Below are 461373 nucleotides of genomic sequence, written 5' to 3' on the forward strand. Positions count from 1 at the left end.
CGCCCGGCTTATGCCGGCCAACGCTGCGCCAGCGCCTGCGCCAACTGCGCAGGGTCGCCGGTCAGGATGCCTTGCCGCGCCAGACGCGCGGCGGCGGCGGGGTCGTAACAGCCGTCGGTGGATTGCCCGGCCAACCAGCCGCCTTGCTCGGCTAATGCCAGCGATGCCTCCACCAGCGCCTCGTTGGCACCGCTGAGCATCAGCACCGCACTGTCGGCCGGCGGCAGCGCGGCGATCAGCCCGGCCGGATCGGCCGGTGCCACGAACGCCAGCGCGCCGGCATGCTGGTGCACGCCGACCTCGTCGGAGAGCACATACACCTTGCCCGGTGCGACCACCTGCCCCGCTTCGCCCAATTCGACCGGCAACGCAGACACGCGTCCCATCTGCCGCACCAGGTTGCCGTACTGGCCGCCATCCAGGGTCATGCGCACCAGCACCGCGCGCGGGAATTCCGGCGGCAATGCGGCCAGCAAGCGGCGGATCGCATCCGGCCCACCAATGCCAGCGACGACCAGCACAGCGCCGGTGACGCTGCCGCTGTGCTCCAGATCCACCAGCGACAAGCCGCCGGTGGACAGGGCCGCCACATCGGGTTCGGCGCGCGGGCGCACCACCACGGCCACCTCGTCCACCAGGCCCCAGGTGCTGGAATCGCCCAGCGTCAGGCCCGGTTTTTCCGCAGCGACCGGTGCCGCCTCCTGCACGGAGGCATGCGCGAACAAGGCATCGCCAGGCACGCTGTCGAACGCATGCGCGGCCGCTTCCAGGTGTTGATCCAGTTGCAGGTCAGAATGCTGCTGCGGTGCCAGCGTCAGGCCGGGCTCGGGCTGCAGCGAGGGCTCGCTTTCGGTGCCCGGCGGCAGCACATCGGCATGGCCATGCAGTTTGGCGGCCAGATGACGCACCCAACGCTGCGCTTCCCAGCCCTCGCGACGCACCGTCAGTTCGGCCTCGTCGAAGATCACGGTGACGCCCGGCATGTTGAAGGCCGGCTCCAGCGCTTCGAGCGCGTCTTCGATCGACGGTTCCAGTGCGACCAGCACTGCCACCGGCTCGGCGTCGCGCAGCATCTGCACGTCGACCGCCGCTGGCTCGTCTTCCAGCACCACCTGCGCGCCGGCCAGGCCGAGCGCTTCGCGCAGGCGCTCGCGCGCCTGGCCGGGACGACCCAGCAAAGCAACCGGAGTTCCCATTGCGCCATTAGTCTCGGACACGGGCGATCCCCAGCAGGTCATACACGTTTCGCATCAGATCCAACTCTTGGTAAGGCTTGCCCAGGTAACGCTGCACGCCGATCTCGAAGGCACGCTGGCGATGCTTCTCGCCACTGCGCGAGGTGATCATCACGATCGGCACCGCCTTGAAGCGCGGGTCGGCCCGCATCGCGGTCGCCAGCTCGTAACCGTCCATGCGCGGCATTTCGATATCCAGCAGCATCAGGTCGGGCACGCGCTCTTCGAGCAGCTCCAGCGCCTCGACACCGTCGCGTGCGGTCGTGACGTCCAGGTTGTGGCGTTCCAGCACGCGGCTGGTGACCTTGCGCATGGTCAGCGAATCGTCGACCACCATCACCAACGGCACCTGGCGCTGCGCTTCGGCCTGTGTTTCCAGCGACGGACGCGCCGGCTGGGCCAGGAAACGACGGACCAGCGGGGCGACGTCCAGGATCACCACCACGCGGCCATCGCCGGTGATGGTGGCGCCGTAGATGCCCGGCACCGAGGCGATCTGCAGGCCCACCGGCTTGACCACGACTTCGCGGTTGCCCAGCACCTGATCGATGGCCACCGCCGCGCGCAGGTCGCCCGCACGCACCAACAGCAACGGCACCTGCGCCTGGCCATCGGCACGCGCGGCGGCCTGGCCGACCAACGAGCCGAGGTCGTGCAACACGTACTCTTCGCCGGCGTAGTGATATCCGCCCTCGCCCGACTCGTAACGGGTGCGCGAAATGCGGCCGATACCGCTGACCGAACCCACCGGCACCGCGAACGTCGTTTCGCCGATGCGGACAAACACCGCCTGGGTGACCGCAAGCGTTTGCGGCAGACGCAAGGTGAAAGTGGCGCCCTGCCCGCGTACCGAGTGGATATCCACCGAGCCGCCGAGCTGACGCACTTCGTTGCGCACCACGTCCATGCCTACGCCGCGGCCGGCCAACTGGCTGACCTGCTCGGAGGTACTGAAACCGGAGGCGAAAATCAGGTTGTCGAGTTCGGCCTCGCTCAGCTCCTGGCCCGGTTCGATCAGGCCGCGCTCCTCGCCGCGGCGACGGATCGCCTCGCGGTCAAGCCCGGCACCGTCGTCGGCCACTTCCAGCACGATTTCCGAGCCTTCGCGGCGCAGACGGATCGCAATGCTGCCTTCTTCCGGCTTGCCGGCGTCGCGGCGTTGCTCGGGCGTTTCCAGCCCGTGCGCCACCGAGTTGCGCAGCATGTGTTCCAGCGGCGCGACCATGCGATCGAGCACGTTGCGATCCAGTTCGCCCTGGGTGCCTTCCAGCACCAGGTGCACCTGCTTGCCGGTGTCGCTGGCCGCCTGACGCACCACACGACGCAAACGCGGCACCAGGCCATCGAACGGCACCATGCGCGCACGCATCAGGCCGTCCTGCAGCTCGGAGCTGACGCGCGACTGCTGTTGCAGCAGGCCGTCGTATTGGCGCGAGAGGTCTTCCAGCACGCCCTGCAAGCCGCCCAAGTCGGCCGCCGATTCGTTCAGGGCGCGGCTGAGCTGCTGCAGGGTGGAGAAGCGGTCCAGTTCCAGCGGATCGAAGGTGCGATCGCCCTGGTCCTGTTCGCGCTGATAACGCGCCACGATCTGCGCTTCGGTTTCCAGATCCAGACGTCGCAACTGATCGCGCAGACGGGCGTTGGTGCGATCCAGTTCGCCCATGGCGCCACGGAACGCGCCCAGCTGCTGCTCCAGGCGCGAGCGGTAGATCGCCACTTCGCCGGCGTGGTTGACCAGACGGTCGAGCAGGTCCGCACGCACGCGCACCTGTTCCTGCTGCACGCGCGGCAGGAAGTCTTCTTCGGCCTGGCCGTCCACCGGAACCGGGGCGGACAGCGGCGCCGGTTCCACCGACGCCTTGGCGATCGCGCGGACATCGGCGTCGCTGGGCGGTGCGGCATTGCGGCCACGGGTACGGGTTTCGAAGGCTTCCACCAGATCGGTCGGCATCGTCACCGCACGGTGCATGCCGGTGCGGGTCAGCAACTGATGCAGGCGGTCGAAGCCACGCTCGAACAGACGCACGTCGTCGCGATCGATGTCGGTGCGGTTGGCCGCCACGGCTTCGAGCAGCGATTCGATCGCGTGACCGAGATCGCCGATGGCGTTGATGCCGGCCATGCGCGCACCGCCCTTGAGCGTGTGCAGATCGCGCTGCAGTCCGTTGAGGACATCGCGGTCTCCCGGCACTTCGCGCATGCGCGCGATCAGGCCATCGCAATGGTCCAGCAGGTCGCGACCTTCTTCGACGAAGATGTCGACCAGCTCGCCGTCGAGTTGATCGAAGTTCAGCGGGCCGGCATCGAATGCCGCGCCGATATCGTTGCTGGACGCAGCGGCACGCGCCGCATCTTCGACCGGGGCGCTGAACGCAGCGGTGGTGGTGTCTTCCGGCTCGTCGGCGCTGCGGTCGGTTGCGTGCTGATCTGCGGAGTCGGCGGCATGCTGCTGATCGGCACCGGCGTGGTCGCTGGCTTCCGTTGGTTCGGCGTGCGCTGCGTGTCCTGCGCCGTCGAACTGCTCTTCGCGCTCGGCGTGATCGCCCACGGCAGAAACATCGACCGCGGCCTGCGCATCGGCCTGCGCCGCGTCGTCGGCGGTGACAGCCTGCGTGTCGTATAGCGCCGGCGCAGTGTCCGATTGCCGATCGCCGGCCTCTTCCACCTGATCGGCCGCATGCGCCATTTCGAATGCCTGCACCGATTCGACAGTGTGATCGGGCAGCACATCCGCATCGGTCTGCGCGGCGTCAACATGGTCGGCGCCTGCGTACTCTGCATCGGAATGCGCGGCTTCGGTCTGCTCGGCTGCCAGGTGCTCGGCTTCGGAATGCGCGGCTTCGGCGTCCTGGTGGTCCGTCGCGTGCTCGACGACGCCCGCGCGTTCGTCGGAATGCGCATGCGTTTGCAGCTGCTCCCCGGCCTCGACGTCCTGATCAGACGGCACCTGCTCATGGACGTGCTGCTGCGCATCGGCGGACGCATCATCGCCCGAATCCATCTGCTGATTCGAAGATGCGTGCGCTTCCACCTCTGCGTGCTCGCCCAGCTGCGCGGCTTCTTCCAGCGCTTGCTGCTCGCCCGCATACGGCTCGCCTGCATGCGGCAATGCTGCATCGCTGTGCTGCGCCGCCTGGTCTGCCGGCTGCTCGCCTGCCTGTTCCTGCGTGTCGGCGTGGTCGTGGCCAGACTGATCGGACGCCACGCTGTCCAGCGCTGCGGTTTCCGGGGTCCAGTCTTCCGCGGTCGTTGCATCGGCGTCATCAGCCAACGCAGCGTCGGCGTGCACGGCCTCCAGCGCTTCGATGCTCTCGACCGCCTCGTCAGCGTCTGCTGCAACCTGATCGTCGTGCGCGGGCACCTGCTGTGCGTGCGCGTCCACTGCCTGCTCGGCATCGGCTGCAGCCAGCGTCTGCGCATCGCCCAAGACAGCTTCTGCATCGGCCAGCTCGTCTACCGCAATTTTGTCGGCGTGCGTGCTGGTCGCATCGGCGTCGTGCTCGCCCGACACAACCTCAGCAGATGCCTCACTCGGCACCTCTGCCGCGTGCTCGCCCGGTACGTGATCGTGCGGTGCGGTCTGCGCATGCTGCAGTTCGGTGGCATCCCAGGCCTCGGCTTCGACCAGCGGCTCGTCGGCCGGCAGGTCGTGTGCGTCGATGTCCTGCGATGCGGCCCGGTCTGCCGCGTCGTCTGGCGCAGCATCGCCGTGCAGCGCATCGGCAAGCTGCTCGGATTCGGCAACCGGTACCAGTGCGTCGTCGCTCGATGCAGGCACAGACTCGGCAGCGGCGTGGGCATCTTCGTGCATGGCGGCATGGCCGGCATCGTCGAGCGCATGCGGTGCAGGCGCGTCCAGTGCGAGTGCCGAATCATGCTCGGCTTCGGCCTCGGCCAACTCGTCCACGGCAATCGGCGCATCGTCCGGCTGCGGCTGCGCGTCTTCGGCACCTTGCGCCAATACAAGGGCGTCGGACGGTAGTGCGCCGGCATCCAGGTACTGCGACAGATCCTGCGCACCGGTCAGTTCGACCGAGGCAGCGCTGCCGCCTACCGTGGCGCTCGGAGCGTCGACATCGTCCAACTCGTCCAGGAACACCTGCGGAGGCCACTGCGCTTCCGGCAAGCTGTCCACCAGCGCGCGCAAGCGCTCGGTCAACGGTGCGAACGACGGAATCAACGGCGCATCGGCACGCAGCGCGGTCACCGTGGTGGCAATCGCAGCAGCGGTGGCGGTGAGTGCTTCGAGCCCCTCCGCCGACGGCGTGACCGAGGCGGCCAGCAAGCGCTTGACGTAGCTTTCGGCCGGCGTCGTCACCAAGGTGATTTCCGGCACGTCGGTCATCGCGAACGCGCCACTCATCGTGTGCACGGCGCGCAGTACTTCTTCGGTCGCCAACTGCGGCTCGGCCTGGCTGGCCTGCAGCCACCCGTTCACCGTGTCCAGATGCGTGGCGACCTCGGCTTCCAGGATCTCGCGCAGCACGCTGTCCACCGAAGCCGGGGTTCCGCCGCTGGCGGCGAACACGCCTGCGGCTGCCGCCGGAATCGCCGCGGCCTCGGCCACCGGTGCCACGGCTGCGGGCACGTAGTAGACCTCTTCGCCGGCAGCAACGCGCTCGGCAATGCCCTGGATTTCAGGCAGATCGGCGCTGATGCGGCCCTGGTCGCGCAGCGCGGCGTTGAATTGCGGCAACACCTCGTAGGCCAGTTCGACCATTGACACGACCGCCGGGCTGGCCGGCCGCGAATTATCGAGCACGCGGTTGAGCATGCTCTCGATCTTCCAGCTGAACTCGCCGAGCACGCTGGCGCCGACCAGACGCCCACTGCCCTTCAAGGTGTGGAAGACGCGGCGGATCGGGCGCAGGGTTTCCGGGTTGGTGGGCGCGGCGCGCCACACCGGCAACAGCTGCCCCAGGTTGACCAGCTCTTCGTCGAATTCTTCCAGGAACACGTCGCGGATATCGTCGTCGATATCGCTGTCGCCGAAGCCGCCGAAAATGCCGGCGTCGGCAGCCTCCTGCGCAGGTTCGCTGGACACCGGTTCAGAGCCTGCCTGCGCGATCTGCGCATCGGCTGCCACTGTCGGTGCCTGCGGACGCTCCACGTCGAACTGCGCGGCCGCTGCATCGAGCTGGGCCAGGAACGCAGCCGAGGCGTCGTCCAGCTCGAACTCGCTGACCACCGCCTGTTGCACGCGCGGGGCGACCGGCTCGGATGCTGCTTCGGACGGAGTGTCCTGCGGCTCCTGTGCCGGCTCGACGAACGGGTCATCCAATTCCTGCGGCGGGCTCGGCGGCGGCGAGAAGGCATCTTCGATGCTGGTCTGCGCGCGGCGCGTTGCGTTCTCGGCGATGAAATCCAACGGTGCGTCGGTCTGATCGGCGTCGCCCGGCAGGTCGATCTGCTCGATCTGCAGCGGCGCGTCCTCGGCAACCTGCGGCTCGGCGGCGTGTGCCTGCTCCAGCGCGCTCAGATCCACCGTGTAGCTGACCTGCGTGGCCTCGTTGCCATCCTGCTCGGCCGACACCGGGTCGAACGCAGAGGTGGCGATCGGCGCGGCCTGCTCCGTGGTTTCCAGATGCCAGTCGCCGGGCGCCTGCGCGCCGTCGCCCGAAAGATCCAGCGGCGCCACGGTGAACGGCACGTGCGACTGGCCGGAGACGGTTTCTTCGGCGGCGACCGGGTCGAACGAGAACACCGTATCGGTCGCGGCAGCGCCGGTGTCGTGCACCACGCTGGCAGCGAACGGCGTCTCGACGACGGTTTCGTTCGCCCATTCCAGCGACGGCAAGGCCGCCGCATCGTTGGCGGCCTGCGGCGTATCGGCGTGTTGCAACGGCGGGGCGGCCACCGGCTGCGGCTCGGCCGCGCTGCCGGGCTGGTCCGCGCCGACCGGCAAATCGGACGGCTGGCCCGACGGCAGCGGCCAGTAACGCAGCGTTTCCAGGCTGTTGCGGGTGATATCCAGAATCTCTTCGCGGCCGGGACGGCGCTCGCGCAGGGCTTCCAGGTAGTACTCCAGGCTGGCCATCGCATCGGCCAGGGTATCCAGCTGGCGTCCGCTGGGCACGCGCTGCTTGCCGATCAATTCCAGATCGACGTAGCGACGCACGCCTTCCAGATAATCGGCAGCCTGCGGCAGCTCGAGAATGCGCAACGCACCGCCGACTTCGCCGAGCAGGTGCGGCACCTCGGCAAGACGCGCGTGGTCCCAGTTGGTTTCGATGAAGGCGACGAAATGTTCGCGCGCCGCACCGAAGTTGGCGATCGCCTCTTGCGCCAGCACATCGACCGTGCGGCGGACTTCCGAGGAGTTGGCACTGTTGCTGACTTCGGTGCCGTCGCCCGGGTCGGCGCCGAGGCTGGCGACCTGATCGTCCAGCGACGCATCCACGTACAGCAGCGCGCCGGCAATATCCAGCAGCACGCTTTCGTCCATCTGGGTCTGGCCATCGACCACGCGTGCCAACGCATCGCGCTGCTGCACGACGACGCTGCGCGCAACGCCCAAGCCCATCATGCCGAGGGTGTCGGCAACGCTGCCCAGATCGTTGACCTGGGTCTGCAGCTCGCCGATCTCCCCGCCGGTGCGCAAATGCAGGTCCAGCGCGTCTTTGACGCGCAGCAGTTCTTCCTTGACCGCGTTGCCGACGGTGTCGAGCAACTCGCGATTGCGCCCGCTCAGACTGCCGCGCGCATGATCCAGCTCGGCCTCGGTGGCAACACCGGCCTGCGGGTCGAACGCGAACAGCACGCTTTCGCTCAGACCCGGCTGGCCACGGGTGGCACGGATTTCATTGAGCAGCGGCAACAGCACGATCGGAATGTCGCGGTGACCGTTCTGCAAGCGCTCCAGGTAATCGGGCAGCAGCACGGTGCCGCGCATCAGCATCGCGCAGGCTTCGTCGCGGTCGGCGACCTCGCCCGCCTGCACGGCCTGGGCCAGCAGCTCGAGCTCTTCGGCCACCATCGCCGGCGCATACAACTCGACCATGCGCAGCGTGCCCTGCACCTGGTGCAGGTAGCCGGCGCAGAACCGCATCCGACTGGTGTCGGAGGGTTCTTCGGCAAAGTATTCGATCTCGTTGCGCGCCTGGCGCAACGTCTCGTCCAGCTCTGGCTTGACCCAGCCCAGTGCGGCGTGACTCATCGCATCGCGAAGCGCGCTCATTGCAGCCCCCTGACTACGACCGACTCGCCGCCAGCGCGGCAACCGGTCACTTCCTGCATCGACGTAACGCTACTACGCGCCATCTGCTGATCCTTTCCCGTTCCGCGTCGTGGTCACGCCGGCAGCTTGAAGTCGGCGACCGAACGGCGCAGATCGGCAGCGAGCTGAGCCAGGTTGCCGATCGATTCGGCCGTCTGCTCCGCACCCTGCGATGTCTGGCTGGTGATCTGACGGATCACGCCCATGGTCTGTGTGATATCCGTCGCTGCGGCCGACTGCTGGTGCGCAGCGATGGAGATGTTCTTAATCAGGTTGTTCAAGGCGTTGGACACGCGCTCGATTTCGGTCAGCGCGGTGCCGGCGTCTTCGGCCAGGCGCGCACCGGACACCACTTCAGATGTGGTCTGTTCCATCGAACTGACCGCTTCGTTGGTATCGGCCTGAATGGTCTGCACCAGACCTTCGATGCGTCGGGTCGCACTGGAGGTGCGTTCTGCCAGGCGCTGCACTTCGTCGGCCACCACAGCGAAACCGCGACCGGCTTCGCCGGCCGACGCTGCCTGCACCGCGGCGTTGAGCGCCAGGATGTTGGTCTGCTCGGAAATGTCGTTGATCAGTTCCACGATCGAGCCGATCTCCTGCGAGGATTCGCCCAGCCGCTTGATGCGCTTGGAGGTTTCCTGGATCTGGTCGCGGATCTGGTCCATGCCCTGAATCGTCTCGCGCACCACGCCGGCACCCTCGGCGGCGATGACCACCGAGCGCTGCGCCACTTCGGCCGACTCGGTGGAGTTGCGCGACACCTGTTCGATGCTGGCGGCGATTTCGCTGATGCGCTCGGAGGCGGTGGTGATCTGGTTGGCCTGCTGGCCGGCCGCTTCGGCCAGCTGCATGGCCGTGGCCTGGGTTTCCTGGGTCGACACGGCCACCTTCGCGGAGGTGTCGTTGATGGTGGTCACCAGGTGGCGCAGTTCGTCCACGGCGTAGTTGATCGCGTCCGCGATCGCGCCGGTCATGTCCTCGGTCACCGAGGCTTTCACGGTCAGGTCGCCCTCACCGAGCGAGCTGATTTCGTCCAGCAACCGCATGATCGCCTGCTGGTTGCGGCTGTTGAATTCCACCTGCGACTGGTAGCGCACGTCCTGCTCGCGGGTGCGCACGCGCACCGAGCTCCACACGAAGCCGATGATCGCCAGCAGCGCGACCAGGCCGGACACCACGCCCAGCCAGAAGTTCGGGAACAGGCGCGTGTCGCGCACCGAACCGAACGCCGAGAAGGCATCGAACAGCTTCTTGCTGTCGTCGAGCATCTTGCCCGAGCCAGCCGTCAGTGCGGCGGCCGAGGACTGTGCGGCGAACAGGTTGCGCGAGCTGGCGAGGATGGCGTCGACGTCTTTCTTCATCGTCGTCCACTGCGCCTGCGACTGCTCCAGCGCCGACAACGCGGCCGGGTTGCGCACCGCGGCGATGCCGAGTTCTTCGTTGCCCGTGCGCAGGCCTTCGAGCATCTGCGTAAACACCACCGAGTCACGTGCCAGCGCGTCGCCCGAGGCGGCCGCATTGGCACCACCGGCGCGCATTTCAGTGACCCGGCGTGCCATGGTGCCGGCGACCACCACCTGCTGCAGCGTGTTGTAGATCTGCGAGGCGGGCGCGCCGCTGACCGTCATCGCGCGCACCACTTCGTTCAACTGCGCCTGCAGCTGCGGCACGCTGCCGGAGAAGCGTTCGGCGTTGCCGGCCAAACCCAGCACCGCCGGCTCGCTGGCGATGACCTGATCGGCGTTCTTGCTCAGCGGCACCCAGGTCGCCTTGAGCTGCGCCATCGAGCTGGCGATCGAGCTTTCCTGGCCGTAACGGCCATCCAGTTCGCTGACCGTGCTGTCGATGCGGCCCTTGGTTTCCTTGAAGGCGGCAAAGGCCTTGGCGTCGCCGGACACCGCTTCGCGGCCCTGGTTGGCCAGCTGCTGCGAGAGCACCTGCAAGTCGGCCGCGCCGGTGCCAGCACCGGCAAGACGACTGCCCTGCCAGGTCGCGACGCCGGTGTTGGCGCCAAACACGATCATCGACAACACCAGCAAGCCAAGCCAGAAGCTGGTGCTGACGCTGCCGAGCTTGTTGGTCTTGCGGGCGTCCGGGGCGGTACTCATGGTTCGACCTCGATCTGTATGACGTGGCGGGGTCGCGGCTTAGGCCGCGGCCTGCCGGAATTCAGGAGTGCGCGACAGCAACGCCAGGGAAAACACACCCCAGTCCTGCGTCTCGTTGCGGAAGGCACGGTCGATGAAATGGGCGTAGCGGCCTTGCGCCAACTCGCCGGGTTCCACCGCCTGGACCTGCTCGAAGCTGCGTTGGCCGTACAGCTCATCGATGGTCAGCGCGACGTCGCCGCCGGCCTGACGCATGATCAGCACGCGCTGGCCTTCCTGCAGCACCGTGCGACGGCCCTCCAGGAACTGCTTCAGGTCGATCACCGGGAACAGATTGCCGCGCAAGTTGCCCACGCCCAGCAGCCAGGGCTGTGCGCCCGGCACCGGAGTGACCGGCGGCATCGGCACGATTTCCGCCACTTCGCGGAAGTCCGAGACCAGTCGCCGGGTCCCGACGCGATACCCCACGCCGCGCCAGATATCGGCCGAGAACTGGCGTTCCGGCAGTGGCGTGGCGTGCGCAAGACTACGGCGCTCGTAGTCTTCGAGAATGTCGAATGGAGAGCGCATCAACGCACCAATTGTCTGATGCGCGCGATCAGATCGTCTTCGCGCGGCGGCTTGACGATGTAGTCGCTAGCACCTTGTCGCAGACCCCAGGCCCTGTCGGTTTCCATGCCCTTGGTGCTGACCAGCAGCACGGGAATGTCCTTGGTTGCCTGGTCGCGTGCGAGAGCACGGGTTGCCTGGAAGCCGCTCATGCCGGGCAACACCACATCCATCAGCACAATATCGGGCGCCTGGCTGCGAACCAGCTCAAGCCCCTCTTCTGCATTATCGGTGGCGACGACCGTATGGCCTGCTTTTTCCAGCCATTGACTGAAGACTGCCCTGTCGGTGGGCGAGTCCTCGATCAATATAATTCGAGCCATGTTGCCTTTCCCCCTGGTCAGGCGTGGACGTACGTGCGGATCGCGCTCAGTAGTTCTTCATGGGTGAACGGCTTGGTCAGATATTGCTCGGAACCGACGATGCGGCCGCGTGCCTTGTCGAACAGGCCGTCCTTGGACGACAACATGATCACCGGCGTCGATTTGAAGAGCTGGTTGCCCTTGATCAACGCGCACGTCTGGTACCCATCCAGGCGCGGCATCATGATGTCGACGAAAATGATCTGAGGTTGCTGGTCCGCAATTTTGGCCAGTGCCTCGAAACCATCCGTTGCTGTCACTACTTCACAACCTTCCCGCTTCAGCAGCGTTTCGGCGGTGCGGCGAATGGTTTTCGAATCATCGATCACCATCACCTTCAGTCCTGCGAGTTCCCCACCCGCAGCAATGTTTTCACTCATGCAAATATCCCCGGGCGCGCGACGCTTCATCCCTTCCGACGTCGCTACGAAACTGCATGTATATCCCAAGACCCGCATCGACTGTCAAGGGCGCATTGCCGGGGCCCCGCCAGGCGGACGTTCCGACCACGTCTGGGTGCGTCCCGGCCGGCAAGTCGCGCACTACGACCCACCGGGCGCGCCATCGCCCATCGCTTGAAGTTACCATCGGCAGCTTGTTCGAAAGGTTTAGCCCCATGTCGCTCGACGTCGTTGTGGTGATGGATCCCATCGCCTCCATCAAGATCGCCAAAGACACTACGTTTGCCATGTTGCTGGAAGCCCAGCACCGTGGTCACCGCCTGCACTACGTGCGCCCCGGCGGGCTCAGCCTGCGCGAAGGGCGCGCGGTGGCGCAGGTGGCGCCGCTGAGCGTGCGAGAGGACAAGACCGGCTGGTTCACGCTGGGCGAGTTCGCCGAACTGGCGTTCGGGCCCGGCCAGGTGGTGCTGATGCGCAAGGACCCGCCGGTGGATGCGGAGTTCGTCTACGACACCCAGGTGCTGAGCGTGGCGCAACGCACCGGCGCGCAGATCGTCAACGACCCGCAGGGCCTGCGCGACTACAACGAGAAGCTGGCCGCACTGCTGTTTCCGCAATGCTGCCCGCCGACCCTGGTCAGCCGCGATGCGGCCGCGCTCAAGGCTTTCGTGCTGGAACATGGCCAGGCGGTGCTCAAGCCGCTGGACGGCATGGGCGGACGCTCGATCTTCCGCAGCGGCAGCGGCGACCCCAACCTCAACGTGATCCTGGAAACGCTGACCGACGGCAACCGCAAGCTGACCCTGGCGCAGCGCTTCATCCCCGACATCACTGCCGGCGACAAGCGCATCCTGTTGGTGGACGGCGAGCCGGTCGATTACTGCCTGGCGCGGATTCCGCAGGGCGACGAATTCCGCGGCAACCTGGCCGCCGGCGGGCGTGGCGAAGGCCGGCCATTGTCCGAACGCGACCGCTGGATCGCCGCGCAGGTGGGCCCGGAAATGCGCCGCCGCGGCATGCGCTTCGTCGGCCTGGACGTGATCGGCGATTACCTGACCGAGGTCAACGTCACCAGCCCCACCTGCGTGCGCGAGCTGGATGCGCAGTTCGGCCTGAACATCGCCGGGCTGCTGTTCGACGCAATCGAGGCCGGCGCCGCGCAATGAGCACGGCCGCGGCCCTGCCGGCACCGATGGACGACGGTCGCCGGCTGATGATGACGCTGGTGATCTCGCTGCTGCTGCATGGCGTGCTGATCCTGGGGGTGGGCTTTGCGGTCAGCGAGGACGCGCCACTGGTGCCGACGCTGGATGTGATCTTCAGCCAGACCAGCGCGCCGTTGACGCCCAAGCAGGCCGACTTCCTGGCCCAGGCGAACCAGCAGGGCGGCGGCGATCACGACACCGCACAGCGCCCCCGGGACAACCAGCCAGGCGTGGTGCCGCAGGACCGCACCGGGCTGGCGCCACAGGCGCAACGCGCCACCAGCGTAAACGCGCCCGAGCCCACCCAAACCCGCGTGGTGACCAGCCGGCGTGGCGAACAGGCCGTGCCGACGCCGCAGCCGAATCCGCAGACCGATCCGCTCACCCCGGCCGAGGCGCAGCGCATCCAGCGCGATGCCGAAATGGCCCGGCTCGCTGCCGAGGTGCATCTGCGCTCGGAACAATACGCCAAGCGCCCGAACCGCAAGTTCGTCTCGGCCAGTACCCGCGAATATGCATACGCGAACTACCTGCGTGCCTGGGTGGACCGCGCCGAGCGCGTCGGCAACCTGAACTACCCGGACGATGCCCGCCGCCGCCGGCTGGGCGGCAAGGTGGTCATCAGCGTAGGCGTGCGCCGCGACGGCAGCGTGGAAAGCAGCCGCGTGCTGGTTTCCAGCGGGGTTCCGTTGCTGGACGATGCCGCGTTGCGCGTGGTGCAACTGGCGCAGCCGTTTCCGCCCCTGCCCAAGACCAAGGACGATGTGGACATCCTGCAGGTCACGCGCACCTGGCTGTTCCTGCCCGGTGGCGAGCTGCACGACGACCGCTGACACCCGCGGGCGTTCACCGCCCGATGCAAGGCACCACAGCCGAGCGGCACCGGGCTGACAGAACATATAAGCGCAGGATCAGCGCCGCTGCGGCGCACCCTCCTCGTGCCGTGATGCCCCTGGACCGAGCGTGGACGCCAGGCCAGCGGCCCTGCGCGGCCTGGTCACCGCCTTGTACGCCTGCACAGCGCCAAGGTGCCATAGCGGCGCGCACGTGCAGCAGCAGGCTGGCAACGACGACCCGCGATTAGCTTGCACATCCACCTAGACCGCGCAACGGCATGGCCGATTGCGTCATTTGCCGCATGCAGCAGATGGCGTGGCAGCTCCGCGGTGACCGGTGTCTCAGGCCACCTGCGCCGCGGCGTGCAACCGGTCGGCCAAGGCCATGATTTCGTCTGCGTCCTGCACGCGTTCGCGCCAGGCGGCGGGAATGCCCTCGACACCGTAGAACGCGCCGGCGAGCTGGCCGCAGATCGCCGCGGTGGTGTCGGCATCGTCGCCCAGGTTGGCCGCGCGCAGCACTGCATCGGCGAATGTGTCGGTGGTGGCGAAGCACCACAGTGCGGCCGACAGCGCGTCGACCACGTAGCCGGTGCCGCGAATCTGCGCTGCCGGCACCGCGGCGTGGTCGCGCGCGGCCAAGGCATGCACCGCCGGGGAGACCATTCCTTCGCACGACGTGCGCAGCACCTGCTCGCGCGTTGCGCCGAGCAAGGCGGCCCGCACCTGGGCAGCGAACAACCGGCAGGCGTCCAGTGCTTCGGCGGCGGCATGGGTGGTGCGCGAGCTGTCGGCGGCACGCTCGCCCAGCTTGTCGGGGCGATGCGCGTAGTACATCGCCACCGGCGCCAACCGCATCAGGGATCCATTGCCGGCCGCGCGCGGATCGGCGCTGCCGCTGAAGGCGGGGCCGCCATCGAGATAGCGCTCCAGCGCCTGGCGCACGGTGTTGCCGATATCGAAACAGCGGCCGGTGCTGCTGAGGTAGCCGTGCTGATACCAGTTGCAATAGCGATTCATCTGGTCGGCGGGATCGAAGCCTTGCCGGTGCAGCAGGCTGTGCGCCAGGCACAGCGCCATCGAGGTGTCGTCGGTCCACTGCCCTGCACGCAGGGCGAACGGACCACCGCCGTGCATGTCGTCGATCGGCGTGAAGCTGCCGGGCGCTTGGAATTCCAGCGTGGTGCCCAGCGCATCGCCGACCGCCAGGCCGAGCAGGCAGCCGCGAAACCGCGCGCGTTCGAGATCGCCGTGTGTCATGGCGCGGCGGCGGCGGCCTTCGCTGCGCGTGCGGCCTGTTGCTCGGCCAGTGTCAGTGCAACGTTGTCGCGCAGGTACGCTGGCTCCACACGCTCCGGCGCCAGCCCTTCGCCCCGCTGCAGCGCGGGCACCGCCAGCGTGAGCAGATCGGCGGCATGCGGCAAGGCGCTGGCATCGACGCTGCTCAGTTGCGCGGCAAGACGCTGCTGCAGCAGTCCGTCGGCGGCCGCAAATCCGGTTCCCACCCCGGCCACGCGCTGCGCCGTCTCGGGCATGAGCACCGCGTCGGGCGTGCACACGCGCTCCGGGACAAGTTCCAGCAGCCCTTCCTCGTTGCGCGCGAATACCCCGGCATAGACTTCGCCCATGCGCGCATCGATGCAGGCCAGCACCAGGCTCGCTTCGGCCGGCGCGCGCAAGGCCAGCACCTGCAGCGTGGACACCGCCAGCACCGGCAGATCCAGCGCCAGCGCGATGCCTTGCGCAATGCCGATCGCCAGCCGCACGCCGGTGAAGGCGCCAGGCCCGCGGCCGACCGCGATCGCATCGAGCTGACGCCGGGTGATGCCGGCGTCGGCCAGCAGCGCGTCGGCCCACGGCAAGGCCAGTTCGGCGTGGCGACGCGGTGCCAGCTCGAAGCGCTCGATCACGCGTCCATCCACGTGCAGCGCAACGGAGCAGGCTTCGGTGGAGGTTTCGAAGGCGAGGATGTTCATGGAAGAAAGCCGGGACCAGGACCCGGAACTGGCCGGGAAGGTGCAAAGTTTAACTGATCGATTCGAGCCGCCGAGGCGGCATCCGGGATGTGCCACCCGGTGTACGCGGGCACCTGTGTGCAGGCGCTGGTGCGGGCCGAAGGGCAGTGCGACCGGCAACGTTGCCATTGCATGCGAGCGCGACACACGACCACCCTGAGCACTCAGCCCCGCCGTTACCCGGGTCTCTGGTCCATGCCACCCAGTCCCGGCTCCTCAAAAAACGCCTGCACGTCGGCGAGCTCCCGCGTGCGCGCGAACGGCGGCAGCGACGTCATGAAGGTGCGCCCGTAGCTCTTGTTCACCAGCCGCGGGTCGCACAACACCAGCACGCCACGGTCGGTTTCGCTGCGAATCAACCGACCCACCCCCTGCTTGAGCGCGATCACCGCCTGCGGCAGTTGTTCGTCGCGGAACGGGTTGCCACCGTCGCGGCGGATCGCATCCAGGCGCGCTTCGAACACCGGGTCGTCGGGCGCGGCGAAGGGCAGCTTGTCGATCACGACCACGCTCAAGGCGTCGCCCACCACGTCCACGCCCTCGCGGAAACTGGCCGAGCCCAGCAGCACGCCATTGCCGGAATCGCGGAACCGCTGCAGCAAGGTCGCGCGCGGCGCCTCGCCCTGCACGAACAACGGCCACGGCGCGCCGCGCAAGGCTTCGGCCGCTTCGCGCAGCGCGCGGTGCGAGGCGAACAGCAAGAACGCACGACCGTTGGAGGCTTCCAGCACCGGCGTCAGCGCGCCGATCAAGGCAGTGCCGAAGCCGCGTGCGGCCGGATCGGGCAGGTTCGGCGGCAGGTAGCACAAGGCCTGGCGCGCCCAATCGAAGGGGCTGGGTTGCAGCAAGGTCACCGGATCGCTCAGGCCCAGCCGCTGCGCGATGTGGTCGAACTCGCCCCCCACCGCCAGCGTGGCCGAGGTGAATACCCAGGCCGCGTGCGATTTTTCGCGGTGTTCGCGTAGCGGGCCGGAGACATCCAGCGGCGTGCGCTGGCAACGGAAGCCGCGCGGGCTGAGTTCGTACCAGAGCACATCGTTGTCGACCACCGGTTCCGGCGGATCCAGCGCGAAATCGGCCACCGGCAGGTCTTCGCCCAGCCAGCGCGACAGGCGGTTCAATGCTTCCTGCGCACGTGCCGTGCAGCCGTCGAAACCCGGTGAGGCCTCACGCAACGGCAGCAGGGATTCGCCCAACCGTGCCAGCGACGACAGCACGGCGTCGAACCCTTCGCGCACCTGCGGCTTGGCCAGCGCACGCCATTGCGTACCGCGCGGCGGCAGCCCTTCCATGCCGGCACGCAGGCTGCGCAAGGCCTCATCCAGCGCCAGGATCGGTGCCTGCAAAGTTGCCTGCGCGCCGGCAACCAGGCGCGCTTCGACCATGCAATCGCGTGCCAGCTCCTGCCACGGCCGCATGCCGAAACTTTCGCCGAAGAAATTGGCCGCCAGTTCCGGCAATTGATGCGCCTCATCGATGACGAAGGCCTGCGCACCGGGCAGGATTTCGCCGAAACCTTCCTGCTTGAGCGCCAGGTCGGCCAGCAGCAGGTGATGGTTGACCACCACCAGATCGGCCGCCTGCGCGCGCTGGCGCGCCTGCACCACGAAGCATTCGCCGTAGAACGGGCAGTCGGTGCCCAGACAGTTGTCGACGGTGGAGGTCACCATCGGCAGCAGCGGCGAGTCGTCCGGCAAGGCGTCCAGCTCGGCCATGTCGCCGAACTGGGTACGCCCGCTCCAGGCCACGATGCGCTGGAACTGCGAGACCTGTTCGGGCGAGGCAAAGCGCGGTTCGCCACGCGCCTGCTGGGTGCGGTACTTGCACAGGTAGTTGGCGCGCCCCTTCAGCAACGCACTGCGCAGCCCCACGCCCAGCGCTGCGCGCACGCGTGGCAGGTCGCGATGGAACAGCTGATCCTGCAGCGCGCGCGTGCCGGTGGAGACGATGGTCTTGAGCCCGGACAGCAACGCCGGCACCAGGTAGGCGTAGGTCTTGCCGGTGCCGGTGCCTGCCTCTGCCAGCAGCACATCGCGCTGCTCGAACGCTTCGGCGATGGCTTCAGTCAGCCGCAATTGCGCAGCGCGTGGCGCGAACGCGTCGAGCTGGCGCGCAAGCGCCCCGCCCTCGCTGAGCGCTTGGATGCTGGCAGTGGCAAGTTGGGACATGGGACCGAACGAAAAGCGGGCAGGAAGCAGAACAGCCTATCGCGTGCGCGATGACGCTGCCTGGGTTGGGCTTGATGGATCGGGCGTATCCCCGCTGCTGCGCCGGCAACCATCGGGTGCACTGCCCCTGCTTGCTGAAGCCGCACTGCACATCTGGGCGCACCTCGCCAGCTTGGCCGCGACGTGCTCAGGCATCCTAAAGCGCGCAACGGACGCGGCCACACCAGGCATCGAGCGCGCCTGCCTTGCGGTGTGCGCAGTCGCTCCGATCGCCGGCCTCAGTACCGCTTCACGCCCGGCACGGTGCAACCGGCAATCTGCGCCTTGGCAGAGGCGGCGTTTTCCTTTTCGCCACGCGCCAGGCGCGACTGCTCGATGGTCGCCCAATGCCGACGGCACAACGGCCCGGTCTTGGACCCCAGGTCGATCGCCTGCTTGGCGAAGCGTTCGGCCGCCGGCCAGTCGGCCTGCAGCACCGACACTTCGGCGCGTTCCTGCAGGATCGCCGGATCGCCCGACACCAGGCCCAGCGCCTGATCCAGGGCGGCAGCGGCGCCAGCCAGATCGCCGGCCTGGCGTTTGCTCTTGGCGGTGTCGCGCAAATCATCCACCTGCGGGTCGCGCAGCGGCTGCACCGACAGTTCGGTGTCGTCCGCGCCGGCTTCGCGTTCGATCAGCAACAACCGCTGGGTCGGCGTGGTCGGGTCCACCGGGGTCGGCGGCGGCGCGGGCGGTGCGCTGATGCAGGCGGTGAGTGCGGCCAGGACGCCGATCAGGGCGAGCAAACGGTGCATTCGGTTCATGGGGTCATTCCAATCAACGCGTGGGTGGAGCCGCGGCAGGAGCGGCGGCAGGTTCTTCGGACTTCTTTTCCAGACCGAAGAAGCGGCGCCAGCCACCGCCGCTGGATTGTTCGGCAGGTGCGGCCGCCTCGCCGGGCGCAGCTTCGATCGACGGTGCATTGCCCGCGCACGGTGCGTAGGCCGGCGTGAAGCCGACCACGAATGGGAACTGGCGCGCGCCCGGACAGCCCGGGTCGGTCACGCCGGTGCCGCTGGCGTCCACCCACTGCCAATCCAGGCCCTTGCCGCTGACCTTCAATGGCGCACTCGGCAGGCGGGCGAAGATGCTCGACCACACCCGCATCGCACCGGTGGCGCCATACAGGCCGGTTTCCGCGTTCTGGTCGTTGCCCATCCAGATCACCGCCAGATGGTCGCCGGTGTAGCCGGCATACCAGCTGTCGCGGCCGTCGTTGGAGGTACCGGTCTTGCCGGCCGACGACAGGCGCCCCAGGCCATCGCCCAGCAACTGGCGCGCGGTGCCACCGCTGACCACCTGCTGCAGGCCGATGCTGATGAGGTTGGCGGCCACCGAATCGCCTTCCTGCGCCGGCGCCGGGGTCTTGTCGTAGCGCTTGAGCAGCTTGCCCTGCGGGTCGAGCACGCCGCGCACCGCGTGCAGTGGCTGGATCTCGCCGCCGGCTGCCAGGAATTGATACAGCTGCGCCATGCCATACGGGCTCTGGTCGGCGGTGCCCAGGATCAGCGCCGGATTGGGCTCGGCCTTGATACCGGCCAACACCTGGATCAGCTGGGCGATGCGGTCGGCGCCGACCTGCATGCCCACCCGCACCGTGGCCTGGTTGTAAGAATGCGCCAGCGCATCGACCAGGCGCACCGTGCCGTGGCTGCGGTTGTCCGAATTGCCCGGCGACCAGGTCTTGCCGCGGCTGAGCTGCACGGTCACCGGCGAGTCGTCGACCCAGCTGGACAGCGCCCAGCGGTCCGGCGAGGCCAAGGCCAGCATGTAGACGAACGGCTTGAGCAACGAGCCCACCTGGCGCTGCGCTTCCACCGCACGATTGAAGCCCGGCTTGGCGACATCGCGGCTGCCGACCACGGCCAGCACATCGCCGTTATGCACATCGGTGAGCACCAATCCTGCCTGCAACGGCGGGCGCTTCTTGTTGTCCAGCCGCTTGATGGTGCCGGTCACTGCGCCTTCGGCATACGCCTGCGCCGACGGCGACATGCCGGTGAGCACGCTCATGCCGGCGCCCTGCAGCACGCCTTCCGGATAGTCGTGCGCCAGCTGGCGCCGCACCAGGTCCACATAGGCCGGGAAGCGGTTGGCGGCGACCAGGCCGGGCTCGGTCGGCACGCCCAACAGCGCAGCCAGCGCGCGCTTGTATTCGGCGTCGTTGATCAGATTGTTTTCGTGCAACTTGCCGAGCACGAAATTGCGCCGGTCCAGCGCGCGTTCCGGGTTGCGCCGCGGGTCGTAGTACGACGGCCCCTTGACCAGCCCGATCAACAATGCGATCTGCTCGGTGGTCATCGAATTGAGGTCGCGGCCGAACCACAGCTCTGCGCCCGAGGACACGCCGTGGATCGCCTGGCCGCCGCGCTGGCCCAGATACACCTGGTTGAGATAGGCCTCCAGGATGGTGCGCTTGTCGTAGCGCGCCTCCATGATCACCGCGTACAGAATCTCGTTGAACTTGCGCGTGAGCGTCTGTTCCTTGCCGATGCCGAGCAGGCCGCTGCGGGCCAACTGCTGGGTCAGGGTACTGGCGCCCTGGCGGACCTGGCCGCCGGAGCGCGCCATGATCCAGGCCGCACGCACCATGCCGCTGAGATCGATGCCGTGGTGGCTATTGAAGTCGCGGTCTTCCACCGCCTGCAGGCCGGTGACCAGCAGTTCGGGCACTTCTTCCATGCGCACCAGGCGGCGCTCTTCCTGCTTCTGGCCGTACAGGGTGGCGATGCGCGCCGGGTCCAGGCGTGCGCTTTTGAGCGCCTTGCGGTCGCCGGCGTCGCGCAGGCTGGCCACACGCCCACCGGCCAGGCTGACTTCGATACGGCGCGCCGGCACGCGTCCATCCACATCGATGTAGCCGCGGCTGGCGATGGTGAAGCGGCTACCGTCCTGCTGGTAGGTGCCGGCCAGCGTCGCCTGACCGTCGTCGCGGTACGACGCCGCGTCCAGTTCGGTCTTCAGGGTGGCCGCATCCAGTGCGTTGCCCGGCACGAGCACGAGCGGCCGGCCGTACACGCGGGTCGGGATCTGCCAACGCAGTTCGCCGAAGCGCTGGGTGACCTGCTTGTTCAGATACATCGTGTAGGGAATCAGGAAACCGAGCGCCAGCGCGAATGCGGCAAATCCCCAGACGATGAGTCTGCGTTGCCAGCGGGAGCCTTGCGCGTTGGTGTCGTCCTCGAAATCGTCGGGAGCGTCGTTGTCGTGGCGTCGGGGCACAGGAATGCGAGAATGTAGAGTCCGGCGAGTCTAGCAGCGCGGTCATGGCTGTGACCTGCCGAGCCCGTCGGCCGTTAAGAGCGGCTAACAAAACGACCGATGCTGCTTCGCTGGGCGCGACGTGTCCTCGGCGGCAGCAGGCATGGTTCGTACACTGCGCTGGCAGATGCAACGATTGCCTCGACCCGCGCGCTGCTCGCACCGTTCACTGCCATACCACGCTGGAGTTCCAACGCAATGTCGATGTCTTTGGCCGATGCGCGCTATCTGTTCAATCGCGTCCTCGGCCTGATCCACCGCAGCGTGGCCAGCATGCGCACGCGCGGCTGGCGCGCGACCTGGCAACGCATTCGCGTGCACACGCAGGCGCCTCCAGTCGCCCTGGGCACGCCGCTGTGGCTGCCGCAGGCCGCCCCGTTTGCGGCGTTCGCGCTGCCGCACAGCGCCACCCCGCGGGTGACGGTGGTGATCCCGGTCTACAACCACATCGCGCACACCTTGGTCTGCCTGCGCGCACTGGCGGCGCATCCGCCGCTGCTGAGCGCGGAAATCATCGTCATGGACGACGGCAGCAGCGACGCCACCGCTGAACAGCTGCCGCAGATCGCCGGTCTGCATTACCACGTGCGTGCGAGCAACGGCGATTTCATCGCGGCCTGCAACGACGGCATCGCGCTGGCGCGCGGCGAGTTCGTGGTGCTGCTCAACAACGACACCATTCCGCAGCCCGGCTGGCTGGACCGGCTGATCGACACCTTTGCCCGGTATCCGGCCGCCGGCCTGGTCGGCGCGCAACTGGTGTACCCGGACGGGCGCCTGCAGGAATCCGGCGGCGTGGTGTTCGCCGATGGCAGCGCCTGGAGCTACGGCCGCTTTGAATCGTCCGAGGACCCGCGCTATGCGTATGTCCGCGCAATGGACTACTGCTCGGGCGCGGCCATCGCGCTGCCGCGTGCGCTGTTGCAGACACTGGGCGGGCTGGACCGGCGCTACATGCCGGCGTATTACGAAGACACCGATCTGGCGTTTGCAGTCCGCGCGGCCGGCTATCAGGTGCTGGTGCAGCCGGCCAGCGTAGTGGTGCATGACGAGGGCACCAGCAACGGCACCGATACGCGCACCGGGGTGAAGGCCTACCAGGTGCGCAATCAGGGCGTCTTCGCCGAAAAATGGCAGCAGCCGCTGAAAACGCAGTTGCCGGTCGGCACCGTACCCGGGCCTGCACTGCTGCACCGCCACCAGCGACAGGTGTTGATCCTGGACGAGTGCGTGCCGCAGCCGGACCGCGACTCAGGCTCGCTGCGGCAGTTCAACCTGATCCGCCTGCTGCGCGAGGAAGGCGCGCATGTCGTCTTCGTGCCGACACGCCGCGAACACGCCGGGCGCCACACCCAGGCATTGCAGCAGCTCGGTGTCGAAGTCTGGTACGCGCCGTTTCTCGAAGGCATCGGCAGCTGGCTGCGCAGCCATGGCGCGCGATTTGCAGTGGTGCTGCTGGTACGCCACCACGTGGCGCATGCCTGCCTGCCGTTGCTCAGGCAATACGCGCCTCAGGCGCGCAGCTTGTTCGACACCGTCGACCTGCATTACCTGCGCGAACGCCGCGGTGCCGAGCTGGCCGGCGATGCCAACCTGCTGCGCAGCGCGGAACGCACCCGCCTGCGCGAGCTGGAGATCATGGCGGCCACCGATGTCACCGTGCTGGTGTCTGCCGCAGAACAGGCGCAACTGCGCGCCGATGCGCCACACATCCGCACCGCCCTGCTGTCCAACCTGCATGAAGTCGCCGGCAGCGGGCATCGCTTCGCGCAACGCCGCGACCTGGTCTTTGTCGGCGGCTTTCGTCATCCGCCGAATGTGGATGCGGTGCAGTGGTTCATCAGCGCCATCTTTCCGCAGGTCCGTGCGCAGCTGCCCGACGTGGTCTTCCACTGCATCGGTGCCGACCTGCCTGACGCCCTGGCATTGTTGGCTGACGAATGCCCCGGCGTGCAGCTGCATGGCCATGTTCCGGACCTGGTGCCGTTCATGGACAGTGCGCGTATCGCGGTGGCACCGCTGCGTTTTGGCGCTGGCGTGAAAGGCAAGATCAATCTGAGCATGGCGCACGGCCAGCCGGTGGTCGGCACCACCTGCGCGGTGGAAGGCATGCACCTGCGCGACGGCGAGGATGGCTGCGTCGCCGACGATGCGGACGCCTTCGCCGCGGCGATCGTGCGGCTGTATCAGGATGCGGCACTGTGGCAACGTCTGGCCGACAACGGCTTGCGCAACGTGGCCGAACATTTTTCGCTGGAGGCGGCGCGTGACACGGTGCGCGCGTTGTTTATTGCCGAGTGAGCAGATGGTTGGGAACGACTGCTCGGATCGTTGCACCGCCAAACGCCGCAGTCCGCGGCTTGATGGGCGATTGATCCGCCTGCGCCGCACCGGGAGGCTTCGCATTTAGCCTCATCCGCCCCTTCGGGACATTTTCTCCTGGTGGGAGAAGGGAGTGTGCGTGGCAACGCGCATGGCGTGTTTGTTGCGGGGGCTGCACCGCATGGTTCACATGCGTCTGCAGCACGCGTTGCATCTGATGCAACCACGGGGGCTTGGAGCGTGAGACGGTGTCTGCATTTGATGCAACACAGGCCCTAGACCGTGGGACTGCGCACGCCCGGCTGGCTCAGAAGTTGCCCGTATCGCCGGCAACCGCTCACCGCTGCTCGGCCACCGCCTTGACCCGCCGCGTGAATTCGGCCAGTTCCGGCAAGCCCGGATCCAGCTGATGTGCCTCGTCCTGTGCACGGCGGGCGAAGGCTGCGTCTTCCTGGCCCAGCCGCTCGCTCCCGACCGCCACCCAGCGTTGTGCAAGGCGGCGGCGCGCACCGGCCAAGGCATCGGCATTGGGTGTCAGCGCCTGCCAGGCATCCAGGCACCCGCGCGCGGCACGCAGGCGGTTGTTGCGCAGTTCGTCCTCGAAACACCGCTGGCTGGCTGGCACCACGCGCGCCGCTGCCTGCAGCACGCGCGGATCGCGCGGCGCCAGCGCCTGCGCGGCACGCACGGCGTCGTAGGCGCTGGCGCCGGGCGGCGTCATCCAGTGTTGCTGCGCTTCGGCATCGGCAACGCGCTGCAGCAATGCCCGCAGACGGCGCTCGCGCGTGCCCCGCGACAGGCTCGCGTCCGGGCCGCGCTGGGCGTCGCGCGCGCGCGCAATCGCTTGCTCGGCCTGCACGGTCGATGCGGCGCCGGGCACCAGAAGCTGCGCCTGACGCAAGGATTGCAACGCATCGTCGAAGCGGAAATCCGCCGCCTGCCGGCCGGCCTGTGCGGCGTACTCGTCCGCCACCTGGTCGCGGCCCCGCTGGGCACTTGCATCGCCAGGTTCGGCAGCCAGCACCGCGTTGAAATCGCGCGCAGCCGGAGCCAGGCGACCGCGGCGCAGCAAGGCCTGCGCCCGCTGGCGCCGCTGTTCCAGCACGCGGTGGTACTGGCCTTCGGTCAGCGGCATGTCGACATGCCCGGCGTCGTACCGCTTGGCCGCGGCCAGCAACGCCGACGCCTCGCCGAGCGCATCGCGCGCCAGTGCGTGGCGTGCCTGCGCCAACAGGTCGGTCAAGGCGTCTTCGCGGCCTTCCAGTGCGTCGGTGCGGTCGGGCGCCAGGGTCAGGATGCGTTGATAGAGCGGCAACGCACTCTCCGGCGTGCCGTCTAGGCGGCCCTGCTGCTGGGCAAGCGCGGCCTGCGCCAGCAAGGCATCCAACCCGACCCGACGCGCCTGCAGCGCGCGCAGCCGCGCCGCGACCGGGGCGATCTGCGCCTGCGGCACCTCCAGGGCGCCTGCCAGCGCCAGCGCACGCTGCGCTGCCTCGGCATCGCCTGCTGCAACCGCTGCCCGTGCCTGCGCTACCGCAGCAGCGCCGGTGCGCGCCAGCCCGGTCCGGGCTTCGCCACGGTCGCTGTCCAGTGCAAGTGCGGCGGCGAACAGTTCCCGCGCACCGCTGCCGTTGGCGGCGCTGAGCTGACCGCGCGCCAGGGCCGCATCGCCCCGCTGCAACAATTGCTGGATGCGCGTGTCCGGCCACAGCCAATCGGCCAGCGGCTTGCGCAGCACGACCACAGTGAGCAGCAGGCAGGCGCACAGCGCCAACACCATGCGCCAAAGCGCACGGCTGCGCAGTGGCGCCCAGAGGCGGGGCGATCTGGCCCAGCGCGGGAGCGGAGACATACGGTGGCGTCCATCCTTGGCGCGACCTGACGGGGACGCGTTCACCGCCTTATGGTAGCGGTGGAGGTTGCGAAGGCGGTGTGGGCTCTTCGGGAATCGGGAATCGGGAATCGGGAATCGGGAATCGTCAGGCAAGCACGGCGCCCTCACCCTTATGTGCTGTGTTCGGATCGGTAGGCGCTGGCAAGATCTTCAGCACTCAGCCCAGCCGCCGCACCTCGCTCACCCCGGGCAACGCATCCAGCTTGCCGAGCAGACTGGACAGCTGGTCATAGTCGCTGACCTTCAAGCGCAGCCGCAGTTGCGCCCTGCCGGTATCGCGCACGTTGTCGCTGTTGATTTCCAGCACGTGCGCGTCTTCCTGGGCGATCAGGTTGGTGATGTCCTTGAGCAGCCAGCGGCGGTCCACCGCCCGCACCTGCACATCCACTTCGTAGCCGCTGCCGGCCTTGCCCCACTCCACTGGCAACACCCGCTGCGGGTGGGCGGCGGCCAGGCGCGCCAGTGCCGCGCAGTCGGTGCGGTGCACGGTGATGCCGCGACCACGGGTGAGATAGCCGGCAATCGGTTCGCCGGCCACCGGCTGGCAGCAACGCGCCAGCTGCACCAGCAAATTGCCCACCCCCTCGACGGTGAATTTGGATTTCCCCAATCCATCGCGCCGCGCGGTCGGCCGCGGGGGCGCCGGTACTGCCGGCTGGGACGCGGCACGCTCGGCTTCCAGCAACGCACGGCTGACCTGGTTCGGGCCGGTATCGCCCAGGGCGACCTGGATATACAGCTCATCAATATTTTCGGCGTGGAACTTGCGCGCGGCCACGCTCAGATCGGCATGCTGCAGGCCCAGGCGCTTGAGCTCGCGATCGAGCAAGTCCTTGCCCGCCTGCACGTTGCGTGCGCGGTCCAGCTTGTGGAACCAGGCGCGCACCTTGTCGCGCGAGCGCCCGCTAGCCAGAAAGCCGTTGGAGGCCAGCAGCCAATCGCGGCGCGGATCGGCTTCCTTGGCGGTCATGATCTCCACCCGGTCGCCGCTGCGCAGCCGATAGGTGAGCGGCACGATGCGGTCGTTGACGCGCGCGCCACGGCAGCGATGCCCGACCATGGTGTGCACGTGATACGCAAAATCCAGCGGCGTGGCACCTTGCGGCAGATCGATCACCTCGCCCTTGGGAGTGAGCGCATACACGCGGTCTTCGATCAACTCAGCATCCAGCGCGCCGGCCAGTTCGCCATGCTCGCCCTCCTGCACCTGCTCCAGCAGTTGGCGCATCCACAAAATCTTGCGGTCGAATGCCTTTTCGCCGCCCTTGCCGCCTTCCTTGTATTTCCAGTGCGCGGCCACGCCGAGTTCGGCCTGGGCGTGCATTTCGAAGGTACGGATCTGGATTTCGATCGTGCGCCCTTCCGGGCCCACCACTGCGGTATGCAACGAGCGGTAGTCGTTGGCCTTGGGCCGGGCGATGTAATCGTCGAACTCGCTCGGCACCGGCGCCCACAGCGAATGCACCGCGCCCAACGCGGCATAGCACGCCGCCACGTCCTCGACCATGACCCGCACCGCGCGGATGTCGTACAACTGGTCGAACGACAGCCGCTTCTTCTGCATCTTTCGCCAGATGCTGTAGATGTGTTTCGGCCGCCCGCTCACCTCTGCGCGCAGGCCCTGCTGGGCAAGCGCTGCCGACAAGGTGCGCTTGACCGCTTCCAGGTAGCGCTCGCGCGCCACGCGGGTTTCGTCCACTTCGCGGGCGATGCGGCGATAGGTCTCCGGCTCCAGATGCCGGAACGCCAGGTCTTCCAACTCCCACTTCACCTGCCAGATGCCCAGCCGGTTCGCCAGCGGCGCGTGGATGTCGCGCGTGAGCTGGGCCAGCGCGCGGCGCTCATCTTCGCTCAGGCGGTCGGCAACGCGCATGCGTGCCAGCTGACGTGCCAGCAGGATCGGCACCACGCGCAGGTCGTGGATGATGGAAAGCAGCAACCGCCGCAATCCTTCGCTGTTGCGCCCGGCCTCGCGTCCGGCGTGCAGCGCCCAGACCTGATCGGCCGCATCCAGGCCATCCAGCAGGCCTTCCACCGCCACCCGCCGCTCCGCCGGCTGCCACGGCAGGCTCGCGATCGCGCCACGCAAGGCAGGCAAATCGAACAGCAGCGCTGAAATCAGGGTGGCTTCGTCGGCGGCCAGCAGCGCCAAGGCATCCAGGGTGTCGCCGAGCAATGCCCACGGCACGCTATCGGTCTGTGCGGGCGGCAGGTCCTGCCAGGCCCGCGCCAGCGCGTCGCGTACTGCCGGTGCGATCGAGGCCACGGCCGCACGCTGCAGCAACGCCTGCAGGCGATCAAATGAGGAACTGGTCACAGCGGTGGGCACGGCGGCGGGCAACAACGGGGAGCTGATGACTACGGTAACGTGCGCGTCACCTTCTCCACAACGCGTTTTACCAGGCCCCCCACTGCGCAGGACGACGCGCGTGCTTATGCCAGGTTCACCCCGCAACGTCTTGATTCGTCAACGGCCGCAGCGAAAAGCGGCACGGCGCGGCAAACGGAAATCGGAACCTCTGCGCCTTTTTACGTGCCCTTTACAACTACGCTAGACCGCCTGCCTATGCTCGGGGCACGTCGTGCGTTGCATCCAGCAGCCAGCGACGTTTTTCCCAACTGCGAGGTAGCCGTATGAAGACCTGGAAGAAGCCTGTCGTTCGTGAAGTCAATTGTGGCGCCGAAATCAACTGCTACGTGTCCGGCGAGTTTTGATCCTGCACGTTTCACGCTTAACTTGCCGCCCTTCCTTTTGATGCATGACCGGCAATTGCCGGCAGATTAGGTCCCGTTCTCCATGCGCATCATTGTTTTGGGATCGGCGGCCGGCGGTGGGCACCCGCAGTGGAATTGCCATACCCCCGCAAGCCTGCGGGCATGGCAGCAGACAGACGGTGCCCAGCGTCGTACCCAGGCCAGTGTCGCGGTCAGCGCCGACGGCGAGCGCTGGGTGCTGATCAACGCCTCTCCCGATTTCCGCCAACAAATTCTTGCAACGCCGGCGTTGTGGCCGCAGCAAGGGCTGCGGCATTCGCCGGTTGAGGCGGTGCTGCTGACCAGCGGCGAGATCGACCACATCGCCGGGCTGCTCTCGATGCGCGAAAGCCAGCGGTTTTCGTTGCATGCCAGCCGCCGCGTGCTGGATTTGCTCGCGCAGAATCCGATTTTCGACGCCGTCAATCCGCACTACGTAAGCCGACAACCGTTCGCGCTGGACACACCGTTGGCGCTGTGCGGATTAGCGCTCACGCCGTTTTCGGTGCCCGGCAAGGTGCCCTTGTTCATGGAATCGCGCAGCGGCGGCGACCTGGCTGGGTCCGATGAAGAAACCCTCGGACTCACCATCGACGATGGCCGCCACCGCATGCATTACATTCCCGGCTGCGCTGCGATGACCGACGCCTTGCGTGCGCGCCTGCAGGGGGCCGAACTGGTGTTCTTCGACGGCACGTTGTGGCGCGATGACGAGATGGTGCAGCTGGGCATCAGCCAGAAGACCGGCCAACGCATGGGCCATATGAGCATCGATGGCCCCGACGGCACCATCGCCGCATTCGCACCGTTGAACGTGGCGCGCAAGATCTTCATCCATCTCAACACCACCAATCCCGTGCTCAACAGCCTCTCGCCGGAGTTCGCCAGCGCGCGCGCCAGTGGTTGGGAGGTTGCACATGACGGCCTGGAGATCGACCTGTGACCGCCCTGCTCAGCCCCGACCAACTGGAAGCGGACCTGCGTGCCATCGGCGCGCGCCTGTATCACGACCAGCATCCATTCCATGCGCTGTTGCACCACGGCAAGCTCGACCGAGGCCAGGTGCAGGCCTGGGCGTTGAATCGCTTCGAATACCAGCGCTGCATTCCGCTGAAGGACGCGGCGATTCTGGCGCGCATGGAAGATCCGGCGCTGCGGCGGATCTGGCGGCAACGCATCCTCGACCACGACGGCAGTAGCGCAAGCGACGGCGGCATCGCGCGCTGGCTGCACCTGACCGACGCGCTGGGCCTGGAGCGCACGCTGGTGGAGTCCGGGCGCGCGCTGCTGCCCGGCACGCGCTTTGCGGTGCAGGCGTACCTGCAGTTCGTGCGCGAAAAGAGCCTGCTCGAAGCAATCGCCTCGTCGCTGACCGAATTGTTCGCGCCCAACATCATCGGCCAGCGCGTGGCCGGCATGCTCAAGCATTACGACTTCGTCTCGTCCGAAGCGCTGGCCTATTTCGAGCATCGCCTGACCGAGGCGCCCCGCGATTCGGATTTCGCGCTGGACTACGTCAGGCAGCATGCCGATACGGTCGAAAAGCAGGCGCTGGTCAAGGCCGCGCTGCATTTCAAGTGCTCGGTGCTGTGGGCACAACTGGATGCACTGCACGTGGCCTACGTAGCGCCGGGCATCGTCTGGCCGGATGCCTTCGTGCCGGACCGCGACGCCGGCCGGGTCGCGGCATGAGCGGCATTACCCGCGACAGCCAGCCAGCCTTGCGTGCAGGCGTGCGCCTGCAACACGACCGCGCGCGCGATCAATGGGTGCTGCTGGCACCCGAACGCGTGGTCGAGCTGGACGACATTGCCTTGGTGATCGCGCAACGTTATGACGGCACGCGTTCGCTGGCGCAGATCGCGCAGGAGCTCGCTGCACAATTCGATGCGGACGCGGCGCAAATCGAAGCGGACGTGATCGAACTCACCGATACCCTGCATCAGAAGCGTTTGCTGCGGCTATGAGCACCGCGCCGCCACCGCTGTCGGTGTTATTGGAATTGACCCACCGCTGCCCGTTGGCGTGCCCGTATTGCTCCAACCCGATCGCGCTGGCGGCGCTGCGCGAAGAGATGGACACCGCAGGCTGGCGCTCACTGTTGCAGCAGGCCGCCGACATGGGCGTGCTGCAGGCGCATTTTTCCGGCGGCGAACCGATGCTGCGCAAAGACCTGCCCGACCTGGTCGCCCATGCGCGCGCGCTCGGGCTGTACAGCAACCTGATCACCTCCGGCGTCGCTGGCGGCGAGCCGATGCTGGACCAACTCCAGGCGGCCGGGCTGGAACATGTGCAGTTGAGCGTGCAGGACGTCGATGCGGCCGGTGCCGACCGCATCGCCGGCTATCGCAATAGTTTGTCCAAGAAGCGCGAATTCGCCGCCGCGGTCCGCGCCCGCGGCCTGCCGCTGACGATCAACGCGGTACTACACCGCCATAACGCCGAACGCGTGCCCGGCATGATCGCGCTGGCGCTGGAATGGCAGGCCGAGCGCATCGAAGTGGCGCACACCCAGTACTACGGCTGGGGCCTGCGCAACCGCGCTGCGTTGATGCCCAGCCGCGCGCAACTGCTGGCCACCATCGACGCGGTGGAAACCGCGCGTCGCCAGCTCGGCGACCGCCTGGCGATCGATTTCGTCACGCCCGATTACTACGCGCGCCAGCCCAAACCCTGCATGGGCGGCTGGGGCCAGCGCTTCGTCAATATTTCCCCGCGCGGCGACGTGCTGCCCTGCCATGCCGCCGAAACCATCGAGGGCATGCGCTTCGACAATCTGCGCGAGCGCTCGCTGGCCGATATCTGGAACAACGGCGAGGCATTCGTGCGCTTTCGCGGCACCTCATGGATGCCGGAGGTGTGCCAGGGCTGCCCCAAGCGCGAGATCGACTGGGGTGGCTGCCGCTGCCAGGCGCTGGCGCTCAGCGGCGATGCCGCCGAGCTGGAGTCGGCATCGCCGGCGCCGGCCTTCGTCTACCGCCGCCCAGAACGCCCGGCACCATCCACCGCCGACACGCTGGAGTAAGCCGCGTCGGCCGGCGCCAACAGCGTCTACACTAGGCCCCTCTTCTTCTTTGGATGGCTTCCATGTCGCTTGCGCGCCGCATTCCCTTGCTGGTTTGCCTGACCGTGGCGCTGCATGCCGCCCCCGCCCTGGCGCAACGCGCGGTGCAAGGCGACCTGCAGTCGCAGATGAGTGCCGAACAGTTCAAGGCCGCCGGCCTGGACAAACTCGATGCCAGTGAATTGGCCGCGCTCAACGATTGGCTGCAGGGTAAGGTCGCCAAGGAGGCTGCCGTGGTGGTCGAACAGGCCAAAGAAGCCGGCCGCCAGGAAGTGATCGTCAAGAACCGCGGCTTCTTCGACTTCGGCAGCAAGGAGCCGATCGAGAGCACGATGGTGGGCGACTTCAAGGGCTTTGCAAAGGGCCGCGTCTACACGCTGGCCAATGGTCAGGAGTGGGAACAGACCGATGCCGCCAGCCTGTCCGGCGTGCGCAAGGACGCACCCAAGGTCAAGATCAAGCCGGGTCTGGTTGGCGTGTGGTATCTGCAGATCGAGGGTTACAACACCCCGGCTAAGGTGCGGCGGATCAAGTAAAGGCACCGGCCAAGCTTGCGCGGCTGCCGAAGACGTCGCCGCGCCTGGCATCGGCACGCGCGGCGCGACTCCCGCCGCTGGGCGTTGCGCGTGCGAGATCGCAATCCCAGCCGCTTCAGGTCGCTCGCTGCAGAACAGCGCATGCGCAAAGCGGCGTGGGTGACGACAGACGCAGCGCAAGCGTCGGTGCACACCCGCAACGCCCAGGCGCAGCCAACGCGGCGCGCCGAATCATCGCAACTCGGCATCGCGCAGATGCAGCCCATTGCCGGTCGCGACAGGTGCCGTGGTCCTTACCGTCAGGGACCACGCGTACACTCGTGCACACACTGCGCCCCCCGCCGCTGATGCGACCGCTGACTGCGTTTTTCCCACGCGATTGGTCGCAGCAATCGCTGGCCACACGCACGGTCTCTGGAGAACATGCATGCGCTCGATGACCTATTGCAGCCTCGCCCTGTTATCGTCCCTGACACTCTTTGCAGGCGTCGCGCCCGCTACCCCCACCGCATCTGCTGCGTCGCCGGCGGAGCGCTGCGCCAATGCGCCGGAGGTTGGCTTCGGGCAAGCCCTGGTGTGTTACCACGATGCCATCGAACAACAACCGCTGACCTATACGCGCGTTGGCACCAGCAGCGTTGCCGGTGTCGAGCGGCGCGACTACCTGCTGACCTCACAGGACTGGTCGCCCGAGGGACTGGTCACGCCGGCGCGCTGGCAGCATGACGTGGCGATCTACGTGCCGAAAGCGGCCTTGCCCACGCGCGCAGTGTTGATCTCAACCAACGGCACGCGCCATCCAGTGGATGGCGGTACGGCGCAGCCGGCCAGCGAGTTGGCGCCCGAGGCGCTGGCGGCGTTGGCGCAACGCACCCGCACGGTGGTGATCGCGCTCAGCGACATTCCCAACCAGGCGCTGACCTACCAGGGCGATGCCAGCCCACGCCGCGAAGACGACAGCGTGGCCTATAGCTGGTCGCTGTTCCTCAAGGCACCGCAGCAGCGCAAGACAGTGCCGCTGCACGTGCCGATGGCGGCCGCGATTGCGCGCACCATGAGCCTGGCCGAGCGTGAACTGGCCCCGCTGCGCATCCATCGCTTCGTCCTTGCCGGCGCCTCCAAACGCGGATGGGCCAGCTGGCACGCAACCATCGCAGACCGGCGCGTGGAGGCGGTGGCGCCATTGGTGATCGACATCCTCAACATGCCGGCAGTGCTGGAGCATATGTTCCGCACCTATGGCGGCAACTGGCCGATCGCTTTCAACGCCTATGCAAAGCAGGGCATCACCTCACAGCTGCAGACCCCGGCCTTCGCGCAGTTGGTGCAACTGCAAGATCCGCTGAGTTATTTGCATACGCCGTACCGCACGCGGCTGGCGGTGCCCAAGTACATCGTCAATGCCAGCGGCGACGACTTCTTCCTGCCGGACAACACCCAGTTCTTCTACAACGCGCTGCCCGGCGCAAAGGCGCTACGCGTCCTGCCTAATAGTGCGCACAACATCCGCGCCTCCGTCGTCGATACCTTGGTGCCGTTTATCACGCGCCTGCAGCAGCAGCGCCCGTTACCGCAGGTAAGCGATGTGTTGCGCACGGGCGAAGCGCCGCAGATTCGCTTCCGCTCCTCCGAGCAGCCAACGCAGCTGCAGCTATGGAGTGCACATAATCCACAGGCGCGCGATTTCCGCTACGCCTGCGGCATACGCTACAGCGCCACGCCGATTGCGCTTGCTGGCGGCGGCACGGTCACGGTACCGGTGCAGATTCCGGAGAACGGCTGGAGCGCGTATTTCATCGAAGCCACTTACGCAGACGGGTTCGTTGCCACCAGCCAGACCTATGTGCTCGGCAAGCAGCGCTACCCCACCCAGGCACCGCCCACCGATCATGCGGCCTGCAGCACGTTGCCTGGCGTGATTGCCGGTGCTGCGGTGCGCTGACGCAGGCCTTGAAACAGGGTGGGCGGGCAATAGACGACGGAAGCACCTGATAGGCAGCTAAAGGCCATGCGCCGGCTTGCCGAGCCCGCTTTCCAGCATGCACCGCGCCCCGTTGGACGCATTTGTCCACTTTGCGCAACGAAGTCCGCATAGACAACGCCGAACGGCGCATTTTTGCACTTGAGCACGCCACCAAGATCGATCCAACCCGACTGATCCATTGACATCGTTGTCACCAACTCCTACACAGGCCCCTACTCGCTGACGGCATCTGCCGCTCAGACGGACCAAAGGACTGAATGTGGCTGCGATTTCGCGTTCCGCTTACGCCTCTGCCTCGCCCGATGTCCCCGTTGCCACCAGCTTCGTCGCTGCCGATGTCGGTGGCACGCATGTGCGTGTCGGGCACATGCTGCAGGCGCGCGATGCAGCCATCGAGCTGTCGCATTACCGCACCTATCGCTGCGCCGAATACGCCAGTCTCCAGGCCATCCTCGAGGATTTCCTGCAACAACGGCGCGGCGTCGATGCGGTGGTTATCGCCAGTGCGGGCGTGGCGCTGGACGATGGCAGCTTCATCAGCAACAACCTGCCCTGGACGATCTCGCCCAGCCGCATCGGTGCCGCACTGGCAGTGCGCAACGTGCACTTGGTCAACGATTTCGAGGCGGTGGCCTACGCAGCGCCGCAGATGGAACAACGCGCCGTGCTGCAACTGAGCGGGCCGACGCCGCGCCATGCGCGTGCCAACGGGCCGATTCTGGTAGTGGGCCCCGGCACCGGCCTGGGTGCAGCACTGTGGATCGATGCCAAGCCACGCGCGATCGTGCTGGCCACCGAAGCCGGCCAGGTCGCGCTGGCCAGCACCCACCCGCACGAATATGCCTTGCTGCAACGCCTGTTGCGTGACCGGCACTATCTGCCACTGGAGCACGTGCTCTCCGGCCCGGGATTACTGCATCTCTACGCTGCGGTGTGCGAGCTGCATGACGCAACGCCGCGTCATCGCCTGCCCGCTGCGGTGACGCACGCAGCGCTGCACGAAGACGATGCGCTTGCGCGCGAGTGCCTGCAGATGTTTTGCGGCCTGCTGGGGAGCGCGGTCGGCGACATGGCGCTGGCCTACGGCGCTGCCGGCGGCATCTATCTGGCCGGGGGCTTCCTGCCGACGATCGGTCAGTTCCTGGCTGGCAGCACCTTTGCCGAGCGCTTCCTGGACAAGGGAAACATGCGCGCGGTGCTCGAACGCATCCCGGTCAAATTGGTCGAGCACGGGCAATTGGGCGTGCTCGGCGCAGCCAACTGGTATCTGCAGCACCACACCGACCTGTCGTAAGCGATCTACCACGCGCTCTACCCCGAGCGCGCGTCTGCAAGACCCCGCATCCGGCGAGCAGCAGCCCGCCGTCCATCCCTGTGCGTGATGAGGAGAGACATCATGAAATACAGCACCACCCTGCTGTCCAGCGCCATCGCAATGTCGCTGGCATTCGCTGCGCAAGCCCAGGACAGCGTCAGCACGCAAGCCACCGACCTGGATGCCGTCCAGGTGGTCGGCATCCGCGCCAGCCTGGAAAAATCGCTCGACACCAAACGCAACAACACCGGCATCTCCGAGGCGATCACTGCCGAAGACATCGGCAAATTCCCAAGCACCAATGTGGCCGAAGCGCTTTCGCAGATCCCTGGCGTGACGTTGGACAGACGCTTCGGGCAAGGCGAGCGCGTGAGTATCGACGGCACCGACCCCAGCCTCAATCTGTCGTTCCTGGACGGGCATCCGGTCGCGCAGGTGATCTGGCTCTACGGCGAACAGCCCAGCCGCGGGTTCGATTACACCCTGCTGGCCCCGCAGATCCTGGGCCGTGCGGAAATCCTCAAATCCTCCGAAGCGCGGCTGACCGAAGGCAGCCTGGGCGGCACGGTGCTGATGCACACGCGGCAGCCGCTGGACCTGAAGGTTAACGAAGTGGCTGCATCCATCGGCTACAGCTACAGCGACCAGGCCAGCCAGGGCAAACCCAACGCGGCACTGCTCTACAGCTGGAAGAACGCAGCGCAGACTTTCGGCATTGCGGTGTCGGCGCAGCATTACGAAGAGCGCGTGGACCGCCGCGGCATGGAAGTGTTCGGCTACGTACCGGCCAGCACCTTCGCCAATGCCGCAGGGGACGTGCCTGCCGATGCGGATGTGCCCAACTCGATCAACGCTGCCTGGTTCCAGCAGGATCGCGAACGCGACAGCGCGGTGGTCAACATGCAACTCAAGCCCAGCGAGGCGCTGGAGTTCAATCTGAGCGGCCTGTACATCAACGAGAACTTCGACAACTACAACCAGTCGGTGTACAGCTTCTTGACCTGGAATGCCGGCACGGTGGCGGCGGTGGACCAACTTGGCGACGTCCGTAACGGCGTGGTCAACAGTGGCCACTCCAGCACCAATGCCATCCCGCTCGGCGGCACGGTGATCTACGACAACAACGTGCGCGAATCGGAGGTGACGACCAAAGGACTGGACCTGCGCGGCGCCTTCCGCGGCGAGGGTTGGGGCGTGAACGGACAGGTGGGCCAGAGCAAGTCCGAGAACACCGACCTGTCGCAATACTTCATCGAGCCGTTCTACAACGGCGGCTTCAGCTGGGACACCCGCCGCGGCATCCGCTTCGACGATTCGGCAGCGGCACGTAACCCGGCCAACTGGGGCTCGGCCGGCGGCTGGTTCGGCAACAACGGCATCTTCTCCACCGAAAGCAAGGACACGTACGGCCAGCTGGATCTCAACCTGCAATTCGACAGCGTGTTCAATCAATTGCTGCTGGGCGTGCGCCACGGCAAGCATGACGAACGCTTCGAGCTCAATGTCTATGGCGGTGTCACGCCGGGCACCCTGGCCGACGTAGGCACGATCGGACTCACCGATCTGCAGGGGTTCTATCCCGATCACGGCCAACATCTACAGGCAGGTCGCAACAACGTGCTGAAATGGATCCGCAACAGCCCGGTCGATTACAGCGCGCCGGATCCGGCCAGCTACCTCAATAACAGCTGGGCGCTCGAGCAGACCAACAATGCGGCCTATGCGCAGCTGAATTTTTCCAGCGCAGGTCTGCGCGGCAATCTTGGCGTGCGCTACGTGGATTCCAAGACAGAAGGCAGCGGCTTCGTCTACAGCGGCACGCCCTCCCTTGCCGATGCCGGCAGCCTGTGGCAGACCCGCACCCGCAAGGAAGACTTTCTGCTGCCTTCGTTGACGCTGTCGTATGACACCAGCGACGACTGGGTGTTCCGCTTCGCCGCGGCCCAGGTCATCGCCTGGGCACCGTACAACCAGATGGTCAACAACACCTTCCTCAACGACACCACGTTGACCGGCAGCGGCGGCAATGCTGAGCTTTCGCCGTACGAATCCTGGAACTTCAATCTCTCTGCCGAATATTATTTCGCGCAGCAAGCGGTGGTGGCGTGGTCGGTGTTCTACAAGAAGATCGACAACTACATCGACACCAGCGCCGGCATCGAGCGCCAGTACAACGCACTGCGCGATACCGCACCGCAAAGTTGGGCGCAGCTGGTGGGCAGCAACGGCTGTACCGCCGATGGCTATTGCGACTACAGCATTCAGCGGCCGCGCAATGCCGGCGATGGCAAGGTCAAGGGCTTCAACATCTCCTTCCAGCAACCGTTCGGCGACAGCGGCTTCGGCCTGACCGCCAACTACACCTATGCCGCTGGCGAAAACAACACTGGCGATGCACTGCCCTACCAGTCGCGCAACAGCCTTGCCTTCAGCCCTTACTACGAAAAAGGCCCGCTCAATGCGCGGCTGACCTACAACTGGCGCGACAGCTACCTGGCCGGCGGTTATGTGGCAGGTGCGGCACCGGCCAGCGTGGACGATTACGCCGAGTTCGGCGCCAGCATCGGCTATGCGTTCAGCCCGAACTGGTCGCTGCAGGTCGATGCGCAGAACCTGCTGGACGAGGACTACCTGCAGTATCTGGGCGACAAGGACCATCTGGCCGGCCGCTACAAGAGCGGACGCCGCTACATGGCCAGCCTGCACGTGAAGTTCTAGCGCAGCCAGCACCGACTGCGCTCACCGCCAGGCGGGCGCAGTCGGTGCTCATAGCAGGGCATACCCTGTGTACGTCCGGCGATGAGTGCGCCGTCCGCCGACCTGACCACTGCTCGCTACGGTTTGCTGGCCGCTCTCAGTCTCGAAGACAGCCGCCGCATGCGTTGTAGAAGCGCACGCGGCCTTGTTCGGCTGCATGCCCTACACGAAGGCTCAACTGCGCAATGCAGCCACCCGTTGCGACAGTTTCTTCGCCGAAACGCCGGATTTGGCACCCAGCTCCTGCGCAAACACCGACACGCGCAGTTCTTCCAGATCCCAGCGCAGCGCCTGCCACTCTTGGCGGTTTTGCAAACCGCGCGCGGCGGCCTCTGCCACTGCATCCACGAAGGGTTTGAGCTCGAGCATGCGCGCCTGGTCGCGCGCAGGATCGCGCTTTGCGCGCTCGGTGCGCAGGATCATCGCCCTGAGGTAGCGCGGATAATTGGCCAATGCGTCGGCCGGCGTGTCGCGCAGGAAGCCCGCATGCACCAACGCGCGCAGTTGCTGCTCCATGTCATCCAGATTGCCGCGTGCCCAGCCCATCAACGGTGCTTCCAGCAGTGGCTTGAGTGCGGCCACCGCGCCCAGGATGCTTTCGGCCAACTTCAAGCGCTCCATCGCTTCGCCGAACAGCCGCTTGCTCGCATCGTCGCGGCGCTGCGCAAATGCGCCAGGGTCGCGAATGGCGCCCAGGCCATCGGCCAGCACGGCATTGAGCGCCGCATCGACCAGATCGCCACGCAAGCGTTCCTGCGATTCGATCGCCGCATACAGCAGCCCGGTCTTGGGCGACACCGGCAATTGCTTGCGTGCCTGCTTGATCTTGTCGGCCAATGCGATTTCCAGCAGCCGACGCACGCCGCACGGATGCGCCCGCATCGCTTCGTTGCGGTCGGCAAAGATACGCAGCGCAGCAGTTTCGCCCTGATCCACCAGCGCCGGATACGCCGGCACGCCGGCCTCGCCGGCCACCTGCTCGGGAATCGGCGCGCTGGGAAAATCGCGCAATCCTTCGGCGGCCAGCGCGCGCCCGGCCCGTGCGGCAAACGCCTGCCCGGCACGTTCTCCGTAGCGCGCGCGCAGCCCGTCCAGATCGCGCGACTCGGCCAGCACCTTGCCCTCGTCATCGCGCAGGCGCAGGTTCATCAGCAGGTGCGTGTCCAGCGCCTGCTCATCGAAATCCAGCGCCGTCACCTGCGTCCCGGTAGCCTTGGCCAGAAAGCGCGCCAGTTCGCCGCGGATATCGTCGGCCGAGGCAACGCTGTAAGCCTCGTAGAACGCGCGCCCGAAATCCGGTGCCGGCACGTAGTTGCGGCGCTGCGCCTTGGGCAGGCTACGAATCAACGCAGACGCCTTGTCGGCGACGAAGCCCGGGGCCAGCCACGATAGCCGCGCTGGATCCAGCGCATTGAGCAGGTGCAGCGGCACCTCCAGCGTCACGCCGTCGTCGACGGCACCCGGCTCGAAACGGTAATGCAACGGCAGGCGCGCATCGCCGAGCGGGAAATACTTCGGAAAGCGATCGGCTTCGCTGCCTTCGCCCGGCAGCAGGTCGTTCAACGACCAATGCAGGCTGCGGCGCTTGTCCGGCGGCAAGGTCTTCCACCACGCATCCAGACCGCTGGCCGAATGCAACTCGGCCGGAATGCGATCCAGATACCAGCGCGCCTGCCAGCCTTCGTCGGCGACGATACCGGCGCGACGCAACTTGGCCTCTTCCTCGCGCGCCTGTTCGAGCACCTTGAGATTGTCGGCCACGAAGGCGGCCCGCGTATTGATTTCGCCCGTCACCAGGCCCTGGCACACGAACAGGTCATGCGCTGCGGCCGGGTCGATCTTGCCGAAATGCACGGGCTTTTTCGGCGCCAGCACCAGTCCGAACAGGCTGATCTGTTCCGAAGCGACCACCTGCCCCTGCGCACGCGACCAATGCGCATCGAAATGCTTGCGCGCCAGCAGATGCGGCAGCTCGGCGATGGGCCAGTCCGGCTCGATCGCGGCATTGGTCATGCCCCAGACTTTCTGCGTGTCCAGCAACGTGGCCGCCAAAATCCACGGCGGCGGTTTGCGCGCCAGCGCCGAACCCGGGAACGGCACGAAGCGGCGTTGCCGCGCGGCCAGATAGTCGCCCTTTTCCGTGCGATGGCCGATCTGCGTCGGCAGCCCCGCCAACAGTGCGCGATGCAGCGCCTGATACGCCGCCGCACGTTCGCGCTCGCTGCTGCGCGCCGGCGCTTCGCCGGGCTCGGCCTGCTTGTTCGCCGCCGCCGGCGCGGGTGTTGCAGGCGCTGCGTTGGGATCGGGCTTGCCTTCGCGCGCCAGTCGCGCAGCACGGTGAAGCTGGCCACGCGTGGGCCGGTTGGCGTTATGGCCGTCCTCGCGGACCGGCGCGCCGGCACCGGCCAGCAGCGGCGCCAGCATCACATTGGCCGGCTCTTCGCTCCAACCTAGTTCTTCGCACAGCAAGCGCAGTTGTCGATGCAGCTCGCGCCACTCGCGCATGCGCAAGAAACCGAGGAAATGCCGGCTGCACCAGTCGCGCAGCTTGGACTGGGTCAGATCTTCATGCACCTGCCGGTACGCATCCCACAAGCGCAGGATGCCAACGAATTCAGAGCGCGCATCGGCAAACAACGCGTGTGCGTTATCGGCGGCCTCGCGCGCTTCCGGCGGGCGCTCGCGCGGATCCTGGATGCCCAGGAATGCGGCGATGATGATCATCTCGCGCAAGCACCCATGTTGCTGCGCGGCCACCAGCATGCGCGCCAGCTTGACGTCCACCGGCAGGCGCGCCATCTGTCGCCCAGTGGCGGTTAGACGCCGCTGCGCGTCGATAGCGCCCAGCTCCAGCAGCTGTTGCCAGCCATCGGCCACCGCACGTTCGTCGGGGGCCTCCAGGAACGGGAAATCTTCGATCCTGCCCAGCCCCAACTGCAGCATGCGCAAGATCACCCCGGACAACGAGGAGCGTCGGATTTCCGGATCGGTGAACGCCGGACGCGCGGCAAAGTCCGCTTCGGCATACAGCCGGTAGCAGATGCCCTCGGCAATGCGCCCGCAACGGCCCATGCGCTGGTTGGCGCTGGCCTGCGAGATCGGCTCGATATGCAGACGGTCCAGCTTCTGGCGCGGGCTGTAGCGCTTGACACGGGCAAGCCCCGGGTCCACCACATACCGGATGCGCGGCACCGTCAGCGAGGTTTCGGCCACGTTGGTGGCCAGTACCAGGCGCCGCCGCGGACCCGGATTGAATACGCGGTCCTGATCGGCTGCCGACAGCCGCGCGTACAGCGGCACCACTTCGGTTTCGCGGTATTTGCGCCGTTCCAGCGACTGGTGCGCATCGCGAATCTCGCGCTCGCCCGGCAGGAACATCAACACGTCACCGCGCGGGTCGATGCGGGTGATTTCGTCGATGGCCGCCACGATCGCATCGTTGACACTGCGCTCACCGTCGCGGCCGCTGCCGTGTTCGCCGTCTTCGCTTTCGCCCGCATCGCCTTCGAGCGGGCGATAACGCACCTCGACCGGGAAGGTGCGGCCTTCCACGCTGATCACCGGCGCATTGTCGAAGTGCTGTGCAAAGCGCTCGGTATCGATGGTGGCCGAGGTGACGATCAACTTCAGATCGGAGCGCTTGTGCAGCAACTGCTTGAGATAGCCGAGCAGGAAATCGATGTTGAGGCTGCGCTCGTGCGCCTCGTCCACGATGATGGTGTCGTAGGACGACAGCCAACGGTCGCTGGCGATTTCTGCCAGCAGTATGCCGTCGGTCATGAACTTGATGCGTGACTGATCGCTGACGCGATCGGTGAAGCGCACCTGGAAGCCCACCGTCGTGCCCAATGGCGTCTTCAGTTCCTCGGCCACGCGCGCGGCCACTGCACGCGCGGCGATCCGGCGTGGTTGGGTGCAACCGATCATCCCGGCGGCTCCGCGCCCGGCTGCCAGGCACAGCTTGGGCAGCTGGGTGGTCTTGCCCGAACCGGTTTCGCCGGCGATGACCACCACCTGATGGTCGCGGATCAGCGCGATGATGCGCTCGGCCTCGCGCGCGATGGGCAACTGGTGGTCCAGCGTGATCGCCGGCTGCTGCTCGGCCCGCGCCTGGCGTTGTGCCTGCGATGCCGCCAGCGCCTGCTGAACGCCTCGCGCACCTGCGGGTTGCCCGGCTTGCCCTGCCAGCGTGACCATAGGCCCAGCAGGCGGCCACGGTCGCGGCTCATCGCGCCATCCACGGCACGGCGGCGCTCACGCAAGGTCTCGGCAAGGGTGGAGTCGATAGCGCTCATTGATCGAAAAATGTGAAAAATTGAATGACGTTTGATCCTTTAGCCTGTCTATTGTGACGCCATAACTGTTCTGTCAGACATCAACCCTCAGAAGGACCCTTCCATGTCCAAGAAAAAGAACGCCAACAAGCCCGTCATCGTCAACGATGCCCTGCCGGTTGCAGCCGCCTCGGCGCCGCATATCGATATCGGGATCAAGGACGCCGATCGCAAGCAGATCTCCGACGGTCTGGCCCGCTACATGGCTGACGCCTTCACCCTGTATCTGAAGACCCACAACTTCCACTGGAATGTCACCGGGTCGATGTTCAACTCGCTGCACACCATGTTCGAAACCCAGTACACCGAACAATGGGCGGCGCTGGACGAAGTGGCCGAGCGCATCCGTGCTCTGGGCTACAACGCGCCGGGCTCGTATCGCGAATTCGTCGCGCTGACCTCGATCCCGGAAGAGCCGGGCCTGAGCGACAGCGCCGACTGGCGCGAAATGGTGCGCCAGCTGGTCAGCGGCAATGAAGCGGTCTGCCGCACCGCCCGCAAGGTGCTGGGCACCGCCGACGATGCCGGCGACGATCCGACCGTGGACCTGCTGACCCAGCGTCTGCAGACCCACGAAAAGTACGCCTGGATGCTGCGCTCGCTGCTGCAGTAAACCCTCTGGGCTTCGCCCCCTGCGGGTTTGCCCAAGGTTTTGCAGTTGCGAAACCTTGGGCCCCAGCTCAATTGCCTGCCACACCCCGCGCCTTCGGCGCGCCCTCTGACTCAGGGGGCGCAGCCATCTCCGCTTCGCGGACATGTCCCCCAACATTCGCAGTGCAAACGTTGGGCCCCGCTACGCATCTCCACACCCCGCGCCTTCGGCGCGCCCCCTGACTCAGGGGGCGCAGCCATCTCCGCTTCGCGGACATGTCCCCCAACATTCGCGGTGCAAACGTTGGGCCCCGCTACGCATCTCCTTACCCCGCGCCTTCGGCGCGCCCCCTGGCTCAGGGGGCGCAGTCATCTCCGCTTCGCGGACATGTCCCCCAACATTCGCGGTGCAAACGTTGGGCCCCGCTACGCATCTCCACACCCCGCGCCTTCGGCGCGCCCCCTGACTCAGGGGGCTATGGGTGGTTAGGTTCACGACGATGGCGCATGATGTACAGGTTCTGCAGGACGCCACAGTCTTTTGCCACACCCTCTGCATCAATTGCCGGGAATTAAGCCCCTATCCCATCGGGAAAGCGTTGGGGTGAGGGGACGGGGCGAAGCCTCATGGCGCTGACTGCGCACAAGACTTCACACACTGCCGGCCATCCGCCAGCCGCATCACGGCAATCCCTGATGCCTCTTCGCGTCGTCCCACCCAGCATCTGCCCGGCCAGGGCTTGACCCGCACGGTATCCTAGGCGGATGTCTTCCCCCGCCCACGAACTGCTCAGCCGCGTCTTCGGCTACAACGACTTCCGCGGCCCGCAGCAGGCCATCGTCGAACACGTCGCTGCCGGCAACGATGCCCTGGTCCTCATGCCCACCGGTGGCGGCAAGTCGCTGTGCTACCAGGTGCCGGCGCTGCTACGCGACGGCATCGGCATCGTGGTCTCGCCGCTGATCGCGCTCATGCAGGACCAGGTCGAGGCCCTGCGCCAGCTAGGCGTGCGCGCCGAATTCCTCAATTCCACCCTGGATGCAGAAAACGCCCAGCGCGTGGAACGCGCCCTGCTGTCCGGCGACCTGGACCTGCTCTATGTTGCGCCCGAGCGCTTGCTGACCCAGCGCTTCCTTTCGTTGCTGGAACGCAGCCGCATTGCGCTGTTCGCCATCGACGAAGCCCACTGCGTCTCGCAATGGGGCCACGATTTCCGTCCGGAATACCGCCAGCTCACCGTACTGCACGAGCGCTGGCCGCACATTCCGCGCATGGCGCTGACGGCCACCGCCGACCCGCCGACCCAGCGCGAAATCGCAGAGCGCCTGGATCTGGTGGACGCGCGCCACTTCGTCAGTTCCTTCGACCGCCCCAACATTCGCTACACGGTGGTGCAGAAGGACAACGCGCGCAAGCAGCTGCAGGAATTCCTGGGCCGTCATCGTGGCGCGGCCGGCATCGTGTATGCGATGTCGCGGCGCAAGGTGGAAGAAACCGCACAGCAGCTGTGCGCGCAAGGCTTCAATGCACTGCCCTATCACGCCGGCCTGCCGGCAGAGGTGCGTGCAAAAAACCAGCGCCGCTTCCTGCGCGAGGACGGCATCATCATGGCCGCCACGATCGCTTTCGGCATGGGCATCGACAAGCCGGACGTGCGCTTTGTGGCGCACGTGGATCTGCCCAAATCGCTGGAGGGCTACTACCAGGAAACCGGCCGCGCCGGCCGCGACGGCGACCCGGCCGAGGCCTGGCTGTGCTACGGCCTGGGCGATGTGGTGCTGCTCAAGCAGATGATCGAACAAGGCGAAGCGGCCGAAGAGCGCAAGCGCCTGGAGCGCGCCAAGCTCGACCACCTGCTTGGCTATTGCGAATCCATGCAATGCCGCCGCCAGGTGCTGCTGGCAGGCTTTGGCGAGACCTATCCCAAACCCTGCGGCAACTGCGACAACTGCCTGACCCCGGCCGCCGCGTGGGACGCCACGGTGGCCTCGCAGAAAGCGCTCAGTTGCGTCTACCGCAGCGGGCAGCGTTTCGGCGTGGGCCATTTGATCGACATCCTGCGCGGCAGCGAAAACGAACGCATCAAACAGCTGGGCCACGACCAGTTGAGCACCTACGGCATCGGCCGCGATCTGGACGAACGCACCTGGCGCGGCGTGTTTCGCCAGCTGGTGGCCGCCAGCCTGCTGGAAGTCGATAGCGAAGGTCACGGCGGCCTGCGCCTCACCGATGCCAGCCGTCAGGTACTCAAGGGTGAGCGCCAGGTCATGATGCGCCGCGAAAATCCGGCTGCCGGGCGCGAGCGTAGCGCGCAGCGCACCGGCCTGCCGGTGCAGCCGCAGGATCTGGCGCTGTTCAACGCCTTGCGTGGCTTGCGCGCGGATCTGGCCAAGGAACAGAACGTGCCGGCCTTCGTGATCTTCCACGACAGCACCTTGCGCAACATCGCCGAGCAACGGCCAACCAGCATCGATGCGCTGTCGCGGGTGGGCGGCATCGGCGGCGGCAAGCTGGCGCGCTACGGCGCGCAATTGATCGAGATCGTGCGCGACCAGGGCTGATGCAGCAGCGTGTGTCAACACAACACCGCGCACGCCACAAAAATCCGCAAGATCGACAGCGCGCATTCAATCAGCCGTTGCTAGTTTCACAGGGCGAGCTGGCACGCGCTGCCAGCCCCTCTTCGTAGAGTCCAACCGATGAAACGCAGCCTGCTTGTCCTGGTCACTCTGTTTGCCGCCGGCAGCGTCGCCGCTGGAAGTGCGTTGGCCCAAGCCAGCGACGGCAGCCCCGAAACGGCGACCGCACGTTCGCTGGACCTGAGCATTCCGCAAGCCCCGGTGCAGCTCCGCTCCGACCCGGAATACAGCAACGACCCGCCGGGCACCTTCTACGGCGACAAGAGCGGCCCCAAGCCGGCGCTGGCCCGGCCAAGTGCCGCTTCCATCGCTGCCGAACGCGCCGAGCAATGCCAGGGCAAGCTGCATGGTGCTGTCGAGACAGGCCTGGGCTATTCCAGCCGCGGCGGCAACAGCAACTGGCAGGCGGTGAATTTGAATTCCTGCAAGACCTATTACGACGACGACGGGAAGGCGCACCAGATTGGCGTCAGCATCAGTGTCGGACGTGGTGAGGGCTCCATTTTTGGCCCGCGCTATGCACCTGGTGGCTATGGTCCGGGCCCGTTCGGCTGGTAACCATACGGCAAGGTGTGCGTTGACAGAGGGTTCACTGCCGCATCGCTGAGAATGTGGCCTGCCTTACGAGACCAGCTCATGCCACAGAACAAGGAACGGCCGGTTGTCTTCGTTGTCGAAGACGGCGACGGAACCCGACAGCTCAGCTGCCTTGTGCTGGAGAGCTATGGTTTCACTTGCCGCAGCGCCGGCTCGGTCGAAGAAGCCTTGGCCCTGATCGAAAGCGACCCGCGCGTGGACGTGCTGTTTTCCGATATCCATTTCCCGGGCGGCTTGACCGGTGTGGACTTGGCGCTCAAGACCGCGCATGCGCCGTACAACCTGCCGGTGCTGCTGACTTCCGGCCTGGCGGTCGAATATGTGGAAGAGATCCTGCCCGACGGCGTGGCCTTCCTAGAAAAGCCCTATACCCCTGAGCAACTGCTGAGTGCGATCCGCAGCGTGATGGCCAAGCACCGCGTGCTGGCCACGCCAGTCGCGTAACACGAGCGGCCGCGACTGGACGGTTGCCCACAATCCCGGTATTAAATGCCGGCCCTCGCGCGATGCGGCGGCAACGGGGATTGACCACGACACGGTAGTACCACAGACGCGGCGCATCGCCCGGCTGGCAGTACCGTGTCTTAACACCAGGGGAAAACATGAGACATCTAGTGACCGCAGCCATTGCCATGGCTGCGCTAAGCGGTTGCGCCACGGTCATGGACGACGCGACCCAGCCAATTCGCATCGACACCAAGACCGCCGACGGGCAGCTGGTTTCCGGCGCCGACTGCGCCATCAGCAACGACAAGAGCCGGGTCACGGTGAAGTCCGGCCAGACCGCACAAGTGCGTCGTTCCGCGCGCGATCTGGAGGTGACCTGCGTGCTGCCCGGCCAAAGTGATGCCGCGGGCCGTTCCATCTCGCGCGCCAACATGGGCATTTGGGGCAACATTCTGATCGGCGGGGCGATCGGCGCCATCGTCGATCACAGCAAGGGCACCGGTTATACCTACCCGAGCTGGATCCAGTTGGTGTTCGGGCAGACGCTGAGCTTCGACCGCCATCGTGAGCACCGGGGCCAGCCGCTGCAGGGTGAGAACGCGCACGGTGTGGTGGCGACACGCAATTCCAGTTCCGGCAGCCCCACGCACGCGTCGGCGGTCACCCTGCCATTGCCGAGCGAACCGGCAGCCTCCGAGCAGGCAGTCGTTACGGCAGTGCCTGCGGCAGCCGCAGGCAACGCTGGGCCTGCAGGCCCAGCGATGTCGACCGACTCGGCGGCCAGCCGCGCCCAGGGCATCAGCAATGGCCTGCAATGCGGCACCGTGCAGGCCACCAGCGCCACGCGCTTCAGCGCGGTCTGCAGCAGCGGCACCACGGTGCAGATCGATTGTTCCGGTTTCCGCTGCACTTCCACGTTTCAGTGATGCGGTGAGCGGTGAGCGGTGGGCACAGGCCCACGGTCATGCACAAGTCGTCGCGACGGCTGTCGGAAACGTCCCGACAGCTTGTCGGCTCTCGCCCGATTTACGTGACCGATGCCGCATTTAAACTGCAGCTACCGGACGCGAGGCCTGTTGGGCCGCTCAACTCGCGGGGCGCAGAGCACGCCCCTGCCGGAACACGGAGGAGCGAAGGCGCGAAGGCGCGAAGGCGCGACAGAATGGTCGCGCTTTCCCCCCACGATCTGCGCGTGCGTTCGTCCGTGCAGTCGTTTAGCAGGAAACGATTGCCGCCCGGCTCCATGCATGGAAGGCCAGTCGCGTCCTGCAATTGACCGCAGTGCAATTGTCATTGCAATCGCCCATCGGCTCCCCGGCACTCACTCCACGCAGCATGCCGATGTGCGCGTATCACTGTGCAAGCGCCTGCTTGGCCACCCCCTGATGCACGGGGCGATGCTTCCCGAATCACGCTGCAGAGGCACACTCCGACTCGTGCAAGGTGACTATTGCTGCATCGATCGATGCAAGGCAACGTCCGCCTCCGCGTCGCGCACGTAGATGCCCTGGGTCATCGAAGCGGCGGAAACATCCGCCTGCTTCTGCAGCACACCATGCATTTCACGCGATCAAGCAGGCTGCTCGCTAGGCTAACGTCATCGCAGCGCTGTGCTGCGCAAGACTGTCAGGAGTTCCGCATGGGCGACAATTCGTTTTTATCTCCGGCCTTCATCATCCTGGTCATTGGTGTGATTGCCGTGGTGCTGTTTCTGGTCACGCGTGCCAAGAAAAAGCGCAACAAGAAATAATCGCTGCATGCGCTGCTGGCCGTGACTGAGCACACGCGCACCCAGCGCTACGTGTTGACAGCGGCTGCAGCCGCTCACTCCGTGCTGCAGTCAGAACCGCTCGCCTGCCGGCAGGTAGCGCCATTCGCCGATCGCCAGCTTGCCCAGCGGCACCCGGCCCACGCGCAAGCGGCGAATGCTCACGACCTCCAGGCCCACTTGGCCGCACATGTCGCGCAGTTGGCCGGGCTGCACGTGCTTGATTGCAAACCGCAAGCGGTCTTCGCTTTGCCAGCTCACCTTGCAAGGCGGGAGACTGCGCTGTTGGTAGACCAAGCCATGCGCCAGCCGCGCCATTCCGTAAGGGCGCAACTCACCCCGCACTTCCACCAGGAATTCCTGCTCGATCGTGCCAGCGTCAGCGCTCAGCCGGCGCAGCACGCGGCCATCCTGGCTCAGGATCAACAGGCCGCTGGCCACCTCTTCCAGCGGCAGCGGTGCATGTAAGCGTAGGAAGTGCCGCTTCAGCACACGTACGTCGGACTGATCCAGCGCGCTGCGCGTTGCCGGCGTGGCAAGCGCCAGCGCGGCATCGACGCAGACGCCTGCCGGCTTGTGCAGCAACAAGGTGGCGGGCTCGGCAGGCACCGGCACCGCATTTTCGGCCAGGGTGACCTGCGCCGCGGTCGCTAGCGCCTGCGGTTCTTCGACCACCACGCCGTCCACGCTGACCCACCCGCCCTCGATGTAGTGCTGGGCCTCGCCACGCGAGCAGCCGAACGCGGCAGCCACACATTTATCGAGACGGATCGGATCGGACATCGGGCGAGCTCAGCATCAGGGGACGGCAGTGTACGTGCTGGCTGTTTGCCCGCGTGAGTCGCGGCCCAACGCATCGGACGGTGCGCCTGCGCAGGCCGGCACTGCCTGCTATCGACGCAATGGCAAACTCCGTGTGCACCCAGACACCGGCAAACGCTTCTGCACCGCACGACAACGTGGGAAACTCGAAGCTCACACAGGAGATCGCAGATGTTTATCCAGTTCGGCACCGCCCGGGTCCGCCTCAACCATATCTCTGTCATCAGCGACCCCTTCAACGCTGGCGAAAGCTTCGGGTCGTACTGCCACTCGGTTCGGGTCGGGCTGATCTCCGGCGAAGAAGTCTTTGCGCGCTTCAACAGCGAGAATGGCGCCAAGCAACTGCACGCAGACGTGCTCGCTGCGCTGGAAGCCTGAGCAAAGAGTGATCGCCATCGCGGCGCGCTGCGTGCGCACCCGATGGCCCCAACTGCAGCACATGATGTTCCTGCCATGCATGCTGCGGTGCGGGAATACGCGCGACGCCGCGTGCGGCCCCTTCCACTGAAGTACCTCGCACAGCCTATGCGCTATCGGGCTCGCGTCTGTCTTGTCAGGCGCCCGATGCAGAACTGGCCTGCATGCATCCAATAGCCAGTCATACGCGTCTGTCGGCCACGCGCCAATGTCGGCAAAACGTCGGAAAATCGCTGCATCACCAGCACACTTCGATCCGGCCAAATGCATCTGAATCTGCGCGCTGGGGCACCTATGTCAGGACAGCGGAAGCGAGTGTCAGGAAACTTCCGATCTGTAATGAATCAGCGGTAAGTATTTTCGATCGACGGTCTTTAGCTCCCTGAAATTCTGCCGCTAGCTGGGCAAGGCGCTTGAGTCGATGCACCCCGCATCCGCCGAGCTGCTCAGCTGTACTACCTGGAAGCGGTCATGAATGACTATCTGCAACGCCTCAATGTCGGCCGTCGCCTCGGAATGGCGTTCGGTATTCTGATTCTACTGTCGGGCCTGCTGGTGGCGACCGGCCTGATCACCATGGCCAATGCGCGTTACGAGCTGGACACCATCGTCAACAACAACATGGAAAGGATCCGGCTATCCTCCGAAATGCTCGACGCCAACACCAATGTGGCGATCGGCTTGCGCGACGTGGTGATGGTGTCAGGCGATGCGGCCAACCGGCGCGCACTGGACATCATCGAAAGGAGTCGCGCGCGCTACAAGCAAGCCCACGATGCCCTGGCTGCGATGCCAAGCAGCGAGCTCGAAAAAAAGGCGCTCGCACTGGTGCAGGAAAAGCGCGACATCTCGGTCAAGTTCAACAACCAGATTCTCGACTACGGCATGCGCGACCAGAATCAGCAGGCACAGGCCTTGCTGCAAGGCGCTGCCGCTGCGGCGATGGACCAGCAACAAGCCGCAATTGCTGCAAATGCCGCCTTGGAGCGCCGCCTCAGCAAAGATGCGTACGCCGCAGCGGTTGCATCGATGCATAACGGCAAGATCATCCTGGCCAGCGGCGGCATCGCTGCGCTGGTGATCAGCGCGCTGCTCGCATGGTTGATTACGCGCAGCCTGACCAGGCCGTTGAGCCAGGCCACGCGCACTGCCGAAGCCATTGCCGCAGGCAATCTGCGCAACGATGTGCACACCACCGCAACGGATGAAACCGGCCGCCTGTTGCAGGCCATGGACAAGATGCAACTGCAGCTGCGCAACCTCATCGCGGCGCAGACCGACATGGCCAAGCATCACGATAACGGCCAGATCAGCTTCCGCATCGACGCAACCGTTTTTCCGGGCGACTACGGCCGCATGGCCAACGACACCAACGCATTGGTGGCCTCGCACGTGGCCGTGCAAAACGATCTGGCGCGCATCATGGGGCGTTATGCCATCGGCGAACTCTCCGAAGACATGCAGCCCCTGCCGGGCGAAAAAGCTGCCTTCAGCAACACCATGTCGCAGGTCAAGCTCAACCTGTCTGCGATGAATCACCAAATCAAGCACCTTGCGCAGGCCGCCGCCAATGGCGACTTCAGCGCCCGTGGTGATGTCGAACGCTTCCAGTTCGACTTCCGCATCATGGTGGAGAGCCTGAACCAGTTGATGTCCACCGCGGACGGCAATCTGCAATCGCTATCGGCACTGCTGCAGTCGATCGCAGCGGGCGACCTCACCGCACGCATGAGCGGCGACTTCCGCGGCGTATTCGCACAGATGCGCGATGACGCCAATGCAACAGCAAGCCAGCTGGCGCAGATCGTCGGCAACATCCAGCAGTCGGCCGTGTCGATCAACGCGGCTGCCAGCGAGATCGCCGCGGGCAACCAGGATCTGTCGCAGCGGACCGAGCAGCAGGCAGCCAACCTGGAAGAGACCGCCGCCTCGATGGAAGAGCTAACCTCCACCGTCAAGCAGAATGCCGAGAGTGCGCGCCAGGCCAATCAATTGGCGATCGGTGCCGCACGCGTGGCCTCGGAAGGGGGCACTGTGGTCGGCAAGGTCGTGGACACCATGAGTGGTATCGAAGCCTCGTCCAAGAAGATCGCCGACATCATCTCCGTCATCGACGGCATTGCCTTCCAGACCAACATCCTGGCGCTGAACGCCGCGGTGGAAGCTGCCCGGGCAGGCGAACAGGGTCGTGGCTTTGCGGTTGTTGCCTCGGAAGTGCGCACGCTGGCGCAACGCTCCTCCGGCGCAGCGAACGAGATCAAGGACCTGATCGACGATTCCGTCCAACGCGTGGCCGAAGGCTCGGCACTGGTGCACAGCGCCGGCAAGACCATGGGCGAGGTCGTGGCCAGCGTCCAGCGCGTCACCGACATCATGGGCGAAATTTCGGCGGCCTCGCAGGAGCAATCTGCCGGCATCGAACAGGTCAATCAAACCATCACGCACATGGATGAAACCACGCAACAGAATGCGGCGCTGGTGGAAGAAGCCACTGCCGCCGCCCGCTCCATGGAAGAACAAGCCGTGCAACTCACCGACGCGGTCGCCATCTTCAAGATCGATGCACGGCAGGCACGCCGCGCAGACGCGCGCGCTACCGCACCGGTCGCGCATCTGTTGGACAAGGTACGCCACGCCTGAGCAGTGGCGTGGCCGCCGGCTGACTTTCAAAGGGGCAGCTGGCGTGAGCGCACCGCAGCGCTTGCCGGCGGCGATCGCAACAAGCCACTCACGTCCTCCCAAGCGCGCCCTGAGCGCGCGCTTGGCTGTTGCAACGGCGCAGCTACCTTTGCAGGGACACCATCTGCGCCAACGCCGCCTGTTCGCTGTCAAATAAACTGCCGAACATATCGAATTGTCGAGCAATCCCTGCACCGGCGGCGATCCGACGGCCCGGCCTGGCGGGTGGACTGCAATAGATCACCATGGACCAGCAGAATTTCCGGCTCCCACACCTGCGCAATGACTGCATAACGCTGCAGACAGAGCGATTAGCGCAGCGCCACGTGCTCGGGTAGCAGCAACAGCACACACAGCAGCAGCATGAAGACCGCGATCAGTCCATCCAGTATCTGCCACGCACGCGGATGCCGGAACACCGGCTGCAACAAGCGGGCGCCATAGCCCAGGCCAGAGAACCAACTGACGCTGGCGATACACGCACCGAGCGCAAATGCCCAGCGCAACGCACCGGGATAATGCGTGGCCAGGCTGCCGAGCAAGAGCATCGTATCGAGATAGACGTGCGGATTGAGGAAGGTAAACGCCAGGCAGGTGAGCACTGCGCGTTGCCAGTGTTCTTCGCCCTGTTGCGCCGGGGTCATTGTGCCTTCGCCGCGCCAGGCACGGCGCGCGGCCATCCAGCCATAGACTGCAAGAAATGCGGCACCTGCGTAACGCAGCAGCTGCAGCAGGCCCGACCATTGCTGCGCCAATACGCCGATTCCGGCGACACCGAGCAATATCAGCGCGATATCCCCTAGTACGCAGATCGTCACCACTAGCCCCACGTGCTGGCGCTTGAGTCCTTGCCGCAGCACGAACGCATTCTGCGCGCCAATCGCAACGATGAGGCCGACACCGGCGAGAAAGCCGGCGATTATTGCTTGAGCGATCACAGTGTTGTCTCCGGGTAAGGAGTGCATCGTCTGCCATTGCAGATCATTAGAAAAACTAAATAATCTGTATGCTGCTTAGATCTTCTAATGCGCTCAAACTATGGATCTCCTACATCCTCAACTGGCCGCATTCGCAGCCGTATTGGACGAAGGCAGCTTCGACGCTGCTGCACAGCGGCTGGCGGTAACGCCCTCGGCAATCTCGCAACGCATCAAGGCGCTCGAAGATCGACTGGGGCAGGTACTGGTCATGCGTAAGGCGCCTTGCCGGCCAACACCGGCAGGCGAACGGCTGTTGCGCCGACTTAAGCCCATGCAGGTACTCGAAGCCGAAGCGATTGCCGACTTCCTGCCTGGCGATGGCGTCGCCGGCCATCTGCGCACACTCGCCATCGCGGTCAATGACGACTCGCTACAAACCTGGTTCCTGCAGGCGTTGTCGTCGCTGCACCAGACGCACAACTTCCTGTTCGATGTGCAGGTGGACGACCAGGATCACACCCTGGAATTGTTGCGCACTGGCAGCGTACTGGGCGCGGTCACCTCCGAGCGCGCGCCACTGCAGGGCTGCAATGTCCACGCATTGGGCGTGATGCGGTACCACGCAGTCGCATCGGCAGCGTTCGTCGCTGCGCACTTCAAGGGTGGCTTTACGGCCAGCGCGCTGGACCAGGCGCCGATGATGGTATTCAATCGCAAGGACACGTTGCAGGCGCGCTTCGTCAGGCGCATCACGCGCACCCGGTTGGCCCCGCCCACGCATTACCTGCCCACCTCCACCGGTTTCGTCGAAGCCGCTGCACGCGGACTCGGCTGGTGCCTGGCACCCGAAGCGATGGTGCTGCCTGCGGTGCGCAACCAGCAGGTCGTCATCATCGACCCCACCCGCTGGCTCGATGTCCCGCTGTACTGGCAATACGCCGCTGTGCGCTCGAGCGCCTTGCAGCAACTCAGCCAGGCACTGCGCGAGGCCGCTGCCACCAGCTTGCGTGGCAGCAGATAGACACCACAGCCACCGTTCTCACTGCCTGCCCATCGCCGGGCTGCCATGCATCGGCTTGCGGGGCATGCGCGCCAGCGCACTGTGGCAGACAGGGCTATCGCACTTCTCGCCGGCTACCCGTGTCGTTCAACTTCGGCAACACACGCGCTCGATCACTCGGCGCTGCGCTGCTGCAACAGCGAGAGCGCATGTTTTAGATCGCGAAAATGGAAAGGCTTCTGCAGACCGTGCCGGTGCCGGTACTTCTCGGGAATCCCGCCCTGCGCATAGCCGGTCACGAAGATATACGGAACACCGCGCGCGTCCAGTTCTTCTGCAATTGGAAACGACAAGGTGCCGCCAAGATTGATGTCCAGCAGTGCCAGGTCGAGGTTGCCTTCCTGCACCGCTTGCAGCGCTGCGTCCACGTCGGCCACGGTTGCCGCCACCTCGTAGCCCAGTTCCGCCAGGCAATCCTCCAGGAGCATCGCCACCAACGACTCGTCTTCGACCAGGAGCACGCGCATGGTCATGGCCGTGCCTCGGCATGCTCGGGCGGCAACGGGATGGAAACGCGGAAACACACGCCAGCCGGGTCGAACGACAGCTCAACCTCGCCCTTGAGGTCGTGCTTCAAGCCACGCTCCAAAAGACGCGTGCCGAATCCTTTGTGCGTGGGTGGTTGCACGGGCGGCCCCCCGCTTTCGCGCCAGATCAATTCGAGGCGCTCCTGCTCGCCGCGTGTGCTGCGCTCCCACGAAACCATGACATTCCCAGCTGGCAAGGATAATGCGCCGTGCTTGAGCGCGTTCGTGCACAGCTCATGCAGCGCCATCGACAGCGCCAATGCCCGCCGCGGATCCAGCCGACAAGAATCGCCCTGCAGCGTGAAGCGCTGGCTGTCGTGCGACTCATACAGCGCGGCAGCGTCGCGGGTCAGTTCCAGGACGTCGGCACTGACCCAGTTTTCGCGCGTCAGCGTGTCGTGTGCCCGCGACAGCGCCAGCAAGCGCGCGTCGAGCTTTTCCTGAGCGTCGGCCAAGCCGCCGGCGTTGGTGAACGACTGCCGCGCCAACGATTGCACCATTACCAACGAATTCTTGACCCGGTGGTTGAGCTCGTTGATCAACAGTTGCAGGTGCTGCTCATGCTGCTTGTGCTCGGTGATGTCGCGCGTGGCGCCAGCGATCGCCTCGACCCTGCCATCGGGTCCGAATACCGGAGTAAAAATGTAGTCGTAGATGCGCAGGCCCTTGGTGGTATGCGGGAATGGCACCTCGCCGCGCACCGGCTGGCCTGTTGCGATCACCTGTTCGATCTCTTCATCGTGCATGGCCGCATGCCAGGGCTCGTAGCCCAGTTCCAGGCAGGTCTTGCCGCAGGCGTCTTCCCAGCGCATGCCCCACATCGTCAACAACGCCTGATTGGCGTAGACGAAGCGATGCTGGATATCGAACACATACAAAAGATCCGGTGTTGCCTGTAGCAGGGCCTCGTAAATGCGCGATTTCGCTGCGTCTTCCTGATGCTCGGCCATTGCGTCATGCTTCCAAAATTGATGCGAACGATAAATGCACTTACGTGAACGCCTGATCATGCGTATTTGACGTCGAATCCAGCGCAGAAAACGCCCGCCGTCACCGAAGAGACCGGTTGCAATCGATCGATAACGCAACTGCACTCCACTCTTTCCTCTTGCGCGGCCAATCCCGCACCAACCAAAGCCGTAGTGATGACCGGTTCCTGGTCGCCCTGCACCACCGTCCCTGATAGCCTTCGGGGTTATTCCGCAGTGATTGCCGATTCGTCATGAAAAAAGCCGTTGTTCTGTTGTCCGGTGGCATGGATTCCGCCGCCGTTATCGCACTCGCGCAGGAGCAGGGCTTTGCCGTCTACGCGCTAAGCGTGCGCTATGGCCAACGCCACACGTCGGAACTGGACGCCGCAGCGCGCGTTGCTGCCGCGCAGGGCGTCATTGCGCATAAGGTGGTCGACGTGGACCTGCGCAGCATCGGCGGCTCGGCGTTGACCGACGACATCGACGTCCCCGACGCTGGCGGCGAAGGCATCCCGGTCACGTACGTCCCTGCGCGCAACACCATCATGCTGTCGCTGGCGCTCGGCTGGGCCGAGGTCATCGGCGCCAACGACTTGTTTTGTGGCGTCAATGCGGTGGACTACTCTGGCTACCCCGATTGCCGTCCCGAGTTCGTGCGCGCTTTCGAGGTGCTGGCCAACCTGGCCACCAAGGCAGGCGTGGAAGGTGCAGGGCTACGCGTGCACGCACCGCTGCAGTTCCTCAGCAAGGCCGACATCGTCCGTGAAGGCGTGCGCCTGGGTGTGGACTTCGGCCTCACGGTCTCCTGCTACCGCGCCGATGCGGATGGGCGCGCCTGCGGCCACTGCGACGCCTGCCGCCTGCGCGCAGCCGGCTTCGCCGATGCCGGCGTTCCCGACCCCACGCACTACGCCATTTTGTCTTGACGCCCGCGTAGGGTAGAATGCGCACCCCGACGCAATGTCGGGGTCAGTGGGCCGTTAGCTCAGTCGGTAGAGCAGAAGACTTTTAATCTTTTGGTCGATGGTTCGAATCCATCACGGCCCACCATCTCCAGCAAGGCTTTCAGCGAACTTCATCGCTGCGCAAGAAGGCACCCACTCCGCCATTCCGCAATCTTCGGTCGCCCTGCAAGCCTGCAGGTACCGATGCACCGCGACGTCATCGCCGTGCGCCTAAGGTCTTTGCCACCTTGTGGGATCGCCCGCTGCCAGATCAGACCGACTTACCGCCCAGATCTTTTTGCCAGCGTAAGGCGGGTTCCTGAGGCGCCGCGTTACCTGCCTGATCCTCAGCGCCCAGCCTCGTCGTTCCACAGCAGCTTATGCAGCTGCATCTGGAAGCGCACCGGCAAGCGATCTGCCACGATCCAGTCGGCCAGCTGGCGCGCGCTTACCTCGCTTTTGCTCGGCGAAAACCACACCGTGCAGCGGCGATCCAGGCCATGCGCGGCGACGACCTCGCGCGACCATTCGTAGTCGGCGCGGCTGCAAATCACCAACTTGATCTGGTCGCGTGCGGTCAGCAGCGGCAGGTTTTCCCAGCGATTGCGCGCCTGCTCGCCGGATGCGGGCGTCTTGATGTCGACCACGCGCGAAACGCGCGGATCCACGGCAGACACGTCCAGCGCACCGGAAGTTTCCAGCGAAACGTCGTAACCGGCGTCGCAAAGCTTCTCCAGCAATAACAGACAACGCTTCTGTGCCAACGGCTCGCCACCGGTCACGCAGACATGGCGCACGCCATGACTGGCGACCTCGGCAACGATGGCGTCGATGTCATGCCACTGCCCGCCATGGAACGCGTAGGCAGTGTCGCAATACAGGCAGCGCAACGGGCAGCCGGTCAGGCGCACGAACACCGTCGGCCAGCCGGCGGCATCGGCCTCGCCTTGCAGGGACAAAAAGATTTCGGTGATCTTCAATCGCGGCAATGGCGACTGGACGATCTCGCTGGGGACGGCGGCGTTCATGGGCGAAGTATGCGCCGTGCCGACCGGCACAGACGCGCAGGCTCAGCGCAGTTGCTGGCCGAGACGGATGGACTGCAGGCGCTCCTGCGCAACGCGTGCCGCGTCGGAGCCAGGGTACTGCGTAGCGACCTGCTGCAAGGTCTGCTGGGCCTCGTTGTTCTTGCCTTCGCCGTACTGCGACAGGCCAAGCTTCAACAAGCCGCCGGCGGCCTTGTCATGGGTGGGATAACGGCTGACGAGATCGCGGAACTGCGTCTCGGCAAGCTGGAAATTGCGGGTGGCGTAATAGCTTTCGCCCAGCCAATACAAGGCATTGGGGGTATAGACGCCGTTGGGATAGAGCTCCAGAAAGCTCAGGAACAGCTGCGATGCATCGTCGTACTTGCCGTTCTTCAACGCATCGAAGGCCACGTTGTAGGCAGTACGTTCGTCGTTGCTGACGGCCAGGGTGCCCGGGTCGCCATGGACGGTGGGCGGCTTCTCGGAAGTTGCCGCCACTGCGGGCCGCGCGGCAGGTGCCGGGGCCGGGGTCACGCTGCCGGTCGCTGGGGGCAATGGCGGTGTTGCGCCACCTGCGCCTTCCAACCGGTTCAAGCGTCCATCCAGGTCCAGGTATTGGTCCTTGGACTGCTGCTTGAGTTGCTCATTGTCGTGCTGCAGCTGTTCGACGGTCGACCGCAACGCCTGCAGGTCCGAACGCGCCTGCTGCAGCTGATTGAGGAGATCGTTGTTGGCCTGGCTATTGGCCTGCTGCTGCTCGAGCACGGCCACACGATCAGCGAGACTGGCTCGCTGGGCGTATGCCGGCGCGGCGACCACAAGGGCCGCCGCGACGAACAGGGATGTCATTCGAAAGCGCATCGCTTCTTACTGAGCCGTGTACACGATTTCGACGCGGCGGTTCTGCGACCAGCAGGACTCGTTCGACTCGGTGCAGACCGGACGCTCTTCGCCGTAGCTGACGACGGTCAGCTGGCTGGCCGAACCGCCGGCAGCCTGCAGCGAGGACGACACGGCATTGCCGCGACGCTCGCCCAGACCCATGTTGTACTCACGCGAACCGCGCTCGTCCGCATTGCCCTGCAGGGTGATGCGCGAGGAAGGGCGGTCACGCAGGTACTTGGCGTGGCAAGCCATGATGGCCTGGAATTCCGGCTTCAGGGAGTCCTGATCCAGATCGAAGTAAACAACGCGCTGACGCAGGCAGGCATCGGTATCCAGGTCGCCCGGGCCGTACAGGCCAGAGGTGGACGGGCCGGTGGGAACCGAGGAACCAGCGGTGGTATCGGTCGCAGGAGGCGGAGTTTCCTTCACCTTCTTCGAGCAACCAGCCAGCACAGCAACGGACAGCAGGGAGACAAGCAAGACGCGGGTGGACTTGTTCATGGGGTACCTATGGAGGCTCTGGGCCAATGAGTGGTTTAACGCAGCGAAATATTAACATTAATGCGCGGTTCGGTAAGGCCCCCATGCGGGTTCTCTCACATCGCCGTCGGCCAGCACCAGGCGCTGGCGGACCCGAGCGTCGGAAGAGACCGCGTACAGCACGCCACGGCCGCCTTCGCGTGCGGCGTACAACACCATGCTGGCGTTAGGCGCAAAGCTCGGCGATTCGTCCAGCGAACCCGGCGACAGCGTGCTCCAGCTGGGCGAACCCAGGCTGCGGTCCATCATCGCGATGCGGTAGGTGTTGCCGCTGCCCTGTGCCACGGCAATCTTCTTGCCGTCGAACGACACGCTGGCGGTGGCGTTGTAGTTGCCTTGGAAGGTCACGCGGTTGGCGCTGCCGCCGCTGGCTGCCACCTGGTAGATCTGCGGACGACCGCCACGATCAGAGGTGAAGTAGATGCTGCCGCCATCCGGCGCCCAGGTCGGCTCGGTGTCGATGCCGAAGTGGTTGGTGAGCTGGGTCAGCTGCTTGCTTCCCAGGTCCATTACGTAGATTTCCGGGTTACCGCTGCGCGACAGCGCCAGCGCCAGGCGACGCCCGTCCGGCGAGAACGACGGTGCGCCGTTGATGCCGCGGAAGCTGGAGACCAGCTCGCGTGCGCCGGTGGCGATGTCCTGCAGGTAGATCGACGAGTTGCCGCGCTCGAAGCTCACATACGCCAACTTCTTGCCGTCCGGGCTCCAGTTCGGCGACAGCAGCGGCTCGGCCGAACGCACGATGGTTTGCGGGTTGTAGCCATCCGAGTCAGCCACCATCAGCGCATAACGCATGGCGCCGCCCTTGCCGCTGGCGGTCACGTAGGCAATGCGGGTCCAGAATGCACCGCGCACGCCAGTGATTTTTTCGTAGATGGCATCGGCCATCTGGTGCGAAACATCGCGCATTGCGTTGGCACGCGCGGTCATCGCCAGGCCCAGCATGCGCTCGCCCTTGGCCACGTCGAACAACTCGTATTCGACCCGGTATGCGCCTTCGCCGGCGTCCATGACGCGGCCGACCACGATGTAGTTCTGCTTGAGGGTGCGCCAGGTCTGGAACTGCACCTCGGTGCCACGGGTCGGCTTTTCGACGATCTGCGCAGCCGGCAACGTGCGGAACTGGCCGGAACGATCCAGGTCGGCGCCGACCACGGCGGATACGTCGGTCTGCGGCGCGGTGCCCGAGCCCTGATAGGGCATCGGAATGACGGCGATCGGCGTGGCAGACGCGCTACCGCCGACGATATCGATGGTGAGGCCTTGCTGCTGCGCGAGTGCGCTCAGCGGCAACAACAGGGCGGTCAAGGCGGCTAGCCAACGCAGCGGTTTTTTCATGGACGGCTCGGATCGGGCAGGAAAAGTGTGCAAGGGATAGCAATCAACGAGTGAACATACTCGCAATCGTGAATGAGGTGACGTGAAAACGGAGCGAGCGATGGTGTAGCGACATGGACAGCCCCATGGACGATAACGCGGGGTGGCATCAGGCTGCGGCGACAGTGGTCGCCGCAGCCAGACCAGGGTCACTGATCCTGCGCCGTGAACACAAAGGTCAGGTTGCGCTGGAACACCGATTCGAAACCGCGGTAGGGCAACGGCTGGGCGCTCAACACGGCGGCTTCGATCGAACGCTGGCCAGCCTCGTCGTAGGGGCAGCCGGGTGCTACCTTGGCCTCCATCACGCTGCCGCCCGGCAACTGGCGGATGTTGATGGTGCATTTTTGGCCTGGCGGCACCGACGGCGGACGCACCCATTGCGCCAGCACTTTCTGCTGGATCGCGGCAGCGTACTTGGCCGACAGGTCGGTACTGGTACCGCCCTGCCCTGCGGTCGGCTGCGCGCTGGTCGCCGCGGCCGCGGAGGCCTGTTGCGCACGCGCGGCCGCGACCTGGCGCAACTTCTGCTCGGCCAGCGCCATTTCCTTATCGGCTTGCGCGCGCTGACGACGGATCTCGGCGATCTTCTTCTGGCGTTCGGCTTCTTCCGCCGCCTGCTGTGCGGCCGCCTGTTTCTTCTTGGCGTCGGCTTCTTCCTGCTGCTTGGCCAGGCGCAATTTCTGCTCGGCCTCTTCCTGGCGTTTGCGCTCGGTCAGGTCGATCTGCTCCTGGCGACGCTTGGCTTCCTGTTCCTGCTTGGCCTTTTCGGCGGAAATGGCCAATGCATCCACGCGCTCCTGGTCGACCTTGTCGGGCTGGGCGACGCGCTCCTGTGCCTGCGCCTGCTGCGGCGTGGGTGCATCCTGCGGGCGCGGCTCGGGGATCGGCTGCGGCGGTGGCACGCTGTCTTCCGGCGCGGGTTCGGGCAACGGCGCAGGCGGGGGCGGCGTTTCGACCGGCGTGGCCTTCAATGCCTGGCGCGCAACCCGCGCCTCGGCAGCCGACACGTCCAGCGAGGCCTCCATGCTGGGGTCGCCGGCTGCCGGTTCCACCGAGCGTTCCGGCGACCACAGCCAGCCGGCGATGAACACCAGCGCGACCAGGACGTGCACGACCAATGCCAGGACGACCGGTCGAAACCAGCCGTCGTCGCGCGCCGTCTGCGTGGGGAGCGCGTCAGCGTGCATCGCTGCCTGCGCTGCCGCCGGAGTCGGAAATCAGGCCCACCTTCTCGACCTTGGCCTGCTTGAGCACGTCGATGGCGTCCATGATCTTCTGGTACGGCGCGGCGCGATCGCCGGCCACCACCACACGTGCGTCCTTGTCCTGCGCCACGATGGCAGCCAACTGTGCCTGCAGCGCGGCCACGTCCATCGCCTGCGGCTTGCCCTTGGGCAGTTGCAGCGCCAATTTGCCATCGGCAGCGACCACCACCACCACCGGGTCCTGCTTGCTCTCCAGCGCCTTGGCGCGCGAGCTGGGCAGACTGACGTCGGTGCTCAGGGTCAGCAGCGGTGCGGTGACCATGAAGATGATCAGCAGCACCAGCATCACGTCGATATACGGCACGACGTTGATGTCGGATTTGAGCTTGCGCTTCTTACGACGGGAAATACCGGAGATCATCGCGAAACGTTCCTAATTAATCCTCGGCGCCGGGCGGCAGTGGAGTCGCGCGGCGCCCGGGTGAGGGACAGCCGCGCATCACGCTGTGCATCGACGCGACTGGCTCGCCCGGCCACGTCCCGCATCAAACCGTGCGGATGCATGCCGGGAGCGCGCATCACTCGTCCGCGCCAGCCTGGCGCTGCAGGATGGAGCTGAACTCGTCGGCGAAGGTCTCGTAGCGCACCGACAGCCGTTCCACGCGGGTGGTGAAGCGGTTGTAGGCCCACACCGCCGGAATCGCCACGAACAGGCCGATGGCGGTGGCGAACAGCGCTTCGGAGATACCCGGCGCCACGGCCGCGATGCCGGCCTGCTCGCCGCTGCTGACCATGTCGTGCATGGTCACCATGATGCCGAACACGGTACCGACCAGGCCGACGTACGGCGCGGTGGAGCCGATGTTGGCCAGCAATTCGAGATTGCGCTCGAGCTGGTCGACCTCACGGGTAAAGGCAGTGCGCATGGCGCGCTGCGCGCCTTCCAGTTGCACGCGCGCGTCCAGACGGCGGCGATCGCGCAGGCGCGAGAACTCGCGGAAGCCGCTTTCGAACATCGACTCCAGACCGCCAACGGTCCGGTTGCGGTCGGTTGCCGAGGCATACAGCTTGGCCAGGTCCGCACCGGACCAGAAGCGGTTCTCGAACTCGTCGGCCTCGCGATTGGCCAGCTTGAACGCACGCGCCTTGCGGAAAATGATCACCCAGCTGATGAACGAGCCGATCAGCAGCAGCAGCACGATGATCTTGACCGGGATACTGGCGCGCAGGATCAGGTCCACATAGTTGATGCTGCTGTTGTGCGCCACGCTGGCGGTCTGCGCCGCGGCAGCGGCGACGTCCTGCGGTAGTGCTTCCACTACCGTGTCCTGCAGGGCCAGGAGCAATGCAATCGACATCCGTTCGTTCCTCAGTAATCGGATTCTGGGGTTTCTAGAGCTTTCAACACGTCATACAGCGCATCGTCCATGCCACGCGGACGGAAGTCGCTGGCACCGAGCGCGGCAATGCGCACCTCGGCGGTCAGCAGCACTTCGCCTTCGCGACGGACCGATTGCGCGAACAGCAGGCTGGCCCGTCTGCATCGCAGCAACACCGCCGACACTGACAGCGCGTCGTCGAGCCGGGCCGGCTTGAGGAAATCCAGTTGCATCGAGCGAACCGCAAACACCAGGTCGTGCTCCTGGCGCATACGCTCCTGCCCGTAACCGAGCGCGCGCATCCACTCCGTGCGCGCACGTTCCATGAAGGCAACGTAGCGCGCGTGGTAGACCACCCCGCCGGCGTCGGTATCTTCCCAGTAGACGCGTGTCGGCCAACTGAATACCGGCGGGGATTGGGGATTCGGGAATCGGGATTCGATGGTCATGGGCACGGAGCTTCGTTCGGGACGGCCCAGGTTGGCGACCAACAGAGCGTTCTCAAAACAGGTCTCCCGGTTCGCCGATGCCCGGGGCGCGGTCGCGCGGCGGTTTCAGGCCCAGATGCAGATAGGCCTTGGGCGTGACCATGCGGCCGCGCGCGGTGCGGACCAGAAAGCCCTGCTGGATCAGGTACGGCTCGATGACATCTTCCAGCGTGCCGCGCTCTTCCGACAGCGAGGCGGCCAACGATTCCACGCCGACCGGGCCGCCGTCGAAGTGCTCGACGATGGTGCGCAACATGCGGCGGTCGAGCTCGTCAAAGCCTTCCGGGTCGACCTTGAGCATCTGCATGGCCGCCTGCGCCACCGGCAGATCGATATGCCCGGCCGCCTTGACCTGTGCGTAGTCGCGTACGCGACGCAGCAAGCGATTGGCGATACGCGGGGTACCGCGCGCGCGGCGTGCGATTTCCGCCGCGCCTTCGGGCGTGCAGTCGATGCCGAGGATCGCCGCCGAGCGGATCACGATGCGGGTCAGTTCCTGCGGGGAATAGAACTCCAGCCGTTGCACGATGCCGAAGCGGTCGCGCAGCGGTGCGGTCAGCAACCCGGCACGCGTGGTGGCGCCGATCAGGGTGAACGGCGGCAGATCGATCTTGATCGAACGCGCAGCCGGGCCGTCGCCGATCATGATGTCGATCTGGAAATCTTCCATCGCCGGATACAGCACTTCTTCCACCACCGGCGAGAGGCGATGGATTTCGTCGATGAACAACACATCGTGTGGCTGCAGGTTGGTCAGCAGCGCGGCCAGATCGCCGGCCTTTTCGATCACCGGGCCGGAGGTCACGCGCAGGCTCACGCCCAGCTCGTTGGCGATGACGTGACTCAGCGTGGTCTTGCCGAGCCCGGGCGGGCCGAAGATCAGCACATGATCCATCGCCTCGCCACGCGCCTTGGCCGCCTGGATGTAGATCTCCATCTGCTCGCGCACCGGCTGCTGGCCGAGATAATCGGCAAGGCGCTTGGGACGAATGCTCGCATCGGCGGCGTCGTCTTCGCGGGTGGAGCTGCTGGCGATGATGCGCTGCTCGGTCATCCGACCATCTTCTCATGCCGCGCGCGGATGGCCCAACCTCTAGAGCTCAAGCTCGGCTTGCCGTAGTACGCCGAAGAACGCATCGAAGCTCGCGGCGCGCCAGGTCGGCACCAGACCATCCCAGGTCTCGAAATAGACAACCTCCGGCTCGTGCTGCGGCCCGCGCGCACGATAGTCCAGGCACAGCAGGCTATCGACGTTGTGGCAGGCCAGCACCAGCACCCGATCCAGGCCGGCGTGCAGGCAGGCTGCGGCACTGAAGTCAGTCCGGTCTTCGAAGGCATCGGCAAAATCCAACACGCTGCGGATGTGCGCCAGCGGCGGCAGATCGCGATCCACCAGCACGCATTCCCAATCCACATAGCGATCGGACGGAAAGCGGGTTCGCGGCACCCAGCACCAGCCGGTGTCGCCGCCGTCCTGCACGGCGTACAGCCGCTTGAGCAGCGCCGGCAGTCGCACGCCCAGCCGTGCCTCGGCCGCGGCGAAGGCCTCGTCGTCCGCAGCGGCCGCCTGTGCGTTCCAGTGGCCGGGGCCGCTCCAGAACGTGGTCACTGCCGGTGGCTGCGGCTGCCAGTGCACAGCGTCCCCATCGTGCCTGGCCTGCAAAGCGGGGGACCAGTACACGACATCGACCAGTTGCGCCAGCAGATCGTCCACATTGGCGAACACGGCCAGACGGCGCTTGTTGCCCGCATCGACATAGACCAGGGCGGGCTCGGCATCCGATGCGGAGTAATCCAGGCACAGCGCGCGGCTGGGCGAACGATCATCGGCTGCGATGGCGATCAGGCGGCGGTCGTCGCCACATTCCGCCAAACCGTCATAGGCATCGTCACGATAGTCCTGGCCGGCGCGCACCTCGGCAAAGGAGAACAGGTCTGCACAGCCGAGCAGGCGCGCACGCGGGATCAGCCACTCGGCCTTGAGCCAGTTGTCCGGCTCTTCAAGGGACTGGCCGCGTGCCATCTGCACCGCGCCACCGTCATAGCGCGCGTACAACTCCAGCAGCCAGCCCGGCAGGCGAACGCCGAGCCGCGCCTGGGCCGCTGCGATCGCAGCCTCGGTCGCCGGCATGCGCCCGAGGTTGAGTGGTTCGTCCCAGAAGGTGTCCAGGCTGGGGGAGCGCCCGTAGACCATCCACTTGAGCGCTGCCATGCCTAGATCTCGACTTGTGCGCCCAGCTCCACCAGGCGGTTGCCGGGGATGCGGAAGAATCCGGTGGCCGGGGCGGCATTGCGATGCATCAGCGCGAACAGCTTGTCGCGCCAGATCGGCATGCCGCGGTTGGCGCTGGCCACGATGGTCTCGCGGCTGGCGAAATAGGTGGTGTCCATCGGGTCGAAATAGATCCCGCCCTGGTCGCAGGAGCGCATCAGCGCCAGCGGCACGTCTGGGGTCTCCATGAAACCGAAGCGCACATGCACACGGTAGAACTCGTCGCCGATCGCGTCGATCTTCAGCCGTTTCCCGGCGGCTGCGTACGGCACCTGCAGGGTCTCCACGGTCAGGAATACATTGCGCTCGTGCAGCACCTTGTTGTGCTTGAGGTTATGCATCAGCGCGTGCGGCACCACCATCGGGTCGGCGGTCAGGAACACGGCCGTGCCGGGCACGCGCACCGGCGGCGCCAGCATCAACCCGGGCAGGAAGGTGTCCAGCTTGATGCCGTCCTTGCGGATCTCGTCGTGCAGCAACTTGCGGCCGCGGCGCCAGGTGCGCATCAGGGTGAACAGGATCAGGCCCAGCAACAACGGGAACCAGGCGCCGTCCAGGAACTTGATGATGTTGGCGTAGAAGAACGCGCAGTCCACCGCCAGGAACACCAGCGCGAACAACCACAGCAGCGGCGCCGGCACGCGCGGGTTGGCGCGCGCGTAGATGATCATCAACACGGTGGTGATCAGCATGGTGCCGGTCACCGAGACGCCGTAGGCGGTGGCCAGCGAGGCCGAGTCGCCGAAACCGATCACTGCCACCGCCACCAGCGCCAGCAGGCACCAATTCACCGCCGGCACATAGATTTGTCCGATGGTGGAGTGCGAGGTATGGCGAATGTGCATGCGCGGGATGTAGCCGAGCTGCATGGCCTGGCTGGCCACCGAATAGGCGCCGGTGATCAGTGCCTGGGAGGCGATCACCGTGGCGGCGGTGGCCAGCACGATCATCGGGTACAGCGCCCACTCCGGCACCGCCTCGTAGAACGGGTTGCTGACCGCGGCCGGATTGCGCAGCACCAGCGCGCCCTGCCCCAGGTAGGTCAAGGTCAGCATCGGCAACACCACGAACTGCCACGAGCGACGGATCGCCTTGGCGCCGAAATGGCCCATGTCCGCATACAGCGCTTCGCCGCCGGTCACCGCCAGCACCACCGCGCCCAGCACGAACACCGCATGCCAGTTGTGTTGCGCGAAGAAGCGCACGCCCCACCACGGATTCAGTGCATGCAGCACTTCCGGTGCGCGGGCCATGTTGTAGACGCCGATCGCGCCCAACGCGAAGAACCAGAGCAGGGTGATCGGCCCGAATGCCTTGCCGACACGTTCGGTCCCGAAGCGCTGCGCCAGGAACAGCATGCCCAGCACCACCAGGGTAATCGGCACCACGAACGGCTCCAGCTTGGGCGCGGCCACCTCCAGGCCTTCCACTGCCGACAGCACCGAAATCGCCGGGGTGATGACGCCGTCGCCAAAGAACAGCGAGGCACCGAAGATGCCGAGGATGCCGACCACATACATCGAGCGCGAACCGCCAGGCAGCGTGCGTTGCGCCAGCGCGGTCAGCGCCATGATGCCGCCCTCGCCGTCGTTGTCGGCACGCATGATCACGGTGACGTATTTGAGCGTGACCACCAGCATCAGCGCCCAGAACACCAGCGACAGGATGCCCAGCACGGTGTCGTGGTCCGGGGTCAGTCCGTAGTGCGGCGAAAACGCTTCCTTGAGCGTATACAGCGGGCTGGTACCGATATCGCCGAAGACGACGCCGATCGCGCCGATGACCAGGGCGGTCTGGCTATTGGCGGGCGCGTGGCTGGAGCCTGCTGATTTGGGGGTGTGGGACATGAGGTGGGCAGTTTTCGCCAGACAGCGTGAAGATGATGAGGGAGACAGCACCTGTCGCAGGTGCCTGCACCGAGGTCACAGGCACCCAAGGTACGGGCTGGCCGCGGGCAAGGATGCGCAGTGTACGGGCCGCCCCTGTCGATGCCGAGTGCCGGCCGCGCCCGCTTTGCGGCCTGGCAATGGATCGCGCCCGCGCCTAGCGCAGCGCGGCTTGCAGCGCCTTGCGAATGACCGTCGCGACCTCGTCGCCTTCTGCACCGGCGTCGCGCGCCATGCGGGCGGCCTCGGCCGGCTTGTAGCCCAGCTGTTGCAAGGCCACGGTGGCCTCGGAAACGGCGTTGGGCCCCAGCTGGCCGGTGATCGGTGCGCCGCTGCTGAAATCGGCCGCACGGTCGCGCAGTTCCACCACCATGCGCTCGGCAGTCTTCTTGCCGATGCCGGGAATGCGCGTGAGCGCGGTGATGTCACCACTGGTGATCAGGCGGGCGAACTCGTCGACACTGACCCCGGACAACACCGCCAGCGCGATCTTGGCGCCGATGCCGGTGACCTTCTGCACATCGCGGAACAGCCGCCGCTCGCCTTCGCGCAGGAAACCGTACAGCGACACGCTGTCTTCCTTCTGCGCGTAATGGGTAAACAGGATCACGTCGCGACCGACATCGGGCAGGTCGTAGAAGGTGCTCATCGGCGCCTCCAGCTCATAGCCGACCCCACCGACATCGATCACCAGCCACGGCGGCTGCTTGTAGGCCAGGATCCCGCGCAGACGGCCGATCATTGGGCACCGCCTTGGCAGTGCCGGGAATGGGGAATCGGGAATGGGGAATCGAAACAGCGTGCGCTGCTCTGGACCCTGCTCTTGCGATTCCCGATTCCCGATTCCCGATTCCCGATTCTCATCTTTTGCGGCTCCAGGCCTGTTGGGTATTGACGCCCAGGCGTTGCGCGGTGGCGCGGACGTGGGCGTGAGTGATGGCGACCGCCAGTGCGTCGGCGGCGTCGGGCTGCAGCTTGCCTTTCAGGTTGAGCATGATGCCGACCATGTGCTGCACCTGCACCTTGTCCGCGCCGCCCTTGCCGACCAGCGCCAGCTTGACTTCGGTGGCGGCGTACTCGTGCACCGGCAGGTCGCGCATGACCACCGCGCAGATTGCCGCGCCGCGCGCGTGGCCGAGCTTGAGCGCAGAAGCGGCGCTCTTGCCCATGAACACCTTTTCGATCGCCACCTCATCCGGCCGGTAGGTCTCGATCAGCTCGCCCAGCCCCTGCAGCAGCCGCTTGAGCCGCTGGGAGAAGTCGCCCTCGCCCAGCAGCATCAACGGCGCGTGGTGCACATGCCGGCTGCGACCGCCCTCGTCGATATCGATGATGCCGATGCCGGTGCGCTGCGAACCGGGATCGATGCCCAGGATGCGGGTCATCTAGAAGCCGGGAATTGGGAGTCGGGAATCGGGAATGGGTAAAGCGGCCGACTGGCGTGCTCGACATTGCCGAGCGATGCAGGATGCTGCCGTTTCGATTCCCGATTCTCCATTCCCGATTCCCGGCGCCTTAGGCGCCAAGCGCCGCTTGATCGACGTTCGAATACACGTCCTGCACGTCGTCCAGGTCTTCGAGCATGTCCAGTAGCTTGCGGACCTGCACGGCGGTATCGCCGTCCACGGCGATGTCGTTGTCGGCGCGGAAGGTGATTTCGGCGTGTGCCGGTTCCAGCCCGGCGGCGACCAGGGCGTCCCTGACCTGGGCGAAGGCGTCCGGGGCGGTCAGCACGTCGATGGCGCCGTCTTCCGGGTACACCACCACATCGTCGGCGCCGGCTTCGATGGCGGCATCGGTGAGGGTGTCTTCATCGATGCCGGCAGCGAAGCTCAGCACGCCCAGGCGCTTGAACATGAAGGCCACCGAGCCCTCGGTGCCCATGTTGCCGCCGCATTTGCTGAAGGCATGGCGCACATCGGCCACGGTGCGCACGCGGTTGTCGGTCAGGCAGTCCACGATCACCGCCACGCCGCCGGGCGCGTAGCCCTCGTAGCGCACTTCTTCGTATTCCACCCCTTCCAGCTCGCCGGTGGACTTCTTGATGGCGCGCTCCATCACGTCCTTGGACATGTTCGACGACAGGCCCTTGTCCATGGCGGTGCGCAGACGCGGATTGTTGGACGGGTCGCCGCCACCGGCGCGGGCGGCCACGCTGATCTCGCGGATGATCTTGGTAAACATCTTGCCGCGTTTGGCGTCGGAGGCGTTCTTGCGGCCTTCGATCGAGGGACCTCTACCCATGGGTGGTTCCAGACTGGCTTCAATGACAGGGCGCGGATTTTACCTGATTGCCTGCCTTCACCGGGGCAGCGCCATCCGCCGGCGCATGTTCACGGCTGGAAGCGGCCGGTGCGCAGAAAGGCCAGCGCCTGTGCGGCGGCTTCGGGCGAGCGCAACAGGCCGCTGTGGCTTGCCCGCACCACGCAATGGTCGCGCAGCCCGGGCAGGCGGGTTTCGGCCAGCGCCACGGTGCCGTCCGAGTCACCCTCAAGCGGGGCGAGCCAGCGGCCGATCCCGCGCGCCACGTTGCCGGCCACCTGGCCGATCTCGGCCTGGCCGTCCCAGCGCACAAAGCCCTGTTGCAAGATCGCGGCGCTGCGGCCCATCGCCCACAGCCCGCCACGTTGCGCCAGCCCGCGCGCAGCGGCACTGCCGCACAACGGCGAGCCCAGGCAGACCACGCGACGCACCGCCAGGTCGGGGGCATCCTGCAGTGCCTGCAGGGTCATCAGCCCTCCCAGGCTGTGACAGACCACCAGCTGCGCGCGGCTGGCGCGCAGGCGTTCGATCAGACGCGGCACCGCATGCGCGGGACCGCCGAGCACGCTGGCGTACCCGAACAGCGCAGGCGCCAGCCCGTTGGCACGCATCCGCCGCGCCAAGGGCAGCAGCCAGTGCGCGGTGTTCCAGATGCCGTGCACCAGCAGCACGTCGGCAGTCGCGGCACGTGCTCCCTCGCGCTGACTGCGCCGCGGCGCGGCCGGGCTGGTGGGTGATGCGCTGGACACTGAGATGGTTACCGGCAGAGGGCGTCAGAGGCGTGTGCGTTGCGCGCTGGACGCCAGAGCGAATGCGCAAGGGCAACGGACGGCAGCACTGGTGCGACTAGTCCGCTGCCAGCACCGGGCTGCGCCGCAGGATGTATTCGCGGTCGACGATCTTGCCCACCGGAAAGTCGTATTCGCCCACCTTTTCGAAACCGTAGCGGGCGTAGAAGCGTTGTGCGCCGAAATTTTCCGACCACACGCCAATCCACAAGGTGCGTGGGCCTTCGCGCTCCAACCATTGCAGCGCAGTTTCGAACAATCGGCTGCCCCAGCCGCTGTTCTGATAGTCCTTCAGCAGGTACAACCGCTTCAGCTCTCCGTCGCCGGGACGCACCTGATCATGCGGCAACCCGCACGGGCCGGCGGCTGCGTGGCCGACCAGCAGGTTATCCATCTCCAGCAGCCAGATCGCGTAATCCGGGTGCGCCAGCACGGTGCGCGCGCGCTCCACGGCATAGGTCTCTTCCAGAAAACCGCGCAAGTCCTCTTCCGGATACAGATGCCCGAAGGTTTCGGTAAAGGTCTGCGCGGCCAGAAGCGACAGCGCTTCGGCATCGTCCGGCGTGGCGCGGCGAATGCGGGTCATGCGGGCCCCTCTGGCAAGTCGACGCGGCAGCTTCTCGCATGCTGCGGCGTTGCTGCAAGTGGGGAATGGGGAATGGGGAATGGGGAATGGGGAATGGGGAATGGGGAATGGGGAATGGGGAATGGGGAATGGGGAATCGGGAATCGGGAGAGGGGAATAGGGAATCGTTCGAGCGCCCCTGCGGGTCGGGCATCAGATGCGTCTGCCCGGCTGGTGGTCTTACCAACCCAGAGGCCTGGTTGCCGCGTCCGTTGGATTGCCGCGCGTGTCGGAGCGGCACGCAAAAAAAAAGCGCTGCGTCACCTGCTAGAGCTTGGGCGCAGTTGCTGGGCAAGCACTCAGGATTTCGGAAAGTCGCGGTGCGCGATTGCCTGGCAGTTACTTGCGCACGCCACCCTGCGCGTGCAGCTGTTCGATACGCGCCTTGAGTGCAGCGCGGATCGGTCAACAACGCCTTGCGCGCAAGCTGCGCGCTGCGCATGGACACACGGCCGCGCCATGGCGTGGCCGTGTGTCCATGCAGGGTCGGTCAGACCTGCTTCGGGCGCACCTGTACGTGCACTTCGGCGAGCTGGTCGGCAGCGATCGGCGACGGGGCGTCGGTCATCAGATCCTGCGCACCGGTGGTCTTGGGGAACGGGATGACGTCGCGAATCGACTCTGTACCGGCCATCAGCGCGGCGATGCGGTCGATACCGAAGGCGATGCCGCCGTGCGGCGGTGCGCCGTAGTTCAAGGCATCCAGCAGGAAGCCGAACTTGGCGCGCGCTTCTTCGGCGCCGATGCCCAGCAGTTCGAACACTGCGCTCTGCATGTCCGGGCGATGGATACGGATCGAGCCGCCGCCGATTTCGTTGCCGTTGAGCACCATGTCGTAGCCGCGCGAGACCGCGGTGCGGGCGTTGGCGCGCAGGTCGGCAATATCGTCCACCGCCGGTGCGGTGAAGGGGTGATGCAATGCGACGTAACGCTGCGCCTCATCGTCCCATTCGAACATCGGAAAGTCGGTGACCCACAGCGGCGCCCAGCCGTCGGCAATCAGGTTGAAGTCCTTGCCGGCCTTCAGGCGCAGCGCGCCCATGAAGTCGGACACCTTGGTGTAGCCGCCGGCACCGAAGAACACGATGTCGCCATTGCCGGCGCCCACGTGCTTGAGCAGCGCGGCGAAGGATTCCTCACCGAAGAACTTGGCGATCGGCGAGCTGACCTCGCCGGTCTCCGACAGCTTGATGTAGGCCAGGCCCTTGGCGCCGTACTTGGCGGCGTGCGCCGCGTATTCGTCGATCTGCTTGCGCGACAGCGTGGCACCGCCGGGGATGCGCAGCGCGGCGACGCGGCCGTCGGCATTGTTGGCGGCGGCGGTGAACACCGGGAATTCGCTGGCCTTGACCAGCTCGGCCACGTCGACCAGTTCCAGCGCGATACGCAGGTCCGGCTTGTCCGACCCAAAGCGGCGCATCGCCTCGGCCCAGGTCATGCGCGGGAACTGCGCAGCCAGCTCCACATCCACCACTTCCTTGAAGATGGCGCGGATCATGTCTTCGACGAAATCCTGCACGTCGCGCTCGCGCACGAAGGCGAATTCCATGTCGAGCTGGGTGAATTCCAGCTGGCGGTCGGCGCGCAGCGCTTCGTCGCGGAAGCAGCGCGCGATCTGGTAGTAGCGGTCGAAGCCGGCCACCATCAGGATCTGCTTGAACAGCTGCGGGCTCTGCGGCAACGCGTAGAACTCGCCCGGATGCATGCGCGCCGGCACCAGGAAGTCGCGCGCGCCTTCCGGGGTGGCCTTGGTCAAAATCGGGGTTTCGATGTCCTGGAAGTCGCGCGCATCCAGATGCCGGCGCAGCGCCTGCACCAGCTTGATGCGGGTGCGCTGCATGCGCTGCATTTCCGGGCGACGCAGGTCGAGGTAGCGGTACTTCAGGCGGGTTTCTTCGCCCGGATTCTCATGCGCGTGGAACGGCAGCGGCGCGGCCTTGTTGAGGATGCTGATGCGCGTGGCGATCACTTCCACCTTGCCGCTGCGCAGCTTGTCGTTGACCGCATGACGCGCGCGCACCACACCTTCCACCTGCAACACGTCCTCGTAGCCCAGGCTGGCGGCCACCTTGAACAGCTCTGCGCTGGCGTCGTCGCCGGCCACCGGTTCCACCGTCACCTGCACGATGCCTTCGTGGTCGCGCAGGTCGATGAAGCACACCCCGCCCAGGTTGCGGGCCACGTCGGTCCAGCCGGCGAGAGTGACGGTTTGGCCGATCAAGGTCTCGTCGACCAGGCCGCAGAAGTGGGTACGCATCGAAAGCTCCGCTGAAAAACCGACGCAGGACAGCGCCGGAAAGCCGGATATTCTGGGGCCGCCGGGCGACAGGAGCAAATGCGCGGGCGCTCATGGGCGCTTAAGTCAGTGCCCGGCTGAATAGGCGCCACGACCCTCCTGCACCAAGGACGACACGATGCTGCGCACTGCCCTGCTGCCCTGCTGCTCTCCGGCTTCGGCCTGATCACCCTGACCGGCGCATTTGCCAGCGTCACCGCCAGCGCCCAGGAGCGTGGCTGGAATGGCCCCAGCATCACCTGCTCCAGCAACGACAACCGCCGCCGCGACTGCGATACGCCATTCCGCGGCCGCGCGGTGCTGGTGGAAAATATCTCTGGCACGCGCTGCATCGAAGGCCGCAATTGGGGCAGCGAGCGCGGCCGGATCTGGGTGGACAACGGCTGTCGCGGCCGTTTCGTCGAAGCCCGCAACGGCGGCGGCTGGGGCGGCGGCAATGGCCCCGGCGGCGTTGGCGGGGTCGCTGGAACGGTGCGCTGCGAGAGCAACGACCAGCGCCAGAAAATCTGCGATACCGGCTGGCGTCGCGCCATGTTGGTGCGCCAACTCTCCAATACGCCTTGCGTGGAAGGCCGCAACTGGCGCCAGGAAGGCGGCCGGATCTGGGTGGACGACGGCTGCCGGGGCGAATTCGCGCAGGCCCGCGGTGGCGGTGGCTGGGACGGCGGCTATGGCGGCCGCGACGACCGCCCCGGCAACGGCTACGCCATCACCTGCGCCAGCGACGACCGGCGCCTGCGCACCTGCGCCTGGGATGGCCGCTATGGCCGCCCGGTGCTGACCCGCCAGTTATCGGACACGCGCTGTGCGGAAGGCCGCACCTGGGGCTACGACGATCGTCGCGCCACGGTGTGGGTCAACGATGGCTGCCGGGCGCGTTTCGAGGCGCGTTGATGCACCGGCCGCGCAGGCTGGCTGCGTAGGACTGGCCTGCGCGCCTCGGCGAGACGCCGGCGCCAGCGCTCTAGATGACTGCACGCTTGCAGGCGGACGCGGCTGTCGGATGCAGTCATGGCGATCCCCGGAAGTGCGGCCAACGGCACGCGCGACGCGTGTCGGAGCCTTGCGGCAACGCGCCAAGCATCACCACAGGTTTTGCCGGGACTGCGCCGGGCCCGGTTCACGCGGGCGTATCGACACCGGCCCGGCCAGCGAGATCGTCCACCGCGCCCGCTCAGCGCGCTTGGCACGCGCTACCGGAGAACGTCGTCCTGACCGCGGCGAACGCTGATTGCATGGCGCGGCCGTCTGGCTGGCGGCAGGCACCCACGCGATTCGCCCTGACACAGCCGGCAGCGCAGTGCTCGACGTGGAGTCGTTGCGGCGCGCAACGCCGCGCGGAGCGGCGCAACCTGCGCGCCGCGGCAACTCATGCCGGATCGGACGCGGGCTTGGCGGCCAGCTTGCTCTCCGCGGTTGCCGCTGGTTTGGCATCGCCACCGGCGCTGCTGCTTTCGGTGAGGTTCTTCTTTTTCTCGCCGGCCGATTTGAAGTCGGTCTCGTACCAGCCGCTGCCGGACAGGCGGAACGACGGCGCGGTGACCTGGCGCTTGATCGTGGCCGCGGCGCAGGCCGGGCAGGTTTGTGGATCGGGGTCGGCCATTTTCTGCAGACGGTCGAATGCGTGGCCGCAGGTAGTGCACTGAAAACCGTAGATGGGCATGGCAGGGATCAGCTGAAGACGTTGCAAGGGGCGCAAATTCTAGACGCATGCGGGCTGGCAAGTGCAACGCATCGCTCGCGACGGGCAGCAGGTGCCGGTGATGCGTCCGCATGGCCGGTGCCGGGCGAGAGCGGCAATGCGCGATGGCTGCTTCGACAGCCGCCCATGCCGATGGGCTGCGCGTGTGGACGCAATGCCGCACTCCCTGCGCAGGTGTGGCTGGCGGCAGCGTGGGGGCGAGCGCAGCGCATGACGCCCTGCGTGCGCCGTACGAGCCACGCATGCAGGGTTGCGTACCCGAGCAATGCGACGCGCAGGCAACCACAAAAATCCGCGGGCTGCGGCAATCACATCCTTACGCGCGATCGCTAAAAACGCGCATGCGCCAACGGGGCCGATCGAGCCGCATCGACCAGGCTGTTACACTCGCGCAGGTGATCGACGCGCCTTTCCCCCCCACGAGGGCCGCATCCGTGTTGCGGTTGACTGCCTTACTGCTTGGCGTTGCCCTGCTACTGACCGGTAGCGGGTTGCTCGGCACGCTGCTCGCCGTGCGTGGCGATCAGGCCGGCTTCGATGCGCGGGCGTTGGGGTTGATCATGTCCGGCTACTTCGCCGGATTCTTTCTGGGCACCTTCTTCGCACCGCCGCTGATTCGGCGCATCGGGCATATCCGCGCGTTTGCCTTTTATGCGGCGCTGGCAGCCATTGCGGTGTTGCTGCATCCGATCTGGTTGAACGCCTGGGGCTGGGGCGTGCTGCGCCTGGTGACCGGCGCGGCGCTGGTCGGCCTGTATACGGTGATCGAAAGTTGGCTCAACGCCGAGCCCGACGCGCGCCGGCGCAGCCGGGTGTTTTCGGTCTACATGGCGATCAATCTATCGGCGCTGGCACTGGGCCAGGTTTTGCTCACCATTGGCGATGCGGGCGCACCGGCGATGTTTACGCTGACGGCGATCCTGTTCTGTGCGGCGGTGATGCCGGTAATGACCACGCGGCTGATCCCGCCCGAGGTGCCGCATGTATCGCGACTGCGGTTGGTCACGCTGTATGCCCTGGCGCCGGTGGCCACGATTGGCGCCGGCCTTTCCGGCCTGGCGATGGGTGCGTTCTGGGGCTTGCTGCCGGTGTATGCCAACCGGATCGGGCTGGATTCCGACGGCGTGGCGATGTTCATGCTCACCGCCATCGTGGGCGGTGCGGTGCTGCAGTGGCCGATCGGGCGTATCAGCGACGGGCATGACCGCCGCATCGGCCTAGTGACCGTGAGCGTGCTGGCCGCCGGCATCGCGATCGCTGCCGCATTGCCGATGGTGCAGACGCAGACAACCATGCTGTTCGTGCTGTTCTTCGTCTATGGCGGGTTGGCGTTTTCGCTGTACCCGTTCGCGGTGGCGCACATGCTCGATTACCTGCCGCGCGAAGACCTGCTTTCCGGCAGCAGCAGCTTGTTGCTGCTACATGGCGTGGGTGCAGCGGTCGGCCCTGCACTGGCCGGCGGCGCAATGCAGAAGTTCGGCCCGGCCGCGTTGCCGGTGTACTTCGCGGTGATGTTGTTGGCCCTGGCGGGCTTCACGTTGTCGCGGCTGCTGCGCTTCAGCCGCCGCCGCACCCATCCGATTGCCTTCCGTCCGATGCTGCGTACCACGCCCTCGGCGCTGGAGTTGATGCCGGAAACACAGCAGGCCGAAGCACCGCCGCACGCCAAGGGCGGCTGATGCAGCTATGTGGCTGTCGTCAGTCGCTGCGCTGCTGTACATGTGATCTGCGGCGCTGCTGCAGGACCCCCTTGCCCGCCCGCCGTCGCGGAGGCGCCGCAAGTGCGTCCTTGTAGGCCCTTACGCGGCATCCATGCCGCGCAAGGACCCGCGCCAGGGGTGAACAAGAACCAGTCCAGATGATCGGTGTGCGTGGTGCAAAGCAGTGCATGATGCGCGCTGCTCGATACTGGTATGGCGCTCGCACCCGACACACGTGCGACAAGCGGCTTTTCATGCGGCCACCGACCCACTGCCCGGTGCGGTGTGCTTACCGGTTGCGGAACCGCTGGCGGCATGGATGCCGCCAAGGAGTCCCCATGGACGGATGCACGGCGTGTCCGCAAGTGGTGAGGGCACCGCGCACTCGACTCACCAGGCTTTCAAGCGCATCGGAGCGGAGCTGCGACGCGACGTCATGGCTCCCTCATGCCTTGACGTCATCGGTCCGCGTGGACATCCGTCCATAACGACTCGCGATATCCAAACAGCGGTAAATCGCAATCGTCGTGGCGCCAGGAACCTGTGGATACATCCGGTGATCCCGGCCACACCTGTCGCGCGGTCATGAGCACGCAACGCAAGCGCGGCAGTCTTCCCGGACCCCCTTCCCCGCTGTGGATTTCAATGGATTCGATGTCCTCCTTGCGCGTGCGCCATCCTGCCACGCTCGCGCTACTGCTGGTTCCGCTCTCCCTGCCGGCTTACGCACAGCAGGTTCCCGACGGTGCAACCCCCGACCCGGCCGCAACCGTAGCGGCCAGCACTGACGAGCAGGTATCGACGCTGGATCAGGTGCAGGTGGTCGGCCAGGCAACGACCTATTCCAAGACCACCGTCAGCAAGGAGATGCTGGACCGCCAGTTCGTGCTGGGCAGCGTCAACGATGCGCTCAACGAACTGCCCGGCGTGGTGGTGACCGAAGCCGATGCCTTCGGCTCGTCGGATTGGGGAACGCAGATCAGCATGCGCGGCTTCGTCAGCAATCGCGATACCCAGCAGATCGGCACCACCATCGACGGCGTGCCCAATGGTGGCTCGGCATATGGCGGTGGCTCCAAGGCCAACCGCTTTATCGACATGCCGGATCTGGAAACCGTGGAAGTGAGCCAGGGCACCGCCGACATCGCCTCGCGCTCCAACGAGGCCCTGGGCGGTACATTGAATTACCTCACCAGCGACCCGCTGGAAACGCAACGTGTCCGCGTGATCGGCGGCATTGGCGACAACCAGGCGCGCAAGTACTACGCGCGCTACGACACCGGCCTGATCGGCGACAGTACGCGTGCCTGGGTCAGTGGTTCGTCGGCACGCAACGACGACTGGATCGACGGCAGTGGCCACACCAGCCGCGATCACCTGGCCGGCAAGTTCGTCAGCGTATTGAATCAGTGGACGCTCAGCGGCTACGCCTCCTACGACGATGCCGACGAATCCGAATACACCAGCGTGACCCCGGAGCAATTCGCGCGCGACCCCGAGCACGACCTGTTGACCGGCACCCTCACCGGCATTCCGTATCTGGACCAGAATTACCGCTCCGGCTCGCGTGCCTTGCGCAAGAATACGTTTGGCTATTTGCGTGGTGCATTCGATGGCGGCAACGGCGTCAAGACCACGCTGACTGGCTATGCGCACCGCATGCAGGGGCGCGGCGACTGGATTCCCCCGTATCTGGTGGACGTCACAAATGACGGCGCCGGCGCACCCGAATCCGAAGCGCGTGGCGGCAACACCGTGTACGGCGGCAGCGATCTGGGCAAGCTGTATTACCTCACCCCCGGCGGCGCAGCGGCCAGCATGCTGGCCGGTTGCGTCGGCAGCGACGCAGTGCCGGCCGAATCCAATCCGGCCTGCTATCCGGCCGGTTCGGTGCCGGTGCAATCGTATCGACATAGCCACTACGACAATCATCGTGCCGGCGCGATGGCCGATGTGGAATGGCGTACCGATCTGGGCGCCATCGACAACACCGTGCGCGCCGGTGCCTGGCTGGAGCGCGTTGAGCGCAGCGTCACCCGCGATTGGCACCGCCTGCTCAACGTCGGCACCAACATCAGTTTCGATCATCAGCCCTACTGGGTGCAGTTCAAGGATAACTATCAGACCGACGAGCAGATGTATTACCTCGAAGACGTGATGCGCTATGGCGCCTTCGCCTGGCGCGTGGGCGTCAAGCAATTCTTCGTCGACCAGACCCGCGACCGCCGTATTGGCCAGGCGCAGCACGTGGAATCGGATTCGCATTCCGATCCGCTGCTGTCGGCCGGCCTGACATGGACCACACCGGTGCAGGGCCTGGAAGCCTTTGCCGGTTACTCGCAGAACTTCGCCGCGATTCCTTCCGGCGTGTTGGGCGAAACCGACCCGGTGGCGCTGAGCCGGGTGAAACCGGAAACCGCCGACAACATCGAACTCGGCCTGCGTGTCAGCCGCTGGCCGTTGACCGGCAGCGTCACGCTCTACGACATTCGCTTCGACAACCGCATCGTGTATGTGCCGGCCAACTTCGTCACCGGTATCGACTACCTGGGCGAGACCGATGGCGTGTACGAAAACTTCGGCGGTGTGCATGCGCGCGGCGTGGAAGCAGCGCTGGGCTACGGCTGGGACAACGGCTGGCGCATCAATGGTGCCTACACCTACAACAAGGCAGATTATCTCGGCAGCGGCGATGCCGCGCGCGATACCGCTTTGGAGATCACGCCCGGTGCGCAGGTGATCGGCCAACCGCGCAATACGCTGGTGGTGTCGGCCGATTGGCGCGGCCAGGCATGGCGCTTCGGTGTTTCCGGACGCTACCTGGGCAAGCGCTACCTGGACGCATCCAACCGCGCCGCACTCGATGGCGTGACTACCTTCGATGCCAATCTGGGTGTGGAACTTTCGCAACTGACCTCGCAGCTCGACGGCCTGCAGCTGGCGCTCAACGTCAGCAACCTCACCGACAAGCGCTATCTGGAAGGTGTGGACGGCAGCGACAGTGCCTTTATTGCCGCACCGCGCACCGTGGGCCTGACCCTGACGCTGGACCTGTAACGGCGAGCTGCCATGCTATGGGATGCCCGCACCAGGCACCGGTGCGGGCAGTCCTTCCGATGCGATGAGCCCACATGATCGATCTGCCCCGACGTCGCCTGCTGCAAGCCGGCCTCACCAGCGGCACGGCCGCGTTGCTGCCCAGCATCGCGCGTGCGGCAGCCATCGCGCCGGACCGCCGCAACGGCACGCTGGAGGACCTGCAGCATGTGGTGATCCTGATGCAGGAAAACCGCGCGTTCGATCATTACTTCGGCGCGCTGCCTGGGGTGCGCGGGTTCGGCGACCGCTTCCCGATCCCTGCGCCGCCCTTGCCGGGCGCGCCAGCGCGCACGGTGTGGCTGCAACCCAGCGAGGACGGCCGCCAATGGCTGACGCCATTCGCGCTGGACACCGCCGCGCAGTTCGGCTTCATGCGCGTCAAGGGCACCCCGCATAGCTGGCCGGATGCACAACAGGCCTGGGACCATGGCCGGCTCGGGCACTGGGCAGCTGCCAAGCACAATCATGCACTGGGCTATTACGCGCGCGCGGACATTCCGTTTCAGTACGCGCTGGCCGATGCCTTCACCATCTGCGATGCGTACCACGCCGCGATCCAGACCGGCACCAATTCCAACCGCGTGTTCCTGTGGACCGGCGGCAACGATCCGCAGGCGCGCGCAGGCGGCCCGGTCATCGGCAATTCGCACGACAACTTTGCGGAACTGGGCGGCTTTGCCGAGCCGTATCGTTGGGGCACCTACGTCCAAGCGCTGCAGGACGCCGGTGTGTCCTGGCAGATCTATCAGGACATGGCAGACAACTTCACCGACAACCCGCTGGCCGGCTTTGCGGCATTTCGACAGGCGTACAGCGCCGCGCCCGGACATGATCCGCAACTGCGCGCGCGTGGCGTGAGCACGCGCGGCCTGGCGCAGTTGCGCGAGGACGTACTGGGCGGGCGCCTGCCTGCGGTGAGCTACATCATTGCCGATGCGGCCGGCAGCGAGCATCCCGATCCGTCCAGCCCCGCCCAGGGCGCGGCCTACACCGCACGCGTGCTGGATGCACTCACTGCCGATCCGGCGGTGTGGAGTCGCACCGCCTTGCTGGTGATGTTCGACGAGAACGATGGCTTCTTCGACCATATGCCGCCGCCGGCACCACCGTCGCCGGATGCACGCGCAACTGGCGGGTTTGCCGGCGCATCGACGATAGCCACCGACGACGACTATCACCGCCACCCGGCGCCGGGCGAACAGAAAGTGGATCTTCCCGAGCTCCGCGGGCGGCCCTATGGGCTTGGCCCGCGCGTGCCGATGTATGTGGTCTCGCCATGGAGCCGTGGCGGCTGGGTGGATTCGCAGGTATACGACCACACCTCGGTGCTGCGTCTGCTCGAACGCCGCTTCGGCGTGCCCGCGCCGGAGATCACGCCCTGGCGGCGTGCAGTGTGCGGCGACTTGACCAACGCCTTCGATTTCGGCGCTGCCGATACGCGCCCCTTCGCCACGGCGCTGCCGGATGTCAGCGCAACCGCTGCGCGCGCGGCCGCCTTGCGCGAGCACGCACTGCCGCCGTTGCCGGCCGCGTTGCAGCCGCCCGAACAAGCGTTCGGCGTGCGCCGCTCGCGGGCGCTTCCGTATCGTCCCAGCGTGGAGCTGGCCTACCTGCCCGAGCGCGGCAAAGTGAAACTGCACATGGCTAATGCGGGCGCGGCGGCGGTGCTGCATGTCTACGACCGCTTCGATCTGGCTGCGATTCCACGCCGCTACACAGTGGGAAAGGGCGCGGCCGTGGACGGCACGTGGACCACCTACGACGGGCGCTACGATCTGTGGCTGCTCGGCCCCAACGGCTTCCATCGCCATTACCGCGGCGATCTCGATACCGCGCCGCTGTTGGCCGAAATCGCCCAGGACGCGGACGATGCGAAGGCGCTGTGCCTGACGTTGCGCAATCCCGGCAACCGCCCACTGCAAGTCGCGCTGGAACCCGGCGCCTACCCGCAAGCGCAACCGCGCAAGCGCATCACCGTCGCGGCCGGCGGCGAGCACCGTGAGCGCTGGAGCGCGACGCCGACCGGCGGCTGGTACGACCTGTGGCTAATCCACGACGGGGCGCGCCAACGCCTGGCCGGACGCGTGGAAACCGGCAAGCCCGGGATCAGCGACCCGGCACTCGGCGGACCGGCACGGCTGTATCAGGACGATCCGCCACATATCGACGGCCCAGGACCTGGGTGATATGCGCGGAATTGGGCAGTGGCGATTTGGCAATGAGCTGACCGGCATGCGCCGTCATCAGCCCACTACATTGGCACCATGCCGTGCGGATCGGCGGCGACAGCGGCCTTGTTCAGAGCGGGCAGCAACACCGTCTGCGGCCTCGCTCGCGCACCATGCCTAGCAGCAGCGGCCGCCTGGCGAGAACGGCCATCGATGCGCCTACTCCAACGGTCACTAGCCGACGCGCACCCCGCGTCGCCGGCCGGCTTGCACTACCGATGCAGCCAGTACCGGCAGTCGCCGATCGCCTGCGGCTGCGCGCCGGCGGAATAACGCTGCACGATCTCGGCATGCCACTGCGCCCGTTGCGGCGTGCTGCCCACCTTGTTGGGGCAATCGACCATCGCTGCCAGCGGTAGACCACCCAGCGCAGTGTCGGTGTTGGCCAGCGACTGCAACGCCTGGTCGGACGCCCAGTCGGCAATCATCACCGCGCGGCGGCCGGACCGATAGGGCATTTCGGAAGACCAGTCATCGCCGAAGGCCACCACCACGCCCTGCTCGGGGGTCGCGGCACGGATCTGTTCGGCGATCTGCGAGATCGGCGTCGGCTCGCGCGCTTCCTTCATGTTCTTCAGCGAACTCACCAGGCCAGAGCCCAGTGACAACAGGCACAGGAACACGGCCAATGCCACGCCGCGGCCGGGTTTACCGACCGCCTGGCCACGCTGCACCACCCACCACAGCACCAGGCCGACGATCGACGTGGCGAACACCACCTGCGCGAACTGGTAGTAGGGATGCACCACCTGCAGATTGGTGAAGGCCAGCATCGGCGCCAGGTAGGCGAGCAACAGCAAGACCACCGCCGCACGGATCTGGCGGATCGACAAACCGGCGATGAGGATGATCAGGAACACCCAGTTCGAACCGACCGGTCCGGCGAAGCGCTTCTTGAAGATGGTCCCCCACCAGATGGCCGGATCCAGGCGCTGCTGCAGGGTGCCGTAATTGAAGCCCGACAGGCTGGCGGATGTGACCTGCTGGCCCAGGAGCGACTGTGCCTTCAGGGCATCGGCATGTTGCAGCCAGAGCAGCAGCGCCACCAGCGCCGACCCGGCCGCCACCGCGCCCCAGCCCAGCAGCTTCCAGTGACCGACCAGCCACCGTGGACGCCAGCCATGCTCATGCAGCGCCACCCAGGCCAGGGCCAGGACGGTGAAGACCGCAAAACCGAAAAAGGTGGTGATCTTGATCAGGGCTGCCAGTACCGCGGAGACAACGGCGAGACCGCCGTGCCAGGCCCGCGGCTGCACGTACAGCCGTGCCATCGCCCAGACAAACACCAGGCCGAAGAACACCGCGGTGGATTCCATCATCACCGAGCGCCCCCACAATTGGGCCAGCGGCGACACCGCGAACGCACCGGCAATGCACAGCGCCAGCACGCGGTCCGGGCGCAGCACCAGGGTGATGCGATAGCTCATCCAGATGCAGCCCACGTGGAACAGGGTGGACAGCACACGGCCGCTATTGTCGGCACTCATGCCGGTGACCTTGGACAACGACGCAGCCAGCCACTGGAACAGCGGCAGCTCGAACGGGATCGACCACGGCGCGCCGAGCACCGGCGTGAGATAGGACAGGAAAGGCCCGCCGCGCAACATCCAGTCGATCGAGAGGGCGGTCTGCGTCTGCCGGAAGCCGGACGCATCGATGGGCGGCATCGACCAGCTGAAGACCAGCATGATCAGCAGCGCGATGGCCGAATAGCACAGCAGGATCCGGGCCGGTAACAGGCCACGGTCGGGGGTCGGTTGCTGGGTCACGCGTCGCGCTCCTGTGGGCGCCGGCCATCAGGCGCAAGGCGGCCGGGCGCGCAGTGTCGGTTCTGCGGGCAGCGAGTGCAAGCCGTCGGGGCACTGGCAGCCGCCAGGAACTCGCCGCATAGGCCGATCCAGCATCACCCGCAAGGATCGACCTGTCATCGCTTCAGCAGCGCTGGCGCACTCGCCGCTTACGCGCAGCGCGCGTCCACGCCAGCGGGATGTCGCCCCTCACTGCAGCACGCCGATCGTGTGCAACCAGGTTTCCACCAACTGTGGCCATTGGGCGATCGGCAGCCCCTTGGCGCGCAGGCCGAAGGCATGGCCACCCTGGGCGTACACATGCATTTCCACCGGCACGTCGGCATGGTTGAGCGCGACGTAGTACGCCAGCACCTGCGAAACGCCGTCCACGTGATCGTCCTGCGCCTGCAACAGGAAGGTCGGCGGGGTATCGGCGGCGACGCGAATGTCCGGACGCAGGTTCAGATGGGTGGGATCGCGGGTGGCGTCATCCTCGTCCTCGTGCGCCCACAAGTGGCCTGGATACACGGCGATGGCGAAATCCGGGCGACAGCTCACGCGATCGGCGGCATCCACCGGCAGATACGTGCGCGTTGCAAAATGCGTACTGATCGCGGCCACCAGGTGGCCACCAGGTGGCCACCGGCAGAAAAGCCGAGCACACCGATCTTGTGCGGGTCCACGGCCAACCGGTCCGCCTGCGCGCGCACCATCCCCAACGCACGTTGGGCATCCTGCAGGGCTGTTTGCACCTTCGGATAATAGCGGCGGTCGTTGACCCAGGTCGGCCCCGAATTCGGTACGCGGTATTTCAACAGCACGCAGGTGATACCGCGTGCGGTCAGCCAATCGCAGATTTCGGTCCCTTCCAGATCCATCGCCAGGACTTGATAGCCACCGCCGGGGAACACCAGCACGGCCGCACCGGTGTTGTGACCTTTGGGGGGATAGACTGTCATCGTCGGGCGGCTGACATCGCTGACCTTGGTCCATGGGTAGCGCCCCTCACCGGTGCCCACCGATTCGGGCTTCGGGTGACGCACCGCATCAGGCACCGCGCGCAGCCAAAGCGGCATTTCCACCTGACCAGGGGCGGGTTGCCACGCACGCGCCAGTGCGAGCCCATGCACAAGCAGCAGCGCAACTGCCATCCACCAATGACGCAGCCTGATCTGCACTATCGGACCTCGAAGGGGTGAGCGAAACAGAAAGCGAGTCGTGAACTCATGCGCGGATGAAACGCGTACGACACCTTGCACTCAACCCGCACTGCTCTCGCGCACCGCAACCGCCACCGCTTTCAACGCCGCATCGCGTGCAGCGTCGTCGACCTTGGCGCCATTCAAGTACGTGGTCAGCAACAGGGGCGCCCTTCCCTTCGGTGGCCAGAGGATGGCGATGTCGTTGCGCGTGTCGGTGCCGTTGCTGCCGGTCTTGTCGCCGATCTTCCAGTCGGCCGCGAGCCCCGCACGCAGGCAATCGTCGCCGGTGCGGTTGTCGATCATCCACGCGGTCAGCTGCTTGCGCGAGGCTGGCTGCAGCGCGCCGCCAAGCAGCAGCGTGCGCAGCGTGACGGCCATTGCCGCAGGCGTGGTGGTGTCGCGCGGGTCGCCGTCGGCAAACCGGTTCATCTGCGGCTCGTAGCGGTCGGTGCGGGTCTGGGCATCGCCGATGCCGCGCAGGAACGCAGTCACCCCGGCCGGTTCGCCGACCAGCGGGAACAGCAGATTGGCGGCCGGGTTGTCGCTATAAATCATCGTGGCCCGACACAGTTCGCCAACACTCAGCGAACCGCCGACATGGCGTTCGGTCACCGGGGCATGCTCAAGCATGTCGGAGGCGCGGATCCTGACCTGCTGCGCCAGCGTCAGCTTGCCCTGATCCACCCGCTGCAGCACTGCGGCAGCCAATACAAATTTGAAGGTGCTGCACATCGGAAAGCGCTCGTCCTCGCGCTGCCCGAGGCGCTTGCCGGTGGCGCTGTCGAGCAGGCAGATGCCCAGTCGGCCACCGGTGCCACGTTCGATCTGCGCCCACTGCGCCCGCAGCATGTCGTCCACGTTCACCGCAGGGGTGAGCGCCCATGCGGGTCTGGACGCTGCAAGCAGCACGCCCGCGCCGGTTGCGTGCAGGAACTGTCGCCGATTCAACATGCGGTTGCCTCCTTGAGAGAGCCCGCAGTATCGATGCGCACGACGCAGCCGACCATCGCGATGTTTCGATCTCAGGCATGAATTGAACTAATCTCTGCCCATGCCCCGCCCCCGCCTGCCGCTCAATGCCCTGCGCGCGTTCGAAGCCGCCGCGCGCCATCAGAATCTGACCCGTGCGGCCAACGAGCTGTGCGTCAGCCAGGCCGCGCTGAGCCACCAGATCAAGGCGCTGGAGCAGCAACTGGGCACCAGCCTGTTCCACCGCTTGCCGCGCGGGGTGGCACTGACAGACGAAGGCGCCGCGCTGGCACCGGTGCTCGGCGAGGCCTTCGACCGCATCGCCGCCACCTTGGAACGCTTTGCCGATGGCCGTTATCGCGAAGTGCTCAGCGTGGGCGCGGTCGGCACCTTCGCCACTGGCTGGCTGTTGCCACGACTGGCAGCGTTCCATGCGGCGCATGCGGATATCGAGCTGCGCCTGTCCACCCACAACAATCGCGTCGATCTGGCCGGAGAAGGCCTGGATCTGGCCATCCGCTTCGGCGATGGCTATTGGCAGGGCCAGGTTGCCGAAGCCGTGATGGAAGCGCCCTTCGCGCCGGTGTGCGCGCCGGCAATGGCGCGCGGCTTGCGCGTGCCGGAAGATCTGGCGCGCGTGCCGTTATTGCGTTCGTATCGTCTGGATGAGTGGCCGCAGTGGTTTCGCGCGGCGCGTGTGACCGAGGTGCCTGCACGCGGCACCATGTTCGATTCGTCGCTCACCCTGGCCAGCGCAGCGGCAGCCGGCGCAGGGGTGGCATTGTTGCCGTTGCCGATGTTTCGCCAGGACCTGGATGCCGGGCGCCTGGCCTGCCCGTTCCCGATCGCCATCGATGCCGGGCGCTACTGGCTGACCCGGCTACGGTCGCGGCCGCAAAGCGATGCCGGGCGCCGGCTGCGCGATTGGCTACTGGCACAACAGCACATCGGCAGCTGAGCAGCGCTGCCGCGCCTAGAGCGCCTTGGACGTCTTTCCCACCCGCAAGGCCAACTGGCGAAATGCCTCGAACTGCGCCCTGTCGGCGAACCAGTGCGGGCAGAACAGCTCGAACAGCCGGTCGTTGTGGTACAGCAACAGCACCCGGTCGTTTTCGCGGATGCGCATGTAATCGGACCAGGGGCGACGCAGATGGCCGTCCGCCCAGGTGATTTCCAGTCCGTTCTCGTCCCATGCATAGGTGTAGGTGTGCCGCAGCGAGGCCTGCTGCGCGTGCAGGCGTTTGATCCGCCGTGGCAGGCCCCACACGTGCAATAGCGCCAGGCCGATCAACCCGCCGCCACCGCCGCCGATCAGCACCGGGCCGATGATCGCGCGCGCGCCGCTCAGATGCAGCAGCCCCGCTCCGATCAACAGCAGCACTGCCAGAAACACGAGCAGGCGTTTCGCATCGTGACGCGCATGCAAGCGCTGGGCGGCCAGATGGTCTTCCAGACTGATGGTGACGCTGATCATGCGGGCGACATCCGTGTGTGGTTCAACGCGCAGCGTAACCCACGCGCTTTCATCGTGGGCAACACTCCGCAGTGCGAAAGCAGCAGCTAAGTGTAGACAAGGCGCATGAACCGCAATGTGCGCCTTCTACATCCCGCAACGACCATCCGACCCGCCATCCGACGGTTGCGCAGGCGCTTTTGTCAGTCGCCCTTACGCACCGTCGATCAACTCCATCCACGCCGTCTCAGCTTCGGCCAGCTGCTGCGCGGTTGCTTCGCGGTCGCGTCCGAGCACGGCCATCTTTTCGCTGTCGGCGTAGTTGCCGGGATTGGCCAGCTCGCGATCCAGCGCAGCAAGCGCCGCTTCCAGCTCGCCGACGCGCTTTTCGGCGCTGGCCAGCTTGTGCGGGTTGACGGCTTTTTTCGGCGGCAGCGGTTTGGTCGGCGGCGGCGGGGTCGGCGCCACTTCGGCCATCTTCTGCTTGGTGCCCTGCGCCGCTGGGCGGCTCCGCAACCAGGCGGCATATTCGTCCAGGTCGCCGGCGAACGGCTCGACCACGCCATCGGCCACGCGCCAGAAACTGTCGCAGACCAGGCCGATCAGATGGCGATCGTGCGAGACCATCACGATGGCACCCTCGAAATCGCTCAGCGCCTCGGCCAGCGCCTCGCGCATTTCCAGGTCCAAGTGGTTGGTCGGTTCGTCCAGCAGCAACACGTTCGGCTGCTGCCAGGCGATCAGCGCCAGTGCCAGGCGCGCGCGCTCGCCGCCGGAGAAGCCGTCCACCACTTCAAAGGCGCGGTCGCCGGCGAAATTCCATTTGCCCAGAAAGTCGCGGAACGCCTGGTTGGACCCGTCCGGCGACAACTCGCGGAAGTGGTCCATCGGCGATTGGCCTTCGTGCAGCGATTCCACCGTGTGCTGGGCGAAGTAACCGATGCGCAAATCCGGATGCGCGCTGCGCTCGCCAGATAGTGGCGCCAGCTCGCCCACCAGCGTTTTGACCAGCGTCGACTTACCCGCGCCATTGGGCCCAAGCAAACCAATCCGGTCACCCGCCTCTAGCCCGAATCCAACATCATGCAGCACGGTAATGGCATCGCTGGAACCACGCTTTTGCGATTCCCCATTCCCGATTCCCGAATCCCGCGGCGCAGCGGCATAGCCGCAAGCCGCATGATTCAACCGAATCAACGAAAACGGCAGACGATTGGGCTGCGCGAACTGGATGCGGAATTCGCGCTCGGCGCGCACCGCCTCGGTGCCGGCCATCTTGGCCAGCCGCTTCATGCGGCTCTGCGCCTGCGTCGCCTTGCTGGCCTGCGCCTTGAAACGGTCGATGAAGCTCTGCAGATGCGCGCGCTCGGCCTGTTCCTTGTCGTGCGCGATCTGTTGTTGACGCAAATGCTCGATACGCTGGCGCTCGAAATCGGTGTAGCCACCGACATACAGCTTGGCGGTGCCGCCATGCAGGTGCAGGGTGTGGGTGGCCACGTTGTCGAGAAATTCGCGGTCGTGCGAAATCAGCAGCAAGGTACCCGGGTACTTGAGCAACCACTGCTCCAGCCACAGCACCGCGTCCATGTCCAGGTGGTTGGTCGGTTCGTCGAGCAGCAGCAGGTCGCTGGGCATCATCAGCGCGCGCGCCAGGTTCAGCCGCACCCGCCAGCCGCCGGAGAACGACGACACCGCGCGATGGTGCGTGTCGGCCGGGAAGCCCAGGCCGTGCAGCAACTTGCCGGCGCGTGCTTCGGCGTCGTAGGCGCCGATCTCGGCCATTTTCTGGTGTGCATTGGCGACCGCCTCCCAGTCTTCGCGGGCAGTGGCATCGGCCTCTTCCTGCAGCACCGCGGAGACTTCGATGTCCCCGCCGAGCACGAACGACAGTGCCGGGTCCGGCAGCGAGGGAGTTTCCTGCGAAACGCTGGCAGTGCGCACCTTGCAGGGCAGATCGACATCGCCCTTGTCGGCCTCCAGCTCGCCCTTCACCGCAGCGAACAGGCTCGACTTGCCGGTGCCGTTACGGCCCACCACACCGACGCGGTAGCCGGCGTGCATGGTCAGGTCGACGTTGGAGAGCAGCAGACGCTCGCCGCGTCGCATGGAGAAGTTACGCAGGGAAATCATTGATGGACAGTCCGATAGAACGAAAAGGAATGAGCAGATGAGCAGCATTCCTGCGACGCCATTCTAGCGTTAACGAATAATTAGCGCCTTCAGCGTGGCCGCCGTCTTCTTCGCCCTCCCGCGACCGCCGCCTGCCTAGCCTTGCCTGGTCCTGCCTGGACCCACGTTTTCGGAGTTGTCATGAACGCCCCCGTTTCCGCGCTTGCGACCGCCGTGGTCGCTGCACTGCTTGCCTCCCCCGCCCTGGCCCAGACCGCCGCCGCGCCGGCGACCGCCCCGGCCAACACCCTGGATACGGTGATCGTCACCGGTACTCGCGTCTCCGACCGCACCGTGGCCGAATCGCAGTCGCCGATCGACATCATCAGCGCCGAATCGCTGCAGGCCACCGGCACCCCGGAACTGGCCACCGCGCTGGCGCGCGCCCTGCCCTCGCTGAACTTCCCGCGCCCGGCGCTGAGCGACGGCACCAGCGCGATCCGCCCCGCACAGCTGCGCGGCCTCTCGCCCGACCAGGTGCTGGTGCTGGTCAACGGCAAGCGCCGCCACACCTCCTCGCTGCTCAACCTCAACGGCACCATCGGTCGCGGTGCGGCGGCGGTGGATCTGAACACCATCCCGGTCGCGGCCATCGCACGGGTGGAAGTGCTGCGCGACGGCGCCTCGGCGCAGTACGGCTCCGATGCCATTGCCGGTGTGGTCAACATCGTGCTCAAGGGCGCGGAAAAGGGCGGCAGCCTGCAAGCCGGCTTCGGCCAGTATTCGGCTGGCGACGGCAACAACTACGAGCTCTCCGGCGACACCGGCGTGGCCTACGGCGGCGATCGCGGCTGGCTGCACGTGGCCGCCCAGCTCAACCAGCAGGATCCCACCGACCGCGCACGCGGCTATGCCGGCGCGCCCAGCGTCTCGCAGCCGGCCGTGGGCCAGAAGGCGTTCAAGATCGGCGACCCGGACGTCAATGCCCAAGCGGTCTCGGCCAACACCGAATTTGCCTTCAGCGACAGCATCACCGGCTATGCGTTTGCCACCGCCAGCAACCGCGACATCACCTCGTTCGCGTTTTTCCGCGCGCCGGGCAGCAGCCAGAACATCCTGTCGGTGTATCCGCAGGGCTTCCTGCCGGAAATCCAGACCTACGCCAAGGACCGCTCGCTGGTGGCCGGCGTGCGCGGCTCCACTGGCAGCGGTTGGGACTGGGACGCCAGCTACAACTACGGCTACAACCGCATCGATTTCCACACCCGCAATACGCTCAACGTCAGCCTGGGCCCGACCTCGCCCACCTCGTTCTACGACGGCGCGCTGGAGACCACGCAGAACATCGTCAACCTGGACGTCAAGCGCGGTTTCGATTGGGGCCTGGCCTATCCGGTGACGGTGGCCTTCGGCGCCGAATACCGCAACGAAAAGTGGAACCAGTCGCCGGGCGAAGTGGGCTCGTATTTCCAGGCCGGCACGCTGGCCGGTGGCGCGCAGGGATTTGGCGGCTTCGCTCCGAGCGTGTCGGGCCAGTACTCGCGCGATAGTTATGCGCTGTATGCGGATCTGGAAGCGGACTTCACCGACAAGTTCTCTGCCGGCCTGGCCGGGCGCTACGAGGACTACAGCGATTTCGGCAGCCAGGCCTCGGGCAAGGTATCGGCGCGCTATGCGTTCACCGACAAGATCGCGTTGCGCGGCACGGTGGCCTCGGGCTTCCGCGCGCCATCGCTGGCGCAGCAGTATTTCCAGTCCACCAGCACCACCTTCCTGGCCGGCAACCCGAACCCGTTCGAGATCCGCACCTTCCCCGCCGACAGCACCGTGGCGCGCGCACTCGGCGCCGAACCGCTGGATGCGGAAACCTCGCTGTCCTACAGCCTGGGCCTGGTGCTGCAGCCCACCGATGCGCTCTACCTCACCGTGGATGCGTACCAGATCGATGTGGACGACCGTATCGTGCTGTCGTCCAACCTGACCGGCGCGGGCGTGCGCAGCCTGTTGGAGTCGCAGGGCATCTTCGGCATCAACGGCGGGCGTTACTTCACCAATGCGGTGGATACGCGCACGCGCGGCGTGGACGTAGTGGGCAGCTACCGCTGGCAGCTCGCCGCCAGCAGCGTGGACCTGACCGCCGGCTACAACTATTCGGAAACCGAAGTGCGCAGCGTGGCCGCCAACCCGGCCGCGTTGTCGGCCAACGGGCTGAGCCTGGAACGCATCGACCGCACCGAGCGTGGCCGCATCGAAGAAGGCTTCCCGCGCGACAAGTTCCTGATCAACGGCAGCTGGAACTCCGAGCACTGGACGCTGGCCCTGGGGGCCACGCGTTACGGCAAGTACAGCACCCGCCCGGCGGACGCGAGCAACGACCAGACCTTCGGCGCCAAGTGGGTGGTGGATGCATCGGCCAGCTACAAGGTCGATCGCTGGACGCTGACGCTAGGCGCAGACAATGTGCTGGACGAATATCCGGACGAAAACAACTTCGCCAATTCCACCAGCGGGCAATTCCCGTATAGCAACCTGTCGCCGTTCGGCTTCAATGGTGCGTACGTGTATGGGCGCATCAACTACCGCTGGTAAGCACCGCGCTTGAGCAGCCAAGGTGGTCTTGGTGATCGTGAGGTGGGCGCTGCGATCTGCCATCTCGCGATCAACACGAGGCATCCGCCGCATTTGCCGTGATCGGCTCATGCGAAGTCATTGCCCAGGCATGGCATGCCGCCATTGCAATTCGACACCAAGAGTCGACCACGCTCCCCGGCCAGCCCGGGGCGTGTGCGTTTCGGCCAGGCGTTGCCTGCGGTCTTTTGTGGAACGGCAAACAACGCGCTGCCGGCACCAGGCGGACGCGGGCTCGACCATGCGTGCACCGCGGTAGGTGTGCGCCGCCTGCGCGCGCCTGACGACTGCACGCTACGCATTGGTCGCCTCGTTGCGCACCGCATCGCTGCGAGGTGAAGAACTGCCGGCAGCTGCGGTGGTATCAACTGTGCTCCCGTCATTGCCGGAGCACGCTCCATGGAAACATCGCAGCTGTCACGCGGACGCTTGATCGACCATCTGCACCTGGTGGTGCAGGACCTGCCGGCAAGCCGGCGCTTCTACCAGTCTGTGCTGGACGTCCTGGGCATTCCGGTCGGCGGCGAAGGCGATGGCTTTTTCTGGGCCGACGAACTGTTCGTCTCCGACCGCAACACGGTGGCACAAGGTGTGCTGACCGGCCGCCATCACCTGGCATTCCAGGCACGCGATGTGGCAATGGTGCATGCCTTCCATCAGGCCGCGCTCGCCCATGGTGGTCGCGACAATGGTATGCCCGGCCTACGCCCCTATCACCCGCATTACTACGCCGCGTTTGTGCTCGATCCGGACGGCAACAACATCGAAGCCGTCTTCCATGGTGTTGCGCAGCGCAGTGCGGATGCGGTGCAGATCACATTCTGATGCACAAGTTTCATAACTGGTATTGCCGTCCACTATGGTGCAAGCGAGCGCCTGCCCCAGCAGCTGTGGTGCAAGCGCCGCATCACTTTGGTGCACGATGACAACGTTGCCAGTAGCACATCACAGATGACAGTTGCTTGCGCAACGTAACCAAAATTTGACATGTGGTTACACGTGGTTAATGGTTGAGAACGCACCGCAGCTGCCGCGATGGACGCGGCCCGGGAGGGGGCCCCCTGCGATGCATCCGTTCCCCACTCGGAGTTGTCACCGCATGAATTGCAAGACCAGTCCACTCGCAGTCGCCGTTGTTCTTGCACTGTCGTTTTCCGCTTCAACCGCATCTGCACAGTCGCAGGCGCCGACCCAGAAAACACTGGACACCCTGATCGTGACCGGCACGCGCGTGGCCGATCGCACGGTCGCCGAATCGGCATCGCCGATCGACATCATCTCGCCGCAGGCACTGGAATCGACCGGCACCACCGAATTGGCGACCGCGCTCTCACGCGCGATTCCCTCGCTCAATTTTCCGCGCCCGGCCATCTCCGACGGCTCCGACGCGGTGCGCCCGGCACAGCTGCGCGGCCTGTCGCCCGATCAGGTGCTGGTGCTGGTCAACGGCAAGCGCTATCACAGCACGGCGTTGATCAATCTCAACGATACGCAGGGGCGTGGTTCTTCGCCGGCAGACCTCAACACCATTCCGATCGCCGCGGTGGAGCGCATCGAAGTGCTGCGCGATGGCGCGTCTGCGCAATACGGCTCGGACGCCATCGCCGGCGTGATCAATGTCGTGCTCAAGGGCAGCGGCGAAGGCGGCAGCATCAATGGCCGCTATGGCAAGTACAGTGCTGGCGACGGCGAGCAGTATCAGTTGTCCGGCGATGCCGGTTTCAGCTTCGCTGGCACGGGCAAGGTGCACCTGGCCGCACAGGCCGGGCACTCGGATCAGACCAACCGCGCGTTGCCGTTCGGCGGCCGTGTGGAGCAACGTTACGGCGACCCCGACATCGACCAGGGCGCGCTCTCGTTCAATGGCGAATACAGCCCCACCGATTACCTCACCTTCTATTCGTTCGGCATGGTCAGCCGGCGCGAAGTGCTGTCCAACGGCTATTTCCGCTTTGCCGGCGATAATCGCAATCGCCCGGAAATCTATCCGGACGGCTTCCTGCCGCAGATCTACAACGTCAGCAAGGACGTGTCGTGGGTGGGCGGCTTGAAGACCTCCACCGAAGGCGGCTTGAACATCGACCTGAGCTACAACTACGGCCAGAACAATCTCACCTTCGATGTGCGCAACAGCTTGAACAACAGCCTGGGGCTGGCCAGCCCGACCGACTTCCACGCCGGTACGCTGGAAGTGACGCAGAACGTGCTCAATGCCGATTTCACCAAGACGCTGGATTGGGGCCTGGCCTACCCGGTGACGCTGGCCTTCGGTGCCGAATGGCGCGGCGAGAAATTCAACGAATCGCCTGGCGATGCGGCCTCCTCTGCCAACGGCGGTATTCCCTCGGCCAACGGATCGTTGATTCCCGGCGCGCAGGTGTTTCCGGGCTTCAAGCCCTCCGATGCCGGTTACTACAACCGCAACAGTCATTCGTTCTACGCCGATCTGGAAACCGATCTGACCGAGAAGTTCTCGGCCGGGCTGGCCGGGCGCTACGAGAAATACAGCGACTTCGGCGACACCGCCACCGGCAAGCTGTCGCTGCGCTATGCCTTTACCGACAAGGTGGCGGTGCGTGCGACGGCATCCACCGGCTTCCGCGCGCCGTCGCTGCAGCAGCAGAACTTCCAGTCGATCGCCACCCAGTTCCTCAACGTGGCGCAACCCGACGGCTCGGTGACCGCGATCCCGTTCGAGATCGGCACCTTCCGTACCGATAACCCTGCCGCGATCGCGCTCGGTGCCGAACCGCTCAAGGCCGAAGAGTCGAAGAATTACGGCCTGGGCGTGGTGTTGCAGCCGGTGGAGAATCTGTACATCACGGTGGATGCGTATCGCATCGATATCGACGACCGCATCGTGCTGTCTGAAAACCTCACGTCCAATGCGGTCCGCAACTACCTGCAGGCCAACGGCTTCCCGGGCATCGGTGGCGGGCGCTACTTCACCAATGCGGTCGATACCAAGACGCAAGGCGTCGATGCGGTCGGCACCTATCGCTGGAACCTGGATGGCGGCAGCGTAGAGCTGACCTCCGGCTACAACTACAACAAGACCGAAATCAAACGCATCGCCGACAACCCGGCAGCGCTGATGGCGATCGACCCGAGTGCGGTGCGCATCGGGCGCGCCGAAATCGGCCGTATCACCGAAGGTACGCCGCGCGACAAGTTCTTCCTTGGCGGTACCTGGTCGCCCGGCAATTGGTCGTTCACCGGCACCGCCACGCGCTGGGGTGAGTTCAGCACGTTCGGCACCAACGCCGGCAGCGACCAGACCTACGCGGCCAAGTGGACGCTGGATCTGGCCGCGTCCTACAAGTTGGGTGCCTGGAACTTCACCGTTGGTGGCGACAACGTGCTCAACGAATATCCGGACCGCCAGCAAGCCGGCTTGGGCACGCGCACCTACCTGCCCTACAGCAGCGCCTCGCCGTTCGGTTTCAACGGCGCGCTGGTCTATGCGAACGTGAACTACAAGTGGTAACCCCCAAATGCCGGTCGGTCACGACCGGCATTTGAGTCGCGCGGCACTGCACGTTCGACGTGTCGCCGACGTCACCGTCCCTGGCCGCCCTCGCACGCGTGAGGTGGCCAGGTTAGACGCTCTCCGCTGCACGCTGCACCGCTTCAGCAAGGATGCACGCAGCAAGCGCGCAAGGCGCCACACCGCGCGTTGCCGGTTGCTGCCATCTCGCGCGCACTGCTCCGCACTGCGGACGCATGCAGCGCGCAGGCATGGCCGATTACCCGTACGCAGCTGCATTCCCCCGGTATTACCACGCTTCGTCGCTACGTCCATCACCCCTCTTGAGCCTTGACGCCCATGCATAACTCCAACGCACTTTCGCTGGCGATTTCAGTCGCACTCACCGTCTGTTCCTTCGCTGCCAGTGCGCAGTCGCAATCGACCCAGCCGCAGAAAACCCTCGACACCCTGATCGTCACCGGTACGCGCGTCAGCGACAGGACCGTGGCCGAATCCGAATCGCCGATCGACATCATCTCCGAGGAGTCGCTGCAGGCCACCGGCGCCACCGACGTCGCCACCGCGCTCGGCAAGCTGTTGCCGTCGCTGAACTTCCCGCGCCCGGCCATCGCCGACGGCAACGACGCCGCGCGTCCGGCCACGTTGCGCGGGCTGTCACCGGACAACGTGCTGGTGCTGGTCGACGGCAAGCGCTATCACACCTCCTCGCTGGTGAACTACAACCCCTATGTCGGTCGTGGTTCGGCGCCGGCCGATCTCAACTCGCTACCGATGTCGGCGATCGCCCGCATCGAGGTGCTGCGCGATGGCGCATCGGCGCAATACGGCTCCGATGCGATCGCAGGCGTGGTCAACATCGTGCTCAAGCACGGCGCCGCGGCCGGCAGCAACAGCATTTCGGTCAATGGCGGCATCATGGACAAGGGTGACGGCGCACAGAACGGCGTCGACGGCTCGGTCGGCCTGCCGTTCGGCGCCACCAGCGGCGATACCGCGCCTGGCTGGGTGCGGCTGTCGTGGAATTACCAGAATTCGATGGACACCAACCGCAGCGAAAACACCAATCGCGCCACCACGCTTGCCGGCGCCGCCAATCCCAGCGGCGTGCCCTACCAGCGTCATGGCGATCCGGATGCAAGGTTCTACCAGGGCTTGGTCGCGTTCGGCTATGACTTCACGCCCAACGTCGAGCTGTATGGCCATCTGAGCGTGAGCCGCCGCGAAGTGACGTCCAACGGCTACTACCGCGCCTACGACAACAGCGACCGCAATGTGCAGGCGGTGTATCCCAACGGCTTCCTGCCGCAGATCTACAACCCGATCAACGACCGCTCGGCGGTGCTGGGCGTCAAGGGCACCACGGCCAGCGACTGGCATTGGGACGTGTCGGCCACCTACGGCAAGAACGACATGACCTTCAACATCCTCAACAGCATCAACACCAATCTGTACTGGAGCACGGGCAGCTCGCCGACGGACTTCAATTCCGGCGGTTTCGAAACCGAACAAGGCACGCTCAACGCCGACTTCAACAAGTCCTTCGATTGGGGCCTGGCCTATCCGGTCAATCTGGCCTTCGGCCTGGAACACCGCCAGGACCGCTACGAGATCGTCGCCGGCTCGCCGGCGTCGTATTTCTTCGACCCCGACACCATCAACCCGGAGACCGGGGCCCCGTACCCTGGCGGTGCGCAGGTGTTCTCCGGCCTGGAGCCCTCGGTGGCCGGCAAGTTCGGGCGCCATAGCAACGCGGCCTACGCAGCGCTGGAAGCGGACCTGACCGACAAGCTGTCCGGCGGTATCGCCGGGCGTTACGAGAACTACAGCGATGCCGGTTCCACCCGCTCGGGCAAGCTGTCGGCGCGCTATGCGTTCACCGATATGTTCTCCATGCGCGCAACGGTCTCCAACGGTTTTCGTGCGCCCTCGCTGGCGCAGCAAAACTACGCCTCGGTGGTGACCTTGCCGCAGGACGGGCAGCTGATCCAGGTCGGCACCTATCGCACTTCCGATCCGATCGCCGTGCAGCTGGGCGCGCGTCCGCTGAGTCCGGAAAAGTCCACCAACTACGGGATCGGCAGCGTCTGGCAGCCGACCGCCAACTTCACCTCGACGCTGGACGTGTACCAGATCCGCATCTGGGACCAGATCCTGTATTCGGACCAGATCCAGCTCGCCCAGCCGATCGGCCAGGTGGGTGCGGTGCAATTCTTCGTCAATGGCGCTACCAGCCGCACGCGCGGCGTGGACTGGGTCAACAGCTACAGGGCCGAGCTCGGTGCCGGCGGCAGCCTCAACCTGAGCGCCAGCGCCAACTACAACAAGACCAAGATCCTGGAGCTGTCCAATCCGAACTTCGGACGCGCCAGCCAGGGCTTGTTGACCGAATCCACGCCACGCACCAAGTACATGCTGGCAGCGGACTGGACCTTGGGCGGCTTCTCGCTCAACGGCAATGCCACCCGCTATGGCGCGATCAAGCGCATCGGCGATCCGGCCGACGGCAGCCAGGACCAGACCTACGCGGCGCGCTGGATCCTCAATCTGGCGGCCAACTACACCTGGCAGGCGCTGACCTTCACCGTAGGCGCGGACAATGTCACCAACCAGTATCCGGCCAAGGCACAGCTGACCACCGGCTACGATGATCGCGCCAGCGGCCTGCAGTACTCCTCGTTGTCGCCGTTCGGCTTCAACGGCCGCTACTGGTACGGCCGGGTGACCTACCGCTTCTGATCGGCCGGCTCGAGCAAACCTGCCGATCCACGCACGCGCACACGCAAACACCGCCGAGTGATCGGCGGTGTTTGTCGTTGTGGACCTCTCGATGCGTGTGCCGCGGCAGTGCATCTGCCGTGGCGCTTGCCAGCGCCGTGATTGCCGCTGCGATGCCGTCCCGGCACATCACTTCACCGCCTGGCCGCTGCTCACCAGGAGGCGAGCAGCGCGTCGACACCGCGCAGGTTGACGCGATCGTTCCAACTCAGCGTGTCCAGCTGCTCCAGCCGAAGCGTCGGCAGACGCGCCAGCAGGCAGGCCAGCGCGGCTTCCATTTCGATCAGTGCCAGCCGGTTACCCAGGTAGTGGTGGATGCCGCCACCGAACGACAGCGCGCGGCCCTGCTGGCGGCGGATATCCAGCACCTGCGGGTCGGTGAACTGCAGGGTGTCGTGATTGGCCGCGCCCAGCATCAGATACAGCAGGGCGCCCTGGGGAACCGCAACGCCCTCGATCTGGAACTCCTGCAAGGCAGTGCGCGTGGCCATCTGCACCGAGCTGTCGTAGCGCATGCATTCAAGCACTGCATTGGGCAGCAGGCCCGGGGTTTCCTGCAGCAGGCGCAATTGCTGCGGATGCCGATGCAGCGCGACCAGCGCATTGCAGATCATGTTGGAGGTGGTTTCGTTGCCGGCAAAGAACAGCAGGATCACGTTGGACACGATCTCCTCCTCGCTCAAGCGGCGGCCGTTGTCCTGGGCCTGGATGAAGCGCGCAATCAGATCGTCGCCGCCATCGCTGCGGCGTTGCGCGATCACGCCGTGGAAATACCGTGCCAGCTGGTCGTACGCAACGTTGGTGGCCTGCAGTTCTTCCGTCGTCATCATCGGATCGAAGACCTCTGCCAGCGCTGGTCGCGTGACTCGGCGCGCTGACATCGGCTCATCGATATCCAGCATCCGGCAGATGATGGCAATCGGCAGCGGGAACGCGAACTCGGTCAGCAGATCGCAGTGGCCGTTGGCCTGGAAAGCGTCGATCAAGCCGGCGGCGGTATCGCGGGCAACCTCACGCATGGACTCCATCTGCCGCGCACCGAAGGCCTGGGTCATCAGTGCGCGCAACTGCGTGTGCAGCGGCGGATTGAGCAGCAGGAACATGCGGCTCATGCCCTGAAACAGCGGCATGTGCACCGCCGCCTCGCCGTAGCGCAGACGAATGCTTTGCAGATAGTCGCGACCGACCGTCGGTCGCCTAGCAAGCGATCGACCACGGCGTAGCGGCCCGACATCAGCCGCCCGTCTGCCACCTGCACCAATGGGCCTTCCTCGCGCAGGCGTGCGTCGGTCGGATAGGGATCGTGGCGGAACTTGGGTGTTGCAAAATCGCGGAGATGCATGGTCTGGCTCGTTTGGCATCACCACCGAAACAGGGGCGATGCATGCGTGCGCCTGCCAAAGAACGCAGGTGCTTTACTGGAAGCCCGAATTATCGGCACGCGCCATGCGCCGGCCTTGCGCAAGCGCGAAGCGGTATCGTCAATGTTGGGTCGGCGTGCCGGACTTGCGCCGTGCGTCTCAGCTCGCTGACGTAGGCACAGGCCACAGCGGTTTACGCGCGGCACCTGACGCATGTCTCCGTCTGCACGCATGCGCCGCATGTCGCATCGCGTTAATCATGCGCTGTGTACTATGGGCGTCCGGCCAACCGGACCTGTCTTGTGGTCCAGTTCCCCCTGCCGGACTCCAGCCATGACCACGCAATGCCCGCAGGCGACGCCCGGCGCAGTGCCGTTGGCTGGTCGACCTCGACGATCTCCCGGACACTCTCACAACGGATTGGAATGCATCACGACACCAGCCTCATCGACATCATCGCCGTCGGCCTCGCGGTCGCCTTCATCCTTGGCACGCTCGCACAGAAGGTGAAGCTCTCGCCGCTGGTCGGCTACCTGCTGGCCGGCGTGTGCGTGGGGCCGTTTACGCCGGGATTCGTGGCCGACCAGACCATCGCCAATCAGCTGTCCGAGCTCGGTGTGATGTTGCTGATGTTCGGCGTGGGCCTGCATTTTTCGCTCGACGATTTGATGGAAGTGAAGTGGATCGCGGTGCCTGGCGCGTTGGCGCAGATCGTGGTGGCCACCCTGCTCGGCTGGGCGCTGGCGTGGAGCATGGGCTGGTCGCTGATTCACGGCCTGGTGTTCGGCCTGGCGCTGTCGGTGGCCAGTACGGTGGTGCTGTTGCGCGCCTTGGAAGAACGCCGTTTGCTGGACACCCAGCGCGGCCGCATCGCGGTGGGCTGGCTGATTGTCGAAGACCTGGTGATGGTGCTGGCATTGGTGTTGCTCCCGGCACTGGCGGATGTGCTCGGTACCGGAACGCAAGCTGCAGCGCACGATGCGCAATCGCCCTCGCTGCTGGCCGCGCTTGGCGTGACCTTGCTCAAGATGGTGGCGTTCGTCGCGGCGATGTTGGTCATCGGCCGGCGCGTGATTCCCTGGTCGTTGGAAAAAGTGGCGGCCACCGGATCGCGCGAATTGTTCACCCTGGCCGTGCTCGGCATCGCGCTGGGCGTGGCATTCGTGTCGGCCACATTGTTCGGTGTGTCCTTCGCGCTCGGCGCGTTCTTCGCCGGCATGCTGCTCAAGGAATCGGAACTCAGCCATAAGGCCGCCAACGATTCGCTGCCGCTGCGCGACGCGTTTGCGGTGTTGTTCTTCGTCTCGGTGGGCATGTTGTTCGACCCGATGATCCTGATCGCGCACCCGTGGCAGGTACTGGCGACCTTCCTGACCATTACCGTGGGCAAGTCGCTGGCGGCATTTTTGATCGTGCGCGCGTTCGGCCACCCCACCGGCACGGCGCTCACCATTTCCACCAGCCTGGCGCAGATTGGCGAATTCTCCTTCATCCTCGCCGGCCTGGGCGTGCAACTGGCGATCCTGCCGGAAACCGGGCGCGACCTGATCCTGGCCGGTGCGCTGCTGTCGATCGTGGCCAACCCGTTCCTGTTCTCGTGGCTGGACCGCTGGCAGGCCAAGCAGGCGCAGGACGCGCCCGCCGCCGTGGAACCGGAACTACCACCCGGCCCGCCGCTGCCGGCCGATGGGCATGCCATCGTGATCGGCTACGGCCGCGTGGGCAGTTCGCTGGCGCAATTGCTGCGCAGCCGCGGCGTGCCGGTGCTGGTGATCGACGACAACGGCGACCACGTCGCCAAGGCGCATGCCGCTGGTATTCCCGGCATCCGGGGCAGCGCAGCGGCCGACCGCGTGCTGGCCGAAGCGCGTCCGGAGCACGCCAAGATCGCCATCCTGGCCATTCCGCAGCCGCTGGAAGCCGGCGAGGCGCTGGCCAAGCTGCGCGTCATCAATCCCTCGCTGACACTGCTGGCGCGCGCCCACAGCGACGCGGAGGTCAAGCACCTGCTCGAACATGGCGCCGACGGCGCGGTTCTGGCCGAGCGCGAACTGGCCTATTCGCTGGCCGAAATGGTGATGTCCACTCCGCCGTACCGCGCGTTGAACGTGCCGGCGTCGTGATGCCGGTGACCGTCCACGACCCCACCACCCGGTGGCAAGACGCATACGCATGCCGCTCTACGCATTTCAGGGGGATTTTCCCCGGGTCGTAGCCGCATCGTGGTTGTCACGGGCGATGCATACTGAGTTGCCGCCGACCTCAGCGTGGCTTGACGAGCCGATACTGGCGACGGTCGCCATAGGCCGCGCCCTTGGTGTCCACATTGGCGCATAACTGCCCGCCACACAACGTCACGTCCGCGGCGTTGTAGGCGCGCAGCAACTCAGCACGCAACTGAGTGTCGCGGATCTGCTGGCGGTACTGGCCCAACAACCATCCACCACCGCCCAGTAACAGCAGCAAGCTTCCCAGGACAACCGCAGCGCCTTTCCATAGCAGCAGGCGCTGCCCACGTTCGATACGCTTGAGTTGATCAGCCAGCGACTGCGCGCCCTCGCCGATCAAACCGCCGGCTTGCTGTAGCCGCTTCTCGAAGCCGGCGACGGGTTGGTCCATTCCCTGCTGGATGCTTCGAATCAAGGTGTCGGGCACGCGCTGCAGCGTCTGCTCGGCCGAACGGGTGACCACGGTTGGCAGCGACTGGGCCACGTGCTCCAACTGCTGCGCAAGCCGGCGTTGCAGTTGTTCCAATTCGGCGCAGCGACGCTCGAACTGTTCCATCAAGGCAGCGGTCTTGCTGACCAGTTCCATCGGGTCTTGTGTGTTCATCGTGCGTCCTGCCTTCCTTGTGATAACACTACAGACTGCGCGCACCGACGCGCATGGTTTCTTGCTGTTGCAGCTCGGCCTGTTGCCGCTGCGCTTGGATCGCCTGCTGAGCCACCTGTTGTTCCTGATGATTTACCGCCTCGACAGCCTCGGCGCGCAAGGCGCGGCCAGGCGGCTCGTTGGCCAAGGCCTGTGTCATCTGACGGAACTGATCACGATTGCCGCTCTGCGCGGCGGCCAACATGCGGTCCAGAAATGCGCCGGGGTCCTCTTGAAGTGAGGACGGCTTGCCGCCGTGTGTCGGCGACGCCGCACGCACTTCCTGCGCATCCTGCTTGAGCGGCACCTGCCAGGTCTGTGGCGCATGGCTGCGCTCGCGGTCCTGCTGAAGTTGCTGCATCTGCTGCTGCCAGCTGGGCGCATCCATTTCCCGACGCCCGGTCCCCGGCTCCACCGGACCACGCAGCTGATCGATCCCATCACGGGCCAGCCCGGGAATTCCGCGCGAATACAGCGTCACGCCCGCTCGCAGCGTTTCCACGTCATCGCGATACTTCCCGATCATCGGCGCGTAATGCCTAGCGAGCTGCTGCGTTGAAGGATCCTCCAAGACGGAGGTATCCAGTTTGCCGGCTCCATCGACTGGCAAGAAGTTATGCATGCGATGCGACTCACCCAGCCTGACAGCCGCAGACACCGGATCACGCGCATCCAAGGCATCGGGGTCGTTGGCATAATCAGCGGCCTTTAAGACAGCAATCTCGTGCGGTGTGGCATAGACCTTGGCTTGGCCGTAATGCCGGCTCGCGGCACTGACTGCATCGCCCGCCATGACGTGATTGATTACGTCGCCTCCGCCCTCAGGGATCCGCCGATCCAGACTGACCGCGCCGTAGGCGTCGAAGGTCTGTCCCTTGAGCTTGAAGTGATGTGCAGTAACTTGCGCCAAATTACCACCAAGCGAGTGGCCTGCAACCGTCACATCGGGTATTTCCAACCCGGTAGCGAGATGCTTCTGCTCTGCATATTTCAAGGCACCCTGCGTAAACGCGATGGCGTCCGCTACCTGTGCGTTGTGGCGGGTTGCAACCATTCCACCGTCGGCCAGTGCGCCGTCCAGGATGGGCTGACGATCGAACTCGCTTCCTCGGTGGACAACCACTATTTCCCTGGTATCAACCCTCTCGTATATCACGCCTTGGTAGCCTGACGGCCTGTCCACATATTGCAAACGTCGGACAGGCAAACCGCCAATGTCTACAATGGCGCTTCGCTCTCCAGTATCTTCGGGTCTGTCGTAGCCATCGCGAGTCAGCGCGGCATACTGCTGGCTGGTGAGACTCATGGGGCAACCCTCTCCGCACTGAGAGTTATACGAAATAAGTTACTGCGGTTCGGCTCTGCGTATTTCTCAGCAAGTTCCTCACCGAAGTCGACGTACCCCTCAAGCTTACTTTTTGGATACCCCCCCAACCAAAAAAAAGTTGTTTTTTGACTGAGCTCATCAAAATACTTCCTTTCTAGACTAGGCGCAAAAGCTGTTTCCCCGCTACTACCTGTCGCCTTTAGGGAAACGCCAATACCTCCAAATTCCCAGTGGCAGATCCCCTTGCCATAGTAGTCAGCATCGATCATGCCATCCGTATAAACCATCGCCATGTAAGCTGTATCGTCGACCCTATGAAAAGCAACAGGTATTGCGTCTTCCTTCGGCTTTGTGGACATCCCCAACGCAGGGTCGAAAGGCGCACATTCATCGCGATTTTTCATGTCATAAAACGCCGTACCTGACACAACCCCAAACGGCCCTGGCGCATCCTCGATGGTCATGGTGACGCGATAAGCCTGCTTGGGATGCGGGTTCTTCTGATAGATCGGATCGCCATCGGCGTCGCGGGCCTGCACGTCCTTGGATTGCATGGTGGTCTCCTTTGCTCCGCAAGCGCACAGCAAGGTCGCCAGGGAGATGCATAGCAATGTGGCTGAAGTGCGATACATGGTTAAGTTGGCCGATAACGCCTTGTTTCCGCGAGGCTAAGTCCTTTCCGGGGCAACGACAACATTGCCCTTGCGCGCGGCCGGTGCTGCTGATCGAACCGAGTACGGGCTGCAGGACACCGACCGTACCGGAATGAGTCTCTCCACATCCTGGTCGAAACGAACAGGGCCAAGTTCCCTGGTTACCCAAAAAGACCAGAAAACACACTTGATAATCATTCCCATCAAGTGCAGGATGAGCGCCCGTTTCTTCGGCGGCCTCTTCCATGGCGGTTGCAGTCGGCATCCTCAATGCATTGCCAAGCGTGCAGCTCTGCGAGTTGCTGGGCCGCATCGGCTATGGCTTTGTGGTACTCGATCTGGAGCATGTGTTGCGTGGGCCGGACGCGCTGGAACATGCCATCCGCGCCTGCGAGTTATCCGGCTGCGAGGCCTGGGTGCGCGTGCCGGAAATAGACGAAAAGCTGATCGGCCGGGTGCTGGATGCCGGTGCGCGCGGGGTCGTGATTCCGCGTACCGAGTCTGCCACGCAGATCGGCGATGCCATCGCCGCAGCGCGCTTCCCGCCGCTGGGCCGGCGGGGTCTCACCGGCGGCCGTGTGACCGGCTTCGGCAATGTCGATCTGCCCACCTACATCGCGCAGGCCAATGCGAACATCCGTATCGTGCCGATGATCGAAAGCGCCGCCGGCGTGGCTGCCCTGCCGGAGATTCTTGCCATCCCCGGCGTGGCCCTGGTGATGGAAGGCGCGCTGGATCTTGCGCTGGATCTGGGCCTGGGTCCGCAGCCCACCCATCCGCAGGTGTGGGAATTGCTGCTGCAATTGCATGCGCAGTGCCTTGCTGCAAACGTCCCGTTCTGCCCCAACCCGCGCACTGACGCGCAACGTGCGTACTGGCTGCAGCAGCCGGAGCTGCGCTGGCTGCTGGCCGGCGAAGACCGCGCGCTGATCCAACGCGCCTTGCGCGGCCATTTGGCCGGCCTTGCCGTTCCCCAATCACTTCCCGCCTGCAGGAGCACGCCGTAGATGTCGACGTTCCGTTTCCACGCCTTGGCCATAGCGATCGCGGCGAGCACGCTGACGCTGCCGCAACTGGCGCGCGCAAGCGATACGCCAGCGGCCGAGGCGCCTGACGCCACCGTGGGCGGTACGCCGATTCGTGCGCTGGACGCGATCCAGGTGCAAGGCAGCCTGCTCGGGCGCTCCAAGCCCGACGATGTGCAGCGCTACGCCGGCAGCCGCCAGGTCATCGACCGTGAGCAGTTGCGCAATGGCGGCAATCGTTCGTTGGACGATGCATTGCAGCGCGTGCCCGGTATCAAGATCTTCGATGAAACCGGCACCGGCGCGCTGCCACAGCTGATGCTGCGTGGCCTGTACGAAAGCCGCAGCGGCCGCGTACAGGTACTCGAAGACGGCATTCCATTGGCATTGGCGCCATATGGGCAGACCAGCCTGTCACTGTTCCCGGTGGGGTTGAACCAGATCGACCGCATCGACATCGTGCGCGGCGGCGCGGCGGTGCAGTACGGGCCGAACAACGTGGGCGGGGTGATCAACCTGGTCAGCAAGGAGATCCCGAGCGCATGGAGCACGACGCTGGCGCACAAAATCACCGCTGGCGGCCAGGGCCAGTTCCTGCAGGACAGTGCGCTCAGCAGCGGTGGGTACCTCACCGATCATTTCGGCATGCAGGTGGATGCCAATCGCACCTATGGCGAGTACTGGCGCGCACATAGCGACACCGACATCAGCAATCTGCGCGTACGTGCCGAATGGTGGCTGGACGACACCAAGCTGCTCAAGGCCAGCGTGCAGCGTTATCTGGTCGACATGGATCTGGCCGGCGCCCTCAGTCCGGACGATTACCGGCGCGACCCGCGACAGTCCACCCGCCCGCTGGACAGCTTCAACGGCCGCACCACACGTGCGTCGCTGAGCTACGAACAGCTGCTGGGTGATTGGGGCCCGATGCAGGACGTCCGCCTGGACTGGAGCAACTTCAGTGCACGCAGCAGTCGCAATTTCATTGTCGGCATGCGCCAGGCTTCCACCGAAACCTGGCGCTCGGACTTGCCGCCGCAGCTGCGTCAGACCGCGCCGCGCGACTTCCGCATCTTCGGCAGCGAGCCGCGTTTGCGCTGGAGCATGGGCGATAGCGGTGGCGTGCGTCAGCAGTGGACTGCCGGGGTACGTGCAGTGCACGAGGACATCGATTTTCTGGTGGGCAACCTGCGCCTGAGCGATGGGCTGTTCACCACCGTGCGCGACTGGCAGTTCGAAGACCGCGCGTTGGCCGCGTACATCAGCAACGCCATCACGCTGCCGGACGAGCGCGTGACGATTACGCCGGGACTGCGCTACGAGCGCCTGGATTCGCGCTATTTCAATCGCGCCACTGGCGTCAGCACGCTCAACCAGACCCGCGATGTCCTGCCCGGGCTGACATTGGGCTTCCAGGCAAATGCGCAGTGGTTCTTCTATGCAGACGGGCAGCGCTCGATGCGTGCGCCGCAGGTCACCCAGATCATCTTCGGCAACAACCTGGATGCCGAGCTGGCATGGAATTACGAGGCGGGTGCGCGCTATCAGCCCAACGAGCGGACCCGCATCCAGCTGGGAGGCTACCTCATCGATTTCGATCAACAGATTCAACTCGACAACACCACGCGCGTGTTCCGCAACCTGGGCAAGACCCGCCATCAAGGTGGCGAGCTGGAACTGCAGTGGAGCCCTGCGCAACTGCGTGCGCTCACCCTCAACGCCAGTTATGCCTATCTGGATGCCAGCCAGGAATCGGGCGCATTCCGCGGCTTGCGCGTACCTTACACCTCGCGCAACCAGATCACGCTGGGCGGAACTTACGCGCTCGGTCACACCACTGTCGCGCTTTCGGGCTATTACTTCAGCAAGGCCTTCAGCGACGCCGCCAACACTGTGCAGGAAAATGCCATCGCTTCGGTGGGCCAATTGCCGGCCTACATGGTGTGGAACACGCAGGTCAGCTATACCTTGTTCGAACGCGATGGACAGAAGTTCAGCGCATCGTTGGCGATCAACAACCTGTTCGACCGGCAATACTGGTTCCGTGGCGTGGACACCAGCCCCTGGGGGCGCCAGGCCGCGCCTGCGCGCACCGTCACTGCCGGACTGGAGTACACGTTTTAAACCTGCATCACCTGGCAAGCGCTGCACACGACCGACGCACACGGCGTAGGTTGCGCGTGAAGCAACGGCGGTCGTACTGACCGCCGCCAAGACAACGGCGTGCATGAGGCACGCATCATTGCCGCAGCACGCGGCATGCGATCGACGTATCGCAGGCCACCCAACGCCGCCATGGCGCTAGGCAGCCCCGTTTCAGTACCGGTTTTCCCCACCGTCCTGTCGAACGAGAGCTGCCATGACTGCGACATCCGCTGCACCGTTGGTGATCCTCACCCATGTCTGCCATCCGGCCATCACCGAAGGATTCCTGCCCGCCGCGCACGCGCTGGGCCTGCCGGTGTGGTTGCTGACCGACCACCGGCTCGATCACCTGGCCTATTTCCGCGAGCACCCCACACATGCACCGCAGCGGGTGATCGAATGCGATGTGTTCAATCCGCTCGGCGTCCTCGATGTATTGCACGATGCAGACATCGCCCCACGCGCGGTGTTCAGCAATAGCGACCACCTGCAGACCAGCACCGCGCTGGTCGCCGCAGCGCTCGGCCTGCCGGGCAAGGACTGGCAGGTGTGCTACGCCGCCAAGAACAAGGCGGCGATGCGCCAACGCTTGCGTGCGCAGGGGCTACCCTGCCCGTGGTTTTGCACGCTGAGCCCGGGCGCCGGGTTGCCTGCACAGATTCCATGGCCGGTGGTGGCCAAGCCTCGCGAGGGCGTGGCCAGCCTGGATGTACGCTGCTGCGCCGATGCAGCGCAATTGCAGGCCTACCTGGACGATGGATGGGAGCGCCATCCGCAGCGTACCGTGCTGTTGGAAGGCATGCTGGAAGGTGCGCTGTTTACGCTGGAAACGCTGGGCGATGGCAAGCACCTGCAAGCCCTCGGCGGCTTCAAGGTGCGTTTGTCGCCGCCGCCGCATTTCGTCGAATGCGAAGCGCAATGGGATGCCGACGTGGACACGCCGGTGATCGCGCAGGCGCTGCATCAGCTGCGCGCGTTCGGTGTCGGCTTCGGGCTGTGCCATAGCGAATTCATCCTCACCGCCGATGGCCCGGTGCTGGTGGAGATCAATTACCGCAGCATCGGCGATCGGCGCGAATTCCTGCTCGACGAGATGTTTGGCAAGCAATGGTTCAACGCGGCGCTGGCACCGCATCTGGGCCTGCCGTTGCCACCGCTCCGCGGTGCCCATGCACATGCCTTGCTGCGCTACTACGTGGCCGAACACGACGGCGAATTGGTCGCCGCCAGCGAAGACCGCCGCCAGCGCGATGCGCACAGCGACGTGCAGTACCGGCGGATGCGCGCACCCGGCGAGCGCATCCGCCTGAGCCATTCCAACAAGGATTACCTGGGCGTGCTGAGCGCATTGGCACGCGATGCGCAGACACTGCAACAGGCAGTGGTGCAGGCCGAAGCGGGCCTGCAGTGGCGCATCGATGGCACGGAACTGCGCGCATGAGCAGCACGGCCGACCAACGCTACATCGCCACCCGCATCATCGATGCCTGCCTTCGCGAAGACGTGCGCGGGATTGCGACCCGCGGCAGTGCGGCGGTACCGGATGCGCAGGTGCTGGCGCAGTGGACCGACCCCAGCCCGGTGCATGGCTGGTGGTGCATCGCCCACCTGCCCGGCGGCACGCTGTGGCTGCCGATCCATCGTCAAGGCGTGCTGCAGGACATCGGTGCCTGCGGCGACAGCTGGATTGTGCGCAGCGACGACGGCGTGCATGTCGAACGTGGCGCACACGCCTGGCTGCACCGCATCAGCGCAGAACTCGATAGCCAAACGCAACAGCTGCATCGCGCCTACGCCGACGAAGCCGACTGCGCCGCCGCGCACCGCGGGCTGGCGCGGCAGGCCTACCACGCGCAGGCGCCGGCGTTGCGCACTGCGCTGCATCACCCCAATGCCGCCGAGCGTGCCTACCGCTGCGATCAGCTGGCCAGCTACCGCGACCATCCGTTCTATCCCACCGCGCGTGCCAAGGCCGGGCTGGACGCGGCCGAGCTGCGCCACTACGCACCGGAATTCGCGCCGACCTTTGCGCTGCACTGGCTGGCGATTCCGCAGGCGCTGGCGCAATGCACCAGCGCCGCGCCGGCCGAGCTATGGCCGGATTTCGCCAGCCTGGGACTGCCACCCGAGTTGGCCGCCACGCATCTGCCCTGGCCGGTACATCCGCTGGTGTGGGAGCGCTTGGAGCAGGAGGGCTTCGCGCTGCCCGAAGACGTGCTGCGAGCACCGAACGCCTGGCTGGACGTGCGTCCGTCGCTGTCGGTGCGCACGCTGGTGCCGCCGCAGCACCCACAGCTGCATCTCAAACTGCCCATTCCGATGCGCACCCTGGGCGCCCTCAACCTGCGGTTGATCAAACCCTCCACGCTGTACGACGGGCACTGGATGGAGCGCGCGTTGCGGCACATCGATGCGCTGGATCCTGCACTGCAAGGCCGCTGCGTGTTCGTCGACGAGTCGCACGGCGGGCATGTCGGCCAGACGCGGCATCTGGCCTATCTGGTGCGGCGTTACCCAGCGCTGGACGATGCCACGCTGGTCCCGGTCGCTGCGCTGTGCGCGCCCATGCCCGATGGCCGCCCGATGGCGATCCATCTTGCCGAGCGTTTTGCGCATGGCGATGTGCTGCGCTGGTGGCGCGACTACACCGAACTGCTGCTTGCCGTGCATCTGCGCCTGTGGCTTGGTTACGGCATCGCGCTGGAAGCCAATCAGCAGAACAGCGTGCTGGTGTATTCCGATGGCCAAGCCACGCGCCTGTTGATGAAGGACAACGACGCTGCGCGGATTGCGCTGCCGCAATTGCGCGCGGCGCTGCCGGAGCTGGATGCATTGGGCCCGCTGCAGGATGCGCGGATTGCGGTAGACCACCCGCAGGCGTTGGCGCAGATGTTCTGCACGATCGTGCTGCAGCTGGATCTGCAGGCGGTGCTGGAAGGCTTGGCCGAATGGCAACCCGCACTCCGCGCGCCGCTGTATGCGCAACTGCAGGCCCAGCTCGCTGCAACGCTGGCGCAACTGGAGGGCGATGGCATCGATATCGGCCCCGCACGCCGCCTGTTGGCCGCGCCACGGCTGCCGGTGAAATACCTGCTTAGCGCTGGCAGCCTGCTCAGCAAGCACCTCACCGGCGCCAGCGACATCAACAAGTTCTACGGCGACAGCGCGCCCAATCCATTCGGCGACGCGTTCGCCGATGCGCACCAACCGCCGCGCAGGCAAGCGGGCGTGCCACGATGAGGCGCATCCTGGGTCCGGTGCTGGCTGCGCATTATCTGGCGGCATTCACGGCGTTGGGCATGCCACTGTTTCTGCCGCAGGTCTTGGCCGAACTTGCGCCGGCGGCCGCCGTGGGCTGGAGCGGCGTGCTGTATGTGTTGCCCACGCTCTGCACCGCACTGACGGCAAGCAGCTGGGGGCGCTGGGCAGACCGCCATGGACGCAAGCGTTCGCTGCTGCGCGCACAACTGGGCCTGGCGCTGGGCTTTGCGATTGCCGGCTTCGCGCCGTCGCTGAGCTGGCTGGTGATCGGCCTGGTCGTCCAAGGCACCTGTGGCGGTTCGCTGGCAGCGGCAAATGCGTATCTGGCCAGCCAGCCGCAGGCCGGCCCGTTGGCGCGTGCGCTGGACTGGACACAGTATTCGGCCCGCCTTGCCATGGTGAGTGCACCGGCACTGCTGGGGCTGGCACTGGCGCTGGGTCCTGCGCAATCGCTGTATCGCGCACTGGCGTTGCTGCCATTGATTGCCTTTGCGTTGACGTGGCGACTGCCGGCCGACCAGCCGGCTGCGCGAGACCACCCTACCGGCAAAGCGGTCACGTCTTCCAGGCACGCTGCTTCATCTGCCGCATCGCCGCGCACCACTGCCGCGCCGTCGTGGCCGGCCCTGCTGCTCGCACAGTTCTTGTTCTGCTTCGCGATGGTGGTGACGTTTCCGTATTTCATTCCGTATGCGCTCGCGCGCGGTGCCGGCCACGATGCGCTCGCCGGCCTGCTCTACAGCCTGCCGCACCTGGTGTATCTGGTGGTGCTGCCGTGGTGGCGACGCGGCGATGGCCAGGCATGGCTGCTACCTGGCCTGGCGTTGTTCGCGGTGGCCTGCGTGTGGCAGGCGCTATTGCACGATGCCCTCGCACTGGCGGTGGCGCGGCTGTTGTTCGGCCTGGGCATGTTGTTCGCGCTGCGTGGGCTCAACCGCAGCCTGGCGCACATTGCCAGCGGGCATGGCGCCGGGCGCCTGTTCGGCCGCTTCGATGCCTGCGGCAAATGGGCCGGCGTGTTCGCCGGTGCCGCTGCCGGCGCGTTGGCACAGGCGTCCGGCCCCGCCACCCCTTTCCTGGCTGCCGCGCTGGCCGCGGCCGCTGCTGCGCTCACCGTTGTGGTGCGCTTTCCTTCGAGGAGAACTGCCGATGTCGCCGCACACGATGCATGACCCCTGGTACGACAGCATGGCCGACGCGCAGGCCTGCAGCTGCTGGTTGAACTGCTATCTGCGCGAATTCGCAATTCCGCAGCGTGCAGTGCAGTTCGACTATCGCGGGCTGGATCGCCCCGGCCCGCGCGTGGCCGAACACCGCTGGCTGCGCATCGATCTAGGCCAGAGCGGTGCACTGTGCGTGCGCATTGCCTATGCCGACCGCTTGGGCCGCTGCCGTTTCGCCTCCGCGCCGTTTCTCAAGAGCGCCGGCAAACCGTGGCATAGCCTGGATGCACAAGCGCTGGCACGCTGCCTGCTACAAGCCTTGGCCAGCACGCAGGCCATCAACCCGGAGCTGTTGGCGCAAAGCGCCAATAGCGTGGCCGTCACCGCTGCGTTTTTGCGCCAGGCGCAGCTCACCGCTGCCACCGGCGAGGCAATGATCGACGCCGAACAATCGATGCTGTGGGGGCATGCACTGCACCCGACGCCCAAGAGCCGCGAAGGTGTGGATCTGGATCAGGTGCTGGCCTGCGCACCGGAGGCGCGCGCGTCGTTCCAGCTGTTCTGGCTCCGCATCGACCCGCGCCTGCTGCGCATCCAGGGACGCGACGTGCGCGCGACATTACGGCAGCTCAGCGGCAGCGACGATCTCTATCCCTGCCACCCCTGGGAAGCGCAGCGGCTGCTCGATGCCCCGTTGCTGCGCACCATGCAGGCACGCGGCCTGATCACGCCGATCGGCCCGTTAGGCGATGCACTGCGGCCGACCTCGTCGGTCCGCACGCTGTATCACCCTGAGCTGGCATATTTCCTCAAGTGTTCGGTGCATGTGCGGCTCACCAACTGTGTGCGCAAGAACGCATGGTACGAACTGGAGAGTGCGGTTGCGCTCAGCGAGCTGCTGGCGCCGAGCTGGCGTGCCCTGGCCATGCAGGTACCGGGTTTCGATGTGATGCTGGAGCCGGCCGCGACTTCGCTGGACGTGGCCTTGGTCGATCCCGCCTTGCATGCCGCCGATCCGCTGGCGGCGCGCACCTTGTCGGAGAGCTTCGGCATCCTGTACCGGCAAGGCATTCCCGCTGCGCAACGTGCACGCTGGCAACCGCAGGTGGCTGCGGCGTTGTTCACCTGCGATGCGCAGGGCAATAGCGTGTGCGCCGCGCGCCTGCGGGCGCTCGGCAGCGCACAGATGAACCGTCGCACCGCAACGCTGCTGTGGTTTGGCGCCTATGCCGGGCTGCTGCTGGATGGAGTGTGGAGCGCGCTGTTCCAGCACGGCATCGCGCTGGAGCCGCACCTGCAAAACACCGTGATCGGTTTTGCCGACGGCTGGCCGACGCGGGTATGGATCCGCGATTTGGAAGGCACCAAGCTGCTCGCCCACCACTGGCCGGAAACACGCCTGCGCGGCGTCGGCGAACGCGCACGCCAATCGCTGTACTACACGCCAGAGCAGGGCTGGAACCGGGTGGCGTATTGCGCGCTGGTCAACAACCTGGCCGAGGCGATCTTTCATCTCAGCCAAGGCGATGCCGCACTCGAAACGCAGCTTTGGCAATGCGTGGGCGAGATCGCGCTGCGCTGGCAACAACGCCATGGCGCGCAAGCGGCGTTGCAGGGTCTGGTCGACGGCGCAGCACTGCCGGGCAAGAACAATCTGGGGACCCGTCTCTGGCAGCGTGCCGACCGCCAGTCCGACTACACCGCACTGCCGAATCCCATCCCCCGCATCACGGCGCAGCGGCAGGTGGCGGCGTGAGTCTGCAGATCGATACCGCCGCAATGCTTGCCGCCTTGCCGCAGCTGCGCGAACGCTGCGAGGGCCCGGTCTGTGCGTATGTCTACGATCTGGCGGCACTGCACACGCATGCGGCCTGGATGCGTGCGCAGTTGCCGGCGCAGTGCGAACTGTTCTACGCGGCCAAGGCCAATGCAGAGCCACCGGTCCTGCGCACGCTGGCAACCCATGTAGACGGCTTCGAGGCCGCCTCCGGTGGCGAGCTGGCCTGGCTGCATGCGCAGCAACCACAGGCACCGTTGCTGTTTGGCGGCCCGGGAAAACTCGACACCGAGCTCGCCCAGGCAGCCGCCCTGCCCGACTGCACCGTGCATGTGGAAAGCCTGCGCGAACTCGAACGGCTGGCGGCGATCGCGACGCACGGCGGCCGCTGCGTGCCGGTGTTCCTGCGCATGAATATCGCCGTGCCCGGCGCGCAAAGCACGCGCTTGATGATGGGCGGGCAACCCTCGCCGTTCGGTCTGGATCCGTGCGATCTGGATGCAGCAATGCAGCGGCTGCAGGCAAGCCCGTCGCTGCGCCTGGAAGGCTTCCATTTCCATCTGATGTCGCATCAACGCAACGCCACCGCGCAGTTGCATCTGGTGGCCGCCTACCTGCGCACCGTGCAGCAATGGCGGCAAACCTATGCGCTTGGGCCACTGCGGGTCAACGCCGGTGGTGGCTTCGGTGTGGACTACCTGGCACCGGAAGCGTCGTTCGACTGGGCCGGCTTCTGTGCCGGGCTGCCTGCCCTGCTGCGGGAACACGGGACAGACCTGCGCCTGCGCCTGGAGCCGGGCCGTTACGTCAGCGCCAGCTGCGGTTGGTACCTGATGGAGGTGCTCGATCTCAAACGCAGTCACGGCGCCTGGTTTGCGATCGCCCGCGGTGGCACGCATCACTTTCGTACCCCGGCCGCGCAAGGCCACGATCATCCGTTCCGTGTGGTGCGCGGTGAGCGCGCGCCCGTGTTGCGCGATACCCGGGTGACCCTGGTCGGCCAGTTGTGCACGCCCAAGGATGTGCTGGCACGCGATCAGCAGGTCGCCGCGCTGGCGCCCGGCGATTGCCTGGCCTTTCCGCTGGCGGGCGCGTATGCGTGGAATATTTCGCACCAGCACTTTCTGATGCATCCGGCACCGCAGATGGTGTTTTTGCCGGCAACACATCACCCGAGTGATGTGGCCCCGTCCGACCGCTGCACGGGCAGCCGGATGTCAGCACGCAACTCGGCTTCGGCGACGCTTTCCGGATCGTCGAGATAGAGGTAATGCAGCGGTGCCTCGCGCAGGGCATAACCGCTGTCCGGCAGCCAGCATGCGAGGATGTGGTCGAGTGCGTCTTCCAGTTCCGCGTAATTTCCCACATGACGCACGAGCGCGTGCAGGCCACCGCCGAGTTGGCGCAGGTGCAGGGGCGCTGCCGGCGCCACGGCGGTGTTGAATGCCATCGAGCAGTCGAACACGTGCTGCTGCGGCGGTATATCGCGGTGGTCGCTCAGAGGCAGCCCGATCAGCGCCTGCAAGTGGTCGATCACTGCGCTGCGCTCGGCCTACGCGGCGATGCGGCCGAAGCCACGGTCCAGGTCATCGAACGCGCCACGCTTGCGCAGCACCACCAATTCCAGGGGGTCGAGCACCTGCACCACCACCTGCAATGGCGCGTTGTGCGCCTGCGCCGGCAGCGACGGGCCGGCCAGTTGCTGCAACTTCTGCGCGCGCAGCTGCGGTGCATTGCGCAGGCTGGACGGGCTGGCCTGCAGCACCGTCCGAAACGCGCGCGCCAGCGCCTGCGGGTTGTGATAGCCGACCGCCAATGCCACCTCGGTGACCGAGCGGCCCTGCTCGCCCAGCAGACGCAGCGCATGACTCAGGCGCAACCGCGCGGTGGTCGTCCCCAATGTCTCGCCTGCCAAGGCCCGGTACACGCGATGAAAATGTGGCGGCGATTGATGCGCCAGCGCAGCCAGCGTGGCCAGGTCCGGCAGCGGTTCGCCAGCTCGGATGCTGGCCTGCACATGGGCCACGACGCGCTCGACCGTACGCTGCCGATGGAAGACGACCGAGGTTGCTGCTGGCATGGGCGACTCCTCTGGAAGGCGCTGAGCATCGCGCATACTGGCATTCGGCCCGGTCCCGATCTTGCGCATTTGCGGGACCTGGCCAGGTTGTTCGGGTGTCGCGACCTACAGTGGCCTGCGTCCGTTCGCCAGTCGTCGAGCCACTGTTGACCACGCCCTGGCCTCCAGGCAAAGCAGCGATCCATACCACTCCACGCAGCAGGCGTGCTTGCCCAACTCCCTCGCCATTCGGTTGCACGCAGCCTTCAGCTCGCTTGCAGCGCCAATGCCACCAGCACTGCTGTTTCGCTGACCTCCACCAATGCACCGCAGGTATCGCCGGTCATGCCGCCCAGGCGCTGCAGGCAGGCGCGACGCCACACCACGAACACCACGCCCGCCACCGCACAGGCAAGCAAGCCGCGCAGGAGTCCGGCGGCGAAGGCGCAGGCCAGCCCGAGCAGCAACGACCACTTCAAGACAGCTCGCGCGCTGCCAACCAGGCCACTGCCGAGCCCGCCGGCACGCACGTACGGCGTCGTCAAAAACGCGGCCAACAGCGACGTGCGCGCCAACAGCGGAGCAAGCCACACCATACCCGGCGCCGCGGGCAACAGGGCGGCCAGCGCCGCGCATTTGAGCAGCAAGATCAGCACGACCGCAGTCACCGCCATCGGGCCGCTGGTGGGATCTTTCATGATCGCCAACGTGCGCGCGCGATCGCCCATGCCGCCGACCCAGGCATCGGCCATGTCTGCCAGGCCGTCGATGTGCAAGGCGCCGGTAATCCAGACCCAACTGCTCAGCATCATCGCAGCCGCGAGCAGCGGCGCCGCGTCCCGCAGGCACCACGCCAACGCGCTCACCACTGCGCCGACCAGCAGCCCGACGGCCGGATACCACGGCAGCGAACGCGCATGTGCGCCGGGCCGGGCGAACACCCAGCCGGGCACCGGCAGGCGGGTCAGGAACCCGACCGCGGCAAGCAAGCCGTCGATCATCCGGACCTGGACGCCATGGACACGGCAGTCGGCGTCGCGGCGGCTGGTGGCCAGGCCAGCGGATGCAGCGAGGCGTGCGGCACGGCGATATCGGTCATGCTGCCGAAGGCGCGGGCTTCGACGATGCAGCGCAGCGCGCGAATGGCGCCGCCGTGGGTAACTACCAGCACGCGTTGCGCCGGGTGGCCTGCCACGATGTCGTCCAGTGCCGCAGACAAGCGCATGCAGAAATCGGCAAACGGCTCGGCCTGCGGTGGCGGGTGGCGCAGCGGGTCGGCCCAGAAGCGGCCCAGCGCTTGTCCTTCGTCGCGGTCGATATCGGCCACCGGCACGCCCTGCCAGCGGCCGAAGTGATATTCGCGCAGGCGCGGCTCCAGCTGCAGCGGAATGGCACGCGCTTGGGCCAGTTCGGTAGCGAACAACGCGCAACGTTGTAGCGTGGAGGCGACGACTGCATCCCACACGCCATCGGCCGTGGCCGCACGCAATTGCTGCCAGCCCAGTTCGGTGAGCGGGTCGTCGAGCTGGCCGCGATAGCTGCGTTGCCCCGTGTCGCCATGCCGCAGCAAGGTGATCTGCGCACTCATGCGTCCGACACCCCGGCTTCGGCGAAGGTCGCCATGCCGTTGTGCAGGGCGCAGGCGCTGCGCAGCAGCGGAATCGCCACCGCCGCGCCGCTGGCTTCGCCCAGACGCAGGTCCAGTTGCAGCAGGGGCTCGGCATCCATTGCGCGCAACAGCGCTGCATGTCCACGCTCCTGCGAGCGATGCCCGAACAACAACCACTCGCGCACGCCGGGATTCAGGCGAGTGGCCACCAGTGCCGCCGCCGTGGTGATGAAGCCATCCACCAGCACCGGGATGCCGGCCTGCGCGGCGGCGATATAGGCGCCGACCAGCGCAGCGATTTCGAATCCGCCCAGCCGGCGCAGACGCTCCAGCGGGCTCGATGCATCGGCATGCAGGGCCAGCGCACGCGTGATCACAGTGGCCTTGTGCGCGATGCCTTCGGCATCCAGGCCGGTGCCTGCGCCGGCCATCGCCTGCGGGAACTGCGACAGCAAGGCACAGCCCAGCGCCGCGGCGGCGGTGGTGTTGCCGATGCCCATCTCGCCGCCGACAAACAGCTGGGTATCGCAACTCTTGGCCTGCGCGATGCTGTCGGCACCGGCGGTGAGCGCATCGCGCAGCTGGGTGGCCGTCATCGCCGGCTGCTCGCAGATATTGGCGCTGCTAGGTGCAATCCAGGCACGCCGCACCCGCGGCAGGTCGCCGGGGTCGTTGACCACGCCCAGATTCACCACTTCCAGCCGCGCGCCCAGCTCGCGCGCCAGTACCGCAATGGCGGCGCCACCGCGCGCGAAATTGCGCACCATCTCGCCGGTGACCGCCTGCGGAAACGCCGACACCCCTTCGGCCGCGACGCCATGGTCGGCGGCATACACCGCGATCCAGACCCGCTGCGCTCCGGGCCGTTCGGTGCGTTGCCAGGCCGCCAGCTGCACTGCCAGGTGTTCCAGCCGGCCCAATGCGCCAGGCGGCTTGGTCAGCTGTTCCTGCCGGGCGAGCGCGGCGGAGCGCATGCGCGCATCCGGCACTGCACAGGCACCAAAGATCCAATCGCTACTCACACGCGCTCTCCTTCAACACCATCGGCAACCCTGCCACCACCCACACCACACGCTCGCACTGTAGCGCCAATGCCTGATGCAGCCAGCCAGCCTCGTCCACAAACCGACGCGTGAGTTCGCCCATCGGCACGATGCCCTGCCCCACTTCGTTGCTGACCAGCAGGATCTGCCCCGGCAACTGCGGCAGCGTTGCCAGTAGCGCGTCGCGCTCACGCGCGAACACGTCCGTCTCCGGGTGACCCAGCAGGTTGCTCAGCCACAGGGTCAGGCAATCCACCAGCACGCAGCGATCCGGCGCGGCATGCGCCTGCAGGCTTGCCGCCAGCGCGATGGGCTCTTCCACGCACTGCCAATGCGCTGGGCGTTGGCTGCGGTGATGGGCAATGCGCCGATGCATTTCGTCATCGAAGGCTTGCGCTGTGGCCAGGTAGGTCACTGCGCGCCCGGACGCTGCCGCGATGCGCTCGGCCAACGCGCTCTTGCCCGAACGGGCGCCACCAAGAATCAGTTGCCGCATGCCGGTTCCCTGCTGATGAGGCGTGTCAGTGCCACGGTATCCAGATGCGTGTGCACCGCATCGGCCAGACGCTCCAGGCTGGCTTCGCGCAGCGCGGCAAGATCCAGTGGCGCAGCCTGCGCCAGACCGGCCCATTCCAGCAATGCAGCCAGCGCCTGCGGGTGGTCGAACACGCCATGCACATAGGTACCCAGCACCTGGCCATCGTCGGAGATGGCGCCATCGGTACGCCCATCGTCCAGCTGCAGCAATGGCCGAGCCAGCGCAGCGCCGCTGCTGATGCCGCAGTGGATTTCGTAGCCGCTGACACTGGCATCGCCCAGCAGCAGGCGCCCATGCACGCGATGCAGTTGCTTGTGCGGCTGCAACGTGGTTTGCAGCGACAGCCATCCAAGACCTGGGCTGCTGCCCGCTGCGCCCTCGATGCCATCCGGGTCGTGGAGATGGGTGCCCAGCATCTGCAGTCCACCGCAGATACCAAGCAGTTTTCCGCCGTAGCGCAGGTGACGGGCAATGGCGGTGTCCCACCCGTGCGTGCGCAGCCACTGCAGATCGTGCCGGGTGGACTTGCTGCCCGGCAGCAGGATCAGATCGCACGGCGGCGGCATCTGCGCAGGACCGATCAAGCGCACATCCACCTGCGGATGCGCCAGCAAGGCGTCGACGTCGGTGTGATTGCTGATGCGCGGCAGCACCGGCACCACCACGCGCAATTGCGACTGTGGTTTCTGCGGCGCGTTGCGTGGCACCGCATCTTCGGCATCCAGCTGCAGGCCGTGCAGATACGGAAGGACGCCGAATACCGGCTTGCCCGTTTCGCGCTCCAGCCACGCCAGGCCGGGCTGCAGCAGCGCCAGATCGCCGCGAAACCGGTTGATCACAAAGCCGGCAACGCGTGCGCGCTCGCTGGCCGAGAGCAACGCCAACGTGCCGACCAGATGGGCGAACACGCCGCCGCGGTCGATGTCGGCCACCAGAATGACGGCGCAGTCCACCGCTTCGGCGTAGCCCATGTTGGCGATGTCGTTGGCGCGCAGATTGATCTCGGCCGGGCTGCCGGCACCTTCCACCAGCACCACATCGAAGCGCTCGACCAGGCGCGCGTGCGAGGCCAGCACCGCGTTGAATGCAGTCGCCTTGTAGGCGTGATACCCCACCGCATCCAGCGTGGCGACCGGATGCCCATGCACGATCACCTGCGCACCGGTATCGCTGTTGGGCTTGAGCAACACCGGGTTGAAATCGGTCTGCGGCTCCAGCCCGCATGCCTGTGCCTGCAATGCCTGCGCGCGGCCGATTTCGCCACCGTCCACCGTCACCGCCGAATTCAACGCCATGTTCTGCGGCTTGAATGGCGCCACCGCAATGCCCTGGCGATGCAGCCACCGGCACAGCGCGGCCACCAGCGTGCTCTTGCCTGCATCGGAGGTGCAGCCCTGCACCATCAGCACGCGCGCGCTCATGCCAGCACCTGGCGCAGCGCCACATCCAGGCGCGCTTCGCCCGCGGCATCGGGTGGAAGGCCGAAGCGCAGACTGGACGGTGTGTCGAATAGCCGGGTCAAGATGCCGCGTTGCGCCAGCGCGACGTGCAGTGCAGCTGCGTCGTCGCGCCGGCACCACTGAAAGAACGCCGTGCCCGCGGTAGGTACGATCGAATGCGCATGCAACAGCTGCGCAAGCCGCTGCGATGCCGCGTGCAGGCGCGCCCGTGCCTGCACCTGCCATGGCGTATCGGCCAATGCCTGCTGCACGGCCCACCGCGCCGGGCCGCTGAGCGTCCATGGCCCCAGGCGTTCGCGCAGGGCATCCAGCAGTGCGCGATCTGCACAGACAAAGCCCGCACGTGCGCCTGCCATGCCGAAGAACTTGCCCACCGAGCGCAACACCACCAGACCGGGCCGCTGGGTGAAGGCGCAGACGCTGTGTTGCGGGGTCGCGTCCATGAAGGCCTCGTCGATCACCAGCCACCCGCCGCGTGCTGCAAGCCGCGCATGCAGCTGCAGCAGCGTGTCGGGATCGAAGCGGTCGGCGCATGGATTATTGGGATGAATCAGCACGGCGACATCCAGCGTCTCACCTGCGTGCAGCAATTGCGCGGCGCTCATCGGCACGACCTGATGTCCGGCACGCTGCCATGCCTGCGCATGCTCGGCGTAGCCAGGTGTGAGCACGCCGACGCGGCCGGGCGCACGCAGCAGCGGCAAGACCTGAATCGCCGCCTGCGAACCGGCCACCGGCAGTGCCTGCGGCGCGCGGTAATAGGCAGCCGCGCACGCTGCCAGGCCATCGTCGTCTTCCGGCAAGCGCTGCCACACGTGCTCCGGAATGGCGGGCACCGGCCATGCGAACGGGCTCACGCCGGTGGACAGGTCCAGCCAGTGCGCGAGCGGAATGTCGTAAGCCTGCGCAGCGCGGCGCAGGCGCCCGCCATGTTCAAGCATGACGCGCCCCCGGTGATGGATTGGCGCGATCTGCGCCGGCGTAGACGGCGCGCCGGTGCGTGTTGGTCAAGCGCCGGACCATCCGCATGCCGATCATCGCATCGCCAGCGCGGTGGCCAGCACGCCCAGCAGCAGCCAGAACGCGACACCGGCACGCACCAGCCGCAATGCGCGTTGCACGCTGTTTGCGCTTGCTGCCGTGCCCTCGCCCAGTACGGGGCGGGCCTGCCACTGGCCGTGGTACGGCGCAGGCCCGCCCAATTGGACATGCAGCGCGCCTGCGCCCGCCGCCATCACGGGGCCGGCATTGGGGCTCTTCCAGCCGCGTCCCTGCCGCCACGCGCAGCGCATGCCCGCGCGGGTGCGACCCAGCACCGCGTAGGTCGCTGCGGTCAGCCGCGCTGGCAGCCAGTTCAATGCATCGTCGATGCGCGCCGCAGCCCAGCCGAAGTTGACGTAGCGCGGCGTGCGATAGCCCCACATGGCATCCAGCGTATTGGACAGCCGGTACAACACCGCTCCCGGTGCGCCCAGCGCGACGCCCCAGAACAGCGCGGCGAACACGGCATCGCTGCCGTTTTCCAAGACCGACTCGGTCGCTGCGGCGGCGACCTGGGTCGCGTCCAGTGCGGCCGTCTCGCGGCTGACGATACGGCCCACTGCAGCGCGGGCGGCAGGCAGATCAGTCGCTCGCAGCGCATCGATCACCGCTTGCGCGTGTTCGCCCAGGCTACGCAGGCCCAGCGCCAGATACAGCATGATCGCGGCAAACCCTGCAGCCGCCCAGGGCGACACGCACCACAGCCCCAATTGCACCACTGCAGCGACGCAGGTCAACGGCAACACGCTCACGCACCACGCCAGGACGCCGGCGCTGCGACGGTCGCGGTGCAAGCGCGCTTCGACACGTTGCGCCCAGGTGCCAAACAGCACCAGCGGATGGCCGCGCCGCGCCTCGCCAAGCAGCAAATCCAGGAGCACCGCAGCGGTGGCCGTCACCAGCAGCATGGCGTGCAGTCCCGGCGCATGCCAGCACACATGCCGAGCCAAACAGGGCATTGCACACATTCGCTCACGGCTACAGCTCGATGCCGAGTTGCGCCTTGATGCCGGCATTGAAGGCGTGCTTGACCAGGCGCATCTCGGTCACGGTGTCGGCGACCTCGATCAACCCGGCCGGCGCACCGCGCCCGGTGATCACCACATGCTGGCCGGGCGGCCGCGCGGCCACTGCGGCGAGCACATCATCCAGCGCGATGTAGCCCTTCACCAGGGCGATGTTGAGTTCGTCCAACAGCACGAAGTCGTAGCGCGCATCGGCCAGCATGCCGCGCGCGAGCTGCCAGGCCGCCTGCGCGGCGGCGATGTCGCGTGCGCGGTCCTGGGTTTCCCAGGTGAAGCCTTCGCCCATGACGTGGTAATCGAGCAGATCCGGAAAGCGACGGAAAAACGCTTCTTCGCCGGTCGAAAACGTGCCCTTGATGAATTGCACCACGCCGCAATACAGGCCATGCCCAAGCGAGCGCGCCAGCATGCCGAAGCCGGACGAGCTCTTGCCCTTGCCATTGCCGGTATTGACCAGCAGCACACCGCGGTCGATCACCGCACGTGCGATGCGCCGGTCGACCAGTTCCTTCTTGCGCTGCGCACGTTCGCGGTAATGCGCTTCATCATGCTCGGGGGTGGTCATGCGCGTGCTCCCATGGGTGGACGTGCACCAGCGGCGCGGTGTGCAGCCAACAGGGCGAAGGCCAGGCCGACATAGCCGGCCAGTGTTGCGAGGGCGTGTGGATAGTCCGCCGGCATGTGCGCAATGAACCCGCTCAGCGTGGCATGCGGGTAGCGACCAGACAGGAAATAAAAACCGGCCTTGGACAGCACATAGGCGGTGCTGCCGCTGATCAGCAACGCCAACAGCGGCCGGGTGACACGACGCCAGGCCTGGCGCTGCAGTTGCGATGCAAACAGCAGCCCGCCCCACCACAACACGGCGTACGCCAACGCCAAAGCCCAGTACGCCGGCGACAGGCACCAGTCGCTGCTGCTGCCCGAGGCCAGGCCGATCAGATCCAGCAGCGATACGATCCCGAACAGCAGCGGCAACATCCACAGCGGGCGGAGCAATGCACCGGCCAGAAAAAATACCGCCCATGAGGCCGTGGGCAACGCACCCGCATGCGCAAAATGCTCGCCGCGCGCACAGACCATCAAGCCGGCAAGTGCGATGCCGCATGCTCTGGCCGCACTGCCGTGCAACGGCAACGGTGTCGCTGCAGCGCGCCGCGCCATCATCACGACACTTCCGATGGCGTGGAGAACGGCGTTGCGGCGCGCAGATGACGCCAGCGCAGCACGCACCATGCAGCTGCCAGCACCACCGCCAGATACAGCGCTGTCGTGCGCACGAACAGCGGCCCCCACTGCCAGGCGCGCTGCAGATACTGCGCCCAGTGCGGGTCGGTGTAGCGTCCGCCCCACCAGTAGAACGCGCCATTGGAGATCAAGAACGACAGCACGGCGGCCAAGGTACCCAGACCCCAGGCGATGCTCAGCGACGCGGCACTTGCGCGCACACGTGCGTGATACGCGCGCCCGGCGTACCACAGCACGCCATAGGCCACCGGCAAGGCCGCGTAGGCCGCGGTGATGCAGAAGTCGCTGACGCCGGCCAGGCGCACCGCAGCCCAATCGATCGCCACCGACAACCCCAGCAAGGCAACGAAGTAGCCGTGCCGCCGCAATGCCAGGCCGCCGAGAAAGAAGACGGCCATGGATGCATCCGGCAGGTGCAGCCAGTCACTGACATGATGGAAGCGGGTCGCCGTCATCAGCAGCATTAAAGCGATGAACACCAGGCGTTCGGAAGAGCGGGACAACGGCGGCATCGATGGTCTCCTTCAGATTTTCGATCGCCACACGGATGGCGCAACAGACATCTGGCAAATGATCGCCCCTGCAAACCGTAGCGATCCTCGCATTCAGCGGCAAGCGCCGACTGCCCGGCCCAAGCTGCGCGTCGCCGGGGTCGGCGGCGCGCTTGGACCGGCTAACAACATGGTGCGTGCAATCGTCAGCTAAATGCGGACAGCGGGAGCAAATGCGGGATCCGCCTGGCCCATGCAGATCCAGGGCACCGCCCGCGACCAACCGGGGGCTGCGCGGCCGTATTGTCGGCTGCTCTCAGTGCGCCGGCTGGTAGCGGAAGGTCAGCAGATAATTGCGGCCTGGCTGGGCATACCAGCGTGCGGTTTCGTATTGGCGGTCGAACACATTGTTGGCGGCAAATTGCACCTTCCAGTCCGCGTTCACTGCATAACTCACGCGCAGATCCAGCAAGCCGTAGCCGGCCAGGCGATCGGTATTGGCCAGATCGTCGTAGCGCGCACCCGATCCGAACAGGCTTGCGCCAATGCCGAATGCACCGATGCTGCGGTCGGCATCGATCCGCCCGCTCTGGCGCGCACGCCGCGGCAGCCAGTTGCCATGATTGATCTCGCCATCGGCCTGCGGGGCAAGCCAGGTCAACGCGCTGCGCACGGTCCAGCCGGCCAGTTCAGTGTCGTAGCCCGCTTCCACGCCGCGGATGCGCGCCCGATCGATATTGTTCGGCTGCCCGAACGGATGCGTTGCATCCACCAACGAGGCGTCGTAGGCGATGAGGTCGTCGATACGGGTCTGGAACGCGCTGAGCGTCCAGGTGCCCCAGTCGTAGCGACCGCGCAGACCGAGCTCGGCACTCTTGGAGGTTTCCGGCCCGAGCAGCGGGTTTCCGTAATCGGGGTAATACAACTCGTTGAAGGTGGGTGCCTTGAACGCGGTGCCGTAGCTGGCCGTCAGGCGCAGATGCTCGGCAACATCCCACCCCCACAGCAGGCTGCCAGTGGTCTTGCCGCCGAACTGGCTGTTGTCGTTGCGGCGCAGGCTGGCTTGCAGCGATTGGCGGCCAAACGTCTGCTGCCATTGCGCAAATGCGGCGCGGTCGATGCGGCTGTCGGCATAGTAATTGTCGCTGCTGGCGATGGCGTCGCGCTGCCAATCGAAGCCGACCGTGAGCAGACCGGCGCCGGTATCGAGATCGGCCTGCAACGCACCCTGCTTGCGGCGGGTATCGTAGGTCGACAGGTAGGCGCCTTGGTAATACGCATCGCTCAGATCGGCGCTGCTGCCCACGCTGGCAGTGAGCTTGAGCGCCTCGCTCGGCGCGTAACGCACGCGGCCGCCGATGGCCTGCTGCACGCCCTTGCTCAGATTGCCGCCGAAGGCCGAGCCGTCGTATGCGTTGCGGCTCTGCGCGCGCACTGCATGCACATCGGCATCCCACTGGCGATTGAATCGCCAGCCGCCCTGCGCGCTCAACGAATCGTTGCGATAGCCGTCGCGGTCAGGGTCATAGGCGCTGGAGCTGGTATCCAGATACGCGTTGATCCCGTCGGTTTCGTCGTGCACGGCGTTCACCGAATACCAACCACCGGCATCGCTCAGATCGCCCGGGCTGCGCCCGGCAATGCCCGCCCCATAGCGGCGCGCGTTGTCGCTGCCAGCCGCCACGCTCAAGCTCGGCACGAAACTGCCTTGCGGGCGTCGGGTGAAGATCTGGATCACACCGCCTAGCGCTTCGGAACCATACAGGCTGGAAAACGGGCCACGCACGATTTCGATGCGTTCGATCTGCTCGATCGGCACATCCTGCAGCGCCGCACCGCCAGCGGTGGCCGAGCCGATGCGCACGCCATCGATCAGCACCACCACCTGGTCGGCCTCGGTACCGCGCAGGAACAGCGAGGTCGCCTTGCCGGGTCCGCCGTTGTTGGCCAGCGACACGCCCGCTTCGCCGCGCAACAGGTCCTGCAGGGAATTGACCTGACGACGCTCGATCTGCGCACGGTCGATCACCGTGACCGGTGCCAGGGTCTGGTCCTGGGTCTGGGCGGTCCGCGAGGCGGTAACCACGACTTGGTCCAGATCGATGGCGGCCTCGGCCTGGGCCGCACTGGCAACGCACAACGACAGCCCCACGGCGAGCACTGCACGACGCGGCGAAACGGAAGAAAGGGACATCAACTGCTGCTCCTGGAACCGCGCCAACCCGCGCGTGGGCAATCGGGCGGCAAGCAGCAACGGGCCAGGCGTCCGGCGCGCAGCGTCAGACGAGCAAGGCCACGCCCACCGCGTGCCGGGTCAATCCCTCAGGCCGGTCTCCGGGCTCGCGAGTGGAAGCTGGCGCTTCCGATGCCGCGCCTTCCCATGCGACTGCACAGTGGCGTATTGCGGCATCTGGACCTCGCCCACCGTTGCGGGGGCAGCTCCGGAATTGCGCCTGGCCCAAGGCGACGCGCGCACCGGATTCCCGTTTAAACCACCGGCCAACCGGCAGTCACCTCAGGGGCGCGCATGGTAGCAGGCGCCTCCCAGGTCTGCGACTACCGGCCAAGCCCGGCGCGTCGCCACGCGCCCTCAGCGGCGACGCATCGTCTACTGGCTTTCTCCTACCGGGACATTGCCCCTCCTTCATGGAGAGAAGCTGGCGCGCAGCGGCGGATGCGTGTAAGGGCGTAGCAAATGCGCGCTGCCTGCTCCGGTAGCGCAAGGGACGGGCAGCAACGGGCACGGCGACCGTCATCGCACTTATGCCGGAAGCGCGACTGCGTAAACCGCTTCGTCCGGCAGCAACGCGCTTGCTGCGGAAAGATCGTCGGCACACACAAGCGCGTGAATACGATGCGCCAGCGACGTCACGTCGGTGATCCGCCAAATCCACTCGCTCACATACAACTGGACGGCCTCCTGGCCGAGTCCGATCTGGATGGCGCGATGCGGCAGCGGCCGCTGCGACAGATCGCGCTCAGGATCCCACTGAATCCGCACCGGGGAACGGCTCTTGCGTTGCTCCCATTCTTCATGACGCATGCCGGGGTCGGGATGGCTTGGGCAGCTGTGCGCCAACGCCCACTCAAAGCCTTCGCGCGTCATGTCGATGGCGAGAATGCGCCTCTGGCCTTCGTCCTTATAGCCCCAGCCGGCGCGGTACATCATCCAAAGGAACGACGGCTTGACCCACGTCATCCGCTCCATCTTGAATGGCGGACTTACGAACCTTTGATGCTTCAGCGCGCTATCGGCAATGACGTCCGAATACGCCTGGTAGACCCGGATCGTCTTGTCGTCGTAGACCGCACGAATTTGTCGCGTTGGAACAGATGTCGTCATGACCTCGCTCGTGGTGTCACCCGCAATGCATGACATCTCGCAGATCGCCCCACATGCCGCGGAACGATCTGCACTCATGCGTACTCAGTCCTTGGTAAACACCAGCCGCCCGCCGTCTGCGCGCACGCGCACGCTATCGCCGCTGAGATACTGGCCGGACAGGATCTGCTGCGCCAGCGGGTTCTCCACCTGCGACTGGATCGCACGCTTGAGTGGGCGCGCGCCGTACACCGGGTCGAAGCCGACACTGCCCAGCACCTCCAGCGCGGTATCGTCCAGGTCCAGCTTGAGGCCGCGCTCGGCCAGGCGTTTTTCCAGGCCTTGCAACTGGATGCGCGCAATCGACTTGATCTGCGCCTTGTCCAGCGGATGGAACACCACGATGTCGTCCAGCCGGTTGATGAACTCCGGGCGGAAGTGCGCCTGCACGACGCCCATCACCGCGGCCTTCATTTGCGTATAGGCCTCGGCACTATCGTCGCCGGACAGCTCCTGGATCTGGTGCGAGCCCAGGTTGGAGGTCATCACGATGACGGTGTTGCGGAAGTCCACGGTGCGGCCCTGGCCATCGGTCAGGCGGCCATCGTCGAGCACCTGCAGCAGGATGTTGAACACATCCGGATGCGCCTTTTCCACTTCGTCCAGCAGGATCAGCGAATACGGACGACGACGCACGGCCTCGGTGAGATAACCGCCCTCTTCATAGCCCACATAGCCCGGAGGCGCACCGATCAGGCGCGCAACCGAGTGCTTCTCCATGAACTCGCTCATGTCGATGCGAATCATCGCCTCGGTGCTGTCGAAAAGGAAATCGGCCAGCGCCTTGCACAGCTCGGTCTTGCCCACGCCGGTGGGACCCAAGAACAGGAACGAGCCGCTGGGGCGATTGGGATCGGACAGCCCGGCGCGCGAACGCCGCACCGCGTCGGAGACGACCTTGATCGCCTCGTTCTGACCGACCACGCGATGATGCAGCTCCTCTTCCATGCGCAACAACTTGTCGCGCTCGCCTTCGAGCATCTTGTTGACCGGAATGCCGGTCCAGCGCGACACCACTTCGGCGATCTCCTCGGCGGTCACGCGGTCCTGCACCAGCTTGAAGTCGTGGTGCTCCACTTCGTTGGCCAGCAGCATCTGCTTTTCCAGCTGCGGCAGCACGCCGTACTGGATCTCGCTCATCTTGGCGTAGTCCTGGCGGCGCTGTGCGGCCTCCAGTTCCAGCTTGGCGTGCTCGATCTGCTCCTTGATCTTGGTGGTGCCCTGCAGCGCCGCTTTTTCCGACTTCCACACTTCATTGAGGTCGGAGAACTCGCGTTCGAGCTTGTCGATATCGCTTTCCAGATCGGCCAGGCGCTGCCGCGAGGCCTCGTCCTTTTCCTTCTTGAGCATCTCGCGCTGGATCTTGAGCTGGGTCAGTCGGCGCTCCAGGCGGTCGAGTTCCTCCGGCTTGGAGTCGATCTCCATGCGGATGCGCGAGGCGGCTTCGTCCATCAGGTCGATGGCCTTGTCCGGCAGCTGGCGGTCGGTGATGTAGCGGTTGGACAGCGTGGCGGCAGCCACGATCGCCGGGTCGGTGATCTCCACGCCGTGATGCACCGCATAGCGCTCCTTCAAACCGCGCAGGATCGCGATGGTGTCTTCCACCGTCGGCTCGCCCACGAACACCTTCTGGAAACGGCGTTCCAATGCCGCGTCTTTTTCGATGTACTTGCGGTATTCGTCCAGCGTGGTGGCGCCGATGCAATGCAGCTCGCCGCGCGCCAGCGCCGGCTTGAGCATGTTGCCGGCATCCATCGCGCCGTCGGCCTTGCCCGCGCCGACCATGGTGTGCAGCTCATCGATGAACAGGATGATCTGGCCTTCGTTTTTCGACAGGTCGCTGAGCACCGCCTTCAGGCGCTCTTCGAACTCGCCGCGGAACTTGGCGCCGGCGATCAGCGCGCCCATGTCCAGCGACAGCACGCGCTTGCCGCGCAGGCCTTCGGGCACTTCGCCGTTGATGATGCGCTGGGCCAGGCCTTCGACAATGGCGGTCTTGCCCACGCCGGGTTCACCGATCAGCACCGGGTTGTTCTTGGTGCGCCGCTGCAGCACCTGGATGGTGCGGCGGATTTCTTCGTCGCGGCCGATCACCGGATCGAGCCTGCCGCTCTCGGCGCGCGCGGTCAGGTCGATGGTGTATTTCTCCAGCGCCTGGCGCTGTTCCTCGGCGTTTTCAGACTGCACGGTTTCGCCGCCACGCAGCTTGTCGATGGCCGCCTCGATCTTCTTCTTGTCGCCACCGGCCGCGCGCAACGCCACGCCCAGCGGGCTGGCATCGTCGGCAGCGGCCAGCACGAACCATTCGCTGGCGATGAACGCGTCGCCATGTTGCTGGGCGAGCTTGTCGGTCTGGTTGAGCAGGCGATTGAGGTCGTTGCCGATCGACAGGTTGCCTTCCTGCCCGGACACCTTGGGCAGCGTGTCCAGCGCCTCGCCCAGGCGCTCGCGCAGCAGCGGCACGTTGACGCCGGCCTGCGACAGCAGCGGACGCGTACTGCCGCCGCTCTGGTCGAGCAGAGCGGCCAGCACGTGCACCGGCTCGATGATGTTGTGGTCGCGGCCCACGGCCAGCGACTGCGCGTCGGCCAGCGCCTGCTGGAACCGCGAGGTGAGCTTGTCCATCCGCATGGGTGATCCTCTGAACAGGTGGCCGGCAGCGCCGGCGATACCGTGCAGATGCGGTTGGCGAGCGAGGTTTCAAGGTTTGCCGGTGCTGGAGATGGACACTGGCAGACCGCTGCCGCCCCAGGCGGGCTGGGCGAAGGCTTCTGGGCAGGCGGACTTGCGTTGCAACTGCGTAGCGTGCAGCAGCGTCGCAGCGAGTGGCAGCCGCTCCGGGCATGGCCCAGCTACGTTTGGCGATGCATGGCCCGCGACTGACGCATGGACGGTCGCCCAACAGGCCGGGATCCACGCGCACCGGCCTGCAAGCACCCCCAGGCTCCGGCACTTGCGCCGCCATTAGCCGACCCCGCAGCGCCCGCACCTGGAACGCGCTGCGCAACCGCGCATGAGTGGCGATAATGCGCCGATGGACGCTCCCAAGCCCTGGCACCTCTACCTACTGCTCTGTCGCAACGGCAGCTATTACGCCGGCATTACCAACGATCTGGAGCGGCGCTTCCAGGCCCATCTGCGTGGCACCGGTGCGCGTTACACGCGCGCCAACCCGCCCGTGCAGCTGCTCGCCAGCCACCGTTATCCGGACCGCGCCAGCGCTTCGCGCGCCGAATGCGCGCTCAAGCGCCAGCCACGTGCGCGCAAGCTCGCCTGGCTGCAGGCGCAACCGAACGATGCGGAGTCACGACCTGCTGACGCATCGATCACGCCCATCTAGCCATCGTTTTCCTACGCTGCAGCGCCCTACAGGCGAAGCCGACCATGCATTATCAGCTCTACTACTGGACCGGCCTGCAAGGCCGCGGCGAGTTCGTGCGACTGGCACTGGAAGACGCTGGCGCGGCGTATACCGATGTCGCCCGCATCCAGGGCGACGAGGCCATGACGGCGTTTTTGCAAGGCGAGCAGGTCGGCGCGCAGCCGTTCGCACCACCCTTTCTCAAAGCCGGCGACGTCGTGGTGGCGCAGGTCGCGGCGATCCTGCACTTCATCGGGCCACAGCTGCAATTGGTGCCCGATTCGGAACCACAGCGCCTGCAGGCGCTGCAATTGCAGCTGACCATCGCCGATCTGGTGGCCGAGGTACACGACACGCACCACCCGATCGCAACCGGACTGTATTACGAAGACCAGCAAGCCGAAGCGGCCAAGCGTGCGCAGGACTTGCGTGAAAACCGCCTGCCCAAGTTCCTGGGCTATTTCGAACACGTGCTGCAACAGGCTGGCGGCACGCATGTGCTCGGCACGCATTCGTATGTGGACCTGTCGTTGTTCCAGCTGGTTAGCGGCCTGGAGTACATGTTCCCCAGGCGCATGGCGACGCTGGCAAACAACTTGCGCGGGCTGAAGGCGCTGCAGCAGCACGTGGCCCGGCGGCCGCGTGTCGCGAGCTATCTGGCGTCCGAACGACGGGTGGCCTTCAACACTAATGGCATCTTCCGCCATTACCCGGAGCTGGACGCGGCATAGGCAGCGGCGACGGGTCGGTGCGGCCGGTCGCAATAGGCTGGCCCGCATGCGGGCGCGCCGCAGGCCGTTGATTGCTGCTCTCGATCACCCAGCCAAGCCACCTGATCCTAACGAGGTGTGCAGCGTTACGTCATGTACATCCGCACTCACCCGGGTGCGAACGCCGCACGGTCCCCCGACATGCGGCCTTCACCCCGGGGGTGGGAAACCAAGGGCCTCAGCGCCCCGGCAGCAGGGCCGCGCGAATCCGCTGCAGTTGCGCTTTGACTGCAGCCGCTTGCGTCGGCCCCAGCCGCAGCAGCGCCTTCTGCCCCACCGACAGCGATTCCAGCGATGGCTCGACGAAGCGGTAGCGGCCACGCTCGTCGCGTTGCACGCCGATCGGCTGTTTCGGCTCGGGCGTACGCAGCAAGTGGTCGATCACATCGATGACGCGGTCATTGAAGTAACGATCCGGCGCGCCCAGGTCCGCATACGCCTGCTGAAACAGTGGATAGAAGCGCACATAGCTGCGCGCCATGGCCTGCGCATCCACACGGGTGAATGCGGCCACGTACGGTGCATAACGCGCCGCATTGGCCTCATCGAGGACCTGATGATCGCCTGCCCCGGCCACCTGCAATTCTCCAGGCACTGGCTGCAGCACCAAGGCGCGGCGGCTGATGCTGGGTTGGGTGAGGTTGTCGATCATGACCACCACGCGTTCGATCAGGTGCTTGCGCAACACGATCGACAATGCGTCGTCGTCCTGCACCAACGCCCGCAGCGATTGCCACGCGGCATCGTCGCTTTGCGCCAACGCAGGAATCGCCGCATCGGCAGCGTCGGCCGACGCCGCCGGCACCGGATGACGTGGTTCGCTACTGGCCGGTGTCGGCTGTGGGCTGACCGCGGCGGCCACAGCACTGGCGGTGCGGCTGATGGGTGCAGGCAAGGTGCCCTGCGGGTCGGGCGGGCCGCTGAACAGCCACCACGCGGCGCCAGCGATCAAAGGGACCGCCAACAACCACGGCCAGCGCGAGGATTTGCTTTGCATCGTGGAACTCCTGACATCGACAACATCCAGTGTGTGACCGTGGGATGCTTCGGTGGTTCCATCGATTGACGGTGTCGCGCGTTTAGCCGCTTGAAGTGAGGCGTAGCGCGATAGCTCGCGGCTTCCGGAAAACGCTAGCGGCCGGCTTGCCGGCTGTGTGTGGGACGTCCTACCGATCGAGCAGTTCAACTCGTCCTTGCCCATCCGCTATCGCGGCGACGCATGCCGCATGGATGCCGCCAAGGAGCTACAGGGACGTACGCAGCTGGTCCTGCAATGGTCGGCAGGCAAGGACCCTGCGCGAACCGGCAGAACCTTCGCTGCGCGATCCGCGTCACTTAGCCGGCGAAATCCAATCGCGCATTCACCCAGGCCGCGACAATGGCAGCGGCAACCTGTTCGGCCTGCCTGGCCGGCATGCGTTTTTCGCTCACCAGCCAGGCGGCCGTCTCTGCGCGCACTTTTGGCAACAGCGCGCGCACGGCGTTGCGCTCGGCTGCCGGCCAGTCGCTGTCGTCGCCGGACCACGCAGCAATCGCCTGATCCGGATCGTTGCCGTAGCGCTTGCGCAACTCCGGTTGCAGATACAGTGCCGGCGACACGGCAGCGCATAGCGCGATGATTTGCCACTCGGCGTAGCTGGCATAGCGGATGGTGCCCGCGTCCTTGCTCAAGGCCTCGATCAGCCCGGCGAACCCGGCATCCAGCTGTTTCCAGCTCGGCCGCGCGAACAGCCCACCGGGCGGCTCGCAGATCGGCGCGAAACTGTCGCGTGTCGAGCCATAGAGCGGACCGAACGCCTCATACGCCGGCTCGCCCACTGCAGCGAAGATGAAGCAATGCACATACGGCCGCTCCGCACGATCTTCGCGCTCGATCCACATGCGCAACAGGGTCAGCACACGCTGCTGCTGTTGCATGGCAGGCGCGCCTTCCACATCGTCGAGCAAGGACGCTGCGAAATCGTCGCTCTTGCGTAGCGCATTGCGTGCGCTTTCAAAACGCGCGCGCGCCAAGGCGGCATCCACGCCTGCAGCAGGCACGAAGTCATGCAGATACGCCAGCCACGCCGAGGCCAGCGGCGCGTCGTAGCCCTGCAACTGGCGTGCAGCGTCCGCTGGCGTTTTGGGGATGCTGGCGATGATGCGGTCCAGCGTTTGCTGCTGGGCGTCGCGCGTCTTGCCCAGCGCATCGACCCTGGCCTTCAAACTGCGTTGCAGGCAGTCATCCATCTTGGCGTCCTGCGCGCAGGCGTTGCGCTGGCGCAACCAGGCGCGTTGCTGATCGCGTACCGCGGTGAGCGAGGTACGCGGCGCGGTGCCCAGCACGCCGCGGTACGCCTCATCCAGTTGATCGTCCAGTTGACCGAGCGTCGGTACCGCGCATAGCCGCTTTTCCACCGGCGTGCCCGCCTGCTTGCAGTCGAACGACGCCGTCCATGCGGCGCCGGCGCTCAGCATTAGCACACCAGCCACGATGCCCTGCACGACCCGCATCCGATACATCACTGCAACGCCTGCTTGCGCGCCGGCAGCAGCGACAGCAACAGCAGCGTCGCCGCTAGCGCCACATAGGCACCGACGAACTGCCAGCTGATCAGCCGCGCCAGGCCTTGCAGCGACCACGGCAGATAGATGCCGCCGCGCGGGTCCACCGAGTGGATCAGGCCGAACAGGGTCAGACCGGCAGCCACGAGCAGGAACACCGCGCCGCGTCGCAAGCGGCCGTCGATCATCGCCGCCACCGTGGCGATCCACAGCATCGCGGTGATGATGAAGCCATTGCCCAAGGCGAAGATCACTGCCAGCTCAGGCAACCCGTGGCCATCGACCTTGGTGGTCAGCGCGACCAGCTGCTCCGGTGCAATCCAGCCCGGCGCCTTGATGGTCAGCAGGTACGCAACCGACGGCAGAAAGCCCAGCACCATCGCACCGGCGTGCTGCTTGGGCGTGGCCTGGAATGCCTGCGTGGTGATGTCGATGGAGACATACACGATGATCGGGGCCAGCACGGCCAGCGGCAACCACTGCACCAGGCCGCTGATCACGCCAAGCATGCCGCCGATCCCGATGAACACACCGGTCAGCAGCGTGTAGCCGCAGCGCGCGCCCATGTGCTTGTACGCGGGCTGGCCGATGTAGGGCGTGGTCTGCGCGACGCCGCCGCAGACGCCGGCCACCAGCGTGGCCAAGGCTTCCACCAGCAGGATGTCGCGGGTGCGGTAATCGTCGCCGGCTGCGCGTGCGCTCTCGCTGACGTTGATGCCGCCCACCACCATCAACAAGCCGAACGGCAACAGCAACGGCAGGTACGCCACCGTGGCCGGCAGGCCGTCGATAAAGCCCAGCGTCGGCAGCGGCAGCACGATCTGCGGCGGATTCCACGCCGGCAAGGCGAAGCCGGGGGCACCCAATCCCGACAGGCCAAGCCCGTAATACAACGCGGTGCCGATCACGAACGCCACCAGCACGCCGGGCAATTTGGTCGGCAGGCGGCCCTTGGCGAGCAGCACATACAGCAGCAGGCCCAAGGTGACGAAGCCGGCCACTGGCGAACGTAGCGTTTCCAGCAATGGCAACAAGCCCATCAGCACCAGCGCGATCCCGGCGATGGACCCGAGCAAGGCCGCCCGCGGCAGCGCGCGCGTCACCGCTTCGCCTGCGAACGACAGCACCAGCTTGAGCAGCCCCATCACCACCAACGCGGCCATGCCCAGTTTCCAGGTGGCGATCGCGGCGGCCTGCGGGTCCAGCCCCTGCGCCTTGAAACCGGCAAACGCCGGGCCGAGCACCAACAGCGCCATGCCGATGCTGGTGGGCGCGTCCAGGCCCAGCGGCATGGCGGTGACGTCGTCGCGCCCGGTGCGTGCGGCCAGCCGCCGCGCCATCAAGGTGTACAGCAGGTTGCCCACCAGCACGCCGAATGCGGTGCCGGGGAACATGCGCTGGAACACGACGTCGGCCGGGAACTGGAAAATACCGACCAAGGCCATCGCAATGAAGCCAAGGATGGACAGGTTGTCGACCACCAGGCCGAAGAAGCCATTGAGATCGCCAGCGACGAACCAGCGCGGCGCAGCCGCAGGACGCGAAGAGGGAGCCGACATGAGAACCAAACAAGCGTGGGGGTCGGCCGATGGTAGCCGCTGCATTGCAAGGGCGACAGCGGCGCGGTGGATCAGAGCGTGTCGCGGCCATGGGGCCATCGGGCTGTCCGTGAGCAGGCAGCCCGGCGCCATCGCCCGCTACTGCATCGCTGCATCCACATCGATCCAGCCCACGCTGTCGCTGCGGCCGGCACTGCGATAACGCACCTGCAGCCGCCTACCATCGGCGCTGACGTCCAGCGCATCGGCCTGATCGCCGCGCACCAGATAGCGCTTGGTGGCGGTGGCCGTCGGCGTGGCGTACAGCGGCAAACGCGCCACCTGTACATGCAGTTGCACCGGCATGGGTTCTTCGAGCGTGGTGCCGATTTCGCTTGCCACCTTGGTGCCGCGCGGGTCGTACATCGGCCACACCGATAAAGGCATGCCATCCTCGCTTCCCGAATCCAGCAAGGTCTGGATCTGCGGCGACTCGATCCGCTGCTGCGTCCGCCAGACGTACAACCGCCCGCCAGCGTCGTAGCGGTAGACATCCGCGTACCACATCGGCCCACTGCGGCAGGAACTGGTCAGGCTGCGTTGCTGTTGATCCGCAACCAGATTGAAGAATCCTTCGCACTGCACCGTCGGCCGCGTCGGTGCAGCGAGCGCATGAAAGCGGCGCTTTGCAGGATCGAACACAAAGACCCACACCGCCTCGTTGACCTGACCCAGCATTGCCGACACCGCAAGATCCGGGCGCCCGTCGAAGTTGTAGTCGTCGCTGCGCAGCTGCGCGCCGCCCTCGCCATCGTCCACATTCGCGTCGAACCACTGTTCGGTATCGCCGGGAGACAGCACCACATGCAGGCGCTGGCCGACCAAGGTGGCGGTCGCATGGGTGTGCGCATCTAGCGTTAAACGAAGACTTGTGTCGTCTGCCGCAGCGCCGAACGCCAGCCCGCCTGCCATCGCAACCAACAGTGCGCGCGCGGTGCGCATGGGCGGCAACTGCAACGCGCCAAGGCGCATGCGCAGCTGGCCGGAACCGGTGCGCAAATACGCGCTCCCCGACGACGCATGCGATACCCGCCCGCGCCGGAGGACGCGCGGCATACGACCACCAACGCCGGCGAGCGTGGTGGCCGGCACCTGTACGGACCTGTCAGTGCGCAAGCCAGGCCGCCGACTCAGAACGAGACCTCGACCGGCTGCCGCGACCACAGCACCGACTGGTGTCCGGTGGCCTGCTTCCAGGCCAGCCGGATCGCCTCGATGTCGCTGCGCCGTTGCGGGGTGTCTTCGTGCAGGATCACCAGCACCTTGGTCCCCAGCCGGTTCGGCTCCTTGGCGCCGCGGAACAACCATTGGCCGTAGGCGTCGAACACGGTCAGACCATCGGGGAAGCGCGGAGTCACTTCCTTGTCCAGAAACGCGCGCCATTGGGTTTCGTCGATGGTGCGGGTCTGCGGGCGGTCGGCCGGGCCGGATTCCTCGCCGACGCCGAAATACAGCTCGCTGCGCACCCAACCCCGTGCCGCCGCCGGCCGCGCTGCATCGCCCTGCAGGCTGGCAGTGGTCGCGGTCGGCGCGGTGCCGGGCGTGGTGGCGCATGCGGTCAGCGCCAACATGGCGGCAAGCAGGCAAGACGGCAGCAACTTCATCGACTTCTCCACAACAGATCGGGGGACAGGATTTGGGGCAGGCTCATGCAAGGCTGATATCAGCTCATGCCGGCGCGCACGGACTGTGCCATCTCGCGCCGGCCTGAACAACGCGATAATATCTTTCCATCCGGATGAATGTGGACAATCCGCCCTCTTTGCGCCCAGCCCGGCCGGATGCCGACCGCGCGGCGCGTTGCAGTTGCAGGAGAGAGAACAGCATGACCCGCCCCACCCTTTCGGTGATTGGCCTGGCCATCGCCGCCGTGCTCAGCGCCAACGCGCAAGCCCAGCAGGCCGATGCCGGCGCCACCACCCTGGACACCGTGATCGTCACCGGCACCCGTGCCAGCGACCGCACCGTACTGGAATCGACCGTGCCGGTGGACGTGCTCACCGCCGAAGACATCCGCAAGGCCGGCGTGGTCAACGGCGAGCTGGGCAGCGCACTGCAGGCGCTGCTGCCCTCGTTCAACTTCCCGCGTCAGTCCAACTCCGGCGGCGCCGACCATATCCGCGCCGCGCAGCTGCGCGGGCTCTCACCCGACCAGGTGCTGGTGCTGGTCAACGGCAAACGCCGCCACACCTCTGCGCTGGTCAACACCGACAGCAAGATCGGCAAGGGCACCACGCCGGTGGATTTCAATTCGATCCCGATCAACGCGATCAAGCGCATCGAAGTGCTGCGCGACGGGGCCGGGGCGCAATACGGCTCGGATGCGATCGCCGGGGTCATCAACGTGATCCTGGACGACAACCCCGAACGCGGCGAACTGGAAGCCAGCTTCGGCGCCTACAACACCGATGTGAAGCCGATCGACCGTCGTGTCACCGACGGCCAGACCAGCTACGCCAGCGCCAAGGTCGGCTCGCTGCTGGGCGACGACGGCGGCTTCTTCAAGGTCGGCCTGGAACTGAAGAACCGCGAGGCAACCAACCGCGCCGGCTTCGATCAGATTCCCTCGTTCGAAGAACAGACCCCGGCCAATCTGGCGCTGCGGGGCCAGCGCAATTACGTGCTCGGCGACGGCGCCACCAAGGGCCTCAATGCCTGGCTCAACACCAAGGTTCCGTTCAGCGCCAGCGGCGAGTTTTACGCCTTCGGCACCTACAACCAGCGCGATACCGAAGGCGCCAATTACTTCCGTTACCCGGACAGCAGCGCCAACTGGCGCGAGATCTACCCCAACGGCTACCGCCCGATTTCCGAAGGCGAGAATCGCGACCTGCAACTCGTGGCCGGTGCGCGCGGGCAATGGGGCAACTGGGATTACGACGCCAGCGTCAACTACGGCCGCAACGACTTCACCTACCGGCTACGCAACTCGCTCAATGCATCGCTGGGGCCCAGCAGCCCCACACGCTTCAAGACCGGCGATTTCGCCTTCGCGCAGACCGTGGGCAACCTCGACCTGACCCGCGTGTTCGACGCCGCCGGCGCCACCCATACCTTCGGCACCGGCGCCGAGTTCCGCCGCGAGCAATACCGCACCCACGCCGGCGACCCCGCCAGCTACGCGGCCGGCCCGTTCACCGATCGTCCCACCGGTTCGCAGGCCGGCGGCGGGCTCACCCCGCAGGACGAAGCCGACCTGTCGCGCAACGTTGCCAGCGCCTACGCCAACGTCTCCAGCCAGTTCGGCGACAAGTTCTCCACCGACCTGGCCGGCCGCTACGAGCATTACCAGGATTTCGGCAGCCAATGGACCGGCAAGTTGGCCGCACGCTACGCGTTCGCACCGGCCTTTGCGCTGCGTGGTGCCATCTCCAACAACGTGCGCGCGCCTTCGCTCAGCCAGATCGGGTATGAAGCCACCTCCACCGGTTACGACGCCGCCGGCCGCCTGACCCAGGGGCGCCTGCTGTCGGTCAACAACCCCATCGCGCGCGGACTGGGCGCCACCGATCTGAAGCCGGAAAAGTCGGTCAACTACAGCCTGGGCTTCACCAGCAAGCTGGGCGATCACTTCGACGTGTCGCTGGACTTTTTCCAGATCGATATCGACGACCGCATTGCGCTGTCCGAAGACATTACCGGCGATGCGCTGACCAGCTTCGTGCAGCAGAACTACGGCGTCACCGGCGTGCAGAGCGCCAGCTATTTCCTCAATGCCGCCGACACCCGCACCCGCGGCGCCGAGCTGGTTGCCAACTGGCGTCAGTACGCCTTTGGCGGCGACCTGCTGCTGACCGGCACCTACAGCTACGCCAAGACCGAGTTGGAAAACATCATCGCCACCCCGGCCCAGCTGCTCGCACTGAACCCGGAGTACGTGCTGTTCGGCGTGGAAGAAAGCAATACGCTTACCGACGCCGCACCGCGCACCCGCGCCTCGCTTGCCGCGAACTGGAGCAACGAGCGCTGGAACCTGCAGACGCGCGTCAACCGCTACGGCAGCGCCACCCGCGTGTTCGATTTCGGCGGCGGCTTCGTACCGCGCCAGACTTACGGCGCCGAGTGGCAACTGGACCTGGAAGCCGAATACCACCTGGGCACGCAATGGACGCTGGCCATCGGCGGGCAGAACATCCTGGACAACTACTCGGACCGGTCCATCGACGACATCGCTTACTTCGGCAACCTGCCTTACGACGTGCTCTCGCCGATCGGCAGCAACGGCGCGTACTGGTATGGACGGGTGCGGTACAGCTTCTGATGCGGGATCGGGATTCGGGATTGGCAAGAGCAGCATTGCTGCGAATCCCTAATCCCTAATCCAGATTGGCCTTGCCTCCACTACGACACCGTCCAGGCAATCGGCAATCGTTGGCATTGGAGACTCGAGATTGGCAGGCGTGGCCCTGCCATGCATATCCGGTGCCCAAGACGGTAGCGGAACTGACTGGCAGGGCCATGGCGCACGCCATCAAAGGCGGTTCGGGATCGGGATTGGCGCGCCCTGCTTTGCACGAATCCCCAATCCCGACTCCCCAATCCCCCCGTTCCATAACCTGAATCTCACACCGCTTTGCGCACACTGCCCGGATGGCAGACGCGCATCCCCCCCTACCGTCGCCGCCATTGCTGGACGATGCCTGTGCATTGTTCCTGGACGTGGACGGCACCCTCATCGACTTTGCCGACCGCCCCGAGGCGGTGCAGCTATTGCCCGAAGTGCGCGAGGCCATCGGCCTGCTGAGCAAGCGCCTCAAGGGCGCCGTTGCGCTGGTCAGCGGTCGGCCACTTGCCCAGCTGGATGCCCTGTTCGCTCCCTTGCTGCTGCCGGCCGCCGGTCTGCACGGGCATGAACTGCGCAGCGATCTGGCGGCACGCGCGGCAATGCCGCAAGACACCTCCGAGTGGCTGCACGGCCTGCATCAACGCGCCGCGGCGCTGACCCACCAACACCCAGGCGTGCTGGTCGAAGACAAGGGCGCCAGCGTGGCGCTGCATTGGCGCGCCCGGCTGCAGGCCGGCCCCGAGGTGCTCGCCTTCGCGCAGCAGGAAATCGCCCAGCTTTCCGGCTATCGCCTGCAGCCCGGCGACCACGTGGTGGAATTCGTTCCCGAGGGCAGCAACAAGGGCCTGGCGGTCGAACAGCTGATGCAGCACGGCACCTTCGCCGGCCGCACGCCGGTGTTCGTCGGCGACGACCTCACCGACGAATTCGGCTTCGATGCCGCCAACCGGCTCGGCGGCTGGAGCGTGCTGGTGGGCGATCGCGCGCAGACCAGCGCGCGCTTCCGCGTCGATGGCACCGCCGACGTCCACGCGTGGCTACAGCGCAATGCACGCAATCGCTGAGCACAGCGCACCTTCTCTCTTTCACTTCAACAGGATCGTTTGCACTCCATGACCGAGCCAAACCTGGATCTGGGCGTCATCGGCAACTGCAGTTTCGGTGCACTGGTCGATCGGCAGGCACGTGTGGTGTGGAGCTGCCTGCCGGCATTCGACGGCGACCCGGCCTTTTGCACGCTGCTCTCGCCCAAGACCGAAGGCGGCGACTTCGCCGTGGAACTGGAAGATTTCGCCAGCAGCGAGCAGCACTACCTGCCCAATACCGCTGTGCTGCGCACGGTGTTGCGCGACAGCAAGGGCGGCGAGGTGGAAGTCATTGATTTTGCGCCGCGCTGGCGCAACAACGGGCGCTTCTATCGGCCTGTCAGCATCATCCGCCAGATCCGGCCACTGAGCGGCAACCCCCGCATCATCGTGCGCGCCCGCCCGTTGGCCGACTGGGGCGGCCGCACGCCGGACACCACCTGGGGCAGCAATCACATCCGTTGGGTGTTGCCGGAATTCACCCTGCGCCTGACCACCGATGTGCCGGTACGCTTCGTACGCGACGGCTTGCCGTTCGTGCTCAGCCATCCGGTGAGCCTGGTGCTGGGCGTGGACGAATCGCTGACCCGCTCGCTCAACGGTTACGTGCAGGAAGCGCAGGAACGCACCGAAGAATACTGGCGCGAATGGGTGCGTTACCTGTCCATTCCGCTGGACTGGCAGGAAGCGGTGATTCGCAGCGCGATCACGCTCAAGTTGTGCCAGTACGAAGACAGCGGCGCGATCATCGCGGCAATGACCACTTCGATCCCGGAAGCGCCCAATACGCCGCGCAACTGGGATTACCGCTATTGCTGGCTACGCGATGCCGCCTTCGTGGTGCGTGCGCTCAACCGGCTTGGCGCAACCCGCACGATGGAGCAGTTCATCGGCTACATCTTCAATATCGCCACCACTGACGGCACCATGCAGCCGCTGTACGGCATCGGCTTCGAATCGCAGCTGGAAGAACACGAAGTGGACACCATGGCCGGTTACCGCGGCATGGGCCCGGTGCGGCGCGGCAACCTGGCATGGATCCAGCAGCAGCACGATGTCTATGGCAGCGTGGTGCTGGCGTCCACCCAGCTGTTCTTCGACCTGCGCCTGAAGGATCAAGGCGATGCCGACACCTTCCGCCGGCTTGAACCGCTGGGCGAGCGCGCCTATGCATTGCACAACGTGCCCGACGCCGGCCTGTGGGAATTTCGCGGCCGCGCCGAAGTGCATACCTACACCGCCGCGATGTGCTGGGCGGCATGCGATCGCCTGTCCAAGATTGCCGACCGGCTGGCGCTGCCCGAGCGCAGCACCTACTGGCGCGAACGTGCCGACAGCATCCGCGAGCGCGTATTGACCGAGGCATGGAGCGACGAACACGGCCATTTCACCGATACCCTCGGCGGCCATCGGCTCGATGCATCGCTGCTGTTGCTGGCCGATATCGGGATCGTGGCCAACGACGACACCCGCTTCGTGCGCACGGTCGAAGCCGTTGGCCGCGTGCTCAAGCACGGCGATGCGCTATACCGCTACATCGCACCGGATGACTTCGGTGAGCCGGAAACCAGCTTCACCATCTGCACCTTCTGGTACATCGACGCACTGGCCGCGATCGGGCGCAAGGACGAGGCACGTGAATTGTTCGAACGCATCCTTTCGCGCCGCAATCACCTTGGCTTGCTGTCGGAAGATCTATCGTTCGAGGACGGCGAAGCCTGGGGCAACTTCCCCCAGACCTATTCGCATGTTGGCTTGATCATCGCAGCGATGCGCTTGTCGCGGAGCTGGCAGGAGGCGTCATGAGTCGTTTGGTGGTGGTATCCAACCGTGTTGCAGTGCCTGGCGAAAACCGCGCCGGCGGCCTGGCGGTTGGCTTGTTGGCAGCGCTCAAGGAGCGCGGCGGCATGTGGTTTGGCTGGAGCGGCAAGACCGTGCGCGGCGACAGCGGTGGCATGCACGAGCAGACCGAAGGCGACATCACCTTCGTCACCATGGACCTCAACAAGCGCGACATCGATTCGTACTACAACGGCTTCGCCAATCGCACGCTGTGGCCCTTGCTGCACTTCCGCCTGGACCTGGTCGATTATGATCGCGCCACCCGCGAAGGCTATATGCGCGTCAATCGGCTATTTGCCGAAAAACTCGCGCCGCTGCTGAAAGACAGCGACACGCTGTGGATCCACGATTACCACATGATTCCGCTCGGCGCGATGCTGCGCGAGCTGGGCGTGGGCTGCAAGATGGGCTTCTTCCTGCACGTACCGATGCCGTCGGCCGATCTGGTGCAGGCCATGCCCGATCACGCGCGCCTGTTCAGTACCTTCTACGCATACGACCTGGTCGGATTCCAGACCCAGCGCGATGCCGAACGTTTCAAAGCCTATGTACGCCTGTTTGGCGGTGGCCGCATTCTGGAAGGCGATCTGGTGGAAGGCCCGGGTGGGCGCCGCTTTAACGCTTCTTCGTTCCCGATCGGGATCGACACCGACCTGATTGCCCACCAGGCCAAGGCGTCTGCCGGCAAGCAGGCGGTACGTGATCTGCGCGAAAGCCTGCGTGGCCGTCAGTTGGCCATCGGTGTAGACCGCCTGGATTATTCCAAGGGCTTACCGGAGCGCTTTCAGGGTTTCGAGCGCTACCTGGAGCGGTATCCGGATCAATCCGGCAGCCTGACCTATCTGCAGATCGCGCCGGTCTCGCGCGGCGATGTCACCGAATACCGCCAATTGCGCAGCCAGCTCGAACAGATCGCCGGCCACATCAATGGCGGACATGCGGAGCCGGACTGGACGCCGCTGCGCTACGTCAATCAGAACTTCAGCCATGCCACGCTGACGGGCTTCTATCGCGCGGCCTCGGTGTGTCTGGTCACGCCATTGCGCGATGGCATGAACCTGGTTGCCAAGGAATTCGTGGCCGCGCAGGATCCGGCAGATCCGGGTGTGCTGGTGTTGTCGCTGTTTGCAGGTGCAGCCGATGAAATGAAGGAAGCACTGCTGGTCAACCCACACGATCTGGATGGCGTGGCCGACGCGATCGCCACAGCGGCAAGCATGCCGCTGGCAAGCCGCATCGAACGCTGGCACGCAATGATGGACCACCTGCGCAAGAACAATATCAACCACTGGCGCCAGCGCTATCTGCAAGCGCTGTCTGAGGTGTAAGGCAAACCTTTTCCCACCAGGGCATTGTTCTCCTCAATGAAGGAGACGGTGCCCGAAATGCGGACGTGGGTGCGGCCGCAATCAGAGTGAAGTCCGGAGCTCCTAGAGATGCGCTGCGTGGCGCAGCTATATTGAGCGGCTGCTGCGTTTGGCCAATGCATGACGCAGCCATATTGAGCAGCTGCGGCGTTTGGCCAAGCTGCCCCGACTCGCAATGGGATGATTAGCTCGCACGTCGACAGTCTGCAGCTGCGATCGACACGGCAGTCACACGCAACGCCACGTGCGCGGCTGCACCCTGCTCTTCGATCGTGGTCGCGCTTAGCAGCAGCGCATGTCGCCGATGGCTGTGCAAGTACCGCATGCACTTCGCAAGGCGTTCAAAATCCGCATGTTTCCGGTGTGCCAAACGTGCAGGTTGGAACGCTGGTTCCTATTCCGTCACGGACAAAGGGCGTTCGGGGGTCTAAAATATTTGCATGATTAGCGCTGAGGACCCTGGGAGGGGCTGCGCGTTCATAGCGTTCGACGTTCGTATCTAGATCCGGGGCCGCGTGTTGGCGCCTGCGATCGCTCTCCCTCCACGACTCGCCACCGCTCGCTGGTGCCTGAGTCCTTCCTGACATCTCAAAATGACTGATCAATCCTCAAAACGTGGGCTAGGCACCTGGTTGCTGGTGGCCTATGCCGTGGTGATCGCCGTGCTCGGCGCGGTGCTCGCCTATCAAGGCGGCCGCCTGGTGGCCGTGGGCGGCTCCTGGTATTACCTGATCGCGGGCATTGCCCTGTTCCTGGCGGGCGTCCTGCTCGCGCTGGGCAAGCGCGCCGGGCTGTGGCTGTTTGGCGCCACGCTGGCCGGCACCATCGCCTGGGCGCTGTGGGAAGTGGGCCTGGATGGCTGGGGCTTGGTACCGCGCCTGGCCATGATGTCGGTGCTCGGCCTGGTGCTGCTGCCGTTCTGGGGTGTGGCGCGTCGTCGCATGCAGCCGCTATCCGGGCTGGGCTATGCGCTGGTGACCGGCGTGCTGCCGATCCTGGGGGCGGCGCTGATCCTGTGGCCGCTGCTGATGCCGCGCAATGTCGAGCTGGCCGATGCCTCCAAGCTGCCGGCCGACAACGCAACGGCCTTCAGCCGCGGCACCGTGCCCAGCCCCGACGGCAACGTCGCGGCCAACCACGACGCCAGCAACTGGACCTCCTATGCCGGCTCCAACCTGTCCAACCACTACACCCCCGGCGCGCAGATCACCCCGGACAACGTGAAGAATCTCAAGGTGGCCTGGGAATTCCACACCGGCGATCTCAAGCCCAAGGATTCCAAGCTGGGCTACGCCTTCCAGAACACCCCGCTCAAGGTCGGCGACCTGCTCTACATCTGCACCCCCACCCAGAAGGTGATCGCGGTGGAAGCAGCCAACGGCAAGGAGCGCTGGCGCTTCGATCCGCAGACCAATCCCAAGGCGATGGCGGGTGTGGCTGCCACCACCTGCCGTGGCGTGTCGTATTACCAGGCACCCGAAGGCACCGCCGAGTGCCCGACCCGGATCTTCTGGCCGATGGTCGATGGCCGCCTGGGCGCGCTGGACGCGCAGACCGGCAAGCTGTGCACCAGCTTCGGTAACAACGGCTATGTCGATCTGAATGCGGGCACCGGCAACACCAAGCCGGGCTTCGTCGGCCCGACCTCGCCGCCGGTGGTGATGCGCGGTGTGGTGATCCAGCCGACCGGCCAGGTCCGCGACGGTCAGGAAGGCGATGCGCCGTCCGGCGTGGTGCGTGGCTTCGATGCGCTGACCGGCCAGCTGCGCTGGGCCTGGGACCTGGGCAACCCGGCGATCACCGCCGAGCCGCCGGCCGGCCAGACCTACACCCGCTCCACCCCGAACGTGTGGTCGCTGATGGCCGCCGACGACGAGCTGGGTCTGGTCTATCTGCCCACCGGCAATGCGTCCGGAGACTTCTTCGGCAAGGGCCGCACCCCGCAGGACGAGGAATACACCGCCTCGCTGGTTGCGGTGGATGCCGCCACCGGCAAGGAGCGCTGGCATTTCCGTACCGTCAATCACGACTTGTGGGATTACGACATCGGCCCGCAGCCGAACCTGGTCGATTGGCCGGTCGCCGGCGGCGGCACGCGTGCTGCGGTGATCCAGGCGACCAAGTCCGGCCAGGTGTTCGTGCTGGACCGCGCCACCGGCGAGCCGATCATGCCGGTCAAGCAGATCCCGGTACCGCAGGGAACCGACCACGGTGACTGGACCGCTGCCACGCAGCCGATCTCGCCGGGCATGCCCAACACCGTGGGCGCGCCGAGCCGCGAGTTCGAAAAAATCATCGAATCCGATGCCTGGGGCATGACCCCGTTCGACCAGTTGGTGTGCCGTATCCAGTTCAAGCAGCTGCGCTACGAAGGCATGTTCACCCCACCCACCCTGCAGGGGTCGCTGGCATTCACCGGCAACCACGGCGGCATCAACTGGGGCGGCGTTTCGGTGGACCTGCAGCGCGGCATCATGGTGATGAACAGCAATCGCCTGCCCTACACCCTGCAGGTGTATACCCGCCAGAAGATGGACGAGCTGGGCGTGGTCTCGGTGTTCGACGGCAAGAGCAAGACGCCCGGCTACATGGCGCAGAAGGGCCTGGCCTACGGCGCACGCAAGGAGCCGTGGATGTCGCCGCTCAACACCCCCTGCGTGGCACCGCCGTGGGGCTACATTGCCGGTGTCGACTTGCGCACGCAGCAGGTGATTTGGCGCCGTCCGTTGGGTACCGGTTATGACCAGGGCCCGATGGGTATCCCGTCCAAGACCAAGTTCGAAATCGGCACGCCCAACAACAGCGGCTCGCTGGCCACCGCTGGCGGAGTGACCTTCATCGGCGCGAGCCTGGACGACTTCATGCGCGGCTTCGACACCCGCACCGGCAAGCAGGTCTGGGAGACCCGCGTGCCCGCCGGCCCGCAGGCAGCGCCGATGAGCTACACCATCAACGGCAAGCAGTACATCGTGGCTGCCGTCGGTGGACACGACCGCATGGAAACCAAGTCGGGCGACAGCGTCATTGCCTGGGCCCTGCCGGACGATGCGCAGGCCGCGCCTGCCAAGTGACGGCCGCGCTCCACGCACCACGCGGCCAGGCAGTGCGCTGATGCGCATCAGCGCATGCAGTCTGCACTGCATCGGCCGCTGCGCCTCACCCGCCTGGCTGCGTGCTGGCGCATAGGCAACCTGCCGTCGGCCCGGGGCCGACGGACGCATCAATCAAACCGGTCGTCGCGAGGCGGCCGGTTTTTTTGTGCGCGCGCATCCAGGTGCGGCCAAGGCTCGTGGGTCCAATCCGAGGATGTCGGCCCAGCGCAAGACGCGCGACCGACGTGGGTTGGCTGTCAAACCTGCGTCGTGGACGTCCGGATCCACGCCAACCTCCGAGGCCGGCGCCCCCATGCAGCAGCCAAAGGCCTGTGTGGGTGCCAATCCAGAGCCCGCGCAGGTCGACAAGCCAACCAGCACCATTCCCAGGAGGGGTTTGTCCACCCCAAATCGCAGCTCGCCGACATTGCCGGGCATTCGGCACGCACAGGGATTTTTCACGCGGAATTTACAATCAAATTGACGCGTGGGCGCATTTGATCGCACCCGACGCACATACCCTGGCGAACTGAAATCGCTTCCATATCAATGACATCCTGCCATTTCGGGACCTGGTTGCCACATTCCGACGAACGGCGCCTTCACATCATCATGATTCGGACTCAGCCGCCGATACCCCCATTGCGGGCCATGGACTGCCGATGCCGCTCCCCCTTCTCAGATCATCCAGCTGGACTCAGCCTATGTCGCTTGCACACGATGCCGCCCCCGTTGCCCAACCGCCTGCCGGTCGGCACGTTGCGCGCGCTACCTGGACCGCATGGCTGCCCGCCGCTGCACATATCGCGCTGCTGGCGTTGCTGGCCTGCTATGCCGCCACGCTGGTGCCCGGCGGCTTCCTGAGCGGGCTCGGACGCGTGCTGCCCGCCCTGCTGGTGTTGGGCGCGACAAGCGCCGGGCTCTGGTGGTGGTCGCGCCGGCGTCACGACGGCCAGTTGCAGCAGGCAATGCGTGCGGCGGTGGCGATCGGCGAAGGACGCATCCAGCGTCTGGACCTGCGCAACGCCTCCGGCGACCTCGCGCCGTTGCTGCATGCGTTGCAGGATGCCCAGGACAAGCTCGCCATCCGCATCGACGTGATGGAGCAAGGCCTGCGCCATGGCCAATTCGTGATCAAGGCGCTGGACGATCTGGACACCATGATCCGCATCGCCGACGACGATGGCCAGGTGCTGTTTGCCAACCGCAAACTGCTCGCCATGCTCAAGCTGATCGAGCCGGATGTACAGAGCTTCCGTCCCAGCTTCCATGCCGAAGGCTTCGTCGGCGGCAGCATCGGCGACATCTATCCCGACAGCCAGGCCGCGATCGACCGCATGCGCGCGTTGAATGCCTCCAAGGCCGTGCGTGCGCCGTTCTTCGGCCGCCAGATCGACTTCGTCTACAGCCCGATCATCGGCGCCGACGGCACCAAGCTCGGCACCATCGCGCAGTGGATGGACGTCACCGCGCAGGTCAACGCCGAGCAGGCACTGATCCAGATCATCGACGCCGCCTCCGCTGGCGATTTCAGCCGTCGCATGCAGGTCGACGGCATGGACGGTGTGCTGCTGAGCCTGGCGCAAGGCATCAACCGCATCTACGACTCGGTGGAAACCCATCTGGCCGCACTGGCGCGCGTGATCGGTGCGCTGGCCGAAGGCGACCTCACCCAGCGTGTGGACGGCGATGCGCACGGTATCTTCGCGCGCCTGCGCGACGACACCAACCAGACCGTCACCCGCCTCACCGAAATCATCGGCGGCATCCAGACCGCATCGGACACCATCCGCCAGGCCGCGGTGGAAATCGCCGCCGGCAACATGGATCTTTCCGAACGCACCGAGCAACAGGCGGCCAATCTGGAAGAAACCGCAAGCTCGATGGAAGAACTCACCTCCACCGTGAAGCAGAACGCCGAGAGCGCGCTGCAGGCCAATCGCCTGGTCGTCGGCACCGGCGACGTGGCGCAGAGCGGCGGCCAGGTGATGGACGAGGTGGTCGCCACCATGGGCCAGATCAGCACCGCCTCGCGCAAGATCGGCGAGATCATCGGTGTGATCGACGGCATTGCGTTCCAGACCAACATCCTGGCGCTCAACGCTGCGGTGGAAGCCGCGCGTGCCGGCGAACAGGGCCGCGGCTTTGCTGTGGTGGCCTCGGAAGTGCGCGCACTGGCGCGGCGCTCGGCCGATGCGGCCAAAGAGATCAAGACGCTCATCGCCGACTCTACCGACAAGGTGGAACTGGGTTCGGGCCTGGTGCACCGCGCAGGCGCGACCATGCGCGAGATCGTCGGCTCGGTCAAACACGTCACCGACATCATGAGCGAGATCACCTCAGCCAGCGCCGAGCAGTCCAGCGGGATCGAGCAGGTCAACCGCACGGTCGCGCAGTTGGATGAAGTGACCCAACGCAACGCCGCGCTGGTGGAAGAAGCCACCGCCGCCGCGCGCAGCTTGGAAGAACAGGCGGTGGAACTGGCCGATGCGGTCTCCATCTTCCGCCTGCAGTCCGACACCCGCCCCGGCGCCTCCAACATCGCGCGCGCCAGCCTCCACAACGCGGCATAAGCCCGGCATGCGTAGCCATTCGTAGGAGCGCACCCGGGCGCGACCGGGCTTTCCCGGGAATGCTCCTCGCGCTCAGGCGCGCTCGTACGCGCCGTTGGTCGGGATCGCCGGGTGCGCCAGCCAATTGCCGCGCACGACGTACGTGCAGTGCCTCAGTCCAGAAACCGCGCGTGCTGCTCGGGCGTGGGCAGCAGGCAGTGATCGCGGCGGCCGAACCAGCGGTAACGATTGCGTGCGATCAGCCGGTAGCCGAGATCGCGCACGCGCCGCGGGACCAGGCGCAGCACTCCACTCAACCGCCAGAGCCCGCCCAATCCCGCAAGCACGCGCACGATCGCGTCGCTATCGGTCCAGGCACCGGTGGCGTCCACCAGGAGAAACGACAACGGGTCGTCCGGGTCCAGGCCGTGCTGCTGCAACAGTGCGCGCCCGGCGTGCCCCTGCATGGCGGCAAAGCGATAGCGCCCACGCCGATCGTGGCGCAGCAGGAATTTGACCCAGCCATTGCAGAGCAGGCACACGCCATCAAAGACGATGGTGGCCTGCGCCGCAGGCGGCGCGACAGGCGATTGATCAGCGCGGTTCAAGCCAGCCCTCATATCGAATGAACGGCCCTACCAGCGGCAACTGCACGTCCACCAGAAACCCGTAACGGCCGCCGTCGGCATGCTCGCGGCAGCGCACCTGCCGGAACCAGCGGACAGGCAACCGAATCATCCCGAATGCCCACACGCCGGTTGCCTGCCAATACAACGATTGCGCATCGGCCTGCAGCGAAAATTCAAAGCGCACCGCGCCCAGGTGTTCGCGCAAGCGGTCGCCATTGCGCCATAGCCGCGAATGCATCAGCATGCCGTCAAAACGCCGATGCCAGCGCTCGCCGTGCGCGTCGGTCAGAAAATCCACTTCCACCGCCACCTCGCCACTGCGCGGCAAACGGCCAGCAGCGCCAGTAGCGGGACCAGCGCATGCGCGCCGCGTTGAATCCTTGCCCGGCCGGCGAAGGTTTGCCGCTGCTGCACCGAATGCAGCGCGCGCACCGGCGCAGGCAGTTGCGCGAACGCGTCCTGCCCCAGCACCTGTGCGAACAACGGCACGCTCAGGGCGCGATCCAGGCCAACGTGGCCATGCGTCCGCTGCGGCGATCGCGGCGATGCGAGAAGAACCGCTGCGGATCGGAAATGGTGCACAACCCGCCGCCATGGACCGCATCGGCCGGCACACCGGCTCGCTGCAGCCGCTGACGTGCCAACGCATACAGATCCACCCGCCAGTGCCCCGGGCGCGTGGCGACAAACGCGTGTTGCGCCTGTGCATCGTGCGCAACGAAGGCGCCGAACACGTCCTCGCCGATTTCATACACCTGGGGCCCCGCGGCTGGACCCAGCCAGGCCACCAGTCGTTGCGGTGGCGTCCGCATCGCGGCCACGCTGCGCTCCAGCACACCGTCGGCCAGCCCACGCCAACCGGCATGCGCAGCAGCGACCTCGCTGCCATCGACGGCAGCGAACACGACCGGCAGGCAATCGGCCGTGAGGATTGCCAGTACCACGCCAGGCGCCGAGGTCACAGCAGCATCGGCAACCGGTTCGTGCGCCCCTGGCCGCAGATCCGCCGCGCGGTCGGTGGAATCGGGTGCCGTGGGCGGTGCATCCAGCCGTACCACGTCCACGCCGTGCACCTGCCGCAACCACTGCGGCGAGCTCGGCAGCTGCAGTGCCGCGGCCAGCAGTGCCCGGTTGCGCTCCACCTGCTCGGGCACATCGCCCTCGGCGCTGTTGCGGTTACCGAGGTTGAGCGTGTCGAACGGCGGCAGCGAGCCGCCCAGGCCGTGACGCAGCGTGGTCAGCGCACGGATGCGCGGCGGCGCCGGCCAGTCGGCTGGCAGGATGAAGGCCGCAGCCATGGACATCTCAGCGGCGTGCCAGCTCGGCGGCGCGTGCGCTGTCTTCGCGCAGCACGGTCATCAGGCGCTGCAGATCGGCCGGCACCGGCGCGCTGGCCCGGACCGGCTCGCCGCTGACCGGATGCAGGAATTCCAGGGTTTCAGCGTGCAGCGCCTGGCGCTTGAAGGTGCGCAGTTCATGCACCAGCTCATCGGTGGCCCCCTTGGGCAGCTTGAGCGCGCCGCCGTACAGCGGGTCTCCGACGATCGGCGATTTCAGGTGCGCCATGTGCACGCGGATCTGGTGGGTACGCCCGGTTTCGAGCCGGCATTCCAGCGCGGTGTGCGCACGGAAGCGCTCGCGCAGGCGGTAATGGGTGACCGCATCGCGGCCGTCGTCGAGCACCGCCATCTTCAGGCGGTCGCGCGGGTGGCGGTCGATCGGGGCATTGGCGGTGCCGCCGGAGACCAGCGCGCCCACCACCACGGCCAGATACTGGCGATGCACCTCGCGCGCGGACAGCTGCTCCACCAGCGCGGTCTGCGCCTGCACGGTGCGCGCCACCACCATGACGCCGCTGGTGTCCTTGTCCAGGCGATGCACCACCCCGGCGCGCGGCACCGAGGCCAGCGCCGGGTCGCGGAACAGCAGCGCATTGACCAGGGTGCCGTCCGGGTTGCCGGCGCCCGGATGCACCACCAGGCCGGCCGGCTTGTCGATCACCAGTACCTGCTCGTCTTCGTACAGCACACTCAGCGGGATGTCCTGCGGCGCGGCGTGGGTCTGGGTTTCCAGCACCACCTGCAGCTGCACGCTCTCGCCGCCGCGCAAGGTATCGCGCGGGCGCGCCATTTCGCCGTCCAGCAGCGCGTCGCCGGACTTGATCCACTCCGACAACCGCGAGCGCGAGAATTCGGGGAACAGTTCGGCCAGCACCGCGTCGAAACGCCGTCCTGCGGCGCTGTCGGGCACGACGGCCTGACGAATGGACGGGTCGGTGGGGTCGGCAGAAGGGTCGGACATGGACACGGTTACTCGGGCAAAAACGGGAATTTGAGGGTCCGGGCAGCAGGAGTCAGTCGCCGGACAGGCCACTAGGCTATCATCGCCCTTTCGTTTTCCTGATGCGTCCTGCCCAGACCCATGATCCGACGGTCCACGTTTTCCGCGCCTGCGCGCCTGATTGCCCTCATGCTGGTCATGGCGTTCGTCGTCACCGGCTGCCACCGCGGCGCCAAGGACAAGAATCCCGACGAGGGCATGCCGGTCGAGCAGCTCTACGGCAAGGGTCATAACCTGATGGAGAAAGGCAACTGGGCCGGCGCCGAAGCCAGCTACAAGCGCCTGATCGCCCAGTACCCGTATGGCCCGTACACCGAGCAGGCGATGATCGAAACCGCCTACGCCCAGTACAAGGCCGGCAAGCACGACGACGCCGTCTCCAGCGTCGACCGCTTCATCCGTACCTACCCGACCCACCGCAACATCTCGTATCTGTACTACCTGCGCGGGCTGGCCAACAGCAACCGCGACACGGTGTTCCTGCGCCGCGTGTGGTCGCTGGACCCGAGCCGCCGCGACCTGTCTTCGCCGCAGCAGGCCTACAACGATTTCAATACCGTCACCGATCGCTACCCCAACAGCCGTTACGCCGCCGACGCACGCAAGCGCATGATCGAGTTGCGCGACATCTTCGCCCAGCATGAATTGGACAACGCGCTGTACTACCTGCGCCGCGATGCCTGGGTGTCGGCCGCCGGTCGTGCCAACTACCTGCTCGAAACCTATCCGCAGAGCGCCTTCCAGTACGACGCGGTCGCAGTGCTGGCCGAGGCCTACACGCACCTGGGCAACAAGACCTTGGCAGCCGACGCACGCCGCGTGCTGGAGCTCAACGACCCGCAGCACCCGTGGCTGACCGGCAACTGGCCGAAATACCCGTGGGCCATCCGCAAGCTCAACCCGTTTGCCGGCGAAAAATCCGCCGCGACCGGGCAAAGCAATTCGCAGATGAATCGCGACTGAGACATCAGGCGCAGCGCATGACCAAAGAGAGGCCGAAAGGCCTCTTTTTTGTTGTGGCGACGATGACGGCAGCACGGCAAGTGCAGTACCGACGACAACACGGCGGCGATTGCCGACGCCGACGCACCTACAGCCTTCAGTCGCTTCCCCCGCGCACGATGCATTGCCGGAGTCGCGCGTGCATCCTGGAACCGGCCCCAGGTCACCAAATGCCCCCGGGCCCCCTGTCTATACTCATCCCCAACCAGCTCCGACTCCCTGCGAGCGCCAGCCAAGGAAGCCGCATGTCTCGTGCCATCATCGCTTTGCTGCTCATGCTCTCGCTGGCTGCCGTGACCGTCAGCGCCACCGCAGCCCCCATCGTCTACGGCGTCAACGCGCACGACAGCCGTCCCGGCTATGCCATGACCCAGGCCGAGGCACGCTTCAAACTGCTGGCAGCGCGCAACCTGCGCAGCTACCGGTTCGATGTCGACCCGCGCGACTACGCAACGCTGGATGCGCTAGTTCCCTTGGCGCGCAAGTACGGCATCACCCTGCGCCCGATGGTCTACCCGATGTCGCGCGAGATCGGTTACCAGCTGGCACGCCGCTATGCGGCAGACATCAAGGTCTGGGAAATCGGCAACGAACAGGATCTGGTGCGCGCCGAAGCCGATACCCGCATCGCCGCAATGACCACGATGTATCTGGGCATGCGCCAGGCTTCCGACGAACTGGGCGCAGGCCTGCGCTTCACCATCAACATCACCGCCTGCAATAGCGACGATCGCAGCGCCAACGCGCGCTGCCCGGGCGATCGCAACGGCTCGCTGTGGTTTCTGGCAAAAGCCAAGGCGGCCGGCTTCGACTTCGACCACATCAGCTTCCACTACTACGCGTTCTACCAGGATGCCGGCTACTGGACGGACTTGTATCTGGGCCAGCTGCGCACTGCCGCACGCACCTACAACACCTCGATATTCTTCAACGAGCTGAACTGTGCGGAGATTTATACAGGCAGCACCACTGGGGGCACCGCAGGTGATCGGGGCTGTTACGACAGCCTGGCGCAGCTGTTGCGCAACGTGCGTGACAACTACGCCGACGTGGTGGCCGAGGTGAACGTCTATGAGTTAGTGGACCAGGCCACCATCCAGGGGCCCGAAGGCCATTTTGGCCTGATGTACGACCTGGCCCGACCAAAGCCGCCCCTGGATCTGCTCACGCGGTTCGCCCAGCCGCCGGCCACCGCAGCGGCAGCCACTGCGTCAGCCGAGTGACCGGATTAGCCGTTCGGACTACTGCCCGCGATACCCGTTGGTGATCGGATAGCGCCGTTCGCGACCGAATGCACGCCGCGACACCTTGGGCCCGGGCGCGGACTGATGGCGCTTCCACTCGTTGAGCCGTACCAGGCGCAGCACATGCTCGACGGTATCGGCCGCATAGCCTGCCGCAACGATGTCGTCGCGCGACTGCTCCTGATCGACGTAGCGATACAGGATGCCGTCGAGCACATCGTACGGCGGCAGCGAATCCTGGTCAGTCTGGTTGTCGCGCAACTCCGCCGACGGCGGGCGCGAAATCACCGCCGGCGGAATCACCGGCGCGCCGCCGACGGTGTTGCGCCATTTCGCCAGGCCGAACACCTCCGTCTTGTACAGGTCCTTGAGCGGCGCATAGCCACCGCACATGTCGCCATAGATGGTGGCGTAACCCACTGCGTATTCGCTCTTGTTACCGGTGGTCAGCACCAGCCCGCCGAACTTGTTCGACAGCGCCATCAGGATCACGCCACGGCTGCGCGACTGCAGGTTTTCTTCGGTGATGTCCGGCTGTGTGCCTTCGAACATCGGCCCCAGCGAGCCGAGCAGGCCTTCGAAAGCCGGCTCGATCGCGATGGTCTCCAGCTTCACGCCCAGCGCGAGACATTGCTCGTCGGCCAGGTCGTTGGACAGGTTCGCGGTGTAGCGCGACGGCAGGCGCACGGCGGTCACGTTGTCGCCGCCCAGCGCATCCACCGCCATCGCCAACACCAGTGCCGAGTCGATGCCGCCGGACAAGCCCAGCCAGACCTTGCTGAAGCCGTTCTTGCGGCAATAGTCCTGCAGCCCGCGCACCACCGCGCGCCAGGCCAGCGCGTCCATGCTCTCGTCGCCGTCGTCCACCCACACCACCGGAGTGAAGCTGCGCTCGCCGGCCGCGTAGTCCACCACCAGCCACTGGTCCACAAAGGCTGCAGCGGCGGGATGCACGGTGCCGTCGCCATCGGCCACCACCGAGGCGCCATCGAACACCAGTGCATCCTGCCCGCCCACGACGTTGAGATAGGCAATCGCCGCCCCGCTCTCGCGGGTGCGTTCGGCCAGCAATGCATCGCGTTGCGCATGCTTGCCGCGCTCGTAGGGCGAGGCGTTGGGCACCAGCACCAATTCCGCGCCCGCCCGTACCGTGTTGGCCAACGGCTCGGCGAACCAGAGGTCTTCGCAGATCACCACGCCCACCCGCACGCCCTTGACCGTGACCACGCAGTTCTCGCCATCCGGGTCCACGTCGAAATACCGACGCTCGTCGAACACCGCATAGTTGGGCAGTTCGCGCTTGCGGTAGGTGGCTTCGATTCGCCCGTCGCGCAACACGCTGGCGGCGTTGTAGACCACGCTGCCGGCGCTTTGCGGCCAGCCGACCACCGCCACGATGCCGCGCGTGGCCGCCGCAATCCGTGCCAGCGCCTGTTCGCAATGAGCGAGGAATCCCGGCCGTAACAGCAAGTCTTCCGGCGGATACCCGCTGATCGCCAATTCGGGAAACAGCACGATGTCGGCCTCGAACTCGTCGCGCGCCGCTGCGATGTATTCGATGATGCGATCGGTATTCTGCGTCACGCCGCCGACCGGGAAGTCGAACTGGGCCATGGCGATGCGGAGGGTCTGGGACATATCGGCAGCCTTTTGCAGATTCCTACCGAACGCCGGAAGGAGGAAGAGAGAAGCGGGCAACGCATAGCCGCTGCGCAATCGCGTCGCAGACAGCGTCGGTGCGCACCAGCACTTCATTATTCCAGAAGCGCAGCAGCTGGAAGCCTTTTCGGTGCAGGAAGGTCTCGCGCGCGGCATCGGAGGACGCATCCAGGTGTTGGCTGCCGTCAAGTTCGACGATCAGCGCCCGTTCCAGGCAGGCGAAATCGGCGACATACGGGCCGACCGGACACTGCCTGCGGAACTTGAATCCCAACAGCCGCCGATCGCGCAGGCGGTACCAAAGCAAACGCTCGGCAGCGGTCATCTCGCGCCGCAAGGTTTTTGCAAAGCGGATCTTCTCACCGGTGCGCATCGGAAGCACCCAGGTCTGGGGAGCTCACAGCTTGGTGTGGAGCGCCACGGATCGCTATCGGCTGCGGCCGTCGGGGAGTGTGGGGAAAGCCGCCCTCACCCCTGCCCCTCTCCCGCAAGCGGGAGAGGGGAAATCCAAGACGAAAGGCAGGCGGTGGATCGGTCTGCTTCTGCGTCTGCTGCTTCTGCGTCTGCTGCTTCTGCGTCTGCTGCTTCTGCTGCTGCTTCTGCTGCTTCTGCTGCTGGTGCTGGTGCTGGTGGTGCTAGTGCTGGTGGCGCTGCTGGTGGCGCTGGTGCTGGTGCTGGTGCTGGTGCTGTTGGTGTTGGTGTTTGTGGTGTTTGTGCTGTTGGTGTTTGTGCTGTTGGTGTTTGTGCCGGTGCCGGTGCCGGTGCCGGTGCCGGTGCCGGTGCCGCAAAGTTGCAGCTCTTATCGCCCCGACACTCACACCTGCGCTCGTCACTCCCTTCTCCCGCGTGCGGGAGAAGGTGCCCGAAGGGCGGATGAGGGCAAGCTCCCGCGCACCAACAACAAAAAAGGCCGCCCGAAGGCGGCCTCTCTGACGCTCACACGCTTGCGCGCGGGGCGTGCTTACTTCACCAGCGCTGCGATCGCCGCACCCAGATCGCCCGGCGAACGGACGGTCTTGACGCCAGCGGCTTCCATCGCCGCGAACTTGCCTTCGGCCGTGCCCTTGCCACCGGACGCGATCGCACCAGCGTGGCCCATGCGCTTGCCGGCTGGCGCGGAGGCACCGGCGATGAAGCCGACGACCGGCTTCTTGACGTGGTTCTTGATGTACTCGGCACCGGCTTCCTCGGCGTCGCCGCCGATCTCGCCGACCATGATGATGCCTTCGGTCTGCGGGTCTTCGTTGAACAGCTTGAGGCAGTCGACGAAGTTCAGTCCGTTGATCGGGTCGCCGCCGATGCCGATGCAAGTGGACTGGCCCAGGCCGACTTCGGTGGTCTGCTTGACCGCTTCGTAGGTCAGCGTGCCCGAACGCGACACGATGCCGATCTTGCCCGGCTTGTGGATGTGGCCCGGCATGATGCCGATCTTGCATTCGCCCGGGGTGATCACGCCGGGGCAGTTCGGCCCGATCAGCACGGTGTCCGGATGCGAGCGGGTCAGCACGTTCTTGACGCGCAGCATGTCCAGCACCGGGATGCCTTCGGTGATGCAGACGATGACCTTGATGCCGGCCGCAGCCGCTTCCAGGATCGCGTCGGCCGCATACGGCGGCGGCACGTAGATCACCGAGGCGTCGGCGCCGGTGGCCTCGACCGCGTCGGCGACGGTGTTGAACACCGGCAGGTTGATATGGGTGGTGCCGCCCTTGCCGGGCGTCACGCCGCCGACGACCTGGGTGCCGTACTCGACCATCTGAGTGGCGTGGAAGGTGCCCTGCTGGCCGGTAAAGCCCTGCACGATCACCTTGGTGTTCTTGTTAATCAAAACGGACATGGATAATTCCTTCGGTGTCGTGGATCAGGCGGCGTTCTTGACAGCTTCAACGACTTTCTTGGCACCGTCGTTGATGTTGTCGGCCGGGATGATGGCCATGCCGCTGTCGCGCAGCAGCTGCTTGCCTTCTTCCACGTTGGTGCCTTCCAGGCGCACCACGACCGGAACCTTGACGCCCACTTCCTTGACCGCGGCGATGATGCCTTCGGCGATCATGTCGCAGCGGACGATGCCGCCGAAGATGTTGACGAAGATGCCTTCGACCTTGTCCGAGGACAGGATCAGCTTGAACGCCTCGATGACGCGCTGCTTGTTCGCACCGCCGCCCACGTCCAGGAAGTTCGCCGGCTCGCCGCCATTGAGCTTGATCACGTCCATGGTGGCCATGGCCAGGCCTGCACCATTGACCATGCAGCCGATGTTGCCGTCCATGGTGACGTAGTTGATGTCCAGCTCAGACGCGGTCACTTCGGTCTCGTCTTCCTGCGTCTTGTCGCGCATGGCGACCAGCTGCTTCTGACGGAACGCGGCGTTGTCGTCGCTGTCGAACTTGCCGTCCAGCGCGTACAGGTTGCCGTCGTCCAGGATCGCCAGCGGGTTGATTTCAACCAGCGCCAGGTCCTTTTCGTTGAACAGGCGATACAGGTTCACCATGATGCTGGCGAACTGGCCGGCCTGCTTGGCGTTCAGGCCGAGCTTGAAGCCGAAATCGCGGCCGTGGTAGCCCTGCACGCCTTCGACGAAATCCACATTGAGCGCGTGGATCAGCTCAGGGGTTTCGGCCGCCACCTGCTCGATCTCCACGCCGCCCTCGCTGGAGGCGATGTAGGTGATGGTCTTGGTCCCGCGGTCGACCAGGATCGACAAGTACAGCTCCTTGACGATCTCACCGGCCGTGGTGACCAGCACCAGGTTGATCGGCAGCTCGACGCCGGCGGTCTGGTAGGTGGACATCTTGGTGCCGAGCATCTTGGCTGCTGCGGCCTTCACATCGTCGATGGTCTTGCAGAACTTGACGCCGCCAGCCTTACCGCGGCCGCCCGCGTGGATCTGCGCCTTCACCATCCAGGGGCCATTGCCCAGGGAATTGGCGACTTCAACCGCTTCGTCCGGGGTCGCCGCGACCTTGCCGGCCGGAACGGGGATGCCGTACTCGGCAAGCAGCTGTTTTGACTGGTATTCGTGGAAATTCATGCGTCACCGTGGGAAAAGGAAACGACCGCTGCGTGCAACGCAGACCGCCGGGGCGGCACGTCATGGGACGCGAACGGGCCGCCTATTGTGGCCGACCACGCCGTGCGGCGCAAAATTCGACGGGATTGGCCGCCCGATCGCAGCGCTTGCGCGCCGGCCGACTCTGTGCGCAAGCGCTGCGCAGACCGCGCACCTGCCTATACTCGCGGCTCGCTCCAGCGGGGAATCGGCTTGGCATCCATCGCATCGCTCATCGCCCGGATCCAGTCCGCGCCGCAGCGCGAGCTGTACTTTTTCTCGCTGTACCGGGTGCTGGTGGCCGGCCTGATCGCCGCACTGGTGTTCAGCCCCTTGTCCGACGCCATCCCCGAGCCGCGCTACCCGCGCCTGGCCGCCGGCGTGGCGATCGGCTACCTGTGCATGGCGATCCCGCTGCTGTTCTGGGGCCGCGGCGAACGCCGCCTCACCCCGACCGTGCTGTGCGCGGTAATGGCCGACATCCTTGCCGCCACCCTGGCCACGCACGCGCTGCCCGGTGCCAGCGCCGGGATTGCGATGATGCTGCTGTTCAACGTGGCGGCCGCCTCCATCCTGCTGCGGCTGCGCTACGGCATGAGCATCGCGGTACTCGCCAGCGCCGCCATCCTGCTGGAATACCTGTGGACCCTGCTCGAAGGCGGCGGCGCCACCCGGCCGGTGGCGGAGCTGGCAATGTTTGCCACCAGCTACGTCGCGGTGGCCTTCATCTGCGAACAAATCGCCGCGCGCGCCCGTCGCAACCAGATGCTGGCCGAAGAACGCGGCGCCCAGGTCGCCAATCTGTACGAGATCAACGAGCTGATCATCCGGCGCATGCGCACCGGCGTGCTGGTGGTGGATACCCACAACCATATCTCGTTGGCCAACGAAGCGGCGCTGAGCTTGCTGGGCGATGGCGACCAGCGCACCCCGTCCACCGACCTGTCGCTGGTGGCGCTCACCCCGGAACTGGCGCGCCGGCTGCAGCGCTGGCGCAGCGGCTGGCGCGAGGAAGAAGCGCCGCTGCAACTCGGCGCCGACCGCCCGGAAGTGCAGCCGCGCTTCGTGCGCCTGCTTGCCGACAGCGACCTGGCGCTGGTGTTTCTCGACGACGCCACGGTGGTGTCGCGCCGTGCCGAGTCGCTGACCCTGTCGGCCATGGGGCGCTTTTCGGCCAGCCTGGCGCACGAGATCCGCAACCCGCTAGCCGCCATCAGCTACGCCTCGCAGTTGCTGGAGGAATCGCCGGACATCGGCGATGCCGACCGCCGCCTGCTGCAGATCATCCACCAGCAATGCCAGCGCACCAACGGCATCGTCGAAAGCGTCCTCGCGCTGGCGCGCCGGGAACGCGCCACCCCGGACAATCTGGACCTGGCCGCATTCGTGCGCCGCTTCGTGGTCGAATACCGCCAGACCTTGTCGATGGAAACCGACATCCTGGAGGCCGGCATCCAGGGGAGCTCCGTGCATGCCTTGGTCGACCCCAAGCACCTGCATCAGATCCTCACCGCGCTGGTGCACAACGCACTCAAGTACGGCCGGGTGATGGACGAACCGGCACGGGTCAAGCTGCACGTCGAACGCCTCGAGCGCAAGGCAGTGATCGATGTGATCGACCGCGGCCCAGGCATTCCGGAAGCGGTGGCGGCACAACTGTTCCGCCCGTTCTACACCACCTCCGAACACGGCACCGGCCTGGGCCTGTACATCGCCCAGGAACTCTGCCGCGCCAACCAGGCGCAACTGGACTACGTCGCGGTCCCCGGCGGCGGCGCGTGCTTCCGGATCTCGTTGCAAGGCCCCAACGGATTGCTCGGCAAGTGAGTGCTCGGCTGTCGGCTGAGCGGGATGCCTGATGTGGCGATATCTAGCAGAGCGTTACTTGTTCGATAGAACGCGTTGCAATTGGCGAAGACGCAAACGCCACGCGGCACCTGGTTCGCAGGCCTTACCGGCTTGCGCCCCCCCGCTAACCAGACGCGTTTGGCAACACAGCACATCGACAGCTGCGAATCGCCGACTGGCATCGGCGCCTTGCAAACGCGCTGAAAGCCGCAACGATGCGCCCGCGCAGCAGGTGAATGGTTGGGCGGCGACCCGCTCGACAATTGTCGACCGTCATCACGCTGGGCTATCGTGCGTCCCATGAACGAACCCAAAAGCGCCCTGGTTGTCGATGACGAGCGTGATATCCGCGAGTTGCTTGTTCTCACCCTGGGCCGCATGGGCCTGCGCATCAGCACCGCTGCCAACCTGGCCGAGGCGCGCGAGTTGCTGGCCAACAATCCCTACGATTTGTGCCTGACCGACATGCGGTTGCCAGACGGCAACGGCATCGAACTGGTCACCGAAATCGCAAAACACTATCCGCAGACGCCGGTGGCGATGATCACCGCCTTCGGCAGCATGGACCTGGCCGTGGAAGCGCTGAAAGCCGGCGCCTTCGATTTCGTCAGCAAGCCGGTCGACATCGGCGTGCTGCGCGGCCTGGTCAAGCACGCGCTGGAATTGAACAACCGCGACCGCCCCGCTCCGCCACCGCCACCACCGGAACAGGCCAGCCGCCTGCTTGGCGACTCCAGCGCCATGGAAAGCCTGCGCGCCACCATCGGCAAGGTGGCGCGCAGCCAGGCGCCGGTCTACATCGTCGGCGAATCGGGCGTGGGCAAGGAGCTGGTCGCACGTACCATCCACGAACAAGGCGCACGCGCCGCCGGCCCGTTCGTGCCGGTCAACTGCGGCGCCATTCCCGCCGAGCTGATGGAAAGCGAATTCTTCGGCCACAAGAAAGGCAGCTTCACCGGCGCGCATGCCGACAAGCCCGGGCTGTTCCAGGCCGCGCACGGCGGCACCTTGTTCCTGGACGAAGTGGCCGAATTGCCGTTGCAAATGCAGGTCAAGCTGCTGCGCGCCATCCAGGAAAAGTCGGTGCGACCGGTCGGCGCATCCAGCGAATCGCTGGTGGATGTGCGCATCCTCTCGGCCACCCACAAGGATCTGGGCGACCTGGTCTCCGACGGCCGCTTTCGGCATGACCTGTACTACCGCATCAACGTGATCGAGTTGCGTGTGCCGCCGCTGCGCGAACGCGGTGGCGACCTGCCGCAGCTGGCCGCGGCCATCATCGCGCGGCTGGCACACAGCCACGGCCGCCCCATTCCGCTGCTGACCCAATCTGCGCTCGACGCATTGAATCACTACGGCTTCCCCGGAAACGTGCGCGAACTGGAAAACATCCTCGAACGCGCCCTGGCCCTGGCCGAAGACGACCAGATCAGCGCCACCGACCTGCGCCTGCCCGCCCACGGCGGCCACCGTCTGGCCGCCCCCTCAGGAGGTGCCGCGGCCGAACCGCGCGAAGCCGTCGTCGACATCGACCCCGCCTCAGCCGCGCTGCCGTCCTACATCGAACAACTGGAACGCGCCGCGATCCAGAAGGCGCTGGAAGAAAACCGCTGGAACAAGACCAAGACTGCCGCGCAGCTGGGCATTACGTTTCGGGCGCTGCGCTACAAATTGAAGAAGCTGGGGATGGAGTAGAAGAGCCGGGAATCGAGATTGGGGAATCGGGAATCGTAAAAGCGCAGTCGCCGGCCTCGATGGCCTGTGTGGGAGACACTGCGATGGACTGGCTCATGCGTCAGCTCCCGATCGTCGGCTGCAACGCTCGACGCTGTTGTCCACACAAAACAGCCTGGAACGTACGGGTCCGCAAGCTGTTCCAATTCCCTAATCCCTAATCCCTAATCCCGATTCCCGATTCCCAGCCCTTCGTCCTTGGTTACTCGATTGATTTCCGCCAGGCCGGTCACCCAATGCGCAGCCCCCATCAACGCCGACTGGCGCAAATCGCCGATACCTATCTTCTGGGCTGCATCGGCGATCCGCATCGCAGTGCAGCCCTCTTCGCCCGCTTGCGGGAGAAGGTGCCCGGAGGGCGGATGAGGGCGCTTAGTCCTTCGTCACACGATTGATCTCGGCAAGGCTGGTGACCCAATGCGCAGCCCCCATCAACGCCGACTGGCGCAAATCGCCGATACCGACCTCCTGCGCCGCATCAGCGATCTGCATCGCAGTGCAGCCCTCTTCTCCCGCTTGCGGAAGAAGGTGCCCGAAGGGCGGATGAGGGCCTTTAGTCCTTGGTGACCCGGTTGATCTCTGCCAGGCTGGTCACCCCATTCGCAGCCTTCATCAGCGCCGACTGACGCAAATCGCGGATACCGATCGCCTGCGCGGCTTCGGCGATCTGCATTGCATTGCCGCCTTCCAGCACGATCGCACCGATCTCGTCGGTCATCGGCATCACCTGGTAGATACCGGTACGCCCCTTGTAGCCTTCGGTGCACTCATCGCAGCCAACCGCCTCATACAGCTCTATCCCTGCGGCAAGCTGGGCAGGCGTGAATCCTTCGGCCAGCAATGCGTTATCAGGCAGGGTCGACTTGCGCTTGCAGTTGTTGCACAACCGCCGCGCCAGCCGCTGCGCGATGACCAGGGTCACCGACGAGGTGATGTTGTACGGCGCGATGCCCATGTTCATCAAACGCGCAATGGTCTGTGGCGCATCGTTGGTGTGCAACGTCGACAGCACCATGTGACCGGTCTGCGCCGCCTTGATCGCGATTTCGGCGGTCTCCAGGTCGCGGATTTCGCCGACCATGATGATGTCCGGATCCTGTCGCAGGAACGAGCGCAAGGCTGCGGCGAAGGTCATGCCACGCTTGTTGTTCTGCTGCACCTGGTTGACACCAGGCAAGCGGATTTCGACCGGGTCCTCCGCAGTGGAGATATTGCGCGTCTCGTCATTGAGGATACCCAGCGCCGTGTACAGCGACACGGTCTTGCCCGAGCCAGTCGGCCCGGTCACCAGTACCATCCCGTACGGCTTGTGGATCGCTTCCAGGAACAACTTCTGCTGGTCCGCCTCATAGCCCAGCTTGTCGATACCCAGCTTGGCCGCGCTGCCGTCCAGGATACGCAGCACCACCTTCTCACCGAACAGGGTCGGCAAGGTACTGACACGGAAGTCGATCTGCTTGGTCTTGGACAGGTTGAGCTTGATGCGCCCGTCCTGCGGCACCCGCTTCTCGGCGATATCCAGCTGCGACATCACCTTCAAGCGTGCTGCGATGCGCTGATTCAGCTTCACCGGCGCCTTGGCCACATTCTTCAGCAGGCCATCGATGCGCAAGCGCACCCGGTAGTCGTCTTCATACGGCTCGAAATGGATGTCCGAGGCTCCCCGCCTAATCGCATCCACCAGCACCTTGTTGACGAACTTCACCACCGGCGTGTCGTCGCCCTTGGCATCGACCCCGGAATCCCCGCCGGCGCCCATGTCCTCGTCGCCAGCCGAAACGTCCAGATCCCCCATCTCCTCGTCGTCGTTGCCAAGCGACGAACCCAACGACGCGTTGCTGGCCTGCCACTGTTCGAGCGTCCGGCGGATCTGATCCTCGTCGACAAGAATGGCTTCGACCACCAGGTTCGTATGGAACTTGATGTCGTCCAGCGCCCGGGTCTGGGTCGGGTTGCTCACCCCCACGAACAACCGGTTGCCGCGCTTGAACAGCGGCAGCACTTGATGCTTCTGGAGCAATTCCTCGCTGACCAGCTTCACCGCGTTTTGGTTGGCGTCGAATGCCGACACGTCCAGTAGTGGCATGCCGAACTCGACTGCATTGGCAGCGGCCAATTGAGACGCTGAAACCAGCTTTTTCTCGGAGAACCATTGGGGAAGCGGAATCTTCGCCGCCGCGGCTTGGTCCATTGCGGTACGGGCACTTGCCTCATCCAGTGCTCCATCCTGCACCAAACGGCGTGCAATGCCTGTAATTCCCACTAAGTTCGCCGCGACTGCACTCATCACAATCTTCCCAATTTAGAGTAACAGTACTTTACTACTTCCTATCTTTTCGCCAACAGAAAGACAAAAAACCAAGCCCGCATCTGCGGGCTTGGCAAATAGCTTAGCTGTAGCTGCGATACAAATCAGCAGATTAGGTGCGGCATTCAGCCGGACGATACTTGGCAACCAAGGTGCCACCCTTGCAATCCCACGAAATGCGATCGGTAGGAACGGTGCCGGAAGTCAGCGCAGCGCCGTTAGCGGTGGGAGCAAAAATGATCGTGCCGCCGCCGGCCTTATCGGTAGTGGTCACAGTAATATTGCCCGTAGCGGCAGCAACGGCTACGCTGGCAACATTATTGGTCGCCGTAGGAGGGGTCCACCCGCTATTCAGGGCAGAGCCGTTGGCGGCATTTTCGGCCACCACCGTCTTGGCGGCAGACGCGGCAACCATCGCTTCAGAGACGCGGCCGCGAACGGTGTAGTCCTGGTAGGCCGGCAACGCGATGGCAGCAAGGATTGCGATGATCGCGACAACGATCATCAGTTCGATAAGGGTAAAGCCGTTTTGCTTCTTCATAGATGCATCCCCAAGAGGTTGTGGTAATCGAGGCGGACTAGGTGTGTTGGAACCGGTCCGCGGTGGTCGTGCAAGTGGGATCAAGCAGGTTACGTGCCAACTTCGCACCAACCCCAGATGTATCCCTGAGAGCAATGATTGCAGACGTTCTGGGGATTGGAAGCGTGAATTTCCATAATTGCGACCCCCCATGCAAAGTGACGCTCCCTGTCACTTTCAGCCCCATTTGATGCACATCCTGAGGCCCACACTTCTCCTTCATGACCAAATGCCCGGCCTGCTCAAACGCGCTATCATGCTGCTAGCTCCGGCCTGGGGATGGCCGATGGGGGAATTCGAAATGTCTGTCGCACGCAACGCCATCAAGAAGCAAACTGCGGATCGTAGCACCGTTCAACAGCTACAGCTGTTCCTTTGGGAAGGAACTGACAAACGCGGGATCAAGATGAAAGGCGAACAGACTGCTCGCAACATGAACATGTTGCGGGCGGAGCTTCGCCGCCAGGGTATCAATCCATCGATAGTCAAGCTTAAGCCTAAGCCGTTGTTCGGTGCTGCAGGCAAGAAAATCACGCCAAAAGACATCGCTTTTTTCAGCCGCCAGATGGCGACCATGATGAAATCGGGGGTGCCGATTGTAGGCTCGCTCGAGATCATCGGTGAGGGTCACAAAAACCCGCGGATGAAAAAGATGGTGGGTCAAGTGAGAACGGATATTGAGGGAGGCTCCTCCCTTTACGAATCAATCAGCAGACATCCGGTTCAGTTTGACGAGCTCTACCGAAACCTTGTAAGAGCAGGTGAGGGTGCAGGCGTCCTGGAGACAGTGCTAGATACGGTTGCCACTTACAAAGAAAATATAGAAGCACTAAAGGGCAAGATCAAAAAGGCCCTATTTTATCCAGCCATGGTTATTGCAGTCGCCCTGATTGTCAGCGCCATCCTCCTCATCTTTGTCGTCCCTCAATTTGAGGAGGTTTTTAAAGGTTTTGGTGCCGAGCTACCTGCTTTTACTCAAATGATTGTGGGAGCCTCACGCTTCATGGTGAGCTATTGGTGGATTATGTTCTTCGTCATAGCAGGCGCCATCGTCGGATTTGTCTTTGCTTATAAGCGTTCGCCAAGCATGCAGCACACTATGGACAGGCTGATATTGAGAGTACCTGTCATAGGTCAAATCATGCATAACAGTTCGATTGCGCGTTTCGCGCGCACCACCGCTGTTACCTTCAAAGCCGGCGTCCCACTGGTAGAGGCATTAGGCATTGTTGCGGGCGCCACTGGGAACCGCGTTTACGAAGATGCTGTACTCCGCATGCGTGACGACGTATCCGTGGGATACCCTGTCAACATGGCGATGAAACAGGTAAACCTTTTTCCACACATGGTCATTCAAATGACCGCGATTGGCGAAGAAGCGGGCGCGCTAGACTCGATGCTTTTCAAGGTAGCGGAATACTTCGAGCAGGAGGTTAATAATGCCGTGGATGCACTCAGCAGCCTGCTCGAACCAATGATTATGGTCTTCATTGGCGTTGTCGTGGGCGGCATGGTCATCGGCATGTATCTTCCGATCTTCAAACTCGGCGCAGTGGTTGGATAAGACGTAATGGCATTTCTCGACCAGCATCCCGGCCTCGGCTTTCCTGCCGCGGCCGGACTGGGACTGCTGATCGGCAGCTTCCTGAACGTGGTGATCCTGCGCTTGCCCAAGCGTATGGAGTGGCAGTGGCGACGGGATGCGCGCGAGATTTTGGAGCTGCCGGACATTTACGAGCCGCCACCGCCGGGGATCGTGGTGGAGCCCTCGCACGACCCGGTGACGGGCGACAAGCTCAAGTGGTGGGAGAACATTCCGGTCCTGAGCTGGGCGATGCTGCGCGGCAAGTCGCGCTACAGCGGCAAGCCAATCTCGATTCAGTATCCGTTGGTCGAGTTGCTCACCTCCATCCTGTGCGTCGCCAGCGTGTGGCGCTTCGGCTTCGGCTGGCAGGGCTTCGGCGCGATCGTGTTGAGCTGCTTCCTGGTGGCGATGTCGGGCATCGACCTGCGTCACAAGCTGCTGCCGGACCAGTTGACTCTGCCGCTGATGTGGTTGGGTCTGGTCGGCTCGATGGACAACCTGTACATGCCGGCCAAGCCCGCGCTGCTGGGCGCGGCAGTTGGCTATGTATCGCTATGGACGGTGTGGTGGCTGTTCAAGCAGCTCACCGGCAAGGAAGGCATGGGCCATGGCGACTTCAAGCTGCTGGCCGCGCTAGGTGCGTGGTGCGGGCTGAAAGGCATCCTGCCGATCATCCTGATCTCTTCGCTGGTCGGCGCCATCCTCGGCTCGATCTGGCTGGTCGCCAAGGGCCGCGACCGCGCCACCCCCATCCCGTTCGGCCCCTACCTGGCCATTGCCGGCTGGGTGGTGTTCTTCTGGGGCAACGACCTGGTGGACGGCTACCTGCACTTCGCAGGCCTGCGTTGACCCTGGCGCGACGATGAGTGATTTCATCGTCGGCCTTACGGGCGGCATCGCGTCCGGCAAGAGCGCGCTAGCCGCGGAGTTCGAGAAACTGGGTGTACCGGTGATCGATGCGGATGTGGTTGCGCGGCAGGTTGTGGCACCGGGGCCGATCCTCGACGCCATTGCTGCGCACTTCGGGGATAGCGTTTTGCTCCCCGACGGAACCTTGAACCGACAAGCGCTACGCTACCGCGTCTTTGCAGACACCGCGCAACGGCAAGCGCTCGAAGCCATCACCCACCCGGCCATCCGCAGAGAACTGCAGCGCGCAGCGCTGGCTGCACAGGGCCCCTATGCAATTGTCGCAATCCCCCTGCTCGCCGAAGCCGGTGGGCGCGCCACCTATCCCTGGCTAGATCGCATCCTCGTCGTCGACGTACCAGTCGCCTTGCAACACGAACGCCTGATGCAACGCGACGGAGCGACGGCCGAACTCGCCGATCGCATGATTGCTGCGCAGGCAACGCGGGAGCAGCGGCTGGCCATCGCCGATGATGTCGCCTGCAATCACGGCGTTTTAGAGCAGTTGTCGCAGGTGGCACGCGGATTGGACGTGGACTATCGTGCACGCGCCAACCCTTAGGCCTTTGTGCATCGGCACTTGCTTATGCGCTATGCGTAATATATCGATCGCCCAACTGATCAGACATGGTTGTAGCGATCGCTGCAGAGCGCCGAGAGTGCACTGATGCGATCACAGAAAGCACTGCAATGCTCTCCATTAGCAGCCATGCTTTACGATAAGCTCCCGCCTGTGCAGGCGCGACTAAGATGACCTGCAGACATTCTCCAAGGAGTTGGACGCGATGCAGGACGTGCAGAGGCGAGCCCCGGGATACGGGAGCAAGTGGTTCGGGATGTTGTTGGCCATTGTGGTGACGTGTGTTTCTCTCATTCCTACGATACAGATCGCCCACGCCTATGACTCGGGCGTCTGCAATGCAGGGACGCGCTTGTGCGATCAAGGCCAGGCTTATCTCAATGCCATCAAGGAAGGAAACGAAGCAATCTGCATTGGCGGCGGGATAAATACACACGCCAGCTTGGTACTCGACCTAGCCTATGATCAGCGCTACCAAGCGGTAGTTCAGTGCTACAGAGCGTTTGATAACTTTACCAGCGAATCTGGTTTAGGCGAAAGCTTTTATCCCCTAAAGTGCAGCGCCAGACCGACATTCACCCCTGCTGCCGACAGTAATGGCAACCTATGCCAGGAAGGCTGCGAATATACGGTCAGCAACAACGGCGGCCAGCCGGTCGCCACGCCAAACGGGGCGGTCTGCTCGCCACCGCCACCGCTCGATCCCGGCAAGAACAATGGCTGTTGCGAAGGGAGCACTGGTCCGACCACCGCCGGCAATCCGGCCAATGTGTTCACCGGAACCAAGCTCGAAACGGCGGCCGACTACCGTGCGCCAACAGGGCATCTGGAATTCGTCCGGTATTACAGCAGTGCCGTCGGCCTGCAGCCCACCAGCGCGCTCGGCAACACCTGGCGCCATAGCTACGTCCGGACCATCACCGTCACCGATGCATCGACGCTGATCCTGACGCGCCCCAACGGTAACTTCTACACGTTCAAGAAGTCCGCCAATGGCACATGGACACCGGACTGGGATGTGCGCGAAACGCTTTCCGAAGTGCAAGACAACGGGACACTGACTGGATGGCAGGTGACTGCCACCGACGACAGCAAAGAGCAGTTCGATCTGGACGGCAAGCTGACCGGCATCAGCTACACCGATGGCGAGCAACTCACCCTGACTTACGCCGGCCGCCAGTTGCAATCGGTGACGGATACGCGTGGCCGTCGCCTGCTATTTGCCTACCAAGCAGACAGGATCACACAAGTCGGACTCCCCGATGGAATGGTGCTGGCCTACGGCTACGACTCCCAGGCGCGGTTGAGGTCGGTGACCTTGCAGACAGCTGCCGGAGCGGTGGCGTCGGCTATCGCCGGGTATGACTATGGCAATGCGCGCTTTCCGGATGCACTGACCATCCACCGCGATGAGCAGGACCAGGTGTATGCCTCGTGGACCTACGATGCGCAGCAACGCGTCGTACGCAGCGTGCATGGCGATCCGACCGGCAAGATCGACGAGGCCACTATTGCCTACTCGGGGAACACTTCCACAGTCTCCAATGCGCTCGGCAATGCAGTAACGCGCACTGGCATCTCCAAGCTTGGCCAGGCCAAGGTCACCGCCGTCCAGGGCTTGTGCCCCGAATGCACGGTTGGGGCGTTCAAATCGCGCAGCTACGACGGCAACGGCTACCCCGACCAGGAAGTCGATTTTGCAGGCGTCACCACCGATTGGAGGTACAACAACCGTGGCTTGTTGGCCAGCAAGATCGAAGCGGACAACAGCAGTGGCGGCCAGAAGCGCACGCTGCAGACGGACTGGCATCCCAGCTTCCGTGTTCCCACCGACCGGCGCACCTATGATGCCAATGATGTCCTGGTCGCAAGGACGAGCTGGACCTACAACACCAGGGGTCAAGCACTGACCGTATCGCGGACGGATCCAAGCGGAGGTCCTACCCGCGTCACCACCCAGCGCTACTGCGAAGACAGCGATATTGCTGCCGGCAATTGTTCCTTGCCCGGCTTGCTGTTGGCCAGCGATGGCGCACGCACGGATATCACGGATAGCACCAGCTACACCTACTACCTTGCCAACGACGCCAGTTGCACGGCATCGGCGAGTACGTGCCCGCACCGCAAAGGCGACCGATGGAAAATCACCAACGCCATCGGACAGATCACCGAATATCTCGCCTACGACGGCGCTGGCCGCCCGCTGTCCATCAAGGACGCCAACGGCATCGTCACCGACTACACCTATCACCCGCGCGGTTGGCTGACGGCCACCAAGGTGCGCGGCGCCGATGCCTCCAGCGAGGCCGATGACCGCATTACCCGCATCGACTACTGGCCCACCGGCCTGGTCAAGCAGGTCACCCAGCCCGATGGCGCGTTCACTGCCTTCACCTACGATGCGGCGCATCGGCTGACCGACATTACCGACAACGCGGGCAATACCGTCCACTACACGCTCGACAACGCCGGCAATCGCATCAAGGAAGACACCAGCGATGCGTCGGGCACGTTGAAGCGCACGCTCTCGCGCGTCTATAACCAGCTCGGCCAGCTCAAGACGCAGGCCACTGCCGCCAGCGACCCGACCGACTTCGCGTACGACGCCAACGGCAATGCCACCACCGTGACCGATGCGCTGGCAACCGCGACGCAGAACGAGTACGACCCGCTCAATCGCCTGTCGCGCACGCTGCGGGATGTCGCCGGCATCAAGGCCGACACGAAGTTCGAATACGACGCACTCGACAACCTGACCAAGGTCACCGACCCCAAGGGCTTGAACACCACCTACGACTACAACGGGTTTGGCGATCTGGTGAAACTCACCAGCCCGGACACCGGCGTCACCAGCTACACCTACGACAGCGCCGGCAACCGCGCCACCCAGACCGACGCGCGCGGCAACACCACCGCCTACAGCTACGACGCGCTCAATCGCCCGACCAAGGTCACCTACCCCACCACCAGCCTCAACGTCACCTACACCTACGACGCGACGCAGACGGCCTGCGCCAGCGGGGAGACGTTTTCGATCGGCCGCCTGACCAAGATGCAGGACGGCGGCGCCATCACCCAGTACTGCTACAACCGCTTCGGCGACTTGGTGCGCAAGGTGCAGACCAGCAACGGCACCGCGTTGGTGCTGCGTTACGACTACACCATTGGCGGCCAGTTGCGGCGGATGACCTATCCCGACGGGGCGGTGGTCGATTACGTGCGCAATGCACAAGGCCAGACCACACAAATTGGCGTCACGCCTGCTGGTGGTAGCCGTCAGCTACTGCTGGGCAATGCCAGCTACTACCCGTTTGGCCCGGCTGCCGGCTGGACCTACGGCAACGGCCGCACCCTCACCCGCCAGTACGATCTGGACTACCGCCCGCAGGCGATCCAGGACACCCGCCCGGGCGGTCTTGACGTAGGCTTCGGCTTCGACCCGGTTGGCAACCTCACCGCGCTGACGCCCGCAGGCAACACCACACCGGAAATCAGCCTGGGCTACGACGCGCTGGGCCGCCTGACCGGCCTAAAGGACGGCCGCACCGGCACACTGATCGACGGCTACAGCATTGATGCCACCGGCAACCGCCTCAGCGCCAAGGTCGGCACGGCCACGCAGATCTATAGCTATCCCACCGACAGCCACCGCCTCAGCGCCGTGGCCGGCGTCGCACGTACATACGATGCCACCGGCAACACCACCGCCATCGGCGGCACCGCACGCCAATACACCTACGACACCACCGGCCGCATGACCCAGGCCCGCCGCGCTGGCGCGGTGACCATGAACTACCGCTACAACGGTAAAGGCGAGCAGATACGCCGCTTCCTCGGCACCACCAACACCTACACGCTCTTTGATGAAGCCGGCCACTGGCTGGGCGATTACGACAGCAACGGCGTGCCCAAGCAGCAAGCGATCTGGCTGGATGACCTACCGGTCGGCCTGCTCGCCAACGCCAACAAACTGCACTACATCGAACCGGACCACTTGGGCAGCCCGCGCGTGGTGATCGACCCCACCCGCGATGTGGCGGTGTGGACATGGAGCTTGAAGGGCGAAGCTTTCGGCAACACCGCGCCGAATCAAGATCCTGATGGGAATGGTGCGGCGCTGGTCTTGGATATGCGGTTCCCGGGGCAAAAATATGACGCTGCAAGCGGGGTCTTTTACAATTATCAGCGTTATCTCGATTCCGGGGTGGGGCGATACGTACAGTCCGACCTCATTGGACTTCGGGGCGGCGTGAGCACTTATGGCTATGCGCTTCAATCCCCATTGATGAATTCTGACCCTTATGGCTTAGCGACTTGGAAAGGATCAACGTATAGCGTAGGGGCCGGTGCTGCATATTATGGGGGGAATATCGATTTTTACCAGGTTACTTCGCCGTGCCCCGGCGGCGGATTCGCGTCTGCATATGTAATGGCATTAGCTGCGGCGGGTGGGGTCGGCTCGCAGGGGTCCATGACGGGCTCACAAGTTGAGCTTAACGATTCGAACGGCGTGCCTGATCCTGAAATTTTTCGCGGTGCTTATTCGAAAGTAGGCTTCGGATCAATAGCATTTGGACTGGGTCATCAGGTATATCAAAAAATTTCAATTGGGGGCGCAACTTCAACTTGGTTTAATTTTGGCAATGGTGCTGACTCAAGTGGGTGGAATCAATCTCAAGGTGGATTCGATGCAACGTTGTATGGTGTTGCGGCGGGCTTTACTGTGCTTCTAGAGCAAAAAAATGTGAGTGCACCCAATGATGCCTTGGATTCAGATGGTTTTAGGGTTGATTGCAGTATGCCTGTTGGCTGTCGGGGGGCTGATTAGATCGGTATCATTTATGATCGCGCCAGAGAAAAAGCCCTTCAGATCCGTGTGGGATAAGAGGGGTTTTTACATTGCGATATCGGGAGCAACCTTGATGCTTGTGACGGTTTTAGCCTCAGATCTTTTTATTCACAAGAAGGTTTAGAGGTAGCGATTTATCACACTGCAACCTTATCTCGCCTACCCTGGAAACATGCCGCAATGCGTTACCAGCCGCATAGGCGTGGCAGAACAAGCAGTTTTCGCTACGCTACGACAGGCTTTGACAATTTGCTTCGATGCGTACACGCCGTTACGAGTAGACCTACTCTGGCATCAGATCAGCTCTTATGCTCCTAAACCAAGCAGTTGACATTCCAAACAACCAGTAGCGACCTCTACCTCAAGGAGCGTAGAAATTCCTCTAGTGGCGGTACCCACCTCCGTCAAACCGGTGGGTTTTTTGTGCCTGTTCGCAGGTGCAAGCCGACGCGATGCCTGCGTCGGGAGGGCGGCTAATACAACACTCCTTCGGGAGGAATACGCCCGCCGACTATGCACGGTTTCTAACCTCCCGACATCCCGTCGCCGGCCGGCGACGGTGCCTGTTCTTCGAAGGAGGCGTTGTTATGGCAGATGTATCGATAATGGAGATTGGTGTACTTCGTCGCTCCGTGGTGCTGGTGGAGGTGAGGCTATGAGCCGGGCGCCGTCTCCAACCGCCAAGCGGCCCAAATCGAACGCCAAGCGCGCAGCTGCCGCAAAGCAGACAGCCTTGCAGGTGAAAGACGCGCAGCCCATGCGGCTGGTGCCCTCGCCCACGTTCGATGTGGACAACCTCGACTTCGACCGGCGCCATAACAGACCTCGCGCGGACAATCTACCGCCGCGCCCACCGCGCAAGGCGCGCACGCCCACGCGCTGCACCGTGGGCTATGCGTTCTACGATGCAGAACCCGGCCGGCCACACAGCCAGCGCATCCCGAGCGTGCGCTTGCGCGGGCTGTGGCTGGAGCAATTGGGATTTGCGATTGGCTGCAAGCTGCAGATCACTACGCGCGAGGGCGAGTTGGTGGTGACGGTGGTGGAGCGCTGAGCTGGGTTTTGGGTGTGGTTGTTGTCTGGAGGCGCTGCCCTGGGGGCGCAATGGGTAAGGCCGTCGCGCCCGGGTGCGCTCCTACGGGAGTGCGTGTGGTGGTCAGCGATGGAAGGCCAATGTTGCGATGACGCCGCGCTGCTGGCCTGGGCGCACGCTGACCCGCCAGCCGTACAGATCGCAAAGACGGCTGACGATCGACAAGCCGATGCCGCCGCCTTGCGAGTGGCCGGCGTGGGTCCCGCGGTAACCGCGCTGGAACAGCTTGGCGGCGTCTTCTTCGCTCAGGCCGGGGCCCGAATCGATCACTTCCACTGCATCGCTCAGCACGCGTACGCGCACCTGACCGTCCTGGGTGTATTTGACGGCGTTGCCGATCAAGTTGCCCAGCGCCACCGACAAGGCGGATTCGGGCGCGTCGATGACCAGATCGCGTACGCCCTCCAGTAGCAATTCCAGTGGTTTTCCGCCGAGCTGCGCGCGGTGCGAATCGATCAGTTGCTCGGCCACCTTGGCGACATTGCTGCTGCCCTGCCCGCGCTCGTTACGCGAGAGCAGCAGCAACGAGCCGATCAGATCGCTGCATTGCTGCTCGGCGCGCTGGATGCGTTGCAGCCGCTGCAACACCTTTTCGTCCAGGTTGGGCTTGGTGAGCAGCAACTCGGTGGCGCCGCGGATCACCGCCAGCGGCGTGCGCAGTTCGTGGCTGACGTCGGCGTTGAATTCGCGGTCGCGCTGCACCACTTCGGTGAGCCGCGCCGAGTAGTCGTCGAGCGCTTCGGCGAGCTGGCCGACCTCGTCGTCCGGGAAGTGCGCAGCCAGTGGCTTGGGTTGGCTGGTGCCGCCGCGATAGGCACGCAGGCGTGCGGCCAGATCGGAGACCGGGCGCATCACCTTGGACGCGGACCACCAGCCGATCAGCAGCGAAAACCCGCTGAATACCAACACCGACAAGATTAGAGTGCGCTTGAGCTGGATCTCGCCCTTCAGCGCCTGGGTCATGTCATAAGCGAGGAAGAACCATTCGCTCGGTGTCTTGCGCACCGCAAGCTTGTACGAATAGGTATTGCCGCTTTCGTCCACGCCGGTGATGGTGTGGATGCCGTCGGGCAGCTGATACCACTCCGGTTGTTCGCGGCGTAGCGCTTCGAACTTGTCGCTTTTGACCACGCGCCCGCGCATCTGCTGCAACGGCAGATCGGGGTTGCGCATCGGATCGGAATAGAAGCGTTGCGCGAAGGCGTCGATGTTGCGATTCATCACGTCCTCCACCAACTGGTTTTCCACGCGCGAGCGCGCCCAATTGGTGGCGAAGGCGAACAGCGTTGTCAGGCAGAAGCCCAGCAACACGAACGACAAGATGATGCGGCTGCGCAGGCGCCGCCGATAGCGGCCGCGCCGGCGCGCCGGCCGCGTCTCGCTCGTACTTTCAGGCATCGGGCGAGGCGATGCGGTAGCCGATGCCGTGACGGGTCTGGATCATCGGCACATCGAACGGCTTGTCGACCACCGCGCGCAGGCCGTGGATATGCACGCGCAACGAATCGGAGTCGGGCAGCTCTTCGCCCCACACGCGGGTTTCCAGCTCCTGGCGCGTGACCACCGCCGGCGAGGCTTCCATCAGCGCCTGCAGGATCTTCAGCGCAGTCGGGTTGAGCTGCAGCAGCTTGCCGCGGCGACGCACTTCCAGCGTATCCAGGTTGTATTCCAGATCGCCGGTTTCCAGCACGCGGGTATGCACGCCCTTGCCGCGACGCGATAGCGCGTTGAGGCGCACTTCCACTTCCTGCAGCGCGAACGGCTTGATCAGATAGTCGTCGGCACCGGAGTCGAAGCCGGCCAGCTTGTTGTCAAGCGAGTCACGCGCGGTCAGCATCAACACCGGGGTCTGCTTGCGCGCCTCGTTGCGCAGCTTGCGGCAGACCTCGATGCCATCCATGCCAGGCAAGTTGAGGTCGAGCACGATGGCGTCGAACTCGTGCACCACGGCAAGGTGGAGGCCAGTCACCCCGTCGGCGGCGAAGTCCACCGTGTGACCACGGTCTTCGAGGTAATCGCCAAGGTTTGCGGCAATGTCGCTGTTGTCTTCAATTACTAGAATTCGCACTGGAACCTCGTTCGTTAAGCTGTTTTTAGCGCTGGCGCCGAGAAATTTCGTCTTGACTCACCGTGGTCTGACGGCGCCGCTGGGCAGCCGTCATGCACTGTTTCGTACTCATCTGCGACCCAGTCGCGCGCTCGCGCCGACAAATCAGCCGGCTATCTTCACGTGCCCTGGTCAAAATTCGGGTGACGAACTCCTGATCGCTGCGAACCGCTGCCAATTGCTCTGGCTGCAGCGCCTGGATATCCGGCTGCGTCTGGAATGCTGCTTCGATCCGATCAAGCGCAGCGCCCACCTTAGCGCGCTCATCCTGACTGATCTCGGAGTACTTCTCGCCATCGGCAAGATCGGTACGGACCTGCTCTGCCTGCGGCTTGAACGGCTTGTCCAGATCGAGCACGACCGCCAAGGCATGACCACTCATCAGGCCCGCGGCGAACAGCAGTCCCGCAACACTCCACCGTTTTGCCATGCGACGCCTCCTTGTGCCCGACCGATTTAACATTTTTAACATTGGCGAATGTAGATGCGAACCCCAACAGCGGCAAGCCGTCCATAAAAAGGCCCAAGTGCGACAGCGCACTTGGGCCAAAAGTTCATCCCGATCACCGTCACTGCCGAGAGCGGAGCTACGGTCGGAAGAGGCTAGCGAGGCGACAATTAGATTTTCGTTAATTTTTCGGTAAAACCGTTAGCCGGGTGACCGGCGGACCGACTGCTCCAGGTGCAGGACAATCGCCGCGGCCACATCTACCCCGCACACGCCTTCCACCCCTTCCAGGCCTGGGGTCGAGTTGACCTCCAGCACCAGCGGGCCGCGTTTTGACCGGATCAGGTCTACCCCTGCCACCGCCAGGCCCAAGGCGCGTGCCGAGCGCACCGCAACCTCCTGCTCCTGCTCGGTTGCCTCGGCCACGGCAGCAGTGCCACCCAGGTGCAGATTGGACCGGAAATCGCCTTCGGCCGCCTGGCGGCGCATCGCCGCGACGACCTTGTCGCCGACCACGAAGCAGCGCAGATCGGCGCCTTCTGCCTCACCGATGAACTCCTGCACGATGAAGTTGGCGTATAGCCCGCGCAGCGCTTCGACCACGCCGCGCGAAGCGCTGGCCTTTTCGGTCAGGATCACCCCAGCGCCTTGCGCACCCTCGTTCAACTTCACCACATGCGGCGGCGGGCCGAGCATGGAGAGCAGGTCCTGGGTGTCGTCGGGGTTGTCGCCGAACACGGTGACCGGCATGTCGATGCCCTGCGCGGCCAACAACTGGTGCGCGCGCAGTTTGTCGCGCGAGCGCAGGATGGCGTCCGACGGATTGGGCGTGTAGGTGCCCATGAACTCGAGCTGGCGCAGCACTGCCGTGGCATAGCGGGTGATCGAGGCGCCGATGCGCGGGATCACCGCATCGAAGCCGGTGATCGGCTTGCCCTTGTAGTGCAGGCTGAAGCCGTCGGCGGCGATGCGCATGTAGCAACGCAGCGGGTCGAGGATGCGCACGGTGTGACCACGCTTGCGTCCGGCTTCGATCAGCCGCCGGGTCGAATAGAGCTTGCTGTTGCGGGAAAGGATGGCGATTTTCATCGCGGCAGGCACACGGCGCGGCTTGGACATGGGCAGAGTCTGATGACGAAGTGACCCAAGTCCGTACAGCGCAGGCCGATTGCGCGTTCGCGGCAGCCCGCGATGTACGCTGCGATCAGGCCGACTGCGACGGTCCCGAGAATGGAAGAGCGACGGTACCGCGACAAGTCCGAACAACGCTGTGCTGCACGGCCTCAACCGGGCCGATGCTAGCAGGGCGCTGGCGCGTCGCTCAAGCAACGCATGCGCGTAGTGGCGCAAAGGGCTCGCTCATCCCCTCGTCCCGATCACAACCAAGAGGTGGCCTTGCCCGATGATTCGCGCAGAGCCGCAATCTGGCTCGCCGGCACGTCGTTGCAGCGGCGCGCTGCGTGAGCGATCGCCACGGCCGCCCTCACGCCGCACCCCTGTTGCCGTAACGCGTTTTGCACAGCGGTAGACGCAATGCTTGAGGCCCCTCAATGCCGGCGTGCCGGCACCTCCGAGACTCTCCATGCGACGTCCAGCAAGCGCGGCCTATGCCAACCCCTCCCGCATCCGTCAGGGGCGCCCGTTTCCACGCGGCGCCGTCTTCGACGGCAAGGGCACCAATTTCGCGCTGTTTTCCGCGCATGCCACGCGGGTCGAGCTATGCCTGTTCGACGAACAGGGCAACGAAACCCGCGTCGACCTGCCGGAGTACACTAACGAAGTCTGGCACGGGTATCTTCCCGATGCCAAGCCGGGCCAGCGCTATGGCTACCGCGTGCACGGTCCCTACGCGCCGACCGAAGGTCATCGCTTCAACCACAACAAGTTGCTGCTGGACCCGTATGCGCGCGAGCTGGAAGGCGACCTGATCTGGTCCGACGAGCTCTACGGCTACACCGTGGGCCACCCCGATGGCGACCTGAGCTTCGACGAGCGCGACAGCGCGCCATTCATGCCCAAGTGCGTGGTCGTCGAAGACACCTACGATTGGGGAGACGACACACGCCTGCTCAAGCCGTGGAACGAAACGGTTATCTACGAAACCCATGTACGCGGCTACACGATGCGCAATCCACAAGTGCCCGAGGCGGTGCGTGGCACCTTCGCCGGCCTGGCCCAGCCGCAGGTCCTCCAATACATCAAGGACTTGGGCATCACCGCGGTGGAGTTGTTGCCGGTACATGCGTATCTGGACGATCAGCATCTGCTCGACAAGGGGCTGCGCAATTACTGGGGCTACAACACCATCGGCTTTTTTGCGCTGAAGTCGCGCTACCTCGCCAGCGGTCATCGCGATGAGTTCCGCGACATGGTCAAGGCCATGCACAAGCAGGGCCTGGAAGTGATTCTGGACGTAGTCTACAACCACACCGCCGAAGGCAGCGAGCTGGGGCCGACCCTGTCGTTCAAGGGCATCGACAATGCCAGCTATTACCGCTTGGCCGACGACAAGCGCTACTACATCAACGATACCGGCACCGGAAATACGCTGAATCTGAGCAATTCGCGGGTGATCCAGTTCGTCAACGACTCGCTGCGCTACTGGGCAGGCGAAATGCATGTGGATGGCTTCCGTTTCGATCTGGCCACCATTCTTGGCCGCGAGCCGAGCGGCTTCGATCAACGTGGCGGCTTCCTGGATGCCTGCAACCAGGACCCGCTGCTGTCGGAGGTCAAGCTGATCGCCGAGCCGTGGGACTGCGGCCCGGGTGGTTATCAGGTGGGTCACTTCCCGCCGGGTTGGTCGGAGTGGAACGACAAGTTCCGCGACAATGCGCGCGAATTCTGGAAAGGCGAAGACGGCAAGCTGGCGGAGTTCGCGACCCGCTTCACCGGTTCGGCCGATCTATTCGATCGTCGCGGCCGGCGCCCGTGGGCGTCGGTGAACTTCATCACCGCGCACGATGGCTTCACCTTGCGCGATCTGGTCAGCTACAACGAAAAGCACAACATCGATAACGGCGAAGACAACCGCGACGGTTCGTCGAACGATGGCTCCTGCAACTACGGCGAAGAAGGCGACACCGAGAACGCCGAGGTGTTGCAGATTCGCGAGCGCCAGATGAAGAACCTGCTGGCCACGCTGCTGCTATCGCAAGGCACGCCGATGATGCTCAGCGGCGACGAGCGCGCGCAGACCCAGGGGGGCAACAACAATACCTATTGCCAGGACAACGAAATCACCTGGCTGGATTGGGAAAACGATCCCACCGACGGCCGCCTGACCGAATTCGTGAAGGCACTGACCCGTCTGCGCAAGCGCTACCCGATCCTGTCGCGGGGCCGCTTTCTCAACGGCCAGTACAACGAAGAAGCCGGGCTGCGCGATCTAACCTGGCTCAATCCGGGCGGCATCGAAATGGACGATGCGCACTGGACCGATCCGGCCGCGCGCTCGGTGGGCCTGCTGCTGGAAGGCAAGGCGCAGACATCCGGGGTCAAGGAACTGGCCAACGACGACACCTTGCTCATCGTCATCAACGCCTATCACGAGGGCGTGACCTTTACCCTGCCCTCCTCCGATGAGCCGGTGCACTGGAAGCTGGTGCTCTCCACCGACGAAGCGCTGGAAGTGGACATGATGCCGGCCGGTGCCAGCGAATTCCTGGCCCCGCCGCGTAGCGTGTCGGTCTTCGAGTGCAAGAGCGACCAGTAAGGCTGTCCCAGCAACGCGCATCAGAAGCGACGCTTGCTGCCTACCGGTATCGGATAGGCAGCAAGCGTTTTCGTTTCCGTCGTCGGAATGACGGATTGGTCCTGCGTGCGCTACCCGGCTTACGCATGGCCAGGGTGATGGTGCCGATGGCAACACCCAAGCGAATCTGCGCGCACCCTCACGTTGGACCACGTCATCATCGCTTACTCCCTGGATCGGGAATTAGCAGGCGTAAACATTCATCGCGGGATTTGCGCGAAAAAACGGCAAATACTTTTTCGCAATTATTGAGCTCGTGGGCTTTGCTTGAAGATCCGGCACCGACTGCGTTGTTTTAAGGCACGCGGCTTACGACACTCAACAGCAGGGCACTGGTGCGCCAAACGTTCACTAAAACATCGAAGGCCAAAAGCAATGCCTCACCCATTGCGGGCCTTCGACATCACATGCCGGGCGACTCAACCCGGATACAGCGGGAAGCGCTTGTCCGGATGATTGGCTTTCCACTCTTTATAAGAGCTGGTGCCTTCCCAGGCCTTGAACGCCTTCGGTGTACGACCACGGCCGGACCAGGTTTCGCCGGAATGCGGAATCCAGTACTTGGCGACCACTTCGCCGGTGGAAGACAGCGGCCCCTTGGTCTTGCCGGTCATCGCCAGCGAGGCGATCTGGGATTTTTGCTTGGCGTTGAAACGGTTGCCGAACTGGGTAAGCACCTCGATCACCTGGTCGAAGGCTTCCAGCGTCTGGGCGTATTTCAGCTGCGCTTCTTCCTGCTCAAGCTTGCGCAGCTCTTCCAGTAGTTGTGCCCGGGCGGCGGCGGTGGGTGAAGCGGGCGAATCCTGGCGCATTGGCAAAACATAAGGTATGGGCGGGTCAACGAGTATTGCCGCTGGGCCGCCCAGCGTAAAGCGCCTGGGCCCGCGCGGGTCTGCCGGCGCTCAGCGATGGCGCAGCAGTGCGTGCTCGCGGGCCATGGTCAGGACCGGGCCGATCCGCCCGGCGCGGATCAGTTCGCTGCAGTGCTTGCCGACAAATTCCACCCGTGGCGTGCGAAACCACTGCACCACCCGATCCAGTTCGCCGGCATTGATCGACCAGGCGTGGTAGACCGCCTCGCCCAGCTCCTCCACCCCGATCAGCCCGAGTTCGCGGATCTGCTCGGGATCGAGCGCGAACATGTCCAAGACCTTGCCCGCATTGTCCGGCGTGACATGGCCGGTGCGCACCTGCCTTGCCAGCCCGGCGCCATAGGCGATCGACGCCACCCACGCAGACTCGGCACGACGCATCCCCTTGATCAGCGCGCCGACGAGTTGGGAATGGGTGGCCATGGCTGCACTATGCGGCGGCGATAGCGCCGGCTCAATCGGGATCTCCCTGACTCTAGGCAAGAAAATTCAGAAGCCCGGATGCCGGGGCCTCGGGACACCACGGCACCATCACCGCTGCGCCGGTCTCCACCCGGCAGCAGCCGCTTCATTCGCCGAACAGAAGAAACGCTCGCCCTTCCCTGGCGAGATGCGCGTCTTTGCATAATCGCGCTGGCCCGGCATGTGAAAGATCTTCTTGCCGTCACTGGAGATATTGCCCTTGATCGCGCAATTGCCTGGCGCCGACGTTGCAACCTGGCGTGTGGTTGCTGTCCGCGCCTTCTTGTCGCGGCGGTAGTCTGCCGGCATCTGAAACGCGCCTTGCCAGAGATTGCGCCGCTGCTGCTGCGCGATGCGCTCGTCTGCCTCGAACGCGGTGGCATATTGACGATAGGCAACCGCCCAGCCAGAGCGCACCATCCAGGCATTGACGGACTGCCCCTGCACGAAGCATTCGGCCACTGTGCGGCCATAGCGATCGGTATCTTTCGGCTGGCAATGCACGGTCTTGTCCAGCAGATAGCCATCCAATGCCGCTGCAGCACGGCGGCCGCACGGCCAGGCGCTGCCATCGTGTGCGCCGCACTGCTGCGCGCTCTCCGGCGCATCGATTCCCCATAGGCGGATGCGCTGATGGGCAACGGTGATGGTGTCGCCATCGGTCACCGTCGCACGACCGACCCGCTCCGCAGCACTGACAGGTAAAGCAAAAAATACCAGCACCGACAAAACCCAACGTTTCAACAACTTCAACGGCCACTTCCTGTCTAATCGGCAGACTGCGCTCCGCGTGTCTTGCCTTGTTGCCACTGCAGCCGGTCGGCTTGGTCAAGCATTCCATCGAACCTGACATCTGCGCCGGCAACCAATGCCAGCGCAGCGGCCGGCACTGTATGCCAAACCACCCGCGATGCCTATCCTTTTTCCGCGTTGCTTGCGCATGCTTCAGATGTCTTGCATGCACAAAGCGAGCACGCGACGTGCTGGATGGCGCGCAGGTAGACAAGCGCGCTCTGTAGCGATTCGCCGCAGGAATTCAGCCGAAACATGGCCAGACTGGTGCCAGATGCAGATTTCTTCAGCACACATTGCACCGCTCGCTGAGCACGATGCGTCATGTATCGCGCGGGGCGCCGCCAATACCGAACGCGCGATGATGGATCTCAATGCGCTGCGGCTCAGCGTGATGCGCGATCGCACAGCGCCCGATCAACCGATGCTCGGCTGCATGCAATCGAGGAAAGTGAGCTGCGGAGCGATGCGCTCTGGCAAAAGACGCGCCGAATATGGAGCGGGCGATGGGAACAGAATCACCCCACGCCAACCAATTGATTTTCCTAGCTTATCCCGGAGTGGGGTGATCCAAAAATGATACCCCGCGTGATACCCGATCATAGCCAAGCGGACGCCAGCGTTTCAAGGCACCTTGCTGTGCGGGGGTGAGCTGGTTGCCGAACACACCGAGACGGACGGCAGCTCCACACTCCGACACGTCGCTGCGCCGAAGCAGGAGCGAGACTCTTCCCTGGCGACGGCGCGAGAAGGATGGAGCACTCGCATCACCCATGGACATAACCTGGCATGAAATCTTCGCCCGCATTCAAATTTGTGAAATAAAGCGTAAAGCGAGCTCTTGCGTGCTTGGGAATTGTTGGTTGGATGAGGGCTTCCCCACACGTAGGAGCTTTGATGACCACCACCTCCCAACAACTCGAAATCGCCGGCCAGCTGCTCGCCGGGCTGATGAGCCAAACGCTGTCTGACGAGCCGCTCGTGCGACAACGCAACGTCTGCAATGCCTGGGCCTCTGCTGGCGAGCTGATCGTCTACAGCCAGAAGAAGCCGCCAGGCGGGAGCACCGCCGCTCAATCGTTGGACCACGCTCCTCCACAGCCCTCCCAAGTCGTGCGAACCCGAGAAGCTCTCATTGTTCGGGAGCGCTCCCCTCAGTGGAGGAATGGCGAGCGGGCCGAAAGCCCAAAGACTCTCAGCTGGACCCAGTGCGCAACAAGAAGCGCCAGACCCTTCACTGAACCCTACACGGGGCGCAGGTGATGTAATCTTGACAACACCATTGATTGTTGTCAGGATTACAACATGAGCAGCAAGGGTGAGGTGCTGACAGATCGCCGCGTCAAGTGGGGTGAAGATGCTTTTGCTGAAATACGTATTGTGCTTGTGCCCAAGCCCGTGCGCGGTAGTGCCCACAACTACAAATACGGTTTAGCTTACGTAGTCGCTGGGACATGTGTATTGCGTTACGACAATGAAGCGGGCAAAGGCGACCACAAGCACATAGGCGCGGTGGAAATGCCTTACAACTTCACCACCCTCGATCAATTGACAGATGATTTTTGGGCCGATGTGGCCCTACTGTGAGGACAACATGGAAAAGAACATTCTGACCATTGGAGTCGCCACCTTAGAGGAAGTGAAAGCGCAGATGAAAGCTGCAGCGCGCGGAAAAGGCGACGCCGTGCCGCGCTTCACCTTCACGAGCGGCGAAGATCTTCTGAGAACACTGAATGTCAACCGCTGGAGTCTGCTGGAGGCTCTTGCTGGCACCGGCCCGCTCGGCGTGAGAGAGCTGGCTCGACGGGTAGGCCGTGACGTGAAAGGCGTCCACACTGACACGACTGCGTTGGTGAACTGCGGCCTGATCAATAAAACCGAGGCCGGCGCCCTTCACTTACCCTATGACGGCGTGCACGTTGAGTTCGAAATGCGCACGGAAGCTGAAGCTGAGGCAGCCTAGTTTAGGCGGTGCCATCGTCTGACCATTCAGCGCCATCTCAAAAAGAGCCCCGCAGTGCGGGGCTCTTTTGTTTCAGTGGAGGCGCGGCGGTTTGGGAACGTAGACAGGCGCAGGAGGGGCAGAGACGGCAGGGCTTGGACGTGGCCCGCCCGGTTGATTCGCTATTTCGAGTTCCAAGGGATAGCGCTGAAGCATGTCCCGGCTCCAGGCCTCCAGATGCGCCGCGCTGGCTGAAGCCTCTTTCCCGCAAAGGGCTTGTTCCTGCGGGGTCACCCGAGCCCTTGCATCGGCCAGTTCTACGGTCCGGCTTTCAAGCGTGCTGAGTCGGCGGCCACGCCGCTGCTTCCAGTCCCCCTGCGTCCATGAGGTCCCCGGCTCGGGATTGTTCGCCAAAAAGTCGTGCCACGCGTTCTCGGCCATGTGGTGCAGCTTCTCCGCTCGACGCACCGCCAATAGCCGCCGGGCAAACTTCATGGCCGCTGCCTTGAAGCGCCGCAGTCGACGGAGCAACTCGTTGAGGTCCGGGCGTAGCCGGGCCTCTTCGGCGAAGGCGGCCACGCGTTCCCTGATCCACTGCATCAAGGCCAGGGTTGCTTGGAGGGTCTGAGCCAAGCGGGGATCCGCTTGAACAGCGACTCCCCATTCGTCGCTGGCCTCCTCCGCGAGCTCGGAGACCGAACGTGGCTCGCGCGACGGCTTGGCCTCCTCCGCCTCCATCAATCCCAACCCACGGGCAAGGGTCGCCATGCTGCGGGACACCTCGATGCGCCCTGCCCCAGGCCCGAGCAGCAAGGACAGCCCATCAGAAGGTCGGCGAGACTCGCGCTCGGCCTGGGCCTGGCTGTGACCGTCGGGCACCGGCATGGCGCGCCCCTCCTGCTCAAACACGGCGATCAGCTTTTGGAAGGTCTCCTCGTTGGTCTCCTCGATTCGGAGGTTTGCGTCGGAACGCTTCGACGGCTGGCCCCGCCGGGCCAGCGCGGTCCCGTTCTTGCCAACGTGCTTGGTGGGCTCCCGGGACAAGACGGCAGCGGCGGCCAGGTCGCCACGCGCCAGAGCGTCACTTGCCTGTGCTTCCAAACTGCGATGGTCCACGCGAATCTCGAGCGCGGCTTTCTCAAGGTGGGCATTGATGGTGGTGGCGATGAGTTCGCGCACCCATTGGGTAATCCCCCCACAGGTTAGCTGACGCCAGAAGTGGAATTTTCTCGTACCCTTTTCCGAGGAGGTTCCATGAAGACATCCCGCTTCACCGACAGCCAGATCATTGCCGTCCTCAAGCAGGCCGAGGCCGGCACGCCCGTGCCGGAGTTGTGCCGGGAACACGGCATCAGCTCGGCGACGTTCTACAAGTGGCGCAGCAAGTTCGGCGGCATGGACGCATCGCTGATGTCCCAGCTCAGGGAGCTGCAGGACGAGAACCGGCGCCTGAAGAAGATGTACGCCGATGCCCAGCTCAGCGCCGACCTGCTGAAGGAGGCGATGGCAAAAAAATGGTGAGGCCATCTCAACGCCGGGAGATGGCCCGATGGGCCGTAGATGGTGGCCACACGAACATCCGGCATGCCTGCCGGACCTTTGCGGTGAGCGAGACCTGCTTTCGCTATCAAGCCAAGGCCAGCGAGGAGAACGCCCGGATTGCCGATTGGCTGGTGCGGTTGACCACAACCTATCGTGATTGGGGGTTCGGCCTGTGCTTTCTGCACCTGCGCAACGTGAAGGGCTTTGGCTGGAATCACAAGCGGGTGTACCGCATCTATCGGGAGCTGGAGTTGAACCTGCGGATCAAGCCGAAGAAGCGGCTGGTGCGCGAGCGGCCAGAGCCGTTGGCGGTGCCGGAGACGATCAACCAGGTCTGGTCGATGGATTTCATGCACGACCAGCTGGCCGACGGCCGCAGCTTCCGGTTGTTCAATGTGCTCGATGACTTCAACCGTGAGGGTCTGGGCATCGAGGTCGACTTATCGCTGCCATCGGCCCGGGTGATCCGCTCGTTGGAACAGATCATTGACTGGCGCGGCAAGCCAAACGCCATTCGCTGCGACAACGGCCCGGAGTACATCAGCGGCGCGCTGCTAGCTTGGGCACAGCAGCGCGGGATTCGGATCGAGCACATCCAGCCAGGCAAGCCGCAGCAGAATGCCTATGTCGAACGTTACAACCGCACCGTCCGCTACGCCTGGCTGGCCACAACGTTGTTCGACACCATCGAGCAGGTTCAGGACAAGGCCACGCGCTGGCTATGGACGTACAACCATGAGCGCCCCAACATGGCGCTCGGCGGTATCACGCCAGCAATGAAATTGGCGATGGCCGCCTAGCTCCACTTTTGGCGAACGCTCAAAGCGGGGGGATTACCATTGCACCTCGACACGTCCCGACGGCCCGCCGTCCAGTTCCTTGGTTTTGTCCGTGAGACCGTCTGGTCCCATGCGACGGGTCGTCGCCAGGACATGGACGTGCCAGTTCAAGCCGTCCTTGCTGCCGGGGCTGTGGATGCTGGCCTGCGCCGCGAACCCGTAGCGACCCACCAGAGCACGGGTGACCTCCACGGCCAGATCGGAGCGCTGAAGCTCGTCGAGCTCGTGGGGCAAGGCAAACTCGAATTCGCGCGCGACGGTCGAATCTTTGCGACGCTCAGCCGCTTCCGCCGCCGGCCAGAGCTGGGCAGGGACCAGGGCCCAATCGGGCGCGTCCTCGGGAGCGATGCAGCGCGTTTCGACGACGCCGTCCCGGCGGCGGTAGTCGTGGCGCAGGCCGGTGAGCGCGTCCTCGAGCAGCAGGCCGGCGCGGTAGGCGGCCGCAGCGATGGACGAATGTCCTTTGGCGCGACTAAACGTCTTGACGTTGGCGTGATAGATGGCCATGAGGCGGCGACTCCGAAGCAGTGGGGTTGCTTGGTTTATGCCTCGGCTTTGGATTTTCGCAAGCGCCCTTGGCGCTTGGGGTTCAAGGGGCGGAGCCCTTTGCGCACGTGTCACGCAGTGACACCTAGGTGCGCTCTTGCTTCTTTCTTCTAAGCCTTGTTTTTCAGCCTATTCGATTCTTGAGGTGGACGAAATTCGAGACCAGCCCAACGCTTGACGCAAGCCGTTTTCCTGGTTGACTCATTTCCACAAGGCAGGAGAAACGCATGACCGCAACGAATCACTACCGGGACCAAATCCAGCGCGCCACGGAACGTCTGGCTCATCTGCAAGCGAAAGAGCTTTTAGCCAATCAGCGCCGCGAAGCGCAGGCACAAGAAACGGCGAAGCGTGAAGAAATGAAACGAAGGCATCGCGTGGCGGACCTAGTCTTCTTGGCCGGAGTCCAGGAGTTGGATGATGCGGAACTCGTAGGGGCCTTACTGCTCCATGCTAAACGGCGAAACTCTCAGGAAATCCAAGTCGAGGCTCGCATGTTGGGAGCTATCAAGATAAAGAATCCAGCCAAATCACCAACGACGGCAGCTCTGCACTAATCTTATCGCAAGTGGTCACTTCACGCTGTTACATCGGCAACCTGCGCGGAGTTAATCGAATGCACGTAGCGCACTATTCCATCTTCAACGTGCAATGAGCTTGCCGTGGCATACGACTCACGGAAGCGATCAAGCCTGTCCTGTGTCAACGTCAGCAGACCATGTGAGAGCTCGACGTTAAAGGCCGTCACTGTCGAGCCAGGCCCAATTGTCTTACCGGCACTAAGTGGCAGGTATGCATCTGTCGCGAGTTTGGCAAGCTCAGTGGCTACGACATAGAGGCGCGCTTCGTCATTGGACGACAAGACAATGTCATCCATGTAAACGCTGACAGTCATGTCTTCGGAAGATTCGCACTGCCGTAGAAACCGCCCTACTCGACTGCGGTCAAGCGCCAAGGATGCCAAAATCGGGGATTGAACATATCCATACGGCAGCATGGTCTTACCAGTGTCGGGACGGATGACCACGCTATCGCTCGCCATCTTCCTGGCATCAACGTAGGAAAAACTTTCCTTCAAGCAGCGCGTGACTCTCGATTGATTGATGCGACCAAAGAAGTCGTCAAGATCGCAGCGAAAAAAATATTGATTTTTTAAATGGCGCCGGAGAGCCGCCACATGCCCACCCTTGCGAAGGTGAAAATAGAACTTGGGGCGGGCCCACACCTTTGACACAGACAAACGGATCGCCTCACCTGCAGCCTTGCCCAAGGGAGTCGGGACATACACCCATCGCCCTGGCTTTACCTCAAAGCGGTGTTCCCATCTCTTCATCGCGAAGCCCACGAGTAGTTAGATGCCATGTTCATGAGCGCTGCCAGGAAACGGAAAAATCCGCCCCCAAACGACAGCAACGCATGAACTAGGCGGGTCTTACGAATGAATTTCTTCATAAGATCACTCCTCTATTCTTAGCTCCGGCTTGCCTAGCGCAGAGCGCATGGACACTTAACCAACGGCGACCACCGAATAGAGACATGCGGCGTCGAGTAAGTCACTTGGTGACGAATAGAGGGACAGGCATAAAGCCTATCGCCAGAGCCCATACAGTTTAACCCAAGGCAGGGTCACATAGTCATCCTCGGCCCCGACTCTTGTTGTTGAGTCTGCTGTTGGGTCTGCTCCATCTGCTGCTGACGCACCTGGTCCTGCTTGATAACCTCGGCCTGCTGAAGGTTCTGCTGGGCCGGCTGCTGCGAGGCCTCACGCCCATCGACATGGGCATGGAACTGCGGCGCTCTGTCCACCCCGTGCGGGGCATAGATCGCAACGACGTTCTGAGCGCCATCGTTCCCTAATCCTCCCGTGACCCTGTCCACTCGCTTGAGCAACGGGTCGTCCACCTGCTGCTTGTAAAGCGCAGCTGAGACATTCCTGGTCTCTTCTTCGTTCCAGTTGCCCGTGCCTTTGACCCAGTCGTGGATGCGGGCATAGGTCGAATGGTCGGGGTGCACCGGGTTGTCGGCCAGCACGGCTTCGTTGCGCGCGACGGCTTGGGGTTCGATGTCTGGTTGGCTGGCGCCGCCTTTCCCGATCTGCCGCACCTCCGTGGGTCGTAGCTGCCCGTCGGAAGTGTCGGTGAATCCGAAGGCTTTCCCTTGCCCTCCCAGTCCAACGCCTGCCGCTTGGACCTCTTCCACCGAACTACCGAGCTCCTTGAGGTTGAGGCAAGGCTAGGAATCGACTGGCTAGAGGCTCTATCTAGATCACGGGATACGGCGGCCCCGGCAGACACGACGTAGGACAAGTAAAAGGCGTTGTAGTCAGACTGCCCCAACGCGCCCAGGCCTTTGCCGGACTGATCGAACTGACAAATCGCCACGGCTTTTACCGCAGGGCTGTCGATGCGGTTGTCGGTGTGCTGGATGCCCTGGACATCCATCTGGATGCCTGGAGCCAGCCGCCCGTTCGTGACGCAAGGCGTGGTCGGGTCGAGGCGATAAAGCAGTTCTGCTTCGCTGACGTTGCTGTCTTGGTGCTTGACCCGACTGGCCACCGAATTCATCGACACCATTTCGGCTAGCGCTTCGTTCTGCCGGGAAGCGTTGATGTATTCCTTTGCCAACGGGGTGATGTCCACCGTCGCATCGCCGTAGCGTGCGCCCTCTTTAAGCGTCTCATCGATTCGGTAGGACAGCTTGTAGGTGCTGAGTTCGTTGGAGCGGGCCATCAAGGCATGCCCCGTCTCGTGCCCCAGAACACCCGTCAACTGGTCTATTCGCTCTGACCGGGAAGGTCGCTGCAATACATCGGCGTTGACGCTGATCGTCTTTTCGCCATGGTCATAGTGCCCGCCTTCGTTGGGTGTGCGAGCGAACTTGATGTGCTCAAGGTCGCCGTTGTCGATGGCTTTGGTCATTACCTCGACTAGGTAAGGAGAGGACTCCACTGCCTCGCGGAGGTCCTTGGCTGCACCTGCGGACAGAGACGATTCTTGTTCGGTCTCCTGGAGCATGCGCTCAATGCGAGGGTCAAGCATCGCTGCGCTCCATTTCAAAGACAACGACCGTCACGCAGGTCGGCGCATCCCGATGGTCAGGAGTCACGGCAATGTAGAGCCCGAGCGAGGGACCAACGATCTTGTCGAACGTGATGCGCTGGTCGTCGCCAAAGGTTGGCACATACACCCGGAAGCCGTCGGCTTCCATTTGCTTTTTCAATGCGTCGTAGGCCAGACAGGCGTTCGGGGTGAGGGTCAGTTCCACCCGGTGCCCGGGGAGCTTGGGTGCCCCCTTCCACACGGCCCACTCGTAAGTGCCCTGTCCCACCTCACCTGTCACCCCTCTTCGCTCATGCTTGGCGTCGGGAGGAAGCGCAATGCCCAACACGCGCTCCACGTTGGCGGGGTCGGAGTCTGCTTGAGCGTGAAAGGACTGGGCGAGCGCTTTGATTTGTTTAAGCAGTTGGTCGGCGGTGAGTTCAGCCCCTGGTTGCAGCGCGGGATAGCCGTCCCAGGTCATCATTGGTGCCGAACGCTCAGGGGCGGCAGCATCGACAAGTGCCGCGACGCGGTCCTGCTCGCGCCGAATGTCAGCGGAGGTCGGTTCCTGCATGGCTTTCTCCTGATGGGCGTTTGACGATTGCGCGCATGCGGCCATTCCCAACAACAGCGCGCCTGCTGAAAGGGCTTTGGCGATGCGCCTTCCTTGCCTTGGTATATCCATGGCCAACATCCGAGTGTCGGGAGGTTTGACAGCTTACCGCCAGCGCCTTGGCTCAGGCCAATCCGGTAGTCAGGGGGGGCATAGCCCCCTCTGGGCGACGATGACCAAGTGGTGCAGCACTCGGATGTCTAAGAGACCCAGGTCTTCCCGCAGGCTGGGTGACCATAAGGCCTGCTTCGCTGGGTTCCGGATTTTCGCTCCGGATGGGAGCAGGGTTCTTCGCCTAGATTGAGCCAGATAGTGACCCGCCGCCTTTTGCTTCCTTCACAGCTGCGTGGATGATCTTGTAAGCCTTGGCAATTGACTCGGCCGCCGCATCCGACTGACCTGCCGCACCGATGCCGCAATTAGTCTTGGCAAGCGCTGCGACAAGAATATCTTTTGCTATCTCCTGCACTGTCTGGGACATGCATTGCTCCTTGTGTGAGTGAGCGTCGACTACACCACAAAATATCTCGCAACGGCCGAGGCAGACACGACTAATGCGGCTGGTCTCTCGGTGCTAACATTACCAACACCTTCATGCCAGCTGTCTTCATTGACCGCAGACAAGCCTACTTCTTGAACGAATCGATCGAATGGACGCGTGAGCAGCGACTGTTGCATCCCAGCAATGGAACGGATGTCTACGGATTGGTGCCGCAACTAAACTTCAAAAGCGGTCCACCTTTTCCCGCTGGCGCCATTCACCTGAAATACGGCGAGCACCGCGGCAAGCACCGTGGATTCGGATTCCAACACATCTGGCGGGAGCACTGCGCGCACATTGTTAGTCACGATGAAGCTATGGCTTTCGTATGTGAAATGGTCGCGAAAGCTTTGAGGCCAAATACAGCGATCTATTACGAATTTGGTGAGCGTCTGGAGGTCTTCTCACTCCGCGCGGGCCAAGTGATTATTGAGCTGGCCCGCACATCTGTGCCAGAAACATATTCGGTAGTGACCGCTGGCTATAAGCCCACTTACGCAAAGGGCTCCCAAGTGGGAGCCCTTAAACGCGTTGGACCGTGACGCCGAAGCAACCTTCTTAGCAGGCCGTAATGTCACCATTACGGGCGGTTCGTCGGCGCCCTTGCGGGCTGGCGTCACTACTCCACTTGTCGATAGTGAAGTGACCCTCTGCGGATGTAGCCTACAACCTCGACCAAGCATCACCGCCGGCTCTTGCCATGGGTCCAACGTGCATCATCCTACACATGTAACGCAGGTGTTACAACATGCTTGCCCAAATTCTTAGCAACCGCTAAGCATCCTGAACGGAATGCTGACTTAAGCGAGCGCCTAGGCTTGAGCCATGGCGCGACATCTTGTGTGTGCACCGCTGTGCCTGACTCCAGAGTCTCGATGTAGCCCAGCGTGGCCACGCCACCCACCTCGGGCTAGTCGTCTGGCTGCTGGATCATAGGTGCGTATCAATCTATGCACCGTTTGAGACGCCGCGGCCGACGCAAGACAGCCCCTTCAGGTTCCGAGATGGCGCTGCTCAAGCGCCCTGTAGGGTGAGCGACCATTGGGTCCCACGTCCGGCAAGGTCAGGTTGCGCTTCTGGCATTCGTCGCACCATCGGTGTCGCGCCCCATCGGATGTCAGAAAGTTCCGAGCTAGGCATATCGCTGCTTTGAATATAAATCAGACTAACAACAATAGGCTAACATTTAACTTAGATTCATTTTAAAATTTGCTCACCAAACTCATTTAGTTAGCTTATTTACTGCAAACAGTACGCAATTGACTGCGATAAATCGACACAAATTCCCTCGAAACCCTTGGTTTATAAGGCTTCTCGCCGGATAACGAATTGGCGGATTCGGGAAGCACCCCATCGGAGCGACCCTAACAACTGAGGTATTCGTCTACACCGCAAATTTTTGTATCGCCCCCATTGACGAATTCGCGCCCTGTTTTATCCCTACTTCCATCTCTCGATGGAAGTGACCCATGACCAGCAACCCCGCCGCAACACTCAACGATTACATCGCCTCGCCGTTTGGCCTCCTGCAGTTGGAAGGCATCCACATCGGCCGGTTCCGCATCGACCGCGCCATCATCCGAGGCCGGGAAGCCGCCATCAATCTCCAAGAATGCATCCTCGCCGCTCTCGACGAAACCGGACGAAAGAGCGGCCTGAAGAACAACACACGCTACCCAGCGCAACTGCCCATGGGCACGCCTTCGCGCCCCTTGGTCAAGGAGATCGAAGATCATCTGGAGGACATGCGTCGCCGCCAGCTCGACCCGAAGACCGTGCAGTCCACCGAGCGCACGTTGAAGCTTCTGCTTCTTACCTGCGGCAACATCTCTGCGGCTCGAGTCGACTACTACCACATCCAAGCGCTCTGGAAGCTCCTGCGCTGGGCCCCAAGGAACCTATTGTCGGATCCGCTGCTGAAGGACCTCTCCTTTGATGAAGCGCTCGCGCTGGGGAAGGAGCAGGATGTGCCGCCGCTCGCGCCTGCCACTGAGGAGCGTCATCGCCGGTTCCTCGTCGCTTTCTTCAACCACTTGGTCAACGGACAGACCATCGACGTGTCACCGATGAAGGCATTCCGAAAGCCCAAGAAGGACAACACCATCGATCCCGACAAGGCGATCCGCCTGTTCCGTAAGCTCCCCCGTCAAGCAGACAGTCCAAAAGTAGACCTTCTGGCGTGTTGGTTGCGGTACTCGGTCGGCGTTAGGGAAACTCTGAACAATCCATCGTGATCTGCCACAATCGATCAACGACCCGAGTAGACGATTTCGATGCAGCTGACCTTCGGCGACGCGGAGTACAACGGCAAGCGCAAGCGGACGCGGCGTGAGGTGTTCTTGGCCGAGATGGACCAGGTCGTGCCGTGGAAGGACCTGCTGGCGCTGATCGAGCCGCACTACCCGAAGTCGGGGCAGCCGGGGCGACAGCCGTATCGGCTGGAGACCATGCTGCGCATCCACTTTTTGCAGCAGTGGTATGCACTGAGCGATCCATCGGCGGAAGAAGCGCTGTACGACACGGTGTCGATGCGCCGTTTCGCCAAGATCGGCGGGCTGGATGAGGTGCCGGACGAGACGACGATTCTCAACTTCCGCCATCTGTTGGAGCAGCACGATTTGGCGCGCAAGCTGTTCAATCGGGTCAACGCGCACCTGTCGCGCAAGGGGCAGAGCTTGCGCGGCGGGACGATCGTGGACGCCACGATCATCGCTGCGCCCAGCTCGACCAAGAACAAGGATGGCGAGCGCGATCCGGAGATGCACCAAACCAAGAAGGGCAACCAGTACTACTTCGGGATGAAGGCGCACATCGGGGTGGACGATGACTCCGGGCTGGTGCACCACGTGGAGTGCACGGCGGCCAACGTGGCCGATATCACACAAGCGCACAAGCTGCTGCACGGCAAGGAGGACACGCTGTGCGCGGACAGCGGCTACACCGGGCTTGAGAAACGCGAGGAGATGAAGCGCAAGCGCAAACTGCGCTACCTGATCGCGGAGAAGCCCTCGAAGCTGAAGCAGATTAAGAACAAGCGCGAACTGAAGTTGGCCAAGCGCTGGGAGCACACAAAAGCCAGCCTGCGTGCAAAGGTGGAACACCCGTTTCGGGTGATCAAGCGCCAGTTTGGCTACGTCAAGGTGCGCTATCGCGGTTTGGCGAAGAACACCGCACAGATGCTGATGCTGTTTGCGCTGTCGAATCTGTGGCTGAAGCGCAAAGAGTTCATTACCGCCGCGGGGTAGGTGCGCCCGTAATCGGGACGATACCCCGAAAAAGCGCCAAAAACGGCGAAAAACCGAGGATCTGAGCGCGGTCACCGCGACCGATATGGCTTACCACATCCTCCGATCGCGTTGTTCAGACCTTCCTTAGGCCGCCGAGCGCGTCATGGGGCCGCTGTTCGTTGTAATCGATCATCCACCAATGGGTAGCTTCGCGGATATCGTCGAGGCGGGTGAAGAGGTGCTGGTCGAGCACTTCTTCCCGGAAGGTGCGGTTGAAACGTTCGATGAAGGCGTTCTGGTTCGGCTTGCCGGGCTGGATGTACTGGATCGCCACGCCATTGACCTTCAGCCAGCTGGTAAATGCGTCGCCCAGAAACTCTGGTCCGTTGTCGGAACGCACGACCTGCGGCAGGCCATGATCGTGCTTGATCTGCTCGAACACGCGCACCAGACGATGCGAGTTGATCGACGTATCCACCTCGATGTGGAGCACCTCGCGGTTGAAGTCGTCGACCACGTTGAAGGTGCGGAAGCGTCGGCCGCACGCCAGAGCGTCGCTCATGAAGTCGACCGACCAGACGGTATCAGGCAACCTTGGGACATACAGCGCGACACGCTCGCGCTTGGGAAGCCGCCGCTTCGCAGCGCGGCGCAGGTTGAGCCGCATGGCCTTGTACACGCGATAGATTCGCTTCGGGTTCCAGTCAGGTCGCGTCCTGCGCAGTACGTCGCTGCATTTCCAAAAGCCGCGACTGGGGCGGTCTTCGACGACACGTGCGATCGCCGCGATCAACTCGGCATCGCGTACTGTCCAGTCGAGCGGTGGCGCATACCACGCCGCACGTGCAAGCCCGACGCATGCACAGGACCGACGCAGCGGCCGCGCGTGTACCTCGATCAGGTACCGCACGGCCTCGCGCTTGCGCGCCGGCCCTAGAGTTTTTTTGCGATGAGATCCTTCATGGCCGCATTGTCGAGCGCCAACTCGGCGTACATCCGCTTGAGCTTGGCGTTCTCCGACTCAAGCTCCTTGACCCGCCGCAGCTCCGAAGCCTCCAGGCCTCCGTACTTACTCTTCCACTGGTAGTACGTCGCTGTGCTGATACCGACCTGGCGACAGACGTCCTTGACCGGCACGCCGGCGTCGGCCTGCTTGAGCGTCGCGACGATCTGCGTCTCGGTGAACTTTGAGGTGCGCATAGAACCTCCTGGCTGAGGTAACGATGCCAGAAATATCCACTTATGCGGTGTCTGTCAGGCTGGGGAGCTTACGGAGTTCATACGCGACCAGCTCAACCGCTGCTGGCTAGACTCCATAACTAACTATTTCAAGTTGTCCGCAAACTTTCCAGAACTGTAAACAGGAAGGGACAGTAGCGGACTGAACCTAGCAAGCGTAGCCACCCGGTCAGGCAGGCTCCGCCGGTCAATGTAAAACTTCTCCAACACCGTTTGCCCGGTCCCATGCCCAGTGAGCGCCCCAATCGCCGAAGCCGACACTCCCGCTTCATCCAGCTTTGATGCGATGGTATGGCGGAACCCGTGGAACCCCTGCCCCTTCTCCGACACCCCCTGCCGCTTGATATAGACGGAGAACTGGCGGCTCAGCTGCCGGCCGTAGCCCAGCCCTGTCGAGTTAGGCAGGTCTGGGAACAACCGCTCGACCCCTGCTTGCCGGGCCTCTTCCACGTAGGTCAGGAAGCCGCAATCGATCACCGGCTGAGCCAGCGGAATGAACCGCCGGCTGTGCTTGTTCTTGATGCTCTGCTTCTTCCCGAGCTTCCGGACGAAGAAGCCGTGCACCCCGTCGATGGTATCGATGTCCTCCAGCCGGAGCTGCGCGATCTCGTTAACGCGAGCGCCCGAGTAGAGCCCCAGGATCGGCCCAAACCATCGATGGGGGTATTTCGACGCCCACTTGGGGAACTCCACCGGGTCAAAGATGGCCTTCAACTCGGCATCGGTAAACGGTGAGCCGGTATCTTCCGAGTCCGGCGTGGAAATCGCTCGGATGCCCGCCAACGGATTCACCGCTAGGTGTTTGCCCTCGACCAGCGACACCAGGAAGACGCTCAGCCGTTGCCGGTGCTTGGCCATCGTCCACGCAGCCGGCTCTGGTTCGTCGTTCTTCTTCGCCAGCTTGATGACCTCAGGCACCGACAAGTCTCGGTAGGCCGGCCGCTTGGTCGCATTCGACGGCCAATAGCGCACGCCTTCAAAAAAGGCCCGCACGTGATCCTGGGTCAGCGAAGCCACGGGCACGTCCTTCCCAATGATCCCGACAAACAGGCGCAGGGTGTGACGGCTTTCGAGCACGGTCTTTTGATGCAGACGGGCGCCGGCCAAGTCCCTCAAATGATCGGCCATCGCTTTGGACAGCATCAGCGCCTTCGGGGCACCGCCGGAGATGCGCTGACTGCCCTCGAGCAACTGCTGACGACGCTTGGCCACCCTTGCCGCCATGACCTCGGTGGGCTCTGTCTGCCGCGCCCGCACCATCAGGTCTCCGAAGATCACGGCATCAGCAGGATTGTCCAACTGCGCCTGCGCGATGCGCGTGCCGTCCGGCAGCGTCACATCTTTCAAGGTCAGCTCTTTAATGTCCCCATTGCGAACCTTTTCCAGCAGTTCTTCCAGATCCACGGTCATCCCTTTCCGCATGGCATCGATAGTGCCATTCCCATCGTGGCCGCCGCCAGCCTGGCGTGGTCACCACGACGGTTTCCCAGCGATCGGACAAGGTAACGCGAGCCAATCGAGGCTCGGAGATCGGTAGGGACAAAGAAGCGCGCATACAGGCCAGCCGAGCGCGACATCATCAAAGGCTTGGGCAAGATTGATACCTCGATTGATACCTCAAGGGGCATCGCTCGGAATCATCAATCGGCCGAAATATCTAACCAAGTCAACCACTTAAAGACTTGACTGAAGCTCTGGAGCGGGCGATGGGAATCGAACCCACGTCAGTAGCTTGGGAAGCTACAGCTCTACCATTGAGCTACGCCCGCATGGCGCTGGCAGAGTTTATGCGGGTGCAGGTGTCCGGCGCAATGTGCGCCGATAAGACGAGGGCCGGTTGCCCGGCCCTCGTGTGTTGCGTGTGAGCCAACTGCGGCCTACCGCGCCTCAGAAGTTGCCGCTGAAGTTCACGAACAAGGTGGCATCGCGGGCGCTGCGCTGGGCCGTGGTGGTGCTCAGGCCGATGTTGCTCTGCAGGCCCCACAGCCCGGTACGGGCACCCAGCACGACGGTGGCGTAATTGCGATCGAAGTTCTGCCCCGGGACGGTGTACATGCCCACTTCCGGCATCGACTGCAGCCAGGCGCTGGCTTCGCCGCCGTCCTTGAACTCGTGGTCGTAGGTTGCCTGCAGGTACGGCTTGACCATGGCACCGTCCAGACGCACCTGGAAGCCGACTCGGCCGACCAGCGAATCGATGTCCTGGTTGGCGTAGCCCAGCGCGGTGGCGCTGTCGTTGCTTTCCGTATAGCCGTCGAGCTTGATCTTCTGCCAGGTCAAGCCGGCCACCGGGCCGTACTTGAGGTTGCCTTCGCCCAGCGAATACCCGGCGTTGAGGGCGGCGGTAAGGTTGCTGCCGTCGGGGGAGCCGCTGTGCACGCGGGTCGCTGGCCCAAGCTGGACTTCGCGGTCCACGTCGTAGCTCAGCCAGCTGTAGCTGACCTGGGCATTGACCCACACCGGGCCGGTATACCAGCCGAAGAAGCCGCCCAGCGTGGTGTCGTCCTGCTTGAAGCTGCCGTTGCGGTTGCCGAAGTCGGCGTCCATGCGGCCGAAACCGGCAAAGCCACCGAACACCAGGTCGCCTGCAGTCCAATCCACGCCGAACAAGCCGGCCGGCGCCATGCCGTCATACAGGTCGGCGTGGTCGTAGCGCTGCATGTCGCCACGCACGCTGCCCCACCAACGCATGCCATCGGCGTCCGGCTTGCCGTCCAGATGCCAGGCCACCTGGTCGGCGCGCGCGCGGCCGCCGGCCTGCGCCGAATGCGTCAGCACCTGCTGCAGACGCGGCGCTTCCAGCAACGAGATGGCGTATTCGCCCAGGATCTGGTGCACTGCCGTGGTCGGGTGAATGCCATCGGCGAACACATAGGTGTTCTGCGCATTGGCGGCGACCAGGCTGGTCGGGTTACAGGCAGGCAGCGGCACGGCCGGGTTGCAGGCGGTACTGGTGACATTGCTGAAGCCATAGGTGCCCGGGTTGGCGACGATTTCCTGCAGCATGTGGAAGGTGTCGACCGGAATCACGCGCAGGCCGGCGGACTGCAGGCCATTGAACAAGGCGGTGTTGTAGGCGGTGGCCGCAGCGGTGCCTTGCGCCATTCCCACGGCGCCGCCGGCGCGGAAGCGCGGGGTGAGGCCGACGTCCGGAATGGTCGGCACCATGACGTAACGCGCGCCGGCATTCTGCAAGGTGGCCACGGCACCGACCTGGGCGGTCACCGCGCTGCCGATGATGGCCTGCGCCTGTGCCGGGGCGAGCGACGCGGCGAGCAGGTCGTTGGCGCCGCCCCACACGGTGTACAGCGCATTGGGGTTGGCGCGGCCGCCATTGGCGGTGAGGTAGGTGTTGATCTGGCTGGTTACCGACGGTGCAGCGCCGAGCGCGCTGACCGAGCTGGCCTGGATGCGCGCACCGCCGGCAGCGTAGTTGTCGCCGGTCTGGCCGTTGCCGTTGGGCGCGGCATTGGTGCCGAAATGGTCGCCGACATATTCGGCCCACACCCAACCCGGGTTGGTGGTGAACTTGCCGGTGACCGCGCGCGAAGCGGCCGGCAGCAGCGGGTTGTAATAACCGCTGTCGGTGAGGCTGTCGCCGAAGAACACGGTCTGGTCGAAGGCCGACTCGGCCATGGCCGGGGCGGCCGCGATAGCGATGGCCATAGCCATCAGGGAGCGGATCGGGCGAAGTGTTGAAGCCATCGGAATGCCTGCTTGAGTGAGTGGGACCGGGCCGGCGTGCATACGTACGCTGGCGAATGGCACATGGTTTCACCCTCGCCGCCCGCGCTCACGCTGCATTGCCGCATAACGCAAAAACGCGCGCCGGAGCGGCACGCGATGCAACAATGATGACATGAACATCCAACTCAACGGCACCCCGCGCGCGCTTCCGGACAATTTGCCGCTGGCCACCCTGCTGGAGCAGGAAGGCCTAGCACAACGCCGCGTTGCGGTAGAGGTCAATAGCGAAATCGTGCCGCGCGGACGGCATGCAGATCACTTACTGCGCGAGGGCGATGTGGTGGAAATCGTGCATGCGCTGGGCGGCGGCTGATGCGCCGCGCAAGCCGGCGCATCCGCGCCCGATCGGTGATAATTGCGGCATGACGAATCCCGCCCCCTCTGATGCGCTGGTCATCGCCGGCAAACACTACCGTTCGCGCCTGCTTACCGGCACCGGCAAGTTCAAGGACCTGGACGAGACCCGCCTGGCCACCGAAGCCGCCGCGGCCGAAATCGTCACCGTCGCCATTCGCCGGGTGAACATCGGCCAGGACCCCAACGCGCCCAGCCTGCTGGATGTGCTGCCGCCGGATCGCTACACGCTGCTGCCCAACACCGCCGGCTGCTACACCGCCGAAGATGCGGTACGCACTTGCCGGCTGGCGCGCGAATTGCTGGATGGCCACAACCTCACCAAGCTGGAAGTGCTGGGTGACGAGCGCACGCTGTACCCGGACGTGGTGCAGACGCTCAAGGCTGCCGAACAACTGGTTGCCGATGGTTTCGAGGTGATGGTCTACACCTCCGACGACCCGATCCTGGCCAAGCGGCTGGAAGAGATCGGCTGCGTGGCGGTGATGCCGCTGGCCGCGCCGATCGGCTCGGGGCTGGGCATCCAGAACAAGTACAACCTGTTGGAAATCATCGAAAACGCCAAGGTGCCGATCATCGTCGATGCCGGCGTGGGCACCGCCTCGGATGCGGCAATTGCCATGGAGCTGGGCTGCGACGGCGTGCTGATGAACACCGCCATTGCCGGCGCGCGCGATCCGATCCTGATGGCCAGCGCGATGCGCAAGGCGATCGAAGCCGGCCGCGAGGCGTTTCTGGCCGGGCGGATTCCGCGCAAGCGCTATGCCTCGGCGTCGAGCCCGGTGGATGGTGTGATTGGATGAGTGGGTGGTCTGCTGGCGCGCCGTGCGTTCGACCGTCTGCATTGCGCAACCGCCAGGCAGTGGCCGCTCGACGATGGGCGTGGTCGGATCCGACGCCGCTCGTCCGTACCCTTTCCCCAGCCCCTGCTCCGCGCCCCGGCCCACGCCTGCGTTGCGAGCTCCCAGGCACGCGCGCCCATGGCGCGCAAACCGCGCCTCCTCGCCCCGGTGGGAGAGGGGCTTTTCCAGCTCCTGCATGGGCGCGATGCGGTTATCGCGCAGGTGCGGAGCATGTGTTTGCTGACGTGACCGACCTTTCATGACCGACCCGTTTACCAGCGACGGCGCCAAGATGCCGCCCAAGCCCTTCACCATCGAAGAGGGGCGCCGCCAGGTGCGCAGCTTCGTGTTGCGCCAGGGCCGTTTCACCCCCGCGCAGCAGCGCGCCTTCGACGACCTGTGGCCTCGCTTCGGGCTGGACTACACCGGCGCGCCGCGCGATCTGGCCGCCACCTTCGGACGCGATGCGCCCAAAGTGCTGGAAATCGGCTTCGGCAATGGCGCTGCATTGCGCTTTGCCGCGCAGCAGGATCCGAGCCGCGACTACATCGGCATCGAGGTGCATGCCCCCGGCGTGGGCCGCCTGCTCAACGCGCTGGAGGAAGACGGCAGCACGCATGTGCGCCTGTATCACCACGATGCGGTGGAAGTGCTGGAACACGAGATCGCCGATGGCGCACTGGACGAAGTGCGCATCTACTTTCCGGACCCCTGGCACAAGAAGCGGCATAACAAGCGTCGCCTGATCCAGCCGGCGTTCGCGCAGTTGCTGGTGCGCAAGCTGGGCGAGGGCGGCCGCCTGCACGCGGCCACCGACTGGGCCGATTACGCCGAACAGATGTGGGACGTACTCGATGCCACCCCAGGCCTGGTCAATCGCGCCGGCCCGCGTGGCCACGTCGAACGCCCGGCCTGGCGCCCGCAAACCCACTTCGAGACGCGCGGCCAGAAGCTTGGACACGGCGTGTGGGATTTGCTGTATGACCGCGAATCGGGAATCGGGAATCGGGAATCGCAAGGGCAACTGCCCGCGTTGCCCGGATAAACCACAGCGCCCGCAATTTTCGCTCTGCCAATTCCCCATTCCCGACTCCCCATTCCCGGCCCCCAATGGACACCGCGCTGACGCTGACCAACGACATGAAGCTCGTCCTCGGGCTGGTCGGTTTCACGATGGCGATGTTTTTGTTCGAGCGCATCCGCGCCGACGTGGTGGCCTTGATCGTGCTGGTGGTGTTGGGCGTCACCGGGCTGGTGGCGCCGGAGGAACTGTTCGGTGGTTTCTCCGGTAATGCGGTGATGAGCATCATCGCCACCACCATCCTGGGCGCGGGGCTGGAGCGCACCGGTGCGTTGAACCGGTTGGCCACCTGGTTGTTGCGGCGTTCGCACGGCAGCGAGCAGCGCCTGATGATGATGACGCTGGCCATCTCCGGCTTGAACTCCTCGTTCATGCAGAACCCGTCGGTGATGGCGTTGTACCTGCCGGTCGCCTCGCGCCTGGCCGCACGCACCGGGCTCACCTTGCAGCGCATGTTGCTGCCGATCGCCGCTGCCATCGTGATGGGCGGCGCGCTCACCATGGTGGGCAATTCGCCGCTGATCCTGCTCAACGACCTGCTGGTCTCGGCCAACAACAACCTGCCCTCGGGTATGGCCAGCATCGAGCCGCTGACGATGTTCGCGCCGCTGCCGATCGGCGTGGCGCTGCTGATCGCCGCACTGCTGTACTTCCGCTTCTACGGCGACCGCAAGCTGATCGAAGAAGAACGCCTGATCAACGAAGGCGTGACGCCCTCGCGCACCGAAAGCTATTTCGCCAAGACCTACGGCATCGACGGCGATGTGTTCGAGCTGACCGTCACTGCCGAGAGCCCGCTGGTGGGTATGACCCTGGGCGAGGCCGAAGCCCTGCACGATGCACCGTTGCTGCTTGCGCTCAAGACCGGTAACGACACCCGTCTGGCACCGCCGGCCGATATGCGTATCTGGGTCGGCAGCGTGCTCGGCGCGATGGGCCCGCGCCAGGAAGTGGCCGACTTTGCGCAAAACCAGTTCCTGCGCATGTCCTCGCGCCTGCGCAACCTGGGCGATTTGTTCAATCCCAGCCTGGCCGGCATTTCCGAAGCATTGATTCCGCCGAACTCCCGGTTGATCGGCAAGAGCGCCGGCGAATTGCGCCTGCGCAAGCAGGCCGGCATCAGCCTGCTGGCGATCAACCGCGACAAGCAGGTCATCCGCGAAGACGTGCGCAACGTGCCGCTGCGCGCCGGCGACATGCTGGTCTTCCACAGCATCTGGCAGGACCTGGTGCAGGCGGCGGAAAGCCGCGATTTCGTGCCGGTGACCGACTTCCCCAAAGGCGAGCAGCGCCCGCACAAGTTCAAGATCGCGATGGCGATCTTCGCCTTTACCATCCTGATTGCGCTGACGTCGCGCCTGCCGGTGGCACTGACGCTGATGACCGGCGTGGCCTGCATGCTGGTCAGCGGCGTGCTGCGCATGGACGAGGCCTACGCATCGATCAACTGGAAAACCATCTTCATGATGGCCGGGCTGATTCCGCTGGGCTGGGCCATGGACAGCAGCGGCACCGCGGCATGGGTGGCCGGCCACACCATCGACCGCCTGCCCGAAGGCGTCCCGGTGTGGGCGCTGGAAATCAGCCTGGCGTTATTGACCACCGCCTTCTCGCTGGTGATCAGCCATGTGGGTGCGACCATCGTGATGGTGCCGATTGCGGTGAATCTGGCGCTGGCCGCAAACGGCAACCCGACCGCGTTCGCGCTGATCGTGGCGTTGTCGGCGTCCAACAATCTGATGACCGCGTCCAACCCGGTGATCTCGATGGTGGCCGGCCCCGCCAATTATCAACCGCGCGAGTTGTGGCGCGTGGGCGCACCGCTGTCGCTGATCTACATCGTGGTGATGGTGTCGATGATCAACCTGATGTTCTGGTGGGCGGCGCGCTAATCCAGCGTTGCGCTCTTCGGGCGGCTGACAAAGCGTCCTCAGCAATCGTTCCCTGGCGCTTACCCCAGCAGCACCTGCTCATTGTCGACCCGCACCGGCACCGCAAACAGCGATTGGCCGCGACACGGCCCGCTGATGCACTCGCCACCACTGAGTTCGAAGGCCGCGCCGTGCGCGGCGCAGACCAATTGCCCTTCCTTGGTCTTGAGGAACTGCCCCGGCGCCCAGTCCAGCCGGCGGCCCGCATGCGGGCAGATGTTCAACCAGGCACGGACCTGGGCGCCTTCGCGATACAGCACCAGCGATTCGGTACCGCTATCCAGGAGTGCTTCGACTTCCAGAAACCCGGCATCGGGAATCTGCGTCAACGTGGCAAGCGTGGTGGGCGATGGCAACGACATGCAGGCGACCGGAAACGATGGGCGGTGAGGCCTGGATTGTGGCATGCGAGCCGGGCAGCACTGGCAGCCTCAGGCAGCCCCCGGGTGAGCGCGGACGACGCGATTCCTCAGACAACCGGACACAACCGGCCTTATGAGCCGCCATCCATGCATGCCGCACGTGATCGCCTTCGCAAATCGCTGCGTCAATTAACGAACTTTTCACTCAATGACATAAAACCGCAACGATACTGCGCGCTCGTTTCCTGCCCGGCAGCCCACCGCCATGCCCGCTCGTATCTTCCAATTCGGCAACTTCCATCACCTGTTTGCGCCGCGCAAGCCGCGTCACCCATTGGTGCGCGTTGCCGCCGGCCTGGCTGGCCTGGTGATCCTTGCGGTGCTGATCTTCTTCAGCGTGTTCGTTGGCGCAGCAATGATCCTGGGCGGCATTGCCTGGAAGCTGTTGAGCAAGTCGAACCGCCGCACGCCGCAGCAGGCACGCGTGGTCGAGGCCGAGTACCACGTGGTGCGCAAGCCCGCATTGCCGTTGTCGCACTGACACCTGGCTGACTGCATCGCTGCACCGCCGGCTTGCCTGCGCAGCAGGTGCCGGGGTGTGGTCGACGCCCGCATCGATGATGATTTGATTCCAGCAAGCCACACGTGGCGTGCGCTGGCTTGCCGCGCGTTGGGCAGTGCCACAGCGCCGGGTGGCGCGCTGCACTGATGGGTCAGACGCACATCGCTGCATCGAGCACCAGTTCATCGCCCTGCGCGCACTTTTGGTCGACACCGCATCAATGCGCAATGCGCTCGCATCGAATGCCGGCGGCGCGCTGCAGGGTCTGTGGTGGGTCCGCAATCGTCTGGTTGTCCCCGTGGCCATTCACGCGTCGATGCAGCTGTCTGACGCCTTGCAGCGCTGCCAGCCCCGCCGTGTCGTGCACTGGATGCAAGCGTCACGGTTCCGTCGTACACAGGCAAGCCGCTAGACTCGTGTGCCCGTATGTTGAGGATGCGTGCATGACCCACGATGTGATTCCCGCCGCCGATGTTCCGCGCATTCCAGTGGTGGGCGGCGGCAGTTTCCCGGTGCACCGCATCTACTGCGTGGGGCGCAACTTTGCCGACCATGCGCGCGAGATGGGCGCCACCGCACCCGCCTCCAAGGCCGAGCGTGGCCAGCCGACCTTTTTCATGAAGCCTGCCGATGCCATCGTGGTCGGCCACGGCGACCACATTCCCTACCCGCCCGGCACCAAGGAACTGCACCATGAGGTGGAACTGGTGGTGGCGCTGGGCAGCGATGCGCCGGCCGGCGAGTTGCCGGTGGAACAGGCAGAAGTGTTGATCTACGGCTACGGCGTGGGCCTGGATCTGACCCGTCGCGATCTGCAGGCCGCTGCCAAGGCCAAGGGCCTGCCGTGGGATATCGCAAAGGGCTTCGATCACTCCGCGCCGATCAGCGAGCTGGTGCATGCCGGCGAAGTCGGCGCGCTGGAGGCGCTGAATCTGTCGCTGGAGGTCAATGGCCAGGTGCGGCAGCAGTCGTTGCTGGATCAAATGATCTGGAACGTGCCGGAGATCCTGCACGAGTTGTCCAAACTCTATGCACTGCGCGCGGGCGATCTGATCTTCATGGGCACGCCGGCCGGCGTCGGCCCGTTGCTGCCGGGCGACCAGTTCAGTGCGCGCCTGGAGAACGTCGCCGAGCGCCACGGCATCATCGCCGGCTGACATCGGGGCAGCTACGATCGGGCTGCGGCAGTTGGTCCGCGACCGCAGTTGGAGTGCACTATGGGAATGGTCAGCGAATTCAAGCAATTCGCAATGCGCGGCAATGTCATCGACCTGGCGGTCGGTGTGGTCATCGGTGCGGCGTTCGGCAAGATCGTCACCGCGCTGGTGGAGAAAATCATCATGCCGCCGATCGGTTGGGCCATCGGCAATGTGGATTTTTCGCGCCTGGCGTGGGTACTCAAGCCGGCCGGCGTCGATGCCACCGGCAAGGAAATCCCGGCCGTTGCCATTGGCTACGGCGATTTCATCAACACCGTCGTGCAGTTCCTGATCATCGCCTTCGCGATCTTCCTGGTGGTCAAGTTGATCAACCGCGTGACCCATCGCAAGCCCGATGCCCCGAAGGGCCCGAGCGAAGAAGTGCTGTTGCTGCGCGAGATTCGCGACGCGCTCAAGAACGACACGCTCAAGCCGCCGGGCGCGCTGTAAGCGGGCACAACCAACTGATGCATCTTGGGGCGCAACTTCGCGAAGAAGAATGACCTTTCGCACGCAGACGGGGGACCTTGCGCTGATAAGCTCGGGGTCCCCTTGTCGTTGGAGCCGCCCTGCATGCGTCGTCTCGCTGTTGCCATCTCTGCCCTACTCGCCTGCTCCTGCGCGCTCGCCGCGCAGACCAGCATCCCCGACAGCGCATTGCGTACCGCAGCGCAGTTGCGCGAGCAGGCGCTGGCCGACAGCACCGGCTTTGCGGTGGTCCAATCGTTGACCACCGAAGTGGGCCCGCGTATTGCCGGTGGCGAAGCAGACCCGCGTGCGGTGGCCTGGGCCAAGGCGAAATTCGCTTCGCTGGGTTTCGACAAGGTATGGACCGAGCCGGTGACCTTTCCCAAATGGGAGCGTCGCAGCGAACACGCTGCCGTGCTCGGTGCGCATGCGCAGCCGCTGACCATCACCGCATTGGGCGGCAGCCCGGGCGGCACCGTCGAGGGCGAGGTGGTGCGTTTCGATACGTTGGCTGCGTTGCAGGCCGCGCCAGCCGGCTCGCTGGCCGGCAAGATCGCATTCGTCGATTACCAGATGGTCAAGGCGCGCGACGGCAAGGATTACGGCAATGGCGGCGCCGTGCGCAGCAAGGGGCCGTCCGAAGCGATACGCAAGGGTGCAGTGGGATTTGTCATGCGCTCGGCCGGTACCGATTCGCACCGCGTGCCGCATACCGGCATCACCCGTTTCGATGAGGGCCTGACCCCGGTGCCGGCTGCAGCGCTGTCGGTGCCCGATGCAAACCAGCTCGCGCGGCTCACCGCGCTGGGCAGCACGCGCCTGCGCCTGACGCTGGATTGCGGCTGGGACGGCACGGCGACCTCATACAACGTGATCGGCGAGATCACCGGGCGCAGCAAGCCCAAGGAAGTGGTGGTGATCGGCGGGCATCTGGATTCGTGGGATCTGGGCACCGGCGCCATCGACGACGGCGCCGGCGTGGCGATCACCATGGCGGCAGGCCACCTGATCGGCCAACTCAAGCAGCCACCCAAGCGCAGCATCCGTGTGGTGGCCTTCGCCAACGAAGAGCAGGGGCTGTATGGCGGCAAGGCGTATGCCGCCGCGCACGGCACCGATGCCAAGGACATGGCACTGCACCAGATCGGCGCGGAAAGCGACTTCGGCGCCGGGCGCATCTATGCGTTCAACACCGGTGCGGCCGCACCGGAAGACTCGCGTGCAGCGACCAAGCAGATTGCCGAGGTGCTGGCACCATTGGGCATCGCGTATGAACCGGGCAAGGGTGGCCCCGGGCCGGATGTCGGGCCGATTTCCGCCAAGGGTGGCGCCTGGGGGTGGCTGGCGCAGGATGGCACCGACTACTTCGACCTGCACCACACCGCCGACGACACGCTGGACAAGATCGACCCCAAGGCGCTCGCGCAGAACGTGGCCGCCTACACCGTGTTCGCGTATCTCGCCGCAGAAGCCGATGGCGATTTCGGCAGCCGCGCGAAGAGCGTGCAACCGCCGAGCGAGTGAGTGGCGAGGACGACGCGGCGCATGCGCCGAATGCTGGATCTGGCAGTGCTTCGCCGATCTTCGTGCGCCAGGCGCATGCAGGAATTGCACAATGCCTGGCGCTGCTGCTTGCGCAAATCGGCGCGTTCGTCTGGCGAGTGCGCAGTTGCGATGAAGCGGCTGCCACTGCGCGCGGTGTCTTCCGCGCGACCTGCAGCCTTCGCCGGTACTGAACAAGGTGATTGGTCGGTTGCTTTCCGTGGTCGCTTTACACGTCGAACCGGTAGCGCGCGCAGTCGCTCTTACTCCAGGATGAGCACACACAATGGTGGCCAAGCGGCAACGCAGTGCGAACAATGCGGCGACGTTGTTGGATGTCGCCAAACACGCCGGCGTCTCGCCGATGACCGCTTCGCGTGTGATCAACCGTCACCCGCATGTGGGCGAAGCGATGCGCGCGCGCGTGGAGGCCTCGGTACAGGCATTGGGCTACCGGCCCAATCTGGCCGGCCGTTCGTTGCGCACCAGCGGGCTGCTGCGTATCGGCGTGCTGTATAGCAACCCGAGCGCGGCATATCTCAATCAATTCATGCTCGGCCTGCTCGAGCAAAGCAGCCTCACCGGCAGCCAGGTCATGGTGGAAAAGTGCGGTGCCATCCGCAGCCAGCGTGCGGCCACCGAGCGTCTGCTCGCAGCCGGGGTCGATGGGGTGATCCTGCCGCCGCCGCTGTGCGACTCGCGCCAGACCATCACCGAACTCGATGCGCGCGGCATTCCGGTCGTGGCGGTGGCCAGCGGCGCACCGATGGCGCAAATCAGCTCGGTGCGGATCGACGACTACCAGGCTGCACGCGCCATCGTCGACCACCTGATCGAGCTCGGGCATCGTCGCATCGCGTTGATCAAAGGCGACCCGAAACACACCCCGAGCGCGCTGCGCGCCAATGGCTATCTCGACAGCCTGCACGCTGCCGGCGTGTCGGTCGCAGAGGGTTTGATCGCCGAGGGCCTGTTCACCTATCACTCCGGGTTACTCGCCGCGCGCAGCCTGTTGGCGCAGCCGCAACCACCCACCGCGATCTTCTGCAGCAACGACGACATGGCGGCCGCAGCGGTGGCGGTCGCACACGGACTGGGCTTGCGCGTGCCCGAAGATGTCTCCATCGCCGGCTTCGACGATACGCCGGTGGCCACCACCATCTGGCCAGAACTCACCACCGTGCATCAACCCGTCACCGCGATGGGGCGCGCTGCTGTGTCACTGCTGGCCGACGCGGTCCGTCAACGCCGCAAGGGCGACACCGCACCCGGCGTGCATCAGGTGATGAAGTACACGCTGGTCAAGCGCGGCTCGACGGCAGGACCGCCGAAGACATAGCGCCACAGCGCGCAGCGACCAGGCGAGCGATTGGCTAATGACGCACGACATCGACCTGTGCAACGCCCAGCAGGCCCGTCAACGGAACCACCGCCTTGCGTTGCTTGGGGTCAGCAGCCAAGCCCTGGCTGCGCAGCGCATCCAACAAGCGCTCAGCCAGTGGCATCACCATGTGACGCCCCCAACAGCGCTCGGACGCGTGCCCAAACGGCAAATAGCCAGGGTGATTGTCCGGATCGAGGTGATCCCAGCGCTCTGGCCGGAATGCCTCCGGCGCCTCCCAAAGCGCTGGATCGCGGTGACTCAGCAATGGCAGTACCAGTACATCGTCGTGGCTGCCGATGCGGCCATCGAGCGCAGGATATTCCGGCGATGCGTGACGCAGAATGTTCCATGATGGCGGCAGCAGCCGCAGCGATTCGTAGACGATATGACGGCTGGACACCGCCGGGTCGAAGGGGGATCCCAGCCATAGCTCATTGGCCACCAGTGTCGAAATGGTGAAGCACACCGGTGCTGCCGTGCGTCGGTACAGGCCCATGGCGTAGCGGCGCTCGTCGTAGCTGCCGGCTGCTGCGGTCAACGTGGCCAGGGCCGAGGCGTTGTGCTGCGGCTTGAGCGATATTGCAGCACCGGCAGCGATGACAGCCCAGGTCAACTTAGGCGTCAGCTCTAGAATACGATCCATCAACAGACGCAATCGCAGCGGGTCCCCGGCCAACAAAAGATCACGTAGATAGACGTGACCAACGTGTGGCCATGGTCCGGATAAATCCAGTTCTGCCGACACAGGACGCTTCAACGCTTCGCGTACATCGCGCCCGATGGCCTGCATCAGTTTTGAAGCATCGGTGCGCGGGATTGAACGCCCATGCAGCGGTTTAAAGGTGGGCCGCTCCACCTCGGTTGCTGCGCGCGCGTCAAGCAATCGGTGCGTCAGCACCGGGCCCGCGACGCCCACGGTCTCCGCATCCAGTCGAAACACTTCCTTGCCGACGTACTCGTCCAACAGCGCCTGCAAGCGCGGTGCGAACACCGTCGCCCTGGCAAACGCGTCGGCGCTGGATCCGGGCATGCGTCTCTCCTATCCCGTTTTGCCCGCGTCCGGCAAACGCGACGCCTCGCGCGGGCAAGATGCTACAGACACCACATCACGGCGAAGGCTGCGCCCACGTGGCGCAGCCACCGGTACCACGAACGACAGGATCTTTCTTCGAACGACTGTCAGTACCAGATATACCAGGCGTAGGACTTGAGACTCTTCCGAGAGGCCAGCATGTGCTTGATCGAAAAAAGTATCTTTATGAGCGACATCCTGCTGCAAGGACGGATTGCCCTTTCGGGGGATTTGACGGATCAATGATCGACAGTTACTTGGGCGCGAGGCGTAATGGTTGGGCTCGCCAGGCGGACGTTACGCTGGGTCGACAGACCATGCAACGGCAGAAACTTGCGCATGTGCACAGATCCATCGACGGCCCGGTGCATCTCGGTTCCGCATCGTTTTGAGACTAAAAAGTTCGCAAGCGCCCCGTTGAAAAACGGCGGCCGAACGGCACTACTCCATCCGCGGCAAGTCGACCGAGGATACGCTCGGCAACGCAACGGCATGAGTGCGCAGACGCCCACGCAATCACACAAAAAAACGGCCACATCGCTTCCCGACGATGTAGCCGAATGGGAGGGTATTCGACGTCGCCGCCGAACGTACTGCAGCGCCGTATCAAACGGCGACGGGAAGAGCGCGCAATGACCGCTTGGAGAGGAACGAGGAGAACCGCATGTGCGGCACGGCGCGCGTACACCATGCCGCACAGCAGCGTCTTGCATCAGTGCATGGCATCAAAAGCGCAAACGCAGACCCGCGTAGTAGCGACGTTCGAAGATGTTCTGGTCGAAGTAGTGATTGGTCCACTGCGCGTAACGGCGTTCGCTTTCGCCGGTCAGGTTGGTGGCCTGGGCGTACAAGGTCAGGTGATCGTTGACGTCGTAGCTCAACGATGCGTCCAGGTAACCGACGTCATCGTTCCAGATCGCCAGCTCGTCACCCCATGCAGAACTGTTGACCTGGCTGAAGCGCTTGCTGCGCCAGTTGTAGGCTACGCGCGCCTGCAGCTTGTCCTTCTGATACCACAGCACCGCGTTGGCCTGGTGCTTGGAGTTGTCGCCGATCGGCAGCGTGTTGCCGTCGATATCGGTGTTGTCGGTATCGGCATCGGAGAAGGTGTAGTTGATGTTGGTCCCGAAGCCGCTCAGCCAGCCCGGCAGGAAATCGAAGGCCTGCTGGTAGCCGATTTCGAAGCCCTTGATCTTGCCGCCGCCGCCATTGACGATGCGCTCGACCGGACCACCCGCGCGCACGACGCCATCGGCATCGGGCAAGGGCTCGATATTGGTGACGGTGGTGGGAAACGACTTCACATCGATCAGGAACGCACCCACGCTGATCAACGAGGCGTCGGCGAAATACCATTCCCACGAGGCGTTGTAGTTGGTGGCGCGGTACGGATCCAGATCCGGATTGCCCGAACGGCCATTGAGGAACAGCACCGCATCCGATGGCAGCGACGGGTTACGCGGCGGTGTGCCATTCACCGCGTAGAAGCTCACCAGACCACGGCCCAGATCGGGCAGGTCCTGACGCGCAACCGCCTTGTTGTAGGCGAAACGCAGCTTCTGCGCGTCGGTGATGTCCAGCGACAGATTCGCGCTGGGCAGCACATCGGTGTACTGGCGATTCAGACGGTTGGTACCGATCGCAGGGCTGACGCCATTCCATTCGACATTGCCGATATAGACATTGCCGCTGCTCAGGTACTGGTCGATCGCCAGCTTGGTCTGCACGATGCGTGCACCGATGTTGGCTGTCCACGGCACGCGCGTGCCGGTACCGCCTTCCAGGTTGGCCATGAAATAGGCCGAGCTGGTTTTTTCGGTGACCTGGTAGGAATCGGCTGCCTGCTGATACGCCACGTTGCCCGGATACAGGCTGTTGAGATAAGCAACCGGGTCCTTCATCGCCTGCGGGTTGATTGCAGGCAGACCCTGGCTACCCAGGCCGGTGACCTTGAGCGGATCGAAGTCGTTGAAATACGCCCAATAACCGGGAATCGAATTGAACGGCAGCAAGCGCGCCTCGGACACGCCGCTGCAGGTATCCACGATCAGCGGATCCTTGTAGTAGTACAGCGAACGGTTCGGATCGGCGCAGCTGGACGACACCGGCGACAGATACCGATAGGTATCGAGCTTGAAATCGCGTTCGCCATAGCGAATACCGAACTGGAAGCCGCGCACAACGCCCTCGTCGAACTCGAAAGTGCCATCGGCGCGGAACGCGTCCATCTTTGCCTCGATCTTGTTGCCCTGCGCCCAGGTGGACATCAGCTGCCAGTTGTCTGGATTGGACACATCGGTCGCAAGGTTGACCGCCGGATAGGTGCCGCGGAAATCCACTGATGCATCCACCGTGGGCAGGCCATTGACGTTGGCCCACTGGGTCACGCCGCCGGCACGTGGAATCTGGTCGCCGCGAGTCACCGCTGCATCGGCACGCGCTTCGTCGTAGGTGCGCTGCGCATCGCCATGCACCCAGCGGAACGAAGCACGGAACGGCCCGCCGTCGTCGTAGCGCAATTCCAGATTGGTGTTGAGCGCATCCGAATCAGCCACCCCGGCCATCGAGTGCGCCTGGAAGCGGTTGTAGCGAAAATTGCCGTACTCCAGCACGCCATTGGGATCGACGACCGACCCCGGCTGCAACTGATTGGTCGCCCAACCGGTATGCAATTGCGCGGCTACCGAGGTGTCGTGGTCTTCCAGCTTGGTGTAGGCCGCGTCCGCCAGCACCGTCCACGCATCGTTGATGTTGAACTGGAACGAGCCGTTGAGGCCGGTGCGCTGGCGATCGGTGCTGCGGTTATCCAGCTCGGTGGCGACCCAATTGTAGAAATAGTCACGCGGCAGGTTGCCCGGATCGGTGTTGTTGCCGATACGTCCATCGCCGTTGAAGTCGAAGCCGACATTCTGTTCGGTGGATTTCTGCGCGCCGTTGGAATACACGCTGGGGTGCTTGTTTTCCAGCGTGGCATCCGAATACGACACCGCCAGCAACGCGCCCCAACGCGCGGTACGGAAACTGGCCAATCCCGAATACAACGCGTTGGCTTTCTGCACGCGGTCGCCGTACGAGCCTTCGGCCTGACCGCTGAAAGTCCAGCCTTCCGGCAGATCGAACGGACGCCGCGTCTTCAGCGAGACGGTGCCGCTGATGCCGCCATCCAGATCGGCGGCAGTAGGCGACTTGATCACATCCACGCCACTGAACAACGTGGGCGGAATATCCACGAAATCCGGCTGCGCGCGGCCGATGTTCGGCTGGCCATACTGATCGCCGCCACCGGCACTCAAGTACAGCTCACCGTTCATGGTGGTCTGCACCTGCGGCATGCCACGGATATTGAGCTGCGAACCTTCGCCGGCCGAGCGCCGGATCTGCACGCCAGGCACGCGCTGCAGGGAATCGGTGATGGTGACGTCGGGCAATTTGCCGATGTCTTCGGCAGAAATCGAATCGATGATCTGCGCGGCGCTGCGCTTGTTCTCGATGGCCTCGGCCTGCGCGCCGCGCACGCCCTTGACCATTACCTTGTCCAGTTCGGTGACGCCTGCAGTGGTGGCGGTGTCCTGTGCGCTTGCGCCGCCGGCAAGCAGGGTGAGCGCAGCCGCGAGTGCGGCCGCCAATGGGGTGTGGCGGGTATTCGAATGCAGTTTGTTCATGGTCCCCTCCCAGGGATGACGACACTCCACGACCGGTTCGACTGACATTGCCGGCACGGCAATGCGGTATTGGCTGACGGCACCAGGCGGTGCGTCAGTGCAAGCGCCGTGCACGACACGGCGCGGCAACACGCAGACCTCGCTACGGAGAACCGTTGGCAACGCCTGTGGATGGTTCGGCATTCCAGCCACGCAATTGCAGCGTGGCGTTGCGCAAGGTGGCAGCGGACGGGCCGCGAATTTCCACCACGCGCTCTTCGCCTGGCACCAGGCTGAGGTAGTTGTCGCTGTAATAGGCCGGCAGGATGCGCTGGCCTTGTCCATCCACCAGGGTCAGCTTGGTATTGAGGGCCACCTGCTGCGACGGGTTGCGGACGGTGGCGCGCAGCACGGCCTCCTCGTTGCCCTGCTGCACTTGCGTGGTGAGCTGTAACGGCACCTTTGCGAGCGCCTCCAGCCCACGCATCGCCACCGCATCGCGCGCCACCCAGTAGAAGTTGCGCGAGCGCACCACTGCATCGCGATCGAGCAACTGCAGCCGCACAAAGCCCAACCCGTTGGTGTCCTTCAGCAACGGTGCCAACTGCAGCACGGGTGCCGACACCGCCACCGCCGCGGCATCCAGTGCCTGTTCGCGCTGTTGCAGCAGCCTGCCGTCGTTGGCGTACACCTGTGCACGTACACGCAATCCACGCACCGCAGTGGAAGCATTGTTGACCACCACCACCTCATGCCCGGGCAGATTCATCTGCACATGCAGCGTCTCGGCGGCGTTGCGCACGCCGTAATACGCGGAGTGGGTGTCGTAGTCATGGCTATACACCTGCCACATGTTGCTCGGCCACGCCGGATGGCTCATCCACAGCAGGCGACCGCTATTCTTGCTCCACAACTGCGCGTTGAAGCCTTCGAAGATGGCGCGGTGGGTTTCGTAATTGAGCAGCTGCGCCTTGCGCTCGAAATCGGCCAGGCTGGTCGGTGCGCCCAGCTTGTCGGTCAGCGTGCGCATGAAACTCGTGGTATCGCCGTTACCGGACTGATGCCAGTCGTGGTACGCCCAGGCATCGCTGATCGGCCATTGGTCGTCAACTGCCGGTACTGAAGCCTTGAACGACTCCAGCGTGGAGAACGATGGCGTGCCTACCTCCACCGAGAAACCCTGCGCCAACTTGTTGAAGTACGCCACCGGCTCGCGATAGTTGTACGGCCCACTGCCCTGCAAATTGATCTCGTTGGAACTGCCGGTGTACCAGCGCGTGCCGTCGAGTTCGGCGACCAGCTTGTCCAGGCCTTCATTCAGGATGGGGGCCGGCACGCCTTCGTTGCGCCCGAACCACAACACGATGGACGGATGATTGCGGAAGCGCTTGATCACCTCGGCCGCGTTGTCCAGGAACAACGCCGCGTCGGCCGGTTCCATGTTGTAGTTCTGCGTGGACTGCCAGAAATCGTTGAGCACCAACATGCCGTATTCGTCGGCCAGCTCGAAGAAGCTTGCTTCGGTGTTCTGCCCGACCCAGTTGCGCACCACATTGAAGTGCGCATCGCGCTGCAGGCGGAAGTACGGCTCCAGCCGCTCACGCGAAACGCGCTTGCGCCAATCGTCCATGCCCCAGTTACCGCCCTTCACCGCAATGCGCACACCGTTGATGCGAATGACCAGATGCGGGGCCAGCGTGGAATCGTCCAGCTGTTGCACTGCCGGCGAGCCCAGCGCACCGGGATACAGCGACTGCGCGTTACCACCGGGTACCGGCCGAATCGCCGCATGGCGTACATCGACGATGCGTTCGCCACGCTGGCGGGCCTGGTTGAGATCGACCAGCACACGGCGCAATGCGCCATCGTCGTCGAATAACGAAAGTTCGTAAGTCACCTCGCGAATACCGAAGCGCAGCTGCTGCGCATCCGAGCGCGCGCCTGCCACATCGACGCCCACTTGCAGCGTGTACAGCGCAGGCTCGCCGTAGCCGTTAGGCCACCACAGCCGCGGGTTGAGAAGGCGCAACTGCGGCGTATCGCCTGCGGTGAACTTCAGCGTACTGCCGCCGGCCGGCACCGTGACCTGGCGCTGGATGGTCACATCGCCGAAGGCCAACTGCACGCTGCCCTGCACTGCGGCAGGCGTGTCGTTGCGCAGCGGCACGTTGATTTCCAGTTCGGCGCGTCGATGGTCCGGCGCCAAGCGCGCGGTCACCACCTGGATGTCGCCAAGTGCGAGCGGTCCGCTGGCGTGCAACTGCACGTCCTGCCACAGACCGGCATTGCGGTCGCGCACTGCGGGAATCCAGTCCCACCCCTCGCTGGCGATGAAGGTCGGACCATCCAAGGCCTGCATGCCGCCGTTTTCGCCGACGCCTGCACTCATCGATTGTTCGTGCGCAATGCCCGGATGCGGTGGCGGCGATACCCGTACCGCAATGACGTTGCGACCTGGCGTGAGCTGCTTGCTGACATCGAAACGACCGCGCGCGAATGCGCCGCGGGTGTGCCCGACCTGCACGCCGTTGACCCAGATGTCGCCTGCGTAGTTGATGCCGTTGAACAACAGCTCCAGACGCTTGCCTTGCGCGGCGGCAGGCAGGTCGAAACTGCTGCGGTACCACCAGTCCTGACGGCTCAGCGCTTCGGGAATGGCCATGTTGTTGAGGCCGATGTCCGGATCCGGATACACGCCACGGTCGACCAGCGTGGTGAGCACGGTGCCCGGCACGGTCGCCACACGCCACGCCGCGTTGCCGGTCGTGTCATCGCGGCGCGACAGCGTGGCGCCGGTCGCTTGACCAAGCTCGGGTGCTGCGGCCAGTTGCCATGCCCCCACACGCCAGGATGCGGCATCCAGCGATTGCAGCGCAGGCGCATCCGGGACTGGTTGTGCAACCGGCGCCGAGAACGCGGCGCTACTGCGCGGCAGCGTTGCAGCCGGCTGCGGCGCAAGCTGGCCGGCCATCTGCTTGGTCTGCACGCGCCAGCCTGGCGATGCGTCTTCGAACCGTTGCAGCGCCGGATCCGGCGCGTTTGCGGCGAGCCGTGCAATGGCCTGTGCATCCAGTGCGCCCGCCTGTGCGGTAAAGCCCGCGATATCGCCGCCGAAGTGCTGCGTATACGCCGCAGCTTGCTGGTGTGGACCGAACACCAGCGTCGGCGCGACGGCCGCCCGCTGCACACGACCGCTGGCGACCTTGCGGCCGTTGGCGTACAGGGTCAGGCGTTCGCCCTGGGCAACTGCGGCCACCTGCGTCCAGCTGTCTGCACGCAAGGCCTGCGTACTGCGCAGAACATTGTCGGCGCCCTGCGCAAAACCAAGCGTGCCGCCATCGATCACGAAGTAGCGGCCGGCCCCTTGCGGATCGCCGATGCCCGCTATCAATGCGGTACCTGTGATCGAACGTGATGGGCGCACCCATCCGAAGACGCTCCAGTCCGCATCGGCAGACAACCACGGCGTCTGGGCGGCGAGTTTCTTGGTCAGCGCAACGCCACCGGCAAGCACGCGCACGTCATACGGACCGGGCGGATCGTCGGCTGGCGCTGCCTCCACTGCAGTCCAACCCATGCAAGCACACAACAACCACAGCGCTCCGCGGCGGAACGCCCTGCGAACCATCAGCATTAGAGGCCTCTCCCAAGCTCTACTGCCACACAACGGTGCACACCGCTTCGATGCAATCGGCAACCCGTCGTGCAGACGTTCTGCGTCATGACCTCCGTGATGCCGCCCGTGGCTGCCGCCCCTGTTTCAGCGGCCATGGCGCGAGGTAACGTTACCCCAGCTGGATATCGACAACAACCTTTCTGGGTTAGGGTTGGCAATCCCAGGAGGAGGGAATCATGCGAAACCTGATCCAGTCCGCAATCCCGGCGGCATGTGCATTGCTGTGTTTGATCGCTGCACCCGCTGCAGCACAGAGCTTGCGCGTGCAATCGCCCGATGCACGCACGCAAGTGGAATTCACGCTGCGCGCCGATGGCGTGCCCAGCTATCGCGTGCTGTATCGCAACACGTTGGTGCTCGGCGATGCACCGCTCGGGCTGGATCTGGGCCGAGGCAACAAGCTCGGCCGTGACATGACGCTGCAAAGCAGCACGACCGAACTGCACGACAGCCGCTTCACCTTGCCGGTCGGAAAGACGCGACAGGCACGCGACCACTATCGAGCACTGCGCGTGCAACTGACCGATACGCAACATCGCAAGCTCGGCATCGAACTGCGTGCGTATGACGACGGCGTTGCACTGCGTTACGTCCTGCCGGATGCGGGCCAGGTGCGCATTCGCGACGAACTCACCAGCTTCGCGTTCCCGCACGATTACCGCTGTTGGAACTTGAATCTGGGCCGCTTCGGAACCAGTCACGAGGGCGAATACGATGCCATCGCCGCATCCAAATTGCGTGCCCACAATTTGATCGAGTTGCCGCTGGTATGCCAGACCGACGCCGGCGGCACCACGCTTGCGATCGGCGAAGCGAATCTGCGCGATTACGCCGGGATGTATCTCACCGGTCGTTCCGATGGCGGCCTGGGCGTGTCGGCAAAACTGTCGCCGCGCCTGGACGACCCCACGGTAGCGGTCAGCATCGATGCAAAGGGCCGCGATTTCGCCACGCCGTGGCGCGTCATCATGCTGGCCGACAACCCCGCAAGCCTGATCGAATCCAACCTGATTTCCGCGCTGAATCCGCCGCCTGCCTTCGATGCGAGTTGGGTGCGCGCGGGCAAATCGGCGTGGGATTGGTGGTCGGGCAGTCTGGCCAGCGGGGTGGCGAACCCGGGCATGAATACCGCCACCATCCAGCGTTATATCGACCATGCGCAGCAGTTGAAGCTGCAATACATGCTGATCGACGACGGCTGGTATTACGGCAGCACCGGCGATGGCCAGTACAACGCCGATACAGACATTCTCCGCCCGGTCGAGCAACTCGATCTGCCTGGCTTGGTGAACTACGCACGCAAGCGCGATGTCGGCTTGTGGCTGTGGGCGCATTGGCGCGCACTCGATGCGCACATGGACCAAGCGCTCACCTGGTACCAGCAGCTGGGCATCAAGGGCATCAAGGTCGATTTCATGGACCGCGACGACCAGCAGATGGTGGACTTCTATCATCGTCTTCTGAGCAAGGCTGCCGAGCACAGGCTGCTGGTGGATCTGCACGGTGCGTATCACCCGACCGGGCTGACCCGCACCTATCCGAACTATCTCACCCAGGAGGGCGTGCTTGGTGCCGAGTACAACAAGTGGAGCGCGCGCATCACCGCAACCCACAACCTCACCCTGCCGTTTACGCGCATGTTGCTCGGGCCGATGGATTACACGCCTGGCGGCTTCCGCAATGTCCGCCCGGCCGAGTTCAAGCCACAACACGTCGGGCCGCAGGTGATGACCACACGCGCGCAGCAGTTGGCGATGTACGTGGTCTACGAGAGTCCGTTTGCGGTGGTTGCCGACAGTCCCGAGCAATACGAAAACGTACCTGCCGCGCAGTTCTTGCGTGATGTGCCGGCAAGCTGGGACGAGACGCGCGCGCTGGATGGCGCCATCGGCGAGCACATCGCGCTGGCGCGGCGTAGCGGCAAGGACTGGTATGTGGGTGCAATGACCAACGAGCAGGCGCGCACGATGGAGGTGCCGCTATCGTTCTTGGGCAAGGGCAATTGGACAGCCACCATCCACGCCGATGGCCAGGCGCCGACGGACGTGCGCATCGACACCCGCACACTCACCCGCAACGACACCTTGCAGCTGAACTTGGCGGCAAATGGCGGCGCGGCGATCAGGCTGCAGAGAAAGTAACGGCCGCCATCCCAAGACGAAGTGCCTCACGCACCTTCGCGCGACCGCTTCGCGGTACGCGCAGGCGTGCAGGCGCTTGGGCATGGCATCACACGCGCGCACCGCAGCGGTGCGCGCGTTTCGCACCACGGATGGCGTTATGGCAAATCCACGCCCACACACACCGCCGGGCGCGCGTCCTTGATGGGTTGCACGCCATGCGCATCGAACTGCAGCCCCGCATGCGTCGGCGCAAATGCCGGCCAGGCCGGCAGACCCTTTGCATTCGGATTGCCATGCTGCACGAACGCGGCCCAATAGCGCTGCAGGGACACCGGCGGCTGGCCGATCGGCAGGTTCTTGAACAGGAACGGCAACTCGGCGCTATGCGTCACCTGCCCGCCGGGCACGGCGGTATCGAACACGTAATGCCACACCGGCACGCCCAACGCAGCCTGGCGTTGCGCCACGGTCACCGCCGGGCAACGGAAGGTGAGATCGGTGGACAACTGCATGGACGCATTGCCTTGCCGTTCGGCGCGCTGCGCAATGGCGGCGCGATGCGTTTGCAGGATGGTCTTGGCGTGGTCGGGATAGTCGCGGCGCACCCGCTTCTCGGCGCCTTCCTCACCGCCATAGCGCAGTTCCTGCACCACGTAACCGATCAACAGCGGCACCTTTGCCTGCGCGCCGGCAGCCAGCAGCTCGGCCGGCGCACGCGGCAGCACGCGCCCGTCGACGACCGCCTGCAACCAGATATAGCCGTTGTCATCCAAGGCCGGCACATCCACACCCTGGGCCGCCTTGAGCAGTCGGTCGGCCGGCAACGCGCGTAGTTGCGCCAGCCGTGTGGCCGGCTCGTCGATGCCGGCGCGTTCGGCAATGCGCACGCCCAGCGCGCGATTGTCTTCCAGGCTGCGCGCCGGCAGGCCGAAGCCGGCAGTGCCGCTCTGTTCGATGGCTGCCGAGAACAGGCCGCGTGCGAGCGGGCTGAGCATCAGCAAGCCCACGTCCTGGCCGCCGGCCGACTGCCCGGCGATGGTCACCCGCGCGGGGTCGCCGCCGAACTGCGCGATGTTGTCGCGCACCCATTGCAAGGCAGCGATCTGGTCGAGCAAGGCGTAGTTGCCGGCGGCTTCGTTGTCGCCATCGGCCAGCTCCGGCAACGACAGGAACCCCAATGCGCCCAGCCGGTATTGCAGCGTCACCACCAGCATGCCCTGCGCCACCAGGTTGGTGGGCAGATGTCCATCGGCGCCGCCCGCCACGTTCGCGCCACCGTGGATCCACACGAATACCGGCAGCGGCCTGGCCGGATGCAGCTGCGGTGTCTGCACTTCGACATAGAGGCAATCTTCGGTGCCGCGCTTGGCCATGGCGTTGTTCCAGCCCAGCGCCGGCTGCACGCACGGCGTGGCAGCCTGAGTGGCGTCGCGCACCTGCGTCCATGCGGCAATCGGCTGCGGCGGGCGCCAGCGCAGCGCGCCCAGTGGCGGCGCAGCGAAGGGGATCGCGCGGAAAACCGCACTGCCATCGTCCTGCCATTGGCCACGCACCGCACCATGATCGGTGCGCACCTGGGGAGGTGCCGCCGGCGTGGCGGCAAACGCATTCGCACCGAGCAGGCAACCGGTCGCAAGCAACAACGCACAAAAACGCAGCATCAGTGTTCTCCGGTGAGCACGCGCGCGTGCCAGGCGGCCTGGAAGACCGCAGTGGCCGAGGCGACATTGAGACTTTCCACCTTGCCGCTGCCGCGGATCGACAACCGCAGATCGCAATCGCGCGCAAATGCGCGGTCCATGCCGTCGCTTTCTGCGCCCATCACGTACACCAGACGCTGCGGCAACGCGGCGGAGAAGACGTCCTGGCCACCGTCGACGAGTGTGGCGGCAATCGCAAAGCCGGCCTGGCGCAGCTGCGTCATCGCCGTTGCAGTGTCGGGCAGTTGCACCAGCGGTACCGCTTCGGCGCCGCCTTCTGCCACGCGTGCCGCCGCGCCCGACAGGCCCAACGTGGAACTGGCCGGCAACAACAGACCGGCCACACCGAAGTGCGCCGACGAGCGCAATATCGCCCCGAAGTTATGCGGGTTGCCCACCCCGTCCAGCCACAGCGCCAGCACCGGGCCCTGCGGCAACGCAGGCAGCCATTCCTGCAAGGGTTGCGGGGCGACGCGCAGCACCTCGGCCACCACGCCCTCATGGTGTGCACTGGCGGCGAGCTTGCTCAGGTCGGCCTCTTCCACCACGCGATAGCCGATGCGCTGGGTCACGCACCACGCCAGCAGCGCCTTGAACTGCGGAATGCGCGCCTCGCTCAGGTACAGCTTGCGCAGCGCCTGCGGACGCGCCTGGAACACGGCCTGCACGGCGTTGATGCCGTACAGCCGCACCTCACGCGCGTTGCTATTCGCTGCAGCGGCAGGTGGGGTGGCAGCAGGAGTGTGCTGCGCTGCAGCGCGGGGTGCGGCGCTGCGCGGTGCAGGTGTGCGCGGCGCGGCGCGGCCCCAGGGGTTGTGCGAGGGGCCGGAGCCGCCATCGCTTGGCGGCCGTCCGCCGCGTCCATCATGCTGTGTCATTGTCGGATCCAGAAGTTCGTGTTGCGTGCAGTGCGCAACGGCTGTGTCCGGCCGTTCGCCGTCTGCGCGTCGATCAGGTTGCAGCACCGGCAGGGCCGCTGCCGCACAAGCAGTGACGACGATGGTAAGCCACTGGCGCGATGGTCCATACACGCGGCCGCGCTGAGGCATGTTGAACGTCGTGCCGCCTGCAGGGGGGCGTTGACGCGACCCGGAGGCCAGCAGGATCTGCGCACCTCCTGCGGCGGGCATTTCCCCGTCCTGCAGCTGGCAATCATGCGCGTGCGATCACGCAGGGTTGGACGCGCACACGGGCCCGCAAAGCGCAGCAGTTGGATCCACCCGTGCGAACACCCGCAGATCGTGCAGCCCATCCGGCTTGAGCAGCGCACAGCGGCTGACGCCTTCTTCGACAAAGCCATTGCGCAGCAACACCGCGGCCGATGCAGGATTGCTATCGAGCACGGTGGCCTGCACCCGATACAGCGGTGGCGTCTGCATCGCCCAGGCGACATACGTGCCCACGATCCGGGTCATCCAGCCGCGGCCCCAATAGCTGCGACCGAGCCAATACCCCAGCTCGGCCGAGTAGCGACGTTCGCCCTGTCCTGGGCGCACTGCGATCGTGCCGCAGGCCTGGCCATCGATCTCGATGGCCAGCACCGGGTCGCGCAAATCGACAACCCGTCCGGCCAGGAAGGCTTCGCCATCGGCACGGGTATAGGGGTGAGGGAATCGCTCGCTCAATCCGCGCGGCACCAGCGGGTCGTTGGCATGCCGCACCAAGGCATCCAGGTCGTCCCGGCGCCAGCGGCGCAGCACGAAGCCTTCCCCGTGCACCATCAGCGATTGGTCCATTGCGTTGGTCATGGCATGCGCAGCATCGACTCCCGCGATACTGCGCACACTGGCCGCACGCCGCAACTCAGCGCTGGGCGATCTGCGCCTGTTTCAGTGCAGCGCACAGGCGGATGGTCTCGCCGGTCTGCGCCAGGCCGCGGTCCGCACCACTGAGCTTGGCCAGGCGCGGCTTGAAGAACGCATCCAGGCGGTCGGCCTCGTCCACACTGCAGCCACCGGAAGCACCCAGCGCCGGCAACCCGCCACCATCGAACGAGCCACTGCGTTGCACGATGCGGTCGAAGTTGGCAGTGAACCAGGCCCACATCGAATCATGCGAGCGCTCATCGCTGTGCCCGCGCATCAGCAGGCTCTTCATCTCGCCCACCTTGATCGCGTCGGTCAGCGCGAAATCGCGCACCTGCTTCAGCAGCGCCGGGTCCTGCACCGCACCCAGCGCGGCGATCATGGCGTTGCGCTGGGCTGGGTCGGCGTGCGTGCGCAGTGCATCGATCAGCCTCTGCACCGCCGGTGCGCCGCGTTCCTGGACAGTCACTGCCAGCACGGTGCCGAGCAGGTCAGGGTTGGCGGCGGAAAAATCCAGCGCACCATTGCCGCCGGCCAGCACCGCATCGCCTTGCGCCAGCAGGGCCTTGCGTACCTCTGCATTCTGCAGACGCAAGGCGAACACACTGGCCAGCGACGTGCGCAGGGCGGTGTCGTCGATCGACTCACCGCTGCGCCGCGTATAACCCAGCGCACGCAGACGCGGCAGGTACGCCTGTTCGGCCGCCTTGCGCAAGGCGCCGCGCTGGGCCTCGGTGGTGGCCTGGTAACGCCAGATCCACACGAAGCGTTCCAGCAGCGCGGTGGACACGTCGGCCGATGCCGACGGCGCCAACTGCGCGAGCGCTGCCAGCACGGCCGCGTTGTCGGCATCGCCATGCCGGTACGCCGCATTGATCGCATCGGCGTAGGCGAGCTGTTCGTTATCGTCCAGCTGGCCGACCTGCTTGCCCAGCGCCGCCAATTGCTTCTTGGGCAGCGAGAAACGGTAATAGCCGGCGCCACGCGCATTCGGGAACACCCAGGTGTTCTTGCCGGCGCCCTCCAGCACGATGCTGCCGCTGCCGTTTTCGAGCAACTGGCAGGCGGTACCGACCTGGTTCTTGCCCTTGCCGTACTTCACGCACACCGGCACGCCCCACTGTTGCGCCGCAGAGCCGGTGGAGCCCAGCGGCAGGTAACGTTGCTGCTGCAGTTTGACCACGGTCTTGCCGCCTTCGCGGGCCACCTGGGTCTGCAGATACGGCACGCCCGGCTGGTTGAGGAAGCTGCGAAATGCGGCCTTGAAATCATCGCCCTTGCCGGCCGCTTCTGCGATCGCATCGACCAGGTCGTCGGCAGTCGCGTTACCGAACTGATGCTTGGCGATATACGCGCGCATGCCCTCGCGGAACACGTCTTCGCCAACGAAGGCCTCGAACATTGCCAGCACTGCCGCGCCCTTCTGGTAGGTAATGCCGTCGAACGCGGTTTCGATATCGCCATTGCCGGTGATCGGCTGGCGAATCTTGCGTGCGCTCACCAGGCTGTCGTTCTCCATCGCATGCTGCGCGCCGCCGATGCGGTCCAGGTTGGCGTGGTATTCCGGATGCAGCTGCATGGTGATCTTCTGCTGCATCCAGGTGGCGAAGGCTTCGTTGAGCCACAGGTCGTCCCACCACGCCATGGTCACGGTGTCGCCGGTCCACTGATGCGCCAGTTCGTGCGCATTGACGTTGAAGGAGCGCTGCACGTTCTCGGCTGGCGAATCCTTGTCCAGCAACAGCAGCCAATCGCGGAAGGTGACAAACCCCGGGTTTTCCATTGCGCCGGCGCTGAAGTCCGGTGCAGCGACCAGATCGAGCTTGTCGAACGGATAACCGAAGGCGTAGTAGTCCTCCAGCGCGGCGATGATGGCCGGGGTCTGGTCCAGCGCCGGGGTGATGCGCGGGCCCTGGCCCTTGGCGGCAATGCCGCGCAACGGCGTGGCGTTGGGGCGCTGCGGGGTGGCCGGCATCGGCGCCACATCCACCACGTCCCACGGGCCGGCGGCGTAGGCGACCAGATAGGTCGGCAGCGGCACGGTCGGGGCGAAGGTCACCGTCTTCCAGCCCTTGCCGGCCGGCTTGGTCGAGGTCGCGATGGTGTTGGCCAGCGCCTGGTCATTGCTGGGCACGGTCAGGCTGATGTCGAACGGCGTCTTGAACGCCGGCTCGTCGAAACCCGGGAACGCATAGCGCGCACTGATCGGCTCCATTTGCGTCATCGCATACGCCTTGCCCTGGTATTTCACCTGGTACAGGCCCTGCAGCTGCTGGTTGAGCGGCGCGCTGTAGGCGATCTCCACGGTAAGCGTCTGCGGTGTGAGCGTGCGGCCGAAATCCAGCCGCGCCACGCCGGCTTGCGCATCGGCTTCCACATAGCGTGCAGTCAGCGCCTTGCCTTTGCCCTTAGCCGGCTTGACGGTGACCTTGCTGACCTTCAACTCCTTGCCGTGCAGCCAGAGATGGTCGGACGCCTGCTTGAGCTGCACGCGAATGGTGGTGCGGCCGCTGAATTGGGTCTGCTCCGGGTCGATCTTGAGCGCGAGGCTATAGCGCTCCGGTACTGCCCAGGTCGGCAGACGGCCATTGGGAACCGGCTCGCCGGACGACTGCGCCAGCGCATTGCCGCAGCACAACGCGAGAAGAGAAGGAGCAAGCAAACAGGCAAGACGACGCATCGACAACTCCGGGGATGGCAATCGTCGAAGTGCACCATATCCATCCATGACTGTCATGGGCCATTGGTTGGCGACCGGCTCGCACCCACGCCGCGCCTACGACATCGGCTACGACACGCGCCTATTTCAGCCGGGCGGCGTGAGGAGGGCTCACAGCGCCGACCTACCAGGCACAGCCGTATGAGACGGATCGCAGCGCGCACATAGCCGCCGCCTGCAACGTCTCGCGCAGCGGCGCCGGGCGCTCAGCTGGACGACTGCACACGCCGGCCCAGGGCGTCGATGGTCTTGCGCCCCCTTCCGCATCGGCGAACGCCGGCAGCCGTTGCGCCACCGGCCTCGTTCACGCATGCCCACCCACGGACGGCGTCTGCGCTTCCAGGGTTTCCAGCTGGCGTGCCACCGCTTCGGGCGACTTGGTAAACGGCGCGATCAGGCTGTAGAACGCCGGCACCACGTACAGCGACAACAACGTGGACAGCGAGACGCCGAAGATCACCACCACGCCGATGGTGGCGCGGCTGGCCGAGCCAGGTCCGCCGGCCACCACCAGCGGGATCGCGCCGACCACCGTGGCAATCGAGGTCATCAGGATCGGGCGCAGACGCACCGATGCCGACTCCACGATGGCCGCATGCACGCTGCGCCCCTCATCGCGCAACTGGTTGGCGAATTCCACGATCAGGATGCCGTTCTTGGCCGCCAGTCCTACCAGCATCACGATGCCGATCTGACTGAACAGGTTGAGCGTGCCGCCGGTCAGCCACAGCCCCACCAGCGCGCCCAGCACCGCCAACGGCACGGTGAGCATGATCACCAACGGGTGCGCGAAGCTTTCGAATTGCGCGGCCAGCACCAGATACACCACCAGCAGCGCCATGCCGAAGGTCAGCAACACCGCACTGCCCGATTGCTGGTACTCGCGCGATTCGCCTTTCCAGTCCACCTGCGCATATTCGGGAAGTTCCTCCTGCGCGGCCTGCTGCGCCCAGGCAATGGCATCGCCAAGCGGGTAGCCCGGTGCCAGGCCGGCGGTGATCGTGATCGCACGCAGGCGATTGAAACGGTTCAAGGTGCCGGCTTCGGCCACTTCGCTCAAGGTCACCAGGTTGGAGAGCGGGATCAGCTCGCCACGGTTGGAACGCACGCGAATGGCGGTGAGGTCTTCCGGCGCCATGCGGCCTTCGCGCCCGGCCTGCAGCATCACGTCGTATTCCTCGCCGTTGTCGACGAAGGTGGTGACGCGGCGCGAGCCCATCAATGCTTCCAGCGCGCCGCCGATGGCAGTGACCGGCACGCCCAGATCGGCCGCGCGCAGGCGGTCGATATTGACGCGCATCTGCGGGCGGGTCTCCTTGTAATCCGAGTCGGGGCCGACCAGGCCGGGGTTGGCTTCCATGCGCTGCAAAATGCGGTCGCGCCACTGCGCGATCTCCGCGTAATCCGGCCCGCCCAGCACCAGCTGGAACGGCTGGCCACGGCTACGCACCAGCCCGCCGCTCACCTGCGTGCGCGCACGCACGCCGCTGAGCACATTGAGTTTCTGCTGCACCTCATCGGCCACTTCGGTGGTGGGGCGGGTGCGCTTTTCCCAGTCCTGCAAGAACACGCTGACTCGGCCGGTGTGCATTTCCTCGCTGCTGCCAAAGCCGCCGGGCACGCGCGGATTGGCGCGCACGATGGGTTTGTCCGGCCCCACGAAGGGGCGCAGGATGTCTTCCACCTGATGCATCTGCCCCACCGTGTAATCGAAGCCGGCGCCTTCCGGGCCGTCGATCATGATCTGGAAATTGCCGCGGTCTTCGGCCGGCGCCAGTTCGGAGGGAATGCGGCCCATCAGCCATGCGCTGGCGCCCAGCGCCAACAGCATCAGCAGCGCAAAGATCCAGGTGCGGTGCACATGCCGCTCCAGCGAGCGCCCATACGCACCGGATACAGCCTGCATGCGCCCATCGAACCATTGATGGAAGCGATTGGGCTTGGCCTGCCCGTGCGCGCGCAACAACTTGGACGACATCATCGGCGTCAGCGTCAGCGCCACGAAGGCCGAGATCGCCACTGCCGCCGCCAGCGCCACCGCCAGTTCGCGGAACAGCCGCCCGGTATTGCCTTCCAGAAAACCGACCGGCAGGAACACCGCCACCAGCACGGCCGTGGTCGCAATCACCGCGAACGCCACCTGCCCGGTGCCGCGCTTGGCCGCCACCAGCGGCGGTTCGCCCAGATCGATCCGGCGCTGGATGTTTTCCACCACCACGATGGCATCGTCCACCACCAGGCCGATACACAACACCAAGGCCAGCAGGGTGAGCAGGTTGATCGAAAAGTCGAACGCGTACAGCGCAATGAACGCGGCAATCAGGCACACCGGCACCGTCACCGCAGGAATCAGCGCGGCGCGCGCGCTGCCCAGGAACACCCAGATCACCACCAGCACCAGCACCACCGCTTCCACCAGCGTGTGATAGACGCGCTCCACCGCCGCATCGATGAAGGTGGTGGTATCGAAGGCGACGAAGATGTTGGTGCCCTTCGGGAGCGACTTCTGCACTTCTTCGGCCTGCGCACGCGCTTCGCGCGCCACATCTAGCGCATTGGCGGTGGAGTTGCGCACGATGCCCAGCCCCACGTTGGGCACGCCATTGCTCTGGAAATAGGCGCGTCGCTCGGCCGAGGTGAGTTCCACCTTGGCCACGTCGCCCAGCCGCACGACGTAGCCATCGTCGCCTTTGCTCAGCGGCAGCTTGGCAAAATCCTCCGGCTTGAGATAACTGCGCTCCACGCGCAGGGTGAAGTCGCGCTGCGCCGATTCGATGCTGCCGGCCGGCAATTCCACGTTCTCGTTCTGCAGCGCGGCTTCCACATCGGCCACGGTGAGCGCGCGCGCGGCCAGTTGGTCGCGGTCCAGCCAGATACGCATCGCATAGCGCTGGCGCCCGCCAATGCGCACTGGCGCCACGCCATCCAGGCTGGAGAAGCGGTCGACCACATAGCGCTCGGCGTAGTCGGACAGCTGCAGCGTGTCCATCGTGCTGGAGCTCATGTTGAGCCACAGGATGGGGTCGGCGTCGGCCTCGACCTTGGAAATCTCCGGTGGACGCGCCTGGTCGGGCATGCGGTCGGACACCCGGCTGACCGCATCGCGCACGTCGTTGGCAGCGGCTTCCACATCGCGCGATTGCACGAACTCGATGCTGATGTCCGAAGAACCATTGCGGCTGCGCGCCTCGATGGTAGAGATACCCTCGATGCCGGCCAGCGCGTCTTCCAGCACCTGGGTGATGCGGCTTTCCACCACTGCGGCAGAAGCGCCGGTGTATTCCACATCCACCGAGACGATGGGCGGGTCGATCGCCGGCAGTTCGCGCAAGGTAAGGCGGGTGAACGACATCACCCCCAGCACGATCAGCAGCAAGCTCATCACCACCGCCATCACCGGGCGGGTGATCGACAGGTCGGAGAGTTTCATTGTGCGGCCGCCTGCGGGCGTGGCGCTGCGGGCGCCGCCTGATCGGCAACCTTCAGGCCCGGGCGCAGCTTGCCAGTGCCATCGACCACGATGCGCTCACCGGCCTTGATGCCTTCGAGAATTTCCACCTTGCCATCGCGGCGCTCGCCCAGCCGCACATCGGCACGCTCCACGGTGCTGTCGGGCTTGACCCGGAACACGTACGATTCGCGCCCCACCTGCACCACCGCGATTTCCGGGATCACCACCGCCTGCCGCGCCGGCTGGAACAGCCGCACATCCAGCAGCATGCCCGGACGCAGCCGGCGATCGTCGTTGGGGAAATCCGCGCGCACCGTCACCGAGCGCGTGGTTTCATCGATCCGCGAATCGATCGTCACCACCTCGCCCTGGAACTGCGCGCCCGGATACGCCGCCGCGCTGCCGCTCACCGCATTACCGAGTTGCACCAGGCCGAACTGCGATTCCGGCACCTGGAAATCCACGTACATGCGCGCCACATCGTCCAGCGTGGCGATCACCGTGCTGGAGGTGATCAGCGAGCCAGGGCTGATCTGGCGGATGCCCAGCACGCCGGAAAACGGCGCGCGCACCTCGCGGTCGATGATTTCCGCACGCATCTGCTGCACGCGCGCCTGCGCGGCATCGCGCAGCGCGCGTTGCGTGTCCACGGTGGACTTGGCCACCAGCTGCTGGCCAACCAGACTCAACTGGCGGCGGTATAACTGGTCGGTTTCTTCGAAGGTGGCCTGCGCGGCGGTCAATGCCGCCTGCTGCGAATTGCCGCGCAGACGCAGTAGCAATTGCCCGGCCTTGACCTCGTCGCCGCTGTCGAAATACACCTGCTCCACCACATCGCTGACCGCAGCGGTGAGCGCCACCGATTCGCGCGCACGCACGGTGGCGATCGACTGCACAGTCGAGTTCCAGGGTTGGGTGGCCACCGCCTGCACCGAGACCGGAATGGGTTTGGCGGCGGCCGGCGTACTGGCCTGACGGCTGCAACCGGCCAGCACAGCGGCCAACAAGAGCGCGGCGCAAACGCGCGCGCTGGGCAGAACAAGCATCAGAACATCCTGGCAGGGTACGTCGAAAGTTTACCGACCTAGCCGCCATGAATTGACAGAAAGGGCGCGCTTTGCACCATGACCAAAGACCCTTGCTGTCCTCGGCACGATGCGCTGGTCAGCGCGACCATGGCCTGGCTGCGCATGCGTCAGACCGACGCCACCGGTATGCAGCAGCCGCATGTATGGGGTCATACACCGCCGCTGCGCACACGCGCCGCGTTGCCTGACGACCGCCGGCCCTGCCGTATTCGCCGCGCCTAGCGTTCCAGCCCAAGATATTCGAGCACATGGTGCGCCAGCGCCTCTACATTCTCACCATCGGCGTGAAGATGGATCTCCGGGTTCTGGGGGGCCTCGTACGGCGAATCGATCCCGGTGAAATTGGGAATCTGCCCGGCGCGCGCCTTGCGGTACAGCCCTTTCACATCGCGTGCCTCGGCAACCGCCAGCGGCACGTCCACGAAGACCTCGACGAACTCGCCCTGCTCGAAGCGCTCGCGCGCCAGTTGCCGCTCGGCCCGGAACGGGGAAATGAAACTCACCAGCACGATCAGGCCGGCATCGGCCATTAGGCGCGCCACTTCGGCCACGCGCCGGATGTTTTCCACGCGGTCTTCGTCGGTGAAGCCCAGGTCGCGGTTGAGCCCGTGCCGCACGTTGTCGCCGTCCAGGATGAAGGTGTGGTAGCCCAGCGCGTGCAGACGCTTGTCGACCAGGTTGGCGACAGTTGACTTGCCGGCACCCGAGAGCCCGGTGAACCACAACACGCGTGGCGCCTGGCCCTTGATGCGCGCGCGTGCGCTGCGATCCACGTCCAGATGCTGCCAGTGCACGTTACCGGCGCGACGCAACGCAAATTCCAGCGTGCCGGCGGCCACGGTGGCATTGCTTTGGCGGTCGATCAGGATGAACCCGCCGAGCACGCGGTTGCGCGCGTAAGGCGAGAACGCGATCGGTTCGTCCAGTGCCAGGTTGCAGTAACCCACCTCGTTGAGCTCCAGCCGTTTGGCGGCCAGTCGCTCCTGCGTGTTCACATCGACCTTGTGCTTGATTTCGCTGACGCTCACGGTCACCGTGCGGGTGCCGATCTTGAGCCAGTACGGGCGGCCAGGCAGCAACGCCGCATCGTCCATCCACAGCAGATGCGCGGCGAACTGGTCGGCCACCTCCGGCGGGTCGTCGATGGCGGCAATGATGTCCCCACGGCTGACGTCGATCTCATCGCGCAAGGTCAGCGTCACTGCCTGGCCGGCGCGTGCGCTGTCGACCTCGCCGTTGGCACCGCGCACGCTCGCCACCTGCGTGCGGCGCCCGGACGGCACCACCACCACCGCGTCGCCCGCGCGCACCTGGCCGGCCGCAATCGTGCCCGCATAGCCACGGAACTGCGCGTTGGGGCGGTTGACCCATTGCACCGGCAGGCGCAGGCCGCTACCGGCGTCCGGCGGCTCCAACTGCACCGTGTCCAGGTGCTGCAGCAGGTGCGGGCCGCTGTACCACGGCATCTGCGTCGAAGCGCTGGACAGATTTTCGCCCGCCAGCGCCGACAGCGGAATGCACTGCACCTGGGCGATGCCCAGCTGCGCGGCGAGCGCGGCGTAGCCTTCCGCAATGTCGGCGAACACCTGCGCGTCGTAGTCCACCAGGTCCATCTTGTTGACCGCCAGCACGACATGCCGGATGCCCAGCAACGAGACGATGTAGCTATGCCTGCGGGTCTGCGTCAGCAGGCCCTTGCGTGCATCCACCAGCACCACCGCCACATCGGCAGTCGACGCGCCGGTGGCCATGTTGCGCGTGTACTGCTCGTGCCCTGGGCAATCGGCGACGATGAATTTACGCCGGTCGGTATCGAAATAGCGGTAGGCCACATCGATGGTGATGCCCTGCTCGCGTTCGGCCGCCAGCCCATCCATCAGCAGTGCATAGTCGATGCCCCCGCCCTGCGTGCCATGCCGTCGGCTATCGCTTTCCAGCGCGGCAAGCTGATCGTCGAACAGGCGCTTGCTGTCGTACAGCAACCGCCCGATCAGCGTGCTCTTGCCGTCGTCCACGCTGCCGCAGGTGATGAAGCGCAGCAGCGGCTTGGATTCGTGTTGCTGGAGGTAGGCACCGATGCTGCCGGGAATTGGGAGTCGGGAATCGGGAATCGCAAAAGCGTTCTCCGCCAACGTGACGTCTTCCGGCAACCGCTGTTGCGATTCCCCATTCTCCATTCCCCATTCACTGCCCATCAGAAATACCCCTCAAGCTTCTTCTGTTCCATCGATGCGCCCGGGGCGTGGTCGATCATGCGGCCCTGGCGCTCGGAGCTGGTGCTCACCAGCATTTCGGCGATGACCGCTTCCAGCGTGTCGGCGTTGGACTCGATCGCGCCGGTAAGCGGGTAGCAGCCCAGCGTGCGGAAGCGCACCGAGCGCGATTGCGGGGTTTCGCCCGGGTGCAGCGGCAGGCGTGCGTCGTCGACCATGATCCAGGCACCGTCGCGCTCCACCACCGGGCGCGGGGCGGCGAAGTACAGCGGCACCACCGGAATCTTCTCGCGGTAGATGTACAGCCAGATGTCCAGCTCGGTCCAGTTGGAAAGCGGAAACACCCGCACGCTCTCGCCCGGACCGGTGCGCGCGTTGTAGAGATTCCACAACTCCGGGCGCTGGTTCTTCGGGTCCCAGCGATGGCGCGCGGTGCGAAACGAAAACACACGCTCCTTGGCGCGCGATTTCTCTTCGTCCCGGCGTGCCCCGCCGATCGCCGCATCGAAACCGCCCTGCTCCAGCGCCTGCTTCAGGCCCTGGGTCTTCATGATGTCGGTGTGCACGGCGGCACCGTGGCTGATCGGGCCAACGTCCTGCGCAACGCCGTCTGGGTTGATGTGCACGCGCAGGTCCACGCCGGTCTCGGCCGCGCGGCGGTCGCGGAAGGCGATCATCTCGCGAAACTTCCAGCGCGTGTCGATATGCAGCAGCGGGATCGGCGGCCGCGATGGCGCGAACGCCTTGAGCAGCAGGTGCAGCAGCACCGAGCTGTCCTTGCCCACCGAATACAGCATCACCGGAGCCCGGAACTCGGCGGCGACTTCGCGCAGGATGTGGATGCTTTCGGCTTCGAGCCGGTCGAGATGGGACAGCGGCGGCAGGGTCATCGGAATGTCGTGGGTGTCGGCGGGCAGACCAGCCGATGGTAGGGCAAGGCGCTGCAGTGTGTGCCGCCCTGATGACTGCACGAAATAAGCGCCCGGCATAACGCGATAACGGCAATTCCTTTCTGATGGCGCAACGCTTCCCTAACATCGTCTCTCTCATCCAAGCCCCCGGATCCGAATGACCGCTGCCAGTTCCGCGCTACCGCCCAGCCCCTTGCCCGACGAGCGCAAGGCGCTGCTGGACCGGTTGGTCGACGGCCTGGACCCCGCAGCGCTGTGGTGGCTGTCCGGTTACACCGCCGGGTTGGCGCAGGGCCATCCGCCGCGCGCGCTGGCCGTGTTGCCGGGCGGACAAGCCCAGGCACTCGTGCAGGAAGGCCAGCGCCTGACCGTGCTGTACGGCAGCCAGACCGGCAATGCCCGTCGCCAGGCAGAGCACCTGGCCGCCGAGGCCGAAGCGGCGGGTCTGAGCGTGCGCCTGGTGCGCGCCGATGCCTACCCCACCCGCGATCTGGCCGGTGAGCGGCTGTTGTATGTGGTGATCAGCACCCAGGGCGAAGGCGACCCGCCGGACGATGCGATCGGCCTGGTGGAATTCCTCACCGGCCGTCGCGCACCCAAGTTGCCCGAGCTCAAGTACGCGGTGCTGGGTCTGGGCGATTCCAGTTATGCCGATTTCTGCGGTATCGCCCGACGCATCGACGAGCGCCTGGCCGAACTGGGCGGCCGCCGCGTGCAGCCGCGCGGCGAAGCCGATCTGGACATCGACAGCGTCGCCGTGCCGTGGCGCGCGCAGGCGCTCACGCATGCGCGCGAGCAGCTCAAGAGCGGCCTGCACTCGGCCACGGTCACGCCGCTGCGCAGCGCCCCGGCCACGCCAGTGTGGTCGCATCAGCAGCCGTTCGCCGCCGAGCTGTTGTCCAATCAAATCATCAGCGGGCGCGATTTCAAGGGCCCGGGATTTCGCGTCTACGCGGTGCCCGGCAAGCGCGTGCGGCATCTGGAATTTTCGCTGGAAGGCAGCGGCCTGAGCTACGAACCGGGCGACGCGCTGGGCATCCGCCACCGCAACCCACCCGCATTGGTCGATGCGGTGCTGCAGACCTTGCGGCTGGATGGCGATGCCGCAGTCACCGTCGGCGAGCAGACACTGGCAGTGCATGCATGGCTCGCTACCCAGCGCGAACTGACCAAACTGTCGCGACCGTTTCTCGCCGCACACGCCGAGCGCGCAGGCGCGCAAGAACTGCAAGCGCTGCTCGCCCCCACCCAGACTGCCGGCCTGGCGTCGCTGCTCGCCGATCACCAGGTGATCGACGTACTGCGCCGCTGGCCGGCGGATTGGGACCACGCCGGCCTGCTCGCCGCGCTGCGTCCGCTCACCCCGCGGCTGTATTCCATCGCCTCCAGCCGCAAGCGCGTGGGCGATGAGGTGCATCTGGCCGTGGACGAGGTCGCCTACCAGGCGCATGGGCATGCGCACCTGGGTTCGGCCAGCGGCTTTCTGGCCGCACTTGGCGACGGCGACACTGCGCCGGTGTACATCGAACCGAACGACCGCTTCCGCGTGCCGGCCGATACCGATCGCGACATCCTGATGATCGGCCCGGGCACCGGCGTGGCACCGTTCCGCGGCTTCGTGCAGGAGCGCGCGGAAACCGGCGCCAAGGGCCGTAACTGGTTGTTCTTCGGCGCCCAGCATTTCAATACCGATTTCCTGTATCAGGCCGAATGGCAACTGGCCCTGCAACGCGGCGAGCTGCACGCGCTGGACCTGGCGTTCTCGCGCGACCAGGCCGAAAAGCTCTACGTGCAACACCGCCTGCGCGCGCGTGGCGCCGAGGTCTATGCCTGGCTGCAGGGCGGCGCGCACGTGTATGTGTGCGGCACCACCCGCATGGGCAAGGACGTGCACGCCGCCCTGCTCGACATCGTCGCATCGCACGGCGCCCTGGATGCCGGAGCCGCCGCCGCGTATCTCACCCAACTGCAGGTGGAGGGGCGCTATGCGCGGGATGTCTATTAGTGCCGAGAATCGGGAGTGGGGAATCGGGAATGGGAACAGCCCATGTCCGAGTTCTTCCGACCAACTGCGCCGTTTTTCACGATTCCCCATTCCCGATTTCCGATTCTCATGAGCCACTCTGTCGAAGACATCAAATCCGAAAGCCGCCGTCTGCGTGGGTCGCTGGAACAGAGCCTGGCCGATGCGGTGACCGGTGCGTTGCGTGAGGACGATCAGACCCTGATCAAGTACCACGGCAGCTACCAGCAGGACGACCGCGACATCCGCGACGAGCGGCGGCGGCAGAAGCTGGAGCCGGCGTACCAGTTCATGATCCGCACGCGCACGCCGGGCGGAGTGATCACGCCCACGCAGTGGTTGGCACTGGATGGCATCGCCACCCGTTATGCCAATCATTCGCTGCGCGTCACCACGCGCCAGGCCTTCCAGTTCCATGGCGTGATCAAGCGCGAATTGAAGGCCACCATGCAGGCCATCAATGCCACCCTGATCGATACGCTGGCCGCCTGCGGCGATGTCAATCGCAACGTGCAGGTGGCGGCCAATCCGCTGCTCTCAAAGGCGCACGCCACGCTGTACGCCGATGCGGCGCGCGTCTCCGAACACCTGCTCCCCAACACACGGGCTTACTACGAAATCTGGCTGGACGAAGAGCGCGTGTCCGGCTCCGGCAGCGAGGACGAGCCGATCTACGGCGAGCGCTATCTGCCACGCAAGTTCAAGATCGGCTTCGCCGCACCGCCGCTCAACGACGTGGACGTGTTCGCCAACGATCTTGGTTTTATCGCGACCCTGCGCGACGGCGAGCTACTGGGCTACAACGTCAGCATCGGTGGCGGCATGGGCGCCTCGCACGGCGATGCCGAGACCTGGCCGCGCGTGGCCAACGTGATCGGCTTCGTGAGCCGCGACCAGTTGCTCGATATCGCCACTGCCGTGGTCACCACGCAACGCGACCTAGGCAACCGTGCGGTGCGCAAGCGCGCGCGCTTCAAGTACACCATCGACGACCACGGGATGGACACCATCGTGGCCGAGATCGAGCGCCGCGCCGGGTTCGCCCTGCAACCGGCGCAGCCGTTCGCGTTCGACCACAACGGCGACCGCTATGGCTGGGTCGAAGGCGAAGACAGGCTGTGGCACCTGACCCTGTCCCTGCCGGCCGGCCGCATTGCCGACACCGACACCGCAGCGCATCTGAGCGGGCTGCGCGCAATCGCGCAGTTGAACATTGGCCAGTTCCGCATGACGCCCAACCAGAATCTGGTGATCGCCGGCGTGCCGGCCAGCGAGCGCGGACGTGTCGATGCGCTGGTGGTGCAGTACGGGCTGGATGCCGGCAACCGCGCCGCCACCGCCCTGGCGCGCGGCGCAATGGCCTGCGTGGCACTGCCTACCTGCGGCCTGGCGATGGCCGAAGCCGAGCGCTACCTGCCCGATTTCAGCGCCGCGCTGCAGCCGCTGCTGCAGCAACACGGACTGGCCGACACGCCGATCGTGCTGCGCTTGTCCGGTTGCCCGAACGGCTGCTCGCGCCCATACCTGGCCGAGATTGCGCTGGTGGGCAAGGCGCCCGGGCGCTACAACCTGATGCTGGGTGGCGACCGTCGCGGCCAGCGGCTCAATACGCTGTACCGCGAAAACATCACCGAGCCGGAGATCCTGGCCGCATTGGAACCGCTGCTGGCGCGCTATGCCACCGAAGGCGACCACGCCAACGATGAAGGCTTCGGCGATTTCCTGCATCGCGCCGGCGTGATCGCATTGCCGCCCTACCCCACGCACCGTCGCCTCGACCTGGAATTGCTCGCATGACCGCGCTGCCTGCTGCATCGATCACCTCTTCCGCGTTCGACGATCTGGACGCGCTCAATGCGCAGCTGGAAGGGCTGCGTGCCGACCAACGCGTGGCCTGGGCGCTGCAGCATGGCCCGCAGAACGCGGCGCTGTCGTCCAGCTTCGGCGCGCAATCGGCGGTCACCTTGCATCTGCTCAGTCAGCAGCGCCCGGACATCCCGGTGATCCTGGTCGACACCGGATACCTGTTTCCGGAAACCTACCGCTTCGCCGATGCCCTGACCGACCGACTCAAGCTCAATCTCAAGGTGTATCGCCCGCTGGTCAGCCGCGCCTGGATGGAAGCGCGCCACGGCCGCCTGTGGGAGCAAGGCATGGTCGGCATCGATCAATACAACAATCTGCGCAAGGTCGAACCGATGCGCCGGGCCCTGGACGAACTCGAGGTGGGCACCTGGTTTACCGGCCTGCGCCGCAGCCAGTCCGGCGGCCGCGCGCAGACGCCGATCGTGCAAAAGCGCGGCGAACGCTACAAGATCAGCCCGATCGCCGACTGGACGGATCGCGACGTGTGGCAATACCTGCAAGCGCACGATCTGCCGTATCACCCGCTGTGGGAACAAGGCTACGTGTCCATCGGCGATTTCCACACCACTCGTCGCTGGGAACCCGGCATGCGCGAAGAAGACACGCGTTTCTTCGGCCTGAAGCGCGAGTGCGGCATCCACGAAGAGATCTAGCGGCAGAGCCGCCCGCTGCCGGCTGCACGTGTGCGGGCGACGCGTTCACCCGCATCTGCGGCAGCTGGATGGACATGCGAGATCCAGGATGCAACGGCAACGCGCTGCGCGCTGCACTCACTCAAAAGCGCGCGCATCAACCCGCCAAGGCATCGGCGTGTGCGCGCCGCATCCAGTAACGATCGAACGCCCACATCAGCACCAGCGACAGGCCGACCAGCGGGAAGATCAGACCGCACAGCACCAGCAACGCCATCAGGCCGCGTAATGTGCGCGGGTCGGCCGGCAACGGCGGTACGCCCAAGCCACCGCTGGGGCGGCGCTTCCACCACATCACCGCAGCGCTGACGCACAACAGCACGATGGCGATGCAGGCCAACAACAGGATCAACTGGTTGGCAGTGCCGTATTGCTGGCCCAGGTGCACATTGATGCCCCATTCCAGCAGCTTGGCCAGCGGCCCGTAGTCGCGATAGCGCATGTCCAGCAATACCGCACCGCTGTACTGATCCAGATGGATCACCCGCTGCCGCCGCAGATCGGCCGGGTACACCGACGCGGTATAGACCCCGGTCGCACCACGCGGCGGCGCCACGCTATATCCCGGCTGGATGCCGCGTGCCTGAAAGCGCGCCATCGCGGCATCCAGGCCGATCGCGCCGCGTCCCGGCGCAGCGAATCCAGCCGAATCGCCGTGATCGGCATGCACGTTGTCTGCCGAGTGCGCGTGTCGGGCCGCGTGCTGCGACTGCGCCAGGTGCCCTGCGTGATCTTCGTTGCCTGCGTGGGCTGCATTTGCCGAGGGCGCGCCATGCCCGGAGTGCTCGACATGGTCGTCGGCCACCTGCAACGCAGGTGCTTGTTCGCCATGCGCGTGTTGTTCCGCCGCGCCAGCGCGCTGTGCAGGCACCACCGATTCCGGCAGGCGCGCCTGCCGCAGCGACCACGCCGGCTCGCCGCTGTCGGCCAAGCGTTGCTGCGACATCGGCTGCTGCACGCGCAACCCGGCGGGATAGCCGAAATCATGCCCATTGGCCCAGCGATTGACCTGCGCACCCCACAGCCACGACCACGGCATGCCGGTCAGCACCAGGAACAGCAGGATCGCACCAACCCCGGCACCGGTCACTGCGTGCAGGTCGCGCCAGAACCGCCGCTGCTTCGGCTTGCCGCGCACGCTGATCACGCCGCCGCGTCGTCCGCGCGGCCACCACAGATACACCCCCGTGAGCACCAGCACGATGGCCCATCCGCCGGCCATTTCGATCAGGCCGCGCGCATATGGCCCCACCAGCGCAAGACTATGCAGCCGGCGGATCGTCCAGCTCAGCGTGCCGTGCTCGGGCAAGGCACCCAACACCCGCGCACGGTATGGGTCGACATACACCACCTGCCGCACGCCGTGCGCGTCCACCAGCCCGATTTCGGCGCTCGCATCGGCGCGTTTGGGCGTGGTGTACACAAACAAGCTGCCGCCGTAGCGCCCTTGTGCAGCGGCAACCAACTGCTGTGCGGGCAGGCGCGCATCGCCTACCGGCACCACCTTCAACCCGTGGTGCACGCTGCGGTCGATGGCGTCCTGGTACAGGAACGCAGCCCCGGTCACCGCCAGCCAAATGATGAAAGGCAGCACGAGCAGCCCGGCATAAAAATGCCAGCGCCACACCGCGCGATAGAAGCGCCAGCGACTGGCTTGGCGTGCCTCGTCCACGCCACCGTGGTCAATCGTTGCGTGCATTAGAAGCTCCAATCCCACGACACCGACAACGCACGCCCATCGCCGGGCGAATAACCGGAGCTGCCGCTGTCGTACCAGGCGTACACATACGCGCGATCGGTGACGTTGCGCAGTTGCAGGCTGAGCGCATTGCGCGCATCCACCGCCCAGCGCGCGCCCAGGTTGAGCAAGGCGTAGCCGCCGGTGCGGCCCAACGTGTTGGTGCGTTCCAGGTAGTAATCGCCTTGTGCGTTGCCCCAGGCGCTCACCTGCACCGACGAACTGACCTGCCACTCCAGCCCGGCGGTGGCCAACCAGTGCGGCACGTTTTCGATCTCCTTGCCGCGCGTGGCCGGGGCGCTCGGATCGGGCGTGGCGATGCTGGCCTTCTGCCGCGAATACGAGACCCATGCACGCCAATGCTCGGCCGGCTGCAGGTTGAGCTGCGCATCCCAACCGCGCCGCAGGGTACGGCCGACATTGGCCACATCACCGATGCCGACCACGCCATTGACGCCAAAAATGGTCGCCACCTCGCCGGAGGCGCGCTGCTCCCAATACGCCAGGCGCCCATCCAGCAGGGACGACGGTGCGAACTTCAAGCCGGTCTCCCAGCCGTCGTTGATCGAGGGCCCCAGATTGCCGGGCTGGCGGCGGTAGGCGCCATCGCCGCTGCCGATCTGGAACGTGCGCCCCCAGTTCGCATACACGCTGCCCTGCTCGCCCACGCGGTAGCTGGCACTGAACTTGGGTTGCTTGATGGTGCCGTAGTCGTAGGTTGGCGCGACGACGCCGGCCAGCACGTCGTGCAGCTGTCCATCGACACGATCGATGCGATACCCCGGCACCAGCTGCAGGCGTGCAATCGGGGTCAGCACCGCCTGCACATACGCACCACGCGTGCGCAGGTCGTAGTCCCAATCGCGTAGTTGTGCCCCGCGCACACGCGCCACGGTGCGATACCGCTGCGATTGGTTGTCCTGCCACTGCGCATCCACCCCGGCTTCCAGGTTGGCCTGCAGCGCGCCCCAGTCCGGCTGCCAGTTGCTACGCAGCAGCAGCCCGCGATGGGTTTCGTCGGTATCGCGTTCCTGCTGCAGCCCGGCCGCAGAAAACCGTACCCAGCGTTGATTGTGGTAGTCGTTCTGGTAGGCCTTGGCGCTCCATTGCGCCTGCTCGCCGAGCGCACCGTCCGCATGCAACGCAGTCTGGCTCGTGCGACGCTCGCTGCGGTCGTCCTGCGCATAGTCCGGCGAGCTGCGCGGCGCCGCACGTGCGGTGGCGGCATCCAGATAGCCGGCTTCCAAGGCATGGTTGTCGTAGTACCGCGTGGTGAGCCCTGCGCGGAATGCACCGTCCGGGTCGGTGTAGAACCACTTGCCCGCCACGCTGCGTTTGCGTGCGTCGGCATGATCGCGATAGCCGTCCGAGTCGCGCCAGGCCAGCACATAGTTCTGGCTCCAGACGCCCTGTTCGAACCCCTTGCTCAGTTGCACCTCGCGCGCATCGAAGCTGCCGGCCGTCACGCTCAAGCGGCCGTCGTTGCCGCCGGTACGGGTGAGCACGTCCACGCTGCCGGCAATGGCATTCAAGCCATAGCGCGCGTCGTTGGTGCCGCGCACGATCTCGATGGCGCTGATGTCCTGCGGAAATACCGCGTCCAGATACGGCATGGCGCCGGCGTTGTCGTTGCTGGGGATGCCGTCGATCAGCAGTTTCACCGCATTGATGCGTCCTTCGCCATTGAATCCGCGAAACGAAAAACGCCCTGCATCGGTACCCATGCGGAACTGGGTAACCTGCACCCCGGGCGCGCGCATCAGCAGCTCCCAGCTGTAGTCCACATGCTGATCGTGCAGCAGCTCGCCACCGATCACATCCACCGAGCTCAGCACGCGCACCGTACTCGGGCTGCGCTGCGCATGCTCGCTCACCTGCAGCTTGCCCAGGGTGAGTGCCGCGTCTTGCGCCTGCACATCACATGCAGGCCCCCACACCAACGCCAACGACGGCGCGCACCACATCGCTTTCAACAACCGCAGACGCATGACCAACCCTTCGCCGTGACTGCACGGCCGCACAGCCGTGCGCTGCCACCGTCGCGGCGCGCATCGGCATCACTGGATAAGAAGCGAGTCGCCCGCACTGCCCGGCAGTGACGCCGACAACCTCAGGCGCGCACGGGGCATTGCTGCATGGACGCCCGCACAGGGGCCAGCTTATGCAGCCAGCGGTGGTCCGCGTGCGCCGAGTGCGGCCCATCGAAAGACCGCGCGTGCGCTTGCCTGGGTGACCGCCGGAGCCGGCGTCGGCCGCAGCTGCAGCAGGCACAGCAACGCCACGATGAGCACTGGCAGCAAGCGTGCGGCCAAGACGCAGTAATCGCAGGCTTCACCATGCGTCGCTGCGTCGTGGCTGCCGGCGTGCTGCGTGTTCACTACGGCGCCGGGCTGCGCGTCCACGGCCATAGCTGGCGGCTGGGTTCGATGGCCGGCATGCAGCGAGCTCTCTGCCGACAGGGCCGGAACGCCCATGCACATCGGCTCGCTCGGCTGCGCCTGGCTCCAGCGGCTGATCAGCGGAGCGACCAGCATCAGCACCACCGCCAGACAGGCAAGCAGGGGCAACAACCGGTGGCGACGGGACAAACGCAGCATGCCTGGAAGTGTAAGCCGCCACGCAAGCCGGGGCGATGGTCGCGGCCGATGCGCGACCGGATGTCGCACCCGGTTGCACCGGTCGCCCCGAATGATCCGCGCCCAGGCATGCGCCGGAACCGGCGCGCCAGAATCGGCTGGGCCTGCCGCTTCAGCTTCCGAGCCCGTTGACCGCACGCCGGACGCGTCACGCGTCGCCGTGCTGGTCGGCAGTCACACTTTCGTCCGGCCTCTGTGACCGTAGACACATGATGAGCCTTGGCATGCCCTATGCTTGCCGCTTCCACCTTGTAGCTGCGCGCATGAGCACCATCCTGTCCGATCGAGCGGCCGAACCGCTTCCCTGCGCACCCAAGCCTCCCAGCGAAGCATTGCGTCTCCAGGCGCTGCGCAGCTACGGCATTCTCGACACCCCGCGCGAAGCGGCCTTCGAAGACATCACCCGGCTTGCCTCGATCATCTGCCAGACGCCGATCGCGCTGATCAGCCTGGTCGACGCGGACCGCCAGTGGTTCAAGAGCGAGCTCGGGATGGGCGAGCGCGAGACCCCATTGTTCAAGTCGATGTGCGCGCACGCGCTGCTCGACAACGATGTGCTGGTGGTGCCGGACACGCGCGAAGACATCCGCTTTTCGCGCAATCCGCTGGTCACTGGCGAAGCACCGCTCTATTTCTATGCAGGTGCCTTGCTGAAGACGCCCGACGGCCTGCCGCTGGGCACGGTCTGCGTCCTGGACCGGAAACCACGCCAGCTCACCGACGAGCAGGTGGAAGCCCTGCGTGCACTGGCACGCCAGACCATGGCGCAGCTGGAACTGCGCCGCGCACTGGCCATCGCCGAGGAATCGGATCGCTACCGCAGCCGCCTGATGGCCATCGCCGGGCATGATCTGAAGACCCCGCTGCGCACTGCCGCCTACGCCATCGACAAGATGCGCCGGCATGCCAACGTCGACTCCATTCCGACCTTGGTGACCGCACGCGATGCGATCAGCCTGGTCGGCCGCAGCCTGGACGAGCTGGCCACGCTGGCCGCCGCAAGCGAGGCCGCCATGCCGGACCTGCAGCCGCTGCAGCTGGAAGACGTGCTGCATTCGGTTCTCGGCGTGTGGCGTCAACCGGCCATCGACAAGTACCTGGCCCTTCGCTACGTGCACACCTCGCTGCGCGTGCGCAGCCACCCCACACTGCTGACCACCTTGATCGGCAACCTGGTCGGCAATGCCATCAAGTACACCGAGCGTGGCCGCGTGCTGGTCGGCACTCGTCGCCGCCCCGGTTTTGCGGAAGTGGACATCATCGACAGCGGCATCGGCTTGAACATGGACCATCCCGAGCAGGTCTTCCAGGCGTTCCGCCAGGCCGACCCGCGCAGCGACGGTTTGGGCATCGGCCTGTGGATCGTGCATCGCACTGCCGAGACGTTGGGCTGCGAGGTGGACGTCCGGCCACGGCCGCAGGGCGGCACCTGTTTTTCGGTGCGGATTCCCTTGGCTTGACGATGCGTGGCTCGCAGCGTGTTCGGGCTTCGCGGCGTACGCCTGGGGTCGCACCGGTTTGGGCATCGGGCTATGGCCGGACCAGAGCGCGCCGGCCCTTCCATCGCGTCGAGCCGACGTTGCAGCTGCCCGCGCCACGCCAAGTCGCGCGTCAACGGCGACCGCTGAGCCCCGGCAACCCGCCGCAGGTGTAAGAATCCAGCCCGGCCCTGATCGCGCACTGCCTGCACTGCATCGGGCACGGCTTGGCGCCGTTCCAGCTTCAACCGGGATGCCGCTGCGGAACACAAAAAAGGCGGACCCGGGCTCCCGACCCGGGTCCGCCGCCAAGCACGCCAGGCCTCTCCCCAGGGACCCGGATGCGCCAGTCGCCCTGTGCACAGCCTCGTGCAACAGTGATGCGACAGCGCTAGCAACCCTTCGACGACACCGCGAAACACACCGGCAATGCGATCCCCTGCATCGCCAGCTCTGCGCCGTCCACCCCTAGACGTTCGAGAGTGTCGCGTCATGGTTGCTATAAAGGTTTTCGACAACGCAGCGCGCAACTTGATGCGCCCGGTCGACGCCGGCTGCATCGCCCTGACACGGGTAGGGAAAATCACCCACAGCACACCTGGCAGCGCTGTCGGGAACGCACGCATTCCATTGATCCTATGAGTATTTTTTTGCTGCGATTGCGCTGCAGCGCAGCACCGAAGGTCGCGCGCACGCACGGATGACGCGGCCGATGGCCCATGTGTGGAACGACCATGCGCGCACGTCCACTCCGGCTCCGGTGCGCCGTCCATTCCGCCCGACGACTGCTCGCCAGGGGCGTGTTAACGCTATATCGCGGCCTCAGGCCTCGGACGCATCCGCATCCTGGCGCGCGAACCACGCGGCCGAATGCACCTCCTCGGCCGCAACCTCCAGCGCCTTGCGCAGCACGTCCAGCGGAATCTGCACACGCGCGCTGCCCGCCTGCACCGCCACCCATAACGCTTCGTCGCGCGGGTCGGCGAGCACCGTCAGTACCTCATGTTCGCGACCCTCGATCCTGGCCGACAGCTGCAGCGACATGCCGCCGTCCGGCTCGGACGACCATAGCCTGCTCAGTGCCGGACGCAATGGCTCGGTCATCGTGCCGCTCAGCTGGTGATGGTCTGGGTCAACGATTCCCAGGTCGGCGGCAGTGGCCAGTTCGGCGCCTGGTTACCGTCCAGCACCCGGCGCAGATCGCGCTTGTCGATTTGCGGCGCGAGCACATGCACCAGATCCAGCGCGTAGTCGCGCAGCACGCGGTCGCGCGGCAGCACCGCCCAGGCGATGCACTCGGCAATCGGCGCGGGCGCCGGCCAGGCGCGCAGATCCTCGTCGAACGCGTTGACCGCCATTTCCGCAACCAATCCCACGCCAAGCCCTGCGCGCACATAGGTCTTGATCAGGTCGGCATCCAGCGCAGTGAGCGCGATGCTCGGCTCCAGCCCCACCTGCGCAAACGCGCGCTGCAGCGAGGAGCCCGGCCGGGTGGAGGATTCATAACTGATCAGCGGATGCTCGGCCAGCGCCTGCATGTCCGGTGCGGTGCGCGGGTGATCCAGTGCGTGCCCCCGCGGCACCACCACCAGCCGCCGCCAGCGGTACAGCGGCACTGCGATGCCGGCGCTCGGCTCGCCACCGGCGGTGCTGACCACCGCAATGTCCGCATCGCCCTGGCTGAGCAGATCCAGGGCCGCACTTTCGGCGGCCTGCTGCAGATGCACGCTCACTTGCGGGTAGGCATTCTTGATCTGCGCCACCGCCGGCGGCAGCACGAAGCGCGCCTGGGTATGAGTGGTGGTCAGGGTCAGCTGGCCCTGGCTTTCGCGGCGCTGGTTGGCCGCATAGGTGCGGATGTTGTTGGCCTCCGACAGCACCGCCCGCGCGCGCTCGATCACTTCCGCACCGGCCGGCGTCACTGCGTCCAGACTGCGTCCCTTGCGCACGAACAGCAGAAAGCCCAGTTCGTCTTCCAGCTGCTTGAGCTGCTTGGACAGGCCGGGCTGGGTCGCGTGCACGCGCGCGGCAGCCAGGGTGATGTTCAGCTCGGCATCGGCAATGGCGACCAGATAGCGAAGTTGGGTCAGCGTCATGGCTTATATCCAAAAAAGCGCGAGGCGCTACAAGGGCTTCGACTGTAGAGGAGTTCTGCGGTCCAGCTTATAACCGAACGCTATTTTCAGGATGGATGAAGTCATTTCCGACGGCTATAAGCCGGCGTTACGGTCTGGCGCTCCCTCTCTGATGCTACCGAACCGTGACTCCTGCGTTCCCGCTGCTTGCCGACCTGCGTGGCCGTGCCGTCCTGGTGGTCGGCGGCGGTGCCGATGCCGAACGCGTCACCGGCCAGCTGCTGCAGGCCGGTGCGCTGCCGCTGGTGGGCGCGCCCGCGCTCACCGCGCAGTTGCGGCACTGGGCGCAGTCCGGGCAGCTGCGCTGGTTGGCCGGTCGGTTCGAACCGGCATGGTTGGCGCAGTCCGACCAACCGCTATGGCTCACCATCGCCGCCAGCGAATCGGAAGCGCTCAACAACGCCCTGCGCGATGCGGCGAGCGCCCACCGGTTGCTGACCCACAACGCCGCGCCTGCGGCGTCCGCAACGGTTCCTGCGCGTTCCCCCACACCACGCAGCACGATCGGCACGCTGGCGCCCGGCAACGTGAGCCTGGTCGGCGCCGGCCCCGGCGATCCCGGCCTGCTCACCCGGCATGCGCTGCGCGCACTGCGCCAGGCCGAGGTGGTGCTGCACGACCGCCTGGTCAGCCCGCAGATCCTGCGCCTGGCTCGGCATGGCGCGCAGCTCATCGAGGTGGGCAAATCGGCGCAAGGCCATAGCACCCGGCAGGAACAGATCCATGCCCTGATGCTGGAACACGCCCGCGCCGGTCGCCGCGTGGTGCGGCTGAAGGGCGGCGACCCGTTCGTGTTCGGCCGCGGCGGCGAAGAACTGGAATTCCTGCGCGCGCACGCCATCGGCTTCCAGGTGATTCCCGGCATCTCCGCCGCCATCGCCTGCGCTGCGTATGCCGGCATCCCGCTCACCCACCGCGACCACGCGCAATCGCTGCGCCTGATTACCGCGCACTGCAAGGATTCGCTGGACACGCTGGACTGGCAGGCACTCGGCCAGGAGCGGCAGACGCTGGCGTTCTACATGGGCGTGGCCGGCCTGGACGCCATCCAGCAGCGGCTGCTGCAGGCCGGGCGCGCAGCCTCCACCCCGTTTGCGCTGGTCGAAAACGGCTCGCGCCCGCAGCAACGCGTGATCACCGGCACGCTCGCCAGCCTGGCCGTCAGCGCCCGGCAGCATGCCGTGGCCGCTCCGGCGCTGCTGATCCTGGGCGAGGTGGCGGCGCTGGCGCAGACGCTGCACTGGTTCGGCAGCGCGCCGCTGGGCGCCTCGCCGCCGCACTCACCCGGCGCAACGCCCCACACGCCCACACTGGCCCACGCAGCCTGATTCCGACGGAGACCCCATGGCCCTGTACGACAACATCCTCGACACCATCGGCCGCACCCCGGTGGTCAAGCTCCAACGCCTCGCCCCGGACAACGTGACCTTGTACGTCAAGGTCGAATCGTTCAATCCCGGCGGCTCGGTCAAGGACCGGCTGGCGCTGGCGATCATCCTGGACGCCGAACAACGCGGCCTGCTCAAGCCCGGCGACACCATCGTCGAAGCCACCTCCGGCAACACCGGCGTTGCACTGGCGATGGTGGCCGCAGCGCGCGGCTACAAGTTCGTCGCCACCATGGTGGAAACCTTCTCCATCGAACGCCGCAAGCTGATGCGTGCCTATGGCGCCAAGGTCATCCTGACCCCGGCGGCCGAGCGCGGCAGCGGCATGGTGCGTAAAGCGAAGGAGCTGGCCGAACAGCACGGCTGGTTCCTGGCCAGCCAGTTCGCCAATCCCGCCAACCCCGCCTATCACCGCAACACCACCGCTGCCGAGATCCTGCGCGATTTCGCCGGCCACCGGCTGGACCATTTCGTCACCGGCTGGGGCACCGGCGGCACCCTCACCGGCGTGGGTGAGGTCCTGCGCGTTGCGCGCCCGGAGGTGCGCATCACCGCCTCCGAGCCGGCTGGCGCCGCCTTGCTGCAAGGCCAGGACTGGAAGCCGCACAAGATCCAGGGCTGGACTCCGGACTTCGTGCCCGAGGTGCTCAACCGCGAGGTCGCCCATGAGGTCCTGAGCGTGGAAGACACCGACGCCATCACCGTCGCGCGCCGCCTGGCTGCCGAAGAAGGCATCTTCACCGGCATCTCCGGCGGTGCCACCGTCGCCACCGCCCTGCGCGTGGCCGAAGGCGCGGTGCCTGGCGCCGTGATCCTGGCGATGTTGCCCGACACTGGCGAACGCTACTTCTCCACCCCGCTCTTTGCCGACATCAACGAAGGCTCCGACGACGACTGGCTGGCCGGGCTGCCCTGATCGGGCACAGGCGATGACCAGACCTGAAGCCGCGCAATGCGCGGCTTTTTTTCGGCCCCGGCCGAACCGCGCACGTGCGCCGAAAGACGCTGCGTCGCGGCGGCCACTTCGTACCCACGATCCGTGGCCGTCGTCGCGAGGCAACAGCGCACGCGGTCATGCCGAATCGGGCACGTGACAGGTGCCCGGCACGTCTTGCGGTCTGGGCGCAGCGTCCGTTCCCTTTCCGGGTGTCGGCACGCCCGCACTCCCGTCCATGTCAAGGAAACGTTAGGATGGCGGCCGTGATGTAGGGAGAGATGTGTGAGCAACCAGCCGTATGGACACAGCGAGACCCGCGCCGCGCGGGCGCCATGGCTGGTAAAAATGACCTCCCCGGTCCACTTTGCGCTGGCCCTGGGGCTGGGCGCATGGTTGCAAGAGGCGCTGGATCTGCCCCTCCCGCCTCCCTCGCCGCTGGCCTGGATCGAATTGGCTGGCGGCGGCATCGCCTGTCTTGGCCTGGCGCTGGCGGTCAGCTGCTTTGTCCTGTTTGCGCGTCGGCGCACCACCATCATGCCCAGCGGCCATCCCTCGCGCCTGGTGCTGGACGGCCCGTATCGCGTCACCCGCAACCCGATGTACCTGGCCTTGGTGCTGAGCTACCTCGGCCTGTGCCTGCAACTTGGCCTGCTGTGGGCGGTTGCGTTGGTGCCGCTGCCGTGGCTTGCGCTGCAGCGCTACGTCATCCCGTTCGAAGAGGCGCGTCTGCGCGCCGAATTCGGCCGCCACTACAACGACTACTGCGCGCGTGTCCGCCGCTGGGTGTAGACGCAACACGCGTTACCGCGCGTGGCAATGGTTGCTGCCGATCGCTCCGGGAGAGCTTCCAGATGTCGCGAGACGGCATACAGTGCGACCGGTCAGACAGTCGCAGCAGATGAGATGACTGGCCGATAGCGTGCGGATTCCGCAGCGTGCTCCCCATCACGCGCCCATCATGCAATTCGCATAATTATCGCGCTATGAGAATCGAAGTCTGGCAAGGCGACATCACCGAACTCGACGTTGACGTCATCGTCAACGCCGCCAACGAATCACTGCTCGGCGGTGGTGGCGTCGATGGCGCCATCCACCGCGCCGCCGGCCCGCGCTTGCTGGAAGCCTGCGAAGCGTTGCCACAGGTGCGCCCGGGCGTGCGTTGCCCTACCGGCGAAATCCGCATCACCGACGGGTTCAATTTGAAGGCACGCCATGTCTTCCATACCGTTGGCCCAGTGTGGCGCGACGGCAAGCACAACGAGCCCGAACAACTGGCCAACTGCTATTGGCAGTCGCTGAAACTCGCCGAACAGATGATGCTGCATTCGATCGCATTCCCGGCGATCAGCTGCGGCATCTACGGCTATCCGCTGTACCAGGCCGCGCGTATCGCGGTGACCGAAACGCGCGATTGGCAGCGCTCGCACAAGGTGCCCAAGCACATCGTGTTGGTGGCCTACAACGACGCGACCTACAAGGCCTACCAGCAGGCCTTGGCCATGCAGGAAACTGCGGCGGCCTGAGGTTGGATCGAGTTGGCAGCATGCCGCCTCGGCCGGCTGCGCGAGCAAGTTGATTGAGCGATCGACTGAGCAAAGGGCGCCGAACGGCGCCCTTTGCGTTTTCCGCACGGCATCGGCGTGCACCTGCGGATGCCGCAAACGAAAACGCCGGCATCGCTGCCGGCGTTTTCGTTTTCGTTTCATCGACGCGGCGACCCTGCAGCCGCCATCAATCGATCAACCCTTCCACTTACCCAGCGCGGCCAGGCCGTTTTCCTTCGCGCGCTCGTAGATGACCTGCTGCGCCTTGGCGAAGTTGCCGGTCATGTCCTTGGCCCACAGCTTCAGCGCGGCCTGCTGCATGGCGCGGCCGTAGGAGAAGCTCAGCGGCCACGGCAGATTGCCGAGCTGGTGCATTTCGTTGAGGTGGGCGGTGGACTGCTCGTCGGTCTGGCCGCCGGACAGGAACACGATGCCCGGCAGGATCGCCGGCACGGTGGACTTCAGGCACATCACGGTGGACTCGGCCACCTCTTCGATGCTGGCCTGCTCTTCGCAGCTCTTGCCGGAGATGACCATCGATGCCTTCAGGATGGTGCCTTCGAGCACGACGTTCTGCTCATACAGCGCACCGAACAGCGAGCGCAGCGTGGCTTCGGTCACTTCGTAGCAGGTTTCGATGTCGTGGCTGCCGTCCATGATCACTTCCGGCTCGACCATCGGCACCAGGCCCTGCTCCTGGCACAGCGCGGCGTAACGCGCCAACGCATGCGAGTTGGCCTCGATGCAGGTACCGGACGGGATGTCTTCGCCGATGTTGATGACCGCACGCCATTTGGCGAAGCGCGCACCCAGCGTGTAGTACTCCTCCAGCCGTGCACGCAAACCGTCCAGGCCTTCGGTGACCAATTCGCCCGGCATGCCGGCCAGCGGCTGCGCGCCCTTGTCGACCTTGATGCCCGGGATGATGCCGTGGGCAGTCATGTACTCGGCGAACGGCACGCCATCCTTGGTCTTCTGACGGATGGTCTCGTCGAACAGGATGGCGCCGGAGATGTAGTCGCTCAGCTTGGGCGTGGTCAGCAACAGTTCGCGGTAGGCGCGACGGTTCTCTTCGATGTTCTCGATGCCGACGCTGGCAAAACGCTTGGCGATCGTGCTGGTCGATTCGTCGATGGCGATGATGCCCTTACCCGGGGCGACCATCGCCTGGGCGGTTTCAGCAAGCTGTTCGATGCTCATGTAGTTCCTGTGGCAGCTGCGGGGGAGAACGAAAGTATAGCGACGAAAGTCGTACACATTCCTTCACGGAATGCCTGCAACCGATTACACGTGATCTGCGTGACAGGATGTGTGGTGATGCTCGCATCGCGGGAATCGGGAATCGGGAGTCGGGAGTCGGGAGTCGGGAGTCGGGAGTCGGGAGTCGGGAGTCGGGAGTCGGCAAGCAGAGCATGAGGTGCTGCTTGTTGCTTGCAGTGCTGATGCATTGCTTACATGACGTGCGCTGGCGCGGCTGGAACTGCGCCACGTCTGCGTTGATTGGCGTTTGTAGGTGTTGGCCTGTTGCATAGAGCCGGCTGCGGCCATAGAGCCGGCTACGGCGCGTGCTACGTCACGACGAGCACCTGCTAAGCGTCTATCCGGTCGTACCGCGCGTCGTTCAGCGTTGTTCCGTTTCGTCGACGCGCAGGAAAACCGAATCGCCGTCGTGGGTGGGCGTCGCCTTGCGGCATGCATGGCGCGCCATACCAGCGCCGTTATGGCGCGGCGACGATGCTGGGCTGGCTTTGCAGCCGCCGAACCCGGTCGTTGAGCAATACGCCGACCCGAGCACTCGCCGGTGCCCGGCAGTTCCACACAGCACGACGGCGGCCCTGGGGCCGCCGTCGTGTGTCGCGTCTGTTCCGGCTCAGGTCATGCGCCGGATGCAGTCGACAGGCGTTAGAGCTCGCCCAGACCGGTGGCGCGGCCGTCTTCGCCCACTTCCAGCAGGCGCAGCGTATTGGTGGCGCCGTGGGTTTCCATGTGCTCGCCACTGGTAAAGACCACGCGGTCGCCAGGCCCCATGCGCTCGTTCTCCACCAGCAGGCGGATCGCCGCACGTGCGGCCTCGCGCGGGGTCAGGCCGCGGCTGTCGAAGCTGATCGGGAACACGCCACGCATCATCGCCATCTGACGGCGCGCGCCATCGTGACGGGTAAAGGCGTAGATCGGCATATTGGAGCGGAAGCGCGACAGGAAGCGCGGCGTGCCGCCGGATTCGGTCAACGCCACCACGCCGCCCAGGCCGATGTGCTCGGACAGGAACATGGTCGCCATCGCAATCGCCTGGTCGGCGCGCTGCAGATTGCGTTGCGCCGCTTCGAAGTCGGTGTCGAATTCGAACTGGTGTTCGGCCCCCAGGCAGATGCGCGCCATCGCTTCCACCGCACGCACCGGATAGGCGCCGGCGGCGGTTTCGGCCGACAGCATCACCGCGTCGGTGCCGTCGATGACGGCATTGGCCACGTCCAGCACTTCGGCGCGGGTGGGGATCGGGCTTTCCACCATCGACTGCAGCATCTGCGTGGCGGTGATCACCACCTTGTTCTGCGCCAGCGACTCACGAATGATCTTCTTCTGCAGGCCCGGCAATTCGGCGTCGCCGATTTCCACGCCCAGGTCGCCACGCGCCACCATCACCACATCGGAGGCTTCGACGATCTCGACCAGGTTTTCGATCGCCTCGGTGCGCTCGATCTTGGACACCAGCTGTGCATCGCAGCCGTGCTGCTGCGCGATCTGACGCGCGTCGTGCATGTCCTGCGCATTGCGACAGAACGAGACCGCGATGAAGTCCACGCCGATCTTGGCCACGATACCGATCAGTTCCTTGTCGCGCTCGGTCAACGCGCCCAGCGACAAACCGCCGCCCTGCTTGTTGAGACCCTTGCGGTCGGACAGCACGCCATCGTTCAACACCTTGGTGACGATGCGCTCGCCCTGCACATCGGTCACCTGCAACTGCATCAGGCCATCGTCGAGCAGCAGCACGTCGCCGGCGGTCACGTCCTGCGGCAGACCCAGATAGCTGACACCAACCTGCGTCTGGTCGCCAGCCGGCGCGTTGGCATCGGCCACCAGGTCGAAGCGATCGCCCATGGTCAGCTTGATCTTGCCTTCGGCAAAACGTTCGATACGGATCTTCGGGCCCGGCAGGTCGGCCAGGATGCCGACTTCGGCACCGACGCGGGCCGCAGCGGCACGTACCTCGGCGGCGCGCTTGGCCTGGCCGGAGGGGTCGCCATGGCTGAAGTTGAGGCGCACCACGTTGACGCCCGCCTTGAACAGCGTATCCAGCACACCGGGCGCATCCGTTGCCGGTCCGAGGGTGGCGAGGATCTTGGTGCGGCGTTGACGTTCTTTCATGATGGCCTCCCTGTAAAAGCCGCGAAACTTAACACACACGTCACGTACCGAGGATGGCATTGCGGCATAGCCTTCCTCCGATTCCGGCATGTCTTATAGACAGTGCGGGACAGTACGTACGCCTGCGCCCGCGCTGCCATGAGCAATGCGAACGGTCGCCACCCTAACCCGGCAGCGGTGAAGCGTGTTCTGCGCGCTGCGAACCGCAGCTGCGGGCGCGGCGACCAAGCGAACACAACGGTCGACGCGCACCGCTCATCACTGCAGCAACGCCGCCAGTTCAGCCGGTGTGCGTGCCAGCGCACCGGCGCCGGCGGCGCGCAATTCGCCCTCGTCGCCGAAGCCCCACAACACGCCAATGCTGTGGATGCCGTGGTGATTGGCGCCATCGATATCCATGCGCCGGTCACCGATCATCACGCAGCCAGCCTTGTCGATCTGCAAACGGCGCAGCGCTTCGGCAATGAGGTCCGGCTTGAAGCGACGTTCGCCATCTTCGCTGGCACCGATCACCTCTTCGAAGCACGCGCCGAAGGGCAGGTGCTCGACGATGCGCCGCGCATAGCGCTCATTTTTCGAGGTCACCACGGCCAGACGATGACCGGCACGCTGCAGGCCGGTGACAACCTCGCCGATGCCGTCGAACACGCTGAGTTCGGTCCAGCCCACCGCGTCGTAGCGTGCGCGGTAGAGCCCGAGCGCGCGCTGCACCAACTCCGGATCGTCCGGGAAACATTCGGTGAAGCTGTCGCGCAACGGCGGGCCGATCCAGGCGCGCAAGGTCTGCGCCGACGGACGCGGCTGGCCGAGTTCGTCGAAGGCATGCACGATGCTGGCAACGATGCCTGGCTCCGAATCGACCAGCGTGCCGTCCAGATCGAAAAACAGCGTGGCTGCACTCACTGGCCGCGGGCCTGGAGTGCGGCCACCGCCGGCAAGGTCTTGCCTTCCAGAAACTCCAGGAACGCACCGCCACCAGTGGAAATGTAGGTCACGTCCTTGGCGATCTCGTATTTGTCCACTGCGGCCAGGGTGTCGCCACCGCCGGCGATCGAGAACGCCTTGGAACTGGCGATCGCGCGCGCCAGCGTCTCGGTGCCGTGGCTGAAGGACTCGAATTCGAACACGCCGACCGGCCCGTTCCACACCACCGTCCCGGCATTGGCGATCAGCTCGGCGTAGCGCTGTGCGGTGTGCGGGCCGATATCCAGGATCAGATCGTCCGCGTCGACCGCATCCAGCGACTTCACGCTGGCTTGCGCCTCGGGCAGGAACTGCTTGGCAACGACCACATCGGTGGGCAGCGGAATCTCCGCGCCACGCGCCTTGGCATCAGCCACGATCTGGTTGGCGGTCGGGATCAGGTCCGGCTCGTTCAACGACTTGCCCACGGCATGCCCGGCTGCGGCGATGAAGGTGTTGGCGATGCCGCCGCCGACGATCAACTGGTCGACCTTGTTGACCAGGTTGGACAATAGCTCCAGCTTGGTGGAGACCTTGCTGCCGGCCACGATCGCCAGCAGCGGCTTGGCCGGGTTGTCCAGCGCCTTGGCCAGGGCGTCGAGTTCGACCATCAACAGCGGGCCGCCTGCTGCGACCGGCGCGAAACGGATCACGCCATGCGTGGAGGCCTGCGCACGGTGCGCGGTACCGAAGGCATCCATCACGAACACGTCGCACAACGCGGCGTACTTGCGCGCCAGCGTCTCATCGTCCTTGCCCTCGCCAACGTTCATGCGGCAGTTTTCCAGCAGCACGACCTGGCCCGGCGCAACGTCCACGCCGTCGACCCAGTCGCGCACCAGCGGCACGTCCACGCCCAGCAATGCGGCCAGACGCGTGGCCACCGGCGCCAGCGAATCTTCTTCGGTCCAGCTGCCTTCCTTGGGGCGGCCCAGGTGCGAGGTCACCATCACGGCCGCGCCTTTTTCCAGCGCCAGCTTGATGGTGGGCACCGAGGCGGTGATGCGCTGTTCGGAGGTGATCTGGCCGTTGTCGATCGGCACGTTGAGATCCTGGCGGATCAACACGCGCTTGCCGGAGAGATCGAGGTCGGTCATGCGAACAATGGACATGGGCTCAGCTCGTTCGGTCTAGGGAGGGGGAATGGGGAATGGTCAGGCAGAAGCACCCAGGACGCGCGCCCGGGCAAACAGGTGAGCGCTGTGCCGTTGGCGGCAACTGGCCATAAAACGCCGGCGCGATGTTGTTGCGCCCGCGGGCGGATCGCGTGGCGCGCAGCTTGCCCACCACGCGCGAGGCCGCCAAGACGGTTGGCGAGGCGCGGGATGCTTGGTCGAACACGACGGGCAATACGGCTGCCTTGGTCACGGGGGACGCCCATTGTCCGACCTTCGCGCTGCAGCGGCAAACCGCGATGCGAAGCGGCCGCAATCAGCCGTTGCGATTGGCCGACGCGCTACGCAACAGACTCACCGCGAAACCGCCGACCAGCAAGGCGCCGCCGACCAGCAGGCCCCACAGCAACCAACGCTTCCAGTCGCGCGGCGTGGCGGCCGGTTGCAGCGCGGCATCGCCGGCAAGCGGCTGCGCCTGCGCAGCCAGGCGGGCCTGCGCCGGCTGCCACTGTGCGCCACGTTCGCGCCGCAGTGCCTGCAGCATTGCGCCCAGCGGTGCGTCGGTGCGCTGCGCACGCGCACTGCCGGCGACCAATGCATAGGGTGGCTGGCCTTGGGCGAGAAACATCAGCCGCTCCGGCCGGTAACCGACGCGCAGCGTCGGCACGGCGGTGCTGCGACCCTGCGCGGCGACCAACCGCCATTGGCGATCGCGCACGGGCGCAGACAGCAATTGCGGCGGCGACGCGGCGGCCGCGCCCTGGCCCAATCGATACGCCAACCATGGGCCGGCACGTTGCAGCCACGGCGCATCGTCGGAATCGCGACTTGCCACGATCCACTCGACCGCCTCGGCCTGACTGCCGCCGACATCCAGCTGGCTGATCGGAAAGCGACCAGGCAAGGCATACACCAGCGCCGCATCTTGCGTGGTGCCGGGCAAGTCCAGCCACTGCGGCGGTGTGGACATGGCGATGCCCTCCAGCTCCGCCTCGACCACGCGTAGTGCCGGCAGCGCGCCGGATGCGGTGACCAGGCGCAGGTAACGCGCCCCATCGTCCGGGGCGATACGGCGCTGCTGCAGTCGCTGCGCCTGATTGTCGAGTGCCATGACCATGGCGTTGGAGGCGAGCACGCGCCAGTCGCGCAGATCGTCGCTGCCTTCCACACGCACCTGGGCCTGCACCGGCATGTCGCCCTCCCAGTCCAGCACTAGCGCACGCGGGCGATCGCGCAGCGCGCTGGCATCGATCAGCCAGCTGACACCGCGGCCCGCAGCGACAGCTCCGGTCGCAAAGCGACCTTCCAGGCGGCGCACCGCACCACTGGCATCGCGCTCGGCAATCAATTGCAGATCGCCGTTGGCCGGCGCGGCACCGGCGGGCAGCGCAAACACGGGCAAGCGCTGACGGCGTACCGCAGCCGCCGGTGCCGCATCCATCGGCAGCCAGGCGGTGGGCAGCTCTTGTCCACGCGCATCGATCACCGTGACATCGCGCAACGCCGCGTCGTGCGCAATGCGATACACCGCCGCATCCAAGGTCAGCTGATAGAGGCCGGCATCCGAGCCGGTGACCTGCAGCGGCCACTGCTGGCGGTAGTCCTGCCGCACATCGGCAGCCTGCGCCAGCAGCGGCACCAACAGCAACAACCCCCATCGCATCGCGTTCATGCCTGATCCTTTTCGACGCCGTTCTCTTCGGCAGCACGACCTTCGGTCGCGACCGCCCGTGGCGGCGCCGGCGCCAGATAGCCCACCACGGTGCACAACAGGCCATAGGCCATGAACGAGCCGATGCCGAGAAGATTGCCCAGATGCTGGCGGTCGACCAACACCAACTTCGCCAGGACCAGCCCCATCAGCAACGCGCCGCCCAGCCACAGCCCGCGTTGCCCACGACGCGAGCCGATCACCCAGCCAAGCACGCCAAGCACGCTCCAGACGATGGTGAGGCTGGTCTGCGACAAGGTGGCGCCGATCAGCGCCCGATCCCACGCCACACCGCCCCAGTGATGCACGCTATGCAAGGTGCTGCCGGTGATCAACGCCCACCCCAGCACACCCAGCGCACCCACGCGCGAACGCTGCAGCACTGTCGGCGCAGGTGCGGACCAGGCCCAGCGCGCAAGCAAGGCCAGGACCGCCAATTGCGCCAGCGCGGCGGGATTGAGCAACGGCAGCCAGGGCAACGGCGCGGCGCTCACCGGGTCCAGCAACGCGAGCAGCCAGCCGAGCCCCAGTACCGCGAACACGCAGCTCAGCAGCGCGTTGCGTGCAGGATCAAAGCCGGTTCCCTGCGGCCAGGCCAGCCACGGCCAGCGCAACAGCCCCAGCGTCGCCACCAGCAACCATGGCGCCGCCAGCAAGGCGCAACGCCAGCCATTGGCCAGCGAGAACGCATCGGCCAGCCAGGCCGCGCCCAGCGAAATGACCAACGGCCACAGCAGCCACCAGATGAACTGCGCCGCCATCGCGCCAGCGCCGCGCTGCGTGCGCAGGCACCACAGCGCACGCGCGCCTGCCACCGCAAATACACCCCATGCCAGCGCGCCCCAATGCGCAAATGGCTGGGTGTGCGCTGCGTCTTGCCACAGCGCCAACGGCGCCGCCAGCGCCAGCCCGACATCACCGTCCATACCAACGCCGCTGCAGGACGGCGCCGATGCACTTCCGCCGCCAGCCATACACTGAGTGCGACCAAGCCCAGCAGCAGATCAGGTTCGCTGCGCAGGTCGGCAAAACGCACGATCTCGTGCACGCCGCACAGCGTCCACCACCCCAGTCCCCACAGATATGCCAGCAGCGCACGCCGCCGATGCCCGGCATCGCGCAGGAACCAGGCACTGGCCCAGCCGGCCAGCGCCAGCAGCATCGTGCTCATGCAGGTTGCATTGGCCACCGCGACCGCATCGTGGCGCCAGGCATCCACGCCGAAGGCGACACCCACCGCCGCAAACACCTGCAGCGCAACACCGCTGACCTGCGAGACCCGTCGTTGTTGGCGAAGCCCCAGCCACAGCAAACCGACGCCTTCCAGCGCAAACACGCTCGCAGTGGCACGTGCCGACAGCGCCAGCGGTACGGCCAGGGTTGCAAACCCGACCGCCAGCATCGCGTGCGCCTGGCCCAGCACGCGGGTAGACGCGCGGCGCAGCAGCCAGCTGCCCAGGCCCGCATACAACGCGGCCACCGCCACCGCGCACAACGCCAGGGGCAGCCGGTCGCCCTCAAGCAGGCGCGCCTGCAACGCAAACGCCACCAGCGGCGTTCCGAACAACAGGCTGCCATCGATGAGCCTGCCGGCACTGCCGTCGCCGCGGCGCGCATGCAGCACCGGGATCGCCACGTACATCGCGAAGAACAGCAACAGGAACGGCTCGGTCGTGGCGAATTTCGCCGGGGAATACTGCAGCGCCCCCCACACGGTGCCGATGCCGAAGGTGAAAGCAAACCCCAGCAGGTTCAGCACGCGCCACGGACGTGTCCATGCAATCGCCACGATGCCGGCGTTGAGCACGGCGTAATACGAAAACAGCGCCACGTGATTGCCGCTGCCGGTAGACAACCAGATCGGCGCAAGAAAACCGGTCAGCACGCCCAGCACCGCCAACGTGCGCGAATCCTGCAGCACCGCCAGCACGCACATGCCTGCGATCAGCACCACGCTGATGCCCAGCGCCATTGCGGCATCGAGCAAGCCATACAACTTGAACGCCGCGAACACCGTCAACAACAAGCCGCCGATGGCGCCGCCCTGCAACGCCAACGCAAAGCCCGGCCGCTGCGCGCGCTGCGTCCAACCGAAGATCAGGCCGGCCAATGCCAGGACGCTGATGCCGGCCAAGCGCATCTCGATCGGCATGCGCATCCAGCCCTGGTCGCTGGCGTACTTCAACAGCGATGCCACGCCGGCCAGCAACACCAGCATGCCGACCTTCACCGGCACATTGCCCTCGGTGAACCAACGCTTCAAGGCGCTGGCTGCGCGCGCGATGGCGCTGGGCGCGGCCGGAAGCTGGGGCGGTTGCGGTTGCGCCGATTGCGGTTGCGCCGGCTGGGCGCGCGTTGCCTGCGCTTGCGGGCTGGGACGTTCCGACGCCGCGATTGCACTGCGCGCCATCGCATCTGCAGGCGCCTGCGCCGGCAACGGCGGCGGCATCGCCGAGGCAGACACACCAACCGCCTCGTGATCCGCGCCCGGCGCATGCCAACCGTCGTCCTGACGCGCCGCATCGGAGGTGCGGTACCCCGAAAGATCGCTGTCGGCCACGACGCCCGGACCAGTGCCGGCAGCGGGAGCCTCGTCAGGTCGCTCCCATGCCCTGCCCTGCGCGTCCGCGGGTGCTTGCGCCTGCGCATCCGCACGCCCGGCACCACTGCCCTGCCACTGCGCGAGCCGCTGCTCCAGCGCCGCCACCCGTCGCCGCAGCCCGGCAATCCACACCAGCGCAATCACCACACCCACCGGCACGGCGAGCAGCACCAGGGCCACCAACACGATTATCGTTTCCAACGCAGCAATCCCCGAACCGGCGTCCAGCCGAATGCGCGCACCATACAGCCTAGGGCTGCGGCTGGGCAGCTAGCCTATCGCTTGGACGACGGATGGAGCGTCGGCAAGCATGCGGTCGCATGCGTGCTTGCGTGGATGCCTCACACAAGAAAACGCCCGGAGAACCGGGCGCTTTGAACGGTTATTCGCGGTAGCCGCTGTCGTTCTTGTTATGGATGATCCAGATCAGGTTGCCGCCGGTCCCCATCGACTTGCCAGCGAACACCAGGCGTCCCTGGCCCTTATAGGCCATTTCGTAACGGTAGCGGTCGCCACCGAAGAAAAACGGGATAAATGCCTTGCCGGTCACGTAAGCACCCTGGTCGTCCGGTTGACCAATCAGGTCGGTGACCTGCTTCATCGGCATACCGATTTTCAGCTGGGTGAACTTGCTGCCAGGCGCCGGCTTGCCGGTGATCTCGCCTTCGTAATCATTGACGCCCTTGACGGTCTCGCCGTAGCCCGCCTCGACATCGGACGACTTGATCACCTCGCCATCGGCATTCATCCAGGCCGGCGTACCGGTCTGCTTTTTTGCAGCCCAGCTGGTCGACGGCACGGAAAACGCAACAACCACACTCAGCGCCAAGGCGCCTGCAAAAAACTTATTCATCACTTTTCTCTCGATCCATGGAGTTCCCCGATCCTTCGTACACGACACGGGAACGGCCGCCGTGCGTGCAAATTAGCGCACGTGAGTCCCGCAAAGTCCACTTCCGGGCAGCCGCCGAAGGCGTCGCAGTGCAAGAAACGCAACATCCATCGCCTACGAATGAAAAAGCCCCGGCATGCCGGGGCCTGTTTCATCACTGCACCAGAAACTTACTTTGCCACAACCCGCACCATCTCCAGGCACTTGTTGGAGTAGCCCCACTCGTTGTCGTACCAGGACACCAGCTTGACGAAGGTGGAGTCCAGCGCGATGCCTGCGTCGGCGTCGAACACCGAGGTGCAGGTTTCGCCGCGGAAATCGGTGGCCACGACCTTGTCTTCGGTATACCCCAGCACACCCTTCAGTGCACCTTCGCTCTGTGCCTTCACTTCGGCGCAGATTTCGGCGTAGGTGGCCGGCTGTTCCAGCTCGACCGTGAGGTCGACCACCGAGACGTCGGAGGTCGGCACGCGAAAGCTCATGCCGGTGAGCTTCTTGTTGAGCTCGGGGATCACCACGCCCACGGCCTTGGCCGCGCCGGTGGAGGACGGGATGATGTTCTCCAGGATGCCGCGGCCGCCGCGCCAATCCTTGTTGGACGGGCCGTCCACGGTCTTCTGCGTCGCAGTGGCCGCATGCACGGTGGTCATCAGGCCGCGCTTGATGCCCCACTTGTCGTTGATCACCTTGGCCAACGGCGCCAGGCAGTTGGTGGTGCACGAGGCGTTGGAGATGATCGCTTCGCCCTTGTAGGTCTTGTCGTTGACGCCGTAGACGAACATCGGGGTGTCGTCCTTGGACGGCGCCGACAGGATGACTTTCTTGGCACCTGCATCGATGTGCTTCTGTGCGGTTTCCTTGGTCAGGAACAGGCCGGTGGACTCGATCACCACGTCGGCGCCGACGGCATCCCACTTGAGGTTGGCCGGGTCGCGTTCCTGGGTCAGGCGGATCTTCTTGCCGTTGACGATCAGCGTGTTGCCGTCGACCGAGACATCGGCCTTGAAGCGGCCATGCACCGAGTCGTACTGCAGCATGTAGGCCAGGTAGTCGGGCTCGAGCAGGTCATTGATGGCCACGATCTCGATGTCATTGGCGAAGTTCTGCACCGCAGAGCGCAGCACGTTGCGTCCGATGCGACCGAATCCGTTGATGCCAACCTTGATTGCCATGTTCACTAGCTCCTGCGGCCGCGACAGCGCGGCGGATGGAAAGGGGCTGTCATTCTAGCAGCGTCACTTGTCTGCAGCCGTGTTGGTGTGGGCCGTGATGGGGGAATGGGCATTCGGGATCGGTGAGCGGTTCGCCAGTGAATGAGCTCTGTGCGTCGCTTGGTGAGCCATCGGACCGCAAACGCGCTCGGCCTCTGCGGGAACGCGCGTGAGCGGCCGATCCGCGCGCCATCGCATCGATGACCGACGGTTTCCGGATGAGCTCATGCCAGCCGCATCAAGCGCCGCTGCATCGAGCATGGTGAAAGAGGCCATACCTCCATATATTTCATCCACTTAAAGACGAATCGAATACGCTGAAAAGCATATTCACCGCTATGCCGAACAGCAGAATTTCGGCACTCCGTGGATTTCGATACTGGCGCTGCCTGCTGAGGCAACCCATCAATCACACGGAGATTTCCCATGCGTCGCACCCTGTTCTCTCTGGTTCTGGCTGTGGCTGCCACCCCGGCGCTGGCTGGCGGCGTGATGCATTACACCGACAAGGCCAAGCTGCCGGCCGGCGGCGAAGAGCGCGAAGTCGCTGCGCTGTTCGACACCTGGAACGCGGCGCTGGCCACCGGCAACCCGCACAAGGTGGCCGACCTGTACGCACCGGACGGCGTATTGCTGCCGACGGTCTCCAACGAAGTGCGCGCCTCGCGCGAGCAGATCGAAAACTACTTCGCGATGTTCCTGACCAAGAAGCCGCAGGGCGTGGTCAACTACCGCACCGTGCGCGTGCTCGACGACGACAGCGCCGTGGATGCCGGCGTGTACACCTTCACCTTGACCGACGAGGCCGGCAAGAAGAGCAACGTGCAGGCCCGCTACACCTTCGTCTACGAAAAGCGCGACGGCAAGTGGTTGATCATCAACCACCACAGCTCGGCGATGCCGGAAGTGGATGCACCCAAGGTCGCCAAGGTCAAGTAAGCGGTACATCGCACCGGCGATCGATCGCTGTCGACGCCACTGCGCACGCAACCGTCGGCGCTCCTCCCGCGCCGACAGCCGCGGCCAGCCCATCGCGCGATGCCGCACGTGCGATCCCGCTGCGAGCATCGGCATAGCGCGTATCGCGGTCGTGCGCGCAGGGTGTGACTACAGCCATTGCAGGCCCGCACACCCGAGCGCACGGCCAAATTGATCAGGATCAAGGCAGCGGCGACGCCAAGCGCGAAGACTTCCCACGTCCATTGCACCCCACGAGGCTTCCCATGCATCTTCGCTCTACCTTTCTGTTCACCGCGCTGGCCGCTTCTTGCGTCAGCCTCCCCGTACTGGCGCAATCCAAAGGCGACTGGACCGTTGCCGTCGGTGCCCACCAGGTCGCCCCCAAATCCGACAATGGCCGCCTGGTTGGCGGCACGCTGGAAGCAGACGTAGGCAAGGACATCAAGCCGACCTTCACCGCCGAATACTTCATCGCAGACAATCTCGGCATCGAGGTCCTGGCCGCGCTGCCGTTCGAGCACGACATCGCGCTGCGTGGACTGGGCCGCGTTGGCAGCACCAAGCACCTGCCGCCGGTGGTGTCGCTGCAGTACCACTTCAACAGCCAGGGCAAGGTGTCGCCCTTCCTCGGCGCGGGCATCAACTACACGCGCTTCTTCGACACCGATACCCGCGGCGCGCTGGCCGGCAGCACGCTGGAGCTGGACGATTCCTGGGGCCTGGCACTGCATGCAGGCGTGGACTACAAGCTCAGCGACCGCGGCGCGCTGCGCGTCAACCTGCGCTGGATCGATATCGATACCCAATCGCGCCTGGACGGCAACCGTATCGGCACGGTCAATATCGACCCGCTGGTCTACGGCGTGGCCTACGTGCACCGGTTCTGATCCTGCGGCGTGGGCGGCGCATCTCTGGCACACTTGCCGTCCAGGGACGTGCATCCACCGCCGGAGTTGCGGACAGGTCGGTCACGTCGCCCGTCTGTCCGACCTACCGGGGATTCCATGAACACGCTGACTCGCACCGCCCTCGCCATCGCACTGGCCGCCTCGGCCGCACCCGCCCTTGCACAATCGGCCGGTCACTGGACGACCGGTTACGGTGCGGGCTATGTCTCGCCCAAGTCCAATAGCGGCACCTTCGGCGGCACCCAGGCCGAGATCAAGGGCGCGCCGGCACTGTCGTTCACCTACGAATATTTCCTGCGCAACAACCTGGGTATCGAAGTGCACGCCGCAGTTGCAGGCAAGCACGATCTCGAACTGCAGGGCATCGGCAAGGTGGGCAGCTATTGGTCGGTGCCACCGAGCGTGCTGCTGCAGTACCACATCAATGGCTACGGCACGGTGTCGCCGTTCGTGGGCGTCGGCATCAACTACACCGCGTTCCTGGGCGAAGACACCGAGCCGACGGTGGCTGGCGGCGATCTGCGTTTCGACGATTCGGTCGGCGCCACTGCGCATGTCGGTGTCGACTTCATCTTCAACGACCGCAGCGGCCTGCGCGTGGATGCGCGCTGGACCGATTCGCGCAGCAATGTCGACCTCAACGGTGCGCGGCTGGGCAAGGCACGGATCGATCCGTTGACCTTCGGCGTGTCGTACCTGGTGTATTACTAAGAGCGTCTGGCAATAAGAGCATCTGGCAACACGACTGCGTTCATCGCCAAATGGGCGCGGCCGGCACCGGTGCGGCATGCCCCATGCGAATGCTGCAGTTGCCGCGTTGCGTGCAAACCCGCCCGACGACTGCCTGCACCATCCGGGCGTGCTCCAGGCACGCATTGGCGCCATGCTGAGGCGTGGCTGTCGCAACTGCCGGATGGCCATCAAACCGTCCCGGAGCGATGCGTACAATCGCCGGATGAAGACACTTTCCCTCTCTGCATTCGTAGTTGCCGCGGCAATGGCCGCCGCGATCCACCCCAGCACCGCCCTGGCCTGGGGCCCGCAAGGCCACCGTCTGGTGGCGCGTATCGCCGAAACCGAACTGAGCCCGCAGGCACGCACGCAGGTGGCGCAATTGCTGGCCGGCGAGCCGGACCCGACCCTGCACGGCGTGGCCACCTGGGCCGATGAGTTGCGCGAGCACGACCCGGACCTTGGCAAGCGCTCCGGGCCATGGCACTACGTCAACCTGGGCGAACACGACTGCACGTACGTGCCACCGCGCGACTGCCCGGACGGCAACTGCGTGATCGCCGCGCTCGACCAGCAAGCCGCTCTGCTCGCAGATCGCAGCCAGCCGTTGGACGTCCGCCGCCAGGCCTTGAAGTTCGTGGTGCATTTCGTCGGCGACATCCATCAGCCGATGCACGCCGGCTATGCGCACGATAAGGGCGGAAACGACTTCCAGCTGCAGATCGATGGCAAGGGCAGCAACCTGCATGCGCTGTGGGACAGCGGCATGCTCAACGACCGCCACCTGGGCGACGATGCGTACCTGCAACGCTTGCTGGCATTGCCGGCCGCCACTGCGGTGTCTGCGGCCCTGCCGCCGCCGGCTGCGGCATGGGCGCAGGCGTCGTGCAAGATCGCCATCACGCCCGGCGTTTACCCGAGCGCACACGTGCTGCCCGCCACCTACATCGCCACCTATCGCCCGATCGCCGAAACCCAGCTGCGCATCGCAGGTGACCGGCTCGCCGCCATCCTCAACGCGGCACTGGCCAACCCCTGACGTGGAGACGCAGATGCAGCCCCAGGTGCTTGCCTTCTTTCATGCCGACAGCAACACCTTCACCTACCTGGTCGCCGATGCGGCCAACGGTGCGGCGGCCGTGATCGACCCGGCGCTGGACTACGCGGCCGAGAGCGGCGTCGTCGGCAGCCAGGCGGCGCAGGCCATCCTTGCGGCTATCGAGCAACACGGATGGCAGTTGCAGTGGCTGCTGGAAACCCATGCGCATGCCGATCACCTGTCTGCGGCGCAGTGGCTGAAGCAGCATTGGCCGCAGGCGCGCATCGGTATCGGCGAGGGTATTTGCCAGGTGCAACGCACCCTTGCCCCGCAGTACGCGTTGCCGGACGACTTCCGCGCCGATGGCTCGCAATTCGATCATCTGTTTGCCGACGACGAGCGCTTCAAGCTAGGCGGTGTCGAAGCACGCGTCATCGCGGTGCCCGGCCACACCAGCGACAGCATTGCGTATCTGATCGGCGATGCACTGTTTCCTGGCGATTCGTTGTTCATGCCGGATGCGGGTACGGCACGTTGCGACTTCCCCGGCGGCGATGCACGCCAGCTGTTTGCGTCGATCCAGCGCCTGTATGCGCTGCCGGAAAGCACCCGCGTGTTCGTCTGCCACGACTACGGCCCTGGCGGGCGCGCGGTGGCGCATCAGACCAGTATCGGCGCGCAGCGGCGCAGCAACATCCACGTGCGCGACGGCGTGGACGTGGAGACCTTCGTGGCGCAGCGGCAGGCGCGCGATGCCACCTTGCCCGAGCCCAAGCTGATCCGCCCGGCCCTGCAAACCAATCTTCAGGCCGGGCGTTGCGCCGGAGTGGTCCTGTAGCGCGCGCAGGCTCGCCACGCGGTGCGCATCGCGTAGCCGCTATGATCGGGGCCCTGTCCTGGTGAGGAGCATTCGATGCGCATGATCGGTTTCTGGCAGCGCGCGTTGTGCGTGCTGATGCTGGCGTTGCCTATGCTGGCAAGTGCGCAGACCGCCCCGGTGACGGTGTTTGCGGCCGCCAGCCTGAAAGAATCGATGGACGAAGCCGCTGCCGCGTACGAAAAAGCGACCGGCACGCCGGTACGGGTCTCGTATGCAGCCAGTTCTGCGCTGGCACGCCAGATCGAACAGGGCGCACCGGCGGACGTGTTCTTTTCGGCCGACCTGGAATGGATGGACTATCTGCAGCAGCGTGGGCTGGTGCTGCCGGCGCAGCGGCACAACCTGCTCGGCAACACGCTGGTGTTGGTCGCGCCGGCGAGCAGCAGGCTGCGCGTTGACCTGCGTGCGCCCGGCGCCATTGCCAAGGCGCTTGGGCAGGGCGGGCGCCTGGCCGTGGGCCAGACCGCCAGCGTGCCGGCCGGCAAATACGCCGCCGCTGCGCTGCGCACGCTCGGCCAATGGGACAGCGTCAGCAACCGGCTTGCCGAATCGGAGAGCGTGCGCGCGGCATTGATGCTGGTCTCGCGTGGCGAGGCGCCGCTGGGCATCGTGTATGGCTCGGATGCGCGCGCCGATGCCAAGGTGCGCGTGGTCGCCACCTTTCCCGACGACAGCCATGAGGCCATCGTGTATCCGGTGGCTGCATTGAAGAACAGCCGCAATCCCGCCGCCGCAGCGTTCGTCACCTGGCTGGGAAGCAAGCCGGCCAAGGCGATCTTCGCGCGCCGTGGTTTTTCGTTGAAGGATTGAGGCACACCGTTTGTCGATGTTTACCCCGGAAGAGCTGACCGCGATCGGCTTGAGTCTCAAGGTCGCGATCGTGGCAGCGCTCGCCAGCCTGCCGCCGGGCATCGCCTGCGGCTGGCTGCTGGCGCGCCGCCGCTTCCCCGGCAAGGCCCTGCTGGACGCGTTGCTGCATCTGCCCTTGGTGATGCCGCCGGTGGTCACCGGCTATGCGCTGCTGGTGGTGCTGGGCACGCAGGGGCCGGTGGGCAGCTGGTTGCTGGAACACCTCGGTATCCAGTTCGCCTTCCGCTGGACCGGCGCGGCACTGGCGTGCGCGGTCATGGGATTTCCGCTGATGGTGCGCGCGATTCGTCTGTCCATCGAAGCCACCGATCGTCGCCTGGAAGCGGCGGCCGCCACGCTCGGTGCCGGGCCGTGGCGGGTGTTTTTCAGCATCACCTTGCCGCTGGCCTGGCCGGGCCTGGTCGCCGGCATGGTGCTCGCGTTCGCCAAGGCGCTTGGCGAGTTCGGTGCCACCATCACCTTCGTGTCGAATGTCCCTGGCGAAACGCAGACCTTGTCGTCGGCCATCTACGGGCTGATGCAGGTCCCGGGGATGGAATCGGGCATCTGGCGGCTGGCGGGCGTGGCGCTGGCGATTTCGCTGGCGGCGCTGTTGCTGTCCGAATGGCTGGTGCGTCGGCCGCATCCGCGCGAGGACACGTGATGCTGGATATCGACCTGCAGCTGCAGCGCGGCACCTTCGAACGCCGCATCCGCATCCATGACGATGCGCGTGTGGTGGCGCTGGTGGGGCCCTCCGGCGCGGGCAAGACCACGGTGCTCAACGCAATTGCCGGCCTGGTGCGCCCGCAGGCCGGGCATATCCACATCGATGGGCGCTGCCTGTACGACGCCGGGCAAGGCATCGACCTGCCGACGCACCAGCGCCGGATCGGTTACGTGTTCCAGGATGCGCGGCTGTTCCCGCATCTGGATGTGCGGCGCAACCTGCGCTACGGCCGGCATGCGCGCGGCACGGCGCCGTTCGGTTTCGAAGATGTGGTGGCCCTGCTCGGCATTGCCCCGCTGTTGCAACGCCGGCCGCGCAACCTCTCTGGCGGCGAAGCGCAACGCGTGGCGATTGGCCGCGCGTTGTTGGCGCAACCGGCGATCCTGCTGTTCGACGAACCCCTGTCGGCCCTGGATCAGGCGCGCCGCGAAGAATTGATTCCTTATCTGCAACGCGTGCGCGACGAGATTCGCCTGCCGATGCTCTACGTCAGCCATAACCCCGATGAAGTCCAGCGCATTGCCGACAGCGTGCATGTGCTGGATTGAAGGCGGTGTGGGCTAAATAGCGCTTGGGTGTGACATGTCGTGAGAGGACGCAGTGTTGCTGGTGACTGGACACACTGCGCCACGGCTGCAGCAGCTATCGCACCACCTTCCCGGTCCGCACGCTCACCTTGCCCTGTCGCATCTCGAAGGTGAACGCGAACGACAATGTCACCGGCACCGGCTCGATCTGCGTCGCATCAGTGCAGTCGTCTTGCGCTGCCGGTTGCGCAACCCCTGAGGGGTAGGTGCACATCGCTGCCGGAACAAACTGCCATCGCAGCGCGGTCGTGCGCACTGCTTGCATGAGGTCGGCGTTGTCCGGCAGCAACCCGGCGGCGCATTCGTCGCGGTCGGACATCGGATCCACGCGTTGCACCGAACCCTCTGCGCTCAGAATGAGATGTGCGCAAACCGTGGTGGGCGCCAGGCTCTGGCGCGGCGAATCGGCGGGCAGCATCGGGGCATCGCTGCGCACCGCGCGTGGCATGCGGAAGCGTTGCGTTGGCGCCCGCGTGTAGGGTTGGACACCCGCAGCGCCGGCGCCGTCCGGCTGTGAGGGCAGCATGCGTTGATCCACCGAATCCTCGCGCTGGCTGCGCTGCTGCTCCGCGAGTTGACGCGTGGCGCAACTACTCAGGGCCAGCATCAGGGCGAGGCTGCCGATCAGGCAGCGGTTCATTGCAACGCACCGCGTAAGGCGCATCCCGCTGGTGCACAGCTGGCAATACGTTCGGACTGGTCGGCAGCGTGTGGGCTTGCGGTGGTTTCGGGACCGGAATGGATATCCGCAACCGCCGATACCGTCTCTGGCGGATCCAGTTCGAACTTCACCGGCACGCGCACCTCGGACGCCACTGCCTTGCCATCCTCCAGCGCAGGTGTGAAGCGCCAGTGGCGTGCTGCGTCGAGCACGGTCTGATCGAACACACCCGTGGGCGTGCTGCGCACGATGGCGATGTGCTCGGGCGCTCCAGTCGCGCTCACTGCGATCTGCAGTTCGACAAATCCCGCCAGGCCTGCAGCGACCGCGTCAGGCGGATACCTGGGCGGCTGCATGGTGCGGAAATCCAGCGCGTTGCCGGGCACGCGCATACCCTGCATTTGTGCAGGTTGGAACGCCCAGCAGAAGCCACTGACCATCACCGCCAATGCCACTACCATGCGCAGGTTCCATCGCGCACGGGGCGCCTCTACGGCAGGCTTCAGCAAGGCAGCCACGCGTTGGGTGAGCGCGTGCGGCGCATTCCAACGGCAGGCCACTGGCGTCCAGCCGGCACCAGCGTGGGTCTTGAGCATCGCGGTAGCGTAACTGCGGCGCTTGCCCGGGTAACGCATCAGCACCTCCGCGTCGCAGGCCAGTTCCTGATCCAGCCGGAACGCGCGCCATGCCAGATGCATCAATGGATTCCACCAGCCGATGCACAGCAACAGTGCGGCCAGCAGGTTGGCATGCAGATCGCCGCGCCGCAGATGCAGGCGCTCGTGCGTCAGGATCAAGGTGCGTTCGGCGGCGCTGTAGCGCGTATCGAAATCCATCGGCAGCACGATGCGTGGGCGCCAGATGCCCAGCGACACTGGTAAGCCCACGTCATGCATCGCAGTCCACACTCCAGCGCCGACCGCATGCAATGCGCCCATGCTGCGCACGAAGCGCCGTTGCCGCCAGCAGAGCGCTACAGCCATCGCAGCTGCACCAGCCAACCACGCAGTCAGCAGCCCCGCCGCCCATACGGATTCGCTAGCTTGCAGGTTGAGCGGCATCGCGACCAACGCCGGCATCGTCGGCAATGCGCTCGTTATCGGCGGCCCCGGCATCACAGCTGCCAATACGGCAAGCGGCACGGCGGCCCAGATCGCATACGCCGCTGTTGCGCCCAGCCATGCACGCAGTGCACGACGTAGCACCAGACATGCCAGCAACGCGGCGCTGCTGTACAGGGTGACGTGCAAGAGCAATTGCAGGTCAAGGTGCATCGTCCAACTCCTTGAGCAGACGCTTCAATTCCGCGATGTCCGACGCGCTGAGTTGCCCGCGCTCGCTGAAGTGCGCGACCAGCGGCGCCACTCGCCCGCCGAACAGTCGCTGCAGCAACCCTTCGCTCTGCTGCTGCACCCAGTGCGCGCGTGTCAGCAGCGGCGCGTAGTGATATTTGCGACCGTGCTTTTCCGCCGCGACGGCACCTTTGGTGAGCAGCCGATTGAGCAAGGTCTTGATGGTCGGCTCGGCCCAGCCGGTGTGCGACAGCGCGGCGATCACCTCTTCTGCCGTGCGCGGTGCGCCATCCCAGAGCACCTGCATCACCACTGCTTCGGCATCGCTGATGGACATACGATTACATCCGTAATTTTTACCGATTACGCGCGTAATTGAATCCGATGTCAAGCACCGTTCGTCGGTGCGTTACCGCACCTGCCCTACGGATCGTTGGTCAACTGGCCGCGTCGCCGGCAAATTGCACGCTGACGCGCAAACCGCCCAGCGCGGGCGCCTGGTCCAACTGCACGCGTGCTGCATGTGCCACGGCGATGTCGTGCACGATCGACAAGCCTAGCCCGCTGCCCTCCACACCGGTGCCCAGTTCCCGATGGAAGCGATGAAACACCCGCGCGCGCGCCGCTTCGGGGATGCCGGGACCGGAATCTTCCACCACCAGCGTTGGCGACGGCGCGCTGTGCGTGCTGACCAGAATGCGTCCACCGGGCGGTGTGTAGCGCACGGCATTCTCCAGCAGGTTGCGCAGCAGCAACGACAACGCGGTTTCGTCGGCGATGACCTGCACCGGTTGCAGTGCCAGTTCCAGGGTCTGCTGTCGCTGCGCTGCAATCGCCAGCACGTCTTCGGATTCACTGCGCACCAGGGTGTCGAGTTTCACGCTGCGGCGGGGCAAGGCAGCCACCGCTTCGACCCGGCTCAAGGCCAGCAATTGCGCCACCATGCGTTCGATGCGCAGCACGTTGGCATCCAGCTGCTGTTGCGATTCGTCGCGTTCCCGCGCATTGGCGGCCAGGCGCAGATTGGCCGCATGCACCTTCAATGCCGCAATCGGCGTGCGCAGCTCGTGTGCGGCATCGGTGATGAAGCGACGTTCGCGTTCCAGTCCCTCCTGCACGCGGTCCATCAAACCGTTGACCGCACGCACCAGGCCGTGTACTTCGCGCGGCATGTGCTGCGGCTGCAGCGGTTGCAGACGCTTTGGGTCACGCTCGCCGATCTCGTCGGAGACGCGCACCAGCGAACGTGTGGCCCAGTTCACCACCGCCCAGATCAACAGCCCCATCAATGGCAACGCCATCAGCAACGGCAACAAGGTTCCCAGCGCGATATCTTCGGCAAGCTCTTGACGAATATCGGCGCGTTCGGCCGATTGGAACCAGCGCCCGCCCGGCGAGCGCAAGGTAAATGTGCGCCATTGGCCATCGGCAAGTTGCACGTCTGCATAGCCGGCACGTAGCGGTGCCAGTGGTTGCGCCGGTGCGCTGTCCGATCGCAAGAGCAGCGCGCCGGCCGCATTACGCACCTGGAATGCCAGTTTGGTTTCGTAGGCATGGCCGTCGTTGAACGCCAACGCTTCGCCCACGCCTTGCGCCTGCCCATGCCATCCGCGGATCACGATCGGCTCGCCTGCTCGCAGATCGTCCAGGGGTTGATCCACCAACGACAGCAGCACGCGCGCGGACTGCACGAGCCGTGCATCGAACATCTCACCGGCTTCCTGCAGGCCTGCGCGGTAGCTAAAACCGGCCGCGGCCAGCATCAGCAACGACAACACGCCCAGCAAGGCCAGCAACAACACACGCCGAATCGAATTCATTGCGGTGCCTGCGGCGGGGCCGCGGCCGCCTCGGCGGCCTGCTCGTCCAGCGCGTAGCCAATACCGCGAACGGTGCGGATCACGGCTGCCGACAGCTTGCGACGCAGCTGGTGCACATGCACGTCCACCGCATTGCTGGCGACGTCTTCGTCCCAGCCATAGAGATGCTGCTGGATGCGTTCGCGACCGATGGGCCGGCCACGCTGCTCCATCAACAGCCACAACAGTGCGAACTCGCGACGGGTCAGGTCCAGATCGCGGCCGTGCCAGCGCACCGACATGCCGGCCGGATCCAGCCGCAATGCGCCGGCCTGCACTGCCGGCTGCGCGCGCCCGGCCGAGCGGCGCAGCAAGGCACGCGTGCGCGCCAGCAGTTCATTGGTGTCGAAGGGCTTGCCCAGATAATCGTCTGCACCGACATCCAGGCCCAACGCGCGGTCGGCTGCACGCTCGCGTGCGCTGAGCACCAGGATCGGCGTGTCCACCGCACGTGCGCGTGCGGTGCGAATGACCTCGATGCCATCCATGCGCGGCAAGCCCAAATCCAGGATGACCAGATCCATGGTCTCTTCCTGCAAGGCCATCAACGCACTGACGCCGTCATGCACCCAGTCCACTGCATAGGCGGCACGCCGCAGCGCGGTGCGAATGCCCTCGCCCAGTGAAAGATCGTCTTCAACCAGCAGAATGCGCATGCAGTGCAGTCTGGAAGCCCGCTCAGTGCTTGGCAAGCTGCGCCCGCACATCTGCCAGCTTGGCGGCCAGTTCTTTGCGGCGGCCGGCGTCGGCAACTTGCCGGCCAGGGCGCGGCGCTGCGGCCGCGGCCTTCTCGAAGGCCTTCTCCGCGCCAGCCCAGTCCTTTTGGTCGCGCAGGAAGTCGCCGACGAAGTAGTTGCTGTCCAGTCCGTCAGGGTCGATCGCCAAGCCCTGATAGAGCAAGGTGCGTGCCTTGGCATCGTCACCGAAGCCGATCGGCCAACCAGGCACCTGGTAATACAACGCGCCCAGACTGGTGTAGGCCGCGCCGTCGAGCGCACGCGGTGCGCGCTTGATGGCCTGTTCGAAATCCGTGCGCGCGAGCTTGACCTGCGCCAGGGCACCCAGGCCGCCTTTTTCTCCCGCAAGACTGGAGCGCACGATGCCGTCCCAGATCAATGCATCTGCATCCTCTGGCAGGGCATGGCGCACCTGATCGGCTTGCTGTGCCAGCGCCTCCAACGCGGCAACCCGCTGCGGTTTTGGCAGTTGATAGGTGATCACTGCCCAGCGGTCCTGCAGCTGCGCCACCTGTGGCGACAGGCCTGCCGCCCAGCCGGCACCGGCGATCACGCACAAGCCCAGCGCAGTGACGATGCGCGACTTACGGCAACTGCGGTTCATGCGAAAACTCCTGGTTGGCGGCAGTGCCGCTGGGCCGCGCATGGCGACGGATGAGGTGAAGCTGTTTGTACAAGGCGCGATCCACCAGTTCGGGCAGCAGCCCGTTGAGCCGGGCGAACAGCTTTTCCGGCCATCCCAACTGACGCCGTGCATCGCCGCGCACGATCGATTGCAAGAGCGCTGCGGCCACGTCCTCGGCACGATCCACCGCCGTCCCCAACTCTGCATTGAGCGCATCCACCGCCGCCGGATTGAACGTCGTGGCCGTGGCACGCGGCGATAGATACTGAAAACGCACGCTGGTCCCGGCATGCTCGCGCGCCAGTGCCTCGAACAGACCGCGCAGACCGAACTTGCTGGCGCTGTAGCCGGCAAAACCGGCAAATCCAATGCTGCCGAAGGTGGAGCCCACCGCCACCATCGCTGCCTCCGGCTGACGCGCGAAGGCCGGCAGCAACGCCTGCACCAGCAGCATCGGCACGGTGAGATTCAGATGCACGACGGCCGCCAAGTCCGCCGGGTCTTGATCCTGCAGCAATCCGAAATGGCTTTGCGCATGCGCAAGCACCAGCACCGACGGTGCCGGGCGCATCTCATGCGTGCGTGCCAGCAACACGGCACGGCCCGAGTCGCTGGCCAGGTCCGCGACCACCGGCACGACGCGCCCAGGCGCATGCGCGGCAGCCAGCCGCTGCAAGGTCTGCTCTGTTCGCCCCACCGCGACGACGGTTGACCCCGCCTCCACCAGGCCGGCGCAAAGTACGCTGCCGATGCCGCCAGTGGCGCCGGTCACGATGACGCACTTGCCATGGAGATCCATTACGCCGCCTCCGCCAGGCGCACGCCGTCACTGCGCAGCGTGCGAAACAGATCGCCGTACAGCACGTAGAAACGCTTGGCTGCATGCACCACCGCCTGCTGGTCGAGTGGGTCCTCGAGCCGGTTCATGAGTTTCTCGAAGAAGCCGGCATGTTCGATATCCAGATCGCCATGCGACAACAAATAGCTGAAGGCATTGCGTGGCAATTCCAGCGACTGCGCAATGCTATTGGCCGCACGCGTGGCCAACGCCACGCTGGTGCCTTCCAACACCAGCACCATGCCGAAGAAGCCGACCGGGTTGCCGCGCTGGATGGTGTCGTAGGCGTAGCTGACCAACAACTCGGTGGCCAGCGACGGGCCGGCCAGCACAGTGGCTTCGCGCGCCTGCCCGCACGCCACAAGATCATCCAGGATCCACTCCTGGTGCCCCATCTCTTCCTCGATGTACTCGCCGATGGCTTCGCGCAGCCATTCTAGCCGCGCCGGCAGGCGTGCACCGCAGGCCATCAGCAACGGCACCGTATGCCGCACGTGATGATAGGCCTGGCCGAGAAACGCAACGTAGTCGGCGCGCGCGATGTTGCCGGCCAGGGCCGCCTGGATGATCGGCACCTGGGTCATGCGCTCGCGTTCGGCCTGGGTCTGCGCCAGCAGGGATGCATAAAACGTCATGGAGAAATTCCTTGAGAGACGACGGTGGCCGGCGACAGATAGCTGCGATCGACGGCAGATTGATAGCGCGCGAGGATCGCGTCGCGGCGGGGGCGCCCGTTGGCCGTGAGCAGGCCTTCGCGTGCGCTGAAAGGTGCATCGGCGCGGACGAAGCGCGCCACCCGTGCGTAGTCGGGCAAGCCGGCATTGACCTCGGCCAGTGCTTTGACGAGCGCTGCGTCGTCGCTGTCGGGCCGGCGCGGCCATAGCACTGCGACGTTGTCGGCCTGCGCCTCGCCCCACACCACTGCCTGTGCAAGCAACGGGTGCTGCAGCAGTTCGCTTTCCACCCATTCGGGCGAGACGTTGCGGCCGAAAGCGGTGATGAAGACATGCTTGCGACGCCCAGTGATGTGCACGAAACCGTCCTGGTCCACGTGCCCCAGATCGCCGGTGCGCACCGGCCCTGGCGGTGGCGCGTCCTCACCCAGATAACCAAGTGCCTGCACGCCATCGACCTGAATTTCGCCATCGACAATCTGCACCTGCGCATGCGCCAAGGGCTGACCGACGCTGCCGGCACGCACCGCACCCGGCCGGTTGAGGCAGACCACCGAGCCGCATTCGGTCAAGCCATAGCCCTCGAACACCGGCAGCCCCAATGCGGCGGCACGCGCAAGCAAACTGGGGCCGATGTGCCCGCCACCGACAGCGATATAGCGCAGCGATGCCGGCAGTGCCACGCCTTGTTCGGCAGCACTGACCAGGGCCAGCAACAACTGCGGCACCAGGATGACGCTCTCGGGTTGATACTGGTGCAGGCAGCGCAGCAGCGTCGGCACATCCAGGCCGCTGGCACCGGTGTACCCGATCTGCGCCAGCGACGGCAGCGCCACCTGCGCACCGGACAACAAGGTCGCATATAGCCCGGCCACATTTTCCAGCAAGGTGGACAACGGCATCAGGCACAGATGCCGACGCGGGGCGATGGCAGCGGAGGCATCCACCAGCGACGCTGCCACCGTGAGCAAACTGTCAGCGGACAGGCACACGCCCTTGGGGCGGCCGGTGGTGCCGGAGGTATAGGTGATGCAGGCCGTTGCATCCGGCAACGTCGGTCGCTCGACGGCCGCAGCCACCCGCCACAAGCGCAGCCCATCGTGCTGCAGCGCCGGGAGCGGGCCGCCGGTACCGGGTGGCGCAGCAGCGGCCGCGTCGGTGACCACGCATTGCGCGCCACTGGTGGTCAGCGCGTGCACTACCTGGGCGTCGGAGAAGAACGTCGGCAATGGCACATGCACGGCATCGACCAGACGAAGCGCCAGATCCAGGATCAACCAGTCCGGGCCGTTGTCGAGCCGGCTCGCCACCCGCGTCAACCCCGCGGCCTGCAGGCCAGCGGCCAACCGCGCGACCGCATCGGCAAGCGTCTGCGCGTCCAGCGCGCCGGTAGCGCTCAACACCCGCGGTGCCTGCGCAGGTGGCTCACTGAGCAACTGGGCGAAACGTGCATTCATGCGCTCACTCCCATCAGGTAAGGCGTGGGTTCGACGCCCAGGCGTGCGGACTGCAGGTGCAGCGCCTGTCGCTCCAGCAAGAAGGCATGGCCGGCGGCCACGTCGCCGCATACCACCTGCGGGTGCGTGGCGTAGTAACTGCCCCAGTCGGTGCCATCGTCGCGAAGGCGCGACTGCAGGGCCGGCGCCAGCACCAGCGGCCGAAGCTGCAGCCGGTCGAAGGTATTGCGTAGGCCACGGGTCGCGGCGAACAACACCCAGCGCACGCCGGCGTTGTGCAGCGCATGGGTCATCTGCGGAATCAGTGCGCGTGCGCTGCCGGAGCTGATCGCCGCGAAGTTGCCCACCTCGGCCAAGCCAGAGCGTGATACCGGCGCAGCCATGCGGGCCGCCAGGGCCGACTCGGCAGGTTCGTCCAGGTACTGCTCCACGAATAACGCGCCAGCACTGCCGATCCGCATGCCCACGGCGGCCATCAGCGCGCCATCAGCATCGCGATAAACCAGCAATTGCGGCAGGAAACTGTGTAGCTGCGCGCCGTAACGCCGCAGGTAGACCGCTGCGATAAAGCGTTCCACCTCCTGGCGCTGCGGGTGCCCCGCCTTGACCAGGCTGGCACTGGCAAAGCCGTGGCGGGAATACAACCTGGAAGTTGTGGAAGTGATCATGCAGCGCATGCTGGGCCAGCTCGATTAAGTGACCATGAGCCATGTGTTATCGAGTTGTAATTTCTGCAATAGCAATTCGTTGCGCGGTGTCGGGCCTGGCCTGAAGGCTGTCGGTGCCTGCCCGACAACACTTTCGGCTACGCTTTCGCGCATGAGCACTTATGTCAGTGATTTGAGCACGGCGGTTTCGCACATCCTGCAGCGCATCGACGGCCCGCTGCGCGTGGGCGCGCCGCTGGGCATCGGCAAGCCGCACCGTCTGTTGAACGCGCTCTACGCAGAACTCAAGGACACGCCGGCGCGACCACTGGCAATCTACACGGCGCTCTCGCTCAATCCCCCCAGCCCGGGTGCCGGAATCCAGGCGCGCTTTGCCGCACCGTTCATTGCGCGTCACTTCGGTGAGAATTTCCCTCGCCTTGCCTATGTCGACGCCATGCTGCGCGATGCATTGCCCGCGCATGTGCAGGTGGAAGAGTTCTACATGCAGTCCGGCGGGCTATTGCATTCCACCCAGGCCCAGGCCGACTACACCAGCCTCAACTACACGCATGCCGCCGCAGCGGTGGCGCAGCGCGCGCCCAACCTGATCGTGCAAAAAGTGGCGCGCGAACCGGGCAGCACGCGGCTGTCGTTGTCGTGCAACAACGACATCACCCAGGACACGCTGGATGCGGTAGAGGCACTCGGCCTGCCGCGCCCGATGCTGGTGGCAGAAGTCGATCCGCAACTGCCATGGATGGGAGGCACCGCAGCGGTAGATGCGGCGTTCTTCGATCTGATCATCGATGTGCCAGGCCCGTTCCCCCAGCTGTTCGGCTTGCCGCGGCAAGCGGTGAGCAGCGTCGACTACGCCATCGGCTTGTATGCCAGCGCCCTGGTGCGCGACGGCGGCACCTTGCAGATTGGCATTGGCACGCTGGCCGATGCACTGAGCCATGCATTGGTGCTGCGGCATACCGACAACACGACCTACCGCCGCGTGCTGCATGCGCTGGATCCTGCACTGGAACAGCACCCGGCCGTGCAGGCCAGCGGTGGCCTGGAGCCGTTCGCCGTCGGCTTGTACGGCTGCAGCGAGATGCTCAACGAAGGCTTCAAGCAACTGGTGGACAGCGGCGTGATCCGTCGCAAGGTGCACGACGATCTGCCACTGATGCAACGCATTGCCGATGGAAGCGCCGACTTCGCCGACCACGCACGTCTTGCTGCCGAAGGCGAGTTCCTGCATGGCGCGTTCTATCTCGGTTCGCCTGCGTTCTATCAATGGTTGCGCGATCTGGATGCGCCGACACGTGCGGCGATCGGCATGCGCCGCATCAGCGAGATCAACCAGCTCTACGGCGGCAACGAGACATTAAGCCGGCTCAAACGCAAGGACGCACGCTTCTTCAACTCCTGCATGATGGCGACCGCGCTGGGTGCGGCAGTCTCCGACGGGTTGGAAGATGGCCGCATCGTGTCCGGGGTTGGTGGGCAGTACAACTTCGTGGCGATGGCGCATGCGCTGCCCCACGCACGCAGTGCCTTGATGCTGCGCGCCACGCGCGAGGCTGGTGCACACACCGCCAGCAACGTGCGCTGGAACTACGGCCACACCACCATTCCACGTCATCTACGCGATCTCTACATCACCGAATACGGCATCGCCGATCTGCGCCACAAGACCGACCAGGACTGCGTGCTGGAAATGGCCGCCATCTGCGATGCCCGCTTCCAGGATGAATTGCTCGTCCAGGCGGAACGGTCGCGCAAGCTGCGTACCGCGCCGGAATTGCCGCCACGCGCGCAGCGCAACACACCACGTGCACTGGAACAGGCACTGGCGCCATTTCGACGCGACAGCAGCTTGCCCGACTACCCCCTCGGCAGCGACTTCACGGAGATCGAACAGCGCCTGCTGCCCGCATTGGGCTGGCTCAAAGGCGCAACCGCCAGCACTGGCGGAAAGATCGCCACGGTGGCCCGCGCACTGCTCGCGCGCGACGCGTCGGATACTAACCAGATCGCCTGCCTGCAACGCATGGCACTGGATGCGCCAGACAGCCTTGGCGATCGCCTGCAGGCCCGGCTGCTGACCTATGCCTTGCGACAGACCGCCGCTTCATAAAAAACAGTGCCGCGCTTTGCCACCGGCACGAACACATCGCGGCAAGCACTGACGCATCACGGACACACAGCGGAAAGATATGCGTCAAACTGGGCCGTGATGATGGCGACCTCGTCGCTTTCCGGCTGTGCTGCATGCATCTTTTTCGCGCGTTTACTGCTGTCACGTCAGGCATCAATCGCAAAACGAAGTTGTTGCGTGCAAAGCGAAGAAAGACGCCGCGCCCCGCCATTTGCGCCGCGTTGTTGCTGAGCAGTCTTGTCGCGCAAGCCGCGCCGCGCCTGACCGACCTGCAGTACATCGGCAGCCACAACAGCTACCACGCCGGCTTTGCGCCCAGCGAAGCGGCGTTGTTGAAGCAACTGGACCCAGCCCTGTTTGCCGCACTGGATTACCGCCATCCCGCCTTGACGCAGCAACTTGACGATGGCGTGCGCCAACTCGAACTGGACGTCTTCGCCGATGCACAGGGTGGGCGCTACGCACACCCGGCCATCGTCGCGCAGATCGCCAAGGCCGGGCTGCCGACCGCACCGGCGAGCGCGCCCACTGGAGTGATGGACAGGCCCGGCTTCAAGGTCATGCATGTGCAGGATCTGGATCAACGCAGCAACTGCCAGCCCTTGATTGCCTGCCTGCAGGAAATCCGCAGCTGGTCGAAGCAGCACCCGGGCCACGTGCCCATCTTCATCTTGCTCGAAACCAAGCAGGCGCCGATCCAGTTGGCGTTTCCCACCGTGCAACCCGAACCCTTCGATGCAAAGGCGATGGATGCGCTGGATGCCGAAGTGCGCTCGGTCTTCAAACCCGGCGAATACATCAGTCCCGACCAGGTACGCGGCCGCGCGCCGACGCTAAACGCGGGCGTGCTCGCGCATGGCTGGCCGTCGTTGGCCCAGGCTCGCGGCAAGGTGGTGTTCCTGCTCGACCAACGCGCTGCCGGCGCCAGTTACCTGCCCGGCCACCCGTCGCTGCGCGGCCGGGTGTGTTTCACCAATGCGGTGCCGGGCGAAGACGATGCGGCCTTCGTCGAGCGCAACGACGGCCCTGCCGATGACATCACCAAGCTGGTCAAGGCCGGCTACCTGGTGCGTACGCGCACCGATGCGGATTTGAAGGAAGCGCAGCACAACGACACTGCCCGGCGCGACGCTATGTTGGCCAGCGGCGCACAGTTGCTCAGTACCGACTTCCCGATCAATGAGCCGGCCGATAACGGCTACGTGGTGCGCTTCGAGGGCGACGCGGTGGCGCGTTGCAATCCGCAGCGACCCGATGTGGGCTGCGACAGCATCGACCTGCACCACTGAGGGCAGCGCACGCGGTCCGACACATCAGCCCTGTAGCAATGGAAGCGTCGGCGATCCATGACCGTGCCCGCTGACCGGGCGCGCGCGCCACCTCCCCCATCACGCGAGCCTCCAAGATGCAGTTTTCCCGCCCCCTCCATCGCTTGAGCTGCGCCATTGCCGCGGTGCTTTGCGCACCATCGCTTGCATGCGCTGCAGAGATGACCACCACCACGTTGGACTCGGTCAATGTGCAAGCCACCCAGGCCGCGGCGCCGGGCTCGCTCAACGAACAGCGCCTGTCCAATAGCGTCAACAGCGTGATGAGCAAGCAGCAGATCGACGCAATCCCCTCTGGCGGCATTGCCGATGTGATGGCGCACATGCCGGGGTTGTCGTCCTACAGCGACATGCATCTTGGCCAGGCGACCACCGGCGAGAACGCCTACATCAGCATCCGCGGCATGGACGCCAGCTATAACGCGTACACGCTCAATGGGTTCGGCATGCCGGAAACCGACTCCTCCACACGCGCCATCTCCTTGAACATGCTGGCACCGTTCGGCATCCAGTCGGTGCAGGTCTCCAAATCGCCAACGCCCGACATGCCCGGCGATTCGATCGGCGGCGCGATCGATATGCGCACCCCCAATGCATTCGATTTCGACCAGGACGTCTATGCCAAGAGTACCGCGCAAGGTCAGTTCAACGCATTGGCCCACCACCTGGGTGGCAAGGACAGCGGCGGCACGTTCCAGCAAGAGCTGGCCTGGAAGTTCGGGCAGGGCGATGCCTTCGGCATCTACGCATCGGCCTATTACGGCAAGAACAACAACATGGCGCAGGCCCCGGCGCCCAACAGCAAATACGTACCCGCCGACCCTGCGCTCGCCGCAGCCACCGATTTGCGCGATGTCGGCCCGTTGATCAGCACGCGCTACAAATACAGCGTGTACGCCAGCCAGATCGAACGCTATGGCGGCAACCTGTCGATGGATTGGCAGGGCGAGAGCAGCGCGCTGTATGCACGTGCCATCTACGGCAGTTACGGCGTCACCGGCACGCAGGACCAGTCCAGTGCGCGCCTGGAGACCTATCGCAACCAGCCCACGGCGGTGCGTGGCGGATACTTCAATACACACGATATCGACGAGACCCTGGCCACGGTGCAGTTGGGTGGGCAGACCACGTTCGACCGCCTGCATTTCGACTACGGCACCTCGTTCGGCCGCGGCACCCGCAGCCGGCCGGATTACGTATCCGCCAGCCTGTACGGGTTCACCCCGGGCAGCTTCGCCTTCGACCTCAGCGACCCGACCTACCCGAGCATCGGCCCAAGCTCGCCGGCGTTGAAGGACTTCTTCTACAACCTGGATTCTTCGCTGTTGTGGAAGGTGCAGGGCCACGACGCCGGCAGCCACGATAACCGCTTCAACGCGCATACCGATATCGCGTACCAGGTCGATGGCGCGGTGCTGGACAGCGTCAAACTTGGCCTGTCGGCCGATCACTCCGCGCGCGACGCCTATGACCACCCGTTCTTCCACAAGGATGGCAACTTCGTCACCAACGGCCCGTACTTTGGCGGACCCAATTACGCGTTTCCCACCGCCGGCGGCCCGCCACTGAGCGCGATTCCCGGCCGCATCACGTACAACGCATTCGATGGTCATTACGCAGGGCCATTCAAGCTGCTGGATCGCGGCTGGATGCGTGCGCAGGCGCTGCCCTACAAATACGTCGACGACCCGAACGGCGCAGGCATCTATACCGCCAACGATTACAACGCCAACACCACTTCCAGCACCGAGGCGATCTATTCGGGCTATGCAATGGCCGCGCTGCATCTCGGCAAGATGAGCATCCTGCCCGGCGTGCGTTACGAACTGACCCAGTATTCGGCCGACTCCTGGCAATCCAGCGGCGATGGCAGCACCGGCAGTTTCGTCGGCAGCGGCAGTACCTACGGCAAGGTCTTGCCCGGCATCAGCGTCAATTATCGGCCGGACGATCTCACCGTGTATCGCGCATCGTTGCGCCGCAGTTTCAGCCGCCCGGCATTCGGGCTGATTTCCGGCGAGACGGTGTACTCGATCGACGACACGCAAAAAGTGGTCGGCATCTCCAAGCCCAACCCCAACCTGCAGGCCAGCACCGCCGACAACGCCGACCTGTCTGCCGAGTTCTACGACCACGCGGGCGGCGTGCTCAGCGCCTCGACGTACTACAAGCGCATCAATGGGTTCATCTATACCTCGCAATCGGCCACCAGCAACGACAGCACCCTGGGCGGCCTGGTGCCAACCGGCACCACTTTCGAAAATGGCGTGCCGGTGACCATGCCGCAGAATGGCGGCACCGCAAAGCTCTATGGGCTGGAGTTGGCAGCGAGCAAGCGGCTGCAGCAGTTGCCCGGCCTCTGGAGCAATTTCGGCGTCACCGCCAACCTGACGCTGCAGCACAGCCAGGCAGATAGCAAACGCAGCGACCAGCCGGAAACGACCTGGCTGCCGCGCGCACCGGAGCGCATCTACAACCTGGATCTGTTCTATGACGACACGCACCTGCGCACGGACCTGAGCTACAACTACACCGGCCTGCAACTGCTGGGACTCACCACCGACCGTCTCAATTACTACCTGCAGCCGGTGAAGTCGCTGGATTTCAACGCGACCTATCACCTGCCGCACCATATCGATGTCGGTGTATCGGCAAAGAACCTGCTCAATGCCGCCACGTTCTACGAAACGCAGGGCAAGTCCAAGCGCTACATGGCCTACGATCCCGGCGCCGACGGTGCCTATGTGCAAACCGGGCGCACCTACATGCTGACCTTGGGCTACACGTACTGATCGACAACGCCGGGTACGCTGCAGCGGCGATCTTTCAACGGAACGTGCGCCGCTGCGGCGATTGCCTACGTACTACTTGGCGGTTGGCGCAGCGCGATCGCGCGATAGGCGAGTGCACGGCCGCATGATCGCGCCGCGGTACCGGTAACGGTATCGGCTCGTGGAGCTCCATCACGACGGTAGGCTGCGTCAGTCGATTGCGCGGCGGCAATGCCCTCAGCAATGCCGCATCGCCACGCTTGCCCAGTCAGTACCGGTGCAGCGATTTCACGCCGAAAACGCAGGCAGCTGCGGCAAGGTGCGCGCATGCCTCTTACGGACCTGCACATGCCACCACGCTCCTACGCTCGCGTCTGCCTGCTTGCCCTTGCATTGGGCGCTTCCTTGTCTGCGCTGGCGCAAGCGCAGCAGCCCGCGCCTGCCGCTGCGCCTGGATCGGCCGCCGCTCCTGCGGCCAAGGTCGTCCCGACCGGCGCACGCTCGGATCTGCACGCGCAGGTGTTGCTGGATCGCGCGCATTTTTCGCCGGGCCAGATCGACGGCGAGCGCGGCTCCAATCAAAAGCGCGCAGTGTCCGGGTTCCAGGCCGCCCACAACATCAAGGTCACCGGCGAGCTGGATGACGCGACCTGGCAAGCCCTGCAGGCCGACACCACGCCGGCCCTGGTGCAGTACACGCTCACTGACGCCGATGTTGCCGGCCCCTTCCAACCCATTCCCAAGGGGCCTGCCGAACAGGCCAAGCTGACTGCGCTTGGCTACGCCTCCGTCGATGAAGCTCTGGGCGAACGTTTCCACGCAGACCCGGCGCTGCTGCGCCAACTCAATCCTGGCGTGGATCTGAGCAAGGCCGGCAGCGTCATTCAAGTACCCAACATCGACGGCGTGCCGCCGCTGGCCAAGCCAGCCAAGCTGGTGGTGGACAAGTCCGATTCGACCCTGCGGCTATTCGACGCCGACGGCAAGGTCTATGCGCAATTCCCGGTGTCTTCCGGCAGCAAGCATGATCCGCTGCCCATTGGCCGGTGGAAAATCCTCGGCATCTCGCGCGACCCGGTGTTCAAGTACAACCCCAAGCTGTTCTGGGACGCGAAAAAGGGCGAGCAGAAGGCTACCTTGCCCGCGGGTCCGAACAATCCGGTCGGCCGCGTCTGGATCGATCTGTCCAAACCGCATTACGGCTTGCATGGCACGCCGGAGCCCGGCCATGTCGGCAAGACCGAATCGCACGGCTGTGTGCGCCTGACCAATTGGGACGTGGTCAACCTCGCCAGCGTGGTGGGACCGTCGGTGCCGGTGGTGATGCAGGAATAAACATGAAACTGCTGATGACCTTGGTGGTGGGCGTTGTACTGGGTGCGGCCGGCTACTGGTGGCTGGAACGCACCGCGCCGGAAGCAAACGTAGAGCCGTCATCGGGCGCTGCACCCATCGCAGCAGACCGCAACGCAGCGAGTTCCGCGCCGGTGGCGGCCTCGACACCGGCGGCCGCGCCGGCACCGATGGTTGCCTCGGCGCCAGTCGCCGACGTCGCGCCTGCCAGCATGCCGGTCGCCACCACGCCGACGCAGTCGCCCGACGCCGCCCCACCGGGCAGCGGCTTGCTGATTCCGGTACAAGGCATCAGCGCCAACCAGCTGCAGGACACCTTCACCGATGCGCGCAGCGAAGGCCGCGTGCACGATGCCATCGACATCCTCGCTCCCACCGGCACACCGGTTGTGGCAGTTGCTGACGGCACGGTGGAAAAACTGTTCACCAGCGACCGGGGCGGCCTGACCGTCTACCAGTTCGAGCCCGGCGGCAAATACTGCTATTACTACGCGCACCTGGAGCGCTATGCCGACGGCCTGGCGGAGAAGCAATCGATCAAGCGTGGCCAGGTCATCGGCTATGTCGGCAGCACCGGCAACGCCAATCCCGCCGCACCGCATCTGCACTTCGAGATCCATCGGCTGGGGCCGGAAAAACAGTGGTGGAAAGGCGAGGCGCTCAACCCCTATCCGGTATTGCATGGGGACCAACCCCTGCAATGAAGCAGTCGCACCAGTGGGTCTGGCTAGGGCCTGCGCCTGTGGCTCAGCGCCGCCATCGGCCGCAACGCGTGCGCGCCTGCGGGGCCTGGATGGCAGAAGTGATGGGACCGCATCTGCAACCGCTTTTGCGATAAGCAGCACGTACATCGGCGCAGCGTGCTGCGTCGATCGGCAGTCATGCACAGCGAGCCCTTTGCATTGTGTACTTCGCAGCACATGTGCGGCGCTGATGTTGAGTGCATCGCATGCCGGTCGACTCGATGACGCAGCAAGCTACCTCACGACAATTGATGTCTCCATGCATGACGTGCCGGTTTGCGCACTCAGCGCGGCTGACGAACGTCCCTGTTCGGCAGCGCGATTTCCTGCAGTCGGCTGAAAATCGGAATACGAAAAAGCACAGGCACCTTTCGCAAGATGCCTGTGCCCTAGCGCAATCGCAGCGAGCGTTGCAAACGCCCGATGTCGCTTCAGATCAGAACGTGTAGTTGAAGGTCAGCATGCCGTTGCGCGATGCGCCCCACGCGCCATAGCCATTGTTGAACTGCGCGTAGTAACGCTTGTCGAGCAAGTTATCGATGTTGAGCTGCACCGAGAACTGCGGCGACAGGCGATAGCGCGCAAATGCGCTGACCAGTGCATACGCGCTCTGCTGGAAAGTGCCATACACAGGGTCCACATAGTACGAACGGTTCTGCCAGTTGACCCCACCACCGACGGTCAGATCGCTCCACGCGCCCTGCGGGGTGTAGCTACTGAACAGCTTGATGGTGGTGCGCGGCAGTTGCGTGTTGATCGAGGCACCGCTGTCGTCGCGTGCGGTGTAGTGCGAGGCGCCCAAGGTCGCGTTCCAGCCCTGGGCCAGGCGGCCGGAGAGTTCGAAATCGAAGCCTTCGCTGACCACACCGTTGGCAGCGACGTAGGCAAAATCGCTGCTGCCCGGCACCAGGGTGCTCGTCGCCACACCCAGGTTGTCCTGCTCGATGCGGAACAGGGCCAGCGAGGCATTGAGCTGATCATCGAACCAGGCCGCCTTGACGCCAGCTTCGTAGCCCTTGCCACTCAACGGATCCAGGTAGCCGCCAGTGGCATCGCGCAAGGTCTGCGGATTGAAGATCTCGGTGTAGCTGACGTAGGTCGACCAGACATCGTCGATGTCGTAGACCAGTCCGGCGTATGGAGTGACTTCGGTCTGGGAGTCGGAGAACGGCACAAGCCCCTGGGTCCCGGCGTTACGGCCATCAATCTGCCAATCGGTATAGCGCGCGCCCACCAGCAAGGTCAGCGGATCGGCCAGCGAGAACCGTGCAGCCACGTAGGCGGCTTTCTGCGTGACGGTGCCTTCGCTCTGTACCGTGCGCGGGCTCCAATTGGGCTCCGGGTACGCGCCGTTCCAGCCCAGGTAGCTGTCCAGCGGTGCTGGGAAGTCGAAGGTACCGTTATTGACGTACTCGCGCCGGTTGTAGCTGGCGCCGGCCACCAGCTGATGCTCGCGGCCGAACAGCTGGAACGGACCTTCCGCATAGACATCGGCACCATCGGCCTTGCGCTCGGTCTGGTAGTTGCCCGAATACGGCACCACGCCACCGCCGGTGGTGCGGTCGAAACCAAAGATCGTGTAGTACGGATAGAACAGGTGGTTCGTCGCTTCGGTCTTTTCGTGGCTCACATTGGCCTTGAGGGTCCAGCCGCTGTCGAAGCTCTGCTGCAGGCTGGCGAAGGTGCGCTGCAGACGCGTGTCCCAGAACGTCCAGTCGGCCGCCGGATTGAACGAGCGCTTGTAGTCGGTACGCGTGCCATCGCTGTAGAACAGCGGGAAGCCGCCCCAGGTGACATCGTCCGATTCCTTCTTCTGGTACTCGTAGCCCACGCTCAACAGCGTGCTCTCGGTGAGGTCGGCATCGATGATCGCCGAGCCGATCTTCTTGCGCAGATTGTAGCGATCCATGTCCGATTCGCCGTCCTGATACACGCCTACCACGCGTGCGCGCACGGTACCTTCAGGGCTCAGCGGCACGGTGACATCGGCCACGCTGCGGGTCTTGTTGAAGTCGCCGCCGCCCACCGACACGGCGCCGGTGAAGTTGCGGCTCACTGCATGCTTGCGCACCAGATTGATCGAGGCCGACGGGTTGCCCGAGCCGGTCAGCAGACCGGTCGCACCGCGCACCACTTCCACGCGGTCGTACAACGCCAGGTCCAGCGCCGAATCGCCGTAGCTCCACGCCTGCTCCATGTAGGCCGGGATGCCATCGAATTGGTAGTTGTCGATGTAGAAACCACGCGCATAGAAGTCCAACCGTTCGCTGTCATTCTGCGAAGCGGAGATGCCCGTGACGTTATTGAGCACGTCGGTGATGCTCTGCAGGTTCTGGTCGTCCATGCGCTCGCGGGTGATCACGGTGACCGATTGCGGAATCTCGCGCAGCGCCAGGTTCATGCGCGTCCCGGCGGAGGTTTTTTCCACCGTGTAGCCCTTGGCCTGCTCGCCCTGCACGGTCATCCGGTCCAACGTGGTGACCTCCGCATCGCCGGCCGGCGTATCGGCCAACGCCTGCCCTGCCGACAAGGTGCACAGCGCGGCGAACACCGCATGCGACAGCGCGCGCGGGCGCAGCGCAATGGGAAGGAGACGCATTACGGTAGGACGATTCATCACAGCTCCGGCACAGGCAGTCGAGGGCATCCATCACGGCAGGGCCGGACGGCGAACAAAGGGGAGGACGCACCACGCAAGCGTGGCAGCGCACCATTTTAATGGGAATGATTCACATTTTAAATAGCCAGATTGGCATGCGGCAAGCAAACCTGCCGATGGCGAGCCACCGACCATGCCGCGGCTGACCCAGGACGGCAGCGAGGTCGCACGCCATGCCTCGCAACCGCTGGGCAAACCCCAGCGCATCCTGGTGGGCGGACCGTCGGGCTCAGCACTGTCGCGGTCGCTATCGCCAAGGCAAATCCGAACCTGTTCCACGCGGATGTCGGCACGGCGCAACTGGTCAATTACCAGGACGTCCTGGCGTTTAGCTACGTCAGGACGTTGAGCCAGCCCCGCGCAGCCAGCGATGCAGATGCGGTCGGCAAGCCGGAGAAGATCGGCCCGCCGCAATGGACCAACCCACGCAACGTCGGAATCCTGCGGCGCATCACGCAAGTACGAAGCCCTGAGTACCGACCGCCACCGGAAGACTGGTTTACCTTCGCAGCGGAGTACAACACGCCCGACTACCGCGCAGCCGATGCGGCTGGGGAAGACGCTTCCTTCCTGCAGTTCGTCGGGCTGGCAGGCGACAGCATGAGCCCGCTGATCGACCTGCGCGCACTCTGGCCGCAGTTCGCCATTCCGGTCTATCTGATTCAGGGCGAACAGGATCTGGTGACTCCGGCGCACATCAGCACAGCCTATTTGGATGCTCTTTCTGCACCGAGCAAGGACTGTCTCCTGCTGCCACGCACAGGACACGACTCCATCCGCCGATGATGGGCGCACAGCTGAACGTGCTGACCAGGATCCGTGCAGCGGCGCTGGCCAACGATGCGCACTGGAACACGCAAGGCGTCCGTTGAACGATGACCTACCGCGCATCGCTTACGAGATCCAACAAAAAAGCCGGCTTTCGCCGGCTTTTTCTTTCAAGCACCACGCAAGGCGTTACAGCGCCTTGGCTGCCGCAACCACGTGCTCGGCGGTGATCTTGAAGTACGCGTACAGCTGATCGGCCGGTGCCGAGGCGCCGAAGGTATCCATGCCGACCACATCGCCATCCAGGCCCACGTACTTGCGCCAGAAGCCGGTCACGCCCGCTTCCACCGCCACGCGCTTGCGCACGGCGTTCGGCAGCACCGACTCGCGGTACGCCGCATCCTGACGATCGAACACGTCGGTCGACGGCATCGACACCACGCGCGTCTTCAGGCCGGACGCATCCAGCGTCTTTTTGGCTTCTACTGCCAAGCCGACTTCCGAGCCGGTGGCGATCAGGATCACGTCCGGCGTACCGCCTTCGGCATCGGCCAGCACGTAGCCACCGCGTTCGATCAGCTTGATCTGCTCGGCGCTGCGCGGCTGATGCTGCAGGTTCTGACGGCTGAAGATCAGGCAGCTCGGGCCGTCCTTGCGGGTGATCGCAGCCTTCCAGCTCACTGCCGATTCCACCGCATCGCCCGGGCGCCACACATCGTTGTTGGGGATGTAGCGCAGCGAGGCCAGATGCTCCACCGGCTGATGGGTCGGGCCATCTTCGCCCAGGCCGATCGAGTCGTGCGTGTACACGTGGATGGCGTGCGCCGGGTTCAACGCGCTCATGCGCACGCCATTGCGCGCGTAATCGCTGAACACCAGGAAGGTGGCATCGAACGGAATGAAGCCGCCATGCAGCGCCAGGCCGTTGGCAATGGCGGTCATGCCAAATTCGCGCACGCCGTAATACACATAGTTGGCGTCCGGGTCGTCGGTGGCCACCGACTTGCTGGCCTTCCACAAGGTCAGGTTGGAATGCGCCAGGTCCGCCGAGCCGCCGATCAACTCGGGAAGCAGCGGTGCGAAGGCTTCGATGGCCAGCTGCGAGGCCTTGCGCGAGGCAATGGTCTGGCCTTCTTCCTGCGCCTTGGTGATGTAGGCATCGGCCTTGGCGATGAAGTCGGCCGGCAACTCGCCGTGCGAGCGACGGGTCAGCTCGTCGGCTTCGCTGGCGTACTGCTTGGCATACTTGTCGAACAACTGTTCCCATTCGGCCTGACGCAGCGTGCCGGTGCCGCCGGCGCGCCAGCCGGCGTAGATCTCTTCGGGAATCTCGAACGGGCCGTACGGCCAATCCAGCGCCTTGCGCGCGCCTTCCAGCTCGTCCTTGCCCAGCGGTGCGCCATGCGAGGATTCCTTGCCGGCCTTGGTCGGCGCACCGAAGCCGATCTTGGTGCGGCAGCAGATCAGCGTGGGCTTGTCGGTGTTTTCCAGCGCCGTCTCGATGGCGGCCTTGATCTTGTCGGCATCATGCCCGTCCACATCGCGGATCACGTGCCAGCCATAGGCCTCGAAACGCGCCGGCGTGTCGTCGCTGAACCAGCCGGCCGTATTGCCGTCGATGGAGATCTGGTTGTTGTCCCAGAATGCCACCAGCTTGCCCAGGCCCCAGGTGCCGGCCAGCGATGCGGCTTCGTGCGAAATGCCTTCCATCAGGCAGCCGTCGCCCATGAACACCCAGGTGCGGTGATCGACGATTTCCAGTTCCGGGCGGTTGTAGCGCTGCGCCAGCAACTTCTCGGCCAGCGCAAAGCCCACCGCATTGGCAAACCCCTGCCCGAGCGGGCCGGTGGTGGTCTCAACGCCGGGAGTTTCGCTGCGCTCGGGGTGACCGGCGGTCTTGCTGTGCAGCTGGCGGAACTGCTTGAGCTGTTCGATCGGCAGGTCGTAGCCGGACAGGTGCAGCAAGGCGTACTGCAACATCGACCCATGCCCGTTGGACAGCACGAAACGGTCGCGGTTGAACCACTGCGGGTTGTTGGGGTTGTGCCGGTAGAAGTCGTTCCACAGCACTTCGGCGATATCGGCCATGCCCATCGGCATGCCGGGGTGACCGGACTTGGCGGCTTCGACCGCGTCTGCGGCAAGAAAACGGATGGCGTTGGCCAGCTGGCGGCGGGTGGGCTGGGTCATGGGCGTCTATGGAAGCGGAGGGGAACACCGCTGGAAGCGGAGATGCCTATTCTCCCATACACAGCGTTATGGGAATCGGAGGTCGCGAATTGGGAATCGGGAATCGGGAATCGGATGCAGCGTTGCGAATTGGTCGCTAACGCCGCTCGCACCGCAACTGCTGCCGCGGTGCGGCATGACCTCCCATCGCACGTCCTGATCGCAACAGCCCGCTTTACCCATTCCCGATTCCCGATTCCCTAATCCTCGCCCTTGGCGACCAAGGTCGTCAGCGCCAGGTCCCCGGTGACGTTCAGCGCCGTGCGGCACATGTCCAGGAAGTGGTTGACGCCCAGGATCATGCCGATCCCCACCGGGTTGACCCCGACCATCGCGCAGATCAGCGCCACCACCGGTAGCGAGCCGGAGGGCACGCCGGCCGTGCCGATCCCGCCCAGGATGCAGACCAGCATCACCATGAACTGCTGGCCCAGGCTCAGGTCCACGTTGAAGAACTGCGCCAGGAAGATCACCGTGACGCCTTCGAAGAGTGCGGTGCCGTTCTGGTTGGCGGTGGCGCCCACGGTCAGCACGAAACGCGACACCCGCGGCGGCAGGCCCATCTCATCGGCCACGCGCAAGGCCGTCGGCAGGGTCGCGTTGCTGGAAGCGGTCGAGAACGCCATCACTGTCGCTTCCTGGGTCTGGCGGAAAAAGCCCAGCGGCGAGCGCCCGGCGAATTTCACCGCAATGCCGTAACTGACCACCATGTGCAGGCCCAGCGCTAGCACCACCACGCCCACGTAGGCGCCCAGACGAATCAGCAGATCGAAGCCGAACAGCGCGGCCAGGTTGAACATGAAACACGCCACCGCATATGGCGCCAGACGGATCACCAGCCCGATCAAGGTCATCGAAATTTCGAAGATGCCTTCGATGCCGCGCCTGAGCGTGGCGACCTTTTCGTCTTCGGTCAGCACCATGCCCACGCCGAACATCACCGCGAAAAACATCAGCGACAGAATCGCGCCATTGCTCGACGCGGCGGCAATCACGTTGCTGGGCACGATCGACAACAGCATGTCCATGCCCTGCGCCTGGGTGCCGGAGCTGGAAATGATCTCGCGGGTGCGCTCGGCGTTTTCCTGGATCAGCTGACTGGCCAGTTGCGGGTCCACGCCCGCGCCGGGCTTGAGCACGTTGACCAGCACCAGCCCCAGCAACACCGCCACGCCGGACAGCACCACGGTATAGCCCAGGGTGCGCCACCCTACTCGCCCGAGCGCGCGGATGTCGCCCATCTCGGAAATCCCCATGACCAGCGCCGAGAACAGCAGCGGCACGATCAGCATGAAGATCAGATTGAGGAAGACCTGCGAAAACGGCGTGGTGACGTACTTGGTTGCCAGGCGCACCCACTCAGCGTCGCTGCCGGCCAGGTAATAGACAGCCAGGCCCAACAACAGGCCAACGGCGAAGCCAATTCCCATCTTCCAATGCAGGGGCAGGCCCGGGCGGCGCGTGGCTGGGGATGCTGTCATCTGGTCAGGCCTTGGTGGACACAAAGACCGGAGCTTAACAAACGCCATGGATGCGGCCACCTACCCGGGATGCTCCTGCGCAGCTGCTGCGGGTAGGTGGGGCTCTCGATGTCGGGGGCGGCAAGCACTTGCGGCTGGCTGGAAGCTTCGCTTTTTAGCGACGAAGACAGTGCAGCCGGCCTTTCGAGTCGTCGCGACGGCTCAGTGCCATCCGATGCTATTGGTCGCAGCCTGGTCTATCGAGTGCGCGGTGCCCTCGCCGCTCGCCGGACACGCCGTGAACCCGTCCATGCGGCCAAGACAGCGCACCAGCACGCTGTCAGGCCGCTTAGTAAAAGGCTTAGCGTCTCGTAGCTAGCGCTCATGGTGGTGCAAGTCGCAGAACACGTGCGCGCTAGCGAACCAGGAACATGTAATGCAGTGCCTGCACCAACTACCGACTCTCTCGACTGGTCCTTGCCCGCTCACCGTCGCGGGACCCTTGGCGGCATGAATGCCGCCGAGGCGCTTACAAGGATGTGCTTGCAGCGTGGCCGGCAAGGGTGGCCGGCAAGGGCCCAGCAGCAACGCCGCAGCGCTATCGCGCTTCGCACTTTTCTGCACAGCGGCAGATCACGCGCAATTAAAATCAATGCGATATCAGCGCGGCAAGGCAGTGTCGCCGCTCAGAGCACGTGAGCGGCCAACGACATCTAACGAGCCACTTAACCGAGTGCAGATCTCACACGCGGAATCGAAGTACCGTTGTTACAGGCCCCTCGTCACACCGGCTGCGGCCGCGCGGCAACTGCGCAACCACTATGTCAGTCGGTCCAGGCCGGCACCCATACAACGCTCTCAATCAAGGCGCAGGCGGATACAGCGGCGCCAGCACCTCCGGTTCGGCTGCGCTGGCATGGTGCCACCGCGGCCCCTTGGCGAACGCTTCGCGCAAGGCGGCGCGTGCGCTGGTCACATCGCCATCGCCGCCCCAGCGTGCGCGCTGCATGCGCGCCACGGCTGCACGCTGGGCCGGGTCTGCCAATGCCGCCATGACCGCATCGATATCGGCAACGCCGGCCATGCCGCAGAGCACCGCCGCCACATCGTCCATGCCGCCGGTGTCGAGCGCGCGGCGCAGCTCGGCCACGCCGTGGGTCGCACGCCTACCCTCGGCTGGCACATTGCTGCCGTTGCCCTCATTGCCGCCTGATGCACCGCGCGGAACACCGCGCCGACGCGCTAACGCCCATACCAGCGTGGCCATCCACAACAGCGCGAATCCGATCGCCGCCGCGATCCATGCCCACGGCGGTCGCGCGGGCGATGGTGCTTGCAAGGTGAGCGTGCGATCCGGTGTCGGCGCCGATTGATCGGGTGTCGGATTCGGCGCCGGTGCCGGCGCAGGTGTCGCAAACGCACCGCTACCCGCCGCCACATCGAGCGTCAGATCGGGCAGTGACGCGGTCTTGGCTGCGCCTGCCCCGACATCCCACCATGCCATCTGCAGCCCGGGCACCACCAACGGACCGGCACGGTTAGGCACGATCGAATAGCGCCGGGTCAGTCGCAGTTGCGGCGAGCCGTCCACGAAGCGCTCCTCGAATTGCGGCGGCTCGGCAAATACCTGCGCATCGGGCACGCTGGGCGTCGGCAATTCGGGAAACTGCGCCTGGGTCGCGCCGCGCGCACTGGCTTCCACCACGAATTGGGCCGCCTCACCGGCTCTCGCTCGCTGTGGCGTGGTCGTGTAGCGCAACTGCAGGCTGCGCAACGGCAGCCACGGCTGCGGCGCATTGGCCGGTTGCGCGCGCACCTGCAGCGGAATGCTTGCACTGCGCGCACTCAGCTCACCATTGCCGCGTCCGAAATAATCGTCGAAAAACCCGCCCACCGAACGCCCATTGAAACGTGCCGGCGGCAGCACCAGACGACCGCTGCGCTCGGGCACCAGCAGGTAGCGCCGCTCCACCACGTTGTATTGGCGTCCATTGACGACCTTGACCGAACTGACGTCGTCGCCGACGCGCTGCATCGATGCCCCGTCGGGGGCCTCAAGATCCAGCTCGCCCGATGCCAGTTGGGTAGCGAAGTACAACCGCACCACCACGCCCACGCTTTGCTGCACGTAGGGCTGCGCGTCGTCCACCTGGGTTTGGACGAACGCTTCCTCATTGCCCTGCGCCGCACTCGGCGCGCCGGCAGCGTTGCCGGGACTGCTTGCGGGATCGTTCGACGCCCCAACCACCTGTAGGCGCAGCGGTTCGGTGCGTTCATTGCCCACGCGGATCGCCGGTACGATCAGCTCGCCGCTCTTGCGCGGCGTCAGCACCACGCCGAACAGGGCGCGCACCGTCACCGAACCATTGGCCACCTGCATCTGCTGATTGGCGCTCTTGGCGCCCAGCACGAAGTCGGTGCGCAACGGCGTGTAATCCGGGTCGACGCCGCGTTGGTCGGTTTCGATATTCAACATCGCCACATCGCCGGCATTGACGCTGTCGCGATCCAGCCACGCGCGCGTGACCGCACCCACCGGCGCGCACGCCAACAGTGCCACGCTGGCCAGCATGCCGATTGCCGCACGACGTAAGTGCTGTCTGCCGATCATCGTCCGTCCCGTTGCCTGCGTTCGTATTCCAGCCTGAATTTGGTACGCAGCAGACTGCCCGGATCGTCCGGTACCCGCCGCAGCCACGCGTCCACCGCCTGACGTTGCTCGCGTTGTTCCGGCGTCTCACTGGCGACGGCGGCCTCCGGCTTGTCGCTGCCATCGGCCTGCTTGTCGCCTGCCTGCGCCATGGCCTGCTGCATCTTGCGACGCTGTGCCTCATCGGCCTGCTGCTGCGCCTTGGTATCGGCAGATTGCGGCGGCGTGTCTTGCTTGCGTTGCTCGCCCTGCCCGTTCTTGGACTGCGCGTCTTGCGAACGACTGTCCTGTGGCGGCTGCGCCTCGGAGGGCTGGCTCTTGCTGTCCTGCTGGTTCTGCCCATCCTGGCCGGATTGCTTGTCCTGCTGGTTCTGGCCGGCCTGCTGTTGCCCCTTTCCATCCTGACCGGATGGCTTCTGGTCCTTGGACTGACCCTTGCCATCCTTGTTGTTCTGCTGCTGACGCTTGCGCGCCGCGTCGACCGCCGCGCGATTGGCGATGGCATCCTGCTGATTGGGATGTTGCTTGAGCGCACGGTCGTAGGCCGCGATCGCCGCGTCGTACTGGCCTTGTCGCGCCAGCGCGTTGCCGAGGTTGTACAGCCCCTCATCGGTGGGCACCGCTTCGAAAGCCTTCTGCGCCGACGCAAAATCGCCCTTGCGATACGCCTGCACGCCGGCATCCAGGCGCTGTTGTTGCACCTGATCGGCACGCTGCCACAAGGTGCCATCGGCCGCGTGCGCGGGCTGCGCCAGCGGCAGCACACAGACCATCGTCAGCACGGCCACCACCGCGCGGCGGCGAAACGCCAGCAGGGACAGCAGCATTACTGGCAGCACCAGCCAATAGCCTTCGTCGAGCCAGCTCTTGCCGCCATCGGACTCGGCGGTTTCATCTGCCAACGGCTGTTGCGATGGATCGAGCACGCCCAACGCCCGCAGATCCGCATCGTCCGGCGCAATGCGCGCATACCGCCCGCCGCCCCGCGCGGCCAGGCTGCGCAGACTGCCTTCGTCGAGCTTGGCCTGGGCAATTTCACCGCTGGCCATGCGATACGCCGCACCGCGCTCGCCGCCCACGCCAAGCGCAGAGACGCTGAAACCGCGCGAACGTGCCACCCGTGCCGAACTTTCGGCGGAGCTATCTGCGCTATCGCTGACAAGCAGGATCTCGCCTTGCTTGAAGCCGGCTTGCTGCAACAGCTGCGCGGCCGCATCGATCGCCCGGTCCGCACGCTTGCCATCGACCGGCATGACCGACGGCGACAGCGCATCCAGAAACAAGGCCACGTTGGCGCTGTCTTCGGTCAACGGCGCAACCGTGAAACTCTCGCCTGCATAGACCAGCAATGCCACCTCGCCACCGGCACGTTTGCGCAGTAGCGTCGCCAGCTTGGCGCGCGCCTGCAGCAGGCGCGATGGCGGCAGGTCGGTTGCGTTGGCACTGGACGACAGATCCAGCACCACCACCAGCGGCATGCTCGACTGAAACACCGGACGCTCGGTCTGCCGCCAGCTCGGCCCGCTCATCGCAATCACGGCCAACGTATAGGTCAGCGCGGCCAGCACGAATCCCAGCCATCCGCGCCGACCGCCGGAGGCCAACAGCTTCGGCAACAGATGTGCATCCACACTTTGCCGCCAGACGTCGGCGTCGCGGCGACGCCAGTGCCACAGCGCTGCCGCCGGTAAGATCGCCAGCAGCGCCCACAACAGCAGCGGGCGCAACAGATGTAGCGACTGCAGCCACCCCGCCAGCTCGGTCAGCGCGTCCATTGCCACCTCCGCGGCAGCACATAGGCCACCAGGGCAATGACGATTGCCGCGCCCAATGGCCAGTAGTAACGCTCCACGCGCGGCTGCACCGAAGGCCCCAGTCCCTTGACCGGCTCCAGCCGATCCAGCTCGGCGTAGATGCCGGCAAGTTCCTCGGTATCGCGGGCGCGGAAGAAGCGTCCGCCGGTCTGCTGGGCAATCTTGCGCAGCCCGTCTTCGTCGATGTCGTCGTTGCCGCCGGCCGGAATCGGTACCCCGAACAAGGAATAGCCGCCACTGCCGCCGAACGCAATGGTGTGCACGCGTACGCCTTCGGCCTTGGCCAGTTCCGCGGCCTTCAAGGGATTGAGCACGCCAGCGGTGTTGACGCCATCGGTGAGCAATACCACCACGCGCTGGCCCTGCTTCTGTTCGCGCAGGCGCTTGACCGACAAGGCGATCGCATCGCCAATCGCGGTTTCGCGCCCGGCCAGGCCCACCACGCTGTCGCTCAACTGATCGCGCACGGAGGTCAGATCTGCGGTCAACGGGGTCAGCGCATACGCACGTTGGCCGAACACCAGCAGACCGACGCGGTCGCCGTCGCGCCGATCCAGAAAGTCCGACAGCACGGCCTTGGCGGCGGTAAGCCGGTCCACCACCCTTCCGCCGAGCACCATGTCGGGCTCGCTCATGCTGCCCGAAAGATCCACCGCCAGCATCATCTGGCGCGCCTCGCGTGGCGGTTGAATCACCTCACCCAGTTGCTGCGGACGTGCCAGCGCGGCGCACAACAAAAACCACGCCAGCCACGCCAGCCAACGCGGCATCCGCAGCACCGGCGCGCTTTTTGCCTGCGCCACCGCCTGCAACTGCTCTGCGTACGGCACGCGGAGTGCAGCCGCATCGGCGCGGCGTTGCGGCCAGAACCACATCAGCAACGGCAAGGGCATCAACCACCACGCCCACGGCCAGGCGCAGTGCGCCAACGCATCCTGCCATTGCGACCACTGCAACCAGTTCATCGCCGGCCTCGCATCAGCGCCACAAAGCGCTGCCGCGCCAACGCTTCTACCGCGGGCAGATCGCTGACTGCGGGTGCGCGCTGGAAGCCGCCTTCCAGCACAGCCCGGCCCGGCCCCTGCGAGAACACCTGGTCCTTGCGCTTGCGCCCATCCAGAAATTGCAACCATGCCTCGCCCTGCAAGCGGTCGGCCTGCGGATCGACGCGACGCGCGGCACGTCGCAGCAGGACCGACACGGCCGCCAAGCGCTGCGCCGGCATCGTGGCGCGCGCGAGTTCAGCATCGAAAGCAGCCAGCCAGCGGCGCTGGCGCTGGCGCTGTCGCCGGCGCCACCACCAAAAAAATGCACTCCCCACCACCAGCACGACCATCGCGATCACCAGCCACCAGCTCGGCGCCAGCGGCCACCACGACGGCGACGGCGGCAAGTGCACATCACGCAGCGGCAGCGACTGCGGGGACACCGTCAGCGACTCCGGGCGGCAGGGCTGCCGCCCAGCCAGGCATCGCTGGCATCGTCGGTGGACAGGCGATGCAAGCGCACGCCGCGTGCCTGCAAGAGCGCGCCCAAGTGCTCCAGCGGCGCGACAAATTCGGCCTGCCAGCGCGCACGCCCGGCCTGGGTGGACAGATCGATCGCGATGCGCTCGCCACGCACGTCGAAGGTGACTGCACGTGCCGGCGGCGCCAGTTCCAGCGGATCGACCAGCACGATCACCACCACCTCGTGATGCAGGGCCAAGCCCGACCAGCGCGTGGCAGAAATCCGGCTGGCGCTGCGCGCATCGGCCAGCACGGTCAGGCGCGCGCCGGGACGTAACAGGCGCGCCGCGTGATCCAGCGCCACCTCCAGTCCCGCATCGCCGGACGGCGGTTGGGCATACCAACGCGCCAGGGCATCCAACACCGGCAGTACACCACGCTGACCGGACCGCGGCGCAATCGGCGCCTCGCTCGCGGTGCCACGCAAGGCTGCGATGCGATCGCCCTGGCGCTGCGCCAGCCATGCGGCAACCGCGCCGGCGCGTGCGGCCTGCACCGATTTGTAGCGTACGCGCGTACCGAAAAAGAGCGCAGGCGAGGTATCGGCCACGATCAGGCTCAAGCGCTCGCGCTCTGCCTGGAACAACTTGGTGTGCGCCCGTCCGGTTCGCGCAGTGACGCGCCAATCGATATGCCGCGCGTCATCGCCGGCCACGTACTCACGCGACTCGGCATATTCCATGCCGCGCCCGCGCGTGGCGGCCGGCACCGGCCCCACCACTCCGTGCCGGCCACGTCCCGGTTGACCGCGATGGATTGCGGTACCGCGCAGCGCAATCAATTCTGCAAGCATTGGCCGCACCCCATCGCCAGCGACGGGCGAGGGGGCGGTTGCAGGGGACGAGAACGGCATCGAAGACATCGGCGTCTGGCGAGAGTGCGGCATACCTCGGCGACGCTGCCCGATCAGGGCAGCGGAATCTTTTCTAGCAATGCAGCGACCAGGCGTTCGCCATCCCAGCCCTCGGCGGTGGCCTCATAGCTGGGCAGCACGCGATGCCGCAATACATCCGGGGCAATGGCGCGGATATCGTCCGGCGTCACGTAGTCGCGCCCGGCCAACCATGCACGCGCGCGTGCGCACCGTTCCAGTGCGATCGAACCACGCGGGCTGGCACCCCAGGCGATCCGGCGCGCCAATGTCGGGTCGTAACGCTTGGCATCGCGCGAGGCCAGCACGATCTCGATCAGATAGCGTTCCAGCTGCGGCGCCAGATGCACGTCAAGCACAACACGGCGCGCAGCGAAGACATCTTCCAACGGAATCTTGTCGGGCACGGTCTCGTGCTTTTCCAGCGTATCGCGGGCGGTCTCGCGTGCCAGGCGCAGGATTTCCGCCTCGGCGTCGGCCTGGGGATAGCCGATGCGCACATGCATCAGGAAGCGATCCAACTGCGCTTCGGGCAGCGGGAACGTGCCCTCCTGCTCGATCGGGTTCTGCGTGGCCATCACCAGGAACAACTGCGGCAGCGCATAGGTATGCCGGCCGACCGTCACCTGCCGCTCGCCCATCGCCTCCAGCAGCGCGGATTGCACCTTGGCCGGTGCGCGGTTGATTTCGTCGGCCAGCAGGATCGGGTGGAAGATCGGCCCGGGCATGAACTCGAACCGGCTGTCCTGCGGCCGCCAGATTTCGGTACCGGTCAGATCGGCGGGCAGCAGGTCCGGGGTGAACTGCACCCGCGCAAAATCCGCTTCCAGCCGCGAGGCCAGCGCACGGATGGCGGTGGTCTTGGCCAACCCCGGCGCGCCCTCGACCAGCAGATGGCCATCGGCCAGCAAGGCAATCAGCAGTCGCTCCACGAGCGCTGCCTGGCCAACGATGCGCTGCGCAAGCGACTCGCGCAGCGAGGTGAATTGACGGTGCAGCCGGTCCTCGGCGGGCGCGGCAACGGCTTCGGGGGGGAGCAGTGGCGGTGCGTTCATAGGTCCAGTGTGACCGATTCGAACGCGATTGGTTCACTTGGCGATTGGATCAGGTTCAGTCAAGGCCCAACATCTGCTCTGGATCACAAAGATCACTGGGTAGTGAAAATTCGTTCCGTCGGAAGGCAACCTCTGTTTCGTATCAGACAGATTTCGACCGCAGTGGTTAGAGCACCCTCGGCGCCGACGCAAACAGTCCTTATTGCTGCGCAGCCTGAAGCTCACCCTTTTGCGCTGTATCAGCTGCCAAGCTGCCACTGACCCTTGCGAACCTGTACGTCGGCATGGACATCCTCACGACACATCCTAGCCGCCACCTTGACTACACCACGGTCGACGGATATCAAACTCGGACAACCACACTAACTATTTCCAAAATTTACGTTCTATACGAGAAAGGCCGCTTTCGCGGCCTTTTCCGGTAAACATTTCAATTACGGATTCGCGCTGGCCACGCGAAGCACCTTGGGAGTTACAAATACCAGGAGCTCGGCCTTCTCCTTGCTGCGCCCACGCTTCTTGAACAGATTTCCGAGGAAAGGAATATCACCAAGAAACGGAACTTTGGAGACGCTTTCGCGATCGGTAAATTCGTAGACGCCACCAATGACTACCGTCTCACCGTCGCCTACCAGCACAGCAGTGTTGACCTCGCGGCGATTAATCTCGGGAACTGTTCCGTAGCCTTCCAAAATAATGAATCGAGCCACCTCATCCTTCTTGACGTTCATATTCAAGAAGACGCGATTATCGTTAGTTATGGTGGGCGTAACCTTCAATTCAAGCAAAACTTCCTTGAACTGCACATTCGCCTGCGCGGCGGAACCTGCCGCACCACCGCCACTGATTGTCACATAGCCGATCTCCCGGCCTTGCTTGATGACACCCTCACGCTGATTGGCCGTCACGATGCGCGGATTTGAGACCACCTCGCCTCGCCCCTCCTCTTGCATTGCCGAGAGCTCTATATCGAGGTTGAAATTTGATCCAAGCAGGGTATAAGCCAAACCGGCCGCCCTGCTATTGGTAAAGCCACTGGCCCCCAGATCGACATTCAGTCCCGAAGGGAACAAATGCGAAGCCAGCGTTGTACTGGTACCGGTATTAGCGATTTCGTTAGCTCGTTGAGCTGCAGTGTTCTGGAAGTTGACGTTACTCTCCAGCGCCCCGCTCAAAATTCCACGTCCGGTCGCGCCAGTGATGCCAAAACGTGCACCCAAATCACGAGCGAAAGTATCCGTCGCAATGACAATCCGGCTCTCGATCAGCACCTGATCCACCGGGCGATCGATATGCGAAATCAGCTCGCGCATCTGCGCAACTTTTTTCGGGATATCGCTGATCATCAATGTATTGGTGCGTTCATCGGCAACCAACCGACCGCGTGGCGAAAGGAAACCATTGTCCTGCTGCCCCGCACCACCTTGTCCGCCCTGGCCACCCTGGCCGCCACCGCCGCCACCGATTCCTTTGGCCTCTGTCAGCGCTTTGAAGATCACCGCAGCATTGTGGTAATTGATCTGCACATAATCGGTGATCAAGTCCTCGCGGTTCTCGATCGCGATGCGGGCGTCTTCCTTGTCCTGCTCGAACTTGGCCAGCTCCGGTTGCGGGGCGACCCACACCACGCCGCCATCGCGACGCTTGTCCAGGCCCTTGGCACGCAGCACGATGTCCAGCGCCTGGTCCCACGGCACGTTCATCAGGCGCAGCGTGACGTTGCCCTGCACGGTGTCGGAAGCGACGATATTGAGGTTGGACTCCTCGGCGATCAGCTGCAGCACCGTGCGCACCGGCACGTCCTGGAAGTTGAACGTCACCGGGCGACCGCTATAGCCGCGCGCGGCGATCTGCGCGGCAGCCTGCGTGACCGCCGCCGGGCTTACGCCGCCCACCGCCGGCTGGCCCTTGCGCGGGGTGATTTCCACCACGTATTCGTTGCCGGTCTGGTAGGCCAGCGAGTCGAAGGCACCCTTGGTCGACAGCACCAGCTGCGAACCGGAGCCGGACGGCTTCACTTCAACGCGCTGCACCGGCGTGGCGAAGTCGGTGACATTGAGCGGGCGTTGCAGCTCGGCAGGCAGCTTGGCATTGCTGATGTCCACCAGCACGTTGTCGCCCTGCGTCCGCAGGTCCGGGCTAGCGCCCTGGCCGTCGAACTGCAGGATCAGACGGCCAGCGCCGTCTTCGCCGCGCTTGAAATCGATTTTGGACACCGCCAGGCTCGCCGGAGCGACCTTGGCCGGATCCGGCGCGGGCTGAGTCAGCGCCGCGGCGGCGAACGCGCTGCCGCTCGCCAGCGCCAGCGCGAACCCCAACGCGCAGGCCTGGAAGATCGCGTGGCGTCGTACCGGACGCAGCCGCTGGGCATTGGAAAACGTCATCGTGCTATCCCCTATCACTTTATTGATCATCCAATGCGAGTGCGGCCGGCCGTTCAAGCCATCCACCCGCACCGTCCGGCACAAGTTCAATCAGCTCGATGCGGTCTTCGTAGACCCCGGTCACCCGGCCATCGCTCTGTCCCAGATACACACCCGGCCGCACCCGGTAGGTCACCTTGTCAGGCGCCATCACCAACGCGATCAGGCCCGAACCGCCGCCAATGGTCCCCACCATGTCGAGGGCGTCGAGCGGAAAGGCTTCCAACGGTTCCTTGCGCCGGTTCGGATCCGGGCGTGTGCCGTTGCCACCTTCCGCGCTGACCCAGGCATCGCTGAACGGGTCGCGCATCGCCTGCGCTGCATATTCGAAGGTCTCGAATTGCTGCATCACCGGCAATGGCTCCAGCGGCGGCGCAGGACGCGCGCGCACCTCGGCAACCCAGGCTTCCAGATTCGGCGCATCGCCCGGTGTGCTGGTCACACCGCGCGTGCACGCCGGCAATACTGCAATTAACGCCACACAGGACAGAATCTTGAGCAATTTCATGGTCATTGGCCGCCCTTCTTCGCAGCGTTGGCCGCAGCCTTTTCCTGCTCGGCCATTTCCTCATCGTCCAGATAACGATAGGTCTTGACCGTTCCGGACAGCTCCAGCGCACCGCGCGGGCCGATGCCGGCCTTGGGGTCCTTGGGCTTGAGGTTGATGTCGTGCATGGTCAGGATCACCACGCGCGGCAGCGAGGCCACACCGCTGACGAAGGCACCGAACTGGTGGTAGCTGCCCACCATGCGCAGAGCGATCGGCTTTTCGGCGTAAAACTCCTTCGGCGATTCCGGACCGGGCTGGAACAGCTCGTTGGACAAGCCACTGGACAACGCGGTCTGCGAGATGTCGATGATCAAATCCGGCATCTCGGTCTTGCTGGGTAGCTGACGCAGCATCTGCTGCAGCACCTGTTCCATCTGCGCGAGCTGCTGCTTGAGCGGCTCCAGGTTCACCGCGCGGCCCTGTTGGGTCTCGAACTCGGTGCGCAGCTGGGATTCGGTGCTTTCCAGGCTTTCCAGTTCATCGCGCTTGCTGCTGATCAACAGGAACCAGGCCAGCACCATGATGAACAAGCCGACCACCACGCAGAACACGATGCGCGCCTGCTGCGGCCAACCGCCGATGTTGTTGAAATCCAAATCGCTGAGCTTGAATGATTTCTTACTCATGACGCCGCCCCCTCCTGCGGCCGATTGGCTGGCGCCGGTGCTGCCTGCGTCGGTGCAGGAGCAGCGGCCGGCGGCGTTGCGGGCGCCGGCGCCGCTGCCGGAGCAGCGGGCGTCGCGCCGGCAGGTGCTGCATTCGGTGCGGCGGTGCCCGGCGCAGCCGGGTCCACTGCGCCCGGCGCGGCGCCGTTCTTGTCGGCCTCGTTCGGATTGGCCAGCTTGACCTTGAGCGTGAACACGTACGGCAGCGTCTTGGTGTCCATCGACGACGCGGCAGGTTGACCGGCCTTGTCCTGACTCTTGGCCTCGATGATCGACAGGTCCGGATTGGTCATCCAGCCCGAGCTTTCCAGGTTGCGCATGTACGCACTGACCCGCGCATTCGATTGCGAGCGACCTTCCAGCGTGAGGATGTCGCCATCCTGCTTGATGTTGGTCAGCGCCACACCATCGGGAATGGTGCGTACCAGCGAATCGAACAGGTGCACCATCTGCGAGCGGTTGGCTTGCAGTTCCTCGATCACCTTCTTGCGGGCAAGCAGGCGGTCCTTCTTCTTGTCGAGTTCCTTGATCTCTTCGTTCTGCGCCTTGACCTTGTCGATCTCGGTGGTCAGAAACGCATTGCGCTCGGTCTGGCCGCTGATCTGCGCGTCGTAATAGAACCAGATCAGCGCCGACAACAGCACGCCGCCCAATGCGGCGAAGCCCAGCATCGAATAGAACTCGCGCTCGCGGGCCTTTCGGCGCTCCGCGCGCCAGGGCAATAGATTGATTCTTGCCATCAGTCGAAGCTCCTCAGGGCCAGGCCGGTGGCGATCATCAATGCAGGCGCATCCAGCGCCAGCGCATGGGCCTGGACCTTCGGGCCAAGCGTCATCTGGGCAAGCGGATTTGCAACGACCGTGGTCACGCCCAGTTGCTCTTCCACCATCTCCGGCAGGCGCGCCAGCGCAGCGCAACCGCCGGCCAGCACGATGCAGTCGACGCGGTTGAACTCACTGCCCGCATAGAAGAACTGCAGCAGACGGCTGATCTGCTGCACCGTGGCTTCCTTGAACGGCTCCAGCACCTCGACCTCGTAGCTTTCCGGCAGGCCGCCCTGACGCTTGGCAAGGCCAGCCTCTTCATAGGTCAGCCCGTAACGGCGCATCACTTCGTCGGTGAGCTGCTTGCCGCCGAACACCTGCTCGCGGCTATACAGACTGCGGCCGGAGCGCAGCACGCTCAGCGTGGTCATGGTCGCGCCGATATCCACCAGCGCCACCACCGCATCGGCGGCCACCGGCAATTCGCTGGCAACCAGTGCGAAGGCGTTTTCGACCGCAAAGGCCTCCACGTCCATCACCTTGGCGGTCAAACCACCGAGTTCCAGCGCCGACTGGCGCAGTTCCACGTTCTCCGAACGCGAGGCGGCCAGCAGCACCTGCACCATGTCCGGGCTGTTGGGCATCGGGCCCAGCACCTCGAAATCGAGATTCACTTCCTCGATCGGATACGGAATGTAATTGGTGGCTTCCAGTTCGACCTGGGCTTCCAGGTCGCTATCGTCCAGATCGGCCGGCATCGGGATCAACTTGGTGATCACCGCCGACCCGGCTACAGCAGCTGCCGCGTTCTTGGCCTTGCTGCCGGAACGGTTGATGGCGCGGCGAATGGCTTCGCCCACCGCCTCCACTTCGACGATGTTCTTTTCCACCACCGCATTCGGCGGCAATGGTTCCACCGCGTAATGTTCCACGCGAAAACGGTTCCCGCTGCGCGATAGCTGCAAGAGCTTCACGGCAGTAGAACTAATGTCGACACCAATCAGTGGCGACTGACTCTTGGGTAAAAGCCCCACGGTAACTCCCCTGCCGACGGGCACTTGGACGCATGTGCGCCCTCGTATTAATAATCAAATTTTAACAGTTGACAAGCCCTTCACGCGCTAGGCAATGACCCGGCGACGCGACCCCAGTGCTGTCTTCTGCGATCCCCAGAGTTCGGCCCCAGCCAAACTCGGCGTCATCTATACTCTGTGACCAAGAAATCTGCAATCGGAATCTCTCTTACATGCCCCGTATTCGCCGTTGGCTGGGCTGGATCCTGGCCACGATCGTCGTGCTCGCACTGCTTGGCGCTATTGCTGCCGGCGGCCTGTATTACGCCATTTCCTCGAAGTTGCCGGACGTTCAATCGCTCAAGCAGGTAGAGCTGCAGGAGCCGATGTACGTCTATTCCAGCGATGGCCGGCTCATGGCCGTGTATGGCGAGACCCGGCGCTACCCCATCCAGATGAAGGACGTGCCGCTGCGCCTGAAGCAGGCCTTCCTGGCCACCGAGGACGCGCGCTTCTACGAGCATGGCGGTGTGGACTACAAGGGCATCGCCCGCGCGGTATGGCTGCTGACAACCACCGACGCCAAGCGCGTGCCGGGGGGTTCGACCATCACCCAGCAGGTGGCGCGGCAGTTCTTCCTGAGTTCGGAGTACAGCTACACCCGCAAGCTGGCGGAGATCCTGCTGGCCCGCAAGATCGAAAGTGAGCTGAGCAAGGACGAGATCTTCGAGCTGTATCTCAACAAGAGTTTCTTCGGCAACCGCGCCTATGGCGTCGGGGCCGCTGCCGAGTACTACTACGGCAAGAAGATGAGCGAATTGAGCCTGGACGAGATGGCCTCGCTGGCCGGCATCCCCAAGTTCCCGTCCAGCGGCAACCCGATCAGTAACCCTGAGCGTGCGCAGGAGCGTCGCGACTATTACGTCCTGCAGCGCATGGCCGACCTGGGCTTTGTCAGCCAGGCCGAAGCCGACGCCGCCAAGGCGGTTCCCATGCATGCCAAGCCGCATGAGCCGCCGGTGGAGGTGTACGCCCCTTACGTGGCCGAGCTGGTGCGCCAGGAAATGATCGCCAAGTACGGCGGCGATGTGCTCAACAAGGGCTACCACGTCACCACGACCATCGATGCGACCCTGCAGACCGGTGCGGACGTGGCGGTCGCCGACGGCTTGCGGGTCTACGATCATCGCCATGGCTGGCATGGCGTCGAGCAGCACTTCGACGTGGCCGCCGATGTGGACGCGCCCGCGCTGGCCAAGCACCTGGCAGGCGCGTTCACCCAGGGTGGACTGCGTGCGGTGATCGTGGCGCGCACCAATCCCGATGGCGGAGTCACGGTCGTGCAGAGCGACAAGACCGAACTGACCCTGCCCGCCAGTGCCAGCCGCTGGACCGGCAAGACCCCGGCCAAGCTGCTGACCCGCGGTGACCTGACCCGCATTCGCGCCGGCGAAAAAGACGGCGAGTGGATCATCGACCAGTTGCCGCGCGGCCAGGCGGCGTTGGTGTCGCTGGATGCCAACAGCGGCGCCCTGCGTGCGCTGGTGGGCGGCTTCAGCTTTGCGGGCAACAAGTTCAACCGCGCCACCCAGGCACGGCGCCAGCCAGGATCGAGCTTCAAGCCGTTCGTCTACGCCGCCGCATTCGAAAAGGGCTTCAACCCGGCCTCGATCGTGCTGGACGCGCCGGTGGTGTTCCGCGACCGGCGCGGCAAGACCTGGTCGCCGCAGAACGATGGCGGCGGCTTCCGCGGGCCGATGCGCCTGCGCGAGGCGCTGGTGCAGTCGCGAAACCTGGTGTCGGTACGCCTACTGGATGCGATCAGCGTCGATTTCGCACGCAAATACATCAGTCAATTCGGGTTCCAGGAGGCCGAGTTGCCGCCCAACCTGTCGATGTCGCTGGGCACCGCCTCGCTGACGCCGCTGTCTGTGGCACGCGGTTATGCGGTGTTTGCCAATGGCGGCTCACGGGTAGATACCTGGATTGTGGATGAGGTCAAAGACCGCGAGGGCAATGTCATCTTCAAGGAAGTGCCGGCGGTGGCCTGCCGCACCTGCGCCCTGCAAGGCGGCAATGTGGCGCCCGTGAGCCAGGTCGTGGATGGCTTCAACTTCGGCGCACAGGCACCGGAAACACCGCCTGCCGCACCGGCCACGGCCACCGCGGCGCCGGCACAGACCGCCCCTGCTGCAGCCGCGCAGACCAAGATCGCGCCGCGCGCGATCGACGAGCGCACCGCCTACCAGCTGGTGTCGATGATGCGCGACGTGGTCCAGCGCGGCACTGGCACCGCGGCCAAGGTACTCGGCCGCGAGGACGTGGGCGGCAAGACCGGCTCCACCAACGAGCACCGCGACGCCTGGTTCTCCGGCTTTGGCGGCCCCTACGTCACCACCGTGTGGGTAGGCCGCGACGACTTCCGCTCGCTTGGCTATCGCGAATACGGTGGCAAGGCGGCGCTGCCGATCTGGATCGACTACATGCGCGTGGCGCTCAAGGACAAGCCGATCGCCGCCAACGACCCGCCCGACGGCATGACCCAGGCCACCATCAATGGCGCGGTCGAATGGGTGAAGAACGAAGATCTGGACCGCCTGCAGGATTACGACTACGGCCTGCAGGAACAGCAGGACGAGAAGGCGTTCGACATTTTCTGAGAGCCGGGATTCGGAAATTGGGATTGGGGAATCGGAACGGCATGGCTGTTCGGTTCCCCAATTTTTTTTGCCACCGATTGAATGCGCGCCGGCCATGGCAAGCCTGGTGGATCGCTGGCGGCATTGTTACCGGTTCGGCGCAGTGCCCGCCTGCCCGCCACCGAGATTGCACGCGCAGTGCGCCTCGCCCGTGCATATCCGCGCCTGGACCATCCGGTCACCGCTACGTGATCGTTCCTTTGCAATGACATGACGCATTCGCCATGTCTTCATGCAGCTGTTGTAGAGTCCAGATCAGGTTCATTAGGGGAGCCCGGTCATGCACCACGCACGCGCGCACGCCGATACACGCACCCGGGAACGTCGCCATCGTCTGGCGCACGAAGCCGCACGCCTGATGGCCGAAGGCGGCATCCGCGATTTTCATCAAGCCAAGCTCAAGGCTGCCAGCCGGCTCGGCATTCACGACGATGCTTCGCTACCACGCAATCGCGAGATCGAAGATGCGTTGCGCGAGTACCAGCGCCTGTTCGCCGGACCTGCGCATGGCGCGCGTCTGCGCCAACGTCGCGAAGCCGCGTTGCGGGCGCTTGATTTTCTCAGCCCCTTCCAGCCACGACTGACCGGCCCGGTGCTGGACGGCACCGCCGACGCCAATGCGCCGGTGCACCTGCAGCTGCACAGCGACGATGCCGATGCCGTGCAGCGATTTCTGGAAGAACACCGCATTCCGGCCGAGTCGCGCACGCGCCGGCTGCGCCTGGATCGCGAGCGCAACGGCGAGTTTCCGGTGTGGCTGTTCAGCGCCGAAGACCTCACCTTCGATCTCACCGTGCTGCCCTACGACGCGCTGCGGCAGGCGCCGCTATCGCAGCTGGACGAAAAGCCGATGCCGCGGGCGTCGGCCGCGCAGGTGCGACAGTTGCTGACAGACGGCGACGGTTCCGACGGCTCAGCACTGCTGCGCTGAGTCGATCATGTGACGCGGCTTGCCTGTGCGGGCGAGCTCTGCACTTCATTTAAATCGCGTCACGAAGCCACTGCACCGCGGTCGCTTTACTCGGACCTCGCCACTGCCGGACGAACCGTTGTGCCATGCGCCGCCGGTCGCCGGTCGCCGGTCGCCGGTTGCCGGTTGCCAATCGCCACGGCAGCGGCAAGCGTTGTTGGAAGATCGACCGCCGCGCAACTGTTCAAATGCAAACGCCCCGCAATGCGGGGCGTTTGTTTACGCAGGTACGCGTGGACCGATCAGCGCTTGGCGCTGTCGGTGTAATCGCGCTTGTCGTAACCGGTGTAGATCTGGCGCGGACGGCCGATCTTCATCTCCGGGTCGACCTGCTGCTCCAGCCAATGCGACACCCAACCTGCGGTGCGTGCGATGGCGAACATCACGGTGAACATTTCCACCGGGATATTGAGCGCCTTGTAGATGATGCCCGAGTAGAAGTCGACGTTCGGGTACAGCTTGCGCTGCACGAAGTAGTCGTCCTTCAGCGCGGCCTCTTCCAGCTTCAACGCCACTTCCAGCAGCGGGTCGTTGACGCCCAGCTCGCCCAGCACCTTGTGGGTCATCTCACGGATGATCTTGGCGCGCGGATCGAAGTTCTTGTAGACGCGGTGACCGAAGCCCATCAGACGGAACGAGGAATTCTTGTCCTTGGCCTTGGCCACGGCAGATTCGACGTTGTCGGCGGTGCCGATTTCCTCGAGCATCTTCAGCACCGCTTCGTTGGCGCCGCCGTGTGCCGGGCCCCACAGCGCGGTGATGCCGGCGGCGACCGACGCATACGGATTGGCGCCGGTCGAACCGACCAGACGCACGGTCGAGGTCGAGGCGTTCTGCTCGTGGTCGGCGTGCAGGATGAACAGCAGGTCCAGGGCCTTGGCAACGACCGGATTGATCTCCAGCGGCTCGCTCGGCACCTCGAACATCATGTGCAGGAAGCGGTCGACGTAGTTCAGGTTGTTGCGTGGGTAGCGGATCGGCCAGCCGATCGAATAACGGTACGCCGCAGCTGCCAAGGTCGGCACCTTGGCGATCAGACGGATGGCAGCCTGACGGCGCTGCTCCGGATCGTTGAGGTCCAGGGTGTCGTGGTAGAACGCCGACAGCGAGGCGACCGAGCCGGCCAGCATGGCCATCGGGTGCGCGTCATGACGGAAACCACCGAGGAAGTTCTTCAGCGACTCGTGCATCATCGTGTGATGCGTCACTTCGTGGTCGAACTTCTTGAATTCGTCCGCCGTCGGCAGTTCGCCGTTCATCAGCAGGTACGAGACCTCAAGGAAGCTGGACTTTTCGGCCAGCTGTTCGATCGGGTAACCGCGATACAGCAACACGCCATTGTCGCCATCGATATAGGTGATGGCGGACTTGCAGCTGGCGGTGGCGGTGAAGCCCGAGTCGTAGGTGAACAGACCGGTTTCTTTGGTCAGCTTTGAGATATCGACGCAATCATTGCCAAGCGTGGGCTTGAGAACCGGCAGAACGACCGACTTGTCGCCGGCGTTGAGCGTGACCTGATCAAGATCGGACACTGTGTACGCTCCTTCAGTGGAAGGCGCCTGATCCCACATGGGCAGGCACGTGATGGAAGTCCAAGGCATCGCCTCGGATCAGGCCATTATCGCACAGCAGCATTTTGGCCGTCGCTTGGACAGAAGTCGTAGACGCGTTGCGCCAGGCATACAGGCGGGGCGTTCAGCGCCCCAAAAAACAACGGCCGCGCAATGCGCGGCCGCTGCCGGTACAGCCCGTCCTACAAGTTCAGCGCGCGTAGCGCTTCTGGAACTTGTCGATACGGCCGCCGGTGTCGATCACCTTGTGCTTGCCGGTATAGAACGGGTGCGAGGACGAGGAAATTTCCACCTTGATCAGCGGGTATTCCTGGCCGTCTTCCCACCTCACGGTCTCTTTCGAGGTCATGGTGGAACGGGTCAGAATCTTGAAATCGGACGTCACGTCGTGAAAGACGACGTCTTTGTAGTTGGGATGAACGTTATCTTTCATGGACTTGGCGCCGGGCTGCCTGGATAAGCCGGGCATTATAGCTGCGCCCAGGCAGCCGGCGCAAGGTCGCCTCAGTTCGCCGCCAGGGCGGCCCCTACCAGCCCATAGAACTGCTGGAGGTCATAGGCCAGCAGCAGATTGGCATTGTCGGGCGCCCCGCCCTGCCGGTTCCAGTCCACCAAGGTCATGCCACGGGTATGCGCACCGGACAGTTCGATGTGTACCGGGCGCCGCTCCAGCCGCTGCGCGCCTTCCGGGTGCAGTGCGAACGCCATCGCCAGCGCGTCGGCGGCATACCAGTACTCGCCGCGGCTGTCTTCGGACCACAGCCGGGTCTTGCGCGAGATTTCCTCGTAGAACCGGGCGCGGCCAGAATCGGCCGCCAGCCATTGCTCCACGTCCCGGTGCAGCAGGCCGTGCGCGATAGTGGCTTCCCAATCGGCCACGTCGAACTGCGGAAAGCCGCCGAACACGATATGCGCCGCTTCCGGGTCGAAACCGATATTGAACTCGGCCGCAGCGGTGATATTGCCGTGCCCGGTCAACGCCCCGCCCATCACCACCAGCCGCGCGACGCGCTGCGGCAAGGTCGGATCCAGGGTGAGTGCCAGGGCAAGATTGGTCAGTGGGCCGAGCGCCAGCAGCAGCAGCTTGCCGGCGTGCTCGTGCGACAGACGCAGGATGGCGAGCGCGGCGTGTTCGGCCTCGGCAGTGCGCTTGGCCGGTGCTAGGCCCACATCGCCGAATCCGTCGAGACCGTGCACGTGCGCCGCATCCACCGAGGGGTGCAGCAACGGCTGCGGGCAGCCGGCGTAGACCGGCACATCGGTACGGCCAGCGATCTCGCAGACCTTCAAGGCATTGCGCACGGTGTGCTGCAAGCCCACGTTACCGGCGGCGATGGTCAGGCCGACCACCTCATGGCGGGTGTCGTTGAAGGCCATCAGCAGCGCCAACGCGTCATCCACGCCAGGGTCGGTATCGATCAGCAGCGGTATTCTTTTTGTCATGAGATTCGGGATTGGGCATTCGGGATTCGTTGTGGCATCTTCGCAAGGATCGGCGAGCCGCGCGAATTCCCGGAACGTGCAGGTCGCAGCAACCCCGCTTTGACCAATCCCCAATCCCGACTCCCGAATCCCCGCCGCTCAAGCGGCCGCATACCGCACCGCACCGCCGATCCAGCGTTCGACCACGCGGTCGGCGATTTCCGGCGCTTCGTCCAGCAGCCGCTCGGCCAATACCTGCACGCGCGGCAACAGGCCGGCGTCGCGTGCCAGATCGGCAATGCGGAAACTGGCCAGGCCGGTTTGCCGGGTGCCCAGCAATTCGCCCGGGCCACGTAACTCCAGATCCTTCTCCGCGATCACAAAACCATCGTTGGTCTGGCGCATGGTCTCCAGGCGCTGGCGCGCCATCATCGACAACGGCCCCTGGTACAGCAGCACGCAACTGGAGGCAGCTGCACCACGCCCGACCCGACCGCGCAACTGGTGCAACTGGGCCAAGCCCAGCCGCTCGGCGTTTTCGATGATCATCAACGATGCGTTAGGCACGTCCACGCCGACTTCGATCACGGTGGTGGCCACCAGCAGGTCGCTGCGGCCTTGCTTGAAATCCAGCATGGCCTTCTGCTTTTCGGCCGGCTTCATGCGGCCGTGCACCAGCGCCACCCGCACGCCCGGCAACTGCGCCGACAAGGTCTCGAAGGTAACTTCGGCGGCCTGCGCTTCGATGCGTGGCGGACCGCCTTGCTGGCCTTGCGCGCCCTTGCCGGGTTCTTCGCTTTCTTCGATCAGGGTGCACACCCAGTACGCCTGGCGCCCTTCGGCGCAGGCGGCGCGGATGCGTTCGACCAATTCGGGGCGGCGTTCTGCGCTCAGCACGATCGTCTGCACCGGCGTGCGGCCAGGCGGCAGTTCGTCGATGGCCGAAACATCCAGATCTGCGTAAGCCGACATCGCCAACGTGCGCGGAATGGGCGTGGCAGTCATCACCAGCTGATGCGGCACGCTGCCCGCCGCCGCTCCCTTGTCGCGCAACGCAAGGCGCTGATGCACGCCGAAGCGGTGTTGCTCGTCGATGATGGCCAACGCCAAGTCGTGGAAGACCACCGCTTCCTGCATCAAAGCATGCGTGCCGACCACGACCTGCGCCTGACCGGAGGCGACCTCGGCCATCGCTGCAGCGCGCGCCTTGCCGGTGACCTTGCCTGCCAGCCAGACGATGCGAATGCCCAACGGTTCCAACCAGCCGCGCAGATTGGCGAGGTGCTGCTCGGCCAGCAGTTCGGTAGGCGCGGCGAGTGCGACCTGCTTGCCCCGCTCCACCGCCAGCATCGCCGCCAGCGCAGCAACCACGGTCTTGCCGCTGCCAACATCGCCCTGCACCAGCCGCAGCATCGGCGATTGCTGCGCAAGGTCATGCGCGATCTGCTCGAACACGCGTTGTTGCGCGCCGGTCAGCTGGAACGGCAGCGCCTTGCGCAACTGCTGCACCAACATGCCGTTGCCGGGCAGGCTGGGCGCGTGCAGACGCTGCAACGCGATGCGTTGCCGGCGCAGGCTGAGCTGATGTGCCAGCAATTCCTCGATCGCCAGGCGTTGCTGGGCCGGGTGGCCTCCGGCGAGCAGCTGCTGTGGATCCGTACCAACCGGCGGCCGATGCATGGTCAGCAACGCCGCGCGCAACGAGGGCAGTCGCTCGTCCTGCAGCCAGTGCGGCGGCAACAATTCCAGCGCACTTTCGGGCGGCAGACGCTCCAGCGCCTGGCCGATGAGCTTGCGCAACGTCGCCGGGCCAACGCCTTCGAGCACCGGATACACCGGATCCAGACTGTCGCCCAACCCGGCATCCTCGTCCGGCGCGAGCACGCGGTAACTGGGGTGCACGATTTCCCAGCCGTGCTGGCCGGGCTTGGGTGTGCCGAATACCCGCACCCGCGTGCCGACCGCAAACTGCGCCACCTGCGCCGCACGAAAATGAAAGAAGCGCAGCACCAGCGTACCGTGCGATGCGTCGGACACTGCCACGCGCAGCACCGGCCGGAAGCGGAAGCCGCGCTCGACTGCCTCCACACGTCCTTCGATCTGCGCCGGCACGCCACCTTGCAGCTGCGCGATGGTGGTCAAGCGCGTGCGGTCTTCGTAACGCAGCGGCAGATGCAGCCACAGGTCCTGCACGCTGAGGATGCCGCGCGCAGCGAACTTGTCGGCCACTTTCGGGCCGACACCGGGCAGGCTGGACAGCCGGGCCTGGCCGGCGACGGCCAGGCTGGGCGTGACGACGCGCGTGCGCGACACGGCCGATCAGCGGCGCAGGATCACTCGATCACCATCACTGCATCCACTTCGAAGCCTGCGCCCTTGGGCAGGCCGGAGACTTCGATGGTCGAACGCGCCGGGAACGGCGCCTGGAAATATTCCTGCATCACCGCGTTGACGGCGGCGAACTGCCCCAGGTCGGTCAGATACAGGCCCAGGCGCACGATCTTGTCGAGCGAGCCGCCGGCCGCTTCGGCCACCGCCTTGAGGTTGTCGAATGCACGGCGCGCCTGTGCACCGATGTCGCCCGGCACGATCTCGCCGGTGGCCGGGTCCAGCGGGATCTGCCCCGAGAAATACACGGTGTTGCCGGCACGCACGGCCTGCGAATACGGGCCGATGGCGGCAGGCGCCTGGTCGGTATGGATGATCTGTGACATGGACGCTCCACTGCAAAGGGTTGCTGCAGTTTAGGCCTTTGTGCGGATTTGCTCGACTGTTGCGCGAGCGCGCCAGACGCTACTGGCGTCCGACGCTCTGCACCACATGCAGGCGGCGCAGCCGACGCATCACCTCGGCCAGGTGGCGGCGGTCGCGCACCTGGATGTTGAAGCGCAGCACGGCTGCGTTGAAGTCGCGGTCCAGATAGTCCACGCGCTCGATATTGGACTGACTCTGCGCGATGGCGGCCGCCAGCTGCGCCAGAACGCCGGTGCGGTTTTCCACTTCGACCACCAGCGCGGTGTCGTAGTCGCCGGTCACGTTGGAGTCCCAGTCGATCGGCACCCAGCGTTCGGGCGATTTGCGCAGTTCCGCCAGGTTCGGGCAGTCCAGGCGGTGCACCACGATGCCCTTGCCGGCGGTGTGGTAGCCCATGATTTCGTCGCCGGGAATCGGCTGGCAGCAATTGGCGAAACTGATCACGCCGCGCTCGCTGCCGTCGATCAGGATCTTCTCGTGCGAATGCTTGGACAGGCCACCGCCACGCAATTCTGCGTAAGCCATCAGTGCCTGCGCGGCCTGATTGGGCATCCAGTTGCCAAGCGCCACATCGGCCAGCAGCGCTTCCAGACGCGGGTAGCGGTGCTCGGCAAGGAAGGCGTCCAGGCGACCCTTGGGCAGCCGTTCCAGCGAGGAGTCCATCGCTTCCAGCGCGCGGTCCAGCATGCGGTGGCCCAACTGCACGGCATCTTCGTGCTCGAGTTGCTTGAGCTGATGCCGGATGGCGGTGCGCGCCTTGCTGCTGACCACAAATTCCAGCCACTGCGGCTTGGGCGTGGCCGAGCGTGCGGTGATGATCTCCACCGCCTGCCCGCTGACCAGCTTGGTGCGCAGCGGCACCAGCTTCTTGTCCACGCGCGAGGCCACGGCGCGATTGCCCACGTCGGTATGCACCGCGTAGGCAAAATCCAGCGCGGTGGAATTGCGCGGCAACGCCAGGATCTTGCCCTTGGGCGTGAACAGATAGACCTCGTCGGGGAACAGGTCGACCTTGACGTTGTCGAGGAATTCCAGCGACGAGCCGGCGGCGCGCTGCGAATCGATCAGTTCCACGATCCAGTCGTGCGCACGGCTCTGCGCGCTGTTGGGCGAGGCCGAACCTACCTTGTAGGTCCAGTGCGCCGCCACGCCGCGTTCGGCGATCAGATCCATCTCTTCGGTGCGGATCTGCACTTCGATCGGCGAGCCGTACGGTCCGAACAGCACGGTGTGCAGCGACTGGTAGCCGTTGGCCTTGGGGATCGCGATGAAATCGCGGAAGCGCCCGTCCAGCGGCTTGAAGCTGGCATGCACCGCGCCGAGTGCGTGATAGCAATCGGCCACCGTGCGCACCACCAGGCGAAAGCCGAACACGTCCATCACCTGGTCGAAGGACTTGTTCTCTTCGTGCATCTTGGAATAGATGCTCCAGGGCGTTTTGATGCGGCTGACCAGCCGATGCTCCAGCCCTTCCTTGGCCAGGCGCTGGGACAGCTGCACTTCCACTTGCGCCATCGATTCGCGCCGCACCACCGGCTGGCTACGGATGTGTTTCTCGATGATGGCGTGGCGCCACGGATACAACGCGCGGAAGCCCAGGTTCTGCAATTCGGACTTGATCAGGCTCATGCCCAGCCGCTGCGCGATGGGTGCGTAGATCTCCAGCGTTTCGCGTGCGATGCGGCCGCGTGCCTCGGTGCTCTGGGCGCCGAGCGTGCGCATGTTATGCAGGCGGTCGGCCAGCTTGATCATGATCACGCGCAGATCGCGCGACATCGCCAGCAGCATCTTGCGGAAACTTTCCGCCGCCGCTTCCTGGCGGTCGCGGAACTTGAGCTTGTCCAGCTTGGTCACGCCATCGACCAGCTCGGCCACCGCTTCGCCGAACTCGGACGCCAGTTCTTCGCGCGTCAGCGGCGTATCTTCAATGGTGTCGTGCAGGATCGCCGCGATCAGCGATTCCATGTCCAGGCCCAGTTCGGCCAGCACGCCAGCCACCGCCACCGGGTGGGTGATGTACGGCTCGCCCGACTTGCGGGTCTGCCCGGCATGCGCGCTGGCGCCCACTTCCCAGGCACGGCGCAGGATCGGCAGTTGCTCCTTGGGCAGGTAGCTGGCCGCGCGCTCGAGATGCAGGACGTAGTCGGGGATGGCCTGGTCGGAAGACGGAGACGTCACGACGGTCGCCTGGGCAGTGGGGCCTGGGTTCATGCCGGAAGACTATGCCAGCCGTGCAGTCTCGGCAAACATTTGCACACGCAGGCGTATTGCCGGGACCGAAAACGAAAACAGCCCGCATCGAGGCGGGCTGTTCTGATCGATCGCAGCAATGCTGGAAATCAATCGTCGTTCTTGGACATGTCTTCGTCGGCGACCACTTCGGCGGCGGCCCATTCCAGCGCTTCGCGCTCGGCGCGCTCGCGTTCGGCCTTCTCGACTTCATCGATCAGCGCGTTGTCGATCCGGCGTGCGGCGATCTCGCGCAGTGCCATCACGGTGGGCTTGTCGCTGGCGTCGGCATTCTCGATCAGCGGCTGCACGCCGTTGGCGAGCTGACGGGCGCGCTTGGAGGCCATCATGACCAGCTCAAAACGGTTGTTCACGACTTCCAGGCAATCTTCTACGGTAATGCGGGCCATGCGGGCTCCCGGCGACCAGCAACGGCCGCGCATCGAATGAGGGAAAGGGGACGGAGTGTACGCCCCGACCGGCGCCACAGCAACCGCCACCCATTCAGTTTCCTTTGGAATCAGCGGTTTGAGTCGCTTGGAGCGGACGGAAAACCGTCTTGGCGATCGCTTGTGCAGCCGGCGCGTTCAGAACCGTCGTCCACGCGTGGTAGATGCTGTGGGCACGGCAGCGGCGCCTGCCGGGTAAAGCAGCCCTACCCTGCCAGCTGCGCTCAATCCAGCAGCGCCTGGATCAATCCGGCGTGCCGCTGTTGTTGCGCCTGCCGCCGCAACCGGCTGGCGGTGAAGATGGCGCACATCTCCGAAACCGCCGTATCGAAGGTCTCGTTGATGATCACGTAATCGAACTCTTCAAAATGCAGCATCTCTTCACGGGCGGCGGCCAGGCGTTGCGCCATGACGTCCTCGCTGTCCTGCCCGCGCTTGCGCATGCGCTCGTCCAGCGCCTGGCGCGACGGCGGCAGGATGAACACGCTGACCGCATCGGGCACCTTCTGGCGCACCTGGCGTGCGCCCTGCCAGTCGATCTCCAGCAGGACGTCGTGACCGGCGGCCAGCTGCGGCTCCACCGACTGCCGCGCGGTGCCCTTCCAGTCGCCATGCACCAGCGCGTATTCGAAGAAATCGCCCGCCTCGATCATGCCCTGGAACTCGTCGGCGGAGACGAAATGGTAGTGCTCGGCATGCCGTTCGCCCGGCCGCGGCGCGCGCGAGGTGAACGAGATCGACAGGGCGATCTTGGGGTCGCGCGCCAGGGTGGCGTTGACGATGCTGCTCTTGCCGGCGCCGGAGGGGGCCGCAACGATATAGAGAGTGCCGCGCATAGGGTCAGGGATTCGGGATTGGGGAGTCGGGTTTCGCGAACAGACTGCGGACCGGTACCACCGGGGTCGACATGCTACCGGGATTGGCCGCAGCCCGCAGACATCCGGAACTGGCAGCTGCCACATCCCGAATCCCGAATCTTCACTCCCAGCTACTCGATGTTCTGCACCTGCTCGCGGATCTGGTCGATCAACACCTTCAGATCCACGGCGGCATTGGAGGTGCGGCTGTCCACCGACTTGGAGCCCAGCGTATTGGCTTCGCGGTTGAATTCCTGCAGCAGGAAGTCCAGGCGGCGACCGACCGGCTCGCGCTGGGTGAGCACGCGGCGGATTTCGGCGATGTGGCTGGACAGGCGGTCCAGCTCCTCGTCCACATCCAGCTTCTGCAGCCACAGCACCAGCTCCTGCTCGGCACGCCCCGGATCGACCGGATGCGGCAGGTCGGCCAGGCGCGCGGCCAGCTTGGCGCGCTGACCTTCGCGAATCACCGGAATCAGCAAGCGCACCTCGGCAGCGATGCGTTCGATGGCATCCACCCGTTCGCTGATCGCCTCGGCCAGCTTGGCGCCCTCGCGCTCGCGCGCGATCACGAAGCTGCTCACTACTTCTTCCAGCAACGCCAGCGCCTGTGCCTGCAACGCGGGGGCATCCACGTCCTGCACCTGCAGCACGCCGGGCAGCTGCAGCAGGTCGGTGAAGCCAACCTGCAATTTGGGAAACATGCCATCCAGCCGCGTGGCCAGCGCACCCAACTGCTGTAGCAGCGACTCGTTGACCGCCAGCGTTTGCGCATTGTCGGGCGCGCGCAGGCGCAGGGTCAGATCCAACTTGCCACGGCTGTTTTTCGCCGCCACGCGCTCGCGCAGCAGCGGTTCCAGCGCACGCAATTCCTCGGGCAGACGCACACCCACTTCCAGAAAGCGGTGGTTGACCGAGCGCAGCTCGCAAGCGAGCGTGCCCCAGGGTGTGATGCGTTCGCTGCCAGCGAACGCAGTCATGCTTCGGATCATCGTCAATCCCGTGCCGTCAAAGCGCGAATGGTACCCTAGCCGCCCTCGCCGCCTGCCTGCACGCTGCGCAGTGGCGCCAGACCCACCTCCCGACTTCCGGACTCATTGCATGACCTTTTCCCGTCCCAGCGGCCGCACGGCCGACCAGCTGCGCCCGGTGCGCATCGAACGCGCCTTCACCCGCCATGCCGAAGGCTCGGTGCTGGTCAGCTTCGGCGACACCCGCGTGCTGTGCACCGCCAGCGTGGAAAACCGCGTGCCGGGCTTCCTGCGCGGCAAGGGCGAAGGCTGGGTCACCGCCGAATACGGCATGTTGCCGCGCTCCACCCATACCCGTTCCGACCGCGAAGCAGCACGCGGCAAGCAGGGCGGACGCACGCTGGAAATCCAGCGCCTGATCGGCCGTGCACTGCGCGCCTGCGTGGACCGCAATGCGCTGGGCGAGCGCACCATCACCCTGGACTGCGACGTGCTGCAGGCCGATGGCGGCACCCGCACCGCGGCCATCACCGGCGCGTACGTGGCGCTGGCCGATGCGGTGAACCTGCTGATCAAGCGCGGCGACATCAAGAAGCACCCGCTGATCGGCGCGGTGGCTGCGGTGTCGGTCGGCATCTATCGTGGTGAACCGGTGCTGGACCTGGATTACCCGGAAGACAGCGACTGCGATACCGACATGAATGTGGTGATGAACGACGGCGGCGGCTTCATCGAGCTGCAGGGCACGGCCGAAGGCCACGCCTTCCGTCGCGACGAACTCAACGCGCTGCTGGCCCTGGCCGAAAAGGGCATGGGCGAGCTGTTCGCACTGCAACGCGCTGCGCTGGCCGGATGAGCCGCCGCATCGCCCTGACCACCTTGCTGGTTGCCGACTACGATGCGGCCATAGCCTGGTACACCGGCGCGCTGGGTTTCCACGTGCTGCAGGATCGCCCGCTCGAGGATGGCAAGCGCTGGGTCGTGATCGGCCCGGGCGGTGCAGACGATGCCGCCCTGCTGCTGGCGCAGCCGGCCGACGCCGCGCAACGCGCGCGCATCGGCGATCAGACCGGTGGGCGGGTGGATCACTTTCTCTACACCGATGACTTCTGGCGCGACCACGCGGCCATGCAGGCGTTCGGCGTGGAATTTCTGGAAACCCCGCGCGAAGAGCCGTACGGCACGGTGGCAGTCTTCCGCGATCTGTACGGCACCAAGTGGGATCTGCTGGAGCCCAAACGATGAAACAACTGGTCCTGGCCAGCGGCAACGCCGGCAAACTGGAAGAACTGCGCGCCATGCTCGCCGACCTGCCGCTGCGCATCGTCGCGCAAGGCGAGCTGGGCGTGGAAGATGTGCCGGAAACCGGCCTGACCTTCGTCGAGAACGCGTTGATCAAGGCACGTCATGCCAGCGCGGTGACCGGCTTGCCGGCGCTGGCCGATGACTCGGGGCTGATCGTGGATGCATTGGATGGCGCACCCGGTCTGTACAGCGCGCGCTATGCCGGCAGCCCCACCAACGCGCTGGCCAACAACGCCAAGTTGCTCGACGCGATGCGCGAGGTTCCGAGCGATCGCCGCAGCGCGCGGTTTTATGCGGTGATCGTGTTGCTGCGGCATCCGGAAGATCCGCAGCCGCTGATCGCCGAAGGCAGCTGGGAAGGGGTGATCACGACCGAACCGCGCGGCGATGGCGGTTTCGGCTACAACCCGGTGTTTCTGGATCCGGTGTATGGACTGACCGCGGCGGAGATGGACACCGCGTTGAAGAACCGCCTCAGCCATCGCGCGGTGGCCCTGGCCACGTTGCAGCACAAGCTGCATGCGCTGTCGTTGTAAGGCACACCTCGCGCAATGCCCCAGCTGATTCCGCCGCCGTTGTCGCTCTACGTGCACCTGCCCTGGTGCGTGCGCAAATGCCCGTACTGCGATTTCAATTCGCATGCGGCCAAGGGCGCATTGCCGTTCGAGGAGTACGTGGACGCGCTGATCTGCGATCTGGATGCGGACCTGCCATTGGTCTGGGGTCGCGTGGTGCACTCGGTGTTCTTCGGCGGCGGCACGCCCAGCCTGTTTCCGCCGCAGGCGATCGACCGCTTCCTGCAGGCAGCGGCGGCGCGGCTGCGTTTTGCGCCGAACCTTGAAATCACCCTGGAAACCAATCCCGGTACCGCAGAACACGGCCGTTTCGAGCACTACCGCGCTGCGGGCGTCAACCGCCTGAGCTTCGGCGTGCAGACCTTCGACGATGCGGCGCTGCAGCGACTTGGCCGCATTCACGACAGCGCCGAGGCCGAGCGCGCGATCAAACTGGCGCAAGACGCCGGCTACGATAATTTCAATATCGACCTGATGTACGCGCTGCCCGAGCAGACGCTGATGCAGGCCGAGCACGACCTGGAGCGTGCCTTCGCGCTGCAGCCGGCGCACCTGTCGCATTACCAGCTCACGCTGGAGCCGAACACGGTGTTCTTCGCGCGGCCGCCCAAGGGCATTCCCGACGACGATGCCGCCTGGGATATCCAGGAGCACTGCCAACGCCTGCTCGCCGACGCCGGCTACGCCCAATACGAAGTCAGCGCGTACGCCAGGCCGGGGCGACAGTGCGCGCACAACCTTAACTACTGGCGGTTCGGCGATTACCTGGGCATCGGTGCGGGCGCGCACGGCAAGATCAGTTCCGGGGCCGAACAGCACGTGCTACGGCGCTGGAAGCACAAGCATCCGCAGAGCTATCTGGCCAGCGCCGGTACCGCCGCATCCATCGGCGGGGACGAAATCGTGCCGAGCGAACGGCTGCCGTTCGAATACATGCTCAACCTGCTACGCCTGCATGAGGGCTTCCGGCTAAGCGATTTCGAGGCTTCCACTGGCCTTGCGGCCAGCGTCATCGAAGCGCCGCTGGCGCGCGCGGTGGCACAGGGCTGGATGACCCAGCAGGACGGGCGCGTGGTGCCGACCGAGTTGGGTCGGCGCTTTACCAATGATGTGGTCGAGCTGTTCCTGGTCTAAGCGCAGCGAAGAGCTGCGTTTACTGCCAGATCGGCGCGGTCGGGCGCTTGGCATCGGCATGTACCGCCTTGCGCACCGTGCGCCATCCACGCCTGGCTGACGCGCGTGCGCGAGGGGTGTGAGCGGATTGGGGCGCGCCGGCAGAACCGGGGCATCGGCCATACGCACTTGGCGCAGGCCCGCATGACCACTGGCTGACACATCGCGGGCCGGACACGCCGGCGCGGGCCGATGCCGCGCGGTCAGCGAAAAAACATGCTACATAGCTCACGCTTCGAACCAAGCCAGCCTCCCCCGGATGTCCATGCACGTGTCTCCCATGCAACCTGCAGTTAGCGGCCCGATTGCCGATGCGCCGGTATCCGCGCGTGGCCGGCGACTGCTCGGCATGCTGCACGCGCACTGCGTGCAGGCGTTGAGCGGACCGCTGCGACTGACCGTCGTCGAGCTGGAACGCGAGCTGTTGCATCAGGCCGAGCATGCACGCAATAGCCAGATCCAGGCCGAAACCTACGCACAGATGCGCGGCCTGCGCGACCACATCGACCGCTTCCCGCAGGCATTCCTGCAGGAACTGGCGCAAGCGCTGGCCAGCCTGCGTGAGCGCCCGGTGCTGACACCATTGACCGATGCGCCTGCGCCAGCACAGATGCTGACCCTGGTCGAAGACACCGATATCGACCGCGACATTGTCTTGAGCGACATCGCACGCCGCGAAACCTCGCGGCGCGCCGATGCCCTGCACCTGCTGGCGCAGCGCCTGGCGGTGATCGGTGCGGTGGCCGAATTCGAGCTGGAAGAATTGCCGCTTGGTCCCTACGCGCTGTGCCGCATCGTGCGCCAGTGCGGTCAGACGCTGGGGCTGAACCTGGATGGGCAGCTGACGCTGTACAAGGTGTTCGAGCGCCAGGTGATGGACCGACTGGGCGACCTGTTCGAAAGTGCCAACAGCGCGCTGGCCCAGGAAGGCATCCTGCCGGGATTGATCTATCACCCGTATCTGGTCAAACCCACGCAGGTGCAGACGCGGCGTGCGCCACCGGCAGCGGCGCATGGGTCGAAGGACGCTGTCGCACCGAATACGCCTGGTGCGGGCCCGCGCACGCCGCGACCGGCCACCGGCTGGGCAGGCCAAGCCGCACCGACGGCGTGGCAGAGCGCCTTGCTGGATCCCGCTGCCGCGCCACCAGCAATGGCAATCGCCCCGCCTGCGCAGGCACTGTCGCCGGCGCTCAGCGACGCAGTCCAGGCGCTGGGCGGCTTGATGGCGTCGGCACGGCAGTCGCAGGCAGCGGCACACGCAAGCCACGCAGGCGCGAGGGCGCCCGCCCATCACCAGATCACGGCGCCCTCTCCTAGCTCGCTCGCCGCGGTGGCCCAGGCATCGCAGCACAGTGCGGCCGTTGCGGTGCCCAAGGCAGCGCTTGGCGATGCATTGGCCAGCCTGCAAGGTGCGCTGGCCACGCAGGCGGCAGCAACGCCACAGGCATCCGGCATCGATGCGCTGCAGCGGCAGGTGCTGGAAGTGCTGCGCCGTCAGCACGGCCCCGATGCCACACTATCGCCGCAGGACAACGACACCTTCGACCTGCTCGGCCTGCTGTATGCGCAGATGCAGCGCGAGGTGCGTGAGCAAGCTCCCGCCCAGGCGCTGCTTGCCAAGTTGCAGGTGCCGGTGGTGCGCGCGGCGTTGGCCGATGCGCATTTTTTCGTGCGCGACCAGCACCCGGTGCGCGAATTGCTCAACACCGTTGCCGAGTCCGGGGCCGTGTGGCTGGGCGAGGACGATGCCGACCCGCAACTGCTGCACAAGCTGGGCAGCGCGGTCGACAAGATCGTCCACGACTATCAAGGCGACGAGGCTGTTTTCGCCGCGGCCAACGACGACATCCAGGCCCATCTGCGCACCCTCGCGCGCAAGGCCGAGGTGGCCGAGCGGCGGCATGTGGATGCTGCGCGCGGGAAGGAGCGACTGGAATCTGCCAAGCAGCAGGCCCAAGCGCGCATCGAGCAGCTGTGCGAACAAAGCGCGCCACCGCGCTTTGTGCAATCGCTGCTGCGCCAGGCCTGGTCGGACGTGCTCACGCTGACCTTGCTGCGGCAGGGCGAGCAGTCGCCCGAATGGGAGGAGCGCCAGGCGCTGACCGCACGCATTGGCGAGGTCACCTGCCTCAGCAAGGGCCAACCCACCGACATCGCACTGGGCACCGACGTGGAAACCGCGTTGCTGCAGGTGGGGTATCACCACGACGAAGCAGCGGCGATCGCACGGCGCTTGTCCACGCCCGGTGGCGAGGACGAGGTGACCTCGCGCACCGAGCTTGCCGCCAAGCTCAAGGCACGCGCGCGGCTTGGCGAGCAGGGCGACAACGCTCCGCGCAAGCAGGCGGCCACGCCACGCACGCCTGCCGAAGAGGAGTGCTACCTGCAGGTGCGCAGCTTGCCGTTCGGCACCTGGTTCGAATTCGTGGTCAACCAGCAAGGCGACCTGCGCCGGCAACGCCTGTCCTGGTACAGCCCGATGACCGGCAACGCGCTGTTCGTGAACCAGCGCGGGCAGAAGGTTGGCGAGCACTCGCTGGACAGCCTGGCGCGGCTGATGGCCGGTGGGCAGGCACGTTTGGTGGTGGAAGAAAAATCGCGTCTGATCGATCGCGCCTGGCATGCCACCGTGCGCACGCTGCGCAGCCTGGCCGGCCAGTCGCCTGTTGCCGAGGCCCAGCCATGATCCAGGACACCCGCCGTGCACCGCGCCGCCAGCCAACCGACCTGCTGCCGGTCATCGACATGCTCAGCGAGGCGCAGATCGGCCGGGTCGGCAATGTGTCCGAAACCGGCATGCTGTTGTTGGCCTCGGTGCCGCTGCACGACGACGCCTTGTACCAGTTGCGCTTCTCCCTGCCCGAGCGGGTTGGCCGCGCGACCGAGATCGATGTCGGCGTGCACCTGCTATGGTCCGAAGCCGCACACGCACCCGGGCAGGCCTGGGCGGGCTTCCGCTTCCTGACCATGTCCGAGCCGCACCGGCAACGCCTGCGCGCCTGGATCGCCGAAGAACACATGGCCGGGTAAGCGCGCCGTCACACGGCGCCGCAACGGCCAAGCGGGCGCTGCCGATGCGTGGCGCTGCAGGCATATGCGTTCACTGTTGTTCCGTCGCGCCGGCGGTTGCCCACTGGCAATTGCGCCTTGGTTGTTGGCCATATCAGACACAGCGCCGTTGCAGGGATTGCGGCAAACTGCGCATCGCCTTTGCATTGCCGATCGAGCCCCGCATGCCCCAGCCCTCCTTGAGCAGCCTGTACTCCGACCACCTGCGTACCCTCACCGCGCGCGCCGACCAAGCGCTGCAGCGCGGCGGTTTCGAGCATCTGGTGGTTCCCAGCGGCAGCACGCATTACCAGCTGTTCGACGACCGCGATTATCCCTATGCGGTGAACCCGCAGTTCAAGGCCTGGGTGCCGCTGACACGGGTCCCCAACAGCTGGCTGGTCTACACGCCGGGCAAGCGCCCGACGGTGATCTTCCATCAGCCATTCGACTACTGGCATGTGGTGCCCGACGCGCCCAGCGGCTGGTGGGTCGACCACTGCGACATCCACATCATCCGCACTCCGGAGCAGGCGCTGGCGCTGCTGCCCAAACACGTTGAGCGCTGCGCGATTCTCGGCGAGCCGCAAAGCACGATCGGTGCATATGTGCCGAACAACCCGCAGCCGGTGCTGGATTACCTGGAATACCAGCGCGCGTTCAAGACGCCCTACGAACTGGCATTGCTGCGCATCGCCCAGCAGCTGGCGGTGCGCGGCCATCGTGCTGCGGAAGCCGCGTTCCGCGCCGGACAAAGCGAATTCGGCATCCACATGGCGTATTGCGCGGCCGTGGGCCAGGACGCCAATGAATTGCCTTACGGCAACATCATCGCGCTCAACGAACACGGCGCGGTGCTGCACTACACCGAACTGGGCCAGCAGCCGCCGCCGCTGCGTAGCTTCCTGATCGACGCCGGCGCCTCCGCATACGGCTACGCCAGCGACATCACCCGCACCTACGCCGCCGACCCCGGCAGCGACTTTCAGGCGCTGATCGACGCGGTGGATGCCGCCCAGCAGCGCATGGGTCAGAACGTGCGCGCCGGCGTGGATTACAAGCAGCTGCACATCGACGCGCATCTGGCGTTGATGGGCATCCTCAAGGAGTTCGACGTGCTGACCGTCTCGCCGGAAGCGGCGTTGGCCACCGGCGTCAGCGCCGCGTTCTTCCCGCATGGGCTGGGCCACCTGATCGGCCTGCAAGTGCACGATGTGGCCGGTTTTGCCGCCAGCGACCGCGGCGGCCGCATCGAACGCCCGGCCGGCCACCCGTACCTGCGCCTGACCCGCGTGCTGGAACCGGGCATGGTGGTGACCATCGAACCTGGCGTGTACTTCATCGACATGCTGCTGGACCAAGTGAAGAAGAATGGCCACGCCGCCAGCGTCAACTGGCAGCGCGTGGAAGCCTTCAAGCCCTACGGCGGCATTCGCATCGAAGATGAGGTGGTGTGCACCGACGGCAACGCGGAAAATCTGACCCGCCCGGTCTTTGCCGCCGCCTAAGCACCAGGCGCAACTGACCACACCACGGTTGCGAAGTGGGTTTTCAGCCGCGCCATCCACCGCCCGATCATGCCCCGCGACGTTTGGGCACCACCACACGGAATACCGCCATGAACGACCCACGCCAGAGCGCGCACCCGGACCACGCGATGTATCAACAGATCGAACGCGGCGTACATGCGATCGACGCGGCGCACGGCCGCGTCCCCGATCAGGCCAGCGCACGCCTCACCGCCGCCTTGTTGCCACTGGCCAAGGAAGGCGGGCTCTCGCGCGTGGATCATGTATTGATGAGCGAAGCGAACAATCGCGGCGTGCACGGTGGCGAGAACGTGTTCGTGGTGCAGGGCGACCCGGCCAACCCGGCGCATCTGCGCGCGCACATGAAGACCGAACAGGCGCTGGGCACGCCGGAAGAGCAATCGTTCGAGCGCGCGCGCCAGCTCGGCGGGCAGAGCGCGCCAGTGCAACAGCCCGAGCGCACGCAGGTGCCGCAGCTGGGCCAATAACCGCGGCCGACACATGCCCGCCCAGCTGCCCGGTGTGCGCGGCCGATGCCCAATATCGGCGTGCACCACAGCGCGACGGCTGCGATTACGCTGCGCCTGCGCCTGCGGTCATGACGCCCGCTGCAGCGTGTCGGTCCTTGTCAATTCCCCGCGCGCCGGCGCTCATGCGCCGCCGGCCATCTCCGCTTCGATCTCGTCGGCACTGCGCGCCAGCGCACCGGTCAGTACACGGTGGCCATCGGCCGTGATCAGCACATTGTCTTCGGTGCGAATGCCGATGCCGCGCCACTTGGCCTCTACCGAGGTGTCGTCGGCCGACACGTAAAGCCCCGGCTCGATGGTGAACACCATGCCGGGCTCGAGCAGCCGCGAATCGCCGGCCAACCGATAGTCGCCCACATCGTGCACATCCAGGCCCAACCAGTGGCCGGTCTTGTGCCGATAAAAACGCTTGTAGTGTCCATCGGCGATGTTGCGTTCGAGCTTGCCCTTGAGCAGGCCCAGCCGTAGCAGGCCTTCGGTCAAGGTTTCCACTGCAGCCAGATGCCCTGCCTCGTACGCCACGCCCGGGCGCGCCTGGGCAAGCGCAGCCGCCTGCGCAACACCGACCAGATCGTGCAATGCACGCTGCGCTGGCGTGAAGCGGCCGTTGACCGGAAAGGTGCGGGTGATATCGGCCGCATAGCCGCGATATTCGGCACCGGCATCGATCAGCACCAGCTCGCCGTCGCGGCTGCGCGCAGTGTTGGCGCGGTAATGCAGCACGCAGGCGTTGCTGCCGGTGCCGACGATGCTGCCGTAGGCCGGCCATGCATCGGCAGCGCGGAATTCGCGCTCGACCTCGGCCTGCAGTACGTATTCGTGCACACCCGGCCGCGCCAGCCGCATCGCTGCACGGTGCGCGCGCACGCTGATGTCGGCAGCTTGCTGCATCAGCGCGATTTCGTCGCGTGATTTGAACAGGCGCTGCTCATGCAACAGATGCCCGAGCTCGAGGAATTCGTGTGGCGGCTGCGCCCCGTGGCGCACCTGCTCGCGCACGCGCTTGAGCCAGCCGATCAATTTGAGATCGAAATCGACATCGCGCCCGAAGTGGTAATACACGCGGCTACGCCCTTCCAGCAGGCCGGGCAGGATCTCGTCGACATCGTCGATGGGGTACGCATCGTCCATGCCGTAGCGCTCCACCGCACCTTCCTGGCCCTCGCGCGGGCCATCCCAGGCTTCGCGCTCGGCATCGCGTTCGCGGCAGAACAGAATCGCCTCGCCATGCTTGCGGCCGGGCACCAGCACCAGCACCGCTTCGGGCTCCGGAAACCCACTCAGATACCAGAAATCCGAATCCTGTCGATACGGGTAATGCGTGTCGTGGCTACGCACGCGCTCAGGCGCGGCCGGCAAGATCAGAATGGCCTGCTCGCCCGCCATCTGCATCAGCTGCTTGCGCCGGCGCGCGTACTCGGCCGCGCCAATCCCGGTGAGCTTCTTCATGCAGGGCAGTCAGTTCAGACGTTGGCGAAAGCGCGGCCCCATCACGCAGTCGCCATGCAGCAACAGCACCGCCACGCGCACGAATTCTTCGATCTCGGCCAAGGCGGTGTCGTCCTCGTCGGCCGCGTCGAAGTCCTCGCTGGAGGCCTGCGCCAGACGCGCCAGATCCTGCAGCGCTTCCTCGCCTTCTTCGCTCAGTGCCGGACGCTGCTGCGCAGCCAGGCCGAAGCCGCCCAGGAAGGCCCGACACCAGTCGAACAACGCATCGGTGCGCGCCGGCAACGGGGCGCTGTCTTCCACGAGCAGCAGCTCGAAGGCGAAATCGCGGTCTTCCAGTTGCGCCACGGTGGCCTGCCGCAGCTGATCCAGCGCTCCACCCTGCTTGGGCGCCACCTGCCCACTGTCGGCCAGAATGCGCGCCAGCCAGTCGGCGCTGTCGGCACCGCCGCCGGAGAGCCACCCGCACAGCCCGCCATGCAACTCCGCCGCAGAGGACGCCAGCGCGAGCTGACGGCTTTCATTTTGCACAGCGGTTACGTCGGGCAGATCCATCGGGTCATCCAGGCTGAAGAGCGAAAGGTGCCGGCGCACGGCCGGCGATATGACTTGCCAGTGTACCAAGGCGGCCTGCGTGGGCCGCGATCTGCGCGTTCCAGCGCGCGTTCCACGCCTGCAATGTCGACCTGCCTGGATCCTGTGGCAGGCCTTGCAGGGCTTGGGCCGACGCCAGGGATCGGGGCAGGCGTGGGCGCTTGACCACCCCGCGCACGCGCCCCTATCGTGAGCGCATGGACAACGCTGCCGCCCTCGCTCAGATCCGCGCACTCGCCGCCCGCGTGGAGGCGTTGGTGGAGCGTACCCAGCGGCTCACCGACGAAAACCGCAGCCTGCGTCACCAGCAGGAGCAACTCATCGGCGAGCGCTCGCAACTGTTGACCAAGAACGAGCAGGCGCGCTCGCGGGTGGAAGCGATGATCGCCCGCCTGAAGTCATTGGAGCAGCACACGTGAGCAACAACGAACCGGTCAGCGTGCGCATTCTGGATCGTGAATACACGGTGGGCGTGACGGCAGACGAGCGCGAAAGTCTCACCGCCGCCGCGCGGCTACTGGATCTACGCATGCGTGAGATCCGCGGCAGCAATCGCATGGCGGCAGTGGATCGTGTCGCGGTGCTGGCCGCGCTCAATCTGGCGCACGAATTGCAGCAACTGCGCGAACAGCAGGCGCTCTACGATCGCGAACTGGCAAATACGCTGGACACCTTGAATCGCCGGCTCGACAGCGTTGCCGACACGCCGCGTTGAGCGGAATTCGCACTGCCATCGCAAATATGAATCTTCAAGTCCGCTGACCGATGAATGGGCTAGCCATCGCGGCACAGAGGTCTATAATTCGCCTGCGTTCTCTGCTGTAAACGACAGCGTGCAAAACATTCGCCTTGTCCCTTAATTACGACCACGGGGGCGCGACGAAGCCGGGTGTGCAAGTCCGCCTTGTAGCGGGAAGCCCGATGGCCTCACAACGTCCCCACTTGAACCCCGGGTTCAAGGTCGTTTCGCCCGCATCGTCACGGCGGAGAATGCAAATCTGAAACGGCGCCTTCGGGCGTCGTTTCTTTTTGCGCGTCTGGAGGTCTGACGTGCGGCAGTTGAAGCGGCACGGCGGGCCCGTTGCGCTCGCGATGCTGGTGCTGTGTCGGTGGCGTTGCCGCGCGCGGCGATGCGCATATCGCCCACGCATGTGCAGATGCAGCGGAGATGTCCGGGCAGCGTGCACCCCGTACGGCTCTCTCGGCATGCCCGCAGTGCAATCGCAGCTGTGGGCCGCATCGCACCCACGCTAGGCAGGCGCGTGCGCGCATTCGACAATGCAACTCCGATTGCGCTGCGAGACACCGATGACCGAGGACCGAGATGCGTTGCGCCAGCAGTTGCGCGCACACCGCCGCAGCCTGCCGGCGGCGCAGCGCCTGGCCGCCGCCGATGCATTGGCACAGCGTTTGCTTGCGCTGCCGTTCGCACCGCACAGCGGTGCCGTGGCGGGGTACTGGGCGATGGACGGCGAAATTGCGCTGCATCGCTGGCAGCTGACCCTGCCGGCGGGGGTGCGCTACTGCCTGCCGGTGCTGGATGGGCGCGTGCTGCGCTTTGCACCGTGGCGACCGGGCCAGCCACTGGTGAGCAATCGCTACGGCATTCCGGAGCCGGATGTGGCGCGCGCCGACACGTTGGCAGCGGAGGAGATGGCACTGGTGGTCGCGCCGCTGACCGGTTTCGATGCGGCGTGCCGTCGGCTGGGGATGGGAGGCGGCTGGTATGATCGCAGCTTCGCGTTCCGGCATCGCCAGGCGCCGCCTCCCTGGTTGGTCGGTGTTGGCTTCGCTGCGCAGCAGGTGCCCGCCCTGGATTCCGAAACATGGGATGTGGCGGTCGACGCCATCTGCACCGAACACGCCACCTTCCTGAAAGACGACACCGTTTCCGAATGACTGCCCGCAAGCGCTACTGGTTGATGAAGTCCGAGCCGGACACCTTCTCCATCGATGATCTGGAACGCGTCGGCACCGAGCCGTGGAACGGCGTGCGCAACTACCAGGCGCGCAACTTCATGCGCGATGGCATGCGGGTAGGCGATGGGGTGTTTTTTTATCACTCCAACTGCAAGGTGCCCGGCATCGTCGGCATCGCCAAGGTGGCGAGCGAGGCGTACCCGGACGACACCCAGTTCGACCCGTCCTCCGACTACCACGACCCAAAATCCACGCGCGAAGATCCGCGCTGGATGCTGGTGGACGTGGCCTTCGAGCGCAAACTCACACGCACGATTTCGCTGGATGAAATCAAGCAGCAGGCCGATGCGCTCGGCGAAGGCTTTGCGCTGATCGCACGCGGCAACCGCCTGTCGATCCTGCCGGTCACCGCCGCACAGTGGAAGCTGTTGTTGGCGATGGAAACGCCGTGATTGGGGATTGGGCAGTTGGGATTTGCCCATTGCCCCCGCGTGACCGGCTCTTCCGAATCCCAAATCCCCAATCACCCATCCCGAGCTCCTACCCATGTCCGAAGCAAAACGCCTGGCCGCCGAAAAAGCGATCGATTACGTGGAAGACGGCATGATCGTCGGAGTGGGCACCGGCTCGACGGTGGCTTACTTCATCGACGCGCTTGGCCGCATCGGCCATCGCATCAAGGGCGCAGTGTCCAGCTCCGAACAGAGCACCGCGCGCCTGCGCCAGCATGGCATCGAGGTGTTTGACCTCAATCACACCGGCAACCTGTCGCTGTATGTGGACGGCGCCGACGAATGCGACCCGAACCGTTGTCTGATCAAGGGCGGCGGCGCAGCGCTGACGCGTGAGAAGATCATCGCCGAAGCCAGCGAGCGCTTCATCTGCATCGTCGACCCCAGCAAGCAGGTGCCGGTGCTGGGCAAGTTCCCGCTGCCGGTGGAAGTGATTCCGATGGCGCGCAGCCTGGTCGCCCGCCAGATCCTGGCGTCGACCGGCGGCCAGCCGGTGTGGCGCGACGGCGTGGTGACCGACAACGGCAACGTGGTGCTGGACGTGCACAACCTGCAGATCACCGACCCGGTGGCGCTGGAGCGCAGCTTGAACCAGATTCCCGGCGTGGTCTGCGTGGGTTTGTTCGCGCGCCGGCCGGCCGATGTGGTGATCGTGGGCGGCGAGCCACCGCGGGTGATCTGAAGATCGCGTGCGGGCCTTCGCATGCGCAGTGACGGCTCGCATTGCGAAGCGATGGCGGATCGCACTATCGTGCTTGCAGCAACCGCACGACGCGCCGCGGCAGCTTGACGCGCGCAGCCGCTTGGCAGATGGTGCGGCATCCCCGCCAGTTGGTATGCCGCATGCGTTGTTCGCGTTTTCTCGTCCTTGCGCTTCTGGCCCTGCTTGGCGGCTGCGCCAGCAGTGGCGACAGCTGGGTAGAACTGGCAGGCACGCGCTACAAGGTGGAACTGGCGCAGAACGATGCCGATCGCGCCAAGGGGCTGATGTTTCGCGATGCCATGGACCAGGACCGCGGCATGCTGTTCATCCACGACCGCCAGGAGCCGCTGGCGTACTGGATGAAGAACACCAAGATCGCGCTGGATATCCTGTATTTCGATGAACAGCGCCGGCTGGTTTCCCAGCAGCGCGACGTGCCGCCGTGTTCGGCCGGCGATGCCTGTCCGCCCTACCCCAGCAGGCAACCCGCACGCTATGTGCTGGAGCTCAACGCGGGCCAGGCCGCCAAGCTTGGCCTTCAGGACGGCGCCGCGCTGCGCCTCAGCCCGGACATCCCGACGCTCAAATAAGCGGCTGCGACCAGGCGCCGGGGCCAAACCAGCCGCGCGCGTGGGGCCTGACGACGGGCTAGACCCGCGCGTCACGTCCCCGAACGGCGTTGGCGGCCATCGGACGCAGAGCCGCCTTCCAGCGTTACGTGTTCATGCGGCCGGCGTCCCTGTCAGGAAGTACCGGACTTGAACCCTGCGCCGCTTGCCGACACTCTTGGCAGCATGGTCGACATGCTCCCACTTCCCCATTGGACCGCGCTCGCCAGCCTGGACGACGATGCGGTGCCGTTGATGTCCACCGCGCTGCTGATTGCGCGCGACGAGTATCCGCAGCTGGATGCCGAGCTGTACGACACGCTGGTGCAGAGCCACGTCGAGCATCTGCGCCGCGAAGTGGACGCAATCGATCTTTGGCCGCTGAAGATGGCGGCGGTCAATCGCTACCTGTTCGACGAGCTGGGCTATTCGGGCAACCACGACGAGTATTACGACCCGCGCAACAGCTACCTCAACCAAGTGTTCGAGCGCCGGCTTGGCAACCCGATTTCACTGGCGATGGTGCAGATCGAAGTGGCGCGCCGGCTGGGCATCCCGTTGGCCGGGGTGTCGTTTCCCGGCCATTTCCTGGTGCGTCTGCCGGTAGATGACGGCGTACTGGTGATGGACCCGTTCAATGGCGGCCGTCCGCTGGGCGTGGATGAGCTGCGCGAACGTGCCCGCCCGCATCTGGGTGGCGAGATTCCCGACGACCGCGCGCTGGCGCAGATTCTCGACCCCGCCCCGCATCGCGCGATCTTGATCCGCATCCTGCGCAACCTGCACGGCGTCTATGCCGATGCCGAGCACTGGGACCGCGCTGCCCGCAGCGCCGACCGCATCCTGAAGCTGGTGCCCGACCAACCCGAGGCCCTGCGCGACCGTGGCATGGCCTATCTGCATCTGGGCCACCGCAACGGCGCACGCCACGATCTCTCGCGCTACCTGGTGCTCAACCCGGGCGCGCAGGACGCGGCGCATCTGCACGAACACCTGGTGGAATTGAACAGCCAGCGCGCGCGGGCGCATTGAGCGGATAGACGCGCCGGCTGGCTAGGCCGGTCTGCGCGGACAAGGCACCGCCGCGTGGTTCTCGGCAACCCAGGTACTCGCCTGCCCCCATCGCAGCGGCATCGTGGTCGGGCACATTGCCTGATTGCACACCGTTGGCGGCAGCTCAGTCGATCTCCACCATCTCGAAGTCCTTCTTGGTCACGCCGCAATCGGGGCAGGTCCAGGTGTCGGGCACGTCCTGCCAGCGGGTGCCCGGGGCGATGCCTTCTTCGGGGATGCCGTCGGCCTCGTGGTAGAGAAACCCGCAGACGACGCACATCCAGGTGCGGTAGGTGGTCGTGGATGTCTCGCTCATCGGATAATCGCGGTCATGCAACAGTGGGCCTGCATTGTCCCATCCCATCCACCGCTTTCGGAAGCGTTGCCATGCCCAACCGTCTTAACGTTCGCGGCGTCTATCTGATCACCCCCGACGAGCCCAACACGCAGCGCCTGTTGCTGCGCACGGCGCCGTTGCTGGGGTCGATCACCTGGCTGCAATACCGCAACAAGCAGGCGGATGCGGCGCTGCGGATGCGCCAGGCCGGCGCCTTGCGCGAGGCCTGCGCGGCCCATGGCGTGCCGTTGATCATCAACGACGATGCGCAGCTGGCGGCGCAGGTCGGTGCGCAAGGCGTGCATCTGGGCGAAGACGATGGCGACGTGGCGGCAGCGCGCGCGCTGCTGGGCGAACAGGCCATCATCGGGGTGTCGTGCTACGACGATATCGAGCGCGCGCGCGCCGCCGCAAGAGCGGGCGCCAGTTATGTGGCCTTCGGTGCATTTTTCCCGACCACCACCAAGCAGACCACCCGGCGTGCGACGCCTGCATTGCTGCAGCAGGCCGCCGAACTCGACCTGCCGCGCGTCGCGATCGGTGGCATTGCGCCTGCGCAGGTGCCTGCGCTGGCGAGTGCGGGTGCGGACTTGATTGCCGTGGTCAGTGGCGTTTACGCGGCGCCTGATCCGCTCGCCGCGGTGCAGGCGTATCGCGCCGGGTTTTGATCAAAAGCGGCGAACGACACTTTTGCGCAGCCGCCAGGCGCACGGCCGATGCTGGAATCGGCATGTCCCGCCCGTGCGCTGCGCTCACTCCGCCGTCCGCGCCCACCTGACAACGGCTCGCGGCGTTTGTTCGCCGCGATGCGGCAGCGTTGCAGGCAATGAAGCTGACGTCTGGCGCTTGGTCGTCCAGCCTTGAGTCCGCTTGAACAGACAGCGCGCTCTTGCTGTATTCGCTTGCTTGCAAGCGCTAGCTGCTCGAGTGCGCGGCGCCCTCGCCAGACAGTTGGCTGGCGGCCAACCGAGAGCGGGTCATTGCATCGGCGGCCACGCTGCTGCCGATTGCTTCGTTACGGCACTTGCCAGGCACGACGAGACAATGACAAGAGAAGCTGGTGATTGACCGATGTGGAAAGCGCCTCAAGCGCTGCTCTCACATGCACATCAACCAACGCGACAGGCCCTTGCCCGCCTACCGTCGCGGAACCTTACGCGGCATGGATGCCGCGTAAGAGCTTACATGGACGTACTTTCAGCGTGTCCGGCGATGATAGGCGGGCAAGGGCCCTGCAGCCAAGAAGCAGATCTAGGCTCCTAGGCGTGGCCATGCAAACCGTCCAATCCACTTCAAGACCGCGACATGTATTTCGCTGCATCGCGTTGCCTCGAACGTCGCGTGCGCGGTGCGTTCGCCAGACAGTTTGCTGGCAGTTTTATTGAAAGCGATGCGTACACACGATCATGACGCCCCCCTGCTAGCCGAACGCCGAGATCAAGTGCACTGCGCTCAGCAAGCCGGCTGTGTGTCTTCACTCAGCAGAGCCGCCCCAATTCGACCGCCATCCCCGAAACAAAAAACAGCGACGCGTGCCATCACGCGTCGCTGCCGGGACTGTAGTTATCAAATGACGCGATTAGAAATCGTAGCTCAATGTCACCCGACCAGAGCGTGGTGCCTGATAGGCGACGACCTGGTCCCATAGCGGGTTGGTGGTGTTGTCGGGCAATTGCGAGAACGGGTAGATGTTGGTCGCGGTCTGCTCGTTGGTGATGTTGAATACGTCCAGGCGCAACGCCAGCTTGCCATCCGCAAATGCCGGCTTGTAGGTCACGCCCATGTCCAGCTGCGCGATCCAGCCCAGGCGCCCCTGCGAGCCGGGAGGCGATGCCACGCCGGTGCCGGTGGCCGGGTTGTAGCAGTAGTGGTACGGCCCACCGGTAATTGCACTGCCGCCATAGCCGGCCGGATCGCGGCCGCTGTATTCGGTCCCGTAGTAGTTGCCCAGGCAGTTGTGCGGCGCGCCGGAAATCAGGCTGAAATTGGCCGATGCGCCCCATTGCGGGGTGAATTGGTAGAAGCCGAACAACTTGAGCTGATGGCGATGATCGTTGGATTGATCGCCGTTGAAGTGCTCCATCAACGCAGGGTGGTCCCAGCTCTGCGTGGTCGAGACCGAAGCCTGTCCCTGATAGCTGCCCAGCGCGCCGCCGGTGCGCCACAGATCCGAACGCACCTGGCCCTCGGTGGTGCCGTAGCTGTGCGACCAGACGTAATTGACCTTGGCATACCACTTGCCGTCGAACGGACGCTCCAGATTGAATTCCACCGCCGAATAATTGCGCTTGAACTTCGGGAAACCCGCCGCCTCACGGCTCACCGAGACTTCGTGGAATTGGCCATCGGTGCCGATCACTCCCCAGGTATTGGTCTGGCCCGGATTGATCAACGATGCGCCCGCCACCTTGGAGAAATCGATGGTCACGCCTTGCGCCGCTGCCGCATCGATCAACGCGGTGTTGGAGACATCGTAGTTCTGGTCGTCGATGCCGGCATTGAGGCGGCGATGCGTGCCGCGTACGCCCAGCACCCAGCCGCTATCGAGTTGCTTGGTAAACCCGAGGATGAGTTCGTCCTGGTTTTCGCCTTCGATGTCCTTGGCCACCGCGGTGCGGACATCGGCGATGCGACCGAAGCGCGAATTGGCCGACACTGCCGAACCCAGCTGCTGGGCCAGGATCGGCGTGCCGTCGGCATTGATGCCGCTGTAGGTGAAGTAGGTATCGGTGGTCGTGGCCGGGGTGAACAGACTCACCGCCGATAGCGGCAGACCGAGGTAGTAACGGCCAAGATTACCGAACACCTTCAAGCTGGAATCGCCGTTGACGTCCCAGCTGAAGCCCATGCGCGGCGCCCACGCGTTGTCGATTTCGATGTAGGGATCGCCGAACGGGGTGTAGTTGGTGAACTCGTCCTTGCGCAGGCCCAGGCTCAGCAGCAGGTTGTCGGTGACCTGCCACTTGTCTTCGATGTAGTAGGCGCGTTGCTTGGCCTCGTACGAATACAGGCTGGTGTTGATGTTGCGCACCACGTAGTAGCCACTGGATCCGTTGACCGGATCCACCAAACCCGGGCTCGGCGCACCGATGCCGCCGGCTTCGTTGGCCGACTGGCTGACCAGACCGCCGGTGGCCAGCCCGTACGGGTCATTGGTCTGTCCGTAGGTCCAGGCAAACCCGGGGCCAGAGAGGATCGAGCCGACATCGATGCCTTCTGACTTCTGGTTGTCGATACCGAAGTTGAGCGTGTGGTGGCCGATGCGCCATTCCAGATTCAGGCGCTGGTTGTCTTTTTTGTACTCGCGGTCCGGGGAGCTGACCGAGGTGACCAGCTGGTTGCCGATGCGCGGTGTGCCGCCGGTGTAGGCAGGATTCTGCAATGCGGCGCTGTTGATCACTGGGCCACCAGCCGGGTCGTAGTTGAACGGCGTCAGTTCGTCGGGCGTTCTCATCTTGCCGTATAGGGCGGTCACGGTGAGGTTGTCGCTCAAATAGCCGGTGTACTTGCCGGTGAACAGCGTCGGCCCGGTTTTCCAGGTGGATTCGTCGGTGAAGTAGGCGCCACGCTCACGCGCGACATAGTCGTAGCGATAGATCGAGCCATTGGTTTCGGCGACGTCGCTGGCACCGGTCACCTCGATCAGGTGGTTGTCGGTGATGTTCCAGTCCACCTTGGCGTACCAACGTTTCTGCGTGTAGTCGTAGTCGGTGAGGCCGCCGGTGCGGCCGTTGTCGGTGTCGCGATTGGTGCCCACGCGCACGCCGTCAGAGTTCACCTGCTCGGCGGCCAGGAAGAAGAACAGCTTGTCCTGGATGATCGGTCCGCCGACATAGGCGCTGTAGGTGGTCTGGTTGGCCTCGGCCTCGCTGGCGGGCTGGTACAGGCCATTGGCCGCACGCGCATAACGGTAGGCGGCGTTGTTGATGGTGCTGCCCTGGCTGTCCGGGCGCCAATAGATGTCGCGCTGGTTGGCCTTCAGGCCGTTCGGCTCCCAGATCACTGCAGCGCCGAACTTCCACTCATTGGTGCCGCGCTTGCCGATCTGGTTGATCACCCCGCCGTTGGCGCGGCCGTACTGCGCGCCGTAGCCGCCGGTAAAGATTTCCTGCTGGTCGATGGCGCCGTACGGCAGGGTCAGGCCGCCCAGGTTGTTGCTGATGGTGGTGGTGTTGAAACCGTTTAGGTAGTACGCGTTTTCGCTGGCGGCCGAGCCGCCGAAGCTGGGGAGCGAGCCGCCGAGCGGGCCGTTGTCGAAGCCGCCGCTGTTGACCACCACCCCCGGTGCCAGCAGCGCAATCGCTTCGGCGGTGCGGCCCAGCGGCAGTTGCTGCAACTGTTCGGCGGTGACCACGGTGCGCGTATCCACGCTGCTGACGTCGATGGTGGTCAGGCTGGCGGCGCTGACGGTGACGCTGTCCAGGGTCTGCACGCCGTTCCCCGCGGCGCTGGCGGCGAACGACACGTCGGTATTGGCCCCGACGGTGATGGCGACGTTCTCGCGCGTCTCCACCACGGCGCCATCGCGCTTGACCGTCACTTTGTAGGTGCCCAGCGGCAGATTGCCGGCGGTGTAGCGGCCGCGTGCATCCACCGGCACCTCGCGGCTGAAGCCGCTATTGTTTTCCACCAGCACACTCGTGCCACTGCCCTGCCCCACGCTGCCGACAATGCTGCCGGTGGTGGACTGCGCGTGGACGCTGCCCATGGCCACGACCAATGCCAATGCCAAGGCACGTTTCTGGATACTACGGTTCATGCTCTCTCCCCAGGTCTTGAACTGTCGGCAAGGCGACAAAAGAACGGTGCCAATGGCCACCGAAATCACACTTTCTGAACATCTGCAGCGCGATGCCAATGACTGCGCGCCATCAGCTCATTCCAAACTGTCGATCACGTCGCGTTCGATCATAGGCAGCCAAGTTCCCCTACCCGCCCACTTCGACGGGTAGGCGGGTGTCCGACGGGTAGGCGCGCAAGGCCGCAGGCCTGACAATGGCGCACGCGATGCCCGCTGCCGGGCGTCGATGCCCCCCATCGGTACTCCTCAAGGATCTGCGCATGAACCATTCCCGCTCCCACGCCCTGTTCGCCCAGGCGCAGACCTTGCTACCGGGGGGTGTCAACTCGCCGGTCCGGGCGTTCAAGTCGGTCGGCGGCGAGCCGTTCTTCGTGGCGCGCGCCGATGGCCCGTATCTGTTCGATGTCGACGACAACCGCTACATCGACTATGTGGGCTCGTGGGGGCCGATGATTGCCGGGCACAACCACCCGGCCGTGCGCGAAGCGGTCGAGCAGGCGATCGGCAACGGGCTGTCGTTCGGTGCACCGTGCGCAGCCGAAGTGACGATGGCGCAGACCATTGCCCGGCTGGTGCCCTCCTGCGAGATGGTGCGCATGGTCAACTCCGGCACCGAAGCCACGCTGTCGGCGGTGCGCCTGGCGCGTGGCGCCACCGGGCGCAACCGCATCATCAAGTTCGAAGGCTGTTATCACGGCCACGGCGATTCGTTTCTGGTCAAGGCCGGCAGCGGCATGCTGACCTTGGGTGTACCGACCTCGCCCGGCGTGCCCGCAGGGCTGAGCGAGCTGACCGCCACGCTGGGCTTCAACGACTTCGAGGGCGCCACCGCGCTGTTCGACGAGATCGGTGCGGAGGTGGCGGCGGTGATCATCGAGCCGGTGGTCGGCAACGCCAACTGCATTCCGCCGCAGGCCGGCTATCTGCAGCATTTGCGCACGCTGTGCACGCGGCATGGCGCGCTGCTGATCTTCGACGAAGTGATGACCGGTTTCCGCGTCGCCCTGGGTGGGGCGCAGGCGCTGTACGGGGTGACGCCGGACTTGACTACCTTTGGCAAGATCATCGGCGGCGGCATGCCGGTGGGCGCGTATGGCGGCCGCCGCGACTTGATGGAACAGGTTGCTCCGGCCGGGCCGATCTACCAGGCCGGCACCTTGTCGGGCAACCCGGTGGCCATGGCCGCCGGTCTGGCGATGCTGGAACTGGTGCAGGAGCCGGGCTTCCACACGCGCTTGAGCGAGGCCACCAGCATGCTGTGCGAAGGCCTGGAAGATGCCGCGCGCGCGGCCGGCATTGCCGTCACCACCAACCAGGTCGGCGGCATGTTCGGATTATTCTTCACCGACGAGATCGTGGAGAGCTACGCACAGGCCACCGCATGCGATATCACCAGCTTCAACCGCTTCTTCCACGCGATGCTGCAGCGAGGCGTGTACCTGGCGCCCTCGGCGTACGAAGCCGGCTTCATGTCCAGTGCGCACGACCAGGCGGTGATCGACGCCACCCTGGCAGCAGCGCGCGAGGCGTTTGCGGACGTGGCGCGCTGATTGGCGGGGAATGGAGAATCGGGAATGGGGAATCGGTGGGCAGTTGGCGGTGCGGTGTGATCGTGCCGCACTTGCGGCTGCCCAGGCGGCTGGCCAGGTACGCTTCACCTGAGTTGCATGTGGGCTTGACGGTGCCGGAAGCGCGTGTCGTTCGCGACAGCAGCAGCTGCAAGGCGGTGCGCGTGACGAGGAGACACTGAAGCTGTGCGGTGTTGTTTCTGAGCCGGTGCCAGGCGACCTCTAGCGCTGCTTGACCTGCGCAAATGCAGGCGCATCTGCCGCGATGAAGTCCTCAACGCGGCGCAGCCCACTTTGCTTTTGTGCCGTGCCTGTCATATGTTTCTGAAAGGTGCTCAGGGACGGGCATGGGTGGGGACCCTCGAAGCAGCCGCTGCACCTTCGTCGCCGAATCCGGTGATTACGCTGCATTGCCGCTGTTTCACCCCGATCAGCAGCGTGTCGAGCTGGCACGCTGTCGACGCTCGATACGGCCGCCCTCGCCTCATGCTCAAGCCTGTTGCGCTGCTCACCCCGCGCCCGTCACCGTCGCGCGACCCTGCGATTCCCGATTGGCTGCTTGCCGGCAAGCTGGAGCCTGCGTTGCCGCGCCCCGGCGCGGTGGTGCGTGGCGCACTGCTGGCTGCGCTGGATCAGGCACAGGCACGTCCGTTGACGCTCTTGCTCGCCCCGCCCGGATTCGGCAAGACCACGCTGCTGGCGCAGTGGCACGCGCACCTGAGTACGCGCGAGCAGGGCGCGGTGGCATGGCTGTCGCTGGACGAAGAGGATGCCGACGCCGGGCGTTTTCTCGGCCATCTTGCGCTGGCGCTGCAGCACGCAGGCGCCGACCACGCGCTGTGCGCCACCGTGCTGCACAACCGCGAGCACGACCCGCGCGACGCGGTCGCATTGCTGATTCGCGCGCTGCGCGCGGCGCCCCGCCGCATTAGCGTGATTCTCGACGACTACGACCGACTCTGCAGCAGCGCTGTGGACGAACTGGTGCTACGCCTGATCGAACACGGTGGTGGGCGTTTGCATCTGGTGCTCGCGACCCGCCGCGTACCCAACCTACCGCTGGCACGGCTGGATCTGCACGCGCAGCTCAGCCGCATCGGCAGCACGCAATTGGCGCTCGACGACACCGAAGCGCAGGCGTTGCTGGGCCCGCACGTGCCCGCTCCAGTGGCGGACGAACTGCGGCGCTACACAGAAGGCTGGCCGGTGGCGCTGCAACTGGCGCGGCTGTGGCTTGAAGGCGATACCCAACGTCAGCAGGACGTCGCCGCACGGTTCTCCGGGCGCAGCGCGCAGATTGCGGCGTATCTGGCAGAGCAGGTGGTCAACGATCTGGACCCGGACACCCGCGAGCTGCTGTTGCGCACCAGCCTGCTGGAACGCTTCAACGCCGCGCTCGCCGACGCGGTGCGCCAGCGCGCCGACAGTGGCCGCTTGCTGGCGCGGCTGGAGCATTTCCATGGCCTGCTGGTGCCGCTGGATGGCGAGCGCGAATGGTTCCGCTACCACCCGCTGTTTGCCGACTTTCTGCAGCAATTGCTCGACCGCGAACACCCAGGGCAGAGCGTGCAGCTGCATCAACGCGCAGCGCGCTGGTTCGGTGATCATCAACATCTTGCCGAAGCGGTGCGGCATGCCTGGCGCGGCGACTGCGGCGATCTTGCCGCCAGCTACATCGCACGCGCCGGCACCTGGCAGCTGCTGCTGACTCACGGCACGCACCAAGCGCGGGCACTCCTACGCCATTTCGACCACCGCACGATCCGCGATACGCCCGCGCTCAATCTCACCCAGGCGCATCTGCACATCAGGCTGGGCGAATTCAGCCACGCGCGCCTGCTGCTGGAGCGCTTCCGCGATTTTTCGGCTGCGCTACGCGAACCCCTGCAGCGCGACTACACCGTGGTCGTGGCGCTGCTGCGCGACCGTCTGGATGAAATCTGCGGCAATCCGCATGGCCTGACCCAGATTGCCGCACAGGCAGGCGCACTGGATGAAGACGACCATCTCGGTCGCGGCATGTTGCTCTGCATCTGCGCCACCACCGCGATTGCGCAAGGTGCGTTCGCGGTTGCCGAGCGCTACGCGCGCAACGCGCGCGACACCATGCAGCGCGGCGGCAGCGACATCGGTGCCAGCCAGGCAACGTTGTCGCTGGGGCAGAGCCTGTTCTATCGCGGCCGGCTCAGCGATGCGGAAGCCTGCTATCAACAGGCACTGAGCTGGTGTGCACGTGCCCCGCAACCGGATCGGGTGCTGGAAGCCGCCGCTCAGTGCCTGCTTGCGCAGGTGCACCACGAACGCGGCCACCATGACGACGCAGCCGACCTGCTGCATCCGGCGCTGGAATTGCTGGAGCAACACGATGGCGGCATGGACGTGCTGGCCGCCGGATACGGCACCGCGCTGGGGTTGGAACGCGTGCGCGACCACAGCGGACGCAGTGCGTTGCTGTTGCTGGAGCATATCGAACAGATCGCACACGGACGCAAGCTGGCGCGCTTGTCGGAACTGGCTGCGGCATGGCGGCTGATGCTGTTGCTGGAACATCCAGGCAACGCTGCCATCGATGTGCTGATCGCACGTACCGGCGGCGAATCCGGCCTGGCGCACACCTTGCGCTCGCCACACCGCTGGCACGATCGCGCGGCGATGGGCTTCGCGCTGGCGCGCTGGCATCGCCTGGCCGGGCGCAGCAGCGCAGCGCTGAGCATCCTCGGGCAGATCGAGCAGGCGTGCCTTGCCAACAACAATGTCTGCCATCTGGCACGCACCCGCGCACGTATCGCGTTGGTCCTGCAGCAACGCGGCGAACTGGTCGCCGCCCTGCCGTATCTGTACAGCGCGCTGGACCATGTCGCCCTCACGCAAAGCTGGCAGGCGATCGTAGAACTGGGCTTGCCCGCCAAGGCGATGCTGCGCTCGCTACGCCAGCACGACCCGCAGACCGTGGGCGGCACCACGCGTGCGTTGACCATCCAGGCGTTGCTCGAACGCCTCAGCGGCGACGACGACCCGGCCGGCGACATCTTCAGCGAGCGCGAACTGGAAGTGCTGGCGCAACTGGCGCGCGGCTATTCCAACAAGCAGATCGCGCGCTGCCTGCACCTGTCGGAAAACACGGTCAAATTCCATCTGAAAAACCTGTACCGCAAGCTCGACGCGCGCAGCCGCGAAAGCGCGCTTGCGCAAGCATTGCAGCGCGGGTTGTTGCGTGGAAGCGACCAGCATGCAGACCAGCCGCTGCAACGTCACTGACCCGGATCCGCCTGTCTCCCGTGTTCAACACAGGTTGCACGTGTGGCGGCCAGGCCTGACAGCATTGGCCACCCCAATGCATCACCCGAACGTCAGCGTGCCCTTCATCATCGCCCAGTGACCGGGGAACGAGCAGAAGAACGTGTAGTCGGCGCCCTTGCTCAGCTTGCTGGTGGAAAAACTCACCGTGGTGCTGTCGCCGCCGCCAATGACCTTGGTATGCGCAATCACGCGCGCGTCGGCCTTGGGCAGATAGCTGTCGGCGATGGTCGAACGTACGCCGGCATTGGCCACCGCCTGGAAATCGGCAGACTTGGTCAACACCCAGTTGTGCCCCATCACGGTGGCAGCCATCTTGCCGGAGTGCTTGAGCGTGAGCTCCACCTGCGTGCACTCGGGCGCAAGCTTGATCGCGCTCTGGTCGAACTTCATTTGATCGTTGCCGGTGATGGTCACCGCGCACGTCCGTGCCCATGCCGTCGGCGCCATCAGCACCAGCGCACACACGGCAATCGTGGAAAACAGCTTCAAGAGAACACTCCTGCGTTGGGAAGTTGCGGCACAGCGGATGCGGCGCACGGATGAGGCGGTAATGGTGATAGGCCGACAGTGCCAGAGTATCCGATACGCAATCAGCAGCACATCACGCCCGCATCAGCTGCGCAGCGGGCGCATCGACCAAGGTGGCCGATGGCTCGGCCGTCTGCGACCGAGCGCTCCGTCGCATGCCGGCTTACGCGTAACGGAAAAACGCATCCATCGGATCGGCCGCGGCAGTCTCCCTGCCCGGCACCGGCAACGGGCCGCGTTTGCCGGCAATCACCTGCACGAACGCGTGTTTGAAGCGCGCCATTTCCGCATCGGTGCCCACGGTAATGCGCGACCAGGTTGGCCACACCGGCCAGCTGCGGCCGATGAACACGCCGTGGGTGGCCATCTCATCCTTGAAGCTTGCTGCCGGGCGCTTCACATCGACCATAAAGCAATTGCTCTCCGAGGCAGTACACGCATAGCCCTGCCTGGCGAGAAAGTCCATCACGTCCGCGCGCGTCGCGGCCGTCCGCGCGCGCCGTTGCGGCACCAGTGCAGGATCGCGCAGGCTGGCCAGTCCGGCAGCAGCGGCGGTGACCGGCAAGCTGTTGACGCTGTAGAACTGCAGCTTGGCCAGCAGGTCTGGACGCGCGGCCGCATAGCCCAGGCGGATGCCAGCCATGCCATAGAGCTTGGAGAAGGTGCGCAACACCACCACGTCTTCGCCTGCGGCAACCATGTCGACTACGCTGCGCGTGCTCTGCGCAAAATGGATGTAGGCCTCGTCCACCACCAGCACGCTGCCTTTGGGCTTGTGCGCCAACGCGTAGTCCAGATCCTTGCGGGCGGTGACCGAGCCGGTGGGGTTGTTGGGATTGCAGATGTAGATCACGCCTGCGTTGGCATCGGCTGCGCACATAGCCTGTACATCGTGCGAAAAGTCCTTGCGCAGCGGCACCTTGATCAAGCGCGCGCCATTACGGGTTGCTGCACGCCAGCCGGATTCGTAGGTGGGGTCGGCGGTGACCAAGGCAGCGCTGGGCGAGGTGAATGCCAACATCGTGTAGTCGAGCGGTTCAGTGGACCCGGCATACGCCATCAAATGATCCACCGGCAGCGTGAGCTCGGCAGCCAGGGTGGTCATCAATTCCATCTGTACCTGGCGCAGATAGCGCCCGCCCTGCGGTGCGATCTGCGCGATGGCCTTTATTGCGGCAGCCGACGGTCCATCCGGAAATTCATTGGAGTCGATCATCACCGGCGCCAGCGCCGTTGCCGGTGCGGGCGCAATGGCAGTGGAGCGTTCGACGGCGCTGGCCAGCAGCGGCAAGCTGCCGGCACCGGCGGCGCCGGCAAACAACGCGGAGTCGCGTAGAAAGGCGCGGCGCGAAAGAGCAGTGTTCATGACAACCTCCAGCAGGATGACAACGCGGATTCAGGGACGCACGGCAACCACTTCGATCTCGACCCGGTACAGCGGGTTACCCAATGCGGCGATCTGGAATGCCGAGCGCGCCGGCAGGTTGGGTTGCTCCTTGGTGCCGAAGAACTGGCGATAGCCTTCCATGAAACCGTTGAAATCCATCTTGCCGCCCATCGCCGGATCGCCGACCAGAAACACCTGCATCTTCACCACATCGCCCATGCCCAACCCCAGCGTGGCCAGTTGCTGCTTGATCTGGTTCAACACGCTCACCGTTTGCGCCTTGGTGTCGCCATAGGCGGCAGCGGAATCCTTCGGCGCACTGGCATCGATCACCGCCGGCACCTTGCCGCTGACATACACCGTGGCCTTGCCGGCGGGAATTTCCACCGCGGCAGCGATGGGAAAATCGCTGTTGGGAATCTTGTGGCGGATCACCTCGGCGGCGTGTGCGGCACCGAGACTGGCAGACCACAGCACTGCAGTGGTGAGAACGGTCGTGATGGGACGGAGCATGGCAATTCCTTGTAGGAGAGAAGATCAGCGGCGAAGCGATTTGACATCGTCGATGGTCACGCGCTCGGCATAGTCGTTACCGAAGTGCGTGCGCACATAGCTCACCACTTCGGCCACCTGGCGGTCGTCGAGCATGTCGGCGAACCCCGGCATCCCCGCGTGGCCGTCGAGCACCATCATGGTGACGTAAGGGCCGGCAGCCAGCTTGGGATTGCCGGCAAGCGCAGGATAGCCGCCGGCACCTTGCGCGCCATGGCCGGCCGACATATGGCAGCCTTGGCAGATCCCCTGGTAAACGTCCTGACCGGAGGCCTTGGCAAAGCCTTGCTGCGGAAACAGCTGGGTCGCATCGGAACTCTGCGCCTGCGCATCGCGCACGGTGGGCGGCAGCAACAAGGCGGTAATGGCAAGCGCTACGATGGCACCGAACGCTCTTGGCAGCAGACTCATGCGCGTGCTCCCTGGGCAATGACCTTGCGATGCAGGCGGCCAACGACATCGTGTGCCGACAGAATGGCACCCTCCTGCCAGGCCGGAATGTACGACACGTGCTCGCCGGCCAGCGCCAGGCGCCCGTCGATCTGGCACAGCGGTTCGTAATGCTCGGCGCGAGCCTGCTCGGTCCACATGCCGAAGCAGCCATGCGTGAACGGCACGCGGTGCCAGCCGACCGCAATGCCGTTTTCGAATTCGCGCGGATACTGCGGATGCAACTGGGCACCGTATTCCACCGCCTTGCGCACGCGCTGTTCTGGTGGCATCGCGGTGAACTGGTAGGCATCCAGTCCCCACACATAGGCACCGAGCAGCACGCCCTTGCCCGGGCTGTGGTAGTTGGTGCTGGGGTAACTGATCAAGGTGATCGGCAGATCGGTGTAACTGATGCCGCCGTAGATCGCCTCGTCTTCTTCCCAGAAACGGCGCTTGAATTGCAGGCCCACTTTCACCGAGGCCGCATACGGCACCTTGCCGATCGCCGTGGTCATCGCATCGCTGGCGGTGACCGATATGCGGCTGAGCACCGACAATGGAATCGTGCAGACGCACCAGTCCGCGGTAGCGAGGCGTTCTTCGCCGCCACGCGTCGCATCCTGCCAGGACACGCGCACGCCGCTGCCGTCCTGATCGATCTTGGTGACCTTGGCGTTATAGGTGATGGCATTGCCCAGTTGACGCGCGAATGCCTTGCCGATCTGGTCCATGCCTCCCACCGGCTGGAACATGGTGGTCTGCATCTCGTAGTTGTTGCCGGCTGCCAATGTGGTCCACAGGCGTGAGCGCAGCACGTCCTGCACGCTGAAAGGATCGGAAAATTCCGGCCTTCCCGACAGGCCGCCACCGGGATAGCGCGCAAACCCGCGCCGCTCGCTGCTGTCCTTGCCTTTGACATACCCGAACTTCTGGTCGAGCGCGCCCCAGGTACGCAGCGATTCCAGCAGCAGTTCCTGATCCTCGCGGCTGACGGCCGTGTCCAGAACGTGTTGCTGCGTGCACTTGGCCAACAACTCGGACACGTGGCCCTTGTAATCGGCGTCGATGGCGCGAAAGCGCTGCGGTTTGCCGCCGAAGCCCTTCTGGCTGTGCAGCAGCGCGTTGTAATTGACCTGATTAAACGCTTCCAGCGCCACGCCGAACTGCTTGCAGTAGCTCAGCACCGCCTTGTGATGGTGCGGAATTCGCCACGGCCCGGGATTGAGATACAAGCCCTCGTCGAACTGGCAATGCTGGGTGGCCCCGCCCAGCTCGGCATAGCGGTCGCCGCCGCGCAGGGTCCAGTTCCGCCCGCCGGGGCGGTCGTTGTATTCGAGCAATTGCACGCGGTAACCGGCCTTGCGCAACTCGAACGCCGCGCTCATGCCCGCTAGCCCGGCACCGAGGATTAAGACCGACGCCCCCTTGGGGTCGCCATCCAATTGCAGCGGCCCTTTGAAGGTGGACTCGGCCGCCATGCCTAGGCTGCTCATCGCCTGATACATCATTGCGCCGCCGGCGGTCATGCCGATGCGCGCCAGCAATTGCCGCCGCGTCATCGCTCCCGTGTGATTGCCTTGCATCAACGCACGTCCCCTGCATGTCATGGACCAACGCACGCAGCCGGCAACCCTGCCGGCCGCGGCTGCACCTCAGAATGTGTAGGCCAGGCTCGCGAACAGCTGGCGCGGTGCGATCAACTGATACGAGCCGGAGCTTTCGTTGGGAAACACCGCACCGATCGCATCGTCCTTGTCGAACAGGTTGTAGACCGACAACTGCAGCCGGCCGCCGGCAAGAAACCCGCTGTCCTCGCCCTGATACCCGACGCTGCCGTTGACGATGAAGGTGGCATCCACCCGATCGGTGTTGAGCGTGTCGCCGTAGCGCTTGCCGGTGTACTTGGTATCGAGGTTGGCAAAGAAATGCGTGCCTTCCCAACCGCCGTTGACGCTGAACATCACCTTCGGCGCGTCCGGCACCTCGTTGCCTTTCACCTGCACCAGGTTGCCGCTGACCGTACCGAAATAGTTGTCCTGGAATTCGGATGTGTTCCAGGTCAGCGATGCGCCCAACCGCCAGCCTGGCGCCGGTTTCCACATGCCCGAGACTTCCGCGCCATAGGTCTGTACGTCGCCGACGTTGGCGTAGACGGTCGGTGCAACCACCAGCGGGTCCGGGTCTGTGAGCGCGATGATGCGGTTTTCGTAATCGATCCTGTAGGCGGCCAGATAGCCGCTCCACTGCGTGGATTCGGCGCGGATGCCGATATCGATGTTGGTGGATTCTTCCGGTGCGATATCCGGATTGAAGGCACCGGAGGTCAGTGCCAGCCGCGGCGCCGAGCTGAAGTTCTCTGCGTAGTTGGCGAACACCTGCACCCCGTCGGCGAGCTGGAAGCTGGCGCCCACCTGCGGCTGGAACCAATCGCTGTTCTTGATGGAGACATCGCGCCGCACGCCAGCGTTGAAATCGTCGAGATTGGCGATGCCGTTGTAGTCGCGTTTGACATCGAGCCCCTTGGCGCCGAATTCCATCGTAAGCCGGCCCTCGAGCAGGCGGAGTGTGTCCTTGATGTAGAGCTGCTTCACTTCGGTGGAGAAGTGGTTGTCGTAATAGATCACGATCGGCAGCGCGCTTTTGAGCAATGCGCCGGTGGCCGGGTCCAGGTTGTACAGCGGGCGCACCTGATCGAAATCGTAGTTCTCGTACCACGCACCGACTTCGAGTTTGTTGTGCTCGGTCTCCCACGCCACCGCCGTGGTGAGGCCATAGCGATCGCCGCCCATGATTTCTTCGCGCCGCGTCATCGCACCGACATGGGTGACATTGCCGCTGGCGTCGACGATCTGCGGGTCGTTGATGGCGATATCGGTGCGCCCCGGCGTGCCGGCGATGGCATCGTTGTACAGACCTGTCGCCGTGCTCGGCGGAGTGCCGCCGACGCCATACCCATGCTTGTTTTCGTAATAGCCGGTAAAGGTGAAGCCGATTGCATCGTTGAACAGAAAATCGCCGTGCAGGCTCAGCAGCGAGTCGCGTCGCCCGTTCTGCCATTCGCTGTAATGCTCGGCATCCACTTCCGGGTTGCCGGTGATGCGCTCGTGCAGATCCCAGGACACCGAACCATCGGAGTTGTACGACTGCACGTCGTAGTCCTTGCGGTTGTTGTAGATCCAGCCCAGCGTCAGGCTGCCTGCATCCCAGGCCTGGCGAATCTTGGTTTCGAAGTGGTCGCTCTTCTGCGTGGCCGGCTCCATGTCCCACACCCCGCCTTGCGTGCGCGAGGCAGACAGATACGCACTGGGGCCGCCCTCCCACCAGTCCGGGGTATCCAGGCGCACGAAGCTGCGCACCAGATCGTTCGAACCAATCGTCTGGGTGAGATTGCCGCTCCAGCTGTCGCCGCCCTTCGGTGGCAGGCTGGTGTAACGGATCGCACCGCCCAACGCGTGATACGACGGCTGGGTGACGTCGCCCGAGCCGGCCGACACGGTGACATCAAGCAGATTTTCGCTGGACACGTACCGCGTAATCGGCCCGCCTTCGCGGGTGTCGAAGGTTTCGATCGGAATGCCGTCCAGGGTCACGCCGATCTGGTTGGCGGAAAACCCGCGGATGGTCATCGAATCACCGAACTCATACAGCCCGAACGGGTCGGTGGTCTGCACGTTTACGCCGGGCAGGCTGGCCAACAGCTGCTGCGGCGCAACGCCGGGCACCTGCGCCTGGATCTCGTCCACCGAGATGGACGCGGTGGTGCGCGTGGAACCGGTCCCCACCACGCTGACCGCATCGAGCGTGCGTGCGTCTTGCGCCAGTGCAGGCAAGGCCTGCGCACCGGCCAGCAACAAGGTCATTGACGCCAGCGCGTGGCGCGGGCGGGCGGTGGCGAGGATGTCGGCGACCGAGGCCGCCAATTGATCGGTGTTCAAGCACTTTGGCATGCAATCAACCCCTGGAGACGTGTGGCGTGCTGAGTGACCGGGCGCTCCCCCGAGACCGGCTGAGACCGCGGATGCGGCGTGCAGTGACCATAACCAGCACGCTTGCTCGGCAATCACGGTGCGGCGGGTGGGGTCTGTGCAGGCGGGTAGGTCGCTACCGAATTCAAAACTCTGAATAGGTAGCGACACCACCTACCTGCGCGGAGATCCTGCATTGCAGGTCTTGCGCGCTTGCCATGCCGCGCCGAATCGACAACGCTGCGCAGCCACCGTACGAGCACTCACATGTCGCCCGCACCACCATCGCTGCTGTTGCTGGATTTCGACGGCGTGCTTGCGCACTACGCGCGGCCACGGCGCCTGGCCGCGCTTGCAGCAGCGGCGCGTTGCTCACCGCAGCGCGTGCAGGAGGTGCTGTTCGTGCAAGGCCTGGAGCGCGCCTACGATGCTGGCGCGATCGACACGCAGGCGTATCTGGCGCGTTTGAGCGAAGGGCTGGGGCAGCCGATCGATCGCGCGACCTGGATCGATGCGCGCGTAGCGGCCTGTCGCGCCGACCCGTCGGTGGTGACACAGGTGCTGGCGGTGTCGACGACCACGGCGGTGGCGGTGCTCACCAATAACGGCCCGTTGATGCAAGAAGCGATCGAGCGGATCGTGCCATCGCTCTTTCCGTTGTTGCAGGGCCGCGTGCTGTGCAGCGGCGCACTGGGCGGCCGCAAACCGGATGTGCCGGTCTATCGGCGCGCGCTTGCACAACTGGAGCAACGCGCCGAAGGCACGTTGTTTGTCGACGACCTATTCGTCAACGTGCGCGGCGCACGCGCGGCCGGCCTGCATGCCGACACCGTACGCGACGCCCGCGGATTGCGGCGGGTGCTGAAGCGGTACGGACTTGCATGAAACCAAGCCCCTCCCGTCGGGGGAGGGGTTGGGGGTGAAGGTACGGTGGAAGACAGCCATCCCATCCGGGCAAGGAAAAGACCGGGCACTGCGTCAGCACGCTACATGCCACACACCACTCATCTCCAACACCCTGCCAGCCGGCACGGTGCCGGCCAGAGGGCGCGCCAGCATGGCCAGGCGTCAGGGCTTCTCGACATACTCGGCAATGGCCAGCCGCAAGCGCGCCAGGCCATCGGCCAGTTCGGCATCGGTCAGATTCAGTGCCGGCACGAAGCGCAATACATCCGGGCCGGCCTGCAGCAGCAGCAAGCCATGCGTGGCCGCCAGGTCGAGGATCGCCCCGGCCTGCCCCGCGTGCGCAGGAGCCAGTACCGCGCCCAGCATCAAGCCACGCCCACGAATCTGCGCAAACAGGCCGAACTCGGCATTGAGCGCTTCCAGACCGGCGCGCAATGCCGCCGATTGCCGCACCACGTTCTCGGCGATCTGCGGCGAAGCCAGCTTGCGCAGCGCCACGCGCGCCACCGCCGCGGCCAGCGGGTTGCCGCCGAAGGTGGTGCCGTGCGCGCCGAACTGCATGGTTTCGGCCACCTTGGGCCCGGCCAGCATCGCGCCGATCGGGAAACCGCCGCCGAGCGCCTTGGCCAGGGTCACGATGTCCGGCGTCACCTGTTCCTGCCAATGCGCGAACAGCGTGCCGGTGCGGCCCATGCCACATTGAATTTCGTCCAGCACCAGCAGCGCATCGTGCTGGTCGCACAGCGCGCGCACCCGGCTCAGGAAGCCCGGCGCGGCCGGCATCACCCCGCCCTCGCCCTGGATCGGCTCGACCATCACCGCAGCCACATCGCCGCCGGCCATCGCCGCTTCCAGCGCCGCGACGTCGTTGAAATCCACATAGCGAAATCCACCCGGCAGCGGCTCGTAGCCTTCCTGGTACTTGGGCTGCGCAGTGGCGGTGACCGATGCCAGCGTGCGGCCATGAAAACTGCCGCGGAAGGTGACGATGACGCGCTTGTCGGCCGGACGGCCCTGGCTGCTGGCCCACTTGCGCACCAGCTTGATCGCCGCCTCGTTGGCCTCGGTGCCGGAATTGCACAGGAACACCTTGTGCGCGAAGCGCGAGGCGTTCACCAGTTCCTCGGCCAGTTTCAGCGGCGGCGCGCTGAAAAACACGTTACTGGTGTGCCACAGCTTGCCGGCCTGCTCGGTGAGCGCAGCCACCAGGTCGGGATCGTTATGGCCGAGCCCGCTCACCGCAATGCCCGACGACAGATCCAGATATTCGCGCCCGGCATCGTCCCACACGCGGCTGCCCTGGCCGCGCTCCAGCACCACCTGGCGCGGGCGATACACCGGCAGGTAGTAATGCGCGAGGGACAGGGGCGAATCGGCAGCGGTGCTCATGAGGATGGGTCGCAGAAGCGGAGGGAGAAGCGGCATTCTCGCGCATTCGCCGGCCTGCGGCACAATGGACGCATGCGCCCTTTCTCCGATCCGCAACTCACTGCCGCCACCGACGATGGCTGGCGCCGGCAGTGGTTCGACATCATTTACCGCCACGACACCCGCCCCTCGCGCAATTTCGACCTGATGCTGGTGGTCGCGATCCTGGCGAGCGTGGTGGTGATCATGATCGACAGCGTGCCGCGCATCCATTCGCATGCCGCGGACTGGCTGGTACCGCTGGAATGGGCGTTCACGGTGATCTTCACCATCGAATACGCGTTGCGTCTGGCCGTGGTGCGGCGCCCGCTGCATTACGCACTGAGCGTGTGGGGCGTGATCGATCTGCTGTCCATCCTGCCCAGCTATCTGTCGTTCTTCGTGCCCGGCGCGCAGACGCTGCTGGTGGTGCGCGTGCTGCGCATCCTGCGGCTGTTCCGCATTCTCAAACTCACCCGCTACATCGAAGAAAGCGGGCAATTGCTGGATGCGCTGTGGCGTAGCCGTCGCAAGGTGTTGGTGTTCCTGTTCACCGTGCTCACCATCACCGTGATCGCCGGCGCCACGATGTACATCATCGAAGGCCCGCAGCACGGCTTTACCAGCATCCCCACCAGCATGTACTGGGCCATCGTCACCATGGCCACGGTGGGCTTCGGCGATCTGGTGCCGCAGACCACGCTAGGCCGTTTCGTCACCTCGGCCCTGATCCTGATCGGCTACAGCATCATCGCCGTGCCCACCGGCATCTATACCGCCGAACTGGCCAGCTCGTTGCGCGAAGGAGGCCATACCGGCAAACGCGACGCGCGCAACTGCGCCCGCTGCGGGCTGGAAGGCCACGCGGCCGACGCACGCTATTGCCGCCAATGTGCCGAGCCGCTGGCGGAGGTGTCCAATGGCTGATGCAGAGCTGCGGACTGGGACCAGGCCAAGATGGCCTCGCAATTGCCAAGCGGCCATAGTCCTTGCGTGAGGCGGCCTGTGGCGGACCTGCATGCCGGCACCGGGGCCGCCGCCGGACACCTTGGCACTGCGCGCGAAGTCGATCGCAGGGCAGTGTGCCGTAGCTCGGCTGCGGGACGGTTGCAGGCGTGCGGAGCGCTGATGCGCGACTGTCGTTCGTAGAACAACGACGACGTCACCCACACGATCAGCGGTTCAAGGCACTCGCAGGATTCCGCAGCGATGCGTGCACAGCGTCACTGCGACATGCGGTTACTCATGTCGATCAGATCGTTGTAGCTGGCAAGCACTGCCTGACGGGTACCACCCGGCGGGATCGAACCGCTTTCCAGCAGCATCTGCTCGCTCTTGCTCAGCGGGGTCTTGCTGCGAATGCGTTCGACAAGGCGCCCCGATTCACGCGCAAGCTTGTCTGCAGCGCGTTCCATGTGGCCCCACATCGCATCGCCCTGGCCTGCCTTGGCTTTCTGCGCATCTTCCAGAATGCGCTGGTAGCGCGCCAATTGCGCTTGCGCTGCGGCAAGATCCGGCGTGTCGCTGTCGAGCACCTGCACCAGCTGCTTGCCCTCGCCGATGATCTTCAAGTGATACCACGCTGCGCTGTGGCCCTCTGCTTTTTCGATCGCATCGATCTGCGCCTGGCGGCGTGTGTCTTCGTTGTGTTCCAACGCTGCGTTCATCGCTTCGCTGGCATCGAAGAAAGCGGCGTAGGCTTGCATCAGCGGTGCGTGCAGTGCCCGCATGCCCTTGCCGTCGTCGCGCAGATAATCCTCGCGGTCGTAATAGCGCACCGCCTCCCCGATACGCTCATTGAGCGTGGTGAAGCGTTGCTGATACGTCTTGGCCGCCGGGTCGAGCTCGGCGTTGACCGGTTGCTGAGCCAACGCTGCGGTCATCGGCGCACCGCATGCCTCGACCCGATGCGACAGCACCGTGCCTGGCGCACGAATACCGCGTTCCTTGCCGGTGGGGCCGGCCTGCGGGTCTTGCATCCAGCCGATGTAGGTCTGGTAACTCTCATGGATCGGCTGCTCGACACCATTGAAGCAGGCGATGTAGGCATTGATCTTGTCGGCGCCCTCCACCGCAGCGGCGGGTGCGTGTTTCTGACAGCCGGCAAGCAATGCGGCAAGGACGACCGCCGCAGTCAGCGGCGCATAACGAAGGCGATGAGTCATCTGGCTTTCCATGAGAAGTGTCTGGGGCATGGCTTGCGGATTCACCGCAAGCACGACCATCAAGGGTGCTGACGGAGGCTTGCCCTCGCCTATCGGTCGTCGTTGTCGTCCTGGCGCGTGTCATCACCAGCCGGCGTGCGGCCGAGTGAGCGTGAGACGTTGAGAGTCACGTCGAACATCCTTGTTGGAAGCGTTTTCAGGCGCGCACGGTAGCAGACCGGACTGTGAACTTTTGGTGCATGCCACAAGCGTGCCTGGGACGGCGACGTGTAACTCCCGACGGCGCAAGGCGGTATGTCGCACGCATGCTGGCCGCCATGCGCCGGCTGTGCACGCCCCCTCGCGGACAGCAACTGCGCTGCCGACATCCCACCGCCCGGTTGTCGGCGGACTCAGTCCAGGAACAGATCCGGCAATAACGCATGCGACGGATCCACTGCATAACCGCTCAAGTCGGTGATGCCGGCCTGCGCGAGCACCTCGTCATCAATCAGGACGTGCCCATGAAACCCGGCCGCAGCGCGCGTCAGCACCGCATGCGCGGCGTCGGCCATGATCTGCGGCCGGCGGCAGGCCGCTGCGTCCACACCCGGAATCATGTTGATCGCGTCGGTGGCGATCACGGTGCGCGGCCACAACGCATTGATCGCCACGCCTTGCGGGCCGAATTCTGCCGCCAGCCCCAGGGTGACCAGGCTCATGCCCATCTTGGCCAGCGTGTAGCCGGTATGCGCGCCCCACCATGCCGGGTTCAACGACGGCGGCGGGGCCAACGTGAGGATATGCGGATTGGCTGCCTGCAGCAGATGCGGCAGGCACGCCTGCGCGCATAGAAAACTGCCACGCGCGTTGACCTGCTGCATCAGATCGAAGCGTTTCATCGGCGTGTCCAGCGCGCCGCGCAACCAGATCGCACTGGCGTTGTTGACCAGGATGTCGATTCCGCCGAATGCATCGACCGTCGCCGCCACCGCCGCGCGCACCTGATCTTCTTCGCGGATATCGCACTTGAGCGCCAGCGCCTGCCCACCGGCCGCAGTCACCGCTGCGGCCGCGCTATGGATGGTGCCGGGCAACTTGGGATTGGCCACCGCCGACTTGGCCGCAATCGCCACATTGGCCCCATCGCGCGCCGCCCGCAACGCAATCGCCAAGCCGATTCCGCGCGAGGCGCCGGTGATGAACAGGGTTTTGCCCGATAACGTCATGGGAATGGGGAATGGGGAATGGGGAATGGGGAATGGGGAATGGGGAATGGGGAATGGCAAAAGCTTAGCGCCTTGAACACCTCGCAACCGACGAACAAACAGCTCTCGCGACGCGCTCTTCCGATTCCCACTCCCGATTCCCGATTCCCAGCCCTTCAGGGCTTCGGTCCCTGCCCTTCATTGTCTTCCCAGTGCAGCACGCGGCGGGTCACGAAGCGGTAGACCGGTTTGCCGGTGGCGAACCACAGCTCGCGCACCCAGGAAGTGCGCTTGAGCACGCGGCGTTCCACCGGGGTCAGCGCGGCCGGGCAGTACATGCGCTTGTGTTTGAGCAGGTGGCGCAGATCCTCGCGGGCAAGCAGACGCATCCAGCGCGCGCGCGGGTTGCCGCGCACCGCCAGCTGGAAGTCGATCACCGCCGGGCTGCCGTCCTCCTGCACCAGCCAGTTGGCTTCCTTGGCCAGATCGTTGTGGGCCACGCCGCGGCGATGCAGTTGCTGCAACAGCCTGCGTGCGCTGCGGAAGTAGGCCAGATCGCCGCGCGGCGGGCGCTGGTACATCGCAGCGCCGTCCAGATAACTGCGGTCCAGGTGCCGCCCGTCCCAGTGCAGCAGCCGCGGTGTGCGCGGCACGCCATCCAGCTGGCGCAAGGCCAGCGCTTCGCGGCGTGCCAGCCACCAGGCCACGCCACGCAACAGCCACGGCGCCACGCTCAGGTCGCGACGCACGAACATGCGTTCGCCATCGCGGACCAGCAGGATGCGCCCGAACGTATCGGACTTCAGTGGCAGGTTGGCTGCAGGGTCGTGAGTCATCCCCCATTGTAGGCGGCAGGTCTGTCTCGCCGCGCGCATCTATGGCATGCGCGCGTGCGGCAGCTGCAGGGCTGCAACCTCAGGTGAAGCCGATCCCCCGATGTGAGGACGATGCAGGTCAGGCACCGCCGCGCCCACCTATAATTCAGGGATGAACTCATGGATCGACGCCACGCTGGAGTGGATCGGACACCACCCCACCTTGGCTGGCTTGGTGATCTTTGGCATCGCATTTTGTGATGCGGTGATCGTGCTGGGCGCCATCGTGCCCGCGTTGCCGTTGCTGTTCGCCATTGGCGTGCTCATCGGGCTCGGGCAGATCAACGGCCCCTATGCGGTGGTATGCGCCACCCTGGGCGCCTTCGTTGGCGATGCGTTGAGCTTCTGGGTCGGCCATCGCTGGGGCCATCAGTTGCACACCTACTGGCCATTCCGGCGTTACCCGCAATTGCTGGAGCGCGGCGAGCTGCTGTTCCGGCGCAATGCCTTCAAGAGCATCCTGATTGCGCGCTACGTGGGTGCAGTGCGCCCGTTCGTGCCGGCGATTGCCGGCATGTCGCACATGCCCTTCAAACGGTATCTGGTCGCCAGCGGCCTGGCCTGCGTGTCGTGGGCGTTGTTGTTCCTGGTGCCTGGCTGGGTGCTGGGCACGGCCTACGACGCAGTGGCCGCGGTGGCCGGGCGGCTATTTGTGGTGGTTGCATTGCTGGCGGCGGTGATCGGGCTTGCCTGGGCGGTGGTGCTGTATTCGTACCGCTGGTCGGCCGGTCACCTGGATGCCTTGCTGGCGCGCCTGCTGGAGTGGTCGCACCGGCATCCGGTCCTGGGGAATTGGTCGGTCGGCGTCTTCGATCCGCGCCGTCGCGAATCGGTGCCGCTGGCCATGATGGCCTTGATGCTCTTGCTGCTCGGTTGGGGCTGGTTTGTGCTGCTGATGGTGGTGCTGGCGCATGGCGAGCCGCTGCGCGTGGACCTGGCCGTGCACGACCTGATGCTGGCGCTGCGCAACCCCTTGGCCGACTACCCGATGGTGGCGCTGGCCTCGTTGGGCGACTGGCAGGTGCTGTTGCCGGCCATTGCCGCCGCGATGGGCTATCTGGCTTGGCGCCGTCGCTGGATGGCCGTGGCCCATTGGGTGATCGCGCTGGCCTTCGGCCTGGCGCTCACGCAGCTGCTTGGCGCCACCGTCCAGGTAGTGCGCCCGCCTGCGGCCAGCAGCGGTTTCGGCTTTCCGTCGGTTGCGGTCACCATGGCCACGATCGCCTTCGGGTTTTTTGCGCTGTTGATCGCACGCGAGTTGCCTGGCCGCCGCCGCGTGTGGCCGTATCTGGTCAGCGGCGCCATCGTGTCGCTGATCGGTTTTGCACGTTTGTACCTCGGTGCGCACTGGCTCAGCGATGTTATCGGCGGCATGTTGTTCGGCATCTTCTGGCTGCTGGTGCTGGGCATTGCCTATCGCCGCCGTGCCACGCGCGCGTTCTGGGTCAAGCCGGTGTCGTGGATCTTCTACGGGGTGTTCGTGAGCTGCGCAATTTATTTTGCGCCGCGCAACCTCGACATCAAGCTAGCCAAGTTCGAACCACCGCCGCCGGCATTGATGGAGTTGCCCGCAAACGCGTGGTGGGAAGACCAATGGCGCCTGCTGCCGGCACGCCGCAACGAATTCGACGACGATCAGCGTTGGCCGCTGGACGTCCAATTGGCCGGCCCGCTCGCCCCGCTGCAGCGCCAGCTTCAGGCGCGCGGCTGGCGGGTCCAGCCGCAGGCTGGCTGGGAACAGGCGCTGCACTTGCTCGATGTCAGCGGCCGCCCGGACGAAGTACCGATTCTCCCGGCCACGCTGGATACCCAGGTCGAAGCCCTGTTGATGGTGCGCCGCGCCGCGCCCGGCCACGTGCATGTGCTGCGCTTGTGGCCGGCGGCCGCACACCTGCAGCCGGATGCACAACCGCTGTGGGTGGGCAGCACCCAGACCTTGCGCTACAGCCGCCATTTCAGCCTGATCGGGCTGTGGTATCCGCTGCGCGGCGTCGATCCTGCATTGAGCGCGTTGCGCGAGGCGCTCGGCCCGCTACCCCATCGCATGGAACAGCGTCGTCGCTCGCAGGTGCCGGTGATCCTGATCGACAGCACCTCGGGCAGTGCGGTGCGTGGCGAGGACAAAGCTGCACCGCAGACGGAAACCACTGCGTCCAAGCCTGCCGTATCAGATCCGCCACAACGGCGCCGTTGATCGATCAGGCAACAGGCGATCGCGCGGTCGTGTCGGTGTGGGATGTCAGCAACGGCCGTTGAACCCTGTCTCGATGGTGACGTGCTGGCGCCGTCTTGAGGCTGCTGAATTTTCAGGGTGAACGCTTGGCTAGCCGAGCGCGCGGTGCCCTCGCCGCTTGCGGGACATGCCGTGAACCCATCCATGGGGGCTCGATGGCGGCATCCATGCCGCCCACGGTTCCGCAAGCGGCGAGGACACTGCACCAGGACGTTGTCGGTGATCTACCAAAGAGCAAAGAACAGTGCGCCGCCTGGTTACTTGCGTCGCATGGTTGCTATCGCTTGAACACTCTGCGCACCCACCATCTCACTGGTCCTTGCCCGCTCACCGTCGCGGGACCGTACGCGGCATGGATGCCGCGTAAGAGCTTGCAAGGACGCCCTTGCAGCGTGTCCCGCGATGGTGGGGGGCAAGGGCCCTGCAGCCAAGCCGCAGATCATCAGCTCTGCAACTGTCTGCGCCGTTCAATCTCCTTTCAAAGCGACTGGGGCACCGGGGATCAGCGCCGTTCGGATATGCAAACGCCGCGTTGAACCAGCGCACGATATCTCACCACAACACGCCATCCACCGGCTGCATCGGCTCCGGTGCCTGTTCGCCAATCGCCTGCAGCGCATCGATTTCCACCGTGCGGCACATGCTGTCCAGCGGCAGGTCGTGGATGGTGTTGGCGAATGGGTCCACCAGCTCATCGCCGATCTTGAGCACTGCCAAAAACATCAAACCAGCCACGGTCGAACCGACCGGCGTGGCGTATTGCAGCGTCTCCACCAGACCGATCGGCAGCAGCACGCAGAACAGCCGCGTAAACAGCGTCGGATAAAAACGGTATTGGTACGGCAACGGGGTATTTTTCAGGCGCTCCATGCCGCCCTGCGCGTTGGCGATATCCACCAGAATGCGCTCCACGCTGGCCTGCTGGATGCTATCGATCCAGCCATCGCGCCGCGCCTGCTCCACGCTGCGGCCGGTGATGTCGAGCAAGCCGTTGGCCACATTGGTGCGGGTGATCACCGTGGTCACCTCATCGGCGTCCAGACGCGGCTGCAATGCCGTGGCAACCGGCAATCGACGCAACTGGCAGCACAAGGTATTGACGTAGGCGATCTGGCGTAGCGCGGTCGTGCGCCCGAGCGCTGCGGCTTCCGGCGCGGACAGAATGCTCACGCTCAAACGCACCAGGTTGCGCGATGCGTTGATCATCTGGCCCCACAGCACACGCCCTTCCCACCAGCGTTGGTAGGTCGAATTGGCCCGAAAACCCAGGAATAACGCCAACGCCGAGCCGAAGATGGTCAGCGGCAACGCCGGCGCGCGGAACGGCAGCACGTAGTAGATGATCGTGATCAACACATCCCATACGAACAGCACCGCCAGGGTCCGCCAGACCTGGTTGAACACATCCGCTACACGCGGTTTGACATCGATGATCAAGGCTCACTCCCGTGGATCGATAGCGAGTGCGGCCAGTGCACGCATCCAGTGCGTGGCTGCCATCGACAGCGCACTCAAGCGGTGCGAGTGTGCCGTTGTATGGGTGCAAGTGCAGTGATGGGCTCGCCTGCGCCATTGCGTCGGCGCGTTATGGCATCCACGCGAGCAATTGATCCAGCCGCCGATGCGGATCGTCCTGCTGCAGCAAGGACAGACGCTGTTGTTCGGTCAGCGGCAACAGCTCGGCCAACCGCCAGCCGACCCAGGCGGCTTGATCCAGCAAACCCGGCCCCACCGAAGCGAATTCACCCCCCACCTGTTCGAGCATCCGCTCGAGCACCGTGGCCAGCAAGCTGTGCTCGGGACGCAATTCGTCGTCGCTGTCGGGCTCGCACCAGCTCACCTGGCCGACGACCAGGCCGTTGTCGCGGATACGCGAACGCTGCACACGGAAGCGGCGCGTACCGCGCAAGCGCAGCACCAGCACGCCATCGGCCCCGACATCGAAATCTTCGATACGCACCTCGGTGCCGAAGGCAGCCGGCGTTGCCGGCGCACCAACCTCGGTGCCGTCCAGAATCAGGCAGACACCGAAGCTGGTGCCGTTGCGGCCGCTCTCGCGTACCAGATCCAGATAGCGTCGCTCGAACACGCGCAAGCCCATCGCCGCACCGGGCAGCAACACGCTGTGCAACGGAAACAGCGGCAGGGGGCTGGTCTCGCCGGCAGGCATGAGCGGCACCATCAGGACAACTGCGCCAGGAAGCGACGCGGCGCACCGTCGAAGCCACCGTTGGACATGAACACCACATGGTCGCCGGGCTGGGCAATCTCGCCCAGCGCGCGCAGCAGGGCATCCACGTCCTGCACCACGCGTGCCTGGCCGCGTACCTGCGCAATGATCGGTGCCGCGTCCCAGGCCAGCTCCGGCCGATGCAGAAACACCACTGCATCGGCATCGTGCAACGACGGCGCCAGCGCCTGCGCATGCGCGCCCAGCCGCATCGAATTGCTGCGCGGCTCCATGGCCACCACAACACGCGCCGCACCGACCTTCGCACGCAGCCCCTGCAACGTCGTCGCGATGGCGGTGGGGTGGTGCGCAAAGTCGTCGTACACGGTGATCGCGCGCGCGCTACCGATGACTTCCAATCGCCGCTTGACGCTCTGGAACTGCGCCAATGCCGGCATCACTGTCGCCGGGTCCACACCTACCGCTCTGACTGCCGCCAGCGCCGCCAACCCGTTCAGGACGTTATGCCGCCCCACCAGCGGCCACCGCACCTGGCCGATTTCCACGCCACGATGCAGCACCGCAAACGCGCTGCCATCGGCCGCGATCAACCGCGCGCTCCAGTCCAGCGACGTATCGAACCCGAACCGCTCCACCGGCGTCCAGCATCCCATCGCCAGCACCTCGGCCACATGCGCGTCTTCGCCGTTGACGATCAGGCGACCGCGCGCGGGCACCGTGCGCACCAGATGGTGGAACTGACGCTGGATGGCCGCCACGTCCGGGAAGATGTCGGCGTGGTCGTATTCCAGGTTATTGAGGATTGCCACCAACGGCCGGTAGTGCACGAACTTGCTGCGCTTGTCGAAAAAGGCAGTGTCGTATTCGTCGGCTTCCACCACGAATTCGCGCCCCTGGCCCAGTCGCGCCGACACGCCGAAATCTTCGGCCACGCCACCGATCAGAAACCCCGGCGCGCGCCCGGCCGCCTCCAGCAGGTAGCTCAGGATGGTGGTGGTAGTGGTCTTGCCGTGGGTGCCGGCCACGGCCAGCGTGTCGCGGCCGGGCAGCACCTGCTCGGCCAGCCATTGCGCGCCGGAGGTATACGGGCGGCCGGCATCCAGTACCGCCTCCACCGCCGCGTTGCCGCGCGACAGGGCATTGCCGACCACAACTTCAGTCGCGTCCGGCGAAATATTGGACGGCGCATAGCCCTGCGCCAGCGCAATGCCCAGCGTTTCCAGCTGTGTGGACATCGGTGGATAGATGGCCTGGTCGCTGCCCTCCACCTGCCAGCCCAGCTCACGCGCCAGGGCGGCGACACCGCCCATGAAAGTTCCGGCGATGCCGAGAATGTGGAGTTTGCTCATGCCGCCCATTGTCGCCGATCGTCGCAGTTGCCGGACATTCCGATCCAATGCAAGCCCAAGTGTCGGGAATTTCCTACCGTACTGTCGGGAATTTCCCGATGTGCGAACCCGATCACATCCCTCACTATGCTGAACGCCAGTCGCAGCATCCCTTTGGTCCTACTCCCCAAGAGGCCAAATCCCCAGGGAGCTCATGCTGTCGGGGCTCTGAGCAAGCCTACTACTGGCGTTATTCTGCCCCGGGCGTCTTGTACGTCCGGGGTTTTTCTTTTGGGGCACCGTCCGGGCGATCATGGCCAGAACGCAACGCCGCCAGGCGCCGCGCCTGCCCACGGCCGGGCCTTGCGCCCGGCCGCCCATTGCCGACTCAGCGGCCGAGCGCCTTGCTGATGCGCTCCAGCACTTCGTCCAGCGAACCCACGCCGTCCACGCGCGCCAACTTGCCGCGCTGCTCGTAGAAGCCGATGACCGGTGCGGTGGAATCGGTATAGACCTGCAGACGCTTGCGCACCGACTCCGGGTTGTCGTCTTCGCGGCCTTCGGCCTTGGCACGACCGGCGATGCGCTCGACCAGCAGCTCGCTGGCCACATCCAGCTGCACCACGGCATCCAGCGGCTGACCGATCTTGCCGAGCAGCTCGTCCAGCGCATTGGCCTGGGCCACATTGCGCGGGTAGCCATCCAGGATGAAACCCTTGGCCACATCGGCCTGGCCGAGGCGCGCCTCGAGCATGCCGAGCAGGATGTCGTCGGACACCAGGTCGCCGCGTGCCATCACTTCCTTGGCCTTCAACCCCAGCGGCGAGCCAGCGGCCACTTCGGCGCGCAACAGGTCGCCGGTGGAAATGTGCGGAATATCAAACGTGTCTTTGAGACGTGTCGCCTGGGTGCCCTTGCCCGAACCGGGCGGTCCCAATAGAACCAATCGCATCAGTGGACTCCACTTTCGAATAAAAACGCGTTGCGGTGGGCGGCGTTAGACTCACGTCTTCGCCGGCGCTGACCGTATGGTCGTGCAGCTTACCGCATCCGGGGAATGTCCCGGCACTGTCCCCCTGCGCCATGTTCCCATGTGAGGAGTCTGTCCCCCTATGACCACTGGCAACCTGCTCTATGCCCAATCCGGCGGCGTCACCGCCGTCATCAACGCCACCGCAGCCGGCGTCATCGCCGAAGCGCGCGCGCGCAAGATCAAGGTGCTGGCCGCACGCAACGGCATCCTGGGCGCCTTGCGCGAGGAGTTGATCGACACCTCCAAAGAGTCCGCCGCCGCCATTGCCGCCCTGGCGCAGACGCCCGGCGGTGCATTCGGCTCGTGCCGCTACAAGCTCAAATCGCTGGAAGAAGACAGCACCAAGTACGAGCGTCTGCTCGAGGTGCTGCGCGCGCACGACGTCCGCTGGTTCCTCTACAACGGCGGCAACGACTCGGCCGACACCGCCTGGAAGGTCTCGCAACTGGCCAAGGCCTATGGCTACCCACTGCACTGCATCGGCGTGCCCAAGACCATCGACAACGATCTGGCGGTGACCGATACCTGCCCCGGCTTCGGTTCGGCCGCCAAGTACACCGCGGTGTCGGTACGCGAGGCCGCACTGGATGTCGCCGCCATGGCCGACACCTCCACCAAGGTCTTCATCTATGAGGCGATGGGCCGCCATGCCGGTTGGCTGGCCGCAGCGGCAGGCCTGGCCGGGCAAGATCCGGACGACGCCCCGCAGATCATCCTGCTGCCCGAACGCGCCTTTGATCAGACTGCATTCCTGGCCAAGGTGAAGCAGGTGGTGGACAAGGTCGGCTGGTGCGTGGTGGTGGCCAGCGAGGGCATCCAGGACGCGCACGGCAAGTTCGTCGCCGATGCCGGCGGTGCGGCCGACTCGTTCGGCCACGCGCAGCTCGGCGGCGTGGCCGCGTTCCTGGCCGCGCAGGTCAAGCAGGAGCTCGGCTACAAGGTGCACTGGACGCTGCCCGATTACCTGCAGCGCTCCGCGCGCCATCTCGCATCGAAGACAGACTGGGAACAGGCGCAAGCGGTCGGCAAGGCCGCCGTGCAATACGCACTCAAGGGCATGAACGCCGTGATCCCGGTGATCGAACGCGTCAGCGACGCACCATACCGCTGGAAGATCGTGCCCGCGCCCCTGCACAAGGTGGCCAACCACGAAAAGAAGATGCCGCCCAGCTTCCTGCGCAAGGACGGCTTCGGCATCACCGAACGCGCCCGCCGCTATTTCGCCCCGTTGATCAAGGGCGAAGCCCCGCTTGCCTACGGCAGCGATGGCTTGCCGAAGTATGTGACGTTGAAGAACGTGGCGGTGGCCAAGAAGCTGCCGGCTTGGGAGGGGTGAGATCGAAGCCGCGTGGGATGCACAGCGATGTTCAACGCTCCGCCGAGGTGGCGGCAGATCGGGCGACTTACACGCGTGGCCTGCGCACTAACGGATGTGACGCCGAAGGCGTGGGTCATACGACAGGATCATGAAAGCGCGTGGTCTAGGCGATTGTCGAAGTAACTGATCCACCTGTGCATGTACTGCTGATCCACTTGTGCATGTACTGAAAACGAACCCCGGCCTGGCCGGGGTTCGTTGTTGCGGATGCAGAGCAACATCTGACTTACTGACACGCCTTGCCTTCCACCGTCATCTGCGCAGCGAACATGGGTACCTGCGGAATCTTGCCGGCAGCGGCTTGCTGCTTGGCGTCTTCCAAGTAGATGCGCGACTGGCCTTGTCCATCGAGTTGCGGTTTCGCATCCACCGGCTTGCGCCATACGCGCACGACCGCTTGCTGTGACGGGCAGGCTGCGCTCGGTACGCGGATCACATCGTTGAAGATCCAGCCCGAGGCAACACTGGGCGCGGCCTTGGCGAAATCCACGAACCGTGCACGCGGCTGGCAGGTGGGGCTGCTGCGGACTACCGACAATGTATACGGCTGTGCAGCATTTCCGGTAAATACGCCTTCCAGACGTGCGCAGGCTTCCGGGATCTGACGCAAGGTGTGCACGGCGCCGACCGCTTGCGCGGTGCCGGGTGCGCGCGGCTTGAGTTCGGGCGTGGGATCGGCTGCAAACGCTTGGCTCGTCAGCAACAGCGTCGCGAGCATCGCGGCATATTTTTGCGCGGCATGGTGGGACATGGACACTCCTGGGTCGACCGAATCGCGTTGGCCGCAGGCTGTCATGCCGCAACTGAACGACGCGCCAAAGCTGTAATGCTGGTCGCCATGCCAGGCGCGGCGCATACTCGGTCGCGATCCGGCCACCTGAACATTCGCGACGCGCATTACGGCCCGGCGGCCGTCGAGTCCGTATTCGTCAATCCACTCGGTGTGTGCATCGCCCTTGGTTCGTCCCGACCGGACGACATCCATTCTCTTGGGAGGGGTCATGCTGGAACACTACGGGTTGTGGCTTGCGCTGGGTTGTGCGGTCTTGGCAATCGTCCATGGAATCGTGTCGGCGCGCTGGGTGGTCGCGCAGCCGAGCGGCAATGCACGCATGCAGGAGATCGCCGCCGCGATCCAGGAAGGCGCGCGCGCCTATCTCAACCGGCAATACCTCACCATTTCGGTTGCTGGGGCAGTGCTGTTCGTGTTGGTCGGGCTGTTCCTGAGTTGGTACACCGCGATCGGCTTTGCATTGGGTGCCGTGTTGTCCGGGTTAGCCGGCTACATCGGCATGAACGTCTCGGTACGTGCCAATGTCCGCACTGCCGAAGCCGCGCGGCATGGCATCGGCAAGGCGATGGACGTGGCGTTTCGCGGCGGCGCGATCACCGGCATGCTGGTGGTCGGCCTCGGGCTGCTTGGCGTGGCCGGCTACTTTGCCGTGCTGCAAGGCATGGGGCTGCCACTGGAGCAAAACCTGCACGCACTCGTGGGGTTGGCGTTCGGGTCGTCGTTGATCTCGATCTTCGCGCGCCTGGGTGGCGGCATTTTCACCAAGGGTGCGGACGTGGGCGCCGATCTTGTCGGCAAGGTCGAGGCCGGTATTCCCGAGGACGATCCACGCAACCCGGCGGTGATTGCCGACAATGTCGGCGACAACGTGGGCGACTGCGCCGGCATGGCCGCAGATCTGTTCGAAACCTACGCAGTCACCGTGATCGCCACGATGCTGCTCGGCAGCCTGACGCTAGCCGAAACCGGCTCGCATGCCGTGCTCTATCCATTGGTGCTCGGCGGGGTATCGATCATTGCTTCGATCGTGGGCGCGGCCTTCGTCAAGGTCAAGGACGGCGGTTCGATCATGGGTGCGCTGTACAAAGGCGTGATCGTATCGGGCGTACTGGCGGCATTGGCCTACTGGCCCATCACCCAATCGCTGATGCGCGACAACACCCACGGCGCCGCGGCGTTGTACGCCTGCGCATTGATCGGCTTGGTGCTCACCGGCCTGATCGTGTGGATTACCGAGTACTACACCGGCACGCACTACACCCCGGTGCAGCATGTTGCATCGGCCAGCACCACCGGACACGGCACCAACATCATCGCAGGCCTCGGTATTTCGATGAAATCTACCGCGCTGCCGGTGATCGCGGTCTGCGCAGCGATCTGGGGTGCGTTTCATTTCGGCGGCTTGTATGGCATTGCGATTGCAGCAACGGCCATGCTGTCGATGGCCGGCATGATCGTTGCGCTGGATGCATATGGGCCGATTACCGATAACGCTGGCGGCATCGCCGAGATGGCCGAGCTCCCGCCCGAGGTCCGCAACATTACCGACCCGCTGGATGCGGTAGGCAACACCACCAAGGCAGTCACCAAGGGCTACGCGATCGGATCGGCGGCGCTGGCTGCATTGGTGCTGTTTGCCGACTACACGCACAACCTGCAGGCGGCCAATCCCGGCCAGGTGTACGCCTTCGATCTATCCGACCACACGGTGATCATCGGGCTACTGATTGGCGGGCTGATTCCGTATCTCTTCGGCGCGATGGCGATGGAAGCGGTCGGCCGCGCCGCGGGCGCCGTGGTGGAAGAAGTGCGCCGCCAGTTCCGCGAACTTCCCGGCAACATGGCCGGCACCGCCAAGCCGCAGTACGACCGCGCCGTCGACATGCTGACCCGCTCGGCGATTGGCGAAATGATCGTGCCTTCGCTGCTGCCGGTGGTGGTTCCGATCGTTGTCGGGTTGCTACTGGGGCCGCGTGCGTTGGGTGGCTTGTTAATCGGCACGATCGTCACTGGCTTGTTCCTGGCGATTTCGATGACCACGGGCGGCGGCGCGTGGGACAACGCCAAGAAATACATCGAGGACGGCCACTTCGGCGGGAAGGGCAGCGAGGCGCACAAGGCTGCGATTACCGGCGACACGGTCGGTGACCCGTATAAAGACACCGCGGGGCCGGCGATCAACCCGTTGATCAAGATCATCAACATCGTGGCGTTATTGCTCGTGCCCCTGCTGTAACGCTCTGTAACGCTGCAATGACCGCAGGTCGCGTGGCCTGCGGTCATGACGACGGGCAGCAGCCGACCGACTAGACGAGTCGCGGCAGGCCGAAACCGGTCACTGCCGCAAGCGGCAACGCTGGGGCATGGGAACCGGGCCACCAAGGACGTCGCCTGGCCGGGTCATTTGCCCTTACCAGCTCAGGATCGGCATCACGCCGGCACCTGCTGGCGGCGCCCGTCGTCGATGCGAAGATGGGCGCCCCAGGCAGAAGGGGCTGGCCTGTGCCGGCAAGCCCGCCCCGCGCCGGCGAACAATCACAGGCAGCCGATCAAACCGTCATAGATCGGCGGTGCGCCGCCCGGCAGTGGCTTGAACAGCGGATTGGCCACCGCAAGCGTGCGATACATCTCATCCAGGCGGGTACCGGCCTTCAACGGTGCCGTGCAGCGCCACACCCGGCTGTCCGACCGCAGGTAACCGCTGCGCGGGTCGACGCTGACCTCACTGGCGCCGAAGGTCCAGATGCAGCTCCGCACCACGCCGGTGACGCGATGCACCGAGCAGCGGAAGCGCAGCGGCTGGTAGTCGCTGAAGTCGCCGCCACAAAAGGTGTCGCCGCAGATATTGTCGAAATCGCGGTCCAGCCGCTGCTCCAGATCGATGAACGCCTCCCAGCCCTCGCCATTGGCGGGCCAGTCCACCGCATCCACATAGGTGGGTGGAGGCGTGCCGGCGACGGCGACCTGGGCGGTAAGGGACAGCAGCAAGAGAACGAGCAAACGCGCAAGCCTGGACATGGGCACTTCCTATGCGGTGGATGAGCCTGCAGCGTGCGCCGCCGGCCGGGCCGCGACGATCAGCCAGCCACCCGTGATGAACACGGGCTATGCCGCACGCAGCGGTCAGGAGATTGCCCATTCAGTGTCGCTGCAGCGCAACAGCCGAACGCGTAGAATCGCGCTCCACACACTGCTGACGCCTCGGAGCTACCCGCATGGGCCTTGAACTGGTCACCTCTGGCAAGAACCTGCCGGAAGAAATCAACGTCGTCATCGAGATCCCCAAGGATTCCGAGCCGGTCAAGTACGAAGTCGACAAGGCCAGCGGGGCGATCTTCGTCGACCGCATCCTGTCGACCCCGATGCGTTATCCCTGCAACTATGGCTACGTACCCAACACCCTGTGCGGCGATGGCGACCCGGCCGACGTGCTGGTGGTGCTGCCGTTGCCTTTGGTGCCGGGTTCGGTGGTGCGCTGCCGTCCGGTGGGCGTGCTGCGCATGAGCGACGAGGCCGGCAGCGACGAAAAGATCCTGGCTGTGCCGATCGAGAAGATCTTCTCCGGTTACGCGCACATCGAAGACATCAACCAGGTGTCCAGCCACTGGATGGAGCGCATCGGCCACTTCTTCGAGCATTACAAGGACTTGGAGAAGGGCAAGTGGGTCAAGCTGGATGGCTGGGGCGGCGCGGCCGAGGCCAAGCGCATCCTGACCGAGGCGGTGGAACGCTACAATTCCGACGCACCCTGATCCATCGATGGTGATGCTGCCCTGCGTGTAGGGGGCGATCGGGATCACGCTTCTGGCGTGATCCCGGTGACCGCAGTCGGCAGATTGGGTACATTGCCGAAAGCGTTTGGCCGGTGTCTGTCACCGGTGACTTCTGGGGAAGTGTCTTGCGTATTCTGTTTGTTGGGGACGAAGCCAGTCTTCCGTCCGACCTTGTCGCCTACGTCGCCGACCTGGGCGACCAGTGGCAGGCGCAGCAGGTGGCCGATGGCAATTCGGCGATCGAAGCTGCCGCGCTGTCGCCGTTCGACGCCGTCATCGTTGCGCCGGTGCTGCCGGACCTGACTGCGGCCACCTTGCTGGGGCAAATCCGCACGCTGCGCCCGGACACCATTCGTATCGCGCTGATCGATGCGCAAGGCGGCCAGCGCACGCCGCCGGCCCGCATCATCGGCGTGGCGCATCGCTTCTTGCCGATGCCGCTGGCACCCGAAGTGCTGCTCGAAGCGGTCACCAGCCTGGAAGAACTACGCGAGCTGCTCAGCAATCCGCGCCTGCGCGCGGCGATTGGGCGGATCGAAAAGCTCCCCTCGCCTCCGCATTTGTACCTGAGCCTGATGCATGCGCTGGAAGAGGACGACGGCGCCGATGCGGCCGATATCGCCAAGCTGATCGCCGGCGACCCGGCGATCGCGGCGAAAGTGCTGCAATTGTGCAATTCGGCGTTCTTTTCCGGTGGCCGCAGCATCACCGACCTGCGCACGGCGGTGACCCGCCTGGGCGTGGCGACGCTGCGCGACCTGGTGCTGGCCAGCGAAGTGTTTTCGGTCCAGACGCTCACACCGGCCGAGCGCAATGCGATGCAGCGCCGCGCCCTGCTCTCCTCGCGCCTGGCGGCCAAGGTGCTTCCGCCGACCAGCGCAGAACTCGGTTCCACCGCTGCATTGCTGGCCGATATCGGCCTGCTGCTGCCGGGCGTGCGCGATGAGCGCGAACCGCCGGCCGAAGGCGGCGACGAACGCCTGGGTCACACCGAAGCCGGCGCCTACCTGCTCGGTCTGTGGGGCTTGCCGATGCCCATCATCGAAGCGGTGGCTTTCCATCGCCATCCGCTGCGTTCCAGCATGCGCAGCTTCTGGGTCACCGGTGCCGTGCATGTCGCCACGGCATTGGCCAGCGGCGAAAGCGTGGACGAAGAGTACCTGACCAAGGTTGGCGTCATCGCCCGCCTGCCGAGCTGGCGCGAACAGGCCGACACGTTGCTGGGGCTTGCCGAGGCGTAAGTTACTCGCATGCGGCATCCGGAAAGAAGCGCGGCCAAGGCCGCGTTTTTTTATGCCGTTTCTTCGCCCCCGCTGCATGGGGCCGTTGCGCCAGCGCCGCGCATGTCAAACCTTGCGCTGGGGCGATGTGTCAAGTCACTCACCCGATGCGCACCGCACCACGGGCAGGCAATGCGCTCGAGCGTTGCGGCAGCTGCACGCGCATAAAGACTGCAGTTCTTTTCGAGCCGCATCGCTCGGCAACGTCCACGTCGTGCGTGCGTTCTTTGCGGGAATGCACACCGCATGAGCCGCGCAACGGCTGCTTTGCGTCCGAATCACGCGTTGCGTTCGCGGCCCCCTCATCGCAACAGCGCATTGCAAATAAAAAAAGACGGGCCTTGCGGCCCGTCTTTCATTCACTACGCGCGTCGATGGATCAGAAGCGCTGGGTGTACTTCATGTACATGAAACGACCGATTTCGAAGCCGCCGTAGTAGGCAAAGCTGCTGTTCGGTGCCGAATACTGCAGCGGACCGCGGTGATCGAACACATTGTTCGCGCCGAGTGCGATCGTTGCATCCCACGGCGCCTTCCAGTTGACCTGCAGGTCGTGGAAGGTGTTGGCGCCGGTGTGACGCAGCGGGTCGGACTCGCCGTTGGCGATATGGTCCGGCGCATCGCAATAGCCTTCGGCCAGCGTGATGCAGCTTTCCTTCATGCCCGAGTAGTAACGCAGGGTGTAGTTGACGCCGAAATCACCCAGCGACCAGTTCACGCCAACGTTCGAACGCACGCGGAAGATGCCCGGCTCGCCGACACGGCCAATCATGATGGCGTTGCCTGCGCTGTCCTGGCCGGCTTCGTCGTACTTGCTGACGTAGCTGGTCTGCCAGTCGAAGGTGAAGGAACCGATGGCCGTTTCCGGCAGGCGGTACTTCACACCCAGGTCGTAGCCTTCGGTTTCCATCTGACCGAGATTGGCCACGCCGTAGCTCATCGCCGAGATATGACCATCGGCTGCGCGCGTGACATTGGCGCAACGTTCCGAATTGCCGAGCACATAGCAGTCGCGCAGGATGCGGTCGACGCTATCGGCGATGATCATGTCGTTGATCTCGTAGCGGTACCAATCCAGCGAGATGTCCAGACCCTGCACCCAACGCGGGCTCCAGACCAGACCGGCGGTCTTGCTGGTGGAGGTTTCCGGCTTCAGGTTCGGGTTGGCGCCGCTGATGAATTCATCAGGCGTCTGGCACGGATAGGTCGTGCAAGGCACGAAGCCCTGGCCGAGCTGGGTGTAGCCCAGCGGCACGCCGGCGTTGGTGCAGGCCGCGTTGCCGTTGACGCTGTTGGGGGCGCCGACGCCGCAAGGATCGATGTAAGACTCGAAGCTGCTGCTCAGGCCACCGTACAGGTCGCTGATGGTCGGCGCACGGAAACCTTCCGCATACGTCGCACGCACCAGCAGGTCTTCCAGCGGACGCCAGGTCAGGCCGAACTTCGAGTTCAGCGTGTTACCGAAGTTGCTGTAGTCCGAATAACGCGTTGCAGCGTTGAAGGTCAGTTCCTTGGCGAAGGCGACATCGCTCAGGAGCGGAACATTCAATTCGAGGTAAACCTCGTCCAGCGAGTACTGGCCCTGCGTGGTCTTGGCACCCAGGCCGGTGCTTTCGCCCGACTGCGCAAACGCATCCGGAGAGAAGCGACCTTCTTCCTTGCGGTGTTCGTAGCCCACCGCAACGCCCAGATCGCCAGCCGGCAGCTCGACCACCGAACCGGACAGGTTTGCGGTGAAGCTGGTGGTCTTGGTCAGACCGGTATCGGTGAAGGTCGGGAACAGGAATTCCTGCAGCGCCGGGTCGGCAAGCGAGCCCTGACCTGCGACGTTGTACGGCAGCAGCGGGTTCCACGGACGGCAGGCCGAAAGCGAGATCGGGTCTGCAGCGGTACCGCACTGCGCAACGCCCTGGCCGTTGATGAAGGACGGGCCCAGCGCCTGACGCGACGCGATCAGGCTCATGTCGCCACGGCTGCGCTTGGTGTTCTCGTTGCGGTTCCACAACGCACCCACATCCCAGTCCCAGGTCTTGCCGCCGATGTCGAAGTAGCCACTCAAGGTCGGCGCGAAGCGCAGGGTCTTGAGCTGGTTTTCGCTGGCGCGCGGCACTTCCCACAGACGACGACGGAAGTCGACATCCTGGCCGATCGGATTGAACGCGCTGCTGCCTTCCAGTGGAGTGCCGAACGAACCGGACTGATACGGGTAGCCCGCGATCTGCCCGTCGGTGGTGCGCTCGTTGTAGGCAATATCGGCGTTGAAGGTGATGGCATCGGCAACGTCGTAGTTGACGTTCGCAAAGACCGACTTCCGCTCGATACCGGTCTGCACCATCATCTGCTGGTTCGAGTTGGCGTACTCGGCCGGCGTGATCGGGTGATAGTCGGCCGGGTTGTTCGGGTTGCCGCCGGCATTGAGCGTCTGCCACACCGCGGTGTCCGGATCATCGCAATCGACCTGCAGCGGATTGCACCACGAGCCGTTCTGGCTGATCGGGCTCCAGCTGTTCGGGGTCGAGTTGGGACCACGCGAACCATCGCGGCTGAACCAACGGTTCTTGGCGAACACCGGGTCCTGCTTGGAATATTCGGCAGACAGCGTCACGCCACCGCGCTCGCCCTGCGAGCCAACAGTGAAGGAGTACTGCGTGGTGTCGCCGTCGCCCTGGCCGAACTGGCCGAACTGCACGCTGGCTTCAGCGCCGTCGAAACGCTTACGCGTGATCACGTTGACCACACCGGCGATCGCGTCGGAGCCGTAGATGGACGAGGCGCCGTCCTTCAGCACTTCAATACGCTCGATGGCCGACATCGGAATCTGGCTGAGATCCTGCAGACCGGAGGTCGACGCACCCAGACGCTTACCGTTCACCAGCACCAACGTACGCTGCGCGCCGAGGTTACGCAGGTCGACGTAGTAACCGCCAACGTCTTCGCCGGACGACAGCGCGTCAGCGCGCGAGATGGCCGGGGAGCCGGCGGAGGTCAGGTTCTGCAGCACATCGGCAACAGACGTCAGGCCCTGCTTTTCCAGCGCTTGACGGTCAAGCGTCAAGATCGGCTGCTGCGTTTCGACGTCGGCGCTGCGAATGCGCGAGCCGGTGATCTCGATACGATCAAGCGTGGTGGTCGACTCTTGTGCGGCGGCAAAAGCCGGCGTCAACGCGATCGCAATACCGGCGGGCAACAGGCCCAGCCGCACTGCGGAGGTGCGAAGGTTCATCAATCTCTCCAGGGTTCGTTAGTGGCGCGTTAAGCGCCCCTGTGCAAATTACGATTGCGTGAACGCCGTCGCTTTGCGCGTCACGTTACGTGGCTTTGCCGAATCTGGCGGATTTGCCGTTTGGTCGCGGTAGTGCGATGCGGAGACACCGAAGCGCGCACGGAATGCGCGCGCGAAGCTGCAGCAATTGTCGAAGCCGCTTGCCGCTGCAACCTCGCCGATCATCATCGAGGTATCGCGCAACAAATCGGAGGCACGTTCCAGACGCAAGCGCGCAGACAGCGCCTGCGGGCTTTCTTCGTACAAACTCTGAAACGTCTTGGAGACGTACCAACTGGAAAAGTTGGTCAGCTGCGCCAGTTCGCTGATGCGTACCACCCGGTCGCTATTGCCTTCCAGATACAGCCGTGCACGCTGCATGCGCCCGAACACCTGACGCCGCCGGCTGCGCGAGCGGCCCGGGCAACGCTGTTCCTGCGCAATGAAATCGCGCTGCATCGCCGCCAGGTGCAGCAGCAACGGCCGCGCGGAGGCACTGCCGCTTTGTGCGGCAGCATTGCGCCACAGGCGCAAGGCGATGCGCAGGTCACCGCGCGATAACTGGGCGCGGCCGGGATACAGCGTGGCATCGGTCAGTTCAGCGAGCGACTGCAGGCTCTCGCCATCCAGACCGACGCCCACGCACAGCGCGCTGCGGTCTGCCTGCACGGTGGGATGGGAATCCTTGTCGAAGGCGATCCAGTCCCCGGCACGCAGACGAAAGCGGCCCTCCTTGGATTCCACCCATGCGCGTCCGCGTAGCTGTATCCACAGGGTGAATGTCGCTGCGCTAGTACGGATGCTGCCGAGCCGCGAGACCGCCAGACAGGTCGTCGATGTCGACTCGCTGGCGCTGTCCAGCGCGAGCGCAAGCCCACGATCTGCGGTGATGACCTGTTGCATGTTGGCAGCCCCCTGTACAAAAGAGGGCGTAGTGTTTTGCCGAATGTGGCGTCGGTCAGGAAGTTTTGACGAAACTGTGCCGAAATTGCCACGAAGCCTTTCCGAAAAACTTACGAAGCGATTTTTTTCAATACCGACAACAGGTTAGCAGCGACGCCAACAGGCGCCACGGAATGCTGCGGCAACGGCATGTAGGCGATGGCGCTGCCATCTTCTTCGGCCAGCGACACATACAGTGTGCCGTCGTGCTGGTTCAGGCTGAATCCGTTGATGGTGGTGAACTTGACCGCATCCAGACACTGGCTGCGGCCGCTGCGCAGCTCGCTATCGTAGGCAGCGCAACTGTCGGTCGACGACAGGTAATGCAGCTGGCCATGCGCCCCCGGCGCCCAGCTGCGATACCGCCAACGCGACGGCCGCTGCGGATCGACGGCATGCAAGGTGTCGGCGGCCAGCGATGGAGCGACCTGCCACACACCGCCACCGCTGAGACGGGTCAACAAGACCTGTCCGCTGACGCGGTCCAGCCGCAACTGAGAGACGTCCTGCAGCGTCGCCAGCGCACGCCAGGGGCGACTGCGTCGGTCGTACAGCGTTGCGAAGGTATGCCCGTCGGCGGCGGCGGCAAGTACCAGCAGCCGGTCGGGGTCGGGAAGATGGATCGCCTGCAGCGGGCGCGGCTGCGGCACCGGCAGTCGTACCACCTGGCCGCTGCCGGGGGTCACTTCGAATAGCGCTGCATGCCCGGCCGCATCGCTGCCGCTGACCAGCACACGTTGCGAATCGGCTGACCAGTCGGCGGCCTGGCGCGAATCCGGGCGCGGCCCTTCGATCAAGCGCACCGAGCCGGGTTTGCTGACATCGCCCCACCACAGCCCGTACGCACCGGATCGGTTGGATGCAAAGATCAGCTGCCGCCCATCCGGCGCAATCATCGGCTGATCGTCGCGCCCGCTGGATGGAAACAGGCGGCGGCGAATGTAGCCACCGTTCATCGTGTCGCCAATGACCTGATAGACGCCAAATTGCGGTTTGCGCTGCACGAATACCAGATGGCCGTTCGCCACGTCCGGTGCTTGCGCATCGTCCACCCCCACATCCTGCAAACTGTGGTCCCGCAGATCGAGCAGATACAGCCGCGCCTCGCTGTCCACGCGACGTCCGAAGATCAGACCGCTTCCGTCGGGCAGCCAGCTCCATCCACGGATATCGGCGTTGGCATGGGTAAGCCGTTCGGCAACGCCGCCTTCGGCCGGAATTCGCCACAGGTCCCCGAGCTGCGGATTACGCAGGAATACGATCCAATTCCCATCGGGCGAATACCGCGGCGCGTAATCGAAATCACCTGCCTGCGCCGGGTAGTCCAGCGTCTGCCACTGCCCGGTTGCCAGATCCAGGCGACGCATGCGGGCCGCGCCATGCGGGCCGGTCATGCTGCCGAACACCAGCGCGCGCCCATCCGGCGACCAGCTGAAACTCAGCATGTCGGCACCGTCGCACCGCATGACCTCGCGCGAGGCCACAGGCCCGTTGGCTGCGGCGATCATGACCCGGCAACTGCCATCGGGCGCCTGCCTGGAAAACGCGATCTGCCGCCCATCCGGCGACCACGCCGGCAAACGATCGGAAACGCCGGGCGCGGGCGTCTCCAGTACCCGCGGATAGGCGTTATCGGTGGTCTTGACCAGGATCGAGGTGCCGGCACGATCGCGGGTCAACGAGGCGTACGCCACCTGCGCGCCATCGGGCGACAGGCTTGGCGTGAGGTCGAATCCACCGCCTGCGGTAATCACCTGATACGGCCGCTTGGGGCTGCCCAACACCGCATGCGCTTGCTCGGTAGAAGGCGCCGGGGCACGGCGCCATGAGGTCCATACCGCAAGGCTCAGCACGACCAGCAACGCCACGCTGGCGACTGCCAGCGCCAGCGCGCGCCGGTGTCGTGACGCGGCCGGCGTCGAAGCGGCCGGTTCCGCAGCGACGGGCGATACGGGCTGGCCAGGCGCGGTGTGGAGGGGGGGCGTGGCAGCGTCGGACTGGTCGGTAACGGCCGCCACGCCTGCGTCCGGCTGCGCCGGCCCGAGCGCGTCCGAACCAGGTGCCTCGCCGGGCAGCGTCGCCGCTGCAGTTGCATGCGCCTCCCACACCACCGCCGCCATCAAGCGATACCCGGTCTTGGCGATGGTCTCGATGTGCTCCGAGCGCTGCCCGCCGTGGCTGGCAAACGCCTTGCGCAGCTGCGTGACCGCCTGGGTCACCACATCGTTGGTCGGCAAGGTATCGGGCCAGACCTCGGCAAGCAGCTGCTCGCGCGTGACCACCTGGCCCGGATGCCGCGCCAGGGTCAGCAACACCGCCAGGGATTTGGGCGCCAGCCGCAGCGGACGCTTTGCGCCGGGTGCGTGCACCTCGCGCGAGGCAACGTCGACCACGCATTGACCGACACGTAGGCGGCCCGCTGGCACTGCGATAACGGGAGGAACACTCATCGGCAAAAACACGCGTCGGCATGCAAGAACAACAAAGAGCGCCCCGCGCAATCCGCGAAACGCCAAATTCAGCAAAGGACGACGACCAACTGTGTCATGCATCCATTTGGTGCAAATTTTACGCTATGCCCCGTTGCTTCCTATGACAGGCGGCAGCGTCAGGCTCTCTCTCTCTCTCGCCGACGAATTCGAATAATGACGATGTACCCTTCGCGCCTTCTGGCGCGATTTTTTTATCTGCGATTCAGCTAGATCAGCCGAAACCCTTATTTCCTGGAATCGCTTGCAACCCTGCCATCGCGCGGCACTTGCGCACCGCGCTGCAATCTGTGCAGTACAAAACTGAACTTCTCCTAAGCAGGCGCTACATCACGTTCTGTGAAACGCGGCCATGTAACGCGTCACGTGGCGCGATAGACCTGCGCGCCCTGCGCGACGAATTGCGCGGACTTTTCCTGCATGCCCGTCGATAACGCCTGCGCCTCGCTCATGCCGTGCTCGGCTGCGTAATCACGCACGTCCTGGGTAATCTTCATCGAACAGAAGTGCGGCCCGCACATCGAGCAGAAGTGGGCCAGCTTGTGCGCGTCCTTGGGCAGCGTCTCATCGTGGAACTCCTTGGCCTTTTCCGGATCCAGGCCAAGATGGAACTGGTCGTCCCAACGGAACTCGAAACGCGCCTTGCTCAGGGCGTTGTCGCGTACCTGCGCGCCCGGATGCCCCTTGGCCAGGTCGGCCGCATGCGCGGCGATCTTGTAGGCCATGATGCCGTCGCGCACGTCCTGCCCGTTGGGCAGGCCCAGGTGTTCTTTCGGAGTGACGTAGCAGAGCATTGCGGTGCCGAACCAGCCGATCATCGCCGCACCGATCGCACTGGTGATGTGGTCGTAGCCCGGCGCGATGTCGGTGGTCAGCGGGCCCAAGGTGTAGAACGGCGCCTCGCCGCATTCGCGCAGCTGCTTGTCCATGTTTTCCTTGATCAATTGCATCGGCACATGGCCCGGGCCTTCGATCATGGTCTGCACATCGTGCTTCCAGGCGAGCTTGGTCAGTTCGCCCAGCGTTTCCAGCTCGCCGAATTGCGCCGCATCGTTGGCATCGGCAATGCAGCCGGGGCGTAGGCCATCGCCCAACGAAAACGCCACGTCGTAGGCCTGCATGATCTGGCAGATGTCTTCGAAGTGCGTGTAGAGAAAGTTCTCCTTGTGATGCGCCAGGCACCACTTGGCCATGATCGAACCGCCACGCGACACGATGCCGGTCACGCGCTTTGCGGTCAGCGGCACGTAGCGCAGCAGCACGCCGGCGTGGATGGTGAAGTAATCCACGCCCTGTTCGGCCTGTTCGATCAAGGTGTCGCGGAAGATGTCCCAGGTGAGTTCTTCGGCGCGCCCATCGACCTTTTCCAATGCCTGATAGATCGGCACCGTGCCGATCGGTACCGGCGAGTTGCGGATGATCCACTCGCGCGTTTCATGGATGTGCTTGCCGGTGGACAGATCCATGACCGTGTCCCCGCCCCAGCGGATCGACCACACCAGCTTCTCGACTTCTTCGGCAATGCCCGAAGACACCGCGCTGTTGCCGATGTTGGCATTGATCTTGGTCAGGAAATTGCGACCGATGATCATCGGCTCGCTTTCGGGGTGATTGATGTTGTTGGGCAAGATCGCGCGGCCCCGTGCGATCTCTTCGCGCACGAACTCCGGCGTCATGCGTTGCTGGATCGAGGCACCAAACGCCTGGCCCGGATGCTGCTTGCGCAAGCTGGCATCGGTCACCGCTTCCAGGCGCTGATTTTCGCGGATCGCCACGTATTCCATTTCCGGCGTGATGATGCCGCGGCGCGCGTAATGCATCTGGGTGACGTTGGCGCCCGGGCGCGCTACCCGCGGCAGACGCCGCGCCGGGAAGCGCACTGCATCCAGACGCGCGTCGTGCTCGCGGCCACGCCCGAAACTGGAGCTCAGTCCGTCCAGGGCGACGGTGTCGTCACGCTCGGCAATCCACTGCGCACGCAGTGGTGCCAGGCCGGCTGCCAGATCGATCGCCACCCGCGGATCGGTGTAAGGCCCGGACGTGTCGTAGACGCTGAGCGGCGGATTCTCTTCGCCACCGAACAGGGTGGGCGTGCGCGTCAACGCGATCTCGCGCATCGGCACCTGCAGATCCGCACGCGAGCCTTGCACGAAGATCTTGCGTGAACCGGGAATCGGCTGGGTGACAGCCTCCGACAACGACTGGGCTTGTTGCTGCAAAACGGTGGGCGCGGCATTCATGGCATTCGTCCTGTGTGCTGGCCCTGCGAAGGAGTCGCAGTGCGGACGAAGCGGCGGCGCTCGATACGGATCGCCCGTGCACGCACGAACCATCGCATCTGACGAAGCTTCCCTACGCCGGTATCAGCCGGATCAGGTTCGAAGGGACTATCTCAACCGCAGCACGCTGCGGTACCCCCACTTCGGCGGCGATTAAACCACATCCCCCCCCTGCGCGGCTAAACAAACGCCGCCAGAGACCTGCGGCGCGCATGGCGCCAAGCCAAACCCATAGGGCATACCGCACTGACGCGGCGCCCGCACCGGCCTGCTGTTGCGCGTGGCAAGGTTGTCGCGTCCGGCGGCGACATATGTCCGCACAGGTCATCCCACGTCGCTGCAGCACACGCCCTGCGTTGCGCAGGCATTACATGGCGCGCCAATGCATTGCGCGCGTGGCCACGCAACAAGGCGCCGATTGACGAAAAACGGCGGCGAAACCCGCTCGTTAAATTCCCGCTAAGCCTGCAGGGCATGCCGGAAACGCCGCGCGCATGCAGGTGTCATTCACGGGGATCGCGCTGTCGCTCCTCCTCTACCGGGAACCGCCGTACATATGACTATGACAACGCTCCACCCGACCATGCGTCGGGGCTCGCTCGCGATCGCCATCAGCCTGTGCGTCAGCACGAGCGCCATCGCCCAGGAACAAACCGACAAGAGTCCGACCAACCTGGACAAGATCGAAGTCACCGGCTCGCGCATCCGCTCGGTCGATGTGGAAAATTCGCAACCGGTGCTGGTCCTGACGCGCCAGGACATCGAAAAGCAGGGCCTGACCTCGGTTGCCGACGTTCTCAAGCGCATCCCTTCCAACGGTGCAACGATGAACAGCACCGTCAACAACGGCGGCGACGGCTCGGCCACGGTCAGCCTGCGCAACCTGGGCGCCTCTCGCACGCTGGTGCTGGTCAACGGCCGGCGCTGGGTCTCGGGCCTGTCCGGTTCGGTGGATCTGAACACCATTCCCTCGGCCATCGTGGAGCGCGTGGAAGTCCTCAAGGATGGCGCCTCGTCGATCTATGGCTCCGATGCCATCGCCGGCGTGGTCAACATCATCACCCGTACCAATTTCGATGGTGCCGAAGTCAACGCCTACGTTGGCCAATATGGCCAGGGCGATGGCCAGCGCACCTCCTTCGATGCCACCGTGGGCGCCACCGGCGAGCGCGGCAACCTGGTCATCGGCTTGTCCAGCGTCAAGGAAGATGCGGTGATGGCAGGCGACCGGGAGATCTCCGCCGAGCCGGTGTACGGCGCGGGCTCTTCGGCCTACAGCAGCTACTCGGCAAGCGGCCGCCTCCGTGCAAATGGCACCAGCGGCGCATGGACGGTGTTGCCCGACAGTGCTACCGCCAGCGGCGACAGCAGGTATCCGCGCTACGGCCTGGACCAGTACACCGCCTTCAATACATCCGAATATGGCTACAACTACGCCAAGGACAATTACCTGGTGACACCACAGAAGCGCGACGCGTTGTATGTGCAGGGCAACTACGCACTCACCGACAACGTGCGCTTCAAGTTCGATGGACTGTATAACCGCCGCCAGTCGTCGCAGCAATTGGCCGGCTTTCCGCTGGCTTCGGTCAACACCGGCATCCTGTTGAGCGGCGACAGCTACTACAACCCGTACAACACGGCCTACGGCGGCGACGGGCGCGATGTGGGCTGGTCGCATCGCTTGACCGAATTCGCGCGCACCTACCAGCAGGACGTCAAGACCTCGCACGTGTACACCGGGCTGGAAGGCGACTTCCAGTTTGCCGACCGGCAGTTCAGTTGGGATGTGGGCTTTGCGCACAACCAGACCGACCAGACCGAAACCCAGTATGGCGATGTCAATCTGCTCAACCTGAGCAATGCGCTCGGGGCATCGGCCATCGTCAATGGCACCCTGGCGTGCCTGGACAGCGGCGGCGCCGTCATTACCGGCTGCGTACCGTTCAACCCCTTGTCGCCGGCCGGTGGCGTGACCCAGGAAATGCTGGACTACATCCTGTTCACTGCGCACAACACCTATCAATACAAAAACAGCAGCTTCACCGCCAACCTCACCGGCGACCTGTTCGAGCTGCCCGCCGGCTGGATGAATTTTGCCGCCGGTGTCGAACACCGCGAGGAAAGCGGGTTCTCCTCACCGGATGCCCTGATCTCTGCCGGCTATACCTCGGGCAATTCGTTCACGCCCACCTCCGGCTCGTACACGCTCAACGACTACTACACCGAAGTGGCGATTCCGCTGCTGAAGGATGTGCCTGGTGCGCAGTTGCTGGAGTTGAGCGCGGCTGTGCGCTATTCGGACTACAACACCTGCGGCAGCACCACCAATAGCAAGTTCGGCTTCAAGTGGAAGCCGGTCGCCGACCTGCTGATTCGCGGCAATTACGCCACCGGTTTCCGCGCGCCATCGATCGAAGATCTGTATCTGGGCGCGTCGGACAGTTTCGATACCTACTCCGATCCCTGCTCGACCAACAGCACCTCCTACACCAGCGCGATTGCGGCCGCATGCGCCGCCCGCGGCGTGCCTGCCAATTACGTTGCCGAATACAACAGCGCCAGCGGCAACTCCGGCCAGACCATCTATCCGTTCACCTACACCAGCAACGCCAATCTGCAACCGGAAAAGTCCAAGAACACCACGCTTGGCTTTGTCTACAGCCCGGCTTCGGTGCAGGGCCTGGACGTGTCGCTGGACTGGTGGAAGATCCAGATCACCGACGCCATCACCGAATTCAGCGCCAATCAGATCCTGACGCAGTGCTACCAGTTCAACGTCTCGGCGTTCTGCGACCTGGTGACCCGCGATGCGACCGGGACCATCACCGGCCTGGTGATCCAGCCGGTGAATGTCGGCGAGCAACGCATGCAGGGCTACGATTTCACCGCGCGTTACAAACTGCCGCAGACCGCAATCGGCCAGTTCATGCTGACGCTGGATTCGACCTACGTGGCGGTCAACGAGCAGAAGCAGGACGACAATTCTGCGTGGGAAAGCTACAACGGCATCTACCACACCAATAATCCGAACTGGCGCACCCGCGGCACGCTCACCCTGGACTGGAGCTACGGCAATCTGGCCGCCAACTGGGCCGTGCGTTACTACTCGGGCATGAAGGACTACGATTCGGAACTGGACGACAACGGAAACTATCGCCACGTTGCGGCGACTGCGTTCAACGACATGCAGGTGTCTTACCAGCTTCCGTGGAATGCGACCGTGCGGCTGGGCCTGAACAACGTCTTCGACCGCGACCCGCCGGTCGCGCTCAGCGCCTCGGCCAACTCGTTCGATCCGGCCTACGCCATCCCGGGACGCTACAGCTACCTGCAGTACACCCAGCGCTTCTGAGCACGCTGTCCTGATCCACGTGGTGTCACAACGGCCTCCTTCGGGAGGTCGTTGTCTGTGTGCCACGGCTAACACGCAATCGAGCGCCTGGCACACGGCACGGCGATGGCGACATGCACAGACATTTCCACGGCACATCGCACCGTTAGCCTGCAGCCACTACAACAAGAAACCTGCTCTCTCTCCCTGCCGCCGATCTTCGGCGGCTTTTTTTTGTTGCCCGGGTTGACGCACAGCCGCCAAACGCCGGCCGGTCAACGCCATCACTCCAACGTATAGCCCACCCGCAAGCCGCCCCAGTGCTTGCCGCCGACGAAGATCGGCGCGGATAGGTCGAACATGATCTGGCCGGTATCGCGGCGATAGACCTGGAGGCGGTATGGGTCGGTGTGCGCGCCCACGCTGCGCCCAACGCGGTCGGTAAACTTGCGCTTGGTGCGGTTGCCGACCAGATCGCGCTTGGCATCGCCGGTCAACGGTTGCGTGAAGCGCAGATTGTGCGTGGGCACATAGCCATCGGGATTGGCGCAGATGGCGAAGACGATCCACGGGTGCGCGTCCAGCAGCGGCTCTTGCAAAGCGGGCAGTACCTGGTCGCAGAGCGCATCGAAGTCGGTATTGAACTTGGGCGGCTCCACGCCGGCGATCGGCGTATAGGTGCGCGCGAACAATGCAGCCTGCTCAATTTGCCCGCGCGCAATGGCCTGCGCCAGCGCACTGCCGATCTTGCCGGCCGTGGCAACGGCCAGCTCCTTGACCCGCGCGTGCCTGGGCACCAGCAGTGGGTCCGGCGGCAACCGGAACAAGCCCACGCAATCGCGCAGGGTTTCGGTGCCGCGCCCCAGCGCTTCGCTGCGTTCGGCCACGTGCGCAGCATGCTGCAGATTGCTGCGGCCCAACGCCACCACGCCATCTACCGCACGCTCGATCCCGCGAATTTCCCCGTCCTGCGCCTGGATGCGCCCGGCCACCGTGGTCATCGCGCTGCTGGCCTGCCCGAGCACGCGGGTGATGCCATCGAGCACCGCTTCGGTACCACGTGCAGAGGCTGCGCCCTCCCCCACGGCGGCGCTGGTTTCGGCCAGGATCGCGCGCACGTCGCGCGCCGCCGCTGCGGCGCGTTCGGCCAGCCGCCGGATCTCGGTGGCCACCACCGCAAACCCGCGCCCGGCATCGCCGGCATGCGCGGCTTCGATGCTGGCGTTGATCGACAGGATATTGGTCTGGAACGCCACCGAATCGATGACTTCGATGACTTCGCCCGCGCGCGACGCTCGGCGCTCCACTTCATGCATCGCCTGGCCCAGCGCATGCGCGGCGGCCACGCCTTGGCGCGCACTGTCGTCGGCGCTGGCGGCCAGCGCGATCACCTGTGCCAGCTCGGCATTGACGTCCTGCAGGCTCGACGACAACCGCTCCACCGCGGTGCGCGCGCCGTCCAGCGCCTCGTTCTGCGCCTGCGACTGGCGCACCATTTCATCGTTTTCGGCCACCAGCGGCGGCACTTCGGCGGCGATCTGCACCGACAAGGCCACTGCCTGACGGATGGCCTCGGCCAGATTGCCGAACCCGGCTTGCAGGCGCCGGCCCATCTCGGTTTCTGCCAGTCCTGGCGGCAACAACAGTTCGAGTTCGCAGCCGGCCAGCGCCTGCGCGGTGCGCTCGAGCACCGTGCGGTCTTCGTGCTCGGCCTGCAGACGCGCAACCAGCGGTTGCAGCAGGGGCGAGATCGGCACCGGCCGGCTGCCGTCGGCCAGACGCGTGGCCTCGCGCAGCAGGATCGCGGTTTCCACATGCGGCAGCGACAGCATCCAGCCGCCCTGCGCGCGGTCGCGCACATAGCGCACGCGCCGCGCCGGGTCGTCGCCCGGGGCAGCCCAGACGCCTTCTTCGCCCACCAGATCGGCGGCGCTCAACCCCCACACCACCGAGGCCGGCGCCCCCTGCAGCTCGGCCGCGGTCTTGCCCAGCACATCCAGGCCAACGCGGTTGCAGGCCACCACACACGCCTCGGCAGATAGGCGCAGCAAGGCCACGGGCGCATCCGGGAGCACGGCCGTCTGGGCCTGCGACGGCGGGTCGGGCTGTTGCATCGAATTCATGAGGGGCTCCTGCTCCATCCCGTGATTAGCGGCGTGCGGCGGCCGGAATTGAGCGGCAACCTCGACCGTACCGCGCTCAATATCCGGCCGCCTGTCCGTCCTTGCGGCTTTCCGAGGCACCGTAGTACACGCCGCTGGCCGGATTGCGGGCGATCGCCTGATACCCGCCGTACGGGCCGTCGGCAAAGATCACCCGGTGGCCTTTGCGCATCAGCGCGCGGATGGTGTCGTAGGAGAAGCCGGTTTCCAGGTTGACCTCGCCGCCATCGCTCATCGCGGTGGCCTGGCCGGTGGGCTCGGTGGAGCCCTCGTGCTGGATGCGCGGCGCGTCACCGGCTTCCTGCAGGTTCATGTGGAAGTCCACCAGGTTCATCACGATCTGCACATGCCCCTGCGGCTGCATCGCCCCGCCCATCACGCCGAAGCTCAGCCAGGGCTTGCCGTCCTTGGTGACGAAGGCCGGGATGATGGTCTGGAACGGCCGCTTGCCCGGCGCATAGCCGTTGGGGTGATCCTTCTTCAGCACGAACATCTCGCCGCGGTCCTGCAGGATGAAACCCAGCCCCGGCGGCGCCATGCCGCTGCCCATGCCACGGTAGTTGGATTGGATCAGCGACACCATCATGCCGTCGGCATCGGCCACGGTCATATAAATGGTGTCGCCTTCTTCCAGTTGCTTGGGTGTCCCCGGTTGTACTTCCTTGAGCGCCTTGTCCATCGAAATCAGCGCACGCCGCTGACTGGCGTAGTCCTTGGAGATCAGCCTGGCCAGCGGTGCCGGCTGAAACGCCGGGTCGGCATAGAAGCGTGCGCGGTCGGCGAAGGCCAGCTTCTTGGCTTCGGTGAACAAGTGCACGTGCTCGGCCGAGCCGAACGGAATCTTCGAGAAATCGTAGCCTTCCAGGATGTTGAGCATCTGCAACGCGGCGATGCCCTGGCTGTTGGGCGGCAGTTCCCACACATCAACGCCGCGATAGTTGGTGCTGACCGGCTCTACCCACTCACCCTGGTGGCTGGCCATGTCGTCGTAACTCAGATACCCGCCATTGGCCTTGAAGTAGGCGCCAATGGTGCGCGCGATCTCGCCCTTGTAGAACGCATCGCGGCCGCCGTCGGCAATCTGCTGCAGCGTGTTGGCCAGGTTCGGGTTCTTCCACAGCTCGCCCTTGCGCGGCGCGTGGCCGTCGATGGTGAATTGCTCCTTGAAACCCGGGTATTGCGACAGCCGCGGCACCGAACGGTCCCAGTAGTAGGCGATGGTTTCGGCCACCGGGTGGCCTTCGCGCGCGTAGCGGATGGCCGGCGCCAGGTTCTGCGCCATCGGCTTGCGCCCGAAGCGCGCGTGCAGCGCGAACCAGCCATCCACCGCGCCCGGCACCGACACCGGCAACGGTCCGGTCGGCGGAATGTCCTTCAGGCCGCGGCGCTGGAATTCAGCCAGGGTCAGCGATTTGGGCGAGCGGCCCGAGCCGTTGTAGCCATAGAGTTTGCTGGTCTTGGGGTCCCAGACGATCGCGAACAGATCCCCTCCCACGCCATTGCCGGTTGGCTCCATCAGGCCCAGCGCCGCATTGGCCGCGATCGCTGCATCCACCGCCGAGCCGCCGTCCTTCATCACATCCAGCGCGATCTGGGTGGCCAGCGGTTGCGAGGTGGCGGCCATGGCATGCGGCGCAATGACTTCCGAACGGGTGGCAAACGGCAGCCCGGTGACGCGGTCGGCAGCGCCGAGAGGTGACGCGAGCAGCGCCAGAGCAGACACCAACAAGACAGGTACGCGACGCATGTGCAGGCAACTCCCCAAGACACAACAGTGGATGACCCACCATACCAGCGGCCCGGGGCACAGCGCCCGATCAACAGTGCGAGTTACGATAAACCCGCGCAGTTGGTGATCCAGGTCGGCTCTGCAGATCATGAGACGATGCGGTTTCAGCGGTAACCATGCTGCTGCCATGCGGCTTCGCACGATACGTGCAGCGGGCCCGCGGATGTTTCACCCGCAAGGGTTGACACCTCACCGGCGGCGATGGTTATCTCAACCCATGCTGCACCGCCCCACCACCTCGAATGCTCTGATGTCCGCGCCCTTCGGCGCGTCGGCCGCGTCGCTTCTCGTGCTCGTACTTATTACCTCGCCAACCGGTGCGGGACGAGACTTCGTGTAGGCAACAGACACACAAGGCTTCGATCAGACCCCGCACCGGCAACGGCGCGGGGTTTCGCGTTTCAGGGATCACCAAAAGTTTCGAATGACATGAACGACATCATTGCCACATCCGCAACATCGCCGTGCGCCCAGACGCGCATGGCCGCCTGTGGTTGCCTGCGCCGTGTCATCGCGCGTCCCCGCTTTGCTCAGCCGGCCAGTGCCCGCACTGCCGGCTGATCCATTTATCGACCCATCTCCACTGCCAACTCCGCAAGGACATCCCATGAGCAACGACACCCAACCGAAAATCGCGATCATCGGCTACGGCAGCCAGGGCCGCGCACACGCGCTGAACCTGCGCGATTCCGGCTTCGACGTCACCGTCGGCCTGCGTGCCGGTGGCCCGACCGAAGCCAAGGCCCAGGCCGACGGCTTCACCGTCGTGGCACCGTCCGAGGCGGTCAAGAGCGCTGACCTGGTCGCCATCCTGACCCCGGACATGGTGCAGAAGAAGCTCTACGAAGACGTCATCGCGCCGAACATGAAGCAGGGCGCCTGCCTGCTGTTCGCGCATGGCCTGAACGTGCACTTCGACATGATCAAACCGCGCGCCGATCTGGACGTGGTGCTGGTCGCGCCCAAGGGCCCGGGTGCGCTGGTGCGTCGCGAATACGAGATCGGCCGCGGCGTGCCGTGCATCTATGCGGTGTACCAGGACACCAGCGGCAAGGCCGAGCAGTTCGCGCTGACCTATGCCGGCGGCCTGGGTGGCGCGCGCGCCAACATCATCAAGACCACGTTCAAGGAAGAAACCGAAACCGATCTGTTCGGCGAGCAGGCCGTGCTGTGCGGCGGCGCCTCGTCGCTGGTGCAGGCCGGTTTCGAAGTGCTGGTCGAGGCCGGCTATCAGCCGGAAATCGCATACTACGAAGTGCTGCACGAATTGAAGTTGATCGTGGACCTGTTTTACGAAGGCGGCATCACCCGCATGCTGGAATTCGTGTCCGAAACCGCGCAATACGGCGATTATGTCAGCGGCCCACGCGTGATCGATGCCAGCACCAAGGCGCGCATGAAGGACGTGCTGACCGACATCCAAAACGGCACCTTCACCAAGAACTGGGTGGCCGAATACGACGCCGGCCTGCCGAACTACAACAAGTTCAAGCAGGCCGACCTGGAGCACCCGATCGAGGAAGTGGGCAAGAAGCTCCGCGCCAAGATGGTGTGGCTCAACGGGCAACAGCAAGCCGCTGCCGCACCTGCGAATCAACAGGCGGCATAACGCCGCCGCCTCCCCCACCGCTTAAACCGAAGGTCCGCAACGCATGAACACCTCCGCACACAGCACGCCCCGCAATGGCGCGCGCTGGCTGACGCAGGCCCTGGAAGCCGAAGGCGTGGAAACGCTATTCGGCTATCCGGGCGGCACCATCATGCCGTTCTACGATGCCCTGGTGGATTCCAGGCTCAAGCACATCCTGGTTCGTCACGAACAGGGCGCTGCACTGGCTGCCAACGGCTATGCCCGTGCCAGCGGCCGGGTCGGCGTGTGCGTGGCCACCTCCGGCCCGGGCGCGTCCAACCTGGTCACCGGCATCGCCGATGCGATGCTCGACTCGGTGCCGATGATCTGCCTGACCGGCCAGGTCGCCACCCCGTTGCTGGGCACCGATGCATTCCAGGAGCTGGACGTGTTCGGCATGACCATGCCGATCGTCAAGCACAGCTTTCTGGTGCGGCGCGTGGAGGAGCTTCCGGAGATGGTGCGCCAGGCATTTCGCATCGCGCGCGAAGGACGTCCCGGGCCGGTGCTGATCGACCTGCCCAAGGACGTGCAGGTGGCAGATGCCTCGCATCTGCCGCCGCATGTTCCGGCAGCCGTGCAGCCGCCGCCGGCGCCAGCGGACGCGAAACTGGCCGAAGCACTGGCGGCGATCGCCGGCGCCGAACGCCCGGTGGTGTACGGCGGGGGCGGGATCGCGCTGGCGGGCGCGGTGGAGCCGTTCCGGCGCTTTGTCGAAGCCACCGGCATCCCGACCGCGCTGACCTTGCGCGGCCTGGGTGCGCTGCCGCATGCGCATCCCGATTACCTGGGCATGCTGGGCATGCACGGCACCCGTGCGGCCAACATGGCCATCCAGGAATGCGATCTGCTGGTGGTGGTCGGTGCGCGCTTCGACGACCGTGCCACCGGCAAGCTGAGCGAGTTCGCACCGTTTGCGCGCGTCATCCACCTGGATGCCGACGCGTATGAAATTTCCAAGCTGCGCACTGCCGACATCGCAGTGCCCGGCGACGTGGCCACCAGTCTCAAGGCACTGAGCGCAGCCCGGGCCAACTGCCAGGCCTGGCGCACGCGTTGTTTTGCCAACCGCGAAAAATTCGGCGCGCGTTACGACGCGCCCGGTACCGACATCTATGCCCCGGCGCTGCTCAAGCGCCTGAGCGAAGTGGCTCCGGCCGACACCATCATCGCCTGCGATGTGGGTCAGCATCAGATGTGGGTGGCGCAGCATTGCCGCTTCAACGACCCGCGCAATCACCTCACCAGCGGCGCGCTCGGCACCATGGGCTTCGGTCTGCCGGCCGCGATGGGCGCGCAGTTCGCCTGCCCTGACCGCACCGTGGTGCTGGTTTCCGGCGACGGCAGTTTCATGATGAACGTGCAGGAGCTGGTGACCATTGCGCGCTGCAAGCTGCCGGTGAAGATCGTGCTGCTGGACAACAGCTCGCTGGGCATGGTGCGGCAGTGGCAGGAACTGTTCTTTGCCGAGCGCTACAGCGAGATCGACCTGTCCGACAACCCGGATTTTGCGGCGCTGGCGCAGGTGTTCGGCATCCCGGCCAAGCGCATCATCGCCCGCGGTGACGTGGATGCGGCGCTGGCCGATTTGCTGGCGCAGCCCGGTCCCGGCCTGTTGCATGTGGCGATCAACGCGCGTGCCAACGTGTGGCCGCTGGTGCCGCCCAACAACGCCAACAGCACCATGCTGGACAGCAATCCCGCACACGCGGCCAAGGAGACATCGCATGCGTTACCGGCTTGATCTGGTGCTGAAGCCGGCAGAAGGCGCGTTGGTGCGGGTGATCGGCATGACCGAACGCCGCGGCTTCCGCCCATGCGCGATCCAGGGCGCAGCAGCGCCAGACGATGCCGGGCGCTGGCATCTGCTGCTGGATGTGGACAGCAACCGTCCGCCGGAAACGCTGCGCCTGCAGCTGGAAAAGGTCTACGACTGCGAATCGGTGGTGATCACCGCACTGGAATCGGTCGAGGCGGCGGCATGAGCATGCAGACCTCGCGCGACCATCAGACTGCCGTCCGGAGGTGTCTTCTTCCGGATCGCCCGCGCGCGTGCCGCAATGCCTGATTCCGGCCCCCCTTCCGCACAGGAGCCAGAGGTAGGCGACGTGGCCGTCGGCGTGGCCGTCAGCGTGGCCGACGTCCTGGCCGCGCAGGCACGCCTGCGCAAGTACCTGTCGCCCACGCCGCTGCACTACGCCGAACGCTTCGGTGTGTGGTTGAAGCTGGAGAATCTGCAGCGCACCGGTTCCTACAAGGTGCGCGGCGCCTTGAATGCCTTGCTGGCCGGCCTGGAACGCGGCGACGAGCGCCCGGTGATCTGCGCCTCGGCCGGCAACCACGCGCAAGGTGTGGCGTGGTCGGCGTACCGGCTGGGCGTGCAGGCCATCACGGTGATGCCCTATGGCGCGCCGCAGACCAAGATCGCCGGTGTCGCGCATTGGGGCGCCACCGTACGCCAGCACGGCAACAGCTACGATGAAGCGTTCGCATTTGCGCGCGAGCTGGCCGAGCAGAACGGCTATCGCTTCCTGTCCGCCTTCGACGACCCGGACGTGATCGCCGGCCAGGGCACCGTCGGCATCGAGCTGGCGGCGCATGCGCCGGACGTGGTGATCGTGCCGATCGGCGGCGGCGGCCTGGCCTCCGGGGTGGCGCTGGCATTGAAGTCGCAAGGCGTGCGCGTGGTCGGGGCGCAGGTGGAAGGCGTGGATTCGATGGCGCGCGCCGTCCGCGGCGATCTGCGCGAAATCACCCCGGTACCGACGCTCGCCGATGGCGTGAAGGTCAAGATTCCAGGCCTGCTCACGCGCCGCCTGTGCTCGAGCCTGCTCGATGATGTGGTGATCGTGCGCGAGGCCGAACTGCGCGAAACATTGGTGCGCCTGGCACTGGAAGAACACGTCATTGCCGAGGGCGCTGGCGCCCTCGCCCTGGCCGCCGGTCGCCGCGTTTCCGGCAAACGCAAATGTGCGGTGGTCTCTGGCGGTAATATCGACGCAACCGTGCTGGCTACACTCTTGTCGGAGGTGCGGCCGCGTCCGCCACGCAAGCCGCGCCGTCGCAATACCGAGCGACTCCGCAACGAACGCAGCGCCAATCCGCCACCCGCCACACACGTTCTTTCCCGCCCATCCGCAGTCGCTTCAACGCCTGTCACCGCCATCGCCGTAGAGGAGTCTTCCTGGTGAACACGACCGTATCCAACCAGACCCCGCGTATCCGAATTTTCGACACCACCCTGCGCGACGGCGAGCAATCCCCCGGCTGCAGCATGACGCCCCAGCAGAAGCTGGTCATGGCGCGCGCGCTGGACGAACTCGGCGTGGACATCATCGAAACCGGTTTTCCTGCCAGCTCGCATTCGGACCGCGAAGCGGTGGCGATGATGGGCCGCGAACTGCGCCGCCCCACCCTGGCGGTGTTGTCGCGCTGCCTGCAGGCCGATATCGAAACCTCGGCCAAGGCGCTGGAATCGGCAGCCAATCCGCGGCTGCATGTGTTCCTGTCCACCAGCCCGCTGCACCGCGAACACAAACTGCGTATGAGCCGCGAGCAGGTGCTGGAGTCGGTGCACAAACATGTGACGCTGGCGCGCGGCTATATCGACGACATCGAATTCTCCGCCGAGGATGCGACCCGCACCGAAGAAGATTTCCTGGCCGAGGTCACCCGCGTGGCGATTTCCGCCGGCGCCACCACCATCAATTTGCCCGACACGGTCGGCTTCACCACGCCGGAAGAAATCCGCGGCATGTTCTCGCGCCTGATCGCCAGCGTGGACGGTGCCGACAAGGTCATCTTCAGCGCGCACTGCCACAACGATCTGGGCCTGGCGGTGGCCAACTCGCTGGCGGCCATCGAAGGCGGTGCGCGCCAGGTGGAATGCACCATCAACGGCATCGGCGAGCGTGCGGGCAATTGCGCGCTGGAAGAGATCACCATGGCGCTGAAGGTGCGTGGCGCGTTCTACAACATCGATTCGGCAATCAATACGCCGCGCATCGTGTCCACGTCGCAATTGTTGCAACGCCTGGTCGGCATGCCGGTGCAGCGCAACAAGGCGGTGGTGGGTGGCAACGCATTCGCGCACGAGTCGGGCATTCATCAGCACGGCATGCTGCGCCATCGCGGCACCTACGAAATCATGCGCCCGGAAGATGTGGGCTGGGAATCCTCGCAAATGGTGCTGGGCCGCCACAGCGGCCGCGCCGCGGTCGAGCAGCGCCTGCGTGCGCTGGGTTATCTGCTGGAGGAAGAAGAAGTCAAGCTGGTGTTCGAACAGTTCAAGGCGCTGTGCGAGAAGCAGCGCGTGGTGACCGATGCCGATCTGCAGGCATTGATGCAGGACGCCACGGTGCAGGAAGGCTATCGCCTGGCATCGATGACCATCAGCGATGTGGGCAGCCGCGCCAATGCATTGGTGGAGTTGTCCGACCCGGAAGGCAACCGTGTGGCCGAAACCGCGCAAGGCAACGGGCCAGTGGATGCACTGTTCGGTGCCTTGGCCTCGGCGACCGGCGTGAGGCTGGAACTGGACAGCTACCAGGTGCACAGCGTGGGCATCGGCGCGGACGCGCGCGGCGAAGCCAGCTTGAGCGTGCGTCACGACGGCGTGGAATACGAAGGCACCGGCACCAGCAAGGACATCATCGAAGCCAGCGCGCTTGCGTGGCTCGATGTGGCCAACCGCTTGTTGCGTCAGCGCGAGCGTGGCGTGGTGGCCGGCAAGACGGCTGCGGTGGCGTAACCGGCCCTGCGCTGGACGATGCAAACCTGACGGCCGGCAGAGTGATCTGCTGGCCGTTCTGGTAATTGTTGCTTCACTTTTGCAGGCGCGTGGATTTGCTACCGGCGCCTGTGGGTATACGTATGCTGGAAACGGCGCTGCGCCAAGGACCAGCCTGGCGGGCGACGTCTGCGAGTTCTGTACGAATACGTCGGTCTGTGGAGGCGCTTGCATTCGTGCCGACATCGGGCACATACCTCGCATTCGAGGCCTTGCGGGCGGTGTCTGCGAGTTCTGTATGAATGCTTCGGTTTGCTGCGGGCGCTCGCACGCGTACCGGCCCGGGACACGCCGCAAGTACGTCCATGTAGGCGCTGGCGCGGCATCCATGCCGCTCAAGGTCCCACATCGGTACGCGCGCAAGCACCACCGATTTCTGTCGGTCGCGGAACGAAATGCCGACAGCCAGATGGACTGCCCGTTTTTCCGGGCACCCATTCCTTGAGATGCAAGAGCAGATAAATGCCTTGACGATTACATCGGCCACGAAGTGCTCAGGCATCAACACCTGCTTGAAGCATTGCGTGCCGATCAGCAGTAGCAATCTTGAGAGCACGGTGTCGCGCCCGGTGGCGGGACCGTGTGGCGGCATGGATGCCGCCACCGAGCCTGCATGGACGGATCCACGGCGTGTCCCGACACTGGATGCGGCACCGCGCTGCCGACCGCCCCTGGATACCGACCAGTGCTGCACACAACATCCGCCGATTTCATGCCAGCGCTTCGGTCGAATGATGTGATCACGAATCGGTCAACCAAACGAAAGTGGCTATCGTCCGAAGACGATAGCCACCCGCAAAGCCACAACCGGTCGGCGACGCGAACGCTCTTACAGCGCGGCCACCACTGCATCGCCCATTGCCACGGTACCGACCTTGGTGGTGCCTTCCGACCAGATGTCGGCCGTGCGCAGGCCTTGATCGAGCACCTTGCCAACTGCGTGTTCGATCGCATCCGCCGCAGCGGCCTGCGCGAAGGTGTAGCGCAACATCATCGCCACCGACAGGATCGTCGCCAGCGGATTGGCGATGCCCTTGCCGGCGATGTCCGGTGCCGAGCCGTGGCACGGTTCGTACATGCCCTTGCTGTTGGCATCCAGCGAGGCCGACGGCAGCATGCCGATGGAACCGGTGAGCATCGAGGCCTGGTCGGACAGGATGTCGCCGAACATGTTGTCGGTCACGATCACGTCGAACTGCTTGGGCGCGCGCACCAACTGCATCGCCGCGTTGTCCACGTACATATGCGACAGCGCGATATCCGGGTAGTCCTTGGCCACTTCCTCGACCACCGCACGCCATAGCTGGCTCGACGCCAGTACGTTGGCCTTGTCCACCGAACACAACTTCTTGCCGCGCAGGCGTGCCATGTCGAAGCCTGCCTTGGCGATGCGGCGAATCTCGCTCTCGCTATACGGCAAGGTGTCGTAGGCCTGGCGCTCGCCGTTGTCCAAGGTGCGGTTGCCACGCGGCTGGCCGAAATAGATGCCGCCGGTGAGTTCGCGCAGGATCAGCAGATCCAGCCCGGCCACGACCTCCGGCTTGAGCGTGGACGCATCGGCCAGCTGCGGGTACAGCAAGGCCGGCCGCAGGTTGGCGAACAGGCCCAGCTGCGAGCGGATCTTGAGCAGCCCACGCTCCGGCCGCAGCGCCGGGTCGATGGTGTCCCACTGCGGGCCACCCACCGCACCCAGCAGCACCGCATCGGCGGCACGCGCGCGCTCCAGCGTTTCATCGGCCAACGGGCTGCCGTATTTGTCGTACGCAGCGCCGCCCAGCTCGTCATACACCAGCTCGAAACCCAGACCGTGTTGCGCGTCAATGCGCTTCAACACCTTGACCGCTTCGGCCATGATCTCCGGGCCGATCCCGTCGCCGGGAAGAATCAGAATCTGCTTGCTCATGCCACCCTCGTGAAGTGACGCCGCAGCGTCATTGAATTCATTGCAATAAGCGCACGCGGCACGATCAACGCACCCGCGTGCGGCTCGACATCACTGCAACGCGCCAAACAACCATGGCTGGCGTGCGCGATGACCTTGCTCGAAGCGCCCGATGGCATCGGCGTCCTGCAAGGTGAGGCCGATATCGTCCAGCCCGTTGAGCAGGCAATGTTTGCGGAAGGCATCGATGTCAAAGCCGTACTCCACGCCATCGGGGCGGCGCACGCATTGTGCGGCCAGATCCACGGTGAGCTGGTAGCCCTCGGTCGCCAGGCATTGCTCGAACAACGCATCGACCTGCGCTTCGGCCAGCACGATCGGCAGCAGGCCGTTCTTGAAACTGTTGTTGTAGAAGATGTCGGCAAAGCTCGGCGCGATCACGGTGCGAAAGCCGTATTCGTCCAGCGCCCACGGCGCATGCTCGCGCGAGGAACCGCAGCCGAAGTTTTCCCGCGCCAGCAACACGCTGGCGCCCTGATAGCGCGGGAAATTGAGCACGAATTCCGGATTGAGCGGGCGCGTGCTGTTGTCGCGACCCGGCTCGCCGATATCCAGATAGCGCCATTCGTCGAACAGGTTCGGCCCGAAGCCGGTGCGCTTGATCGACTTCAGGAATTGCTTGGGAATGATTTGGTCGGTATCGACATTGGCGCGATCCAGCGGCGCGACCAGTCCGGTGTGTTGGGTAAAAGGGGTCATGAGAGAGGCCGAGAATGGGGAATGGGGAGTCGGGAATGGGCAGAGCGGGAAGCAGGACTTTGCGATTCCCTATTCCCGATTCTCGATTCCCTGCAGTTCACGCACATCGACAAAATGACCGCTCACCGCCGCAGCCGCCGCCATCGCCGGGCTGACCAGATGCGTGCGGCCGCCGGCGCCCTGGCGGCCTTCGAAGTTGCGGTTGGAGGTCGAAGCGCAATGCTCGCCGCTGCCCAGCTTGTCCGGGTTCATGGCCAGACACATCGAGCAGCCTGGCTCGCGCCATTCGAAACCGGCATCCAGAAACACCTTGTCCAGGCCTTCGGCTTCGGCCTGTGCCTTCACCAGGCCCGAGCCCGGCACCACCAACGCCTGCTTGATGGTGGAAGCCACCTTGCGGCCCTTGGCCACGGCAGCGGCGGCACGCAGGTCTTCGATCCGCGAGTTGGTGCACGAGCCAATGAACACGCGATCCAGGCGAATGGCGGTGATCGGCTGGTTGGCGGTCAATCCCATGTATTTGAGCGCGCGCTCGATCGAATCGCGCCTGGTCGGGTCCTGCTCGGCGGCCGGATCGGGCACGTGCTGATCGATGGCCAGCACCATTTCCGGCGATGTGCCCCAGCTGACCTGCGGCTTGATGTCTTCGGCGCGCAACTCCACCACGGTGTCGAAGTGCGCGTCCGGATCGGAGACCAGCGTGCTCCATAGCGCCACCGCCGCTTCCCAGTCGGCGCCCTTGGGCGCGAACGGGCGCCCTTTGACGTAGGCAATGGTCTTCTCGTCCACCGCCACCATGCCCACGCGCGCACCGGCTTCGATGGCCATGTTGCAGATGGTCATGCGGCCTTCCATCGACAGCGCGCGGATGGCGCTGCCGGCAAATTCCAGCGCATGCCCATTGCCACCGGCGGTGCCGATCTTGCCGATCACCGCCAGCACGATGTCCTTGGCGGTCACCCCGAACGGCAACGTGCCTTCCACGCGCACCTGCATGTTCTTCATCTTCTTGGCGATCAGGCACTGCGTGGCCAGCACGTGCTCGACCTCGGAGGTGCCGATGCCATGCGCCAACGCGCCGAACGCGCCATGCGTGGAGGTATGCGAATCGCCGCAGACCACGGTCATGCCCGGCAAGGTGGCGCCCTGCTCCGGGCCGACCACATGCACGATGCCCTGGCGCGCATCGTTCATCTTGAACTCGAGGATGCCGAAGTCGTCGCAGTTCTCGTCCAGCGTCTGCACCTGCAGGCGCGAGACCTCGTCGGAGATCGACTCCAGCCCGCCCTGGCGCTCGGCGCGCGTGGTTGGCACGTTATGGTCGGGCGTGGCGATATTGGCGTCGATGCGCCACGGTTTGCGCCCGGCCAGGCGCAGGCCTTCGAAGGCTTGCGGCGAGGTCACCTCGTGCAGGATGTGGCGGTCGATGTAGATCAGCGACGAACCATCGTCACGGCGTGTGACCTCATGCAGGTCCCACAGCTTGTCGTACAGGGTCTTGGCAGTCATCGCGGCAATCCGAGTGGCGGATGGTGGGTGCGCCCACCTGGCTGAGATCGATGCTAGGAGCTTGCCTTGGATTACGCAAATTCATATTGTTTATTCAAGAAATGAATTTTAGGAATAGCAATGGACATGGCGAGCCTCAGTGCCTTCGTGGCGATCGCCGAGAGCGGCAGCTTTTCGGCAGCCGGCGAGGCCTTGCACCTGACCCAGCCGGCGGTAAGCAAACGCATTGCACTGCTGGAGGCGCAATTGTCGGCGCGGCTGTTCGATCGCCTGGGTCGGCAGGTGGTGTTGACCGAAGCCGGTCAGGCATTGCTGCCGCGCGCGCAACGCATCCTGGCCGAGCTGCAGGACACCCGCCGCGTGCTGGAGCATTTGGGTGCAGCCGTTGGCGGCCGCTTGAGCCTGGCCACCAGCCACCATGTGGGGCTGCACCGCCTGCCAGCCTTGTTGCGCGGTTTTGCCACGCAACATCCGCAGGCGGCGCTGGACATCCAGTTCCTGGATTCGGAGCTGGCGTACGCCGCGGTGCTGCGCGGCGAGGTGGAGCTGGCAGTGACGACCCTGGCACCGGACACGCGCGCTCCGCTGCGCGCGCAGCCGATCTGGCACGACCGCCTGCAGTTCGTCGTTGCACCCGATCACCCGTTGGCAGCACGGCCTGCGGTGTCCCTGGACGATGTGGTGGCGCACCCGGCGGTGTTGCCGGATCCGGGCACCTTCACCCATCGCATCGTTGCCAACCTGTTCGCCGAGCGCGGCCTGGTGCCGAGTCTGCGCATGACCACCAATTACCTGGAAACGATCAAGATGCTGGTGTCGGTAGGCCTGGCCTGGAGCGTGCTGCCCGAGCGCATGATCGACCACCAGATCGTGGCGCTGCCGCTGGCCGATGTGGCGTTATCCCGCGAGCTGGGTTGCGTCACCCATGGCGGGCGCACCTTGTCGCGTGCGGCGCAGGCGTTTGTTGCGTTGTTGCATGCGCAGGCGGACCTGGCGCAGGCGTAGGCTGCCGGCGATATGTCTGCAGCGTGCTGCACGTGTCGGCGAAAGATGACGTCAGCAGTTCGATCTCGGCACGAGCGCACGAGAGGTTCGATGGGTCACACGCGGTTTGTTGACTCGGCGGTGCCGCGGCCTGGCCGGCAATGCGGCGATGGTTCTTCGCCACGCGCCACCCGTGCAATGCAACAACGCCTGTCTGCATCGGGCACACGTTCGACACGTCATGCAACGGCGCAACGCCTTACGGCCCGATCAAACGATTCCGCCCCTGCCGCTTGGCTTCGTACAGACGATGGTCGGCCAACGCCAGCAATTCGCGCCGGCTGGGCGCCTCCTCGCTCATCGCCATGCCCATGCTGGCGGTACAACGCACGGTCATGCCTTGCGCATCGACTTGGATGTCGGCCAGTCGCTGTCGCATGCGCTCGAACAGCGCGCGCGCCTGCACTGCATCCAGCCCGGTGGCCGCCAGCAGGAATTCTTCGCCGCCGTGACGCGCGGCGAAGCAATGCGCCTGCTCCTGCTCGCCCAGCACCTCGCCGATGGCCGATAGCACCGCATCGCCCACCTCATGGCCGTAGTCGTCGTTTATGCGCTTGAAATGATCGATATCCATCAACGCCAGCGCCAACGCCGCGCCACCGGCGTGCGCCTCATCGAACCAGTGCTGCAGCACACGCTCGGCTTCGCGTCGGTTCGGCAAGGCCGTCAGCACGTCGTGGCTGGCGCGGTATTCCAGCTGGCGCATCAACGCTTCGCGCTCCTGGCTGGCCTGCTGCAGCGCCAGGTTCTTGTCGCTCAGTTCGCGCGTGCGCCGGTCGATGACGGTATTGAGCTGGCGCTGACGCAGGCGATAGCTGGCGGTACGCCACAGATACAAGCCGTAGATCACGCTGGCCAGGCCAAGGATGCCCAGGCCGATCACTTCGCCTCGGCGCCACCACGACGGCGCCAGTTCGATGACCAGGCTGGCTTCGCCCAGCAGATCGTCTTGCCGCCAATCCACCGGCAGCGACATGGCTTGCACGCGGAAGCGGAAACGGCCCGGCGGCAAATTGGTGTAGACCGCTTCGCTGGCATTGTCGGCATCCACCCACTCCGGGTCGAAGCCTTCCAGCCGGTAGCGATACCGCACCTTGTCCGGGCCGCGGAAATTCAGCCCGGCATACACGATCGCGATACGCCGGGTCTCGGCGCCGAACCGGTGCGGGCCACTGAGCGGCTGCACCATGCCATCGACCAGCAGGCGCTCGAAGACGATCGGCACCCGATGGCCTTGCAAGGTGCCCACGCGGGCCGGGTCGATCACGCCCAGGCCTGCGGCGGTGGGGAACAGCAACTGCCCGGACTGGGTCAGCCAGCCAGCCGGTGCGCTGCTGCCGTTGCCCTGGTTGCTGGGCATGCCGTCGCTGCGGTCGACCACCTCCACGCTCAATTGCTCGCGCGTGCCCGCATCGAGCTGGTCGAAGTTATCGCGTGCGATGCGGAACACCCCGTGGTTGCTCGACAACCAGAAATAGCCACGGCCGTCGTCGATCACGCGAAACACCTTGTCGCGCGGCAGCCCGACCCGGTGGTCGTAGACGCGGAAGCTGTCGCCGCGCAACCGCAGCAGGCCGCGATCGCTGGCAATCCACACATCGCCAGCGGCATCGCGCAGGAAATCGAAGGCGTTCTGCCCGGGGAAATCCTGCTCGCCCAGCCAGGCGCGGGTGCTGCCGTCCGGCGAAAGCGCGGTCACGCCGCGATCGGTGCCGATCCAGACAATGCCCTGCGCATCGCGGTACAACACCTGCACCGACCCATCCGGTACGCCGTCGGCGGCGGTGTAGCGGCGCGCCTTGCCGTTGCGCCAGCGCACCAGCCCGGCGGTGGTGCCGATCCACAGATCGTCGCCGTCCGGCAACACCGCACGCACCGACATGGAGGGCAGTCCATCGGCCGCGCCGATGCGCACCAGCACGTGGCCTTGCGCGTCCAGACGCACCACGCCCTGGCTATAGGTACCGGCCCAGACGCCGCCATCGCCAGCATCGGCCAGCGCCAGCACCGATTGCTCGAGCACGCGCCCACCTTCGCTGGGCGACAGCGACACCCGGCTGATGGTGCCGTCGCGCCAACGATCCAGGCCGACGGCATTGCCCACCCACACCGTGCCCTCGCCGGTCTGCAGCACGCAGCGCACGTAGTCCGAACTCAGGCCTTCGTCGTGGGTGACGCCGTGCGCGGCGCCCTCGGCAATACGGAACAGCCCGTGGGTGCTGCCGACCCAGATCAGGCCTTCGGCGTCTTCCAGCAGCGCCGGGCTGGCGACGCCGGAAATGGCGATTTGCTCGTCCGGGTCGTTCGGGCCGCTGTGCACCACCAGCATTCCCGAAGACAGGCTCATCCACAGGTGCCCGCGGCGGTCCAGCAACACCGAATCCACGCGTTGCCCCTGGCGGAAGCGCTGCAGGCCACCGCCACGGCTCCACCACCACACGCCATCGTCGCCGGCGACCAGCAGGCCGCCCTGACGGTCGCTGGCCAGCCGCCGCACCGGCGCATCGCGCATCCCGTGCGCCCTTCCCCAGGCCGCAGCCTGGCCGCCATCGTGCGGCAGGCGATACAGCCCGACCTCGGTGCCGACCCACAGGTCGCCGCTTTCGTCTGCAGTCAGTGCGGTGACGCGCGCGCGCGGCAAGCTGGTCTGGCGGCCGACGTCGACCACCCGCCCGTCGCCCTCGATGCGGTACAGCGTCTGCGGCGTGCCCACCCACAGCGCGCCATCGGCACGCCGCAGCAGGGCGCTGACCGCAAGATGGCGCGCCGACGCATCGCCCAGCTGCCGCCAGTGACCGTCCTGATAGTGGTAGACGCCGTCGAACGCAGTGCCGAACAGCATGCCGCCGGTGCTGTCGCGAACCACCACAAATACCCCGCCCAGCTCGACGCCGGGAGTGTTCTGACGGTCGTACACGGTGAAATCGCGCCCATTGAAGCGCGCCACGCCTTCCCAGGTACCCAGCCAGATCAGCCCGTCTTCGCCCTGGGCCACCGCGTGCACCAGGTTGTGCGGCAGGCCGTCGTCCATGTTCCAGCGCGTGACGGTGTGGTAAGCGGAGTGCTTGAGCACCTGCGCGTCGGCAGGCCAGGCGTTGAGCATGGCGCAGCACAGCAGCAGCCACAGCCACGCGTGCCCGATCCGCCGCACGCACGTGCTGCGAACGCAGCTTGTGTGCGCCTGCGTACCGCCCCTTCCCACGCTCCCCGTCCCCTCGTCCGTGCTCGCTGGAGATACCTGCCCGTATGCACTGGCAGGCCTACGGCAAATTTATCACCGGGGTTTTGGTGCCGCCTTCGGTGGATCCCTGACAGCTGCCGGGAGCGGCACGACACCGGGAACCGGGCAGACGGAACCGTTAACGTCGCGGTTGGGCGCCGAGTATAAATATAGAACCCCATGGTCTAGTATTGACGACATGTCCAGCTCGTCCCCCCTCACTTCCAAGACCAAGAGCAACGGCCCTGGCCGTCCCAAGGATCTTGGAAAGCGTGCCGCCATCCTGGGTGCCGCCCGCACCATGTTCATGGAACAGGGCTATGCAGGGGTCAGCATGGATGGGATCGCCGCGCAGGCCGGCGTCTCCAAGCTGACCGTGTACAGCCACTTCGGCGACAAGGAGAGCCTGTTTTCCGAGGCGATCCGCACGCAATGTCAGCACATGATGCCGGACGACCTGTTCGATCATGCTCCCAAGGGCGCGTTGCGCGACCAGCTCACCGAGATTGCCCATGCGTTCTTCGCCATGGTCAGCACCGAATCGGCCATCTCCACCCACCGCATGATGATGGCGCCCGGCACCGGCGACGTGCATATCCGCGAGATGTTCTGGGATGCAGGCCCCAAGCGCACGCAGGGGGCGCTGGCGGATTTCCTGTCCGCGCGGGTGGCCGACGGCCAGCTGGAGATCCCGGACGTCGCGCGCGCCGCCTCGCAATTCTTCTGCCTGCTCAAGGGCGAGCTCTACGCCCTGATGATGTGCGGCCTGCACGGCCAGCCCACCCGCGCCCAGGTCGATGAGCACATCGACACCAGCGTCGACTTCTTTTTGAGGGCCTATGCGCCGCGTTGAGCGTCCCCGGCCTTTGGTGGCGATGACTTCCGGCACTGCGCCGGATGGCAGCGCGCGGCGATGCTAGATGCGCCAGGTGCCTCGCGCACCGGTAAAATGTTCGCCCCACCGCGTTGGATACCCGCACCATGACGATCGATTTCACCCAGGCCCGCGAAAAGATGGTCGAGCAGCAGATCCGGCCGTGGGACGTGCTGGACCTGCGCGTACTCGACGTGCTGGCGCGCCTGCCGCGCGAAGCCTTCGTGCCGGAGGCCTACAAGACGCTGGCCTATGTCGACGTGGAAATTCCGCTGTCGGCCGGCCACAAGATGATGAAGCCGGTGGTCGAAGGCCGCATGTTGCAGGCACTGGACCTGCAACCGGGCGAGGACGTGCTGGAAGTCGGCACCGGCAGCGGCTTTGCCACCGCCTGCCTGGCCGCGCTGGCACGCGAAGTGCTCAGCCTGGAGATCGACCCGGCGCTGGCTGCGGCTGCGCGCGCCAATCTGGATCGCACCGGCCTGGGCAGCAACGTCCGCATCGAAACCGCCGATGTCTTCGGCTGGCAGAGCGAGCGTCGCTTCGACGCCATCTGCGTGACTGGCGCGGTCGACACCCTGCCCGTCCAGTGGCTGCAGTGGTTGCGCCCGAACGGCCGGTTGTTCGTCGTGCGCGGTCACGACCCGGTGATGGAAGCGGTCCTGGTCCGTGGCGAGGTCAACGCCCCGCGCATCGAATCGTTGTTCGAAACCGACCTCGCCTATCTCCAGGGCGCCGCACCGACGCCCCGATTCCAATTCTGATTCCCAAGGAAGCTTCCCCGATGATCCGCCGATCCCTCGTCCTGGCCCTGGCCGCCGCCCTGTCTCCCATGGCTGCGCACGCCACCGACCTGCTGCAGGTCTACGAAATGGCCCGCAACGGCGATCCGCAGTTGGCCGTGGCCGAGTCCACGCGCCTGGTCAATCGGGAGGGTCAGGTGCAGGCGCGTGCGGCGCTGCTGCCGCAGCTGGACGGTAGCGCCAGCTACACCCAGTCGCACCGTGAGCTGGAAGGCGTCGATGGCCGCTCCACGACCAAGCAGCGCCAGTACGCGATCCAGGGCAGCCAGACCATCTTCAACTGGGCGCAGTTTTCCAACCTGCGTGCGCAGCGCGAAGTGGCCAAGGCTGCGGACTTCACCCTGGCATCGGCCAACAACGACCTGATCACCCGCACCTCGGCGGCGTATTTCCAGGTACTGGTGGGGATCGAGTCGCTGGCGGCGGCCGAGACCAACGAAGCGGCCGCAAAGAAGCAGTTCGACTACGCCGACAAGCGTCTGGAAGTGGGTCTTGCACCGATCACCGACGTGCACGAAGCCCGCGCCCAGTACGACCAGGCGCGCGCCGACACCATTACCGCGCGCAATACGCTCAAGGACTACTACCAGGCATTGACCGAGCTGACCGGCCAGCCGGTGGTCGGCTTGCGCGCGTTGCCGGATGAGTTCCGTCCCGAAGTGCCGGCCGCCTACAGCAACGTGGATCAGTTGGTCGCCACCGCGATCGCCGATAACCCCGCATTGAAGGCGCAGCAGTTGCAGGTCAGCGCTGCCGAGGCGCAGGTCAGTGCCGCGCGTGCCGGCCATCTGCCCACGCTGAGCCTGGGTGCCAATGTCGGCCGCAGCAACAGCTGGGGCGGCCAGGGAACGGTCGATGAGGCGGCAGGCAACTTCACCACCGCAGGTCGCGACATCGATACCGATTCGGTGGGCATCACGCTGACGATTCCGATCTTTGCCGGCGGCGCAACCCAGTCGGCCGTGCGTCAGGCACTGTCGCAGCGCGATATCCAGCAGAACACCTACGAGCAGCAGAAGCGCGCACTGGATCGCAACACCCGCAATGCCTACCAGACCGTGGTTGCCGGTATCAGCGAAGTGGAAGCCCGCCGCCTGGCCGTGGTGTCGGCGCAAGCCGCCTACGACGCCTCGCAGGTGGGTCTGGAAGTGGGCACGCGCACCGTGCTGGACGTGGTGCAAAACCAGCGCACGCTGTTCCAGGCGCAGCTGAACTACGCACAGTCGCGTTACAACTTCCTGCAGAACCGCCTGCTGCTGGGCCAGGCCATCGGCAAGCTCGACATCACCGATCTGCAGGACGTCAACCGCCTGCTATCGCAGGATGCCGAGTCCAAGCTGCAGGGCAGTGGTTCGTTGCAGTAAGGCCAGCTGGATGCACAAAAAAGCGGGCCACGGCCCGCTTTTTTTGTGCGCGATGCAACCGCATGCGCACCTGTCGTGACGGCTGCTGCAAGTGCGGTAAATCGGCAACGCCGACATGCAGCCTCCGACGCAAGCGATCCCACCACGCGCATCTCACTGCCCGACGCACACGCTCACTGCGGACCGCAACGAAGGCTGCACTCCGGCGCCAGGCGCGGTGGAGTGCAGCACGTCCATGCACGCCGCCACGCAACGAGCGACACCCCTCACGCCACAACGCCCGCGCTCGCCAGCGGCGGCAGATCGGGCGCGATCTGCACCAAGGTGCGGGCCACGGCGCCCTTGCCGTTGGCGACCAGCGCCAGGCCTGCAGCGGTCATCGCCTCGCGTTGTGCGGGGTCGGCGAGCAGGCGCGCCAACGCCTGGTAGACGCACTCGGCATCCTCGCAGATGGCAACGGCATCGGCTTCGCGCATGCGCCGCGAAATCTCCGAGAAGTTATGCAGATGCGGGCCGGTGATTGCCGGCGTTCCGACGGCGGCCGGCTCGAGCAGGTTATGCCCGCCGATCGGCTGCAAGCTGCCACCGACGAAAGCCACCTGCGCGCACGCATAGAAGCTCATCAGCTCGCCCAGGGTGTCGATGACGAAGACCTTGTCGCCTGCCTGCGGCCATTGCTGCGCCTTGCGCGTGGCAACGCGCCAACCTCGCTCGCGTGCCACTGTCTCGACCTTGGGAAAGCGCTCGGGATGGCGCGGTGCCCACAACAGCAGCACGTCCGGGAATTGCAGCAGCAAACGCGCGTGGATATCGGCAACGGCCGCCTCTTCGCCTTCGTGCGTGCTGGCGGCGATCCACACCGGGCGCGTGGCCGGCACGTGCATGCGGAACTGCGCGACCAACGCCTGCAATTGCGCTGGCGCGGCGATATCGAACTTGAGATTGCCCAGCGCAATCACCTGATCCGGGCGCGCGCCCAGGGTGACAAAGCGCTCGGCATCGTCCTGCGACTGCGCCGCCACGCAGGTAACGGTGCGCAGCGCGCGACTGATCAACGGTGCCAGCAACCGGTACCCGCGCAACGAACGCGCCGACAACCGTGCGTTGAGGATGTACACCGGAATCTGGCGATCGCGGCAGCCGAACAACATGTTCGGCCACAGCTCGGTTTCCAGGATCAACGCCAGCCGCGGGCGGAAGTGTTCGAGAAACCGCCCCACGCTGCCCGGCACGTCGTAGGGCAGATACACATGGTCCACCGCATCGCCCCACAGGGCGCGCACGCGCTCGGAGCCGGTGGGGGTGATGGTGGTGATGACCCAACGGATATCGGGGCGCTGCGCACGTAGCGCATTGACCAGCGGTGCGGCCGCGTTGACTTCGCCCACCGACACCGCATGCACCCACACGCGCGGGCGCCCGCAGGCATGCGTGTAGGACGCATAGCGCTCGTTCCAGCGATTGAAGTATTCGCGCACGCGAAAGCCACGCCACACCAGGTGGTACACCGTGACCGGCAGCAACAGGTACAACAGCGCCGAGTACAGCCCGCGCAACAGCCATTCGATCGGGTCTTTCCGCATCGGTGCAGGATACGGGAGCGTCCGTGCGTGCGCATGTGCACGCTGCCCGCTAGGCGCAATCCCTTAGAATTGGCGCATGTCCGAGCCCGCCAACGTCGCCGTCCGCCCTTCCCTGCGCAACCCCAAGCACTGGCCGATGTATCTGGGCCTGGCGGTAATGGTGGTGGCCGGGCGCCTGCCCTGGACGCTGCAACGTGCAGTGGGCCGCGGCGTGGGCTGGATTGCAATGCGCCTGGCGGGCACGCGTCGGCGCGCGGCCGAGGTCAACCTGAAACTGTGTTTCCCCGAGCAGGACGATGCCTGGCGGGCGCGGCTGTTGCGCGACAGTTTCGACGCGCTGGGCGTGGGCCTGTTCGAGTTCGCGCGCGCCTGGTGGGGCAGCATCGACGCCATTCGACCAGGCGTACAGATCGAGGGCCTGGAGCATCTGCAGCAACTGCAGCAGCAAGAACGCGGCGTGTTGCTGGTGTCCGGCCACTTCATGACGCTGGAAATGTGCGGGCGCCTGCTCTGCGACTACGTGCCGCTGGCCGGCATGTACCGCAGGCATCGCAACCCGGTGTTCGAGTGGGCGGTCAAGCGTGGGCGCTTGCGCTATGCCACGCACATGTTCGCCAACGAAGACCTGCGCGCCACCATCAAGCATCTCAAGCGCGGCGGTTTTCTGTGGTATGCGCCGGATCAGGACATGCGCGGCAAGGACACCGTGTTCGTGCCGTTCTTCGGACATCCGGCCTCCACCATCACCGCCACGCATCAGCTGGCACGGTTGACCGGCTGCGCGGTCGTGCCGTACTTCCATCGTCGCGAAGGCGGCCGCTACATCCTCAAGATCGCACCGCCGCTGGCCGACATTCCGTCCGATGACGTCATCGCCGATACCACGCAGGTCAATGCCGCCATCGAAGACATGGTGCGCGAAGCGCCGGACCAATACCTGTGGATCCATCGGCGCTTCAAGCGCCAGCCGGGCGGACGTAGCGCGTTCTATCGCTGACGCCGGCGCGGCGAATGCCTGCAACGCATGCGTGGGCGTTGCGCTGCATAGCGCGCAAATCGAACGAGGTGCCGATCAACCGCACGCACCGCGTTACTGCGGCGCGCGGTCCGCATCGTCGTTGAGCAATGCACCGGCATACAGCCCGGCCAGCATCAGGCTCAGCCCGCCCCAGAAGCTGGAATAGAACGCCAGATGGGTGTTGAACGGAAACACCGTGGCCACCAGCGCGATCATCTCCGGCCGCGCCTGCTCGCGCGCCACCGCGCTTGAGTAGCGCCACGCGCGCCATGCCTGCGCCGCGCCGGCCAGCCAGAGCAGCAAACCGATCACGCCGGTTTCGGCCAGGATTTCGAGCACGATCTGATGCGCATGAAAGGCCGGCCCACCGCCCCACGCCGGCGCTTGGCCAGGTGCCGGATTGCAGGCCGGATAGGCCTGCCGGAACCCGCGCGCGCCCACGCCGTTGAGCGGATGCGTGCGGATCATGCACAGCGCCGCCTCCCAGATCTGGGCGCGCCCGGACAGGGCCTGGTCCACGCCCTGTTCGCCATTGCCGAACGCCAGCGTGGTGCGCTGGATGCGCTCGCGCGCCTGTGGCGCCACCGCCACCACCGCCACGGCCAGCAATGCGCCGGCCACCGCCACGGCCAGCAAACGATGCCCGCCCAGCAGCTGCCAGCCCGACAGCAGCACGATCACGCCATAGGTGATCCACGACGCGCGCGAGCCGGCCAAGACCAACACGATGCCGACCGCCGCCGCACCCACAAGCCAGGCCAAGACATGACGCCGCCCCAACGCCAGCAACAGGAACGGCGACAGGCTGGCCAGGGTCTGCCCGAACTTCAGATTGCAGGGGCCCAGCACGCCGCTCAACCGGTCCACCAGCGCCAGTTCCTGGGCCGTGCACAGGCCATGGCCGCTGATCAGTTGCTTGACCTGATCGATGCCAAAGAACAATGGGCTGGTACCGAAGGCGGCCTGCAGCAACGCGTCCAGCGTCCACACGCCACCGATGACCGCCAGCCCGGTAAACGTGCGACGCCGACGCTGTGCATTGGCCACGGCGATGGCGCATAACCACATGAACGGCAGGTAGCGCAGATCGGTGGCCGACTTGCGCAGCGCGCGGCCGGCATCCACCGCGTCGAACGCCGACAGGATCTGCGGCAACCAGTACGCCAGGAACAACACGCTGGTCAGCGCCCAGGCCGCGCCGCTGAGCAGGCGCGTGCCGCCGCGAAAGCGCGCGTGCAACAGGCGGTACGCCGCGAACAACGCACCCAGCGACAACACCGTTTCCGCCAAGCCGGGCGTGGGCCACAACGCCACGAACACGATCACCCACAGTGGCGCCCAGCGGCCGGCATCGGGCGTCAACACGGGCGCCTGCGGGATGGCCTCAGCGGCGGAGTTCGTCATAGACCTTCAGGGTGGCCGTTTGCATGGCCTGCAACGTGTAGGGGATCACGGCCGGCGCTGCCGGGGCATGCTGCAGCAACTGCAGCGCCTGCGTGCATAAGGCCTGGGCATCGAAGGCAGCGACCGCGCCACCGGGCTGCAACTCGGCCAGCAGTTCGCCGACGCCGCCGTGTGCCCAGCCCAGCACCGGCCGGCCGACCGCCAGCGCCTCCACCACGGTACGACCGAAGGCTTCCGGCTTGCGCGAAAGCTGCAGCACCAGATCGCTGGCCGCGTAGGCCTGGGCGATGCGCGCAGTGGGCTCGGTCAAGGCGACCGCCTCGGCAATGCCCAGCTTGGCGGCTTCCGTCTCCAGCTCCCGTACATACGCCTCGCGCCCGGGCTCGCGCGCGCCGGGCAACCACAAAAAGGCCGGCACGCCGGCTGCACGGATGTCGGCGAGCAGCTGCAGGCCATCGGCATGGCCCTTCAGGCGCGTGCCGCGGCCCGGTAGCAGGAGCAGCGGTGCATCGGCCGGCAGTCCGGGCAGCAGCGTCTGTACCCAAGCACGAGCGCGGCGGTCCGGCTGCAGCCGGCGCGGGAACTGCGCGATATCCACCCCGCGCGGAATGGTGCGCAGGCGCGCCGGATCGGTCTGTGGGTAGTGCGTGCACACGTATTCGCGCACCGTGTCGGACACGCAGATCACGCGCTCGCCGTAGGTCATCACGGCGCTATAGCGGCTGGGCGAATTGAGCCCATGCACGGTGGTCACCAGGCGCGGCCGCGTCGCCGCGGGCATGCCGCGCAGCGCGTACCAGCCCAGCCAGGCCGGCAGCCGCGAACGTGCATGCACGATGTCGGCCCCGAGTTCGGCGAACAAGCGGCGCAAGCCGGCCACATGCCGCAGCGTCAGCAGCGATTTGCGGCCGATCTCCAGCGTGAGATGTTCCCCGCCAGCGTCCAGCAAGGGCTGGACCAGGCGGCCGCCGGCCGAGACGACGACGGCGCGATGACCGGCGCGCACCAGCGCGGCAGCGATTTCCAGGGTGGAGCGCTCGACGCCGCCGGACTGCAGTGCCGGCAGCAGTTGCACCACGGTCAGGCGGTGCATCCGGCCAGTATCAGTCGGCGAGCACGAACAGCGCGCCGCAATACGGGCACTTGGCTTCGCCGTTGGGCTCGTCTTCGATCGGCAGGTACACGCGCGGATGCGAGTTCCACAGCGCCATCTGCGGCGTCGGGCAGCTCAGCGGCAGGTCGCCGCGGTGCACGGTGTAACGCGTTTGCGCATTGGCGGGCGCGGTGGCGGTCTGGCTCATGGCGGTGCGATCGGAAGGCAAAGGCAGAGCGCGGATTCTAGCAGCCTGCGTGGTGATCGGCCCATCGACCGGGCGTGCAGGCCCGCGCGGGAGTTCGTTGCAAGCGTTGCCAATCCAATCGCCGAGGCCGCTATGACGACAGCGATCCTGCAGCACACCCCAATCGGCAGCGCGGCAGTGCAACGACACCGCACCGCGCATGCCGCCTATCATCGGGAGCCAGCGTTTCGCCAACCGGCGACGTGAACCATACCGGGCGCAACATCGGCCCAGCGCACGTCCCGCTACGTGCCCCAAGGAGACACTGCCCCGTGACCTTGCCTGTTGTCCTGCTGCATCCGCGTGGTCTACCGCGCGCCATCGCCGTTGCTCTGCTCGGTCTCGCTGCGCTGCCGGCGATGGCCGCCACGCACTTCGCAAGCGCGTTCGAGCACGGCGACCCCGTACCGGCGCAGGCGACCGACACCGCCGTGCAGGTTGCCATCGGCGCCGGCCCGGCAGCGCCGTACGCCGCCAAGCCGAACGCCGGCTACAGCGGAGCGCAGGCGTTGCATTACGCGAGCAACGGCGCGGGTGGGCGACGCGCGTTGTTCACCACCGATCTGCTGATCCAGACGCAGACCACGCTGTCGTGGATGGTCTTGCCCGAAAGCGTGGGCAGCGATCATGTGGCCTCGACCTATGTGTCACTGGATCTGCTGCTGGATGACGGCACACATGTCTCTGCCAGCGCAGTGCGCGATCAACATGGCGTGGCATTGGGTGCGCAGGCGCAAGGCGATTCGAAGACGCTGTACCCACAGCAGTGGGCGCGCAAGCAGGTGCGGTTGGGAGATGTGCCCGGACTGCGTGGGCGGCGCGTGCGCGCGATCGAGCTGGAGGTGGCGCCACCGGCCGGCGCGCGCGCTGCCGGGTGGATCGACAATATCGCCATTGCCGAGGTGCCGCTGGCAACAGCAGGGCGGCCCTCCGATTGGGTGCTGACCACGCGCGGCACGCAATCCAATGGCACGTTTTCGCGCGGCAATAATTTTCCTGCCACGGCCGTGCCGCACGGTTTCAACTTCTGGACGCCGGTCACCGATGCGGGAACGCTGACCTGGCTGTATCGCTGGAACGAGCACAACGGTGCCGACAATCGCCCGCGCCTGCAGGCGCTGTCGCTGAGCCATCAACCCAGCCCATGGATGGGCGACCGACAGACGTTTCAGGTGATGCCCTCGCTGACTGCCGGCGTGCCGGACGCCGATCGCAGCAAACGAGCACTGGGGTTTTCGCATGACGACGAAACTGCCCGCCCCTATCGCTACGCGGTGCAGTTGGATAACGGCATCCATGCCGAGATCGCACCGACCGATCACGCGGCGCTGTTTCGCTTTCGCTTCCCGGCGCGCGGCGATGCCAATCTGCTGTTCGACAACGTGGATGCGCGCGGCGGGCTAACGCTGGATGCGGCGACCCAGACACTGTCCGGCTACACCGATGTACGCAGCGGTCTGTCGACGGGCGCAACGCGCATGTACGTCTATGCCAGCTTCGACAGGCCCTGGCACAGCAGCGGCCTGCTCGACACCGGCCGCCCTACCGGATGGATCAAGTTCGATGCCGGCAGCGCGCGGCAGGTACAGATGCGCATCGCCACGTCGCTGATTTCGGTGGAGCAGGCCAAGCACAATGCAGCCCTGGAAATTGCCGCAGACGCGAGCTTCGAGCAGGTGACCGCGCGCGCGCAGGAGGCCTGGGATGCAGTGCTGGGGCGCTTCGAGGTGCCCGACGCCACTGCCGACCAGGCCACCACGCTGTATTCCAACCTGTACCGGTTGTACCTGTATCCGAACTCGGCGCACGAAAACGTGGGCACTGCGACTGCGCCGGATTGGCGCTACGCCAGCCAGAACAGCTGGTCGGACGACAATATCGACGGCAGCGCGGTGCGCAGCTTCGCACCGATCCGCGATGGCCGGGTGTACGTCAACAACGGGCTATGGGATACGTTTCGCACGGCCTGGCCCGCGTATGCCCTGTTTGCGCCCGATGATGCCGGTGCCCTGGTGCAGGGGTTTGTCGAGCAATCGCGGGCAGGTGGCTGGATCGCACGGTGGTCATCGCCCGGCTATGCCGACCTGATGGTGGGCACCAGCTCGGATGTGGCGTTTGCCGATGCATGGCGCAAAGGCGTGCAAGGCTTCGACCCGGCTGAGGCCTACGCCGCTGCACTGAAAAACGCCACTGTCGTTGCGCCGGACCGGCATGTGGGTCGCAAGGGCATGGCGCGCTCCACCTTCCGCGGCTACACCGACACCGAAACGCACGAAGGCATGTCGTGGTCGATGGAGGGCGCCCTCAACGATTTCGGCATCGCCAACATGGCCGAGGCATTGTCCAGCCAGGCCGCGACTGCGGCAGCGCGCGAACGCTATGCGACCGAGGCGCAGTATTTTCGCCACCGCGCGGCCGGGTATGCGGCATTGTTCGATCCGGCGGTCGGCTTCTTCCAGGGTCGCAAGCCCGACGGTGCCTGGCGCGTGGGTGCGGCGCAGTACGACCCCCGCGTGTGGGGCAACGATTACACCGAATCCAGCGGCTGGACGTTTGCATTCACCGCGCCGCACGATGGCGAAGGCCTGGCTGCGCTCTACGGCGGCCGCGCGGCCTTGGCCGCCAAGTTGGACATGTTTTTTTCCACGCCCGAAACTGCTCAAGCGCAGTTTGCAGGCTCGTATGGCAACACCATTCACGAGATGACCGAAGCGCGCGATGTGCGCATGGGCATGTACGCGCACAGCAACCAGACTGCGCACCACATTCCATGGATGTATCTGTATGCCGGGCAACCGTGGAAGACACAGCGCATTACCCGCGACATTCTGGCGCGTCTGTACTTGGGGAGCGAGATCGGCCAGGGTTACCCTGGCGACGAAGACAATGGCGAGATGTCGGCATGATATCTGTTCGCTGCGCTGGGGCTGTATCCGTTGCGAATGGGAGCGCCGGAGTATGTGATCGGCTCGCCGCTGTTCAAGCAGGCGCGCGTGCGCTTGCCGGGTGGCGGCACCCTGACGGTCAATGCGCCGCAGAATTCGCCGCAGAATGTGTATGTGCAGTCGCTCAAACTCAACGGCAAGCCGTGGCACAAGACCTGGTTACCGCATGCGGTAATCGCCAAAGGTGCAACGCTGGACTTCGTGATGGGGCCAATGCCCTCGCGCTGGGGCAGCGCACCGGACGATGTGCCGCCGTCGTTGACCACGCCAGGCAAGCGCCCTGCCCCGTTGCGTGACCTGCTGGGTGCCAGCGCACGCGTGACGCAGGCAGATGGTCGCGCGCTGGCGGCTTTGCATGACGACGATGCGGGCAGCGCGAGCGCGGTGTCGCCGGCTACGGTGCTGACGCTGAGCGGTCTTGATCGCGGTGAGGCCATGCTTTACACCGTGACCAGCGGCGACGCTGCGATTGCGTCGGCTGCGTGGACGCTGGAAGCACGCACTGCAGGAGGCAAATGGCGCGTCGTCGATACGCGCCGCGAGGAGCGTTTTCAATGGCCGCTTCAAACGCGCCCGTTCCGGATCGCGACGCCCGGTTCGTATGCGGAGTATCGGCTGCATTGGACCGCGCCCGCGCGTGCACAGGTGGCGGAGATCGAGTTACTGGGTGCGGTGCCGGATGGGCGCTGAGGCCTGAGGTTTGAGCGTGATCGCTTGGGATGACGACGACCCGCGACGCCTGCCGTTTGCGTAGCTCGTCAACGTTTTGGATGGTCGACGCTGAGTCGCTGCCAAGGGTAGGCCGTACCCTCACCCCTCTACCGCGCGGAGAGGGGCTTGTGGGTCGTTGCTGTTGGCTGGGTGCTGAGTTGTTGGGCGCCTTGCAGTGACAACTTCTCGACCGCTGCGATGCCAAGGCTCGCCCGTACCCTCACCCCAACCCCTCTCCCGCGGGGAGAGGGGCTTTTGGGTCGTTGCTGCTGGCTGGGTGCTGAGTTGTTGGGCGCCTTGCAGTGACAACTTCTCGGACGCTGCGATGCCAAGGCTCGCCCGTACCCTCACCCCAACCCCTCTCCCGCGGGAGAGGGGCTTTTGGGTTATTGCTGCGGACTGGGGACTGAGCGCCCGGGCGCCTTGCAACACCCTATCGAGAAAGACACTTCTCGGCCGTTGTCTTGCCGGCCGAGCGCTTGCTGCTTCAAATCAAGCAGCACTCGGCCAAGTCTTGGACACCTGGCAAGTCGTGAGTATCTCGACTCAGTCGTTGCCCTTATCGGCCGCCGCTTTTTCCGCATCGCGTTGCCTGCGGATCTGCGCATCCACCGCTGCGATGGCGGTCATGTTCATCACCCGGCGCGAGGTGGCGCTGGTGGTGAGGATGTGCACCGGCTTGGAGATGCCCATCAGGATCGGGCCGATCGCCACGCCGTCGGTGAACACGCGCACCAGGTTATAGGCGATGTTGGCCGCTTCCAGGTTCGGCAACACGAACAGGTTGGCGCGGCCCTTCAAGGTGCTGTTGGGCATGATCTGCTTGCGCAGCGCCTCGTCCCAGGCAGTGTCGCCCTGCATTTCGCCGTCGATGTTGAGCTCGGGCTTGCGCTTGAGCAGGGCCTCGCGCACCTGGCGCATCTTCAGCGCATCGCGCGAGTCGTGGCTGCCGAAGTTGGAATGCGACAGCAGCGCGATATTGGGCTCGATGCCGAACAGCTTGAGGCGATAGGCGGCCTGCAGCGTCGCTTCCACCACCTGCTCGACGGTGGGGTCTTCCTGCACATGGGTATCGAGGAAGAAGAACACGCCCAGCTGGTTGATGACACCAGTCATCGCCGAGGTGGAGCTCACCCGCGGCTCCAGCGGGATCACGCTGCGCGCGTAACCGAGCTTCTTGTGGAAGCGGCCGACCACGCCCGACAGCATCGCATCGGCCTCGCCGCGCGCCACCATGACGGCGGCGATCAGGGTCGGGCGCGAGCGCATCAGCTCCTTGGCCGCGGTGACGGTCACGCCACGACGCTCGGTGAGCGCGTGGTAGTACTGCCAGTAATCGTTGAAGCGGGGATCGTCGAGGATATTGGTGATCTCGAAGTCCACGCCGGCGGTCAGGCGCAGGCCCATGCGTTCGATGCGTGCTTCGATCACGTCCGGGCGGCCGATCAGGATCGGGAAGGCCAGGCCTTCGTCGACCACGTTCTGCACCGCGCGCAGCACCACTTCTTCTTCGCCTTCGGCATACACCACGCGCTGCTTGTCGGCGCGCGCGCGGTCGTAGACCGGCTTCATCATCAGGCTGGTGCGGTAGACGAACTGGCCGAGCTTGTCGCGGTAGGCCTCCATGTCGGTGATCGGGCGCGTGGCCACGCCCGAATCCATCGCCGCCTGTGCCACGGCCGAAGACAGCTCGACCAGCAGGCGCGGGTCCAGGGGGCGCGGAATCAGGTAGTCGGGGCCAAAGCTCGGGGTTTCGCCGCCGTAGGCCGCGCCCAGGTCGGAGGCCTCGCGCCGCGCCATCGCCGCGATCGCCTTGACGCAGGCGATCTTCATTTCCTCGTTGATGCCGGTGGCGCCCACGTCCAGCGCGCCGCGGAACAGGTACGGGAAACACAGCACGTTGTTGATCTGGTTCGGATAGTCCGACCGACCAGTGCCGATGATGCAATCCGGGCGCACCGCCTTGGCCACTTCCGGGGTGATTTCCGGGTTGGGATTGGCCAGCGCGAAGATCACCGGCTGGCGCGCCATGCTGGCAACCATCTCCGGCTTCAGGATGCCGGCGGCCGACAGGCCCAGGAAGATATCGGCGCCTTCGACGATCTCGGCCAGGGTGCGCTTGTCGGTGTCGCGCGCGTAGCGCTGCTTGTCCGGGTCCAGGTCGGTGCGACCGGTATGGATCACGCCATCGCGGTCCAGCGCCAGGATGTTCTCCGGCTTCAGGCCCAGCGAGACCAACATGTTGACGCAGGAAATGCCCGCCGCGCCCATGCCGGTGGTGGCCAGCTTGACCTCTTCGATCTTCTTGCCGGTGACCACCAGCGCGTTGAGCACCGCCGCGCCGACGATAATCGCGGTGCCGTGCTGGTCGTCATGGAACACCGGGATGTTCATGCGCTCGCGCAGCTTGCGCTCGACGATGAAGCATTCCGGCGCCTTGATGTCTTCCAGGTTGATGCCGCCGAAGGTCGGCTCCAGGCTGGCGATGATGTCCACCAGCTTGTCCGGGTCGTTCTCATTGATCTCGATGTCGAACACATCGATGCCGGCGAACTTCTGGAACAGCACGCCCTTGCCTTCCATCACCGGCTTGGAGGCCAACGGGCCGATGTTGCCCAGGCCCAGCACCGCCGTGCCGTTGGTGATAACCGCCACCAGATTGCCGCGCGCGGTGAGCTCGCTGGCCTGGGTGGCATCTTCGACGATGGCCTCGCAGGCGAACGCCACGCCCGGCGAATACGCCAGCGACAGATCGCGCTGGGTCAGCATCGGCTTGGTCGCGGTGACCTTGATCTTGCCGGCCGGCTGCTGGCGGTGATAGTCGAGGGCGGCCTGTTTGAAGTCGTCGGTGGACATCGGTGGTGTGGTTCTCGAAGGCGCAGGAGGCTGAATTCTACCCTCCTGCCTGAACAAGGGCCTGTCGCGCAGCTGTCAGCGCGGCAGGGAGATCACGGCCGCAGCGTGGCGGGCGACGCAGCCGGCGTGGAGGCCAAACAAGAACGGCCCTGCATCCCGTCGTTGATACCGACGGAAGACAGGGCCGTAGGAAGCATCAACGCAGGCTGGCAGGTGCCACGCCGGGTTGGCCGACCGGGGCCAGCAGCGGCGGTTCGCCGCCGTCCAGCACCAGCTTGAGCCGGTCGCGGTCCAGGGCGTTTTCCCAGCGCGAGACCACCACGGTGGCCACCGCATTGCCGATGAAGTTGGTCAGCGAGCGGCATTCGCTCATGAAACGGTCCACGCCCAGGATCAGCGCCATGCCGGCCACCGGCACTTCCGGTACCACCGCCAGCGTGGCGGCCAGGGTGATGAAACCGGCACCGGTGACGCCGGCTGCGCCCTTGGAGCTGAGCATCGCCACGGCCAGCAGGGCGATCTGGTGGCCCAGGGTCAGTTCGGTATTGGTGGCCTGGGCGATGAACAGCGCCGCCAGCGTCATGTAGATATTGGTGCCGTCCAGATTGAACGAGTACCCAGTCGGCACCACTAGGCCCACCACCGACTTCTCGCAACCGGCCTTTTCCATCTTCTCCATCAGCGACGGCAACGCCGACTCCGACGAGGAGGTGCCCAGCACCAGCAGCAGCTCGGCTTTCAGGTAACGGATCAGTTTGAGGACCGAAAACCCGCACAGCCGGCTCACCAGACCCAGGATCACCAGCACGAACAACAAGGATGTCAGGTAAAACGAGCCCACCAGCCAGGCCAAATTGACCAGCGACTCCACGCCGTACTTGCCGATGGTGAAGGCGATGGCGCCAAAGGCACCGATCGGGGCGGCACGCATCAGGATATGCACCAGCTTGAACACCGGGGCGATCAGCGCTTCCAGCAGGTTCAGCACCGGCTTGCCGCGCTCTCCCACCAGCGCCAGCGACACGCCGAACAGCACCGCCACGAACAGCACCTGCAGGATGTTCGGCCCGGTCAGCTTGCCGTTGACGACCTGATCGCCGGTGAAGGCGCCGATCAGCGAATTGGGGATGATGTCCATCAGGAAGCCGACCAGGGTCAGGTCATGCGACTTCTCGACGTAGCTCTTGACCGCACTCTGGTCCAGATCGGCCGGATTGATGTTCATGCCGGCGCCGGGCTGCACCACATGGGCAACGACCAGACCGACCACCAGCGCCAAGGTGGAAAAGAACAGGAAGTAGGCCATCGCCTTGCCGAACACCCTGCCCACCGTCTTGAGATGGGTCATGCCGGCGATGCCGGTGACGATGGTCAGGAAGATCACCGGGGCGATGATCATCTTCACCAGCTTGATGAAGGCGTCGCCCAGCGGCTTGAGGCTTTCGGCGAAGGCGGGCTCGAAATGGCCCAGCAGGGCACCGAGGACGATCGCCACCACCACCTGAAAATACAGTTGGCGATAGAAGGGGACGGACGCCGGCAGGGGGCCGGCAGGCTTGCTGATGTGCATGACACCACTCCGAGGGACGAGAGAAGGTGCCGAGCCAGCACCCGTTGCACGCATTCTGGCCGCACGTCACAGCCCCGGCCGATAGCCCATTGGTACTACCCCATGTCCAGCGGCTGAACGTGGGCTTACACTTCAGCCGCGCCGCCGCCGGCCGTTAATTCCGTTTAACGCAGACACCGTTTCTGTGCTGCCGTCGTCCGGACCCTGCGCGCTTGCTGAAGACATTCACTGCGACCGCCATGGCAGGACGCCCGGCCCCTTCTCATTGCCGAAGACCATACCTATGCGCCTCAATCTGCTTGTCCTGGCGTTGGCTGCTGCCATCGTCCCCGCCGCTGCCAACGCAGCCACCTCGATCGAAAACTGGCCGACCAAGTACACCTTCGGTGACGGCACCGAGCTGGGCCTGACCGGCAACTACGCCTACGACGACAACAACTTCTCCGGCGACGACCGCCTGGAAGACCGCACCGACTTCCGCCGCAAGGAATTCGGCGCCACCATCAAGAAGAAGGGCGTCTACGACGCCATGGTGTACTACGACTTCGAGTCCAAGCTGTGGCTGGACGTGTTCTACCGGTTCGAGACCAAGGCCCTGTTCGGCCAGGATTACGGCCGGGTGCGTCTGGGCTACATGAAGGTGCCGGTGGGCCTGGAGGCGGTGCAGAGCTCGCGTGCGGGCAGCTTCATGGAACTGGGCCTGCCGATCCAGGCGGTGTTCCAGGGCCGCCGTACCGGCGCGGAATGGACGCTGGAACGTCAGCAGTACCTGCTGCAGGCCGGCGCTTACGGCGGCAAGGATCTGCAGGGCGACAACCCGGGCACCACCCAGGCCGTGCACGTGGCATGGACCCCGATGAAGGCCGAAGGCGACGTGCTGCATCTGGGCATCGCCGGCTCGATCGAAAACCCGCGCGGTTACAGCGACGGCCGCGGCGTGTCGTTCAGCCCGCGTGTGCGCCTGCGTGCGCGCCCGGAAGCCGGCCTGACCGATGTGCGCCTGATCGACACCGGCACCATCCTCGATGTGGACCATGTGATCCGCACCGGCCTGGAAGCGGTATGGATCCATGGCCCGTTCTCGCTGCAGAGCGAAGCGCTGCGTGCCGAAGTGGCGCGCAACGCCAACCAGCCGCACTTCATCGCCCAGGGCCAGTACGTCTACGGCACCTGGACGCTGACCGGCGAATCGCGCAGCTATGCCGGCGGCGTGCCGGGCAACATCAAGCCGTCGCACGACTACGGCGCGGTCGAGCTGACCGCCCGCTACAGCCGCCTGAACCTGGAAGACAACAACGTCCACGGCGGCCGTCAGCACGACACCACCATCGGCGCCAACTGGTATCTCACCAGCCACTTCAAGTTCCAGGCCAACTACAGCTGGGTGGATTCCTCGCGCAACGGCGTGCATGAAACCCCGCACGTGATGGAACTGCGTGCGCAGGTGCAGTTCTAAGCCGCACTGAGCAAAGGCAGCGCGCCGGCGATTCGCGCCGACGCACTGCCACGCGTCATGGCCGCACGCCGGTTCGCCGGCGCGCCGCTGGCATCGCACCGCAACAGGCATTGGACACGGCCGCATCCACCACGGGTGCGGCCGTTGTCGTATCTGGCGCTTGCCAAGCGTGCGATGAGAGCGGCTGCCCCATATCGCAAGCGGTTGCCGGGCATAGGCGGGCCGACGCCCGGAACCGTCGTCCACGCGTGACGCATGCGGCACCGAGCGCCGGCCGCGTCTGTCTGCGGTGAGCGCAACCGCTCCTGGCCATCCACGCTGGTGGCTGCGCGATCCGGCGGCGGACCGCCATACTTACGGCCATGTACGCATCGCAACGCCGTCGCCTGCTGCTCGCCTTGTCCATCGTGCTGGGCGGGATGATGGTGGCCATGGTCGCGGCCGGGCACTTCGTCGAACAGAGCGCGCTGCACGATGAAAGCGCCACCGTGCGCCGCCAGCTGCGGCTCTACGCGCAGGCGCTGCAGCAGCGCGTGGACCGCTATCGCACGTTGCCGCAGATTCTGGCGCTGGACCCGGAGTTGCGCGCGGCCGTGTCCGGCCCGCTGTCGCCGGCACAGGTGGATGCGCTCAACCGCAAGCTCGAACGCGCCAACAATGTCACGCAGTCGTCCACGCTGACCTTGATCAACCATGACGGCGTGGCACTGGCCGCCAGCAACTGGCGGGCGCCACGCAGCAACGTGGGCGTGGACTACGCCTTCCGTCCGTATTACCAGCAGGCGCTGGCCACCGGCAGCGGCAGCTTCTACGGCATCGGCATGACCACCAGCGAGCCAGGCTATTTCCTGTCGCAGGCCATTGTCGACGGCGCCGGCCAGGTGCAGGGCGTGGTGGTGATCAAGATCGCCCTGGCTGCATTGGAACGTGAGTGGCTGCAGACCCCGGATATCGTGCTGGCGTCGGACGCGCACGATGTGGTGTTTCTGGCCAGCCGCCCGGAGTGGCGCTACCGCGTGCTGGCCCCGCTCAGCGACCGCGATCGCCGCGAACTGCAAAGCACCCGCCAGTACGCCGACCAGCAATTGCTGCCGCTGCGGCGCCGGCTGATCGAGCAAACCGGATACGGCGGGGTGCTGGCCGACGTGCGCGACCCGCCGCTCGGCGCGCAGGTGCTGTGGCAGACCCTGGAAGTGCCCGAAAGCGGCTGGCGCCTGCATCTGCTGCACGACACCCGCGCCAGCGCCGCTGCCGGCCGCGCCGCGGCGATTGCCGCCGCCGGCGCGTGGCTGGCCCTGGCCTTGCTGTGGTTGTTCGTGCAGCAACGGCGGCGGCTGTCGGCGTTGCGCCAGCGCAGCCGGCACGAACTGGAAACCTTGCTGCAGCAACACGCCGAAGAACTGCGCACCGCCCAGGACGGCGTGGTCACCGCCGCGCAGCAGGCCAATGCCGGCCTGAGCCGCAGCCTGGAACACCTGCCGCAAGGCGTGGTGGTGATCGACGAGGCGCTCAACCTGGTGGCGTGGAATTCGCGCTATGTGGAGCTGTTCCGGTTTCCGCCGGAACTGCTCAAGATCGGCCGCCCGATCGAAGACCTGTTCCGCTTCAATGCACGCCGTGGCCTGCTGGGGCCGGGGCCGATCGAAGCGGCGATCGAGCGGCGCCTGAATCACTTGCGCAGCGGAAAACCGCATATGCGCGAGAGCGAAAAAGAAGATGGCACGGTGCTGGAAATCCGCGGCAATCCGCTGCCCGATGGCGGCTTTGTCACCAGTTACGCCGACATCACCAGCTACAAGAACGCCGCACGCGAACTGCGTTCGCTGGCCGACGCGCTGGAACACCGCGTGGCCGAGCGCACCCGCGACCTGGCGGCGGCCAAGCGCGAAGCCGAAAGCGCCAACCGCTACAAGACCCGCTTCGTCGCCTCGGCGGTGCACGACCTGCTGCAGCCGCTCAACGCCGCGCGCATGTTCGTCTCGGTGTTGCGTGGGCAAGTGCGCGAGGCTGGCAGCGCGCGCGTGGTCGACAACATCGACGGTGCGCTGGCGGCGCAGGACGCCATCCTCAACAGCCTGCTCGACATCTCGCGCCTGGAAGCGGGCAGCCTGAAGACCCAGGTGCGCGACTTTGCGCTTGCGCCCTTGCTGGACACCCTGGCGCGCGATTTCGGCATCCTGGCCGAAGACCGCGGGCTGGTACTGGAATCGGTGCCGACCTCGGCGGTGGTGTTGAGCGATGAAAACCTGCTGCGCCGCATCCTGCAGAACTTTCTCTCCAACGCCATCCGCTACACGCCGCGCGGACGGGTGCTGATCGGCTGCCGCCGTCGCGGCGGCTGGCTGCGCATCGAAGTGCACGACCAGGGGCCCGGCATTCCCGAAGCCCTGCAACACGAAATCTTCGAGGAATTCCGCCGCCTGGACGACGGCGTGGCCAACGATCGCGGCGCAGGCCTGGGCCTGGCCATCGTCGAGCGCATCGGCCGTCTGCTCGGCCATCGCATCGGGCTGCGTTCCACCCTGGGCGCCGGCAGCGTGTTTTCGGTGACGGTCCCGCTGGGCGATCGCACCGCCATCGCACGGCAACTGCCTTCGCCTGTCGGCACTGCCGAACACGGCAACGACCCCATCCTGCATGGCTGCCGGGTGTGGTGCGTGGATGATGAGCCCTTGGTGTGCGAGGCCACGCGCACGCTGCTGGAACGCTGGGAATGCCGCGTGGATTTTGCCGGCGGCCCGGATGAGGCATTGAGCGCTGCCAATGCCGAGGAGGTGCCGGAACTGCTGCTGGATGTGCGCATGGGCGCACACCACGGCCCCATGCTGCTGTCGCAGTTGGTGGAACGCTGGCAACGCGAGCCACGCGTGATCCTGGTCACCGCAGAACCCGACCCTGTCCTGCGCGAGCATGCGCTGGATCTGGGCTGGGGATTTTTGTCCAAACCGGTCCGCCCGCCGGCCCTGCGTGCGCTGGCGACGCAGATGTTGATGCGGCGCGGGTAGCGCTGCCTGCTTCCTCTCCTGCGCCCAAGGCCGGCAGCGTACCCACCGACCCGATCGGCGCAGTGGCAGGCCACCAGAGCACCTGCGGCGACGACATAGGCGGATCGAGCTTGACTTCACGCGGCAACGCCGGCGGCCGTTGGCGGATGCGGCGTGCGCGTCGTGGCGAGGTCACTGCACGTCGCGGACTGCGGCCTCGGGCCGATGCTCAACGCGCATCAATCGATGAGAAAGCAGCAATTATCAACATCCACCATCTCGACCAGAATCGAGTGCCTCGGATGTCATACGTCCATGCATATCTATCGTGGAGGGCGATTTATGCGCAGTTCCCGCAGCGAGGCAACGCAACAGTCGAAACTCGGGATGGTGCTGAGGGTGACCTCGGGCAACTTCCTCGAACAGTTCGACTTCTTCCTGTTCGGTTTTTACGCCACTCAGATCGCCGCGGCGTTCTTTCCGGCGAACAACGAATTCGCGTCCCTGATGATGACCTTCGCCGTGTTCGGCGCAGGCTTTTTGATGCGGCCGCTGGGTGCGGTGATCCTGGGTGCCTATATCGACGATGTCGGGCGCCGCAAAGGCCTGATCGTCACCTTGGCCATCATGGCCAGCGGTACCGTGCTGATCGTGCTGGTGCCAGGCTACGCCAGCATCGGCTTGTGGGCCCCGGCCCTGGTGCTGCTTGGGCGCTTGCTGCAGGGCTTTTCGGCCGGCGCCGAAATGGGCGGGGTGTCGGTGTATCTGGCCGAGATGGCCACACCGGGCCGGCGCGGCTTCTACGCCAGTTGGCAATCGGCCAGCCAGCAGCTCGCCATCGTCGGTGCGGCCGCGATCGGGTTTGCGCTCAACCAGCTGATGGCGCCGCAGGATCTGGCGCAGTGGGGCTGGCGGATTCCATTCGGCATCGGTTGCGTCATCATCCCTTTCATCTTCTTGCTGCGGCGAAGCCTGGAAGAGACGGCGGAATTTGCCCAGCGCCGGCAGCCGGTCACGATGAAGCAGGTGATGCGCGGGCTGGCGGACAATGCCGGCACCGTGATTGCCGGCGGTTTGATGGTCGCGCTGACGACGACCGCGTTCTATCTGATCACCGTCTACGCCCCCACCTTCGGCAAGAGCGTGCTCAAACTCAGTACCGGCGATGCGTTGATCGTCACGCTGTTGGTGGGCGTCTCCAATTTCATCTGGCTGCCGATCGGGGGCGCACTCAGCGACCGCTTCGGACGCAAGCCGCTGCTGGTGACTATGGCGGTGGTGTGCAGCGTGACCGCCTATCCGGTGCTTGCGTTGCTTGCGGCCGCACCGAGCTTTGCGCATATGTTGCAGGCGCTGCTGTGGCTGTCCTTCATCTACGGCATCTACAACGGCGCCATGATCCCGGCGCTCACCGAGCGGATGCCGGCGCATGTGCGGGTGGCGGGATTTTCGCTTGCCTACAGCCTGGCGACCACGGTGTTTGGCGGTTTTACGCCGGTGATGTCCACCTGGCTGATCCACGTCACCGGCGACAAGGCCGCGCCTGGCTACTGGTTGGTCTTCGCAGCGGTGTGCGCACTGGGAGCCACGCTGTTTCTGTATCGCCGCCAAGCCAATCCAGCGCCGGCGAGCGGCCATGCTGCGGCAGGGGCTACCAAATGAGGCACGCCATGTGGAAGAAGTGGCTGGGTGCGATGGTTGCAACGGTCCTGCTGGCGACAACGGCAGGCGCGCAGGAGTTGACCGTGATGACCTCCGGCGGCTTCACCGCCGCCTTTGAACGCCTGGCGCCGCAATACACCAAGCAGACCGGAGCGAAGATCACCACCCTGCTTGGCCCGTCCATGGGCCAAACGCCACAAGCCATTCCCAACCGGCTCGCACGCGGCGAGCCTGCCGATGTGGTGATCATGGTGGGGAGCGCGTTGCAGAAGCTCATCGATGCCGGCGTGGTCGATGCGGCATCGCGGGTGGAACTGGCCGATTCGAGGATCGGCATGGTGGTGCGCAGCGGTGCACCCAAGCCCACGATCGACAGCGTCGAGCACTTCAAACACACGCTACTGCACGCCGATTCGGTGGCCTATTCCGACAGCGCCAGCGGCGTCTACATCGAGACCACGCTGTTCAAGCAGCTGCAGATCCAGGGCCCGATGATGGCCAAGAGCAAGAAGATTCCGCGCATCCCGGTGGGCACGGTGGTGGCCGATGGCAGCTATCAGCTCGGCTTTCAGCAGGTGGCCGAGCTGCTTCCGGTGGCAGGCGTGGAGTTTGTCGGCAAGATCCCCGAGCCGTTGCAGTCGATCACGCGCTACGCGGCCGGTGTGCCGGTCAACGCACAGCACCCCGAAGCAGCCAGGCGCCTGCTGGCGTACCTGCAGTCGGGTGAGGCGCAGGCGGTTGCGCGCATGACCGGCCTGGATCCGGTGTCACCTTGAACGTGCGGGCATCCGGCGCACCAGTTCCGCCAGTTCGAGCGCGGTGGGTGTCAGCGTGCGTCCGCGACGTTTGAGCAGCCCCACGTTGCGCGATACCTCCGGTTCGACAAGCGGCACCGCCGCCAGCACCGGATGCGGGCCGGACGGCATGGCGATGGAAGGCACGGCGGCAATACCGACGCCGGCCTCTACCAATCCCAGCAACGTGGTGACATGTCGGGTCTCGCAGATGCTCGGCTTGTCCGGCGTGAATGCAGCCAGCGCCCGATCCAGCACCAGCCGGTTGCCCGATGTCTTGTCCAGCGTGATGTAGTCGTAAGCGTAGGCCTCCTGCCAGCTGACCTGTGCGCGCCCGGACAGCGAGTGGTCCTGGCGGCAGGCAATCACATAGCGCTCTTGCAACAACGGTTCGAACTCCACCTCCGGCGCCAGGTTGCCGCTGAAGCTGACCCCGAAATCCGCTTCGCCGGAAGCCACTGCCGCACTGACGTGACTGGCACTGCCGTCGAACAGCCGGATGCGGATCTTCGGAAACAACTGATGCAGCCCGTGGATCGCCTGCGGCATGAAGTAGTACGCGGCAGATGGCACGCAGGCCACGGTTACCGTCCCCATCCTGCTGGAACCTGCATCGCCGATGCTCATCAGCGCCATGTCCAGGTCATCGAGCATGCGCTCGACCTGCGGCATGAACGCCTGGCCGACGGTGGTGAGGGTGACCTTGCGCGTGGTGCGCTCGAACAGCTTGACGTTCAACGCCGACTCGAGCTTGTCGATCCTGCGGCTGAGCGCCGGCTGGGTGATGCGGATGCGTTCGGCAGCGCGGCGAAAGCTGCCGTTCTCGGCAACCGCACGGAATGCCTGCAGATCGTTGAGATCGAATTTGATGGTCACGGTGCCGCAGCTTCAGTGTTCGATGGCGGTCGCCATAGCATAGACGCTTGCCTGCGGTGCTGCGTCCGACGCGACGAAGCCATTGCATTCCAGGCGCAGTGCATGCGTTCGCATTGGGCAACCACCCACCTCGAACGTGACCCCGCAACTCCCACGTTTCGCAACACACTGCCTGCGCGCTGGCGCTGCATCGGCCATTCGGACGATCAGGCAAGGATGCCGGATAACCAGGCTCACGCTTGCTCCCCGCGCCGCGGCACAGTGGCTGGCACACGCACCACGTCACGACCGGGAGACATCACGCATGCATCAGCCACGCTCACTGGACCACTACCGCCTGCTCGGCCGTTCCGGCCTGCGCGTCTCGCCCCTGTCGCTGGGCACCATGACCTTCGGCGAAGCCTGGGGCTGGGGCGCAGATGCAGGCGAAGCCAAGCGCATCTTCGACGCCTATGCCGACCGCGGCGGCAACTTCATCGACACCGCGGTGAACTACACCAATGGCGGCTCCGAACGCATCCTCGGCGAGTTGGTCAAGGACCGACGCGAACGCTTCGTGCTGGCCACCAAATTCACCATGGCACGCGATGCGGACAACATCAATTCCGGCGGCAATCATCGCCTGAACCTGATTCGCTCGGTGGAAACCAGCCTGCGCCAACTTGCCACCGACCGGATCGACCTGCTGTACCTACACGCCTGGGATTTCACCACCGCGCCAGACGAAGTGATGCGCGGGCTGGAGCATCTGGTGCAAGCGGGCAAGGTGCTCTATCTGGGCATCTGCAATACGCCGGCCTGGCGCGTGGCGCAATTGCAGACCCTGGCCGACCTGCGCGGCTGGTCGCCGTTGGTGGCGCTGCAGATCGAGTACAGCCTGGTCGAACGCAGCGTCGAACACGAGCTGCTGCCGATGGCGCGCGAACTCGGCCTGGGCGTGTTGCCGTGGTCGCCGCTGGGCGGCGGCATCCTGACCGGCAAATACAGCCGCGCCGATCTGACCGACGACAATGCGGCAGAGGTGTCGAGCAGCCGCAAGGGCGTGATCGCCTCGACCGGGCATCTCAATGCACGCTCGCTGGAGATCGCCGATGTGGTCGGTGCGGTCGCCGATGAACTGGGCGCATCGCGCTCGCAGGTGGCGCTGGCCTGGACCTTGCGCAACCCCGCCGTCGTGTCGCCGGTGATGGGCGCACGCACCTTGCAGCAGGCCGAAGACAATTTCGGCGCGCTGGAGATCGTGCTCAGCGATGAGCACGTTGCGCGCCTGGACGCGGTCAGCGCAGTGCCGCCGATCTTCCCCGAACGCTTCATCGGCAGGCCGATGGCGCAGCAGTTGATCTACGGCACCCATCACGTGCAGCTGCGCACCTGACCACCACGGAGCAGCCATGACCAGACTCTCAACCCTCGCGGCGGCAGCGCTGCTTGTCGCCGCCGCGTTCGCGGGCAACGTCGGCGCCACAGGCAATGACGTTGCATCCACAGACCCCTGTGCAGGGCAACCGGCGCCCATCTGCAACAAGCGCATCGTCGAAGCGGCCTTCGCGCAGTGGCAAAACGGGGGCAGCGGCATCTTCGAGACGCTGCTGTCGCCCGAGGTGGTGTGGACCATCGAAGGCTCCGGTCCGAGTGCCGGCACCTTGCGTGGTCGCGACGTGTTGGTCGAGGCGGCGGTGCGTCCGCTGAGCGAACGCCTGGCCTCGCCACTGCGGCCGGTACAGCAACGCCTCTGGGCCGATGGCGAGCACGTCATCGTGCAGTGGGAAGGCGTGGCCACGCTGCGCGATGGCAGCAGCTATCGCAATCGCTACGCATGGATCATGCGGATGGCAGATGGCAAGGCGGTCGAGGTCAACGCCTTCCTCGACCTGCCCGCCTACGACGCCGTGCTGCAGCGCGGCCATCGCCAACTGCAACGCAGGGCCAGCCCATGAGCGAAAGACCGATGAAAGCCGCCATCGCGGTGGCGCTGGGCGCCGGCTCGGCGCTCGCCTGCCCGTTCGCGGCAGCGACGCAACCGCCCACGGCGCCCACCACTATCGCGACCCAGCAACCAGGACATCTAATGCAAGCACACCCCTATCTCGGCATGTGGGTCACCGGCGACGGACGGATCCGGCAGGAACTCCTGCCGAACGGCCGCTACGACGAAGCCCGCGGCACACGCCAAAGCGCCTACCAGGGGCGCTACGAAATCACCGGCACTCACATCGAATACTGGGACGACACCGGCTTCACCGCCGATGGCCGCTTCGTCACCGATGATGAGCTGCATCATGGCGGCATGGTGTTCTATCGGCAGCCACCGGCTTAGGGCGATTGAAAAAACGGGCTGCTTGCCATGCTTGATCGCCGGGCCTCGCACCGCTGCATCGGCGACGCGTTGCGCCTGCTGCAGACCGCAATGCGCAGCGATCCACGCCGCACGCTGGATCAGCCCTCGCCTTCCGGCTCCAGCGCCTTGACCAATACCGCGGCCTGGGTGCGGCTGTAGCAGTCGAGCTTTTTCAGGATGGCGGTGACGTGCACCTTGACGGTGTTCTCGGCCAGGCCCAGCTCGTGCGCGATCTGCTTGTTGAGCAGGCCATCGGCCAGGCTCAGCAGCACACGGAACTGCTGCGGGGTGAGCTGGGCGAGTTTGGAGGCCAGTTGTGCGTCGGCCTCCGAGCGCTCGGCCGTCATCGGTGGGAACCAGGTGCCGCCTTCCAGCACGCTGGCCACCGCGGTGCCGATCGATTCGGCCGGCGTGGATTTGGGAATGAATCCGGCCGCACCGAACTGCTGCGCACGCCGGATCACCCGCGGATGATCGTTGGAGGAGATCACCACCACCGGAATGTCCGGGTGCTCGCCACGCACATGCAGCAGCGCCGAAAAACCGCGTGCACCGGGCATGGCCAGATCCAGCAGCACCAGCTCGGCCTGCGGGTGCGAACGCAGCATTGCGCTCAAGGTGGCGGCGCTGGAGGCTTCCACCACGTTGGCCTGCGGCAGGGTCTGCTGCAGCACGTGGATGACGGCGGCGCGGAACAGCGGGTGGTCGTCGGCGACGAGAATGGTGAGATCGGCCATGCGCCAAGTCTGGCACATGTGCCGCCGCCGATACCCTGCCCAAGAGCGTGCCACGCGCTTTGAGGTGAGTGCGACGCGTCCTGTGGCGCGCCCAGGCGAGGCGTGCGCCTTGCCCAGGCTGGCCGCTTGGGCAAGGCGCGCAACGCGGTCTCGGCGCGCCACAGGGCGCTTCCCGCAGGGTTGGCCCGCCAGCGGCACGGAGCGGCCGCCGCGCGGCTTGCCTTGGCGCCAGCCAAGCCGGCGCCACGCAGCACCCGCTCCGCCGACGGCCAACGCATCGCATCTCAAAGTGCACAACACGCGCTAGCGCGGCGGCTGCGTGCTTGCCCGCCAGGCATCCAGGAACTGGCGGCGTTTGAGCTTGTCCAGATACACCAGCAGACCGGGACCGAGCGGGATCGGGCGGAACGGTGGCTGCGCCGAACCGCCACGGCCACCGGCGGCCGGCAGGATCGGCATCAGCCGCGCCTCGCGCGACAGCACCTGCTGGCCGCGCGGCGAGAGCAGATAGTCGAGAAACCGGCGCGCCTCCGGCGCATGCGGCGCCGTCTTGGGAATCACTGCCGTGCGCAACGCCACCAGCGTGTAGTCCTGCGGCTGCACGATGCCCAGCGGCGCGCCCGCATCGATGCGGGCCTGTGCGTAGGAGCCAAGCACGTTGTAGGCCAGCAGCAGCTCGCCACGGCTGACGCGATCGAGCAGGCTGCCGGTGCGCTCTTCCAACGCCACCCGGTTGGCTCCCAGCGCCGCGAGCAGCGCCCCGGCGATACTGCCCACCTGGCCGTCCTGGGTCGCGAACAGATACCCCACGCCGCTGCGTTCGACGTCGTAGGTGCCGACCTTGCCGCGCAGCGGTGCATCGGGCGCGCGCAACAACGCCAGCAATTGCCGGCGCGTGCGCGGCACGCGGGCGGCATCCAGCTTGCGTGTGTTGTAGACGATGGCCACCGGCTCGTAGCTGATGCCGAACACTTCATGCCGCCATTGCGCCCATGCCGGCAAGGCCTCGGTCTGTGCGGAGCGATGCGTCAACGCATGGCCGTCGTTCACCAGTTTGGTCTGCAGGTCCATGCTGGCACTGATCAGCATGTCTGCAGCAGGTGCGCCATGGCTTGGATGCAGATAACGGTCGTAGATGTCCCAGGCGATGACATCTTCGTAGATCACCTCGGTGCCCGGGTGCAGCCTTTGATAGTCGCGGATGACTGCACCGAACACTTCCAGGTCGGTGGAGCCCTGCACGCGCAGCTGCACACGCACCGGGCCCTGTGCAGGAAAGCGACGCACATCGCCTGGCGCCGCGCAGGCTATGCCATGGACCAGCAGCACTACCAGCATCCACATCGCCAGCATCCATCTCCGCCGCATCACGCGCCTCCTCCGGGAAAATGCATCGAGGCGATCAAGCCGCCACCGATGCGGTTGGCCAGATCGATGCGCCCACCATGCGCTTCCACCACGCGCTTGACGATGGCCAACCCCAGCCCGGCGCCGCCGGCCGGCGCATCCGCCCCGCGTACGAAACGCTCGAACACCCGCTCGGCTTCGGCAGGCGGAATGCCGGGGCCATGATCGGCGATGGTCAGCACGTGATGGTTGCCGTCGCTGGTGAGCGCCACCTGCAGCGGGCCGCCGGCACCGTATTTGCAGGCGTTGTCGATCAGGTTTTTCAGCGCCTCGCGCAGGAGCAGTGCATCACCACGCAGCAGCGCCGGCTTCGGGTCGATCGCCAGCTGCACGCGCGGTGCAGCTGGGCTGCGCGGCAGTGCTTCGTGCAGGGCCTGATGCAAGACGTCGGCCAGATCCACGGTGGCAAATCGCTGCAGGTTGGCACGATGGATCACGCTGGCATCGCTGAGCAACTGATTGAGCAAGCGGCTCATGTGGCTGGCGTTGCGCTCGATCGCCACCAAACTGCGTTGCATCTCGTGCGGGTCGTCGTCGTCCATCGCCAGCTGCGCCTGCGCGCGCAAGGCCGCCAGCGGCGTGCGCATCTGGTGCGCGGCCTCGGCCATGAACGCGCGCAGGGTTTCGTTACTGGACGATAGCCGCGCCATGAACCGGTTGAGCGCGCTCACCATCAACTGCATTTCCTGCGGCGCCGGCACGTTCAGCGGCTTGAGGTCGGAGGGTTCGCGTCGCGACAGGTCGCGCTCGATACGCTGCAGCGGCCGCAACGCGCGGTAGACACCCAGCCAGACCAGGCCCAGCGCCAGCAACGACAGCACGCCGATCGCCACCAAGGCGTTGAGCACCACATCGCGCGCCACCGCATCGCGTGCGCGCCGGGTCTGGCCCACCTGCACGCGCACCTCGCCCTGCCCCGAGTCCGAGGCCACCCGATGCATCACCACCGCAAAGCGCACCGGCTCGCCGCTGTATTGCGCATCGAACAACAGCGGCCGCTCGTCGCGGGGCGCACGCGGCGGCAGCGGCAGCGTGTCTTCGCCGGTGATGGTGCGGCCCTGTGCATCGAACACGCGATAGAACACGCGGTCTTCCGGTGCCATGCCGAGCAGATCCAGCGAGGCATACGGCAGATCCACCTGCCAGTCGCCGCCGACCAACGCCACGCTGTCGATGATCGACAGGGCCGAGGACGCCAGCAGGTGATCGTAGGACCGGTTGGCCGCCCGCTCGCCGTAATCGCGTGCGGCAAAGAACAGCACCACCGCACCCAGCAGCGACAGGCTGCCCAGATACAGCAGCAAGGTGCGCCGGATCGACGGTGCCACTGCCAGCGGCTCAGCCATCGACGCCCGGCTCCACCGGCGCATGGGGGTCGGCTTCTTCGAGTTTGTAACCGGCACCGCGCACGGTGACGATACGCAACGGCGCGGCGGCCAGCTTGCGCCGCAGCCGGCCGACATACAGCTCGATCGCATTGGGCCCGGCGTCATCGTCGAAGCCGAACAAGCCGTTGCCGATCTCGTCCTTGCCCACCACCTGCCCGAGCCGTCCGATCAGGATTTCGAACAGGCGATATTCGCGATTGGGCAACTCGATGGGCACGCCATCCAGCAGCAGCGTATGCGCGGCATTGTCGAAGACGAATCCACCGATCTGCACCACCTCGCTGGCCTGGCCACGACTGCGTCGCAGCAATACCCGGCAACGCGCTTCGAACTCGCGGAAGTCGAACGGCTTGCCCAGGTAATCGTCGGCACCGACGTCCAGTGCCTGCACGCGGTCTTCGATGCCATCGCGCGCGGTCAGCATCAGCACCGGCGTGGTGTCGCCCCGCTCGCGCATGCCGGCCAGCACCCGCAGCCCGTCGAGCTTGGGCAATCCGATATCCAACACCACCAGGTCGAAGCTCTGATACCGCAGCACACTCGCCGCCGCCAACCCATCGGCCTGCCAATCCACCGCATGCCCGCTACGGCGCATGCGCCGCACGATCGCATCGGCGAGGTCGGCGTTGTCTTCGACTAGGAGAAGGCGCATGTGGCAGGGATTCGTGAATGGGGATTGGGGAATAGGTAATGGGGAATCGGAACGGCGGTTGGTCGCGGCCGGAAGGTAACAGGCCCGGAGAACAAAAGCTTCTACACCTAGGCACCCGTTGCCGGAATCCCGCTGTTGCGATTCCCCATTCCCGATTCCCCATTCCCACGCACTGACAGGTCCATGACAGCTTCGCCGGACTAGGCTGCTGCCAACACGCCGCGGCGGTTGTGCGGCGCATCGCCAAACGTGATTCACACATGTACCTGGGAGGGTCTGTGAGCAACGACACCTTGCGTTTGCGTGCCTTCGGTGCCTGCGCGGCGATCTGCCTGGCACCGGCGGCACATGCCGCCGACGAGGCCGGCCCGGTCACTGCCGAGGTGGGCGGGCGCGTGCATTGGGACTTCACCGTGTTCGACAACGACGACCGCGGTGCGCGCGAACCCAACGACACCCAGTTCCGCCGCGTGTGGCTGGATGTGTCGGGCAAGTTCTACGGGTTCAATTACAAGGCCGAGGCAGATTTCGCCGGACTGCAATACGAACCGGGCAGCCGCGGCATCCTGGCGCGCGATGTCTATATCGCCAAGAAATTTTCGGCCGGCACGCTGACCGTTGGCCAGTTCAAGCAGTACTTCTCGCTGGACGATCGCACCGGCTCCAACTACGGCCCGTTCCTGGAACGCGGCTACGCCTCGACCACGCTGGCGCCGATCTACCGCAAGGCCATTTCCTGGCAGACCAATCGCCCGGATGCGACCTGGTCCACTTCCGCCTACAGCCTGGAAAGCATCGACAATTCCTCGACCAAGGGCGGCGCGCTCGGCACGCGCCTGACCTACGCGCCGGAGATGGGCGAGGCACGCTTGCGCCACCTCGGTATCTCGCTGGCGCACGAGCGCTATTCGCATCCGGGCAGTGGGGGCGCTTCGTCGCTGCTGATCCGCCCACGTCCGGAAAACGATCTGGCCAACAATAGCCGCATCACCCTGGCACGCTTTGCAGATGGCCGCGACACCGATTTCGACAAGTGGTCGCTGGAATACGCCGAAGTGCTCGGCCCGTGGTCGTGGCAGAGCGAATTCAGCGGCGGCCTGCTCGACGATGGCGCGCAGCATGCCAAGGTGTTGGCCAGCTATGGGCTGGTCAGCTGGTTCGTCACCGGCGAATCGCGCGGCTACGACCGCAAGACCGGCCGCTTCAGCCGCATCGCCACGCCCAACCGTCCCTCCGGTGCGTTCGAGCTGGCATTACGCTACGACTACATGCGTGGCAACCAGCATCTGGACGGGCAACCGGACTTCATCAACGCCAGCACGCAGTCGTGGACGCTGGGCGGCAACTGGTACTTCAAGCCGAACCTGCGCGTGATGCTCAACGTGATCGATAGCCGCAACCGCGACCGCACCATGGATGCGGTGGTCGACCACACGCTGGCGGTAACCGGCCGCTTCCAGTACGACTTCTGATGCGCAACTGCATCGTGTCGGCATTCGGAACGACCGAGGTGCGCACGCCGTTCGTGCATCCCGGTGCTATGCGCTGCTACCTGGGCATACCCGCGCGCAGCGCCGCGCTTGCGTTATCTCGCGTGCCTTCCGCAGCAACCGCATACCTGCATCGTCGGCGCTGCGCATCCTGCGCACCCCTGAGCTCCACTCTCCCCCTGCTGTACGCCTCAAAGGATTTGCCCGCATGCTGACCGCGCTCGGTTTCGGAATGGTGATCACCTTCATGTACCTGATCATGAGCAAGCGGTTGTCGCCGCTGGTGGCTCTGATCACGGTGCCGATCGTGTTCGCGTTGCTGGGCGGCTTCGGCACCGGCATCAACGACATGATGCTAGAAGGCATCAAGAAGATCGCGCCCACCGGCGTGATGCTGATGTTCGCCATCCTGTATTTCGGGGTGATGATCGATGCCGGGCTGTTCGATCCGCTGGTCGGCCGCATCCTGCGCCTGGTCAAGGGCGATCCGCTGAAGATCGTGATGGGTACGGCGATCCTGGCGCTGCTGATCTCGCTCGACGGCGACGGCTCGACCACCTACATGATCACCGTCTCTGCGATGTTGCCGCTGTACCAGCGCCTGGGCATGAACGCGCTCAACCTGACCTGCGTCACCATCCTTGCCAGCGGCGTGATGAACCTGACCCCGTGGGGCGGCCCCACCGCGCGTGCCGCTACCGCGCTGCATGTGGATCCGGCCGATGTGTTCGTGCCGTTGGTGCCGGCCATGGTGTTGGCGATCGCCGGCATTCTCACGCTGGCCTGGTATCTGGGCATGCGCGAGCGTCGCCGCCTGGGCGTGGTGCGCCTGCCGGCGGACGGCAACTGGCTGGAAACCAGCATCCCCGAAGACAACGACGCCCTGCCGCGCGTGGAAGACACCGAGGACATGAAGCGGCCCAAGCTGCTGTGGGTGAATCTGCTGTTGACGTTGGTCTTGATGGGCGCGCTGGTGAAGGGTGTGCTGCCGATGCCGGTGCTGTTCATGATCGGCTTCGCGCTGGCGCTGATGATCAACTACCCCAACCTGGCCGAGCAGCGCCGCCGCCTGGTCAATCACGCCGGCAATGTGCTGTCGGTGGTGTCGCTGATCTTCGCCGCCGGCATCTTCACCGGCATCCTGTCCAACACCGGCATGGTCGAAGCGATGTCGCGCAGTTTTCTGGCCGTCATTCCCGACAGCTGGGGCCCGTATCTGGCAGTGATCACGGCGATCGTCAGCATGCCGTTTACGTTTTTCATGTCCAACGACGCGTTCTATTTCGGTGTGCTGCCGATCCTGTCCGAAGCCGCCAGCCATTACGGCATCACGCCGGTGGAAATGGCCCGCGCTTCGCTCGCCGGCCAGCCGGTGCACCTGCTCAGCCCCCTGGTGCCATCGACCTATCTTCTGGTCGGCCTGGCCAAGGTCGATTTCGCCGACCATCAACGCTTCACGCTCAAGTGGGCGGTGCTGATTTCGCTGTTGATGCTGGGCGGCGGATTGTTGTTTGGCTTGTTTCCGTTGGCGCGTTGACGCCCGCCGGGAATGGGGAATAGGGAGTGGGGAATCGTAAGAGCGGCGCTGCGCTTTCGTCTCGATTCCCGACTTCCAACTGAAAAAGCAGGGGCCGCAGAAGCTGCTCTCCCGATTCCCCACTCCCTATTCCCCAACTCCGAAGGAGTGACACCCAATGACTCTCCGCATCGCATACGTCACCAGTGGCATGGGCAGTGTCGGCACCGCGATCTGCCAGAAGCTGGCGCGCAGCGGGCATACCGTGGTTGCCGGTTGCGGACCCAATTCGCCGCGCAAGGCGTCGTGGTTGCGCGAGCAGCGCGAGTTGGGCTTCGATTTCGTGGCATCCGAAGGCAATGCCGCCGATTGGGAATCCACCGTGGCTGCGTTCGCCAAGGTCAAGGCCGAAGTCGGCGAGATCGATGTGCTGGTCAACAATGCCGGCGGTAGCCGCGACACCTTGTTCCGGCAGATGAGCCGCGACGACTGGAATGCGGTGATCGCCAGCAACCTGCATTCATTGTTCAACATCACCAAGCAGGTGGTCGATGGCATGACCTCGCGCGGCTGGGGACGCATCGTCAATATCGGCTCGGTCAGCGCGCACAAGGGCCAGATCGGTCAGATCAACTTCGCCACCGCCAAGGCGGCCATGCATGGCTTCAGTCGCGCGTTGGCGCAAGAGGTCGCCTCGCGCGGGGTCACCGTCAACACCATCTCGCCCGGCTATATCGCCAGCGCCTCGATCAGCAGTTTTCCGCCGGATGTGCTCGATCGCCTGGCCACCTCGGTGCCGGTGCGCCGGCTCGGCAAACCGGCCGAAGTGGCCGGCCTGTGCGCCTGGTTGGCGTCTGACGATGCCGCGTATGTCACCGGTGCCGACTACGCGGTCAACGGCGGGCTCTACATGGGTTGAGCGGGCGCACCACACTGTCACCGCGCACTGCCGATGTCCCGCTGCCCGCCTCCCCTGCACGTCCGGCGCCCGATCTACGGGAGCGCCCACAAGGCTAGGAGATTCGTGCGCGTGCACGCCCTGCCCGCGTGCACAAGCAGCCGCCACCGTGCAGACAACCCGCCTCTAGTGCGAACTGATTACACTCTGGCTTTTCCGCAGCGCGCTGCCATGGCCAAACCTTCAGACCGCACCACGCTCACTGCCCGTCCGCAGATGGCCGACATCGCGCGGATGGCGGGCGTATCCGAATCCACTGTGTCGCGGGCCCTGGCCGGCAGCCCGGTCGTGGCCGAACGCACCCGCGCCTACATCAAGCAGATTGCGGCCGATGCCGGCTACCAGGTCGACCCGGTGGCACGCAGCCTGCGCGCCAAACGCTCCAACACCGTGAGCGTGGCGGTGCCGATGATGCATGCGCTGGATCAACCGCTTTCCGACCCGTTCCTGATGACCATGCTGGCGCTGCTGGCCGAAGAGCTCACCGGACGCGGCTACAGCATGCTGCTCTCCAAGCTGGACCGGCATCAGGATGGCTGGGTGGAACAACTTGCGCGCGGCAGCCGCTCCGACGGCGTCATCGTGCTGGGACAAAGTTTCGAACACGCCGCGCTGGATGCAGCCGCACGCGACGGCCTGCCGATGGCGGTATGGGGCAGCCGCATCGATGGGCAGTCGTACATCAGCGTGGGCAGCGACAATTTCCAGGGCGGCGTGCTCGCCACCGAACATCTCATCGCCAGCGGCCGCCAGCGCATCGCCTTTCTGGGCGATGACCAGTTGCCGGAGGTGGCGCCGCGGTTTGCCGGCTATCGCCACACGCTGGAACGGCACGGGCTGGAATTCGATACGCGGCTGCACGCGCGCAGCCATTTCGTCAGCGAAGATGCCTACCGCCTCACCCGCGCGATGCTTAAGAAAGCCGACCCGCCCGATGGCTTGTTCGCCGCCTCCGATGTGATCGCCGTGGGTGCCATCCGTGCCCTGGTCGAGGCCGGCCACCGCGTGCCGCAGGACATCTCGCTGGTGGGCTTCGACGACATCCCGCTGGCCGCCTACAGCCAACCGCCGTTGACCACCGTACAGCAGGATCTGGGCCTGGCCGCGCGGCTGTTGGTAGACCGGCTGCTGGCGCTGATTGCAGGCGAGCAGGTGCAATCGGTTGAAATGCCGGTGAAGCTGGTGGTGCGCGAGTCGGCGTGAAGCGGGGATTGGGGATTGGGGATTGGGGATTGGGGATTGGGGATTGGGGATTGGGGATTGGGGATTGGGGATTGGGGATTGGGGATTGGGGATTGGGGATTGGGGATTGGGGATTGGGGATTGGGGATTCGGGATTGCGGATTCGGAGATACCAGCCGTCAGCCCGCGTCCTTCTCCCGCCTGCGGGAGAAGGTGCCCGAAGGGCGGATGAGGGGAGCAGGCGGCCAGTCGATCCACCGTCCTCGGCAACCCGGCAGGCATGCACGTCTCGCATCTTCGGCAGCCGGCGATGTCAGCTAGGTATTGCTAAGAATCTGTCAGGATCACTTTCGGCTTGCGGACGCGCACGCACAGCATCGCCGCTGCCGCTGCCAGCATTAGCGCGCCAGCCAGGCGGACCACGTTGCGCGGGTCGCCATGCAGCACGTGCTCGTAATACAGCGGCAAGGTGACGATCTGGATCAGCATCGGCAGCACGATGAACAGATTGAACAAGCCCATATACACGCCGGTGCGCTCGGGCGGGATGCTGTCGGCCAGCATCAGGTACGGGTTGCCCATCATGCTGGCCCAGGCCAGGCCAATGCCGCTCATCGGCAGCAACATCAGCCAGCGATTTTCGATGCCAGGCAGCAGCCACATGCCGATACCGGCGGCGACCAGGCAGGCCGCATGCGTGTACTTGGGACCGAAGCGACGCACCACCGGCACCATCGCAAACGCCGCCAGAAACGCGACGAAATTGTAGAAGCCGCCGATCTGCCCATTGACCAGGCCGGCCTCGCGAAAACCATGCGAGGTGGGGTCGGTGGTGCCGAACAACGTGGTCGACAGCGAGAGCACGATGTATTGCCAGTAGCAAAAGATCGCGTACCACTGAAACAGCATCACCGGCGCCAACTGGCGCATGGTGGGCGGCATCTGGCGCAGCGCGCTGCCGATTTCGCGCACGGTCGCGCCCAGCCCAGCGCCACTCTGGCGGATGCGCGCGATCTCTGCCGGCGCGATCGCCGGCTCGCGCACGCTGCGCGCGGTGAGCAGGATCGAGCCTGCTGAAAAGCCCGCGCCGATCACGAACGCGGCAATGGTGACGTAAGGGATGTGGTGCGCGTTGGCAGCGTCCTGGTTCATGCCCAGCCACACCAGCAACGGCGGCGTCAGGTAGGCCAGCGTCTGCGAAAGGCCGGTAAATGCGCTCTGCGTCAGATAACCCAGCGGCCGCTGCGGCGGCGCCAGTACGTCGCTCACCAGTGCACGGTAAGGCTCCATCGCCACGTTGTTGGCCGCATCCAGCACCCACAGCAGGCACACTGCCATCCATAGCGCGGTACTGAACGGCATCGCCAGCAGACACAGGCTGCACACCAGCGCGCCCAGCACCATGTACGGCATGCGCCGGCCCCACCGCGTCACCGAGCGGTCGCTCCAGGCGCCAACAAACGGCTGCAGCACCAGGCCGGTGATCGGCCCGGCCAGCCACAGGTACGGCAGGTTGGCGTGGTCGGCGCCCAGGTAGTTGTAGATCGGGCTCATGTTGCTCTGCTGCAGCCCGAAGCTGTATTGCACGCCAAAGAACCCGGCATTGAGCGCCAGGATGCGTACGAAGGAGAGCGGAGGAACGGTCGACGACATGCAAGGCCCTGGGCATCGGTGCGGCTTCCACTGGCCGCAGCGCACTGTAACTTGCCGCTCTTGCAATCGATTGTAACGCTGCGTCGCAACACGCTGCCTATATGAAATAAAGCGGATGAAGATTGCAATTTATGCTGCGCCGCAAGATTGCAATCGATTGTATTGCAGCGTATTACTGCGCTTGCACTGCAGGCCACACATGGCCACTCCCTGGGAGGGGACGATGCAGGCGTCGGCATACCACCACCTGTGAGAGAGAGAATCGCAATGTCCACCCTGCACACCATGCGCCTGCATGCTCTGGCCTGCGCGGTCGTGTCCTGCCTGTGCGCGCCCGCCGCGCTGGCCCAGGACGCCGCCGCCGCTGCGCCGGCCACGCCGCCGGCTGCCGACAGCGCCGCGGTCAACCTGGATTCGGTGTTCGTCACCGGTACGTCCACCGCCACCACCAAACTCAAGTCCAGCGTCTCGGTCAGCACCGTCGGTGCCGAGGCCATCGAGCAATCGGCGCCGCGCAGCACTGCAGAAATCTTCCGCAACATTCCCGGTATCCGCTCCGAGTCCAGCGGTGGCGAAGGCAATGCCAACATCGCCGTGCGTGGCTTGCCGGTGGCCTCCGGTGGCGCGAAATTCCTGCAACTGCAGGAAGACGGCTTGCCGGTGATGGAGTTCGGCGATATCGCCTTCGGCAACTCGGACATCTTCCTGCGTTCGGATTTCACCCTGGACCGCATCGAAGCCATCCGCGGCGGCTCGGCGTCCACCTTCACCAGCAATGCGCCCGGCGGCATCATCAACTTCATCAGCAAGACCGGCGACACCGCAGGCGGCAGCGTCGGCGTCAGCCGCGGCCTGGACTACGACAACACCCGCATCGATTTCAATTACGGCGCACCGTTCGCTGAGCAGTGGCAGTTCAACATCGGCGGCTTCTTCCGCCAGGGCGATGGCGTGCGCGATGCCGGTTACACCACCGACAAGGGCGGCCAACTCAAGGCCAACCTCACCCGCCTGTTCGAGAACGGCTACGTGCGCCTGTACGGCAAATACCTCAACGACCGCGCCGCTGGCTACCTGCCGGTACCCACCTCGGTGCGCGGCCGCGATGGCTCGCCAGACCTGGGCGGCTTTCCCGGTTTCGATCCCGGCAACGACACCTTGTACAGCCGCAATTTCCGCACCGACGTGGGCCTGGACGGCAACAACCAGCCGCGCCGCACCGATCTGGGCGACGGCATGCACCCCATCTCGCGCACCATCGGTGCCGAAGCCTGGTTCGACCTGGGCAATGGCTGGAACCTGAGCGAGAAGTTCCGCGTCGCCGACAATAGCGGCCGCTTCGTCAGCCCGTTCCCGGCCGAAGTCACCGACGCCGCGTCGCTGGCCGCGTCCATCGGCGGTGCCGGTGCGCAGCTGGTGCAGGCCAGCGGCCCCGACGCCGGCCAGGCCTATACCGGCAATGCGATCCGCACGCACCTATTTAACGTAGCCATCAACGACCTGGGCAACGTCACCAACGACCTCAGCGTCTCGCGCGAGTTCGGCGGCGACGGGCGGACGCTGAACCTGCGCATGGGCTATTACAGCTCGCGCCAGACCATCGACATGGACTGGACCTGGAATTCCTACGTGCAGAGCCTGGGCCGCAATTCGCGCTTGCTCAACGTGGTGGACGCGGCCGGCGTCTCACGCTCGCAGAACGGCCTGTACGCCTATGGCACACCATTCTGGGGCGACTGCTGCGTTACCCGCAGCTACGATGTGCGTTACGACGTCAACGCGCCCTACGTTGCGCTGACCTTCGACAGCGGCAAGTTCAGCATCGACGGCAGCCTGCGCTACGACATGGGCGATGCGCGCGGCAGCTACAACGGCACCGCCATCGCACAGAACCTGGACGTCAACGGCGATGGCGTGATCCAACCGGTGGAACAGCGCGTGGCCACGGTCGACACCGCCAATTCGCGGCCGGTGGACTACGATTGGAATTACCTGTCGTACTCGCTGGGCGGCAACTATCTGATCACCGACGACCTGGGCGCGTTTGCGCGCATCAGCCGCGGCGCACGCGCCAACGCAGACCGTTTGTTGTTCGGCGTGGTGCGCGACGACGGTTCGGTATCTTCCGAGGAAGGCGTCAATGTGGTGCGCCAGGCCGAAGCGGGCCTGAAGTGGCGCCGCGACGGGCTGAGCCTGTTCGCCACCGCGTTCTCTGCGCGTACCCAGGAGCAGAACTTCGAAATCACCAGCCAGCGTTTCTTCAATCGCAGCTATGAAGCGCACGGCGTGGAACTGGAAGCCAGCTACCGCTATGAAGGGTTTACCCTCAACGGCGGCCTGACCTGGACCGATGCAGAAATCTCGCGCGATCAGATCACCCCGGAAAATGCCGGCAACGTGCCGCGCCGCCAGGCCGATGTGGTGTGGCAGCTCACGCCCAGCTACCGCGGCGACAACTACCAGTTCGGCGTGAACCTGATCGGCACCACCGACGCCTACACGCAAGACGCCAATCAGTTGAAGATGCCCGGCTACACGCAGGTGAACCTGTTCGGCGACTACCGCGTCACCGATGCGCTCACCGTGGCGCTCAACGTCAACAACCTGTTCAACACCTTTGGCCTGACCGAAGCCGAAGAGGCGACCATCCCGGCCAATGGCATCATCCGTGCGCGTTCGATCGCCGGCCGTACCACCAGCATCAGCCTGCGTTACGACTTTTAAGGACCCCGCGCCGGGTTCTGCCCGGCGGCTTCCAATGAGCACCTGCCCGATCGATCCCCCCGCACTGCGCGCGGCTTTTGCCGGGCCGCTGGACCCGCAACACGCCGAGGTGCTGTTGTCGCGCTACGACCAGCACGCGTCGCGTTTGCTGGAGGCCTTGCATGCGCTGTACGGCCAGCGTGCCGACTATGCGTCGTGGTTGGCGCAATGGCTGGGCGAGGTGGGCGACATCGCCCGGCAACGTCCGCAAGCGTTGCAAGCGCTCGACAGCACGCGGCACGCTGGCTGGTTCGGCGAACCGCACATGCTCGGCTACAGCGCCTATGCAGACCGCTTTGCCGGCACGCTGCAAGGCGTGGCCGAACACGTGCCGTATCTGCAGGAACTGGGCGTGCGCTACCTGCACCTGCTGCCATTCCTGCGCGCACGCGCCGGCGACAACGACGGCGGCTTTGCGGTCAGCGATTACGGCCAGGTGGAACCCAGCCTGGGCAGCAACGACGACTTGATCGCGCTCACCAGCCGCCTGCGCGAAGCCGGCATCAGCCTGTGCGCTGACTTCGTGCTCAATCACACCGCCGACGATCACGCCTGGGCACAGGCGGCCCGCGCCGGCGACGCACGCTATCTCGACTACTACCATCACTTTGCCGACCGCACCCTGCCCGACCGGTACGAAGCCACGCTGGGGCAGGTGTTTCCGCACACCGCGCCCGGCAACTTCACCTGGGTGGACGACACCGCCCAGTGGATGTGGACCACGTTCTATCCGTATCAATGGGATTTGAACTGGAGCAACCCGGCGGTGTTCGGCGACATGGCCCTGGCGATGCTGCGGCTGGCCAATCTGGGCGTGGAAGCATTCCGCCTGGATTCCACGGCCTATCTGTGGAAGCGCATCGGCACCGATTGCATGAACCAACCCGAGGCGCACACCCTGCTGGTGGCACTGCGCGCGGTGACCGATATCGTCGCGCCGGCGGTGGTGATGAAGGCCGAAGCCATCGTGCCGATGACGCAACTGCCACCGTACTTCGGGAGCGGCACGGACCAGGGCCACGAATGCCATCTGGCGTATCACAGCACCTTGATGGCGGCCGGCTGGTCGGCACTGGCGTTGCAACGCGGCGACATCCTGCACCACGTGATCGCGCACAGTCCGCCTTTGCCGCGCCACTGTGCATGGCTGAGCTATGTGCGTTGCCATGACGATATCGGCTGGAATGTGCTGCAGCACGAAGCCTCCGGCAATGCAGCGCAGCCGCCGTTCTCGCTACGCGATGTGGCGCGCTTCTATGCCAACGCGGTGCCGGGCAGTTACGCGCGCGGCGAGAGCTTCCAGAGCAGCGGCGACGGCGTGCATGGCACCAATGGCATGGCAGCTGCGTTGGCGGGCATCCAGGCCGCTCAGGAGGCAGGCGATGCTGCTGCTTTGGCCGTTGCAGTGGACCGGCTGGTGCTGCTGTATGCCATTGCGCTTGCCATGCCAGGTGTGCCGCTGATCTACATGGGCGACGAATTGGCCATGGTCAATGACCCCGGCTATCGCGACGATCCGCAGCGCCGGCATGAAGGCCGTTGGCTGCATCGGCCGGCGATGGATTGGCAGCGTGCCGCCCAGCGTCACGATGCCAAGAGCCTGAGTGGCACGGTGTACCGGCGTTTGCGTGGATTGATCCGGCAACGTGCCGCGCTCACCGCGCTGGCGGCAGATCAGGCGCTGGGCAGCATTGCGTTGAACGACTCTCGCGTGTTCGCGTTGACGCGCGGCGACAGCTTTATCGCCTTGCACAACTTCAGCGACCAGTCGCTCGACGTGGAGCTTGCGGCAACTGGCATCGATGGATGGACACTGCTGGCGATCGATGATGCAGTTGATGGCGCAGCGGCGAGCGACGATGGATCGATCGTGCTTCCGGCTTACGGCGTGCGTTGGCTGCAGCGTGGGAACTGAACATGCACTCGATCGGCGTAAGCGGCAGATTGTCGGGCGTTTAGTGAGCCGCACCGTCGCTTGCAGCCACTTCGCTGCCCCTTTGCTAGTGCAAGTGCAGCACAGCCCGCGCACCAGCGGCGCGCGAGCCGTGCCGTAAGTCCCGACGGAGAGGGGCTTTTTCAGGACCCGTCGGTTGCCAAGATCAGCGCTTTGCCATCGCGAGCAGCGTTTGTGCGGCCTTCTCCGACGAGGCCGGGTTCTGACCGGTGACCAGGGTGCCGTCGGTGACCACGTACACGCCCCAGTCGGCGCCCTTTTCGTACTTGCCGCCGAGTTCGGTCAGCACGTCCTCGACCAGGAACGGCACGATCTTGGTCAGGCCCACGCCCTCTTCTTCGCTATTGGTGAAGCCGGTGACGCGGCGGCCGTTGACCAGCGGCTTGCCGTCGCTGCCCTTGACCCGACGCAGCGCGCCCGGCGCGTGGCAGACAAGGCCATGCGGTTTGTCGGCCTTGGCGAACGCTTCGATCAGCGCGATGGAATCGGCGTCTTCGGCCAGATCCCAGAGCGGGCCGTGGCCACCCGGGTAGAACAGCACATCGAAGTCCTCGGCCTTGATATCGACCAGACGGTGCGTGCTTGCCAGGGCTTTTTGCGCCTCAGGATCCTGCTTGAAGCGCTTGGTCGCCTCGGTTTGTGCGTCGGGCTCGTCGCTCTTGGGGTCCAGGGGCGGCTGGCCGCCCTTGGGTGAGACCAGGGTGATCTGCGCGCCTGCATCCTTGAACACGTAATACGGCGCGGCAAACTCTTCCAGCCAAAATCCGGTCTTCTTGCCGGTGTCGCCGAGCTGGTCGTGGGACGTCAGCACCATCAAAACGTTCATCGTATCGCCTTATGTCATGGCCCGACCGGGCAAGATGGCCAGTGTGCGGTTCAGCCCGTTGCAGCCCCGTGTAGAGCGCGTGTGTCTGCTGCATATGTTCATGAATGCAGCGATTGCGTCCAACAAGCGAGTGCAGCTAACAGGCGCCGTTGGTACTCGGCGCGCCGCATGTGTCTTTCACTTGCCGGCTGCTGCGCGCCATCCGCGCTCACCCAACAACGTCTCGCCAGCCTCGCCGGCAACTGTCTGGCGCCGCGATGCGCCGTAACCGCAGCAAACGCCTTGCCTCACACATTCATTGCCGGCGGCTGCAGTTGATCCATGCGGATGCGGTTGGCGAACAACGAGAACGCCAACATACCGGCCAGCCCGCTGATACGGCTCACCCACGGCGGCAGCCAGCGTGGCGCGACCAGTACGCCGCTGTCGAACAACGGCGCAAAGCGCGCCACATCGCCCAATGCCATCTTGCCGGCGAACAGGTAACGGCACAGCTGCAGCTGGTCGCGCTGCAACGAATGGCGGAAGAAGGTGTGCACCGCCACCAAACCACGCAGATACACGGTGTCCTTGGTGAAGGCACCGCCGCCACTGGTCGGCACGCCGCGAAACACGCGCTGTGCCGACGAAAAGCTTTCTGCAGCGCTCTGCCCGCCTGAGGTGAAATAGCGAAATACCTCGATGAAATCCGCACCCGAACGCGCCATCGCAATCGCTTCGATGCGCAGGCTGATGCGCTTCATGCGCTCGATATCGATGCTGCCGGTGATCTGCTCGGCAAACGTGGCCAGGCCTTCCTGCGTTGCGGTCGTGCGCGGGGAAGAAATACCCAGGCTGGGCAGATGCACCTGCGCGCGCCCGTTGAGCGCCGTCAGCGAATGCACCAGCGCTTCGTGATGGAACAGCTGCGCACGGTCGTAATCGCTGAACGTGGCACCGGTACGCAAGCGAATGCGATGCGCGCCGGCCGCGGCCTTGGCGAGCAGATCCGGATCGAGCGTGACGGTGATGACGCGCCCTTCGAAAAACCCGTCCAGGTCGTTCTGCAGCTGCATGCGCAAGGCGGTGGCCGAGACAGGCACCTGCTCTTCCGGCGCCATCAGTTCGCGATCCAGCTCTTGCGCGATCTGAATGAAATGCTGCGCCGCTTCGCGAGTGCTCGGCCCGTTGCCCGGCATGGGGTCCTCCGGCACGCCGAACAATTGCGCCGAGTAATCGCTCACCGCCGTGGTGCCCAACGACTCCAGCAACCCTGCGGCAAGACTCCAGCTATGCGCCGAATCGATGAGGTATTCACCCAGCGGATGATGCGGGTCGGCGTGCTTGGCAATGGCGGCCAGCTCGCGCCGGGTATCGGCGAAATCCAGTGCCGGGTACTCGACCTGCGGCAATTTAGGCTGCCCGCGCGCCACGCTGTCGAGAAACGGCTCCTGCAGCGAGCGCGGCCAGCTGGCCAAGGCCAGCAGACGCACACCGCGTACGGCCTTGACCAGGCGCGCATCCAGCGCCGCGTGATGGACGATGTCCGGCGGCCCCTTGCGCGATGGCATCAGCGCCGCCCGGGGCGATCGACGCTGGCCGGTCGCTTGCCCGAGCCCTTGCCGCGATTGTTCTGCGCAACACGGGTGGCAAGTTTTTCGGCCGCGCTGGCCACTTCCACCCGCAGCTTCATGTAGTTGGCAACGCGCTCCGGGTCGAGCTCGCCTGCATCGATCGCCGCACGCACCGCACAGCCCGGCTCGGCGATATGCGCGCAATCGTTGAAGCGGCACTGCGCCGCCAACGCCTCCACGTCCGAGAAACCGCCTTCGGCCAGATCCTCTTCACCGGTCGGCTTGAGCTCGCGCATCCCGGGCGTGTCGATCAGGCAGGCGCCGGAAGGCAACGGGATCAACGCACGGTGCGTGGTGGTATGCCGGCCGCGCGAATCGTTCTCGCGCACGGCATTGGTCTTCATCTTCTGCGTGCCGAGCAAGGTATTGGTCAGGGTCGATTTGCCCGCACCCGACGAACCCACCAGCACCGCCGTGCGGCCGTCGCCCAGCCATGGCCGCAACGCGGCCACGCTGGCCGGATCCTTGGCATTGACCACGCGCAACGGAATATTCTGCGCCTCCAGCTCTTCCAGCACCGCCAACGCATCCTCGGCGTATTCGGTCTGGTCGGCCTTGGTCAGCACCACCACCGGCTGCGCACCGCCACCGCCGACCAGCAACAGATAACGCTCGATGCGGCGCGGATTGAAGTCCGCATCCAGCCCGCACACGATGAACACCGTATCGATATTGGCCGCGATCACCTGCTGGTGGTAATGCTCGCCGGCCGCCCCCCGCTTGATCGAGGTGCGCCGCGGCAGCAGCGCCACGATGCGCTTGCCCTCCATCAACACCCAATCGCCCACCGCCGCCCGCTCATGGCTGGGAAAGCGCGGCCGCTGCCACTCCGGCAACGACTCGGCCTTCAGGCTGGCCTCCGGCGTATCGGCCACCACATAGCCGGTACGGTGCTGCTCCACCACCCGCGCCGGCAACGCCTGCGGATGCGCGGCAAACACCGCCTGCCAGGCCGCCTCTTCAGGCGGTCCGGGCCAGGGCCAGCCGATGGATTGGAGGGTGGGGTAGTCGGGGGAGATGGGGCTCATGGGGCGATTCTAGAGGGTGCGGCGGGTTTTGCCACGTTTGTTCACTAGGCTTATCCGCACTCACATGCCATGAGACAACAGATTTCAAATCTGCACGTGGGACTCAACATTGCAGCAAGGAATTAATTCAAATTTTTAGATGACCATAGCTCACCAAGCAATAATTTCTGTCGAACAAAAAGAGGGCTCCGCCAGCTAGGGAAGGTCTGAACAACGCGATCGGAGGATGTGGTAAGCCATATCGGTCGCGGTGACCGCGCTCAGATCCTCGGTTTTTCGCCGTTTTTGGCGCTTTTTCGGGGTATCGTCCCGATTACGGGCGCACCTACCCCGCGGCGGTAATGAACTCTTTGCGCTTCAGCCACAGATTCGACAGCGCAAACAGCATCAGCATCTGTGCGGTGTTCTTCGCCAAACCGCGATAGCGCACCTTGACGTAGCCAAACTGGCGCTTGATCACCCGAAACGGGTGTTCCACCTTTGCACGCAGGCTGGCTTTTGTGTGCTCCCAGCGCTTGGCCAACTTCAGTTCGCGCTTGTTCTTAATCTGCTTCAGCTTCGAGGGCTTCTCCGCGATCAGGTAGCGCAGTTTGCGCTTGCGCTTCATCTCCTCGCGTTTCTCAAGCCCGGTGTAGCCGCTGTCCGCGCACAGCGTGTCCTCCTTGCCGTGCAGCAGCTTGTGCGCTTGTGTGATATCGGCCACGTTGGCCGCCGTGCACTCCACGTGGTGCACCAGCCCGGAGTCATCGTCCACCCCGATGTGCGCCTTCATCCCGAAGTAGTACTGGTTGCCCTTCTTGGTTTGGTGCATCTCCGGATCGCGCTCGCCATCCTTGTTCTTGGTCGAGCTGGGCGCAGCGATGATCGTGGCGTCCACGATCGTCCCGCCGCGCAAGCTCTGCCCCTTGCGCGACAGGTGCGCGTTGACCCGATTGAACAGCTTGCGCGCCAAATCGTGCTGCTCCAACAGATGGCGGAAGTTGAGAATCGTCGTCTCGTCCGGCACCTCATCCAGCCCGCCGATCTTGGCGAAACGGCGCATCGACACCGTGTCGTACAGCGCTTCTTCCGCCGATGGATCGCTCAGTGCATACCACTGCTGCAAAAAGTGGATGCGCAGCATGGTCTCCAGCCGATACGGCTGTCGCCCCGGCTGCCCCGACTTCGGGTAGTGCGGCTCGATCAGCGCCAGCAGGTCCTTCCACGGCACGACCTGGTCCATCTCGGCCAAGAACACCTCACGCCGCGTCCGCTTGCGCTTGCCGTTGTACTCCGCGTCGCCGAAGGTCAGCTGCATCGAAATCGTCTACTCGGGTCGTTGATCGATTGTGGCAGATCACGATGGATTGTTCAGAGTTTCCCTAGCGGAGCCCTCAATATCGACTACATTGTGATTTTTATTCAGATAGGCGAGCTTGCAAGCACCAGCCTTGTCTCTTGCATCTCACGTGACACAGTAAATGAAGCGGACGAGGCGTTTGCGACTGCCATAGCATCAATCAAACTAGATACTTCGCTCGCAGCCACCGATCCATCCCGGAAATCCAGGTATTCAACCTGCGCTGCTTCCGAACTAAACCACCCTGCTACGGCAAGTTGATCCTCGCTATCTCTCAGGGCAATCAAGAGATCATTTCCAGATCGCGTGAAAACCGCATCTTCTAAACGGATCTCGCGTCCAAAGCTTACGCGATCCACCGCACCGCTATAGGACGAAGTTTCCACTACCGTGTCGTGGCCGTCGCCCTTGTTGAACACATAGGTGTCCGAGTACCAGCTGCCGCTGAGGGTGTCGTTACCGGTGCCACCGATCAACACGCTGTCGCGGGCCTGCGAGTTCACCGACAACACATCGTCGCCTGCACCGCCGTCCAGACGATCGGTACCACTGCCGCCGGACAAGGTGTCATTGCCATCTCCCCCCAACAGGATGTCGTTGCCAGTCCAGCCGGTCAACGTATCTGCCGCATCGGTGCCTAGCGTGGTCAAACCCATCGCCCGCAAGGTCGCAGGTGTCCAGATCGTGCCGTCGGCAAACACCAGCTGTTCGATGCTGCTCGCATCGTTTTCGTTGCCGCCCGAGAGCCAATCCTTCAACCGCACCGAATCGGTGCCGTTGCCCAGATCCAATACGACATCCGAACCTTGGCGCAGCACGCGTACATCGCCAGCAGCAATACCCTCGCCGAACACGACCTTGTCCACCGCACCGCTATAGGACGAGGTTTCCACCACCGTGTCGTGGCCGTCGCCCTTGTTGAACACATAGGTGTCCGAGTACCAGCTGCCGCTGAGGGTGTCGTTACCGGTGCCACCGATCAACACGCTGTCGCGGGCCTGCGAGTTCACCGACAACACATCGTCGCCGGCGCCGCCCTCCAGACGATCTGTGCCACTGCCGCCGGACAAGGTGTCATTGCCATCTCCCCCCAACAGGATGTCGTTGCCAGTCCAGCCGGTCAACGTATCTGCCGCATCGGTGCCTAGCGTGCTCAAGCCCATCGCCCGCAGGGTCGCAGGTGTCCAGATCGTGCCGTCGGCAAACACCAGCTGTTCGATGCTGCTCGCATCGTTTTCGTTGCCGCCCGAGAGCCAATCCTTCAACCGCACCGAATCGGTGCCGTTGCCCAGATCCAATACGACATCCGAACCTTGGCGCAGCACACGCACATCGCCAGCAGCAATACCCTCGCCGAACACGACCTTGTCCACCGCACCGCTATAGGACGAGGTTTCCACCACCGTGTCGTGGCCGTCGCCCTTGTTGAACACATAGGTGTCCGAGTACCAGCTGCCGCTGAGGGTGTCGTTACCGGTGCCACCGATCAACACGCTGTCGCGGGCCTGCGAGTTCACCGACAACACATCGTCGCCGGCGCCGCCCTCCAGACGATCTGTGCCACTGCCGCCGGACAAGGTGTCATTGCCATCTCCCCCCAACAGGATGTCGTTGCCAGTCCAGCCGGTCAACGTATCTGCCGCATCGGTGCCTAGCGTGCTCAAGCCCATCGCCCGCAGGGTCGCAGGTGTCCAGATCGTGCCGTCGGCAAACACCAGCTGTTCGATGCTGCTCGCATCGTTTTCGTTGCCGCCCGAGAGCCAATCCTTCAACCGCACCGAATCGGTGCCGTTGCCCAGATCCAATACGACATCCGAACCTTGGCGCAGCACACGCACATCGCCAGCAGCAATACCCTCGCCGAACACGACCTTGTCCACCGCACCGCTATAGGACGAGGTTTCCACCACCGTGTCGTGGCCGTCGCCCTTGTTGAACACATAGGTGTCCGAGTACCAGCTGCCGCTGAGCGTGTCGTTACCGGTGCCACCGATCAACACGCTGTCGCGGGCCTGCGAGTTCACCGACAACACGTCATCGCCGGCGCCACCTTCGAGTTGATTAGTTCCGCTCCCACCATCCAAGGAATCGTCGCCGAGGCCGCCTATAAGGGTGTCATTACCGACATTTCCGTAAAGCGAATCGTCGCCACTTGTTCCTATAATCACATCGTCGGCGCTACCACCTTCAACAGCGCTACCGAAAATAACACCCATTAAACTCTTCGCTTGCTTCTCAAAATCCTGACGATCTAGAGTCAAGTCGCCCAGCTGGACCAAAACATCCACCCAGTTCCAATCTAAAGGAAGCCCACCAGCTCCCTCTTTCAGGTCGTAAAGATCTTCAATAGCAGCTAGGTTACCCTCTGTACGAAGGGCATCCTTTACTTTTTCGGCAACCCGATCCATCTTTAAGACAACTTCCCCATACTCATTAAGGCCGAGCCTTAATTCATCCGTGTAATCTCTTAAACGAGTGTCCAAAACAACGCCATTGTAAAGCTGAAGCCGCAAAGCTTCATAGCCTTTCATCAACAACGCCGTCTGCTCTTGTCCCAGAACCACTTCAAAACCCAGCCTCACTCCCGAGCTAACGGGAGACCAAGTCGAATTCCCAAGTCGGAGAGGAACATCGTCGTCGCCTCCTGAAAAGAAAAGCTCCCCATTAAACTTTTCCATGACAGAAAGTATATGGCCGATATCAAAGACATGGCCATCAACCGAGGTCCCTTTCACGTCAAGGCTTTTTTGACCAGATTGTCCATTGAAATAATCCACACTGGACCGCATCGAGGAGGTGTTAGCCCACTCTAGCAGCACCCCATCCATTTCGGATAAGGCGCTTGATCGCGTAGCACCAACAGTTACACCTTTCAGCAAATAATATATATTACTATTAATGCTAATTGATTCCCGGAGATCCCTTACCATCCCGGAGCCAGCGACATTAACAAAATCCTGCGACAGTGTTGTCAGAATCACCTCATCAGTAAAGTCACGATGGAATGCATTAGAAGCAAGCAGCAAGTCACCTGTGACACCCTGAGTCCCATCTGTACGGGTATAGTATCCGTAACTGTCGACGGCATTCCCATTTCCTAAGGCAACGTTCTCTGTGGACGTAGGAGTCAACGCAATATTTTTTACGCCAATCTCGTTCAGCGAAAAAAGCTCTCCTGCGTTGGAAATTCCGTCTTGATTGAGATCTCTCCAGACCTGAACAGAGAAAAATTTTTCGTCAAGGGAGTCGAAAAAACCGTCTTTATTAGTATCTAGCGAAGATAGCGCACGAAGCCCAGCAGAAAGTTCCGACTTCTCGCCTGCCATTAATGCCGCACCGTCAGTGTAGTCGCCAAAAAGCTCCGCCCCACCATCAATCAAACCATTTCCATTTCGGTCCAAGACCAATATTCCGTCATCGGCACTAATCCAACCAGTTCCTTGCTTGACCGTGTTCCCTTCATGATCGAAAAGTATGCTACCACTTGCACCAACTGTCTCGATCCCATCGCCATCTAGGTCTAGCACTAGCGGGTCTACCGCACGACGCCAACCTTTAGCGCTCTGATAATTATCCCCGGTCGCATCTTGAAGATATTCGTTTATCTCTCTGTCACGATGGCGCAACTTTCCATATACATCACCCAACAACCCATCTGAACCAATTCCACCTAGTTCTGGATCAAAAATATCATCCATTGTGAAGTTTTCGGCAAGCGAAATATCGTAACTTCCAATAAACATCCCATCAATTGTTAGGGAAACTCTGAACAATCCATCGTGATCTGCCACAATCGATCAACGACCCGAGTAGACGATTTCGATGCAGCTGACCTTCGGCGACGCGGAGTACAACGGCAAGCGCAAGCGGACGCGGCGTGAGGTGTTCTTGGCCGAGATGGACCAGGTCGTGCCGTGGAAGGACCTGCTGGCGCTGATCGAGCCGCACTACCCGAAGTCGGGGCAGCCGGGGCGACAGCCGTATCGGCTGGAGACCATGCTGCGCATCCACTTTTTGCAGCAGTGGTATGCACTGAGCGATCCATCGGCGGAAGAAGCGCTGTACGACACGGTGTCGATGCGCCGTTTCGCCAAGATCGGCGGGCTGGATGAGGTGCCGGACGAGACGACGATTCTCAACTTCCGCCATCTGTTGGAGCAGCACGATTTGGCGCGCAAGCTGTTCAATCGGGTCAACGCGCACCTGTCGCGCAAGGGGCAGAGCTTGCGCGGCGGGACGATCGTGGACGCCACGATCATCGCTGCGCCCAGCTCGACCAAGAACAAGGATGGCGAGCGCGATCCGGAGATGCACCAAACCAAGAAGGGCAACCAGTACTACTTCGGGATGAAGGCGCACATCGGGGTGGACGATGACTCCGGGCTGGTGCACCACGTGGAGTGCACGGCGGCCAACGTGGCCGATATCACACAAGCGCACAAGCTGCTGCACGGCAAGGAGGACACGCTGTGCGCGGACAGCGGCTACACCGGGCTTGAGAAACGCGAGGAGATGAAGCGCAAGCGCAAACTGCGCTACCTGATCGCGGAGAAGCCCTCGAAGCTGAAGCAGATTAAGAACAAGCGCGAACTGAAGTTGGCCAAGCGCTGGGAGCACACAAAAGCCAGCCTGCGTGCAAAGGTGGAACACCCGTTTCGGGTGATCAAGCGCCAGTTTGGCTACGTCAAGGTGCGCTATCGCGGTTTGGCGAAGAACACCGCACAGATGCTGATGCTGTTTGCGCTGTCGAATCTGTGGCTGAAGCGCAAAGAGTTCATTACCGCCGCGGGGTAGGTGCGCCCGTAATCGGGACGATACCCCGAAAAAGCGCCAAAAACGGCGAAAAACCGAGGATCTGAGCGCGGTCACCGCGACCGATATGGCTTACCACATCCTCCGATCGCGTTGTTCAGACCTTCCTTAGGAGTGATATCTAGCCCAACACCAACACCGGCAGGAGTATCAAATCCGATAGAGACAGTATGCCCAGAAGCATTGAAACCACCATTCCCATCAGGTATCACGCTATCGGAACTTATACCAACTGATCCACGCCCGTAATTTACCGTACTCGAAGCACCATCAGCCCCAAGGGTAACGGATGCCCCCGGGCCACCAGGAGTCGAGTAACTGACTGTAACATTGCTACCATCACTCGAAAATCCGAAATCACCACCGACACTAGACTTTCCCTTTCCACTCATCTCAACACTCCTTTTTTGGAAATTAAATCAATAAAAATTATTAAATTTGAAACACAGCAACCAGCGGGTTGACGAGCCCTTAGAATCAAAGAAACGTCACCTGCCTTCACAACAATTATCTAAACAGAACCTCGGATGCGCGTGGCCAAGGCTTCCCGCAAACCAACAATCAGCGTTCTCTCAGAGATTCATTCGCATGTGTTCGGAGAGGACTCAATAGGTAATCAATCACCCGTCGCTTTCCAGTCTTAACCTCAGCACTCAAGCTCATCCCGGCACTCATCCGCACCCTGACCCCATCGATCTCCAACGTGCTGCCGTTCAATTTGATGCGCGCGGGAAAGACCAAGCCCAGCTTTTCGTCCTGTGCGGCGTCATGAGAGACGCTGGCGACCGTGCCGGTCAGATAGCCGTAGCGGGTGTAAGGGAAGCTGTCGACCTTGACGGTGACTGGCTGACCCGGACGCATGAAGCCGATGTCCTTGTTCAAGACGGTGACCTCTACTTCCAACGCTTCTTCGGCAGGCACGACGACCAGTAACGGCTGTGCGGGCGTCACGACACCGCCCACGGTGTGGACGGCCAGCTGCTGGATCGTGCCGTCCACGGGTGCGTGCAGTGCCATCAGCTTGTCGCGCTGGCCGGTCTTGGCAACGTCCTGGGTCAGTTGGCCGGCTTGTTCGCTAGCTTGGCGCAGCGCGTCCAGCGCTTGCTGGCGGGTGTCGGTAACCAGCACGCGCAACTCTTCCTGCGCGGCACTGATCGCCGAGCGGATTTCCTGCAGGCGATTGCGCTGGGTGGCGAGCTGGCTCTCTGCGGCGATGCGCTCCTGTTCTCGTAATAGATAGTCGTGACGGCCGACGTATTTGCCTTCGACCAGACGGCCGTAGTCTTCTGCGCGCACTTTGGAGATGAGTGCGGATTCGGCCAGCGGTGCGATCGCGTCCTGGGTGGTCTGTAGTTCTGCCTGACGTTGGGCAATGCTGGCTTGCAGGTTATGCCGGCGTGCCTGGAAAGCATCGAATTGACTGCTGACCAATTGCTGCTCGCTTGCAACACGTTCTTCCGGAAGATCCGGCGCCGGCCCGAGCTGCGGCGACTGACCGGTGGCGATGGCGGTTGCCAGGGCGGCCTGACGCAGCGCGGCGAGCCGTGCATTGATCAGGGCGTCGCCGGCCTGGGCGAATTCGGCGCCGGTGGCCGTGGCATCGAGTTCGACCAGCAGTTGGCCTTTCTTCACCGCTTGTCCGTCGCGCACCAGGATCCTGCGTACCACCGCGTTCTCTGCGGTCTGCACCACCTTGGTTCGCGAATCGACCACGGTCTTGCCTGGTGCCACCGCGACGATGTCGAGCTTGCCCAGGCATGCCCACAGCAGCGCCACACAGAAGAAGCCGATGATGATGCGCATCGTCCAACGTGCGGTGGGCGAGACCGGTGTTTCGGTCAGCTCAAGATGTGCGGGCAGGAATGCACGCTCATCGGCGCTGCGCTCGGGCGGGTCGAGCTGGCGGCGCACAGCCCAGGCAGATTTGAAGATCTTGAGGTAGCGGAGGAAGAAATCGCGCCATCCCTGGAGCAGGTGCTTCATGGTGTCCCCTGTTGCAGTCTGTATAGATGCGCGTACTGGCCTTCCGGACGGTCGACCAGCTCGGCATGCGAGCCGCTTTCGACAATGCGCCCCTTCTCCACGACGACGATGCGGTTGGCCTGCCGCACGGTAGACAGGCGATGGGCGATGATCAGCACAGTGCGGCCCTTGCAGATCGCGCGCATGTTGCTCATCACCGCGTGCTCGGACTCGTAGTCCAGCGCACTGGTGGCTTCGTCGAGAATCAGGATGCGCGGGTCGCCGATCAGTGCGCGTGCGATCGCGATACGCTGGCGCTGCCCACCGGAGAGACCGGTGCCATGCTCGCCGACCTTGGTGTCGTAGCCCTCGGGCAGTTCAAGGATGAAGTCATGCGCGCCAGCCAGCTTGGCGGCGTGGATCACTCGCTCCAGCGGCATACCGGGGTCGGTCAAGGCGATGTTCTCGCGCACGCTGCGGTTGAACAGGAAGTTCTCCTGCAACACCACGCCCAGCTGCCGGCGGAGCCAGGCAGGATCGGCCAATGCCAGATCCTGCCCATCGATCAGTACCCGCCCACGTTCGGGCGTGTAGAGCCGCTGCACCAGCTTGGTCAGCGTGCTCTTGCCGGAGCCGGACCGGCCCACGATGCCGATGATCTCGCCCGGGCGGATGTCCAGCTCGATGGCATTGAGCACTTCCGGCGCATCCGGCCGGTAGCGGAACGTGACCCGCTCGAACGTCACCTGCCCGCGGATCGGCGGCAAGGCCAGGCGACTGCCCGGCACCTCGGTGCGGGTATTGAGGATGTCCCCCAGCCGCTCGACCGAAATGCCGACCTGTTGGAAGTCCTGCCATAACTGCGCCAGGCGGATGATCGGCGCGGTGACCTGGCCCGACAGCATGTTGAAGGCGATCAGCTGGCCGATCGACAGCTTGCCTTCCATCACCAGCTTGGCACCCCAGAACAGCACCGCCACGGCGGTGAGCTTCTGCACCAATTGCACGCCTTGCTGGCCCAGCGTTGCGATGCGGGTGACGTTGAAACCGGCGCTGACATAACCGGCCAGCTGGTTGTCCCAGGTGCGGGTCACGCGCGGATCGACCGCCATCGCCTTGACCGTGCCGATACCGCTGACGGTCTCCACCAGAAACGATTGGTTGTCGGCGCCGCGCGCGAACTTGTCGTTCAAGCGCTTGCGCAGCACCGGTGTGATCAGTCCAGAGATCGTGGCATACAGCGGCAGCGACAGCACCACGATCAAGGTCAGCCAGCCGCTGTACCAGAACATCACCGACAGGAAGACCACCGTAAAGAACAGGTCCAATACCGAGGT

348 protein-coding genes, 2 tRNA genes, 2 other RNA genes, 10 pseudogenes and 2 riboswitches (1 of these 364 cut by a window edge) are annotated in these 461373 nt (G+C 65.0%); of the genes and pseudogenes, 157 read left to right on the forward strand and 205 right to left on the reverse strand.

Going from position 1 to position 461373, the window contains the following annotated elements:
• Positions 1 to 8: 8 nt before the first annotated feature.
• From ACCQ03_RS15675 to pilG, 6 genes are all read right to left on the reverse strand, one after another.
• Complete coding sequence (locus ACCQ03_RS15675) at positions 9 to 1196, reverse strand: chemotaxis protein CheB (protein ID WP_017155563.1); 1188 nt, start codon at positions 1194 to 1196, stop codon at positions 9 to 11.
• 7 nt (positions 1197 to 1203) lie between these two features.
• A complete protein-coding gene (locus tag ACCQ03_RS15680) occupies positions 1204 to 8412 on the reverse strand; it encodes an Hpt domain-containing protein (RefSeq protein WP_209225524.1) in 7209 nt (2402 codons plus the stop codon).
• A gap of 113 nt (positions 8413 to 8525) precedes the next feature.
• Positions 8526 to 10562 (reverse strand): methyl-accepting chemotaxis protein, encoded by a 2037-nt coding sequence (locus ACCQ03_RS15685; RefSeq protein ID WP_017155561.1) that lies wholly within the window; start codon positions 10560 to 10562, stop codon positions 8526 to 8528.
• Between the two features lie 39 nt (positions 10563 to 10601).
• On the reverse strand, positions 10602 to 11132 hold the full coding sequence (locus tag ACCQ03_RS15690) for a chemotaxis protein CheW (RefSeq protein WP_017158584.1): 531 nt from the start codon (positions 11130 to 11132) through the stop codon (positions 10602 to 10604).
• Positions 11132 to 11494, reverse strand: coding sequence for a response regulator (locus ACCQ03_RS15695; RefSeq protein ID WP_209225528.1), 363 nt, complete (start codon positions 11492 to 11494; stop codon positions 11132 to 11134). Before ACCQ03_RS15695 ends, ACCQ03_RS15690 begins: the two co-directional genes overlap by 1 nt.
• 17 nt (positions 11495 to 11511) lie before the next feature.
• On the reverse strand, positions 11512 to 11913 hold the full coding sequence (pilG, locus tag ACCQ03_RS15700) for a response regulator (protein ID WP_209225531.1): 402 nt from the start codon (positions 11911 to 11913) through the stop codon (positions 11512 to 11514).
• Between the two features lie 236 nt (positions 11914 to 12149).
• Here pilG and gshB point away from each other — a divergent pair, with 236 nt between their 5' ends.
• Entirely contained in the window at positions 12150 to 13100 is a 951-nt protein-coding gene (gene gshB, locus ACCQ03_RS15705) for a glutathione synthase (RefSeq protein ID WP_209225533.1), read from the forward strand.
• The gene (gene tolA / locus ACCQ03_RS15710) at positions 13097 to 13972 is read left to right on the forward strand and encodes a cell envelope integrity protein TolA (protein WP_209225536.1); all 876 of its coding nucleotides are present in this window, start codon (positions 13097 to 13099) and stop codon (positions 13970 to 13972) included. Before gshB ends, tolA (ACCQ03_RS15710) begins: the two co-directional genes overlap by 4 nt.
• A 345-nt stretch (positions 13973 to 14317) precedes the next feature.
• On the opposite strand, the gene ACCQ03_RS15715 is transcribed toward tolA (ACCQ03_RS15710), so the two are convergent.
• The 5 genes from ACCQ03_RS15715 to mrcB form a co-directional block, all read right to left on the reverse strand.
• Entirely contained in the window at positions 14318 to 15235 is a 918-nt protein-coding gene (locus ACCQ03_RS15715; protein WP_209225538.1) for an ADP-ribosylglycohydrolase family protein, read from the reverse strand.
• Positions 15232 to 15951 (reverse strand): tRNA (adenosine(37)-N6)-threonylcarbamoyltransferase complex dimerization subunit type 1 TsaB, encoded by a 720-nt coding sequence (gene tsaB, locus ACCQ03_RS15720; RefSeq protein ID WP_057677682.1) that lies wholly within the window; start codon positions 15949 to 15951, stop codon positions 15232 to 15234. Before tsaB ends, ACCQ03_RS15715 begins: the two co-directional genes overlap by 4 nt.
• Before the next feature lie 215 nt (positions 15952 to 16166).
• The gene (gene yoaA / locus ACCQ03_RS15725; protein WP_209225540.1) at positions 16167 to 18158 is read right to left on the reverse strand and encodes a DNA repair helicase YoaA; all 1992 of its coding nucleotides are present in this window, start codon (positions 18156 to 18158) and stop codon (positions 16167 to 16169) included.
• 278 nt (positions 18159 to 18436) lie between these two features.
• Positions 18437 to 18961 carry a hypothetical protein gene (locus ACCQ03_RS15730; protein WP_017155554.1) on the reverse strand — a complete coding sequence of 175 codons (525 nt, stop codon included), beginning with the start codon at positions 18959 to 18961 and terminating at the stop codon, positions 18437 to 18439.
• Positions 18962 to 18974: 13 nt separating this feature from the next.
• The gene (gene mrcB, locus ACCQ03_RS15735) at positions 18975 to 21419 is read right to left on the reverse strand and encodes a penicillin-binding protein 1B (protein WP_209225543.1); all 2445 of its coding nucleotides are present in this window, start codon (positions 21417 to 21419) and stop codon (positions 18975 to 18977) included.
• 237 nt (positions 21420 to 21656) lie between these two features.
• Here mrcB and ACCQ03_RS15740 point away from each other — a divergent pair, with 237 nt between their 5' ends.
• Complete coding sequence (locus tag ACCQ03_RS15740; RefSeq protein ID WP_372359827.1) at positions 21657 to 23759, forward strand: glycosyltransferase; 2103 nt, start codon at positions 21657 to 21659, stop codon at positions 23757 to 23759.
• A gap of 358 nt (positions 23760 to 24117) precedes the next feature.
• Here ACCQ03_RS15740 and ACCQ03_RS15745 read toward each other — a convergent pair whose 3' ends face one another.
• Positions 24118 to 25560 (reverse strand): hypothetical protein, encoded by a 1443-nt coding sequence (locus ACCQ03_RS15745; protein WP_057677674.1) that lies wholly within the window; start codon positions 25558 to 25560, stop codon positions 24118 to 24120.
• Between the two features lie 271 nt (positions 25561 to 25831).
• Entirely contained in the window at positions 25832 to 28018 is a 2187-nt protein-coding gene (locus tag ACCQ03_RS15750) for a RelA/SpoT family protein (protein WP_209225547.1), read from the reverse strand.
• 290 nt (positions 28019 to 28308) lie between these two features.
• On the opposite strand from ACCQ03_RS15750, the gene pqqA reads away from it, so the two are divergent.
• From pqqA to ACCQ03_RS15795, 9 genes are all read left to right on the forward strand, one after another.
• The gene (gene pqqA, locus ACCQ03_RS15755; RefSeq protein WP_002812057.1) at positions 28309 to 28389 is read left to right on the forward strand and encodes a pyrroloquinoline quinone precursor peptide PqqA; all 81 of its coding nucleotides are present in this window, start codon (positions 28309 to 28311) and stop codon (positions 28387 to 28389) included.
• Positions 28390 to 28471: 82 nt separating this feature from the next.
• Complete coding sequence (pqqB, locus tag ACCQ03_RS15760; protein WP_209225550.1) at positions 28472 to 29371, forward strand: pyrroloquinoline quinone biosynthesis protein PqqB; 900 nt, start codon at positions 28472 to 28474, stop codon at positions 29369 to 29371.
• Positions 29368 to 30120 (forward strand): pyrroloquinoline-quinone synthase PqqC, encoded by a 753-nt coding sequence (gene pqqC, locus ACCQ03_RS15765; protein ID WP_057679062.1) that lies wholly within the window; start codon positions 29368 to 29370, stop codon positions 30118 to 30120. Before pqqB ends, pqqC begins: the two co-directional genes overlap by 4 nt.
• Positions 30117 to 30395 (forward strand): pyrroloquinoline quinone biosynthesis peptide chaperone PqqD, encoded by a 279-nt coding sequence (gene pqqD, locus ACCQ03_RS15770; protein WP_017155548.1) that lies wholly within the window; start codon positions 30117 to 30119, stop codon positions 30393 to 30395. The genes pqqC and pqqD overlap by 4 nt, the downstream gene beginning before the upstream one ends.
• Positions 30392 to 31453 carry a pyrroloquinoline quinone biosynthesis protein PqqE gene (gene pqqE, locus ACCQ03_RS15775; RefSeq protein WP_209225552.1) on the forward strand — a complete coding sequence of 354 codons (1062 nt, stop codon included), beginning with the start codon at positions 30392 to 30394 and terminating at the stop codon, positions 31451 to 31453. Before pqqD ends, pqqE begins: the two co-directional genes overlap by 4 nt.
• A gap of 62 nt (positions 31454 to 31515) precedes the next feature.
• Positions 31516 to 32028, forward strand: coding sequence for a hypothetical protein (locus ACCQ03_RS15780; RefSeq protein WP_017155546.1), 513 nt, complete (start codon positions 31516 to 31518; stop codon positions 32026 to 32028).
• A gap of 427 nt (positions 32029 to 32455) precedes the next feature.
• Positions 32456 to 33970 (forward strand): PhoPQ-activated pathogenicity-related family protein, encoded by a 1515-nt coding sequence (locus ACCQ03_RS15785; RefSeq protein ID WP_057679064.1) that lies wholly within the window; start codon positions 32456 to 32458, stop codon positions 33968 to 33970.
• Positions 33971 to 34271: 301 nt separating this feature from the next.
• Positions 34272 to 35306: a glucokinase family protein gene (locus ACCQ03_RS15790; protein ID WP_057679065.1), complete on the forward strand. Its 1035-nt coding sequence runs from the start codon at positions 34272 to 34274 to the stop codon at positions 35304 to 35306.
• Positions 35307 to 35408: 102 nt separating this feature from the next.
• The gene (locus ACCQ03_RS15795) at positions 35409 to 38045 is read left to right on the forward strand and encodes a TonB-dependent receptor (protein WP_209225554.1); all 2637 of its coding nucleotides are present in this window, start codon (positions 35409 to 35411) and stop codon (positions 38043 to 38045) included.
• A gap of 213 nt (positions 38046 to 38258) precedes the next feature.
• Here ACCQ03_RS15795 and hrpA read toward each other — a convergent pair.
• Positions 38259 to 42379: pseudogene (hrpA, locus tag ACCQ03_RS15800) on the reverse strand (ATP-dependent RNA helicase HrpA).
• Between the two features lie 103 nt (positions 42380 to 42482).
• On the opposite strand from hrpA, the gene ACCQ03_RS15805 reads away from it, so the two are divergent.
• From ACCQ03_RS15805 to ACCQ03_RS15830, 6 genes are all read left to right on the forward strand, one after another.
• Positions 42483 to 43031, forward strand: a complete 549-nt coding sequence (locus tag ACCQ03_RS15805) for a Dps family protein (protein ID WP_017155541.1) — start codon at positions 42483 to 42485, stop codon at positions 43029 to 43031.
• 743 nt (positions 43032 to 43774) lie between these two features.
• Positions 43775 to 45571, forward strand: coding sequence for a DNA helicase RecQ (gene recQ, locus ACCQ03_RS15810; RefSeq protein ID WP_150146736.1), 1797 nt, complete (start codon positions 43775 to 43777; stop codon positions 45569 to 45571).
• 138 nt (positions 45572 to 45709) lie between these two features.
• Positions 45710 to 46207: a hypothetical protein gene (locus ACCQ03_RS15815; protein ID WP_017155539.1), complete on the forward strand. Its 498-nt coding sequence runs from the start codon at positions 45710 to 45712 to the stop codon at positions 46205 to 46207.
• Between the two features lie 78 nt (positions 46208 to 46285).
• On the forward strand, positions 46286 to 46690 hold the full coding sequence (locus ACCQ03_RS15820; RefSeq protein WP_008578047.1) for a response regulator: 405 nt from the start codon (positions 46286 to 46288) through the stop codon (positions 46688 to 46690).
• Positions 46691 to 46860: 170 nt separating this feature from the next.
• Positions 46861 to 47619 (forward strand): hypothetical protein, encoded by a 759-nt coding sequence (locus tag ACCQ03_RS15825; RefSeq protein WP_237377087.1) that lies wholly within the window; start codon positions 46861 to 46863, stop codon positions 47617 to 47619.
• A gap of 539 nt (positions 47620 to 48158) precedes the next feature.
• Positions 48159 to 48443: a hypothetical protein gene (locus ACCQ03_RS15830; protein WP_209225640.1), complete on the forward strand. Its 285-nt coding sequence runs from the start codon at positions 48159 to 48161 to the stop codon at positions 48441 to 48443.
• 90 nt (positions 48444 to 48533) lie between these two features.
• Here ACCQ03_RS15830 and ACCQ03_RS15835 read toward each other — a convergent pair whose 3' ends face one another.
• Complete coding sequence (locus tag ACCQ03_RS15835) at positions 48534 to 49244, reverse strand: rRNA pseudouridine synthase (protein WP_017155536.1); 711 nt, start codon at positions 49242 to 49244, stop codon at positions 48534 to 48536.
• Positions 49245 to 49454: 210 nt separating this feature from the next.
• Here ACCQ03_RS15835 and ACCQ03_RS15840 point away from each other — a divergent pair, with 210 nt between their 5' ends.
• Together ACCQ03_RS15840 and ACCQ03_RS15845 are read left to right on the forward strand one after the other, a co-directional pair.
• Positions 49455 to 49661, forward strand: a complete 207-nt coding sequence (locus ACCQ03_RS15840; protein ID WP_057659588.1) for a hypothetical protein — start codon at positions 49455 to 49457, stop codon at positions 49659 to 49661.
• A 510-nt stretch (positions 49662 to 50171) separates the two neighbouring features.
• On the forward strand, positions 50172 to 52340 hold the full coding sequence (locus ACCQ03_RS15845) for a methyl-accepting chemotaxis protein (RefSeq protein ID WP_209225557.1): 2169 nt from the start codon (positions 50172 to 50174) through the stop codon (positions 52338 to 52340).
• Between the two features lie 350 nt (positions 52341 to 52690).
• Here the strand turns inward: ACCQ03_RS15845 and ACCQ03_RS15850 are convergent, their stop codons facing one another.
• Positions 52691 to 53317, reverse strand: a complete 627-nt coding sequence (locus ACCQ03_RS15850) for a LysE/ArgO family amino acid transporter (RefSeq protein WP_057659590.1) — start codon at positions 53315 to 53317, stop codon at positions 52691 to 52693.
• A 100-nt stretch (positions 53318 to 53417) separates the two neighbouring features.
• On the opposite strand from ACCQ03_RS15850, the gene ACCQ03_RS15855 reads away from it, so the two are divergent.
• The gene (locus ACCQ03_RS15855) at positions 53418 to 54320 is read left to right on the forward strand and encodes a LysR family transcriptional regulator ArgP (protein WP_057659591.1); all 903 of its coding nucleotides are present in this window, start codon (positions 53418 to 53420) and stop codon (positions 54318 to 54320) included.
• Positions 54321 to 54472: 152 nt separating this feature from the next.
• Here the strand turns inward: ACCQ03_RS15855 and ACCQ03_RS15860 are convergent, their stop codons facing one another.
• Entirely contained in the window at positions 54473 to 54832 is a 360-nt protein-coding gene (locus tag ACCQ03_RS15860) for a response regulator (protein WP_017156643.1), read from the reverse strand.
• Positions 54829 to 55836: a sensor histidine kinase gene (locus ACCQ03_RS15865; protein WP_057659595.1), complete on the reverse strand. Its 1008-nt coding sequence runs from the start codon at positions 55834 to 55836 to the stop codon at positions 54829 to 54831. Before ACCQ03_RS15865 ends, ACCQ03_RS15860 begins: the two co-directional genes overlap by 4 nt.
• A 272-nt stretch (positions 55837 to 56108) precedes the next feature.
• Here ACCQ03_RS15865 and queC point away from each other — a divergent pair, with 272 nt between their 5' ends.
• Together queC and ACCQ03_RS15875 are read left to right on the forward strand one after the other, a co-directional pair.
• On the forward strand, positions 56109 to 56783 hold the full coding sequence (gene queC, locus ACCQ03_RS15870; RefSeq protein ID WP_057659598.1) for a 7-cyano-7-deazaguanine synthase QueC: 675 nt from the start codon (positions 56109 to 56111) through the stop codon (positions 56781 to 56783).
• 48 nt (positions 56784 to 56831) lie between these two features.
• Positions 56832 to 56907: transfer RNA gene (locus ACCQ03_RS15875), tRNA-Lys, on the forward strand.
• A gap of 241 nt (positions 56908 to 57148) precedes the next feature.
• Here ACCQ03_RS15875 and queE read toward each other — a convergent pair.
• From queE to aspS, 17 genes are all read right to left on the reverse strand, one after another.
• Entirely contained in the window at positions 57149 to 57829 is a 681-nt protein-coding gene (queE, locus tag ACCQ03_RS15880) for a 7-carboxy-7-deazaguanine synthase QueE (RefSeq protein WP_057659600.1), read from the reverse strand.
• A gap of 42 nt (positions 57830 to 57871) precedes the next feature.
• Positions 57872 to 58690, reverse strand: a complete 819-nt coding sequence (gene ybgF / locus ACCQ03_RS15885) for a tol-pal system protein YbgF (protein WP_209225559.1) — start codon at positions 58688 to 58690, stop codon at positions 57872 to 57874.
• Between the two features lie 6 nt (positions 58691 to 58696).
• Positions 58697 to 59215 carry a peptidoglycan-associated lipoprotein Pal gene (gene pal, locus ACCQ03_RS15890; RefSeq protein ID WP_003482562.1) on the reverse strand — a complete coding sequence of 173 codons (519 nt, stop codon included), beginning with the start codon at positions 59213 to 59215 and terminating at the stop codon, positions 58697 to 58699.
• A 57-nt stretch (positions 59216 to 59272) separates the two neighbouring features.
• On the reverse strand, positions 59273 to 60592 hold the full coding sequence (gene tolB / locus ACCQ03_RS15895; protein WP_003482565.1) for a Tol-Pal system beta propeller repeat protein TolB: 1320 nt from the start codon (positions 60590 to 60592) through the stop codon (positions 59273 to 59275).
• A 188-nt stretch (positions 60593 to 60780) separates the two neighbouring features.
• The gene (tolA, locus tag ACCQ03_RS15900; RefSeq protein WP_017159323.1) at positions 60781 to 61821 is read right to left on the reverse strand and encodes a cell envelope integrity protein TolA; all 1041 of its coding nucleotides are present in this window, start codon (positions 61819 to 61821) and stop codon (positions 60781 to 60783) included.
• A complete protein-coding gene (tolR, locus tag ACCQ03_RS15905; RefSeq protein WP_017156650.1) occupies positions 61811 to 62260 on the reverse strand; it encodes a protein TolR in 450 nt (149 codons plus the stop codon). The genes tolA (ACCQ03_RS15900) and tolR overlap by 11 nt, the downstream gene beginning before the upstream one ends.
• A 157-nt stretch (positions 62261 to 62417) precedes the next feature.
• Positions 62418 to 63197, reverse strand: coding sequence for a protein TolQ (gene tolQ, locus ACCQ03_RS15910; protein ID WP_008578063.1), 780 nt, complete (start codon positions 63195 to 63197; stop codon positions 62418 to 62420).
• Positions 63198 to 63208: 11 nt separating this feature from the next.
• A complete protein-coding gene (gene ybgC, locus ACCQ03_RS15915; protein ID WP_017169053.1) occupies positions 63209 to 63667 on the reverse strand; it encodes a tol-pal system-associated acyl-CoA thioesterase in 459 nt (152 codons plus the stop codon).
• Between the two features lie 52 nt (positions 63668 to 63719).
• Positions 63720 to 64760: a Holliday junction branch migration DNA helicase RuvB gene (gene ruvB / locus ACCQ03_RS15920; protein WP_041019372.1), complete on the reverse strand. Its 1041-nt coding sequence runs from the start codon at positions 64758 to 64760 to the stop codon at positions 63720 to 63722.
• 39 nt (positions 64761 to 64799) lie between these two features.
• Positions 64800 to 65918 carry an SMI1/KNR4 family protein gene (locus ACCQ03_RS15925; protein ID WP_209225562.1) on the reverse strand — a complete coding sequence of 373 codons (1119 nt, stop codon included), beginning with the start codon at positions 65916 to 65918 and terminating at the stop codon, positions 64800 to 64802.
• A 2-nt stretch (positions 65919 to 65920) separates the two neighbouring features.
• Entirely contained in the window at positions 65921 to 67825 is a 1905-nt protein-coding gene (locus tag ACCQ03_RS15930) for a potassium transporter Kup (RefSeq protein ID WP_017156654.1), read from the reverse strand.
• 196 nt (positions 67826 to 68021) lie between these two features.
• Positions 68022 to 68606 carry a Holliday junction branch migration protein RuvA gene (gene ruvA / locus ACCQ03_RS15935; RefSeq protein ID WP_209225564.1) on the reverse strand — a complete coding sequence of 195 codons (585 nt, stop codon included), beginning with the start codon at positions 68604 to 68606 and terminating at the stop codon, positions 68022 to 68024.
• Positions 68607 to 68724: 118 nt separating this feature from the next.
• A complete protein-coding gene (gene ruvC, locus ACCQ03_RS15940; protein WP_017156655.1) occupies positions 68725 to 69249 on the reverse strand; it encodes a crossover junction endodeoxyribonuclease RuvC in 525 nt (174 codons plus the stop codon).
• Between the two features lie 130 nt (positions 69250 to 69379).
• Positions 69380 to 70108: a YebC/PmpR family DNA-binding transcriptional regulator gene (locus ACCQ03_RS15945; protein ID WP_017156656.1), complete on the reverse strand. Its 729-nt coding sequence runs from the start codon at positions 70106 to 70108 to the stop codon at positions 69380 to 69382.
• Positions 70109 to 70197: 89 nt separating this feature from the next.
• Positions 70198 to 70875, reverse strand: coding sequence for an alpha/beta hydrolase (locus tag ACCQ03_RS15950; protein WP_057686958.1), 678 nt, complete (start codon positions 70873 to 70875; stop codon positions 70198 to 70200).
• Positions 70876 to 70972: 97 nt separating this feature from the next.
• Positions 70973 to 71500: a GNAT family N-acetyltransferase gene (locus ACCQ03_RS15955; RefSeq protein ID WP_057686957.1), complete on the reverse strand. Its 528-nt coding sequence runs from the start codon at positions 71498 to 71500 to the stop codon at positions 70973 to 70975.
• A 529-nt stretch (positions 71501 to 72029) separates the two neighbouring features.
• Complete coding sequence (gene aspS, locus ACCQ03_RS15960) at positions 72030 to 73796, reverse strand: aspartate--tRNA ligase (protein ID WP_209225567.1); 1767 nt, start codon at positions 73794 to 73796, stop codon at positions 72030 to 72032.
• Between the two features lie 138 nt (positions 73797 to 73934).
• Between aspS and ACCQ03_RS15965 the strand changes: the two genes are divergently transcribed.
• Positions 73935 to 74729: a DUF3011 domain-containing protein gene (locus ACCQ03_RS15965; RefSeq protein ID WP_209225633.1), complete on the forward strand. Its 795-nt coding sequence runs from the start codon at positions 73935 to 73937 to the stop codon at positions 74727 to 74729.
• Positions 74730 to 75204: 475 nt separating this feature from the next.
• Here the strand turns inward: ACCQ03_RS15965 and ACCQ03_RS15970 are convergent, their stop codons facing one another.
• Positions 75205 to 75498: an FmdB family zinc ribbon protein gene (locus ACCQ03_RS15970; RefSeq protein ID WP_209225569.1), complete on the reverse strand. Its 294-nt coding sequence runs from the start codon at positions 75496 to 75498 to the stop codon at positions 75205 to 75207.
• Between the two features lie 473 nt (positions 75499 to 75971).
• Here ACCQ03_RS15970 and ACCQ03_RS15975 point away from each other — a divergent pair, with 473 nt between their 5' ends.
• From ACCQ03_RS15975 to ACCQ03_RS15985, 3 genes are all read left to right on the forward strand, one after another.
• Positions 75972 to 77216: an MFS transporter gene (locus tag ACCQ03_RS15975; protein WP_017159326.1), complete on the forward strand. Its 1245-nt coding sequence runs from the start codon at positions 75972 to 75974 to the stop codon at positions 77214 to 77216.
• Between the two features lie 606 nt (positions 77217 to 77822).
• Positions 77823 to 80294 carry a TonB-dependent receptor domain-containing protein gene (locus tag ACCQ03_RS15980; RefSeq protein WP_150146756.1) on the forward strand — a complete coding sequence of 824 codons (2472 nt, stop codon included), beginning with the start codon at positions 77823 to 77825 and terminating at the stop codon, positions 80292 to 80294.
• 74 nt (positions 80295 to 80368) lie between these two features.
• Complete coding sequence (locus ACCQ03_RS15985; protein ID WP_209225572.1) at positions 80369 to 82522, forward strand: phosphocholine-specific phospholipase C; 2154 nt, start codon at positions 80369 to 80371, stop codon at positions 82520 to 82522.
• A 254-nt stretch (positions 82523 to 82776) separates the two neighbouring features.
• On the opposite strand, the gene ACCQ03_RS15990 is transcribed toward ACCQ03_RS15985, so the two are convergent.
• The 3 genes and pseudogenes from ACCQ03_RS15990 to bla all read right to left on the reverse strand — a co-directional run bounded on the left by ACCQ03_RS15990 (position 82777) and on the right by bla (position 86507).
• Entirely contained in the window at positions 82777 to 84333 is a 1557-nt protein-coding gene (locus ACCQ03_RS15990) for an ArnT family glycosyltransferase (RefSeq protein ID WP_209225574.1), read from the reverse strand.
• Between the two features lie 228 nt (positions 84334 to 84561).
• Positions 84562 to 85505 (reverse strand): annotated as a pseudogene (locus tag ACCQ03_RS15995) (alpha/beta hydrolase).
• Positions 85506 to 85613: 108 nt separating this feature from the next.
• Positions 85614 to 86507: a class A beta-lactamase gene (gene bla / locus ACCQ03_RS16000; protein WP_057678511.1), complete on the reverse strand. Its 894-nt coding sequence runs from the start codon at positions 86505 to 86507 to the stop codon at positions 85614 to 85616.
• Between the two features lie 100 nt (positions 86508 to 86607).
• Between bla and ampR the strand changes: the two genes are divergently transcribed.
• The gene (gene ampR / locus ACCQ03_RS16005; RefSeq protein WP_057678512.1) at positions 86608 to 87483 is read left to right on the forward strand and encodes a LysR family transcriptional regulator AmpR; all 876 of its coding nucleotides are present in this window, start codon (positions 86608 to 86610) and stop codon (positions 87481 to 87483) included.
• A 15-nt stretch (positions 87484 to 87498) separates the two neighbouring features.
• On the opposite strand, the gene ACCQ03_RS16010 is transcribed toward ampR, so the two are convergent.
• Both ACCQ03_RS16010 and ACCQ03_RS16015 read right to left on the reverse strand, forming a co-directional pair.
• Positions 87499 to 87999 carry a YcxB family protein gene (locus ACCQ03_RS16010; protein ID WP_017156668.1) on the reverse strand — a complete coding sequence of 167 codons (501 nt, stop codon included), beginning with the start codon at positions 87997 to 87999 and terminating at the stop codon, positions 87499 to 87501.
• 192 nt (positions 88000 to 88191) lie between these two features.
• Entirely contained in the window at positions 88192 to 90108 is a 1917-nt protein-coding gene (locus tag ACCQ03_RS16015) for an ABC-F family ATP-binding cassette domain-containing protein (RefSeq protein WP_209225576.1), read from the reverse strand.
• Positions 90109 to 90288: 180 nt separating this feature from the next.
• On the opposite strand from ACCQ03_RS16015, the gene ACCQ03_RS16020 reads away from it, so the two are divergent.
• The 4 genes from ACCQ03_RS16020 (at position 90289) to ACCQ03_RS16035 (ending at position 98941) form a co-directional block, all read left to right on the forward strand.
• Positions 90289 to 92676: a TonB-dependent receptor plug domain-containing protein gene (locus ACCQ03_RS16020; protein WP_209225579.1), complete on the forward strand. Its 2388-nt coding sequence runs from the start codon at positions 90289 to 90291 to the stop codon at positions 92674 to 92676.
• A gap of 438 nt (positions 92677 to 93114) precedes the next feature.
• Entirely contained in the window at positions 93115 to 93540 is a 426-nt protein-coding gene (locus ACCQ03_RS16025) for a VOC family protein (RefSeq protein WP_209225581.1), read from the forward strand.
• A gap of 274 nt (positions 93541 to 93814) precedes the next feature.
• Positions 93815 to 96202: a TonB-dependent receptor plug domain-containing protein gene (locus ACCQ03_RS16030; protein ID WP_057678517.1), complete on the forward strand. Its 2388-nt coding sequence runs from the start codon at positions 93815 to 93817 to the stop codon at positions 96200 to 96202.
• A gap of 339 nt (positions 96203 to 96541) precedes the next feature.
• A complete protein-coding gene (locus tag ACCQ03_RS16035; protein ID WP_057678518.1) occupies positions 96542 to 98941 on the forward strand; it encodes a TonB-dependent receptor plug domain-containing protein in 2400 nt (799 codons plus the stop codon).
• Between the two features lie 191 nt (positions 98942 to 99132).
• On the opposite strand, the gene ACCQ03_RS16040 is transcribed toward ACCQ03_RS16035, so the two are convergent.
• On the reverse strand, positions 99133 to 100110 hold the full coding sequence (locus tag ACCQ03_RS16040) for a cytochrome P450 (protein ID WP_370512603.1): 978 nt from the start codon (positions 100108 to 100110) through the stop codon (positions 99133 to 99135).
• 656 nt (positions 100111 to 100766) lie between these two features.
• Between ACCQ03_RS16040 and ybaL the strand changes: the two genes are divergently transcribed.
• Positions 100767 to 102464: a YbaL family putative K(+) efflux transporter gene (ybaL, locus tag ACCQ03_RS16045; protein WP_057678519.1), complete on the forward strand. Its 1698-nt coding sequence runs from the start codon at positions 100767 to 100769 to the stop codon at positions 102462 to 102464.
• Positions 102465 to 102603: 139 nt separating this feature from the next.
• On the opposite strand, the gene ACCQ03_RS16050 is transcribed toward ybaL, so the two are convergent.
• From ACCQ03_RS16050 to ACCQ03_RS16060, 3 genes are read right to left on the reverse strand one after another with little or no spacing between them, the layout of a single operon-like run.
• A complete protein-coding gene (locus ACCQ03_RS16050; RefSeq protein WP_057678520.1) occupies positions 102604 to 103173 on the reverse strand; it encodes a hypothetical protein in 570 nt (189 codons plus the stop codon).
• A gap of 28 nt (positions 103174 to 103201) precedes the next feature.
• Positions 103202 to 104518 (reverse strand): DUF6792 domain-containing protein, encoded by a 1317-nt coding sequence (locus ACCQ03_RS16055; RefSeq protein WP_057678521.1) that lies wholly within the window; start codon positions 104516 to 104518, stop codon positions 103202 to 103204.
• Positions 104515 to 105093 carry a hypothetical protein gene (locus ACCQ03_RS16060; RefSeq protein ID WP_057678522.1) on the reverse strand — a complete coding sequence of 193 codons (579 nt, stop codon included), beginning with the start codon at positions 105091 to 105093 and terminating at the stop codon, positions 104515 to 104517. Before ACCQ03_RS16060 ends, ACCQ03_RS16055 begins: the two co-directional genes overlap by 4 nt.
• Positions 105094 to 105437: 344 nt before the next feature.
• On the opposite strand from ACCQ03_RS16060, the gene ACCQ03_RS16065 reads away from it, so the two are divergent.
• The 7 genes from ACCQ03_RS16065 to ACCQ03_RS16095 all read left to right on the forward strand — a co-directional run bounded on the left by ACCQ03_RS16065 (position 105438) and on the right by ACCQ03_RS16095 (position 115828).
• Positions 105438 to 106199 carry an HpcH/HpaI aldolase family protein gene (locus ACCQ03_RS16065; RefSeq protein ID WP_209225584.1) on the forward strand — a complete coding sequence of 254 codons (762 nt, stop codon included), beginning with the start codon at positions 105438 to 105440 and terminating at the stop codon, positions 106197 to 106199.
• A complete protein-coding gene (locus tag ACCQ03_RS16070) occupies positions 106200 to 108341 on the forward strand; it encodes a TonB-dependent receptor family protein (RefSeq protein WP_209225586.1) in 2142 nt (713 codons plus the stop codon).
• 235 nt (positions 108342 to 108576) lie between these two features.
• Positions 108577 to 109803: an ATP-grasp domain-containing protein gene (locus ACCQ03_RS16075; protein WP_209225589.1), complete on the forward strand. Its 1227-nt coding sequence runs from the start codon at positions 108577 to 108579 to the stop codon at positions 109801 to 109803.
• Positions 109800 to 111602, forward strand: coding sequence for an IucA/IucC family protein (locus ACCQ03_RS16080; protein WP_209225591.1), 1803 nt, complete (start codon positions 109800 to 109802; stop codon positions 111600 to 111602). The genes ACCQ03_RS16075 and ACCQ03_RS16080 overlap by 4 nt, the downstream gene beginning before the upstream one ends.
• On the forward strand, positions 111599 to 112795 hold the full coding sequence (locus tag ACCQ03_RS16085) for an MFS transporter (protein WP_039568183.1): 1197 nt from the start codon (positions 111599 to 111601) through the stop codon (positions 112793 to 112795). The genes ACCQ03_RS16080 and ACCQ03_RS16085 overlap by 4 nt, the downstream gene beginning before the upstream one ends.
• Complete coding sequence (locus tag ACCQ03_RS16090) at positions 112773 to 114542, forward strand: IucA/IucC family protein (protein WP_209225594.1); 1770 nt, start codon at positions 112773 to 112775, stop codon at positions 114540 to 114542. Before ACCQ03_RS16085 ends, ACCQ03_RS16090 begins: the two co-directional genes overlap by 23 nt.
• Positions 114539 to 115828 (forward strand): type III PLP-dependent enzyme, encoded by a 1290-nt coding sequence (locus ACCQ03_RS16095; protein ID WP_057677803.1) that lies wholly within the window; start codon positions 114539 to 114541, stop codon positions 115826 to 115828. Before ACCQ03_RS16090 ends, ACCQ03_RS16095 begins: the two co-directional genes overlap by 4 nt.
• Here ACCQ03_RS16095 and ACCQ03_RS16100 read toward each other — a convergent pair.
• From ACCQ03_RS16100 to ACCQ03_RS16155, 12 genes are all read right to left on the reverse strand, one after another.
• Entirely contained in the window at positions 115732 to 116100 is a 369-nt protein-coding gene (locus ACCQ03_RS16100) for an AraC family transcriptional regulator (protein WP_237377086.1), read from the reverse strand. The two genes, ACCQ03_RS16095 and ACCQ03_RS16100, sit on opposite strands and share 97 nt — an antisense overlap.
• 15 nt (positions 116101 to 116115) lie before the next feature.
• The gene (locus ACCQ03_RS16105) at positions 116116 to 116643 is read right to left on the reverse strand and encodes a helix-turn-helix domain-containing protein (protein WP_244664170.1); all 528 of its coding nucleotides are present in this window, start codon (positions 116641 to 116643) and stop codon (positions 116116 to 116118) included.
• 245 nt (positions 116644 to 116888) lie between these two features.
• Complete coding sequence (locus tag ACCQ03_RS16110; RefSeq protein ID WP_057677802.1) at positions 116889 to 117623, reverse strand: adenosylcobinamide-GDP ribazoletransferase; 735 nt, start codon at positions 117621 to 117623, stop codon at positions 116889 to 116891.
• The gene (locus ACCQ03_RS16115; RefSeq protein WP_057677801.1) at positions 117620 to 118210 is read right to left on the reverse strand and encodes a histidine phosphatase family protein; all 591 of its coding nucleotides are present in this window, start codon (positions 118208 to 118210) and stop codon (positions 117620 to 117622) included. Before ACCQ03_RS16115 ends, ACCQ03_RS16110 begins: the two co-directional genes overlap by 4 nt.
• Positions 118207 to 119253, reverse strand: a complete 1047-nt coding sequence (gene cobT, locus ACCQ03_RS16120; RefSeq protein WP_057677800.1) for a nicotinate-nucleotide--dimethylbenzimidazole phosphoribosyltransferase — start codon at positions 119251 to 119253, stop codon at positions 118207 to 118209. The genes ACCQ03_RS16115 and cobT overlap by 4 nt, the downstream gene beginning before the upstream one ends.
• On the reverse strand, positions 119246 to 119770 hold the full coding sequence (gene cobU, locus ACCQ03_RS16125; protein ID WP_057677799.1) for a bifunctional adenosylcobinamide kinase/adenosylcobinamide-phosphate guanylyltransferase: 525 nt from the start codon (positions 119768 to 119770) through the stop codon (positions 119246 to 119248). Before cobU ends, cobT begins: the two co-directional genes overlap by 8 nt.
• The gene (locus ACCQ03_RS16130; protein WP_057677798.1) at positions 119758 to 121233 is read right to left on the reverse strand and encodes a cobyric acid synthase; all 1476 of its coding nucleotides are present in this window, start codon (positions 121231 to 121233) and stop codon (positions 119758 to 119760) included. The genes cobU and ACCQ03_RS16130 overlap by 13 nt, the downstream gene beginning before the upstream one ends.
• Positions 121230 to 122213: a threonine-phosphate decarboxylase CobD gene (gene cobD / locus ACCQ03_RS16135; protein ID WP_057677797.1), complete on the reverse strand. Its 984-nt coding sequence runs from the start codon at positions 122211 to 122213 to the stop codon at positions 121230 to 121232. Before cobD ends, ACCQ03_RS16130 begins: the two co-directional genes overlap by 4 nt.
• A 93-nt stretch (positions 122214 to 122306) precedes the next feature.
• Complete coding sequence (cbiB, locus tag ACCQ03_RS16140) at positions 122307 to 123221, reverse strand: adenosylcobinamide-phosphate synthase CbiB (RefSeq protein WP_209225636.1); 915 nt, start codon at positions 123219 to 123221, stop codon at positions 122307 to 122309.
• A 70-nt stretch (positions 123222 to 123291) separates the two neighbouring features.
• A complete protein-coding gene (gene cobO, locus ACCQ03_RS16145) occupies positions 123292 to 123903 on the reverse strand; it encodes a cob(I)yrinic acid a,c-diamide adenosyltransferase (protein WP_057677795.1) in 612 nt (203 codons plus the stop codon).
• Entirely contained in the window at positions 123900 to 124505 is a 606-nt protein-coding gene (locus ACCQ03_RS16150) for a hypothetical protein (protein WP_209225596.1), read from the reverse strand. Before ACCQ03_RS16150 ends, cobO begins: the two co-directional genes overlap by 4 nt.
• Positions 124505 to 125098 carry a hypothetical protein gene (locus tag ACCQ03_RS16155; protein WP_057677793.1) on the reverse strand — a complete coding sequence of 198 codons (594 nt, stop codon included), beginning with the start codon at positions 125096 to 125098 and terminating at the stop codon, positions 124505 to 124507. Before ACCQ03_RS16155 ends, ACCQ03_RS16150 begins: the two co-directional genes overlap by 1 nt.
• On the opposite strand from ACCQ03_RS16155, the gene ACCQ03_RS16160 reads away from it, so the two are divergent.
• Entirely contained in the window at positions 125058 to 125291 is a 234-nt protein-coding gene (locus ACCQ03_RS16160; RefSeq protein ID WP_139790915.1) for a hypothetical protein, read from the forward strand. The two genes, ACCQ03_RS16155 and ACCQ03_RS16160, sit on opposite strands and share 41 nt — an antisense overlap.
• 102 nt (positions 125292 to 125393) lie before the next feature.
• Here ACCQ03_RS16160 and btuB read toward each other — a convergent pair whose 3' ends face one another.
• From btuB to clpB, 3 genes are all read right to left on the reverse strand, one after another.
• On the reverse strand, positions 125394 to 127271 hold the full coding sequence (btuB, locus tag ACCQ03_RS16165; protein WP_244664169.1) for a TonB-dependent vitamin B12 receptor: 1878 nt from the start codon (positions 127269 to 127271) through the stop codon (positions 125394 to 125396).
• Between the two features lie 114 nt (positions 127272 to 127385).
• Positions 127386 to 127610, reverse strand: a riboswitch (cobalamin riboswitch).
• 228 nt (positions 127611 to 127838) lie between these two features.
• The gene (locus tag ACCQ03_RS16170; protein WP_057677809.1) at positions 127839 to 128420 is read right to left on the reverse strand and encodes a DUF4291 domain-containing protein; all 582 of its coding nucleotides are present in this window, start codon (positions 128418 to 128420) and stop codon (positions 127839 to 127841) included.
• An 84-nt stretch (positions 128421 to 128504) separates the two neighbouring features.
• Positions 128505 to 131090, reverse strand: a complete 2586-nt coding sequence (gene clpB, locus ACCQ03_RS16175; RefSeq protein ID WP_057677792.1) for an ATP-dependent chaperone ClpB — start codon at positions 131088 to 131090, stop codon at positions 128505 to 128507.
• Between the two features lie 382 nt (positions 131091 to 131472).
• On the opposite strand from clpB, the gene ACCQ03_RS16180 reads away from it, so the two are divergent.
• Both ACCQ03_RS16180 and ACCQ03_RS16185 read left to right on the forward strand, forming a co-directional pair.
• Positions 131473 to 131799 carry a GIY-YIG nuclease family protein gene (locus ACCQ03_RS16180; protein ID WP_017156987.1) on the forward strand — a complete coding sequence of 109 codons (327 nt, stop codon included), beginning with the start codon at positions 131473 to 131475 and terminating at the stop codon, positions 131797 to 131799.
• Between the two features lie 44 nt (positions 131800 to 131843).
• Positions 131844 to 132551 (forward strand): glutathione S-transferase, encoded by a 708-nt coding sequence (locus tag ACCQ03_RS16185; RefSeq protein ID WP_017156986.1) that lies wholly within the window; start codon positions 131844 to 131846, stop codon positions 132549 to 132551.
• Between the two features lie 217 nt (positions 132552 to 132768).
• Here the strand turns inward: ACCQ03_RS16185 and ACCQ03_RS16190 are convergent, their stop codons facing one another.
• The 5 genes from ACCQ03_RS16190 to ACCQ03_RS16210 form a co-directional block, all read right to left on the reverse strand.
• Positions 132769 to 133587 (reverse strand): DUF3014 domain-containing protein, encoded by an 819-nt coding sequence (locus tag ACCQ03_RS16190; protein WP_209225601.1) that lies wholly within the window; start codon positions 133585 to 133587, stop codon positions 132769 to 132771.
• Positions 133588 to 133925: 338 nt separating this feature from the next.
• On the reverse strand, positions 133926 to 135092 hold the full coding sequence (locus ACCQ03_RS16195) for a lysozyme inhibitor LprI family protein (RefSeq protein WP_209225603.1): 1167 nt from the start codon (positions 135090 to 135092) through the stop codon (positions 133926 to 133928).
• A complete protein-coding gene (locus ACCQ03_RS16200; RefSeq protein WP_057677788.1) occupies positions 135092 to 136693 on the reverse strand; it encodes a SulP family inorganic anion transporter in 1602 nt (533 codons plus the stop codon). Before ACCQ03_RS16200 ends, ACCQ03_RS16195 begins: the two co-directional genes overlap by 1 nt.
• Before the next feature lie 138 nt (positions 136694 to 136831).
• On the reverse strand, positions 136832 to 137896 hold the full coding sequence (locus tag ACCQ03_RS16205) for an XAC2610-related protein (RefSeq protein ID WP_057677787.1): 1065 nt from the start codon (positions 137894 to 137896) through the stop codon (positions 136832 to 136834).
• Positions 137863 to 138336: a DUF3574 domain-containing protein gene (locus ACCQ03_RS16210; RefSeq protein WP_017156981.1), complete on the reverse strand. Its 474-nt coding sequence runs from the start codon at positions 138334 to 138336 to the stop codon at positions 137863 to 137865. Before ACCQ03_RS16210 ends, ACCQ03_RS16205 begins: the two co-directional genes overlap by 34 nt.
• A gap of 221 nt (positions 138337 to 138557) precedes the next feature.
• Between ACCQ03_RS16210 and ACCQ03_RS16215 the strand changes: the two genes are divergently transcribed.
• The 6 genes from ACCQ03_RS16215 to ACCQ03_RS16240 all read left to right on the forward strand — a co-directional run bounded on the left by ACCQ03_RS16215 (position 138558) and on the right by ACCQ03_RS16240 (position 150976).
• Positions 138558 to 140993 (forward strand): TonB-dependent receptor plug domain-containing protein, encoded by a 2436-nt coding sequence (locus ACCQ03_RS16215; RefSeq protein ID WP_057677786.1) that lies wholly within the window; start codon positions 138558 to 138560, stop codon positions 140991 to 140993.
• Between the two features lie 329 nt (positions 140994 to 141322).
• The gene (otsB, locus tag ACCQ03_RS16220) at positions 141323 to 142081 is read left to right on the forward strand and encodes a trehalose-phosphatase (RefSeq protein ID WP_209225605.1); all 759 of its coding nucleotides are present in this window, start codon (positions 141323 to 141325) and stop codon (positions 142079 to 142081) included.
• Between the two features lie 48 nt (positions 142082 to 142129).
• Complete coding sequence (locus ACCQ03_RS16225; protein ID WP_057677784.1) at positions 142130 to 143908, forward strand: glycoside hydrolase family 15 protein; 1779 nt, start codon at positions 142130 to 142132, stop codon at positions 143906 to 143908.
• A complete protein-coding gene (gene otsA / locus ACCQ03_RS16230; protein ID WP_209225607.1) occupies positions 143905 to 145272 on the forward strand; it encodes an alpha,alpha-trehalose-phosphate synthase (UDP-forming) in 1368 nt (455 codons plus the stop codon). Before ACCQ03_RS16225 ends, otsA begins: the two co-directional genes overlap by 4 nt.
• A gap of 671 nt (positions 145273 to 145943) precedes the next feature.
• A complete protein-coding gene (locus tag ACCQ03_RS16235) occupies positions 145944 to 148382 on the forward strand; it encodes a glucose/quinate/shikimate family membrane-bound PQQ-dependent dehydrogenase (protein ID WP_209225638.1) in 2439 nt (812 codons plus the stop codon).
• Between the two features lie 725 nt (positions 148383 to 149107).
• Positions 149108 to 150976, forward strand: coding sequence for a methyl-accepting chemotaxis protein (locus ACCQ03_RS16240; RefSeq protein ID WP_209225609.1), 1869 nt, complete (start codon positions 149108 to 149110; stop codon positions 150974 to 150976).
• 152 nt (positions 150977 to 151128) lie between these two features.
• On the opposite strand, the gene ACCQ03_RS16245 is transcribed toward ACCQ03_RS16240, so the two are convergent.
• From ACCQ03_RS16245 to rluD, 4 genes and pseudogenes are all read right to left on the reverse strand, one after another.
• Positions 151129 to 151563 (reverse strand): thiol-disulfide oxidoreductase DCC family protein, encoded by a 435-nt coding sequence (locus tag ACCQ03_RS16245; RefSeq protein WP_209225612.1) that lies wholly within the window; start codon positions 151561 to 151563, stop codon positions 151129 to 151131.
• Positions 151550 to 152073 (reverse strand): annotated as a pseudogene (locus tag ACCQ03_RS16250) (DUF4166 domain-containing protein). The gene ACCQ03_RS16245 and the pseudogene ACCQ03_RS16250 overlap by 14 nt, the downstream one beginning before the upstream one ends.
• Before the next feature lie 2 nt (positions 152074 to 152075).
• On the reverse strand, positions 152076 to 152888 hold the full coding sequence (gene pgeF, locus ACCQ03_RS16255) for a peptidoglycan editing factor PgeF (RefSeq protein ID WP_209225614.1): 813 nt from the start codon (positions 152886 to 152888) through the stop codon (positions 152076 to 152078).
• Position 152889: 1 nt separating this feature from the next.
• Positions 152890 to 153885, reverse strand: a complete 996-nt coding sequence (gene rluD / locus ACCQ03_RS16260; protein WP_209225616.1) for a 23S rRNA pseudouridine(1911/1915/1917) synthase RluD — start codon at positions 153883 to 153885, stop codon at positions 152890 to 152892.
• Positions 153886 to 154005: 120 nt separating this feature from the next.
• Between rluD and ACCQ03_RS16265 the strand changes: the two genes are divergently transcribed.
• Both ACCQ03_RS16265 and ACCQ03_RS16270 read left to right on the forward strand, forming a co-directional pair.
• A complete protein-coding gene (locus ACCQ03_RS16265; protein WP_005915798.1) occupies positions 154006 to 154887 on the forward strand; it encodes an outer membrane protein assembly factor BamD in 882 nt (293 codons plus the stop codon).
• A 284-nt stretch (positions 154888 to 155171) separates the two neighbouring features.
• Complete coding sequence (locus tag ACCQ03_RS16270) at positions 155172 to 156149, forward strand: hypothetical protein (RefSeq protein WP_057677781.1); 978 nt, start codon at positions 155172 to 155174, stop codon at positions 156147 to 156149.
• Positions 156150 to 156167: 18 nt separating this feature from the next.
• On the opposite strand, the gene ACCQ03_RS16275 is transcribed toward ACCQ03_RS16270, so the two are convergent.
• The 5 genes and pseudogenes from ACCQ03_RS16275 to sucC all read right to left on the reverse strand — a co-directional run bounded on the left by ACCQ03_RS16275 (position 156168) and on the right by sucC (position 160860).
• On the reverse strand, positions 156168 to 157808 hold the full coding sequence (locus ACCQ03_RS16275; RefSeq protein ID WP_057677780.1) for an NAD+ synthase: 1641 nt from the start codon (positions 157806 to 157808) through the stop codon (positions 156168 to 156170).
• Positions 157809 to 157830: 22 nt separating this feature from the next.
• Positions 157831 to 158202 (reverse strand): endonuclease domain-containing protein, encoded by a 372-nt coding sequence (locus tag ACCQ03_RS16280; RefSeq protein WP_057677779.1) that lies wholly within the window; start codon positions 158200 to 158202, stop codon positions 157831 to 157833.
• 64 nt (positions 158203 to 158266) lie between these two features.
• A pseudogene (locus ACCQ03_RS16285) lies at positions 158267 to 158551 on the reverse strand (hypothetical protein); the annotation flags it as partial.
• 239 nt (positions 158552 to 158790) lie between these two features.
• On the reverse strand, positions 158791 to 159666 hold the full coding sequence (gene sucD, locus ACCQ03_RS16290; protein ID WP_005921370.1) for a succinate--CoA ligase subunit alpha: 876 nt from the start codon (positions 159664 to 159666) through the stop codon (positions 158791 to 158793).
• 24 nt (positions 159667 to 159690) lie between these two features.
• A complete protein-coding gene (sucC, locus tag ACCQ03_RS16295; protein WP_209225618.1) occupies positions 159691 to 160860 on the reverse strand; it encodes an ADP-forming succinate--CoA ligase subunit beta in 1170 nt (389 codons plus the stop codon).
• Between the two features lie 231 nt (positions 160861 to 161091).
• Here sucC and ACCQ03_RS16300 point away from each other — a divergent pair, with 231 nt between their 5' ends.
• A complete protein-coding gene (locus tag ACCQ03_RS16300; protein WP_209225620.1) occupies positions 161092 to 162705 on the forward strand; it encodes a sensor histidine kinase in 1614 nt (537 codons plus the stop codon).
• 261 nt (positions 162706 to 162966) lie between these two features.
• A complete protein-coding gene (locus tag ACCQ03_RS16305) occupies positions 162967 to 164421 on the forward strand; it encodes a sigma-54-dependent transcriptional regulator (RefSeq protein ID WP_017155148.1) in 1455 nt (484 codons plus the stop codon).
• Positions 164422 to 164624: 203 nt separating this feature from the next.
• On the opposite strand, the gene ACCQ03_RS16310 is transcribed toward ACCQ03_RS16305, so the two are convergent.
• From ACCQ03_RS16310 to ACCQ03_RS16325, 4 genes are all read right to left on the reverse strand, one after another.
• Positions 164625 to 164771, reverse strand: a complete 147-nt coding sequence (locus ACCQ03_RS16310; protein WP_209225622.1) for a serine/threonine protein kinase — start codon at positions 164769 to 164771, stop codon at positions 164625 to 164627.
• A 61-nt stretch (positions 164772 to 164832) separates the two neighbouring features.
• Positions 164833 to 164952, reverse strand: coding sequence for a hypothetical protein (locus tag ACCQ03_RS16315; RefSeq protein WP_057687106.1), 120 nt, complete (start codon positions 164950 to 164952; stop codon positions 164833 to 164835).
• A 61-nt stretch (positions 164953 to 165013) separates the two neighbouring features.
• On the reverse strand, positions 165014 to 166747 hold the full coding sequence (gene pilB, locus ACCQ03_RS16320; protein WP_061112147.1) for a type IV-A pilus assembly ATPase PilB: 1734 nt from the start codon (positions 166745 to 166747) through the stop codon (positions 165014 to 165016).
• 133 nt (positions 166748 to 166880) lie between these two features.
• The gene (locus ACCQ03_RS16325) at positions 166881 to 167309 is read right to left on the reverse strand and encodes a pilin (RefSeq protein ID WP_057677883.1); all 429 of its coding nucleotides are present in this window, start codon (positions 167307 to 167309) and stop codon (positions 166881 to 166883) included.
• Positions 167310 to 167649: 340 nt separating this feature from the next.
• Between ACCQ03_RS16325 and ACCQ03_RS16330 the strand changes: the two genes are divergently transcribed.
• The 5 genes from ACCQ03_RS16330 to ACCQ03_RS16350 all read left to right on the forward strand — a co-directional run bounded on the left by ACCQ03_RS16330 (position 167650) and on the right by ACCQ03_RS16350 (position 176325).
• Positions 167650 to 168912, forward strand: a complete 1263-nt coding sequence (locus tag ACCQ03_RS16330; RefSeq protein WP_057677885.1) for a type II secretion system F family protein — start codon at positions 167650 to 167652, stop codon at positions 168910 to 168912.
• 6 nt (positions 168913 to 168918) lie between these two features.
• Positions 168919 to 169782: a prepilin peptidase gene (locus ACCQ03_RS16335; protein WP_003491180.1), complete on the forward strand. Its 864-nt coding sequence runs from the start codon at positions 168919 to 168921 to the stop codon at positions 169780 to 169782.
• A gap of 13 nt (positions 169783 to 169795) precedes the next feature.
• Positions 169796 to 170404: a dephospho-CoA kinase gene (coaE, locus tag ACCQ03_RS16340; RefSeq protein ID WP_022558665.1), complete on the forward strand. Its 609-nt coding sequence runs from the start codon at positions 169796 to 169798 to the stop codon at positions 170402 to 170404.
• A 223-nt stretch (positions 170405 to 170627) separates the two neighbouring features.
• Positions 170628 to 175250 (forward strand): RHS repeat-associated core domain-containing protein, encoded by a 4623-nt coding sequence (locus ACCQ03_RS16345; RefSeq protein ID WP_372359828.1) that lies wholly within the window; start codon positions 170628 to 170630, stop codon positions 175248 to 175250.
• 676 nt (positions 175251 to 175926) lie between these two features.
• Complete coding sequence (locus ACCQ03_RS16350) at positions 175927 to 176325, forward strand: SymE family type I addiction module toxin (RefSeq protein WP_057679407.1); 399 nt, start codon at positions 175927 to 175929, stop codon at positions 176323 to 176325.
• 102 nt (positions 176326 to 176427) lie between these two features.
• On the opposite strand, the gene ACCQ03_RS16355 is transcribed toward ACCQ03_RS16350, so the two are convergent.
• The 4 genes from ACCQ03_RS16355 to rimK all read right to left on the reverse strand — a co-directional run bounded on the left by ACCQ03_RS16355 (position 176428) and on the right by rimK (position 180008).
• Positions 176428 to 177762, reverse strand: coding sequence for a sensor histidine kinase (locus ACCQ03_RS16355; protein ID WP_017154754.1), 1335 nt, complete (start codon positions 177760 to 177762; stop codon positions 176428 to 176430).
• A complete protein-coding gene (locus tag ACCQ03_RS16360; protein ID WP_003490678.1) occupies positions 177755 to 178432 on the reverse strand; it encodes a response regulator transcription factor in 678 nt (225 codons plus the stop codon). Before ACCQ03_RS16360 ends, ACCQ03_RS16355 begins: the two co-directional genes overlap by 8 nt.
• A gap of 25 nt (positions 178433 to 178457) precedes the next feature.
• The gene (locus ACCQ03_RS16365; RefSeq protein ID WP_007962331.1) at positions 178458 to 178934 is read right to left on the reverse strand and encodes a hypothetical protein; all 477 of its coding nucleotides are present in this window, start codon (positions 178932 to 178934) and stop codon (positions 178458 to 178460) included.
• Between the two features lie 186 nt (positions 178935 to 179120).
• Positions 179121 to 180008: a 30S ribosomal protein S6--L-glutamate ligase gene (gene rimK, locus ACCQ03_RS16370; protein ID WP_057679410.1), complete on the reverse strand. Its 888-nt coding sequence runs from the start codon at positions 180006 to 180008 to the stop codon at positions 179121 to 179123.
• A 493-nt stretch (positions 180009 to 180501) separates the two neighbouring features.
• Here rimK and glgX point away from each other — a divergent pair, with 493 nt between their 5' ends.
• On the forward strand, positions 180502 to 182634 hold the full coding sequence (gene glgX / locus ACCQ03_RS16375) for a glycogen debranching protein GlgX (protein ID WP_209227760.1): 2133 nt from the start codon (positions 180502 to 180504) through the stop codon (positions 182632 to 182634).
• A 458-nt stretch (positions 182635 to 183092) separates the two neighbouring features.
• Here the strand turns inward: glgX and ACCQ03_RS16380 are convergent, their stop codons facing one another.
• The 3 genes from ACCQ03_RS16380 to ACCQ03_RS16390 all read right to left on the reverse strand — a co-directional run bounded on the left by ACCQ03_RS16380 (position 183093) and on the right by ACCQ03_RS16390 (position 184760).
• Entirely contained in the window at positions 183093 to 183485 is a 393-nt protein-coding gene (locus ACCQ03_RS16380; protein ID WP_017154750.1) for an H-NS histone family protein, read from the reverse strand.
• Between the two features lie 90 nt (positions 183486 to 183575).
• Positions 183576 to 183968, reverse strand: coding sequence for a hypothetical protein (locus ACCQ03_RS16385; RefSeq protein ID WP_017154749.1), 393 nt, complete (start codon positions 183966 to 183968; stop codon positions 183576 to 183578).
• Positions 183969 to 184076: 108 nt separating this feature from the next.
• Positions 184077 to 184760: a thermonuclease family protein gene (locus tag ACCQ03_RS16390; protein WP_081022874.1), complete on the reverse strand. Its 684-nt coding sequence runs from the start codon at positions 184758 to 184760 to the stop codon at positions 184077 to 184079.
• 313 nt (positions 184761 to 185073) lie between these two features.
• Here ACCQ03_RS16390 and ACCQ03_RS16395 point away from each other — a divergent pair, with 313 nt between their 5' ends.
• The 4 genes and pseudogenes from ACCQ03_RS16395 to ACCQ03_RS16410 all read left to right on the forward strand — a co-directional run bounded on the left by ACCQ03_RS16395 (position 185074) and on the right by ACCQ03_RS16410 (position 186762).
• On the forward strand, positions 185074 to 185379 hold the full coding sequence (locus tag ACCQ03_RS16395; protein WP_209227758.1) for a hypothetical protein: 306 nt from the start codon (positions 185074 to 185076) through the stop codon (positions 185377 to 185379).
• Positions 185380 to 185696: 317 nt separating this feature from the next.
• Positions 185697 to 186040, forward strand: a pseudogene (locus tag ACCQ03_RS16400) (hypothetical protein).
• 64 nt (positions 186041 to 186104) lie between these two features.
• Positions 186105 to 186386 (forward strand): toxin-antitoxin system TumE family protein, encoded by a 282-nt coding sequence (locus ACCQ03_RS16405; protein WP_081022873.1) that lies wholly within the window; start codon positions 186105 to 186107, stop codon positions 186384 to 186386.
• A gap of 7 nt (positions 186387 to 186393) precedes the next feature.
• Positions 186394 to 186762, forward strand: a complete 369-nt coding sequence (locus tag ACCQ03_RS16410; protein ID WP_226982570.1) for an HVO_A0114 family putative DNA-binding protein — start codon at positions 186394 to 186396, stop codon at positions 186760 to 186762.
• 72 nt (positions 186763 to 186834) lie between these two features.
• On the opposite strand, the gene ACCQ03_RS16415 is transcribed toward ACCQ03_RS16410, so the two are convergent.
• Positions 186835 to 187650 (reverse strand): hypothetical protein, encoded by an 816-nt coding sequence (locus tag ACCQ03_RS16415; RefSeq protein ID WP_209227764.1) that lies wholly within the window; start codon positions 187648 to 187650, stop codon positions 186835 to 186837.
• A gap of 345 nt (positions 187651 to 187995) precedes the next feature.
• Between ACCQ03_RS16415 and ACCQ03_RS16420 the strand changes: the two genes are divergently transcribed.
• A protein-coding gene (locus ACCQ03_RS16420) for an IS3-like element ISXcd1 family transposase (RefSeq protein ID WP_223842567.1) occupies positions 187996 to 189083 on the forward strand; the annotation gives its coding sequence in 2 pieces (ribosomal slippage) (positions 187996 to 188248 and positions 188248 to 189083; 1089 coding nt in all).
• A gap of 36 nt (positions 189084 to 189119) precedes the next feature.
• Here ACCQ03_RS16420 and ACCQ03_RS16425 read toward each other — a convergent pair.
• Positions 189120 to 189629: pseudogene (locus ACCQ03_RS16425) on the reverse strand (MobA/MobL family protein); the annotation flags it as partial.
• Between the two features lie 266 nt (positions 189630 to 189895).
• On the opposite strand from ACCQ03_RS16425, the gene ACCQ03_RS16430 reads away from it, so the two are divergent.
• Positions 189896 to 190225 (forward strand): conjugal transfer protein TraD, encoded by a 330-nt coding sequence (locus ACCQ03_RS16430; protein ID WP_057679404.1) that lies wholly within the window; start codon positions 189896 to 189898, stop codon positions 190223 to 190225.
• A 20-nt stretch (positions 190226 to 190245) separates the two neighbouring features.
• On the opposite strand, the gene ACCQ03_RS16435 is transcribed toward ACCQ03_RS16430, so the two are convergent.
• From ACCQ03_RS16435 to ACCQ03_RS16450, 4 genes are all read right to left on the reverse strand, one after another.
• Positions 190246 to 190938 (reverse strand): reverse transcriptase domain-containing protein, encoded by a 693-nt coding sequence (locus ACCQ03_RS16435; RefSeq protein ID WP_237377082.1) that lies wholly within the window; start codon positions 190936 to 190938, stop codon positions 190246 to 190248.
• A 356-nt stretch (positions 190939 to 191294) separates the two neighbouring features.
• On the reverse strand, positions 191295 to 191867 hold the full coding sequence (locus ACCQ03_RS16440; RefSeq protein ID WP_244664246.1) for an XVIPCD domain-containing protein: 573 nt from the start codon (positions 191865 to 191867) through the stop codon (positions 191295 to 191297).
• Positions 191868 to 192698: 831 nt separating this feature from the next.
• A complete protein-coding gene (locus ACCQ03_RS16445) occupies positions 192699 to 193391 on the reverse strand; it encodes a hypothetical protein (RefSeq protein WP_237377080.1) in 693 nt (230 codons plus the stop codon).
• A gap of 223 nt (positions 193392 to 193614) precedes the next feature.
• The gene (locus tag ACCQ03_RS16450) at positions 193615 to 193800 is read right to left on the reverse strand and encodes a hypothetical protein (protein WP_139790926.1); all 186 of its coding nucleotides are present in this window, start codon (positions 193798 to 193800) and stop codon (positions 193615 to 193617) included.
• A 152-nt stretch (positions 193801 to 193952) separates the two neighbouring features.
• Here ACCQ03_RS16450 and ACCQ03_RS16455 point away from each other — a divergent pair, with 152 nt between their 5' ends.
• The 3 genes and pseudogenes from ACCQ03_RS16455 (at position 193953) to ACCQ03_RS16465 (ending at position 197105) form a co-directional block, all read left to right on the forward strand.
• Complete coding sequence (locus ACCQ03_RS16455; protein ID WP_139790925.1) at positions 193953 to 194402, forward strand: hypothetical protein; 450 nt, start codon at positions 193953 to 193955, stop codon at positions 194400 to 194402.
• Between the two features lie 927 nt (positions 194403 to 195329).
• Positions 195330 to 195992, forward strand: a pseudogene (locus ACCQ03_RS16460) (integrase); the annotation flags it as partial.
• Between the two features lie 141 nt (positions 195993 to 196133).
• Positions 196134 to 197105, forward strand: a complete 972-nt coding sequence (locus ACCQ03_RS16465) for an IS5 family transposase (protein WP_150147813.1) — start codon at positions 196134 to 196136, stop codon at positions 197103 to 197105.
• A gap of 115 nt (positions 197106 to 197220) precedes the next feature.
• Here the strand turns inward: ACCQ03_RS16465 and ACCQ03_RS16470 are convergent.
• The 4 genes and pseudogenes from ACCQ03_RS16470 to ACCQ03_RS16485 all read right to left on the reverse strand — a co-directional run bounded on the left by ACCQ03_RS16470 (position 197221) and on the right by ACCQ03_RS16485 (position 202031).
• Positions 197221 to 198287, reverse strand: a protein-coding gene (locus tag ACCQ03_RS16470) for an IS3 family transposase (RefSeq protein WP_244664304.1) whose coding sequence is annotated in 2 segments (ribosomal slippage) — positions 197221 to 198035 and positions 198035 to 198287 — 1068 coding nt in all. Because the reading frame shifts where the segments join, the coding sequence is not laid out codon by codon here.
• Positions 198288 to 198410: 123 nt separating this feature from the next.
• Positions 198411 to 199954 (reverse strand): annotated as a pseudogene (locus ACCQ03_RS16475) (site-specific integrase).
• Between the two features lie 67 nt (positions 199955 to 200021).
• Positions 200022 to 200095, reverse strand: a tRNA-Gly gene (locus ACCQ03_RS16480).
• Positions 200096 to 200213: 118 nt separating this feature from the next.
• Complete coding sequence (locus ACCQ03_RS16485) at positions 200214 to 202031, reverse strand: autotransporter outer membrane beta-barrel domain-containing protein (protein ID WP_504230205.1); 1818 nt, start codon at positions 202029 to 202031, stop codon at positions 200214 to 200216.
• 154 nt (positions 202032 to 202185) lie between these two features.
• Between ACCQ03_RS16485 and thiS the strand changes: the two genes are divergently transcribed.
• From thiS to ACCQ03_RS16505, 4 genes are all read left to right on the forward strand, one after another.
• Positions 202186 to 202386 (forward strand): sulfur carrier protein ThiS, encoded by a 201-nt coding sequence (thiS, locus tag ACCQ03_RS16490; protein ID WP_057679458.1) that lies wholly within the window; start codon positions 202186 to 202188, stop codon positions 202384 to 202386.
• 49 nt (positions 202387 to 202435) lie between these two features.
• Positions 202436 to 203230: a thiazole synthase gene (locus ACCQ03_RS16495; RefSeq protein ID WP_033473827.1), complete on the forward strand. Its 795-nt coding sequence runs from the start codon at positions 202436 to 202438 to the stop codon at positions 203228 to 203230.
• A 298-nt stretch (positions 203231 to 203528) separates the two neighbouring features.
• Positions 203529 to 204314 (forward strand): tRNA (guanosine(46)-N7)-methyltransferase TrmB, encoded by a 786-nt coding sequence (gene trmB, locus ACCQ03_RS16500; protein WP_057679457.1) that lies wholly within the window; start codon positions 203529 to 203531, stop codon positions 204312 to 204314.
• Between the two features lie 65 nt (positions 204315 to 204379).
• Positions 204380 to 206242 (forward strand): SLC13 family permease, encoded by a 1863-nt coding sequence (locus tag ACCQ03_RS16505; RefSeq protein WP_057679456.1) that lies wholly within the window; start codon positions 204380 to 204382, stop codon positions 206240 to 206242.
• A gap of 59 nt (positions 206243 to 206301) precedes the next feature.
• On the opposite strand, the gene ACCQ03_RS16510 is transcribed toward ACCQ03_RS16505, so the two are convergent.
• Entirely contained in the window at positions 206302 to 206643 is a 342-nt protein-coding gene (locus ACCQ03_RS16510; protein ID WP_039573622.1) for a Rieske (2Fe-2S) protein, read from the reverse strand.
• Between the two features lie 265 nt (positions 206644 to 206908).
• Between ACCQ03_RS16510 and ACCQ03_RS16515 the strand changes: the two genes are divergently transcribed.
• The 6 genes from ACCQ03_RS16515 to ACCQ03_RS16540 all read left to right on the forward strand — a co-directional run bounded on the left by ACCQ03_RS16515 (position 206909) and on the right by ACCQ03_RS16540 (position 211753).
• Positions 206909 to 207184, forward strand: coding sequence for a hypothetical protein (locus ACCQ03_RS16515; protein ID WP_017155446.1), 276 nt, complete (start codon positions 206909 to 206911; stop codon positions 207182 to 207184).
• A 109-nt stretch (positions 207185 to 207293) separates the two neighbouring features.
• The gene (locus ACCQ03_RS16520) at positions 207294 to 207617 is read left to right on the forward strand and encodes a hypothetical protein (protein ID WP_057679455.1); all 324 of its coding nucleotides are present in this window, start codon (positions 207294 to 207296) and stop codon (positions 207615 to 207617) included.
• 31 nt (positions 207618 to 207648) lie between these two features.
• On the forward strand, positions 207649 to 208362 hold the full coding sequence (locus ACCQ03_RS16525) for a fumarylacetoacetate hydrolase family protein (protein WP_150146807.1): 714 nt from the start codon (positions 207649 to 207651) through the stop codon (positions 208360 to 208362).
• A gap of 60 nt (positions 208363 to 208422) precedes the next feature.
• A complete protein-coding gene (gene mscL, locus ACCQ03_RS16530) occupies positions 208423 to 208854 on the forward strand; it encodes a large-conductance mechanosensitive channel protein MscL (protein ID WP_003487203.1) in 432 nt (143 codons plus the stop codon).
• Between the two features lie 123 nt (positions 208855 to 208977).
• Positions 208978 to 210396, forward strand: a complete 1419-nt coding sequence (locus ACCQ03_RS16535; protein ID WP_057679453.1) for a M28 family peptidase — start codon at positions 208978 to 208980, stop codon at positions 210394 to 210396.
• A gap of 304 nt (positions 210397 to 210700) precedes the next feature.
• The gene (locus ACCQ03_RS16540; protein WP_150146810.1) at positions 210701 to 211753 is read left to right on the forward strand and encodes a LacI family DNA-binding transcriptional regulator; all 1053 of its coding nucleotides are present in this window, start codon (positions 210701 to 210703) and stop codon (positions 211751 to 211753) included.
• A 34-nt stretch (positions 211754 to 211787) separates the two neighbouring features.
• Here ACCQ03_RS16540 and ACCQ03_RS16545 read toward each other — a convergent pair whose 3' ends face one another.
• The 4 genes from ACCQ03_RS16545 to ACCQ03_RS16560 all read right to left on the reverse strand — a co-directional run bounded on the left by ACCQ03_RS16545 (position 211788) and on the right by ACCQ03_RS16560 (position 220145).
• A complete protein-coding gene (locus ACCQ03_RS16545) occupies positions 211788 to 212828 on the reverse strand; it encodes a cytochrome P450 (RefSeq protein ID WP_209225867.1) in 1041 nt (346 codons plus the stop codon).
• A 149-nt stretch (positions 212829 to 212977) separates the two neighbouring features.
• Positions 212978 to 213067 carry a tryptorubin family RiPP precursor gene (locus ACCQ03_RS16550; protein WP_244664033.1) on the reverse strand — a complete coding sequence of 30 codons (90 nt, stop codon included), beginning with the start codon at positions 213065 to 213067 and terminating at the stop codon, positions 212978 to 212980.
• 528 nt (positions 213068 to 213595) lie between these two features.
• A complete protein-coding gene (locus tag ACCQ03_RS16555) occupies positions 213596 to 216532 on the reverse strand; it encodes a TonB-dependent receptor (protein ID WP_057677743.1) in 2937 nt (978 codons plus the stop codon).
• A 142-nt stretch (positions 216533 to 216674) separates the two neighbouring features.
• Complete coding sequence (locus tag ACCQ03_RS16560; RefSeq protein WP_209225865.1) at positions 216675 to 220145, reverse strand: glycosyl hydrolase 2 galactose-binding domain-containing protein; 3471 nt, start codon at positions 220143 to 220145, stop codon at positions 216675 to 216677.
• Positions 220146 to 220363: 218 nt separating this feature from the next.
• On the opposite strand from ACCQ03_RS16560, the gene ACCQ03_RS16565 reads away from it, so the two are divergent.
• Positions 220364 to 222328 (forward strand): glycoside hydrolase family 97 protein, encoded by a 1965-nt coding sequence (locus ACCQ03_RS16565; protein WP_057677741.1) that lies wholly within the window; start codon positions 220364 to 220366, stop codon positions 222326 to 222328.
• Positions 222329 to 222465: 137 nt separating this feature from the next.
• On the opposite strand, the gene ACCQ03_RS16570 is transcribed toward ACCQ03_RS16565, so the two are convergent.
• The 6 genes from ACCQ03_RS16570 to ACCQ03_RS16595 form a co-directional block, all read right to left on the reverse strand.
• Positions 222466 to 223971, reverse strand: a complete 1506-nt coding sequence (locus tag ACCQ03_RS16570; protein ID WP_057677740.1) for a carboxylesterase/lipase family protein — start codon at positions 223969 to 223971, stop codon at positions 222466 to 222468.
• The gene (locus ACCQ03_RS16575; RefSeq protein WP_150146816.1) at positions 223971 to 224888 is read right to left on the reverse strand and encodes a TrmH family RNA methyltransferase; all 918 of its coding nucleotides are present in this window, start codon (positions 224886 to 224888) and stop codon (positions 223971 to 223973) included. Before ACCQ03_RS16575 ends, ACCQ03_RS16570 begins: the two co-directional genes overlap by 1 nt.
• Before the next feature lie 288 nt (positions 224889 to 225176).
• Positions 225177 to 225746, reverse strand: coding sequence for a GNAT family N-acetyltransferase (locus tag ACCQ03_RS16580; RefSeq protein ID WP_057677747.1), 570 nt, complete (start codon positions 225744 to 225746; stop codon positions 225177 to 225179).
• A gap of 67 nt (positions 225747 to 225813) precedes the next feature.
• Positions 225814 to 228495, reverse strand: a complete 2682-nt coding sequence (locus tag ACCQ03_RS16585) for a M1 family metallopeptidase (RefSeq protein ID WP_057677738.1) — start codon at positions 228493 to 228495, stop codon at positions 225814 to 225816.
• A gap of 343 nt (positions 228496 to 228838) precedes the next feature.
• Positions 228839 to 231964 carry an efflux RND transporter permease subunit gene (locus ACCQ03_RS16590; RefSeq protein ID WP_209225863.1) on the reverse strand — a complete coding sequence of 1042 codons (3126 nt, stop codon included), beginning with the start codon at positions 231962 to 231964 and terminating at the stop codon, positions 228839 to 228841.
• Complete coding sequence (locus ACCQ03_RS16595; RefSeq protein WP_150146818.1) at positions 231961 to 233031, reverse strand: efflux RND transporter periplasmic adaptor subunit; 1071 nt, start codon at positions 233029 to 233031, stop codon at positions 231961 to 231963. Before ACCQ03_RS16595 ends, ACCQ03_RS16590 begins: the two co-directional genes overlap by 4 nt.
• 78 nt (positions 233032 to 233109) lie before the next feature.
• Here ACCQ03_RS16595 and ACCQ03_RS16600 point away from each other — a divergent pair, with 78 nt between their 5' ends.
• Complete coding sequence (locus ACCQ03_RS16600; RefSeq protein WP_082341365.1) at positions 233110 to 233295, forward strand: hypothetical protein; 186 nt, start codon at positions 233110 to 233112, stop codon at positions 233293 to 233295.
• Here the strand turns inward: ACCQ03_RS16600 and cysN are convergent.
• Both cysN and cysD read right to left on the reverse strand, forming a co-directional pair.
• Entirely contained in the window at positions 233292 to 235250 is a 1959-nt protein-coding gene (gene cysN / locus ACCQ03_RS16605) for a sulfate adenylyltransferase subunit CysN (protein WP_370512605.1), read from the reverse strand. The two genes, ACCQ03_RS16600 and cysN, sit on opposite strands and share 4 nt — an antisense overlap.
• A 17-nt stretch (positions 235251 to 235267) precedes the next feature.
• Positions 235268 to 236176 (reverse strand): sulfate adenylyltransferase subunit CysD, encoded by a 909-nt coding sequence (gene cysD, locus ACCQ03_RS16610; protein ID WP_057677734.1) that lies wholly within the window; start codon positions 236174 to 236176, stop codon positions 235268 to 235270.
• Between the two features lie 178 nt (positions 236177 to 236354).
• On the opposite strand from cysD, the gene ACCQ03_RS16615 reads away from it, so the two are divergent.
• From ACCQ03_RS16615 to ACCQ03_RS16625, 3 genes are all read left to right on the forward strand, one after another.
• The gene (locus ACCQ03_RS16615; RefSeq protein WP_209225861.1) at positions 236355 to 238202 is read left to right on the forward strand and encodes an assimilatory sulfite reductase (NADPH) flavoprotein subunit; all 1848 of its coding nucleotides are present in this window, start codon (positions 236355 to 236357) and stop codon (positions 238200 to 238202) included.
• 108 nt (positions 238203 to 238310) lie between these two features.
• On the forward strand, positions 238311 to 240017 hold the full coding sequence (cysI, locus tag ACCQ03_RS16620; protein WP_209225859.1) for an assimilatory sulfite reductase (NADPH) hemoprotein subunit: 1707 nt from the start codon (positions 238311 to 238313) through the stop codon (positions 240015 to 240017).
• A complete protein-coding gene (locus tag ACCQ03_RS16625) occupies positions 240014 to 240739 on the forward strand; it encodes a phosphoadenylyl-sulfate reductase (RefSeq protein WP_209225857.1) in 726 nt (241 codons plus the stop codon). The genes cysI and ACCQ03_RS16625 overlap by 4 nt, the downstream gene beginning before the upstream one ends.
• Before the next feature lie 136 nt (positions 240740 to 240875).
• Here ACCQ03_RS16625 and ACCQ03_RS16630 read toward each other — a convergent pair whose 3' ends face one another.
• From ACCQ03_RS16630 to ACCQ03_RS16640, 3 genes are all read right to left on the reverse strand, one after another.
• Positions 240876 to 242477: a PepSY-associated TM helix domain-containing protein gene (locus ACCQ03_RS16630; RefSeq protein WP_209225855.1), complete on the reverse strand. Its 1602-nt coding sequence runs from the start codon at positions 242475 to 242477 to the stop codon at positions 240876 to 240878.
• The gene (locus ACCQ03_RS16635; protein ID WP_209225884.1) at positions 242477 to 244480 is read right to left on the reverse strand and encodes a TonB-dependent receptor; all 2004 of its coding nucleotides are present in this window, start codon (positions 244478 to 244480) and stop codon (positions 242477 to 242479) included. Before ACCQ03_RS16635 ends, ACCQ03_RS16630 begins: the two co-directional genes overlap by 1 nt.
• A 195-nt stretch (positions 244481 to 244675) precedes the next feature.
• The gene (locus ACCQ03_RS16640; protein ID WP_057661167.1) at positions 244676 to 245113 is read right to left on the reverse strand and encodes a DUF2946 family protein; all 438 of its coding nucleotides are present in this window, start codon (positions 245111 to 245113) and stop codon (positions 244676 to 244678) included.
• A gap of 302 nt (positions 245114 to 245415) precedes the next feature.
• Between ACCQ03_RS16640 and ACCQ03_RS16645 the strand changes: the two genes are divergently transcribed.
• Together ACCQ03_RS16645 and ACCQ03_RS16650 are read left to right on the forward strand one after the other, a co-directional pair.
• Positions 245416 to 246612 (forward strand): sensor histidine kinase, encoded by a 1197-nt coding sequence (locus ACCQ03_RS16645; RefSeq protein WP_057661169.1) that lies wholly within the window; start codon positions 245416 to 245418, stop codon positions 246610 to 246612.
• A gap of 752 nt (positions 246613 to 247364) precedes the next feature.
• A non-coding RNA gene (locus tag ACCQ03_RS16650) (sX9 sRNA) lies at positions 247365 to 247439 on the forward strand.
• Positions 247440 to 247452: 13 nt separating this feature from the next.
• Here ACCQ03_RS16650 and ACCQ03_RS16655 read toward each other — a convergent pair.
• Together ACCQ03_RS16655 and ACCQ03_RS16660 are read right to left on the reverse strand one after the other, a co-directional pair.
• The gene (locus ACCQ03_RS16655) at positions 247453 to 247734 is read right to left on the reverse strand and encodes a hypothetical protein (protein WP_209225853.1); all 282 of its coding nucleotides are present in this window, start codon (positions 247732 to 247734) and stop codon (positions 247453 to 247455) included.
• An 8-nt stretch (positions 247735 to 247742) separates the two neighbouring features.
• The gene (locus ACCQ03_RS16660; RefSeq protein WP_209225851.1) at positions 247743 to 248726 is read right to left on the reverse strand and encodes a LysR family transcriptional regulator; all 984 of its coding nucleotides are present in this window, start codon (positions 248724 to 248726) and stop codon (positions 247743 to 247745) included.
• A gap of 164 nt (positions 248727 to 248890) precedes the next feature.
• Between ACCQ03_RS16660 and cobA the strand changes: the two genes are divergently transcribed.
• From cobA to ACCQ03_RS16680, 4 genes are all read left to right on the forward strand, one after another.
• Positions 248891 to 250093, forward strand: coding sequence for a uroporphyrinogen-III C-methyltransferase (cobA, locus tag ACCQ03_RS16665; RefSeq protein WP_209225849.1), 1203 nt, complete (start codon positions 248891 to 248893; stop codon positions 250091 to 250093).
• Between the two features lie 16 nt (positions 250094 to 250109).
• Positions 250110 to 251069 carry a cysteine synthase A gene (cysK, locus tag ACCQ03_RS16670; protein WP_017155477.1) on the forward strand — a complete coding sequence of 320 codons (960 nt, stop codon included), beginning with the start codon at positions 250110 to 250112 and terminating at the stop codon, positions 251067 to 251069.
• Between the two features lie 303 nt (positions 251070 to 251372).
• Complete coding sequence (locus tag ACCQ03_RS16675; RefSeq protein ID WP_017155478.1) at positions 251373 to 251879, forward strand: methyltransferase family protein; 507 nt, start codon at positions 251373 to 251375, stop codon at positions 251877 to 251879.
• Between the two features lie 194 nt (positions 251880 to 252073).
• A complete protein-coding gene (locus tag ACCQ03_RS16680) occupies positions 252074 to 252613 on the forward strand; it encodes an O-acetyl-ADP-ribose deacetylase (protein ID WP_209225847.1) in 540 nt (179 codons plus the stop codon).
• Between the two features lie 216 nt (positions 252614 to 252829).
• Here ACCQ03_RS16680 and ACCQ03_RS16685 read toward each other — a convergent pair whose 3' ends face one another.
• The 9 genes from ACCQ03_RS16685 to gap form a co-directional block, all read right to left on the reverse strand.
• Positions 252830 to 253834: a class I fructose-bisphosphate aldolase gene (locus tag ACCQ03_RS16685; RefSeq protein ID WP_003487259.1), complete on the reverse strand. Its 1005-nt coding sequence runs from the start codon at positions 253832 to 253834 to the stop codon at positions 252830 to 252832.
• 702 nt (positions 253835 to 254536) lie between these two features.
• Entirely contained in the window at positions 254537 to 256003 is a 1467-nt protein-coding gene (gene pyk, locus ACCQ03_RS16690; RefSeq protein ID WP_011348424.1) for a pyruvate kinase, read from the reverse strand.
• 258 nt (positions 256004 to 256261) lie between these two features.
• The gene (locus tag ACCQ03_RS16695; protein WP_008574673.1) at positions 256262 to 256906 is read right to left on the reverse strand and encodes an HAD family hydrolase; all 645 of its coding nucleotides are present in this window, start codon (positions 256904 to 256906) and stop codon (positions 256262 to 256264) included.
• Positions 256903 to 258078, reverse strand: coding sequence for a phosphoglycerate kinase (locus tag ACCQ03_RS16700; protein WP_209225845.1), 1176 nt, complete (start codon positions 258076 to 258078; stop codon positions 256903 to 256905). Before ACCQ03_RS16700 ends, ACCQ03_RS16695 begins: the two co-directional genes overlap by 4 nt.
• 319 nt (positions 258079 to 258397) lie before the next feature.
• Positions 258398 to 259753 carry a DUF3999 domain-containing protein gene (locus ACCQ03_RS16705; RefSeq protein ID WP_209225843.1) on the reverse strand — a complete coding sequence of 452 codons (1356 nt, stop codon included), beginning with the start codon at positions 259751 to 259753 and terminating at the stop codon, positions 258398 to 258400.
• Positions 259750 to 260334 carry a DUF2339 domain-containing protein gene (locus ACCQ03_RS16710; RefSeq protein ID WP_425521713.1) on the reverse strand — a complete coding sequence of 195 codons (585 nt, stop codon included), beginning with the start codon at positions 260332 to 260334 and terminating at the stop codon, positions 259750 to 259752. Before ACCQ03_RS16710 ends, ACCQ03_RS16705 begins: the two co-directional genes overlap by 4 nt.
• 5 nt (positions 260335 to 260339) lie before the next feature.
• Positions 260340 to 262595 (reverse strand): DUF2339 domain-containing protein, encoded by a 2256-nt coding sequence (locus tag ACCQ03_RS16715; protein ID WP_412566718.1) that lies wholly within the window; start codon positions 262593 to 262595, stop codon positions 260340 to 260342.
• A gap of 181 nt (positions 262596 to 262776) precedes the next feature.
• On the reverse strand, positions 262777 to 263247 hold the full coding sequence (locus ACCQ03_RS16720) for a hypothetical protein (protein ID WP_057677514.1): 471 nt from the start codon (positions 263245 to 263247) through the stop codon (positions 262777 to 262779).
• Positions 263248 to 263456: 209 nt separating this feature from the next.
• Positions 263457 to 264458 carry a type I glyceraldehyde-3-phosphate dehydrogenase gene (gene gap, locus ACCQ03_RS16725; protein ID WP_057677526.1) on the reverse strand — a complete coding sequence of 334 codons (1002 nt, stop codon included), beginning with the start codon at positions 264456 to 264458 and terminating at the stop codon, positions 263457 to 263459.
• A 465-nt stretch (positions 264459 to 264923) separates the two neighbouring features.
• Here gap and ACCQ03_RS16730 point away from each other — a divergent pair, with 465 nt between their 5' ends.
• From ACCQ03_RS16730 to modC, 8 genes are all read left to right on the forward strand, one after another.
• Positions 264924 to 265436 carry an SgcJ/EcaC family oxidoreductase gene (locus ACCQ03_RS16730; RefSeq protein WP_057687087.1) on the forward strand — a complete coding sequence of 171 codons (513 nt, stop codon included), beginning with the start codon at positions 264924 to 264926 and terminating at the stop codon, positions 265434 to 265436.
• Positions 265437 to 265720: 284 nt separating this feature from the next.
• A complete protein-coding gene (locus tag ACCQ03_RS16735; protein WP_057678796.1) occupies positions 265721 to 266344 on the forward strand; it encodes an OmpW/AlkL family protein in 624 nt (207 codons plus the stop codon).
• A 117-nt stretch (positions 266345 to 266461) separates the two neighbouring features.
• Positions 266462 to 267076: an OmpW/AlkL family protein gene (locus ACCQ03_RS16740; RefSeq protein WP_039571106.1), complete on the forward strand. Its 615-nt coding sequence runs from the start codon at positions 266462 to 266464 to the stop codon at positions 267074 to 267076.
• Between the two features lie 286 nt (positions 267077 to 267362).
• The gene (locus ACCQ03_RS16745) at positions 267363 to 268136 is read left to right on the forward strand and encodes a S1/P1 nuclease (protein WP_335338819.1); all 774 of its coding nucleotides are present in this window, start codon (positions 267363 to 267365) and stop codon (positions 268134 to 268136) included.
• A 13-nt stretch (positions 268137 to 268149) separates the two neighbouring features.
• Complete coding sequence (locus ACCQ03_RS16750; protein ID WP_209225839.1) at positions 268150 to 268974, forward strand: MBL fold metallo-hydrolase; 825 nt, start codon at positions 268150 to 268152, stop codon at positions 268972 to 268974.
• Positions 268975 to 269049: 75 nt separating this feature from the next.
• Positions 269050 to 269826 carry a molybdate ABC transporter substrate-binding protein gene (gene modA / locus ACCQ03_RS16755; RefSeq protein WP_057678798.1) on the forward strand — a complete coding sequence of 259 codons (777 nt, stop codon included), beginning with the start codon at positions 269050 to 269052 and terminating at the stop codon, positions 269824 to 269826.
• Between the two features lie 16 nt (positions 269827 to 269842).
• Entirely contained in the window at positions 269843 to 270529 is a 687-nt protein-coding gene (modB, locus tag ACCQ03_RS16760) for a molybdate ABC transporter permease subunit (protein WP_209225882.1), read from the forward strand.
• Positions 270529 to 271143: a molybdenum ABC transporter ATP-binding protein gene (gene modC / locus ACCQ03_RS16765; RefSeq protein ID WP_057678799.1), complete on the forward strand. Its 615-nt coding sequence runs from the start codon at positions 270529 to 270531 to the stop codon at positions 271141 to 271143. Before modB ends, modC begins: the two co-directional genes overlap by 1 nt.
• 94 nt (positions 271144 to 271237) lie before the next feature.
• Here the strand turns inward: modC and ACCQ03_RS16770 are convergent, their stop codons facing one another.
• From ACCQ03_RS16770 to ACCQ03_RS16815, 10 genes are all read right to left on the reverse strand, one after another.
• Positions 271238 to 271822 (reverse strand): hypothetical protein, encoded by a 585-nt coding sequence (locus ACCQ03_RS16770; protein WP_057678800.1) that lies wholly within the window; start codon positions 271820 to 271822, stop codon positions 271238 to 271240.
• Entirely contained in the window at positions 271819 to 273117 is a 1299-nt protein-coding gene (locus ACCQ03_RS16775) for a TonB family protein (protein ID WP_057678801.1), read from the reverse strand. The genes ACCQ03_RS16770 and ACCQ03_RS16775 overlap by 4 nt, the downstream gene beginning before the upstream one ends.
• Positions 273107 to 273472 (reverse strand): BlaI/MecI/CopY family transcriptional regulator, encoded by a 366-nt coding sequence (locus tag ACCQ03_RS16780; RefSeq protein ID WP_057678802.1) that lies wholly within the window; start codon positions 273470 to 273472, stop codon positions 273107 to 273109. Before ACCQ03_RS16780 ends, ACCQ03_RS16775 begins: the two co-directional genes overlap by 11 nt.
• A 100-nt stretch (positions 273473 to 273572) precedes the next feature.
• A complete protein-coding gene (locus tag ACCQ03_RS16785) occupies positions 273573 to 274934 on the reverse strand; it encodes an ATP-binding protein (protein ID WP_209225879.1) in 1362 nt (453 codons plus the stop codon).
• Positions 274935 to 274951: 17 nt separating this feature from the next.
• Positions 274952 to 275650, reverse strand: a complete 699-nt coding sequence (locus ACCQ03_RS16790; protein ID WP_057678803.1) for a response regulator transcription factor — start codon at positions 275648 to 275650, stop codon at positions 274952 to 274954.
• A 22-nt stretch (positions 275651 to 275672) separates the two neighbouring features.
• Positions 275673 to 276335 carry a tetratricopeptide repeat protein gene (locus tag ACCQ03_RS16795; protein ID WP_057678804.1) on the reverse strand — a complete coding sequence of 221 codons (663 nt, stop codon included), beginning with the start codon at positions 276333 to 276335 and terminating at the stop codon, positions 275673 to 275675.
• Positions 276316 to 277155, reverse strand: a complete 840-nt coding sequence (locus tag ACCQ03_RS16800; protein WP_057678805.1) for an SDR family oxidoreductase — start codon at positions 277153 to 277155, stop codon at positions 276316 to 276318. Before ACCQ03_RS16800 ends, ACCQ03_RS16795 begins: the two co-directional genes overlap by 20 nt.
• On the reverse strand, positions 277155 to 277829 hold the full coding sequence (locus tag ACCQ03_RS16805) for an iron-containing redox enzyme family protein (protein WP_057678806.1): 675 nt from the start codon (positions 277827 to 277829) through the stop codon (positions 277155 to 277157). The genes ACCQ03_RS16800 and ACCQ03_RS16805 overlap by 1 nt, the downstream gene beginning before the upstream one ends.
• Positions 277826 to 279325 (reverse strand): AMP-binding protein, encoded by a 1500-nt coding sequence (locus ACCQ03_RS16810; protein ID WP_057678807.1) that lies wholly within the window; start codon positions 279323 to 279325, stop codon positions 277826 to 277828. Before ACCQ03_RS16810 ends, ACCQ03_RS16805 begins: the two co-directional genes overlap by 4 nt.
• Complete coding sequence (locus ACCQ03_RS16815) at positions 279322 to 279969, reverse strand: thermostable hemolysin (RefSeq protein ID WP_209225877.1); 648 nt, start codon at positions 279967 to 279969, stop codon at positions 279322 to 279324. The genes ACCQ03_RS16810 and ACCQ03_RS16815 overlap by 4 nt, the downstream gene beginning before the upstream one ends.
• Positions 279970 to 280144: 175 nt before the next feature.
• On the opposite strand from ACCQ03_RS16815, the gene ACCQ03_RS16820 reads away from it, so the two are divergent.
• The 5 genes from ACCQ03_RS16820 to ACCQ03_RS16840 all read left to right on the forward strand — a co-directional run bounded on the left by ACCQ03_RS16820 (position 280145) and on the right by ACCQ03_RS16840 (position 288280).
• Positions 280145 to 282103, forward strand: coding sequence for an acetyl-CoA hydrolase/transferase C-terminal domain-containing protein (locus ACCQ03_RS16820; protein ID WP_150146829.1), 1959 nt, complete (start codon positions 280145 to 280147; stop codon positions 282101 to 282103).
• 134 nt (positions 282104 to 282237) lie between these two features.
• Entirely contained in the window at positions 282238 to 283413 is a 1176-nt protein-coding gene (locus ACCQ03_RS16825; RefSeq protein WP_209225837.1) for a phosphatidylinositol-specific phospholipase C1-like protein, read from the forward strand.
• Positions 283414 to 283529: 116 nt separating this feature from the next.
• Positions 283530 to 286244, forward strand: coding sequence for a TonB-dependent receptor (locus tag ACCQ03_RS16830; protein ID WP_209225835.1), 2715 nt, complete (start codon positions 283530 to 283532; stop codon positions 286242 to 286244).
• 384 nt (positions 286245 to 286628) lie between these two features.
• Positions 286629 to 287558: a L,D-transpeptidase family protein gene (locus ACCQ03_RS16835; RefSeq protein ID WP_039572088.1), complete on the forward strand. Its 930-nt coding sequence runs from the start codon at positions 286629 to 286631 to the stop codon at positions 287556 to 287558.
• Between the two features lie 2 nt (positions 287559 to 287560).
• Positions 287561 to 288280 (forward strand): M23 family metallopeptidase, encoded by a 720-nt coding sequence (locus tag ACCQ03_RS16840; protein ID WP_057679427.1) that lies wholly within the window; start codon positions 287561 to 287563, stop codon positions 288278 to 288280.
• Between the two features lie 475 nt (positions 288281 to 288755).
• On the opposite strand, the gene fhuE is transcribed toward ACCQ03_RS16840, so the two are convergent.
• Together fhuE and ACCQ03_RS16850 are read right to left on the reverse strand one after the other, a co-directional pair.
• Complete coding sequence (gene fhuE, locus ACCQ03_RS16845; RefSeq protein WP_057679428.1) at positions 288756 to 290936, reverse strand: ferric-rhodotorulic acid/ferric-coprogen receptor FhuE; 2181 nt, start codon at positions 290934 to 290936, stop codon at positions 288756 to 288758.
• A gap of 119 nt (positions 290937 to 291055) precedes the next feature.
• Positions 291056 to 291278: pseudogene (locus ACCQ03_RS16850) on the reverse strand (hypothetical protein).
• A 45-nt stretch (positions 291279 to 291323) separates the two neighbouring features.
• Here ACCQ03_RS16850 and ACCQ03_RS16855 point away from each other — a divergent pair.
• Entirely contained in the window at positions 291324 to 291764 is a 441-nt protein-coding gene (locus ACCQ03_RS16855) for an alpha/beta fold hydrolase (protein WP_209225833.1), read from the forward strand.
• 171 nt (positions 291765 to 291935) lie between these two features.
• On the opposite strand, the gene tkt is transcribed toward ACCQ03_RS16855, so the two are convergent.
• The 13 genes from tkt to ACCQ03_RS16920 all read right to left on the reverse strand — a co-directional run bounded on the left by tkt (position 291936) and on the right by ACCQ03_RS16920 (position 308769).
• On the reverse strand, positions 291936 to 293936 hold the full coding sequence (tkt, locus tag ACCQ03_RS16860; protein WP_057679431.1) for a transketolase: 2001 nt from the start codon (positions 293934 to 293936) through the stop codon (positions 291936 to 291938).
• A gap of 239 nt (positions 293937 to 294175) precedes the next feature.
• On the reverse strand, positions 294176 to 295456 hold the full coding sequence (locus tag ACCQ03_RS16865) for a dicarboxylate/amino acid:cation symporter (RefSeq protein WP_081023038.1): 1281 nt from the start codon (positions 295454 to 295456) through the stop codon (positions 294176 to 294178).
• Between the two features lie 841 nt (positions 295457 to 296297).
• Positions 296298 to 298046 carry a BatD family protein gene (locus ACCQ03_RS16870; protein WP_057679433.1) on the reverse strand — a complete coding sequence of 583 codons (1749 nt, stop codon included), beginning with the start codon at positions 298044 to 298046 and terminating at the stop codon, positions 296298 to 296300.
• Entirely contained in the window at positions 298043 to 299860 is a 1818-nt protein-coding gene (locus ACCQ03_RS16875) for a VWA domain-containing protein (protein ID WP_057679434.1), read from the reverse strand. Before ACCQ03_RS16875 ends, ACCQ03_RS16870 begins: the two co-directional genes overlap by 4 nt.
• Entirely contained in the window at positions 299848 to 300864 is a 1017-nt protein-coding gene (locus ACCQ03_RS16880; RefSeq protein ID WP_057679435.1) for a vWA domain-containing protein, read from the reverse strand. Before ACCQ03_RS16880 ends, ACCQ03_RS16875 begins: the two co-directional genes overlap by 13 nt.
• Positions 300861 to 301328 carry a DUF4381 domain-containing protein gene (locus tag ACCQ03_RS16885; RefSeq protein ID WP_209225831.1) on the reverse strand — a complete coding sequence of 156 codons (468 nt, stop codon included), beginning with the start codon at positions 301326 to 301328 and terminating at the stop codon, positions 300861 to 300863. Before ACCQ03_RS16885 ends, ACCQ03_RS16880 begins: the two co-directional genes overlap by 4 nt.
• 2 nt (positions 301329 to 301330) lie before the next feature.
• The gene (locus ACCQ03_RS16890) at positions 301331 to 302293 is read right to left on the reverse strand and encodes a DUF58 domain-containing protein (protein WP_057679437.1); all 963 of its coding nucleotides are present in this window, start codon (positions 302291 to 302293) and stop codon (positions 301331 to 301333) included.
• A 20-nt stretch (positions 302294 to 302313) separates the two neighbouring features.
• Positions 302314 to 303333, reverse strand: a complete 1020-nt coding sequence (locus tag ACCQ03_RS16895) for an AAA family ATPase (protein ID WP_057679438.1) — start codon at positions 303331 to 303333, stop codon at positions 302314 to 302316.
• A 434-nt stretch (positions 303334 to 303767) separates the two neighbouring features.
• A complete protein-coding gene (locus tag ACCQ03_RS16900) occupies positions 303768 to 305717 on the reverse strand; it encodes a type IV pilus secretin PilQ (RefSeq protein ID WP_057679439.1) in 1950 nt (649 codons plus the stop codon).
• A 19-nt stretch (positions 305718 to 305736) separates the two neighbouring features.
• Positions 305737 to 306270: a pilus assembly protein PilP gene (locus ACCQ03_RS16905; protein WP_007974439.1), complete on the reverse strand. Its 534-nt coding sequence runs from the start codon at positions 306268 to 306270 to the stop codon at positions 305737 to 305739.
• Positions 306267 to 306932: a type IV pilus inner membrane component PilO gene (locus tag ACCQ03_RS16910; protein ID WP_017156875.1), complete on the reverse strand. Its 666-nt coding sequence runs from the start codon at positions 306930 to 306932 to the stop codon at positions 306267 to 306269. Before ACCQ03_RS16910 ends, ACCQ03_RS16905 begins: the two co-directional genes overlap by 4 nt.
• Positions 306929 to 307711 (reverse strand): PilN domain-containing protein, encoded by a 783-nt coding sequence (locus tag ACCQ03_RS16915; protein WP_209225830.1) that lies wholly within the window; start codon positions 307709 to 307711, stop codon positions 306929 to 306931. Before ACCQ03_RS16915 ends, ACCQ03_RS16910 begins: the two co-directional genes overlap by 4 nt.
• Positions 307711 to 308769: a pilus assembly protein PilM gene (locus ACCQ03_RS16920; protein ID WP_011348458.1), complete on the reverse strand. Its 1059-nt coding sequence runs from the start codon at positions 308767 to 308769 to the stop codon at positions 307711 to 307713. The genes ACCQ03_RS16915 and ACCQ03_RS16920 overlap by 1 nt, the downstream gene beginning before the upstream one ends.
• A gap of 212 nt (positions 308770 to 308981) precedes the next feature.
• Here ACCQ03_RS16920 and ACCQ03_RS16925 point away from each other — a divergent pair, with 212 nt between their 5' ends.
• Both ACCQ03_RS16925 and ACCQ03_RS16930 read left to right on the forward strand, forming a co-directional pair.
• On the forward strand, positions 308982 to 311408 hold the full coding sequence (locus tag ACCQ03_RS16925; RefSeq protein ID WP_057679440.1) for a penicillin-binding protein 1A: 2427 nt from the start codon (positions 308982 to 308984) through the stop codon (positions 311406 to 311408).
• Positions 311409 to 311727: 319 nt separating this feature from the next.
• The gene (locus tag ACCQ03_RS16930) at positions 311728 to 312378 is read left to right on the forward strand and encodes a hypothetical protein (RefSeq protein ID WP_057679441.1); all 651 of its coding nucleotides are present in this window, start codon (positions 311728 to 311730) and stop codon (positions 312376 to 312378) included.
• A gap of 281 nt (positions 312379 to 312659) precedes the next feature.
• On the opposite strand, the gene ACCQ03_RS16935 is transcribed toward ACCQ03_RS16930, so the two are convergent.
• From ACCQ03_RS16935 to ACCQ03_RS16975, 9 genes are all read right to left on the reverse strand, one after another.
• Positions 312660 to 313949, reverse strand: coding sequence for a citrate synthase (locus ACCQ03_RS16935; RefSeq protein WP_003486167.1), 1290 nt, complete (start codon positions 313947 to 313949; stop codon positions 312660 to 312662).
• A gap of 229 nt (positions 313950 to 314178) precedes the next feature.
• The gene (locus ACCQ03_RS16940) at positions 314179 to 314421 is read right to left on the reverse strand and encodes a type B 50S ribosomal protein L31 (protein ID WP_057680147.1); all 243 of its coding nucleotides are present in this window, start codon (positions 314419 to 314421) and stop codon (positions 314179 to 314181) included.
• 71 nt (positions 314422 to 314492) lie between these two features.
• The gene (locus ACCQ03_RS16945; protein ID WP_209225829.1) at positions 314493 to 315431 is read right to left on the reverse strand and encodes a nucleoside hydrolase; all 939 of its coding nucleotides are present in this window, start codon (positions 315429 to 315431) and stop codon (positions 314493 to 314495) included.
• 138 nt (positions 315432 to 315569) lie between these two features.
• Positions 315570 to 317723 (reverse strand): ATP-dependent DNA helicase RecG, encoded by a 2154-nt coding sequence (gene recG, locus ACCQ03_RS16950; RefSeq protein WP_057678150.1) that lies wholly within the window; start codon positions 317721 to 317723, stop codon positions 315570 to 315572.
• Positions 317724 to 317743: 20 nt separating this feature from the next.
• A complete protein-coding gene (locus tag ACCQ03_RS16955; protein ID WP_005911914.1) occupies positions 317744 to 318124 on the reverse strand; it encodes a RidA family protein in 381 nt (126 codons plus the stop codon).
• A gap of 79 nt (positions 318125 to 318203) precedes the next feature.
• Positions 318204 to 320375, reverse strand: a complete 2172-nt coding sequence (locus ACCQ03_RS16960; protein WP_008575831.1) for a RelA/SpoT family protein — start codon at positions 320373 to 320375, stop codon at positions 318204 to 318206.
• Positions 320376 to 320503: 128 nt separating this feature from the next.
• Complete coding sequence (gene rpoZ / locus ACCQ03_RS16965; RefSeq protein WP_002812428.1) at positions 320504 to 320803, reverse strand: DNA-directed RNA polymerase subunit omega; 300 nt, start codon at positions 320801 to 320803, stop codon at positions 320504 to 320506.
• Positions 320804 to 321066: 263 nt separating this feature from the next.
• Entirely contained in the window at positions 321067 to 321678 is a 612-nt protein-coding gene (gene gmk, locus ACCQ03_RS16970; protein WP_005996765.1) for a guanylate kinase, read from the reverse strand.
• A gap of 152 nt (positions 321679 to 321830) precedes the next feature.
• Positions 321831 to 322691: a YicC/YloC family endoribonuclease gene (locus ACCQ03_RS16975; protein WP_057678148.1), complete on the reverse strand. Its 861-nt coding sequence runs from the start codon at positions 322689 to 322691 to the stop codon at positions 321831 to 321833.
• Between the two features lie 109 nt (positions 322692 to 322800).
• On the opposite strand from ACCQ03_RS16975, the gene rph reads away from it, so the two are divergent.
• From rph to ACCQ03_RS17015, 8 genes are all read left to right on the forward strand, one after another.
• Positions 322801 to 323526, forward strand: coding sequence for a ribonuclease PH (gene rph, locus ACCQ03_RS16980; RefSeq protein ID WP_008575825.1), 726 nt, complete (start codon positions 322801 to 322803; stop codon positions 323524 to 323526).
• Entirely contained in the window at positions 323523 to 323915 is a 393-nt protein-coding gene (locus tag ACCQ03_RS16985) for a VOC family protein (RefSeq protein ID WP_017156863.1), read from the forward strand. The genes rph and ACCQ03_RS16985 overlap by 4 nt, the downstream gene beginning before the upstream one ends.
• Entirely contained in the window at positions 323912 to 324511 is a 600-nt protein-coding gene (gene rdgB / locus ACCQ03_RS16990; protein ID WP_057678147.1) for an RdgB/HAM1 family non-canonical purine NTP pyrophosphatase, read from the forward strand. Before ACCQ03_RS16985 ends, rdgB begins: the two co-directional genes overlap by 4 nt.
• Before the next feature lie 15 nt (positions 324512 to 324526).
• Complete coding sequence (gene hemW, locus ACCQ03_RS16995) at positions 324527 to 325684, forward strand: radical SAM family heme chaperone HemW (RefSeq protein ID WP_057678146.1); 1158 nt, start codon at positions 324527 to 324529, stop codon at positions 325682 to 325684.
• Positions 325685 to 325982: 298 nt separating this feature from the next.
• Positions 325983 to 328412, forward strand: coding sequence for a DUF1631 domain-containing protein (locus ACCQ03_RS17000; protein WP_057678145.1), 2430 nt, complete (start codon positions 325983 to 325985; stop codon positions 328410 to 328412).
• Positions 328409 to 328756 (forward strand): PilZ domain-containing protein, encoded by a 348-nt coding sequence (locus ACCQ03_RS17005; protein WP_017156859.1) that lies wholly within the window; start codon positions 328409 to 328411, stop codon positions 328754 to 328756. The genes ACCQ03_RS17000 and ACCQ03_RS17005 overlap by 4 nt, the downstream gene beginning before the upstream one ends.
• 203 nt (positions 328757 to 328959) lie before the next feature.
• Positions 328960 to 330282, forward strand: a complete 1323-nt coding sequence (gene pepQ / locus ACCQ03_RS17010) for a Xaa-Pro dipeptidase (RefSeq protein ID WP_150146842.1) — start codon at positions 328960 to 328962, stop codon at positions 330280 to 330282.
• Between the two features lie 110 nt (positions 330283 to 330392).
• A complete protein-coding gene (locus tag ACCQ03_RS17015) occupies positions 330393 to 330791 on the forward strand; it encodes an XVIPCD domain-containing protein (RefSeq protein WP_150146845.1) in 399 nt (132 codons plus the stop codon).
• A gap of 162 nt (positions 330792 to 330953) precedes the next feature.
• Here the strand turns inward: ACCQ03_RS17015 and ACCQ03_RS17020 are convergent, their stop codons facing one another.
• Positions 330954 to 332282, reverse strand: a complete 1329-nt coding sequence (locus ACCQ03_RS17020; RefSeq protein WP_057687084.1) for an aminopeptidase P N-terminal domain-containing protein — start codon at positions 332280 to 332282, stop codon at positions 330954 to 330956.
• Between the two features lie 9 nt (positions 332283 to 332291).
• Entirely contained in the window at positions 332292 to 332834 is a 543-nt protein-coding gene (locus ACCQ03_RS17025) for a YecA/YgfB family protein (RefSeq protein WP_209225827.1), read from the reverse strand.
• 236 nt (positions 332835 to 333070) lie between these two features.
• On the opposite strand from ACCQ03_RS17025, the gene ACCQ03_RS17030 reads away from it, so the two are divergent.
• The 8 genes from ACCQ03_RS17030 (at position 333071) to ACCQ03_RS17065 (ending at position 337648) form a co-directional block, all read left to right on the forward strand.
• Positions 333071 to 333292 carry a TIGR02449 family protein gene (locus ACCQ03_RS17030; protein WP_003486122.1) on the forward strand — a complete coding sequence of 74 codons (222 nt, stop codon included), beginning with the start codon at positions 333071 to 333073 and terminating at the stop codon, positions 333290 to 333292.
• Positions 333289 to 333588, forward strand: coding sequence for a cell division protein ZapA (locus ACCQ03_RS17035; RefSeq protein WP_003486119.1), 300 nt, complete (start codon positions 333289 to 333291; stop codon positions 333586 to 333588). Before ACCQ03_RS17030 ends, ACCQ03_RS17035 begins: the two co-directional genes overlap by 4 nt.
• 95 nt (positions 333589 to 333683) lie before the next feature.
• A non-coding RNA gene (ssrS, locus tag ACCQ03_RS17040) (6S RNA) lies at positions 333684 to 333867 on the forward strand.
• A gap of 314 nt (positions 333868 to 334181) precedes the next feature.
• On the forward strand, positions 334182 to 334772 hold the full coding sequence (locus ACCQ03_RS17045) for a 5-formyltetrahydrofolate cyclo-ligase (RefSeq protein ID WP_057677949.1): 591 nt from the start codon (positions 334182 to 334184) through the stop codon (positions 334770 to 334772).
• A complete protein-coding gene (locus tag ACCQ03_RS17050; RefSeq protein ID WP_039572009.1) occupies positions 334769 to 335245 on the forward strand; it encodes an EVE domain-containing protein in 477 nt (158 codons plus the stop codon). Before ACCQ03_RS17045 ends, ACCQ03_RS17050 begins: the two co-directional genes overlap by 4 nt.
• Before the next feature lie 94 nt (positions 335246 to 335339).
• Positions 335340 to 335987, forward strand: coding sequence for a ribose-5-phosphate isomerase RpiA (rpiA, locus tag ACCQ03_RS17055; RefSeq protein WP_057677950.1), 648 nt, complete (start codon positions 335340 to 335342; stop codon positions 335985 to 335987).
• 161 nt (positions 335988 to 336148) lie between these two features.
• Positions 336149 to 336598: a DUF192 domain-containing protein gene (locus ACCQ03_RS17060; RefSeq protein WP_057677966.1), complete on the forward strand. Its 450-nt coding sequence runs from the start codon at positions 336149 to 336151 to the stop codon at positions 336596 to 336598.
• Positions 336599 to 336766: 168 nt separating this feature from the next.
• Positions 336767 to 337648 (forward strand): SirB1 family protein, encoded by an 882-nt coding sequence (locus ACCQ03_RS17065; RefSeq protein ID WP_014090972.1) that lies wholly within the window; start codon positions 336767 to 336769, stop codon positions 337646 to 337648.
• 145 nt (positions 337649 to 337793) lie between these two features.
• On the opposite strand, the gene ACCQ03_RS17070 is transcribed toward ACCQ03_RS17065, so the two are convergent.
• A complete protein-coding gene (locus ACCQ03_RS17070; RefSeq protein ID WP_057677952.1) occupies positions 337794 to 338033 on the reverse strand; it encodes a rubredoxin in 240 nt (79 codons plus the stop codon).
• Positions 338034 to 338056: 23 nt separating this feature from the next.
• Between ACCQ03_RS17070 and thiE the strand changes: the two genes are divergently transcribed.
• The gene (gene thiE, locus ACCQ03_RS17075) at positions 338057 to 338674 is read left to right on the forward strand and encodes a thiamine phosphate synthase (protein ID WP_057677953.1); all 618 of its coding nucleotides are present in this window, start codon (positions 338057 to 338059) and stop codon (positions 338672 to 338674) included.
• Between the two features lie 911 nt (positions 338675 to 339585).
• Here the strand turns inward: thiE and ACCQ03_RS17080 are convergent.
• Positions 339586 to 342765: a TonB-dependent receptor domain-containing protein gene (locus ACCQ03_RS17080; protein WP_057677954.1), complete on the reverse strand. Its 3180-nt coding sequence runs from the start codon at positions 342763 to 342765 to the stop codon at positions 339586 to 339588.
• A 302-nt stretch (positions 342766 to 343067) separates the two neighbouring features.
• Here ACCQ03_RS17080 and hemL point away from each other — a divergent pair, with 302 nt between their 5' ends.
• Positions 343068 to 344357, forward strand: a complete 1290-nt coding sequence (gene hemL, locus ACCQ03_RS17085) for a glutamate-1-semialdehyde 2,1-aminomutase (protein ID WP_057677955.1) — start codon at positions 343068 to 343070, stop codon at positions 344355 to 344357.
• 504 nt (positions 344358 to 344861) lie between these two features.
• Positions 344862 to 347633: a winged helix-turn-helix domain-containing protein gene (locus ACCQ03_RS17090; RefSeq protein WP_209225825.1), complete on the forward strand. Its 2772-nt coding sequence runs from the start codon at positions 344862 to 344864 to the stop codon at positions 347631 to 347633.
• 81 nt (positions 347634 to 347714) lie between these two features.
• Here the strand turns inward: ACCQ03_RS17090 and azu are convergent, their stop codons facing one another.
• The 6 genes from azu to ACCQ03_RS17120 form a co-directional block, all read right to left on the reverse strand.
• Entirely contained in the window at positions 347715 to 348164 is a 450-nt protein-coding gene (gene azu, locus ACCQ03_RS17095) for an azurin (RefSeq protein WP_209225823.1), read from the reverse strand.
• Between the two features lie 202 nt (positions 348165 to 348366).
• Positions 348367 to 349569: a pyridoxal phosphate-dependent aminotransferase gene (locus tag ACCQ03_RS17100; RefSeq protein ID WP_057677957.1), complete on the reverse strand. Its 1203-nt coding sequence runs from the start codon at positions 349567 to 349569 to the stop codon at positions 348367 to 348369.
• Positions 349570 to 349599: 30 nt separating this feature from the next.
• Positions 349600 to 350103, reverse strand: coding sequence for a RidA family protein (locus ACCQ03_RS17105; protein ID WP_057677958.1), 504 nt, complete (start codon positions 350101 to 350103; stop codon positions 349600 to 349602).
• Positions 350104 to 350127: 24 nt separating this feature from the next.
• A complete protein-coding gene (locus ACCQ03_RS17110; RefSeq protein ID WP_057677959.1) occupies positions 350128 to 350553 on the reverse strand; it encodes a c-type cytochrome in 426 nt (141 codons plus the stop codon).
• Positions 350550 to 352157, reverse strand: a complete 1608-nt coding sequence (locus tag ACCQ03_RS17115; RefSeq protein WP_057677960.1) for a flavin monoamine oxidase family protein — start codon at positions 352155 to 352157, stop codon at positions 350550 to 350552. The genes ACCQ03_RS17110 and ACCQ03_RS17115 overlap by 4 nt, the downstream gene beginning before the upstream one ends.
• A gap of 69 nt (positions 352158 to 352226) precedes the next feature.
• The gene (locus tag ACCQ03_RS17120; protein ID WP_057677961.1) at positions 352227 to 354509 is read right to left on the reverse strand and encodes a TonB-dependent receptor; all 2283 of its coding nucleotides are present in this window, start codon (positions 354507 to 354509) and stop codon (positions 352227 to 352229) included.
• Between the two features lie 297 nt (positions 354510 to 354806).
• Here ACCQ03_RS17120 and ACCQ03_RS17125 point away from each other — a divergent pair, with 297 nt between their 5' ends.
• Positions 354807 to 355424, forward strand: coding sequence for an HAD-IA family hydrolase (locus ACCQ03_RS17125; RefSeq protein ID WP_150146849.1), 618 nt, complete (start codon positions 354807 to 354809; stop codon positions 355422 to 355424).
• A 183-nt stretch (positions 355425 to 355607) separates the two neighbouring features.
• Here the strand turns inward: ACCQ03_RS17125 and ACCQ03_RS17130 are convergent, their stop codons facing one another.
• A complete protein-coding gene (locus ACCQ03_RS17130; protein ID WP_057677963.1) occupies positions 355608 to 356834 on the reverse strand; it encodes an acetylornithine transaminase in 1227 nt (408 codons plus the stop codon).
• Positions 356835 to 356906: 72 nt separating this feature from the next.
• Between ACCQ03_RS17130 and ACCQ03_RS17135 the strand changes: the two genes are divergently transcribed.
• Positions 356907 to 357779, forward strand: a complete 873-nt coding sequence (locus tag ACCQ03_RS17135; protein ID WP_057677964.1) for an ion transporter — start codon at positions 356907 to 356909, stop codon at positions 357777 to 357779.
• Positions 357780 to 358075: 296 nt separating this feature from the next.
• Here ACCQ03_RS17135 and ACCQ03_RS17140 read toward each other — a convergent pair whose 3' ends face one another.
• From ACCQ03_RS17140 to ACCQ03_RS17150, 3 genes are all read right to left on the reverse strand, one after another.
• Positions 358076 to 359017: a YiiG family protein gene (locus ACCQ03_RS17140; RefSeq protein ID WP_237377039.1), complete on the reverse strand. Its 942-nt coding sequence runs from the start codon at positions 359015 to 359017 to the stop codon at positions 358076 to 358078.
• 392 nt (positions 359018 to 359409) lie between these two features.
• Complete coding sequence (locus tag ACCQ03_RS17145; protein ID WP_209225822.1) at positions 359410 to 360225, reverse strand: SDR family oxidoreductase; 816 nt, start codon at positions 360223 to 360225, stop codon at positions 359410 to 359412.
• Between the two features lie 155 nt (positions 360226 to 360380).
• Complete coding sequence (locus tag ACCQ03_RS17150) at positions 360381 to 361040, reverse strand: serine/threonine-protein kinase (RefSeq protein WP_039572695.1); 660 nt, start codon at positions 361038 to 361040, stop codon at positions 360381 to 360383.
• A gap of 151 nt (positions 361041 to 361191) precedes the next feature.
• Between ACCQ03_RS17150 and ACCQ03_RS17155 the strand changes: the two genes are divergently transcribed.
• Positions 361192 to 363273 carry a bifunctional DedA family/phosphatase PAP2 family protein gene (locus tag ACCQ03_RS17155; protein ID WP_209225820.1) on the forward strand — a complete coding sequence of 694 codons (2082 nt, stop codon included), beginning with the start codon at positions 361192 to 361194 and terminating at the stop codon, positions 363271 to 363273.
• A 591-nt stretch (positions 363274 to 363864) separates the two neighbouring features.
• Here ACCQ03_RS17155 and ACCQ03_RS17160 read toward each other — a convergent pair.
• The 4 genes from ACCQ03_RS17160 to ACCQ03_RS17175 form a co-directional block, all read right to left on the reverse strand.
• A complete protein-coding gene (locus ACCQ03_RS17160) occupies positions 363865 to 364749 on the reverse strand; it encodes a bestrophin family protein (protein WP_209225818.1) in 885 nt (294 codons plus the stop codon).
• Between the two features lie 148 nt (positions 364750 to 364897).
• Positions 364898 to 365494 (reverse strand): LON peptidase substrate-binding domain-containing protein, encoded by a 597-nt coding sequence (locus ACCQ03_RS17165; protein ID WP_057679819.1) that lies wholly within the window; start codon positions 365492 to 365494, stop codon positions 364898 to 364900.
• Positions 365494 to 366861 carry a UDP-N-acetylmuramate:L-alanyl-gamma-D-glutamyl-meso-diaminopimelate ligase gene (gene mpl / locus ACCQ03_RS17170; protein ID WP_170922378.1) on the reverse strand — a complete coding sequence of 456 codons (1368 nt, stop codon included), beginning with the start codon at positions 366859 to 366861 and terminating at the stop codon, positions 365494 to 365496. Before mpl ends, ACCQ03_RS17165 begins: the two co-directional genes overlap by 1 nt.
• Positions 366862 to 367219: 358 nt before the next feature.
• Positions 367220 to 367783: an adenylate kinase gene (locus ACCQ03_RS17175; protein WP_003483308.1), complete on the reverse strand. Its 564-nt coding sequence runs from the start codon at positions 367781 to 367783 to the stop codon at positions 367220 to 367222.
• 160 nt (positions 367784 to 367943) lie between these two features.
• On the opposite strand from ACCQ03_RS17175, the gene ACCQ03_RS17180 reads away from it, so the two are divergent.
• Positions 367944 to 369200, forward strand: coding sequence for a 6-phosphofructokinase (locus ACCQ03_RS17180; RefSeq protein WP_057679818.1), 1257 nt, complete (start codon positions 367944 to 367946; stop codon positions 369198 to 369200).
• A 268-nt stretch (positions 369201 to 369468) separates the two neighbouring features.
• On the opposite strand, the gene ACCQ03_RS17185 is transcribed toward ACCQ03_RS17180, so the two are convergent.
• Positions 369469 to 369993 (reverse strand): hypothetical protein, encoded by a 525-nt coding sequence (locus tag ACCQ03_RS17185; protein WP_011348509.1) that lies wholly within the window; start codon positions 369991 to 369993, stop codon positions 369469 to 369471.
• A 250-nt stretch (positions 369994 to 370243) separates the two neighbouring features.
• Here ACCQ03_RS17185 and ACCQ03_RS17190 point away from each other — a divergent pair, with 250 nt between their 5' ends.
• Positions 370244 to 372271: a sodium-translocating pyrophosphatase gene (locus ACCQ03_RS17190; protein WP_209225816.1), complete on the forward strand. Its 2028-nt coding sequence runs from the start codon at positions 370244 to 370246 to the stop codon at positions 372269 to 372271.
• 299 nt (positions 372272 to 372570) lie between these two features.
• Here the strand turns inward: ACCQ03_RS17190 and ACCQ03_RS17195 are convergent, their stop codons facing one another.
• A complete protein-coding gene (locus ACCQ03_RS17195) occupies positions 372571 to 373053 on the reverse strand; it encodes a hypothetical protein (protein WP_057679816.1) in 483 nt (160 codons plus the stop codon).
• Positions 373054 to 373250: 197 nt separating this feature from the next.
• On the opposite strand from ACCQ03_RS17195, the gene ppa reads away from it, so the two are divergent.
• Together ppa and ACCQ03_RS17205 are read left to right on the forward strand one after the other, a co-directional pair.
• The gene (ppa, locus tag ACCQ03_RS17200; protein WP_017156830.1) at positions 373251 to 373787 is read left to right on the forward strand and encodes an inorganic diphosphatase; all 537 of its coding nucleotides are present in this window, start codon (positions 373251 to 373253) and stop codon (positions 373785 to 373787) included.
• Positions 373788 to 373900: 113 nt separating this feature from the next.
• Positions 373901 to 375049: an HDOD domain-containing protein gene (locus tag ACCQ03_RS17205; RefSeq protein ID WP_017156829.1), complete on the forward strand. Its 1149-nt coding sequence runs from the start codon at positions 373901 to 373903 to the stop codon at positions 375047 to 375049.
• A 418-nt stretch (positions 375050 to 375467) separates the two neighbouring features.
• Here ACCQ03_RS17205 and ACCQ03_RS17210 read toward each other — a convergent pair whose 3' ends face one another.
• The 4 genes from ACCQ03_RS17210 to thiC all read right to left on the reverse strand — a co-directional run bounded on the left by ACCQ03_RS17210 (position 375468) and on the right by thiC (position 384021).
• Complete coding sequence (locus ACCQ03_RS17210; RefSeq protein WP_017160076.1) at positions 375468 to 378311, reverse strand: TonB-dependent receptor plug domain-containing protein; 2844 nt, start codon at positions 378309 to 378311, stop codon at positions 375468 to 375470.
• Between the two features lie 48 nt (positions 378312 to 378359).
• Positions 378360 to 379253 carry a helix-turn-helix domain-containing protein gene (locus ACCQ03_RS17215; RefSeq protein ID WP_057679240.1) on the reverse strand — a complete coding sequence of 298 codons (894 nt, stop codon included), beginning with the start codon at positions 379251 to 379253 and terminating at the stop codon, positions 378360 to 378362.
• Between the two features lie 110 nt (positions 379254 to 379363).
• Positions 379364 to 381718 carry a winged helix-turn-helix domain-containing protein gene (locus tag ACCQ03_RS17220; protein WP_209225872.1) on the reverse strand — a complete coding sequence of 785 codons (2355 nt, stop codon included), beginning with the start codon at positions 381716 to 381718 and terminating at the stop codon, positions 379364 to 379366.
• Positions 381719 to 382143: 425 nt separating this feature from the next.
• Positions 382144 to 384021, reverse strand: coding sequence for a phosphomethylpyrimidine synthase ThiC (gene thiC / locus ACCQ03_RS17225; RefSeq protein WP_057679242.1), 1878 nt, complete (start codon positions 384019 to 384021; stop codon positions 382144 to 382146).
• Positions 384022 to 384112: 91 nt separating this feature from the next.
• A riboswitch (TPP riboswitch) is annotated at positions 384113 to 384210 on the reverse strand.
• 433 nt (positions 384211 to 384643) lie between these two features.
• On the opposite strand from thiC, the gene ACCQ03_RS17230 reads away from it, so the two are divergent.
• Entirely contained in the window at positions 384644 to 387415 is a 2772-nt protein-coding gene (locus ACCQ03_RS17230) for a TonB-dependent receptor (protein ID WP_209225870.1), read from the forward strand.
• Between the two features lie 263 nt (positions 387416 to 387678).
• On the opposite strand, the gene ACCQ03_RS17235 is transcribed toward ACCQ03_RS17230, so the two are convergent.
• Positions 387679 to 389535: a methyl-accepting chemotaxis protein gene (locus tag ACCQ03_RS17235; protein WP_170922377.1), complete on the reverse strand. Its 1857-nt coding sequence runs from the start codon at positions 389533 to 389535 to the stop codon at positions 387679 to 387681.
• A gap of 58 nt (positions 389536 to 389593) precedes the next feature.
• A complete protein-coding gene (gene ggt / locus ACCQ03_RS17240) occupies positions 389594 to 391303 on the reverse strand; it encodes a gamma-glutamyltransferase (protein ID WP_209225814.1) in 1710 nt (569 codons plus the stop codon).
• Positions 391304 to 391952: 649 nt separating this feature from the next.
• Between ggt and ilvC the strand changes: the two genes are divergently transcribed.
• The 5 genes from ilvC to ACCQ03_RS17265 all read left to right on the forward strand — a co-directional run bounded on the left by ilvC (position 391953) and on the right by ACCQ03_RS17265 (position 397725).
• A complete protein-coding gene (ilvC, locus tag ACCQ03_RS17245) occupies positions 391953 to 392954 on the forward strand; it encodes a ketol-acid reductoisomerase (RefSeq protein ID WP_017156821.1) in 1002 nt (333 codons plus the stop codon).
• Between the two features lie 43 nt (positions 392955 to 392997).
• Positions 392998 to 394719 carry an acetolactate synthase 2 catalytic subunit gene (gene ilvG, locus ACCQ03_RS17250; protein WP_150146858.1) on the forward strand — a complete coding sequence of 574 codons (1722 nt, stop codon included), beginning with the start codon at positions 392998 to 393000 and terminating at the stop codon, positions 394717 to 394719.
• Entirely contained in the window at positions 394703 to 394960 is a 258-nt protein-coding gene (locus tag ACCQ03_RS17255; protein WP_003483347.1) for an ACT domain-containing protein, read from the forward strand. The genes ilvG and ACCQ03_RS17255 overlap by 17 nt, the downstream gene beginning before the upstream one ends.
• A gap of 75 nt (positions 394961 to 395035) precedes the next feature.
• A complete protein-coding gene (locus ACCQ03_RS17260; RefSeq protein ID WP_209225812.1) occupies positions 395036 to 396166 on the forward strand; it encodes a threonine dehydratase in 1131 nt (376 codons plus the stop codon).
• Positions 396163 to 397725 (forward strand): 2-isopropylmalate synthase, encoded by a 1563-nt coding sequence (locus ACCQ03_RS17265; protein ID WP_017156818.1) that lies wholly within the window; start codon positions 396163 to 396165, stop codon positions 397723 to 397725. The genes ACCQ03_RS17260 and ACCQ03_RS17265 overlap by 4 nt, the downstream gene beginning before the upstream one ends.
• A gap of 868 nt (positions 397726 to 398593) precedes the next feature.
• Here the strand turns inward: ACCQ03_RS17265 and leuB are convergent.
• The 3 genes from leuB to leuC form a co-directional block, all read right to left on the reverse strand.
• Complete coding sequence (gene leuB, locus ACCQ03_RS17270; protein WP_017157472.1) at positions 398594 to 399667, reverse strand: 3-isopropylmalate dehydrogenase; 1074 nt, start codon at positions 399665 to 399667, stop codon at positions 398594 to 398596.
• 90 nt (positions 399668 to 399757) lie between these two features.
• The gene (gene leuD / locus ACCQ03_RS17275; protein ID WP_209225810.1) at positions 399758 to 400405 is read right to left on the reverse strand and encodes a 3-isopropylmalate dehydratase small subunit; all 648 of its coding nucleotides are present in this window, start codon (positions 400403 to 400405) and stop codon (positions 399758 to 399760) included.
• 69 nt (positions 400406 to 400474) lie between these two features.
• Positions 400475 to 401914: a 3-isopropylmalate dehydratase large subunit gene (leuC, locus tag ACCQ03_RS17280; RefSeq protein WP_209225808.1), complete on the reverse strand. Its 1440-nt coding sequence runs from the start codon at positions 401912 to 401914 to the stop codon at positions 400475 to 400477.
• A 120-nt stretch (positions 401915 to 402034) separates the two neighbouring features.
• Between leuC and ACCQ03_RS17285 the strand changes: the two genes are divergently transcribed.
• On the forward strand, positions 402035 to 402919 hold the full coding sequence (locus ACCQ03_RS17285; RefSeq protein WP_209225806.1) for a LysR family transcriptional regulator: 885 nt from the start codon (positions 402035 to 402037) through the stop codon (positions 402917 to 402919).
• Between the two features lie 238 nt (positions 402920 to 403157).
• Here the strand turns inward: ACCQ03_RS17285 and ACCQ03_RS17290 are convergent, their stop codons facing one another.
• Positions 403158 to 406160 carry a two-component regulator propeller domain-containing protein gene (locus ACCQ03_RS17290; RefSeq protein ID WP_209225804.1) on the reverse strand — a complete coding sequence of 1001 codons (3003 nt, stop codon included), beginning with the start codon at positions 406158 to 406160 and terminating at the stop codon, positions 403158 to 403160.
• 217 nt (positions 406161 to 406377) lie between these two features.
• On the opposite strand from ACCQ03_RS17290, the gene ACCQ03_RS17295 reads away from it, so the two are divergent.
• From ACCQ03_RS17295 to ACCQ03_RS17305, 3 genes are all read left to right on the forward strand, one after another.
• Entirely contained in the window at positions 406378 to 407031 is a 654-nt protein-coding gene (locus ACCQ03_RS17295; protein WP_057679900.1) for a TetR/AcrR family transcriptional regulator, read from the forward strand.
• Between the two features lie 128 nt (positions 407032 to 407159).
• On the forward strand, positions 407160 to 407816 hold the full coding sequence (locus tag ACCQ03_RS17300) for a protein-L-isoaspartate O-methyltransferase family protein (protein ID WP_017157477.1): 657 nt from the start codon (positions 407160 to 407162) through the stop codon (positions 407814 to 407816).
• A gap of 20 nt (positions 407817 to 407836) precedes the next feature.
• Positions 407837 to 409219: a TolC family outer membrane protein gene (locus ACCQ03_RS17305; RefSeq protein ID WP_209225802.1), complete on the forward strand. Its 1383-nt coding sequence runs from the start codon at positions 407837 to 407839 to the stop codon at positions 409217 to 409219.
• Positions 409220 to 409485: 266 nt separating this feature from the next.
• Here the strand turns inward: ACCQ03_RS17305 and waaA are convergent, their stop codons facing one another.
• Positions 409486 to 410802, reverse strand: coding sequence for a lipid IV(A) 3-deoxy-D-manno-octulosonic acid transferase (waaA, locus tag ACCQ03_RS17310; RefSeq protein ID WP_057679901.1), 1317 nt, complete (start codon positions 410800 to 410802; stop codon positions 409486 to 409488).
• Between the two features lie 76 nt (positions 410803 to 410878).
• Between waaA and ACCQ03_RS17315 the strand changes: the two genes are divergently transcribed.
• Positions 410879 to 411799, forward strand: coding sequence for an LpxL/LpxP family Kdo(2)-lipid IV(A) lauroyl/palmitoleoyl acyltransferase (locus ACCQ03_RS17315; RefSeq protein ID WP_017157480.1), 921 nt, complete (start codon positions 410879 to 410881; stop codon positions 411797 to 411799).
• A gap of 93 nt (positions 411800 to 411892) precedes the next feature.
• Here the strand turns inward: ACCQ03_RS17315 and ACCQ03_RS17320 are convergent, their stop codons facing one another.
• The 3 genes from ACCQ03_RS17320 to ACCQ03_RS17330 are packed head-to-tail and all read right to left on the reverse strand — an operon-like array spanning position 411893 to position 414525.
• Positions 411893 to 413224, reverse strand: coding sequence for an O-antigen ligase family protein (locus tag ACCQ03_RS17320; RefSeq protein ID WP_209225800.1), 1332 nt, complete (start codon positions 413222 to 413224; stop codon positions 411893 to 411895).
• Positions 413205 to 414317: a glycosyltransferase gene (locus ACCQ03_RS17325; RefSeq protein ID WP_057679903.1), complete on the reverse strand. Its 1113-nt coding sequence runs from the start codon at positions 414315 to 414317 to the stop codon at positions 413205 to 413207. The genes ACCQ03_RS17320 and ACCQ03_RS17325 overlap by 20 nt, the downstream gene beginning before the upstream one ends.
• Before the next feature lie 10 nt (positions 414318 to 414327).
• Positions 414328 to 414525, reverse strand: coding sequence for a zinc-finger domain-containing protein (locus tag ACCQ03_RS17330; protein ID WP_010364353.1), 198 nt, complete (start codon positions 414523 to 414525; stop codon positions 414328 to 414330).
• Positions 414526 to 414836: 311 nt separating this feature from the next.
• Here ACCQ03_RS17330 and ACCQ03_RS17335 point away from each other — a divergent pair.
• A pseudogene (locus ACCQ03_RS17335) lies at positions 414837 to 418199 on the forward strand (GH92 family glycosyl hydrolase).
• A gap of 567 nt (positions 418200 to 418766) precedes the next feature.
• On the opposite strand, the gene ACCQ03_RS17340 reads toward ACCQ03_RS17335, so the two are convergent.
• Together ACCQ03_RS17340 and ACCQ03_RS17345 are read right to left on the reverse strand one after the other, a co-directional pair.
• Complete coding sequence (locus ACCQ03_RS17340; RefSeq protein WP_039572618.1) at positions 418767 to 421076, reverse strand: NADP-dependent malic enzyme; 2310 nt, start codon at positions 421074 to 421076, stop codon at positions 418767 to 418769.
• A gap of 196 nt (positions 421077 to 421272) precedes the next feature.
• Entirely contained in the window at positions 421273 to 422646 is a 1374-nt protein-coding gene (locus tag ACCQ03_RS17345; RefSeq protein WP_003483384.1) for a dicarboxylate/amino acid:cation symporter, read from the reverse strand.
• Positions 422647 to 422929: 283 nt separating this feature from the next.
• Between ACCQ03_RS17345 and ACCQ03_RS17350 the strand changes: the two genes are divergently transcribed.
• The 4 genes from ACCQ03_RS17350 (at position 422930) to ACCQ03_RS17365 (ending at position 429524) form a co-directional block, all read left to right on the forward strand.
• On the forward strand, positions 422930 to 424102 hold the full coding sequence (locus tag ACCQ03_RS17350; protein ID WP_057679151.1) for an OprO/OprP family phosphate-selective porin: 1173 nt from the start codon (positions 422930 to 422932) through the stop codon (positions 424100 to 424102).
• A 362-nt stretch (positions 424103 to 424464) separates the two neighbouring features.
• Entirely contained in the window at positions 424465 to 427107 is a 2643-nt protein-coding gene (locus ACCQ03_RS17355; protein ID WP_209225798.1) for a hybrid sensor histidine kinase/response regulator, read from the forward strand.
• A 294-nt stretch (positions 427108 to 427401) separates the two neighbouring features.
• A complete protein-coding gene (locus tag ACCQ03_RS17360; protein WP_057679669.1) occupies positions 427402 to 428748 on the forward strand; it encodes an MFS transporter in 1347 nt (448 codons plus the stop codon).
• 8 nt (positions 428749 to 428756) lie between these two features.
• The gene (locus tag ACCQ03_RS17365; RefSeq protein ID WP_057679670.1) at positions 428757 to 429524 is read left to right on the forward strand and encodes a substrate-binding domain-containing protein; all 768 of its coding nucleotides are present in this window, start codon (positions 428757 to 428759) and stop codon (positions 429522 to 429524) included.
• On the opposite strand, the gene ACCQ03_RS17370 is transcribed toward ACCQ03_RS17365, so the two are convergent.
• The gene (locus ACCQ03_RS17370) at positions 429516 to 430418 is read right to left on the reverse strand and encodes a LysR family transcriptional regulator (protein WP_057679671.1); all 903 of its coding nucleotides are present in this window, start codon (positions 430416 to 430418) and stop codon (positions 429516 to 429518) included. The two genes, ACCQ03_RS17365 and ACCQ03_RS17370, sit on opposite strands and share 9 nt — an antisense overlap.
• 304 nt (positions 430419 to 430722) lie before the next feature.
• Here ACCQ03_RS17370 and ACCQ03_RS17375 point away from each other — a divergent pair, with 304 nt between their 5' ends.
• From ACCQ03_RS17375 to ACCQ03_RS17385, 3 genes are read left to right on the forward strand one after another with little or no spacing between them, the layout of a single operon-like run.
• Positions 430723 to 431793: an aldo/keto reductase gene (locus tag ACCQ03_RS17375; RefSeq protein WP_057679673.1), complete on the forward strand. Its 1071-nt coding sequence runs from the start codon at positions 430723 to 430725 to the stop codon at positions 431791 to 431793.
• A gap of 16 nt (positions 431794 to 431809) precedes the next feature.
• Positions 431810 to 432355 carry a nuclear transport factor 2 family protein gene (locus ACCQ03_RS17380; RefSeq protein ID WP_057679674.1) on the forward strand — a complete coding sequence of 182 codons (546 nt, stop codon included), beginning with the start codon at positions 431810 to 431812 and terminating at the stop codon, positions 432353 to 432355.
• Positions 432356 to 432366: 11 nt separating this feature from the next.
• Complete coding sequence (locus ACCQ03_RS17385; protein ID WP_057679675.1) at positions 432367 to 432735, forward strand: Atu4866 domain-containing protein; 369 nt, start codon at positions 432367 to 432369, stop codon at positions 432733 to 432735.
• 119 nt (positions 432736 to 432854) lie between these two features.
• Here the strand turns inward: ACCQ03_RS17385 and ACCQ03_RS17390 are convergent, their stop codons facing one another.
• The 4 genes from ACCQ03_RS17390 to ACCQ03_RS17405 form a co-directional block, all read right to left on the reverse strand.
• Positions 432855 to 433493 carry a response regulator gene (locus ACCQ03_RS17390; RefSeq protein WP_003483405.1) on the reverse strand — a complete coding sequence of 213 codons (639 nt, stop codon included), beginning with the start codon at positions 433491 to 433493 and terminating at the stop codon, positions 432855 to 432857.
• A 303-nt stretch (positions 433494 to 433796) separates the two neighbouring features.
• Complete coding sequence (locus ACCQ03_RS17395; protein ID WP_057687159.1) at positions 433797 to 434846, reverse strand: ABC transporter substrate-binding protein; 1050 nt, start codon at positions 434844 to 434846, stop codon at positions 433797 to 433799.
• 14 nt (positions 434847 to 434860) lie between these two features.
• A complete protein-coding gene (locus ACCQ03_RS17400; RefSeq protein WP_057679484.1) occupies positions 434861 to 436246 on the reverse strand; it encodes a sensor histidine kinase in 1386 nt (461 codons plus the stop codon).
• On the reverse strand, positions 436239 to 436940 hold the full coding sequence (locus ACCQ03_RS17405; protein WP_017157497.1) for a response regulator: 702 nt from the start codon (positions 436938 to 436940) through the stop codon (positions 436239 to 436241). Before ACCQ03_RS17405 ends, ACCQ03_RS17400 begins: the two co-directional genes overlap by 8 nt.
• Positions 436941 to 437218: 278 nt before the next feature.
• On the opposite strand from ACCQ03_RS17405, the gene ACCQ03_RS17410 reads away from it, so the two are divergent.
• The 4 genes from ACCQ03_RS17410 to ACCQ03_RS17425 all read left to right on the forward strand — a co-directional run bounded on the left by ACCQ03_RS17410 (position 437219) and on the right by ACCQ03_RS17425 (position 442107).
• Positions 437219 to 438412, forward strand: a complete 1194-nt coding sequence (locus ACCQ03_RS17410; protein ID WP_017157498.1) for an OprO/OprP family phosphate-selective porin — start codon at positions 437219 to 437221, stop codon at positions 438410 to 438412.
• Positions 438413 to 438638: 226 nt separating this feature from the next.
• Complete coding sequence (locus ACCQ03_RS17415) at positions 438639 to 439967, forward strand: CitMHS family transporter (RefSeq protein ID WP_057679486.1); 1329 nt, start codon at positions 438639 to 438641, stop codon at positions 439965 to 439967.
• A 157-nt stretch (positions 439968 to 440124) separates the two neighbouring features.
• Positions 440125 to 440865 carry an acetoacetyl-CoA reductase gene (phbB, locus tag ACCQ03_RS17420; RefSeq protein WP_017157500.1) on the forward strand — a complete coding sequence of 247 codons (741 nt, stop codon included), beginning with the start codon at positions 440125 to 440127 and terminating at the stop codon, positions 440863 to 440865.
• A gap of 210 nt (positions 440866 to 441075) precedes the next feature.
• Positions 441076 to 442107, forward strand: coding sequence for a LacI family DNA-binding transcriptional regulator (locus ACCQ03_RS17425; RefSeq protein WP_017157501.1), 1032 nt, complete (start codon positions 441076 to 441078; stop codon positions 442105 to 442107).
• 306 nt (positions 442108 to 442413) lie between these two features.
• On the opposite strand, the gene ACCQ03_RS17430 is transcribed toward ACCQ03_RS17425, so the two are convergent.
• Positions 442414 to 443739, reverse strand: a complete 1326-nt coding sequence (locus ACCQ03_RS17430) for an MFS transporter (protein WP_057678303.1) — start codon at positions 443737 to 443739, stop codon at positions 442414 to 442416.
• Positions 443740 to 444006: 267 nt separating this feature from the next.
• Between ACCQ03_RS17430 and ACCQ03_RS17435 the strand changes: the two genes are divergently transcribed.
• Together ACCQ03_RS17435 and ACCQ03_RS17440 are read left to right on the forward strand one after the other, a co-directional pair.
• Complete coding sequence (locus ACCQ03_RS17435) at positions 444007 to 446463, forward strand: TonB-dependent receptor (protein WP_057678302.1); 2457 nt, start codon at positions 444007 to 444009, stop codon at positions 446461 to 446463.
• 34 nt (positions 446464 to 446497) lie between these two features.
• Positions 446498 to 448417 carry an alpha-amylase family protein gene (locus ACCQ03_RS17440; RefSeq protein ID WP_150146880.1) on the forward strand — a complete coding sequence of 640 codons (1920 nt, stop codon included), beginning with the start codon at positions 446498 to 446500 and terminating at the stop codon, positions 448415 to 448417.
• Between the two features lie 184 nt (positions 448418 to 448601).
• Here ACCQ03_RS17440 and ACCQ03_RS17445 read toward each other — a convergent pair whose 3' ends face one another.
• The 5 genes from ACCQ03_RS17445 to ACCQ03_RS17465 all read right to left on the reverse strand — a co-directional run bounded on the left by ACCQ03_RS17445 (position 448602) and on the right by ACCQ03_RS17465 (position 457035).
• On the reverse strand, positions 448602 to 449282 hold the full coding sequence (locus ACCQ03_RS17445; protein WP_057678300.1) for a type 1 glutamine amidotransferase domain-containing protein: 681 nt from the start codon (positions 449280 to 449282) through the stop codon (positions 448602 to 448604).
• 287 nt (positions 449283 to 449569) lie between these two features.
• Positions 449570 to 450832, reverse strand: coding sequence for a flavohemoglobin expression-modulating QEGLA motif protein (locus ACCQ03_RS17450; RefSeq protein ID WP_057678299.1), 1263 nt, complete (start codon positions 450830 to 450832; stop codon positions 449570 to 449572).
• Positions 450832 to 451923: a ribosome small subunit-dependent GTPase A gene (rsgA, locus tag ACCQ03_RS17455; RefSeq protein ID WP_057678298.1), complete on the reverse strand. Its 1092-nt coding sequence runs from the start codon at positions 451921 to 451923 to the stop codon at positions 450832 to 450834. Before rsgA ends, ACCQ03_RS17450 begins: the two co-directional genes overlap by 1 nt.
• Positions 451924 to 452248: 325 nt before the next feature.
• Positions 452249 to 453220 (reverse strand): IS5 family transposase, encoded by a 972-nt coding sequence (locus ACCQ03_RS17460; protein WP_150147813.1) that lies wholly within the window; start codon positions 453218 to 453220, stop codon positions 452249 to 452251.
• 104 nt (positions 453221 to 453324) lie between these two features.
• Entirely contained in the window at positions 453325 to 457035 is a 3711-nt protein-coding gene (locus ACCQ03_RS17465) for a calcium-binding protein (RefSeq protein ID WP_506185202.1), read from the reverse strand.
• Positions 457036 to 457084: 49 nt separating this feature from the next.
• Here ACCQ03_RS17465 and ACCQ03_RS17470 point away from each other — a divergent pair, with 49 nt between their 5' ends.
• Positions 457085 to 458056, forward strand: a complete 972-nt coding sequence (locus ACCQ03_RS17470) for an IS5 family transposase (RefSeq protein ID WP_150147813.1) — start codon at positions 457085 to 457087, stop codon at positions 458054 to 458056.
• 579 nt (positions 458057 to 458635) lie between these two features.
• Here the strand turns inward: ACCQ03_RS17470 and ACCQ03_RS17475 are convergent.
• Together ACCQ03_RS17475 and ACCQ03_RS17480 are read right to left on the reverse strand one after the other, a co-directional pair.
• A complete protein-coding gene (locus ACCQ03_RS17475) occupies positions 458636 to 460057 on the reverse strand; it encodes an HlyD family type I secretion periplasmic adaptor subunit (RefSeq protein ID WP_057680120.1) in 1422 nt (473 codons plus the stop codon).
• Positions 460054 to 461373, reverse strand: the 3' portion of a protein-coding gene (locus ACCQ03_RS17480; protein WP_057680119.1) for a type I secretion system permease/ATPase. Its footprint extends 846 nt past the window's final position; only the last 1320 of its 2166 coding nucleotides appear in the window; the start codon falls outside the window, past its right edge; the stop codon is at positions 460054 to 460056. Before ACCQ03_RS17480 ends, ACCQ03_RS17475 begins: the two co-directional genes overlap by 4 nt.

This window comes from Xanthomonas sp. NCPPB 3569, assembly GCF_041475645.2.
Classification (GTDB): domain Bacteria; phylum Pseudomonadota; class Gammaproteobacteria; order Xanthomonadales; family Xanthomonadaceae; genus Xanthomonas; species Xanthomonas phaseoli.

What these genes read in the sequence shown, in the direction of transcription:
- ACCQ03_RS16450 (WP_139790926.1), bottom strand. Translation starts at nt 193,800, where the DNA reads ATGTCCCAGACAGTGCAGGAGATAGCAAAAGATATTCTTGTCGCAGCG.
- ACCQ03_RS17415 (WP_057679486.1), top strand. Translation starts at nt 438,639, where the DNA reads ATGCTGACCGCGCTCGGTTTCGGAATGGTGATCACCTTCATGTACCTG.
- tkt (WP_057679431.1), bottom strand. Translation starts at nt 293,936, where the DNA reads ATGACCCAGCCCACCCGCCGCCAGCTGGCCAACGCCATCCGTTTTCTT.
- ACCQ03_RS17430 (WP_057678303.1), bottom strand. Translation starts at nt 443,739, where the DNA reads ATGTCGTCGACCGTTCCTCCGCTCTCCTTCGTACGCATCCTGGCGCTC.
- ACCQ03_RS17285 (WP_209225806.1), top strand. Translation starts at nt 402,035, where the DNA reads ATGGACATGGCGAGCCTCAGTGCCTTCGTGGCGATCGCCGAGAGCGGC.
- ACCQ03_RS17045 (WP_057677949.1), top strand. Translation starts at nt 334,182, where the DNA reads ATGACCGAGGACCGAGATGCGTTGCGCCAGCAGTTGCGCGCACACCGC.
- recQ (WP_150146736.1), top strand. Translation starts at nt 43,775, where the DNA reads ATGTCTTCCCCCGCCCACGAACTGCTCAGCCGCGTCTTCGGCTACAAC.
- ACCQ03_RS16750 (WP_209225839.1), top strand. Translation starts at nt 268,150, where the DNA reads ATGCAGCCCCAGGTGCTTGCCTTCTTTCATGCCGACAGCAACACCTTC.
- ACCQ03_RS16065 (WP_209225584.1), top strand. Translation starts at nt 105,438, where the DNA reads ATGGCGGTTGCAGTCGGCATCCTCAATGCATTGCCAAGCGTGCAGCTC.
- gmk (WP_005996765.1), bottom strand. Translation starts at nt 321,678, where the DNA reads ATGCGCGGCACTCTCTATATCGTTGCGGCCCCCTCCGGCGCCGGCAAG.
- ACCQ03_RS16925 (WP_057679440.1), top strand. Translation starts at nt 308,982, where the DNA reads ATGCCCCGTATTCGCCGTTGGCTGGGCTGGATCCTGGCCACGATCGTC.
- thiE (WP_057677953.1), top strand. Translation starts at nt 338,057, where the DNA reads ATGCCCAACCGTCTTAACGTTCGCGGCGTCTATCTGATCACCCCCGAC.
- ACCQ03_RS15955 (WP_057686957.1), bottom strand. Translation starts at nt 71,500, where the DNA reads ATGACCCGCATTCGCCGCGCCACGCCGGACGATGCCGAAGCGCTGTCG.
- ACCQ03_RS16155 (WP_057677793.1), bottom strand. Translation starts at nt 125,098, where the DNA reads ATGCCGCCGTTGTCCCGCTCTTCCGAACGCCTGGTGTTCATCGCTTTA.
- ACCQ03_RS15695 (WP_209225528.1), bottom strand. Translation starts at nt 11,494, where the DNA reads ATGGCTCGAATTATATTGATCGAGGACTCGCCCACCGACAGGGCAGTC.
- ACCQ03_RS16010 (WP_017156668.1), bottom strand. Translation starts at nt 87,999, where the DNA reads ATGATCAGCGTCACCATCAGTCTGGAAGACCATCTGGCCGCCCAGCGC.
- hemW (WP_057678146.1), top strand. Translation starts at nt 324,527, where the DNA reads ATGCCCCAGCTGATTCCGCCGCCGTTGTCGCTCTACGTGCACCTGCCC.
- ACCQ03_RS15855 (WP_057659591.1), top strand. Translation starts at nt 53,418, where the DNA reads ATGGATCTCCTACATCCTCAACTGGCCGCATTCGCAGCCGTATTGGAC.
- ACCQ03_RS16345 (WP_372359828.1), top strand. Translation starts at nt 170,628, where the DNA reads ATGCAGGACGTGCAGAGGCGAGCCCCGGGATACGGGAGCAAGTGGTTC.
- ACCQ03_RS16905 (WP_007974439.1), bottom strand. Translation starts at nt 306,270, where the DNA reads ATGACCATGAAATTGCTCAAGATTCTGTCCTGTGTGGCGTTAATTGCA.
- sucD (WP_005921370.1), bottom strand. Translation starts at nt 159,666, where the DNA reads ATGTCCGTTTTGATTAACAAGAACACCAAGGTGATCGTGCAGGGCTTT.
- phbB (WP_017157500.1), top strand. Translation starts at nt 440,125, where the DNA reads ATGACTCTCCGCATCGCATACGTCACCAGTGGCATGGGCAGTGTCGGC.
- ACCQ03_RS16385 (WP_017154749.1), bottom strand. Translation starts at nt 183,968, where the DNA reads ATGGCCACCCATTCCCAACTCGTCGGCGCGCTGATCAAGGGGATGCGT.
- ACCQ03_RS17005 (WP_017156859.1), top strand. Translation starts at nt 328,409, where the DNA reads ATGATCCAGGACACCCGCCGTGCACCGCGCCGCCAGCCAACCGACCTG.
- ACCQ03_RS17145 (WP_209225822.1), bottom strand. Translation starts at nt 360,225, where the DNA reads ATGACGTTATCGGGCAAAACCCTGTTCATCACCGGCGCCTCGCGCGGA.
- ACCQ03_RS17215 (WP_057679240.1), bottom strand. Translation starts at nt 379,253, where the DNA reads ATGCAACAGGTCATCACCGCAGATCGTGGGCTTGCGCTCGCGCTGGAC.
- rluD (WP_209225616.1), bottom strand. Translation starts at nt 153,885, where the DNA reads ATGTCCGACCCTTCTGCCGACCCCACCGACCCGTCCATTCGTCAGGCC.
- ACCQ03_RS15740 (WP_372359827.1), top strand. Translation starts at nt 21,657, where the DNA reads ATGTCGATGTCTTTGGCCGATGCGCGCTATCTGTTCAATCGCGTCCTC.
- cysN (WP_370512605.1), bottom strand. Translation starts at nt 235,250, where the DNA reads ATGGAGAATGGGGAATCGCAACAGCGGTTGCCGGAAGACGTCACGTTG.
- ilvG (WP_150146858.1), top strand. Translation starts at nt 392,998, where the DNA reads ATGAACACCTCCGCACACAGCACGCCCCGCAATGGCGCGCGCTGGCTG.
- ACCQ03_RS16910 (WP_017156875.1), bottom strand. Translation starts at nt 306,932, where the DNA reads ATGAGTAAGAAATCATTCAAGCTCAGCGATTTGGATTTCAACAACATC.
- ybgC (WP_017169053.1), bottom strand. Translation starts at nt 63,667, where the DNA reads ATGACCATCGAATCCCGATTCCCGAATCCCCAATCCCCGCCGGTATTC.
- ACCQ03_RS16870 (WP_057679433.1), bottom strand. Translation starts at nt 298,046, where the DNA reads ATGATCGGCAGACAGCACTTACGTCGTGCGGCAATCGGCATGCTGGCC.
- ACCQ03_RS16895 (WP_057679438.1), bottom strand. Translation starts at nt 303,333, where the DNA reads ATGAACGCACCGCCACTGCTCCCCCCCGAAGCCGTTGCCGCGCCCGCC.
- tolB (WP_003482565.1), bottom strand. Translation starts at nt 60,592, where the DNA reads ATGAAAAAACCGCTGCGTTGGCTAGCCGCCTTGACCGCCCTGTTGTTG.
- ACCQ03_RS17255 (WP_003483347.1), top strand. Translation starts at nt 394,703, where the DNA reads ATGCGTTACCGGCTTGATCTGGTGCTGAAGCCGGCAGAAGGCGCGTTG.
- ACCQ03_RS17050 (WP_039572009.1), top strand. Translation starts at nt 334,769, where the DNA reads ATGACTGCCCGCAAGCGCTACTGGTTGATGAAGTCCGAGCCGGACACC.
- ACCQ03_RS17305 (WP_209225802.1), top strand. Translation starts at nt 407,837, where the DNA reads ATGATCCGCCGATCCCTCGTCCTGGCCCTGGCCGCCGCCCTGTCTCCC.
- ACCQ03_RS16945 (WP_209225829.1), bottom strand. Translation starts at nt 315,431, where the DNA reads ATGACAAAAAGAATACCGCTGCTGATCGATACCGACCCTGGCGTGGAT.
- ACCQ03_RS16840 (WP_057679427.1), top strand. Translation starts at nt 287,561, where the DNA reads ATGAAACTGCTGATGACCTTGGTGGTGGGCGTTGTACTGGGTGCGGCC.
- ACCQ03_RS16900 (WP_057679439.1), bottom strand. Translation starts at nt 305,717, where the DNA reads ATGACGTTTTCCAATGCCCAGCGGCTGCGTCCGGTACGACGCCACGCG.
- ACCQ03_RS17060 (WP_057677966.1), top strand. Translation starts at nt 336,149, where the DNA reads ATGCGTTGTTCGCGTTTTCTCGTCCTTGCGCTTCTGGCCCTGCTTGGC.
- ACCQ03_RS16310 (WP_209225622.1), bottom strand. Translation starts at nt 164,771, where the DNA reads ATGCGGATCGCCGATGCAGCCCAGAAGATAGGTATCGGCGATTTGCGC.
- ACCQ03_RS16705 (WP_209225843.1), bottom strand. Translation starts at nt 259,753, where the DNA reads ATGAACGCGATGCGATGGGGGTTGTTGCTGTTGGTGCCGCTGCTGGCG.
- ACCQ03_RS17175 (WP_003483308.1), bottom strand. Translation starts at nt 367,783, where the DNA reads ATGCGATTGGTTCTATTGGGACCGCCCGGTTCGGGCAAGGGCACCCAG.
- ppa (WP_017156830.1), top strand. Translation starts at nt 373,251, where the DNA reads ATGGGCCTTGAACTGGTCACCTCTGGCAAGAACCTGCCGGAAGAAATC.
- ACCQ03_RS16820 (WP_150146829.1), top strand. Translation starts at nt 280,145, where the DNA reads ATGAGCACTTATGTCAGTGATTTGAGCACGGCGGTTTCGCACATCCTG.
- ACCQ03_RS15715 (WP_209225538.1), bottom strand. Translation starts at nt 15,235, where the DNA reads ATGACACACGGCGATCTCGAACGCGCGCGGTTTCGCGGCTGCCTGCTC.
- bla (WP_057678511.1), bottom strand. Translation starts at nt 86,507, where the DNA reads ATGTTGAATCGGCGACAGTTCCTGCACGCAACCGGCGCGGGCGTGCTG.
- ACCQ03_RS17360 (WP_057679669.1), top strand. Translation starts at nt 427,402, where the DNA reads ATGCATATCTATCGTGGAGGGCGATTTATGCGCAGTTCCCGCAGCGAG.
- ACCQ03_RS16655 (WP_209225853.1), bottom strand. Translation starts at nt 247,734, where the DNA reads ATGACCGAGCCATTGCGTCCGGCACTGAGCAGGCTATGGTCGTCCGAG.
- ACCQ03_RS17260 (WP_209225812.1), top strand. Translation starts at nt 395,036, where the DNA reads ATGCCTGATTCCGGCCCCCCTTCCGCACAGGAGCCAGAGGTAGGCGAC.
- ACCQ03_RS17345 (WP_003483384.1), bottom strand. Translation starts at nt 422,646, where the DNA reads ATGCACATCAGCAAGCCTGCCGGCCCCCTGCCGGCGTCCGTCCCCTTC.
- ACCQ03_RS16050 (WP_057678520.1), bottom strand. Translation starts at nt 103,173, where the DNA reads ATGAACACACAAGACCCGATGGAACTGGTCAGCAAGACCGCTGCCTTG.
- ACCQ03_RS16680 (WP_209225847.1), top strand. Translation starts at nt 252,074, where the DNA reads ATGAGAATCGAAGTCTGGCAAGGCGACATCACCGAACTCGACGTTGAC.
- ACCQ03_RS16515 (WP_017155446.1), top strand. Translation starts at nt 206,909, where the DNA reads ATGCCCGCTCGTATCTTCCAATTCGGCAACTTCCATCACCTGTTTGCG.
- ACCQ03_RS16085 (WP_039568183.1), top strand. Translation starts at nt 111,599, where the DNA reads ATGAGGCGCATCCTGGGTCCGGTGCTGGCTGCGCATTATCTGGCGGCA.
- tolQ (WP_008578063.1), bottom strand. Translation starts at nt 63,197, where the DNA reads ATGTCGATTGCATTGCTCCTGGCCCTGCAGGACACGGTAGTGGAAGCA.
- ACCQ03_RS17105 (WP_057677958.1), bottom strand. Translation starts at nt 350,103, where the DNA reads ATGCTCCGTCCCATCACGACCGTTCTCACCACTGCAGTGCTGTGGTCT.
- ACCQ03_RS17315 (WP_017157480.1), top strand. Translation starts at nt 410,879, where the DNA reads ATGTCCGAGCCCGCCAACGTCGCCGTCCGCCCTTCCCTGCGCAACCCC.
- ACCQ03_RS16985 (WP_017156863.1), top strand. Translation starts at nt 323,523, where the DNA reads ATGAGCCGCCGCATCGCCCTGACCACCTTGCTGGTTGCCGACTACGAT.
- ACCQ03_RS15820 (WP_008578047.1), top strand. Translation starts at nt 46,286, where the DNA reads ATGCCACAGAACAAGGAACGGCCGGTTGTCTTCGTTGTCGAAGACGGC.
- ACCQ03_RS17130 (WP_057677963.1), bottom strand. Translation starts at nt 356,834, where the DNA reads ATGAGCACCGCTGCCGATTCGCCCCTGTCCCTCGCGCATTACTACCTG.
- ACCQ03_RS17110 (WP_057677959.1), bottom strand. Translation starts at nt 350,553, where the DNA reads ATGAGTCTGCTGCCAAGAGCGTTCGGTGCCATCGTAGCGCTTGCCATT.
- ACCQ03_RS16770 (WP_057678800.1), bottom strand. Translation starts at nt 271,822, where the DNA reads ATGAACCGCTGCCTGATCGGCAGCCTCGCCCTGATGCTGGCCCTGAGT.
- ACCQ03_RS17155 (WP_209225820.1), top strand. Translation starts at nt 361,192, where the DNA reads ATGAACTCATGGATCGACGCCACGCTGGAGTGGATCGGACACCACCCC.
- ACCQ03_RS16775 (WP_057678801.1), bottom strand. Translation starts at nt 273,117, where the DNA reads ATGCACCTTGACCTGCAATTGCTCTTGCACGTCACCCTGTACAGCAGC.
- ACCQ03_RS16330 (WP_057677885.1), top strand. Translation starts at nt 167,650, where the DNA reads ATGTCTGTCGCACGCAACGCCATCAAGAAGCAAACTGCGGATCGTAGC.
- ACCQ03_RS15985 (WP_209225572.1), top strand. Translation starts at nt 80,369, where the DNA reads ATGATCGATCTGCCCCGACGTCGCCTGCTGCAAGCCGGCCTCACCAGC.
- ACCQ03_RS16110 (WP_057677802.1), bottom strand. Translation starts at nt 117,623, where the DNA reads ATGATCGACGGCTTGCTTGCCGCGGTCGGGTTCCTGACCCGCCTGCCG.
- ACCQ03_RS17450 (WP_057678299.1), bottom strand. Translation starts at nt 450,832, where the DNA reads ATGCCATCGCGCAAGGGGCCGCCGGACATCGTCCATCACGCGGCGCTG.
- ampR (WP_057678512.1), top strand. Translation starts at nt 86,608, where the DNA reads ATGCCCCGCCCCCGCCTGCCGCTCAATGCCCTGCGCGCGTTCGAAGCC.
- ACCQ03_RS16825 (WP_209225837.1), top strand. Translation starts at nt 282,238, where the DNA reads ATGCATCTTTTTCGCGCGTTTACTGCTGTCACGTCAGGCATCAATCGC.
- ACCQ03_RS17380 (WP_057679674.1), top strand. Translation starts at nt 431,810, where the DNA reads ATGACCAGACTCTCAACCCTCGCGGCGGCAGCGCTGCTTGTCGCCGCC.
- ACCQ03_RS16560 (WP_209225865.1), bottom strand. Translation starts at nt 220,145, where the DNA reads ATGCTGATGGTTCGCAGGGCGTTCCGCCGCGGAGCGCTGTGGTTGTTG.
- ACCQ03_RS16105 (WP_244664170.1), bottom strand. Translation starts at nt 116,643, where the DNA reads ATGCCAGCAGCAACCTCGGTCGTCTTCCATCGGCAGCGTACGGTCGAG.
- rimK (WP_057679410.1), bottom strand. Translation starts at nt 180,008, where the DNA reads ATGAAAATCGCCATCCTTTCCCGCAACAGCAAGCTCTATTCGACCCGG.
- tolA (WP_209225536.1), top strand. Translation starts at nt 13,097, where the DNA reads ATGAGCACGGCCGCGGCCCTGCCGGCACCGATGGACGACGGTCGCCGG.
- ACCQ03_RS16325 (WP_057677883.1), bottom strand. Translation starts at nt 167,309, where the DNA reads ATGAAGAAGCAAAACGGCTTTACCCTTATCGAACTGATGATCGTTGTC.
- otsB (WP_209225605.1), top strand. Translation starts at nt 141,323, where the DNA reads ATGGCAGACGCGCATCCCCCCCTACCGTCGCCGCCATTGCTGGACGAT.
- ACCQ03_RS17020 (WP_057687084.1), bottom strand. Translation starts at nt 332,282, where the DNA reads ATGAAGAAGCTCACCGGGATTGGCGCGGCCGAGTACGCGCGCCGGCGC.
- ACCQ03_RS16130 (WP_057677798.1), bottom strand. Translation starts at nt 121,233, where the DNA reads ATGAGCGCGCGCGTGCTGATGGTGCAGGGCTGCACCTCCGATGCAGGC.
- ACCQ03_RS16570 (WP_057677740.1), bottom strand. Translation starts at nt 223,971, where the DNA reads ATGCTGCGTTTTTGTGCGTTGTTGCTTGCGACCGGTTGCCTGCTCGGT.
- ACCQ03_RS16790 (WP_057678803.1), bottom strand. Translation starts at nt 275,650, where the DNA reads ATGCGCATTCTGCTGGTTGAAGACGATCTTTCACTGGGCGAGGGCATT.
- ACCQ03_RS16180 (WP_017156987.1), top strand. Translation starts at nt 131,473, where the DNA reads ATGAGTGGCGATAATGCGCCGATGGACGCTCCCAAGCCCTGGCACCTC.
- pal (WP_003482562.1), bottom strand. Translation starts at nt 59,215, where the DNA reads ATGAACAAGTCCACCCGCGTCTTGCTTGTCTCCCTGCTGTCCGTTGCT.
- ACCQ03_RS16485 (WP_504230205.1), bottom strand. Translation starts at nt 202,031, where the DNA reads ATGGCTTCAACACTTCGCCCGATCCGCTCCCTGATGGCTATGGCCATC.
- rpoZ (WP_002812428.1), bottom strand. Translation starts at nt 320,803, where the DNA reads ATGGCCCGCATTACCGTAGAAGATTGCCTGGAAGTCGTGAACAACCGT.
- ACCQ03_RS15685 (WP_017155561.1), bottom strand. Translation starts at nt 10,562, where the DNA reads ATGAGTACCGCCCCGGACGCCCGCAAGACCAACAAGCTCGGCAGCGTC.
- ACCQ03_RS16430 (WP_057679404.1), top strand. Translation starts at nt 189,896, where the DNA reads ATGACCGCAACGAATCACTACCGGGACCAAATCCAGCGCGCCACGGAA.
- ACCQ03_RS17000 (WP_057678145.1), top strand. Translation starts at nt 325,983, where the DNA reads ATGTCCATGCACGTGTCTCCCATGCAACCTGCAGTTAGCGGCCCGATT.
- ACCQ03_RS17400 (WP_057679484.1), bottom strand. Translation starts at nt 436,246, where the DNA reads ATGGCTGAGCCGCTGGCAGTGGCACCGTCGATCCGGCGCACCTTGCTG.
- queE (WP_057659600.1), bottom strand. Translation starts at nt 57,829, where the DNA reads ATGAACGCCGCCGTCCCCAGCGAGATCGTCCAGTCGCCATTGCCGCGA.
- ACCQ03_RS16740 (WP_039571106.1), top strand. Translation starts at nt 266,462, where the DNA reads ATGAACACGCTGACTCGCACCGCCCTCGCCATCGCACTGGCCGCCTCG.
- ACCQ03_RS17025 (WP_209225827.1), bottom strand. Translation starts at nt 332,834, where the DNA reads ATGGATCTGCCCGACGTAACCGCTGTGCAAAATGAAAGCCGTCAGCTC.
- cobD (WP_057677797.1), bottom strand. Translation starts at nt 122,213, where the DNA reads ATGCTTGAACATGGCGGGCGCCTGCGCCGCGCTGCGCAGGCTTACGAC.
- ACCQ03_RS17405 (WP_017157497.1), bottom strand. Translation starts at nt 436,940, where the DNA reads ATGCGCCTTCTCCTAGTCGAAGACAACGCCGACCTCGCCGATGCGATC.
- ACCQ03_RS15930 (WP_017156654.1), bottom strand. Translation starts at nt 67,825, where the DNA reads ATGTCCCACACCCCCAAATCAGCAGGCTCCAGCCACGCGCCCGCCAAT.
- coaE (WP_022558665.1), top strand. Translation starts at nt 169,796, where the DNA reads ATGAGTGATTTCATCGTCGGCCTTACGGGCGGCATCGCGTCCGGCAAG.
- ACCQ03_RS17300 (WP_017157477.1), top strand. Translation starts at nt 407,160, where the DNA reads ATGACGATCGATTTCACCCAGGCCCGCGAAAAGATGGTCGAGCAGCAG.
- ACCQ03_RS16865 (WP_081023038.1), bottom strand. Translation starts at nt 295,456, where the DNA reads ATGACAGCATCCCCAGCCACGCGCCGCCCGGGCCTGCCCCTGCATTGG.
- ACCQ03_RS15690 (WP_017158584.1), bottom strand. Translation starts at nt 11,132, where the DNA reads ATGCGCTCTCCATTCGACATTCTCGAAGACTACGAGCGCCGTAGTCTT.
- ACCQ03_RS17385 (WP_057679675.1), top strand. Translation starts at nt 432,367, where the DNA reads ATGAAAGCCGCCATCGCGGTGGCGCTGGGCGCCGGCTCGGCGCTCGCC.
- ACCQ03_RS15830 (WP_209225640.1), top strand. Translation starts at nt 48,159, where the DNA reads ATGCAAGGCAACGTCCGCCTCCGCGTCGCGCACGTAGATGCCCTGGGT.
- ilvC (WP_017156821.1), top strand. Translation starts at nt 391,953, where the DNA reads ATGAGCAACGACACCCAACCGAAAATCGCGATCATCGGCTACGGCAGC.
- ACCQ03_RS15835 (WP_017155536.1), bottom strand. Translation starts at nt 49,244, where the DNA reads ATGTCCGATCCGATCCGTCTCGATAAATGTGTGGCTGCCGCGTTCGGC.
- pgeF (WP_209225614.1), bottom strand. Translation starts at nt 152,888, where the DNA reads ATGTCCATGGCTGCGGCCTTCATCCTGCCAGCCGACTGGCCGGCGCCG.
- pqqD (WP_017155548.1), top strand. Translation starts at nt 30,117, where the DNA reads ATGAGCGGCATTACCCGCGACAGCCAGCCAGCCTTGCGTGCAGGCGTG.
- ACCQ03_RS16075 (WP_209225589.1), top strand. Translation starts at nt 108,577, where the DNA reads ATGACTGCGACATCCGCTGCACCGTTGGTGATCCTCACCCATGTCTGC.
- ACCQ03_RS16615 (WP_209225861.1), top strand. Translation starts at nt 236,355, where the DNA reads ATGACCGCTGCCAGTTCCGCGCTACCGCCCAGCCCCTTGCCCGACGAG.
- ACCQ03_RS16685 (WP_003487259.1), bottom strand. Translation starts at nt 253,834, where the DNA reads ATGAGCATCGAACAGCTTGCTGAAACCGCCCAGGCGATGGTCGCCCCG.
- ACCQ03_RS16640 (WP_057661167.1), bottom strand. Translation starts at nt 245,113, where the DNA reads ATGCTGCGTTTGTCCCGTCGCCACCGGTTGTTGCCCCTGCTTGCCTGT.
- ACCQ03_RS16395 (WP_209227758.1), top strand. Translation starts at nt 185,074, where the DNA reads ATGCAGATTTCTTCAGCACACATTGCACCGCTCGCTGAGCACGATGCG.
- ACCQ03_RS17180 (WP_057679818.1), top strand. Translation starts at nt 367,944, where the DNA reads ATGACCACTGGCAACCTGCTCTATGCCCAATCCGGCGGCGTCACCGCC.
- ACCQ03_RS15795 (WP_209225554.1), top strand. Translation starts at nt 35,409, where the DNA reads ATGAAATACAGCACCACCCTGCTGTCCAGCGCCATCGCAATGTCGCTG.
- ACCQ03_RS17445 (WP_057678300.1), bottom strand. Translation starts at nt 449,282, where the DNA reads ATGAACGTTTTGATGGTGCTGACGTCCCACGACCAGCTCGGCGACACC.
- ruvB (WP_041019372.1), bottom strand. Translation starts at nt 64,760, where the DNA reads ATGACCGAGCAGCGCATCATCGCCAGCAGCTCCACCCGCGAAGACGAC.
- ACCQ03_RS16355 (WP_017154754.1), bottom strand. Translation starts at nt 177,762, where the DNA reads ATGCCTGAAAGTACGAGCGAGACGCGGCCGGCGCGCCGGCGCGGCCGC.
- ACCQ03_RS16170 (WP_057677809.1), bottom strand. Translation starts at nt 128,420, where the DNA reads ATGACGACATCTGTTCCAACGCGACAAATTCGTGCGGTCTACGACGAC.
- ACCQ03_RS15840 (WP_057659588.1), top strand. Translation starts at nt 49,455, where the DNA reads ATGTTTATCCAGTTCGGCACCGCCCGGGTCCGCCTCAACCATATCTCT.
- ACCQ03_RS16365 (WP_007962331.1), bottom strand. Translation starts at nt 178,934, where the DNA reads ATGTTAAATCGGTCGGGCACAAGGAGGCGTCGCATGGCAAAACGGTGG.
- ruvC (WP_017156655.1), bottom strand. Translation starts at nt 69,249, where the DNA reads ATGACCCGCATCCTGGGCATCGATCCCGGTTCGCAGCGCACCGGCATC.
- ACCQ03_RS16550 (WP_244664033.1), bottom strand. Translation starts at nt 213,067, where the DNA reads ATGTCGCTCATAAAGATACTTTTTTCGATCAAGCACATGCTGGCCTCT.
- modB (WP_209225882.1), top strand. Translation starts at nt 269,843, where the DNA reads ATGTTTACCCCGGAAGAGCTGACCGCGATCGGCTTGAGTCTCAAGGTC.
- ACCQ03_RS17185 (WP_011348509.1), bottom strand. Translation starts at nt 369,993, where the DNA reads ATGTCCCACCATGCCGCGCAAAAATATGCCGCGATGCTCGCGACGCTG.
- ACCQ03_RS17325 (WP_057679903.1), bottom strand. Translation starts at nt 414,317, where the DNA reads ATGCACCGCCTGACCGTGGTGCAACTGCTGCCGGCACTGCAGTCCGGC.
- ACCQ03_RS17375 (WP_057679673.1), top strand. Translation starts at nt 430,723, where the DNA reads ATGCATCAGCCACGCTCACTGGACCACTACCGCCTGCTCGGCCGTTCC.
- ACCQ03_RS16025 (WP_209225581.1), top strand. Translation starts at nt 93,115, where the DNA reads ATGGAAACATCGCAGCTGTCACGCGGACGCTTGATCGACCATCTGCAC.
- ACCQ03_RS16565 (WP_057677741.1), top strand. Translation starts at nt 220,364, where the DNA reads ATGCGAAACCTGATCCAGTCCGCAATCCCGGCGGCATGTGCATTGCTG.
- ACCQ03_RS16505 (WP_057679456.1), top strand. Translation starts at nt 204,380, where the DNA reads ATGGACACCGCGCTGACGCTGACCAACGACATGAAGCTCGTCCTCGGG.
- yoaA (WP_209225540.1), bottom strand. Translation starts at nt 18,158, where the DNA reads ATGTCCCAACTTGCCACTGCCAGCATCCAAGCGCTCAGCGAGGGCGGG.
- ACCQ03_RS16265 (WP_005915798.1), top strand. Translation starts at nt 154,006, where the DNA reads ATGATCCGACGGTCCACGTTTTCCGCGCCTGCGCGCCTGATTGCCCTC.
- ACCQ03_RS16805 (WP_057678806.1), bottom strand. Translation starts at nt 277,829, where the DNA reads ATGACGTTTTATGCATCCCTGCTGGCGCAGACCCAGGCCGAACGCGAG.
- aspS (WP_209225567.1), bottom strand. Translation starts at nt 73,796, where the DNA reads ATGCGTACCCACTTCTGCGGCCTGGTCGACGAGACCTTGATCGGCCAA.
- cysD (WP_057677734.1), bottom strand. Translation starts at nt 236,176, where the DNA reads ATGACCCTGCCGCCGCTGTCCCATCTCGACCGGCTCGAAGCCGAAAGC.
- btuB (WP_244664169.1), bottom strand. Translation starts at nt 127,271, where the DNA reads ATGTCCCTTTCTTCCGTTTCGCCGCGTCGTGCAGTGCTCGCCGTGGGG.
- glgX (WP_209227760.1), top strand. Translation starts at nt 180,502, where the DNA reads ATGCGACGTCCAGCAAGCGCGGCCTATGCCAACCCCTCCCGCATCCGT.
- ACCQ03_RS17015 (WP_150146845.1), top strand. Translation starts at nt 330,393, where the DNA reads ATGAACGACCCACGCCAGAGCGCGCACCCGGACCACGCGATGTATCAA.
- ACCQ03_RS16160 (WP_139790915.1), top strand. Translation starts at nt 125,058, where the DNA reads ATGAACACCAGGCGTTCGGAAGAGCGGGACAACGGCGGCATCGATGGT.
- ybgF (WP_209225559.1), bottom strand. Translation starts at nt 58,690, where the DNA reads ATGCGCTTTCGAATGACATCCCTGTTCGTCGCGGCGGCCCTTGTGGTC.
- ACCQ03_RS15680 (WP_209225524.1), bottom strand. Translation starts at nt 8,412, where the DNA reads ATGAGCGCGCTTCGCGATGCGATGAGTCACGCCGCACTGGGCTGGGTC.
- ACCQ03_RS16080 (WP_209225591.1), top strand. Translation starts at nt 109,800, where the DNA reads ATGAGCAGCACGGCCGACCAACGCTACATCGCCACCCGCATCATCGAT.
- ACCQ03_RS16225 (WP_057677784.1), top strand. Translation starts at nt 142,130, where the DNA reads ATGACCGAGCCAAACCTGGATCTGGGCGTCATCGGCAACTGCAGTTTC.
- thiS (WP_057679458.1), top strand. Translation starts at nt 202,186, where the DNA reads ATGAACATCCAACTCAACGGCACCCCGCGCGCGCTTCCGGACAATTTG.
- ACCQ03_RS16115 (WP_057677801.1), bottom strand. Translation starts at nt 118,210, where the DNA reads ATGAGTGCGCAGATCACCTTGCTGCGGCATGGCGACACGGGGCAACGC.
- ACCQ03_RS17295 (WP_057679900.1), top strand. Translation starts at nt 406,378, where the DNA reads ATGTCCAGCTCGTCCCCCCTCACTTCCAAGACCAAGAGCAACGGCCCT.
- ACCQ03_RS16275 (WP_057677780.1), bottom strand. Translation starts at nt 157,808, where the DNA reads ATGTCCCAGACCCTCCGCATCGCCATGGCCCAGTTCGACTTCCCGGTC.
- hemL (WP_057677955.1), top strand. Translation starts at nt 343,068, where the DNA reads ATGAACCATTCCCGCTCCCACGCCCTGTTCGCCCAGGCGCAGACCTTG.
- ACCQ03_RS16800 (WP_057678805.1), bottom strand. Translation starts at nt 277,155, where the DNA reads ATGGATCTCCATGGCAAGTGCGTCATCGTGACCGGCGCCACTGGCGGC.
- ACCQ03_RS17125 (WP_150146849.1), top strand. Translation starts at nt 354,807, where the DNA reads ATGTCGCCCGCACCACCATCGCTGCTGTTGCTGGATTTCGACGGCGTG.
- ACCQ03_RS17395 (WP_057687159.1), bottom strand. Translation starts at nt 434,846, where the DNA reads ATGCTGGCGATGTGGATGCTGGTAGTGCTGCTGGTCCATGGCATAGCC.
- ACCQ03_RS17440 (WP_150146880.1), top strand. Translation starts at nt 446,498, where the DNA reads ATGAGCACCTGCCCGATCGATCCCCCCGCACTGCGCGCGGCTTTTGCC.
- ACCQ03_RS16545 (WP_209225867.1), bottom strand. Translation starts at nt 212,828, where the DNA reads ATGCCCGGATCCAGCGCCGACGCGTTTGCCAGGGCGACGGTGTTCGCA.
- trmB (WP_057679457.1), top strand. Translation starts at nt 203,529, where the DNA reads ATGACCGACCCGTTTACCAGCGACGGCGCCAAGATGCCGCCCAAGCCC.
- ACCQ03_RS16830 (WP_209225835.1), top strand. Translation starts at nt 283,530, where the DNA reads ATGCAGTTTTCCCGCCCCCTCCATCGCTTGAGCTGCGCCATTGCCGCG.
- ACCQ03_RS15970 (WP_209225569.1), bottom strand. Translation starts at nt 75,498, where the DNA reads ATGCCCATCTACGGTTTTCAGTGCACTACCTGCGGCCACGCATTCGAC.
- ACCQ03_RS15815 (WP_017155539.1), top strand. Translation starts at nt 45,710, where the DNA reads ATGAAACGCAGCCTGCTTGTCCTGGTCACTCTGTTTGCCGCCGGCAGC.
- waaA (WP_057679901.1), bottom strand. Translation starts at nt 410,802, where the DNA reads ATGCGGAAAGACCCGATCGAATGGCTGTTGCGCGGGCTGTACTCGGCG.
- ACCQ03_RS16720 (WP_057677514.1), bottom strand. Translation starts at nt 263,247, where the DNA reads ATGAATAAGTTTTTTGCAGGCGCCTTGGCGCTGAGTGTGGTTGTTGCG.
- cysK (WP_017155477.1), top strand. Translation starts at nt 250,110, where the DNA reads ATGGCCCTGTACGACAACATCCTCGACACCATCGGCCGCACCCCGGTG.
- otsA (WP_209225607.1), top strand. Translation starts at nt 143,905, where the DNA reads ATGAGTCGTTTGGTGGTGGTATCCAACCGTGTTGCAGTGCCTGGCGAA.
- ACCQ03_RS17330 (WP_010364353.1), bottom strand. Translation starts at nt 414,525, where the DNA reads ATGAGCCAGACCGCCACCGCGCCCGCCAATGCGCAAACGCGTTACACC.
- ACCQ03_RS16975 (WP_057678148.1), bottom strand. Translation starts at nt 322,691, where the DNA reads ATGATCCGAAGCATGACTGCGTTCGCTGGCAGCGAACGCATCACACCC.
- thiC (WP_057679242.1), bottom strand. Translation starts at nt 384,021, where the DNA reads ATGAATGCCGCGCCCACCGTTTTGCAGCAACAAGCCCAGTCGTTGTCG.
- ACCQ03_RS16940 (WP_057680147.1), bottom strand. Translation starts at nt 314,421, where the DNA reads ATGAAAGATAACGTTCATCCCAACTACAAAGACGTCGTCTTTCACGAC.
- clpB (WP_057677792.1), bottom strand. Translation starts at nt 131,090, where the DNA reads ATGCGGATGGACAAGCTCACCTCGCGGTTCCAGCAGGCGCTGGCCGAC.
- cobO (WP_057677795.1), bottom strand. Translation starts at nt 123,903, where the DNA reads ATGACCACCCCCGAGCATGATGAAGCGCATTACCGCGAACGTGCGCAG.
- ACCQ03_RS16410 (WP_226982570.1), top strand. Translation starts at nt 186,394, where the DNA reads ATGGAAAAGAACATTCTGACCATTGGAGTCGCCACCTTAGAGGAAGTG.
- ACCQ03_RS16280 (WP_057677779.1), bottom strand. Translation starts at nt 158,202, where the DNA reads ATGCGCACCGGTGAGAAGATCCGCTTTGCAAAAACCTTGCGGCGCGAG.
- ACCQ03_RS17150 (WP_039572695.1), bottom strand. Translation starts at nt 361,040, where the DNA reads ATGACTCACGACCCTGCAGCCAACCTGCCACTGAAGTCCGATACGTTC.
- ACCQ03_RS16645 (WP_057661169.1), top strand. Translation starts at nt 245,416, where the DNA reads ATGAGCACCATCCTGTCCGATCGAGCGGCCGAACCGCTTCCCTGCGCA.
- ACCQ03_RS16020 (WP_209225579.1), top strand. Translation starts at nt 90,289, where the DNA reads ATGAACGCCCCCGTTTCCGCGCTTGCGACCGCCGTGGTCGCTGCACTG.
- mpl (WP_170922378.1), bottom strand. Translation starts at nt 366,861, where the DNA reads ATGGGCGGCATGAGCAAACTCCACATTCTCGGCATCGCCGGAACTTTC.
- ACCQ03_RS16590 (WP_209225863.1), bottom strand. Translation starts at nt 231,964, where the DNA reads ATGAAACTCTCCGACCTGTCGATCACCCGCCCGGTGATGGCGGTGGTG.
- pqqA (WP_002812057.1), top strand. Translation starts at nt 28,309, where the DNA reads ATGAAGACCTGGAAGAAGCCTGTCGTTCGTGAAGTCAATTGTGGCGCC.
- ACCQ03_RS16525 (WP_150146807.1), top strand. Translation starts at nt 207,649, where the DNA reads ATGACCCACGATGTGATTCCCGCCGCCGATGTTCCGCGCATTCCAGTG.
- ACCQ03_RS16150 (WP_209225596.1), bottom strand. Translation starts at nt 124,505, where the DNA reads ATGATGGCGCGGCGCGCTGCAGCGACACCGTTGCCGTTGCACGGCAGT.
- ACCQ03_RS15945 (WP_017156656.1), bottom strand. Translation starts at nt 70,108, where the DNA reads ATGGGTAGAGGTCCCTCGATCGAAGGCCGCAAGAACGCCTCCGACGCC.
- ACCQ03_RS16915 (WP_209225830.1), bottom strand. Translation starts at nt 307,711, where the DNA reads ATGGCAAGAATCAATCTATTGCCCTGGCGCGCGGAGCGCCGAAAGGCC.
- ACCQ03_RS16090 (WP_209225594.1), top strand. Translation starts at nt 112,773, where the DNA reads ATGTCGCCGCACACGATGCATGACCCCTGGTACGACAGCATGGCCGAC.
- gap (WP_057677526.1), bottom strand. Translation starts at nt 264,458, where the DNA reads ATGGCAATCAAGGTTGGCATCAACGGATTCGGTCGCATCGGACGCAAC.
- ruvA (WP_209225564.1), bottom strand. Translation starts at nt 68,606, where the DNA reads ATGATCGGCCGTCTGCGCGGGATCCTGGCCTACAAGCAGCCGCCGTGG.
- tolA (WP_017159323.1), bottom strand. Translation starts at nt 61,821, where the DNA reads ATGCACGCTGACGCGCTCCCCACGCAGACGGCGCGCGACGACGGCTGG.
- pqqB (WP_209225550.1), top strand. Translation starts at nt 28,472, where the DNA reads ATGCGCATCATTGTTTTGGGATCGGCGGCCGGCGGTGGGCACCCGCAG.
- ACCQ03_RS17165 (WP_057679819.1), bottom strand. Translation starts at nt 365,494, where the DNA reads ATGGTGCCGCTCATGCCTGCCGGCGAGACCAGCCCCCTGCCGCTGTTT.
- ACCQ03_RS16955 (WP_005911914.1), bottom strand. Translation starts at nt 318,124, where the DNA reads ATGTCACAGATCATCCATACCGACCAGGCGCCTGCCGCCATCGGCCCG.
- modA (WP_057678798.1), top strand. Translation starts at nt 269,050, where the DNA reads ATGCGCATGATCGGTTTCTGGCAGCGCGCGTTGTGCGTGCTGATGCTG.
- ACCQ03_RS16780 (WP_057678802.1), bottom strand. Translation starts at nt 273,472, where the DNA reads ATGTCCATCAGCGATGCCGAAGCAGTGGTGATGCAGGTGCTCTGGGAT.
- ACCQ03_RS15845 (WP_209225557.1), top strand. Translation starts at nt 50,172, where the DNA reads ATGAATGACTATCTGCAACGCCTCAATGTCGGCCGTCGCCTCGGAATG.
- rsgA (WP_057678298.1), bottom strand. Translation starts at nt 451,923, where the DNA reads ATGAGCCCCATCTCCCCCGACTACCCCACCCTCCAATCCATCGGCTGG.
- ACCQ03_RS16600 (WP_082341365.1), top strand. Translation starts at nt 233,110, where the DNA reads ATGACCAAAGACCCTTGCTGTCCTCGGCACGATGCGCTGGTCAGCGCG.
- pqqE (WP_209225552.1), top strand. Translation starts at nt 30,392, where the DNA reads ATGAGCACCGCGCCGCCACCGCTGTCGGTGTTATTGGAATTGACCCAC.
- ACCQ03_RS16240 (WP_209225609.1), top strand. Translation starts at nt 149,108, where the DNA reads ATGTCGCTTGCACACGATGCCGCCCCCGTTGCCCAACCGCCTGCCGGT.
- ACCQ03_RS16270 (WP_057677781.1), top strand. Translation starts at nt 155,172, where the DNA reads ATGTCTCGTGCCATCATCGCTTTGCTGCTCATGCTCTCGCTGGCTGCC.
- ACCQ03_RS17135 (WP_057677964.1), top strand. Translation starts at nt 356,907, where the DNA reads ATGCGCCCTTTCTCCGATCCGCAACTCACTGCCGCCACCGACGATGGC.
- ACCQ03_RS17030 (WP_003486122.1), top strand. Translation starts at nt 333,071, where the DNA reads ATGGACAACGCTGCCGCCCTCGCTCAGATCCGCGCACTCGCCGCCCGC.
- ACCQ03_RS17470 (WP_150147813.1), top strand. Translation starts at nt 457,085, where the DNA reads ATGCAGCTGACCTTCGGCGACGCGGAGTACAACGGCAAGCGCAAGCGG.
- ACCQ03_RS16185 (WP_017156986.1), top strand. Translation starts at nt 131,844, where the DNA reads ATGCATTATCAGCTCTACTACTGGACCGGCCTGCAAGGCCGCGGCGAG.
- ACCQ03_RS16215 (WP_057677786.1), top strand. Translation starts at nt 138,558, where the DNA reads ATGACCCGCCCCACCCTTTCGGTGATTGGCCTGGCCATCGCCGCCGTG.
- queC (WP_057659598.1), top strand. Translation starts at nt 56,109, where the DNA reads ATGAAAAAAGCCGTTGTTCTGTTGTCCGGTGGCATGGATTCCGCCGCC.
- ACCQ03_RS16510 (WP_039573622.1), bottom strand. Translation starts at nt 206,643, where the DNA reads ATGTCGTTGCCATCGCCCACCACGCTTGCCACGTTGACGCAGATTCCC.
- ACCQ03_RS16035 (WP_057678518.1), top strand. Translation starts at nt 96,542, where the DNA reads ATGCATAACTCCAACGCACTTTCGCTGGCGATTTCAGTCGCACTCACC.
- ACCQ03_RS16575 (WP_150146816.1), bottom strand. Translation starts at nt 224,888, where the DNA reads ATGACACAGCATGATGGACGCGGCGGACGGCCGCCAAGCGATGGCGGC.
- ACCQ03_RS16960 (WP_008575831.1), bottom strand. Translation starts at nt 320,375, where the DNA reads ATGAACCCAGGCCCCACTGCCCAGGCGACCGTCGTGACGTCTCCGTCT.
- ACCQ03_RS16595 (WP_150146818.1), bottom strand. Translation starts at nt 233,031, where the DNA reads ATGCTTGTTCTGCCCAGCGCGCGCGTTTGCGCCGCGCTCTTGTTGGCC.
- ACCQ03_RS17340 (WP_039572618.1), bottom strand. Translation starts at nt 421,076, where the DNA reads ATGTCCACCGACGACTTCAAACAGGCCGCCCTCGACTATCACCGCCAG.
- ACCQ03_RS17365 (WP_057679670.1), top strand. Translation starts at nt 428,757, where the DNA reads ATGTGGAAGAAGTGGCTGGGTGCGATGGTTGCAACGGTCCTGCTGGCG.
- ACCQ03_RS16555 (WP_057677743.1), bottom strand. Translation starts at nt 216,532, where the DNA reads ATGAACAAACTGCATTCGAATACCCGCCACACCCCATTGGCGGCCGCA.
- tsaB (WP_057677682.1), bottom strand. Translation starts at nt 15,951, where the DNA reads ATGAACATCCTCGCCTTCGAAACCTCCACCGAAGCCTGCTCCGTTGCG.
- ybaL (WP_057678519.1), top strand. Translation starts at nt 100,767, where the DNA reads ATGCATCACGACACCAGCCTCATCGACATCATCGCCGTCGGCCTCGCG.
- ACCQ03_RS15865 (WP_057659595.1), bottom strand. Translation starts at nt 55,836, where the DNA reads ATGGCCGAGCATCAGGAAGACGCAGCGAAATCGCGCATTTACGAGGCC.
- pyk (WP_011348424.1), bottom strand. Translation starts at nt 256,003, where the DNA reads ATGAAAGAACGTCAACGCCGCACCAAGATCCTCGCCACCCTCGGACCG.
- mscL (WP_003487203.1), top strand. Translation starts at nt 208,423, where the DNA reads ATGGGAATGGTCAGCGAATTCAAGCAATTCGCAATGCGCGGCAATGTC.
- ACCQ03_RS16745 (WP_335338819.1), top strand. Translation starts at nt 267,363, where the DNA reads ATGGCCGCCGCGATCCACCCCAGCACCGCCCTGGCCTGGGGCCCGCAA.
- pilG (WP_209225531.1), bottom strand. Translation starts at nt 11,913, where the DNA reads ATGAGTGAAAACATTGCTGCGGGTGGGGAACTCGCAGGACTGAAGGTG.
- gshB (WP_209225533.1), top strand. Translation starts at nt 12,150, where the DNA reads ATGTCGCTCGACGTCGTTGTGGTGATGGATCCCATCGCCTCCATCAAG.
- ACCQ03_RS17390 (WP_003483405.1), bottom strand. Translation starts at nt 433,493, where the DNA reads ATGGCCGATCTCACCATTCTCGTCGCCGACGACCACCCGCTGTTCCGC.
- ACCQ03_RS15980 (WP_150146756.1), top strand. Translation starts at nt 77,823, where the DNA reads ATGAGCACGCAACGCAAGCGCGGCAGTCTTCCCGGACCCCCTTCCCCG.
- ACCQ03_RS17100 (WP_057677957.1), bottom strand. Translation starts at nt 349,569, where the DNA reads ATGAACACTGCTCTTTCGCGCCGCGCCTTTCTACGCGACTCCGCGTTG.
- ACCQ03_RS16890 (WP_057679437.1), bottom strand. Translation starts at nt 302,293, where the DNA reads ATGCCGCACTCTCGCCAGACGCCGATGTCTTCGATGCCGTTCTCGTCC.
- ACCQ03_RS16465 (WP_150147813.1), top strand. Translation starts at nt 196,134, where the DNA reads ATGCAGCTGACCTTCGGCGACGCGGAGTACAACGGCAAGCGCAAGCGG.
- ACCQ03_RS17435 (WP_057678302.1), top strand. Translation starts at nt 444,007, where the DNA reads ATGTCCACCCTGCACACCATGCGCCTGCATGCTCTGGCCTGCGCGGTC.
- ACCQ03_RS16210 (WP_017156981.1), bottom strand. Translation starts at nt 138,336, where the DNA reads ATGAAGTTGCTGCCGTCTTGCCTGCTTGCCGCCATGTTGGCGCTGACC.
- ACCQ03_RS17355 (WP_209225798.1), top strand. Translation starts at nt 424,465, where the DNA reads ATGTACGCATCGCAACGCCGTCGCCTGCTGCTCGCCTTGTCCATCGTG.
- ACCQ03_RS16930 (WP_057679441.1), top strand. Translation starts at nt 311,728, where the DNA reads ATGCACCACGCACGCGCGCACGCCGATACACGCACCCGGGAACGTCGC.
- ACCQ03_RS17115 (WP_057677960.1), bottom strand. Translation starts at nt 352,157, where the DNA reads ATGCAAGGCAATCACACGGGAGCGATGACGCGGCGGCAATTGCTGGCG.
- ACCQ03_RS16405 (WP_081022873.1), top strand. Translation starts at nt 186,105, where the DNA reads ATGAGCAGCAAGGGTGAGGTGCTGACAGATCGCCGCGTCAAGTGGGGT.
- ACCQ03_RS17475 (WP_057680120.1), bottom strand. Translation starts at nt 460,057, where the DNA reads ATGAAGCACCTGCTCCAGGGATGGCGCGATTTCTTCCTCCGCTACCTC.
- ACCQ03_RS16190 (WP_209225601.1), bottom strand. Translation starts at nt 133,587, where the DNA reads ATGCAAAGCAAATCCTCGCGCTGGCCGTGGTTGTTGGCGGTCCCTTTG.
- ACCQ03_RS16735 (WP_057678796.1), top strand. Translation starts at nt 265,721, where the DNA reads ATGCATCTTCGCTCTACCTTTCTGTTCACCGCGCTGGCCGCTTCTTGC.
- ACCQ03_RS15860 (WP_017156643.1), bottom strand. Translation starts at nt 54,832, where the DNA reads ATGACCATGCGCGTGCTCCTGGTCGAAGACGAGTCGTTGGTGGCGATG.
- rph (WP_008575825.1), top strand. Translation starts at nt 322,801, where the DNA reads ATGACCTTTTCCCGTCCCAGCGGCCGCACGGCCGACCAGCTGCGCCCG.
- ACCQ03_RS16535 (WP_057679453.1), top strand. Translation starts at nt 208,978, where the DNA reads ATGCGTCGTCTCGCTGTTGCCATCTCTGCCCTACTCGCCTGCTCCTGC.
- ACCQ03_RS16660 (WP_209225851.1), bottom strand. Translation starts at nt 248,726, where the DNA reads ATGACGCTGACCCAACTTCGCTATCTGGTCGCCATTGCCGATGCCGAG.
- ACCQ03_RS16040 (WP_370512603.1), bottom strand. Translation starts at nt 100,110, where the DNA reads ATGCCGCTGTTTCAGGGCATGAGCCGCATGTTCCTGCTGCTCAATCCG.
- ACCQ03_RS17235 (WP_170922377.1), bottom strand. Translation starts at nt 389,535, where the DNA reads ATGGAGCAGGAGCCCCTCATGAATTCGATGCAACAGCCCGACCCGCCG.
- modC (WP_057678799.1), top strand. Translation starts at nt 270,529, where the DNA reads ATGCTGGATATCGACCTGCAGCTGCAGCGCGGCACCTTCGAACGCCGC.
- ACCQ03_RS17195 (WP_057679816.1), bottom strand. Translation starts at nt 373,053, where the DNA reads ATGTCCAGGCTTGCGCGTTTGCTCGTTCTCTTGCTGCTGTCCCTTACC.
- ACCQ03_RS17425 (WP_017157501.1), top strand. Translation starts at nt 441,076, where the DNA reads ATGGCCAAACCTTCAGACCGCACCACGCTCACTGCCCGTCCGCAGATG.
- cbiB (WP_209225636.1), bottom strand. Translation starts at nt 123,221, where the DNA reads ATGCTGCTGGTGACGGCCACCGCTGCGGTGCTCCTGGATTTGCTGCTT.
- fhuE (WP_057679428.1), bottom strand. Translation starts at nt 290,936, where the DNA reads ATGAATCGTCCTACCGTAATGCGTCTCCTTCCCATTGCGCTGCGCCCG.
- ACCQ03_RS16630 (WP_209225855.1), bottom strand. Translation starts at nt 242,477, where the DNA reads ATGCACGCAACGATTGACCACGGTGGCGTGGACGAGGCACGCCAAGCC.
- ggt (WP_209225814.1), bottom strand. Translation starts at nt 391,303, where the DNA reads ATGCGTCGCGTACCTGTCTTGTTGGTGTCTGCTCTGGCGCTGCTCGCG.
- ACCQ03_RS16495 (WP_033473827.1), top strand. Translation starts at nt 202,436, where the DNA reads ATGACGAATCCCGCCCCCTCTGATGCGCTGGTCATCGCCGGCAAACAC.
- ACCQ03_RS17350 (WP_057679151.1), top strand. Translation starts at nt 422,930, where the DNA reads ATGCGCCTCAATCTGCTTGTCCTGGCGTTGGCTGCTGCCATCGTCCCC.
- ACCQ03_RS16195 (WP_209225603.1), bottom strand. Translation starts at nt 135,092, where the DNA reads ATGTATCGGATGCGGGTCGTGCAGGGCATCGTGGCTGGTGTGCTAATG.
- ACCQ03_RS16730 (WP_057687087.1), top strand. Translation starts at nt 264,924, where the DNA reads ATGCGTCGCACCCTGTTCTCTCTGGTTCTGGCTGTGGCTGCCACCCCG.
- ACCQ03_RS17460 (WP_150147813.1), bottom strand. Translation starts at nt 453,220, where the DNA reads ATGCAGCTGACCTTCGGCGACGCGGAGTACAACGGCAAGCGCAAGCGG.
- pepQ (WP_150146842.1), top strand. Translation starts at nt 328,960, where the DNA reads ATGCCCCAGCCCTCCTTGAGCAGCCTGTACTCCGACCACCTGCGTACC.
- ACCQ03_RS17070 (WP_057677952.1), bottom strand. Translation starts at nt 338,033, where the DNA reads ATGGGATGGGACAATGCAGGCCCACTGTTGCATGACCGCGATTATCCG.
- ACCQ03_RS17140 (WP_237377039.1), bottom strand. Translation starts at nt 359,017, where the DNA reads ATGACTCATCGCCTTCGTTATGCGCCGCTGACTGCGGCGGTCGTCCTT.
- cobU (WP_057677799.1), bottom strand. Translation starts at nt 119,770, where the DNA reads ATGCGGCAACTGATTCTTGGTGGCGCCCGTTCGGGCAAGAGCGCGTTG.
- leuD (WP_209225810.1), bottom strand. Translation starts at nt 400,405, where the DNA reads ATGACCCCTTTTACCCAACACACCGGACTGGTCGCGCCGCTGGATCGC.
- ACCQ03_RS16200 (WP_057677788.1), bottom strand. Translation starts at nt 136,693, where the DNA reads ATGTCGGCTCCCTCTTCGCGTCCTGCGGCTGCGCCGCGCTGGTTCGTC.
- ACCQ03_RS17090 (WP_209225825.1), top strand. Translation starts at nt 344,862, where the DNA reads ATGCTCAAGCCTGTTGCGCTGCTCACCCCGCGCCCGTCACCGTCGCGC.
- ACCQ03_RS16350 (WP_057679407.1), top strand. Translation starts at nt 175,927, where the DNA reads ATGAGCCGGGCGCCGTCTCCAACCGCCAAGCGGCCCAAATCGAACGCC.
- ACCQ03_RS15675 (WP_017155563.1), bottom strand. Translation starts at nt 1,196, where the DNA reads ATGGGAACTCCGGTTGCTTTGCTGGGTCGTCCCGGCCAGGCGCGCGAG.
- ACCQ03_RS17190 (WP_209225816.1), top strand. Translation starts at nt 370,244, where the DNA reads ATGCTGGAACACTACGGGTTGTGGCTTGCGCTGGGTTGTGCGGTCTTG.
- ACCQ03_RS16030 (WP_057678517.1), top strand. Translation starts at nt 93,815, where the DNA reads ATGAATTGCAAGACCAGTCCACTCGCAGTCGCCGTTGTTCTTGCACTG.
- ACCQ03_RS16380 (WP_017154750.1), bottom strand. Translation starts at nt 183,485, where the DNA reads ATGCGCCAGGATTCGCCCGCTTCACCCACCGCCGCCGCCCGGGCACAA.
- ACCQ03_RS16445 (WP_237377080.1), bottom strand. Translation starts at nt 193,391, where the DNA reads ATGGATATACCAAGGCAAGGAAGGCGCATCGCCAAAGCCCTTTCAGCA.
- ACCQ03_RS16810 (WP_057678807.1), bottom strand. Translation starts at nt 279,325, where the DNA reads ATGAATGCACGTTTCGCCCAGTTGCTCAGTGAGCCACCTGCGCAGGCA.
- ACCQ03_RS16585 (WP_057677738.1), bottom strand. Translation starts at nt 228,495, where the DNA reads ATGCGTCGTCTTGCCTGTTTGCTTGCTCCTTCTCTTCTCGCGTTGTGC.
- ACCQ03_RS16635 (WP_209225884.1), bottom strand. Translation starts at nt 244,480, where the DNA reads ATGTGGTGCGCGCCGTCGTTGGCGTTGGTGTGGGGGCCTGCATGTGAT.
- rdgB (WP_057678147.1), top strand. Translation starts at nt 323,912, where the DNA reads ATGAAACAACTGGTCCTGGCCAGCGGCAACGCCGGCAAACTGGAAGAA.
- leuC (WP_209225808.1), bottom strand. Translation starts at nt 401,914, where the DNA reads ATGACTGCCAAGACCCTGTACGACAAGCTGTGGGACCTGCATGAGGTC.
- ACCQ03_RS16335 (WP_003491180.1), top strand. Translation starts at nt 168,919, where the DNA reads ATGGCATTTCTCGACCAGCATCCCGGCCTCGGCTTTCCTGCCGCGGCC.
- ACCQ03_RS16875 (WP_057679434.1), bottom strand. Translation starts at nt 299,860, where the DNA reads ATGGACGCGCTGACCGAGCTGGCGGGGTGGCTGCAGTCGCTACATCTG.
- ACCQ03_RS16060 (WP_057678522.1), bottom strand. Translation starts at nt 105,093, where the DNA reads ATGCAATCCAAGGACGTGCAGGCCCGCGACGCCGATGGCGATCCGATC.
- ACCQ03_RS15780 (WP_017155546.1), top strand. Translation starts at nt 31,516, where the DNA reads ATGTCGCTTGCGCGCCGCATTCCCTTGCTGGTTTGCCTGACCGTGGCG.
- ACCQ03_RS17320 (WP_209225800.1), bottom strand. Translation starts at nt 413,224, where the DNA reads ATGACGAACTCCGCCGCTGAGGCCATCCCGCAGGCGCCCGTGTTGACG.
- ACCQ03_RS16580 (WP_057677747.1), bottom strand. Translation starts at nt 225,746, where the DNA reads ATGGACCAATCGCTGATGGTGCACGGGGAAGGCTTCGTGCTGCGCCGC.
- ACCQ03_RS16795 (WP_057678804.1), bottom strand. Translation starts at nt 276,335, where the DNA reads ATGAACCGCAGTTGCCGTAAGTCGCGCATCGTCACTGCGCTGGGCTTG.
- ACCQ03_RS16015 (WP_209225576.1), bottom strand. Translation starts at nt 90,108, where the DNA reads ATGATTTCCCTGCGTAACTTCTCCATGCGACGCGGCGAGCGTCTGCTG.
- ACCQ03_RS16070 (WP_209225586.1), top strand. Translation starts at nt 106,200, where the DNA reads ATGTCGACGTTCCGTTTCCACGCCTTGGCCATAGCGATCGCGGCGAGC.
- ACCQ03_RS15785 (WP_057679064.1), top strand. Translation starts at nt 32,456, where the DNA reads ATGCGCTCGATGACCTATTGCAGCCTCGCCCTGTTATCGTCCCTGACA.
- ACCQ03_RS16540 (WP_150146810.1), top strand. Translation starts at nt 210,701, where the DNA reads ATGGTGGCCAAGCGGCAACGCAGTGCGAACAATGCGGCGACGTTGTTG.
- ACCQ03_RS15925 (WP_209225562.1), bottom strand. Translation starts at nt 65,918, where the DNA reads ATGGCAGCGCTCAAGTGGATGGTCTACGGGCGCTCCCCCAGCCTGGAC.
- ACCQ03_RS16880 (WP_057679435.1), bottom strand. Translation starts at nt 300,864, where the DNA reads ATGAACTGGTTGCAGTGGTCGCAATGGCAGGATGCGTTGGCGCACTGC.
- leuB (WP_017157472.1), bottom strand. Translation starts at nt 399,667, where the DNA reads ATGAGCAAGCAGATTCTGATTCTTCCCGGCGACGGGATCGGCCCGGAG.
- sucC (WP_209225618.1), bottom strand. Translation starts at nt 160,860, where the DNA reads ATGAATTTCCACGAATACCAGTCAAAACAGCTGCTTGCCGAGTACGGC.
- ACCQ03_RS16055 (WP_057678521.1), bottom strand. Translation starts at nt 104,518, where the DNA reads ATGAGTCTCACCAGCCAGCAGTATGCCGCGCTGACTCGCGATGGCTAC.
- rpiA (WP_057677950.1), top strand. Translation starts at nt 335,340, where the DNA reads ATGTCCGAAGCAAAACGCCTGGCCGCCGAAAAAGCGATCGATTACGTG.
- pilB (WP_061112147.1), bottom strand. Translation starts at nt 166,747, where the DNA reads ATGAGTGCAGTCGCGGCGAACTTAGTGGGAATTACAGGCATTGCACGC.
- cysI (WP_209225859.1), top strand. Translation starts at nt 238,311, where the DNA reads ATGAGCCACTCTGTCGAAGACATCAAATCCGAAAGCCGCCGTCTGCGT.
- ACCQ03_RS15805 (WP_017155541.1), top strand. Translation starts at nt 42,483, where the DNA reads ATGTCCAAGAAAAAGAACGCCAACAAGCCCGTCATCGTCAACGATGCC.
- ACCQ03_RS15730 (WP_017155554.1), bottom strand. Translation starts at nt 18,961, where the DNA reads ATGAACCGAATGCACCGTTTGCTCGCCCTGATCGGCGTCCTGGCCGCA.
- ACCQ03_RS17230 (WP_209225870.1), top strand. Translation starts at nt 384,644, where the DNA reads ATGCGTCGGGGCTCGCTCGCGATCGCCATCAGCCTGTGCGTCAGCACG.
- ACCQ03_RS16700 (WP_209225845.1), bottom strand. Translation starts at nt 258,078, where the DNA reads ATGTCCATTGTTCGCATGACCGACCTCGATCTCTCCGGCAAGCGCGTG.
- ACCQ03_RS17080 (WP_057677954.1), bottom strand. Translation starts at nt 342,765, where the DNA reads ATGAACCGTAGTATCCAGAAACGTGCCTTGGCATTGGCATTGGTCGTG.
- ACCQ03_RS16625 (WP_209225857.1), top strand. Translation starts at nt 240,014, where the DNA reads ATGACCGCGCTGCCTGCTGCATCGATCACCTCTTCCGCGTTCGACGAT.
- ACCQ03_RS15745 (WP_057677674.1), bottom strand. Translation starts at nt 25,560, where the DNA reads ATGGTGTTGGCGCTGTGCGCCTGCCTGCTGCTCACTGTGGTCGTGCTG.
- ACCQ03_RS17210 (WP_017160076.1), bottom strand. Translation starts at nt 378,311, where the DNA reads ATGAACCTTCGCACCTCCGCAGTGCGGCTGGGCCTGTTGCCCGCCGGT.
- ACCQ03_RS16315 (WP_057687106.1), bottom strand. Translation starts at nt 164,952, where the DNA reads ATGCAGATCGCTGATGCGGCGCAGGAGGTCGGTATCGGCGATTTGCGC.
- tolR (WP_017156650.1), bottom strand. Translation starts at nt 62,260, where the DNA reads ATGATCTCCGGTATTTCCCGTCGTAAGAAGCGCAAGCTCAAATCCGAC.